This is a genomic window from Streptomyces sp. NPDC048516 (assembly GCF_043199875.1).
GTDB lineage: Bacteria > Actinomycetota > Actinomycetes > Streptomycetales > Streptomycetaceae > Streptomyces.
In genome coordinates, this window is the sequence record NZ_JBICWS010000001.1 from 1 (window position 1) to 454,525 (window position 454,525).

Below are 454,525 nucleotides of genomic sequence, written 5' to 3' on the forward strand. Positions count from 1 at the left end.
CGGCCGGACCTCTGATCAGCGTCTCTGACGAACACCTCCCGGGCCCGGTGAACACCACCCCCCAGGTCATGCCTTCGACAGGGGGCAACAGTCATACCGGGCCCGGAGGCCAGCGGCCCCATTGCAGGACCGCGAAAAAGATAACGGGGCGGTCGTAGGGGAGATGACGTTCGGCATCCAGGAGGGTCAGCGCTCCCTCGTGGCCCTGGCGGCGCAGCGCTTCCACTGTCGCAAGGCCGGCCGACGAGCCGCCGACGATCACCACCTTGCCGGGGCGGGTCACCACGCCGGGCCCGCCGGATCCACGGAGACCCGAGGCGAAGCCGCCCCGGGAGACGGGCCTCGGTCAGTTCGGTTCCACATGTGAGCGACTTCCTTCCGCACTTCATGCGACGCGACAGGGATCTGTGCGGCACGGACGGCGCGCGACGGGAGGGGGTGACGTCCCGCGGGCGACGTCCTGCGGCCTGGGCGGAAGCCCGGTGCCGCAACCTCCGTCGTGAACGACATCTGTAGGTTAACCGACAGCTGTCGTATTGCAAGTGGTCTTGGCCCCCTGGGGCTGCGTCGGCGGGGGTGGAGGGGCGCGCGGATGCGCCGGGTCCGTCGCCTCGGGCGCTGGAACGCGTGGCGGCAGAGGGGCGGGGGAGGGGGCTTCGCGACGCGGTGAAGGTACGCCGCAGGGCCCCTTTACGCAGGCCGGCGGACGAAAGGGCGCATCAGGGGAGGAGGCCCGTGCCGACCGGGCATGCGCGGAGCGGGTGGGTGCCGCTACGGAAGGGGGCGGGTCGATCGTGGCGCGCGAGGCCGGTGGTTACGGCATGCGTGCGCGCACGTCATCCGCGTGCAGCGAGGGGCGCGGGCGGAGGTCGCGTGGCGGGTCAGGGGCGGGTCAGTGGTGGGGCGGCGCCGGGGAGGGGTGGTCCGTCACCTCGCCGGTGAACCCGCTCCGGCGCGGGGCTTTCGGCCGGTCGCCCCGCGGGACGGTGGCCGCTCAGGCCGGCCGGGTGAGTGTCGTTGCAGCCAGCTGTGGCCAGATCGCGGTGGCGAAGCCTTCCGGCGTCCCCGGGCAGCCGCGGTGCAGCCAGTCCGCGATGGAGCCGAGGAGCGCTCCGGAGATGAAGGCGGCCGCGGGGTCGTCCGTATCGCCCTCGGGGCCGGTGAGCCGGGCGGAAAGTCTCGACCGGATGGATTCCGTCATGCGCTGCAAGAGGTGGTTGATCACCCGGGCGCTGCCGTCGGCGCCGAGGAGAGCCTGATAGAGCGCACGATGTTCGGCGACGTGGGCGAACACCGCCGTGAGGGAGGGGTGTGCGCCCCCCTCCGAGGAGTCCCCGGCGACCGGGAGCGCGGAGGTGGCGGCGAGCAACTGGTCGAACATCTCCGTGCATGCCGAGGCGGCCAGGTCATGCACGTCGGTGTAGTGCTCGTAGAAAGTCGAGCGGTGCACGTCGGCGCGGCCGGTCACGTCGGAGACCGAGATCTGACTGAGGTCGCGGTCTCTGATCAACTCCAGCAGTGCGCCCTCCATCGCGGCGCGGGAGCGGCGGGAGCGGCGGTCACTTTGCTGAACGGGCACGGAGTCATTGTAATGTCACCCACACCTGTGGAATAACCGACAGGTGTCGGAAGTGTGCGAGGCTTCGCCGGACCGGCATCTCCGACGGTTCACGAAACCCGGCCCGTAGCCCCGCACGCCCCCGTCCCCCGGCAGTTCTGCCGGCCATCGAGAAGGTGGAACACATGAGCCAGTCAGTAGTCGTCGTCATTGGTGTCGGTGGGATGGGAGAGTCCATCGCCCGCCGTCTGGGCTCCGGGGCCCAGCTCCTGATCGCAGACTTCAACGCCGAGGTCCTGGAGGCCGTCCGCGCGCAGCTGGAGAAGGACGGGTACACCGTGACCGCTGCCCCGGCCGACGTCTCGTCCCGGGAATCCGTCGCCGCGCTGGCTCGCCGGGCCGCCGGCCTCGGTCCGGTGCGGACCGTGGTCCACACGGCCGGACTCTCGCCCGTGCAAGCGTCCGTCGCAGCCATCCTCGCCGTCGACCTGCTGGGAGTCGCACTCGTGCTGGAGGAATTCGGCCAGGTCGTGGCCCCTGGCGGCTCCGGCGTGGTCATCGCCAGCATGGCCGGCCACCGAGGCGCCGGGCTGTCCGCCGAAGAAGCCGTGCAGCTGGCCACGGCACCGGCCGGCGAACTGCTCGCCCTCCCGGTCGCGGCCAAGGACCGATTCTCCGGCCCAGGGGCGGCCTATACCTTCTCCAAGGAAGCCAACCTGCTGCGCGTGAAGGCCGCGAGCTCCAGCTGGGGCGCACGGGAGGCACGGATCAACTCGGTGAGTCCCGGAGCGATCGCCACCCCCATGGGGCAGACGGAACTCGCCGGCGAACACGGGGACACCATACGAAAGTTGATCGCCGCCTCCAACGCCAAGCGGGCCGGAACCGCGGCCGACGTCACCGACGCAGTCGCCTTCCTCGTCGGCCCCTCGGCAAGCTTCATCTCCGGCACCGATCTGCTCGTGGACGGCGGCGTCACGGCACTTGCCGCCGCCGGGCAGCCCGGCTGACGTCACCGGCCCGGCTGACGTCCCTCACTCCTCGTCCCGACCCAACTCGCCGCCTTGTCACCCGAGGTGGCGACCGTCCTCGATACCCAGCAGGACGTGGTGAACTCCACGCACCGGCCCCGGACAGCAGCCGAGGCAGCACCGTCATCAACGCCGACGACGCACGCCGCCCGACAGCCTTTCGCCGGCCGCCTGCGCGCGAACGCGGACAGCACGGCCGCGGCCTGCTCCAGCGGCGTGCGGTCCAGGTTCACGCACAAGATCGCGGACGCCTCTCTGTCCGGGGCGCGCGGGACAGCCCCGGCGTACGGCCGAGCAGCGGCGCAACGGCCCGGCACACCGGCGCCGGCAGCCGCACGCGAGGGTCGGCACCCTCCTCCGCATTCCCCACGTCCGGGCCATACGCCCGGACGTGGGGCACCTCGCGGCATGTATCAGTCCCGCAGCGGTTCCGCCAGTCGTCCCAGCAGCCCCGCGACCAGGGAGGTCTGGGCGGGCACCGTGTCGGGGTAGATGAACTCGCCCCGGGCGTGGGCGTTGTCGCCGACTGCGCCCATGCCGCACAGCACGGGCAGGCCGAGGGCGGCGACGAAGTTGGCGTCGCTGGCACCGCCGACGGCGGCGTCGGCCAGCTCGCCGCGGCCCTGCTCGCGGGTGACCTCGCGGGCGAGGGCGAGGAGGCGGGCGGAGGAGGCGTTGAGGGCCATCGGCGGCCGGTTCCAGGCGTGGTCGATCTCGATGCGGACGCGGCGGTCACTGACCTGGATGGCGTCCAGCGCCTCGTCGACACGGCGCTGTTCGGCCTCGCTGCTGACCCGGATGTCGATACTGGCGGTGGCCTGCCCGGCGACGACGTTGGTGCCGGAGCCGCCCTTGATGAGCCCGGTGTTGACCGTGGTGCCCTTGCCGGGCGCGGCGACGGCCGCGGCGGCGACCACGAACTCGGACAGCGCGGTGATCGCGCTCGCCCCGTCCTGAGGCGCGAGCCCGGCGTGTGCCTCGACGCCGGTGGCCGTGACCCGGAAGATCCCACAGCCCTTGCGGGCGGTCTTGACCGCACCATGGGCGCTCGGCTCCAGCACCAGCGTGGCGTCGGCCTTCTGCGCGACCTCCTCGATCACCGGCCGCGAGGACAGCGAGCCGATCTCCTCGTCGCCGTTGAAGAGAAAGGTGACGGTGGGCACCGGTACGCCGCTCGCCCTGGCCAGCTTCAGGGCCCAGATGCCTTGGACCAGGCCGGTCTTCATGTCGAAGATGCCCGGCCCGCTGAGCTTCTCCCGGCCGTCGTCGGACACCTCCGGTGGCTCCCATCCGGCGAGGGTGCCGGTCGGCCAGACGGTGTCGTAGTGGCCGACCAACGCGACGTGCCCGGTGCCGGTGCCGGTGTAGGTCAGCGCGAGGGTGTCGCCGCACTCGCCGCCGGGGTGGCGCTGTGCGTGGTCGGGCCGGCCGAGTCGGTGGACGGCGAGCTCGTGCAGGAGGCCCAGGCCCGCGGCGAGGCCGGACAGGTCGTAACTGCTGGTCTCGTGGCGGACGAGGGTCAGGATGTCGGTGACGATCTCCGGCGAGACGTCCTGGGCGCGGGCGGCGAGGGCGGCAGCGGGCAGTGCGGTCATGATCTGCTTTCTCGTACGGGGCTGGGGGCGGTGTTCCTCGGAGGGCGGGGTCAGCTGACGCCGAAGGGGAGGCCCAGCAGGTACCAGGCCACGAAGAAGGCGATCCAGACGACCCAGACGACGGCGGCGATCGGGATCGTGAGGGAGGCAAGGGTGCCGATTCCGGCGGACTTGCGGTACTGCTGGATGAAGCCCAGGGCCATCACGAAGTACGGGCTCATCGGGGTGACGCAGTTGGTGACCGAGTCGGCGACGCGGTAGACGGCCTGGGTGGTCTCGGCGTCGATGCCGATGAGCATCAGCATGGGCACGAGCACCGGGGCGGCCAGCGCCCACAGGGCGGAGCCGCTGGTGATGACGAGGTTCATGAACGTGATCAGCAGGGCGAGGGCGACCAGCACGGTCCAGCCGTGCATGTGCAGGTCGCGCAGCGTCTCGGCGCCCTTGACGGCGAGGACGTTGCCGATGTTCGTCCACTTGAAGTAGGCGAGGAACTGGGAGATCGCGAAGAACAGCACGAGGATCGGCGCCATCGACCGGGTGCCGTCGGCCATCGCGGTGATGATGTCGCGGGCGGCGGAGAAAGTGCCGGTCATCCGGCCGTAGACGGTGCCGAGCACGGCGAAGAACACACCCAGGACGAGCGCCATCCCGCCGACCAACGGGGAGTCGACGATGCCGCCGCTGTCGCCGCGCAGTGGTGAGGACGAGGGGATCATGGCCACCACCAGGAACGCGATGAGGCCGAGGGCGACCAGTCCGGTCGTGCGCAGCGCGCGGCGCTGCTGCCCGGTGACCTCGATCGCCTCCAGTTCTTCGGCGTCCGGCGCGGCGACCGGCTCGTCGGGCTCGAGGTCCCGGCGGCGGGCGAGGACCTTGTCGACGACGAGGGTGATCACCAGGGCCACCAGGACCGACGAACCGACTCCGAAGAAGTAGTTGGCCAGCGGGGTGACGACGTAGTGCGCGTCGATGGTGTGGGCGGCGGCGGTGGAGATCGAGGACAGCAGTACGTCGGTGGTGGTGAGCGACGGGGAGGCGTCGTAGCCGGCGGAGACCGACACGTAGGCGACGATGCAGCCGAGCACCGGGCTGCGGCCCGCCGCACGGAAGATCAGTGCGCCGAGCGGCATGAGGGTGACGTAGGCGGCGTCGCCGGCGACATGGCTGACCATGGCCGTCATCGACAGGGCGAAGGTGAGGTACTTGCCCGGCACCCGCGCGACCATGCGGCGCAGCAGGGTGGAGAACAGTCCGCTCCGCTCCGCGACGGCGATGCCGAACATCACGGTGAGGATGGTGGCCAGCGGCGGGAATTCCGCGAAGTTGTCGACGGCTCCCTCGACGGCCATGGCGAGGCCGTCCTTGCTGAGCAGGTTCTGCACCTTGATGATCTCGTGCGTGCCGGGGTGCACGGCGCTGACGCCGACCGCCGCCAGTACGGCGCTGAGGACGGCGACGACCCCCGCGAGGATCCAGAACAGCCAGAAGGGGTTGGGGAGTTTGTTACCTATCTTCTCGATCGCCGCGAAGCTCCGGAACGCGGTGCGCAGGATTCTCGACTGTGGCTCGGTGGCCGGAGGCTGAGCGGAGGTGGCACTCATCGGTACCCCTTCGTGCATGCGAGGGACGTTCCTGCGAACAGTGGCATCCAAGTGAGAGATTCTCTAGACTTTGGATGTAACGGTAAGATTAACCGGCAGTTTAAGGTGGGGGACTATGACCCGTCCTCTCCTCGACGAGCTCGACCGGCGCCTCATCGGCGCGCTGCACGTGGCCCCCCGGGCCACCTGGGACGACATCGGCGGGATCCTGGCCGCCGACGCCAGCACGCTCAAGCGCCGTTACGACCGGCTGCACCAGGCCCGGATGGTCCGTGCGATCGGGCATGCCTACTGGGGCATGCACTCCACGGCGATGCCGGTCCACGTTTTCCTGGACATTACTGGCGAAACCCCGCTCACCGTCCTCCACCGGCTCAGTGATCTGCCCCACCTCCAGCTCCTGGCACAGATCTCCGGCAACGCTCCCCTCTACGTCGTCATCCACGCCCCGTCCGAGGCCGCTACCAGCGAGGCGATCGACCGGCTGTACTCCGTCCCGGGCGTCCGCCGCGTCAACGCCCTGCCGGCCCTCAGCACCCTGCGCCGGGGCATGACCTGGGACCCCCAGTTCCTCACCGACACCGAACGCGCCGACCTCCTGAAGCTCACCGGCGCCCGCCGGGAGGGCACCGCGACCGCGACACCGCCCGCCAAGCCGCTCACCGAGGCCGAACGCACCGTCGTCGCCCAGCTGATCCAGGACAGCCGCGCATCCGCCGCGAGCATCGCCCGGGCGGCCGGCCTGGCCACCTCCACCGCGCACCGCGTCGTCCGCAGGGTCCTCGACGAGGGGTGGGTCAAACCGCGCCTGGAGATGGTGTCGGAATGGCTCGGTTTCCAGACCACCTTCCTGCTCCGCCTGCGCGTGGCCCCGGGCGGCACGCCCGACGTCATGCGCCGCATCGACCAGCTCCCCCAGACCCGGCTCGCCGCCCACGTCGCCAGCGACATGTCCGTCCTCGTCATGGGTCTGGTCACCGACCGCGCGGCCCTGGCGCTCTTCATCGACCACGAGCTGGCCAAGATCCCCGGCATCCTCGCCGTCAGCGTCGACATCATGCTCGCCGAACCGCGCCGCTACTGGCTGGACCGCAACCTGATCTCGGGTCTCGGCGCATTCCACGCGCCGACGCTGCTCTGAAGCCCCCACGGCGCCGGCCGGCGGACGCGCCGGCCTCCTGGCCGGCGGCCCCGGGCCGGCCCGGCTGTCTTTGCGGAGGCTGGCGGACACCAACGTCGACAACCCGGGCCGCGGCCTGCTGGCGAGGGACCCCGGCATGGTGGGCCGGGCGGGGGCGGTGTGTGGTCCGTCGTTTCTTGAGCGGCGGGTCAGGGGGGCCATCCCGCCCCCGGACGTGTCGTGGTCGCCATGAGCGAGAGGGTGAAGGGGTGCTCCGGCTCGGTGAGAATCTGTCGGGCCGGGCCCTGTTCGACGACTTCTCCGGCGTCGAGGACGGCGATGTGGTGGGCCAGGGCCGCGGTGTCCAGATCGTGGGTGATCAGGATCAGGGACAGGTCTTCGTGGTCGCGGAGCAGCGTCGTGAGGGTGTCGAGGATGCCGCGACGGGTGACCGCGTCAAGACCGGAGGTGATCTCGTCGCAGATGAGGACGCGGGGGCGGGCGAGCAGGGCGCGGGCGAGGGCGGCACGCTGGAGTTCGCCGCCGGACAGTTGAGCCGGGCGGCGGCGGGCGAGTCCTTCGGGGAGGCCGAGGCCGGCGAGAGCGGTCAGGGCCTCGGTCTGTGCGGTGCGCTGGTCGGTGGTGCGCAGCCGTACCGAGGTGCGGGCGACTTGGCCGAGGACGCTGCGGTGCTCGTCGAAGGCGGCGCGCGCGTCCTGGAAGACGTACTGGACGGCAGCCAGCTGTGCTCGGCTGCGGTTGCGCAGGCTGCGGGGCAAGGGTGAGCCGTCGAGGAGCGTCTCTCCGTCGTGTTCTCGATGCAGGCCGGCCAGGCAGCGGGCGAGGGTGGTCTTGCCGCTGCCGGAGCGGCCGACAACGGCCAGGCTTTCGCCCGGGTGGAGGTCGAGCTCGGGGGCCCGCAGGACCACGGTCGTGCCGCGTGTGCCGTTGCGGTGGCGGGCGGTGAGGTCACGTACGCGCAGTGCGGCCTCTCGGACCGGGGCCCCCGCCGGGGTGGCGCAGCCGACGAACGAGGGTTGTTCGTCCAGCAGTTGGCGAGTCCACTCGTGCCGAGGACTGAGCCACAGGCGCTCTGCCGGGCCCGACTCCACGGCCTGGCCCTCCCGCATGACGATCACTTCGTCGGCGAGGGCACGTACGACGTCCAGATCGTGACTGAGCAGCACGACGGCGATGCCGCGCGCCGCCACCGCCGCGAGTTGGGCCACGACGCGGCTCTTGGTCAGGGCGTCCTGGCCGGTGGTGGGTTCGTCGGCGACGATGACTCGCGCGCCGAGCAGGAGCGCCTGGGCGAGGACCACGCGTTGCTGCTGGCCGCCGGAGAGCTGGTGGGGATAGCGCCGCAGCAGGGTCTCGGCGTCCGGGAGCTGTGCTTCGGCGAGGGCGCGCAGGACGCGGTCGCGGGCCGCCGCCCGGCGTTGGCCACGGGGGAGGTGGCGTACCTGCCTGCGGGCGATGTCGGTCAGGAGGGCGGCGATCCGGCGGGCCGGGTTGAGCACGGCCGACGGGTGCTGCGGGATGTAACCGGCCAGGTCGTCGGCGGCCACACGTATGTCACCGGTCACCTGGGCACCGGACGGGTACTCGCCCAGCAGGGAGAGACCCGTGGTGGTTTTGCCGCTGCCCGAGGCGCCCACGAGGGCGGTGACCTTACCGGGCCGGGCACACAGGTTCACTCCGTCGACGATCGCCCTGCCGTCGACCACGACGCGCAGGTCGCGGACTTCGGCCACGGGAGCGGCGGGGCCGGCGTGGGGGGCCGCGCCCGGCGTGCCGGTACGGCCCGTCATCTCGTTCTCGTGGTTCACGGACGTACGTCACTTCCTGCCCGGGTTCGAACGGTCCTGGTCATAGTCTTCCGGCGTCGCGAGCCACGAGTTCGGGCGCGATCGCGGCCGTCGTCCAGCGCCGCGTCGAAGAGCAGGTTGCTGCCCATCGTGAGGGCGACGATCAGCAGAGCGGGGACGACCACGGCCCACGGCTGGACGAACAGACCGGTGCGGTTGCGGTCGATCATGACCGCCCAGTCGGCGGCGTCCGGCGCGACGCCCACACCGAGGAACGCTGCGGTAGCGACCAGATAAAGCACACCCGTCAGCCGGGTTCCGACGTCAGCGGCCAGCGTGCGCAGCATGGAGCGGCCGACGTAGCCGACAGCCGTGCCCCACCATGTCTCGCCCTGCATGCGCAGTGCTTCCACCGCGGGCCGGGCCGCGGCTTCCGCGGCGGCGGCGCGCACCATCCGGGCCGCATCGGGCACGTTGACCAGCGCTACCAGCAGGGCCAGGCCGACCGGGCCGGGGCTGAACACGGAGGCCACCAGCAGGATCAGCAGCAGCGACGGCACGGCGAGCAGCACGTCCAGGGGCCGCATCAGCAGCTCTTCCAGCCAGCGGCGGTGGGTGAGCGCCCCGAGGAGGCCGACCGGGAGGGCGACCAGGTAGGTCAGGGCCGTGGCGGCGAGCGCGGTCATCACGACCGGACGGCCCCCGTGCAGCACCTGCTGCCATACGTCCCGGCCCACGAAGTCGGTGCCCAGCCAGTGCCCTTGGCCGAAGGTGAAGGACGTGGCCCGTGGGCCCGGGGCGCTGGCGGCCAACGGGCCCAGGAGGGCCGGCACGAGAGGGACGGCGATGATGGCCGCACCGAGGGCGAAGCGGCCCGTGCGCGAGGACTTCACGCGGCCACCCCCGCCCGGGGCGCGAGTCGGTGGGCGACGAGGTCGGCACCGAGGTTCAGGGCGGCGGTCAGGACGCCGAACAGCACGGCGAGGCCCTGCACGACGGGAACATCGCGCTCGGTGACGGCGTTGAGCAAGACCGTGCCGAGCCCCGGGACCGCGTAGAGAGCCTCGACGACGATCACACCGCACAGCAGCCAGTCGATGGTGCGTGCGAGTTGCTGCGCGGCCGGGGTGAGGGCGCCCGGCAAGGCGTGGGTGAAGTGGACGCGGGCGCCGGAGATGCCGTAGCGGCGGGCCTGCGCCACGTACGGGGAGGCGAGCGCTTCGATCATGCCTGCGCGCACCAGCCGGGTCAGCGAGCAGACGGGGCGGGAGAGCAGGACCAGGACGGGAAGGGCCAGGACGGCGGGGTGGGCGAGCAGATCCGTGCCGTAGCCCACGGCGGTGGGCGGAAGCCACGCCAGCTGGAGCGCCAGGACGGTCACGAGCAGCACCCCCAGGGCGAACTCCGGTACCGCGTATACGGCGAGCGTCACGGAGCTGATCAGCCGGTCGATCAGTCCGCCCGCGTGGCGGGCGGCCAGGATGCCGAGGCCGAAGCCGATCGGGATGAGCAGCGTTACGGTGAATGCGGCCAGCAGCAGGGTGGGGCCGAAGCCGCCGGCCAGGTACGAGCTCACCGGGCGTCCGGAGGTGAGCGAGGTGCCGAGGTCACCGTGGAGCAGCCCGGTGACCCAGGCGGCCAGCCGCTCAGGGGCGGGCCGGTCGAGGTTCATCGCCTCGCGGATGGCCTGGATGTGTGCGGGGTCCGGCTGGTCTCCGGCCAGCGCGACGGCGGCGTCGCCCGGCAGGGCCTCGGTGAGCCCGAAGACCAGCAGCACCACCGCCGCGGTCTGGGCGACGCCGAGGAGCAGCCGCCGGACGACAAAGGAACGCAGTCCGCTCACGCGAGCCACACCTTGTCGAAGCGGGCCCAGTCCAGGGTGTTGGCAGGCGCCTTGGCCTCAACCCCCGCCACGTTGTGGGCCGTTCCGAGGATCCAGTCCGCGAAGCCCCAGATGAGGAAGCCGCCCTCGGCGTACAGGCGGCGCTGCATGCGCGCGTACACGGCTTCCCGTTCGGTCTTGTCACGGGTGGACTGTGCCTGCCGGTAGAGCGCGTCGAAGTCCTTGTGCTTCCACTTGGTGGCGTTGGTGGCGGCGTCGGTGAGGAGACGCTGGGAGAGGTGGGCGTCGATGGGCATGGCGCCGGAGCGGTAGCAGCACAGGGTGCCGTTGTCGAGGGTGTCGGCCCAGTAAGAGTCCTTGCTGCCCATCTTCACGTCGATGGTGACGCCCGCCTTCGCGGCCTGGTCGCGGAAGATGCCGGCGGCCTCGGTGAACCCGGCGGCGACGGCCGAGGTGTCCAGGGTGACCTTCAGCTTCCCGGCGCCGGCCTGCTCGAGCAGGGCGCGGGCCCGGTCGAGGTCCTGGTGGCGTGGCGGGAGGCCGTCGGCGTAGTACTCGTAGCCCTTGCCGAACAGGTCGTTGCCGATCTCCCCTGCGCCGGACAGGGCACCGTCGACGAGCTCCTTGCGGTCGGCGATGAGGAAGAACGCCTGGCGCACCCGCTTGTCGTCGAAGGGCGGCCGGTCCGTCTTCATGCAGAACGCCTGCATGGCGCTGTTGCGGAGCCGGACGATGTTGATCTGTCCCTTGCCCTCGTGTGCGCGGGCGGTGGTGGGGTTCAGCTCGTGGGCGTACTCGACCTGGCCGCCGAGGAGTGCGTTGACACGGGCGGACTCCTCGTTGGCGACAATGAACTCGACCTCGTCGAGGTGGGGGGCGCCGTCCCAGTAGTCGTCGTAGCGGCGGAAGACGGCCGAGCGGCCGGGTGTGAAGGACCCGAAGCGGAAGGGGCCGGAGCCGATCGGCCTGTTGTCGAAGCCGGTGGCGTGCTCGGGCACGATGTACGCCCCGAAGGCGGCCAGGACGTTGGGGAATTCGGCGGTCGGCCGCCTGAGCACGAACTCGATGTTCCGGGGGCCGGTGGCACGGCTGGCGTCGAGGTCGATGGGTTCCAGGGACGCCTTGGCGCGGAACGCCTTCTTCGGGTCCGCGATGCGCCGGTAGCTGTAGAGGACGTCCTGTGCGGTGACCGGCTTGCCGTTGTGGAAGGTGGCCTTGCGCAGGGTCACCTGCCAGCGGTCGAGGGTCTTGTTCGGCTCCCACTTCTCGGCGAGGCGAGGCCGGGCGGACAGGTCGACGCCGTAGTCGGCGAGCTTGTCGAAGAGCGCCTTGGCGCGGGCGGCGTCGGCGAACAGATTGGCCAGGTGCGGGTCGAGGGTCTCGCCGGCGCCCCCGCCCGCGAAGGCGGCGCGCAGGCGTCCGCCGCGCTTGGGCGTGCCGCCCTTGTCGTTCTGACCCTTGTTTCCGGGGCCGCCGCAGGCGGAGAGGCCCAGTCCACCCAGCGTGGCCGCTCCGGTGGAAGCGAGGAATCCGCGGCGGCGCAGGCCGGGAAAGCGTCCGTCGTGCATGAAGGTGTCCTTGAGGTGTGGTGGGGATGCGGTGTCAGCGGGGGGTGACGAGTCGCGCCACGACGTGCAGGCGGTCGGCGTCGGTCTCCCGGCCCGGCCACCGCCCCTCGCTCCAGGCGGGTTGGGTGCGCGGTCCGGGGCCGTCGTGCAGTTCGAGGACTTCGAAGCCGTTCGCGGCCAGTACATGCCGCAGTTCCTGGGCGAACAGCAGCCGCCAGGCGGAGCGCTGCTCGAATGCCTCCGATCCGTCGTCGGCGGTCCAGGTGCGCGTACGGCGCAGGAGCTGGGCCGTGCGGTCCACGGTGAGGATGGTGGTCGAGCGGTACGCGGTGCCCTGCCAGGTGAACTGGTTGACGGTGGGGGCGTCGAGCAGGTCGGTGCGGCCCAGGAAGTACGCGCCGTTGCGCATCTCCGCGACCAGCAGGCCGCCGGGGATCAGCGCGCGGCGGCAGGAGGAGAGGAAGCCCTCCAGCTGGTCGTTGGTGTGGCAGTACAGCAGGGAGCTGTCCAGGCACACCACAGCGTCGAACCGGTTCCGGCCGAGTTCGAATCGGCGCAGGTCGGCGTGGAGGTACTCCGGCCCGGCGTGGTGCGCGCGGGCGTAGCTGAGCATCGCCTCCGACAGATCGGCTCCGGTCACCTTGCGGCCGGCGTCGTGCAGATGGGCGGCGTCGCGGCCGGTGCCGCAGCCCATGTCCAGGAGGCGTGGGCCGGCGCCGTGCCGCCGCAGGCAGTCCTCCGTCCAGCGTCCGGCCAGCCGGCCGGGGTCGGGAAAACGGGCCTCGTACAGCTCGGGGTTGTCGGTGAGCAGGTTGCGGGCGGCCGCCGTGGCCGTCGTGGAGGTCATGTCAGTTCCTTCCTCAAGCCGTTGCCGGTACCGCGGGTTTCCGGTGCGTCGGCAGCGAGCCGAGCCGCCGCAGCCAGGCCACGCCCAGGGCGGAGGCGAGTCCGAACAGCGCGCAGCACGCCCAGGGCAGCCAGCCGGCGTTGCCCCGCGCTCCGGTGTCCATCGCCCAGCCGACGACCGTGTTGCCGACGGCGGCGGCGATGCCCGAGACGACGTAGAAGATCCCGAAGTACGTGCCGGTCAGCTCGGGCCGGCCGAAGCCGGGGATGAGCTCCATCACGAAGGGCTGGGCGACCATCACGCCGAGGTAGAGCAGGAGGGCACCGAGCAGGACGGGCACGGCGTCGAGCCATCCGGGGGAGCCGGTGTCCGCCACCAGGGCCGGCGGCAGGAACGCGAGGCCCATGACGGAGAGGCCGACGACGATCCAGCGAGTCCGGCTGCCACGGGAGCTGAGCGCGCGTGTGATGCGCAGTTGGAGGGCGAGGTTGGACACGGTGCCGACGAGGAAGACGAGGCCCGCCGCGCCGTCCCAGCCGGTGGCCCGCCGCGCGCCGTCGGGCAGCAGCAGGTACAGCTGGTTCTGCAGGGTGAACATGCCGACCATGGCGAGTGCGAAGGCCAGGAAGGCGCGGTTGCCGAGGACTTCGCGCCAGTTGGCGAACACGGTGCCCTCACTCGGCTTGACCTGCCGGGCGGGCAGGACCAGGGCCTGGGCGACCGTGAGGGCCGCGAAGATCCCGGCCGCGGTCAGGGCGGAGGTACGGAAGTCCACCAGGAGCAGTGCGCTGCCCAGCAACGGCCCGATCAGCGCGCCGGTCGTGGCGAACATGTTGAACAGGGCGAACGCCTCGGCCTTGCGCTCGTCGGCCTCCTGGGCGATGTAGGCGCGCACAGCCGGGTTGAACAGTGCCCCGGCGAGGCCGCTGAGGACCGAAGCGGCCAGGAGCAGGGGCAGGCTGTCGCCGAGGGCGAAGAGCGCGAAGCCGACGGTGCGCAGCGCACAGCCGGCGATGATCACGCCCCGCGCGCCGAGCCGGTCGGAGGCGGAGCCACCGATGAGGAACAGGCCCTGCTGGCTGAGGTTGCGCACGCCGAGCACCACACCGACGACGGCCGCCGAGAGGCCCAGGTTCTCGTCGAGATGGGTGGCGAGGTAGGGGATGAGGAGGTAGAAGCCGGTGTTGACGCCGAGCTGGTTGACCAGCAGGAGCTGGACCGCGAGCGGAAAGCGGCGCATCTCATGCCACGTCTTCACGGCCCACCTCCCGCAGCTCCACGCCCAGGCCGGGCAGGCCACCGGCGCGTACGAAGCCGTCCTGGCCCCCGATCCCGGTCCACGGGTCGTGCGCGAGCAGCAGATGGCCGTCGAGGTCGGCCCAGCGGGCGCGGTCGGCAAGGTGCACGGCGGGCGCCAGACCGAGGGTGCTGGCGGTCAGGCAGCCGAGCATCAGCTCGGTGCCGCTGCCTGCGATCAACTCGGCGATGCGCAGAGCCGCGTGGACGCCACCGCACTTGGCGAGCTTGACGTTGATGCCCTGGACCCGTCCGGCCAGCCGCAGGGCGTCGTCGAGACCGACGGCGTCCTCGTCGGCGATGACCGGCAGGGACGACTTCTCGGCAAGGGCGCCCAGTGCGCCGGGGTCACCCGGAGCGAGGGGCTGTTCCACGGCTTCGACGCCGAGGTCGGCGAACCGTGGCAGCAGGGTTGTTGCCTGTGCCCTGCTCCAGGCACCGTTGGGATCGAGCAGCAGCCGCGCCCTGGGCGCCGCGTCGCGGATGACGCGGACGCGCTCCAGATCGTCCTCAGGATCGGGCGCGCCCGCCTTGACCTTGATCACCTCGAAGCCGCTCGCGGCGAGGCACCGGGCCTCCGCGGCGGCGCGCAGGGGCGAGGTGATGCCGATGGTCCGGGCCGTGGCGGTAACCGGGGCCACCTGGGTACCGAGGAGCCGGTGAACGGGACGTTCCGCACGTTTGCCGACCAGGTCGAGCAGCGCGGCGTCCACGGCGGCGGTCACGGCCGGGGGAGTGTCAGGCCCGGCCAACTCGCCTGCCCGCAGGGCCTCCAGGGCACTCTCGGGGTCGGGAAAGCGGCCGAGGTCCGTGCCGACGGCGCTGAACAGCCCTTGGAGCGTCTCGGCGTCGAGTCCGTAGTAGACGCTCGTCACCGCCTCTCCGTGGCCGCGCAGACCGTCGTGTTCGACGGTCAGCCACACGGCCTCACGCGCGGACATGGTGGCGCGGGAGATGCGCAGCGGCTCGGCGAGTTCGAGGCGTACGGTGCGCAAGTGGGCCTTCATGGGTTCCTTTCCGAACGGGGCGTGGCCGGCTGGAGCGGGTCGGCGATGCGCGTGCACCGCGCCCAGCCGATGGCCTCGGTCGCGCGCGGGTGCGGGATCTCGACAGGCCGGACGGCAGCGGTGGAGGGGGCCACGCCGTGCGCGGCGGCGAAGTCGTCGTCGAAGACCGTGCCGAGGTAGCGGTGCGGTCCGTCGGGGAAGACGGTCGCGATCACCGCGCCTGGGTGCACGCGGGAGGCCCATGCGGCGACGCGCGCCACCGCCCCCGTGCTCCAGCCGCCGCTGACGAAGCTGCCGCGGGCCAGGCGGCGGCAGCTGTCCACCGCTTCGGCGGGGCCGACCCAGTGGACTTCGTCGAAGGTGTCGTAGGCGACGTTGCGCGGGTGGATGCTGCTGCCCAGTCCGCGCATCAGCCTCGGGCGGGCCGGCTGGCCGAAGATCGTCGATCCTGTGGCGTCGACGCCGATCAGCCGCAGGGCGGGCCAGTGCCGGCGCAGCGGACCGATGATCCCGGCGCTGTGTCCGCCGGTGCCGACGCTGCACACCAGGACGTCGGCATGATCCAGCTGTACGGCGAGTTCGGCGGCGAGGGAGGCGTATCCGGTGTTGTTGTCGGGGTTGTTGTACTGGTCGGGCCAGTAGGCGTCGGGCAGCACCGCGAGCAGCTCCTGCAGCCGCGCGAGCCGGGCCGCCTGCCAGCCACCCTCCGGAGCGGGCCGGTCCACGAGTTCCAGGCGCACCCCGTGGGCGCGGAGCAACTGTCGCATGGAGGGCTCCAGTTCACCGTCGCCGACCAGCACGACCGGATGGCCGAGGGCTTGCCCGGCGAAGGCGAGCCCGATGCCGAGCGTGCCCGACGTGGACTCCACCACGGGGGCGCCGGGCCGCAGTTCACCGCGCTCGCGGGCGCCCAGCAGCATGGACACCGCGGCCCGCGCCTTCATGCCGCCCGCACCGAGACCTTCGAGCTTGGCCCAGAAACCGGGGTGCGGGCCCGCCAGCTCGGTGGTGATCCGCACCAACGGAGTGCGGCCGAGCAGGGTGAGCAGCTCCGGGCGGGCGACGACCGGCCCGACGTCGGTCACGGTCACTGGGTGCCTCCGGGACAGTCCGCGCGGTAGCGGTGGACGGTGCCGGGGCCGCCGTCCAGCCAGAAGAAGGGGTAGGGCTCCGCGCACACCGCGCTCACCCCGTGACCGAGGAAGCGCGGCAGGATCGCGCTACCGGTTTGGGCGAACATCACCAGCGGCTTGCCGCGCCGCAGCGCGTGCTCCCGCAGCGGCTCGAAGGTCCCATTGCCCAACGTCATCCCGGACACGAGCAGCGCGTCGCACCGCCCGGCCGCGGCGAGCGCATCGGTGACGACCGGTTCGTCCCACTCCGTCGTCCCGCCCTTGAGGTCGCACGGCACATAGCCGATGCCGCTCGAACGCAGTGCTTCCAGCAGCGAGTTGACGACGCCGACCACGAGCACCGTCGCGCCGGGTGGCAGGTCGAGGAGCTCGACGACGGCCCTGGCCCTCGCCCGGGACTTCTCCAGCGACGTCCCGGCCGGCAACGGCACAGGCCGGGCCCCGTGGCTCGGAGTGTGCGGGGCGATGTGCATCAGATAGGCGTCGAGTGCCGCCACCCGTACCGGCGGCAACGGATGCTCCAGCAGTCGCGCCACGTCGGCGCCCACACACTCCTCGACCGCGTCGTCGGACAGCGCACCGGGCTCGACCGCGCACGAGCCTACGGCCCCACCGAGCCGTAGGCTGAGCACCTCGTTGCGGTACCCGGTGCCGCGCCCGGCGTGCCGTACGGCCTGCCGCGTGGTGAAGGCCACCGCGATCCGCTGACCGGCGGGATCCGGGCCCAGTTCGCCGCCCAGGGTGCGTCGTATGAGTCCGTCGTACGTCGCCCCGCGAACGGACGCCGAGGTGGCGGAGGTCATCGGATCACCAGCCCGGACCGCACTTCGGCGAGCAGGGCCTCGACCCGGTCGCGGGCGCCGGTGCCCTCCGGGTCGCCCGCCATGACGTGCCCGAGGTACTCGTTGTTGCTGCCCGCCGCCTTGACCTGCTTGCCGGGTGGGGAGAGCTGGACTTCCAGCACGTCCGGTGCGTCCCGTAGCGGGCCATCCTCCAGGGATTCAAGGGTGCCGGCGGTGGGCGGCACGAGGAAGCCGATGGCGGCGCTGCGCAATCCGGTGTCGGTACGCCGGAGGTCGGGGGCGCGGCCCAGCGCGACGTCCACGAAGGCCGCGGCCAGGTCGATTCCCGTCACGTGACGGATGAGCTCGGTGATCCGGTTTCCGGCGGGGCGCGGGTTGACCTCGACCACGCGCGGACCGTCGGAGGTCAGCTTGATTTCGGTGTGCGCCACGACCCCGTCGGTCAGGCCGAGTGCCGTGAGCGCCGCCAGCGCGGTCTGCTCGGCGGCCTCCGTGCCCGCGGCTGTCAGCGCCGCGGGGAACATGTGGCCGGTCTCGATGAACGCCGGCGCCCCGCCGATGCTCTTGTCGGTCACGCCGACCACATGGACCGCGCCCGCGTGCGAGACCGCCTCGACGCTCACCTCGGGGCCGTTCAGCATTTCCTCGAGCAGCACCACGGGCGCCCGCCGCTGCCCGCGCGCGTTGACCGGGAAGTCGGCCAAGGCCCGGACGGCGGCGGCGAGCTGGGCCTCGTCGTCCACCCGTCGCACGTACATGCCCGCGCACAGGTCGATGGGTTTGACGACCAGCGGATAGCCGATCTCCCGCGCGGCACCCGCTATGCCGGCCCACTCCTGGTGGACGGCGAAGCGCGGCCCGGGCAGTCCGGCGTCGGCGAGGACGCGGCGGGTGGCGTCCTTGCGGCAGGCGTTCTCGACGGCCTCGGGGCTCGGGCCCGTCAGGCCCAGGTGGCCGGCGATGCGCCCCACGGTCGGCAGGTAGTAGTCGCAGGACGTGACCACGCCGTCGAATCCCAGGACTGCGTGCAACCGCTCGACCAGGGGCAGCAGAGCCGCGGTGTCGTTGGTGTCCGCGGTGATCACATGGCGGGCGGCGAGGAGCGGGTGCGCCGTGCCCTCAGGGGCGGAGCGCAGGTAGTGGTGCAGGTCGCGGGTGAGGAAGGTGAACTCGTGCCCACTCTCCCGGATCGCCCGTGGCAGCAACCTGCTCATCGATCCGACCCAGCTCTCGACCACCAGTAGATGAGCCACAACTTCCCTTCCCAGACTGATGCGCAGATATCGGGGCAGCCCGAAGACGCCCCTCCGGGGAGGCGGACGGCGTTGCCACGACGACACGATATCGATAATCATTTTCATTGTCATATGATCGATGCATCTCACTGGAGACAACCCGTGATTCCTCCCGCACGCCGTACGGCCCATCTGTGCGCGCTGGCAGCCCTCGTCATCACCCCGCTCCCGGCCGTACCCGCCCGGGCCGCGGCACCCCCGGCAACCCTCCGCTTCGGCGCCTGCCCCGACTCCGTTCCCGCTCCGCCGGCGCCGGAGCGCGTCGAGTGCGCCCGGCTGAGCGTGCCGTTGGACTGGGACCGGCCCCGGGGACAGCACATCGACCTGGCCCTCTCCCGGGTGCGTGCCTCGGGAACCCCGGCCGAACGGCGCGGCGTCCTGCTGGTCAACCCGGGCGGCCCGGGCGGCTCCGGACTGCCGTACGCGGTCACGAAGCGGGCCAAGCTCCCGGCGAGCGTGCGGCGTTCGTACGACGTGATCGGCTTTGATCCGCGCGGCGTCGGCCAGAGCGCTCCGGTCGACTGCGGCGACATGGGCGGCCTCTTCGCCGCTCCTGGTACGGACCCCGTACCGGCCGGCCCCGCTGCCGAGCGGACGTACCTGACCTCGCTCCGGAGCATGGCCGACGACTGCGCCGCGGGAGCGAAGGACGTACTGCCGAACATCTCCACGGAGCAGACCGTGCGGGACATGGACGCGATACGGGCCGCGCTGGGCGAGCGGAAGACGAACTACCTCGGCGTCTCCTATGGCACCTATCTCGGCGCCGCCTACGCGGCACGCTTCCCGCAGCGCACCGGGCGTATGGTCCTCGACAGCGTGGTCGGGCCCCGGGACTGGTACGACTTCGACGTCGTGCAGAGCCGGGCGCTGCTGCGGCAGCGGGACCGGTTCTTCGCCTGGCTCGCCGATCACCACGACCACTTCCGGCTGGGCGGCGACACGCACCGGACCCGCCGGGCCTACCTGCGCGTGCGCGAAGGGCTCGCCGCCCACCCGGTGAACGGCTTCGGCCCCGGGGGGTTCGACCGCGCCGTCTACCGCGCGCTGGGCCGCACGGAACGCTGGGCGGGTCTCGCCGATGGACTGCGCGCGTACCTGGATGACGGTGTCGTTGACGGCTTCCTGCCCGAGACCGCCTTCGACGGCCCGGACTCACGCAACTACGAGGCCGCCAACCGCATCGTCAAGTGCGCCGACGGCCCCGCGCCCGCACCGCGGCGGATCATCGCGGACATCCGCCGAACCCGGAGTCTCGATCCCCAGCCGGTGCTGACCGGCATGGAAGCGTCCACCTGCGCCTACTGGCAGCACCGCCCTGCCCACCGCACCCCGCTCGGCAGCCCCGATGCGCCGTCGGCCTTGCTGGTGGCCTCGGCGCACGACCCCGTCACCCCCATCGAGGGAGCGCGCCAGTTGCAGCGGCTGCTGCCCGGCTCGCGCCTGGTGGCCCTCGACAACGACTTCTCCCACGGCGTGTTCGCCAGTCGCGGCAACGCGTGCGTGGACGACGCCGCGGCGGCGTATCTCGTCGACGGGAGGGCGCCGGAAGCGGACGTGCGGTGCGAAGGACCCGGGCTGCCTACGGTGTCCTGACGGGGCGAGCGGCGACGGGTCCTTTGTGATTGCGGAACTACGAGGGCCCCGATCGAAAACGATCGGGGCCCTCGTCCGCCCGGTGAGCGGGCCAGGCAGGTGACCCGGCCGGATCAGCGGGCGGGCCGCGGCATGGGGATTTCGAAGTGCACCGTGTCAACGCCAGGGCCGTGCTCGCCGGTGGTGCGGGCGTCGAAGATCTCCTTGGCCATGCTCCGCCAGAAGGCTTCGGCGCCTTCCGCCCTGACGTTGGTGTGCAGGTAGATGCTGTCGTAGCCGGGAGTGGTAGCGGCGAAGTCGGAGGCGATGCGCACCATGGCGCGCGCCAGCCCATGTCGCCGGTGCGCCGGCCTGACATAGACGCGGACGATCTGCGCGGTGGTCCCGTGCGGATAGCGTTCGGCGAGCCGGCGGGGGTGCGGCGGGTGGACGGGGCCCGCCGAGCGCACACCGGTGGTGGCCACCACTTCGCCGTGGTGCTCGGCCACCAGCAGGAGATGCCGTGGGTCGTCCAGGTAGGTGCCCTCGATATCGATGACGTCGCCGTGCCATGCGGGGACGTAGCCGTAGCCGAATTCCGTGGAGAAGGTGTCGAGCATCAAGCGGCGCGCGCCGTCCACGTCCGCCGCGGCGGCGGGGCGCAAGGTGTAGTCGGGGTGCAGTGCGTTGCTCATCGTTGCTCTCCTGATTACTGAGGGCCCGTGACGGCGGCGGGCGGGTGCCCCCGGCTCACCTGCGAAGCCCTTGGCGCGGCCTCGTCCCTCGGTGACGAAGTCCACGCCGGCACCGTGGTCCACGCCGTCACCGTGGTCCACACCGACCCCGAGGACCGCCGGGCCGCGGAGGCACTGCGCCGCGACTGGGACCTGTGGAACCCGGGGACCGGCTGATTCGCCGTGGACTCCGCCGCTTTCGTTGCCGGACCCGGCCGGCCGGGGAACCTGATCCCGGAACCCGGCAGCGGGGTTCCGCGCGGAGCCAGGGAGCGATTGCGTGGGGGACTACCTGGGCGCGTACGGGAGCAGCGCCATCTCGCGGGCGTTCTTGATGGCGCGGGCCAGCTGACGCTGCTGCTGTGCGGTGACCCGGGTGACGCGGCGGCTGCGGATCTTGCCGCGGTCGGAGATGAACTTCCGCAGCAGGTCGGTGTCCTTGTAGTCGACGTAGGTGATCCCGGCCTGGTCCAGCGGATTGGGGCGGGGCTTGACAGGTTTGCGGGAATCGGAGCGGCGGGACATGGGAGTTCCTTTCTGGCAGGCGGAGGTGCGGGTCCGGGGGAGGGGGGAGGGGCTGCGGGCGGATTCAGGAGACGGGGTGGAGGAGCGCGTCGAACGAGGCCGGGAGACGCTTCCACACCTCTCGCCCGCCGGCGACCTCGTCCTCGGTCAGCAGGCAGGAGTCGAGCAGCCGCTCCAAGCCGTCGCGGTCGAGGCCCGGCGCGGTGAAGACCAGGTGCTGGCAGCAGTCGCCGTGGTCGGGGTGCCAGTCGAGGGCGGCGGCCGCCCTGCGCATGGGCGGCACCATCTCCCAGGCGGCGTCAGGGAGTGAGGCGAGCCAGGGACCGGCGTTCTCCACGCACAGAGCTCCGCCCGCGGCGTCCCAGGACAGCAGGGTGTCGGGGCGGTCGGCGAGCCAGAAGCGGCCCCGGCTGCGGGCCGCCGCACACGCCAGATCTTCCAGCGCCTGGTAGAGCCGTTCCGGATGGAAGGGGCGCCGGCGGTGCCACACGAGAGTGGCCACTCCCGACTCCTCCGCTTCCTGCGGCAGCAGTGCGCAGGCCGGGTGCTGGGCGGCGGCAGCCGCGTCGACGTCGAATCCGGCGAACGCGACCTCCGCCAACTCTCCCGAGACGGCGGACACCTGGCGGGCGGTCGGGTGCAGCTGAGCCAGGAGCGCACGGTCCTCGTCATCCGCCTTCTCCCCGTCGACGAGCGCGAGCACCGGGGCGTACTCCAGCTGACGGGCCCAGGTGTCCCCGACGGTCCGCTGATCGGTGGCGGCCGCCGCGAGCCCTGCCTCCGCCAGGTCGTCGCCATTGGCGAGGTAGGGCAGTACGAGTGCCGGGTCGACCGCGGTCACGACGTTGGAGAGCGTCAGCGTTTCGCCGCCGTGTGCGGCGATGACCTCGGCCATCGCCCTGGGTTCGACCGAGTCCCAGAGCTCGACCACCGCGAGCCGGTACAGGCCGCTGTCGGCCAGCCGTTGGAGCTCGGGAACCAGATCCTCGCGCAGGGCGCAGCATGCGCAGTCGTTGACGAGGGGCGCCGCACCGGAGGACAGCGTGCCCGAGGTGTCTTGCACGGTGCGCCGTACGGTGCCCTCCGCGGCCGTGGAGAGGTCGTGGTGGAGGGCCACACTGCCGTGCACGGTGTGCAGCAGCCGCCGCACGACCTCCTCCCGGGCCGCTGAGTGCAGTCCGCCGACGATGACGACGGGGAGGCCGGGGAGGCCGGGGAAGCCGGGGAGGCCGGGGAGGCCGGGGGGCTCCGCCATTACGCCACCCCGCGTCGGCCGTACCGCCGCTCGAAGCGCTCGACGCGGCCGGCCGTGTCGAGGACCCTGGCGGTGCCCGTGTAGAAGGGGTGGCTCTTCGACGAGATCTCCACGTCGATGACGGGGTAGGTGTTGCCGTCCTCCCACTCGATCGTCTTGTCGCTGGTCGCGGTGGACCGGGTGAGGAAGGCGAAGTCGGCTGCCCTGTCACGGAAGACGACGGGGCGGTAGACGGGGTGGATTCCGGGTTTCATGACGGTGTTCCTGTCTATGAGTTCGGCTGGGGAGACGGGGCCGGCCGGCGAGTCGGCACCGGCCGGCGAGTCAGCGCTCCTCGCGGAAGTCGACGTGCCGGCCGAGGACCGGGTCGTACTTGCTCAGGACCAGGCGATCGGGGTCGTTCCGGCGGTTCTTGCGAGTGACGTAGGTGTAGCCGGTCCCTGCGGTGGAGCGGAGCTTGATGACCGGGCGTAGTTCGTTGCGAGCCATGGAAGACATTATATGGCAATGGTTTCCATTATCGATAAGGTTTCCGGTGAGAGCTGGGCCACCATGTCCGCTCACTGTCGACTGGAGGGCGCCAAGCCGGGTTTCGGCAGGGCCGTCAGCCGCTCACGCCGTCGTACGTCCCGTGAGTTCGGCCCGAGTGCCCAGCCCGAGCGTTACCGGCTGGCGAGCGGGGGTCGTCATATCCGGCTCGTGCTCAGCGTCAAGGCGATCAAGGCGATCAAGGCGATCAAGGCGAGCAAGACGAGCAAGGCGATCAAGGTGATCGATGCCATCGGCGTGGGGGTCGCGATGGGACGTACTCGTGTACCCGGGGGAAAGGCTGATGGCCAAGCAGAGCAAGATCGCGAAGAACGAGAAGCGTAAGGCGATCGTGGAGCGGTACGCGGCCCGGTGCGCCGAGTTGAAGGAGGGTATGCGGCGATGGACGCGGAACTTTCGCTCGGCCCGGGCGGCTGACAGTCCGGGTGGCTCGTTCGGCTTCCCCGACCTATCGCCGGTCGCCGGCCCGCCCGCCAGGGGGGGAGTGGAGTGCCCGTCGCGCCGTCCGCGGGCCGGCCATGTACCCGGGGCACGCTTGTTCGCTTAACCTGGGTGGGTCGGGTGGCCCTGACGAGAGGCCGTACCCGGAAGTCCCTGGGCGCAGCGGTGCTCCTGCGTCGTGCTCGGGAACCGGCGCCGATTCGAGACGCATGCAGGGACGGACCAGCAGATGCAGGTGAGGTATGAGACCGGCCTCGTGCCCGTAGTGCGGCCGCTACGGCGAGAGGCGCGGCATCGGGTGACGGGAGAAGCCGTCCACGGCGGGGGCCCGGCTTCGCGGGCGCGGCGTCGTGGATAAGGTCGCGCTCACGGCCGCCGGTCTCTACGTCATCGTCCTGCTGCGAGCCGGAGGGACCTTCGCCGTCGGCTGGCTCGCCGGGGCCGGTGCCAGGCGCGGCAGGCTCGCGGAGCGGATCTCCACGGCCAAGTTCCGGCGCGCCGAACGGGCGATCCAGCGGTGGGGCGCACCGGTGGTGGCCGTCTCCTTCCTGACCGTCGGATTCCAGACCGCTGCGAACTTCCTCGCGGGGAGTATGCGCATGCCCCTGTCGCGCTACCTCCCCGCACTGTTCGTGGGCGGAGCGGGCTGGGCGCTGGTCTACGCGACGGCCGGTATCGGCGCGCTGGAACTGCTGGCAAGGCTGTTCGCCGAGCGGACGATGATCGGTGTGGGTGCGGTCACCGCCCTCCTCCTCACGGTGTGTGGCGTGATGGTGTACCGGCGTAGAAAAGCTGCCTTGATCGACCGCGACACCGCGGCCGGCGAATCCTGAAAGGCCGCTACGGCGGTGGACAACGGGAACGGGCTGCAGAGGAGTCGGCATCCCCGGGGCTCCCGGCCCGGCCGGCCCTCCTTCCTGTGGTGCGGGGCAGGTTCATCGCAGGGGAACAGAACACGCCCCGGTCGTTCGACGCCGTGATGGCAGCGAGGCCCTGGCAGTGTTAGCAGTCCGTTAGTGGGGCCCTGCATGATCACCTCCGTTCGCACCATTGGTCCCTGGTTCCAACTGGCCGGGGGCTGATGCACGAGACAGGAGAGATGATGCGCAGGAAACTCATGAACGCAGTGGTCGTGCTGGCTGGTGCGGTGGCGATGTCGGGCGTTACCGCCGGAGTCTCCCAGGCTGCCGACGGGACGCCGATCCCGGTGGCGAGCGAGCAGCAGTGCCGCGACTGGGCGAAGGCGCTGGAGAGCCAGGGCAAGATCAAGGGATACCACTGTGACAACATGAACGACCAGCACCAGTGGTACCTCACGCCGGTCTACTAGGCAGTTTTGTTTGGATCATCGGGCTGACCAGAAGAAGATGCCTGCGATGTGGAGCCCGGCCAGGTAGATGGTTGCGGTCTTCTCGTAGCGGGTGGCGATTCCTCGCCACTGCTTGAGGCGGTTGGTGCACCGCTCGGCTGCCAGGTGAATCTTCGTACTCAGCCCGCCGCGGGACCGGCCGGTGGCATGGTCAGCCGGTTCGCCGGCCGGGGCCCCTTTTTGCGGGCCCCGGCCGCGTGCTGGTGAGCCCGCACGATCGTGGAGTCCACCGACACGACCCAGGCCAGGTCCTCATCCGCGTCGGCCTGAGCCATCAGCGCGGTGAACACCCGCCCCCAAGTCCCGTCGAGGGCCCACATCCGCAGCCTGTTGCAGACACCTCGCCAGTTGCCATACCTCTCCGGTAGGTGCACCCACTGGGTCCCGGTCTGGAACTTGAAGCCGAACGCATCGATCACCTCCCGGTGATCCCGCCAGCGGCCGCCTCGCTTCGCCGTCCGGTCCGGAAGCAACGGCTCGATCCGCGCCCCCTGCGCATCTGTTAACGGCACACCCGGACCAACGACCGGCTGATCCAAACGAAACTGCCTAGGTCTGGGTGCGGAAGTCGATTGTGATCGTCGGTGATCGCGTCCGGTGGGACGTGGGTATCTGACACATGGCCGGTGGGCCGACTCGAGCCGCTGCCGGCGCGGGGCATCGAGTCGGGCCGTCCGCCTGTGTGGACGCGGCGGCAGTTGATGGACGACAGCTGACGGCAGACCCGCACCGGCGCTCCTCCCTGGCGCGATGTGCCGGAACGCTCGGGCCGTGGGACCGGATGTATGACCTGTTCCGCCGCCGGGAGCGAGGGGGCGCCTGGGCCTGGGGGCCGGCGTGCCGGCCCGCAACGGGGCCGAGCCCGTGCTCTGGTTCCGATGAGTTACGTTGATCATGCACGAACCAACGGCCGGGGCGTTGCACGGAGGATGAAGCTGCCTGTCGGCAAAGGGAGTTCAGTGACCTCCGTTCTGGCCGGCGCGTCACAGACGACGCCGGGGGCGACGGCCGGCAACGACTTCATCTGAATCGGAGGAGAGCAATGTGGTACGAGTCGTCCGCGCAGCCTGACACGTGCGGTACGCCGTCCCTCGCGAGGCCGACCTCGCGTCGCCGGCTGCTGGGCGTGTCCGGCGCGGCCCTCCTCACGGCGGCGTGCAATCCCACGGGGGGCAAGCCGTCGGGTGGTGAGGGGAGCGTGCAGACGCATGCGAAGAGCGGCGGTGCGCCCACGGGCGAGGCCCTGAATGGCGCGCTCGGCGTGAACTTCAACGAGGACCCCTCCGACATGAACTTCGCCCAGATGAAGGCTCTTTCGGCGAAGTGGGTGCGCGGCTTCGTCCCCATGACGGACTACCTCGACACGCACGCCCCGGGCCGGCAGCGATCCCTCGCCAGGCTGCTCGACGCGAGCGGGGGCGGCTTCAACACGATCCTCTCGCTGAAGTTCCCCTTCCTGACTCTCGGGCAGTCGCTGCCCAAGGTGGGCAGCAAGGAGATGGCAGCGCAGCTGAAGCGCGTGGACCGGGTGCTGGACGCCGTCATGGGGAAGATGGACATCCTCACCATCGGCAACGAGCCCTGGCTCGAGACCAAGAAGGACGAGCGCGACGCGCGGCTCAATGTGTTCTACGAGCACGTCGCCGCACACGTCATCGCCTACCGCAGGAAGAAGTTCCCGCACGGCTGCAGGACCCGCCTGTACATGGGGGCGCTCAACCGCCTCGAGACGAAGGAAGGGCGCACGAAGGCCACCGAGCGGTGGGTCACCTTCGTCAACCGGAAGCCGGAGATCGAAGGCCTCGACATCCATCCGCATGTCGACTCCCTGCAGGCGGCCGAGAGGTACGTCCAGTACGTCGTGTCCCGCCTGGACAAGGGCAAGAAGTTCCTCGCCACGGAATTCTCTCTGGTGCAGCTCTGGGAGAACCACATGGACGACAAGATCCCGGCGGCCTACGCCGAGAAGTACAACGTGCCCCCGGATACCCGCGTATGGCAGGTGATCGGCAACGCGATCGAGAAGCCGTTCCCTCAGAAGAGGTGGGACGACTTCCTCGCGATGAGCCCGTGGTTCGCGTCCCACAAGGACTACCTGACGCAGCAGGTGCGGATGTTCCGGGAAACCGGGAAGCTCGCGGTGGCCACCTATGGGGTGGTGCAGATCGAATCCATGCAGACGGGCTGGGGCGCCGACAAGAAGCCGTGGATCCTCAATCCCCTGTACGCAAACCGCACTGTCAGGGAGGAGAACGGAAAGGTCGGGCGGACCACCGTCTGGTTCGACTCGTTCCGTGCACTGCAGGGTTCCTGACGACGTGACGCCCGGACTCGCCCTGCTCGATGACGAGGAGGGCTGAGCCCCCGCTTCCACCGGCGGCCGCGGGAGCCCGCCCCGTCCCCTCGGTCTCATGCCCTGCCGGCCCTGCCAAGGCACCGCCCTTTCGGCATACCAAGGTGTCGCCCTTTCGGCCCAGGCACCCGGGGCGTGCTTACCGCGCGTGCCCTACGAGTTGTCACCTGAGGCAGTCGAAAGGCCCCCAAGCGCCTGCCGCTGGACGATGTCCCCTTCTTGCTGTGTGCGATATCGGAGCGCTCGGGTCGGCGGACTGCCGCTCCCAGGGAGCGATTTGGCGGCTGTTAGCGGCATCGAGCCATGGATAGCAGGTTATGTCAGTAATTCGTAAAGGCGCCGTGCGAGAGGCAACGGGCGGGGCGGCCGGCTCATCTGGATAGTCGGCGAGGCGCACCGGCGCCTTCGCGAAGGGGCGGTTCTTACCAGGTGGGGGACCCACGGGAGGGAAAGTCCATGACCAGGACGAAGAAGACCGGAGTCAAGGCGCGGGGCGGCAGTGTGGCGGTGATCGGTGCGCTGGGACTGGCCTCGGTGGCTCTGGCCGCCGGGCCGGCGTTCGCCAAGGGCGATGTGGACATCACGGCGCCGCGCACGGCGCAGGTCGGCAAGACCATCACGGTCAAGGCGCAGGGCGGCGATGACAGCGCCGGCTTCCTGCATCAGTTGTGCCTGGAGGAGAAGGGCTTCGGCGAAGGATGGCACCAGGAGAATTGCAGCGCCGCGGTCGAGGGCGACGCGCGGGTCACGGCACACGGCACGTCCGCGCGCCGCGGCGACCTGCAGTTCCGCGCGGTGCTGTACGGCCTGACCAGCCCGCACGACCAGAACCCCGTGCGCTTGCACGCCTCTGACGTGGTGACCGTGCACGTTCGCTGAGCCGGCGGCGCGGCCGTGGACAGTCGGCACGGCCACTGCCCACGGCCACTGCCCACCCCCGCGCACCGAATCGCTTCTCGGGAGAGCGCCCCGGCACCCTGGGTGCCGGGGCGCGGTGCTGAACTGTCCCGCCGCCGTCGCCCTCGTCCAGCTGCACGGTACGGACTGTCCGACTGGTGGTCGCGGATCTCGCTCGTAGAGTGTGCGCTCGTATCAGTCCGAAGGCCGGTGGAGTCTTCGTGCGTCCATCGAGGTCAGTGTGCGCCGCATTTCCCTGGGAGATTTGGTGAGCAGCAGCAAACCGGCGTGGTCCGAGCGTGAGCTGCCGGTGTTCTTCCGGCGGTGGCGGACCGGCTGGAAGGACGAGGAGCTCTCGCCGGAGAACTACCTTGACTTCGAGGGCGGCCTGCGTTTCGTCCTGGCCGCGGCTTGGCTGTTCTGTCCCGAGACGGTCGAGTACCGCGGATGCGTGTTCCTCAAGGTGCGTTTCAGTCAGGGCACTGTCGACGAGTGGTTCACGCGCCTGGGCGACGATCGGAGACGTATCGAACTCGTGTGCAATCACGTGGAGTTGTGGGATGCCTTCGGCAATACGGCTCTGACGGATGACGACCAACTCGGGGAGGAATTGCCCCAACTCGCGCTGGCTTTGGGGGAGTGTTGGCAGGGAGTCCTGTCCGCGCGCCACTCCGACCGGGAGATCACCGTCGAGGTGAGCGACGAGGAGGACGGCTCCTACGGGCCGACCGTGACCTTCTGGACATCCCCGGCCCTCTTGGCCGTCGGTTAGTACGACAAGTTGCTTCCTGCCGGATGCACTGCCCGCGGTCGGCGACAGCACACTCGTGCGCAAGCGGGCCGCACGCGACGGGCCGTCCTGCACCCAGGACCAGCTGGACGCCTGGCTCGGCGAGGGCCCCACCGCCCGGCCACGGTCAGCGGATTCCTGCTCCGGACCGGCAGACATGGACTCGCCCGACGTGTGCTCTCCGACATCACGAGGTGCACGAGGTGCGACAGCAGAGGTATGCCTCGCCGAGCAGCATGTGGACGACGGCCTGTTCGGTGTTCATGAGAAATGAAGCGGCTGTGAGGCGGCCGGCCCTCAACCGCATCCACCGGTCGAGGGCGGCACTCGCTCACAGCCCGGTGGCCGGCCAGATGGTCACGGCCGCAGTGGCGATGAGCCCGACGTTGAGTGTGACCGAGTGGTCTTCGCCGGTCAGGTGGACGGCGACCGCACCGGTCTGCAGGAGCACGAACCCGATGGCCGCGGCCGGCGCCAGCCAGGGAGCGATGCCGGTCAGCGGCGGCAGGATCAGCCCGGACGCACCGAGAATTTCGACCACCCCCAGCGCCCTGACGGCGGCCAGGGGCATGCGGTCGACCCAGGCCATCATCGGTCGGAGTTGGTCACGGTTGCGGATCACCTTCATCGCGCCCGCGTAGAGGTAGAAGAGGGCGAGCAGTCCCGCGACGATCCCATAGGCGATATTCATGATTCCCATTCATGGGCCACCGGTTCTCGGGGCCCCGTTGATTGCGTCGATTGCCGGAAAACGAAGGGCGAAGGCCCGGTCCGTGAGCGAAGGGGCTGTGCCGCCGAGAGACGGGAGCGCCCCGGCCCGCCGGTCGGGAGGAGCGCGGCCGGGCCTTCCCGCCGGCTTCACGTGGAGTCGGCGGCGGGCTTGGTCGCGTAGCGGCTCATCGCGTCGATGCCGGCCTGTGGCGTCAGAGGCCGGCCGGCGATGGTCTCGCCGTCCCCGGGGCCGACCACCGATACGGCGGGGCCGGACCGCGGCTCGCTGGTATCTGCTTCTTCGGTCATGCCACAAGTGCACGGCCAAGGCCCCACGGCCGTCCAAGACCCATTCCGCAACCCCGATATCTGGTGGGTATCGTTGCAGCGTGGAGCTACGGACCTTGCGCTACTTCGTGGCCGTCGCCGAGGAACTCCACTTCGGCCGGGCCGCCACCCGACTGCACATGAGCCAGCCGCCGTTGAGCCGGGCGATCAAGCAGTTGGAGGCCGACGTCGGGGCCCTGCTGTTCTCCCGCTCGGCCGCCGGCGTCACGCTCACCCCGGTCGGTACGATGCTGCTCGACGAGGCGCGGGCACTGCTCGACCATGCCGACCGGGTCCGCCTCCGCGTGAGCGCGGCGGCCGGCGTCGCCACCATCACCGTCGGCATCCTGGGCGACGGCACCGACCCGGCAGCGGCCAGGCTGGCGGCCGCATACCGCCGACGCCACCCCGGCGTCGACATCCGCATCCGCGACACCGACCTGACCGACCCGACCTGCGGGCTGCGCACCGGGCTGGTCGATGTCGCCCTGACCCGGGCGCCGTTCGACGAGACTGCCCTGACAGTGCGTGAGCTGCGGGCAGATCCGGTCGGCGTGGTCCTGCGCGCCGACGATCCGCTGGCCCACCACGACCGACTGCGGCTCGCCGACCTGAACGACCGCCGCTGGTTCCAGTTCCCGCAGGGGACCGACCGCGTCTGGCAGGCGTACTGGAACGGCGGCAGATCGCGCGAGGGCCCAGTGGTACGCGCCGTCCAGGAATGCCTGCAGGCCGTGCTGTGGAACGGCACGGTCGGCCTGGCCCCGCTCGGACACGACCTGCACGCGGAGCTGGCCGTGGTGCCGCTGACCGACATGGCGCCGAGCCGAGTGGTGGCGGTGTGGAACAAGGGTGACACCAACCCGTTGATCCGATCCTTCATCGAGACCGCGACGGCCGCGTACCGAGACTGAGCGCCGGCAGTCAGCGGGTCCGCGGACCGCAGCCCCCGAGCGGATCGGGTGGGCTACCTCGGGCTGATCGTGACCCTGTAGGTGGCTCCGGCCCTGCCGTGGGTGCGCACGGTGACGGTCTGGCCGTGGTCGCCCCAACTGGCCCTGCTGCCTTGGACATCGACGCGGTAGCCGCCTGGGTACGTGTCCCTGGGCACGGTGATCCGAGTGGGTCCCTTCGCGTTGTCGCGGGTGCGGAAGGTGAGTGTGTAGGCGCGTGTAGCCGGGTCGTACGCGAACTTGAGCGGGTCACCCGCGACGGCCCGCGCGTACGGCTGGACGAGCAACTGGGCGTTGGGCTTTGCGGCGCCCGTCTGGTCGAGGAAGCAGTAGCCGCCGCCCCGGCACCACTGCCACCACGTCCAGCCGCTGGAGAAGCGGTCCAGGGAGGCCGTCATATCGGTGACGAACCGGCTTGCGTGCGGAACGTAGGGGTTGCCGCCCCACTCACCCACGATCACCGGCATGCGGTGACGGGTCGGGTAGTCGCTGATCGCGGCCTCGTAGGCGGGGATGAAGGTGCCGTTGGGGTCGTAGTCGGCGCCCGTTTCCATCGCGGTCTCGTAGAAGTGCGGCGCGTAGCCGGCATGCGGGTCGTCGATGTGGCCCATCTGGGTGGGGACGCCGACACCGACGATGACGGTGGGTTCGACGAACACCCACGACCTGTGGTCGACCAGGCGGATCGCCTGGGCAAGGCGGTTCCACAGCTCGGTCAGCTCGGTGGCCTCGAAACGGGCCGCGGCGGCCGGCAGGTCTTCGCCTTCGAGGAACTTCGCGAACGGCTCATTCATCAGGTCGTAGCCGAGCAGCGCCGGGTGCCTGCCCAGGGCCGAGGCGACCGTCATCCACATGCGCGCGTGCGCGGCGCGGAGGTCGGCGTCCTTGTACAGGTGGTCAAAGGCGGTCTGTACGGATGGCTCGAAGTACTCGGAGAACCAGTCGTCGGGGAGGTGCGTGAACGGCAGCCCCTCGTCGCGGGTGGCCCAGTCGGGGACGCCGCGGGAGTCGAAGTGGGGGCCGTATACATCCTGGTGGGCGTCGAGGATGACCTTGATGCGGTAGCGGTCGGCCCAGTCGAGGACGCGGCGCATCTTGGTGAGGTAGCCGCTGTCGTAGTGCCCGAGGGTGGGTTCGAGGTCGTCCCAGAAGAACGCGAGGCGCGCGAGGTTGAAGCCCCGGGCGGCCATGTCTTTGAGGTCGCTCTCGTGGATGCCGGCGAATGCCTTGGCGCCTCGGCTGCTCTTGTCGGCGAGGTTGAAGCCGCGCCACTGGAGCGCGCGGCCTTGGTCGTCGGCGATGAAGGTGCGGTCACCGACCGTGACCCGGTCGGGGGAGCGGTCGAGGTGGGCCTGGGCCTGCGCGGGGAGAACGCCGAGCAGGAGGGCGGCCACGGCGAGGGCGGCGGGGACGACGCGCGAGGTCAAGCGCATGCAGGAGACCCTTTCGAGGATGACTGCTTGGGCGGCGTGCTCCTGGCCGGTCGGATGCTACTGGCGGGTGGGTGAAGTTCACAGAAGTGCGCGGGAGTTGGCGGAGCTTCCTTCTTCAAGGGCTTCCCCGCGTCATCGCCGGGGGGATTCCTCGGGTTCTTCGCGGCGCCCGGCCCGCGCCAACCACCTCAAACCCAGCTACCTGCACGGCTTCCTCACCGGCTCGCCGAACTGGTTGGGCAAACCCGCCTCTCAGTCAAGATCGCTGGATTGTCCTGTGGGCGGCGGCTTTCGGGCAATTGCGGTCGAGCAGGGCTGAAGCCCCGGAGTGAGTTCCGGGGCTTCAGCCTGACGCGGCTGTGCGGTGAGGGTGCCGCGACCATGAGGTGAGGGGCCGCCGATGGAGTCGGGGGCCTGTCGGTCAGGTGGTTGGTTGTGCCGGAGGCTGCGGCGTCGGACGGGCGGTTGCCGGGCCCGGGGTGGCGGCGCAGGCGCCGGTTGCGCAGGCGGTGAGCCAGGAGTCGAAGTCGGCGTCGTAGCGGGTGCCGATGTCGGTGTGGTAGACGGCGTAGCCGCCGGTGTAGTCGCCGGTCCGGAAGTGCTCAAGCATGGTGGCGACGTCCGCGGGGTGCTTCTCGACCATGTAGCGGGCGGCGAGGTAGCCCCAGGCGTAGGTGCGGGTCACGTTGCTGTTGGCGTAGGTGGTCTGGAAGAGCGTGCTCAGCGCGTAGGTGTGCTTGCCGGCTTCGGTGACCGCCTCGTCGTCGGTGATACCGCGGTAGCTGTACGAGACATACTCGGCAAGGCCCTCGATCCACCACACGTCGGGGACCGCGGTCTGCTGGCCGAAGTCGCCCTTCATGTCGTCACGGGCGTCGAGATAGTGCGTGTACTCGTGGTTGAGGTTCCAGATCCGGGCCGGGAAGCCGTCGTCCGAGCTCTTCTGGTACATGAGGGAGGTGGGCTGGTTGTCGGGTCGGGTCGGGTCCCCGACCAGGGTGATGCCGCCGTTGTTGGTGTCGACGCCGAAGAGGGCACCGGCGTAGGTCTGGTAGTCGCCTCGGCTGCCGAACACCACGAGCTGGACGGTTGATTCGTACTGGTCGGGTATCGGGCCGTTGTCCTTCACCAGGCCGTGGAAGTACGGGTCCTGGCCCAGGATGCTGGCGCAGGTGGCCTCAAGCTCTTCGGGCGTGAGCGACTGCGCCTTGATGGTGTGTGTGGTGTCGCAGGTGTGGGTGATCGGCAGCGCGGCCTTGGTCAGCTGGTCGGACAGGTCGCAGACGCCGAAGTACGCGCAGTTCGCTTTGTCGTAGGCGTCGGCCTGGGAAGCGACGGTGACCCACAGGGGCGCGGTCGGACCGTTGATCTTCGAGGCGTCCAGCAGACCCTTCATCAGCGGCCGGACCTTGTCCTGGAGGGCCGGGTGTTCGACGTACCGCGCGACGTTCATCCCGGCGTTGGAGTCCAGGTAGGAATTGTCGGTGCCGAGCAGGTCCAGGTGGTTGAGCGCGAAGGTGTTGAGGGTGTCGATGATGCTCGGATCGGCGGTGACCGCGGTGACGTAGTCGGGGTTCCAGTTTCCGCGCCAGAGCGGGGTGTAGACGTCGTTGACGGCGGCCAGCATGCTGGGGATGGCGTCGTAGGAGCTGTTGTAGCCGCTGAGCACCTGCCGGTAGGTGCTCAGGTAGCGGGCCTGGTCGTCGGCGCTGTCCGTGAGGATGATGACCTCGCCCAGGACATCGCCGTTGTCCGAAGTGACGTCCTTGGAGTGCGAGGTGGCGAGGAAGGCGTCCAGGCCGCCTTCGGTGGCCGCGGCCAGGGTCGGGCCGTAGCTGCCGACATCGTCCGGATGGTTGGACTGCACGTAATAGCCGGCGCGGAGGAACAGCACGAGCTGCCATATGTGGTCCGAGTTGTCACCGGGGTACGTCGCCGCCGAGCCCCGGAAGGCGTCGGCGACGGTGACCATCTGGTCCTCGCGAAAGACGTTGTACGCGTCTTTGCCGGTGACGCTGAACAGGGTGTTGACGCAGTCCGTGGTCGAGGCCTTGACGAACGTGACCAGCTCGGATCCGGTCCGGCTGCCGAAGTCGGACGGGCTGCAGGAGGCCGCCGCACCGTGCTTCGCGCCGTGCTCCGCGCCGTGGTGCCGTCCCGCAGCAGTCGAAGAAATGGGGGGATTCTTCGCGCTGAGCGGGGGGAGCTGGGCGATGTCGAGTGGTCGGCCCTGCAGCGCGGGCCGTTCGTTGGCGCCGACCGCCGAGCCGGTCGGCGGTACGGGGTGGAGGGGGGTCCGGGACGCGGTGACGGCCCGGGCGGTCGCCGGTGAGCGTGGCGCCGCCAGTGCCGGCGCGGAGAGCAGACCGGCCGTGGCAACGCAGGCGGCCAGTCCGCCGACCACATATCTGGGCAGGGGGAAGCGGTAGCGCATCCATGCTCCTTCGTGGACAGATGCGCCTCGGGATCGTGCTGAGGCGTGAGTGGCACCGTCTCAGCGCACACGGACCGCCGACAATAAGGTGTGACATAGCACCTGAAGGGGATGTGGCATAACATCCGGCCCGCGGTGGCGTCGGCGGTCGTGCGGGCGGTGGCGTCGGCCGTGGTGCGGGTGGTGCTGCGGGCGGTGGATCGATGGCGGTTCCGTACGGCCCGGTTGACCGGCGACCAGTTGGCCCCGGGCGGGGGGCGGGCTCCGAGCCGAGCGCTATGGCTTGGCCACGCTCCAGGTCCGGGAGGCCCATGTCCGGAAGTGCGGAGACTGTGCGATGAGGGCCCGGTAGGCCTCGGTGGCGGAGCCGAAGAGGGTGTCCGCCAGCTCGTCGGCCAGACCCTTGCGTCGCCAGGCCAGCACATAGCGGCACCACAGCGGAGCGCCGACCAAGGGTCTGACGAGGACACCGGGGACCGGGCGGAGCGTCGCCTGCACGATGGAGATACCGATGCCTTCGGCGATCATGTTCTGTAACTGCTGCTGGTCGCCCAGGAATTCATGGACCGCCGCCGGGGCGAATCCGGCCGCCCGGCAGGCCGCGTAGAACACTCCCGGCCAGCCGGCCCCGTCGTCCGGAGTCAGAAACCACGCGTCGTCGGCCAGGTCGGCGAGCGCCACCTCCCGGCAGTACCGGAGCCGGTGCCCGGCAGGCAGGGCGACGAAGGACGGCTCGGTAACGATCCCGCGGTGCGCCACGGCTGCCGAGTGCCGCAGTTCCCGTCCGGGGTAGTCCGCGGCGATCGCGGCGTCCACCGCACCGTGCTCCAGGAGTTCGACGATCTCCGAGGACGGATACACGCTGCTCAACGTGAGCGCGACATCGGGGAGCCGGCTCCGGAGCCGGCTGAGCATGCCGGCCAGGACCGGTGAGTTGGTCGCGGCCAGGCGGAGGCGCCGGCGCGTTCCCGTACCGCCTGTGGCCGGCCGGCGCCCTATCGCGGCCGCGCGGGCGAGCACGTCGCGGGCCTGGGCCAGAACCTCCGTGCCGTAGCGCGTCAGCTCCACGCCCGAGGTGTTCCGCTCGAACAGCGGATGGCCGAAGTACTGCTCAATCCGGTGCAGTTGGGTGCTCATGGCCGGCTGCGAGTACCCCAGGTCCGAGGCGGCCCGGCCCACGCTCCCGGCATCGGCGATCGCGCACAGCACTCTGAGGTGCCGAAGCTCCAGGTCCATGCCCGCATTCCTCCCGTCCGCTGCTCCTGCCCGAACCGTCCGGGGCCACCGCGGGCGGCCGCCGGGCACGCGGCCCTCGTCCGGCAGTCCGGTGCGGTTCGGTGCAGTCCGGTGGCAGTCTGCTGCAGTCCGGCGTGGAAGCCCACCTCATCGGGCTCGGCCCGCTCGCGCGAGGGTGTGGGGTGGGGGACGGCCGGAAGGCGTCGGGGATCTCGGAGTGGTCGGGAAGCGACGAGTGTGCCGGGGCTCCCACCGTGGCGCGGCTGTGCCCGGGGGCGGCCAGTGCGGCCCGGGCCTGTGGCCGCCCCCTGCACCGACCCTTCAGTCCGCGGTGAGGGTCCCGCTGGCTTCGACCAGGACCTTTCTGCCGTCCTGACCGGTCATCACGAGCCGCGGCAGCCAAGGCCCCTTACGGTCGTAGGCATGGGTGACGGCCGCTTCGCTCGTCTCCCGCTGTGTACCGTCGCCGAAGTACCAGTGGTAGCGGTACCCGGCGGAGGGCGGCTTTCCGTTCACCGTCACCGACATGCGCACCGCACCGCCGGCGGGCGCGTTCTCCGGGACGTTCAGCTGCGCCCTGGGGCCCTGCCGGGGGAGGTGGAACCACTCGCGGACCCACGGGTTGAGGAGAAAGGCGTCGGCGTACTGCCGGGCGCCCTCGATGTCGGGGTGGGCGACGGCCGCGGTCAGACACTGCGCCGGAGTCGCGCTGAGCTCGGGGCAGGCCCGGGTGCGCAGCGGGAACGCCGGGTCGCTCACCGGAGTGCCCCAGACCTTGGAGTCCCGGGCGAGAACGGCGTTGTCCACCGTGAACAGTCCGTCGGCCGCGACCGCGTACGGACCGTCCGTGGACGTCTTGTTGGCCGCGGCCGCCGCTTGGTGGTAGGCGGCGTTGGCCAGTTGTGTGTACTGCTCGTAGCGTTCGGCCACTCTGCCGAGGGCTCCCCTGCAGGAAAGCAGCCGCGTCCCGGCGACTCCCGGGGTCGAACAGGTCCGCACCGGGATCGGAGAGCTGCTGCGGCTCAGCGCGTAGTAGAAATCGGCCACGATCACCTTCGGCCGCCCCGGCAGGGAGTGGGCCTTCTCGATCGCCGCCTGCATCCCGCGTCCGCCGTATCCGACCTTCGCGCCGCTGAAGTAGGGGACGTCCTTGGCCGGGTTCTCCGGTGCCGCGCCGATGCCGGAGCACTCGCGCTGCACTGCTTCGGGCAGGTTCTGCGAGCCGGGGGTGATGCCGACGCCTATGCCGAAGAAGGGATCGAGGTCGTTGATGCACCCGTTGATCACGACCAGATCGAGACCGTAGCCGCCCGCCCGTGCCTGCGCGCCCGCCTTTTCCAGTTGGCAGAACACATCCGGCGTTTGCTGGGTGACCTCACCGAACTCCATCTCCCCGTCGCCGTCCGGGTCCTGCTTCTCCGTCGTGCGCAGACAGGCCGCGTCGTCGTTGCCTGCGGGCAGCTCGGGCGCGTCGAGCACCGCGCCGGAGATCGAGTAGTCCATGTTCTGGTGGCCCCGTCCGGTCTCCCGGCCGAGCAACTGGCCCGTCAGATAAGGAAACTTCTGGTCGTGGTCCAGGCCCTGGCCCCAGACCACGGAGTCACCGACGGACGCCACCCGCACCGGATCGCACCCCTGGCGCACCGTGTCCCGCCAGACCTTGCCGTAGTGGCCGGAGGCATGACCCCCGGACGAGGCGGTGAGGCGGGCGTCGACCTGTAAAGCGGTCTCGGCTGCGGGCACCCGGTCGGAGGGGATGCTGAACTCGGCCGTGCCGACAGGGGCAGTCATGGCGAGGCGCCCGCCGGCCAGCTGCTTCTCACCGGCGCGGACGCGCCACTCCACGGTGGCTCCGGCCTTCGCCGCGGCGGGGTCGTAGACCTCCACCCGGCCGTGCACGGCTCCGCTGCACACCGGATTCGGCGTCAGGTCCACGTCGAGGACGAGAGGGAACGCCGATCCCGGCAAGGCGCTGGTCTGTGCCGCGGCGGGCAGCCCGCCGAGGAGCTGGCCGAGGAGTACGGCGGCCGCAGCGGCCGCAGCGGCCGCCGCGAAACGCCTTGCCGCGGATCGCTTCGCCGCGGATCGCCTCGCCGCGAAACGCCTCACCGGGAGCGGGCGACGGAACGCCTCCGGCCCGCCGGGAACGGAATCCGTGCCGGTGCCCGCCCGTCTGGGCACCACCCATCGTGACCATGCTGATGCCACGCCAACTCCCCTGATATCGCTGCCATTTCGGTCCGTGCGGAATCCACAGTGCCCCGCACCGGTAGGGATGATGGCAGCCGGGAGAGCGATATGGACCGCGGACGGGGCCCCTGCTGAGTGAAAGTGATCACTTACCTGCAGTTACGGCCGGGGCGTGCGCGGTGGCGCCGGCGGCATGGTCCTTCCCGGGGGCGGGCACTCCGGGCGGCAGTCGTGCCGTGTTGTGTCGTGTCGGGTGGCCCGGGCCGGAGGTGCGGCTCGCGGCGGGTGGGTGCGTGTGGGTCACGCGCCGGGAGCGCCGGCTCGCAGTCCGTCCATGACCAGGTCCAGGAGCCGTCCGGCGCGCGACTGCCAGTCGCCGTGGGGGTCGATCTGCCAGAGGCCGGCGATGGCGAGCACGAAGTCGTCGGGGGTCACTCCCGGGCGGATGGTTCCGGCTTCCTCGTTCGCCTGCAGCAGGAGGGCGACGGCTGAGGTGACGGGGCCGTGCCCCAGACCGGCCAGGGCATTCTGCCGGCTGGTGGCCCTGCGCATCGCGTCGGCCAGGCCGGCTTTGGCCATGGCGTACTGGGCGAGGCGGTCCATCCACTCCCGCAGGGCCTGGTCGGGTGTGCGGGTCTCCAGCAACTGGGCCGCGGTGTCGGCGACCTGCTGGACCTCGTAGCGGTAGACCTCCAGGACCAGTGACTCGCGGTTGGGGAAGTGGCGGTAGAAGGTCCCCTGCCCGACGCATGCTTTCTTCGCGATGGAGCTCAGCGGGGCATCGGCCGAGTGCGTCAGCTCCTCCAGCGCCACTTCGAGGATGCGGTCGCGATTCCGTTGCGCGTCCGAGCGCAGGGGCGCGTCCTTCTTCTGCTGCACTCGTCCTCCTTCCGGAAAACAGCGAGGGCCGCTCTTGCTAACCGGACAGTTGTCCGGTACGTTACGAGGGTAATGGACAGTTGTCCGCTTAGGTCCACCATAGCGGCAGATGCGGCCGGTGTGGGCGACCGGTGACAGCTGTGACCTGCCTACCGTCCAGCGCCTTCGCCGTCGGTGCTCCGAGCCGGCGTCGCTACGCGCCCCGCCGTCTCTTCCTCCACCGTCTTCCGAACTGTCCCCGGGATCCTCGGTCGTCCGGCACTCCCGCTCCCGGGGGCGGGGAACGCTCGGCCTCCGGGCCGGGCCACGTCGGCATCAGGGCCCCGCGCCCCGACGCCCACCGCGCCTCCCAAACGCGAAAGAAGGCTGACCATGGCCCTATCGACGTCCAGCGCCATCACCCTCAACATCAACGGCGAGAAACACACGCTGCCCGTCGACCACCGCACCACGCTGCTCGACGCACTGCGCGAGCACCTGGACCTGACAGGTACCAAGAAGGGCTGTGACCACGGCCAGTGCGGGGCCTGTACGGTGCTGCTCGGCGGGCGCCGGGCCGTCGCGTGCCTGCAGCTCGCGGTGGCCGCCGAGGGGCGCGTGATCACCACCATCGAGGGCGTGGCGGAGGGCGAGCGGCTGCATCCGGTGCAGCAGGCGTTCCTCGACCTGGACGGCTACCAATGCGGCTACTGCACACCGGGCCAGATCTGCTCGGCGATCGCGGTGATCGAGGAGCATGCGGCGGGCTGGCCGAGTGCCGTGAGCGCGGACGTACGGCCCGAGGCGGGAGTGCCGCCGCTCACCGCTGATGAGATCCGGGAGCGGATGAGCGGCAACCTGTGCCGCTGTGGCGCCTATGTGTCGATCGTGCAGGCGGTCGCGCAGGCGGCACAGGCCGGCGCGACGCCGTCCCCTCCCGGACCGCGGCAGGAAAGCGGCCCCTCCACGGCTGCCGGCACGGACGGCGCGGAGGTGACGGCATGAGGGAGTTCGGCTATCAGCGCGTGTTCGACGTCCCCGGTGCGGTCGCCCTGCTCGGCACCGATCCCGAGGCACGTGCGCTCGGCGGCGGCACCAATCTCGTCGACCTGATGAAGGCCGGGGTGGAACGCCCCGCGCTGCTCGTCGATGTACGGGAACTCCCCCTCGACCGGATCGAGGCCGGGGACGGCGGCGGTCTGCGCATCGGCGCGACCGTCACCAACAGCGAGCTCGCCGCCCATCCCGAAGTGCGGCGCCACTACCCGGCGTTGGCGCAGGCCGTCCTGTCCGGTGCCTCGGGGCAGTTGCGCAATATGGCCACGGTCGGCGGGAATCTGCTCCAGCGCACCCGCTGTGGCTACTTCACCGACGCGTCCAAGCCGTGCAACAAGCGGGACCCCGGCAGCGGCTGTCCCGCCATCGAGGGCGAACACCACAACCACGCGATCCTGGGCGCCTCCGCGCACTGTGTGGCCATCCACCCGTCGGACATGGGGGTGGCCCTCGCCGCCTTCGATGCCGTCGTCCGGTACGAAACGGTGGACGGGCCGGCGGAGCTGCCGCTGACGGAGTTCTATCGTCCCGTTGGCGCGACCCCGCACCTGGAGACGGCGCTGCCGCCCGGCGCGCTGATCACCGGGATCACCCTGCCGCCGGCCCCCGTTGCCGCCGTCTCCCGTTACCGGAAGGTGCGCGAGCGTGCGTCGTACGCGTTTGCGATCGGCTCGATCGCCGCCGCCCTCGACGTCCGGGACGGAGCCGTCCGCGAGGTCCGCCTCGCCTTCGGGGCGGTGGCGTCCCGGCCGTGGCGGGCCAGGGAAGCCGAGCGGGTGCTGACCGGGGGACAGGCGAGCGCCGACGCCTTCGCCGCCGCCGCGGATGCCGAACTGTCGGCCGCCCGGACGCTGCCCCACAACGGATACAAGGTGAACCTGATGCGCAACCTCGTCGTGGCCGTGCTGACCGAACTCGCCGAGGAGGCCGCCCGATGACCACGACGACGGAAAGCCTCGCGGTGACGCGGGCCTCGGGCACCGCCCACACCCGGCTGGAGGGCCGGGACAAGGTCACCGGGGCGGCACGCTACGCGGGTGAGGTCCCCTTCGACGAACTCGCCCACGGCTGGCTGGTGTTGTCCACCATTGCCCGTGGCCGCATCCGCTCCGTGGAGTCCGGCCCCGTACTTGCCATGCCCGGTGTCCTCACCGTGCTGCACCACGGCAACGCCCCGCGGGTCAACGGGGACTACGCCAATGCCTTCGGGACGGCCGAGCCGATCCTTCAGGTCTTCCAGCACGACCGTGTGCCGCACGCCGGCTGGCCGGTCGCGCTGGTCGTCGCCGAAACCTCCGAGCAGGCCAGGGAAGCCGCCGAAACGCTGGTGGTCCACTACGACGAGGAGCCGCACGACATCGGCTTCTTCCCCGGACGCCCGGGCGTGCGCACGCCGGATGGTTCCCCCGGGACGCCGACGGAGACGCAGAAGGGGGACCTGGCAGCCGAACTCGCCGCGTCCTCCGTGGTCGTGGATGCGGAATACACCACACCGGAAGAACACCACAGCCCGTTGGAGCCGCATGCCGCGATGGCGCGCTGGGACAGCGGCCGGCTCGAAGTCATCGACTCCAACCAGGGCAGCAGGTTCGTGTCGGAGGAGCTTGCGAAGCTGTTCTCGCTCGACCCCGCCTCGGTACGGGTGCGGTCCGAGCACGTCGGCGGCGCCTTCGGAGCCAAGGCGACCCGTCCGCATGTGGTGCTCGCCGCCATGGCGGCAACCGTTCTCCACCGCCCGGTCCGGGTCGTACTGACCCGACGGCAGATGTTCTCCGTCACCGGCTACCGAAGCCCCACGGTGCAGCGGGTCAGACTCGGCGCCGACGCCGACGGACGGCTGCGCGCCTTCGACCACCAGGCGCAGTGCCTCACCTCGACCGTGCACGAATTCGTCGAACGGAGCGCGCAGTTCGGCCGGGTGATGTACGACGCGGACGCGCACCACACCGTCGACCGTGTCGTCCCGCTCGATGTGCCGACACCGAGCTGGATGCGTGCCCCGGGCAAGGCCCCGGGCTCCTTCGCCCTGGAGTCCGCGCTCGACGAGCTCGCCGAGAAGTGCGGTATGGACCCGATCGCGCTGCGGGCACGCAATGAACCGGAGGCGGGACCGCTCTCCGGTCTGCCGTTCAGCAGCCGCAATCTGCTCGCCTGCTTCCAGGAGGGCGCCGCACGCTTCGGCTGGGCGGACCGGGACCCGCGTCCCGGCACCCGCCGCGAAGGACGCTGGCTGCTGGGCACCGGCACGGCTGCGGCCACCTTCCCCGCGGGGGCCGCCCCGTCCACGGCTGCGGTGACGGCCGAGGCGGACGGCACGTTCACCGTACGGATCACCGCGGCGGATGTCGGGACCGGCGCACGGACCGCGCTGGCTCTGATCGCCGCGGACGCACTGGGGGTGGAACCGGCGCGCATACGTATGAAGATCGCGGACAGCGACTTCGGCCCCGCGATGGTCGCCGGCGGTTCGATGGGCACCCGCTCCTGGGGCTGGGCGATCACGGTCGCGGTGCGCGAGCTGAAGGAACAGCTGGCGCCGGGCGGGGTCATCCCGCCGCAAGGGATCACGGCACGGGCGGACACCGGCGAGGCCATCGGCGCGCTGGCGAAGAAGGAACGGCACTCCTACGGGGCGCAGTTCGCCGAAGTCGCGGTGGATGTCACCAGCGGCGAGGTACGCGTGCGACGGATGCTCGGCATCTTCGCCGCGGGCCGGATCATCAACCCGCTGACCGCGCGCAGCCAATTCATCGGCGGTATGACCTGGGGCCTTTCCATGGCGCTGCACGAGGAGGCGGTCAGGGATCCGGCGTCCGGCGGCCATGTCGGCGCCGACCTCGCGGGCTATCACTTCGCCGCGCACGCCGACGTACCGCCCATCGAAGCGGACTGGGTGGACGACCCGGACGAAGACGACCCGGTCGGAATCAAGGGCATCGGCGAGATCGGGATCGTGGGAGCCGCGGCGGCCATCGCCAACGCGGTCTGGCACGCGACCGGTGTACGTCACCGGAACCTGCCGATCCGTCCGGACCGTGTCCTGCTGGCGGGAGTCGGGACCGGGAACAGCGGGACCGGGAACAGCGGGACCGGGAACAGCGGAACCGGGAACAGCGGGACCGGCTGAGCCCCCAGGGACGTCCGGGTCCAGCTCCTGTCCTGTACGGGCGTCCGGGTCCGGCTTGTGTCCTGTACGGGCGCCCGGGTTCGGTCCCGTCACCTACGGACGTCCGGGCTCGATGACATCCGCCGGCTCCGTAACGGGCCTTCGTACAGTGCCTGCACACCAGGAGGAGAACCGAGATGCTGGACCTCGCCGACGAGTTGAACCGATGGATGACGGAGGGGCGGGACTTCGCCGTCGCCACCGTCGTGGCCGTCGCCGGCAGCGCGCCGCGCAGCCCGGGCGCTGCCCTCGCCGTCGACAGCCGGGGTGTGGCCCTCGGATCCGTCTCCGGCGGGTGTGTGGAAGCAGCGGTGTACGACCTGTGCACCCGGGCACTCCGGGACGGCGGGACGGTCGTGGAGCAGTTCGGCCACAGCGCCGAGGACGCCTTCGCGGTGGGACTGACCTGCGGCGGGGCGATCGAGGTCCTGGTCACCCCGGTGCGGGCGGACACACCGGGCAGGAAGGTGTTCGCCGCGGCGCTGGCGGCCGCCGCCCGGGAGGAGCCGGCGGCAGTAGCCCGTGTGGCCCGGGGACCGGCCGAACTGCTCGGCAGAGCACTGCTCATACGCTCCGACGGCTCGTACGAAGGGGGACTCGACGGACATCCGGAGCTGGAGCGTGCGGCGGTGGCGGAGAGCCGCGCCATGCTGGACGCGGGGCGCACCGGTACGTTCGCGGTCCCGGAGTGCGGATCGCGCCGCGCGGCCGAGGTGACCCTGTTCGTCGAATCGAGCGTGCCGCCGCCCCGCATGATCGTCTTCGGCGCCATCGACTTCGCCGCGGCGCTGGTCCGTACGGGCAAGTTCCTCGGCTACCACGTGACCGTGTGCGACGCCCGCCCCGTCTTCGCCACCCGGGCCCGCTTCCCGGAGGCCGACGACATCGTGGTCGACTGGCCGCACCGCTACCTCCAGCGCACCGGGACCGACGGCCGTACGGTCCTGTGTGTGCTCACCCACGACGCCAAATTCGACATCCCCCTGCTGCAGGAGGCCCTGCGGCTGCCGGTTGCCTTCGTCGGCGCAATGGGCTCACGCCGTACTCACGAGGATCGCAACCGCAGACTCCGCGAAGTCGGCGTCACCGCCCCCGAACTGGCCCGCCTCCGCTCTCCGATCGGCCTCGACCTCGGCGCCCGCACCCCCGAGGAGACCGCACTCTCCATCGCCGCCGAGATCGTCGCGGCACGCCATGGCGGCACGGGCGCCCCGCTGACCGGCACCCGGACGCCGATTCACCAGGAGGAGAGGGAGAGGGGAGGTGGGTTGGCCGGAACACGGGTGGTGGCGTGACTCCGCGGGCACGGGCACGGGCACGGGACGGGCGCGGGGCGGGTGCGCGGGCTGGGTGCGGTGCCCCGCGTGCTGCCGATGGCCGTCGTAGGCGCCGAGTGGGCCCGGGGCCGGTGGCTTGAGGGGAGCTGTCCTCGACGAGGATGGTCTGTCCGCACGGGGAGGGAGAGTCGGAGTGACGATGGCGGAACAGGCGCGTGCATACGGGGAGGGCGAGGTTGCGGGTGAGGTAGTGGGCGAGGGCGTGACGGGGGAGGGCGTGACAGGCGGGGGCGTGACGGGTGAGACCGAGGGCGGGGGTGTCGGCGACTACGTGGCCGTTTGTCCTTTCACGCCGGAGCTGGTTGCGCAGATCGTGGGTCTTGCGGATGTCCGGTGGGAGGCGGAGGACTGGTGGGAGGCCTCCGAAGGGGCGATGCGGGAGCTGGGATGGCCGGACGACGCCGAGACCGAGCTGTCGTTCATGGCCCGGTGCGTCACGGGCTCCGGTCACCACATCTACGAGGGTGACCACGGTTTCGTGATGCCCTTCTGCATCAAGTACGACGTGGGCGCCGACCTTGCGTTCACGGACGACGAGTGGGGCGAACTGCCGGGCTGGACCAGCCGGCCGGGCGCAGGCCGTGCGGAGTTCCGTGCCCATTTCTCCGCCGCCGTCGACCAGTTCACCCGGCTGCTCGGACCGCCCGCGCTGGATGTGACCGTGGAGTCCCCGGAGCAGCCGGGTGGGTGGCGGTATGCGGGATGGCGCCGTGGCGGCAATGCCCTCCTTCTCGGTCAGGGGCCGGAACCCATCTCCTTTTACGGGGCCGAGGAAGCCCGGGTCTTCATCGGCCCGCTCCCCGCGGAGGGACGGTTTCCGCCGGCCGAGGGGCTGTGCGGGTTCGCTCAGTTCTGAGCCGACGGTGCCGGGTGCCGGAGCGCCGCGGTTCTGAGCCGACGGTGCCGGGTGCCGGTGCCCCACGGTCTGTGATGACCGTCACCCCGGAACTTCGTGCTGCGTGTCGACCGGATGCCGTGCGCCAGGCGTATGCGGGGGGAGACCGAAAAGAACCGGGGAGTGGCTGTTGACCGTCGAGGAGTTCGAAGAGTTTTACGCGCAGACGGTCGCCCGGCTGACCGGGCAGCTGTACGTGATGCTCGGCGATCAGCACGAGGCGCAGGACGTGGTGCAGGAGGCCTTCGCCAGGGGCTGGAGCCGGCGCCGTCAGCTCGACCGGAAAGGTCAGCCCGAGGCCTGGATCCGTACGGTCGCGTGGCGCCTGGCGGTGAGCCGTTGGCGCGTAAGGCGCCGTGCCGCGGATGCCTGGCAGCGAAGCGGCGCCCCGCCGCATGTCGAGGGCCCCGGGCCCGAATCGGTGGCCTTGGTGGAGGCGCTGCGGCAGCTGCCCGCCAATCAGCGGCGGACCATGACGCTGTACTACGTGTGTGACCTGACGGTGGAGCAGATCGCCGTCGAGACCGGGCTGTCCGCCAGCACCGTCAAGACTCACCTGGTCAGGGGCCGGACGGCACTCTCCCTTCGTCTGCAGGACCCGCGTATTGAGGAGGCACCCGGTGCCTGAACCCCATGACCTGCTGCGGTCGTTGTTCCAGGAAGCGGCCTCCGCCGGGCAGTCCCGGGCGCGTTGTGCACCGGTCGCGCTCGTCGCCCGGCGCGGGGAGCGGCTGCGCCGTCGTCGGATCGCCACGCTCGCCGCCGGCGCCTGCCTGGTCTTCGCCGGTACCGGTGCGGCCGCGGCCGCACTGCTGCCCGGCGGCCCTGGTTCCGCTGTCCCGGCCGTCACCCCGTCTCCCTCCCGGCCGAGCCCCCTCCCGAAACCGGTACCGACGTCGCCCCGCAGCACGTCGTCGGCGACCGGTGCGCCCGTTCCCGGCCGGACCGCACCGGGCACACAGCCCGCCACCGCGCCGCCCCGGACCGGCCAAGGAGCCCCGGGGCCGTCCGCCACCGCCACGCACGGCACGTCCCCTCCGTCCACCGCGCCACCGCGCTGACTTCGCACCCTGACCCGGCGGTCCGGCCGCCGGGCGGTCCCGCACGCCCGAAACCACCGCAGGAGCTCCCGTTATGCCCGCCTTGTCGCCCCGCCTGCGCCGGACGCGTCCGCCGCTCGCCACCAGCCCCGTTGCCGGACCACGGGCCCCCTCGGCGTCGGCGCGCACCGCCGGCACGACGATCCCGGGCAACACCGCGCCCCGGGGCGGTACGACGATCCCGGGCAACACCGCGCCCCCGGTCGGTACGACGACCCCGGGCGGCACGGCGGCCCCGGGCGGTGGCACAGCAGGCGACGTCGGCCCGGCAGGCGACGCCGACGCGGCAGGCCGCTCTCGTCCGGTCCGCCCGCGGGCGCCGGTATCCCGCCGACGACGCTATGTCCCCGGGCCTGCTGACCGCGAGGTGCTGTGGCTGTATCTGCTGACCCGGGCCGGGATCTGGACCACCGCCTACTGCACCCGGTGGCTGTTTCCCGACGACCGTGCGACCCATCACGCCGCCGCCTTCCTCAAGCCGTGGCAGCGCTGGGACTGGGGGCACTTCCTGCACATCGCCCGCGAGGGCTACTTCCCCGGTCAGGCCGGGCCGTGGACGAACGGCTGGGACAACAGAGAAGCCTTCTTCCCCGGCTTCCCCCTCCTCCTGCGGGCCGTCCACACCGTCGTCCCGCACTGGGCCACCGCAGGCCTGCTGATCTCCTTCGTCTCCGGCGCCGTTGCCGTCCTGGCACTCGCCCGGATCGCCCGGCTGCACCTGCCCGACGAGCGCGCCGGGTGGCGCGCCGTCCTCTTCCTGCTGCTCTCACCGTGCGCGATATTCCTGGCGGCGGGGTACACCGAAGCGCTCTTCCTCGCGCTCGCCCTGCCGGCCTGGCTCGCCGCCCAGCGGCAGAACTGGCCCGCCGCGGCCGCCATGGCCGCGCTGGCCGGCGCCGTCCGGGTCAGCGGCCTCTTCCTCGCCGCCGCCCTCGCCGTCCACTTCGCCGTCACCGTCCGCACCCGCCGGCAGTGGCGATCACTGCCGTGGCTGGCGCTTCCCGCACTGCCGCCCGTCGTCTACAGCGCGTATCTCCGGATGCACACCGGTGACTGGATGGCCTGGAAGCACGCCGAAGAACGCGGCTGGTACCGCGACTTCCACGCCCCCTGGGAAGCCTGGCGGAACACCTGGCATGCCGCCTTCGCCGAGTCACTGCCCACCGGGTACGCCCTGATGTCCCAGGCCGAACTCCTCGCCATGGTCGTCGGCCTGCTGCTCTTCGGGTTGCTGGTCCGGCGGCGCCGCTGGCCGGAGGCCGTCTACGTCGGCTTCAGCCTGTGGGCCCTGGGCACCTCGTACTGGTACACCTCCATCCCCCGCGCCACCCTCCTGTGGTGGCCCCTGTGGGTACTCCTGGCCGGATGGAGCCTGCGCACTCCGCGCGTGACAACCGTGTACGTCTGCCTCGCGGCGCCGCTGATGACGGTCTTCGCCCTCACCTTCCTGTCCGGGCGGTGGGCCGGGTGACACCCCCGCCGGACGAACCCCGCCAGATGCCCCCGGGCGAACCCCGCCGGATGCCCCCGGGGGAGCCCCGCCGGATGCCCTCGGGCGAACCCGGCTGATAGCCGCCGCCCCGGACCGGGCAGGGATCCGGTCATGACCGTCCTCGTCGGAACGTCCGGCTGGCAGTACAAGGACTGGCGCGGCGTCCTCTACCCGCACGACCAGCCGCAGCGGCTGTGGCTAGAGGAGTACGCGCGGCAGTTCGCCACCGTCGAAAGCAATGCCGCCTTCTACCGGCTGCCCGAGGAGAAGACCTTCGCCTCCTGGCGGGAACGCACCCCCGAAGGGTTCGTGATGTCCGTCAAGGCGAGCCGCTATCTGACGCACATCAAGCGGCTGCGGGATCCGCAGGAGCCGGTCGGGCGGCTGATGTCGCGCGCCGCCGCCCTGGGCCCCCGGCTCGGGCCCGTCCTGCTCCAACTGCCGCCCACGCTGGCCGCGGACGCCGGGCTGCTCGATGCCTGCCTCGGCTGCTTCCCGGCCGGTACCCGAGTGGCGGTCGAGCCCCGCCACACCTCGTGGTGGACCCCGCAGATCCGCACCGTGCTGGAGCACCGGGGTGCCGCACTGTGCTGGGCGGACCGTGGCTCGCGGCCCGTGACGCCCCTCTGGCGTACGGCCGACTGGGGGTATCTGCGCTTCCACGGGGGCCGTGCGGAACCCGGGCCCCGCTACGGCAGGCAGGCGCTCACCACCTGGGCACGACGGATCGCCGACACCTGGGCGGAACGGGCCGACGTCTACGCCTACTTCAACAACGACACGGGCGGGGCCGCCGTCCTCGACGCCGCCCACTTCGCCCGCGCCGTGTCGGCCACCGGACGCTCCGTGAGCCGTACGCCGTCCGGGCGTGGCTCCGCCCGCTGACCGCGGGGGCGGGATATATCTGCGCTCGTACCGCCGGGCGAGCGAACGAGGTGAAGCACGGATGATCCGCAGACGGGTGGTGGTCTCCGGAGACGTGCAGGGGGTGTTCTTCCGCGACACCTGCCGGCGTCTGGCCGACGAGCACGGAGCGGCCGGCTGGGTACGCAATCTCTCCGACGGGACGGTGGAGGCCGTGTTCGAGGGGGAGCCCGAGCACGTAAGGAAACTGGTGGCCTGGGCGCACGAGGGTCCCCCCATGGCGACCGTCAACACCGTGTCGGTCCATGAGGAAGAGCCGCAGGGACTCACGGGCTTCGAGGTCCGGCCGACGCCCGGCGGGTTCCAGGGAGGGTGACCACACCCCCCTGGCCGCCCCTTCAGCCCATGAGCGACGCCGCGTCCCAGCCGTGCGCTCGGCCGGTGCGGCTCCCCGGCGGGCGTCGGCGCAGTCGGCCGGTACAAGGGCGATTCCGGTGGCGCCGTCCAGCGATCCGGGGATGGGGCGGTCCGCGAAGACGGTGACGGCGTGGGTGCGGGCGGCAGAACCTTGGGTGGTGTGGCCGAAGGGAGTTCGCTCGTCGAATGCCGCGATGAGCTCCCGGGCGAGGGCGTCCGCGGCCGCCCACAACGCGGGGAGGGCCGCCGGGCCCGCCGGGCGTCGCGGGTGCGGGAGGTGCTGCGGCCGGTGGGCCCGGCGAAGACGGGAAAGAAGGACTCCGCGGCATGGGAGCCCTCGGGCCCCCGGGAACCACTGCCTCCCGGCTGCGCCCGCGAACTGCTCCACCACCGTCAGGCCGGGCGAGCGTCGCACCTCGTCGCGGAAGGCCATGAGGTGCGGCGGGTCGTCGAGGTCGGCCGCGACGCGGTGGTCCGCCTTGGCGGAAATCAGAGGAAGTCGACCTCGGAGGTGAGCCGCACTCCGGTACGGCGCAGGACCTCCTGGAACACGATGTCGATGGCCCGGGTGAAAGCGGCGGCACTCGCCCCCTCCTCGGCGACCAGGGTGTAGTGCAGGGAGGAAATCCGTACGCCGGTGACGATCGGCCGGCGCAGCTCGAATCCGGCCTGCCGGATGAGCCAGCTCGCGCTGACCCGTATCGAGCCGTCGGGGAAACGGTTCACCGGTGCACGGCGCGCCCGCAGGTCGTCGGCCTGGGCGGGGGAGATCTCGGGGCTGAGGAACACGCTCCCGACCGAGCGGTCGTCGGTGCCACTGCACCCCAGCACCATGCCCTTGCTCTTGCGGACGGTGAGCACCGCCCGGGCCACCTCGTCGAGCGGCACCCTGCTCCCGACCGGCACATCGAGTGCGGCGGCGACCGTCCGGTAGGTGACCGGCGCGCTCAGCTCGGAGCGGCGCAGCGCGAACACCAGGCTCAGCACGGTCCAGCGGCGGGAGCGTTTGAAGACGCTGGTGCGGTGACCCAGGCCGCAGGCCGCGGCATCCATGGTCACCTTGCGGCGCAACGTCCAGTCCCATGCCGTCACTTCCACCAGGGTGTCGGCGGTCTCCTGACCGTACGCGCCGACATTCTGGACGGGGGTGGCGCCGGCGGTCCCGGGGATGCCCACCAGCATCTCCATGCCGGTCAGGCCCTCGGCGACGGTGGCGTCGACCAGATCCGCGAGCGGATGACCGGCCTGGACCTCGACCAGCACCCGCCCGTCGGCGGTGCTCCCGGCCATGCGTACGCCCTTGGTGTTCATCCGCAGCACGGCGCTGTCGCATCCGGCGTCGCCGACCAGGACGTTGCTTCCTTCGCCCAGGCAGACGGCCTCGCCGGGGAAGGTGCCGGCCAGCGCCACGAACTCGGGGAAGTCCGCGGGGTCGTACAGCTCGATGAGGGCCGCCGCCGGTCCGCCGATGCCCAGCGTGGTCAGCGGCGCGAGCGGCGCCTCGTGAGTGACTCGCATCTGTTCCTGTTTCTCCTGCTGCCGTTCCGGGTCCGGAGGCCCGCCACGGGTGAGGAACCGGCCCGGCCGGCCGGGGTGATCGGCGGGACGCTGTCCATGGTGATCACAACGGAGCCGGACCGGTACCGCACCGATGCGCCGAACATTGGCCGGAATGAGGGGCGGAGCGGTGTGCGGCGAGCCGGGAAAGGCAGGGGATAGGGCGAAAGGCCGCCAGAGGCCCCGGCGGCCGGCCGCTCCCGCACGAGCACGGCATCGGCCGTTCCCGCTCCCGCTCCCGTTCCCGCTCCCGCACGGCATCGGCCGGTCGTGCGGGAGCAGCCGGCACCGTGGAGCGCCGGTTCGGTGTGGCGTTACGAGACGATGTCCCGCAGGGGCTTGCCCTCCAGGTGGCCGAGGACATTCTGAACGGCGGCCAGCGCGATGCGGACCAGCGTCTCGCGGGTGACCCCCGCGACGTGCGGGGAGAGCACCACGTTCGGGGCCTTGAGCAGACGCAGGGCCGCCGTGGGCGGTTCGGGGTCGAAGACGTCGATACCGGCGCCGGCGAGGGTGCCGGCTGCCAGGGCATCCGCGAGAGCGTCCTGGTCGATCAGGGCGCCGCGGGCGGTATTGATCACAAAGGCGGTGGGCTTGAGGAGCGCCAGGCGCGCCGCGTCGAGCAGATGGCGGGTCCGCTCGGTGAGCGGGGCGTGCAGGGAGATGTAGTCGGAGGTGCGCAGCAGTTCGTCGAGACCGATATGACGGGCGCCGCCGAGGCGGGCCGCGGTCTCCGGGGCGACCGGCTTCGGCCCGGTGTAGACGATGTCCATGTCGAACGCGAGGGCGCGGCGGGCGACTTCCTCGCCGATGTGGCCGAGGCCGATGATGCCCAGAGTCTTGCCGGACAGTTCGGTGATGGACTGCTGCAGGCGCGGCAGCGCCCAGTCGGCCTCGGTGAGCGCCGTATGGGCCGGGACCAACTGCTTGGCCAGGGCGAGCATCAGGGCGAAGGTCTGCTCGGCGACGTTCTGCTTCTCCGCGCCGCTGGAGCCGATGTTGCAGACCGGGATCCCTCGTGCGCGGGCCGCCTCCAGGTCGACGTAGTCGAAGCCGTGGCTGGCGCACTGGACGAGCTCCAGGTCAGGCGCCGCGGCGAGGTGTCCGGCGGTGACCGGGCCCAGGCCGGTGATCAGGAGATGGGCCTCGCGCAGGGCCGCCGGGTCCTCGTCCGTCGTCTCGACGATGGTGACCCGGGCCTGCTGGGGGAAGAGACCGGCCAGCGCGGCTCCGGCGGCGCGGCCGCCGACATGCGGCGAGATGACCGCGAGGACGTTGCGCACGGGGTGCGGCGGTGCGGTGGAGGACGACTCCGGCGAGGTGGTCATGCGGATTCCTTGATGAGGTCGTCGGCGGTCAGCGTGGCCGGGCGGGAGTGCCCGGACAGGGCGAGGGTCAGGTCGAGTTCGGCGAGCAGACAGCGGATGACATGCTCGACGCCCGCCTGTCCGTCGAGGCCGAGCCCATAGGCGTACGGGCGCCCCACCAGCACCGACTTCGCACCCAGGGCCAGCGCCTTGAAGATGTCGTCACCCGTGCGGATGCCGCTGTCGAAGAGCACGGTGAGCCGGTCGGCAGCCGCCTCCACGACGCGGGGCAGCGCATCGGCGGCGGCGACGGAGCCCGCCACCTGGCGGCCGCCGTGGTTGGAGACGACCACACCGTCCATCCCCGCCTCGGCGGCCTGCAGGGCGTCCCGGGGGTGCAGGATGCCCTTGAGCACGATCGGGCCGTCCCAGTTCTCCCGCAGGAACGCCAGGTCCGGCCAGGTCTTGGCGGGGTCGGCGAACATCCCCAGGAAGTGCATCACGGCCGCGTTCGGGTCCTCGTGCACCGGCTTGGCGAGCCCCGCGCGAAACGCGGGATCGGTGAAGTAGTTGGCGGTGCCCACACCGTGCAGAAACGGCAGGTACGCCTGGTCGAGATCGCGCGGCCGCCAGGCGAGGAGCGGGGTGTCGAGGGTGACGAACAGGGCGGTGTACCCGGCCGCTTTCGCCCGGTGCAGAAAGCTCCTGGTGACCTCGCGGTCCTTGGCCCAGTAGAGCTGGAACCACCGTTCCCCGTCGCCCATCGCCTCGGCGACCTCTTCCATGGGGGTGCTGGAGGCGGAGGACAGGATGTACGGCACACCCTGGGCCGCGGCGGCGCGGGCGGCACCGGGCTCGGCGTCGGGATGCATGATCGACAGCACGCCCACCGGCGCCAGCGCGAGGGGCGCGGGCAGCGCCCGCCCCCACACCTCCACGGACAGATCGCGTTCGTGCACCTCGCGCAGCATCCGCGGGACGATCCGGTGACGGTGCAGCGCCGCCCGGTTGGCGTCGGCGGTGCTGCCGGTGCCCGCGCTGCCTGCCACATAGCCGACCGGGCCGGGACCCAGACGCCGCTCGGCAAGCTCCTCCAGCCGCGTCAGATCGGTCGGCAGCCGCGGTACGGCGCCTGTCATGCCGTGGAGATAGATCTCGTACTGGAAGTCCGCCCAGTGCTTCGCCATCCGTACGTCCCGCCTCTCGTCGCTGAGACTGCGTGCTCACCCGAGATCCTGGCGACAGTGACAACATCCGTCCACCGCGGTGCGCACAACACGCGGGTGGAATCATCACCCTGTGATGAAGGAACGGGAGCGCATCAGGCAGTGGCTGATCGCCGACCCCAGGGTGGTCGCGACGATCGTCACCGCCGTGCGCGAGCAGGTCCCGGCCTATGCCGTCCTCGATGACGGCCGCCTCCACGAGGTACGGGCCATCGCCGCCTGGGCGCTGGACCGGTTGCTCCACCTTTGGGCCACCGACGGCGCCCTCACCCCCGCAGACCTCCGCCGGTTCCGCGGGATCGCGGCGGCGCGGGCCGCGGACGGCCGCCCGGTGCAGGCGGTCCTGAGGGCCTACCGGGTCGCGGCGACGGTGCTGACGGACGAGATCGCGGCCGCGACGCCCCCGCCGGGCGCCCCGGACGCCTTCGCCCTCGCCCGGATGGCGCTGACCACCCTGGACACCCTCTCCGAGGAGATGGCCACCGCCTACACCGCCACCAGCGAAGACCTCACCGCGGACCGCGACCGGGCGCTGCGGCTGCTCCTCGACGACCTGATCGCGGGACGGCACGCCTCCATCGGCGCGCTGACCGACCGCGCCGCCCGGCTGGGCAGACAACTCCCGGACCCCTACTGCCTGTTGGTGGCGGAGCCGGCCGATGCGGACGGGGCGGGCGTGACGCAGGAGACGGCCGCCGGGCTGCTGTCCTCGCTCGGCGGCCACAGCGGCGGCCTCACCCCGCTGGTGACGGTCCGGGGCTCGCGCGGCGTCCTGCTGCTGCCCGCCGCGGCCGGTGCGTCCGCGCCCCGGGCCCTGGGGGAAAGGGGTCTGCGGGGCTGTGCCGTCTCGGAGGAGAGCCTGGACCGGATCGCCGTCGCCTACCGTCTCGCGGCCGACGCGCTGGACACGGCACCCGCGCACGCCCACCACCCCGAGCGGGTCCTGACGGACGGCGATGCCCAGGTGCTGGCGCTCCTCGGCGGACGCCCCGCCACCACTCCCGAGCAGATCAGCCGGCTGATCCTCGGGCCTCTCCTCCAGCCCGGCCGGCGGCACCTCATGGACGCGCTCACCACCTACCTCGACACGGGCTCCGCGAACGCCGCCGCCCGAAGGCTCGGCCTGCACCCCCAGTCGCTGCGTTACCGGCTGCGCAGGATCGGCGACCTCACCACGCGGGACCCGCGCCACCCCTGGCAGCGGCTCACCCTGGACATCGCCAGGACGATCGCGCACTGAGGGGCCCGCCGCGGCGGGCTCCGCCTTGGGACGCACGGCAGTCCCGGTCCGTAGGGCAGCCCCGGTCCGTAGGGCAGTCCCGTGAAGTGACGGCTCAGCCGTCCTTGTCGGCCTTCAGCTTCCGCCACACCGTGCTCAGCGCTTCGAGGTCGTCCTGGTCGAGGAGATCGGTGAACACCGGGGCAAGACAGGAGCGGCGGGTGGCGTCGGCCTCTTCGAAGAGCCGGCGGCCCTCCGGGGTGAGGGAAACCTCGACGGAGCGTGCGTCATGGGCGGAGGGGGTGCGGGTGACCAGCCCGCGGCTCCGGAGGGCGTCCACGACACGGGAGACCTGGCTGCGGCTGAGCATGGTGCTGTTGCCGAGCACGGAGGCCGGGACCGGGTCCGGGCTGGAGGCGAGCCAGAGCATCACCTCGAACCAGGAGACCGGTAGATCGTGGGCCTTGACCAGGGCGCGGTCCACGCGTTCGGTCAGGACGGTGCCGGCCCAGACCAGCCCGTAGAAGGCATGGTCGGCCACCGGCATCTCGGCCTGGGTGAGCTTCCTTTTCGCCATGCCGCACAGGCTACCGGTTGCGTGTGCGCACACATAATGTCTATGGTGTGTGTACACGCACTTAAGTTGCTCCGTCGCAACGGGGTCGAAAGGTTCGCCATGTCTTCCAAGGTTGTTCTGATCACCGGCACGTCCTCCGGCATCGGCCTGGCCGCCGCTGTTGCCGCGGCGCAGGCCGGCTGGCGGGTCGTGGCCACGCTGCGCGACACCAGCCGCGCCGATGCCCTGCGCAAGACGGCCACGGAGGCGGGGGTGGAGGTCGAGGTGCGGCAGCTCGACGTCACCGACGAGGCGTCCGTCGCCGCCGCGGTCGACGGGGTGATCGCCGATCACGGCCGTCTGGACGCCGTGATCAACAACGCGGGCGCCGGACACCTCGGCACGCTGGAGAACGAGTCCGTCGCCGAGGTGCGCACGGTGATGGAGGTCAACTTCTTCGGCGTGCTTCATGTCTCGAAGGCGGCGCTGCCTCATCTGCGCGCCTCCGGAGGCCGTCTGATCACCGTCACCAGTGTCGGCGGGGTCATCGGCCAGCCCTTCAACGAGGCCTACTGCGCTGCCAAGTTCGCCGTCGAGGGCTACATGGAGAGCCTGGCGCCGGTGGCCGCCAAGGCCGGGGTGACGGTCTCCGTCGTGGAGCCCGGCGCGGTGGCGACCGAATTCGTCAACAACATCGGGGTCGACCTGCAGGGTGAGGTCGCCGCCGCGGGCCCCTACGCGGACGCGCTCCAGGCCTACCTGGACCGCACCGTCGCGCAGTTCGCCGGCAGTGCGCAGACCCCGGCCGAGGCCGCCGGGGCCGTACTGGAAGCGCTCACCGCGGACCGGCCCGCGTTCCGTATCCAGACGTCGGACTGGGCGCGCGGCTTCACCGGCACCAAGCTCGCCGACCTGGACGGCTCGGCGGTGCTGGGCCTCACCGGCAGCTGGGTGGGCTGAGCCGGCGCGAGCGCTTCCTGAAGGATCGTGGCCCGGGGTCTCTCGCTGAAGAGGTCCCGGGCGTAAAAAATTAGGCTAAAGAAATTCCCAGGGATTCTCCATTTCGGTTGTGGCATTCGGTTGTTGAGCGGAAAGGTGCGGCGTGCGCCTCTCCCGGACGGCGCGGGCGCACCGCTGATTGGTCTTGACCACTCACCGCCGCCCGAGGGCACCCCGGAAAGACTGCGTGCGGCATCTATTTCTCTCTCCGCTCGCGTCCCGGTGTGTGCGGTGAAAGGGAGTGTCCGCGTTCACGCCGGGGTTCACGTGGGGATCACTTCACCGTTCGCGTGCGCGTCGAAGGCCGGTCCGTTCGGCCAACTCCAGCTGGATGTCGCCTGGTTGACGCGTCGGACGGCGGGGAGACATCCGGCGTCCGCCCGTGTCCACGCGGCCGAAGCGGCGGGGTCGGAACCGGAGCGTTACGGCGTGTTCCGGAATGAATTGACCGTTTCGGTACTGTCCGGAATGCCCGCCGCGTGACGGGGGTTCAGAGAGTCAAATCACAGCACCCTTCCATATCGTTATTGCTGCGATTCTTGACGGTAGGGCCGGAGATGACGTTCACTTCAGCCGTTCATGGGTCGGTCAGGCGGCCCCTTTGGAGGTACCGGGAATGAATGCAATAATGCGGCGTGCCCTCACCGGCGCGATGGCGCTTTCGCTCGCAGCGCCGTTGACGGCGTGCGGGAGCGACCATCAGGACACCGGTGCCGGCAAGGACTCCATTGGGCTGCTCCTTCCGGAGAGCAAAGCGGCCCGGTACGAGAAGTTCGACCGCCGCATCATTTCGTCGCGCGTCGCGTCCCTCTGCCTCGAATGCAAGGTCGACTACCACAATGCCGAGCAGCAGGTCGATGCCCAGAAGAGGCAGTTCGACGGCCTGGTGAAGAAGGGCGTCAAGGTCATCATTCTGGACCCGGTCGACGCCGCGGCGGCCAAGAGCTGGGTGGACTCGGCCGCCAAGAAGGGCGTCAAGGTCATCGCGTACGACCGGCTCGCCGAGGGTGATGTCGCGGCGTATGTCTCCTACGACAACGAGAAGATCGGCCGGCTCCAGGGGCAGGGGATTCTCGCCGCCCTCGGTTCCCAGGCGGCAGCGTCCGACGTCGTCATGATGAACGGCTCGCCGACCGACCCGAATGCGCCGTCCTACAAGAAGGGCGCCCATGCCGTCCTCGACGGCAAGGTCCGTAAGATCGTCTACGAGAAGGACATCCCCGGCTGGTCCGCGACAACGGCCAAGAAGGAGATGGGCGACTTCATCGACGCCCATGGCGCGGAGGGCTTTGACGCGGTCTACTCGGCCAATGACGGTATGGCGGGCGGTATCGCCGCGGCGCTCAAGTCGGACGGTATCAAGAATGTGCCGGTCGGAGGCCAGGACGCCGAACTCCCCGCGCTGCAGCGGCTGGTAGCCGGCACCCAGGCCTTCACCATTTACAAGGAAGTCAGGCCGGAGGCCGAGACCGCCGCCGAAATCGCCTTCCGCCTGCTGCGGGGCAAGAGCATCAAGTCCCTCACCTCGGCCACCGCCGACAACAAGAGCAAGTCCGGTATCCCCGCCCAGCTGTTCAAGGCACAGATGGTCACCCGGAAGAATATGAAGGACACCGTCGTACGCGACGGCGCCGTCCGCATCGACCTGCTCTGCGCCGACGGACTCGCCGCCGAATGCAAGTCCCTCGACCTGGAGTGACCATCCCCGGTCAGGGGGAAGAGCGGACCGGCTGCCCGAGCCAGTCGTAGGCGAGCCGCGCCGAGAATTCCCCCTGACCGCCCTGGAACATCAGCCCGGCGCTCGCGAACGCCGGATCGTCGGCGGCGGCGGGCACATACGGGACGGCGATGCACCGCATGCCCGCCCGGTGTGCCGCGAGCGCACCGGGCGCCGCGTCCTCCAGCACCACGCAGGAGGCGGGATCGACGCCCAGCCGGCGCGCCGCTTCCAGGAACACATCCGGCTCGGGCTTGCCGTGGGCCACCTCCTCGGCTGACACCACGGTGGTCAGCAGCGCATCGAGCCCGGTGCCGGCCAGCACCGCCTCGATCGCGGCCCGGGACGAGCCGGACGCCACGGCCATCGGATGGCCGGCCGCCGACAGCCGCTCCACCAACGCGCGCATCTCGGGGAAGACCTCGGTGTGCGCCCGTGCCAGCTCCAGATAGGTACGGTTCTTGCCGGCCAGCAGCTCGTCGAGCGGCGCGTCGATGCCGAACTCCCGGCTGAGGATCTGCAGGGTCTCGCGGGTGCCGATGCCGATGAAGCGGGTGTGCTGTTCCCAGCTGAAGTCCGGCACGCCGTACCCGGCCAGCAGCCGGCGCCCCGCCTCGTAGTAGTTCGGCTCGCTGTCCACCAGCGTGCCGTCGAGATCGAAGATCACCGGAGCGGGTGGGACAGGCGTGACCGGGGAGGCGGCGGAGGTGCTCATACCCACCAGCATGCCAAGCGGCCGGCTCAACGCGATCCGGCGGCGCCCACCGCCTCGACCAACGGCAGCATGCGATGCGGCACCCGCTCGCGCAGCGCCACCTCCGTCCGGGTGCGGACCACCCCCGGCAGGCTGATCAGCTGCTGGATCACGTCCTCCAGATGCTCCGCGTCCCGCGCCACCACCCGGGTGAGCAGGTCCCCGCCGCCGGTCGTCGAGAACGCCTCGACGATCTGCGGGACCTCCGCCAGCGCGTCGGCCACCTCCTCCAGATGGCCCTGGGTGACCTCGATGTGAACGAAGGCGAGAACGGGATGACCGAGCGCGGCGGGGGACAGCCGGGGACTGTAGGCGGTGATCACACCATCGCGTTCGAGGCGGTCGAGGCGCGCCTGTACGGTGCCCCGGGCGACCCCGAGGAGACGTGCGTACTCCCGCACACTGGTGCGCGGCTGCTCCAGCAGCAGCCGAAGGATCTTGGCGTCGAGAGCATCCACGGACATGGTGCAACGGCCTCCTCACGAGGTCGGCGGGCTTCCTGGGGAGTCGTGACTGTACCCAGGGCCCCGGTGAAGGCAGTGCCGGGTGAGCCATCTGCGCTCCCCATCGGCGTGCTTCCTTCGCGGCCGCGTACTACGCGTGGGGCCCGACGGCGACCTTCCCGATCGTCAGTTCCGCGGTTCCCTCCACCACGTACGCCAGCCGCTCCACCTGCACGTCGAGTTCCGCGCGCTGCGCGGCCGTCAGGGCGGTGCCCGGCTCGACGGTGACGGCCAGCCGGCGGCCGGACCGGCGCTGGTGCCAGACACCGCTCACCACGCCGTCGACCAGCAGGACCGGATAGTTGCCCGCCTGCCCGCTGGGGGTCAGCGCCCGCTGGGCCATTGCTCCCGGGTAGAGCCGGTCACGGGGCCGGCCGGCCACCACGTAAGCGTCGAAATACGGCAACAGTCTTACCCCGCACGGCGGTTCCCCGGGCATGTCGGTGTCGCCCGCGTTCACCCAGGCCGCCGTGCCCTCCAGCTCGACCCGCTGGAGCGCGCCGCCCAGGGAGCCGAACAGCTCGGTGGCCCAGCGCGGTGAGACATTGAGCCACCGCGCGAAGTGCTGCGGTGTGGCCGGGCCGTAGGCGTGCAGGTACCGCTCCACGAGCCGGGCCAGCGCCGTCGTGCCGGCCATGGGGCGGCCACCGGTCAGATGCCGCGGGTGGGTGTACGTCACCTTGCGGCCGCGGTTCGGGCCGAAGCACAGCTGCCCGCGGTGCGAGGCGAGGGTGATGGCCTGCCGCCAGCGCGGCCACTTCCCCTGGAAGGCCGGCATGACCAGGTCACCGGCCCAGGGGCCGGTGGCGTCCATGACGGCCTCACTGAGCTCGTCGACGGTCAGTTCGGTGTCCCGCAGGGCCGCGCCGATGGCCGCGATGACCTCTTCCGTCTGGTCGGGCGTCATCCGGACGTCCGGGGGGAACGGACTGGCCGGGGGCGGCAGCGCGGTCAGGGCGCCCACCCACATCGGCAGGTCGGCGGCCGGCAGCAGATGGACGGTGCCCCGCGGCCCGTACATCTTGATCAGCGCGGCTTCCTCCCACAGCGCCTTGCGCACCACGCTGCGGGTGATGCCCTCGCCCCGCATGCCGACGGACAGTTCGGCGGCGCTCAGCACCTGGGCGTGGGCACCGCACAGGGCGCCGACGATCCCCGCGGCGTCCAGGTGCGGTGCAGGCGCGGCCAGGGCGCTGCGCTCCAGACGCCGGGCGGAGACGGCGGGCCACCGCAGGGGCACGGCCTCGCGCGTGGTGTCGCTCATCGCTGATCACTTCCTGTTCCTCGGCGCCGTCCCGGCCGCAGACGGACGGGTGAACCTCACTACGAGCTGGTGAACCTCATTACGGACTGGTGAACCTCACTATGGAGATCTCGTGCCGGGCGCGTCCGGCGATCGCAGGAAGCGGACCGCTTCTTCCCTGTGGCCCTGTGGCCCTGTGTCCCCGCGTCGCGGCACGACGGCACGACGGCACGACGGCACGACGGCACGACGGCACGACGGCACGACGGCGCCACGGTCCCCGGGGCGCGGTCCGACCCACGGACCGGTCTCGCCCCGGTCCCGCCCATTGGCCCCCTCTTGGCCCGGCGCGAGGGCACCCAGCTATACCAATGGCACAGTCTTTCCGGCCCCTGTTGAGCAATATGCCGAAGAAGTGTTGTGATGGCCCCGTCGATGGCGCTGCGGATTCCGCGGCGCCTTTTTCATGCCGGATTTCATGCCGGAACGGCGAAGGGCGGAAAGCTGTGCTGAAGAGGATGTTCGTGGCTCCGGATCCGGGGTGGCTGCGGCTGCGCGGCGCCGCCCGGTCCGTCCTCGGCATCGGCCTGGCGGTCACCGTGTGCGGTCTCGCCGGGCACTCGCTCGTCGCGGCCATCACCGGCGGCCTCGCCGCGCTGCTCGCCCTCTTCACGGTCACCGACACGACGGTCCGCGCGCAGCTGGTCACCACCGGCTTGCTGCCCGCGGTCGGCTTCCCGGTGCTCGCCGTCGCGGCGGTGCTCCACGACCATCCGGTCGCACGGGGCGTGGTCTTCGCCGCGGTGGTGGGTGCGGGGGTCTACGCCCGCCGCTGGGGACCGCGTGGCCACGCGCTGGGGGTCTTCGCGTTCATGACCTTCTTCGCCGCGCAGTTCCTGCACACGGGGCCGGGCCAGCTGCCCGAGCTGTATGCCGCGGTCGCCCTCGCCCTGGCCGCCTCCTCGCTCGTCCGCTTCGGAGTGTGGTGCTACGAGCGCGGGCTGCCCCCGGCCGTCCTGCCCGCCCCGCCGGTCGGCGGGGGGCTCGCCCGGACGACCACCCGCCAGGCGATCCAGGCCACCGCCGGCAGCGCGTTCGCCCTCCTCGCGGGCCAGCTGCTCTCCGAGCAGCGCTGGTACTGGGCCGTGGGCGCCACGTGGTGGATCTTCGTGAACACCACCTCGCGTGGCGAGACGCTGGTGCGCGGCTTCCGCCGGACCCTCGGCACGGTGATCGGCATCGTCCTCGGTCTGCTCGTCGCCGTCCCGCTGCACGGCGCCGTCGTCCCCACGGCGGTCCTGGTCGCGGTGAGCGTGTTCGGGATCTTCTACACCGCCGCCGTCTCGTATACCTGGATGATGCTCGCGGTGACCTTGATGGCCACGTTGCTGTACGGGCTGCTGGGGGTGCTGGACCCCGGTCTGCTCACGCTGCGTCTCGCCGAGACCGGTGTGGGGGCGCTCGGCGCGGCGCTGGCGGTGGTCTTCGTGCTGCCCGTCACCACCCATGCCACCACCGACGCCTGGATCGAGCGCGCCCTGCGCTGTGTGCACCACTGCACCGCCGAGGCCGCCGCCCGCCTCGCGGGCTCCGCGACCGCCGACCCCGCCCCGCACGTCGCCGAGCTGGGGCCGCTGCTGAGCAGGGTGCGCCTGTCGCTCTCCCCGCTGGTGCACCCGCTGAGCCCGCTGCGGGCCCGCAAGGCGCGGGCACGTCAGGTGCTGGCGCTGCTCGACGACTGCGCCCGTGAGGTGCGCGGGCTGGCCTCCATCGCCGCCGACCCGGAGGCCTCCCACGATGCCCGGCTCACCGCCTCGTGCCAGCGTGTGGAGGCCGCCGTCGAGGCGCTGACCACACCGCGCGGGGCACGCGATGCGGGAGCCGCCGCCGTCGTCGTGGCGCACCCTCCCGCCGCGGAACCCGCGCTGGCCCATCTCCACGGCCTGGAGCGGGCGCTGGCCGAACTCTCCGCGCCGCTGCGCAGCTCACCGCGCGCCCCACTGGTCGACGCCTGACCACGGTCCGTCCATGCGGACGCGGGGGGCGTGCGCCCTTCTCGGCATCGCCTCCGGAGCGCTCCGTGACGCACGTAGGGGCCTGCGGGCTCACGACGGCGCGCGCCCGTGGGCGGGAACCGGCCATCGCCACCGCGGTCCCGCCCGCGGCTGTTAGCGTCGCCGGGGCATCTTGACGGGTACCTCGCCGGGACACCTTGACGGGTACCTCGCCGGGACACCTTGACGGGGCACCTCCACGGGCATCCCGACGGGCGGGCGGACGAAGGGCGGACCAGTGACGCAGGGCGGACGAGCGGGGGCGGGTGACCACGGGCGACGCGCGTACATCGGATCGTTCACCGCGGCCGGCGGCCTCGGCATCACCACGGCGGCCGTCCACCCGGGAACCGGCGCACTCACCCCGCTGCACTCCACCGACGCCCTCCCCAACCCCTCCTACCTGGCCCCGAGCCCCGACGGCAGGTTCCTCTACGCGGTCAGCGAGACGCCGGACGGCACCGCAGCCGCCTTCGCTCTCACGCCCCAGGGGCCCCGACTGCTCGCGCCTGCCGTCCCCGTGGACGGCGCCGACCCCACCCACCTCACCCTGGCCGACGGCCACCTCGTCACCGCCAACTACAGCTCCGGCAGCGTCAGTACGCTCCCCGTACGGGCCGACGGCACGCTCACCGGCCCCGCCACCGTGCTCGCCCACCGGGGCAGCGGCCCGCGGGCCGACCGCCAAGAGGGCCCGCACGCCCACGCCGTCCTGCCCGACCCCGGCGGCCGCTGGCTGCTCAGCGTCGACCTGGGCACCGACTCGGTCCGCAGCTGCACCCTGGCCCCGGCCGACGGCACGCTGTCGGTGCACGCCGAGACCCGGCTGCGGCCCGGCAGCGGCCCGCGCCACCTCGCCTTCCACCCGAACGGTGACCGCGCCTACGTCCTCAACGAACTCGATCCGACGGTCACGGTCTGCCGATGGGATGCCGGTACCGGTGCGCTGACGCCGCTGGGGGAGACCCGCCTCCTCCCGGACGGGGACGACGACGCCGACACCTTCCCCTCCGAACTGGTCGTCTCCCTCGACGGCCGGTTCGCCTGGGCCGCCAACCGGGGCCACGACAGCCTCGCCGTCCTCTCCCTCGACGGCGACACCGCCACCCTCGTCACCACCGTCCCCTGCGGCGGCCACTGGCCTCGGGACCTGGCGCTGCACCCCGGCGGCCGGCACCTTTACGCCGCCAATGAGCGCTCCGGTGACATCACCTGGTTCACCGTCGACCCGGTGACCGGCATCCCGGCCCGGGGCGGATCCGCCGCGGCGCCGGCCGCCTCCTGCGTGGTCTTCAGCTGAGCCGCCCGAGCGGCTGTCTCACCCCTGCGGTAGCCGTCTCACTCCTGCGTAGCCGTCTCACCCCTGCGGAAAGCGCCCGCCGAAGTACACCTGGGTCTCGGCGAGCCGGCCGTCCCGCACCGTCATCACCTCGACGTTGCGATGCCGCTCGCCCGTCTGCAGCTCGTACTCGTAGCGGACGAAGACCTGCTCGCCGTCGAGGGGGCCACGGCATCGAGAATCTCCTGCGAGCGCAGCCGGTCCGCCGTGGGAAAGCAGACGTCGAGGAATGCGGCCTTGCCGATGTGGTCGTCCTGCGGGCTGGTGAAGACGAAATCCTCGGCGAGCAGCCGGTCCATGGCGGCACGGTCCTGGGTGAGATAGGCCCCGAAGGCGGCGCGGACGAGGTCGACGTTCGACATGAACTTCCTTCCGTGGACGGCCCGCTCACGCCACGAGGGGCGAGCAGCCGGCGAATGGCCTCCGCAGGACGGTAGACCTCGCGGTGCCTCCGGACTCATCGGTCGGCGCGTCAGGCGTACGGCAAGCCCCCTGGGCGGGCATCTGGCGGACGTACGCCCCTGGGCCCGCCTGCGACTCGGCCACCGGCTTCCCGGGCCTCCTGGCGGGCAACTGCGCCGCTCGGAGCGGAATCGGACGTATCGCCTCCGCCCGGACACGGCAGCCGGGCAGCGCGACCCGGCAGCGCGACCGGGCAATGCGGCCGAACGCGACGAAGGGCCGCCCCGCGCGGTGCGCGAAGACGGCCCTTCCGGGAGCGGCGTCCGCTCCGGGGAGAGTCCTAGCGGACCGGTGCCCCCTGTGCCTGCGTCGGCAGGGTGATGCCCACCGCCGCCGCATAGTTCGACAGCGCCAGGCGGCCGACCGTGCCGTAGGCGCCCAGCGCCTCGGCCGATGCGCAGCCCGCCTCCGCCGCGGCCGCCCCCAGAAGGCCGTCGGTGATCTCCGGGCCGATCAGGTACGGGGCCAGTGCCAGCTGCTGCGAACCGGACTCGCGCAGCTGCTCGGCCGTACGGGAGATGGCGCCCTCCTCGTCCAGGGCGGCGGCCAGGACCGGCACCGCGAGCCGTGCGGAGAGCAGCATGCCGGTGATCCCGGCGGCCTGCACGGCCTCCTCGCCGCCGACGGTGGCGAGGATGATGCCGTCCGCCGCCGTGGCGACGGTGAACAGCCGGGCGCGGTCCGCACGGGCCAGACCGGCCTCGGAGAGCCGGACGTGCAGCGCCTCGGCCAGCAGCGGGTGCGGGCCGAGCACGTCGGTCAGCTCGGCACCGGAGCCGCTGTTCATCATGGCCTGGCGTATCCGGCGCAGCAGGGCGCTGTCCGGTCCGGCCAGCAGCGGCACCACCACGGCGGCGGGGCCGGGGTCGGGCTGCCCGTCGGCGCTCACCCGGGCCTTGTGCTCGTTGGCGGCCTGCGCCAGCACGGCCTCCAGGGACGGGAACTCGTCGTCGCCGCCGTCGACATAGCCGATCCGGGCGTCGAGGCCCGGGAGCTCGGAGCGGGCGATGCTGGAGACCTCTTCCGCCAGGCTGCGCGAGGCGGAAGAGGGGGTGCCGGGCACGGCCAGCACCAGCGCGGGCGCGCCCTCGGGCGCGGCCAGCGGTTCCGGCTTGCGGTGGCGGCCGGACTGCCGTCGCGGCATTCGTACAGGCAGGCCGGGTGCCGCTCCCGGGCTCGGGGGTGCGGCGTCAAAATCGGGCGAGCCAGGTGCGGGCCCAGTGGGGGAACTCATGGCGCCGCATGCTAACGGTTCGGACCACCCCTGCGCGGAGGGAGGGTTCGGTGGAGAGGTATCCGTCCCGATTTATCCCGCGCGTCACGCCCGCTATCCCGGCGCAGGCCGTGTGATCTGCAACAACTGCGCATCGACGGGCAGTGTCAGACGGTCCGCGGCCAGTGCCGCGGCGATGGCCAGCGCCCCGTCGAGCGGACTGCCGCCCGCGGCCGCCGGACGTGCGTGGGGCAGCCGCTCGGCCAGCGCCCCGCGCAGCGGAGCCAGCAGCGGTTCGCCCAGGCCGAACAGCCCGCCGGTGCGGCCCACCGCGATCCCGTCCCCCGGTGGGCAGACCGCGGCGGCGGCATCGGCGATATGGCCCGCCGCGGCGTGCATGATGCCGCGGGCCACGGCGTCGTCCTCGGCTGCGCAGTGGGCTACCTCGGGGGCGAACGAGGCCAGTACGGCAGGCCGGTCGGGGCGCGGGTAGAGCATGCCGGGCAACCCGGAGACCGGCCCGAACACCGATTCCGCCCGCGCCAAAAGGGCGGCCGAGCCGCCCGTCCGTCCGTCGTACGCCCGCATCGCGGCCTCCAGCCCGGCGCGGCCGATCCAGGCGCCGCCGCCGCAGTCGCCCAGCAGGTGGCCCCAGCCGTCCGCCCGGCGCCAGCCGCCCTCCGCGGTCAGATCCGTGCCCAGGGCGATCATGCCGGTGCCCGCCGCGACGACGGCACCGGGCCGCTGGCCCAGCGCGCCGGCGTACGCGGTCACGGCGTCCGCGGCAAGGGCGAGGTGGTGCACCCCGAACGCGGTGGCCAGCGCGCCCGGCAGCCGGGCGCGCAGATCCTCGCCGAGAGTCGCCATACCGGCCGCTCCCACGCACACCGCGGCAAACCCGTGCGCGCCCGTCTCCTGCCTCAACTCCTCTGCGGCGGGCAGAAGTTGGGACAGCAGGTGCTCCGCATCGATCCCGGCGGGGCCGGTGCGCACCGGCTCGTCGCAGGCGCGAGAGGCCAGCGGCCTGGCATCGAGGTCATCGGCGCGGGCGACGGCGACCCGCAGCCCCGATCCGCCCGAGTCGATCCCGAGCACCCCGGGGAAAGGGCCGGACCCGAGGGCGCCCGGGGTGCGGCCCGCGGGCTCACCCAAAGCCGCGGGCGTCCTGCTTGAGGGCGGTGTCGACGGTCAGGGCCGTGGCGACGACCAGGCTCAGCAGCGGGTCGGGCAGCTGGTGGTGGATCTGCAGGACGTAGTTGTCCGCCGTCGTGAACATCGTCTTGGCGAGGCCTTCCCAGGTCTTGGTGATCCGGGCGACCTCGGTGTCGGCGTGGTCCACGATGGCGAAGTTCCAGGCGCGCCAGTTCTCGGCCTTGATGGCGCCGATCTGCTGGCCGTTGACCATCATCGCGAAGTTGATCTTCCCGATGGCGTTCTGCTGCACGATCTCGCCGACCGGTGAGCCGTCCGGACGCTGCACGATCACTTTGGACTTGAGGATCTTCGCGGGGCGGGTCAGGATCAGCTGCGGCTGGCCGTAGGCGTCCCGGATCTCCAGCTTGTGGGTCATGTACTGATCGAGGCTGGAGACGACGCGGAGCACCTTCTTCGCCGTGCTCTGGCCGACCTGGACGACCGCACCGATCGTGTTGCCGTGCTGGTCGAAGACGCTGTACTCGTTGCTGACCTCGATCAGCTTGGCCTTCTGGTTGACCACCAGCACCGGCTCGCTGAACAGGCTTCCGCCGCCCGGTCCGCCGGGTGCGACCCCGGCCTGCTGTTGCACCTGCTGCTGCACGGCGCCCGGGTGCCCGCCCGGCATCGGCTGCTGTCCGTACGGCTGCTGCATCGGCTGGTGCATCGGTTGCTGCATCGGCTGGCCGGGGGTCTGCCGGCCGGGCGCCTGCTGGGGGTAGCCGTTCCCCTGCTGACCGTACGGCGCGCCGCCGTGCTGCTGACCCGGGTACGGGGCCTGGCCCGGCGCCTGCTGCGGCATCTGCTGCTGCGGGGCTGCCTGCTGCTGGGGAGCCTGTTGCGGTGCGGCCTGCGCAGGGGCCGGCTGTGGTGCCTGGCCCCGGTCGGGAGCCGCGGGCTGTTGTCCCGGGTGGGTGTGCTCGGACCACTGGGACCCGTCCCACCAGCGAAGTTGGTGGGGGGTGCCCTGCGGATCGGCATACCAGCCCGCAGGGATGTTCGCATTCGTCATGCCAGGCACACTATCGCCCGGTGTCAGGGCAGCCTCCAGTCGACGGGCTGTGCGCCCTGCCGCACCAGGAGGTCGTTGACCCGGCTGAAGGGCCGTGAGCCGAAGAAGCCGCGGTCGGCGGACATGGGGGAGGGATGCGCGGACTCGACGGCCGGCAGATCGCCCAGCAGCGGCCGGAGATTGCGCGCATCGCGCCCCCACAGCACCGACACCAGCGGACGTCCGCGCGCCACCAGTGCGCGGATGGCCTGCTCGGTCACTTCCTCCCAGCCCTTGCCGCGGTGCGCGGCCGGCTTACGGGGCGCAGTCGTCAGTGCTCTGTTCAGCAGGAGCACGCCCTGCTGCGTCCACGGGGTCAGATCGCCGTTCGACGGGCGGGGCAGCCCGAGGTCGGAGTGCAGCTCGCGGAAGATGTTCTCCAGGCTGCCGGGCAGCGGACGAACCTCCGGCGCCACGGAGAAACTGAGCCCGACCGCATGCCCCGGTGTGGGGTAGGGGTCCTGTCCGACGATGAGTACCCGCACTTCGTCGAAGGGCTGTTGGAAAGCGCGCAGCACATTGTTCCCGGCCGGCAGATAGCTACGCCCCGCGGCGATCTCGGCCCGCAGGAAGTCGCCCATCGCGGCGATCCGTCCGGCAACGGGCTCAAGTGCCTTGGCCCAGCCCGGTTCGACAATGTCTTGGAGAGGTCGTGCAGCCACGGGCTCACCCTACTGGCCCTGGCCCGCTCCCGATCAACCGATGGCCAATACCCCGTGCTGCCTTCCCCCCCGGCTTTCCTCAGGCCACCGCGGCCGCCCGTACGCACAGCACGTCCGGCAGATGGGAAGCGAGTTGCTGCCAGCTGTCGCCGTCGTCCGCGCTGGCGTACACCTCGCCGTTGCGGTTGCCGAAATACACCCCGGCGGGATCGGCGTCATCGACCGAGAGCGCGTCTCTGAGAACCGTGCCGTAGTGGTCCTCGTCCGGCAGTCCCTCGCTCAGCGCCTGCCAGCTGTCACCGGCATCGGCCGTGCGGTAGACCCGGCAGCGGTTCCCGGCCGGTACTCGGTCGATATCGGCGGTGATCGGGAAGAGGTAGGCGATATCTCCCCTGTGCGGATGGGCGGCCACGGCGAAGCCGAAGTCGGAGGGCAGCCCGCCGCCGATATCCGTCCATCGCGCGCCCGCGTCGTCGCTGCGGTAGACACCCCAGTGGTTCTGCAGGTACAGCCGGTCGCGGTCCACCGGGTCCTGCGCGATCTTGTGGACGCACTGGCCGAACTCGGGATGCTGGTCCGGCAGGAAGACCGCCTTCACGCCGTCGTTGGACGGGGCCCAGCTGGCGCCCCCGTCGAGGGTGCGGAAGACCCCGGCGGCGGAAACGGCGACGGTGACCGCGTCGGCGTCCCGCGGGTCCGTGATCACCGTATGAACGGCAAGCCCGCCGCCGCCCGGCTGCCATCTCTCCCGGCTGGGGTGGTCCCACAGCGCCCGCACCAGCTCGAAGGTCTCGCCGCCGTCCTCGGAGCGGAACAGGCCGCCGGGCTCGGTGCCCGCATAGACCACTTCGGGGGCGGCGGGGCCGGCCGGATGCAGCTGCCACACCCGCTCCAGTGAAGTCCCGGTGTACTGCGGGTACTTGACCGCGGGGCGGGAGGGCTCGTGCCAGCTTTCACCCAGGTCGTCGGAGTGGAACACCGAGGGGCCCCAGTGCGCGCTGTCGGCCCCGGCCAGCAGCCGGGGCGTGGGGCGGCGGGTGTCGATCGCGAGGGAGTACACCGCCTGCGCGGAGAAATGCGGACCGCTCACTTCCCAGTCGCCGTGCCGTCGACGGCCGATGAAGAGCCCTTTGCGCGTGCCCACCGCGAGTACTACGTCAGTCATGCCGGAACACCTCCGGGACGCCGTTGTCTCAGACAGGGGCAAGTCTGCACCCGGCCACTGACAATGGCGTCCCGGAAGGTATCCGCGCAGGTCGGACGGTGCGGCTGCCGGTCCCGCCACGGCTGCCGCACGCCCTCCTGGCGGCCTCAGACCGCCCGGTGGTACTGCTGCGGCACGGCGACGTGGGCACCCAGTTCCCGTGCCGCGTGCTGCGCGAAGCTGGGGGACCGCAGGAGCTCACGGCCGAGCAGCACGGCGTCGGCCTGACCGTCGGCGATGATCTTCTCGGCCTGCCGCGCCTCGGTGATCAGACCGACGGCGCCCACCGCCAGACCGCTCTCCTTCTTGACCCGCTCGGCGAACGGCACCTGGTAGCCGGGCCCCGTGCTGATCTTCGCGTCCGGCGCGTTGCCGCCCGTGGAGGTGTCCAGCAGGTCGATGCCGTGCTCGTGCAGCTCGCGGGCGAAGCGCACGGTGTCGTCGGCCGTCCAGCCCTCGCGGGCGTCGCTCTCGTCCTCGGTGAGCCAGTCGGTCGCCGAGATCCGGAAGAAGACCGGCAGTTCGTCGGGCCAGACCTCCCGCACGGCGTCCACGACCTCCAGCGCCAAGCGCGTCCGGTTCTCGTACGAGCCGCCGTACGCGTCGGTGCGCCGGTTGGTGAAGGGCGAGAGGAACTGGTTGATCAAGTAGCCGTGCGCACCGTGGATCTCGGCCACCTCGAAGCCGGCCGCCAGCGCCCGCAGGGCCGTTGCCCGGAACTGCGCGACGATCTCTTCGATCTGCGCCACGGCGAGCTCCGCGGGTGCCGCGAACCCCTCGCCGAACGGCACCGGGCTCGGCCCGACCGGCTCCCAGCCGTACCGCTGACCGGGGAGGATCGGCGCGCCACGGTCCACCCAGGTGCGCTCGGTGGACGCCTTGCGGCCTGCGTGGGCGATCTGGATTCCAGGGGTGGTGCCCTGGTCCTTGAGGAAGCCGGTGATGCGCCGGAAGGCCTCGGTCTGGGTGTCGTTCCACAGGCCGAGGTCGTAGGGGCTGATGCGCCCCTCGGGGCTCACCGCGGTGGCCTCCGTGAGGATGAGGCCGGTGCCGCCCGCCGCCCGCGCGGCCAGGTGCTGGAAGTGCCAGTCGCCGGGTGCCCCTTCCGCCGGGCCCTCGGGAGCCGCGGAGTACTGGCACATGGGTGCCATCCAGAGGCGGTTCGGAACGGTCAGCGCGCGAAGGGTGATGGGCTCGAAGAGTGCGCTCACGGCGGGCTCCTGTACCTGGAGGCGAACGGGTGCCGGCCGGCCCCGCACTCATACGATAGGCGTCGTACTACGGTGGATGTCAAACTACGATGCTTCTCGTACAATGAGCGGACGGGCGGCGCGCCAGGCCACACCGAGCCGCGCGGGCCGAGCCCCGCAGAATGAGTCAGGAGCCGTCATGCCGACCGAATCGACCTCCACGCGGGCTCCGTCGGGCTCCCGGTCGCTGGAGCACCCGGCCCGCGCGGACATCCGGCTGGCCGATGTCCTGCATGCGCTCGCCGACCCGGTGCGACTGCGGATCGTCTGCGCGCTGGCGGCCGCCGAGGGTGAGCTGAACTGCGCGGACATCGAACTCCCGGTCAGCAAGTCGACCTGCACCCACCACTTCAGGGTGCTGCGCGAGCACGGCGTCATCCAGCAGCTCTACCGCGGCACGGCCAAGATGAACGGGCTGCGCCGGGCCGATCTGGAAGCGCTCTTCCCCGGCCTGATCGACGGCGTGCTCCGGGCGGCGGAGCTGCAGGCCGGCCGCCTCGGGGAGGAGTAGCGGGGACTGCCGGGAGCACCGGGGCCACTCCGGACCGGCGGCCCGGCGGCCTGGTGCCCGGCGGCCTGGTGCCCGGCGGACCGGTGCCCGGCGGACCGGTGCCCGGTCGGCAGGGGTCAGGCGGCCCGGAGCCCGGCGCCCCGCCCGCCCGCGGGTTCAGCGGGCCGGATCCGCCGACCCCGCCGCCTCCAACAGTCCGGCCCAGTCCGGAAGTTTGACGGTGCCACGCCCCAGCCCGCGGCCCCACTCCGCCTCGGCGGCCTCGATGGCCAGCCAGCCCGGCCACGGGACCGGCCGCTGCCCCGCCCGGATCAGCGCGGCCACCGGGTCCTCGGCCGCCTCGCGCACCGCCAGCGCGGGGGCATCGGCCAGCAGCGACTGCGCGGTCTCCTTGGCGCACGGCCGGTTCGTGCCGATCACCCCCGTGGGGCCCCGCTTGATCCAGCCCGCCACGTACGCACCGGGCAGTGGCGCCCCGTCCCGCAGCACCCGCCCCGCCTGGTGCGGCACCGTCCCGGTCGTCTCGTCGAACGGCAGGCCGGGCATCGGCGTCCCCCGGTAGCCGACCGAACGCAGCACCAACTGCCCCTCGATGTCCTCGAATTCGCCGGTCCCGGTCACTCCGCCGTGCCCGTCGGGTGCCGTCCGCTCGAACCGGACCGCGCGCACCCCGGAGGCATCCCCGAGCACTTCTACGGGCCGCAGGAAGAACCGCAGATGAATACGGCGCCCCGATCCGGTGGCCCCCGTGTCCGGGCCTGCCGGGGCCGTCGGCCGCTCCGCCCAGCCGCGCAGCACCTCGATGTTCCGCCGCCCCACCGCAGGCAGTCCGCCCGGATCCCGGTACGCCGGATCCAGCGCCAGCTCCTCGGGCCGTACGCGCACCTCCGTATCCGGAAGGGAACCCAGTTCCCGGAGCTCCTTGGTGGTGAACTTGGCCTGGGAGGGGCCGCGTCGGCCGACCATCCAGACATCCTGGACGCGGCTGTCCGCCAGCGCGCCCAGCGGGCCCTGCGGCATATCCGTGGCGGCAAGCTCGGCGGCGCCACGGGACAGCATCCGCGCCACGTCCACCGCCACATTCCCCACACCGATCACCAGGGCGGACCGCGCCGCGAGGGTGAAGCGGACGGCGGCCGCATCCGGGTGCGCGCTGTACCAGGCGACGAACTCGGTCGCCGGATGGCTGCCTGGCAGCTCCTCACCGGGGATGCCCAGATGCCGGTCGGTGGCGGCGCCCACGCAGAAGACCACCGCATCGAAGATCTCACGCAGTTCCTCGACGCCCAGCCCCGGCGCTCCCACCTCGACGTTCCCCAGGAAGCGCACCCTGGGGTGCTCCAGCACCGTGCGCAGATTGTTCTGCAGCGACTTGATCTTCTCGTGGTCCGGCGCGACGCCGTAGCGCACCAGACCGTACGGGCAGGGCAGCCGGTCCAGGACGTACACCTCGATGTCCGGTACGGTCTCCTGCTCGATCAGGGACTGGGCGGTGTAGACGCCGCTGGGTCCAGAACCGATCACTGCGACACGAAGCACGAGTGGCCCCTTCCGCGGGATACCCCCAGGATCGCACCGGCGGACGCGCGGCGGGAGATGCGCTATCGGGGTTGCTCCCGGTGGGATGAGCGTGCCGCGCTACTGGGCCGGGTGAGCGGGGGGCTAGGTTTTCAATGTGTCGGAAAGTGACTTTTATACCGTTAATCACCGATATGAAGCCCAGGGCGCGCCATTGGAGTGGCCCACGTGGGAGCTGCGGGCGCACGGCTCGGCCGCGCCCGCTCTCGTCCCCGACCCCGCCACCCCGGATGATCCCTCCGGCTCCCAGGGCGCCGGGTGCCCGCTGCCCCGGCTCGATCCGCTGGGCCCCTGGTGCAGCGCCCGGCTGACGTTCGCCGACGGCGCCCGGGTCGATGTCCTCGTGACGGTCTCCGACGACCACATCACCGTCGAGGACGTACGGGCCGACCCGCCGCTGACGCTCGCCGGCCTGACCGACCTGGCCCGCTGGATCGAAGGCCCGCTGGACGACGCCTTCCGGGCCGCCACCGGGCGGCCGCACAGGACCCGGCCCGCACCCCGGCAGCCCGGCCCGGTAAACAGCTCGGCGGCCGGCTCGGTGGAGCCGGACGCCAGGCCGCACGCCGCCGGGCCCCGGACGGGGCTGCAGGCCGGACCGCAGGCCGGACCGCGGACCGGGCCGCGGTCCGCGCCGTTGCGGGGCCTGGAAGCCGAGCAGGCGACCGGACCGGCGGCCGAGCCGGCAACCGAGCCGACGGCCGGTCCGGTGCCGGGGGGCGAGCCGGCGACGGAACCTGGGCCGAAGGGTGCCGGACGGGCCGCCGAGCCATCGGCATCGGCCGGACCGTCCCACGAGCCCTCTGCCGGACCGCCCTCCGCCTCTTCCGCCTCGCCTGCCGCACCCGCGCCGTCCGCGCCGTCCGCCCCGTCTGCCCTGTCCGCTGCGTCCGTTACGTCGGCGGCCGCCCCGGTCTCCGCGTCATCGGCACCCCCGGAGCCATCGGCACCATCGGCACCGTCGGAAGCGTCGACGACGCCAGAACCGTCAGAACCGTCAGAACCGGCCGAGGTGCCGGTGTCCGAGTCATCGATGGCTGAGGCGTCGGTGTCCGAGGCGGCGACGTCGTCCGACCCGTCGGCGCCCTCCGGGCCGCCCGCCGCGGCCCCGTCCTCCGAGCGTGCGCTTTCCGCCGTCCTTGCCCGGTCGCGGGCCGGTGAGCGTCGCAGGCTCGCCGCGGACGCGTACCGCCAGGCTCAGCGGGAGGGGAACGATCCGGTGCTGGCCGTCATGCTTGCCACCGGCCGCAGTCGTCGAAGATCGCTACGTCTGATCGCCGGTGCCCGTGACGAAGGGCTCCTGACGCCACGTCACAACAAGCGCTGACCCGCGAAGCTCATGGCGCCTGCACCTCATCGTCGGCGTGTGGCGCGCCCAACTCCCATTCCAGCCCGTACCGTTGGAACAACTCGGCGCGCAGTCGCACGCGCGGCATCGATGCTCCCGGCAGCAGCATCGCCACCACCGCACCCATCAGCAGCGCCCGCAACAGCGGATAGTCGGCATCGGGGTCCGAGGAGCCGTACGCCGCGACCGTCTCGCGCAGCAACTGGGCCAGTCGTTGCTGCTCGGCGCACTGGATGAATCCGTCGGCCGTCAGGATTCCCGCCATATGCGTCCGCATCAGCAACGGGCGATCATGCGCAAGGCCCAGCATCGCGTCGATGGCTCGCGCCAGCAGCTCCCGCCCCGCCTCCGGCCCGCTGGGCCGTGGCGCGCGCTCCAGTGCCGCCCGCAGCGTGAGATGCATCAGCCGGTGGACGGCGGACTGGAGGAGCTGACGTTTGCCGGGGAAGTAGTACGACACCAGCCCTCGCGCGACCCCCGCCCGATGGGCGATGTCCCCGAGCGTCGTGGCCTCGAAGCCGCGCTCTCCCACCAGCTCGACGGTCGCCTGCAGCAGCCGCTCGCGGGATCGCCGCCGCAATTCTTCATTGACCGATGCGCTGCGGGGGGACATCCTGTAACTCCTGCGTTGACTGGCTCAGGGCCAATATACTTCGTATAATGGAGGGTTTCGTCCGTGAACGGAACCCGGTCGAGCTGCCCGGTTCGGGCGACGCGGGGGATCGCCCGAACCGGGTGACGGTGGGGCCGGGGGCGGTCTCGCGACCTGCGTTTCCCGGGTCAAGAGGCCGCCCCCGGCTTGCATCGGGAGGCGGGTTCGGCCATCGCCGGTCGCCTCTGATCGTACTCTTGCCGGTGTTTTGACAGCCTTTCTGATGGCGTGTCAGAGCGCCATGCGATCCGCCGGCCCGTGCCGCAGTGTCACGTGGCGAACACGCCTCGGCGCCGCTCGGGGCACACCGCAGAGCCGCGAACCGCTCACCGGACACGCCTCAGCGCGGCTCGCCGCAGGGCGCAGTCCGATTGTCAGAGCCGCGTGGAACACTCGCCTTCGCCGTTCGAGCCAAGGGCTGGTCAAGCGATACAGCACGGCGGTACACCAAGGCGATACACCAAGGGGGATGGCCTGTCATGGGCGTGAGTGTGGGGTTCATCGGCGCGACGACGGAGGAGCTGGACAGGGCGGAGAAGGATCCGAGTTGGGCCGGTTCCTACGTCTACGAGCTGTATGCCGACGAAGACTTCCCGGCGGCGGATCGTCCCCACGGCGGTCCGGACAAGGCGTGGGCCGGCCTTCAGTACCTGTTCGACGAGACGGACATCGAGCTGGAGTTCTTGATGGACGGGTCCCAGATCCTGGAGGACGGCACCCTGTTCGGGTGGTCCGCGGAGCAGATCGCGAGCGTGGCCCGGCAGCTGCGGGCGACCCCGTGGGAGCGGCTGGCGGCCCACTACGCCCCGGAGCGGATGACGAGGGAGAAGGTGTACCCCCATACGTGGCGGCTCGATGCCGAAGGAGAGCTGGACTGGCTTCAGCGCTCCTACGAAGAGCTCGTCGACTTCTTCGCCGCGGCGGCCGAGGGCGGATACGGGGCGTTCATGAGCTTCAGTTTCTAGGGCCTGTCTGCAGGGCGGGCGCCGTGGAAAGCCTCGCGGTGCGGCGGTCATGTTTGTGCGAGACCCTGGTGATCAGGGGAGCGCGCCCGACAGTGGTGATGCATTTCCAGCGTGATCCAGCGTGACACCGCACCCGGTCGAGGAGGGCGGGCTGTGATGAGCGAGGCAGAGAGAAGCGCCACGGGGCGGAGCCAGGGCGAGAAGGCCCCGCTGTCGGCGATCACATTGAGGGTCAACGATCAGGTGCGGCGGCTCGAGGTGGATCCGCGGACCTCGCTGCTCGACGCGCTGCGCGAACATCTGCGCCTGAGCGGCACCAAGAAGGGGTGTGACCACGGGCAGTGCGGCGCCTGCACGGTGCTGATCAACGGCCGGCGGGTCAACTCCTGTCTGACGCTCGCCGTCATGCACGAGGACGACGAGGTGGTGACGATCGAGGGCCTGGGCGATCCCGGTGGCCTGCACCCCATGCAACGCGCCTTCGTCGAGTGTGACGGCTTCCAGTGCGGCTACTGCACACCCGGCCAGATCTGTTCGGCGGTCGGCATGCTCGCCGAGGTGGAGGCGGGGTGGCCCAGCCACGCCACCGCCGAGGTGGCCGCGTCGCGGATCGCCTTGAGCGATGAGGAGATCCGCGAGCGGATGAGCGGCAACATCTGCCGGTGCGCCGCCTATCCGAACATCGTCGCGGCCATCCGCGGCATCGCGGCGGGAGGCCCGGAATGAGGTCCTTCACCTACGAGCGGGCGACGGACGCACAGGCCGCCGTCGCGGCGGTGTCCAGAACCGGCGCGAAGTTCATCAGCGGCGGCACCAATCTGCTCGACCTGATGAAGCTCGGCATCGAGCACCCCAGCCATCTGGTCGACATCAGCCGGCTTCCGTTGCGGGACATCGAGGAGCTGCCGGACGGCGGACTGCGCATCGGTGCCCAGGCGGTGAATTCCGTCGTGGCCGCCGATACCCGGGTGCGTACCCGCTATCCGGTGCTGTCGCAGGCGCTGGTGTCCGGCGCCTCGGGGCAGTTGCGGAACAAGGCGTCCACCGGTGGGAACCTGTTGCAGCGCACCCGCTGCCCCTACTTCTACGACACGGCCGCGGGCTGCAACAAGCGGAACCCCGGATCCGGCTGCTCGGCCATCGGCGGTTTCAACCGGATCCACGCGGTCCTCGGCGTCAGTGAGTCCTGCATCGCCACCCATCCCTCGGACATGGCCGTCGCGATGACCGCGCTGGAGGCGGAGATCGAACTGCTCGACGCCGACGGGTCGGTGCGCCGCGTCGCCATCACGGACTTCTACCGGCTGCCGGGCGATACGCCGCACATCGAGACCGTGCTGCGGCCCGACGAGATGATCACGGGGGTGACCCTGCCCCCGCCCCTGCCGGGCCGGCAGCTCTACCGCAAGGTGCGTGACCGGGCGTCCTACGAGTTCGCGCTGGTCTCCGTGGCGGCTGTCGTCTCGGCCGAGCAGGGAACGATCAGCGAGGCGCGGGTGGCGCTCGGCGGAGTGGCGCACAAGCCGTGGCGGTCCCTCGAAGCGGAGGCCGAACTGGCCGGCCGCCCCGCCACGATGGCCACCTATCGCGCCGCCGCCGAGGCCGCCATGCGTGACGCCGTGGGGCAGGGGGACAACGACTTCAAGATCGAACTGGCCCGGCGCACGCTGTGCCGCACGCTGGCGCAAGCGGCCCGGTCGAGCTGAGGAGGCGAGATGATCGGGCAAGGCCTGAACCGCGTTGACGGCCCGTTGAAGGTCTCCGGCCGGGCTCCCTACGCCTACGAGCACTGGGAGGCCGGCCGGCCGCTGTACGGGGTCATCGCCGGCGCGACGATCGGCAAAGGCCGCATCACCCGGATCGACACCGAGGACGCCGAATGCGCGGACGGCGTCCGCATGGTGATGACGTACCACAACGCCCCGGTGCAAGGCCCGCGTGACGAGTCCATCGCCTTGGAATACTGGCGCGCCCAGCCGGTGCTGACCGGCCCGGAGATTCACTATTACGGCGAGCCGGTGGCACTCGTCGTCGCCGAGACCTTCGAGCAGGCCCGAGCGGCGGCCGATCTCATCGATGTGGAGTACGCGGTCGGGCGGGGACGGTTCGACTTCTCTGCCGACGACGATGAGACGTACATCCCGAAGGTGGTCAACGCCGGGCTCCCCACCGACACGTCGGTGGGCGATTTCGATGCCGGATTCGATGCCGCCGCGGTGCGAGTCGATCAGTACTACACCACGCCGTACGAGTTCTCGATGCCGATGGAACCCCACGCGTGTCTGGTGGAACCGCGTGGCGAGGACCTGGTCGTCTACGTCAGCTGCCAGATCGTCGACGCGGCGCAGTCCTCGGTCGCCGGCACGCTGCGGATGGACCCCGCGCGGATCCATATCGTCAGCCCCTTCGTCGGCGGGGGATTCGGCTCCAAGCTGGGCATCCACTCCGAGACCATCCTGGCCGCGCTCGCCGCCCGCGAGCTGCGCCAACCCGTCAAGGTCGCGCTCACCCGGCAGCAGGTCTTCCAGCTCGTCGGCCTGCGCCCCACATCGAGCCAGCGGGTCCGGTTGGGCGCGGGGCGCGACGGGCGGCTGGCCGCGCTCGCCCATGACGTCACCATGCACACCAACCCGGACCTGGAATTTGCCGAGCAGACCGCCGCCACGACCCGCAGCCTCTACGCCGCGCCCCACCGGCTGACCAGCCACCGGCTCACGCCGCTCGATCTGCCGCGCGGGTCGGACGTGCGCGCGCCGGGCGAGGCGCCGGGCCTGCTGGCGGTGGAGTCGGCGATGGACGAACTGGCCGACGCGCTCGGGATGGACCCGGTCGAGCTGCGGATCCGCAACGAGCCCACCGTCGATCCCGAGCGGGACGTGCCCTACAGCGACCGGCACCTGGTCGACTGCCTGCGCGACGGCGCGCGCCGGTTCGGCTGGGAGCGCCGCCCCGCCACCCCTGCGAGTGTGCGGGAGGGAAGGTGGCTGGTCGGCTACGGCATGTCGGCCGCCATCCGCGGGCATTTCCAAGGGCCGACAGCGGCGCGGGTGAGACTGGAGGCGGACGGCACCGCCGTCGTCCAGTCGGACATGACCGATATCGGTACAGGCACCTACACCATCCTGACCCAGGTCGCCGCCGAGGGGCTGGGGCTGCCGCCCGACCGGGTGCGGATCGAGCTCGGGCGCTCCGAGCTGCCCTCCAGCTGGGGCTCCGGCGGCTCGTGGGGCGCCGCCAACTCGTGCACCGCGGTGCACCGGGCGTGCGTGGCCCTGCGGGAGAAGCTGCTGGTCGCGGCACGCGGTGATGAGGGCTCTGCGCTGTACGGCCTGGACCCGGCCGACGCGGTGTTCTCCGACGGCACCGTGCGCATCGGCGACGCGTCCCAGGCGATGGGCGAGATCGTCGCCCGGCACCATCCCGACGGTGCGGAGGCGGAGGGCACGACCCTCTTCATGGGCGACGACCCGAACTACTCGGCCTACTCGATCCACACCTACGGCGCCCACTTCGCCGAAGTGGGGGTCGACGCGGACACCGCCGAGATCCGTCTGCGGCGGATGCTGGGCGTGTTCTCGGTGGGGCGGGTGCTCAACCCGAAGACGGCCCGCTCGCAGCTGATCGGCGGCATGATCTGGGGGGCCGGTGCGGCTCTTGAGGAAGAAGCCGTGGTCGATCTGCGATCCGGCGCCTTCGTCAACCGGGATCTCGCGCAGTACCTGGTCCCGGTCCATGCCGACATCCCCGATGTCGAGGTCGTCATCCTCGACGGATACGACGACAAGGCCAACGTCCTGGGCGCCAAGGGCATAGGTGAGCTGGGCATCTGCGGATCCGGCGCGGCGGTCGCGAACGCGGTGTTCAACGCCACCGGGACGCGCGTGCGTGAGTTCCCCATCACGATCGAGAAGGTGCTGCCGGGGCTGCCACCCCTTGAGTGCTGAACCTGTGACGGACCATGCCGTCCTGGCCCACCGGGCAGAGCCCGGCCCGGGGGGCAGCGCGAGAGGGCAGGCGCCAGAGGACGCAGCGCGGGAGGATCAGCGCGAGAGGACGCAGCGCGGGAGATCAGCGCGAGAGGACGCAGCGCGGGAGATCAGCGCGAGAGGACGCAGCGCGGGAGATCAGCGCGAGAGGAACTGCTGGCACTGGTAGGGCCCGGCGCGCCCGACCCGGCCGGCGCGGGTCACCTGGAGCTTGCCCGGGCGGGGTGCCGCGGAGGAGGACTTCGGCACGGGCGAAAGTGCAGACCAGCTGCCCGGTGCTCCGGTCCTCGGGGAAGTCGGCGCTGTCTCCGGGTCAGGGAGCGCAGGTCCGGCGGGAGGCCGAGCTCCGTCGCCAATGGGCCGGTGATCGGCTTGACCCCACTCGTTCAGGCCGTCCGCCCCTCCACCTGACCCGCTCACGCCGAGGCCGGAAAAGGCTCACTGCCCGACACCTTGTGGCCTGCGTCACTGGCTGGTTAAGCTCCAGCACGCTTCTGGCACATTTCCTCCGCAAGTTGACCTATTGGTGTGGCAATCTTCACGATCTGCCCACGAACGTGAGGTGGCTTCGCATGGAACGGCGAGCAGCGACCCCGCGCGCGGACGACTCACCGCACGGCTTACCGCCGGCGTTCTTCCGGGGTGCGACGGAACACCGTCCGGCAGCAATCGGTCCGTCGGCGATGCGGCCCTCGGCAATCGGTCTCTCGGTCATCCGTCCGTCGGCAATCGGCCCGTCGGCAATCGGTCCGGGGAACGCCCCGGAGCGGACGGGGACGCGCTGTGTTGCCCGCGGCGCCGCGAGACCGGACGCGGGCCGTTTCTGATGACGCACCCCGCTCCGGTGCCGGCGCCCGCCGTCCCCCTGCCGCACGCCCGCCGCGACGTCCGGCTGTTCTGGTGGGCGGGCACCTGCGACGCCCTCGGCAGTCAGGTGTCCGGGTTCGTTCTGCCGTTGCTGCTGTTGCGGCTCGGCCGTTCCCCCGCCGAGGTCGGCGCCCTCGCCGGGCTCTTTGCGGTCGCCACGCTGGTCCTCGGCCCGCTCGCCGCCGTACCCGCCGACCGCGGGGCCCGTAAGCGGGTGATGGTGGGCGCCGCGCTGGTGTCCGCCGCGGCGATGACCGGTGTCACCGTCGCGGTCGCCGCGGGCCCCGTCCCGCCGGCCGTTCTCCTTGCCGCCGTGCTCGTCGAGCGGTGCGCCACCGCCTGCTACGAGGCGGCGTCGCCGGGCACCGTGGCGCTGGTGTGTCCCCCCGAGGAGCACCGGCGGGTGCTGTCCCGATTACAGGCGGGGGAGCGGGGAGCCCTCGTCGTCGGGCCCGCACTGGGCGGGCTGCTCTTCGCCGCCGGCGCCTGGCTGCCGTTCCTCGTGGATGCCCTGTCGTACGTCGTCGCGGCGGGCGGCATCCGCGCCATGCGCTCCGGTCTGTCCCCGCGGCCGGAACAGCGGCCGCCGGGCGGTACGTCGTGCCGGACCCGGCGGGCCCTGCTCGCCGAAGCCGGGGCAGGGGTGGCGCTGCTGCGCCGGGAGCCCGTCCTGCGGCTGGCGCTCGTCTGGATATCGGCCGTCAACGCCCTGCTCGTCGCGCTGTATTACACGACGGTCTTCGCCCTCCAGGACCACGGCGGCAGCGCGGCTCCGCTGGGCCTGGTCCTCGCCCTGACCGGGGCGGCCGGCCTGGCCGGTGCGCTGGCCGCACCGCGACTGGCCGGCCGGCACGCGGCGGCGACGGTGCTGGTGGTGGTGTCCTGGTTGATGGTGCCGCCCGCCGCGGCCCTGGCGGTGGCCCGTGACGCCTGGCAGTTCGGACTGCTCCTCGGACTCCTCTGCTTCCTGACGCCGACCGCCGCCGTGGCGCTGCAGGCCCGGATCCTCCAGATCACACCGCCCGGACTGCAGGCCCGCACCGGCACCGTGCTGGCCACCGCGTCGGGCGCGGCAGCGGCCCTGGCCCCGGCCCTCGCCGGGCTGTCGGCCGGCCGCGCCGGAGCCGGAGCCACCCTCATGGGCTGTGCGGTGCTGCTGGCCGTGCTCGCGCTGTACGCGACCCGCATGGCACCGAGCTTCCTCCGCGGGACGAAGGAGAAGACCGTATGACCGCGACCGCGACCGGTACCGCCGTACCACCGCCCGGCACCGGCTTCCGGGTCTACCGGCCGGCGCTCCCCGAGGTCTGCCCGCGCGACCCGGCACGGATGGCCCTGGCCGCGGACGCCGACGGCCGCTGCGAGATCTTCACCTGGAACGCCGCCACCGGCACCGCCCGCCAGGTCACCGACAGCCCGGACGGCACGGTGCACTGCGCCCTCGACGCGGACGCCCGGGTGTGGTGGTTCACCGAGGACCGCAGCGGCCTCGGGCTCTGGTATTTCCAGGACTTCGAGGGCGGACCGCGGCACCCCGGTCTGACCGGCCTGCGCCCGGGACTCCCGTGCGGCCTCGCCCTCAGCGACGCCGGCACCGTGGCCGTCGGCCTCGGGGACGACCGCGGGATGACCGTCCACCTCGGCACACCGGGCGGCCCGGCCCGGCCGGTGTGCACCGTCGACGGCCCCGCGCTGCTGACCGGCATCTCGCCGTCGGGCGGGCTGCTGGCGCTGTCGGGGGCGGCCGGATCCGACCGCGCGGTCACCCTCGTGACCTGCTCCGGGGCGGTCCTCGACCAGCTCTCCGGACGGCGCGGACGGCTGTGGGCGCTCGGCTTCGCGCCGTCCCCCGCCACCACCGAACTCCTGCTGGTCCAGGAAGACAACGACGGCTATCACCTTGCCAGTTGGCGGCCCGGCGCCGGACCGCGGCCGCACCGCTGGTGCCGCTTCGACACCGAGATCACCGCACGCTGGTACCCCGAGGGGCGACGGGTCCTCATCCGCCACGACCGCCACGGCCGCTCCGCCCTCACCACCGCCGACCTCGACCGGCGCACCCTGACCCCGGTGCCCTCGCCGCCCGGCACCCTGCTCGACGCCGTCCCGCACCCGGGCGATGACGTGCACTACCTCTGGACCGATACGGCCACCCCGCCGCGGACGGTCTCCACCGCCGGCACCCCGCTGCCGGCGCTCCCCGCCCTGCCGGCCCCCGCACCCGGCCGGCACCGTGACCTGTGGACCCCCGGCCAAGGCGGCCCCGTGCACACGCTGCTCGGCGAACCGGAACCGACCCGCGGCCCGCGGCCCCCGCTGGTGTTCCTGGTGCACGGCGGACCCGCCGACCACGACCGCGACGCCTACGACCCACAGGTGCACTCGCTGATCGCCTCCGGGTTCGCGGTCGCGCGGGTCAACTACCGCGGCTCCACCGGCTACGGGCCTGCCTGGCGCGCCGCGTACGGCGAGGGGGTGGGGCTCACCCAGGTCGCCGACCTCGTCGCGGTCCGGGCCGACCTGCTCCGCCGCGGCCTGGCCCGCGAGGACGCGATCGGCCTGTGGGGCACCTCCTGGGGCGGTTACCTGACCCTGCTCGCGCTCGGCACCCGGCCGGACCTCTGGCAGGCGGGCGTCGCCGTCAAACCGGTCGCCGACTGCGCCGCGGCCCACCGCACCGGCACCCCCGCCCTGCGTGCCCTGGACGAGCGGCTGTTCGGCGGTACCCCCGACGCCGTGCCAGGACGCTACGCGCGCAGCTCGCCCGTCCACTACGCGGCCGAGGTCCGCGCCCCGCTGCTGGTGATCGCCGCCACCCGCGACGCCAAATGCCCGCCCGGCCAGGTCCACAGCTACCTGACCGCGCTGCACCAGGCGGGTGTCGCGCACGAGTCCCGGTGGCTGGACACCGGCCACGACGGTTACACCGGCGCGCACCATGTGGCCGCCCTGCGGCACGCCATGGGCTTCCTCGGCCGGCATCTGCGCCGCACCCCGCGGCCCACCGCACCCCCCGTCCCGCAGCGGACGGGGTCTTCGGGAGCACCGGTCCGTCCCGCGCCCCCGGACATGTGAGAACCGTTCCCGCCATACCGGCAGAACAGGAGACACAGCCATGCAGAAGGACATCATCCACAACGACCCGCTCGCGGGTGACGAGGAGAACCGCAAGCCCGGCATCGGCATCACGGTGACCGTCCCGTTCCGTAACGCCGAGGACACCGAGGAGGACTGACCCTCCCCGGCCGGCCCGGTGCACCACCGGGCCGGCCGGACCGCCGCACGTCACCGCCCGGCCGCCGGCCGCCTCCCCTTCCACCCCGCCGCCTACGAGGAGCCGACATGCGCGTCCTGCTGGTCAATATGCCCTGGTCACCGATCGACCTCCCGTCCCTCGCACTCGGAATCCTCCGACGCAGCGTCGACGAACGCACCTGTGGCCATGCCGATGTCCTGCACGCCAACCTGGAGTTCACCGACTGGATCACCCGGCGCACCGAGTTCACCGCGGACGACTACCAGTTCTATGCGCTCTCCTCCTACTTCATGGGATGCGGCGACTGGGTGTTCTCCTCCGCCCTCTACGACGACCCCGAGTGGCGGGTACCGAAGTTCCGCGCCTCGATGCGCGGCAAGCTGCGGGAGGAACGGCTGCGGATGTCCCACGAACTGCACCGCGTGGTACCGGAGTTCGTCCAGGAGACCGCCGAGCGGATCGTCGCGGCCGGCCCCGACGTCGTCGGCTTCACCTCCACCTTCCAGCAGAACACCGCCGCGCTCGCCGCCGCCAAGTACGTCAAACGCCTCGCCCCGCACATCAAAACCGTCATGGGCGGCGCCAACTGCGACGCCGAACAGGGCGCGGCCGGCCACCGCAACTTCCCCTTCCTGGACTTCGTGGTCCGCGGCGAGGGCGAAGCCGTTTTCCCCCAGCTGCTCACCGCCCTCGACGAAGGCGGCGACCTGTCCGCCGTCCCCGGACTGTGCCACCGGAGCCCCGACGGCACCAGCACCGCCAACCCGATGAGCACCAGTCCGCTGCCTCCCGCCACCATCCTGCCGCCCGACTACAGCGGCTACTTCGAGCGGCTGGCGTCCTCCGTCGCCCGCAACTGGGTGGAACCCAAGCTCGTCGTCGAAGGGGCCCGCGGCTGCTGGTGGGGGGAGAAGCACCACTGCACCTTCTGCGGCCTCAACGGCTCCTTCATGCAGTTCCGCAGCAAGAGCCCGGAGACCTTCTACGAAGAGATCATGGACCTGGCACGCCGCCACCGCGTGCTGGACATGTACGTCGTCGACAACATCCTCGACATGGGCTACCTCAACACCGTCCTGCCCCGCATCATCGACAGCGGCTACGACCTGCGCCTGCACATCGAGATCAAGGCCAATATGCGCCGGACCCAGCTGCGCACGCTCGCCGACGCCGGGATGATCTACGTCCAGCCGGGCATCGAAAGCCTCAACAGCCGGGTGCTCGACCTGATGGACAAGGGCGTGAGCGGCTGCCAGAACGTCCGGATGCTCCGCGACGGAGCCGAGACCGGGCTCTCCGTCTCCTGGAACTACCTCCACGGCTTCCCCGGCGAGAGCGCCGCCGACTACGAGCCGGTCATCGCCCAACTGCCCGCCCTGGAACACCTCGACCCGCCGGTCGACCTCTCCGCGCGTATTGCCATCGAACGCTTCAGCCCGTACTTCAACCGCCCCGAACTCGGCTTCACCGGTCTGCGGCCCGAGGAGCACTACCGCTTCACCTACGACCTGCCCGAGTCCGAACTGTACGACCTGGCCTATGTCTTCGAGGCACCCGAACGCGGCATCGGGGAACCCACCGTCACCTTGCTCAACGACGCCCTGGGCGCCTGGCGCAAACACCACGTGGACAGCAGGCTCACCCACACCGACCTCGGTGACCGCATCGTGCTGGTCAGCCGCAGACGCGCCTTCGACTGGGGAACCATGGAGCTCACCGAGCCCGCGGAGATCGCGGCCTTCAAGCTGCTCGACCAGCCGCACGCCCCCGCCGCACTGACCCGCAAGCTCGCCGCACGGCTGCCCGGGCAGCCGCTCGACGCGGCCGCCGTGCACACCCTCCTCCAGCGCTGGGTGACGCTCGGGCTGGTCTTCGCCGACGGCGGGCAGTACGTCCACCTGGCGCCGGCGGCCGTCAACGAGGACCTGCTGCGGCTGGACTTCATGCGCCACCGCCACGCCGCGCCCGCCCGCCACGAGACGCCGGACACACCCCGCGACGTCGTCCACGCCTAGCGGGAGACACCCCCTGGGGCCCGTCGTCACAGCCCCGTCGCCGCCCGGCCCACGAGGAGACATCCATGACCTGCACCACCACCCCTGCCCCCCGGGCACTGACGCTCGCCGCATGGCGGGACTACGACGAGGACGCCTGCACCCTGCCGGGTATGAGCCTGGGCGAACTCGACCTGGCCGGACCGCCGGAGAAGCACGCCGCCCGGCTGTGGGAGCTGGGGGTACGACGGGTGCGGCTCGCCGAGGAGATCGACCTGACCACCGTCGACGACCCCGGCGCAGCCCCCGACGCCGCCGCGCATGCGGTCCGGCAGCTCTGTCTGATCCGTGACCTGACGGCACGCGCCGTGCTCGTCCAGTGGCGGCTGCGCCTGCCGGCCGAGCCCGACGACGGCTGGCGCGAGCTCTGCCACCTCCAGCCGCCCCGGACCCTCAGCGGGCCCGCCGACGAGGCGGCGGCGCTCTCCCGGTGGCGCGACGAGCACTACCTCTGCAAGTGCGTGTGGCGCCAGGGCCCCGGCTTCGTCCAGATCCGCGACCGCCGATGGGGCCACCTGCGCCGCTTCACCACGGACGAGCCCGCGTACCGGGAGGCGATCGGCCAACTGTCCTACGGCGCACCGCTGTCGGCCGTACCCGAGGCGATCGCCGCGGACTTCCTCGAGGAGCGCCTGGTCTCGCGCACCGGGCCGCTGCTGTGGTGGCTGCCGTACCGGGTGAACCGGTGGATCCAGGAGGCGATGGCCATCTGAGGGGGCCGGGCGCGCGGCCCCCGGACCGGAGCGGGCGAGCGCTGCCGGCCACTGCCGGCGCAAGCCGGCGAGCACTGTGGCACAGACGACAGCCGAAAGCGGATGACGGCTCCGCTCCCGCGTGTTGCGCACAGCGGAGCGTCCGTCCGCGGCGCTCCGCGACCGCACTCTCGTCCTAGGAGCCCACACGTGCATTCCAGCGATTCCGCCGCCCGGGCGGCCCGGGTGCTCTCCCGCCCCTTCACCCTGGGCGGCCTCACCGTGCCGAACCGGATAGCCATGGCGCCGATGACCCGCGAGTTCTCGCCGGGCGGCGTCCCGGGTACCGATGTCGCGGACTACTACGCGCGCCGGGCCGCCGGCGGGACCGGGCTGATCATCACCGAGGGCACCTACGTCGATCACGCGGCCGCCGGGACCAGCGGCGCCGTGCCCCGATTCCACGGCGAGGACGCCCTCGCCGGCTGGGAGCGCGTCGTCCGGGCGGTGCATGCGGAGGGCGGGACGATCATGCCGCAGCTGTGGCACGTCGGCATGGCCCGCGCGGCAGGCGCGCCGCCGTTCCCGGACGCCCCGCCCTCCGGCCCGTCCGGCATCGCCCTCGACGGCACCCCGTCCGGTCACGCCATGGACCGGCAGGACCTCGACGATGTCATCGCGGCGTTCGCCGACGCGGCCGCAGCGGCCGAACGCCTCGGCTTCGACGGGGTCGAGCTGCACGGTGCCCACGGCTACCTGATCGACCAGTTCCTGTGGTCCGCCACCAACCGGCGCACCGACGCGTACGGCGGCAGCCTCCGTGCCCGTACGCGCTTCGCCGCCGAGATCGTGGCGGCCTGCCGGGCGGCGGTGTCGCCGGACTTCCCGGTCCTCTTCCGGATGTCCCAGTGGAAGATGGGCAACTATCAGGCACGGCTCGCCGAGACACCGGACGAGCTCCAGGCGGTCGTGGGGCCGCTCGGCGACGCGGGGGTCAGCGCCTTCCACTGCTCGACGCGCCGCTACTGGCTGCCGGAGTACGAGGACTCGGACCTCAACCTCGCCGGATGGGTCAAGAAGCTCTCCGGCAAGCCGACGGTCACCGTCGGCTCCGTCGGTCTCGACAACGAGTTCACCGAAACGTTCCGGGGCGAACAGGCGGGCGTCACCGGTATCGACCGGCTGCTGGACCGGATGGAGCGTGACGAGTTCGACCTCGTGGCCATCGGACGGGCCCTGCTCGGTGACCCGGAGTGGGCGGCCAAGGTCGTCGAAGGCCGCACCGGCGAACTCCAGCCGTTCCAGGCCTCGGTGCTGCGGACGCTGAGCTGACGCGCCGCGGTGCGCAGGGGGCGGTGGCACCACCGGCAGAGGCAGAGGCAGAGGCAGAGGCAGAGGCAGAGGCAGAGACAGAGGTAGAGACAGAGACAGAGACAGAGGCAGGGCCAGAGGCGGATGCGGGGCCCGCGCCGCCGGGGGCGCCGCGCACCCGGCGGCCGCCCGCCGCCCGCCTCTGCCGGTGCCCACCCCGCACGCCTGGTGGGTAGGCGCTCACAGCGGGTGTCCGGCGACGGTGGGTGAACCGCCGCCCGCGAGGGGCGGTCTCGCGGTGCCTCGCACGTGGGATGCGGGCGTGGCAAGGTGGTGGGTGAGGTTGCCTCCCTCGCCCACCCCTCGATTCCGATGTGGAGGCTCGCATGGACGACAAGGAGTTCTTCCAGCTGGTGGCCGTTCGGGCGGGACTCTCGCGGCAGGAAGCTGCCGATCTCACCCGTGCCACTCTTGAGACACTCGGCGTCCGGCTCAGCGACGGTGAAGTACGCGACCTGGCCCTCGAACTTCCCGAGTCCCTGCGTGGCTCGCTCCAGCGGGGGAGCGGCGAGACGGAGACCTTTGGTCCTGACGAGTCGATCCGCAGGGTGCGGGAGCGCACCGGCCTGACCCGGCCGGAAGCCGGCCGCGGCCTCCGCGCGGTGCTCGGCACGCTGCACGAGGCCGTCTCGCAGAAGGAGTTCGACCACGCCATGTCGCAACTCGGCAAGAAGTACGCGCAGTTGGCGGAGGTCCGCTGACGCGCCGGCTGACAAGTTGGTCGGCGCCCGGCTGACAGCCGGCCGGCGCGCCGGCTGACCGGCGGGCAGTCCGTCCGTCTGACGGTCCGTCCTCTGGTCCGTCCGGCTGCGGATCCTTCCCCACGGCAGTGAAGCGAAAGGGCTTGACGGCGCCGAGCCCTGATGGTGCAGTGGATCATCCACTCAGTCACTGACCCACTCGGTCCACCGGGTGGCGCACCGGCAACCGCTGCCCGGGAGGGAAAACGTGGAGATGCTGCCCCGTGAAACCGTCGTCGACGTCCTGGAGAACCGCCTGCGGGAGGAGATCATCACCGGCCGCTATCCCGCCGGTGACTACCTGCCCACCGAGCGCCGGCTGGCGGAGCGGTACGGCGTCAACCGCACCACCCTCAAACACGCCTACGGCCGTCTCCTCCAGGCCGGGCTGCTGGAGACGCGGCACGGTGTGGGCACCCGGGTGCGCGACTACCTGCGCCTCGGCGGCGCGGACCTGCTGCCGATGCTGGTGCGGCACAGCCCGGACTGGATCGGTGAGATCTTCGAAGTGCGGCGCAGTATCGGCGCGTTGATCGCCGAGCGGGCCGCTGCCCGGGCGGACGCCACCCACCACGACGAGCTGCGCGCACTGCTGACGGCGGTACGGACGGCCGAGGGCGGCGACGCCGTACAGCTGGCCGACATCGAGGTGCACCGCGCGCTGGCCCGCGCCACCGGCAACCGCGTCTATGTGCTGCTGACCAACACCCTCTTCCACGCCTATCTGCCGGTCCGCTCCGCTCTGGTGCGGCCCTTCACCGACCCGGACGCCGCACACGCCCGGCTGGCGCCGGTGGTCGAGGCGGTGGTGGCCGGCGAGAAGGACGCCGCGCGCGCCGCCGCCGAGAGCTATCTGACCGCCACCGAGCGGATCATGCTGGAGGAACTGGCATGAGCGGCGGCGGCAGCGCCCGCGGGACGGCATTCACCGAGACCATGCTCGGCTCCGCCCGAATCGATGGTGCGGACGGCACCCGGCGGGCCCGGCTCGACCTGCGGGTGACGGCGCCCCACGTACTCCGGCCGCTCGGCACGACCCCGGCCCGGCTGCATGGACGCATACGTATCGCCGGATGGGCCGACGACCCGTGCGCCACCGGCGAGCTGGAGATCTCGCCGCTCGCCCGGCGCCGGATCCGCTACCGGCTGTCCTTCACCGCCCAAGGACGCCGGCTGACCCTCGACGGCTGGAAGTCCGTCTCGTGGCGGCGCCCCGTGCGCTCGATGACGCTCCTGCCCTACACGCTCTACGACGGGCAGGCACGCATCGGCACCGGCACCCTGCGCTTCCCCCTGGCGGCCGGCCTGGCTCCCTTCCTGGGCAGCGTCCGCTTCCCCCGGCGTGAGGACGGCAGCGGCCACCTGGCGCCGCGCTGGCGCGGGGAGCGAGGACGTACCGAGGTCTGGTACACCACCGTCACCGACCCGGCGACCGGCCGCGGACTGTGGCTGCACCACGAACTGACCGCGCCGGCCGACGGTTCACCGGCCTTCGCCCACGGCTGGGCCGCCGTCTTCCCCCAGGCGGACCCGGACGGTCCGCAGGAACCCGTGCGGCATACGCGATTCGGTCCCGGACCCTGGCGCGGCGGCGAGGACGGCTTCCGTGCGGAAGGCATCACCGCCCGCGCCGGGCATCTCGAAGGAGTGGCCGGCGACGTCCGCTGGGAGCTGACCGAACGCCCCGAGGACGCGCCGCTGTTCACCTTCCCCCGCTGGTCCTGGCGTCGCCCCCTGCTGCCCGCCGCGCAGATGCTCCCGGCGGCCCGTGCTTCCTACGACGGCACGGTCACCTACGGGGGCGAGACGCTGACCCTGCAGGGTGCTCCGGGCGCTTCCGCCCGTATCTACGGCCACGGCAACGCGCAGCGCTGGGCCTGGTTGCACGCGGATCTCGGCAACGGCGAGGTGCTGGAGACCGTCGCCGCGGTCTCGCGGAAACCGGGACTGCGCCGTCTGCCGCCCCTGGTCTTCCTGCGGCTGCGCCGGGGCGGCCGCACCTGGCCCCGCCGGGCGGAGCGCTCCGCGTTCGGCTGGGCGGGCTGCGGCCGCTTCCGTGCCGTCCTCGGGCATCCGGACTTCACGGTCACCGGACGCGCCGGGCTGCGCCGTATCCGGGTGGAGGTGAGCCTGCCCGCCGAGCGCACGCTGCGGCTCGACTACGCGGATCCCGACGGCAGCCCGGCGGTGTGCCGCAACAGCGAGACCGCCGACGCCGTCGTCCGCCTGGAACGCTGGTGGGGCCGCTGGCGGCCGGAGGAGGAGTGGCTGCTCGAAGGGACCGCGCACGCGGAGGTGGGGGAGCGATGAGCACCGCCGGATTCGTCGCCGCGCTCCTCGCCGACGACGGCGGCGCACGCTGGCCGGCCGGGGTGCCCCGGCGCCTCGACGCGGTACTGGCCTCGATGCCCGCGCCGGCCCGGGCCGGAGTGCGCGGCGCGGCCTGCGCCGTCGACGCCTATGCGCTGGCCCGTACGGGACGTCCGCTCGCCGCTCTCGATCCAGAGGAGCGGGAGGCGCTGGTGACCGGGCTCGCCGCCCGGCCGCGCCTGGCCCCGCTGTTCGACCTGGTGAAGGTGCCGGTGCTGCTGGCCGCGGGCACGGAGCGGATGCTCGCACACCGGCCGCCTGCGGGGCGCGGCGCCGGTATGCCGCAGGCCCGCCCCCCGCTCGCGTTCGCGCCACCGCAGGATCCGCCGTTGGACTGCACACCGGCAGCGGACTGGCCCGCGCGCAGCACCGCGGACGTGGTGGTGATCGGCTCCGGCGCCGGAGGCGCCATGGCGGCACGCGTCCTCGCCCGCGCCGGGCTGCGCACCGTCGTCCTGGAAGAGGGGGACCACCACACCACCGCATCCTTCGGGCGCCGCACGCCTCTGGAACGGTTCACGGACCTCTACCGCGACGGCGGCGCCACCGTGGCGGCCGGCCGTCCGCCCTTGCTGCTGCCCACGGGACGGGCCGTGGGCGGGACCACCCTCGTCAACTCCGGCACCTGCTACCGCACCCCCGGGCACGTGCGGGAGCGGTGGCGCGCCGCCTTCGGATTCGACCTCGCGGCCGGCTTCGAAGCCCACCTCGACGAGGCGGAGCGCACCCTGGGCGTGGCCACCCAGCCCCTCGACGTCCTCGGCAACAACGGGCTGCTCACCCTCGCCGGAGCACAGCGGCTCGGGTGGCGCGCCGCGCCGCTGCGCCGCAACGCCCCCGGCTGCATGGGCTCCTGCCAGTGCGTCGTGGGCTGTCCCACCGGCGCCAAACAGAGCGTGCAGCTGTCGGTGCTGCCCGACGCGTGCGCCGCCGGAGCCCGGATCGTCACCGGGGCACGGGTGCGACGGATCCTGGTGGAGGCCGACCGCCCCGGCGGTCCGCGGGCGGCGGGAGTGTCCGTGCGGCGTCCGGACGGCGGTGACCTGGAGATTCTGAGCCCGCTGGTGGTGGTCGCGGCAGGCGCCCTGCAGTCGCCGCCGCTGCTGCGCCGCTCCGGGCTGGGCACCCATCCCCGGCTGGGACGCAACCTCAGCGTCCATCCGGCGACCAGCGTGGCGGGCCGCTTCGCCGAGCCGGTGACGGCCTGGGAGGGGGTGCTGCAGAGCGTCGGCGTCGAGGAGCTGCACCGCGGCGGCATCCTCATCGAGGCGACCGCCACCCCACCGGGCATGGGCAGTTTCGTGCTGCCGGGCGTGGGCCGCGAGCTGCGCCGCGAACTGGACGCCGCCGACCGGCTGGCGACCCTGGGCGCCATGATCGCGGACCGTCCCTCGGGCCGGGTCCTGGGCCGGGACCGCACCCTTCTGCGCTACGACCTCGATCCCCGCGACGCCGGCCGTCTGATGACCGCGGTACGCGCCATGGGCGAACTGCTCTTCGCCGCCGGTGCCCGGGAGGTACTGACCGGCATCCCCAGCGCGCCGCGCGCCCGCTCCCTGACCGAGCTGTCCGCCGTGCTGGAGGGGGTGAGCGCCCGCCGGCTCCATCTCTCGGCCTTCCACCCCACCGGAACCGTGGCCGCCGGTGCGGACGCCGGCCGCTGCCCCGCCGACGGCGAAGGCCGCCTGCGCGGCGTCCACGGGGTGCTGGTGGCCGACGGCTCACTGCTCCCCAGCTGTCCCGAGGTCAACCCCCAGCTGAGCATCATGGCCGCTGCTCTGGGCGTCGCGGAGCGGGCGGTGGCGGTGGGCTGAGTGGTGGTGGAGTGAGCGGTGGCGGTGGGCTGAGTGGTGGTGGAGTGAGCGGTGGCCGTGGGCTGAGCGGTGGTGGCGGAGTGAGTGGTGGGCGTGGGCTGAGCGGTGGCGGCAGGGCGAGCGGTCGCGCCGACGCCCGCGGTCCCGCGCTGTCCCCTCGATGTGACTGCTTGAGGTGACTCCTTGATGTGACTGATGGTCCGCGGCGGCGAGCCTCTTTGGCGTCTTCCGAGGTGTCTGTACCGTCAGCCCGGCGAGGGGGTGACCGCGGGCGATGAGGAGTGCGGACCGTGACAGCCGTTCAGCAGACGGAATCCCTGCAACCGGTCAAGCGGCGACGGAATGCCGGACGCGTGGTGGTGGACTGGCTGACGACCACCGACCACAAGACGATCGGCACGCTCTACCTGGGCACGTCCTTCGGGTTCTTCATGGCCGGTGGCATCCTGGCACTCGCCATCCGGGCCGAGCTGGCCCGCCCGGGGCTGCAGATCCTCTCGAACGAGCAGTTCAACCAGGCGTTCACGATGCACGGCACCATCATGCTGCTGATGTTCGCGACGCCGCTGTTCGCCGGATTCGCGAACTGGATCATGCCGCTGCAGATCGGCGCGCCCGATGTGGCCTTCCCGCGGCTCAACATGTTCGCCTACTGGCTCTACCTGTTCGGCTCCCTGATCGTCCTGAGCGCCTTCATCACACCGGAGGGGGCCGCCGACTTCGGCTGGACCGCCTACACCCCGCTGTCAGGCCCCCTCCGCACCCCCGGAACCGGCGGCGACCTGTGGGTGATGGGCCTGGCCTTCTCCGGTTTCGGCACCATCCTGGGGTCGGTCAACTTCATCACGACGATCATCTGCATGCGCGCGCCGGGCATGACGATGTTCCGGATGCCGATCTTCACCTGGAACATCCTGCTGACGGCCGTGCTGGTGCTGCTCGCCTTTCCCGTGCTGGCCGCCGCGCTGCTGGTGCTGGAGGCGGACAGGAAGTTCGGTGCGCACGTCTTCGACCCCGCGAACGGGGGCTCCTTGCTGTGGCAGCACCTCTTCTGGTTCTTCGGCCACCCCGAGGTGTACATCATCGCGCTGCCGTTCTTCGGCATCGTCACCGAGATCTTCCCCGTCTTCAGCCGTAAGCCCATCTTCGGATACATCGGACTGATCGCGGCGACGATCTCCATCGCGGGACTGTCGGTCACGGTCTGGGCGCACCACATGTTCGTGACCGGCTCCGTACTCCTGCCGTTCTTCTCCTTCATGTCCTTCCTCATCGCGGTCCCGACCGGGGTGAAGTTCTTCAACTGGGTCGGCACGATGTGGCACGGCTCGCTGTCCTTCGAGACCCCCATGCTCTGGTCGATCGGGTTCCTGGTGACCTTCCTCTTCGGCGGCCTGACCGGCGTTCTGCTGGCCTCACCGCCGATGGATTTCCATGTGTCCGACTCGTACTTCGTCGTCGCCCACTTCCACTACACCGTGTTCGGCACCGTGGTCTTCGCGATGTTCGCCGGGTTCTACTTCTGGTGGCCCAAGTTCACCGGCAGAATGCTCGACGAACGGCTCGGCAAAATCCACTTCTGGACCCTGTTCATCGGATTCCACCTCACCTTTCTCATTCAGCACTGGCTGGGTGTCGAAGGCATGCCGCGCCGCTACGCGGACTATCTGGCGTCCGATGGCTTCACCACGCTGAACACGCTCTCCAGCGTCGGTTCGTTCCTGCTGGGTCTCTCGGTGCTGCCGTTCCTCTACAACGTCTGGCAAACGGCCAAGTACGCCCCGAAGCAAGCGGCCGACGACCCGTGGGGCTACGGCCGCTCCCTGGAGTGGGCCACCTCGTGCCCGCCGCCGCGGCACAACTTCACCACGCTGCCCCGGATCCGCTCCGAGTCACCGGCCTTCGACCTGCACCACCCCGACGTCGCCGCCCTGGAAGACGCCAGAAAGGGCGCACGGCGCGACGTGGCCGCACCGCAAGTGCCAGGCCGTACCGACCGCCCTTCGGGGGACGAGCCGCGCTGAGCGGGGCACGCCATGACCGACCGCCGCACACCGGACCGCCGCACACCGGACAGTCGCACCGTCCAGGCGGGTATCGCCGACATCGAGGGGTACCTGCTGTGGCAGGCGGAGACCGACCGGGCCCGTGCCGACGCCGAAGCCTTCGTCGACGCCCTCGACTGGCCGACAGCCGCCCAACGGCAGGAGCTGGTACGCCTCTTGGCCCTGCGGCAGCTCGACCTCTCGCGGCGATCCGTCACCCGCATCGCCGCCCGAGCGCTCCAGCTCCGCCGGGAGTACCAGCAGCGCTATGACTGCCTCAAACGCCGTGTCCTGGCGGCAGTCTTGGCCCTGCTGGCGGCCCTGGTGCTGCTGAACGTCCTGCTGCTGACCGCCTGCTGAGCGGTGCCGTGACCCGGCAAAGGACGCATCCTGCTCTTCCTCGACGAACTCCACACCTGTGGTCGGTGCCGGCGGTGCCGGCGGTACCGAGGGCGCCACGCCCGTCGGACGTGCCCTGATCCGCGGCGAGGTGGGGGCATGGCCGCGTGAGCTGCCGGTGGTCCGCCGAGGGGCGCAAGTGGACAAAATTCCTTTGCCGGACCGGCAAAGGGCGGGGTGGTGGCGGGTGGCCGGCGCGTCCCCCGCAGCGGTCCCGCCCGCTTCGGGAGGCAGCGTCACCCGTACGGCCATAGCGTGAAGAGAGGGTCCGAAGACTTCCCCTCGATGGAGCGAAGAGGTGAGGCGCGATGACCGAGTCCGCAGAGCGCGGGGCGCGGAACACCGGGAACCTGGGGCGGACGACCATCGCCGACGGTGTGGTCGCCAAAATCGCCTTTCTGGCAGCCGCTGAATCGATCGGGGTGCATGCCCTCGGCAGCGGATTTTCGAGATCGGTGGGAGCCCTGCGCAAACGCGTACCCGGCGGAGGCACGACCACCGTGCACGGCGTCAAGGTCGAAGTCGGCGAGAAACAGGCCGCGGTTGACCTGGACATCGTCGTCGATTACGGCGAGGTCATCCCTGAAGTGGGCAGAGCCGTTCGCGGGAACGTGATTTCCGCGGTCGAGGGGATGACCGGTCTCCAGGTCGTGGAAGTCAATATCGCGGTGAGCGATGTGTGGCTCCCCGAGGAGGAGGAGGAAGAAGAACGGGTGCAGTAGGGGGAACCCCTTGAGGCCCCTGCGAAAGCCCCCTTACGTCGTGGCGGACTCGCCCCCGGGCAGCCGCGGCAGTTCGGGGGCTTCCGTGTCCAGCGGCACCGACCAGGCGTTGAGCAGACCCAGCTCAACGCCGGGGCGCGGCAACACAGCTTCCAGGAACCAGTCGGCGGCCACCCTGACCCGGTTGCCCGGCATCGCCATCAGGTGGTAGCCGCGGGTGACGGCCGCGGCGAGCGGGCCGGAGATCGGGAGGTGCAGGGGGTTCGCCGCGGCCTGTGCGCCGCCCAGGTCGACCATGAACCCCAGGTCATGATGCTCATACGCGCGCGGTGAGCCCTGGCCGCAGGACGCCGCGACATTGTGCGCCGCGACCTTGCCCTGCCGCTGGGCGTGCTGGGCGGTCATTGGCGTCACCTCGCCGGGGCGCGTCAGGTCAGGGACGGCCGCCGCGTCACCGCAGGCGAACACCTCCGGCCGGCCGGGCACGCCCAGGAACTTGTCCACGCACAGGCGCCCCTTGTCGGTGGGCAGCCCCAACGAGTCGACCAGCGGATCGGGCCGTACGCCCACACACCAGATCAGGGAACGGCTGTGGACGAACTCGCCGTCGTCGAGCAGCACTCCGTCGCCGGTGGCTTCCTTCACGGAGGTGCGGGTGCGGACATCGACGCCACGGGAGCGCAGGACCCGGTCGGCGGTGTGCGACAGCCGTTCGTCGAGTCCGGGCAGCAGCCGGTCGGCGACGTCCAGCAGCAGCCAGCGGGGGCGTGGACCGTCCTTCAGTCCCACGTTCTGCCGGGCCAGGGCGTCGCTGAACAGCACTCCGTGGGCGGCGACTTCGGTGCCGGTGTAGCCGGCGCCCACCACCACGAAGGTGGTCCTGGCGGACCGTTCGGCCGGGTCCTCGGCCGCACCGGCCAGTTCGATCTGGCGGGTGATGTGGTCGCGCAGGTACAGCGCTTCAGGCATACCGCGGAAGCCGTGGGCATGCTCGGCGACACCGGGGACGGGCAGCAGCTTGTTGACGCTGCCGACCGTCAGGACCAGCCGGTCGTAGGACAGCGCGCCCTTCTCGCCCTCGGGGTTGGTGTAGCGCACCTGACGCGCATCGAGGTCCACGTCGTGGGCCTGCCCGAGGACGAGCCGGGTGTCCGGCAGGTTCCCGGTGAGCGATACCGCAACCCGGCGGGGTTCGAGTATTCCGGCCGCCACTTCAGGCAGCAGCGGCACATACAGAAAGTAGTCATGGGGGTTGAGGAGCACGATCTCGGCGGCTCCCCTGGCCAGCCGGGAGAGCGTACGGGCGCATGCGAACCCGGCGAAACCGGCTCCGACGATCACGATCCGAGGACGACGTCGCTTCACGTGGACTCCTGCGGTCGGGGGGTGCTCCGGCGCCAGGCCGGGCGCGGCGGTCGCGGTCCGGTGTGAGCGGACCGCCCGCGCGGGGACACCGAGCGTGTGGTGCCCTGTCGGTTAACCGGTGAGCGGCCGGATACACATGGTGGTGCCGGGGCGCTCGGCTGTTCGGCCGGAAAAGATTCCTCACGGGCCCGCCGGAAGCACATCCCCGCGAGCCATCGCAAGGGATTCCCCGCGGCCAATTCAGCCGCTCTCCCGCTCGCCGTCCCCCGCATTGTCCCGCGCGATATGCACCGCCGCCTCCTCCGCCGACGCGGCGCCACCGTCGATCCCGACGTCCCGGGCGGCGATGTCATTGCTGCCCCCGCGCCAGAATCCCTCGTCGGAGCCCACGAGCCGGCCGGCCCGCTCCTCGCCGCATTCGAGGTCTGTGGGTTCCCCCACGCCGCCCGGCAGGTCGCCGATGCCGTCACCGTCGGGCGTGCAGACGTCCGGTACCTCCACCGCCAGCCGGTGATCCAGCGTCTCGCGGTCGTGCAGCTCCCGCGCGGTGGTCCCCTCGTGGTTCACCACGAAGGGACGCTCCGGAGGCGAATAGCCCGTGTCCAGCGTCTCGTCGAGACCCGGCTCGTCCAGGGCGTCCTCCATGTCGAGGTCGTTGGGGTTGTCCTGGGGGTCGGATCTGGGCGGCTGATAGACCTCGTCGCCCATTGCGTCGTCGGACATAACCGCCCTCCTTCTCCGCCTTCGCCGGCCCGGCCGCGGGGTGCGGCAGGTGCGTGTACAACCGATTGTCCGCCTCCTGGCGCCGCACGGCAGCGCCAGGAGCACGCCCGGCCCGCCTCAGGCGCGTCGGTGTTCCGTCGCGATGCCCACGGCCTCGGCGATGCTCTGCACATTGCCGAACCGCTCGTGTGCGGGCAGCCGCTCGGCCATCGCGACCAGCCGGTCCGGAGCGTTGTTCCGCCGCAGGGTCTCGATGATCGCGTACTTGTCCGCCGGATACAGGCTCCGCCCGAGGTGCTGGGCGAGTTCGGAACGCAGCCCGACGTCCCGTTCGCTCATCCCGCTCGGCGTGCCGCCCCTGAAGTCGCTCTCGGGGGACCATGCCGCCACCGGCTGGTCCTCTCCCGCCGGCTGGAGTTCGTGCTCCTCATCGGTCCGCAGCGAGCGCTCCGCCGTCAATTGCCCCCGCAGTTGCTTCTTCATCACGTCATCCCGGGCGGGGCCGGTCTTGTCCGTGCCGTGTTCCATGACCATGGGTGCCTCCCGCTCTACGAGTCGTACCGACCCGACGCGTTACTCCCAGTTTCCCTGGTCCCCCAGCCCTAACAACCCGACGGCGCCCTCGGCCACCCGGGTACCACCCGGCGGTGGCCATTTCCCGCGCGCACACGGAAATCATCCGGGTGTGCGCGCAACGTGACGGCAAATGCATATGCCCGCCATGCATACGCCTTTCGGGAACGGGAATTCGTAAGGCACCCAGCCCCATAACGGCATACCGATGACACCGGCCGCACCACGATGACAGCCCACCACCACGGGAGAAACCGGGGAATCCGAGGAAGCCAAGGAGGCAGCGCCATGCGACTCTCGCTCCTGAAACCGGTCATCAACCGGCCAGGCCCCTGGGCATCCGTCTATGCCACCGTCCCGCTCAGCACCGAGGATGCCGCAAAACAGCAAGAGTTGATGGCGAGCGCCACCACGGCGCAGCTTTTCGCGCTCGGCGCGGACGAGGCCACCTGCGGCGCCGTGCACGAGGCCCTGCTCATGCCCCAGGAGAGCAGCCGCGGGGCGCACGCCGGACGGGTGCTGTTCGCCGCCCACGGTGAGATCGTGCTCGACACCCCGCTCCCCGGGCCCCCGGCCGTCCCCTTCGCGGCCTGGGGCCCGGTGCCCAGGGTCACTCCGATGCTGGCGGCCATCGGCGACGACCCCGTCTGCCTCGTGGTCCGTCTCGACCGGGCCGGGGCGGACTTCGCCCTCGTCGGCGAACGGGGTGCCGAGACCGCCGGCGGGGACAGCCGCGCCGCATCGCCCCTGCCCCGCACCTCCTCGGGTGGCCCGTCCGAACGCCACTTCCGGACCAAGGCGGAGAACACCTGGGAACACAACGCCGGAGAGATCGCCGGCGCGGTGCGCGAGGCCTTCGAGAAGAGCGGCGCCGAGGCCGTCGTCCTGGTCGGGGAGGGGCGCGAACGCCATCTGGTGCACGAGAAGCTGCCCGAACCGCTGCGCGCCCTCACCTACGAGAGTGCCCACGGCGGACGTGCACCCGGTGCCGAGAGCGCCCTGGTGGACCGGGACATCGCCCAGGTCAGAGCGGACTGCGAGCGCGAACATACCGCCGAGGTGGCGGATCGCTTCCGCACCGGCGCCGGGCCCGGGAACGAGCGCGCCCCGCATGCCGCGGCCGGAATCCCCGCCCTGATCGAGGCGGCGCGGGAACACCGGATCGACACCCTGCTGGTCAGCCCGCACGGCTCGGACATCGCCCGGCAGGTCTGGGTGGGCTCCGGCGCCGACCAACTCGCCGTACGCGGAACGGAGTTGTCGTACCTGGGCGAGGAGCATCCGGCGGTCGCACGGGCGGATGACGCCCTGGTGCGGTCGGCGGCCGCGACCGGGGCCGACGTCGTGGTGGTCCGGGACCCCGACCGTGCACCGACCGGCGGGCTCGGCGCCATCCTGCGGGGGACGGTGGACGCCGGGCCGGAGTGAGGCGGGTGCCGGCTGCCTCCTCTCGGCGCGCCCTTTGGTGACACGGATCCCGCATCTCCGCACGCCGTACCCGGGACGCAGGCACCGCACCGCACTGCACGACACCGCACCGCACCGCACCGCACCGCACCGCCCGCCGGCCGGAGTCCGGCGGCGGGCGGTGTGAGTGGTGGCGGGCGTGTCCCTCAGTCCTGGGCTTCGGCGGCCACCGGCTTCGGGATCAGGAAGGACGTCGCAATGGCCGCGGCGAGGATGGCCACGCCCGCGATCATGCCCGCGGTGTAGCCGCCGGGTGACGACGGGTTTGCCGGCGAGGCGGCGGTCTTGACCGCGTAGAGGAGCGCAAAGCTGAGCCCCGCGCCGAGGTTGAACGCGCCCGCGTTGAGTCCCGGCAGGAAGCCCGGGTTCTCGGCGGGGGAGAGGACGATGCCCAGCCCGTTGAGGACGATGTTCGCCACGCCCGCGTAGGCGATGCCCACCAGGATGGACGTCACCAGCAGCAGGACCTGCGAATGGCTGTGCATGGTGAGCAGCATCAGCACGACCGTCGCCACCGACCCGGCCAGGCCGCACCGCAGGACGCGGCCGTAGCCGAAGGTGGCGGCGAGGCGGCCGGCCAGCGGACCCATGGCCAGTCCGGCGAGCGCGTACGGCGACAGCGTCCACCACGCGGAGGCCTCGGCGCTCATCCCGAGTCCGGCCTGGGCGTCCTGGGCGAAGGCCGGGATCAGACCGTTCATGACGGCGAACACACCGGTCATGGTGAGCACCGTGGTCAGCAGGGTCGCCCAGGTCGCGCGCTGCTTGAGGTGCCGGGTGGCGACCAGCGGGTGTCCGGTGCGGTTCTCGGTCCGCCAGAACAGCGCGAAGGCGGCCGCGGACAGGACGAGGAGAAGGGCGATCAGCGGCCAGTCGGCGGCGGCCAGCTTGCCCGCCTCGTTGAGTGCGATCAGCAGCGAGCCCACGGAGACGACGAGCAGCGCGACCCCGGGCCAGTCCATACGGGTCGCCGCCGGCGCCCTCGACTCGGGCGTCAGCGTGGCGACCAGCACGGTGGCCAGGGCCGCAACGGCCGCCATCGCCCAGAAGACCGACCCGAAACCGTGCCGGTCGGCGAGGTAGCCGCCCGCGAGGGAGTCGACACCGGCGATACCGCCGTTGACGGCGGTGATCACGCCGAGCAGGGTGCCGTACCGCTTCGGCTCCTTCACCTCGACCCGCAGCATGATCAGGCACAACGGGACGACCGGACCGCTGACCCCCTGGATGACACGCCCGGCGAACAGCATCGGCACGCTGGTCGCCAGCGCGGCGACCACACATCCGACGACCATCAGGCCGAGCATGCCGGCCAGCACCCGGCGGCGGCCGATGACATCGCCCAGCCGCGGGAGGAACAGGGAGAACAGCGCCGCCGAGGTGAAGAACGCGGTCTGGGTGAGGCCGATCTCGGCGGAACTGGCGCCGAGCGAGTCCTCGATGTTCTTCAGCGCGGGGCTGAGCATGCTGGCGTTGAGCTGGAAGGCGAAGCACGCCGCGAGCAGCGCCGCGACCAGGACGCCTATCCGGACGCCGGACCTGCCGCCGTCCGTCGCCTCGGCGGGACGCGGGGTGGTGGAAACGTTCATGCCTCGACGTCACCGATCCGCTCGAGTGCGTCCACGACGAGGTTCCAGAACCGCTCGTGGTCGAGCTTGACCGCGACCTGGGTGGTGCAGTCCTCCGGGGCGGGCGCGCGGAAGTCCGTCACGGTCATCCCGACCGTCAGCGCGCCGCGCAGCTCGATGTCCACCGGGGCCTTGCGTACGGTCATGACCTCCGGGTCGATGACGTAGGCGACCGCGCACGGGTCGTGCACCGGCGGGTGGTCGAAGCCCTGATTCTCGCGGTAGGCCTCGCGGAAGAAGTCCAGCAGCTCCAGGACGAAGCGGGCAGGCGCCGTGCCGACGGCGGCGATCTTCTCCTCGACGGCCGGGGTGGCCAGCGCCTGATGCGTCAGATCCAGGCCGACCATGGTCACCGGCCAGCGCTCGTTGAAGACGATGTGCGCGGCCTCGGGGTCGATGATGATGTTGAACTCGGCGACCGCGCTCCAGTTGCCCTCGTGGTAGCCGCCGCCCATCAGGACGACCTCGCGGACCCGCTCGGCGATCCGCGGCTCCTTGCGGACGGCCAGGGCGATGTTCGTCAGGCCCGCGGTCGGGACGATGGTGATCTCGCCGGGCTCGTGGGACATCACCGTGTCGATGATCAGGTCCACCGCATGCCGGCGGTCCAGCTCGAAGGACGGCTCGGGCAGGTCCGGGCCGTCGAGACCGGTCTCGCCGTGGATGTCCGGCGCCGTCTCTATGGCCCGCACCAGCGGACGCGGGCAGCCGGCGGCAAAGGGCACGCCCGTGATCCCGGCGATGCGTGCCACGGACAGGGCGTTGCGGGTCACCTTCTCCAGCGTCTGGTTCCCGACCACGGTCGTCACGGCGACCAGCTCGACGTCGGGATTGCCATGTGCCAGGAGCATGGCGACCGCGTCGTCATGCCCCGGGTCGCAGTCGAGGATGATCTTTCTGGCCAACGGAGGAGCCCCTTTGCTCTGCTGCTCGGAAAAGCGGTGATGAAGGTGTGGTGTGTGCGGGCCGGTATGGGCTCCGGCGCACAGCGCGCCCGGCGGTCACCCATGGTGAGCCCGGGCGTGGAGTCAGCCGGCGGGCGAGCAGCATGGAAAACGTTCTCCGGAAACTTGACCCATGGGCCCACGGGTTGTCAATGGTTCAATCTCTGGCCATCCGGACGTTATCGGGACGAAGAGCGGAGGTGACGGCCGGGGGGCCCGCCTTGGACGGGACAACGTTTGCCGGGTGAACGAGGGGGCGTATGCTCCCTCCGGTTCGGGCGGGCCGAACCGGAGGGAGCCGGGAGACGGTGGCCGAAGTCACGTTGAGGGATGTCGCGCTGGCGTCGGGCTGCTCCATTGCCACGGTCTCCCGTGTCCTGGCCGGCACCCGCCCGGTCGGTGCCGAGACCGCACGCACCGTACGCGCGGCGGCGGAGCGCCTGGGCTACCGGCCCAATCAGGTGGCCCGAGCCCTGCGCAGCCGTTCCACCGGCACCGTCGGCCTGGTGCTGCCGCAGATCACCAACCCGTTCTTCCCCTCCCTCGTCCGGGAGCTGGAGCACGCCCTGCACGCCGAGGGGCGGGCCGTCCTCCTCGCCGACTGCGACGACGACCCGGTGACCGAGGCGGCCCGGATCCACGCGCTCCTGGGGCGGCAGGTCGACGCCTTGCTGCTGATACCCGTCGACGAGCGGCGCAGCCGGGAAGCGGTGGCCGGTGCGGCCGCCCGGGTGCCGCTGGTGCTGCTCGACCGCGGCTGCGGACCCGGTGTCGCCGACTCCGTCGCCGTCGACAACGCGGCCGGTATGGCCCTGGTGCTCGAGCACCTGGCTGCCACCGGCCGCCGCCGCCCGTGCTTCGTCGGCGCGGCCGGGACCGCCTCGGCGGCGGTGGAACGGCGCGCGGCCTACGAGGCGGGGGCCGCGGCGCTGGACCCCACGGCCCCTGAGCGCATCGAACTCGGCGACTTCTCGGTGGAGTGGGGACGGGCGGCCGTCGACCGCCTCTGGCCGTCCCGCCCGGACGCCCTGATCTGCGCCAACGACCTCATCGCCGCCGGTGCGCTGCAACGGCTGCGACAGCTGGGCGCAAAGGTGCCGGGCGAGGTCGCCGTCACCGGCTTCGACGACATCCCGCTGGCGGGCCTCGCCGACCCGGCGCTGACCACCGTCCGCCAGCCCGTCGGCGAACTGGCCGCCGAAGCCGCCCGCCTGCTGCGCCGCGGCCCGGCCGGAGCGGATCCGGGGCCGCGACGCACGGTCCGGCTGGCACCGGAGCTGGTCGTACGGGCCTCCAGCGCCTCCAGCGCCTCCAGCGCCTCCAGCGTCTCTGTCGGCGTGCCCGGTGCGCCCGGCCCGTCCGGCGCGCCCGATGGGCCTTGTGCCGAAGCGTCGCGGGCCGGGGGCTGACCAGTCGTCACGGCGGCAACCACCGCCGTTGTCGACGGCGACGATGACAGCGACGGCGGCAGCGGCGGCGGCGACGGCGACGGCGATAGCCATGGCGATGCGACGGCGATGGCGATGCGATGGCGATGGCGATGCGATGGCGATGGCGATGCGACGGCGGGAACTCCCCCGGCCGCAGTTGATGGCGCCCCTCAGCCGATGACTGATGGCACGTCATGCCGTCGGCATCCGGCCGCATTTCTCCTGAGGGAGAGAAGACGCCCCGTTCCCTCATCCCTCTCCGCCCCTCCCCGGCCCCTCCTCATCCTCCCTCTCTCCTCTCCCTCATCCCCCTCGTCCCGCCGTCCCCGCCGCCTCGTCACTCCGCGCCCGGTCGCAGCAGGGGGCGGCAGACAGCACGGCGACGAGGGCGGCGGCGCACCCGTTACGATCGGCCCATTCGAGGCCGTCGTTCGTGGCCGCTGCCGGGAGGAAGAGATGGGCCTGTTCCGCCGAGGACCGAAGCGGGATCCCCGCGACCTGGCACGCGACGGGGAGTTCGGCTTCTTCTCCGAGCGCGAGGGCGGCGTCTTCAGATCGCAGGTACGGCAGGCCTTCGCGGAGCAGGGACTCGAAGTCACCGCGTATGCGGGCGTGGTCACCGACTCCGCGGGCCGGCAGTTCGGCCTCGGCAACCTCGCCGCGGTGTGTCACCGCGACCGGCGCGGTGAGCGCAGCTGGCCCGCGCTGATCCGGGATCACGTCGGCAAGGTGCTCCGTACGATGGACGGCCCGCAGCCGCTGGAGATCCTCAGCGCCGACGAGCTCAGGGCCTGCCTCTACCCCCGTGTGGTCGCCCAGGAGACACTGCCCGCTTCCGACTCCTTCCGCTACGGCCGCGCACCGGCGCCGGGGCTGCGGGAAGTGCTCGCCCTCGATCTGCCCGAGGCGGTACAGATGCTGAGCGAGGACTCGCTGACGGACCTCGGGGACGTGGCGGAGCTGCGGATCCGGGCGATGAACAATCTGCGCGCCCTGCCGGTCGAGGGGCATGAGACCGTGCGGCGCGGCGACGGCTCGGCGTTCGAGGTGCTGCTCGGCGACTCCTTCTTCACCGCGAGCCGGGTGCTGGTGCTGGACGAACTGGTGCAGCGGCTGATGGGCATCGAGCTCACCTCGGACGGCGCGCTGGTCGCCCTGCCCTTCCGCCACCAGCTGGCCTTCCACCGTATTCACGATGCCCAGGTCGTCCCGGCGTTGCAGGCCATGGCGCAGTTCGCGGCGGCCGGCCACGAGGACGCGGCGGGGGCGATCAGCCCCAGGGTCTTCTGGTGGCGCCGGGGCGTGATGACTCCGCTGAGCGAGCCGTCCGGTGGCGGACTGCGGGTGGTGGCGGACGCGGACTTCCAGGCGATGCTGGAGCGGTTGGTGCAGGACGACGCCTGAACGCCGACAGGAGGCGGGGCAGGGACGTGCACACCACGCACAAGGATTTCTTGCGAAAGTTTCACCGTGAGGGAACCCGAGGCGCCATCCACCCGTTTTAAGGAGTGAGGCCCCACGCTCTCCCCCGTGCGTGGGGCCTCACTGTGTTCTCCGGACCGGGCATGCTCCGGATCGGCCTGGCCCGTCCCCGGAGGGTGTCTTTCCGGGCGCCGCGCGGCCTCAGTCGCCGAGATCGGCGCGTTCCTCGTCGGTGAACAGCCGCGAGCGGATCAGGAAACGGACACCCTCCGGCGCCTCCAGGGAGAAGCCACTGCCCCGCCCCGGTACGACGTCCACCGTCAGATGGGTGTGCCGCCAGCGCGCGAACTGGTCCCCGGACATCCAGAACCCCACCGGCTCCGGCACGCCCTCCACGGTCAGCCGCGCCAGCAGCACATCCGACGATCCCGTACGGAACTCCCCGGCCGGGTAGCACATGGGGGCACTGCCGTCACAGCATCCGCCGGACTGGTGGAACATCAGCGGGCCGTGGAGGCCGCGCAGCAGACGCAGCAGTTCGGTTGCCGCCGCACTGAGCGCGATCCGTGAAACTCCCTCCGCGGCGGCGCCCCCGGCGGCCGCCAACGGCTCCTCGCCGCCGCTCATCAAAACCGCCCCGGCTGTGTCGCGGAGCCGTTGACCTGCGGGTTGTCGGTCTCTTGTCGGTACACGTGCCGTTCCTCTCCTGACCGGCCACAACGGACAGCGCCCCGGGACGGCGGCGAGCCGGCCCGGCACGGGCCGGATCATGGTCACCGAGCCGCCACGGAGGCAGTGCCTCAGTTAACTCCCTGCAACGTTGCGAGGTGGTTGCACACGACGGCGGGCCGCTGATCCGTCGGGGACCGCCGGCTTCCCGAGATCCCCCCGGCCGTGCGGCAGGGCGGCGGCTCGGATCCGAGTGCCCAGCTCAGGCAACCGCGGCGGGCGTCGCAACGTCTCGAACAGCAGATGCGCAAGACGAGAGTTGAGCAAGTGGTGACGTTCGGACATTCCCGCGATGCATGCGGTGACGACTGGCCGTTGGTGGGGCGCGAACGCGAGCTCGCTGCCCTCGATGCCGTGGCCGCCGAGGTCCGCTCCGGCCGGTCCCGCGTCGTGCAGCTCGAAGGGGCGGCCGGGGTCGGCAAGTCCGTCCTGCTGAGCACCTGGTGGGAGCGGAACAAGCAGTTCCGGGTGCTGCGGGCCCGCTGCCACCCCCTGGAGCGCGAATTCGCCTTCGGCGCGGTACGACAGCTGTTCAGGCCCCTCCTGGCCGCGGTGTCCGAGACCGACCGCGCCCGTCTCCTCGAAGGCTCCGCAGCGGCCACACTCCGCGCGCTGGACGACGCCGCCGCCCCGGAACCGCTGCCGGAGGCGGCCAATGTGACGGCGTCGACGCTGCGGGGACTCGACGCCCTCGTCTCCCGGCTCTCCCGCCGGCAACCCTTGCTCCTGGCGGTCGACGCCCTGCAGTGGATCGACCAGCCGTCACTGCGGTGGCTCGTGCACTTCGCCGGACGGGCGGACAGTTCCCCCGTTCTGATCGCGGTGACCGCGCGGAGCGCCGAGGTCAGACGGCTCGATCCGCTGCACGCCGAGCTCGTCCGTCCCGCGAACTGCCACACCCTCGTGGTGGAGCCGCTGGACATCGGCGGTGTGGGACAGCTGGTGCGGACGCTCTGGGGCGCGGAGGAACCCGATGACGCCTTCTGCGCCGCCGCTCACGCCGCCACGGGCGGGCACCCGCTGTTCGTCCGCGCCCTGCTCCACCAGGCTCAGCGCAGCGGGGTGCGGCCGACCGCGCCCTTCCGCGACCGGATCCCCACGGTCATGCTGTCGACGCTCGCGGGGGAGATCTCGCACCGCCTCTGCCAGGCGTCCGGCGAGGCGGTGGAGCTGGCGCGGGCACTGGCCTTGCTGGGCGACCGCAAGCCGCCGGAGTTGCTTGCCGCGTACTGCGGAACGGGCCGGGCGGTGGTGCTCTCCGCGGCACAGGACCTGCGGTCGCTGGGACTGCTGCGCGCGGACGGCGACCTCCGCTTCACCCATCTGGTCGTCCGCGACACGGTGCTCGCCATGCTGTCGCCCGAGGAACTCGGTGCCGGTCACGCGCGGGCGGCCCAGGTGTCCTGCCTCAGCGGGCGTCCCGACGAGGAAGTCGCGGCCCATCTGCTGGCGGCCGGCCCCGTACACGGCTCCTGGGTCCTGCCGGTGCTGCGCAGAGCAGCCGGTCAGGCCCTACACCGGGGCGCACCGGAAACGGCCGTGACCTATCTGCGCTCCGCCCTGCACCAGCCGCTGGACGACGCCGAGCGCGCCCGCGTGCTCCTGGAACTGGGCACCGCGGCCAGCCATTACGATGCCGCGCTGGCCATCTCCTGTGTCACCGGCGCGCTCGAAGAGCTGACCGACGAAACGGCCCGCAGCGACGCCCTGGGGGTGCTCGCCTACTCGCTGCTGCTCTCCCGCGGTTCCCGTACGGACCTGTCGAATGTGGACCGGAAGATCGCGGCGCTGTGCGACCGGCGCACGGCGGACTCCGGGACCGCCGACCGTGAACTGGCGCTGCGGATGGGGGCGCTGCGCGCATGGATGGAGTTCGAGCGGCCGTCCGCCACCGGCCCGGCCCCGGCGCCGTCCCCCGGCACGGACGACGACCAGGCCGACCGCACCGCGGGAGAACGCCAACTGCTCGCGATCCGCGCCTTCCGCGCCCTGCGCGCCGGCCTGCCCGCCCCGTACGTCGCCGGTCTCATCGAGCGCGCGTCCGTCACTCTGCCGGCGTTCTCCCATGATCTGTTCCCACTGCACTACTTCGTCGCCCAGACGCTGCTGTACCTCGACGAACTCGATACGGCCGACCAGCTCAACCGCCATCTGACACGGGAGATCTCGGGCCGGGGCATGGAACTGCTCGTCTCCTCCCTGATGCTCTACCAGGCAGGACTGGCACTGCGCCGAGGCAATATCACCGAAGCGCTCGCCGCCGCTCAGAGCGCCGTTGACCAGGCCTCCTCCACCGGGCGGCTCCCGTACGCACTGACCTTGGACACCCTCAGGATCGACGCCCTCCTCGCACAGGGCCGGACCGAGGCGGCCGACCGGATCGCGGGCACCCATGCGGTGGCCGGGCAGGCGGAGGTGGCGTGGGAGCGGCCCCGCTTCCTCATGAGTCTGGCAGCGCTGCGGATCGCCCAGGGCAATCCGCGGGCGGGGCTCTCCCTGCTCCGTGAGTGCGGCCATCACTGCGAGGCCGCGGGGACCATCAGTCCCGCGATGGCTCCCTGGCGCTCCCGCTCCGTGGCCGCCCATCTCGCCCTGGGGGAAACCGCGTCGGCCCGTACGCTGGCCGAGCAGGAGCTCGACCTCGCGCGGCGCTGCCGGATCCCGCGGGCCCTCGGGGTGGCGCTGCGGGCCACGGGGCTGGCCACGAGCGGTCCTCGGGGGCTGGACCTGCTGGCCGAGGCCGTCGACGTACTCGGGTCCACCCCCGCCCGCCTCGAACTCGCCCGCGCCCTGGACGAGTTCGGTGCCGCCCTGCTGCACCGGGACGACAAGCGGGGGGCCAGGAGCGCCTTGCGCCGCGGCCTGGAGCTCGCCGTGGGATGCGGTGCCACGGTGCTCACCGCGCGTCTGCAGGAGCGGCTGCACCTCGCCGGCGGGCGGGTCGGCAGAGCCGGGGGCGCGGGGGCCGGTGCGCTGACCGCGGGGGAGGAACGCGTCGGGACCCTGGCGGCGCAGGGGTACAGCAACAAGCAGATCGCCGAACTGCTCGTCGTCTCGCTGCGGACCGTGGAAACCCATCTGACCGGCGCCTACCGCAAGCTCGGGATCGCGGGGCGCCCGCATCTCGCGGCGGCCATGGCGGCCGCGGACCGGTCCCGCCGGGGGAGCGGCACGACGGACTCCTGAGGCGCGGTCCCGGGGCTCGTGTGCCCGGCCGGATCCGAAAGGCCCCTCACCTTCTGGCGAGGGGCCTTTCGGTATCCCGGTGGGCGGCCGCCGGCCCTGTGGTCGGGCACTGGCCGAGAGTTGTGGTTCTCGTGGTCCGGTGCTGTGGTATCCCGTTTCCCGGGGTGTTCCTCGTGGTCACCCCCGGTCCCTTTCTCCGGGTACCGCAGTCTTAGCCCGAACCAATTGATTCGGCCGTTCTCTCATGACTTACTCAGATCTCACGACGTCGCATTCTTCCGATGTCGCAGGAGAGTTCAAGAGGGAGTGGCAACCGTGAGGTTCAACCATCGGGCCGTATTCGGTCTTCTCGCGGCGGGCGCCGCAAGCCTGTCGGCGGTAATCACCGCCCCTGCCGCCCAGGCGGATTCGAGTCACTACATTCAGATCACCAATCACGCCGGAATCCTCGCCAACACCTGCTACACGTGGCGTGATGTCGAGGGCAAGGACTACTGCCACAAGGTCCGTCCGGTGAACACTACCTGGCAGGCGTATTTCCCCGACGGCGCGACCGGCGCAAAGATCGACCTCAGCAGCAGCATCGTGGACTACGCCACGAGAGACAGTGCCGCGGTATTCGACACCAGCAAGAATCACTGCTTCGAAATCACGGGTCTCGCCGACCGGCCCAAGCTCACGGAAACCGGCTGCTGAACGCGGCAATCGAGGGAGCGCCGCCGTCGCGCCCTCCCGTGAACCGGACACCATTGCACCGGGTACCCCCCACCCACAGAGCGAGGAAAACGTTGATCTCCACATCCGCATCCCGTATCGGTATCGCCCTCGGTGCCGTCACCGTCGCGCTTGCCCTGACGACGCCCACGGCATCGGCTGCCGATTCCACCGACATCAACGGCCACACGGACACCTGGCTGCAGGAGGGCAGCCCCTCCGTCACCTATGACAACGGATACCAGGTGAACTCCGCTGACGAAGTCAAGCGCGCCATGGACCAGTGCAAGAACAGCGATGTGTCCTGCACGGCGACGGCCGTGGAGACAAAGAACGTGACGAAGTGGTTCGACGTGGAGAACACCGCCATGGGCGTGGGCCCCATCCAGAACTGCAGCGGAGGGCAGGGGGAAATAAACCAGACCCTCAGCGGGAGCAAGACGTTCACCTGGGGCTGGAACGTCGGCGTCAATGTCGATATCACCCTCATCAAGGACAAGCTGGGCGTGGGGGCATCCGCGCAGTACAGCGAGACCAACGCCGAATCGAAGAGCGGTGACGTCCGGATCACCATCAAGCCGGGCCGGAAGGGGATGCTGAAGCTGGGCCATGACATGGAGCAGCGCGTCTCCGACGTGCGGATCCAGGGCGGCGAGTTCGGCGGCGCGAAGATCACGGGTCTGCGCACCGAAGTACCCCTCAGTGCGGCGGCGCGGGCAGACACCGACGAGGTTTCGTGTGACGGCGGAAAGCTGATGAACGGCAGCTGAAGCAGCCGGTCCCCCCTCGCAAACTCTCTCTGGAGGAGCACTCCGTGCGGAAAATCAAGAAGTCGGCGGCGTATGGTGCCGCCGCCCTGGGGCTCGCGCTGGCCGGCGCCGTCATGACGGCACCGTCCGCCGCCGCGGCGGGCTCGGGCAATTACATCGGGTTCACCAACAACGGCTGGTTCCTGGTCGACACCTGCTACCACTGGCAAGGCTCGTCGACCTCGGATTCGTGCGACTACGCGAAGCCCAAGGGCACCGACTGGCGGGTGGAGATCCCCGCTGACGCCCAGGGTGTCCAGCTCGAAGTGAAGGTGGCGGCCCAGATCGGGGGCGGAAACGTGACGCCGCAGATCACGGACCTCAAGCGCGGCCATTGCTACGAGCTGAGCGGCTACACCTTCGACCCGAAGATCACCGAAAAGACCTGTTAAAGCATGTCCGGATCAGCGAAACGAGAGGCTCCTTCCCGTATGCGAAGCAGAAAGCGTTCCCTGACCTACGGTGCCGCGGCACTCGGAGTGGCGCTGGCCGGCGCGATTCTGTCCGCGCCGTCCGCCGCTGCCGCCGCGGACAACTACATCTCGTTCGAGCACAACGCGGGGTCGCTCATCGACACCTGCTACGAGTGGAAAGGCCCGGCGGGCATAGAGAGCAAGAACTACTGCCAGCACGACCGGCCGATCGGGACCAGCTGGAAGGGGTACTTCCCCGCCGAAGCGACCGGGGCCACGGTCACCGTCTACTGGTCGGGCGGCTCCAAGCCCCTCTACATCAACGAGGCCGACAAGAACCACTGTTACAAGCTCGAAGGCACGCTGGTGTCCGGGATCCACGTCCTCGACGTCAACTGCTAGCGACTCTCCGGGGCCCGTCGGCGCACTCCGCCGGCGGGCCCCGACGCATGCCCGCGCACCGGCTCGCGGGGTGAGCCGCGTCTCACCCGGGCGGTGCCCACTTGTCTATGCAACAAGTTGCATAGAAGGATTCGGGGCATGGCGCTCGACCACGCGATCCTCGTCTCCCTGCTGGAGAAGCCGGGCTCCGGCTATGAGCTGGCCCGGCGGTTCGACCGGTCCATCGGATACTTCTGGACCGCCACCCACCAGCAGATCTACCGCGTCCTCAAGCGCATGGAGAGCGACGGCTGGATCGACGTCCGCGAGGTGCCGCAGCAGGCCCGGCCGGACAAGAAGGAGTACTCCGTCGCCGCCCCGGGCCGGGCCGCGCTCTCCGGATGGCTCCACGAGCCGATCGAACCCGAGAGCGTCCGGCACGACCTCGCCGTGAAGATCCGCGGCGCGGCGTTCGACGACCCGGCCGCCCTGATCCGCGAGGTCGAGCGCCACCACCGGGCGCACACCGACCGGCTCGCGCACTATCTCGCGGGGGAGCGGCGGGACTTCACCGGTCCCGAAGCCCCCGCCACGCCCGACGCCGGGCAGGAGCTCCAGCATGTCGTGCTGCGCGGCGGCATCGCCTACGAGCGGATGACCCTCGCCTGGCTTGACGACGTGCTCGCCACCCTCCACCGCCTCGCGGGTCTCCACCCAGGCGGCCCCGAGCGTTGAACCGGCCGCACCTCCGCACCGCCGTCCACCGCCCAGCCGACCCCCGGCACGCCCCTGAAGCTTCCCGTCACCACCCGCAACCCCCGATCAGGAAAGGCGACCAGCCATGGCCGACCAGCTGCTGTTCAACCCCCGCACCTACGACCCGGCGCACTTCGACCCCGAGACCCGCAGGCTGCTGCGTGCCACCGTCGCCTGGTTCGAGGACCGCGGCAAGCGCAAGCTGATCGAGGACTACCGCTCCCGCGCCTGGCTGGCGGAGTTCCTTGAGTTCTCCGCCAAGGAAGGCCTGTTCGCGACCTTCCTCACCCCGGCCTCCGCCGCCGGCGGGCAGCCGGACAAGCGCTGGGACACCGCCCGGATCGCCGCCCTCAACGAGATATTCGGCTTCTACGGACTCGACTACTGGTACGCCTGGCAGGTCACCATCCTCGGGCTCGGCCCGGTCTGGCAGAGCGACAACGCCACCGCCCGGGCCCGCGCGGCCGAACTGCTCGCCCAGGGCGAGGTGTTCGCCTTCGGTCTGTCCGAGAAGGCGCACGGCGCCGACATCTACTCCACCGACATGCTGCTGGAGCCCGACGGTGACGGCGGCTTCCGTGCCAGCGGCTCCAAGTACTACATCGGCAACGGCAACGCCGCCGGACTCGTCTCCGTCTTCGGCCGCCGCACCGACATCGAGGGCCCGGACGGTTATGTCTTCTTCGCCGCCGACAGCCGCCATGCCGCGTACCACCTCGTGAAGAACGTCGTCGACTCGTCCAAGTACGTCAGCGAGTTCCGCCTCGATGACTACCCGGTCGGCGCGGACGACATCCTGCACACCGGCCGGGCCGCCTTCGACGCCGCCCTCAACACCGTCAACGTCGGCAAGTTCAACCTCTGCACCGGTGCGATCGGCATCTGCGAGCACGCGATGTACGAGGCCGTCACCCATGCACAGAACCGCATCCTCTACGGCCGCCCCGTCACCGCTTTCCCGCACGTGCGCCGCGAGCTGACCGACGCCTATGTCCGCCTCGTCGGAATGAAGCTGTTCAGCGACCGCGCCGTCGACTACTTCCGCTCCGCCGGGCCGGACGACCGCCGCTACCTCCTCTTCAACCCGATGACGAAGATGAAGGTGACCACCGAGGGCGAGAAGGTCATCGACCTGATGTGGGACGTCATCGCGGCCAAGGGCTTCGAGAAGGACACCTACTTCTCCCAGGCCGCCACCGAGATCCGCGGCCTGCCGAAGCTGGAGGGCACGGTCCACGTCAACCTCGCCCTGATCCTCAAGTTCATGGGCAACCACCTGCTGAACCCGGCCGAGTACGAGGCGGTGCCCACCCGCCTCGACGCGGCCGACGACGCGTTCCTCTTCCGGCAGGGACCGGCCCGCGGCCTGGGCTCCGTCCGCTTCCACGACTGGCGCGCCGCGTTCGACGCCTACGTCGAGGTGTCCAACGTCGCCCGCTTCCGGGAGCAGGCGGACGCCCTGTGCGAGTTCGTCACCACCGCCGCCCCCGGCGAGGACCAGAGCCGCGACCTCGACCTCCTGCTCGCCGTCGGCCAGCTGTTCGCGCTGGTCGTGCACGGCCAGCTGATCCTGGAGCAGGCGCGCCTGACCGGCCTCGACGCCGATGTCCTCGACGAGCTGTTCGCCGTCCTCGTCCGTGACTTCTCCGCGCACGCCGTCGAACTGCACGGCAAGGATTCGGCCACCGCGGCGCAGCAGGAGTGGGCGCTGGGCGCGGTCCGGCGTCCGGTCGTCGACGAGGCCCGCTCGGCGCGCGTCTGGGAGCGTGTCGAGGCACTGGCCGGGGCGTACGAGATGGCGCCGTAACCCACCGACCGCCTGCGGACCAGCGGGTTCGGCCGATGCCCCAGGTGTCGGCCGAGCCCGCCGCTCCTGCCGTCCGAGCTCCGGAGTCCGTATCCCGTAGTCTCGATGGATGGCGAAATACTTCGATGTGCACCCCGACAACCCCCAGCGGCGCACCATCAGTACCGTGGCCGAGAGCATCCGCTCCGGTGCGCTCATCGCGTACCCGACGGACTCCTGTTTCGCACTGGGATGCCAGCTGGGCAGCCGCGACGGCATCGGCCGGATCCGGTCGATCCGCAACCTCGACGATCGTCACCACTTCACCCTGGTGTGCCAGAACTTTGCGCAGCTCGGCCAGTTCGTGCACGTCGACAACGATGTGTTCCGCGCGGTCAAGGCGGCGACGCCCGGCAGTTACACCTTCATCCTGCCCGCGACGAAGGAGGTGCCGCGCCAGCTGATGCACCCCAAGAAGAAGACCGTCGGAGTCCGGATCCCGGACCATGTCGTCACCCAGGCCCTGCTCGCGGAACTGGGTGAGCCGCTGCTCTCCAGCACCCTGCTGCTGCCCGACGAGGAGGAGCCGATGACACAGGGGTGGGAGATCAAGGAACGGCTCGACCACGTGGTGGACGCAGTCATCGACTCGGGCGACTGCGGCACCGAGCCGACCACCGTCATCGACTTCTCCGGCGACGGCCTCGAGATCGTACGCCGGGGAGCCGGCGACCCCGCACGCTTCGAGTAGCCGAGCCGTGTGCGGTGGCGAGTACCCGGATATCGGTTTGATTCGGGCAACACGGCATATGGCAGTATTTCCAGGCTGAACATCCGTACGGTCGGGCGTGGTTCCCGGTCGGAATTCCTGGAGAAACCCATGAGACGTGCTGCCCTGGTCCTGTTAGGCGCGGCGATGCTGTTGAGCGCCGGATGTTCCGGCGGCGGGGGAAGCGACGACCCGCAGCCTCGGGCGGCGGAGGGAGCGGCAGCCTCTGCCGCGTACGAGAAGACCGTACGGGACGCGGTGACGGCGGTGAGCCGCAGCTCTGCCCGGCTCGACGGGAAAATCGTGATGGACGGTCGGGGCGAGGTCCATTCCCTTGCCGTGAGCGGGCGCTTCGACCTGGCGCGGGATACCGGCCGGCTCGCGGTGGACCTCCCGGGAGGGGCGGTCGGGCATGTGGACGAGGTCTTCGCCGACGGCAAGGTCTACCTGCGTGGCATGCCGGGAACCGCGGGCGGGTGGGCGGCGATCGACCGCTACGACGCCGAATCCCACTTTCTCCTCCGGGCGCCGGTGAACGACCCTGAGCACCTCATCCGCCAGGTGGCCGCGATGCGGTACGTCTCGAAGGCCGGGGAGGAGAAGGTGGGCGGCGTCACCGCCGTGCACTACCGCGGCGCCCTCGACTACTCGACGATCACGCTCCGGATGTCGAAGGAGACCCGCACCAAGGTCGAGCAGATGCGGGACTCCCTCGGCGGAACCCTCCCGGTCCATGCCGATGCGTGGATCGACGGGCAGCGGCACCTCGTGCGCGCCCGGCTGTCCTTCAGCGACGCCGGTATAGAGGTGACGAACACCCTCTCCCTGTCGGACCCCGGCACATCGGTGAAAGCTGCCGCTCCGGCGCCTGGCAGCGTGGTCAGGGCGAGCGCGGTGAGCGGGGTGCTCCTCGGGTAGGGGATCCGCCCACGGCCGTGCGCCGGGCGACCGTACCCGAAGTTCCACGGCTGCCTTGACCGACGAGTGGACCTTGTCCGGGTGACGGTCATTCACTTCACACATCCAAGACATGTGCTAAGAAGCACCTGGCATTGCATGGCGTGGGGGCGAAGTGATGACTTCATTCGAAGGTTGGCTTGTGGGGCGTGCGGCTGAGTTGGCGGAGCTGTCCAGGCTGGTGGAGTCCACGCTCGCGGGCGAGGGGCAGGCCGCGTTCGTCGTGGCGGAGGCCGGTCTCGGGAAGACCGTGGTGCTCGAGCGGGCCGCGGCGGCCGCGGAACTCAGGGGCCTGCGGGTCCTGCAGGGGAGTGCCCAGGAGCTCGAACAGGCATGTCCGTTCGCCTTCATCTCAAGCTGCTTGAGGCTGGAGGAGTCCCCCTCGGATGCCCGGCGGGCCCGGGTCGCCGAGGTGCTGCGTGGCGATGCCCGCTACGGTCTGCCGGGCGCCAGGAGCGAGACGGCCGGGGCGTATGCCGCGACGATCGAGGCGATCACCGGGCTGGTCGAGGACCTGTGCGCACAGGGGCCGCTGGCGCTGTTCCTCGACGACCTCCAGTGGGCGGACTCGGCAAGCGTGGCAGTGCTGCACAAGCTGGTGTGTTCGGTGCATCAATTGCCGCTTCTGGTGGTGGGCGCTCACCGGCCCGTGTCCGGAATCGGGGAAGTCGACCAGCTGTCACGCAGCCCGATCGCCGGCAATCGCACCCTGCTGGAGCTGGCTCCCCTCGATACGGAGGCCGTGGCGGCCCTGCTGGCGGACCTGTGCGGCCGGCCGGCCGGTCCACGACTGCGCCGCATGGCCGAGGGAGCCGCCGGAAACCCGCTGTACCTCACCGAGTTGATCGCCGCGCTGAGGCGCGAGCACGCCATCGAGACCGGTGAGGCCACGGCGGACATCGCCGCCGGCTGCTCGCTGCCGTCGCTGACCGCGCTGGTGACGCACCGGCTTCGCTACCTGCGTGATGACGTGCTGCAGGTGCTGCGCGTCGCCTCCGTACTGGGCGCCGGTTGCACCACCGCCGAACTCGCAGCGGTGGTGGACCTTCCGCTGCGCGACCTGCTGGCCGTCATGGCGGAGGCAGAGGCGGCCGGGGTGCTGAAAGACACCGGCCAACGCCTGCGCTTCCGGCATGAGCTCATCCGGCATGCCTTGTACGACGCCGTGCCGGGGTCGGTCCGGGCCATGCTGCACATGAGAGCGGCACAGTGTCTGGCCGAGGGCGGGGCAGCTCCCGAACGCGTCGCCGAGCACCTCCTGGGCGGGCTGCCGAGCCCGGACTTCCTGATCACCTGGCTGGAAGGATCCGCGGCCCGGCTCACCACCCGGGCACCGGCCATGGCTCTGCGGCTGCTCACCACGGCGCTGGAAATCGGCGACCCCACGGATGCCGGGTACGCCAACCTCCGTCTGCACCACGCCCTTGCGCAGCTCTCCTGCGGTCTCCTCGCCGAGGCGGAGGAGAGTGCCCGCTGCGCCCTGGCCAAGGCGCCTGACCTCGGGTGGGAATGCCTGATGCGCTGGATCGTCATCCAGGCCGCGTTCGCCCGTGGCCGGCCTGACCTGGCGCTGGCGGAGACGCGGGCCGGCTGCCGGAGCCCGGGCGTACCGGAGATCGAGGCGGTCCGGCTCCAGGCCTTCGGCGCTGTATGTCTCTTCGCGCTGGGCGACCTCGCCGAAGCCGGCGCGGTCGCCGCACGTGCCCGGCGTGCCGCCGACAAGGCCGGCGACACCCACGCCCTGGCCGGCGCCCTGCACGTACTGGCAGCCAAGCGATTCCTCGAGACGCCTGACTCCGAAGCGGTGGAACTTGCGCGGCAGGCGTCCCGCCTCACGCCCGACACGATGCACCCGGCGCAGTGGATGGGGCTGCAACTCGCCCTGGTGAACTACTACGTCGATCTCGATCTCGGGCACGACGCCCAGCGGACCCTCGCCGCCATCCGCATCCCTGCGGAGCACACCGCAGGGATGTTCCTGCCCTGGTACCACCTGTCCTGCGCGCTCCTGGCGTTTCACACGGGGCGCTGGGACGATGCGCTGGCGGAGATCACCTCAGGTCTTGACTGCGGAGGCCAGGACGCGCTGAGCCGGGCGCTGCGGGCGGTGGCGGCACTGATCGCCGTGCACCGAGGCAGGCGCCCCCTCGCCGAAGCACATCTGACCGCTCTGCCGCCCGAGACCGAGAACTCCACAGTCGCTGCCTTCTACGAGTACCTGCCGTTGTGCGCCGGCGTCCTTCTGGACGAGGCGCAGGGCGATGCCCGGCGCGCCTACTCCCGGCTCGCCGAGGCGTTCGACAGCGGCGTCGGCCATCTGCCGGGCCGGCTGATCCTCGGCTTTCTGACCCCTGATCTGGTCCGCCTCGCCCTGGCCCGGGGAGACCACGCGAACGCACAGCGGTACGCCGCCGCCGCCCAACGGCGCGCCGACCACAGCGGCGGCCTCTACCACCTCGGTGACGCCTACCGCTGTCAAGGTCTGCTGAGCGGGGACCCCGATCTGCTCATGGAAGCGGTCCGCTGCTACCGCAACGCTCCGCGGCCACTCAGTGCGGCACACGCCCTCACCGATGCGGCGGAAATGCTGGCCCGCAGCGGGCGGCTGGACGACGCCCGCGTCCTGCTCGATCAGGCGCTGGACACCTTCACGCAGTTGGGCGCGGTCTGGGACGCGGCCCAGGCGACGTCCCGGCTGCGTGCGGTCGCCGTCCGCCGGGGTTCACACCGGACTCGCACCGGCCTTCGCGACGGCTGGGAATCCCTCACCCACACCGAACGCCTGGTTGCGGAGCACGTGGCCGAAGGGTGTTCCAATCCCGAGATCGCGGCTCGGCTGTCCATCGCCCGAAGCACCGTCAGCACCCATGTGTCCAGCATCCTCCGGAAGCTGGCGATGACCTCACGGGTCGAGATCGCCGCGGAGGTGACCCGTCGGCAGAAATCCGGGCGGTCACCTTCGCAGGACTGATCCCCCCCCGGCGCTCGACACGTTGTTCCCCGGCTCCCTTCGCGGAGGCCGGGGAACGCTCGGACGGCGTGCCGTCAGATCACGCGGCGAAGTGCACTCGGATCACGAGGGGGTGCACTGCACAGGTCACCGGTTGTTGACGCACTCCGCAGCGGGGCTGTCGCTCGTGCACAGCACCAGGTTGCTGCTGAGACTGTCGGTGCCGTCCTTGGCGGGGACGGTGGCGGTGCCGTCGCCGGACCAGGTGTCACCGAGATCATTGGTGAACGTCCACTTACCCGTCACCGTCTTCATCAGCTGGCCTCGCATCGCCCAGCTGTAGTTGCCCGGCTTCACGGATATCTTGTTCGCGTCGCTCACGGCTTCGGTCTGGGTCCAGGAGTGCTCGTAGCGTGCGCTGAGCGCCGTACTGACCTTGGCCGTGACGAATTCGATGTTGACCCCGACCTCGCTGGTCACGGTGAGGGAGGTGCCCACCGTATTGGTCTGGGACGTGGTCTGTGTCCAGGTGATGGTCCGGTCCCCGGGGTCGGTGCTGTTGTTCCACACGTGGGAGCTGACCCGCTTCAGGTTCCCCACGGAAGCCACGCTGTCACCGGTGACCTCGTAGTCGCACGACTTGACGGCGCCGGCACCGGTGCTGCACTGCTTCAGGGCGTACGCGGTGGCCAGGTCCGAGAGAGTGGGGCCCGTGTACTCCGCGCTGGGCGTCGGGCCGATGATCCACTCTTGATTGCTGTCACCGTTGCAGCCGTGGATACCCACGGTCGTGCCGTCGTCACTGCTTCCCCCGAACACGTCCATGCACTTGTCGGTGTTTACGTTCCGGATCAGGTAGTAGCCGTCACCACCGCCCGAGGGCTGCAGATACCAATTCTGCTTGCTGTTCTTCTGGTCGCAGTATCTCGGCTCGACGAGATGGTCGTTGTCGGTGTTGAAGTCGACGCACTTCTGCGTCTTGTCGTTGCGGATCAGGAAACTCCCGTCCCCGTTGGGAAGGATGCTCCAATTCGCCATCGGCGACTTGTTGACGACCATTTCGGTCCCGTAGTCCGGCGAGTCCTGCGCCAGATCCAATGACGGCGCGAGACCGTCGCCCTGGGGCAGGCGCGGTGACAGGGACAGGCCGGTCATGGCGGGGGTTTCCGCGTGAGCCGTTCCGGTCGTGAGCGGAGAGACTGACGTGGCGAGCGTGGCGAAGGCGACCGCGGCAAATGCGGCCATCGTCCGCCGCGCCGGCCCGTGGGGGGTCGGCTCGGTAATCATGGTGATTCGGTTCTCCTTGGGCAGTTCTTGCCTGTGGGGCGGGTTCGGTAACCGGCCCTGTTGCCGTGACAACGCCGCCCGGACAGGGAGGAAGCGCCCCGTCCCTGGCTGTGGCCCCTGCTGCGGCGGTGCCAACGTACGGGGGCCGGCGCGGCGTTACATCCGTCAACTGACGGAGGGCTTGCGCAAGAGGGCACGGGCCGGTCGCCGGGCCGCGCCGTACGGCATACGACCGTGGGCCCCGGCCCGCAGGCGCGGAGCCAGGAGGCTGGTGGCTTTGACGGTGGCGTTGGCGTTGGCCCGTCGCCTCTCTGCCCCAGATCTTCCGGTACGCCGCGCGATAGCCGGACGGGTCCCAGGCCGTGGCCCCACCGCTGTTGCCGGCCGTGGCGATATGCACGGGGGCGACATAACCGCTGGCGGGGCTGCCCGCGAAGGCGCGGTGGATTCGTCGAGGATCTGGCAGCCCTGCTGGGAGAAGGGCTCAGGAACGGTGGCCGCCTGGAACTGTCTGCTGTTGAGATGGCCGGGGCGGCATCGGCGAAGTACACGTCGTTGATGGCGACGGAGTGGGTCCAACGGGCCCCGAAGCGGGAGAGGAGTGCGGAGACCTCATGGGGCGTGCGGCTGCTGGTGTCCGGAAACGGGATGTTCTCCTCTTCCAGGACCTGCGCGCCGGAGCAGGTGGCGAGCTGTTTCTTGATCAGTTCGGACTTGTTTCTGGCGGACGGGATCGAGGCATCGGTGAACACGACGACTCCCGCATGACCCCCAGAGTGCGTGATGATCCAGTCCGCGCTGATCGTCGCGACGTCCTGGACGTGGGTGGTGAAGTTGCCGAAGGCTCTGGGTCCTTGCTCGGGCCGGGGGCATCGACCGCGTGCCAGCCGACGAGCGGGATGTGCTCGGCGTTGGCCGTCGGCGCCGTTGAACAGCGGGGTGACCCAGAATTCGGCGCCGAGCCGGCCGATGCCGGCGAGTCCGATGGCGAGGATGACGACGGCGACCAGGGCGCCCAGGGCGTTCGGGCGTCCGGGTTTGATCGCGGTGGAGCCGAGCAGCGCACCGGAAAGCGGGCAGCAAATAGTCCAGGCCGACGCTGGGGTTGCCGATCCGCTGCTGTGCGGCGAGCAGGACACCGGCGATACCGACGACCAGCCCCGAACCGGCAAACGCGTAGACGACGTAGCGCCGGGTGGGGATGCCCACCAGCTCGGCGGCGCGCGGATTGGAGCCGATGACGTACAGATAGCGGCCGAGCGGCAGCCGCTCCAGGAGCAGCCACAGCACGGCGGTCAGCGCGAGGACGTAGAAGGCGGACACCGGCAGGCCGAGGAATCTGGAGTCGTAGAGATCGGTGAAGGCCGCCGGGAGGCCCTGCGGGCCGGGGACGATCCGGGCCCCGTTGGTGATCCGGCCGGTGAGGGCGTACAGGAGGCTGCCGGTGCCGAGCGTGGCGATAAGGGAGTTGATCTTCGCGAATTCGACGACGATCCCGTTGAAGACGCCGACGACCGCCCCGCCGGCGACCACGGCGAGGCAGGCGAGGGGCCAGGGCCATCGCTTCGTTGGCGATCAGCTGCATCGTCATGACATGCGCCAGGCCGAGACCGTAGCCGAGGGACAGGCCGAACTTGGCGGTGACGATGAGAAGCATGGCGCCGAGCGCGAGGAGGGCGGGGATCGACTGGTTGGACAGTGCGCGGGCGAGCGCCACCAGGGAGCGTTCGGCGCGCGGGAGACCGGCGAACGGGGCGTCCGGATCGAGATGCGCGGCGACGGTGTCCAGGGCCGCGGGGCACTGCCCTCGGACTCTTCGCCACGACAGCAGTCCCGCGCGGCGGGGATAGCCCCGGCCCCCAGGGCGAGGTTCTCGGCGACCGTCATCCAGTCGACCAGGCCCAGGTCCTGATGGATGAAGGACAGGGCGCGGGAGGCCGCCTCGGTGCCGAGCGGGTGCCCGGCGACGCTCACCTCGCCCTCGTCCGCTGGGTGGACGCCCGCGAGCACCTTGATGAGGGTGGACTTTCCGGCGCCGTTGGGGCCGAGCAGGGCGAGGATGCGGCCGGAGCGGATATCGAGGTCGACCGAGTCCAGGGCGAGGGTGCCGCCGAACCGCTTGCACAGACCGCGTACCCGGACGAGAGGCCGGGGGGTGTCGCACAGGGGAGGGGGCTGTAAGGCGTCGTGCACAGACTTCTCCGGAGGTCGGCCGCATGGTCCTGCCGCGTGCTTCCCGGCGGACGGGGCGCTGCTGCGGGGCACAGCTACGGGACGCTTCGCGGTGGTGAGGGCGGCGCGCCCGGGAAACCGGCGATGCATCATCCGTACCGATTACGGCAATTCCGTCATAGTGCGTCGCACCTTGGCCCGGATGCCGGAGGGGCCTTCAGAGGGCGGGGATGTTGTCTGCATACGCTTCGGCGGCATCAGGTTTACCCGCCGGTGCCTCCAGAGCGCGCTCGGACCAGATGACCTTGCCGCCGGCCGTGTAACGGGTGCCCCAGGCCTGGGCGAGCTGGGCGACGAGGAACAGGCCCCGGCCGCCCTCGTCGGTGCTGGCCGCATGACGCAGATGCTGGGCGGTGCTGCCGGTGTCGGGGACCTCGCAGATCAGTGTGCGGTCGTGGAGCAGGCGCACCTGGATGGAGGCGCTGCCGTAGCGGATGGCATTGTGACCAGCTCGCTGAGCAGGAGTTCGGTGGCGAAGACGGCCTCGTGCAGCCCCCATTCGGTCAGTTTCCGGGTCACAGCGGCGCGGACGCCGGAGACGAGCGCCGGGGCGGTCGCCACCCCCCAGGTTGGCGATGTGCCGGGGGCGAGGGCATGGGCGCGGGCGACCAGCAGCGCGATGTCGTCGGTGGGGTGCCGGGGCGCCACGGCCCGGAGGACCGCCTCACAGGTGTCCTCGGGCGGACGGTACGTCGAGGTGGCCCACCTGCCCGGCGCGACGCAGCGCAGCAACCTCGCGCAGATGGCCGCGCAGGGCCGTAACGCCAGCCGCGCCCACCACGGCCGCGCTGATACCCGCGGGTCCCTGGGCCGGGCGCAGGCGATCCAGGCCGCGCCCCGCGATGGCTCGACCTGGCGGCGCCGAGCGCTATCTAGGGCTGTCATCTGATTTCCCACGGCAGGGCCGGAATGACTCCTTCTGGCACGTTAGGCACGTAGGCCAAGCGATGCCATCGGCCCCGTCGCGGGCAGCGCAGTCAGATTGGCCGCGGGCCGGTGACGGGACCATGGGCCGTCAGGACGGATCCGCAGCTGCCGGACGCCCGCAGCCGGCGGGCGAGGTGAGCGGCCGCCGGTTCGTCCCGGGCGAGGAACGCGGTGGTCGCCCCCGTGCCGCAGAGCAGGGCGGCGAGCGCTCCTGCCGCCCTGCCCGCGTCGAGGGTCCTGGCCAGCTCCGGGCGGAAGGCCGTGACGACCGGCTCCAGGTCGTTGGAGAGCGAGGCCGCCAGGGCTGAGTGATCGCCCCTGGCCAGTGCGTCCAGAAGCGCCAGGCTGGGCCGGGGCGCGGGGATGTCGGCGGCCATGAAGGGCGCTCCCATCTCCCGCCGGTGCCGCTCATACGCCCTGTAGACCTCGGGCGTTGACAGGCCGAATTCGGCGACGGCGAAAACCCAGTGGAACGTGCCCGCGCAGGCGAGCGGCGTCAGCAGCTCGCCGCGTCCGACCCCCAGGGCGGTACCGCCCATGAGGCTGAACGGGACGTCGCTGCCCAGCGCCGCGGCCACGGATATGAGGTGGTCCCGGTCCGACTCCAGCCCCCACAGTGCGTCGCAGGCGATCAGGGCCCCCGCGGCGTCAGCGCTCCCGCCCGCCATGCCGCCTGCCACAGGGAGGTGTTTTTCGATGCGGATGTGTACGGCCGGCTCGATGCCGGCGTGCTTGGCCAGCAGCGCGGCCGCCTGCGCGGCGAGGTTGGTCTCGTCCGCGGGGACGCCCGCCGCTCCGGCGCCCGACACCGTGACGGTCAGCCGGTCGGACGGCGACACCGTGATGTCGTCGTACGCGGATACGGCCATGTACACGTTGGCGAGTTCATGGAACCCGTCCGGTCGGCGTCCGCCGACAGCGAGCTGCACATTGACCTTGGCGGGGGCGCGCACGGTCATGGATCGTGTGAGCATGGGGGAACGCCTCTTTCATAGGGCCTGAACGGCCTCTCGGTAGGCCGCGAAGCCGGGATGGTCGAAGACGAGCCGGACGGGCACCTGCTTGCCAGTCGCGCGGCGCACGCGCATGGTGAACTGCGTGGCCTTCAACGAACTTCCTCCGACGGCGAAGAAGTCGTCCAGCGGGGACACGTGGTCCACGCCGAGCACCTCCCGCCAGATGCCGGCGAGGTCCTCCGCTCGGGATGTGTGACCGGGTCCCGGCTCGGGTGGTTCGGCTGCCGACGCCTTCAGGGCTTGCACGTCCGCCTTGCCGGTGGCGGCCATCGGGACGCTGTCGGCTTGGGTCAGCGCGGGGATCATGTGTTCCGGCACCAGGCCGGAGAGAGAAGCACGGACCGCGTCGAGCGTGGTATCCCGGTCCAGGACGACCCAGGCTCTGAGGGTGCCGCCGCCGTTGTCGGGGCGATCGAGCGCCACCGCCGTGTCCAGGACCCCGCTGCATTTGCGCAGCGCGGCTTCGACCTCGCCCAATTCGACGCGGTAGCCCCGGATTTTGACCTGGTCGTCGGCGCGGCCGATGAACTCAAGGAGACCGGCCGCGTTGCGCCGTCCAATGTCCCCCGTGCGGTAGGCGCGTACGGTCCCCGGGGTGTCGGGGACCTCGATGCCGGTGAAGCGCTCCTCGTCCTCGGGCGTGGCTCCCAGATACCCGCGTGCGAGCTGTCGGCCGGTAATCCAGATCTCACCAGCCGCTCCGTCGGGCACCGGATTCCGGGTGGCGTCGAGGACATGGATGCCGCATCCCGGCCAGCCCCGCCCGATGACAGGAGTGTCGCTTTCGCTCAGGTCGGCACCCGCCACGTCGACAGCGCATTCAGTGGGGCCGTAGAGATTGTGGACGGCGACGTCGCGCAGGGACCGGAGGGTCGACCACAGGGGCGCGTCTACGGGCTCGCCCCCGAGGACCAGGACCGTGAGCCGTTCCAGGGCCGGGCGGTGGCCCGCGAGGAGGAGAGAGCGCACTTGGGTGGGGGTCGCGTCGAACGCCTCGATGGCGCTGTCGCGCAGGAAGGCGGCCAGCAAATCAGGATCGCGCCGGGTGGCGGGGTCGATGACGTGGAGGGTGCGTCCCTGGGCGAGGTGGGCCAGTTCGGAGAAGTACGCGTCGGTCGTGGCGGGGTTGTTGAGCGCGACGCGTCCGGCCCACGTGCCGAGAGGACCGTACACGGCGTGCTCATGGGCCCTGGCCATGTGGGCCAGAGCGTGGTGTTCCACCAGGACGCCCTTGGGCTGCCCGGTGGTACCGGAGGTGAAGATGATGTACGCCGGCTGCTCGAAGCCGGAGCCGGGCAGCGCGGGCGGGGCCGCACCAGCCTCGGCGCTGACGGGAAGTCCGCTCGGGTCAACCTCCACAATCTGCAGTCCGAACAGCGAGGCCTTCGCCCTGAGTTCAGGGGTAGTGACCACGACGCGAGCGGAGCCGGTCGTCAGCATGTGCGACGTCCGGTCGACCGGTGCCGCCGGGGACAGCGGGAGGTGGATGCCTCCGGCGCGCCAGGTGGCAAGCGCGGTCGTCGCCATCGCAGGGCTGCGGGGCAGGAGGGCCGCCACTGTCCCACCCGAGGTCGCTCCGGCACAGTGCAGCGCCGGAACGAGAGTGCGTATGCGATCCTCCACATCCTGGTAGGACAGCACCCTTCCGTGGTGGACGAGGGCGGGCGCATCAGGCTGTTTGTCTGCGATGGCGGCGACATCGAGGGGGAGCGGTCGCAGCGGGGCAGGGCTGGAGGGCTGGTCGTTCATGTCCGGTCCGGTCCCGTTCCTGATCAGTTCTCGGAGGCCATGCTGCGCATACTCCAGAGCAGGGTCCGCATGGAGGTCGGCTGTCCGAGCGCGTAGGCGATTGCGTCGGCGACGTCGTCGGCCCGCATCATTGTTCTGAGCTGCGGCATGTCGGGGGTGCGTCCCTTGCCCATGGCGAATTCCGTGTCGGTGGCGCCCGGGCACATGGCCGTCACCCGGATTCCCTGGGGGCGCAGTTCCCGGTCGAGTGATCCGGCGAGGCCGACGACCCCGTGCTTAGTGGCGGCATACACCGCCTCGTCCTGGCGACCACGCAGGCCGGCGACCGAGCTGACGAGCACGATGTCGCCGCCGTCGCGCGCGGCCAGCAGCGGAACGGCATGACGCACGGACCACACGGTGCCCGTCAAGTTGGTGTCGATGAGTTCTCGAATCTCGGTGTCGCCCAGGTCGAGGATGCCGCCGTACGCGCCCACGCCCGCGTTTGCGACGAGGCAGTCCACGCCGCCGAAAGCGTCGACCGCGACCGCGAAGAGGTCCTCGACCTGTTCCGGCTCGCGGATGTCCACTTCGGCCCAGGCAATCCGTTCGTTGCCGAGTTCGTCAGCGATCTCCTTTAGCCGGTGGCCTCGACGGGCGCCCAGGACGATATGGACGCCGAGTTGGTGGAGGCGTCGTGCGGTGGCGGCGCCGATGCCCGAGGCGGCGCCCGTCACTACGGCCACCTTGCCCTGAAGATCCCTCATCCCCTGCTCCCCTGTCCTTGAAGGATCGATTCGGCATGCGCATGGACCGCCCGCGCCACCACCAGATCGTGCTCGACGGTGATCTTGAAGTTGGCCGGGGTGCCTGGCGCGGTGACGATGGTGGCACCCATGCCGCCCACCAGGCCCGCTTCGTCGGTGTGGGTGACCCCCGCGTCGATCGCGGCCGTGTAGGCGGCCGCGAGGCAGGCCCGGTGGAAGACCTGAGGTGTCTGAGCCGCCCGCAGCAGGCCCCGGTCGAAGGGCCCGGCCAGGGACGAAGGATCCTCCCCCGCCACATGCACGCTGTCGGTGAGCGGCAGGACGGGCACGGCGCCGCACGGAAGCCAGCCGCCAGTGGTGCGCTCTGCGGTGTCACGGATGACGTCCAGTAGCCGGTCGACGGTTCCGTGCGGGGTGAAGGGGCGCGCGACATCAGTTACGGCCGCCCAGGGCACGCGGGCGGGCAGCGCGGCGAGGCCGGCGTGGGCGCTGGCCTGCCGAGTCGGTCCGCCCGCGACGACGCGCACGGGTACGCCGGGGGCCGCCGACGCAACGACCCGCTCGAAGGCCGCCCGCAGGTCGTCCGGTGCGGTTACCACGATGCTCGTCACTGTTTCATTGGCGGCCATGGCCTCCAGAGCGTGCAGCAGGACGGGTTTGCCCCCGAGATCGATTAGGGCCTTGGGGCCACGACCTAGGCGATTTCCCCGGCCGGCGCCGAGGAGGACGACGGCCGCGGACCATGGCACGTCCTGCGCGAGTTGATGGTGGTGTGTGTGATTCATCGTTCCCCCGTGGTGAAGTGTCGGTGTGCTCGTCATTCCGGGGATTCATTGACCCCTGTCAGGTAACCCCGGACTCTTTCCATGAGGTCCGCCACCGTTTCGGGCGCGAATCGCGCGGTGGAGTAGCCGGCCCGCAGCACCATCCGCTCGGCCTCGATCTCGAGATTTATGCTGATCCAGGGCAGGTCCCCGAAGCCCGCAGTCTCCGCGGGCCAGAAGTGCTGGGCCCGCAGATCCGGCAGATCCGGGGCCACCGGCATGGTCTCGACGTTCAGATGAATGTACGGGTGCTCGGGGCGACGGTCCGTGACGTGCGGCGCCAGCTCCCTCAGCAGCACTTCGAAGGGCATCATGTCGTGCTCGAGCGACTCCAGCATCGCCGTACGGGTGCGGTCTGCGATGTCGAGGAACCCCTCGTGCGCGGGTGTGGCGACGCGGAGTAGTACGCGGTTGTTGAGATAACCGATCATCTGTTCGCCGCCGTCGAAAAACCGTCGGCTCGAGGGGTGGAGCAGTCCTGTCTCATCCTGCCCGGTGACGTCCCTGAGCGCCGTGACGACAGCCGCGGCGGCGAGGGTCGGGGCTGAGATGTAGCCACCGGGGAAGGTCCGTTGACGGTCGGTGACTCGCTGCGCGGGGATCACCCGCTTCCATTCAGCGCCTGTGCCGGTAACTCCGGTGCGCAAGGGCAGGCGGGTGACGGGAAACGGCCCGAACGCGTCCCACACGCCCTTCCAGTGGGCGAGGGCCGCGTCGGCCGCGGAACCGGCGAGCCACTCCCGTTCGTAGGCGCTGAACTCCGCGACGTCGGAACCTGCGAAAACGGGACCACGACCCGTGGGGCCTTCGCTCCGGTAGACGTCTCCAAAGTCGTCCAGGAACGCCTGGACCGACGCCCCGTCGAAGATCGCGTGATCCACGGCGATCAGCAGCGAGGACTCCCTTTCGGTCCGGACCAGGTACGCCCTGAACAGGGGGAAGCGGTCCGGCGCGAAGGGCTTGTACAGCTTCGCATGCACCAGCTCCTGGGCCCGTGCGCGTTGCGGTTCAGGAAGACCGGTGAGGTCGACGATGCCGAGGGGCCACGCTGCACAGTCGCTCTGCACGCACTGGGCCCAGCCGGGTGGAAGGGACTCTGGGAACCAGGAGCGCAGCGCGGTGTGCCGGCGCGCGATTCCGGTCAGGGTGCGTTCGATCCGTTCGGGGTCCACCGGGCCTTCGAGGCGCAGGCCGAAGGCGATCGGAGGCTTTCCCTTGCGGGGCAGTCCTTCGATAGCCGCCAGGCGTCCGATCTGGTTGTGCGTCATGCGGACCTGGCACGTGTGGTCCGCAGGCGCTTGTTCGGGCGGCGAATCCATTGCCATGGGGACCTCTTGAAGGCTCGGGTGCAACGCTGCGTTGGTGGCCGAGCTGATCGCGACAGCCGCCCTGACAAAGGGAGTTGCACGCCACAGTAGCCCCAACTGTAGGTTAACGTAACAGGATTATCAGTCGGTTGATCAAGAGTTCGCCGTCCGCTCTGCCCCGGGTGGCTGCCTTTTGGGCAAAGGTCACGGAACGAGGGTTTTCATGTCCGGTAAACGCGTGCTGCTTCTCGGTGGCAGGCTGCCCTTCGTGCGCAAAGCAGCCGAATGCGGGCTTGATGTGGTGAATGTGCAGAAGCCCAGCAGTTTCGATCCCGCGCTGTTGGAGCATTGCCGACAGTTGCACGTCATGGACTACCAGGATGTCCCCCAGATCACGGCTCTCGCGGAAGCGCTGCACCGAGTCCGGCCGTTCGGCCGTGTGGTGACACAGACGGAAGCCGCTCTGGTGGTCGCCGGTCACCTCACCACACATCTGGGTCTGCCAGGAAACAGCGTGGACGTCGTGCGCACGCTGCACGACAAGCGGTCCCTGAGACGGCTGCTGAACACCAGAGGCATCGGAGAGGTCACTTTCCGGAGCGGTGACTCACGTGCGGACCTGCTCGACTTCGTCCGGCGCCATGGGCCTGCCGTGATAAAGCCCTCGATGGGCTCCGGCAGCCTCGGGGTCAGAAGGGTTCTCTCCCTCGCCCAGGTGGAGGACGCCTGGCGGTGGGCAAAGGAGCTGCGCCTGACGGAGTTCATGGTCGAGGAGTTGCTGACCGGCCGGGAGATCAGCGTGGAGACGTACTCGTCGGGCGGCAGCCACACCGTCGTGGGCGTCACCGGCAAGGACACCGGGGGCGGAGTCGTCGAGGTTGGTCATGTGCTCCCCGCCCAGCTGTCCGCGCAGGAAGCGCGGCGGGTCACCGCCTTCGTCAGCGAGGTACTCGACGCGGTCGGTCTCGTGGAGGGATTGGCCCACACGGAGCTGATCCTGACCGCCGACGGTCCTCGCGTCGTGGAATCGCACAGCCGGATCGGCGGTGGCCGCATCAATGAACTCGTGCGTCTCGTCCACGGCGTCGACATGGAGGAGCTCGCGCTGCGGGCCACCTCCCCGCGGGACGGCACCTTGTCGCTCCCGGCTCCCAATGGGGCGGCGGCCAGCCGTTTCCTGATTGCCGAACCAGGCCGCGTGGTGTCGGTCGACGGCGCGGACGGGGCCAGAGCCCTCCCAGGCGTCCAGGAGGTGCGGATCAAGGTTGCCCCCGGGGACGTCGTCCGTCCTCTGCAATGGTCGGAGGACCGGTGCGGCCATGTCGTCGTGCACGCCGCCGACGCCGCCACGGCGGAGCGGCTGGCGCGGGAAGCGGTCGACGTCATTCGTGTACGGACCGTTCCTGATGATTCCGCGGTTGCCGCGCCGCTCGGGCACCGGCTGACAGAGGTGGACGAGATCCTCGATCCCTTCGCGGACGGCTCGCCATTCTCCGCCCACAGCTGAGGCGAGCAAACGGCCGCACGGAAAAAACGCACGACACTGCCAACGAGGGAGAACCATGCGAGTCGCGTCACGGGTGCGCCAGTCCCTGCCGCCACCGGGCGCCGCAAGAACGCTTGTGATGAGCGGTTTCCTTGGCTCTATCGGAACCGGTCTGTTCCTCGCGGGAAGCACGCTGTTCTTCACGCGGGGCGTGGGGCTCTCCGCGGTCGAGGTGTCCGTGGGCCTGTCGGTGGCGGCGGTCTGTGGGATGGTCGCCTCCGTGCCGCTGGGCGGACTGGCGGACCGGATCGGGCCGCGCCGCATGATGATCTTCCTGTACGTCTGGCGGGTCGTGACCTACGGCCTTTACGTCTTAGTCGACAGCTTCGTCGCGTTCCTACTCGTCGTATGCGCCACCACCATGGCGGATCGGGCGAGTCCGGCGATCAACCAGGCGATGGTCGGCGAGCTCTTCGCCAGGGGGGAACGCCTGCGGACCATGGGCTTCCTGCGGGCCGTGCAGAACGTCGGCCTCTCCCTGGGTGCGCTGCTGGCGACGTGCGCGCTGTCCTGGGAGTCACGGGCGGCCTACGACCTGCTCGCCCTAGGCAACGCGGCGTCGTACGTGCTGATGGCCTGCCTGATCCGGCGCATCCGGCCCATCCACGACGCCGGGCCGTCCGGCACCGAGGCACCCGGCGCCGCGATGCGGCCACCGGCCGAGGAATCTGGGGGCGGCGGGATGACCCGCCCCCTGAAGGAGAAGGCCTTCCTGGTGTTGAGCGGGTGCAACGGCGTGCTGGCGCTGCACGACACAGTTCTCTTCGTCGGTCTGCCGCTGTGGGTGGCTGAGCACACGCGGGCGCCTCTCTCGCTGGTGAGCATCGCCCTCATCGTGAACACTGTGGTCACGGCGGCGAGCCAGGCCTGGTGGACCCGGCTGGCGCGGACGCTGCCCCGGGCGATGCGCGGGATGGTCGTATCGGGCGGCGTTCTGGCCCTGTCCGCCCTCGCCATCGGCCCGGCGTCCCACCTGGGCGCGTGGCAGGCTGGCGCTTTGCTGCTGATCGGGGTCCTGCTCCTGACGATCGGGGAGAACCTGCACGCGGCGTCCGCGTGGGAGGTGGGTTTCGAGCTGTCCCCAGCGGATGCCAGGACGACGTATCTCTCCGTCTTCAACCTTGGGGGGTCGGCACGCGACGTGGTCGGCCCCATGCTCGTCGTCTCCCTCGTCATCGGCATGGGCTCATGGGGGTGGCTCGGCCTGGCTGTGCTCTTCGTGCTCGCTGGCGGTGCCTCACGGCAGGCGGCCCTTGCCGTCGCCCGCACGAGGGGCATTCCGCGCGGCAACAAGGGGCCGGTCGAGGACCAGGGGACCGAGGCCGGCGAACTCGCCACCACGTCCTGAACGCCACCGAACGCGACCACTTGGGGGAAGGCAGAGCATGACCACATCAGCCGTTCAGCACCTTTTGATCATAGGCGGGGGGATGGACCTCCCCGTCCGCGCCCGCTCGGTGCACCCCACCATGCGCACCAGCGTGATCTGCCGGCGGGAGGTGATGGCCTGGCTCATCGAACCAGAGAAGCACGAACGGCTCATCGTGCTCAGGTCGGACGCCCCGGTGGAGGAATGGGTCGAGGCCGCGACGTACATCCACCGCGTGGCACCGGTCGACGCCGTCTTCAATTTCACCGAGAAGGACACCGAGAAGACAGCCGCCATCGGGCGCGCCATTGGGCTGCCTACACGCTCCGCCCAGACGTACCACCTTGTAGCGCACAAGCTCGACATGCGCCGGCGGCTGGCCGAAGCGGGCGTCGACGACACCCCAGCACGCCCGGTGAGGACGGCGCGGGACGTCGAGGAGTTGGCCGCGCGGGTCGGATATCCACTGATCTGCAAGCCGGTGCAAGGCGTTGGAAGTAACGGCGTGGCGAGGATCGACGTGGCCAGCGACATCCGGACTGCGCTGGATTGGGGCAACGCGGCCCTGTCGTCCTTCCCGTCCGGCGGCTTGATGGTGGAGCAGTTCCATAAGGGGTCCGAGTACAGCGTGGAGTGTCTGAGTGAAGAGGGACGGCATGTGGTCGCCTGTGTCACTCAGAAAATCTCTGAACCAAACCACTTTGTGGAGCTGGGCCACATACTGCCCGCGCCGATCGAGGATACGGATCGCGTGCGCATCGAGTCGGTCGTCTTGGCGATGCTCGACGCGCTTGGTGTAACCGACGGTGTGACGCACACGGAAGTGGTCGATACCGGTCAGGACGTCCGCGTGATCGAGACGCATCTGCGGCCTGCGGGTGACGAGATCCCTTACATGGCGGCCGAGGCCCTCGGTGTCGACCTGATCGAGGCGCTCGCCCGCCAGAGCGTCGGCTTGCCGGCCCTCGAAGCGGTGACCGCCCAGCTTTCCGCGGCCCCGCACCGCTATGCCGCCATTTGGTACCGGAGCCCGGACACGGCCGGCGAGGTGCGCGGGATCGAGGGTCTGGACGAAGCACGCGCGATGCCGGGCGTGCGGGATGTATCGATCCTCCGGGGGGTCGGCGAGCACCTCACGCCGCTATCCGGTTCCTCGGCGCGGTCCGCGTACGCGTGGGCGGTGGGTGCGTCATCGGACGAAGCGCTGGCCAGAGCGCGCGGCGCGGTCGAGCGTCTGCGCTTCTCCGTGGTCGCGCCGGATGCGGCGCCCCCGAGGAGTAGGGTGACACCGCCCAAGTCGGGCGGGCAGGGATGACTTGGACGCTGGCCGAGCACCTGGCGTTCGGCCGCGTCGAGGAACCTGCCGCCGCTTCGAGCCAGCTGGCCGCTCCGGAGGCGCAGCAGTCCCGCCGAGCCCCAGGACGACGACCAGCTCACGCTGTTCGACGAGGGAGCGGAGAACATGGCCGAGGAGATCGCCTTGCAGCTCACCGGACACGCCCGGGCCGTGGCCGCCGAGCTTCGCCACCGCTGCACCGCCCTGCCACCCGAGGCCGAGCCGCGGGTCCTGGCCGAGGTGATGCTGGAAGAGGCCGAGCGCCGCCTGGACGAACCGAGGCAGGCGACCGTCCGGTGCGTGCAGATGTGAGCCCGGCAGGTGCACGCCCTGTACGAACGGCTCGATCGGCTCACCGCCGTCTGCACCAGCCCGACCGACCGACCGCCGTCGGCGCGACCCGCGCGCCGGCTCCTAGACGGCCCGCCGCCCATGCGGCAGTCCGGACCTACGCCCGGTGCGGCCAGGCACGACCAGCAGGGCGCAGGCCGCCGGTCCGGGACGTACGCGTCTCCGTCACGGGCGTCCCGGACCCGCTGCGGCGTGGCCGACGCCTCGCACCGCGCCACCGCGCGTGGCCTCTATTCGCCGTCCTTGAGCATGCGTTCCAGCGACACCACGGTCCGCTCGCCATCGGCCCGTTCTTCGCCACTCAGGCTGGGGTCGGCGAGCTTGGATCGCAATCTCTACACCGCTGACCTGCTGCGAAGTGGGCCGCCCCGACATCCTTCTCAGGCAGCTGCGCTGATCACGGCTTGAATCGCCAGGGCAGCATGGCAGCGTTGGGCCAAGCCGTCCGCGTCCTGGACCTCAACGCCTGCGGAAAGGCGACTGCCCGGATCTCTACCGCCGCAGGCCATCCCAGGCGTCGGCGTCCGGCCGCGGAGAGACCGGCCCGGGTCAGCGGCCGACGGCCTTGCGCAGTTCGTCCTTGTTCATGTGGGAGCGGCCGTGGATGTTCTTCTTCTTGGCCTCCTTCATACAGATGGTCCTTGGTCGGACCCCAGACCCATGGTGGCAGCGTTCGCCGCCCCGCTGCGGGGCCGACTTCGGGCCCGGGCGGAGGTCTTGCTCGCCTGCTTCGACTCGCCGGAAGTCGCCTTACCTTGAGTTTTAACCTCATCCGACTTGCTCGTCCGCCTTCGTGGTGTCCGGCGCGGATTCCGCTCGAACCAGGGCGGGCGCCCTCGAGGCATGGTTGCGCTGGAGCGAGACGCCGAGCGAAGGCCGGAACCCATGCCGGGAGTCGTCAGACGAAGAAGGCGTTCATCCCGGGCACGTCGGAGAGATAGGTCTCGATACTCGCGATCTTTCCGTCGCGGAGCCGGCAGACCGTGGCCAGGTATTCGTCCAGCACGGCGTCCTCCCGGTGTGCGGTGTTGTGCAGGGAGAGGGCCATGTTCTCCCTGCTGGCCAGAATGTGCAGCAACTCGAAGTCCAGGCCGTACGAGGCGATCCGCCGAGCGCGCTCCACCACGGCGTCGGCGCCTTCGGCCGTGCCGGAGATGGTGTTGTCGCCGGGCAGGGTCCAGGTGGCGTCGTCGTGCAGCAGGGCCCGGATGCCGTCCCAGTTGGCCGAGACGAGGGCCTGGTGGAAGGTGCGCCCGAGGGCGAGGGCCGATGCGTCGGCGGACATAGTGATCCCTTCAGAAGGCTCTAAAGCGGTGATCTTTGCTTTAGTGCGACTCTAGGCACCCTAACCGCTAAGGCGCAAATCTTTGCTTTAGAGTGGAGTAGTGAACGCTGACGCATCGACGAGGCGGCCCGGCGGCCGCAACGCCCGCGTCCGTGCCGCCGTACACAGCGCCGCAGTCGCGCTGGTGAGCGAGCGCGGCGCTGACCAGGTGACCCTCCCCGCCGTGGCCGAGCGCGCAGGGGTCAACTCCAGCACCCTCTACCGGCGCTGGGGTACGGTCGCCGCACTCCTGGCCGACATCGCCAAGCACCGCAGCGACGCGAGTACGCCCCCGCTCGTCGGCGACCTGCGCGCCGACCTGGAGAACCAGGCGGTCTGGACACTGGCGGAACTCTCTCGGCCCGGTGGCATCGCCTTCTTCCGTGCCGAGGTCGCGCCCGACGTCGACGAGCGGCACGACGGGTTGCGTGAGTGCCTGCGCAGGGTCAGCGAGCGCTTTCGCCCCGTACTCGACACGGCGCGGGAGCGCGGCGACGCACCCCCGCCCCCTTCCTTGGATCAGGTTCTGGACCGCATCATCGCGCCGCTCTACTTTCGGGTGGTCTTCTCGATCCCCGGTACGGACGAGGCATACGTCCGCGAACTCGTCGCGGGGCTCATCGGGGAGTCCCCGCTTGAGCCTTGACCTTCGACCGGCTCCTCGCTCCGGCGGAACGGAGCCTGCACACAACTCGGAACCCGAAAACGAGGGTTACGGAACTCCCGTGGGACAGCCAGATGACGTCCTGTCGTCTCAGAACCCCTCGCCTGGCTCTCTTCACGAGTTCGAGTTCCAGCAGCAGATGTGCACGACTTCGGGAGGCGGCCCGCTGGGCCGTGGCCGATGTTCACGAGAACGGACAGCACTCCACCACCGGAGGTCCAGCTCCGCATCGTGTGTCAACGCACTGTGCCTGAGTCGGTGGAGGGTCCAGCCGTCCAGGGTCTCGATGTCTTCGGGTGAGACGAGGGGGCTGGCCGGCAGTCGGGTGTTCTCCTCGAAGATCTCTTCGGCCCGGCGGTAGGACAGGCGGGCTCGGCCGGTCTCGGGGCACACGTCGAACGCCGGTGTCCCGGCGGGGGCCTTGCGGTCCGTGAGGAATAGCGGTCCGCGGGTGCGGCGGGCGATGAGGCGGGGCAGGAGCCGGGCGGTGCCGGACCGCCCTGGCGCAGTGTCGCGCCGTGGTGACGACGCCACCAGGAGTGTCGTCACACCGGATCCGCGACCGGTCAAGCGACCGCCACCGTGGGGGAGTACATGTCCCACCACAGGGCCAGATCCAGCGTCCGTTCGAGGCCGCTCCGGGACGCCTGGGTGATCCGCGGCGCCTCGTGGTGCGCCGCGCGCTCCAGCCAGGTGCGGTCGACGAGTCCGAAGACGGGGTGCGAGGGGCGCGACAGCAGGTCCTTGGCGTGCTGCTGGAGCGCGACCGCGTACTGCGGGTCCTGGGTGGAGGGGTAGGGGCTCTTCACCCGGTCGTACACCGACTGCGGCAGCAGATCCGCCGTGGCCTCGCGCAGCAGGCTCTTCTCCCGGCCGTCGAAGGACTTCAGCGACCACGGCGTGTTGTAGACGTACTCGACCAGCCGGTGGTCGCAGAACGGCACCCGCACCTCCAGCCCGACCGCCATGCTCGCGCGGTCCTTGCGGTCGAGCAGGATCCGTACGAAGCGCGTCAGGTGCAGATAGCAGATCGTGCGCATCCGGAACTCGAAGTCGCTCTCCCCGTCGAGACGTTCCACGCCCCTGACGGCACCGCGGTAGCTGTCCTGGATGTAGGACCCGAGGTCGAGGGCGTCGGTGACAGCGGGGGTGAGGATGTTGCCGTCGTCGCCGAAGCGCTCGGCGATGCGGACGAGCCAGGGGAAGGTACGGGCCTTGCGGGCCTCTTCGTCGAAGAACTGCTGGTAGCCGCCGAAGACCTCGTCGGCCGACTCGCCGGACAGGGCGACCGTCGAATGCTGCCGGATCGCCTTGAACAGCAGGTAGAGCGAGGCGTCCATATCGCCGAAGCCCATCGGGAGGTCCCGTGCGCCGATGACCTTTGCGCGGACATCGAGGTCGGCCAGGTGGGCCGAGTCCAGCACGATGTCCTGGTGGTCGGTGCGGGCGAGACGGGCCACGTCGTGCACAAAGGGCGTGTCGGGCGTGGCGCGCAGCTCGTCGGCCACGAAGTGCTCGGTCCGGCCGGCGAAGTCGACGGCGAAGCTCCGTACTCTCCCGCCCACCTCGCCCAGCTGACGGGCCGCCAGCGCGGTCATCACCGAGGAGTCCAGGCCGCCCGACAGCAGGGTGCAGCGCGGTACATCGGCGACGAGCTGGCGCCGGACGATGTCGTCGAGCAGTTCACGGACACGGGCGATCGAGGTGTCCGGGTCGTCCTGGTGGGCCCGGGTCCGCAGTGACCAGTAGACGTGCCGGTGCAGCCCGCTGCGGTCCACGGTGACCACCGTGCCGGGCTCCACCTCGTGCATGCCCTCCCAGACGGCGTGGCCGGGCGTCTTGACGAAGGCGAAGAGCTCGCGGAGACCGTCGGGACCGACCTTCCGCGCGGCGAGCGGATGGGCGAGGATCGCCTTCGGCTCGGAGCCGAACAGCACGCCATCAGGGGTGGGGTAGTAGTACAACGGCTTGATGCCCATCCGGTCGCGGATCATGACGAGCCGCCGGCGCCGCTCGTCCCAGACCGCGAAGGCGAACATCCCGTTGAGCCGTTCGGCGACCGCCTCCCCCCATTCGAGGTATCCGCGCAGGACGACCTCGGTGTCGGAGCCGGTGGTGAAACGGTGGCCCCCGGAGGCGAGTTCGTCGCGCAGCTCGCCGAAGTTGTAGGTCTCGCCGGAGTACACGAGGGCGACCGGGCTCCCGTCCGCCCGGTCGGCGGTCATCGGCTGACGTCCACCGGGCAGATCGATGATGGCGAGGCGGCGGTGCCCGAGAGCGACGGGCCCCCGCACCCATGTGCCACGGGCATCGGGCCCGCGGCAGGACATCGTCTCGGTCATCGCCTCCACGGTTTCCCGCTCGGAGCGCAGATCACGGTCGAAGGAAACCCAGCCGGTGATGCCACACATGCCATGTCCTCCCGATCCGACCCGCATGCCGCCGGACAGCACGGGCGGGTGCGCCGATGCCGGGCGTCCCGGAGCCGGCCTCACGGCGAGTCAGTTGTATCGAGCACCTATGTCACGAGCGTGTTCCTCGGTCGCCGCTCCGTCAACCTGGCCGTCACCCGCCGGGGCCGCGTGCCGGCGCGGTTCTCCGCCCGGAAATCCGGCTCGCTGGGGCACGTGAGCTGCCGCTCTGCTGCACCGGCCGGACCGGACCGGTGGGCCGGCGAAAAAGCTACGCCATACGGGAGCGAGGGGAAGGTTTTACCCGGCACCCGGCACCAGGCACCCGGAATCCGGCACCCGGAATCCGGCACCCGGCAATCGACCCTGCCGTCTGCCGTCTGCCGTCTGCCACCTGTCATCTGCCACCTGCCGCCCGGCACCGGGGCCCGGGTGCCGCGGAGCGAGCGCGGCGGCGCTACGGGCCGGCGGTGAAGGGCCGGGTACGGGCAATGAGCAGGGCGACGTCATCCGGGTCGTCGGGCCGCCGGAGGTCGCTGAGGAGGCGGTCGCAGGTCTCTTCCAGGGAGCGGCCGGGTGCGTCGAGCAGGCGGAGCAGGGTGTCGAGGCGTTCGTCGATGGGGTGGTAGCGGGTTTCGACCAACCCGTCGGTGTACAGGACGAGTTGGTCGCCGGGGTCGAGGCGGAAGGTGGTGGTCTCGAAGGGGACGCCGCCGACTCCGAGCGGGGTGCCGGTGGGCAGGTCGAGGAGTTCGGGACGCTTGCCGCTGCGGACCAGGACGGGCGGCAGGTGGCCGGCGGTGGCGATATGGCATTCGGCGCGATGCGGATCGTGGACGGCGTAGACGCAGGTGGCGATGTAGTGCTCCAGCCCTGAGGTGATCTTGTCGAGGTGCTGGAGGACCTGGGCGGGGTCGAGGTCGAGGTCGGCGAAGGCGCTGGTGGCGGTGCGCAGGCGGCCCATGGTGGCGGCGGCGTCGATACCGCTGCCCATGACGTCGCCCACGACGAGCGCGGTCTTGTCGTCCTCGAGCGGGAGGACGTCGTACCAGTCGCCGCCGATCTCATAGGTGGCCTGCGCGGGCCGGTACCGGGAGGCGATCTGCAGACCGGGAAGGTGGGGTGGGTGGTCGGGGAGCAGGCTGCGCTGCAGGGTCTCGGCGGCGTTGCGCACGCTCTGGTGCGACCGTGCGTTGTCGATGCAGACGGCGGCGCGGGAGGCCAGTTCGACGGCGAGGGCGAGGTCGTCCTCGTCGAAGGGCAGCGGATTGCGGGCGCGGGTGAGCCCCAGGCAGCCGAGGATCTGGCCGCGGGCGGTGAGCGGGGCCAGAAGGTAGGAGTGCACCCCGGCGCCGGCCAGCAACGTGGCGGCATGGCCGTCGCGGGCGATGCGCGCCAGGTCGGTGTCATCCGCGTGGGAGACCAGGATCGGGCGGCCGGTGCGTACGCACTGGGTGGCCAGGCGGTCGGCCTCGTAGGCGGCGGTCTGGCCGGGAGGGTCGGCGGCCTGGAGGGCTTGGGTGGGATAGGCGCCCTTCACGGCGAGGGCGCGGAAGAGCGCGGGGCCCTCGTCACGGGCCGGGCGGTGCTCGCCCAGGATGGAGTCGAGCACATCGACGGTGACCACGTCGGCGAGTTCGGGAACGGTGACCTCGGCCAGTTCCCGCGCGGTCTGTTCCACCTCCAAGGTGGTGCCGATACGGGCCGAGCCGTCCGCGATCAGGGCCAGGCGCCGCCGGGCCTCGCTGGCCTCCATGGCGGCCTGATATCGGTCGGTGACGTCCACCACCAGGTCGGCCACCCCGAGCACCCGCCCTTGGGGGTCCTCCAGCCGGTACAACGAGATGGACCAGGCGCGCTGGCGGTCCGGGTCGGAGGGGCTGCGGCCGACGACGGTGGCCTGGTCGACCATGGGGACGCCCGTTTCGAGTACCTGCCGCATCGCGGTCTCGGGCACCTCGAACTTCGAGGCGGTCATGATCTCGCGGTAGCGCCGGCCGAGATGATCTTTCGCGGGAATGCCGTGCATCCGTTCCAGGGCGGGGTTGACGGCCACGTAGCGCAGCTCGGTGTCGAGGATCGCCAGCCCGATGGGGGACTGGGAGATCAGCCGGGTGGACAGCGCCACATCCCGCTCCACCTCGCGAAGCGTCGGTGAGTCGGTGGCGAGACCGAGGGCGTAGAAATCGCCGTGGTCGTCCGTCAGCCGCATATTGCGCAGTTCCACCAGCCGTGCGGCGCCGTCCTTGTGGCGGACCGGGAAGGTACCGCCCCAGCTCCGGCCGGTCTCCATGACCTCGGCGAACTTCTTGATCACCAGATCCCGGTGCTCTTCGTGGATGAGCAGCGGCGCCGCGTACTGCCCGAGTGCTTCCTCGGCGGAGTAGCCGTACAGGTCCGCGGCCTGCGGGCTCCACAGCACGATCCGCCCGTCGGCATTGACCAGCACCGCGGCTACGGCGAGGAGGTCCATCAGCCCACTCGGCTGCGACGACTTGCCCTCCGGCCCACCGCCGCCGGCCGGCCGCGCCTCGTCTGCGCTCACCCCGGCACTCCTTCCGTCTGTCGGACCACGAGGGGGCGTGCCCACACCCCGTTCCGTGGCCTGACCTGCCCACGTGCCTCTGTGGCTGCCCCTGGCAGGTGAGTGCTGTGGCTTCCATCGTCCCCCCGGATCGTCCGCCCGCATACTCGTCGCCGCCGTGCCGCCGTGCCGCCGTGCCGCCGTGCCGCCGTGCCGCCGTGCCTGCGCGCCGCGAGTGGCCTGCGTGTCCCAAGTGGCCTACGCGCCCCGAGCGGCATGCGCGCCTCAGCAGCCCACGCCGCTCTCGTCCCCGGGAAATCCGTGAGGAATGCGAGCGCCGGCCGAGCTGCCCTGGTCCGCCTTTATTGCCGCACTACCAAGACTTGCCGATTCGACAAGCGAGGATCAAAGTTGAATCCACACTCATGCGAGATCGGAGCGCACCGTGGTCGTTCTCGGAATCATTCTGCTCGTCATCGGATTTGTGACCGGCATTTCCATCCTGTGGACCATCGGGGTCATCCTTGCCGTTATCGGCGCGATTCTGTGGCTCCTCGGCGCGATGGGGCACGCGGTCGCCGGCCGAAAGCACTACTGGTAGCCCGACTGACTGCTGGTAGCCCGGCCGACTACCGGTAGCCACCGCACTACGGGTAAGGCCACGCACCCGCCGCGCGGCGACGACCACCAGCTCTCCGGCGACGTCCCGCCCCGGCCCCAGCCCGCCGGCTCCCGGTTCCCGTGTACCGATGGCCTCGGTCTCCGAAGGTCTCCGAAGCCGGTCAGTCCACGGGGGCCGGAGCGGGAGCCCGCCGGCGTGCGAGCACGCCCAGAGCGATGTCCACGACCAGGAACGCGGCGAGCGACGTGCCGAGCAGGGGCACCGCCCAGCCCACCACCACGACGACGAGCGCGAGCGGAATCAGCAGGGGCAGCGGAACCTGCCGCCAGGCGCCCCGGGAGATCGGCCGTCCGAAGGACAGGGTGCGGTCGCGGGTGGGCCGACGCTGCCACCACATCCGGTATCCCCAGAGGATCAGGAAGATCAGCGCCAGAGCGAGCGCGGCCAGCGCGAGCTGGTTGACGATGCCGAAGAGCGTGCCGGTGTGCAGGTCGATGCCGTAGCGGGTGAGCTTGGCGAGGACGGGATAGTCGGCGAAGCGCGAGACGTCGGTGACCTTGCCCGTGCCCGGGTCCACCGCCACCGCGTCCTGCTTCTCGGGCCAGCTGCGCTGGACCTGCTTGACGACGTAGGCCGTGCCCTTGCCCGTCGGCAGGTCGATCTCGACGGGGTGGGACAGCCCCTTCGCGCGGGCCGCCCCGAGTACCTTGTCGATGCCCACGTCCGCGGACGCCGCCCCGCTCGAAGCGCCGCCCTTCTTCCCGTCCATCCCCGGCATGTCGGGCATCCCCGCCATCCCGCCGGAGCCGCCGTGGTGCGCATGCTCCTGCGCCACCGCCGTCGAGACCGTCGGCGTCGTCTGCCCCAGGGCCTGACGCAGCTCGTCGATGTTCCCTCCGGCGTACGTGGACCAGGTCAGGCCGGTTGCGGACAGAAAGAACAGGCCGACCGCCGCCCACACGCCCACCGCGCCGTGCCATGACAGCGTCCGGCGCCGTCCGGTGGCGGTGCGATCCGGCAGGGTGAGAGCCCGCAGCTTGCGGTTCGTACGCTTCCGGCCGATCCACAGCGCGAGCCCGCCGCCGGCAACCACCCACAGCCAGCTGGCGGCCAGTTCGCTGTAGAGGCGGCCGTTCTCGCCCAGCCGCAGGTTGCGATGCAGATCGTCGAGCCAGGTACGCAGCGGCAGCGCACCCGTGGCACCGTACGTCGGCAGCGCTCCCCGGATGCTGCCGGTGTGCGGATCGACGAAGACGGCGAACTGCTGCTCGGCGGGCACCCCTGGCACGCCGGCGAGCAGGACGCGCGTGGTGTCGCCCGGCTGCGATGCCGGGCGCACGGCAGCGACCTTGCCCTCCGGGTGCGCCTTACGGGCGGCCGCGACCTGCCGCGACAGCGGCATCGTGTGCTCACCGGCCGGGACGCTCAACTCATGTGCATAGACCACCTTCTCCGCCTGGAAGGCCCCGGCGTACAGCAGTCCGGTGACCGCGGTGACCAGAAGAAAGGGCGCGACGAGCACACCGGCGTAGAAGTGCAGTCGCCACACCAGCGGACGAAGGGCGGACCACCCGGTCCGCCGTACGGCCGCCCGCTGCGCACCGGAGCCGACGGCGTCCGGGGCATCGCCGCCATGGCTCGATGCGAGACGTTGTTCAGTGGGCACGCGGGTGCTCCCAGCTCGAAGGTGATGGCCCAGTCCTCTGCCGTGCCGCTTCAGGGAGTCGGATAACCGGACGTGTCAGTTCCGGCGAGCTGGCGTGACGTGGCCCACAGGGGCCCTCGTGTGCGGCACCGGCTATTCCAGGGTGTGCGCCTCGTAGCGGACGGCCTCGGCGGTACGGGCGCCCGAGGCTACGGCCAGGGTGCGGTTCAGCCACCGGTAGCGCTCGTCCCCGGTCTCGAAGCGGCAGAAGAGGCGGAAGTAGTACTCGGCAGGGTCCACTGCCTCTTTGGCGGCCAAGCTCCGCAGAACCTCGGGTGAGCCGTGGCGTACGCCGCTGGTGGAGAGGTAGAGACGTGCGCCGTCATGAGTGCGCAGCGTGGAGCGGGTATCGATGCTGGCCATGCCGTCGGGGTGCAGCACCTGCCAGTCCGCGCCGCCCGGCAGGATCACCCCGGACAGCCGGGGACCTTCGAATGTCCCGCCGACGATGTTGATCACTCGGCGGTGGCCCCAGTGCGAGTCGCCGAGGTCGAGGACCGGGTCCAGTCGCACCTCGAAGACGGCGAGACTCTTCAGGTTCACCGCACGCTCCAGGACACGCGCTCGTTGAGCAGGGCCGGGTCGAAGCCCGCGGTGCGCTTGTACGCAGCGGCGATCTCCGTGCGCTCTGCGAGCGGGACGACCTGTTCGATGTCCTCAAAGCCATCGGGAGCCCGCTCGTGGGCGAGCCTCATGACGACCTCGGGCCCCTGGCGCCGGTTGGCGCGTTGGAGCGCGGTGGTGGTGGGTCTGCGGATGTCCTCGTACGCGGTGGCGGAACCGGTCGTGGCGAGCGAGTGGGCGAGTACCCGGGCGTCGATGATCGCTTGGGACGCTCCGTTGGAGCCGACGGGGTACATGGCGTGTGCGGCGTCGCCCAGGAGGACGACGTCATCCCTGGTCCAGTGCGGCAGGGGCTCGCGGTCCACCATCGGGTACTCGAAGGCCGCCTCGGCCCCCGCGATGATTCCCGGCACGTCCAGCCAGTCGAACTTCCAGTCGGAGAAGGGCTCCACGACCGTGGCCAGGTCGGCGGGGCGGTTCCAGTTTCCGCGCTCCGGCGGTTCGCCGTTCAGCGGCCGCTCGGCGATCCAGTTGATCAACCGTCCGTCCCCGATCGGGTAGGCGACGAATTTCTGCGTGCCGTCCCCGGCCATGATCATGGACCGGCCGGTCAGGAACGGTTCGCCGTAGGTCGTGCCCCGCCACAGCACGAGCCCGTTCCACGGCGGTTCCCCTTCGCCGGGGAAGAGCGCGGCCCTGACGGCCGAGTGAATCCCGTCGGCGCCGATGAGCAGGTCGGAGTCGTGACGCAGGCCGGTGATCCGGCTCCCGGTCCGGACGGAGTGCGCACCCAGGCGTTCTCGGACGGCGTCCAGCAGCAGCAGTTGCAGCTTGCCCCGGTGCACCGAGTACTGCGGCCACCGGTAGCCGGCGCCGAGCCCGCGCGGTTCGGACCAGATCGCCTGCCCGTACCGGTTGAAGTACCTCAACTCGGCGGTGGGGACACCGATCGCGGCCAGCCGGTCGGCCAGGCCGAGCTCGGTCAACTCCCTTACCGCGTGCGGGAGAAGGTTGATCCCGACGCCGAGCGGACGGATCTCCTGGGCCGCTTCGTGAATGACGATGTCGTTGAGTCCGGCCGCATGCAGGCTGAGTGCGGTGGCGAGTCCGCCGATACCGCCTCCTGCGATGGTGATCCGCACAGCACCCTCCCGAGATTGTTATGGCCGTAACAATCTCCCATCGAGCCGCTTCCGTGCGCAAGACTCTGTCCGTGGACCGACCAGATCTCAGATACGCCGCCTACGCTCGCGACCGACTGGCGGGCATGCCCTCACCGACCGACCCGGAGGCATTCGCGCTCGCCTACCACCTGCTCCACCTGTCCTACCTGGTCGTCGCCGACCTGGAGAGCCATATCCACCGCCCGCGCGGCTGGACGCTCTCCGGCTTCCGGCTGATGTTCAAGCTCTGGCTGCTGGGCCCCACCCAGCCCGCCAGGCTCGCCGAGATCTCGGCGATGTCCCGCTCGGCGGTCACCAACGCCATCAACACCCTCGAACGGGACGGCCTGGTCGAACGCCGGCCGGTCCCCGACGACCGGCGCGCGGTCGCCGCCGGCCTCACCGCCACGGGCGAGAAAGCCGTCCGGGAGGCGTTCGCCGAGCAGAGCCGCCGCGAGCAGCAGTGGTTCGCCACCCTCGACGCCGAGGAGCGGGCCACCCTCACCGACCTGATCACCCGTGTCCTGGCCGCGCGCCCCGAGGACGCCGACTAGCGAGGGCAGTCCCGGCGCAGGGCCCGGGTCGGCAGCGGTCTGCGGTCTGCGGTTTGCGGTCTGCGGTCTGCGGTCTGCGGTCTGCGGTCTCGGCGGTTTCGGTGGTCTCTGCGGTCTGGCGGTTTCGGTGGTTTCGGCGGTCAGTCTTCAGTGACACACCTCGTCGTCGGTCAGCTGTCCTTCAGAATCACCAACTCGACTTTGCGCCCGGAGCTCGAACGGCCCGAGCAACCCGTACACCGCGAGCCCCACACCGAGCAGGACGGACATCACGTCCCGGATCCCGAACCGGAGAAGAGGTACCACCCGTCATGAACGGGGACGTGCATCTGCCGGATCCGCCGGCCCCGACTTTGCGTCGTGATCGAAGCCGTCCGGTACGAGGTCGAACCTGCCGTAGCCGACAGTCCGATCCGCGCGCTGTCCCGCGCCTGGTGCGCTGGCTGTGGGGGCCGAGTACATGTACCCCTTCCGGCGCGTCACGGTGCAGAACCGTGCTGTAGGACGTGCGGGATTCGCCGGCTGTGTGAGGTGCCTCTCTCCCGTCGTCGTGGCGCCGGTCGCCTGGGAGGCGGATCATGTAGGGATGACCTCCTCGCCCCGCCCGCCGCACGCCGGTGGCCCACCGGATCCGATAGACGGCACCACCGCGCTCGGTGGAGAGTCCGCTCCCGCCCGCGGGTACCTGCTGGACAATGCGCGCGCCGAGGCGGGCGAGCGATTCGTTTGGCTGGCCGAGCTGTTCGACGGTGTGACGCGCGGACACTTCGATCGGCTGGGGGTCAGGGCCGGCTCGCGCTGCTGGGAAGTGGGGGCCGGTGGCCCCAGTATCCCGGAGGCGCTCGCGGCAGCCGTCGGTCCGACCGGGCACGTGCTGGTCACGGACATCGACCCGTCGTGGCTGAAGACAGGCGACGGGTACGAGGTGCGCCGGCACGACGTCGCCGCTGATCCGCCCCCGGAGCCGGGGACGTTCGATCTGGTGCACGCCCGGCTCGTGCTGGTCCATGTACCCGACCGGGCTCGGGCGTTGGCCACGATGGCGGCGGCGCTACGGCCCGGCGGCTGGCTGCTGGTCGAGGACGCCGATACCGCTCTGCAGCCATTGGCATGCCTGGATGACAGCGGCCCTGCGCAGCGGCGGGCCAACCGGCTGCGCGACGCGGTCCGGGAGCTGTTGATGCGCCGCGGCGCGGACCTGCGCTACGGCCGGACACTGCCGCGGGCATTGCGTGAGGCCGGCTTGGTAGACGTCGCCGCGGGGGGCTCTTTCCCCTTCGGCGGGCTGGCCTGCGACCGGCTGGAGGCGGCGACCATCCGGCACGTGCGCGGCGAACTGCTCGCGGCCGGCCTGGCCGACGACGCCGAGATCGACGCGCACCTGGCCGCCATCCACGACGGCACACTCGACCTGACACTCGCGCCGCTGATCTCGGCCTGGGGACGCCGTCCGGCCGAGCACCCGCCGGCACTCGGTTAGGCCAGGGCGCCGCCGCGTCCGTAGGTGTGATTGACGCGCGCCCTCGCCTTGCCGGGGCGAGGGCGGGGTGGCGGCGGCACCGGGCCTGGATGGAGGTCTTCTCGTCCGCGCTGATCACGTACTCGTCATCGCCGAACGATCGCCACCATCAGCCAACTCACTCTCGACGACGTCACCCTCGACGGCGACACCGTCGCGATCACGTTCGGCACCTCGCCGGTCGTTCTCCCCGCACCGCTGGGACGGCCTGGTCCGTGAGCTCGTCGCGACCCGCCGCGGCCAGGCCAAGATCGGCACCCCCGACGACGTGCCCTGGCTGTTCCCAGGTGGCCACCCTGGGCGCCCTCTCACCGCCGGCCAGATCGGCAAACGCCGTCACCGCATCGGAGTCCGGCCGGAACAGGACCGTTCCACCGCGCTGTTCGCACTCGCCACCGAAGTCCCCGCCGCGATCCGTGCCCGGATGCTCGGGGTCCACATCAAAGTCGCCGTGCAGTGGCAACAAGCATCAGCCGGAGACGGGGCCGCCTACGCCGCCGACGTCAGCAACCGCAATGCACCGCACCAACCGATCCACGAACCAGGAGCGACACCATGAGACTGGACAACCATCGCATCGTCGTCACGGCCGCCGGCCGCGACTTCGGGCGAACCCTGGCCATCCACCTCGCGGACCTCGGCGCCGAGGTCTTCCTCTCGGCACGCGAACACGCTGCCGCTCAACGAGTCCGCGACGAGATTCGTGACCGTGGCCATCAGCAAGTGCACGCCTTCGCCTGCGACCTGACGGACCCCGCCTCAATCCGAGACTTAGCCTCCAGCGTCGCGGAACACACGGACCACGTTGACGTACTCATCAACAACGGCTCGCGCTACCTCGAAGGGCCGGACCTGCTGACCGCAACCGACGCCGATGTTGTCGACACTCTCGCTTCTGGCGCCACTGGCACGGTCCTGACCACGAAGAGCTTCCTTCCCCTCCTGCTCAACTCGGACAAGCCGGATGTCGTGACGATGGTCTCCGCCTGCGGAACTCCGGGCCACCACCGGTCGGACGCGCACGACGCCTTCTACGCAGCCAAGAGCGCCCAGGCAGGGTTCACAGAGATCCTCTCCAAGCGCCTGCGCCCTCAAGGAGTCCGGGTGATCTCGCTCTACCCGCCCGACTTCGACAACGCCGACCCGCTCTCCGAGGAATGGGAGACCACCCCGCGAGAGGCCAAGGATGCCCTCACCGCGCACTCGCTCGTGGAGTGCATCCTCTTCGCCATCACCCAGCCTCGCGACTGCTTCATCAAAGCGTTCCACTTCGAACAGGTCTGACCAATGCCCTCGCACGTCGACCCACGACGGCTGCTGCCAGGCAGGTTCACGACGTTGACCATGGAACGTAAGGTAAAACAATAATGAAGCTTTGGAATGCATTAAGAGAGGTCTCTGCTACTAGCTACATCGAGCCCCTGCGCTCAGGTGGCTCCGTGCCCGAAGTCGTAGAGGCCGATGACCTGGGCACGTACGTCGTCAAGTTCACCGGCTCGGGGCAGGGGCGCAAGGCGCTGGTCGCCGAAACGTCGTGGGCGAGCTGGCCCGGGGCCTCGGTCTGCGCGTGCCGGAGTTGGTCCTGGTGCACTTCGGCCCGTCGGTCGCCGACGAGGAGCCAGACCAGGAGATCCAGGATCTGCTGCACTCCAGCGCGGGACTCAACCTCGCCGATTCCTCGGTCGTGAGCCCGCGGCCGGCCGCGGGCCCGCAGACAGCCACCCAGCCACGAGCCTGCAAACAGCCCCTGAGCCCGCGATCAAGGGAACGCCCTGACGAAATCCGCGGAAGTGGCCCTCGACGAGTCCTGCCGCCGGTCGGTCGTCGCCGACCCGCAGGGAGCGACGGAACGGGCAGCCGTGGGCGGCCGCCGCACCTATGGGGGAGCGGCCGCCCGGAGCGCAGCTCGGGTGCCCAGGGGCCGGTCCGGCGCGCATCGGGCGCCGAAGGCCTTGATCGTCACACCGAGCGGGCCGGGCACGGCGGTCGTCCTCGCCCTGCAGAAGGGCGGCATCCGCAGTGCCATCCGCAGTGCCATCCGAAGTGCCCTCCGAAGTGGCTTCCGAAGCGGTACGCCGAGTGGCATCCCAAGCGGTATGCCAAGTGCATCTCAGGCCCTCGTGACGCCGCGGCCCCTAGGATTCGGTGGCGTCGACGGGGCCTGCCGACGCCGGAGGCAGGTGGCTACTACGCGACCACGCCGGACTTGGCGATCACGATGTCGGCACGGGTGGCGCCGCTGCGGGAGCCCAGGGACTCGATCTTCCTGACGATCTCCATGCCCTCGACGACCTCGCCGAAGACGACGTGCTTGTTGTCGAGCCAGTCCGTGACGATGGTGGTGATGAAGAACTGCGAGCCGTTGGTGTGCGGGCCGGCGTTGGCCATCGACAGCTGACCGGGCTTGGTGTGCTTGAGCTGGAAGTTCTCGTCCTGGAACTTCTCGCCGTAGATGCTCTTGCCGCCGGTGCCGTTACCGGCGGTGAAGTCGCCCCCCTGGAGCATGAAGTCGGGGATGACGCGGTGGAAGCCGGATCCCTCGTAGCCGAAGCCGTGCTCACCGGTGGCGAGCTCACGGAAATTCTTCGCGGTCCGGGGAACCACGTCGTCGAACAGGGTGAAGACGATCCGCCCGGCGGGGGCGCCATCGATGGTGATGTCGAAAAATACGTTGTCAGTCATGACGGCATCCTTACATCCGCCCCGGCCAGGGCGAGGCGGCGGCCCCCGGCGCCGGTCGCGACGGAGTCGTGTAAGGGACTCGCCCCGCGATATGCAGGGCTCCCGGGGTATGCGGGGCTCCCGGGATATGCCTGGCCCCCGCGGTATGCCTGCCCGCTGCGAGCGGCATCGCCCCCCGCCCGGAGGCCGGCGTGTAAACGGTCCCGGGCAAGCGCACTTCCGGACCGGGAGAGCAACGGTTGGACCGACCCATGACCGAAGGTGAACCGTCCGGTACGTTATTGCCGCTATTCCACGCCGAACGGTGGCATACGCAAGACTGCCGAGGTGGATTCGGGCATAGCAGCGATCTTGGGAGCTACCGTCGGCGCACTCGGTACGGGAGGTGCCGCAGCCGTCACGGGGCTATGGGGAGCCCGGACCGTCCGGAGCCAACTCGCGGCTCAGGAGGCGCAGCTGAGGCGCGGGCTGCGAGCCGATCACGTGCGGGAGCGTCGTGAGCCGCGCCGTATCGTGTACGCGGATTTCCTCGCACAGGCACGAGCCATCGAGCGGGCGCTCGGAAGATACCGGGAGTCACACACGACGGACCTGGACACCTTCCACCGAGAAATCGACAAGCTCGACCATCTCGGAGTGCACGTAATCCTGGAGGGGCCGCCGCCCGTGGTCTCCCTTTCACAGGAGCTCATCAGAACTGTGCACCGATGCATCAGGCCCTTGCGGGATTCCATCGCAGCGCGAGAGCGATTCGACGCCGGGTCCCACCAGTGCGTGGACGCCGCCGCATCCGTTGCCGAAGCCGGACTGGCGTTCACCGCCGAGGTACGAGACTTCGCGGAGGCCGCCCGCCGCGTTCTCGACGACGCCTCGGCGCTCGAAACTCCGACTCCCTGAGAACGTGCAGCCGTCGGTCGGTCCGTCCGATGACGCGGCCTTCCCGCGGACAGAACGCCACCAAGGGCAGGAGCAGGGGCAGGAGCAGGGACAGGGGACAGGGACAGGGGACAGGGACGGGCTCACGGGCAAAGGCGACCTCAGGGCAAGGTCGCCTCAGGACAAGGACGCCCGCAGGGCAAGCGCGGGCTGTAGGGGCGGCAGGCTGACGGGCAAGGGGGAACCGTAGAAACTACCCACGGACCGCGCCCTCATCCGCGCAGCCGGCGCGCACGGAAGCGCGTGCGGCGAGGTCGCCGCCGGACGCCCGGATTGTTCCGGTGGCATGGGCCACGGGCAGTCAGCCGTACCGGGTGCAGCACCCTCTTCACTCCCCGAGCCCACTACGAATGCGCCGTTCACCACCCATTGCCGTCCGGCAGCTAAGTTCCGAGTTCGGCTGTCCGTACGGGCGTGCACACTTTCTGCTGAAGGTCGTGGCTTGCGGGCTTGGCGCAGCAGGAAATCAGCAAATCCTTCTCTGGAGTCGGGCGCGCCGTGCGCCCATGAGGGAAGGACGGCTATGCGACGCATCATCGTCGGCACCTGTGCTGCACTCGCCGCTCTGGGGATCGGGCTGGCCGGCCCGGCCGTTGCCGCTCCGGTACCGGTGACTGCGCTCAACTGCGATGGCGACACCTACAAGTGCACAGCCAACCTCCGCTTTGGTGACAACAATTGGAAGGCCAGCTGGGGCGCGACCATCTACCACCAGGCACTCCGCTCCGCCTACCGCGCTCCGGTGCCGGTGACGGGCCTCAACTGCGACGGCGACACCGGCAAGTGCACTGCCAACCTGCAATTCGGCGACGGGAATTGGCGCGCGACCTGGTCCGCCAGCATCTTCCACCAGGCGCTCCGGTCCCCCCGGGGCGCACGGCTTGCCGCTCCGGTGCCGGCGAACAGCCTGACCTGTGACGGCGACACCGGTCGCTGCTCCGTCAACCTCCAGTTCGGCGACGGAAACTGGAAGGCCAACTGGGCCGCGACCATCTACCACCAGTAACCGATCGGCCCTCGGCAGAGGGGGCGAACGCCAGAAAACGAGCAACAGATAGCGAACAACGGAAGGCGAACAACAGAAAGCGAACAACGGAGAACGAGCGACGGAGAACGAGCGACGGAAATGGTGCCCGGGGACGAGCGCAGGTGTCCCCGGGCATCACCACTGCCGCACGGCGGGGAACCGCCCCGGGCGTACGCGGGGCGGCACGTGAAGCGGCCCTGCGGAATACCGGCGTACGCAGGTCAGTGGTCCGGGAGTCACGCTCATTTACCTATTGTCATGTTGATTGCCGAACGCGTCATTGCTGACACGTACGCGCCTTCTTTCGAACGGCCGGGAACCCTACCGTCGCATGCACCCAACATTCGACGACGGCAACTTCCGCTCCCACAAGACCCGTTCACGAATGGGCTCGTGAGGGAGAGGGGAGTGGCGGCTGCCCAGGGAGAAGTCATGTCCGCAGTCATACAGCAGCAAGAAAGTCCGCAGTCCCCGGGCTCCTGGCCCGGCGGGGACGGGGGAGACTGGCCCAGATATCCGAGGCTCTACGAGGCCATTCCGGACTCGGGGCCGACCTCCGGAGGAAATGCCGTCCTGCTCACCGGGGCGGGCCTGCAGGGCACGAGCCAGGTAACCTTCGGCGGCATCCCCGCCACCATCGTCGCCCAGGACCCCTCCGGCGGCTCGGTCACCGTCATCGCACCCCCGCACGCAGCGGGCACGGTCCAGATCATCGCCACCACGCCGAGAGGCAACACCAACTCGGTGAGCTATACCTACACCGTCGCTCCGCCCAGCGGTCCGACGGTCACCGCTCTCGTGCCCACCAGCGGGTCCACCGCCGGCGGCACCGCATTCGCCATCATCGGCACCAACCTGACCGGCGCCACGGTCACCTTCAACGGCGTGCCGGCCACCGGGGTGTCCATCAACTCCATGGGAACGGTGCTCACCGGCGTCACGCCGCCCGGCCCTGCCGGCAACGTCCCGGTGGTCGTCACCACCCCGGCCGGGAGCACCACGGTCGCCGGCGGGTACACCTACACGGCACCCCCGCCCGTGGTCACCTTGCTGTCGCCGTCGTCGGGCAGTGCTGCGGGTGGTACGGCGTTTGTGATCACGGGGAGCGGTCTGAGTGGTGCGGTGGTGACGTTCAACGGGGTTGCGGCAGCGGGGGTTTCGGTCAATGCGTCGGGTACGGCGCTGGTCGGATTCACCCCGGCCGGGGTGCTCGGCAACGTTCCGGTCGTCGTCACCACGCCGACGGGAAGCACCACGGTCGCCGGCGGGTACACCTACACGGCCCCGCCACTGCCTGTGGTCACGTCGCTGTCGCCGTCGTCGGGCAGTGCTGCGGGTGGTACGGCGTTTGTGATCACGGGGAGCGGTCTGAGTGGTGCGGTGGTGACGTTCAACGGGGTTGCGGCGACGGGGGTTTCGGTCAATGCGTCGGGTACGGCGCTGGTCGGATTCACCCCGGCCGGGGTGCTCGGCAACGTTCCCGTCGTCGTCACCACGCCGGGCGGCAGCACGACCGTCGCCGGCGGATACACCTACGTGTGAGCGGTCCTCCCTGCGCCGGTTTGCCCGGAGCAAGGACGGTCCGGGGTCCGCTTCCGTCGTAATCCGTCGAGCGGTGTCGCGACACCCGCGCCGGGTCCGCCCCGCCCTGTCGCCGGCTCATCAGACGTCGGCGGCAGGGCGTCACGAGCAGGGCGTCACGAGCAGGGCGTCACGAGCAGGGCGTCACGAGCGGGGCGCGACGAGCAGGCGCTACGAACGGGACAGCGCGGACGGGACACCACGAAGGGGATGCGCCATGACGGCATCGCACGGCACGCCGGTCAGCGGGGCCCGGCCGGGCAACTGCTCAACCGCCCAACGCTCTGGCTGCGCCATCCGGGTGAAGAGAGAGATGCCGTCTCGCCTCGGATCGTACTTCCTGCGTAACTGGTGGACGACGGGCAAGGGGCGTTTCAAGGTTTCGCCGGCACAGGGGCGGGGGCGGGCACATGCCGATCAATCCGGACCAAGGGTCAACCGGTGGTGGAGCCACGGTGACTTTCACCGGTACCGGCCTCGCAGATGCCACCGTGGTGCACTTCGGGAACAAGTCGGCCGCCATCACGGCCAATACACCCACATCCGTGTCGGTGGTCGCCCCCTCGGGGGCCGGAGTGGTCGACGCCACGGTGAGCACACCAGGGGGCACCAGCAACCCGGAGCCCTTCTACTATGTCCCCCCGCCCGTCATCGTTGCCGTCGTGCCGTCGTCCGGGCCCGTCGCCGGCGGCGGGACGGTCACCGTCACCGGGCGCGGCCTCGCCACCACCACCTCGGTGGCGTTCGGTGCAACAGAGGTGACGCCGACGGTGGTGTCCGACAGTGAACTGACCGTAGTGAGCCCGGCTCATGCGACCGGTTCCGTGTCTTTGGTCGTCACGGCCCTGGGCGGTACCGCCACCGCCTCCGACACCTTCGACTTCGTGGACGCGCCGACCGCCACCGGATTCAGCCCGCTGACGGGTCTCCCCGCGGGCGGCACACTGGTCGGCATCACGGGCACTCTGCTGTTGACGACCACCGGCGTGACCTTCGGGGGTGTCCCCGCCACGTCGCCGTGCTGTCCGACACCGAGGTCGCGGCCATCGCTCCCGCCCATTCCCTGGGCGCGGTCACCGTCACGGTCACCACTACGGGCGGCTCCGCCACCGCGCCCGGGGTGTTTCTCTATCTGATCGGTTGACGGGGGTACGCAGGGCATGCCGTGGGCGTCCACCGTCGTGGCGCAGGATACCCACCCGCCCCCTGGCGCCGGGCGTGCAACGCCCCTGACCTGGTTTCGCCCCAGGTCAGGGCCTTTCGTGGCTCCTGTGAGAGGAGCGGACATTCCGTGGGGTGGCGCACCGGCGGGCTCCGTGCAAGCGAGCGGCCGACCTGTCGCCTCGCGGCGCGGAACCTGCGCCGCGGTCGTCGAAGAACGGTCCCGGATGCGCGCCCACTTGCCATCGGAGGGTATGTGTGCCCGCGCGCCTCAGGAGGGAATATGTCCTGCTGAATTGGAACAATTCGACAACCCACCGGGGGCAGCGCAACATGTGGTTGTGGGAGGTGCACAGATGATTGCGAACCTCGAACATCGGGGGCACGGCCAGTCGGCTTACGCCGCACCGGACGTCTCCCTCCGCGATCACCAGCCATGAGCTCAGATGACCTGATCTTTTCCTGGCCACCCGCGAGCAGCCGGCCGACCGTGCACATCGCCCTTCTCGGCGGTTTCGACCTTGTGGTGAACGACGTCCCGGTGACGGTGCCCGTCGGCTCGAAGCGGCTGCTGGCGTTCATTGCGCTCAACGGCCGTGCCGCTGCCCCTCGCTCCCTGGTTGCGGGGAGCCTGTGGCCCGAGGCATGCGAACAGAGCGCGTATGCGAACCTGCGGTCGGCACTGTCGCGCCTGCGTGGCATCGGCAGGAAGGCCCTGGAGGTCTGCCCCACCGAGGTGCGCCTGGCGCGAAAGGTCACCGTTGACCTGCACCACGCCCGGTCGCTGGCCCAGCGCATACTCGACCCCGGTGTCCCGGCCGAGGACCTCAATATCAACGCGGCCACCGTCGACCAGCTCACCGACGACCTGCTGCCCGGCTGGTACGACGAGTGGGCCCTGCGGGAGGCCGAGCAATGGCAACAGCTCCGGCTCCACGCCCTGGAGGCGCTGGCGGGGGCATTCATCGACACCAAGCAGTTCGCCGGGGCGGTGGCGGCCGCCCACGCGGCCGTACAGGCGAACCCGCTGCGGGAGAGCAGCCAGGCTTCGCTGATCCGCGCCCACCTGGCGGAAGGCAATCCGTCCGAGGCGTTGGACGAATTCGAACGCTATACGCACCGCCTTCGCGACGAGCTCGGGCTTCGTCCCACGGCGCGGCTGTGCCACCTGGTGGACGGACTGCAGCGGCCGGGTGCCGGCTGGTGACTCCGGCCGGTCACTCCGGCCCGTGACGTCGGCCGGCGACGTCGGCCGGCGACTCCGGTCGGCAACTCCGGCTGGTGACTCCGGCTGGTGACTCTCCGTGGTCGCAGGGGTTATGGGTTCCTGAGGGGCCCCGAGGCGGGGCCCTCCGGGTTTCCCCGGTGCGGCCGGTCTGCGTGACGTGAAGTGGCTCCGTCGCGGTGTGCGGGCGGTCCCGGCGCCTCGTCGTACGCGGTTGCCGCGCAGGGGACCCATCAACCATTCGGCTCAATAGAGTATTTGTGCGGCAATGCGCGCATTTATTCTCATTTAGACGCGGTGATCCGATGAAAGTCCAGGTGATCCGCCAGTGAATCCGCCGCATGTCCGGGACCTGCGATCGAGGGAGCATTGTGGAGCCACGCGAGACAGCCTCGGTCGAGACCGGCTCGGAAAGCGCCGACGGAGGTCCTGCGCCGAGTGCGTCAACCGCCCCCCGTGCGCTGCCGCCCGCGCCCAACGGGTCCTGGTCGCTGCTGTCGCGGATCGCGATCGCGGGAACCATCGCGGTGTTGGCGATCGTTGTCACCCTCCACGTGGTCCTGCTGTTCCTGTTCGTCGCCCCGCCGAACGCCCTCAGCAGGAAGTACGCCGGGCTGGTCAATGGCTGGGTCTATCCGGAGTTCGACCAGAACTGGCAGCTCTTCGCCCCGAACCCGCTCCAGCAGAACATCGCCGTGAACGCGCGCGCCGAGGTCAAGTTCGCCGACGGCTCCCGGCGTTTGACGAACTGGGTGGGCCTGACCGCCCAGGACATCAAAGCGATCAGGGGCAATCCCGCACCCAGCCACGCGCACCAGAACCTGCTTCGCCAGGCCTGGGACTTCTACAACAGGACGCACGACGTCAAGGGGCGGCCGGTCGGCCTGCGGGGTGAGCTCTCCGAGGCCTATGTGCGCCGGATCGCGGCACACCGGATCGGGCCCCGGGTCGACGGCGGCCAGGTGGTCAAGGTGCAGATCTACGCGGCGAACACCCCGATCATCCCGCCGAAGTGGAGTACTGAGCGCGTGAACACCCAGACGACCTACCAGGTGCTTCCGTGGTGGCCGGTCTCCAAGAAGGAGTTCCAGTGAGCGTCGAGAAGGACACCGCCCGGGCACCTTCCCCCTTCAAGGACTTGGGCACAAAGCTCGACAGGGCCATCGCCAGAGGCCTGAACAAGATCACGGGGCTGACGCTGGCACCCTACCAGGCCGCGGTCGTCCGGATCGGCTTCGCGCTGACCTTCGGGCTCTATCTCATCCGCGAGTGGCCGCACCGCCAGGAGCTCTACGGCACCACCAGCCCGTGGGGATTGGACCTGGCCCATCGCCTCGTCGACTCGAACCACGCGTTCACGGTGCTGTTGTGGTCGAGCGACAGGCTGTGGTTCGAGCTGGTCTACCACGGGACGATCGTGGCGTGCCTGTTGCTGCTCGTCGGGTGGCACACCCGCACGACCTCGTTGCTGTTCATGATCGGAGTGTTGTCGCTTCTGAACCGCAACGTCCTGCTGGGCGACGGTGGTGACACCCTCATCCACCTGATCGCGAGTTATCTGGTGCTGACCCGCTGCGGGCAGGTGTGGTCGCTGGACGCCCGACGGCGGGCGCGCGCCGCGGCGTTGGGCGAGGAGGATCGGAATCCGGTGGGCGTGGCCCTGTGGGTGCTCTGCGGCCTGGGCCTCGCCCTCGCGCAGATCACGGGCTTCGCGCAGCTCCCGTGGGGGTGGATTCTGATCTTCTGGGGGCTGTGGCTGATCCAGGCCCTGTGGTACTGGGCAGGGCGGAGCCGCTTCTCCGAGGTGCGTGGGGTGTTGGATGTCACCGCCAACCTCGTCCACAACTCGGCGATGCTGGTGATCGCCGCCCAGGTGTGTCTGCTCTACGCCACGGCCGGCTGGTACAAGATCCAGGGGCCGCGCTGGCAGGACGGAACAGCCCTGCACTATCCGCTGCATCTGAACTACTTCAGCCCGTGGACTCCGCTGTCCCAGGCTCTCGACAGCGGCTCCGTGATCGTCACGCTGATCACCTACGGCACCGTCATCGCGCAGGTCGCCTTCCCCTTCACCCTTCTCAACCGCCGGGTGAAGAACGTGCTGCTGGCGATCCTGATGACCGAACACGCGACGATCGCGGTGATCTGCGGCTTGCCGTTCTTCTCGCTGGCGATGGTCGTGGCGGACATGGTCTTCCTCCCGACCAACTTCCTGCTGTGGATCGGGTCGAGGGTGTCGTCCACGCGGAAGCGCATTACCCGCCCACTTCGCCGTGACAAGGAACCACAGGTAACCGGGGCGAAGGCCCGAGTGTGAAGCGAAGGCCCGCTGGGAAGCGAAGGCCCGCTGGGAAACGAAGGCCCGCTGGGAAGCGAAGGCCGGCGTGTGCGCCCGTGACCAAACCTGTGGCCAACTGACGCACTGTCCGAGGTGAGGCGCACCGTTCCCCGCAGGACACGGCGAACGAACGCCCCCCGACGGAATCGGCCCGTGGTGGGGACGAACCGCCGGAGAGACCTCAGGGTTCAGATCACCTCTCGGCTGCGCACGCAGCGCAGCAGGGAGACCGCGAGATCGCGTTCGCCTCTCAGCAGAAGCCGAGAGCTCTGCGCTGCGTGTCGCTCGCCCCAGCCGGTAGTGGCGCCGGTGGTGGCGCCACTCGTACGGCTGTTGCCTCAGCCGATGGTGGCACCGGTGGTCGTGGCGCCGGTGGTGCCGCCGAGCACGCCGCCGATGGTGGCGCCGGTGGTGGTGGCGCCGGTCGTTCCGCCGGTTCCGCCGCCGATGGTGGCGCCGGTGGTGGTGGCACCGGTGGTGCCGCCGGTTCCGCCGCCGATGGTGGCGCCGGTGGTGGTGGCACCCGTGGTGCCGCCGGTTCCGCCGCCGATGGTGGCGCCGGTGGTGGTGGCGCCGGTGGTCCCGCCGGTTCCGCCGCCGATGGTGGCGCCGGTGGTGGTGGCGCCGGTCGTTCCGCCGGTTCCGCCGCCGATGGTGGCGCCGGTGGTGGTGGCACCCGTGGTGCTGGTGGCACCGGTTGTGGTGGTGGTCGCGCCGGTAGTGGTGGCGCCGGTGGTGCTGCTGGCACCGGTTGTGGTGGTGGTCGCGCCAGTTGTGGTGGCGCCGGTGGTCACTCCTCCGGTGCGTCCGCCGATGGTGGCTCCTGTGGTGGTGGCGCCCGTGGTTCCACCGCCGCCGAACCTGCAGCCCCTCGGGAACACGAAGAACTTGCCGGTCTTCTTGTTGAGCACCAATCGGCACCGCACATCCGGTGCCGACTTCGACGTTGTTGCCTTCGTGGGTGTCGCTTCAGCGCCCACAGCGCTCATGGCGCCCATTGTGCCGGTGAGCGCCGCTGCCAGGAGCGAGGCGCCGATCACGTGCGGAAGCCGCTTCCGGAGATTCGTCATGATGCTTCCCCTTGTCTTTAGGAGCTGGCATACCTGTTGCAGGGTGAAAGGTCGGCCATGACCGCGGCGTGGAACTGACGTGACTCCCGCGTGACGCCGCCGGGGCGAGGCGCGTGAATCCGGGCTTCCCGGCCGGCGGAGCCGTCTCGGGCGCGCTGCACGATCCGGCTCCCGGCTCGCCGCTCGGCCGTGGCGTGGCCGCGGGGCGCCCGGTGCCGTGGGCGACGGTGGCCGTCGGGCTGCGGCAATCGGACGCTGCCGCTGTGCCGCGGCATCCGGCAACCGTGGTGGCGCACCGTGCCGGCTGGGTCGCCGTGGGTGTCCTCGCCGGGGTGGGGACGCCGGCGGCACGCAGCAGGCCAGTTCGTCGGTGACCTCGGCGGCGCTGCGGTGCAGCTCGACCGCTTCGCTCCAGCCGGTGCCGGCGCGGTCGTAGAGCACGCTGGTGGTCAGGTCGGCAGCCCGGTTGATCAGCCCGATTCTGGTCCCTGCCGAGGGGCCGTCCCAGCGTTCACCTGGCAAGCAGGCGGAGCGGCTGCGCGGGGACGTCGACGCGCTGCACGCCAGGCTCGACGCCGCGCTCGCCGTGCCTGTGCGTCGATCGTCATGGGGTGAACCCTGCTGCCGCGGCGGCCGCTGTCGCCGTTGCCGTCGCAGGGTCCCAGCCCAGGTGCGGCACGGCCGCCAGGAGGGCCCGGGTGTACGGGGCCGCCGGCTCGGCGAGTACCTGCTCGGTGGGTCCCTGCTCCACGGTCCGGCCGTGCCGCATCACCAGCGTCTCGTCGGTGAGGTGCCGGACCACGGCGAGATCGTGGCTGACGAACACCAGCGCCACCCCCGTCTCCCGGCGGATCCCGGCCAGCAGGTGCAGGATCTGTGCCTGGATGGAGACGTCCAGCGCGGCGACGGCCTCGTCGAGGACGAGCACCTTGGGGCCGACGGCGAGAGCGCGGGCGATGGCGAGGCGCTGCCGCTGCCCGCCGGACAGTCCGTGCGGCCGGGCACCGGCCTCCCGTGCCCCCAGCCCCACCAGGTCGAGCAGTTCCGTCGCCCGCTGGTCGGCCTGCCGCGGTACCGCGCCGTGCAGCCGTAGCGCGGTGTGCAGGCACTGGCGTGAGGTAAGCCGGGGATCGAGCGAGACGTAGGGATCCTGGAAGACCATCTGGATGTCCCGGGCCCTGGCCAGCCGCGCTGCCCGGCCCCGTGGTGTACGGGGTGTGCGGGCGTGACCATCGACGGTCACGGTGCCGGCGTCGGGCCGTACCAGCCCGACGAGCATCCGGGCCACGGTCGTCTTGCCGGACCCGGACTCTCCCACGATCCCGGTCGAGCCGCCGCGCGACACCGTGAAGGAGATCCCGTCGGCGGCCCGGTGCCGGCCGCCGCCCGGCAAGGGGTACGTCTTGGCCAGTCCCTCGGCCACCAGAACAGGCGCGCTGCTGTGCGCGTGCGGGTGCGCCGGGTCGTGGAGCGGGTGTGCGCCGGTCATGGCTGCCTCTTCTCGTGCGAGGGGGAGGGCGGGGCCGGGATCGGGGGCGGCGAGGCGGACGGTCCCGGGGCGTCCGGCAGTTTGCGGCAGGAGGCGGAGCCAGCGCCGGGGAGCGCGGCCGGGGTCGGTGTCCAGGCCGCGCAGCCGTCGTCGGCGTGTGCGCAGCGCGCGTGGAAGGGGCAGCCGGGGAAGGTGTCGGCGAGGGACGGCGGGCGGCCCGGGATGGGGTGCAGCACGCGCGGCGCCTCGGCCAGGTCGGGTGAACAGGCGAGCAGCCCGCGGGTGTAGGGGTGGCGGGGCGTGTGGAACAGGGCGGCGGCCGGCTGTTCCTCGACGACCCGGCCCGCGTACATGACGTACACCCGCTCGCAGTAGGCGGCGGCCAGTTGCAGATCGTGGGTGATGAAGAGCACGCCCATGCCGTGCTCGTCGCGCAGGGTGCGCAGCAGGGCGAGGATCTCGGCCTGGGTGGTGACGTCCAGCGCGCTGGTGGCCTCGTCGGCGAGCAGCAGCCGGGGGGCGGTGGCGAGCGCGCCGGCGATAACGACGCGTTGCAGCATGCCGCCGGAGAGTTCGTGCGGCCGCTGCCGGATGCGGTGCTCCGGGTCGGACAGGCCCACGGTGTCCAGGAGTTGGAGGGCGCGGGCGCGCATGGCGGGGCGGTCGAGGCCGCTGCGGGCGAGCCGTTCGGTGAGGAAGTCGCCGATCCTGCGGACCGGGTTGAGAGCCGAGCGAGGGTCCTGGTGGACCATGGCGACGGAGCCGGAGCGGTGTGCGCGCAGTGCCGCCCCGCTCAGGGACAGCACGTCGGTGCCGGACACCCGGACGGTGCCCTCGGTGCGGGCGTCCCGGGGCAGCAGTCGCAGCGCGGCCTTGGCGGTGGTGGACTTGCCCGATCCGGACTCGCCGACCAGGCCGACGATTTCGCCGGGGCCGACACACAGGGAGACCTCCGCGAGGACGGGGCGGGCGGCGCCGGGGAGCCGGAGGGTCAGCCGGTCGATGTCCAGCAGCGGAGGAGCGTCCGGCGGGGGAGCGGACGGGGCGGGGGCAGGGTGAGCGGTCGGGTTCGGCATGGCGGCTATCCCTTGGCGGAGAGGCGGTCGGCGGCCCGGACACCGGCGACGTTGAAGGCCACCACGACGGCGGCCACGGCACAGCCCGGCACCATGGCCGGCAGCAGCGCCCCCTGGACGATCGCGGCCTGGCCCTCCTGCACCATCAGCCCCCAGTCGGAGCTGGGCGGCTGGGTTCCGAAGCCCAGATAGCTGAGGGTGGCCAGGCTCATCAGGGCCTCGCCGAAGAGGACGACGAGGTAGCCGGCGAGTGACCGGCCGAGGTTGGGGACGAGGTGGCGGGCGCAGAGCCGGGCGCCGCCCATGCCCTGGACGAGGTACGCATCGACATAGGGCTTGGCGCGTTCGGCGAGGGCGATGCTGCGGGTGTATTTGGCGATGGTGGGGGCGAAGGCCAGCCCCAGGGCGATCACCGAGGTGGTGATGCCGGAGCCGAAGACCGCGATGATCAGCACCACGAACAGCAGGCCGGGGAAGGCGTACATGACGTCGGTGACCCGGCTGACCAGGGTGTCGACCCAGCCACCGTGCCAGGCGGCGACGGTGCCCAGGGTGACGCCGAGCACGGCGGCCAGCGCGAGCAGCAGCAGCGGCGCGATCAGGCTCGTCCTGGCCCCGTACAGGACCCGGCTGAGCAGGTCCTGGCCGGAGGCGTCGGTGCCCAGCAGATGAGCCCGGCCGGTGCCTTCGAGGGAGGACGACAGGTCGATGGCATCCGGCGCGTAGGGGGCGAGCAGCGGCGCGCAGAGCGCGGCGAGCACCACCAGGGCGAGGAAAGCGGCGGCCACCGCCGGGGCGATCGGGCGCCTGGTACGCGGGCGGGGGCCGGCGGTCACCGTCGGGACGGGGCCCGCCGCCGTGTCGAGGGAGGTCATACGGTGCTCCTTGCGGCCTTGACCCGCGGGTCGAGCAGGGGGTGCACGAGGTCGACGAGGGTGGTGGCGAGGATGTAGCCGGTGACCATCAGCAGCAGGACGGCCTGGGCGACGGGGAAGTCATGGGTGTTGATGGCCCCGACGAGCAGCGAGCCGATGCCGCTGATCCCGAAGGCGGTCTCGATGACGACGGTGCCGGCCAGCATTCCGGCGGTGACCAGACCGCACATGGTGACGATCGGCCCGAGGGCGTTGCGCAGCACATGCCGCACCACGATCTCGCGCTCGGGTACGCCACAGGCCCGGGCGACTTCCACATGGTCGGCGGCCGCGGCATCCAGCATGGCCTGCCGGGTGACCCGACTGATGATCGCCAGCGCGCCCAGGGCCATGGACAGGGCGGGCAGGGTGAGGTGGTGGACCGTCCCGGCGAAGCCCGTTCCGCCGCCGGTCACCGGGAACCAGCCGAGCCGCACTCCGAAGAGCGCGATGAGCGCGAGGGCGGCGACGAAGGAGGGGACGGAGCCGGCGAGGGTGGTGGCGCCGACGACGGCGGAGTCCACCCAGCCGCGGCGGACCGCCGCCAGCACCCCGGCGCCGACGCCCAGCAGGACGAACAGCACCGTCGCGTAGCCGACGAGTTCGAGGGTGGTGGGCAGCCGGGCGGCCAGCAGATCGGCCACCTGGTCTCCGTAGCGGAAGGATTTCCCCAGGTCGGTGTGCACGCAGTCCCACAGCCAGCGGCCGTACTGGACGACCAGCGGTTCGTCGAGGTGGTACTGCGCGCGGACGGAGGCGATCTTCTCGGGGGTGAGCTTGTCGCGGCCGCCGGCGAGGAAGACCGCCGGGTCGCCGGGGGCGGCGTAGACGGACGCGAAGATGGCGAAGGAGGCGGCGAACAGCGTCGCGAGGAGGCCGGCGATGCGCCGCACGAGTCTGCGGACCACGGCGGTTCAGTCCTTTTCTCGGGGCTGGTGGGTGGGGGCGGACCCGGGCGCGGTACCCAGTTCGGCGGCCCAGGGGTAATAGAGGTGGGCCTGTGAGGCGGGCGGTCCGGTGAGACCGTCCTTGAGGACGAGGACGGAGGGCACCTGTGCCACGGGGATCCAGACCGCAGCGTCGGCGAACTCCTTCTGCGCCCGTATGGCGAGCCGGGCGCGCGCGCCGTCATCCAGGGTGCGCAGCGCCTGGTGGACCGTGCTGTCGTAGGCACGGCTCTTGAACCCGACCCAGTTGTTGGGGCTGTCCGACAGACCGTTGTCGTAGAAGCCCATCGGGTCGCTCTTGGAGATGTACCAGTCGCCGACCAGCACGTCGATCTCCGAGCGGGCCTGCGGGGAGCTGTAGAACTCCTCGAACTGGGCGGTCGGCACGGTCTTGATCTGCCCGGCGAGCCCGATGCGCTGCAGCGCGGCCCGTACCGCGTTGGCGATGACGGTGCGGCCCTGGCTCGCGTCCGTACCGATGACGATCGGCAGGGCCGGTGCCCCTGCCGCCTTCACCAGCCGCCTGGCCCGGGCGAGAGCGGCGGCGTCCGGCCGCGCGGGGGCGGACGCGTCCAGCGTGCGCTGCGCAGCGGAGAATGCGGGTTTCGCATAGCCCCAGGCGCCGGATCCGACGGGGGTGGCCCAGGGCTGGACGAGCCCGCCGTAGCCGGAGTCGGCGATGCCGGCGCGGTCCAGGGCAAGAGACAGGGCGCGGCGGATCGCGGGGTTCTTGAGGCCACCGCGCTCGGTGGGGATGAGGGCGAGGGAGGCGGTGCTGGGACCGTAGTGCTCGGTGAGCCCCTTGCGGCCGGCCAGGGCGGCGGCGGTGTTGGGGGATTCGGCGTAGCCGCCGTCGGCGGCGCCGGTGGTCAGGGCATTGACGAAGGCGCTGTCGGAGGCCCAGCGGAAGACGACCTGCCGGGTCAGCGGTTTGCGGCCCCAATAGCCGTCGTAGCGGCGGATGGTGAGCGAGTCACCCGACTTCCAGCTCGTGAGCTCGTACGGGCCCGAGCAGGCGTCACCGCGCCCCGGTGTACCGAACTCCGCTCCCGCCGCCTGCACCTGGCGGCGGTGGTACACCAGCCCGGCATCGCCCGCGAGCGCCTTGGTGAACAGGGCGTCGGGCTGTTTGAAGGTAATGGTGATCTCGTGCGGGCCCGTGGTGGCCATCTTCTCGACGTTGCCGAACTCGTCGGCCTGCTCCATGTCCGGGTCGGCGTGGCGTTTGAGGCTCCACAGCACGTCGTCGGCGGTCATCTTCGCGCCGTCGTGGAAGGTGACGTCGTCGCGCAGGCTCAGCACCAGGGTGGTGGGGTCGGGGCGGGTGACCTTGCGGGCGAGGAAGGGGCGGACGGACATATCGGGTTGAAGCTGGTACAGCCGCTCGCAGACGTTGGTCAGGACGGCCCGGCCGGCGCTGGTGCCCTGGGTGTCCAGGTCGAGGGAGTCCGGTTCGTCCTCCAGCAGCCAGTTGACGGTGTCGAGCCGTCCGGTGGCCTTGGCGGTGGTGGGGGTGAGCCGGAGATCGGCGGCGTTCAGCGTCTTGCCGCCGCCGAGGGCGTGGGTGGCGCCGCTGCATCCCGCCGCGCTCAGGGCGAGGGCGACGACGGCCGCGGCCAGCAGTGGAGCGGTCGGTCGGGAGCCGCGCTTCATCGGTGTGCCCCCGGTCCGTCGTAGAGGTTCCACGGCACCCGCTGGTACTCGTTCTCGCAGGGGGTACCCGCAGTGGCGTGGTACTCGCCGCTGGTCAGATCCACGCACGAGGAGACCAGTGTCGTCCAGTGCCGGAGCGTGGGCTTCCGGGGATCGGGGTGGGTGCACAGCGACTCGGGGTGGCCGAGGTGGTCCGACATCGCCTGCCGGATGATCTTGCGTGATGCGTCGGGTCCGGTGGACGTACGCAGGGCCCGCAGCCCGGCCTCGGCGCGCGGGACCCGTATGAGGGAGTCGGACGACATCGGGCGGTATCCGGCGCTGAGCGCGGCCGGGACACCGGCCTGGTAGTGATTGCCGTGCACCAGCAGCCCGTCGGTGGGGTACATCCAGCCGTGTCCCGCCGGGGTGGTCTCCAGGTCGACGGCGAACCCCTCGCGGCAGGTCAGCAGCGCGTTGCTGGCGATGTGCGCGCGGGTGCGGCACAGCACTTCGATGGCGTCGGTGATGCTCTCCTGGTCCAGGACGCTGCGCCGTACGACGGTCTGCGGCAGCCCGATCGCGTCGTCGAACCGCCCGCCGAGGCCGTTGGCGTTGAGCGCGATACCGGCCGAGTTGGCGCCCTGGCGGCCGATCTGCCCGGCCTCGACCTGCATGATCAGGGTCGGTCCGGGCGGCTGGACGATCCGGATCAGTACGACGGTGTCGGCGACGCCGGCCCGCCAGTCCCAGTTCTGCCCGGCGTAGACATGGCCGTCGCCGCTGGCCTCCCCGTAGGCGGCGTACGAGGTGCAGCCCTCGGCGGGTTCCTCGCCGTCCGCCGGCGCCGCGTCGCTGATCTCGGCGAAGGACCTGTCGTAGAGCACCTCGCCCCGGGCGTTGAGGGCGAGGATGTCGAGCAGGCCGACGCCCGCGCCGTCGGCGATCCCCTGCATCTCTTCGACCAGGTGGGGTGCAAAGTCGCGGACCGGTGTCAGCCAGCGGGCGGCGCGGGCGGTGACCTGTTGCCAGGTCAGCCCGCTGGCGGCGCCGAAGGCGGCTTCGTAGTACGCGGTGGCGGCGTGGATGCGGTCGCGCACCGCCTCGCCGTATTGGCGGCCTCGCTCGACCGGCGGACCGGTGATCTCGATGACCGGAAGGGTGCGCTGTGCCATGTCTCTCCCTGCGCAGGACCCGGTGCCTCGACGTCGTGTTGCTGTAACGTCGATTTCAGCAAGTGGGTCTCTTGGAATGCGTTGTCCAGGAGAGTAATGCCGGTCTCATGAAAGTCAAGGGTTGTAATGGGGATTCCAGAAGGCTCTGTGGGTTCCGCGGGTGAGGGCACCGGCATGACGCGGTTGCGAGCCGCCGTCCGTGATGCCTGGGACGAGCTCTCCACCTCCGAGCGCGCCGTCGCCCAGCACCTCATCGGTGCCGAGCCCGAGCAACTGCTCTTCGCCAGCGCCCAGGAGCTGGGGAGCGCCAGCGGCACCAGCAACGCCACCGTCGTACGCGCCCTCCAGCGCATCGGCTACGCCGGCCTGCCCGCCCTCAAGCGCGACCTGACCACCGATTTCACCACCGCAGTCGCCCCCGAGGTCCGTCTTCGGCAGCGCATCGCCCACGTCGGCAAGGACCTGTCGGGCATCTGGGACGACGTCTTCGACGAGGCGGCGGACCGGATCGGACACGCCCGGCGGCTGACCGACGCCGCGTCCTTCCAGCGCGCGGTGGCCGCACTCGCCCAGGCCCAAGAGGTCTTCTGCTATGGCGTCGCGGCTTCCGAAATCGCCGCCCGGCACCTCGCCCTGATGCTCGCCCGGACCGGCCGCCGGGCCCGCTTCCTGGGCGCGACCGGATTCGCGTTCGCCGATGCGCTGCTGCCACTGGGGCGCGGCGACGCGGTGGTGGTCTTCCAGCCGGCGCGCCCGCTGACGGAGTTCACCGTCCTGGTGGAGCGGGCCCGCGCGGTCGGCGCCAAGGTCGTCTTCGTCACCGACGAACTCGGCGACACCTTCGAGGACCGCGTCGAGGCCGTACTGACCGCGCCGCACACCCCCACCGGCATCACCGCCGAGTCGTTGCCCGGCCTGGTCATCGCCGACGCCCTGCTGCTCGCCCTGACCACGCTGGACGAGACCCGCGCCGTGGAGACCTCACACCAACTGACCGCACTGCGCGAACAGTTGCTGCCGCCGGCGGTGAGAGCCCGCGCCCGGAGGGAGGCTCCTTAGCCGGATCCGGCTGTTCCCGCCTGTTTCCCGCTGTTCCCGGCCGTCCCCGGCCGTCCGCTGCGCATGCGCTTGCGCGGAGCTTGAGGTACGCCCGCACGCGTCGCCTGACAAGAGCCGGTGGGCCACTACACGTATCATGATCACAGAATCGAGGCTCCGGCGCGATTCGCAGTGCTTGGCCGACACTGACACCTGCCATGACACCGCACCGAACGGGCCCCACCGCATCATCTCCACGGCTGTGCCGGCGGGGTTGAACCCCGCGAGAGCGGGGGGAGAGGCATCGGCCCCCGACGTCATGGCAGGCCTCCACCGCACCACGCCACACCGCACCCCCTCCAAAAGTTCGTCGACGGCGGCCCTGACCGTGCGACCCTTACCACCCGACCGCCGCTTGCGGCGTAGAACACCAAGGAATCTCATGGCCCCCACGACACCGCAGCCGCACCACAAGCTCGCTGCCCCTCTTCCTCGCCCCGCGAAGCCCGATTACCGCAACGTCTTCATCGAACCGGTCTACGGGAACACCTTCCTCGAAGACGACCTGGAGGACGACCTCGACGCCCCCGCCACTTCCCGCGCCGGATACTGACGGCGAAATGCTGACGGCGAAAGCCCAGTAGGTACCGTCCAGTTGCCGGCCCATAGTGCTGATCAGGCCGTATGCGTCGGTGATCCCGAAGCGGGGCGGTGCGAGCTGTCTCTCTGATGGCCGGTTGCCGGGACGCTCGCCCCACCGTCGAGGTGAACTGTGCTCATACGGGATGGCCGATCGGCCTGACGATCACCCTGTTGATGTGGGCACCACTCGGCCGGCCAATGGTCCAGACGATCGTCTTCCCCAATTGCTCCGCCGGCAGAAGGCCGCGGTCGGGCAGACCGCCGGGTGCACTGTCGAAGAAGCTCGTCTCCGTCGCGCCCGGCGAGACGAGGGTGACGCCGATGCCGTCCCAGCGGGCGGGATCGCGCGCGCCTCGTCTCCACATCGGCACCGACCCCCTGAGGCCGCAACTGCTCCGGTGCGGCCGGCCTGTGCCCTTGCCCGGCGGCCGCTAGAGGTCGAGGACGACTTCCGTGGCCGGTGTGCTGCAGCAGACGAGGACGGTGCCGGCTTCGGGGAGTTCGAGGGGTGGGGTGGTGTACGTGATGTCGCCTGTCACGAGGTGGGTGATGCAGGTGTGGCAGACGCCGGTGCGACAGGACCAGCGGGTGGGGACGTCGCAGGCTTCGGCGAGGTCGAGGAGTGATGCGTGAGCGGGCGACCAGGGGGTGGTGATGCCGCTGCGGGCGAAGGTGACCAGGGGGCCGGAGCCCGGTGGGCCGGTTGGTTGGTGCGGCCGGATCGCGGCCGTGGGCGTGACGCCGGGGTTGATGGCGGGGAGGGCGCTGAACTGTTCCGTATGGATCCGCTCGGGGCGCAGGCCGTACTCGCGCAGGTAGCCGCCGAGGTCGTCCATGAAGGCCGGCGGTCCGCAGAGATAGGCGTCGGCATCGGTGGGAATGCCCATGGCCGCGAGTGCGGGGGCGGTCGGACGTCCCCGGGTGATGTGGGGCCCGGCGGGATGCGGGGTGGCCCCGGCGGTGTAGTAGATGTGCTCGTGGGCGTGGGGGAGTTGTGCCAGGAGCGCGTGGGTCTCGTCCGCGAAAACGTGGTGGGCGTGGTCGTGGGCGGTGTGGATCCACCAGACGGGGCGTGGGTCCCGGGTGGCGGCGAGCCGGTGGAGCATGGCGAGCACGGGAGTGGCACCGATCCCCGCGGAGACGAGGATGACCGGGCGGGTGCCTTCTTCGAGCACGAACGTTCCCCGGGGGCTTGCGATGTCCACGAGATCCCCGGGGCGGAGCGTGCCATGGAGGTAGCCGCTGACCTGTCCGTGGGGCTCGTGCTTGACGCTGATGCGGTAGGTGTCGGCTGTGGGCGCGGCGGACAGGGAGTAGCTGCGCACCGTGGGGGCGGCCTCCCCGACGGCGAGGCGGAGGGAGAGGTACTGGCCGGGGCGGGCCTCGGGGAGGGGGGTGTGGTCGGTGCTGCCGAGGTAGATCGACGAGACGGCGGAGGTTTCGGGGACGATGCGGGCGACGCGCATGGTCTTGAAACCCGGCCATCCCGGCTCTTCCCTGGGCTGCCCGGTGCCGGTGCGTTCGCCCGGCCATCCCGGTTCCTGCGCGGGCTGCCGAGCGGCCGCGAGGTCGCGGAAGGACTGCTGCCATCCGGGGCTGAGGGCGGGGATGTTCAGCGCTTTGCGCAGTTGTACGGGGTCGCGGTCGGGGAGGTAGAGCAACGCGTCGGCGTCGGCGACGCTGAGCTGTTCGGGACCCTTACGGGTCAGGGTGATCTCGTCACCGGCCTGGACGCGCCCCTCGGTGAGCACGCGCAGGTAGAAGCCGGGGCGGCGATGGGCGACCAGGAGGGAGGCCATGGTGGGTTCTCCCAGGCGCATGCCGACCCGGTAGCAGGTGACGCGCGGCTGGGTGACCTCGAATGCGGCTTCGCCGATGCGGTACCGGTCGCCGATGCATACGTCGTCGTCGGGCAGACCGTCGACGGTGAAGTTCTCGCCGAAGATCCCGAAGGTCAGGTCGTCGCGGCCGAGTTGTTTTTGCCAGTACCGGTAGGACTGCAGCTGGTAGACGAGGACGGCACGGATCTCGCCGCCGTGCCCGGCCAGGTCTCCTTGACCGTCTCCGTCGATGTTCAGCCGCCGCACCATACGGGGGCCGTGCACGGGAGACTTCCAGGCGCCGGTGTGGACGGTCCTTCCCTGCCAGGAGACGTCCTCGGGCATTCCTACATTGACGGACAGCAGCGTCGCCATTGCGGATCCTTCTGCGGGGTGGCCGGCCGGGTCAGCCTCATGGCACTTTGCTCAGTAGCTCAGTAGCTCAGTAGCTCAGTAGCTCGGTGCTTTGCGCTTTGTGCGCTCGGGCCGATGCTCATTCTTGTGCAGGGGCCGCCGTGATCCCGTCATCACGAATCGTTCGGGACTGTCGGTGCCGGTGCACAGGCTGACCCTCGCGCCCCCTCCCGCCGTCCCGCGCCCCTGCTTCACCGGCGCCTCCGACCGCACCGCACCGCATCCTTCCGCCTCACTCTATCTAACCAGTAAAAGTAACTTGACAGGTTAGGTGGAAGGTGGGTGACTGGATATATAACTGCTGAATCTCGATAGAAAGGTTAGGGATATGGTCTCCGCAGTTCACCACCGCACCGTCACCGTCAACGGGCTGGAGGTCTTCTACCGGGAGGCCGGCGACCCCGAGGCACCCGCCGTGGTTCTCCTCCACGGCTTTCCGACCAGCTCGCACATGTTCCGCCACCTGATCCCGGCGCTCGCCGACCGCTATCACGTCATCGCCCCCGATCACATCGGGTTCGGCCAGTCCGCGATGCCGGCCCTGCCGGACTTCCCCTACACCTTCGAGGCCCTCACCGATGTCACCTCCGGCCTGCTCCGGCACCTGGGCATCGAGCGGTTCGCCATGTACGTACAGGACTACGGGGCTCCCATCGGCTGGCGGCTCGCGCTCCAGGCCCCCGACCGTGTCACCGCGATCATCACCCAGAACGGCAACGCCTACGAAGAGGGCTTCGTCAAGCCCTTCTGGGACGGTGTCTTCGCCTATGCGCAGGCGCCCGGACCGGACACCGAAGCGCCCATGCGGGGCGCGCTGAGCCCCGAGATCACTCGCTGGCAGTACGTCAACGGAGTGGCTGACCCGAGCCTGGTCAGCCCCGACAACTGGGTCCACGACCAGGCGCTGCTGGACCGCCCCGGCAATGACGAGATCCAGCTCAAGCTCTTCCGCGACTACCCGACCAACGTGGACCTCTACCCGCGGGTCCACCAGTACTTCCGCGACTCGCAGGTCCCGCTGCTGGCGGTCTGGGGCGCGAACGACGAGATCTTCGGCCCCGACGGCGCCAAGGCCTTCTCCCGGGACCTGCCCCACGCCGAGATCCACCTCCTCGACTCCGGACACTTCGCTCTGGAGAGCCACCTCGAGACCATCACCGAGCACCTGCGCGGCTTTCTCGCGCGCGTCCTCCCCTGACGCTCAAGGGAGCCGGCTCCTCGACGCCGGTTTGCCGGTCCGGTGCCGAGCCTCAGGTGTACGGCGGCAACGGTCCGGCCGGGAGCGCGTGTCCGCCGATGGGGCGAGACGCGCGGAAGCCGGGAGGGCGGGCGGCCCCGTACAGCACGGAGGCCACGACAGATGCACGCCCTCCTGGCCGCGGCGCGCGGCTTCTCCCACCCCAGCCATCTGTTGACCTGATCCGTCGGGCAGCGCACGGCCCGGGTGAAAGCGCACGTCTACAAGGCGATCACATGGCCTCTCAGGGGCACCGAACTGCATCCCTGCACGCGTTTGGTCTCGCCATGGCCCACGCCGTAGTCGATCCAGCCGTAGCGGTCCCGCGACGCGTGACGCATCGGCTCGTGGTACGTCACCGCCAGATGCGCGTAAGGAGTGTTTCTCCCGGCTTCGGTGGTGCCGACGTAGACGTTCTGCAGCGTCCTGCCGTCCGCCACGAAGAGCGCATGCGCGAGCAGGCGGCCTTCCAACTGTGCGGTGAAGAGCAGCACATCCTTGCCGAACGTGCTGATCAGGCCCCGCAGCCTGCGCCGTTCGGCGGCCTCGTCGACGGGCTGGCCGTACCAGCGCAGCAGTGCGCATCTGGCTTCGATGGCCTCTTCGAACAGGGCGCGGGGGTCACCCGTGCCCACCACGCACCCCAGCTCGTCGAGTCGCGACAACTGACGCCGTATTTCGGCGCGGCGCCGCTTGGACCGGCTTTTGTCGAATCCGGTCGCGTCGTCCCAGGTCACGGGCATCATCGAGCGGGTGGTGAGGTCGAAACTCTCACCGCCGAGGGCGGCGACGGCCGGTTCCACGACCCCCGACGCCGCAGGGCTCGTGTAGAGGACGGACACCGTTGCCAGTCCCGTCCGGGCCGCCCATGCGCAGACGTCCGCCAGACACTTGCTGACCGTCTCGGGGTGCCCGGCGGCAGCGCCCACGGGGTCCCCCAGATACCCGGGCGCGACCAGCAGGAGCCCGGGGAGCATTTCCCGCGGGGCGTCTCCGAGTTGTGGCAGGACCCGGCGGCCGGAGGCGTGTACCTCGGAGAACACCGGGTCCTTCCTGCGAAGGATCATCCACGGGTTGTACGCCTCGTAGGCGTCGCCGTCCGAAACGACGGCGCCGGTGAAGCCGATGTCGCCGTCCGGACCCTCGTGCAGCACCCGCACCGGCTCACCGGGCAACCGGCTGAGCATGCTGCCCAGCCAGCGGCTCCCCTGGACGGCGGCGGCCGGGTTCAGCCGGTCCCAGCGGCTCGCGTCAAAGGGTTCCGATATCGCGGAGACAACCGTCCTGTGCATGATTGCCCTGTTCTCCTGTCGTATGGCGCCGGGGCTGTGGTCGTGACGGACGCGGTTTCCAGGGGAGAGGCTGCTAGGGGGAGACGCCCTCCGGGTTGCTGTCCGAGCCGGCGGGTTCCTCGTCGCCGTCCGCGTCGGCCGGCGACGCGTCCGGCTCGGCTCGTGCGCTGCTCAACTGCCGTACGCCGGACGAGAGCAGGGCCGACAGGCTCACGCACGCCGCCGCGAGGCCCGCGGCGATCGCCGCGCCCCGGGCGTCGAGGGCGGCCACCAGCGGACCCATCAGCAGTGCGCCCAGCGGCATCAGCCCGTTGAACCCGAGGAACGCCAGGCTGCCCACCCGGCTGAGCAGGGACTCCGGCACCTGCTCCTGGAGCAGGCTGGGGAAGAGCGAGTTGAAGAAGTGCAGCCCGATTCCGTAGGTGAAGGCCATGGCGAGGGCGCCGGTGCCGCCGCCGACCACTCCGGTGGCGGCGAGGGAGCACGCCATGAGGGCCAGCATCGAGAAGAGGGCCGGTCCCATCCTGCGCACCGTCAGTTTGACCAGGACGGCCGCTCCTACCAGGGCCCCGATGCCCTGCAGCGCGTAGAAGGTGCCCAGGGAGCGGGCGCCCCCGGTTCCCTCGGGGGCCATGATCAGCGGCACCGAAACATCGAGTACTCCCGCGTACACGGCGTTGGTGCAGGCGCCGACCGCAAGGGAGATCAGCAGCCATCGCACGCCCGCCACGTACCGTCCGGCCTGTGCGACGTCCGCGCCGATCTGCCGGAGGCGGGCGGCGCCGCCCGCCGCGGGCTCCTCGGCGGGCTCCGCCTTGTTCCCCGCACCGTCCTTGCGCCCTTCGTCCGCCCTACGGGGGGTCCGGACGAGGAGCAGGAGGACCGCCGACGCCATGAAGGTGACCGAGTCGAAGGCGAACGTGGCGGGGGCGCCCGCCAGGCTCACCACGAAGCCGCCGATGAGCGGGCCGCCGATCAGTCCGATCTGCTGACCCACGGACAGCGCGGAGTTGGCGGCGACCAGCTTCTCCTTGGAGGTGATCTCCTGCATGTAGGCGAAGGACACCGGCTGGAAGAAGCCGTCCGCGACCCCGATCAGTACGGCCAGTGCTACGAGCAGCACGATGCTGCTGGTCGAGAAGGTGGCCGCGGCGATGAGGGCGAGGACGGCGAAGCGGGCGGTGTCCGCCCACACCATCACCGCGCGGCGGGAGCCCGTCCGGTCTCCCAGCGCGCCGCCCACCAGGTAGAACACCAGCGAGGGGAGCAGAAGTACGGCCGTGGCCGTGGCCAGTGTGGCGGCCGAGCCGCTGACACTGATGATGTGGGTCGCGAAGGCCGTACGAAAGGCGTAGTCGCCGATCAGGGACAGCGTGCGGGCCGCCCAGTAGCACCCGAAATTCCGCTCTCCCACTATGCCCAGCCGTTTGATGACGCTGCCGTACATCGGACTCCCGTCGCTGTTCGCTGTGTTGTGGCGTTCCACCGTCGCGTGGTTCTACTCGTGGGGGGACGAGGGCCGGGCCAGGCCTCCGGTCAGGGCTGCCGCCGCGTTGCGGGCGGGGCCCCGGTCGCCAGGGTCCAGGGGGAGGACGAACCCCTTCACCTCGTCCAGCCGGCAGCCGCGTTCGATCTTGGCGCCCTCCGTTCCGTAGCTGTAGGAGAGTTCCCGGCACCCGGACACGTAGGCGTCCTCCACGGGTGTGTAGTAACAGACCTCGAAGTACGTGTCCTTGGACCGGTCGTCGGTGTAGTCGGTACCGGTCGTCCAGGCGTGCCGTACGGCCCCCGCGTCCAGGAAGAGGCAGAAGCCGATGATCCGGCCGTCGGCCACCGCCGCCACGAGGTGCACGCGATCGCCGAAGTTCTCCCGGAAGGAGGTGAGCTGGGCGCGCTCCCCGGCCTCGTCCGAGCGGCGGCCGTACTTCGCACGGTGCTGCATACGCAGGTCGACGAGCCGGTCGACGGTCGCGTCGTCCGCTGCGGAGAGCCTGAGCCGCCGGATCGTCACCCCGCGCTCGCTCAGCCGCCGCCGGATCCGGGACATGCCCTTGCGCGCGTCCCGGCTCAGCGAGGCCCGGTAGTCGGCGAACGACGTCCCCGGCGGGGACAGGGTGGAGCGCAGGGCGAGGGGGAATTCGATGAAGTCGGCCCTGCGCAGCGCCTCGGCGAGTGCGTGTTCCTCGGGTTGGACGTACAGGAACGCGACCGAGCGCAAACCGTCGTGCCGAGCCTGGTCGAGGATGTCCGCGACGGCGGCGTCCAGGGCCCCGGCACGGTGGCGTCCGGGGCCGGCCGGAAAGCATTCGAGCCCGGGGTAGGTGAGGACGAGGGAGGGGAACCACCCCTCACGGGGCGGGCCCCCGGTCCGTGCCGCGGACTGCGCCGTGACGGCGTCCGGGGTCAGCGACCGCAGGCTGCAGGGCTCGAAGAGCAGTTCCCAGGGGTTCTTGCTCTCGGAGACCCGGCTGTCCGCGATGACGGTGCCGAAGAATCCGGTGCCCTCCGGCGTTCCCGGCCGGCGGACGAAGCGACGGTGTTCCCCGTCGATGCGCCCGGCCATGGCCGTCAGCCAGGGCTCGGAGGCGAACAGCGGCGGATCGGTGTCCAACCGGTCCCACGGGGTCGGGTCCGGTCCCGGGCCGGTCGCGAAGGCGCTCATCAAAAGACGCGCCCCGTCCACGCCCAGGTGGGGACGAACGGATCGAGCATGCCGGCCACCCGGGAGGGACAGCGGGGGCCGGCGAAGGAGCGGAAGAGGTCCTGTGCCAGGTCGAGGATGAACTCCCGTGCCTCGTCGACCGGGAGACGGTCGGTGAACAGCAGCCGCTCGGCGCGCGCGAAGACGAGGGGCACGTCCGGCAGGGTGGCGATCTGTGCGGCCCGGGACATGAGGTGCTTGCCGTCGTGGGTGAGGGGGCCGAAGGCGTTGACGGCGGACATGAGCAGCGATTCGGCCGCGCCCCGGCACATCAGCTCGCGGGTGGGGCCCGCGAGCACGGTGGTGTCCTCCAGCAGGCTGAGCGTGCCCACGAAGGCGAGCGCGGTGGCGGCGGACCGGACCGTGTCGAGATCGAGGCCGGCGCGGAGCCTGCTCAGCTCGCCGGCCCCGGCCAGGGCGATGCCGCTGTGCACCCGCTGGACCAGCCGCAGTTCCAGCCCCTGGAGGTTCGGCAGGTCCACGCCGCCGCCCTCCGCGGCGGCCTCCAGCACCTGGGCGATGTCGTGCAGGCGCTCCTGGGCCACGTACTCGATGTTGACGGGAAGGTCTCCGACCTGTCCGTCGAAGCTGTCACCGAAGATCGAGGGGTGGTTGGTGGTGCCGGGCCGCCGGCGACGGCGCCGGCGCTTGGTGAGGACGAGCAGATCGAGGTCGGAGGTGGGGTTCGCCTCCCCGGAGGCGTAGGAGCCGACGAGCAGGACGGGCTCGTCCTCGTCGGCCTCCACCAGCGCCGCTATCGGGGGCAGTGCGATCCTCCGGTCGTTCAGCTGGTCACGTACCGGAGACGGAAGCCGGTCCAGCAGGGCGACATTCACGAAGCGTTGTTCCTTCCACACGTCGTTCGCATGCGGTGACCCGGAAGCGTCACCTGTCGGGGGCGCGGGGGGCGCGGGGGCGCGGCCGCACGGGGGCTCAGGCGTCACGGGAGGTGAGCGCGTCCCGCAGCCGCTCCAGACCGGACCGCAGCTGCTCGGAGGGCAGAGCGAAGGACAGCCGGAGGTGTCCCGGCGCACCGAAGGCCGCCCCGTCCACGACGGCGACTCCGTGTCGCTCCTTGAGCCAGGTGACGGCGGAGCGGCGAGCCGCTTCCGGGGCGTCGGCGAGCCAGTCACGGATGTCAGGGAACAGGAAGATGCCGCCCTCCGGGCGCGGGCACGACAGGCCCTCGATGCCGTCGAGTGCCTTCATCGCCGTGTCCAGCTGAGCGGTGAGCTCGGCACCGATCCGTAGCCTTGCCGTCTCACCCCCGCCCTCGCCCCCGCCGAGAAGGGCGCGTGCGATGTCCTGTGCGGGGCCGCTGGTGTGGCCGATGAAGTGGGAGGCGATGGCCGTGGCGCGGGCGGCCGTCGCGGGGGGAGCGATCGCCCAGCCCAGACGCAGCCCGGCCAGCGCATGGCTCTTGGACAACCCGTCGATGAGCACGCAGTGTTCGGGGAGTGCGGGGAAGAGGTCGAGGACCGAGGGGGCCGGGCGGTCGCCGAGGGCCACACCCCGGTAGACCTCGTCGAAGAGGACGGTCAGCCCGTGCCGGCCGGCCCACTCGGCCAGCCGGCGCAGCGAGTCGGCCGGGACCACGGCGCCGTCCGGATTGCGCGGCGAGTTGACGATCACCGCGCCGGTGGCGGGAGTGCGCCGTGCCTCCCACGCGTCCAGGTCGAGGAGGCCGTCGCCCACCCGCCCCGGCACGGGCACCGGAACGCCGCCCACCAGCTCGATGAGCTGCGGGTAACTGGCCCAGTACGGAGTGGCGAAGAGGACTTCCCGGCGCTCGCCGAGCACGGCCCGCAGCACGGCCACGAGGGCCTGCCGGGCGCCCGGCGTCACCAGGACCTGCCCGGCGTCCACGGCGGCGCCGGGCGCCGTCGAGTACGCGGCGATCAGCGCGCGCAGATCCCGGTCGCCGGCCGGGGGCCGGTAGGGCTGGTCGGCGCGCCGGGCAGCCGTGGTGTCGGCGACGGGGTGCAGCGGGATGCGCACATCGCCGGTGGACAGGACGATGACGTCCTCGCCGTGTGCGTGCGCTGCCGTCGGGGACGCGGTGGTCATCCGGCAGCCCCCTGAGGGAGGACGCGCCCTGGCTGGCCTTCGGCACGCCCGTCGAGCGCTGCCCGCACCAGCTCCGCCACGCGACGGCGGCTGCTGGCCTCGGCTTCCTCGGACAGGAAGGCCCGGTGGCTGGTGACCACCACGCGCGGGTGCCGGAGCACCGGCTGCCACCTGGGGTCGTGGTGCGGGTTCTCCGGCGAGAACACGTCGAGACCGGCCCCCGCGATCCACTCCTGCTCCAGCGCCTTGCCCAGCGCCTCCGGATCGACGAGCTTGCCGCGGGCGGCGTTGACCAGATACGCGCCGGGCTTCATGGCCCGCAGCGCGGAGCTGTCGATCAGCCCCTCGGTCTCGGGGTTCAGCGGGCAGTGCAGGGTGACCAGGTCCGACTCGGCGAGAAGGTCCTCCAGTGTGTCGACGGCCTGTGCGCCGTAGCCCTCGGCGAGATCCCGGCCGAGGTACGGGTCGTACACCTTCACCCCGCCGTAGAAGACGCCCAGCCTGCGGGCGACGGCCCGGCCGATCCGGCCGAAGCCCACGATGCCGAGGGTGCGGCGGTTCGTGCGGTGCGGCGCGCCTCCGGCGTAGATGTCGAAGGTGCCGCCGGCCAGGGTCTGGTGCTGGGGGATCAGCTGCCGTTCCAGGGCGAGCGCCAGCGCGGAGGTGTGGGCGGCGACCTCGTCCACGCAGTAGTCGGGGATGTGGTAGGCCGGGATGCCCCGGGCGGTCAGCAGCTCGGCATTGAGGTTGTCGGTGCCGACGCCCTGCCGTACCACCACGCGCAGCCGCTCACCGGCGGCGTCGAGCAGTTCCTCGGTGACCTGGGTGCGGTAGACCACCAGAACCTCGCACCCGGCAGCCCGCTCCAGCATTCCCGGCCCGGTCAGTTGGTATCTGCCGTCCTCGAACGGGCCGAAGCGCAGTTCCACCTCCGGCCCCAGGATCTCCCGCTCCACGGTCGCGCGATCCGGGCTCCAGACGCCCTCCTCGACGAGCCATGCGGGATCGGTGTACAGCACGTGCGGGGTGGCCATGAATGGTCCGCCTCTCCTGGTTCGGGCTCAGTGCAGTAGCCGCAGTACGTCGGCTTCGGTCAGTACGCAGGGGTTGTTGGCAGCCCGGCCGGAGCTCAGAGCCGCCGTCATGAGGCCGGACCACGGGTCCACCGGCAGCCTGAGTTCCCCGATGCCGGTCGGCTGGCCGGCCAGCGCCAGCAGCTGTTCGGTCAACTGCCGTACGCCTCGCCCGGCATGGCCGTGTGCGCGGTTCTCGACGACGGCCACCGCGTCGCGTACGGCCGCGGCGCCCCGCGGATGCCGGCAGTCCGCCTCGGTCACCGCGGCGTGGCGCCTCAGCAGCCAGGGCAGATGCAGGGCCACGGCCGTGCCGTGGGCCAGCCCGAGCCGCATCGTCAGGTCGTACGACAGGGCATGGGCCGCGGTGGTGCGGGTGACGTCGATCGCCGCGCCGGCCAGGGAGGCGCCGTGGGCCATGCCGGTGCGCACCCGTGGATCCGTGAAGGAACCGGTGTCCAGCGCGCGGGCCAGCGCCGGCATCAGCCTGTCCAGCGCGTCCAGGGCCAGCGCCCGCGAGGCCGTGGTCGCCGAGACCGACCAGTACGACTCGATGCTCTGGCTCAGCGCGTCCAGCCCGGTCGCGACACACTCCCGCAGGGGCAGCGACGCGGTCAGGTCCTGGTCGACGATGACCAGGTCGGCCCTGGCCCCCGCCACGTCGAGAGAGTGCTTGCGCCCATCGGCGTAGACGGTCGCGAACCGGGTCATCTCGCTGCCGGAACCCGCGGTGGTCGGCATCAGCACCAGCGCGCACCGGCGGTCCTCGGTAAGCGCGCCGGGGTGCCGCAGGCACTCCTCGGGACTTTCCCGCTGCGCGGCCAGTACGGCGATCGCCTTGGCCACGTCGAGGCTGCTGCCGCCGCCGATGCCGAGTACCGCCTGCGGCCGGAAGCGCCGGAAGGCGGCGATGCCGGCCCGGATCTGCTCGATGTCCGGGTTGGGGCGCACCCCGTCGAAGTGCTCCACGGTGTGCCGGGCCGGCAGGGCCGAGACGAACTCGTGGGCGCCCGACCGCTGGTAGGAGGTACGGCCGTGCACCACCAGGATCCGCTCCGCGCCGAGCCCGGCCAGGGCCGCACCCAGACGTGCCGCGGCACCGCGGCCCAGGTGGGCGGCCGGGTGGCCCGGCAGCCGCGCCAGGCCGGTCCAGATGTCGCTGACCGCCGCCACGGGCGTGCTCGTCATGGTCTCGGCCCCGCTTCCGCCACCGCACCCGCGGGGAACCCGCCCGCGAACCGCGCGGCGATGTCCGGGGCCGACAGACTGCTGGACGCACGCTCCCCGGACGAGCCGCCCACCGTGCCGTCCACGGCCAGCAGCCCGGGACCCCCGGCATCGAGGAGCGCGCGCAGGGCCGGCCGCAACTCGGCCACAAAGCCCACTCGGCGTACTTCCCGGTAACCGCAGCCCCGGGCGACGGCCGCGAAGTCGGTGGTGGCGGAGGTCGTCGGTTGGCCGCCGGTGGAGTCGTACGCCTGGTTGTCGAAGACGACGTGGACGAGGTTGTGCGGTGCGCAGGCGCCGACCGTGGCCAGGGTGCCCATGTGCATCAGGAGAGAGCCGTCGCCGTCCAGGACCACGAAGCGCTCCTCGGGCCGGGCCAGTGCGGCGCCCAGCGAGAGGCCCGCGACGTGGCCCATCGAGCCCTGCATATAGAAGTTGCCGGGCCGGTCCCGGTGGTTGTAGAGGGCGCGGGAGAGAAAGCCGGTGGTGGACAGGATCCGTTCGGCGCGCACCTCGGCGAGGACCGCGTCCACCACGTCGTCGCGGTCGGGGAGCGAACCCTCTGCTGTCGTGGCCTCGGCCGGCGCCGGTGCCTCGTCGCGGATCGCTCCTTTGCTGACCAGGACGAAAGCGGGCCGCCCGGCGTCCAGGACCGGCCGGGCCTCCTTGAGCAGCGCCTCGACGGGCGGCCCCTCGGGGGTGAGCCACCAGTACGGCACCTCCAGCGAGTCCAGCCACGGGGGCACGACCTTGCCCATCCAGTAGTGCTGGGGCTCGCCCGCATCCGCCGTCGGCCAGCCACGCATGCTGACGAAGACCAGCAGCGGAATGCGGTACGGGAGGACCAGGGAGGTGAGGGGGTTGACCAGGTTGCCGAACCCGGAGTTCTGCGCGATGACCGCGGCCGGCTCGCCGGTGAGCCGGGCACCGGCGGCGATGGCCAGCGCACTGCCCTCGTTGACGGCCGGTACGTAGCGGATCGACGGGTGCCCTCCGAGCAGCCGGATCGGCCCCGCGAAGTACGAGCACGGCACCCCGGACACCAGGCCGATCCCGGCGCCCTCCAACGCTTCCAGGAACGTGGCGGAGCCGGTCATGGCTTGGTGCCGAAGCTCGACGGCATGCCCTGGAGCGCGAAGACCTCCGCCATCGGCGCGATCCGCTCCTCGACCGCCGCGGCACCGGTGGCCAAGTCGAGCTCGTGCAGCACCTCCTGTACGCCCTTCACCGCGGCGCGCAGGCCCTGGTTCGCGTAGATCACCAGCCGGAAGCCCGCCCCGTACAACTCGCTCTCGGTGACGGTGTGGTACGTGGTGGGAACGGCGACCAGCGGAACGTCGGACTGCCACCCGTCGGCGAACTCCAGCACCTCCTCGGGACGGCGGCTCTTGCTGTGCACGAGAACGGCGTCCGCGCCCGCGGCGACATAGGCGTGGGCACGTTCCAGGGCCTCCGGCACCTCCAGGCCGGCGATCAGCGCCTCCGTGCGGGCGATGAGCACGGTGTCGGGATCCGTCCGCACCTCGGCCGCGTTCTTGATCTTCAGGGCGAAGTCCTCGGTGGGCAGCAGGTCCTGCGCCGCGTCGGCGAAGCTGTTGATCTTGGGAAACAGCTTGTCCTCGATGCACAGCGCGGCGATGCCGGCCCGCTCGTACCGCTGCATGGCGTAGGCCGCGTTCATCGGCCCGCCGAAGCCGGTGTCGCAGTCCGCGATGACGGGGATGTCGGTGACCGCGTCCATGGCGATGGCGGCGTCCAGGTACTGCGTCATCGTCACCAGGCTGGCGTCCGGCAGGCCGTGGCTCGCCGAGATCTCGAAGCTGGAGGCCCACACGGCCTCGAATCCGGCGCGCTGCACCAGCTTGGCGGTCAGACCGTCGTGTGCGCCCACCGCACGGACCACGGACGACCCGTTGAGCTGCGCCCGCAGTCGGGCGGCTTTGGACCCGGGGGCCCGAGGCGGCTGAGATTCCGGCACGGTGTTCAGTTCCCTTCCTTGCTGTACCACAGGCGGTCTTCGGCTATGTAGCGGTCGATGCCTCCGTGGGCCATGGACCCCAGGGCATAGCGCACGTCGGGGGTGACGGCTCCGGCGATCCTGAGCAGCAGGAGGCGCGGGAGGGTGTCTCCGGCGGTGGAGAAGGTGAGTGGAACGAGCGGTTCGATGTACGCGGAGTCGCCCGGTTCGAGCACGTCCGTGCGGCGTCGGCCGTCGTGTTCCCAGGAGACCTCCACCGGGGCGTCTCCCAGCACGTAGAGGTACTGGTGCTGATGCGTGACCAGACGGGCGTCGTCCGAGGCCGCCGCCGCACGGACGTCGACCTGGAGTGCGGTGGTGTGCGGGTGCAGGGGGTCGCCGGCCAGCTGTGTGAACCGGTAGGCGGGGCCGTCCTTGCCGGGGTGGTCCCAGCTGCGTGCGTCGCGGCCGTGCTGGATGGACACGCCGCGGTGGGAGGTGCTGCGGGGAGCCAACAGGTCGCGCACGGACACCCCCAACGCCTCGGCGAGCAGCGCGAGTTCGGACTCCGTGGCGGTGTCACCCGGGCCGCCCCTGCCGTCCGTGTCGTCCGTGCCGCCCCTGCCGTCCGTGTCGCCCGGGCCGCACAGCTCCGTGAGGCGATCGGCGGCGAGGCCGGTGCGGTCGGCGAGCTCGGCCGGGGTGAGGCACCGCGCCGCCATGAACGACCGGATCAGACCGGGCTGGGACGAGGGGGACCCCGCGACGGGGAGCGCGAGGTCATGGGCCGGGCGGCGGCCCAGTACCGCCAGTTCGCGCTGGGCGTCGCCGACCAGGGCGCCGCCGTAGGTCAGCGCGAGGATGTAGGCGGGCTCGGAGTCGCTGCGGGCCGTGAAGGAGTGCGGGGCGAAGGGGAGACCCCAGACCGAGTCACCGGTCTCCATGGGGACGCAGTACGACGTGTCCCCCCAGCGGTAGTAGTAGTTCACCGGGCCCACGAAGTAGGTGAACTGGTAGAGCAGATGGCCGTGGTTCCACTGCACCCGCGGGTTGTCCGCGCGATTGTCCTCGACCACCCGCAGCATCCGGATCCACTCGGGCCGGTAGGAGGCGATCCTGGACATGGCGGTATCGCGGTACTCGTAATACCCCTCGCCCCCCCGGGCCAGGACGCGCGAGCTGCCCAGGGACTCCTTGGCCCGCAGCACGGACAGCCCGGCCGGACAGTCGTCGTGGACGGGCAGCAGATCGCGCTCGTTGAGCGGCCAGACCTCGGCCGCCCGGCGCAGCAGTGCCCAGTCGAGCGGCCGCTTCCCGGAGGTGTGGTCCGCGAAGGTGCCCGGTTCCAGGCCGAGTTCCCGTTCGGCGTTCTCGTCGTCGCGTTTCAGATCGTTGGCGGCTGACCGCAGCAGGGCAGCGGCCCTGCGGCTGAATCCCTCTGCCGCTGTGGCTGACATGCGTGATTCCCCATTCCAAGACGTCGGGTGGCTGCTTCAGCGGCGCTGGACCGCGCGGGCCAGCGGGTATGCCTGCAGGCCGTAGCGCGTCTTGAACTCGTCGTTGCGCCGGCCGCACTCCAGGACGGGGCGGCCGGAGGCGAATCCCGCCTTCAGCTCGGCATCGAACAGCGCATACTGCGGACTCCAGTTGAGCTCCGCCGGGTACCGGCACCCACCGGCCCAGGCATGCATGCGGGTGTCGTCGTAGAGGCAGACGGAGACGGCCAGCAGGGTGCCGTCCAAGTCGATCCGCAGGAGCCGGCAGTTCTCGCCCAGGCTTTCGATCAGCGCGCCCAGGCGGTCCGGCGGGTAGTACCCGGGGGCGTGCTTGTCGGCCGTGCTCAGGCACAGGCCCAGTACCTCGTCGTCGAGCGCTTCCCGTCCGGTGCGCAGGGTGATGCCGGCGCCGGCGCGCTCGGCCCGGCGCGCGTACTGCCGCAACGACCTGCGGGAGGCACGCCCGATGCCGGCCAGATGCTCGTCCAGGGTGGCCGGTCCGCCCGCGAGGGGCAGCCGGTAGCGGGGAACGGTCTCCTCGACCTCGACGCCGATGGCCTTGAGCTGCTGGGCCAGCGGTTCCCCGGCGGCGATGTTCACCAAGCCCCACAGCTGTGCGCGGTGGTCGCGGGCCAGGTCGCCCAGGGCCGTCCAGAACTGTTCGACCAGCCAGGCGTTGAGCGGCCGCCGGCACAGCAGACGGGTGTCGTAGCAGTGCCAGACGTTGCCGACCAGTGCGTCGAGGACGGCGTCGGCGCCGGGACCCGTGGCGAACGGGTCACGCGTCCGCTGGAGGAAGACCGGCAGGGCGGCCACCAACTCGCCGCCGTCGTGGGCCAGCAGGTAATAGGCGGTGGACGGGTAGGTCAGGGGCGAGGACTCGACACTGCGCAGGAAGTCGTAGCTGTGGAACACGGGGGCGTCGCAGGCGTCCACCAGCTCGGTCCAGGCGCCCCGGCCGACCGACGCGATGGAGTCCGTGACGGTGACGCGGACAGCGGTGTCGGTGGAGGTCACGGCGTCACCTGCCGGCTCGCGCGCAGGGGCGGGAAGTGCAGCGAGGACTCCAGGACCACGCGCTCCCAGTCGTCGAGGACGACACCCGTCGTCCGCAGCGCCTTGTCGGCGACCGACATCCGCATCCCGCCGGCCGCTTCCGGCTCGAAGTCGCAGCGCAGCAGGGCGAGAAGGGCGTCGGTAGCATGCCCCGCCAGGAGCGAGGCGAGGTCGTTTCCGGCTCCGACGCGGCCCAGTGCCGACCGCTCGGGGAAGCGGGTCCTGACGTCCTGCTGGACGGTGCCGGGCAGGTCCTCCCAGAGCGAGGCGACCACTCTGGTCCGTAACGAGGCCAGTACCTGGTCGAAGTCCCGTCGTTCCGGGGCGTGCGGGGTGGTGATCTCGCAGAGGTAGTCGATCTCGGCGGCCGCGGCCTCCGGGCCGGCGGCCGCGTCGGCCGCCGACAGCCCGAAGACGGCGGCCTCACGCTCGGACTCCACCGGACCGTCGGAGCTGTGCATCAGACCGACGATGCTGTTGACGGCGCCGAAGTCCCGTCTCAGGGTGCCGGGTTCGGCGCGCTCGGGATGCTGATAGCCCTTGCGGCGCGCGAGTGCGTCGTGGGCGTTGTCCTCGTCTCCCTCGTACCGGCAGATGAGGGCCATGGCGGGGCCGAGCGCGAGGACGGCGTCGACCAGGCGATACCGCCAGGTCTGCCACTGCCCGGCGATGAGATCCGCGTACAGATCGTCGATCAGTTCGGGGTCGGCGTGCAGAGGGCGCGCCGCGACCGGGGGGAAGCCCTCCTTGCGGAGCCGGGCGACCATCTCGCCGTGCACTCCCCGGTAGAGCGCGTCGGAGCTGAAGAGGACGAAGACATGACGGGACCAGAAGTCTGAAGCGGGCATGGAGCAGTCACCTTTCGACCGGTCGGATCGGCGGAGCACGCGTCGGCCTGGTGCGCAGCCGTGGTGGAGCGGTGGTGCGGCGCGGCAGGGCGCGTCAGGGCGGGGCAGGCCGTAGCGGCGCCGAGGTCAGTTGACGAACGGGCACTTCTCGGGAGTTCCCACCGTCTGGTCGTCGGGCAGCGCGTACTGCCGCCACTTGTGGGTGGAGGAGAACATGGGGTCTCCGAGATACGGATGCGGCGCGAGGGCGTCGTACCGCTCCAGGTCTTCTCTGATGCGTCGCTTCGCCGCCTGGCCCGCGACGGTGGAGCCGCTGAGGCCTTCGAAGACCCTGCGGGTCTGGAGGACGATCGTCAGGCACGGCCCGAGGTCGCGGCTTCGGCGGTCGCGGTAGCCGGGGCTGGTCATAAAGGTGAACCAGGGGGATCCGGCGAAGCACCACTGCCATGCCGGATCACCGGTGTCGGCGGGATATCCGGGAGGCCAGGGCGAGGTGTCGATGGCGCTCAGGTCCCTGAGGAGGGTCCAGAAAGCGGTTTGGTGATCGGCGAGCTGGGCCTCCGGATCGGGCGGCCCCACAAAAACGATTAACGACTGCCGCTTCGGCCCCGTCCGGGCGCGTTCCCGGAACTCCTTCAGAGCGTCGGCCAGCGCCGGCACCCCGTGCTCCTCCGGGAAGCGCGGATCGACGACGGTGAACCAGTTGTGGCCGCGCTGCTGTCCCTGCGTACCGAAATAACAGGGATAACTGTGTGCTGTGTCGAGCAGTTTTCCCTCGAAGGACTCGTAAACGTCCGGAGCCCAGTCCGGAAACCGTCTTGGAGTCCTCTCTAAGGATTGCTCTCCGGAGTTCCATAGGCGACCCACGGAATCACCTTCCCCCTTCTCCGCTATCACTCACCCGGTGCGGCCGACTTACGTTCCACCACCTCGGGCGACGCGATATCGAAACTGTCCATTCAGCAGAGATTCACTCATTTAACAGTGTGAACAAGTGATCGTCAAGCATGGTTGATCTTGGCTTGTTTTGTGACTGGAAATAGTCTTCGTGCTGGTCACGGGCGTTCAGTGGAGGAGAAGGTTGACGTACTTCGGTCGAGTTTCAACGAAACGGGCGAATGGTGCGACCTGCCAGGAACCGGCGTACATTTACCACTCTTCGAAAATTTGCTGGACATTAGTTGGGGCATCCGTCTAAGGTCGCCATCCGAGTTTGATCTCGTATCTCTCCGCCGAGCCGCACAAAGTCTGACCAAGTCGGCAGCGGCATTCCTGAAGTACCCGAGAGTAATTCGCATAGTGCGGGTGGACACGCCTGTGGGGCGCACCGGGGGTTGCGAACGTAATGGGTTATGAAAAACGCAGGTTATCCGTCCTTCTGCTCGACCGGATCGGGTATTCCTTTTACCGGGACGAGAGCGGGAGGGGCTTCCTGCCGCACGACCGGTACGCGGTGCGGCTCGTCACCTCGCTGGCCAAGGTGACCGAGGCGGTCGGTGACGAGCTGGAATCGGTCCTTGCCGTGGACGCGCACGACATGGCGGCGCTCAAGGACGCGGTGCGATACCAGGCGGCGTTCAAGGGGCGGAAGGCGGATCGCCTGGTGGCCGTGACCGAACGCTTTCTGCTGCCCGCGGCCGAGCTGCGCGAGGAACTTGCCCTCCCCGGCCAGACCGTGGCCCAGGCACTGCACTTCCGGGACAAGGTCCTCATGAAGGAGCACCTACGGCGGCACGGCGTCCGGGTACCCGAGTTCGCCGCGTTCAGCGAACGAGCCGCCCTCGACCTGCTGGACAGGGCGACCGCCGTGGTCGCGAAACCGCGGCTGGGCAGTGGATCACGGGACATCTTCGTGTTGCGCGATCCGGCCGAGGTGCACGCCTTCACCGCTCAACAACGGGACCGGCTGGACGAGTTCGAGGCCGAGGAGTTCATCGACGGACAGCTTTACCACGTGGACAGCGTGGTCCAGGACTCCGAGGTCGTCGCGGCCGTCGCCGGCCGCTACATCGACGAGACCACGTCCTACACCGAGCTGCGTCCGTGCCGCGATGTGGCCGTCGCGCCGGGCCCGCGACTCGACGCGCTGCTGGAGTTCAACCAGCGCGTCCTGACCGCCCACCCGGGCTTCACCGGGGTGACGCACCACGAGATGTTCGTACGTGACGACGACATCGTCTTCTGCGAGATCGCGGCACGGGCCGGCGGTGGCGGCGTCATCGCCGGATTCCTCTCCCGGACCGGCGTCAATCTGGACGAGGCGGTGATCCAGGCGCAGGTCGAGGGCACCGTTCCGGCGTCACCTGCTCCTGCCGCCCATCTGACCGGCTTCACGGTGATCTACGCGGGCGCCGGCGTACTGGAACAGCCACTGACGCCGCCGGACGAACCATGGGTGCTGGAGTGCCAGATCATGGCCGGCCCCGGGGACACCCTGTCCGAACCCGAGAACTGCAACGACGCCGTGGCCATCATCTCCGTGCGCGGGGACAGCGAGGACGAGGTGGTCCAGCGGCTCAACCAGGTGAGGGACCACATGGCACCCGTGGTGTCGCGCGGCCTTTGACCACCGTCCGGTCGCACGGCGACCGGATCAGCACAGTCGAAACGAAGGGTGGCACAGCATGTCTTCGTCCAGGACGGCCGCACCGGAGCCGGCCGAGTGGACCCGCGGGCCGGTGGCGGATCTCTTCTCCTCCTATGTCGCCACCGCGGCGCTGTCCGCGGCGGAACAGCTGGGCATTCTGGACCAGTTGGCCGAGCACGGCGAGGCGCCGTTCGGGAACGGCGGTGACGAACGGCTCGACGACGGGGTCATACGCAGCATCCACCGCACACTGCACTGGGCGAACGTCGTCGAGGTCAAGAACGACGAACTGGTCATACCCGGAGCGCTGTTCGACGCGGCGTATGCCGCCCGCGGTTACATCTACTGGCTGGTGAAAGGCTGCGGCGAACTGTTCAGCACCGCGCCCGACGTCACCTCGACGAAGCGCAGGACCGGCACCTTCTACCACCGCGACATGCGTGCCGTGGCCCTCGGCTCGCGGCTGATCGGTGAGGAAGAGGTCGAGCCCCTCTTCGACCGGGTGCTGGCCGACCCGCCCGTCGAGAAGGTCGCCGACCTCGGCTGCGGCTCCGGGCAGCGGCTGATCCGCATCCTCGGCAACCACCCGGGTGCGCGCGGGGTGGGTGTCGACATCTCCCACGCCTCCGTGCAACTGGCCACCGAGTCCGTGGACGAGGCGGGCCTCACCGACCGGATCACTGTGCTCCAGGGCGACGTCCTCGCCCTCGAACCCCGCCCGGAGTTCGCCGACGTCGACACGGTTACCTGCGTCTTCATGGGCCACGACTTCTGGCCCCACGACAGCTGCGTACGCACGCTGCGCCGCTTGCGCACCGCGTTCCCTTCGGCCAGGCGCCTCTTCATCTGCGATGTCGTCCGGACGACCGAACTGCCCGGGCGGGACACCACGATCTTCACCCTCGGATTCGAGGCGGTCCACGCCCTGATGGGCGACTACCTGCCGACATACGAGCAGTGGCACGAGGCGTTCGAGGAGAGCGGGTGGGAGTGCCGCTCGGTGCAGCCGAGCACCGCACCCCCCAACGGCTATCTCTTCGAGCTCACTCCCCGTACGGGGGAGTGAGTCAGCATGCCGTGCAGAGGTCACACAAGGGGGAGGTGGTAGGCGTGCACCACCCGTGGGAGCACTGCCCATGGGAGCACCACTCATGGGGGCACCACTCATGGGGGCACCACGTATGAGGGCACCACCCATGGGAACGCCGTCGGCGGCCCGCCGGTATCCCGGCTGACGGCGGTAAGACCGCCGCCCCCGAGCCCGTGACCGAGGGCGTCACAATCAGCAGGCCGGGGCAGCAGGCCGACGGGGCCAGTGGGACGGCGGCCGGCACGGGCGCCGCCCCCTTGCCCCTTCTGCCGGCTGCGGCGGAACGCCCGCCGCGGCGCTCACGTGACCGGCACGAGCCGACGAGACCGCGTGAAGAAGCTGGCCAGGCAACTGTGGTCAAGTTCTCCGTAGCCGAATACCAGTTGGGCAGCCCGGTTGACGGCGCCCAGCTTCCAGTGCCGGTCGATGACGTACGCGGGCCGCGGCAGCCAGCCGTCGATGACCCGGCGGATCCCGGCCGGTACCGCGCGGTCCGCGGGCGCCGCCTGCGGAGGATTCAGCCCGGCCGGCAGGTACAGGTGCTGCGGCTGACGCCGACGCCCGTATCTCCGCACTGCGCCGCTACCGCGCCTCGGCGGAAAGTTCTGAGACGTCCACGCGGCCATGTTAGGACGCCGTTTCTCGTGGTCCCCTCGTTGGACGTGGAGGGGTCTGCTCACCGCTTGGAAGAGAGAGCTCGGCCGGTCGGCCGGGCGTACTCACCGTGGCCGAGCCCGCCACGGACGCTCCCGCCTCGCGATCAAGCGCCGGATTATTCGCGTGCGTGTGCACAACACCCGGTGCTAGTTTTCGATCATGGCAATCTTCAGCAACTTTCTCTGACGGAGTTCGTCGACAGATGCGGCGCGCCGTTGGCCCGGAGCCCGGCGCCGGCTGCGTCTGCGCATCGTCACACCGTTCTTCCGCCGCAGGCGGACGAACCGCTGTGTCCTGAACTCCAAGCCGAGAAATGAGTTACAGCTGTGCCTGCTAATCCTTCCGCCCGGACCGTGCTCGCCGATTGGTTTCGTGCCCACTCCAACCCCCTGACCACCCTTGATCCGCAGCAGCCCCTCGACGATCTCGAAGTCCTCCGGGAGATCATCGGCGATGCCCGCGTCGTCGCGATCGGCGAGGGCGCCCACTTCGTCGAAGAGTTCTCCCGCGCACGCCAGCGAGTGCTGCGCTTTCTCGCCGAGCGCTGCGGATTCACCGTTTTCGCCATGGAGTTCGGCTTCAGCGAAGCCTTCCCGCTCGACCGGTGGCTGCAGGGCGAGGGAGACGACGGCGACCTGGCGACGGTGAGCCCGGCCGCCGCCGAATGGGGCGCCGCGGACCTCATGCACTGGCTCCGCCGCCACAACCGCACCCGCAAGCACCCGTTGCGTTTCGCCGGCATCGACGTCCCCGAGGCCGGCGGGGCGCTACGGCCTGCCCTGGAGCCGGTGGCCGACTACCTGCGCGAGGTGGACCCCGACGCGCTCCGCCTCGTCGAGAGGATCCTGGAGGTGAGCGACCGGTTCCTCAAGGGCTGCGGCTCCGGCGCTGCGGCCGGGCCTGCCTGGGCCGGTCTTCCGGTGGCCGAGCAGAACGAACTGACTGCCGTACTGGCGCGGCTGTTGCTGCGACTGCGCGCCGCCGAACCGCTCTACGTCTCCCGCAGCGGCCAGAGCCGCTTCGACATCGCCCGGCGCCGAGTGGAAGCGGCCTGCCACACCGACTACATGTTCCAGGCGATGAATGCCCTGATGTCCGGCCGGGGCCTGGCAGCGGACCTGTCGGTGCGCGAGATCTACATGGCTGAATCCGTACGCTGGCACCTGAACCACACCGAACCGGGGACCCGGATCGTCCTCGCGGCACACAACAACCACATCCACAAGACGGCGTTCTCTTTGGACTTCGCGGGCGGACTCACCACGCTCCCGATGGGCAAGTACCTGCATGGGATGCTCGGCCAGGACTACCGCACCGTGGCCCTCGTCCACACCGCGGACCATGTGCCGGAGATGTACCCCGACCAGAGCGTCGCGGTCGGGTTCACCCTTGCCGAAGCCCACCTTGAGCCTGCTGAGCCCGGCAGCGTCGAGGCCGCCCTCACCGACGCCGGTCTCGCCGACCGGATCACGTTGACCGATCTGCGCCACACACCACGCAACGCCCAAGGAACACCACTACTCAACGGAATCCGGTTCCAGAGCTCCCATCTGAGCACCCCGGTCCCTGACGCGTTCGATGCCGTCATCGCCGTCCCGACGGTCACCAGGGACCGCACAGTGCGCTTCTGACCGGACTGCGCCCGAGCAGGCGGGGCCGCCGGTCCAAGGCCCCGCCTGACCACGCATCCGCCGCGCTCCCCGCCAGCCACCGAAGCGCGGCACCCTCAGCCGTCCTTACCGAATGCGTCGTTCGTGGCGCGGTGGGTGCCTTCGGTCCGATACCGAGGTGCCCTAGAGTCGCCGCATGCGACGAAGGACAGGGCTGGCGATGGCTGGGGCTGCAGCCCTGGCCTGGGGCGAGTGGTTGAACTGGAGCTGGTCTCGAACTCTCGTGGGGAAGCGCGAGGGCGCTGCCGAGGCCGTGGTCGTGCTGGGGTACCGGAACCCTCAGGCGACGGCGAACTTCATCAACCGCTGGCGAGTCCGTGCCGGACTTCGCTCCGTCACCGCTGACAGTGCGCGTGCCACTCGCGTGATCTTCAGTGGCGGTGCGCCCAGCAGTGGCGCCGCGGAGGCCCAGTTGCTGGCTGACTACGCGAAATCGGTGCTCAAGTTCGACGGCACGGTCCTGCTCGAAGACCAAAGCACGACGACATGGGAGAACATCACGAACGTCATCCCGCTGCTTGAGGACGTCGACCGCATCAAACTCGTCTCCCAGCCGGCTCACGCGCTCAAGGCCCGCGCGTACTTGCGGCGGCAGCGCCCTGACCTTGCCGCAAGGCTCGTGCGCGCGGATGACTACCGCCCTGGCGAGTGGATGGCCGCCAAGCCGCTGCTGGCTCTGTACGGCCTATGGACACTGCGCGGTCTCAAGGCCGACGAACGGAAGGCCTCGCTGTAGCCAGCCGCGACCGCGGGTGAACGCAGGGACTCCTTGCTGTCTGCCGCTTGCTGTCTGCCGACTGCCGCCACGCGAGCCCAGCGGTACACGCCGGCTGAATTCCCGGCAACCGTGGGCGAGCGGAGCGCCGGTGAATCCCGCTTCCCGCAGGTGGCCGAGGAGAGCGTGGACGGTGGGGCTCCATGGCCCCACGGGACGCCGGACCGTCCGTCCGCTGCGGACGACGCGGGCTGCGGGGCATGGTCGACGACCTTGATGTGAGGGCTCGCGCTCGGCAGGCACTGCGCGAGGTCTCCCGCGGACGCGATCACATAGTGACACCCGAGTGGGAGACGACCGTTCTTCGACCGTGAGGTGCAGCGTCCCCGGCGGGCCGTCACCCCTCCAGCATGCGGGTGACCAACAGCCGCAGCGACACCGCAAGCCGTCTAGTCCCTCCCTGCCCCAGCAGGCGCACGATGGGTCCGTTCTGCAGAGCGCCAAGCAGGATATGGGCCAGCAACTCGGCGTCCAGGTCGGGGCGTTCCTCGGCGATCAGCGCGCTGATGTGGCCGTGCCAGAACCCGTAGACCGAGTGCTGTTCGCGCGAATCCTCCTGGGCGTCGCGGGGGGCTGTCGCCGCCTGCCCGAGAGCGGCCAGCAAGCCTTTGTTCCGGCCGACCACGTCCACTACCGCGTCGAGGAAGGCCAGCAGTCGCTGACTGGGAGGGGCGCCCGGGCCCAGTGGTGGGGGGCCGTCCGTCACCGCTTCGTGCAGGGCGTGAGCGCGTTCCAGCATCAGCTCCCGCATCAGGCCCGCGCGGCTGCCGAAGCGGTGGAACACGGTGCCCTTGCCGACGCCCGCCGCGGCAGCGATGCGTTCCACCGAGACCTGTTCAGGAGGGTGTTCGGCGAGGAGTCTCTCGGTGGCCTTCAGGATCGCGCGCCGATTGCGTGCCGCGTCGGCGCGTTCGCGGCGGCCTTCCGCCATCAGTTCTCTCCTCATCCAGGACCATGCCCATAGACAACTGGACCACCAGTCCAGTACGGTCCGAATTGGACCACCGGTCCAGTTTAGGATACCGCCCCGTTCAAGGAGAGTTGCCATGCGACGAATCCGCTACCACTCCTACGGCAGCCCCGAGGTCCTCGCCATGGAAGAGGCTCCGGCGCCCGTTCCGAAGGCGGGGCAGGTGCTTCTCCGGGCCGAGGCGATCGGCGCCAATTTCGTGGACACGCAGCTCCGGCGCGGCATGGCCCAGGCCGAGCTCTACCCGCGGCCTTTACCCAGATCCCTCACCGGTGATGTGGTGGGCACGGTCGAGGCGGTCGGGCCGGACACGGACCCGGGCCTGATCGGACGGCGGGTTGCCACGGCCTCGGAGGACGCTTTCTGCGATCTCATCGTCGCGGACGCGCGGTGGCTCGTCCCGGTACCCGACGGGCTCGACGCCGGCACGGCCAGCGCGCTCCCCATGGTCGCGCCGGTGGCCCTGGGCGTGCTGCGCGCCGGGCAGCTGGCGCACGGCGAGACCGTACTGGTCCACTCCGCTGCAGGCGCCATCGGCCACCTCGCCGTGCAGCTCGCAAAGATCCTCGGCGCGGGCACGGTCATCGCCACGGCCAGTACGAGTGCCAAGCTTGACTTCGCCCGAGCCCAGGGCGCCGACATCGGCGTCAACTACACCGACGAGGACTGGCCGGAGCAGGTCCGCTTGGCCGTGCCCGGCGGAGTGGATGTCGTCCTCGATGCGGCCGGCGGTGAGGTTCTGCGCCGCAGCCTGGACGTACTGGCCCCGTACGGTCGGCTGGTGGCCTACGGAGCCGCGAGCGGGGAGCTCGGCAGCATTCCCGTCACCGACCTGTTCGCCCTGAGGTCCGTGACGGGGTTCTCCCTCATGGCCGCGCATGCGGCCGACCCCGAGCGCGCAGTGAAGGCCCTGGCTGAACTTACCGAGTACGCCGCCCAGAGATTGCTACGCGCAGCGGTCCACGCCCGGCTGCCGTTGACCGAGACCAGCGAGGTGCACCGGATCCTGGAGAACCGTGCACAGCGGGGCCGCATACTGGCCGTCCCGTAAGGCGGCCGGGACGGTCCGAACGCCCTTTGCCATGGCTGACAGGCGGCGAGGGCCAGACTCAGCTCTACGTCAGCGTGTACCACGGGCGTCCGAGTGCTCCCGAGTGCCGCCGGAACCATTTCCCCAGCGCTCGAACATGCCCCGCGTAGATCGGCTCGTGGAGGAACCTTCCTATCAGCCACAGAAAGTGACAGATCAGCGGTTCAGGACACAGACCCTGGCATCTGCCCCTACCTGTCACCGACGGCCAGTCGCCCTGAACGGGCGGCTGGCCGTCCTGCCTTCGCGGCCACGTCAGTGCCGTCATGTCTCATCGTCATCCACGGGCTCATTGGTCATCAAGTGACTCCGGAACCTGTCGACAAACGCTGTTCCTAGAGATCAACGAAGCCAGGCGGGATGACGTTCGTGGTGTGCTCCCATGTCGTCGTGCTTTGGTCTTCGAGGAGGACTGTTGCCGTCGTACTCGAGCACCGATTTCGCGCAGCCAGCCGTCATCTGGGCCTCCGCTGCCCCACTACTGGTCGCATCGCCATGAAGATCGCGCGTGTGGGACGCGCACTGTCAGCGGCGATGGAGCGAAGTCCAGCGGGCTCGCCAGCACGGACCGGCCAGCGCGGGCTCGCCAGCACGGGCTCGCCAGCGCGCGGGGCCGGCGATGTGCGGTGGGCCTGGCCGAAAGGGAGATGGCGACGTGCGGGGGACGGGGGAGTGGGCTCAGGCAGGCGAAGTGGGCTCGGGCAGGCGAAGTGGGCAAGGCGCCTGCCGCTGCTCGGCGGTTCGATCGCGGCTGCTGTGAAGGTCGAGGTCGGCCGGGGGACTGCATCAGGCAGCGAGAGGAACGCTGCTGATGGTTTGCTGACCTGAGTCGAGGTGCGGGTGCTGTGAACTGTGGAAGTGTCGATCAGGGGCAGCTTTGGCTTCCACCGGCGCCGGGCTCTGGGCAACGCTGTCCTGTGTCACGGGCTCAAAGGTTGCAGCGGTGAAGCAACCTCGGCCGGGTGCGTTCCCTCTTACCTCACGCAATCGCTCCCACCCGTAACCCTTCTTACGGGAGGGGCTGTTGCAGCGCTGAGCGCCCGTGCGTCTCCGGTCGCGGGGTGCGAGGACGACGATCTGCCGCGGTTCGCCCGTGCAGAGGTAGCCGCCCCCACAGAAAGTGCTCCATGTCTCTCACCGGCCAGCAGATTCTCACCCTGGCAGTGACAGCAACGGCGCTGTGCTCTGGCCTGATCATCTGGCTCTGGCCACGCCTGTCCCGGCACAGAGTGCCGTCCGGCCTTGGACGCGCCGTCAGTCCGGTGGCCATCCCCGACCACGTTGATGGCCGCTATCGGAAACTTCGCCAGTCACCCATGCCGTCGTTGGCCGGCGGACGCAACTTCACCACCTGGCTCGGCTTTCGCGAAACGGGAGGCGCTGCGGCCGGACGGGGCGGCGTGGTGTTGCTGATGTCCCCGCAATTCGCATCAGCGATGTCCGGCCATGGGGCGAGTGGCTGGAGCTTGATGAACCATCAAGCTCCAGCAAGCTGCCACCGCCGTCAACCGGCGGAACTTCCGTCCACCGCCGTGGCACGACCAAATGCCACGGCTGCACCGAACCAGAAATTCCGACGCGACCCTGCCCTGTAAATCATTGCTCCGTTGTAAGGACCGGAATGGCTTGCACCGCGCCGAAAAATTCTTCCGCTCCTCCGAAGGATCCATCGCCGAGGCTTTACGTGCTGGACGGGCTGCGCTTCGTGGCTGCCCTGCTGGTGGTGGCGTACCACTACATCACGCTGCGGGATGGCTGGGGGGAAGATCCCAAAGCCATATCGTCATCCGTATATCATCTTTCGGAGTATGGCTGGCTCGGCGTAGAAATATTCTTCCTGATCAGCGGGTTCGTCATCTGCATGAGCGGCTGGGGGCGTTCGCTCGGTGACTTCGTGACATCTCGGGTTTCACGGCTCTACCCGGCCTACTGGACTGCGGTTCTGCTGACAGCGGCAGTTTTGACGGCGTTCCCGGATGTCCGCAGTGTCGGCGGTTGGCAAAATATCCTCACGAATCTCACCATGCTCCAAGAAGGAGTCGGGGTACCTGATCTCGATGATGTCTACTGGACGCTGTTCGTCGAGCTGAAGTTCTATCTGCTGTTCGCAATCGTCATATTCCGCGGTGTCACCTACCGGAGGTGCGTGCTCTTCTGCGGCCTGTGGACAGTGGCCGGGATCTTTTCGCTGGGTTCTCATAATGAACTGCTCACGTCCTGGGCGGTCTCGCAGTACTCTCCTTACTTCATCGCCGGAATCGCCTTTTATCTGATCCATCGATTCAGGCCCAACGCCTTGTTGTGGGCCATCGTGGCCGTGTCATTCCTGCTCGCCCAGCACTACGTCCACGGCCGCTTGGTGACCAACCTCGGCGCGAAAGCCGGTCTGGTGGAGGAATGGCCGGCGCGTCTGACGATCCTGATCGCGTTCGTGATGATGGGGGCCATCGCTCTGGGAGCCTTTGACCGGCTGCGATGGAGATGGCTGACGACCGCCGGGAACCTCACCTACCCGCTCTACCTGATACATATGTATGTGGGGTTTACGCTGATCGCTCTACTGCGCCGTCATGTTCCGGCCGGACTGCTCCTTCCGGCAATCACTGGGTTCATGCTGGCGATCTCCTGGATCATCCATCGTTATGTGGAACGCCCGATCGGCAGAAAACTACGGCGCGCGATGAAAAGAAGCATGAAGGAGATGCGAGCACACTCAATGGACTACGACCGTACGCGTACCCCTGCTCGCGCCGAAGCGGAAATCCGCGCACGTGTTGATCGAACCGAGCGCCACAAGGTTTATGTTCCATAGGTACGACCGGGGGCACCAGCGCACGCTCGCGCGCATATTCCCCCCATGCGGGTGGGGGTATGGTCCGGACCGGCCGCGGCCCACCCGCCGGAGCGGGCCTGAGAGGCGCGCCGTCAGAACCGCTCCGTAAGCGCGGTTCGCGCGCCGGCCGGCCTGCAGGCGAAGCACGTGAAGCAGGCGAAGCCGGTGAAGCAGGCGAAGCCGGTGAAGCAATTCAGGCTGTGGCGACCCGGTATGACCAGCGCGGTTATGCCGTTCCGGGCACCGTTACGGCAGCGGCACTCCGCGCCTGGCTTCGGACGTGATCGGCAGACCGGGCGGCGCTGCGGAGGGCACGCGCCGAAATCCATTGCCCTGCGGACGTCGCGCCGTGCCAGAATCCGGTGCATGCCAATTCGATACCCCCGCCCCTTACGTCCCGGTGACTGTATCGGAGTCACCTCTCCGTCGAGCGGAGTCAACGAGAAGTTCCGCAAGCGCCTCGACGTGGCCATCCGGGAAGTCGAGGCACGCGGATTTGAGGTAATTCTCGGCCGGTGCATGGACGGCTCGGGACACGTCAGTGCTCCCGCCCCCGAGCGTGCGGACGAGCTGATGTCGATGCTGACGGATCCCCGCGTCAGGGCAGTGGTGCCTCCTTGGGGAGGAGAGACGGCGATTGACCTGCTGCCACTGCTCGACTTGAACCAACTGCGTGTCGCCGAACCGACCTGGATCGTCGGGTTCTCCGATCTGTCGACCGTCATCACCCCACTGACCCTCCTCACGGGGTCCGCGACCATTCACGGCAACAACCTGATGGACACGCCCTATCAGGTCCCCGAGGGGCTGATGTCCTGGCTCGACATCGTCGTGGCGCCACAGGGACACCGATTCACACAGACCCCGCCCGGCTACCACAGAACCACCGGCTGGGACGACTACACCGCCCTGCCCGAGGTGCGCGAGTGCCCGCTCGATACACCCGGCACATGGATCCGCTTGGACGGGAGCGGAGACGTGGACGTCGAGGGACGGCTGATCGGCGGGTGCATCGAAACGCTGTGCAATCTCACCGGGACCGGCTATCTCGACGTGTCCGCCTTCGCACGGGCCGAGGCCGCGGACGGGCTGCTGGTATACGTGGAGGCGACCGGCGACGACGACGTCTTCACCATCTGCCGCAACCTGCACGGCATGCGGCTGGCCGGTTTCTTCGACCAAGCGAATGCGGTGATCGTCGGACGGACCTCGGCACCGGCTGCCCCTTCGTTGTCCCAGCACCAGGCCGTGCTGGACGCCCTGGGCCCGTTGAATGTGCCGATCATCGCCGACGTGGAATGCGGACACGTTCCGCCCTTTATGCCGATCGTCAACGGGGCGCGCGGCCACCTTGTGCACACGTCCACCCGTCGCCAGCTCACCCAGACCCTGGACTGATACACAAGGTCAGGCTCCTCACCACCCGGAAACGGCGGCAGCAGACGGATGTTCCGGAACCTGTGCAGCACTGGGTGGACCCGCAGCGGGCGGTCCCGGAAGCCGCCCGCGTGCTGCGCCCAGGCGGGCGGCTGGGCCTGGTGTGGAACTCCCGTGACAGGCGGCGGCCACGAGTTGTCGGGACGCGAGCCGTTCGACTCCGGCGGGTGCGGGGCCGAGAGGGCGCGGCCACGGAAGCGTTGGCCGGACTGCCCGACCAGTAGCTGTGGCGCATCGACCGCACCGCCGACTACGGCGCATCCCGGGACGCGGCTCGCGGCCGGGGTGACCTCGCGAGGATCCCGCGGCGCCGGGAGGCCATCCGGCGGTTCGTGGGATCCGTCAGTGCATTCCCTCTTCGTGTCGATCCTGTGCAGCTTTGCAGTCGGGGGCATGGAATCCGGACGGGGCCGCCCATCTCGCCGTGTAGCGCCTGTCAATGCCGTGATAGCACGGAGTGATCCGATTCAAGGGAGGCTACGTCCGCATGGGCATCTTCAGCCGTCGCCAGAGCGCGACTACCGAGCCGACGCAGACTGTTGGCCCCCGTACGCCTTTCCCGGCGGCCGAGGCCACCGGAGTCGAACTCGACCCCGCACTTCGCGCGCTGACCGGAGAATGGACCATCGACCGCCCGCACAGTCGCATCGGATTCTCCGTGCGACACGCGATGGTCACGACGGTGCGGGGTGCTTTCACCGATTACGACAGCGCGCTGTATTTCGACGGAGCTCAGCCGTCCCGGTCCCGGGCGGAACTCGTCATTCGGGTCGCCAGCGTCGACACGGGCGTGGAACAGCGGGACGCACACCTCATCGGCACCGACTTCTTCGACGCACACCGCTACCCGGAAATGGCGTTCCGCAGCACCTCCACGATCCACGAGGGCGCAGAGAACTTCCGCATGACAGGGGATCTGACCATCCGCGGCATCACCCGGCCGGTCGAGCTCCAACTCGCCTACCTCGGCTCCGTCTTGGACCCGTTCGGCTATGAGCGGGCCGGCTTCGACGCCACCACCACCATCGACCGCACCGATTGGGGCTTGGTCTACAACCAACGCCTGGAAGCGGGCGGCGCCATGGTGAGCGAGAGAGTCCGGCTGCAGTTCGATATCTCCGCGATCCGGTCCGTACCCCTTGCGTAGTTGCCCCTGCGGGCCCCTGCGTTGCGTACGCCTACACCCTCGGCGAGGCGGGCTGCGTGCCGTCATACGGAATCGGTTGGAAGCGCAATGCTCGTCGCTGACGCACTGCCTTCATGCAGGGCCTGACAGCCGACGACGACACCGCTCAGCCTGACCGGTGTCGAACCATATGCAGCTGGCGGTCCCGAGCAAGGCGCCGGGGGACAGCGAGCGAGCCGGAAGGGCCCTGATGGCCGGCTCGATGCCGTCGTGCAGCAGATCGCGGGCACGGGGGGAGGGGGCGCGGCTCTCCTCCTCGCTCCGTCGTTACGTGTGCTTGGTGACGTGCCGTTCATTGACGCCTCGACGAACGGCACGTCACCGGCTGCGAGGCCGGGAAGATCACGCAAGAGGCCGGCATGGACCTCTCAACGGACCTCTCGCGACTTCTCATGGACTCCTCGCGATCCCTCGCGGACTTCTCGCGACCTCTCACGGACTTCCCGGACCGAGGCCACCTTCCTAGGAAGGTGTTGATTCGACGCGGTCGATCTGCGAAGGTGTGGCCATGACCCAGCCCGCGACGAGTGCCGTCGGCGGCGCACAGAAAGTTGTCGCCGCGCTCCTCGCGCAGATCGAGAACGGGACCCTGCGCCCTGGCGACCAGATGCCTACCATTGCCGCCCTGGCCCAGGAGTACGGCGTCAACAAAAACACCGCCAGCAAGGCTGTTGTGAGCCTGAAGGCGAAGGGTGTCCTGTCAGGGCCGGCAGGCGGAAACACCTGGGTGCGCGTATCGCCTCCGCACAAGAGGCGCCGTAACACCCGCTATCACGCGGAGAAATCAGCAGTTCGGCTGCCGGAATGCGAGCGCTCGGTCGCGGGAGTGTCGGAGGCCGACTCAGGAATCCCCCTGCAGGACCTCGATGAGGACCGTGCGGACTACGCGGTCATCGAGGCACCCCGAGAGATTCGCGAGGCCTTGGCACTGCCACCGGGAACACGAGTTCTGCGTCGTACCTATACCCGACGCCATGCCCAGAAGGCAGGCGCCGGCCGCTCGGTCAGCTACCTCCCGTACGACCTGGTGAGCGGCAACCCAGACCTCCTGGATCCCACCCGCGAGCCCTGGCCGGGCGGCACCATGCACCAGCTCTACACCATTGGAGTGGAGCTGGACAGGATCGTAGATCGTGTAACGGCGGGCATGCCCACACCTGAAGAGATGCGGGTTTTTGATATTCCGCCGGGTGTACCACTCATCAGAATCCGCAAGGTCAGCTATTCGACGGAAGGCAAACCCGTCGAGGTCACCGAGATCCCCCTTCCCGCAGATCGTATCGAGCTGATCTACACCACACAGCTGGAGCGTTGGAGCTAATGCCTGTTGTCAGCACCATGCCCCCGTCCGGGTCGGGGAGCAGGACGATCGTCTCCTTGAGGCGTATGAATCGCTCTGTTCTCAGGCCATGCCCTCGGGACGGGAACGGGAACGGGGTTGGGGACAGGAACGGCAACGACAACGGCAACAGGGGCGGCAACAGGAACAGGAACAGGAACGGGAACGACGGGAACGGGAACGGAGCGTGCAGGAGGACGGCACGACTGGCCTCCCGGTCTTGGCCCTCCCGGTCGATGTCCGCGTCTCCCCAGGTACTGGACGAAGTGTTTCCGCCCAGGTTGGCGGATCTCCGCGGCCCCGGCCGGCGCCGGAGTCTGTCGCAGGGCTTCACAGGACGGTTCTCATGAACAGGCTGATCTCGATCGTCACCCCGGTGCATGGCGAAGGGGTGCACTTTCTCCCGGATGCGTACGCGTCTCTGCACGCGCAAGTTCTTCCTGACGGCTGGTCATGGGAGTGGTGTGTGCAGGAAGACGGAGCCGACGTCCATGCCTCGGACCAACTCCCCGCGGGCGACCCGCGCATCCGCATCTCAGCGTCTCGTCGCGGCGGCCCGCATGTGGCACGGACCATGGCGTTCGCCCGGTCAACTGGCGGGTACGTCAAGAACCTGGACGCCGACGACCAACTCACTCCCGGAACTCTTGCGCGCGACATCGCCGTCCTGGACAAGCATCCGGCGGTGGGGTGGACCACCTCACGAGCGATCGATCTCCTTGAGGACGGCAGCACCGTCTCCTTCGAACTCGGTGACCCGGAGCCCGGCCGGCTTCCACGGGGGAGTGCGTACGGGTTCTGGGCCGAACACCGTCGTCCCCGGATCCACCCCGCCACGCTGTGTGTCCGGCGCCCTCTCCTGGCACTGCTCGGCGGTTGGATGGCTCTGCCGGCTTCCGGTGACACGGGTCTCTTGCTCGGACTCGACGCTCTGGCGGACGGATGGTTCATCGGCGAGACCGGCCTCCTGTACCGGAAACACGGAGGCCAGATCACCACGCACCCTGATCACCAGAACGGGCCGGAGTGGGAAGCCCGGATGTCGTTGATCCAGGAACGCGCTGATGCTCTTCGGGCCTGGTCGGCCGTCACACCCGGCGCAGTGCCACCATACGACCCGCCCGGCCGCTGAAGGCCGCGGTCCGGGACCCACGAGTACGAGTACGGGCGACGACCGCCACCCCACCGCGTTCCAGCGCGGCTGCGACCTGTCCGAAGAGGCAGCGGTCGACTACGCACTGGAGACAGTGACCTCGACCGGCGAGCAACGGCAAACGAGCGATGAGGATTCGGACCTGACGCCGAGAGAGGCAGATCGCCGAGCTGGCATCCGAGGGCCTGACCAACAGGGAGATCGCAACGCGCCTGGTCATCGCCCCCTCCGCACGGCTGAAGGACAGGTCCATCGCATCCTCACCAGGCTCGGGTTCAGCTCGGGTTCAGCTCACGGTGCGCAAATGCCGCCTGGTACGTCAGCGGACGGAACGTCCGGGAACTGTCCCTTCCCTCGAACTGACTGTCACTGCGTGTGCAGTGCCCACCTGCTGCCATCGACACACGCCGTTCCGGGCAGCGCGATCAGTTCGGGCTTGAACAGCGGTGGCGAGTCCATCGCGGGCTCCCAGGTCGCTACCTTCTCGTCCTGCGGGACCTCGATCCGCCTGCCCGCGGCGAGGTCGGCGACCACCTTCAACAGCAACCGCACACCGAGCGGGGCCAGGTGCTCGCGCCACAGGCTCTGCGAGGTCGAGCCAGGGGGCACGAACAGGTGCTCCTGGGCGGCGAGCGGGCCGGCGTCGGTGCGCTCGGTGAGGTGGTAGACGCTCCCGCCCGTCACCTTGTCACCGTCGCGGATCGTCCATCGGATCGCGTCGCGGCCGCGGTGCAACGGAAGCAGGCTGGGGTGATAGCCGATGGTGGCGACTGCGGCCCTGGCCCGCGTGTGGCGGCCGAGGAAAGCGTGTGAATGCGCGGCGACGATGATGTCCACCCCGTCCGGGACATGCCTCGCGCGCAGTTCGGCCGAGTCCGTCCACGGTATGTCCCGGGGGTACGCCCAGGAGCGTAGGCGGTCCCAGGACATCGCGTTGCTCTCGTCGGAGTGCCCCTTGCGCAGCCGGGGGGCGGCCGCGCCGGCGATCTTGTGCCCTTCATCCAGCAGGGCGTCCGCGACCTGCACCGCGAATGCCCCTCGTCCTGAAATGTAGATGTTCATCACTCGCGCTCCCTGCGGTCGCTGGTCGGGTGTCTGTTCAGGAGGGGTAAGAACGCTCCGCCAAGGCACAGAGCCAGTTGAAAGCGGTACCGGTGCCGACGAAGGGACCGCTCATCAGCCGACCTCTCTCAGCCCGGAGTGATCGGGCCGGAACCGCACCGGCAGGGTGGAGAACCCGGTCAGGAAGTTGGACCGGATGCGCAGTGACTCGCCGGTCCGCTCGAATCCGGTGGTGAAGTCCCGCAGTGCAATCAGCAGTTCGGAGATCTCCACCTTGGCCAGGTACGAGCCGACGCAGAAGTGCGGGCCGTAGCCGAAGGCCAGGTGTTTGTTGGGGGTGCGGCCGAGGTCGAACTCACCGGGCCGCTCGAAGGCCCGTTCGTCCCGGTTGCCGGAGGCGTGCCAGAGCGTGACGATCTCGCCCGGCCGCATCCGTACGCCGTGCAGTGCGGTCTCGCGGACGACGCTGCGCCCGAAGTGCATCGTGGGGGACGCCCAGCGCAGCACTTCGTCCACGGCGGTCTCCACGGCGACCGCACCGTGCTTGAGCCGTTGCCACTGCCCGGGCCGGCCCGCGAGGGTGTGGACGCAGTCGATCATCGTGAGCCGGCTGGTCTCGTCGCCCCCGATGATCAGGCTGTAGCAGTTGAGTACGACGTCCTCGTCGGACAGGGGCACACCGTCGATGGAACTGCCGATCAGCATGCTGATCACGTCATCGCCCGGCGACTCGCGCCGCTCCTCGACGAGGTCCATGAAATACATCAGGATCTCGTTGCGGGCCATTTCGGAGTCGACCTCGTCGACGTCCTCGTCGTCGGTCGACAGCGCGGTCTTGGTCAGGGAGAGAAGGAAGTCCCGGTCCTGCTCGGGCACGCCGAGCAGGTTCGAGATCGTGGTCATCGGGATCCGGCTCGCGATCTGCTCGGCGAAGTCGCAGCCGCCGGCCTCGACCGCCTCGCGGATCAACTGCCGGGTGTTGACCCGCACCGTCCGTGCGACCTCGTTGAGCACCCTCGGCGAGAGCACCCGCTGAAGGATCTTGCGCAACTCGTGGTGCCGGTGCCCGTCGGTGACGGCCAGCATCCGGCCGGCTCCTGCGTCACCGCCGCCCAGCAACGTGACGAGCACATTGCCGCGCTCGGACGTGAAGTTCACGTCGTCCCGGTAGGTGGCCATGATGTCGTCGTAGCGGGAGATCACCCAGAATCCGCGGCGGCCGTCGACCGGAGGGTTCCAGCGCACCGGGGCGGTGTCCCGCAGGGTGCGCCAGAACCGGTCGAGTTCGTGGTCCGCGAAGGTGTTCGGGTCGCCCAGGTCCACGGCGTCCAGTGCCGGTGTGCTCACGGTCACCAGTCCGTACGCCAGAACCGGCGCGGCTGGAAGGGGTAGGTCGGCAGCGGCACGCGGTGGCTGGCCTCCCCCAGGTGCAGCGAGCCGAAGTCCACCTGCTGGCCGGTCACCCAGGCGGCGGCCAGCTCGGACAGCGCCGGTGCGTCCGTACCGGACCGCACGATCCCGTGGTCGTTGCGGCGGAAGGAATCGGGATCCACGCGCGGCGCGGCAGCGGTCTCGGTGGCCAGGCCTCGGGGGGAGTCGTCGGACAGCGCCGCGATGAGCTCCGCACGGCTGCGGACCACGGCCGCCCACCGGCGGGACATCACCTTGCGGCCCAGGTTGAGGCTGAAGCAGATGTCGTCCAGGCGCAGGTCGGGGTGGGCCTCCAGCCAGTCCTTCAACCTTGCGCGCTGACGTGCCAGCGCTTCGTCGTCCAGGGCGGACAGGGTGGCCAGCCGGGGCCTGCCGTCGGCCTCGGGGGCGCGTTCGGCGACCGTCGGTGCCTCCTCCAGCACCAGGTGCGCGTTGTAGCCACCGCCGCCGATCGAGGTGATGCCCGCGCGGCGGACGCCGGACTCCGTCTCCCAGTCCGCCGTCTCCAGCTGCGGCACGAACGGGGTGCTGGGGAGGTCGAGGTCTTCGTTGACCTCGGTCAGGTTGATCGTGGCCGGGAGCTTCCTGTGGTACAGGGCCATCGCGGCCTTCAGCGCACCGAAGCCGCCCGACACCACACCGCCGTGCCCCACGTTGCCCTTGACCCCGCCGATCGAGGTGGTGCCGGTCTGCTTGCCGAACGCCATGCCCGCCGCGTGCACTTCGAGCTCGTCGGTCATCGGCATGCCGAGACCGTTGGCCTCGTACATGGACACGGTGTCCGGTGCGACGCCGCCCACCTCCATGGCGTTGGCGATGCACGCGCTCAGCCGCTCGGGCTGCGCCAGGCCGTAGGCCATCGCGCTGACGCCGTTGTTGTTGACGGCCGAACCCTTGACCACGGCGTAGATGTGGTCACGGTCGGCGACGGCCTGAGCCAGCGGCTTGAGCAGCACGGTCACGACACCACTGGACAGCGCGGTGCCGGTGCCGTTGGCGTCGAACGGGCGGCAGTGGCCGTCCTTGGACAGGATGCGGTTCTCCTCCCACAGATGACCACGCGGGTGGGGCAGACGCACCATCGCGCCACCGGCGACCGCCATGTCGGTCTGGCCGAGCAGCAGTGACTGGCAGGCCAGGTGCACCGCGTAGTGGAAGCCGGCGCAGACCGCGGCAACGGTGACGGCCTCGCCGGTGAGCCCCATGTAGTACAGCGCGTTGGACGTCATGGTGTCCGGCGACCACGCCAGGCTGGCCTCGATCGCCTCGGGGCCGACCGACACCCGGTCCGGCGGGGAACTGTAGAGCGCCGCGGTCTGCGGGTTGTTGGCGCCGTACATGCCTATCTCGGCCTTGACCCGGTCCGGGTCGTAGCCGCCGTCCTCAAGCGTTTCCCATGCGCTCTCCAGGAACAGCCGGTTCTCCGGGGTCATCGCGGCCGCCATCCGGTCGCTGATGCCGAACACCGACGGGTCGAACTTGTCGTAGGTGTCGAGGACGCCGCAGGCCCGGACGTAGAACGGGCTGTGGATCAAGGTCTCGTCGACGTGGATGTCGTCCTTGGCGAGGAACGACACGGACTCCCTGCCGTGTACGAGGTTGTCCCAGAACTGTTCCTTGGTGCGGGCTCCGGGCGCTCGCAGGGACATGCCGATGACGGCCACATCACCGGGGTCGTAGTCCTGCTCGGGGCTGTCGGTCATGCGAAGGCTCCTGCTTCGGTCGAGTGGGGGCTGCTCAGCTGCCGGTGGAGGCGCCGCGGCCGCGCAGCGCGGCGCGGCGGGCGTTGGCGCGCAGGCGAGCCGACTGGACCACCTCGGGGGTGGCGCCGCTGTCCTGGTCGAGCCAGCGGCCCAGGGAAGAGATGTCACGGAAGCTGAAGAGGTCGGGCACGCGGACGCGGCGGTCGAACCGCCGGGTCATCAGCCTGGCCAGCCGGACGAGCAGCAGAGAGTCGCCGCCGAGGTCGTAGAAGGCGGCCCGGACGTCGATGCTCGCCGGTTCGAGGTCGAGCAGTTGGCCCCAGATCTCCGCCAGCGCCACTTCGGTCGGCGTGCCGGCGGCCGTCAGGGGCCCGCCGGTGCCGGCGGCCGGCGGCTCGGGAAGCGCGGTGCGGTCGAGCTTCCCGCCCGGCGCCAACGGCAGTGCGGTCAGGAACACGATCGTGCCCGGCACCATGTAGTCGGGCAGCTGGGTGGCGAGCCGGCCGGTGAGGGCGGTCTGGAGCCCGGCGTCCAGCCAGACGCCGCCTCGGGGGTCGCCCTCGGGCACGACGTAGCCGGTGAGCCTGTTGCCCCGTACGACGGCGGCGGCTTCCCGGACCCCGGGGCAGCCGGTCAGCCGGGCCTCCACCTCTTCCAGTTCGATGCGGTAGCCGCGCAGCTTGACCTGGTGGTCGGTGCGACCGCCGAAGTGGAGTTCACCATCGTCGGTGAACGTGACGACGTCGCCGGTGCGGTACATGCGCTCGCCGTCCAGGAACGGGTCCGGTACGAACCGTTCGGCCGTGGTACGAGGCCGGTTGACGTAGCCGTGGGCGAGCCCGGTGCCACCGATGTAGAGCTCACCGGGCACGCCGGCCGGCAGCTGCCGCAGGTTCTCGTCGAGCACGTAGGCACGGGCGCCCGGTGACGGCGTGCCGATGGAGGGTTCGCCGGTCCCGTCTTCCGGCACCAGCCCGAACGAGCAGAAGACGGTTCCTTCGGTGGGGCCGTAGGCATTGAAGACCCGGTCGGCGCCGGTCTCCCGGTACGTCCTGTCCACCAGCTTGCGGCGCAGGGGCTCGCCGCCGAACACGACGGTGCGCACGTTCGGTGGCAGACATCCGGCGTCGAGCAGGCCGTTCATCACCGAAGGTACGACGTTGAGATGGGTGATCCTGTCGACGTACGGACTCTCCGGCAGGTGGACGGCGCTCTCCACGAGCACGACGGCGCCGCCACGGCACAAGGCGGCGAAGATCTCCATCACGGACATGTCGAAGCAGACCGAACTCGCCGCCGATACACCGCTCAGGTCGCAGCCTTCGAGGATGCGGTCCATTGCGGACAGCATGGCCACGCAGCCGCTGTGGTGGACGGCCACGCCCTTCGGCCGGCCGGTGGACCCCGACGTGTAGATGATGTACGCGGTGTCGCCGGGCACGATCGGCACGGGCTTCTCGCCGGGCTCGGTCGTCACGGTCTCGTCCAGTACCACCACGGTGGGGCCGGCCGGGCAGCCGGCCCGGGACGCGGGCGTGGTCAGCAGCAGGTGGGTCCCGCTGTCCCGCACCATGAAGGCCAGCCGCTCGGCCGGATACTTCGGATCCAGGGGCACGTAGCAGGAGCCGGCGCGCAGCGTGGCCAGGATGCCGACGAGCAGGTCGGGTGTGCGCTCGACGCAGATGCCGACCGGCACACCGGGTCCCGCGCCGTCGGCGACCAGCCGTTCGGCCAGCACGCGGGACCGCTCGTTCAGGTCGCCGTAGGTCAGGACGCCGGCGTCCGAGTAGACGGCGGGGGCGCCGGGGTTCTTGACCGCTTGCTCGATGAACTCGGAGTGCAGGGTTTCGGTCACTGGTCCCTCTTCTCGGGGCAGCCGCTCGGGGCGATGTCCTGGAGCACCAGGTCGGGGTGGGCGATCGAGTCGAAGAGCACGGTGCGGTAGAGCGCCAGCAGTGCCGTCACGGTCTCCCTTTCCAGGTAGCTCGGTTTGTACTGGATGTGGCCGGCCACCTCGCCATCGATGTCGGCCATCGAGATCTCCAGGTCGAATTTGGCGAGGTGCCTGCGTACTTGAAGCGGTTCGAGCGGCAGCGCGCCGTCGGGCGCGATGGTGTCGCCGATGCCGTGGAAGAGCTTGACGGACCGGGGGAACGCGTCCGAGGACAGCCAGTTCACCACCACGTCGAACCACGGGGAGCGGCCTTCGGCCCTCGGCGGCTTCAGGGCGGAAGCCAGCAGGTCGAGGGGGTAGTTCATGTGCTCCAGCAGACCGAGCGAGAAGGCGTGGACCTCGCGCAGCAGGTCGCGGAAGCTGCGGTCACCGGCGGGCTTCGCACGCACCAGCACCGTGTTGAGGTAGTAGCCGATGGCGGATTCCCAGCCGGGTTCGCCGCGCTGAGCGATGGCGGTGGCCAGTACGGAGTCCTCGACTTGGGCCGCGCGGTTGAGCGTGGCGAAGAAACCGGCCAGTACGACGGTGCTGATCGACACGCCTTCGCGTACCGCGAATTCCCTGAGCAGGCGGGTCTCCTCGGCGCTCCAGCGGAACGTGAGGTCGCGGCCTTCGTAGGTGACCCCGGGAGGCCGCTCCATGGTGGACAGGTCGAGATGGGCGGGCGGATCGGCCAGCTTCTCCGACCACCAGCTCAAGGCCGCGTCGGCCGCCGGGCCGGCCAGCCACTGCCGCTCCCACTCGACGAACTCCGTGTAGGGGGCGACCGGCGCACCGGAGGCGGGGTCGACGCCCTCGTAGTACTCCTGGAGTTCGCGGATCATCACGTCGGCCGATGCCGCGTCCGACGCGATGTGGTGCACGAGCACCAGCAGATAGTGGTCCGCCGGGCCACGCGTCATCAGCACCACCCGCACCAGCGGCCCGTTGTCGATGTCGAGCGGCAGATGCCCGTACTCGGCCAGTTCCTCGCGGGCTTGTTCGTCGTCCCGGTCCGTACTGTCCACCACGACGAACTCGTACAGCGGTTCGTCCAGGATGACCTGGTACGGGCTGCCGCCCGCCTCGACGAAGAGGGTGCGCAGCGCGGGATGCCGCTCCATCACGGCCCGCACGGCGCGGTCGAGCACCTTCTCGTCGACCGTGGTCCGGATCCGGGCGGCCACCATGAAGTTGTAGGGCACCGCGTCCGGCGCGACCATCTGCATGAACCACAGCGATGCCTGGCCGTGCGAGGCCGGTGCCAGTTCGAGACCGAGGCCGTCGGCCCGCAACTGGTCGAACGCCGGTGCGTCGGTGGGGTCCAGCAACCCGCGTGCGGCCAGTTCCTCCACCAGCTCCCCGGCGTCCAACTCGGACAGATCGTCGAGGAACGTCCGGTCAGGCCCGGCCGCCGGCTGCGGCTGCGGCACGGCCACCGCCTTCGGCTGCGGCTGCGGCAAGGCCACCGCCTTCGGCTGCGGCTCCGGCAAGACCACCGCCTTCGGCTCCACCTGCGACGCCCGTGCCGGCTTCCCCTCCGCGGCCGGCGCCCGGTCGGCCGCCGCGGTCGCAGCCGGCCGACCGATGGCCTCGATGAGGTGGCTGACGACCTCGGATATGGTCCGGCCGTCCAGGAACACCACCGGCGACACCCGCTGCCCGAACAGCGATTGCAGCCTGTTGACGAGGCGGAGCGCCAGCATCGAGTCAAGGCCGAAGTCGCGCAGGCTCGCGCCTTCGCCGAACTTGCTCGCCGGCACGCCCAGCGCGTCGGCGATCTCGTCGAGGACGATGTCCTCCAGCGGCCTGTTCTCCGCGGTCTCGGCGACGGGCTCGGCCACCGTCGCGACCACGGACTCGGCCGCGGTTTCGGCGACCGGTGCCGACGCGCCGCGGGGGTGCGGCGTGGTGTCCAGCCAGTAGCGGTCCTTCTGCCACTGTACGAGCGGGGTTTCCACGACCTCGACGTCGTCGGCGAACAACGAGTCGAAGGCCAACGGGAGGCCTCTGACGTACAAGGATGCGGCGGCCCCGAGCAGGCAGCGGACGTCGCTTTCGTTGCGCCGCAGGGAGTTGATCGCGTGCACCCGGGCACCACGGGTCAGTGCGATCTCCTCGACCGCGCCGCGCAAGGTCTCGTGCGGCCCGATTTCGATGAAGGTGCCGACGCCGTCGTCGACCAGCGCACCGATCGTCTCGGCGAACCGGACCTGGTTGCGCAGGTTGTGCACCCAGTAGTCGACGTCGGTGACCGGGTTCACCGTCTCGGCCAGTGCCGTGGAGCGGAAGGCGAGGGTGTTGGTCAGTGGGGTGATGCCGTCGATGCGTTCGCGCAGCGGCTGGATCAGCGGATCCATACCGGGGCTGTGCACCGGCCTGTCGACCCGGATCCTCCGGGTCGGGATCCCGGCCCGCTGGAGGTCGGCCTCCAGGGCGCTGACGGCGTCGGGAGAGCCGGACACCGCCGCGCTGGTGGGGCTGTTCACCACGGCGACGGCCACGTGCTCGGCGTACGGGGCGATCCTCGGCAGCAGTTCCTGCTCCGGCAGGTCGACCGAGATCATGGCGCCGGAGGCCGCTTTCCGTTCGAGCAGGTGTGACCGGGCGACCACCACGCGAGCGGCGTCGTCCAACGACAGCGCGCCGGCGACATGGGCGGCCGCGACCTCGCCCAGGCTGTGCCCGACGACGGCGGTCGGCTGGATGCCGAGTTCGAGCCAGACCTTCGCCAGTGAGACCTGCAAGGCGAACAGCACAGGCTGCTGGAAGTCCATCTCCTCGAACCTGGCCCGGTCGGCCGGGGCGGCGAGCTCGTCGAGCACCGAGCAGCCGCCGGCCGCGCGCACGGCGGCGTCGCAGGCGTTCATCCACCTACGGAAGCCGGCGTGCGAGCGCATCAGCTCCCGGCCCATGCCGACCCATTGCGTTCCGCCGCCGGAGAACACCAGCGCCACCCGCCGGTCGCTGTTGCCGGCGACCGTGCCCGTGACGACATCGGGGTGCGGCTGACCGGCGGCGACCCTGGCGAGTCCGTCCAGGACGTCCTGCCGGTTGCGGGCGAACAGCGCCACCCGGTGGTTGTGGTGGGTACGCCTGGCCGCCAGTGTGTAGGCGAGGTCGGAAACGCGCAGGCCCGTGTCACGTTCGACATGGTTGGACAGCTCACGGCAGGTGTCGGTCAGCGCGGCCGCCGTACGCGCCGTGACGGGTACGAGATGCACCTGCTCGTCGGCCGCGGCGTCGCCCTGGCTCGGTGTGACGTGCCGCCTGCGGTCACCCGTGGTGAACGGGCCGGGGGCAACCGGGAGGCCGGCGGTGTACAGCACGCCGAGCGAACCGAGCAGCGTCGAGGCTTCGTCGGCGCCACGACGGAGCGAGGGCAGGGTGGCCGCCGTCAGGATCTCCGACACGGACTTGAGCAGTACGGGATGCGGACTGAGTTCGATCACCGCGTCGATGTCGTGGTCGCGCAGGTTCGTCAGGGCGTCGACCACCCGGATCTCCTGGCGCAGGTTGTTCACCCAGTAGTCCGGCCCGAGTTCCGCGCCGTCGACGAGCTCCCCGGTGACCGTCGAGATCATCGGGATGCGCGTGGTCCGGGGCCTGATGCCGGCGAGTTCGGCCCTCAGCGGGGCGAGGACGTGGTCGACCAGCGGCGAGTGCGGTGCGTGGCCCATCCGCACGCGGTGGTTCGTGACGCCCTCGTCGGTGAGCCGCTGGATCAGTTCGTCGATCTCCTGCGGGGTGCCGGTGACCAGGGTGGAGTTCAGGCCGTTGTAGCCGGAAACGGTGAGCTGGCCGGTCAGGTGCTGCTTGACGTCGTCCGCACCGGTCATGACCACGATGCCGTCACCGCGTCCGACGGCCAGTTGCTGGAGGAGCCGGCCGTGGTGGGCGGCCAGGCGGGAGGCGTCCTCGAAGTCGAGTGCGCCGGCGATGTGGGAAGCGGCGAACTCTCCGACACTCTGGCCCACGACGACGTCCGGCTCCACCCCCAGCGAGCGCCAGGCGTCGGCCAGAGCGACCTGGAGGGAGAACAGCAGCGGCTGGAACACGTCCATGTCGTCGATGCGGCCGTCAGGTGACAGCAACTGGTCGACGAGCGAGAAGCCCAGCAGCTCCCGCATCCGTTTGTCGGAGCGCATCATGGACCGTCGGAACACGGGCATACCGGCGAGCAGCTGCCTGCCCATTCCCACCCACTGCGAACCGTTGCCCGAGAACAGGAACGCCACCCGCGGCCGGTGTTCGGTGATCTCCCCGGCGCTGACCCCGGCGGCCGTAGTGCCGGCGCCGAAGGCATCCAGCTGCCCCCTGAGTTCGGTCATGTCGTGGGCGGTGGCCGCGAGCCGGAACCTGCCGTCGCCGGGTGTCCGGCTGCATATCGCCCGCAGGTCGTTCTCCTCGCGCAGCGCCAGGGCCCGCTCGGCCAGCGCCTCCTGGGAGTCCTCTGCCAGCAGGAGGAGTGAGCTCTCGGGGCGCGGCAGCTCCTCGACGACGACGTGACAGATCGCGCCGCCGAATCCGAACGAGCTGACGCCCCCTCGGCGCGCGTCGGACCGTCGCGGCCACGGCGTCAGCCGGTCCTGGACGGTGAGGTTGTACTCGTCGAACATGATCTGCGGGTTCGGAGAGGCGTAGTGCAGGCTCGGCGGCAGCACACCGTTGCGCATCGACAGCGCGAGTTTGACCAGGCCGACGATGCCCGCCGCCGCCTCCAGATGCCCGACGTTGGACTTGACGGAACCGAGCCGCAGCGGCTCCCCGCGGTCACCGCCCAGGACCGCGCCGATGGCATTGGCCTCGATCGGGTCGCCGAGGGGCGTCGCGGAGCCGTGGCACTCGATGTAGTCCACGAGGGAGGGTTTGATGCCGGCCCGCTGGTACGCGGTGCGGAGCATCTTCTCCTGCGCCTGGGGGTTCGGCGCGGTCATGCCGTTGCTCAGGCCGTCGTTGTTGGACGAGCTGCCCTTGATCACGCAGTACACCGGCAGTTCACGCTCGAGCGCCACGCTGAGCGGGGCGAGCACGACGACACCGGCGCCCTCACCGCGGACGTAGCCGTCGGCCCGGGCGTCGAACGACTTGCAGCGGCCGTCCGGAGCGAGCGCGCCCATCTGGTCCATGGCGGTGTAGTAGTCGGAGACGAAGCTCAGGTTCACGCCACCGGCCAGCACCAGCTCGCTCTCGCCCATCCAGATCGACTGGCATCCCACGTGTACCGAGACCAGCGACCCGGCGCAGGCGGCGTCGATGGCCATGCTCGGGCCCTGCAGGCCGAGGAGGTAGGAGACGCGGTTGGCGATGATGCCGTCGTGCATGCCGGTCGCGGTGTGCGGGGTGATCTGGCTGTCGGGACCGCGATAGTGGGCCAGCGCGGCATAGTCGCCCCAGCAGGAGGCCATGAACACGCCGGTGTCGCTGCCGACGAGGCTGTGCGGCGCGACACCCGCGTCCTCCAGCGCCTCCCAGGCCAGCTCCAGAATCAGGCGCTGCTGCGGGTCCATCTGGACGGCTTCGCGGGGTGAGATGCCGAAGAACAGCGGATCGAACCGGTCGATGCCGTCGATGAACCCGCCCCACCGCACCGAGTCGTTGAGGAGATCGCGTCGCGCGGCCGGCACCGGGCCGACGGCGTCACGGCCCTCGGACAGCAACTGCCAGAACGAGGACGGGTCCGGTCCGCCGGGGAACCTGCAGCCGATGCCCACGATCGCGATGGGTTCGTGCGATGTCGTACGACGATCGTTGCCCGGGGCTGTGGTCTCCGCGGCACGTGGACCCTCCACGAGCGCACGGGACAGCTCGTCGAGGGCCGGGTACTGCCACATCCAGGTGACCGGAACTTTCCAGCCGAGGAATTCGGATAACGAGGTGGCGAGAGCGGTCAACTTCAGCGAGTCCAGGCCGTACCGGTGCATCGGCGCCCAGCGATCCACCGCGTCCTCGGGCAAGTCCAACAGCTCGGCAACGCGAGAGAGCAGAAACTCTGATATGGCATGCACATCTCGTGCTGCGTGCTCTTGGGGCATTTCGGCTCCTCAGCAGGGCGGATGGAAGGGCCCGATGAACCTTGCGGCCGGATGATCAAGGTCTCGGAACTCCGTCTGCTGTGCACCAGCAGCGGATTGCAGTGGTTACGGCGCACACACGGCCGTGGCGATAAGCACGGCCGGGGCCGATGCCTGTCGAAATGGTGAGTCAGTGCGCAGGCAGCTGGTCATGGGGATGGCTCATGACACGGAGGCTTCGCTTCGACGTGTCGAGTGCGCAGTGGAACCAAACGTGCGGAAGCCCTGTCAGGGGCAGTGGGACCCGCGTCCTGCTGGGCAGGCCGTCCCACCCCGGACAGGAACGTATGGCTGAAGAAGAACTGGTACCTGCACCCGACCCGATCCCCCGTTAAGTCGCTTTGGCTGAACCAGATCGCGATCTGGTTGAGGACCACTGCCCGGCAGTCCGGCCGCCGGCATGCATCGTCCGTCCCCTGGTCAATTCGATCCGCGATTGCATTGCCTTCGGGGACGTGCACGCGGAACTCTCCATCTGCACAATCAACGTCAGACCAGCGTCAAGATCCATTTCTCGGGTAAAGAATGATGCGGACTGACGTGGACCGCATTACGAGGTACTCGCCCGCCCGGCGAACTTCAGACTGCCACCCGGCGAATGGTGAAACAAGTGTGACCTGTGTGCCGGATGGTGCAGTGGCGTGATTTAGCCCCCGAGTGTCTGGTTCGCCCCTCGTGGTGTGGAGGGAGGCGCATTGCGCGCCGTCACCATGCCTCAGCCGACGGGAGGTGGGACGCCTCGTTGGGCGATGGTCCGGTGACATACGGGCAGGGCCGGGGTGGACAGCAGGCGGGCGGCGCTGCAAGCCTGCTCCGCATGAAAATCATGAAATACGAACCGATGCCGGCTGACGCCCATGTTCGGGTGACAGGGGCCGGGGCGATGGCACTCACCACGACACGGCAGCCGCTCGCGGGTGGCGCCGGCGGCACGTTATCCAGACACTCCCCACAGCGTCCCGGGAGGTCCGCGTGACCACTGCCGAGGTGCTGCCACGGCACAGGCCGGGCCTGGCACTTGGGGCGCTGGCCGGGGCACTCGCACTGGACGTGAGTGGTCTCGGGGTGCTCAATGCCGCCCTGCCGTCCGTCGGAGCACGTTTCGATCTGGACGAAGCCGCGCTCCAGTGGGTCATGATTGCTTACGCCGTCACGTTCGCCGGTTTCCTGCTGGTGGGCGGCCGCCTGGCCGATGTCTTCGGCCGGCGGCGGGTGTTCGAGTGCGGTGTCGCTCTGTTCACGGTGGCTGCGTTGGCCGGCGCCGCGGCGCCGGACACCGGGGTTCTGCTCGGTGCGCGGGCGGTCCAGGGCATCGGCGCGGCCCTGTCAGGTCCGGCCGCACTGGCCCTGCTGACCGAGGTGTTTCCGGCCGGTCCGGCGCGCAACCGAGCACTCAGCGTGTACGCCGCGGTCGGCGCGGCCAGCTTCAGCGGCGGGGTGCTGCTGGGGGGTGTACTGACCCAGTTCCTCGGCTGGCGGTCGGTGCTGTGGTTCTCGGTGATACTGGGGCTGGCCGTGCTGTCCGTCACGCGCGCCGGGCTGCCCGGCGGTACCGGGCGCGGCGGCCGGCTGGACCTGCCCGGCGCGATCTCAGGGACTCTCGGCCTCACCCTGCTGGTCGTCGGCGCGAGCAGTAACGGCACATTGGCATGGAGCGCACTCTGCGCCGCGGTGGCCTTCCTGGTGTTCTTCGTCGTGCACGAGCACCGCACCGCCGACCCGGTGCTTCCTCTCGGCCTCTTCCGGGTCACCTCGGTACGGTCCGCGAGCCTGGCAGCGTTCCTCCAGTACATGGCCTCGGTCGGGATGCTGTTCTTTGCGCCGCTGTATCTACAGGAGATGCTGAAGTACTCTCCGCTGCAGTCCGGTCTCGCACTGGTCCCGATGTCGGCGAGCGTCTTCCTCACCGCCAACTTCGTCACCGGACGCCTGCTCGCCACGTACCCGCCGCGCACGCTGATGGTCGTCGGACTCGTCCTGATCGGCGGAGGAACTGCGCTGTGGATGAGCACACCGCACGAAGGCAACTACCTGCTGCATGTGCTGCCCGGCCTGGTGATCAGCGGCATCGGCCAGGGACTGAACTTCCCCTCGATGACGTCCGCCGGACTCACCGGCGTCGAGCCGGACCGGCACGCCGTCGCCGGGGCGGTGAATGTCGTGGCACAGCAGATCGGTGCCAGCGTCGGAGTGGCGGTCATGGTCCTGGTCGCAGCGACCGGCAGCGACCAGCTCACCGGCTACCACCTCGCCTACCTCGCAGCCGGCATCGCCTGTGTGCTCGGAGCGGTATTCATCGCTATGGCACGTGGTCAGGACAAGCCCGGCCTGAAGAGCCCTCATACGGAGTAGGCCAGCCAGGGCATGGCTGTGAGGACCGATGGGGGAGGCGCATTCTGGTGGTACCCGCCGCCGTGTGATCGGTGGGACGACGAATCCTTCCGGCGGGGGAAGCTCCCTCGCTCGCCTCTGGCCCCGAGCTCATCGAGGACGACTCGGCGGAGCCGGGCCCGGACCCGGTCTCGGCTCCACCGGTCGAAATGCCGGTAGGCCGTCTGCCCGCACGGACCTAACGCCCGGGGTGTCCGTCGAGAGGGGCCTGGGTGCCGGTGGTGGGGTGGTGCAAGGGGCCTCGAATCCGGATCCGGCCGAGCCTGTGGCCCGGCCGGAGCGGGTGTGGTGTCCATCGGGGTGCGCGGGCGGTGTGAGGGGGTGTGGTGGTCAGGGCAGGAGGGCCCGCGTTTCTTCGTCTGCTTGAGGCACCGCGCTCGTAGTGGTGCTGACCTGCTGTAATGGCGGTTTTACTCCCGTCGGGAGAGCGTTGGTCCGCGCATGGGGGACGGGGTGGCGGACATTGATGGTGAGGCGCTCTTCACTGCGAGCGTCATGGCTGCGGGGCCGGTATATGGGCATCCACCTCGCATGCACCGACCATGTGGGACACCGTCCGAGCGACGGTTCCGCACGCTCCGCCATTCGGGTCGGATTCAGTCGGCTGCGTAGACGTGGATGGCCGGCGGTGCCTTACTGCTGTGAGTGAAATCCGGCGGGCCGCCCATCCCTCACCGGGGGTGGACGGCCGCGCCGAGGACGAACATGAGCCCTCGCCATGGCTGCCGTGTGAGCGCCCCCGCTGAGGAGACTTCACCACCCGCTGAGCCGTGGCGAACATGACGGCCCCAGGTGGTTGACGGCCCCTGACTCGAAGGAGGCTGTCATGGATACGACAGACATGGGGAGCGCTGCGCAGTCGCTCCCCTTGCACATGGCCGGGGCGGGGGCGACGCAAATGAGCCCCGCGGGACGAGAGATGCTGGCGGCGACGGTCGCGGCAATGCTTTCGCGGGGAGCCGTCCTGCCTGGCACAACGCTCCCGTTTGCAGAAGGACCGGTAGCGATGGCGTCGCCGGGCGCGGTGATGCTGCTCGCCAATGCCCTGGTACCCGTGGGAAACGGGCCGATCGGGGTGGCGATCACGCCGGACGGGAGCTTCGCCTACGTGGCGGACAACGGCTCCAGTACGGTCAGCGTCATCGACACCGCCACGAACCTGGTGACCGCCACTGTCCCGGGCCTGAACGGGCCGATCGATGTGGCGATCACGCCGAACGGCAACTTCGTCTACGTCACCAACGGCAGCGGCAACACCGTCAGCATCATCGACACCGCCACCAACACGATCACCGGTTCCCCCATCACCGTCGGCGCCAACCCGTTCGAGATCGCGATCACCCCGGACGGTGCCTTCGCCTACGTGGCGAATCACGGCAGTGGCACGGTCAGTGTCATCGACATCGCCACGAACATGTCGGTGGCCACCATCACCGTCGGCAGTTCCCCGAACGGCGTGGCGGTGAGCCCTGACGGCACGACCGTCTACGTCACCAACTCCGGCAGCGGCACGGTCAGCGTGATCGACATTGCCACGAACCTGGTGACCGCCACCGTCGCTGTCGGCGGCACCCCGATCGGCGTGGCGTTCACCCCTGACGGCAACTTCGCCTACGTGGCGAACAACGGCTCCAGCACCGTCAGTGTCATCGACACCACCACCGGTCCCCCGAGCGTCGTCGCCACCATCCCCGGCTTCGGAACCCCGGCCGGGGTGGCGGTGAACCCGGACGGCACCCGGGTGTTCGTGGTGAACTTCGGCACGAACAACGTCAGCGTGATCGACACCGGCACCAATACGATCCTCACCACCCTGCCCGTGGGCACCCAGCCCTCCCGGGACGCGGTGACCCCGGACGGCAACTTCCTCTACGTCACCAACAACGGAAGCAACAACGTCAGCGTCCTGCAGATCCGGCCGATCGTCACCAGCATCATCCCCGGGTCCGGCTCCACGCTCGGCGGCGATCCGATCACCATCATCGGCAGCGGTTTCACCGGCGCGACCGCCGTCACGCTCAACTCCACCCCCGTTGCCGGTTTCCTCGTGGTCGACGACAACACCATCACCGCCACCACGCCCCCGCATGCCGCCGGAACCGTCCAGGCAAGCGTGACCGTGCCCCTGGGGACCGGAACGGGCGGCAGCTTCACCTTCGTGCCTCCCGCACCCACGATCACCAGCATCAGCCCGGCCTCGGGCACCACCTCCGGCGGCACCCTGGTCGTCATCACCGGCACCAACTTCACCGGTGCGACCGCCGTGAGCATCGCCGGGACCCCGGTCACCAGCTTCCAGGTCGTCGACGACACCCACATCTCCGCGATCACCGCGCCGCATGCGCCGGCGACCGGCCTGGTGTCCGTCACCACCCCCGGCGGCACCGCCACCGGGCCGGCGACCTACACCTACGTCACTCCGGCCCCGACGATCAGCGGCTTCACCCCCGCCTCCGGCAGCACCACAGGCGGTACCCAAGTCACCATCACCGGAACCGGGTTCACCGGTGCCACCGCGGTCAGCATCGCCGGGGCCCCGGCCGCGAGCTTCCAGGTGCTCAACGACACCACCATCGTCGCCATCACGGCGCCGCATGCCCCCGGGAGCGGCCCGGTCTCGGTGACCACCCCGGGCGGAACGGCCGTCAGCGCCACCAACTACACCTACGTCACGCCGGCTCCGACCGTCACCGGGATCTTCCCCGCCAGTGGCCCGGCCGGCGCCAGTACCCAGGTCGTCCTCAGCGGCACCGGCCTGACCGGAGCGACCAGCGTCACCGTCAACGGCACCCCGGTGCCTTTCACCGTCGTCTCCGACAACGAGATCACCGCGACCCTGCCCCCGCACGCGTCCGGAACCGTCACCGTCACCGTCACCACCCCCGGGGGCAGCGCGAGCATCCCGTTCACCTACACCAGCGACCGCACCCAGCTGACCGCCACCCCCGCGATCGTCCAGATCTTCCCGCCCCACCCCTACGCCGGGGTGCTGACCGCCACGCTGACCGACCTCGACACCGGACAGCCCCTCGCCGGACAGCCCATCACCTTCACCACCGGCAGCACCACGCTGTGCACCTCCATCACCAACGCGCAAGGCGTGGCGACCTGCCTCGCCACCCTGGCACTGCCCCTGATCATCCTCAACGGCGGATACACCGCCACCTACGCGGGCAGCCCCACCCACCAGCCCGCCACCGCCCACGGCGCCGTCATCAGCATCTGACCGGCCCAACACCCAGCAGAGCCCCGCCTCCCGGCACTCCAGCTGCCCGGAGCCCCCGACCGTCGGACGGCGCCCCGGTCAAAAGGCGCAACGGAACGCGACTGCGACGCCCAGACGGCCCGCCTGACGGTCACTCCATTCGGCCGGCTCTCCGGGGCCGCCCCACACTCCCCGGACAGTCCCGGTCGGACCCCGAACGCTCACCACGACCGCAATTCGAGAAGGCAACACAACGCGCCGAATCGAACCCACAACCGTTCCCGGGCGCACCGGAAATGGCTCGTGAACTCTCCACACCACCAAGGAGCAGCAATGGAACCTCGCAGAACGGTAATCCGCGCACTCGCCACCGTGGCCGGCACCACCCTCGTGGCCACCGGCCTGGCTATCACCCCGGCAGCCGCGCAGACGTTGGTCCCGTGTTCCCCCGCGGCACTGGCGAGCGCCATCACCGCAGCAAACACCGCGGGCGGCACGCTCATCCTGGCACCGGGCTGTGTCTACACCCTGTCCACCCCCCTGCCGTCCATCCAGAACACGATCAACATCCTGGGCAACGGCGCCACCCTCACCCGTGCAGGATCAGCCCCCGCATTCCGCATCCTCAAGGTGGATGCCGCCGGAAAGCTGAGCCTGCATCTCGCCACCATCAGCAACGGTGACGCAACGGGAGACTTCGGCGGCGGCATCCGCAACGACGGCACCCTCAACGTCGTACAATCCGCCATCCGGAACAACAGTGCCGACTTCTCCGGCGGAATTGGCGGCAATACCGGTTCCACCACCCGCATCATTCAGAGCGTCATCTCCGGCAACACCGTGATTCATAACGGAGGCGGCCTGGCCAACGACGGCGATATGACCATCGCCCAGAGTTCCATCACCCAGAACAAGGCGCTGGAAAAGGGCGGGGGAGTGGCCAACGACGCGACGCTGAAGATCCTGCAGAGCGAAATCAGGCACAACGAGGCTTCCGGACCGACGGGCGTCGGAGGTGGAATCGCCAACTTCGGCGGTGCCGGAGCCACGACGACTCTCACCGAGAGCCGCGTATCCGACAACACCGCCACCAACGCTCCCGGCGGCATCTACAACGACACCGGAAGCGTCGCACTCCTCCTCAGCTCCGTCCACAACAACCACCCGACCAACTGCGCCGGCAGCCCCACCGCGGTCCCTGGCTGCCTGGGCTGACCCCCAACCGCACCATCGCGACAGCTTGGCGGCGGCCGAACACCGGCCGCCGCCAACCCCGGCACCTTGAACAGCGCGGGCAGCCATGTGGACTCCTCGGCGTAGAGAAGCGGGGAGGTGCGTCGTATACCGGCCCTTGCTCCGCGCGGGCGAGCGAGAGGCGTCTGACGGGCAAAGCCCAGATCAGACGCCTCTCTTCGTGGTGCGGGAAGAACCCGAGCTTCTTCGGGGAGTAGCTCACCAGCAGGTTCTTCGTCTTCTGGTGGTACACGGGCAACGCAGCGCTGACCTGCACACATAGCGGCTGTGGACAGCGCGTCGGAGTGGTTGGACCGGAAGTGGTCCGAATCTTGCTGTATCTGGGGCGGCTGTCCCGCGGCATTCGGCTGTCGGGCTCTGCTGCAACCGCTCGTAACTCCCGGACAGACAGCGGCACTGGCCAGCACTGCCCCGCAAGCGGCCACCGCAGGGCGGCAATTGGCCGTCCGTGCGCACAGGCGGTGGCCAAGCGCTCTGGCAGGGCGGTCCCACCTGGCACACGTTGCCAGAAGCGTCTTGTGCCATCCACGTGGTCTAAATCAGGAGCGTTTTCGCAGGTCAGATCCTTGTGGTCCAGGTGCGTCGACGCTGTTGGTGAGACGCCGGTGAGAGACGAGGGACCCCCGTCGGCTGGCTCCGGCGGGGGCTTCTGCTTCCCGCAGATCACCAGCCGCCCGATCTACGGGCGCCAGTTCCCCCGGCATTCCGCGCAGGACTCCCACATCCGTTTCGACTATGCGATGCGCACGCTGGCGCTGATGCACGACGCGGGAGTGAAGATCACCGCGGGCAGCGACGTGGCCATCCTGATGCCCTCGCCACCCATCGCCCTGCTGCGAGAACTGCAATTGCTGGCAAAGGCAGGCCTGCCGCTGCCCGCGGTCCTGGCGGCCGGTACCCGGAATTCGGCCGAGAAGATCGGTCAGCAGGCGACGACACCGGGGACGATCACCGTCGGATCCACTGCCGATGCACTGTTGCTCGATGCCGACGCACTGTTGCTCGATGCCGACGCACTGTTGCTCGATGCCGACCCCTACGTGGACATCGCGCACCTGGTCGACCGTTCCCACCACATCGGGACGTTGCGGGCTGGGCGGCCAAGCTGGGATGAGGGCCACCCCCGAGCCTGACACGGGCCGGTAGCCGCGCCTTCTGGTCGCGATGGCGGCGAAGACGGATCCGGCGAAGTCGGCGCGTCAGGCCCGGGATCTGAGCGAGGAGTTCAACCGCGTGGTGCTGGACGATGCGAAGGACCTGTCGGCGCCCGCTGTGTCGGACGCCGACCAGGCGCTGAAGTCGTTGGTCGACCGGCTTCCCGAAGGACCTTTCGCACCCGGCGTCGGCCCTGTTCCTCATGGGCGGTCGCCAGAGGTGCCTGACCTGCCCTCGTCCGAAGAGATCGAAGCCGCGCGCACGCCTGCCGGTGGCTGGAGGCGTGACCAGCTCGCTGCCTGGGGCATTCCATGGCCCCCGCCCAAGGGTTGGAAGGGCGAGCTGGCCGAGCGCTGGAGGGCCGCGCAACAGGACGGCGCACCGCCGCCCCTGCCCAGCCCGGCCCCGGCCGACTTCGCGCAGGAGACGTTCGATTTCGGCTGAGCCGACGACAGCGGGCCGGGCAGGTTCGGACGCTGCCGGCCCGCGATTTGTCCGTAGGACCGTTGCTGTAGTCCCGCTTCGTTGAGTGGGTTCCAATTCCCCCGACAGGTGCGTTCCAACGGCCCCCAGCTCGCCGAGACCGGGCGCCTGTTCGACGAGGGCAAGCTCCAGGTCGGGGTGGACAGCACCCGCTGCCCGAGGCAGGCAGCGCACACACGCGAGCCGTGCAGGGCACCTCCAAGGCAAGATCGTGCTGACGGTGGTCTCGTAATCGCTGAACTCCAGCAGGCGGTGGCGGACTACGCCCACGCCCTGGACGAGCTGAATGTGCCCGAGCTGGAAGCGGTCCTGACCGAAGACACCACCTGGACCTTTACGCTGCCCGGGCAGGGAGTGCTCGGCCCGGTCGCCGGACGCCCTCGGCCAGTTGCCCCGCACGCGGGGATATGCGGGGCAACATCGCCGGGAGGCGGGCGGGCGATTGCGGTCCGGCTGCCCGCCTGCGGGTCAGCGCTGGTGGGGGATTGGGGGCCGCTGCGCGTCCTTGTCCGCGGAACGGTCGAATGCTCCGGGCTGGGCGAGGTCCTCGAGGAGTTCGTCAATCAACTCCTGGGTGACGTGCGGCATGACGTAGACGTGGCTGTAGTCGTGGCGGAGTCCACCGAGATTGAGTGGCACGCAGGCCAGCGAGTACTTCTGCGTGATCTCAGCCCGCGGCTGCTGGAACCAGACGCTGAGCGCGTGATCGCCGTGACCGACCTCGATACCGTCCTCTGCCCAGGGCTCACCGCGTTCCCGCAACTGCTCGCTCAGCCGGCGCAGGCGTTCGGCCGTGTACTCGGCGATCCGCAGGACCTCGGCGGCCTGTCGCACCTGCTGCTCCTCACTGAATTGGGCGAGGTGGTTCCACATGGCCAGGGAGGCGAAGCCGCTGCGGGATCCGGCGAAGGTGCTGTCGGGAGAGGAGACGACCGCCGGGTCGGACGGCGGGCGCAGCTTGGATCCCGCGCGGGACATGTAGATCCCGGTGGGGACGGGCGCGCCGGGGTACTTGTGTCCGCTGGTGACGATCGAGGACACCTCGGGGATCCGGAAGTCGAAGACCGGCGGCGCGGTCTCGATGAGTCCGCTGACGCGGGCCTTCTCCAGGTAGGGGGCGTAGGCGCCGCCGAGGGCTCCGTCGACGTGGATCCAGTACCCGTTGCGGATGCTGACCCGGGTGGGGTCGTCGGGGTCGAAGCGCACGGTGCGGTCGACGAGGCCGTGCCGCTCGAAGACGGGTCGCAGGCGCTCGCAGGCGCCCTGAACGTCGTCGTAGGCGCCCTTGAAGACGCTGCCGATGTTGAAGTTGACCAGGACGGGGTGGCCCTTGGCGGCGAAGAAGTCCACGAGGGCCACCAAGGCGTCGACATCGACCGTGCCCGGACCCTCGTCGCCGCCGGTGGTCGGGACTCCGCCGAGCGGCCACCCGTTGTACGTCTGCATGCCGGTGCCGGCCACGTCGATGGGGCACTCGCCCGGGTAGAGGCTGCCGCCCAGGTCGTAGAAGGTCGGGATGTCCAGCACCCGCATCGCCTTGATGTGCGAGTAGTGGGTCTCCTGCGAGAAGAACGCTACCGGCATGTAGGCGTTGGGGTTGTCGTCGGGGTGTTTGGCCCGCAGGTAGCTGGTGCGGCAGCTGGCATCGCCGGAGACCTCGTCACGCACCAGGGCGTTGCCGTCCAGGTAGTCACGGGCGTTCCACATGGCGTACAGGTTGCCCTCGGTGCTGCCCATGGACAGCACGTATCCCCACCCGTCCTCATCCCCAGGACTGGCCGGGTCCTCGGGCAGCGGGGCGTGCCACAGGCGGGCGTAGTGCTCCAGGACCGCCCGCTCCAGCCACCGCGAGTGCAGGCTGTAGTTGCTGTCGACGAACGGGTCCCCGATGTTGTTGATGTGGTAGCCCAGGAAACGACCCAGCGCGGCGTGGCCGTCGAGCGACAGGTTCACCTGGTAACCCAGAAGACGCTCCCGCTGCCCGCCCAGGTACCCCTCCAACTTGGCAAGGACCGCGGTCCGCTGCTCATCGGTGTAGGCCTCGGTACCCAACCGGTAGTCGTCGTTGGCCGGCCGTGCCGTGAGATGCGTATCGGAGTGTTCGGTAATCATTCGATGTCCGATTCTGAGCGAAACTGCTGCAAGTGGGGATCGCCGCCAGGCGCCAAGGGCCTCGGGAATCGCTCGGATCTAAGGGGGCAGGTGGTTGCGCGAGTCAGCCGCCTATACGACGGTCAACGGGCGGTTGCTGAATTGGTCGGTCGCCTGTCGTTGAACTGCCGAAGAGGTGGTTGCCGCGGAGCGCGGGTGTCCTGTCCAGGAACTCGCGGTACACAGGATATGCGTGACGCGCCGCCCCGATTGTCCATCGTTCTATATTTATCTCCATCTAGTTGTTTCAAGTGGAAAGCGTTTGAGGCCAGTTATCCAGGGGTGCCTTCAGGAGGGACGTTTCGGCAACTCTCGGAAAGGCAGCTTTGTGCCGCAGGAGTGTGCTGCAGTCGTGTTCTTTTCCGGCCGGGACCAGTCCCGGGCGTCGTCCGCTACGGCCTGCAACCCGGCCCGCGCTCCTGCCGTCCTCGCCTGGGGCCGGCCCGGACACGCTCGCCGAGCGCGACGGCGAGCAGATCGCCCTCCACCTGACCGGTCACACCCGCGCGGTCGCCGCCGACGTACGACGCCGCGCCGACCAGATACCCAAGGACAGCGGCCTCGGGCGCTCGCCGATGTCGTCCACTGGACATGGTCCGCCTGCTGCGGGCGAGGTCATTCTTGGCGTGGACACACACCGGGATGTTCATGTGGCCGTCGCGCTCTCCGCGCCTAGGCGTGGTCATGGGCACCGCGTCCACTCCCGCCACGGCGGTGGGCTATCGCGAACTCTGGGAGTGGGTCAGCCGGCTGGGTACTCCTGGCTGGGGATCTGCTGGTCCGAATCGGCGCGAGCTGCTCGCGCACCTGCCGCAGCAGCATCAGGGAGGCCGGCGCCTGCTCCGGACCGTGGCCGGGCGCATCCGGGGTGTCCGGGGTCTCTCGCCGAGCGTCGCGGAGGGCGTCGTCCATGGCGTGCAGGGCCGCCGCGGCGGCCGGGAATGACGGTGGGCTGGGGGCATTCGTGCTGGTCGTGGACGGCTGGTCGGCTGCGGTCACGGGCACCTCCCTTCCGTTGTCATCATCTAGACGACATCGTGTTTGTCATCCATTGGATGACGTGCTACAACGGTGTCAGTGAGGCGCATTGGCAGTAACTGCCTGAACCTGTTGGAGGTGTTTTCACGATGTTGATGCGCACTGACCCCTTCCGTGAGCTGGACCGGCTGGCGCAGCAGCTGACAAGCCCGGGCACCTGGTCCCGCCCCTCGGCGATGCCGATGGACGCCTACCGCGAGGGTGACGAGTATGTGGTGGCCTTCGACCTTCCGGGCGTCCCTGCGGACGCGATCGACATCGACGTCGAGCGGAACATGCTCACCGTCAAGGCCGAGCGGCGGCCGGTGACGAAGGCCGACGACGTGCAGATGGAGCTGTCCGAGCGGCCGCTGGGCATCTTCTCTCGCCAGATCGTGCTCGCCGACACCCTCGACACCGAGCACATTCAGGCCGACTACGACGCAGGCGTGCTCACCCTGCGCATCCCGATCGCCGAGCGCGCCAAGCCCCGCAAGATCTCCATCGGCGTCGGATCCGGCCACAAGGAGATCTCCGGCTGACACCGGCCGGACGGGTGCGCAGGGCGGGCACCTGATCTCCCCTCACCCCGCCCTCCGCACCCCTGGGCAGTCCGAAGAAGAAGGGGTGGCGGCTGAGATGACTCTGCGACGCGAAGCGTTCCTCGGCCACGTGAAGGAACGCGGGCGAGTACGACACTCCGGAGGAAGCCGAGCGCGCGGCCCGTGTGGTGCTCGCCCTCCGCGGAGCGCACCTGGTCGGCCGCCTCCGCGCCCAGCTGGCGGCCTGCCTGCCGGAGACGTACGCCCTGATCCTGCTCAACCCGCTGACCAGTGCCGAGCCGCTGCCCCCGGAGCGGTCCGTCCGCGCACCGCGGCGTGGATCGAAGGCGCCACCGAGCAGACCGCCTCCTGGGACGTCAGCCCTGCTGTTCGGCCGCGCCGAACTCACACCAGCTGCGTAGACGGCGACGTACTTACTCGGGGCGGACGCGACGATCACTGTGCCGCGCCCGCCCTGCGCCCCTGAGCAGGAGGCCGCCGAGCGGGCGGCCGACGACCTGGAGGGCCGGTGCGCGGGCTGTGGTCAGCGGTCGCGCCACGGCGCGGGCCAAGACCGGCGGACGGTCCGGTGCAGAGCGTCCGGATGTTCAAACTCGCCAAGGACTCCGCGGTCAAGGCCCGCACCAGGCGATCAACCAGCTCAAGGCCGTCTTGGTCATTGCCGACCCGGCTCTGCGGGAACGACTGTCCGGCCTGGGCAACCGCGAGCTGTTTTGCACCTGCGCACGACTCAGCCCGAGCGACGGGGACACCGTGCCCCAAGCCACCCGCATCACCCTGAGCCTGCTCGCCCATCGCATCGAGCAGCACACCCGGCAGATCAGATCGATGAGCTGAATCAGCGCCTGACCGGGGTCGTCGAATGCCACGCCCCGCAGCTGCTCACACCGGTGGGCATCGGCCCGGACAGCGCCGTCACCCTCCTGATCGCGATGGGAGACAATCCCGAGCGGCTGAGCACCGAGGCGTCCTTCGCCGCCCTGTGCGGAGTCAGCCCCATCGAATACTCCTCGGGCCGCCGGAGCTCGCGCCGGCTCAACCACGGTGGCGACCGACAGGCGAATGCCGCCCTGCACCGCATCGTGTTCACCCCGCTGCGCTTCGATCCCCGCACCCAGGGGTACTGCGAACGCCGCACCCGGGAGGGCAAGACCCGTCGTGAGATCATCCGATGCCTCAAGCGATATGCGGCCCGCGAGGTCTTCAACCTGGTCAGACCGGTATGCAACGGCCTCCTGTCATAGGGGCGTCGGTGACACGTCGAAGCCCCGCCGGTTTGCTGAGGTTCTAGGGGTCGTTGCCACACCCCAGTTCAAGGCGTGCGATGGACGGCACGCCGCGACCGTCCTCGTCCGGGCCGGGGGACGGCCGCCGCTGGATCGCCGGAAGACCTCGTATGCGGCTCACTTGCCGATGGATACAATGCGAACGTAAGTCTTGAGCGCTGTGACACTGCTGGACCGCACCCGGCAACGCGGGTGTCTGGAGCATCTACGCGGTCGGGGCGGGGTCTCGTCACCACTGCCCAGCCCTGAAGGACCAGGTCCGGCAACTGCCTTCGCTTAGGCGACGAATCGCCTAAGGCAACGGAATCGCTAGCGTCGGTCGGCCGAGCGTGAGATGGACGCAGACGAGGTACCACCCCGGCCGAGCGTCAGCCGGCGCCCACAGGAGAACCAAACGATGCTTTTAGGCCGGCGCGCCGAGCGTAAGGCGATCGAACAGCTACTCGCAGACGTGCGGTCGAGGCGCAGCGGCGTGCTGGTGGTGCGCGGTGAGGCCGGTATCGGTAAGACCGCGTTACTGGAGTATGCCCGGGGCGCCGCGTCGGGGTTTCGGGTGGAGCGTGCGGCTGGTGTGGAGTCCGAGATGGAGTTCGCGTTCGCGGGCTTGCACCAGTTATGTGCGCCGTTGTTGGATCGGCTGGGTGCGCTGCCCGAACCGCAGCAGGCCGCCCTGGGGGTGGCGTTCGGGCTGTGTGCCGGGGACCCGCCGGACCGGTTCCTGGTCGGGCTGGCGAGCTTGAATCTGCTGGCCGAGGTCTCCGAGGAACGGCCGCTGCTGTGCTTGGTGGACGATGCGCAGTGGCTGGATGCGGCATCCGCACAGACCCTTGCGTTCGTAGCGCGGCGGGTGGACGCCGAGCGGGTGGCGCTGGTGCTCGCGCTGCGCGACCACAGCCCCGGCCCGAGCGACGCTCACCCGTTCACTGGGCTGCTGGAGCTGGGCTTGGACAGGCTTGGTGAAGCGGATGCGCGGGCGTTGCTCGCCACAGGGGTCAGGACACCGCTGGATGAGCGGATACGTGACCGGATCATCGCCGAAGCGCGGGGCAACCCGCTGGCGCTGCTGGAGCTGCCCCGAAGCGCAGGGCCGGCGAAGCTGGCGGGTGGCTTTGGGCTGCCGGACGCACTGAGCGTGCCGCGCAGGATCGAGGAGAGCTTCCAGCGCCGGTCACGCAGCCTGCCGGCCGAGTCGCAGTTGCTGCTGCTGGTCGCGGCGGCTGAGCCGCTCGGCGATACGGCGCTGCTGCGAGGTGCGGCCGAGTACCTGGGCGTCGACGCCGAGGCAGCTGCGCCGGCGACGGCGGCGGAGTTGCTGGAGATCGGCGCCCGGGTGAGGTTCTTGCATCCGCTGGTGCGTTCGGCGGTCTACCGTGCCGCCGCACCGTCTGACCGGCGGCGCGTGCACCGCGCGCTGGCTGCGGCGACTGACCCGCGGGCCGACCCCGACCACCACGCCTGGCACCGCGCGCAGGCCACGCTCGGGGCCGACGAGACGATCGCGGTGGAGCTGGAGCGCTTGGCCGGCCGGGCATGGAGCCGCGGCGGGCCGGCCGCCGCGGCCGCGTTCTTGGAACAGGCGGTGGTGCTGACCCCCGAGCCCCCCGACCGTGCACGCCGGGCGCTGGCCGCCGCACACGCCACGCACCAGGCCGGCGCCCCCGAAGCCGCCTTGGAGCTGCTGACGGTTGCGGCGGCCGTACCGCTGGATCCGCTGGGACGCGCCCGGGTGGAGCTGCTGCGCGCCCAGATCGCGTTCGATACCACCCGGGGCAGCGACGTGCCCGGGATGCTGCTGGACGCGGCCAAGACGCTCGTCCCGTTGGATGTCGCGATGGCCCGCCAGACCTACCTGCAGGCACTCGAGGCGGCCGTCGTCACTGGATCCTTCGGTCGCGGTCGCAGGGTGCTGGAGGTGGCCGAAGCCGCCCAGGCCGCACCCGCACCGCCACACCCGTCAGGGGTGGTGGACCTACTGCTCGACGGGCTGGTGACCAGGTCCACGCAGGGATACGAGGCGAGCGTGCCCAGCCTGCGGCAGGCACTGGGGGCGCTCGGCAACCACGATCGCCATCCCCGCACCGCGGCAGCGGACGACAGCCGCCGCTGGCTGTGGCTGGGCAGCCGTGTCGCGGTGGCGCTGTTCGACGACGAGACGGTGTATGAGCTGGCCGGCCGCCGCGTCCGGCTCGCCCGCGAAGACGGCGCACTGTCCGAACTGCCTGCCGCGCTTGACTATTTCGCCGTCGTGCTCGTGCACACCGGCGAGCTCGCCCACGCCGCCGACCTCGTCGCCGAGGCCACCGCGATCCAGCCGGCGACCGTCACCATCACCGGGATCCAGCTCGCCGCCTGGCGCGGCCGGCAGGCCGAAACCTCTGAGCTCTACGCGGCCATGGTCCAGGACGCGACCCGGCGGGGCGAGAGCGCGGTGGTCACCGTGGCCCAGTACACGCTGGCCGTGCTACACAACGGCCTGGGCGCCTACCGCGCCGCGTTCGACGCCGCAGCAGGTCCGAGCGACTCCGACGAGCTGGAGCACAGCAACCTGGCCCTGCCCGAGCTCATCGAGGCGGCCGTCCGCGCCGGTGAACCAGCCCCAGCGGCTGCCGCGCTGGAGCTGCTCAGCTCGCGAACTCGCGCCAGCGGCACCCAGTGGGCGCTCGGTCTTGAGGCGCGCTCGCGAGCGCTGACCAGCACCGGGCCGGCCGCCGAGGCGCTGTATCGCGAGGCGATCGAGCGGTTTGGGTGCTGCCGGATGGGGACCTATCTCGCCCGCGCCCACCTGGTCTACGGCGAATGGCTGCGCCGCGAAGGCCGGCGTCGGGCCGCCCGCGAGCAACTCCGCACCGCCCACGAGCTGCTGTCCGGCATGGGAGCAGAGGCATTCGCCGCCCGAGCCGCCCGTGAGCTGCGCGCCACCGGCGAGCGGCCACACAAGCCAACTGCCCAGCCGGCCGATGCGCTCACCGCCCACGAGCTGCACATCGCGCGGCGGGTGGCCACCGGGGCCACCTCCAAAGAGGTCGGCACGCAGCTGTTCTTGAGCCCGCGCACCATCGACGCGCACCTGCGCAACATCTTCCGCAAGCTGGGCATCACCTCCCGCCGCCAGCTCAGGGACATGCAGCTTCCCTGACTCCCGGGCCGCCGTGCCCCGAGAGGTGTAGGCGATGTTCGCCTATGCCTCCGGCTTCCCGTCCGAGAGGTATAGGCGAGGTTCGCCGATGCGACCGCAGTGCGGCAGCGTCGAGCATGAAAGGCGTCCGGGAAAGCCGCCCCGGACAACGCTCGGACGGGACGTTCTGACAGGGATGTGCTGTACCAGGGTGCTGCGTCTTTACCGGTGGGACGCCAACTGACGCGCACCCATGCACGATGAAGGGAACGACGTTGCGGAAGCCGAACGCGTCGCGGGCGACGAGCTGGATCACCCGGTTGATGCCCTCGCTCTAGGCGTTGCTGTGCTCGGGGTCGATGAATGCCTCGACCCGGGCCACCAGCCGTCGACGGTGAGGGCGAGCGGTCGGACTTCGGGTATGTCGGAGTCCGTGCGCACCAGGTGAGGAGGAAGCAGGGCAGGAATGAGGGCGCTGGGGAGAGGGACCGAGAATCCGGCACCTGCGGCGGACAGCACAGTTACCCCACATCCGACCGACTGCCTGCCCGGCCTGCTCACGAATTCCTGATGACCGCAAACTGCGGCACACAGATCGGCAAGAGGAAGAAGGAAGTCATGAAGAAAACTCTGGTGGCCGGTGCCATCGCGGCAGCGTGTGTGACAGCAACGACGATTGGCCTAGGGGCGACGCCGGCCAGCGCCGATCCCAACGACTGCCCCAAAAAGTATGTGTGCGTCTGGGACGAAAGCAATTACGAAGGACGTTTCGTCTTCGTTCCCGGAACTGAACGTCCCAATGTCGGGGAATACATGAACGATCGGACGACCGCCCTCCGGAACCGCACCGGTTCCCAAGTCTGCTTCTACCAGAACTCAGACGGCAAGGGATCCCTCCTGGCGAGGGTGGCTCCAGGCGATTCGCGCCCCAACATCGGATCGACAGCCAACGACAGGATCTCCTCGTGGAAGGCCTGCTAGCCAGGGCTTCCCCCCGGAGCTTCGCACCCCGCCGTTACCAGCGACACATGTCCGGGTGGGAACAAGCCAACGGACACTGACCCGGGGCTTCTCTGTCTCCGACGGGGCTCCCGGCAGGACGGAAGTTCGATCAAGATCCGACTGCCCGCGAGGGAGCCCCGTTGGGCGCTCAGCCTGCCATCGCCGCCTACCGACGCTTTTCCGGCCGTGGGGAGACCACCGAGGACATGCTGCAGGTCGGCGCGATCGGTCTCATCAAGGCCATCGACCGCTACGACCTCTCGCGCGGCCCTGAACCGTGGAGACCTGGCCGGGGCAAGTGGGTCAGCGGCCGACGGCCCGGCGCAGCTGGTCCTTGCTCATGGTCGAGCGGCCTTCGACGTTCTTCTTCTTGGCCTCTTCATAGAGCTGGTCCTTGGTCGGGCCACCGGGTCCGCGGTGCGAGCGTTCACCGCCGCGCTGGGAGGCGGATTTCGGGTCGCGGGTCGAGGCCTTGCTTGCGGTCTTGGCTTCACCGGAACGGGCGCGTTCCTTGTTCACCGTACGGGCGGCGATCTCCTTGGCCCGCTTGTCGGAGGTGCCGCGCTCCTCGGCCTGCTCCTTGATGTGCTCGTACTGCCGTTCACGCTTCTTACTGGATCCTGCAGGCACAGCTGCTCACCCTTTCTTCGGTCAGCCTTCCTAGCGGCTCTCTTGCGGCCAATTCCAGTCCACGTCTGGTGGGCTCGCGCCGCCACCGGGGCGGCGCCGGCCGGCCTCAGTCGGTGGAGAGGGCTTCGAGGAGGCCGCCGCCCTGCGGGTCGGGCAGGGCGCGGGCGTCGTCGGCCAGTGCCACCATGCCGACCAGCCGGTGGCCGTCGATGACCGGCAGCCGGCGCACCTTGTGCCGGGTCATGGTGGCAAAGATTGCGCCGGCGCTGTCGTCTGCGCCGATGGTGACGGCCTCGCCCTGGGCGAGTTCGCCGGCTTTGGTCTGCTGTGGGCCGCGGCCCTTGCCCAGCACCTTGGTGGTGATGTCCCGGTCGGTCAGAACGCCGTTGAGTTTGTCGTCGGCGCCGCAGATCGGCAGGGCGCCGACGCCGAGGCCGGTGAGCTTGCGAGCTGCCTCCAGAACGCTGTCCTCAGCGCCGATGCACTCAGCGGAAGCGGTCATGAGGTCGCGTGCCACCGACATGCTTGGCCTTTCGTTGTTCGTGCGAAGGGAAGAAGGCGGCGTTACTTGCCGCGGCCGGAGACGTAATCGCGCACCCGGTCCACCATTCCCAGGCCCGGGGCGAGCAGCTTGTTGGCCGGCGGCGTGCTCGGGGCGCCGGGGTGCGGGCGGGTGGGAGCGAGCTTCTTCGCCTGCCGGATCTTGTCGCCCAGCTGCTCCAGGACAAAGGGGTGGACCCCGTTGCGAAGCTCGGCGAAGAGGTGGTTCTCCTCATCGTCGACGTGGGCGGTCACCTCGGTGCGCAGCTTCAGCACCAGCCGGTCGAAATCGAGATCGTCGGCCTCGCGCTGCTGGAGGTCGTCGAGCAGCTGCTCGACGCGGGCGTGGTCGGCGAGCTCCTTGTCCGCCAGCGCGTCGCCCTCCGCAAGGTGCTCACGCACCGCGGGGTAGAGGTATTCCTCTTCGGCTACGGAGTGCCGTACCAGCTCGATGGTCAACGCATCCACCAGACGCTTGCGGTGCGCGCTCCCCGGGGGCGCGTCCTCGAACTGTTTGAAGAGCTCATCGACCTCCCGGTGGTCGGTGGTCAGCTCCGCGATCACATCACCGCCATGCCCCATGGCATGCCGCCTTTCGCTCCGCAGCCGGCACATCCGGCTCTCGCACCACGGGTTCCCGAACTCGTCCGGGCATAACACCGCTGAGGACTCAATTGCCCCTCTGCCGGACGAATGGGCGTGGCGACCAGACACAGGACGCCTGAACGATGAAGATCAACCCGGGTGTGTTGCGTACTGCGCCCATCGTCCTGCGTACTGCGCCCATCGTCCCGGTCTTTACTGGTCGGCGGCTCTGCGCCCGACTCCAGGGGCCCCGGACGGACGCAGGGCCGACGACCACGCCGTGCCGCGAAGGCGCCGGCCACCACATCTCACCGCCCAACGCTGTTCGCACCTCGGGCAAGACCCGCACAACCGGCCTATCCTGAAGAGGGAAAGACCTCCGGGAGTCAGCCCGGAGAAGACGGGCCGGCCAGCGCCCGTGGTGGAGAAGCAAGAGCCATCCTGGCCCCAGGCCACCAGGGCGGCTCTTCACCTTGCGTCCACGCGCCAGCCGGCCCAGCCGCCGCTGCGAGGGCGGCACGAGTCAGTCGGGCTCTTCGGGGCAATACGTCATCCGCGATCCGGACGGCGCTCTGGTCACCGTCCCCGGCTCTGTTTCCTCGGCCGGTCAGCGGGCACCTGACCAGCGATCGGCCGTGCAGCGGCAAGCCAGATCCGGCGCACTGTGCTGGAGGAGTACGGAGGTTCACCGTGTTGAGGGCAATCGCAGATGTTCTCCGGTCCATCGGCGGGGCCATCGCTACCGTTGTCACCCTGCCGTTCCGGGCCGTGGCCCGGCTGTTCGGCGGCGCCTCAAGCTCCGCTCACGGACACCACTGACAGGTCCATCGCGCATCGACGTGCGCACGCCCCGACGGCCCGGCTGGTACCCCCGACCAGCCGGGCTTGCGCTTGCCCGACCTGCGCAGAAGGTGGGACGCGCAGTGGGCCCCGTGGCCGCCTCCGGGGGGCGGCCCGCTCCGTCACCCGATCAGCCATGCGATGGCGGCCGGCCGCGCGGGACCGGATGCGATCTCGGCGGCCCGGGCGTGCCATGGAGGTGGAGGTGGTGCGCACCATGGCACGTCCGGTATGGAGCGGTTCCCTGGCCTTCGGGCTGGTGAGCCTTCCGGTGCAGATGTACTCGGCGACGGAGAGCCACACAGTCCACTTCCACCAGATCGAGCGGGGCACGTCCGGCAGGATCCGCAACAAGCGGGTCAACGAGCGTACGGGCGAAGAGGTGCCCGCTGAGGACATCGTCAAGGGACTCGACGTGGGTGACGCGTATGTGGTGGTCGACCCCGAGGAGTTGGATGACATCGCTCCGGGGCGGTCGAAGGCGCTGGAGATCAGCGGGTTCGTGGACCTCGACGAGGTGGCACCGATCTTCTTCGGCAAGACCTACTACCTGGGCCCGCGCGGCAAGGAGTACGCCAAGGTCTACAGGCTGCTGCACAAGGCCCTCTCCCGGTCCCACAAGGCCGGTATCGCCACGCTGGTCCTGCGCAACCGGGAGTACTTGGTGGCGGGCGGTGAAGGCTGAGGCCGATCTCCTGGTGCTGCACACCTTGCACCGGGCCGACGAGATCCGCGACCCGCACCACGAGGTGGCGAACCTGCCCGAGAACCCCAAGGTCACCGACCGCGAGCTGAAGACCGCCGTACGGCTCATCGAGACGCTCAGCACAGACTGGGCACCGGGGGAGTACCACGACACCTACCAGGAGCACGTCCGTCGGCTCGTCGAGGCCAAGCGGAAGGGCGAGAAGGTCGAGAAGGCTGCAAAACCGCCCGAGTCCACCAACGTGGTGGATCTGATGGACGTCCTGCGCTCCAGCGTGGAGACGGCGCGCGGCAAGAAGAAAAGCGGCAGCCCAGGGGGAAAGAAGGCGTCCGGCACACACAGATCCAGCAGGACGAAGAAGTCCGAGGCGCCGAAGAAATCCGCCGAGGCAAAGCAGCCCGGCGAGGGAAAGAAGTCGGTCCGCCTGGACCGGCTGACGAAGGTCGAGCTCTACGAGCGGGCCACCGAAGAGGGTGTCCGTGGCCGTTCCTCGATGAGCCGGGATGAGCTGATCGCCGCGCTGTCGCCGAGCGGAAGCCGAAGCCGCGCGAAAGCATCCTGACCGTCCCGCCCGGCGCGCACTGCGGCAGGGCCCCGAAGGCCAGCCTGCCTCCCGAATGGATGACCGCTTCACCGTCGCCCCACGCTTTCGCTCGGCCGCCGGCCCGGGACGGCAACCGCTTCACGGAGGCGTCAGCGGAAATGTCGCCTAACACGTGATGGTGAGAAAATCGAACCAGGGCAAGGGCGGGCTCCGAGAGCGAGCACGCCAGGTTCACGAGCCCTTGGCGATGCCGGCCGCGAAAGGAGTCCGTCATGATGGACGACCACAGGCGCAGCGAGACCCGTGCCTCCGGTCTGAAGGTGGTTGTCGTCGGGGCCACGGGCAACGTCGGCACCAGTGTCGTGCGGGCACTGAGCGAGGAGCCCGCGGTCGGCTCCGTCCTTGGCCTCGCCCGCCGGCCGTGCCAGCTGTCGGTCGCCAAGACCCGATGGGCGTGTGTGGACGTCGCTGACCCGCAGGCCGACCTCGAAAGCCACTTCAGGGGCGCGGATGCCGTCATCAACTTGGCCTGGCTCTTCCAGCCCACCCACAACCCGCTCACCACCTGGCGTACGAACGTCTCGGGGAGCATGCGGGTCTTCGACGCAGTGGCGGCCGCCGGTGTCCCCGCTCTCGTCCACGCCTCCTCGGTGGGCGCCTACTCACCCGGGCCGAAGGACCGGTTCGTCGACGAATCCTGGCCCACCCACGGCTGGCCGGAGGCGGCCTACTGCCGGGAGAAGGCATACCTGGAGCGGGTGCTCGATGCCTTCGAAGAACAGCACCCCTCCGTACGGGTGGCACGTATGCGACCCGGCTTTCTCTTCAAACGAGAATCTGCCTCCGAGCAGCGCCGCCTCTTCGCCGGCCCCCTGCTGCCCCAACGCCTGGCCCGCCCCTCACTGATCCCCGCCCTTCCGGATATCCCAGGACTACGGTTCCAGGCGTTGCACACCGACGACGCGGCCGACGCCTACCGCCGCGCGGTACTGCGCCCGGTCCACGGAGCGTTCAACCTTGCCGCCGACCCGGTCATCGATGCCCAGGAACTCGCCGGTCTTTTCCATGCCCGTACCGTGCGGCTTCCGCTGCCGCCGCTACGAAATGCGCTTGCCGCGGCGTGGCACCTCCATCTCGTGCCGGCCTCTCCCCAGCTTTTCGACGCGGTCCTGCGGCTGCCGCTGCTGGACACCACGCGAGCGCGCACCGAGCTGGACTGGACCCCGCAGTACAGCGCGACCGAGGCCCTCACCGAGTTCCTGCACGGGCTGCAAGAGGTCGCCGGAGCGGACACAGTTCCCCTGGCCTCCCGGCTGCCCGGGGGGCGGGCCAGGGAGCTGGTCACAGGCGTCGGCCGTCGCCCATGAGCCCCGGATAGCCTCGTACAGCTCGACCTTCGGCATCTGCGGTCGAACGGAACGCAGGTGACGCGCTGCCGCGAGAGCCCGGTGTTGCTCCTTGTGGCCAGGACTGCCTGCCAGGAGATATCGACGGCGGTGACCAGAGCGCCACGTCGCGCCGCTCCCACCGCGAGGGCCCCACTGCCCGAACCGAGGTCCAGGATCTCGGTGCCCGCCCCCACATTTCGCGGTACAGGGCGCGCTACAGGAGCCGCGTGTCGTGCTGCGGCAGATAGACACCGGCAAGCGTTACCGGATGGCGTATGGGGAGCGTGGCCGGTCACGTCCTCATAGGCACCTCCGTTCCGAGAGCCGAGAACGAGGATCTGGCTGGGTCCGCGTGCGTCTTCTTCAGCCTGCTAGCTATCCGATCCACTGGCCACCCGGCGGCGGTGTCGTGGTCATGGCCTTGGGCCATGTCTGCGTCTCTTCCGGCAATGAACGGGGCCGCGCTGAGGTGCAGTGCCCGAGCCTGGAGGAGCCGGGGCCGGCGAGTGCGGCGGTGAATGCGATCGTCGAGACGCGAGGGTGAACGCGGTCCGTCACGAGCGACGACGAGAAGGAGGCATGCCGGGTACGGCTGGTGAGCCTGCGCGCCCCCTGCCAGGGCGGACGCCGAGGTATAGAGGTCTCGGCGGGCAGATTCCTCGCTCACTGATCACGGCCGGCTTCATGGGCGCACGTGGGCGGGCGCAGACTGTGCCGCGGGATCCGAACGTTGCGAGGCGAGACTGGGGTGGGGCCCTCGCGCCTGGCGACCGCGAGCTACATCGTCCTTTTTCGGCCGCTCGGCGCGTGAGCGGTTAGCACTCTGCGCAGGGCCAACCGAGCGAAGCTCGGGTTCCGGGGAGCTCTCTGCTATCCACCTCTGGTGGGAGCTGGCCGCACTCCCTAACGGCGACCCTGACGTGGGTCGTCGTTCCCGCTTTGGGGGGTCAATGCGCGTTGAGCCAGCGAGAGGACCGCACTGGGAGACAGCTTGCGCAGTGCCGCGCGTGCGGCGTTTGCGCCGGGCGCCCCGTGGACACCTCCGCCGGGGTGGGCACCGGCGGAGGCCAAGTACAGGCCCTTGACCGGAGTCTCCGGGCGCCCCGTGCCGGGAAGGGGCCGGAACACCAACTGTTGGTGGAGGGCTGCGGTCCCGCCGTTGATGGCACCACTGCGCAGATTGGCGTCCAGCGCCTGCAACGTGGGCGGGGCGAGGATCCGGCGCCGTTGGATACGCGAGCGAAAGCCCGGCGCGAACCGTTCCACCTGGTCTTCCATCCGGTCCGCCATCGCTTCCTGCTCCCGCCGGTCCCACACACCCGTGATGCCGTCCGCCCCGGCATCACTGCGAACCCGTTGCGGCACATGTGTATAGGCCCATGCCGACTCGGTGCCTGCGGGGGAGCGGGAGGGGTCCGCTGTGGTCATCTGCCCGAAGAGTGCGAAGGGCCGGTCGGGTACCTCTCCCATAGCGATCTGTGCCGCGAAGCGGGTGAGCGCATCGACGCTGTCGGCCACGTGGACCGTGCCCGCCGACGACGCCTCTCCGGCGGTCCAGGGCACGGGCTTGTCCAGGGCCCAATCGACCTTGAAGGTAGCGAAATCCCACTGGAAGCGGCGCAGGTCCGGTACGAGATGGCCCGGCAGATGACGTGGGTCCACGAGCTCTCCGTACAGGGCGGGGACCGAGACGTCCGCGAGCACGGCGCGGCTCGCCGGCACGCATTCACCGTCCGCCGTGCGCACCGCCACGGCTTGGCCCGCGCGTACGACGATCTCGACGACGCGTTCACCGCAGCGCAGTACGCCGCCGCGGCGCCGGAACCGCCTCACCAGGGAGGCGGTCAGGGCTCCGGCTCCGCCCACCGGTACCGGAAAGCCGTAGGACTGTCCGAGCATGGTCATCAGCCAGCCGAAGCCCCCACTGCCGGCGGCCTCCGGAGCGAGGTCGGCATGGAGGGCGTTGCCGGCGAGGAGAAGCCGTCCCGCCTCTCCGCTGAACTCCTCTTCGCCCAGTCGTCGCACGGGCAGCAGCATCGTTCGGGCGAGACGCAGGCCGCCGGCACCGCGCAGCCGGGCGGCGAGTCGAGCTGTCGATCGTAGCGGTGGGAACGGGGTGAAAAGTGCGCCCAGAAGGTCGGGACCGATGCGGTCCCAGATCCGGCAGAGGTTTTGCCAGGCCGCTCCGTCGCCGCGGGCGAAGGCGTCCATGGCCGCCGCGGTCTGGTCCCGATCGCGGTCCAGCACGGCGCACCGGCCATCGGGCAGCGGATGGGCCAGGACCCGCGGGGCATGGCTCCAGCGCAGCCCCTCGAGGTGCAGATCGAGACCGGCTAGGACGGGCGAGGCGGCGGCCAGAGGATAGAAGGAGCTACCGAGATCGTTGACGTAGTCGGGGTGAACTTCGCGGTCACTGCGGACTGCTCCGCCTGGCTCGCTCTGCGCTTCCAGTACCTCGACCGACCAGCCGGCGTCGGCAAGAAGGTTTGCTGCGACGAGCCCGTTGGGCCCCGCGCCGATCACCACTGCGTCCGGCATCATCCCTCCACTTCGCCTGTGCTCGTCGGCTGGTGCGCTCCGGTAGCCAGATCAGGCAGGCTTCCCGGCGACTCCCGCCGGGGCCGCGACGGCCTTGGCGAGGCGATCGAGCATGCTGCGGTTGCGCAGTTGCAGCACGGCATCGACCGCGCTGTTGTGCAGCAGTCCGCCGGGGCCGCGCAGCGGGTGCTCGTCGAAGATCACCAGAGCGTGCTCTCCCCAGGGGCGGACCTCGATGGCGATCCTTGCTGTGCCCAGCCACCCACTGTCGACCTCGAGCTCGAGGTGCCGCGGTGGTTCGTGGCGACGGACGATGGTCTCGCCGGACACCGACCACGGCCCCACGCGCAGGGTGTATTCCAGCGTGGAGCCGCACTCCGGCCAGTCACCGGCCTTCTCGGCCGTCGTCGAAGGGCCCACTACCCAGTCGCTGAAGCGGGACGCGTCAGCCAGGACCGCCCACACCTCCTCGGGGGGCCTCCTGATCAGCCGATGCCGCACGGCCATGCGAGCCTCCTGAAAACGTGACGTAGCCGTCGATTGATCAGCCTAGAGCGGGACAGTCGAGTGGGCCTCCCGACGGGTATCGGGGCAGGTGCGCTGTAGCGGGACTGGTGAGCACGGTGCGTACAGGCGGCGATGGCGGATCCGTGGTCACGGACCTGGTCGAGCCGCACCCTGCCGGTCAAGCACCTCGGGCCGGAGGCCGCACCGATCAGGACCCTCCGGGGCCCTCCGCAGACGCCGTCGGACACCCTCTCGTCGTGATGCGCGCAGTACCGAGCGAAACTATCGTGGTGCGAGCCCTAGGAAGACACCGGCAGAACGCCCTTGCCCTGAGGGAGGAGCAGGGAGAAGTGCAAACATGCCCCCCAGAGCCCTCCGCCGCTGTCAGGTCGGCGCGCGGTGGTGACCGGAGCCGCTCGTGGGCTGGGGGCGTGCATGCTCCGGGCCTTGGTACGCCGTGGCGCGACGGTGCGCTGGTCGGGCTGGAGGAAGCTGAACTGGAGCGGGTCGCGGCGTCGTTCCCCGGGCGGGCACATCACTGGTGTGCCGATATCACCGACGAGGCCGCGCTGACGGAAGTTGCCGCGAGAGTGCAGCAGCAACTGGGGCCGCCGTCGGTGGTGGTCGCCAACGCGGGTGTGGCCGCCGTCGGGTCCTTCTGCAGTCCGACGCGGACACGGACACATGGCGCCGGGTCATCGAGGTCAATCTCATCGGAAGCTCCCTGACCGCCCGTGCCTTCGTCCCCGGCCTCCTCACCACACGCGGCTACTACATGCAGGTGGCTTCGCTCGCGAGTATGACCGCAGCCCCGATGATGTCGGCGTACTGCGCGTCAAAGTCAGGCGTCGAGGCGTTCGCGCACGCGCTGCGTGCCGAAGTGGCACACCGCGGGGTGGATGTGGGCATCGCCTATCTCAGCCGGGCCGATACCGACATGATCAACGCTGCGGTCCTGCGGGAACTGCGTGCGCGTCTGCCGTGGCCCGCGGGCAAGGTCTACAGGCCGCAAGCAGTTGCCGACCGCGTGGTCGGCGGTATGGAACGGCGGGCCCCGGCCCTCTACGCCCAGCCGTGGTTGCGGGCCACACAGGTGATACGGGCCGGCCTGCCCGCCCTCGTGACCCGCTGGTTCCGCGATGAGCTGCCGAGGCTGGTACACCAAGGCGACTACGAGGACAGCGGTTTGACCGGCAAGGGGGGGCAGAGCGGCGACGCGTTGAAAGGGCCGGCGACTGAGCTCCGCGAAGCCAGGGAAAGCCCGGGGGCCCCGCCGCAGGCATGACTGCGGCCGTTGGGGACACACCCTGAGAAGAGTTGATAAGGAGCCTGAATCGTGTTGATGCCCCACCCGAAGGACGTGCGGACCCTTCTCAGCCGGTATGCCGCTGCCCGGTTGGCCCACGCGGAAAGGGCAACTCTGAAGTCCGCCACAAAGCTGGACGACGTGCCGTACACGTTGTGCGTGGCCACAGCGACCACAGAGATCAACGACGCCCTCGCAGCCGCAGACCGCATTCTGGCGCAGGCCCCTCCCGCTGCCTCCAGCCGCCCGTGAGGGCGTGGGGAGAATCAGCCGGGTAACGCATCCGCAAGCTGAAAGCCGCTGGGGCAGATGCTTGCCTTCAGGCCGCGATCACGCCTGGCACAAGCAGCGGTCGGGCACCGGGCCGTCGCCGCTGCCCCCTGAGCGCAGCCCCGTTGGACACATGCGCGGCAGGGTAGGCGTCCGGGGGTGTCGTCGCCCAGCGCGCCCGTGCAAAGGTGCCGCGGCGGCAGCAGGTGCCCTCGGGCGATTCGTGGAGGCCCAGGGCAGCGGGGCGGTACTCGCCCGGCAGGGAGGGAAGCTGGTCGGGGGGGGGGGGGGGGGGGCGGGGGGGGGGGGGGGGGGCCCCCCCCCCCCGCCGGGCCGCCCCCCCCCCCCCCCCCCCCCCCCCCCCCGACTCCCTAGGGAAGTGGTGTTCCGCCGGTGGCATCGACGATCTCAGCGGTGATGTAGCAGCGATTCCGTCCTGCCTTACAGGCAGATTTTCTTCCGTGACGGTGGGTCGCCTGTGTGGTGATCTTTTGTCTGGCAGCCCTCCGAAATGTCGTCCGCGCGTCTCGCTGCATCCCTGATAGCCGTAGGCATGGGAAAGGCGCGGCGTTTGGTGAAAGTCTTTGAGGGCACGCGGTGCCTTGGAGGTTGATAACTATGGTTCCCCTGCTTCTCGTTCTTTTGCTCGCGCTGATTCTGTTCGGTGCCGGATTTGCGCTGAAGGCTCTGTGGATCGTGGCGGTGATCGTTCTTGCGGTCTGGTTGCTCGGATTCGTGCTGCGTTCCGCCGGAGCCGGTGGCAAGCGCGGTCGCTGGTATCGCTGGTAGAGAAAACAAGGCGAGACTGGGGGTGGCCCGGCACGTGTGTGTCGGGTCACCCGCGTGCACGCACATATGCATAGGCTGCGGCGAGCGGTGCAGGAGTTTTTCCAGTGTATTGGTGATACGCGACAGGGTAGTCAGCGAGTAAGTACACCGCGCCTCTCACGCGTCGGCCGCCCGCTCGTTGAAGCCCGGAAAAATCCCACCAGTGCCGGGTTAAGTTCAAATGGCGGGGAACGCGGAGCAGTAAGGAACCGCCCTCGAACGAGAGCGCTGTTCGCTCATCGCACGTCCTCAACGAAGGAGCAGATTCCATGAATGACATCTGGGGCTATCAGCCGACCACTGGTTACACTGCGGGCGCGAGCCTGATCGGGTACAAGGTTGAGGCCACTGACGGAAGCATCGGTAAGGTGGACAAGCACTCGGACGAAGTGGGCGCTGCGTATCTGGTCGTCGATACCGGAGTGTGGATCTTCGGTAAGCACGTCCTGCTGCCCGCCGGCACGGTGAGCAGCATCGATGAGGCGGAACAGAAGATCTACGTTGCGCGCACCAAGGCAGAAATCAAGGATGCGCCGGAGTTCGACAAGGACAAGCACCTCGGCGACGCTGGATATCACGAGCAGGTAGGCATCTACTACGGGGGCCAGCACCGCGCCTGACTCGGCCGGGCGGTTGGCAGGAAAGTCTTGCCAGCCGCCTCCCTGTTCTGCAAAGCCGTCAGACAGCTTCGACGGTCGGTGTGCACGACGAGCAAGCTGTGCTTGCGCACTCTGCTCGGTCGGCTGACGGGCAGCGGGGAAGCCACTGGCAGACCGTGAGTCCATTCCGACTTGCTGAAGGTCTGATCCCGTGTTGCCGAAAGATTGTCAACGCTGCCTTGTGGACCGCTTCAGTGGGCTGCGACCATCACAGTTCGTCCGGATCGCGTACGACGGCGATGATCGCCTGAGCCGCCATGGCGAGTGCGCCGACCAGTGCTCCTCGGGCTGCGCGACGGCGTGAACCGTATTCAGCGCAAGCAGCACCGCGCATACCAGCGGCTGCGGAACTCAGGTTGACCTCGTGCCCGGGTTCACCCGCGACGTCACCGGACTGGGCACCACAAAACCGGCGACCTGGAGGTGCAGTTGCGCACCGGAGGGACCTGGAGCGCGCCCAGGAGCTGTTCCGCGCGAGCTACGCGGCGGCGTGAACCGGTCGACGGCCGCAGGTACTCTCCGCGGCCTGAAACGAGGCCGCGGACAACATCTGCGGAAGGGCACCACGTCGGCCGACTGCCGCGACGATTCGGAGCACGGCGACGGCTTCGGTTATGCCTCGCGCTTGGCGTACGCGGCGAGCGAGCCAGCACCCAGCTCAGCTCCGGCAGGTGAGCCCCGACCAACGCAGCAACCCGTGAGAAGGGCGCGAAGCGACAACACCGCGCCCGTCTGGGAGCCTCGGCACGAGCTTAGGCATCGTCCTGGCGAGCGCGGTGGCGGGCAGCCTCGGCGCCATTCCTGCTCCGTCAGGGAGTGGCGGCTCGCGATGCAGTGGCGGGACCCGTCGCAGCGGTTCGGCCGGTGGAAGACGGTCTGTGAGTGGCACCATTGTGGCGACCGACGAGACCCCGGATGAGTACGCGGCATGGGAGCTGTTTCCCGTGCGAAGTGGCGAAAGGTGGCAACGATGAACGATGTCGCAGTCGACAGCAGAGCTGATGCCGGTCCGACACCAGACGGCCCGCCCAGGCCGACAGAGCCTGAGGCGCCGGAGCCGCCGCCCGGCCCCCAGGATCCCGTCCACCCCAAGCCCGAACCGCCATCGCCACCCGGCCCGGAGAAGGACCCGCAACCAAAGCCCGAACGCGAACGCAGCGACTCCCGGGCGGGTTCATCATCGCAGTAGGCGCAGCCGTCGGCGCGATTCGCCGGCGCGCCCGAAACGGCACAGGCCTCCCACAGCTGCCGCTGCTGACTCGCATGCGTGCTCCGCCGCCGGAGCAACGCACGACCGACGGCCGGACTGGGCAAGCCCCGGTGAAGAGCATGACGTCCCCGGTCTCCACCTCAGGACCATCCGGGAGATACCAGAGGGTCTTCAGCGCCACCGCCAGCACATCACCGTACCGCTTTCGCTTCGGGCGCTGATACGCCTGCACGGCATCCTCAACGGCCAGTGGATGCAGTTCGAGATATCCACTCAGCTCTCCCAGATCACGCTCGTCCGGCGGAGGGCGAGTTCGCGTGGGTGCGCCTGGACTGAGTTCGCCCCGCACCTCGACGCCAAGGCCGTGCAGGGGGCTGAGCGGCTGGGCTTGCCAACGGACAGTGGCAAGCCGGCGAGGCTGGTCCAGGAGGGCGGCGTAGCTGCGTTCGCGTCAGCACTGGTGCGAGCTTCTTTGGACAAATCGGTGGTGGACGATACGCGGCACGCGGCAGCGCCTGACGGCTGAGGCAGGGCCCGCTTGGTTCGTGCCCCCTTGTAGGGAACCGCTGCTCTTGCCGCGCCGATAAGTAGCGGTATCTACGCAATGCGAATGGCCGATTGAGCTGCTCCACCGCGGGCAGTCGGCATAAGGGCCGGGCACGATCGACGTGGTGCGGGCCATCGAGCCGCCTTCGAAAGCCGCCCTGATCGAACCGATCTTCACACCCTTTTCGCGCCGCCTTCGACCGAGGGGAAGAGAGAGCATGGCCTCCAAGGATTCAGGGAAATCCGCTGCGACGCAGGCCGCCGAGGTGGACGAGGCGATTCCTGGCAAGCCTGTGCCCGAGCCGCCGACGGTGGCAGAGCCCACCGAGGTGCGCGGACCGCTGCCCCGCAAGCCGGACCAGGACGGCCCGCACACTGTCAGTCCCACCGGCCAGGCGACCGGCGCCGACCAGGCCAGGAGGGCTCAGAAAGGCCCCTTCCTGACCACAGCCCAGGGCAACCGCCTGCACGACACCGATCACTCCCTCAAGGCCGGCCCCCGTGGCCCGGTACTGCTCCAGGACCACCACCTGCGGGAGAAGATCACTCACTTCGACCACGAACGCATCCCCGAGCGTGTGGTCCACGCCCGAGGTGCGGCCGCGCACGGCGTCTTCCGCGCCTACGGCACCGCCGCGAAGATCACCAAGGCGGCGTTCCTGGGGGCGGACGTCGAGACGCCGGTGTTCGTACGCTTCTCCACGGTGCTGGGGTCGAGGGGGTCGGCCGACACGGTCCGCGACACCCGCGGCTTCGCCACGAAGTTCTATACCGCCGAGGGCACCTTCGACCTGGTCGGCAACAACATCCCGGTGTTCTTCATCCAGGACGCGATCAAGTTCCCGGACGTCATCCACGCCGGCAAGCCTCACCCCGACCGGGAGATCCCGCAGGCCCAGAGCGCGCACGACACCTTCTGGGACTTCGTCACCCTGCACACCGAGGCGACCCATCACACGCTGTGGAACATGTCCGACCGCGGTATCCCGCGCTCGTTCCGGATGATGGAGGGCTTCGGCGTCCACACCTTCCGCCTGGTCAACGCGGAGGGCTTCACCACCCTGGTGAAGTTCCACTGGAAGCCGAGGCTGGGCGTCCACTCCCTGGTCTGGGAGGAAGCCCAGATCACAGGCGGCATGGACCCCGACTTCCACCGCCGCGACCTGGCCGACGCCATCGAAGCCGGGGCGTACCCGCAGTGGGAGCTGGCCGTCCAGACCTTCCCCGACACGCCCGAGCAGACCTTCGAGGGCATCGACCTGCTCGACCCGACCAACATCGTTCCCGAGGAGCTGGCACCCGTCCAGCCGATCGGTTTGCTCACCCTCAACGCGAACCCGACGAACTTCTTCGCGGAAACGGAGCAGGTCGCCTTCCACCCCGGCCACCTAGTGCCCGGTATCGACGTCACCGACGACCCGCTGCTGGCCGGCCGGCTGTTCTCCTACCTCGACACCCAGATCACCCGGCTCGCCGGCCCCAACTTCGCCCAGATCCCGATCAACCGCACCCACGCCCCGGTCAACGACATGACGCGGGACGGCTTTCACCAGGACGCGGTGCACACCGGCGTGGCGCCCTACCGGCCCAACTCCCTCGACGGCGGGTGCCCCTTCCTTGCCGGAGCGGACACCGGCGCCTACATCGAGGTACCCGTCGAACTCCCGGCCGCGCAGAAGGTCCGGGAGGCACCCGCCAGCTTCGACGACCACTTCAGCCAGCCCCGCCGCTTCTGGCTCAGCATGTCCCCGGTCGAACGCGAGCACATCATCGCCGCCTACACCTTCGAACTGGGCAAGTGCTACGAACAGGCGATCAAAGAGCGCGCACTGCAAGTCCTCGCCAACATCGACCCCGAACTCTGCGAAGGCGTCGCCACCGGCCTTGGACTGCCGGCCCCCGAGGCCGACCGCCCTCTCGCCTCCGTCGACCCCAGCCCCGCACTGTCCCAGATCGGCCAGACCTGGCCGCTGGACGGACGCATCATCGGCATCGTCGCCGACGACAACAGCGACCTCGGCGGAGTACGCGCCCTGCGCCGAGCCGTGCTCGACTCCGACATGGTCCCCCTGGTCATCGCCCCGGCCGGCGGCAAACTGGACCCCCACGGCGAGCCGGTCACTGTGCAGCGCACCTTCGCCACCGCCCGCTCCGTCGAATTCGACGCCGTCGTACTCGCCGGAGCCCCTGGGCCCGGCAAGGACGCCCACGGTGCGCGTGACGCCAAGGCCGGAGACCCCACCGCAGGCGACCATACCGAGACCGACCCCCGGGTCCTGCTGATGCTGTCCGAGGCATACCGGCACGGCAAGGCACTCGGCGGCTGGGCCGGCGCCGAGGAAGCTTTCCAGGCGGCCGGAGTGCCGACCGCCGCCCCCGGCGTGGCCCTCGGGAGAGACGGTCTCGCCACCCTGCACCAGATCACCCAGCTTCTCGGCCGGCACCGGGTGTGGGAGCGGTTCTCCACGCATGCCTAGGGTGTGGGCCGCCCCGCGGTGACGACGAGGGCGAGGGGCGTGTCCGCTGCTCCCGCGGGGGCATGCCTCCCGCGTGGCCGGCGCGCTTCCTCGGCCCGTGCCCGAAGCATCCAGATCGTAGGGGTGAGTGGGTGACCCGGACCGGGCAGACGGGAAGCCGTTGGACGGACAGATGCGTGCACGGGCGACAGGGAGGACGTCGGATGAGGGCCACCACACCGGACGGAACCCGAGGGACCGCAGCGACGTCCCGCAGTGTCCAACTGCCCGGAATCATTCTCGGGGTGGGGCTCGGCGGGTTTGTCGACGGCATTCTGCTCCACCAGCTCCTGCAGTGGCACCACATGCTCACCAGCACCAATCACGACCGCATCGGGGTGAAGTACTACAACCCCCACACCGTGTCCGGGCTGGAAATGAACACCGTGTGGGACGGCATCTTCCACACCGTTTGCTGGGTCGCGGTCATCCTGGGCCTGGGCATTCTGTACTCCCGCGTCACTCACCACAGGCGGGCGGTGTGGGGCTCGCGCGTGCTGTGGGGTTGGATCCTGGCCGGCTGGGGCCTCTTCAACCTCGTCGAAGGCATCCTGGACCATCAGGTGCTGGGCATCCACCACGTCCATGGGGGCCCCTACCAGATCTGGTGGGACATGGGCTTCCTCGTCCTGGGGGCCCTCCTGCTCACCGGCGGCTACCTTCTGCAACGTACTGGTCAGCCGTTCGACCCTGACGCCCCGCCAAAAGCGAGCCGCCGCGCAGGGGACAGGTGAGGGCCGGCATGCACCATGCACGCCATGACGCGGGCACCGCCGTGTTCGGGGTGTGGTGGCCGGCGCTCGTGCTGCTCGCCTGCGCCGGTGCCTACCTCCTGCTGGCCCGCCGGGCCCGTCACCGCAACCCGGCCCGGGGCTGGAGGAGGTGGCGGTCGGCCGCCTTCCTGGCCGGGCTGGGGCTGCTGGTGCTCGCCCTACTGCCACCGCTGGCGCCGTTCGCGCACACCGACTTCCGCGGCCACATGGCCCAGCACATGCTGATCGGAATGTACGCGCCCCTCGGGATCGTGCTCGCGGCGCCGGTCACACTGCTGCTGCGTAACCTGCCGGCGGCCCGCGCCCGGCAGGTGACAGCGCTGCTGCACGGCCGCGCGCGGCTGCTGGCCCACCCGGCCCCCGCGCTGCTGCTGAGCACCGGCACCCTGCTCCTGCTGTACTTCACGCCGCTGTTCCACCTCGCGATGCAGCACCCGGCGGGACACTGGCTGCTGCATGCCCACTTCCTGCTGTCGGGCTGCTTGTTCGTCCACGTCATCGCAGGGCCCGACCCCGCTCCCGCTCGCCCCGGCGTCCCCGCCCGGCTGGTCTGCCTGGGCCTGGCAGTCGCTGCGCACGCGCTGATGGCGCAAGCGATGTACGGCGGGTTCTTCGTCGATGTCCACGCGCCCATCAGCCAGGTCCAGGGTGGCGCGGTGATCATGTACTACGGGGGTGACCTCGCCGAGCTGATGCTGGCGGCCGCTTTGGTCGCCACCTGGAGACCGGTCCGTCGGCGACCCGAAGACCGCCATGGTCCCGGACCGGCCCTCGGCAGCTTGGAGGTGGGGTAGGAGACGGCAGCGAGGTCGCCGGCAGAATCGCGGCCGGCGGTGGGGGCCTGGGCTGCGGTCGGCCGTCGCGCAGCCCCCCGCGACAGTGAAGGGCCTCGTCACCACCCGGGCCAGGTGGGTGGAGGACGAGGCCCTTCAGTCCCGCGGAGCCGGCAACTGTGTGCCGGGCAGGCGACGCCGTCCGGGGGGCGGGCGTCAGGTGTTCAGCAGGCGGTTGAAGAACGAGCGGTATTGCTGAAGGGCGACGCGGAGTTCCTCCGTCGCCACTTCCTCGCCGCGGTGCCACTGGCCTTCGAGGCCCTGCTTGTGCTGGGAGAAGGTCGTGGCGAGCGCCTGCATGACCTCGGCGACCAGGGTGTCCGCCGCTCCGACCGCCTCGCGCGGATCGTCGACGAATTCGCTCTGGATCCGCTGCCACCTGCTGCGGAACTCCTCCTGCTCGGGCCCGAGCAGCGGCGCGTCCGTCGCCTGGGCCTCCGCGTCCCGGTTCTTCTCGGGCACGGGGGCCCGGCCTTCGCCTTCGGGCCCAGAGGTTCGCCGGTCTGCCGCAGTGGCCTCCCCTGGAAAAGTCGGTGGCGCCTCGGCCGGGGGCTCCTGGGCCGCGCTGCCTACGTCCTGCCGCGTGCCTGCCAGGTCCTCGGTGGACAGGCCGTCCGCTCCAGGCTCGAGTGGATCTCTCCGCCCCATCTTTTTGCCTCCTTCTTCGTCCGGGCCGCGCATTGTCTGCCGGGTGTCGCGCAGGCTCATGCCCTGCCCTCCGGCGGGCGGTGGTCGTTGTGGAGCAGTTCCGTGAACAGGGCGCGGTAGTGCACCATCGCGCCCCGCAGCTCCTCCGTCGTTGCCTCGTGCCGTGTGCTGCGGCCATTGACCTCGTGGGCGGCGCGGTAGTGCTCCAGGGTGCGCCCGTGCTCCACCGACAGGTCACTCAGCTGCTGTTCCAGTCCCTCGGTCGGGTAGCCGCGCTCGCTCATGAGCGAGGTCACCAGCCGGTCGGCCTCATGGACCGCGTCGTCGGGCTGGTCCACGAACCGTTCCTGCACCCGGTCCCATTCGTGGGCGTACCGGTCCCGGCTCGAGGCCGGAAGCTGTTTGATGTGCAGCGCGTCGTGGCGTTCCTCGCGCTCACGCAGATCGCGCTCAGCCGCCCTGCGGCTGCCTTTCGTCTCCACGGCCCGTTCGTACTCCGGACCGAACCGCTTTTGCAGTCGGCGGCGACGCATGATCATGCCCGCCACCAGCGCACACACCAGGATCACGACCACGACGGCCACGATGATCGCTATGAGCGTCCCAGGGGACATCGGGTCCTCCGCTATCAGTTGCTGACTCGACAAGTGAGATCACTTCATGACCGGCGTCGCGGAACTCCATGTCCGCGGGCCGCCCGCTTGGGGCCGGTCTCCGGGCTGGCCCGCCACGGCCGCCGGCGGCGCTACCAGTAGTGCTTTCGTCCCGCGACGGCGTGCCCCATCGTGCCGAGGAGCCACAGAATCGCGCCGATGGCCACGAGCACGATGCCGATGGTCCACAGGATGGATATGCCCGTCACGAATCCGATGACCAGGAGAATGATGCCGAGAACGACCATGACAGCTCCGATCTCGCATAAGTGTTCCCCTTTACTTTCATTCCGGTGCCCGGCAACCGCAACTGCTGCCCCGCCGGGCAGCCAGGTGAGGGCGCGACACCAGAACAGGCGACGGTGGCGGTCGGGCGCGACGGAGGCGGGAGTCGAGGTCCAAGTCCTCGGCCTCCTCCCTCGGTCGCCCGCAGGAAACTGACGTAGCCACGGGTGCCCGGGCAGCGGACGAACTAACGTCGCAAGCCTCCGAAGTGCTGCCCCGGGCCTCCGGCGTGGTGCCCCGGCGAGGCGCGGCACGCCGGCCGTGACTTTTCCTCAAGGAGGCGCCGGAAGGCGCGGTACCGGCGCGGGGCGCCCGAAGGAATCGCCGCGCGCACCGCCGGACAAGGAGCAGGCACGCTCGGGCGAGACGGCGACCGCCAGCAGGACTCCACGGCGTCGGCTGCCGGCTGCCGACAGCCGACCGAGCGGGCTTTCCTGCCGGACACCGGGGCCCTTTCCCGGCCCGCTGAAACGGAAGGGAGCCCAGCACGTCGGCCGGACCGCTCCGGCTGGTAACCGGCTGGGGAGTTGTAGGTGTGGAGTGATCGGGTAGGCGCTCCCGAACGCCGGAGAAGCTGACTCCTGGCTGTTGCTTGGCACGCACCGGTCACGGCCGCCTGATGGAAGAAATGAGCCGGGCCCGAAGCCGCGAGCGGCACTCGGAAAGGAAGGTCACAGTGAACGACGGGGAAGAGGCTGCACAGAACAACCAGGGCGCGGCGCGAGTCCAGGTGGAGGTCACCGGCTGCCCGCCCGAGGACGCACACACCGTCTTCACGGCGCTCGACGCCCTTTTTGTTTCCGACCGGGCGAAGGACGATGTGCCCCGGGAGGCGGAGGGGGCGGGGACTGCTGTGTGGGCTGCGACCGTTGACGTCTCCGAGGCACCGGCCCAGGCTGCACCGTGCCGGCTGACCGGCCCGGTGACGGTCACGGTCCAGGGCAGCTACTGGGCGGCCGACCGGCTGCGGGCCGGCCTGGGGTCCGCCTTCGCGCTCCAGGACGTCGGGGCGACATCCGGCGATCAGGAGCAGGAGGTCCAGCTGCGACTGGACAACCGCGAGGCACAGGGCGGCACCTGACAGCGTCACCGCCATGGAGAAGCCCCGGAGTCTTCTTGGCACCAGGCATTCGCCCCCTTTCCAGCTGCCAGTTGGGCCAGGTGGTCACCGGAGCCGCCGACGGCCCGGGACGCAACCGGCTCGAGGTCTCCAGATCCTGGTCGATCTCGGCCGCCGCCCGGTCCAAGAGCGCGCCCGCCGCATGGAGCTGCACGTCGACAGCACCCAGGTGGGCGTCGGTGTGCGGGTCCGGCCTGCGGCGTGCCGCACTCCGGAGGGGCTCGGCGACCGCGAGCGCCCGCCGTACCAGCAGGCCGCCACGCCGATACCGCCCGCCGTGCTGGAAGCCCGGGCGCTGCACGTACCCCTCCACCTCTCCGACCGGCACGGCCGGCAGATCCGTGATGCGTATGTCGGGGGTGTCGCTGCCGGCCATGCCAATGGCCTGCCATGTGCCGTTCACCGGCCGGCAGCCAGGGCCCTCCGTGCTGATCGCGAACAACCGGCGGCCGTCTTCGGCGGTAGCGGTGACCAGGGCATGGGTGCAGCTGTGGGCGCCGGAGCAGTACGGCTTCAGGCCGTTCAGGCGCCAGCCCGCTCCGGTGCGGGTGGCGGTGACACCTTCGCCAGGCGGCTCGGCGGCCCGTGCTCCCCATCGCTCGCCGGTGCCGGGCGCCGGTCCTCCGAGTTCCGCGAGGATCGCCACGGCGTCGACATGACCTTCGACAAGTCGTGCCAGACAGCGGTCCCGCTGGGCGACGGAGCGCAAGGCTGCCAGCCGTTGCTGAGTGCGACCGGAGCCGGGCAGCGGAAATTCCAGGGCCCCGGAGGCAATGTCCGCGACCACGGAGACGAACTGCCCGGCGGTCTCCCGGCGGGCTGCCCCGGGGCTGAGACCTGCATCCCCGTCCGGGTCATCAGTTCTTCCTCACAACAGAACCACCCTCACCGCCGCCAGACCGAACCGCAACGGGCCCTGGTGGTCGGTGTCGACCTATTCGGGTCACGCGCCCTGTGGCCCGCGCGCCGCCGCCACGATCCTCTCCAGAGCCGAGGCGTGCCGCTGAAACGTCTGCCGCCCGTGTGCGGTGAGCCTGAGGTGGGTGTGGCGGCCCGTGCGGTTCCGTGTTTTGCGCACCTCCACATAGTCGGCGTCCGCCAGCGCGGCGACCTGTTTGGACAGTGCTGAGTCGCTGGTGCCCACGGTGTCGCGCACGAAGCTGAACTCCACCCAGTCGGCTGGAGCCAGCAGCGCGACGACAGACAGTCGCGCCTGAACGTGCAGGAATTCATCGAAGTCCGGGTCCATCAGCCCTGGTCGTCCCTCTTAATGATCTTCTTGACGATCGGACGGGTCGCATAAGTGGCCACCAGCGTCGCCAAAGCCGCGACAGCCGCGGCGGGTACGGAGGGAATCGACAGACCGATCAGGCGGGCGACGATCAAGGTCGCGATGAAGACCGCGACAACAGCTGCCCCCAGCCACACGGTGAACAGCACCTCAGCGCGGGATTGCTTCCTGCGTACGCGGGCCTGGCGGTACTGCACGAGCAGCCCGCCCGCGATCAGGGCGCCCGCCACCAGCTTGACGACGAGGCTCCAGGGGTTCGGCAGATCGACGGACGAACCCATGGCAAACACTGCCAGTGCCGCGATGAGCCCGTAGGTGCCGGACGAGACGTGACGCACGTACTCGTCACGGGTCTGTTCCTGGCGGTGGTGTATGGCGTCGAGTGCGGTCTGGGCATCGTAAGAGGTCATGCGCATCCCCGATCAACCGGCCATCCGAGTACTTTCTTGGAAGGAAAGTACCACCTTCTTTCTCTTGAGGAAAGAAGGTGGTAGGTGTTGCCTGTCCAGGGCTGGTGTCCACGCGGCCCGGCCCCGGACGGCTGCTGATGGCCTGGCGCCCGCCGTAGGTCAGAGGTGGTTCGCGCCCCGGCAGCCGTGGCGTGGTGTCCGTTGCTACGTCTCGGTCAGCGGTGCTGGCTCGCCGGTGCGGCGGGCTTCGTCCTGGACGAGCAGAGAGAGGAGGGAGGCGACGGTGAGACCAGCCTCAGCCGGGTGCCGCAGTACCTTGGCGGGCTCGATCCGGTAGGTGTTCGCGCGTCCTTCCCGCTTGTGCGACAAGTACCCCTCTTGCTCAAGATCCACGATGATTCGCTGCACGGCGCGCTCGGTGAGGCGGCAGTGGGCAGCGATGTCGCGGATGCGGGCGTTCGGGTCGTCGGCGATGGCGGCCAGCACGCGCGCGTGATTGGTGATGAACGTCCATCCGTTGTGAGGGTCAGGCACTCCCATGCGGCCATCTTAGAGAGGCCCTTGGCCGACACCAAATACATGACATATATTTCGTGTACTGCGCTGCGCATGTTGATACTTCGACGTCGGCAGGTCTTCAGGGAGGGCGAGCGGGGTGGACGTTCGGACAAGGGTGGTTGCGACAAGACGCGTTTTCGGGGCGCAGTCGTCCACGCAACTTACGAAGAGGGAGAGCAGGGTGGGCCCGCCCGCCCTGGTGAGGATCCACAGTGACCCGCACACGGAAGAGATCGTGGTGGCACTGCGCGGCGAGATCGACTACGCCTGCGAAGAGATGCTTCTGCGCTGTCTCACCAGTGCTTTGAGCGCCTCTGCCCGCGGAATCGTGATCGACCTCAGCAAGGTCTCCTTCTGCGCATGCTCCAGCGTGAAGCTTCTGCTCGCCATCCGTCAGCTGGCACAGCGACACGGCAAGACCATGTCCCTGCGAGCGCTCAGCCCCGTGGTGCACCGTGTGCTTGAACTGTCGGGCACGCTGCACTTGTTCACCACCAGCACCGCCCGAGGTCAAGACGACTGTTCGAGGGGGGTTTCCCGATGAACAGCCATCAGTCCGGGACCGGGTCGTTCCGCCCCGCCCGCCTAGTGCGGGTTCACGTTCGCACCCTCAGGCATCTCCTTCCTCGCCGAGAACAAGTGATACCGGGTCCGGGTCCCCTCCGGCAGCCGGGAGACATGCGGAGGGGCCGCCAGGGTGAATCCGCCACCACGGCAGCGCCTCACTCCCGAGAATCGAACACGCAAGCGCATTCTCAAAGTGTGGTCACTTTCGGCTTTCCCGAGGATCTGCTGAAGACGCAGCGGGAGCTGCAGCAGGTGAACGCCGAACTCGACGCCCTCTATGAGCGACTGCCTTGGTCGGCCGAACCGCTGCCCGGCTGGACCCACACGCGGGGCAAGGGCTCCTGCCACGAGACCGAGCGGGATGGCTCTCCCGGCTGGACCGAGGACGAGAAGGCGGAGGTCGCCCGGCTGCGCGCCCACCGGCTGGAGCTGGTGACCACGGTGATCACCCACCCGTTCTGGGCTACCTGCGACGACGCCCCTACGGCCCGCAGCGCTCTCGAGCACGTCCACGACCGCCCGGACGAGCCCGTGGCTTAGCGATGGCGACCGGCGGGGCGGCGAAGCCGTTGTTGCACCGCCGAGGTGGCCGACGGGGGCAGTGGGCAGCGCGCGCAAACCGGCGGGGTCCTGTTGGCCAGGCCGAGCCAGGCACCCCGGTCGGCGGCCACGACAGCCAGCGGCAGGCGCGGAGGGGCGCGGCCGGCGGTGTCGGTGGTCTGCGCGGTGTTGATCAGGTGCCGCTCGGGGGGTGATGCCCCGGAGCGTGGAGGCCGGGCGGCCACGGTCGCGGTGTGTGCGGAGTTCGGGGCGCCGGTGCCCTCCCGCTGCGGTGGGACCAGCCTGGGCGGGAGGCCCCAATACCGTCGTCATCGACTGGGCACAGTGCTGCGACCCGCTGGTGTCGGTAGGCCACCGGTCGACCGCGTGCAGGATGCGCGCCGCCATGGCGTGCTCCATCAGCGTGAGGCGTCGGGACCGGGGGAGGCGCGACAGGTAAGAGGAGCCCACGGAGGACTGATGCGATCGCGGTGGGCTGCGCCGTGAAGCGTACTCGCCGGTCTCGGCACCCGGGGGGTGCCGCCGCTCAGGTGGTCGGCGCACGGGTTTGGCAGCAGGCTGGGAAGCACGGATGCATCAATCGCTCGGGTGCTTGTTCTCGCCTCGCGGGCCGGAGGTGTCACATGAGCATGGGGACGTTGTCGCTCGCCCGGCCGCGTACGTTGGTCCTGCCTGGTGTTTACCGGCCGCAGGAGGACACACGGCTTTTGCTGCGTGCTCTGTACCGCGAGGGCGTGAGGGCGGGGACCGAGCTATTGGATCTGGGGTCGGGCAGCGGGGCCCTGGCGGTCGGAGCGGCACGGCGTGGCGCCCGGGTCACCGCGGTGGACATCTGCTGGCAGGCCGTGCTGACCACGAGGGTCAATGCGTGGCTTTCGAGGCAGCGGGTCACCGTCTGCCGCGGCGACCTGACCGCGGCGGTTCGTGGCCGCTCTTTCGACATGCTCGTCAGCAATCCGCCGTACGTTCCCGCGGCCGGCCACCGTCCGCCCCGGGGGCCGGCCCGCGCTTGGGACGCGGGACGCGACGGTCGACTGCTCGTGGACCGTATCTGCGATGCCGCGCCGCGGGCGCTGCGTCCCGGGGGCGTACTGCTCATGGTTCATTCCGGTCTGTGCGGCACCGAGGACACCTTGGAGCGGCTATCGTCCGCGGGGCTGCGGGCGACGGTCAGCGACCGCGCGGTCATACCGTTCGGCCCGGTCCTGCGCTCCCGGCTGGCCTGGCTGCGCTGCCGAGGCCTGGTGGCCGAGGCCCAGGACGCAGAGGAATTGGTGATCATCCGTGCCGAGAACTCCTGAGCGTCCACGCCGCATCACTCTCGTCCGTAACGGCCCGCTCCTGGTGGAGGGGCCGGTGGAAGTGGCCGGTGACGACGGTTCGGTAGCCGTCTCCCGCCGCTTCACCGTCGCGATCTGTGTGTGTCGACGCAGCCGCAGCTACCCCTGGTGCGACACCAGCCATCGCACTCGTTGCAAGCCCGCGTCCGCTCCCGCAGACAGCGCCAACTGCACGGCAGGGGACCGGAGTCGGGCAGGAGAACAGTGATGACAGACGATCTCGGAACTGCCCGGCCCGGCAGGCCCCAAGTTCCGCCACCGCGCGGCTGCCTGTCCCGCATGGTGACCTCGTGGCTCCGCACCGGGGAGGGGCCCCTGCCAACCCGGGAGGAGGTCCGGCGCGAAGGCCCGTACGGGGCGGATCTCCAGCTTGCCCTCTACGTACTGTACGAACTGCACTATCAGGGCTTTGACCACGTGGACGACGACCATGAATGGGCTCCCGAACTGCTGGTGGTGCGGCGCTACCTGGAAGAGGCATTCCTCTCGGCGCTGCGTGCCGACGTCGCGGCGCTCGGTGTGCGGGAAGCAATGGACGGTCTGCTGACGGAGCCCGCCGCCGACGACGGCACCAGCGTCAGCCACTACTTGAAGCGCGAAGGGCGGCTGTGGCAGCTGAGGGAGTACGCGGCCCTCCGCTCGCTGTACCACCTCAAGGAAGCGGACCCGCATGCCTGGGTCCTCCCTCGTCTGCGGGGCCGCGCCAAGGCCGGGATGGCCGCCATCGAATTCGATGAGTTCGGCGCCGGACGTGCCGAGGACATCCACGCCCAGCTCTTCGCCGACCTCATGGCAGACCTGGCACTGGAAACCGAATACGGGCACTACCTCGACCTGGCCCCCGCCGAAACGCTCGCCCTCGTCAATCTCATGTCCCTGCTGGGACTGCACCGGTCCCTGCGAGGGGCACTGATCGGCCACTTCGCCACGGTCGAGGTGACCTCCTCGCCAGGATCACGACGTCTCGCCGAAGCCATGCGCCGCACAGGCGCCGGCCCCGCAGCGGAGAGGTTCTACGACGAGCACGTCGAAGCGGACGCCGTCCATGAACAGATCGTCCGCACAGAAGTGGTCGACGCTCTGTTGAAGGACGAGCCGGAGCTGGAACCCGATGTCGCCTTCGGAATCGGTGCCACCACACTTCTCGAGGGCCGACTTGCCACCTCTCTCCTTGCCGCCTGGCGGGAGGACCGCAGCGCACTGCCGGCACCGTTGCCGCACGTCCGCGCCCGCGAGCCCGCACGGAGCGTGACCTGAAAGCCGCGTCCTCATCAGCTGGACGGAGAACGACAGGAGGGTGTGATGGACGAGACCACCGAGAGCCTCTGGGATCCGGCAGGGATCACGCGCTTCCAGGAGCCTCCGCCCGCCGTGACTGCGGCGCGCGCGTCCTTGGCCTCGAGCGGAGTCCATCTCATGCCCGCAGTCGCCGTGAGGGCACACTGTGGCGCCGGAGAGGAGGACTGGGCGCGCTTCGCCACGCACTGGGAGGATCTCGCCCGGGACCGGTACGCCTCCGAACGCGGCACCTGCCGACTGCGCCGCTACGGACAGTTCTCGCTCACCCCCGCCACCGGTCAGCTGTCCCGGTTGCCGGACACCCCGTTCGTGCAGCCGGACCGGAGCAACCCGCTCTACGTGGACGTCGACCGGCACTTCGATCCGCTCACCGACGCGTTCGTTGCGGACCCCCTTCTGCGCTCGGTCGTGACGCTGCTGGGGGATCTCGCGGGCGCCCTGGAACCCGCCGCCTGCTGGATCGCGAAGGTCCATCCGTTCCGGGTCGTCGCCCCAGCCGGCGGCGAAGGACAGCCGACTCCGGAGGGCCGGCACCGCGACGGAGTGACACTGGTTTCGTCCTTGCTGGTCGGCCGCTACCATGCGACCGGGGGCCGGAGCGCCGTCTTCGCTCCGGACGGGCACGAACTGCTCTCGGCCACTCTGGACGAACCCGCGAGTCTGCTCGTGTCGGACGATCGCCACACGTTGCACAGCGTGTCGCCCATCCGCCCGCTGGATCCGCCCCGGCCCGGGCACCGGGATGTGCTGGTCACCACGCTCACGCCGGCCTCACAGTGAGGTGTTCCGACAGTGTCCCGACGGATGCCCTGGCTGACCTTCCTTGTCCGGGCGTGAGTGGCGGGGGCGACCGGACTGAGCGCCGATGGAGGACCCCCGCCGCAGCGGGGCACGGTGTTCACCCCCTACGTCGGCCGGACGTCAACTGCACAAGGTCGTCCACGACATCCGCGACATGTGCACGATGGCGCCACGAGGCCCGCTGACGCTGAGCGCCGCAGCCCCGCCCGGCGAGCCGGCGCAGGAAGCCCATGGCTCGGTCGAGGTCCCCGTGCTCCTCCAGCGCGGGACGCACAAACTCGACGAGCCGGGCGGCCTGCACGGAGCAGGGCAGGACCCGGCCCGTCAGCGCATCGACCCCCTTGCCGGCCCACCCGTCGCGCGCCGCTCGCCAATAGGCGGCCCGAACCAGTTCGCTGCACGTCTCGGGGCCCGTGTGGCCACGCCGCACCAGCGCACCTGCGGTCAACACGAGCGCCCGGATCAGCACCGCCAGGCCGACGGTGTCCGCCGCCTCCGCCTGGACATCCATGACCCGGACCTCCACGGTGGGGTACCGGGGATTGGGTCGCACGTCCCAGAAGGGGACGCCGGCATCAAGCATCGCCTCTGATTCCTGCAGGGCGGCGGCAAGCCGCTCATAGTGGTCCAGGGACTCGACATACGGCGGGGCCCCCAAGGCTGGGAACCGGCCCCTGATAACGGTGCGCCAGCTGGCATATCCCATGTCACGCGCGTGCAGAAATGGCGAGTTGGCGCTCATCGCTACGAACAGCGGCAGCCACGGCCGCAGGTGATTGCCGACCAGCACCGCCTCCTCCCGGTCCGGCATGTGTACGTGGATATGCGCGGCGCAGATGGCAAATCCGTCGAGCAAGGTCCCGAACTGGTCAAGGCCGGCCCGGTAGCGCGGATGGTCGCCGATGATTGCCGGGCCCTCGGGTCCTATGACCGGTGTACCGGAAGCACAGATGCCGAGCCCTTCGGCCTGCGCGGCCGACGCGGCGGCCCCCCGCACCATCACCAGCTCGTCGTACAGGTCGGCACCCCCTCGGCAAGGGGGCGTTTTCACCTCGACCTGACACTCATCGAATTCCCCCGAAACGAGATCACCTACCGCTTCCCGGGCACGCGCCACCACCCGGCCGGCTCGCGATGCCACCGCCCGGCTGCCCGGATCAATGAGAAAGAACTCTTCCTCCACGCCCAGGGACGGGGCGCCGGCACGTCGCTCCGGCACAGAGCCGGAGCAGGGCATGCTGTTCATCGCCGCACCAGGACTGCTCCATTCGGGCGGCCGTAGGGAGCGGGGGGAGCAACTGGTCGAGCAGGTCCACGGGCTTCTGACTCGGGCGGACTCCCTGGCGCTCCGACGAGGAAGGACTCGTCTTCGTATCTGCTCGTTTCATGCATCTCCATGACCGGCGAGGTGAGGTGTATCGACGACCGGACCGCGCCACCACAGCAAAACTCGGGAGGGTCCGGCACCGGCCTCTCATCCACCGGGGCCCGCCGGGCCACGTCGGCGGCATCGGGGGAGCCACCGCCCTCATAGAGCGCGCAACAGACCAGCGGACACACAGCATGGGTACCGGAACCCTCGATAGCCTTCACCACCATGGTGCGTGCCTCCTTGCTCCGCTTCTGTCTACGCCGTGGCGGGCCAGGGCGCGACTCCGGGAATGCGGGAGGCGCACGGTAGTGCCCGGTGACCGGGGGCGCAGACACCTGGTTGCACTAACGCTGTCTGCTGCCGGTTCAGGTAGGAGCCGCTGGGCGCGGGCCTAAGGAGTCCTTTCCTATTGATCTTCGTGTGGCACGGTGGAGGGGCAGGCGATCGCGTGCCTCCGGGGTGAGGTTGATTCGGTCGAAGCCGTGGGAGATCAGTGACGAGCTGTGGGCGGTGATCGAGCCGCTTCTTCCCAGGCATGAACGCCGCTCTCGGTATCCGGGGCGCAGACGGATCGATGACCGCAGGACGCTGCAGGGTGTGTTGTGCGTGCTCTACAACGGGATCCAGTGGGAGTTCCTGCCGCAGGAGCTGGGGTTCGGTGCGGGGCCGATGTGCTGGCGGCGGCTGGCCGGGTGGCAGGCGGCCGGTGTCTGGGATGAGCTTCAGCAGGTCCTGCTGGACCGGTTGCGGGCGGCGGACCGGCTGGGCTTCTCCCGCGCCACGGTCGATGCCACGCAGGTGCAGGCCGAGCGTGGGCGAAGCCGCCCAAAAGTCGGCCCGAGCCCGGTTGACCGTGCGCGGACGGGCTCGTTCAGGGTGTGAGGACGGTCTTGATCATGCCGTCTTCCTTGGCCTGGAAGGTCTTGTAGGCGCGCGGCCCTTCTTCGAGGGGCAGTGTGTGGGTGGCGAAGTCGTCGACACCGAGGACGTCGGCATCGGTGAGGAGCGGGAGGATGTCGGGAACCCAGTGCTTGACGTTGGCCTGGCCCATGCGCAGCTGGATCTGCTTGTCGAACATCGTCAGCATGGGCATGGGGTCGACGGCGCCCCCGTAGACGCCGATGAGTGAGATGGTGCCGCCGCGGCGGACGGCATCGACGGCCGTGTTGATGGCAGCCATGCTGTCCACGCCGGCTCGGCCCATCATCTTCGCCCCGAGCGCGTCGGGCAGCAGGCCGGCGAACTGCTGGGCTGCCTTGGCCAAAGGTGTGCCGTGTGCTTCCATGCCCACCGCGTCGATGACGGCGTCGGTGCCGCGACCCTGGGTAAGGCTGCGGATTTCCTCGCTCACGTTCTTTCCGTGTTCGTTCCAGTCCAGGATGTGCACGCCCCGGGTGCGTGCCCGCGCCAGACGTTCGGGGACGAGGTCCACGCCGATGACCTTGCTTGCGCCCTGATGCAGGGCGATGCGGGCGGCCATGTCGCCGATCGGCCCCAGCCCCAGGACCGTGACGGTCCCGCCCTGCGGGATGTCGGCGTAAGCGACGGACTGCCATGCGGTCGGGAGGACGTCGGAGAGGTAGATGTAGCGCTGGTCCGGCGGGCCGTGGGGCACCTTGACGGGAAGAGTGTTGCCGAAGGGGACGCGGAGCAACTCCGCCTGCCCGCCGGGGACCTGCCCGTAGAGCTTGGAGAAGCCGAAGAGAGAAGCGCCCATTCCGCGCTCGGTGACTTGCGTCGTCTCGCACTGTGACTGAAGCCCTTGGCTGCACATCCAGCATGTCCCGCAGGAGATGTTGAAGGGCACGACGACCCGGTCCCCGACCGACACTGCGGTGACCTCCGGCCCGACCTCCTCAACGACACCCATCGGCTCATGGCCGAGAATGTCACCGGGATCGAGGTACGGTCCGAGCACCTCGTAAAGGTGCAGGTCAGACCCGCAGATCCCGGTCGACGTGATACGAACGATGATGTCGGTCGGGTCCACGATCTTGGGATCGGGGACCGTGTCGATGCGAACGTCACGCTTACCGTGCCAGGTCAGAGCCCTCATAACGTCTCCTTAGGGTCGCAGTGCCTTGCCAGGCCGCTATTACCTAGTCTGTCCCTAATTGACGCCGATGCGCGCAGGACCGTCGGTGATGGCAGGAGAGGGAAGATCACAGTTCCCGCTCTGGGGGTGCCAGAAACGGTCCCCCTGTCTGCTCAGGGCGCGAGGAGAGAGTCGTCATGCACCTGAGCTCCGGGGAGTCGGTGGCAGGCGGCGAGCAAAGCTGCGTCCACGTCGGAGGTGCCGGTGGATATGCACAGGGCGCAGGCAAGCTCTGTTATTCGTCCACGCGTCTCCGTGCTGCCCGCCTTCCGCGTGTACAGCGTGCAGAACCTCGTACTCGTCTACGAGCTTGCGTAGTACTGCGCAGGGTGGGCCATTAGCATGCCGACTCCTCAGCCTGCGGGCTCTGGTGTTCTCGGGGACTCGGTTCCGGTCACCAGCGGCACCGGCAGCAGCAGCGCACCGACCGGGCCGAAGCCCACATCCGCGAGATATGCCTGCGGCTCGCCCGCCATCGTGACCTGCAACATCGAATGGGCCCGAGGACGGCTCTCCGGGCTCTGCGCCCCCAGCACCACCCGCCCGGCCAGCGGCGTCACCTGGAACCCCAGCACCTCCAGGGACAGCCGGAGCAGAGCGTTGTGCTCGTAGCAGTAACCGCCGCGCCGGCCGTGGACCATCTTGGCCAGCAAATCGGCCGGGGCGAGGGAAGGGACCTGCCCGGACAGCGAGTCCAGGCAGCCTGATCACCTTCATCCACCGCGCCGGGAAGACGCCGGGAAGACGCCGGGAAGACGCCGGGAAGACGCCGGAGAGCGACAGGGCGAAGGACGTGTGGGATGGGCATGAAGACGCTGTCCCGCACCCGGCAAGTCCGGTGATTCCGGCGGATGCAGCCTCAACTGAGGCTGAGAAAGACCCCCATGGCTGCGGCGGACACCCCGATGAACCAGCCGGTCAAGGAGTTGAGCAGCGCGACCCCGAGTCGACCGCTTACGAGCAACCGACCGGCCTCGTGGCCGCAGAAGCTGAATGCGGTGACTACCCCGCCCAGCAGAATCGTGCCGCTGGTCATCCGATGCAGGTAGGCCCACCCCGCCAGCACGCCCAACAGGAAGCACCCGACGAAATTGAGGACAAACGAAACCCAGTGCGTAGGATTGCGGAAACGAGCCCGAAGGTGCCGCTCCATCCCGTACCGCAGCGCCCCGCCGCTGAATCCGCCCAGCAGCATCAGTAGTAGAGACACGGGAATCTCCCTCTCGCGAAACGCGCGGCAACGGAGTCGTGGTCGCGCCGCCGGCTGGTACGACGCGAGGGGCATCGCGCAGCGGACGCGCTCACCGGCCGAAAGCGGAGTCTCCTCTTGCAGCTGTGATCGACCCTCTCGAACTGCACGTCAGGTGAATAACGTTGACGCTGCCCGGTCGAAACGTCGCGGTTTCGGCGAACCGTTCCGCCCGGCTTCTGCACAATATCCCGTGGCTCCCGGCCGGGAATCCCCTCGCGCGCGGGACGAATCGCCGAATGTCACAGGACAACTCGGACGGAGCAACGACATGGCCCCGTCGGAGTGATTACGCCTTGTCAGCCGGACTCCGGGTGGCGTGAGGTCCGCAGTCCCATCATGATCAGGCCCAAGGTCCGACGCCGGCACACTGAGCTCTGAATTGCCGAGGAGACGCCGATATCCATGAGCGAACCGGTTCACAAGCCACAGATTTTCCGCGAAATCTGCGCGGAATTCGTTGGCACGATGGTCCTCATTCTCTTCGGGTGCGGCGTCGTGGCTCAGGTGGTAGCGGGAGGTGCCCTCACCGACCCGAAGGGCGGACTGGGCAACCACGACAGCATCGCCTGGGCCTGGGGGCTGGGCGTCACACTCGGCGTCTATGTCGCGGCCCGCCTCAGCGGCGCCCATCTCAACCCGGCCGTGACGCTGTCCCTGGCCACCTTCAAGGGCTTCCCGTGGGCCAAGGTCGCGCCCTACGCCCTCGCCCAGACAGCCGGCGCCTTCGTCGCCGCACTGCTGGTGCGCTGGAACTACACCGAGGTGTTGGCCCGGGCTGATCCGACGCACAGCATCAAGACGCAGTTCGTCTTTTCCACACTTCCGGGGAACGGTTCGACCACGGCCGGAATCCACGAATGGGGCGCATTCCGTGACCAAGTGATCGGCACCGCCCTGCTGCTGCTCCTCATCTTCGCGATCACCGACCTGCTGAACACGCCGCCCGGCGCCAATTTGGCGCCCTTGATCATCGGCTTGGTCGTGGTCGCGATCGGCATGGCCTTCGGCACCGACGCCGGCTACGCGATCAACCCGGCACGCGACTTGGGCCCCAGACTCGCCAGCTTCATCACGGGCTATCGAGGCGCCTGGCGAGACCAGTGGGGCAACCTGTATTTCTGGGTGCCCATCGTCGGACCGCTGATCGGCGGCGTTCTCGGCGCCGGCATCTACAAGTTTCTTATCGGCAACTTCCTGCCCACTGCCGAACCTGAGCCCACCGGCCGGGTCCCCGCCCCGGAGTCGTAGTCACGAACCATGCCGACCGAGGCCTCTACAGCCCTGGGGACGAGCCGCGCTGAACGACGTCGCCAGGGCAGGCAATCTCTCCCACGTGGCTTTGTCAGTAGGTACCGGTTCTGGCTCACATGCTGTGACCTGGCACGGCGCCGGCGCGGGTCAGTCGGTGTGCGAAGCCGTCGTCTGTCCCGGATGCGGAGTGACGATGCAGCCGCCTGCGTACGGGGGCCGTCGCGGACCGTGAGTGTGTGGGCCGCGGAACTGGCCGTGGGAGGAGGTCATTTGCCTCCAGCGCAGTCGTAGAGGGTGAAGCTTCCGTCCGAGCTCTGACCGTAGGCGCTTGGGGAGACGGGGGTGCAGCTTTTCTTCACCCAGACCGACGCCGGAGTGGACGGTCGGCGCGTGGTGAGAAGGGCGTAGCGCAGTTGGTGGGCGGAGACCAGGTCCCTGAGCCGTGGTGCGGTCGGATAGGGGGTCAGGCCGGTAAAGCCACCCATGACCAGGAGGGGTTGGGGGGTGGCGCGCAGCAGGGGCTCGGCGCCGTAGGCGGCTTGGGTGGCGAGCAGGTACTTCTCCCCGGAACGGTGCGCGGAGAGGTAGTGCAGCAGTGCGGTGTCCCGCGCGGACGGCGTGTTCAAGGGGTTCCGGAGGACCTTGGCCCGGTGATGGTGCGTACCGTGGAAGCCGGGGCCGACCGGTCCGGCCAGGGGTTCGATCGGTGAGCCGGGGTAGCGCGGGTTCAGGCAGGAGGCGGCCCAGACGGCCGGGGCGAGGAGTACGGCCGCCAGCGACGCCGCCAGGGCGCTGTGCATGGCCGCTCGTGTGGTGCGGGGCCCGATGGTCCACAGTCCGACGGTCCCGCACAGGCCGAGCATCAGCACCACCGGCAGCAGCCAGGGCGCGAATTCGCTGTGCGGGCCGTCGATGACCGCGGCCCACAGTGCCGTGAGCCCGACAACGACGGGCAGCGCCGCCCGGCGTCGGCCGCCGGCGCGGTACTCGGACCGGAAGAGCGCGATTCCGCCACCGGCCAGCGCGGCGAGGGCCGGGGCCAGTACGGCCGTGTAGTAGCCGTGGTTGCCGTTGGAGTTGCTGAAGACCACGAGGTGCATCACCAGCCAGCCGCCCCAGAGCAGGAACCCGGCCCGCGGCCCGTCGGTGCGCGGTCGTCCGGCGCGCCACCACACGCCCAGCGCCAAGGCCAGTACGGCGAGTGGCAGAAGCCAGGCGATCTGCGGGCCCACGTCATGGTTGACCACCATGCTCCACCCCGTGTTCCCGCTGGTACGGCTGGCGGTGGTGCCGGCGACGGCGCCCAGCGCGTGTGGGTCGTGGCCGAAGCGGCTCAGCCCGTTGTAGCCGAAGACCAGGGTGAAGGGGTTGTTGTTGCTGGTTCCGTCGAGGTAGGGACGGTTCGCGGCGGGGGAGGCCCATACCAGCAGCAGCCAGGAGCAGGAGACGACGAGTGCGGTGAACCCGGCGAGCAGCAGCCGCCGGGCCCGGACCCAGCAGGGGCCGGGCGCTGCGAACTGGTACACCGCGGCGAAGACCGGCAGGACGAGCCAGGCCTGGAGCATCTTGGCCTGGAAGGCCAGTCCCACCCATGCCCCGCAGACGAGCAGCGGCAGCAGTCTCCCGGTACGGACGGCCTTCTGCAGCGACCCCGCCGCCAGGACCAGCAGCAGGACGAGCAGGGTGTCGGGGATGTTGTGCCGGTTGAGCGCGACGGTGACCGGGGTGAGGGTGAGCGCCAGCGCGGCCAGCAGCCCCGCCAACGGCCCGGCCCAGGCACGCACGATCCGGTGCAGCGCCCAGACGGCGAGGAGGCCCTCCAGCACCTGCGGCAGTACCGCCGCCCAGTTGTACGGCCCGAGGATCCGGACGGAAAGGGCCTGCGGCCACAGCGCTCCGGGGATTTTGTCCAGGCTGATCGAGCCGCTCGGGTCGAGCCCGCCGAAGACGAAGACGTGCCAGTCCGCCGCCATCGACCGCACGGCCGCGCTGTAGTACGGGTGCACCGCGGCACGCCCGAGGGCCCAGGTGTAGAGCACCGCGGCGGCTGCCAGGATCAGCAGCAGGGCGTATGACTCCCGGCTGAGGGGGGTGGGCTGCCGGAGCTTGGCGCGGACGGCGCGGCTGATGTCGCGGATGCGGTCGCGGCGGTCGGTGGGGTCCCGGGTGACGGGGACGGTGGCCATGGCGGGGTCTCTCCTGGGGCGGCGGGCTGGGGACGTCGGCTTCACAGGCGGCGGGCCATGCGGAATCCCTGGGCGTAGAAGCCGGAGCCGTCGAGCGTCGCGCGGCCGGCCCAGTCGCCCATGGTGGGCCCGTTGGCCCGCGAGCGGCTGGAGTAGAAGCGCGGGCGCCCTTCGGTGTCCGGCCCCAGGTAGATGCCGCAGTGGTCGATGCCGTGCGGTCTGCCGATGTCGATGGCGAAGAAGACGAGGTCGCCGGGGAGCAGCTGACTGAAGTCGGCAGGCGGCCGGCCGGTGTTCGGGATCAGCAGTACGCCGGGGGCCCGGGTGGCGATGGCGTAGGCCCGGCGGGGCAGGCCGATCCCCGGGCCGTTGGTGGCGTGCATGGGGTAGCCCATCCGGTAGCCCCAGACCAGACGCATGAAGCCGGAGCAGTCCACGTCCCCGTAGCGCTCCTTCTCCGGGTGCTTGCGGGTGCCGTCCGGGAAGGTCCAGGGAGTGCCGAGGTAGTCGTAGAAGTCGGACTGCTCGTCGCGGTAGTGGAACGACGTCGGAGACTGCCCGGGAACGAGCGGCCCGAAGTGCGCCTTGCCGGCGTAGCGCAGACCCGAGGCGGTGTGCAGATCGTGCGCCCCGTCGCCGTATTGGAAGGCCACGGCGAAGGCGTCCGGACTGCGGTCGGCCAGGGCCTTGGGGAACCACTCCCGGAACCATCGGGTGTGCTCCTTGCCCTGGCTCCATGCGCTGCCCATCAGCCGTATCCAGGCGTCGCTGCGCACCACCGCACTGGTGGTGCGCGGCTCGCTCCAGGTACGGGTCGGGCCGGTCAGCAGCGCGGTGCGGGCGCCGTCGGTGAAGGTGGCCAGCACGCGGTCGTCGGCGGCGCGCACCACCGTACGGGCGGGCGCGGCGCGGCGCTCGAAGCGGTAGCCGCCGGCCGGTACCGGGACGTCACTGTCCGGCGCGCCGCTGCGGAAGTGGTGCCAGGCGTATCCGGTGACCGCTCCGGCGGAGGCCAGACCGGCGGCACAGACCAGGACCTGGCGGCGACTGGGCCTGCCGGACGGGGTGGGGCGGGTGCCCATGTGACCTCCTCGACGTGCGGACGGGTACGGCGGATGCGTGCGGCGTTCAGCCGACGGGCAGGGCCCCCAGCAGCAGCCCGGCGACCAGCACCACGTACGTGCCGAGGGTCACCGCCGTGGTGGAGACCACGGTGGCCGCCAATGGCTGGCGGACCAGCTGATAGGCGATCAGGCCGGGCACGATGAAGCCCAGGGTCTGCGCGGTGTACAGGAGCGGGAACTCGTGCTGGAGGGCGAGCATCACCGTGGTCTGGAGCAGTACGGCGGACAGCACCACGGCGGCGAACAGCCGCTTTCCGTAAAGGATCACATGACGCTGGAGGAGCTTGGTCGCGGCGAGGGTGAGGGCCGTGACGCCGATCATCATCGCGGCCCGGACCACATCGGTGACCAGGGTCAGCGCCAGCCAGCCGGGGGTGATCATGCCGCCGGGGGAGAGGTTGGTGGTCAGATAGCAGATCAGCGAGAAGAGCAGTCCGAGGGCGATCCCCAGTGCGGCGGTCTGCGGAGTGACGATGACGGGGATCACAGCGGGTTCCTTGCGGTTTCGTACCGGGCGTCGGCAGGGGCATCGGCATGGGCGGAGGAGGGGCCTTGGGCGTGTGCGCCGGACGTCGGGCCGTTCATTGACCCCACCCAGCTGTACGGCTCCGCCTCGGGCGGGTGCGCGACCGGAAGCGGCTCGTCGGCGTGGTCCGGGGGCAGCTTGCCGAGGTGGTCCAGGAGGAGTTCGCCCTGGCCGTGGATGTTGCCGACGGCCACCAGCGAGGAATCCGGGGCCAGTTCGGCGAGGAGGGCGTGGGTCAGCTCCTGCGCGTCGCGCCGGTCGCCGCCCAGGTCCACCACCCGTCCCGGCGAGCCCGGCGGGATGCCGTCGCGGGCGCTCTTGGTGGGATGCCCGATGAGGAAGACCGTCTCGGGGGCCAGGTCGGGGACGATCGCTCCCATCTGCCCATTGCGTTCCACCCGGTCCGGGCGGCAGTTGATGACGAGGTTCAGCGGGCGGCGGATCGCCCCGAGTTCCTCCAGCTGACGGACGTTCATCAACGTCGACTCGGGGTCGTTCGCGGCGAAGACATTGGCGAAGCGCAGCCGCTTGCCGTCCGGTGTGCGGTAGCGCTCGACGGAGAGCACGCCGGGGTCCGGCGGCGCCTCCCGCATACCGCGCAGGGCGGTGGCCCGGTCCACACCGAGCAGTTCGGCCACGGCCAGCGCGATGGCGACGTTCTCCTTGAACGTGAACCAACTGAACTCGCGCAGCTCCTCGTCGGTGACCGACTCCGGATCCACGGCGATCAGCCGGCACCGCCGCTTGTCCGCCTCCTCTTCGAGGATGTGCAGCCGCTCCTGCTCGGCGGTGACGCAGACCCCGTCGAACGGCATCGACCGGGACAGCGAGCGGGCGACATCGTCCAGCGTCGGCCCCATTTCGGCGAGGTGGTCCTCGCGCACGTTGCACAGCACGCCGATGGTGGAGCGGATCAGCTTCTCCTGGTTGACCTCCTGCAGCGCGGGCATCACCGCCATGCACTCGATCACCAGGGCGTGCGGCCGGTACGCCGCCGCGCGACGGACGATGCCGATCTGCTCGACGACGTTCGCGATGCCGAACTTCCGGTACACCGGCTCCTCGGTGGCGTCCGGGTGGATGAACCGGGCAGCGGTGCCGGTGGTCTTGGCCACGGTGACCAGACCGCCGCCGCGCAGCGCCCCCGCGCACAGCCGGGTGATCGAGCTCTTGCCGCGAATGCCGTTGACCAGCACCCGGGTGGGGATATGCGCCAGCGCGGCGTAGTGGCGCCGCTGCTCCAGCACGCCGGCGACCAGCAGCACGGCACAGCTCAGCAGCAGGACAACATAGAGGAAAAGCACGTCGGTCGATCCTTCACTACGGTGCGCTGCCGCACTGGAACGAGGGGGCAGGGACAGCGGCCAGACCGGCTCCCGCGCCACGGTCCCGCTCCACCAGCGCCTGCCGGAGCAGTTCCAGACTGCGGGTGACCGAACCGCACTCGTCGTGGTGGACCGGGAACAGCACGGTGCGGCGGTCACCGGCGGCGAGCCGTTCCGCGCATCCCGTGAGCGTGCGCAGCGGTCTGACGACCACGATGTGCAGCCAGCCCAGGCAGGCGCCGCCCGCGGTCAGGGCGAGCAGCCCGGCCAGCATGGTGCGTGCCTGGACCTGATATGCCGCCAGTTTGAGCGCCGCGGCCGGCTCGGCGGAGACCACCCGCCAGCCGAGCCCGGCGGCAGGCCCCTTCTGTGCCAGTGGCGCGGCGGCCACGACCGACAGGCCCTCGCCCGGGGAGGTCCCCGCGTGCAGTACGGCCGATGCCGACTTGCCCGCGCCGCCGGGGGCCGCGTCGGTCTTCGCCACCAAACGGGTGAGGCGCCGGCTGGGAAGGGACTGGAAGGCTTCAAAGCCGACGCTCGCCGCAAGCACTCTGTGGCGCTCGTCGGTCAGCCACACGCTGCCGAGCCCGGCCCGGGAAACCAGGTCGTCCAGCGCGTCCACGCCGATCTCCGCGACGACGACAGCCGGGGCGGTGTCCGCGGCCTTCTTGGCGCCCTTGGCCTTCCCGGGCGCCGGGATCCGGGCGTAGGCGGCGACCGCCGGGATCTTGCCCGACGTGTTGACCTGGGTGATTCCCTCGCCGGTTGGCGGGACGAGGGTGCGCACCGGCTGCTTGCCCACCTGCTGCACGAGGGCACCGGTGCGGTCCAGCACATACAGCGACCGGAACGTGGGGTGGTCGGCGCGTTCGCGCCGCAGCACCTCCGCCGCCCGCTCGCGTGACGCACCGGAGAGGGCCGACGCCGCCGCCGCGAGGTCGGTGCGGCTCCCGCCGAGGGACCGCTGCACCCGGTCGGCGGCGGCCTCGGTGCGTGCCTGCTGATCGGCGACGGCGGCTGCCGGTACGGCCTTGGCCGCCGGTACCCGGTTGAGCAGGAACAGCAGCGGCACCCCCCACGCGGCGATCACGAGAGCGCAGACGAGCACCAGCGCCCGGACACCGGGACGGCGCCGCACCTCCTGCTCCGGCTCCGGCCCCGTCTCGCCGAGCAGTTGGCGGCGTATCGACTCCAGCGCCCGGCCGGCCCTGCCGGGCTCGCCGAACCCGAGTACCGGCACCGGCCGCGCCAACTCCGCACGCTCCTCCGGCACTTCGCCGACGCCCCTGGCCAGCCGGGCGGCGGACAGATGCAGCCGCAGCAGCGGACGCTGCATCGTGCCCCACAGCACCAGGGTGACCAGCGCGGCGATCACCACCAGCGCACCCGCGGCCACCAGGGCGAACCACATGTGGTCGGCTCCCGCCTTCGCCGGAGGCACCTCCCGGGCCGTCAGGACGGTCAGTCCCAGGCCGGAGGCGTCGTCCTTGCCGTCCTCCGAGACGACCGAGGCCCACCCCGTGACCCTGCGCAGCCCGTGGCGACCGTCACCGAGCACGCTGCCCGAGACGTCGCCGGTGTGAACGCTGGTGTTCGCGGCGTTCGCCGCAGCGGCAGGCAGCGCGCGGTGGCCGGTAGCGGCCGCCAGGGCCGCGCCGGTGGTGGGGGCGGAAGCACACACCTTGCCGTTCGGGTCCACCAGTTGTCCGGTGCGCCCCGCTCCGTACACCGCTGGAGCAGCGACCTTTTCGGAGACGACAAACAGGAGTCCGCGTTCCTCCGCTTCCTGATCCCCTCTCAGGTCCCCCGCCTGATCCTGGTTCTCGTCCTGCTTGCGGTCCGCAACGGGGACGGTCACCCGGGCGAAGAGCAACAGCCGCGGTGCGCCAGTGCCGGAAGCGACCACCCGGGGCGCGATGTTGCCGGTATCGGGCCGCGCCAGATCCTTCGCATCCACCCCGGTCAGCGGCACCTTCTCCCCACTGGCCGCCAGCGGTTTGCCGGTGCGCGGGTCGAGCAGCACACCGCCCGCCGCAGGGTGCCCGGTCGGGAGAAGGGACCGCAGAACTGCCGCCGGTTTGCTGCTGCCGGCGGGTGTGGCCGACGCCGCAGAGCGGCGCACGGCCCTGGCACTTGCGTTGATGGAGGTCCCGACCGAGTCGGCGGCATCCTGGGCGATCTGGCGTTCCGCGTCGCTCAGGGCCTGGGGCACCTCCTGTTCGTGAACGGTACCGAGACCGAGAGCGGTCAACGCGGAAACTGCCAGCAGGCCGCAGAGCAGTGCGGCGATCGGTGGGCGGACGCCTCCGAGCATGGGCATGTCGGCGCGGCGTCGGGTGCGGTGCGGACGGGGTGCGCGGGCAACGGCGTGCAGGACAGCGTCCTCTCGGCATGTGGGGAATGGCCGTGCGGCAACTCAACCAGTATGAATACTGGGAACACAGGATAATCACAAGGGTGTTCATTCTGTGCCCTCCATGCCGTCCCATACGGCACTTGGCTCAACTCGCCCTGAGAAGCGGGCGCTTACGCGGTCTCGACATCGTCCCGGCGTGCGGAATTTCCCACGCAACAGCCGGCAGGGTCGTTTGCCCCTTCGTTCCCCATCCGTATTCGCTCCCTCACGTACAGTCGCGGTTGCGCCGAAGGCAGCCACCGAAACTTCCCCTTCCTGAGAAAATGCGCAATTCCACAGGGGGCGGTCGTTCCCGGTCGGCGGTTACGAACTGCCGCGTAATAAAAGCGCTCAGTGAAAACGGTGAGCAAAGTCGAAGCAAACCCGGATCCGATGGCCATCATCATGCGATGGCGTGAACCAGCCACCTTTCACAGAGGCGTGCTGGCCGGGACTGACGCTCCTTCAGTCAACGCACTGAGGCAACGAAACGGTCGTGCACGTCCGGCCTCCCCCGGCTTGGGCCTTGCTGCTGCAACTGGTTGCCCGGGGATGCCGAGTGGCCCGGCGCTGACAACTGCCACCGGCCGCACCAGGGGATTTCCCCTTCGCGCATCCCGCACGGACACGCCACGTTGCTCAACTCGGTGGCATGCGCCACCAGCGCCGACAGACAGTGCCCAGCGCATTGGGGTCCAGCGCAAAAGGCCGGTCACAGGGGCCCGGCGACGGACGGTGTACGAAGCCGACACCGCGCAATTCCGGACGCGTCATGAGCGCTCACCTCACCCACCGCCGTGGATAACTCCCCGCACTATCAAGTGGGTTGGCTGGGCCATGGCAAAACTACATATACGATGACCGCCAGCCGATCGCTGATCACGTGGCGATCACCACCATGGAGGGGGGCTGCCCATGAAGCACGCACGAAGGCGCCACAGCCGGTTGCGCACCCGGGTCGCCGGCACCACAGGACTACTGACCCTCGCCCTGGGCGCCGGGATCGCGCCGGCCACCGCCGCGGAGAAGACCGCCCATGCGCCCATGGCCGCGGCGGCGGCCTTGGACACAGCGGCGTCCGCGGACACGGAAGCGGCCGTGGAACCGCCGCAAGCCCCGGGCCAGCTGACTCTCCCTGCTCCGACCGGTCGCCATCGCGTCGGGACGGTCGACCTCCACCTGCGCGACTCGTCCCGCATGGATCCGTGGGTGCCCGGACAGCAACGCGAGCTGATGGTCTCGCTGTGGTACCCGGCGACACACACGAGCCAGTACCCCGCCGCACTCCTCCCCAACAGCCAGCAGGTGCTGCCGGGCGGGGTGACCCTGCCCACCACGGCCGGGCACACCGGCGCCCCGGTCGCCCGCAAGGACGGCAAGCTGCCGGTGCTGCTGTACTCGCCCGGAGGCCGTGGGAACCGTGCGACGGGCACGGCACTGGTTCAGGACCTGGCCAGCCGCGGTTACCTGGTCGTCACCATCGACCACACCCACGACACCGGCGATGTGGTGTTCCCTGGCGGGCGACATGAGGTGAGCATGCTGCCGCCAGGCACCAAATCGCGCGACTTGATCGACGTCCGGGCGGCGGACACCCACTTCGTCATCAACCAGCTGGCCGAGATGGCCCGCGGCCACAACCCGGACGTGGAACACAAGCAGCTCCCCCACGGGCTGACCCAGGCCGTGAGCACGGAACACGTCGGGATGTTCGGCGCTTCCCTCGGCGGCGGATCAGTGGCCGCCGCCATGCACGCGGACCACAGGATCGACGCCGGCGTGAACCTGGACGGCCAGCTCTTCGGCCGGTCGGAACACCAGCGGCTCGACCGCCCCTACATGCTGTTCAGTTCCGAGCACCACAACCGCAACACCGACGGGAGCTGGGCGCGGCTCTGGGAGAACCTGCACGGAGAGCGGCTCGACCTGAAGCTGCGCGGCTCCGGGCACAACTCCTTCGTCGACAACCAGGTCCTTTTCCCCCAGGCGCCGGGCGCATTCGGGATAACCCCGGAAGTAATGCAGCAGGCACTCGGCACGATCGACCCCAACCGCTCCATCGAGGTCCAACGCACCTACGTCGCCGCCTTCTTCGACAAGCATCTGCGCCACCGGAACAGCCACCTGCTCGACGGCACCTCGCGCCACTACCCAGAGGTCGACTTCATCCGCTGAACCGACCGGACGTCACCGTCGGCCACTGCCCGGCGCGACGGTATGTCCCGGCCGTACACCAGCACCGCACGCTGACCTGCTGCAGACGCTCGACGGTGCCCCGTGGCCCAGGCAGCAACGGACGAGCTTAGAGGGCAATCGAGCAACGTGCACGAGGGCGTGGCACGACATCCGTTTCGCTCCGCAGGTTGATGCGCATGAGGACGCCACTGCTGGTGCCCAGGCGGCTCCACTGCCGTACCCGAGGCGGTCCGACTACCGCAGTTGAGCCAGCTCGTAGCCGAAGGTCACGGCCACAGCTGCCGGCCCTCCCCGCAGCCTCTGGCCGCGGATCAGCACCACCATCAGCCCTCCCAGCACCACCACCGCGGGCACGGTCAGGCGCATGCCGCCGCCACCGGACGAGCAGAACGGACGCGAAACAGCCGGTCCGCCAGCGCAGCAGCGTCGGTGAGGTGCCCGGGAACGGCCGGGAGCAGCCACAGCCGACCATCGCAGCCGCAGCGATGCCGAGCGTCGACCGGACAGGAAAGATCCCGCCCCCGAACACCCAGCCGCTCACCCATCAGGCTGTGCTGGTACTCCGCGGCCACCGGCGCGTAGAGCCGTCGGTGCCGAGGACAGCAGAGGATCGGGCCCACGGGTTCCCCCTCGTAGAGGAGGGCTTCCAGGGCTGAAAGACCTGGCTGCAGGCCAAGCGGCAAGACAGCCCACTCCCGTTCGGTCAGTGGCGCGGGGAGCGGTTTCTCGGCCGGCTGCACCCACCACGCGTACGTCGTGACCGAGGTGACGTCGCGCACGACGGGAGCGGCGTCCGCGACAGCGATCACCGGTGACATACCCACCTCACACCGCGCGACGAGGTGCTTCCCCAGAAGAGGCGCGCCCACCGGCTGGCCACCCCAGACCGATCCAGGTCTGAGGGGCGGTCGATAACCGACCCGGCGAGCGCCCGCTCGTCAGCCGCTGCCCAGACCAGGAGGCACTGGACGCTCTCAGCCAGGCGCACCAGACAGATGCGTGACCCCAGATAGTCTCGCGGCGCCACCTGGCGTTGCACCCGTATGCCGAGGCAACTGCCTTCCGGAGCGCGGGTATCGAGCTCGTGCACGATAGGCGGTGAGGCGTCGAGGGCTTCGGTGGGGCTCGGTGTTCACCGCTGCTGAGTCGAGCTCCGCTCTTTCGTCATAACGATCCTCTGCAGAGAAACCCCTGCAATGCTGTGGCGTATGACGCCGAACCGAGTGACCTTGAATCGCGCAGTCCGCCGCTTCGCAAGTGCTGCTGCGGGGGCCCTACTTGCCGTACTCGCCCTGGGTGCCGCACCCGCGCGTGGAGCTGAACGGACCGCGGATGGGCCCGAGTTCGACTTCTCCGCCTGCCCGACCGTCGATGAGCTGCCCGCGGGTGCGGACCCCGGGACCTGGCGCTGCGAGGTCATGCACGCCACGGGGCATCTGCGCATGGGCGCCATCGACGAGCCGCTCACCGAACCTATGAAGATCACCTTTGCGGAAGGCCGTGTGGACGGTGAATTCCGCCAGGTCTTCGGGGAGATGACCGCTGCGCCGATCCGGGTGGGAGGCACCCCGTTGACCCTGACTCCGCAGTACGGCGGCTACTCGGACTTTCTGTCCGACGGCACCCGGCGCGGCGAGTTGGACATCAAGTTCGCCATAGGCTGGGCGCACGGGCTGCCTGCCCTGCCGTCGTCGGGCTGCTCGGTGGGCAGCGATGGGGACGCGGTCCACCTTGTACTCAAGGACACCGATCCCACCCGGGTGATATCCAGGGACCCCCTGGTCGCCGCCTTCGGTGCCAAGGACGCGGAGTTCGCCGCCCCGGGCACCAGTGGCTGCGGCCCCCTGAGCCGCGCGCTCGACCGGGCCCTGGGCCTGCCGTCCGCTGCGGGGGCGAACGCCTTCGACATGGATGTCACGGTGGCCATCCGACCCTATATGTAGACCGGTTCGGTTGAGTAATCGTCAATACCTGTCAGCCAGTTGAGGTGGTTCAGGCCGCGTTGAACCTCGGAGCATTCTACGAGGTGGCCGCGCTGGAAACGGGCTCCGGCCCGGACGAGGGCGACGAGGAGAGGTGCGTTCACGGCCCGCCAGCGGACTTGGGCGGACTTCGTTGATCGCGTTCCAGAAGCCGAGATCGCCGTCGCCGACGGCGAGGACGGGAGCGCGCATGCCGCGTCGCCGGCAGTCCCGCAGCAGGCTCGCCCAGGACTGTGACGATTCACGGTAGCCGTCCGCCATCGCGATCAATTCCCTGGTGCCCTCCGCGCGCACGCCCATCACCACGAGCACGGTGGCCTTCGCTTCTTCCAGGCGTATGCACAGGTGGATGCCGTCGGCCCGGACGTAGACGTAGACGTAGTCCGAGGCCGACAAGTCGCGTTCCATGAACGCCGCGTGATCGGCCTGTCCCTGGGCCGTCAGCCCGTCACGGTCGCCGGTGACAGGCCGGCGGCCGAGCCGAGGAACTGCTCCGACGCGGGCACGAAGTCGCCGGAGGACAGGCCATGCAAGTACAGCAGCGGCAGCACCTCACTGGTCTTCGGGCTCTTGCGGCACCACGGCGGAAGGATCGCCGAGGAGAACCGTCCGACTGCCAGCGGGCCGAGGGAGAGGCGCCTGACGGGCGAAAGCCCAGTTCAGGCGCCTCTTCTTGGACGCCTAGAAGAAGCCCAGCTTCTTCGGCGAGTACGACACCAGCAGGTTCTTCGTCTGCTGGTAGTGATCCAGCATCATCTTGTGGTTCTCCCGGCCGATGCCGGACTGCTTGTAGCCGCCGAAGGCCGCGTGCGCCGGGTAGGCGTGGTAGCAATTGGTCCATACCCGGCCGGCCTGGATGGCGCGGCCCGCGCGGTAGGCGGTGGAGCCGTCACGGGTCCAGACGCCCGCGCCGAGGCCGTAGAGCGTGTCATTGGCGATGCCGATCGCGTCGTCGAAGTCGCTGAACGGGGCCACGGCGACCACCGGGCCGAAGATCTCCTCCTGGAAGACCCGCATCTCGTTGTTGCCCTCGAAGATCGTCGGGCGGACGTAGTAGCCGCCCGCCAGTTCGCCGCCGAGCTCGGCGCGGGAGCCGCCGGTCAGGACGCGTGCGCCCTCCTTCTGACCGATGTCCAGGTAGGAGAGGATCTTCTCCAGCTGGTCGTTGGAGGCCTGTGCGCCGATCATGGTGTCGGTGTCGAGCGGGTGGCCCTGGACGATCTTCTCCGTGCGTGCCACGCCGGCTTCCAGGAAGTCCTGGTAGTGACCGCGCTGGATCAGCGCCCTGGACGGACAGGTGCACACCTCGCCCTGGTTGAGGGCGAACATGGTGAAGCCTTCCAGCGCCTTGTCGTGGAAGTCGTCCACCGCGGACGAGACGTCGTCGAAGAAGATGTTGGGGCTCTTGCCGCCCAGTTCGAGCGTCACCGGCCGCAGGTGCTCGGACGCGTACTGCATGATCAGGCGGCCGGTGGTGGTCTCGCCGGTGAAGGCGATCTTGGCGACCCGGGGGCTGGAGGCCAGCGGCTTGCCGGCCTCGGCGCCGAAACCGTTGACGATGTTGACCACGCCGGGCGGCAGCAGGTCAGCGACCAGGCTCATCCAGTAGTGCACGGAGGCGGGGGTCTGCTCGGCCGGCTTGAGGACCACGGCGTTGCCGGCGGCCAGTGCCGGGGCCAGTTTCCAGGTCGCCATCAGGATGGGGAAGTTCCAGGGGATGATCTGGGCGACGACCCCGAGCGGCTCGTGGAAGTGGTACGCGACGGTGTCCTCGTCGAGCTCCGACAGGGAGCCTTCCTGGGCACGGATGGCGCCCGCGAAGTAGCGGAAGTGGTCGATGGCGAGCGGGATATCGGCCGCCAGCGTCTCCCGTACGGGCTTGCCGTTCTCCCAGCTCTCCGCGACCGCCAGGGCCTCCAGATTCTGTTCCATCCGGTCGGCGATCTTGTTGAGGACGGTGGCGCGTTCGGCGGCGGCCGTACGGGCCCAGCCGGGCGCGGCCGCGTGCGCCGCGTCCAGGGCCCGCTCGACGTCCTCGGCGGTGCCCCGCGCGATCTCGGTGAACGGCTGCCCGTTGACCGGGGTCAGGTTCTCGAAGTACCGGCCCAGTGCGGGCGCCACGAACTCGCCGCCGATCCAGTGGTCGTAGCGGGGCAGGTAGCTCATGACGGCATCGGCGGAACCCGGGCTGGCGTAACGGGCCATGGTGCGGCCTCCCAATCGCTCTCGGCGCGGTGCCCGCCACTCCCGTGTGACGGGCGTTGGGCGCAGGCTATGGCGGGGGAGGTTGCGTGAACGTTGCGACGCGCGCGGCGGCGGGCGCGGGCACGGCACGGAGGGAGGCACCGGTCGTCAGGCCGTACGCCGCGCGCAGCCGGTCCGCGGTCGCCATCGGTGTGGTGCGGGCCGGAGAGCGCTCCGGGAGGGCGTCCACCAGGGCTTCCCAGACCTCCAGGTCGTCCTCGCCCCAGGGGGTGCGCGACCACTCGCGCAGCAGGCCGGGGTCGCGGGTGCCCAGGAGCGTACGCCGGAGCCGGTCCTCCAGCGCACCGCGCAGCCGCTGCACGCCGGGCGCTTCCGACAGCGGCAGCATCGGACCGCGGTACGCGCCCAGCGCGGTGCGCACCTCACCGGCGTCCAAGGCCTCCTCGACGGTGCACAGATCGGTCTCGACGGGTCGGCTCAACCGGTACGGCCGCGAATGCAGCAGCGTGCCGACGAGCTGGCGCAACCGGGACAGCTCGGCCCGCAGTGTCACCGGGCGCATCTCGCGTTCGCCGTACAGCAGCACCGAGAGCTGATCACCTGTCAGCCCGTCGGGGTGCCGGGCGAGCAGCACCATGATCTCGCTGTGGCGCCGGCCGAGCCGCAGCCGCTGCCCGTCCACCACCAGCAGCGCCTCGTCCCGGCCGAGCGCCGACAGGCAGACGCCCGACTCGGGTGCGCCGGAGGCGAGATGGGCTTCCGCGGCGCGTGCGGTGGCCTGTACGAGAGCCAGGCTGTGGGGGCTTGCCAGATGATCGCCGCCGGTGATGTCGACCGCGCCCAGCAGCCGCCCGGTCCGCGGATCGTGCAGCGGGGCGGCGGCGCAGGTCCAGCGCTGCACCCGCCGGTTGTAGTGCTCGGCGGCGAAGATCTGTACGGCGTGATCGGCGGCGAGCGCGGTGCCCGGGGCGTTGGTGCCGGCGTGCCGTTCGTCCCAGCGGGCGCCGATCACGAAGTTCATCCGCTCGGCACTGCGCCGCACCCCGCGGTGCCCCTCCACCCACAGCAGCCGCCCCTGCGGATCGCAGACGGCCAGCAGGTGCGCGCCGTCCTGCGCGAAGCTGCCCAGCAGCTCCCGGAAGACGGGCATCGCGCGGGCCAGCGGATGCCCGTCCCGGTAGGCGCCCAGCGTGGCCTCGTCCAGGTCGATGGGCGCGGCGCCGTCCGCCGCGGCCTTGGCGTCGGCAGAGCGGCGCCAGGAGTCGGCGACCACCCGGCGGACCGGTGGCGCAACGGTCCCGTCACTGAGGAAGGCCGCATGGGCCCGGCGCACCGTCCGCGTGCGCTCCACCGGATCGGCACCGGTCTCCATCGCCAGCCAAGGGTTGACCACGTGTCACCTCTTCACCTGCGGTTCCTGCCCTTACGGCCGATGGTGCTCGTACCGGGAGGGAGCGTAAACCCCGTTGGCGCGCCAGGTCACCCACGGGCGTCACTGTGGTCACCACGTGCGCAGCCGTCACCGTGGCTGCCGTGCGCGCAGCCGTCACCGGAGAGCGCCGCCGTGCCGGTGCCGGGCGCAGCCGTGCACCGGACCCGGCCGCTGCCGCACGAGGGGCGGGCGGGAGGCCGCCGCCTCCCGCCCGCCCTGTTCCGCTCCTGCCGGCCTACCTGATCGCCTGGATCAGCTCACCGCCGGCGGTGTCACCACTCAGCTCCCAGAAGAACGTGCCGCCCAGGCCCTGCGCGTCCTTGTAGGCCATCTTCGTGCCGATGGTCTCCGGGGTGTCATAGCTCCACCACTGGTCGCCGCACTTGGCATAGGCGGTGCCGCCGACCTTGCCGGTGGCCGGGCAGCGGCCCTTGAGCACCTTGTAGTCGTCGATGCCGGCCTCGTACTTGCCCGGTGCCGCGCCGGTCGCGGTACCGCCCGGCGCATCCTGGGTGACGCCCGACCAGCCACGGCCGTAGAAGCCGATCCCCAGCAGCAGCTTGCCCGCCGGAACGCCGAGGCCCTTGAGCTTGGCGATGGTGTCGGTGCTGTTGAAACCGGCCTTCGGGATGCCGCTGTACGACGTGAGCGGGGAGTGCGGCGCCGTCGGGCCCTTGGCGTCCCAGGCGCCGAAGTAGTCGTATGTCATCGGGTTGTACCAGTCGACGTACTGCGCCGCGCCGGCGTAGTCGGCCGCGTCGATCTTGCCGCCGGACGAGGCGTCCGCGGTGATCGCCGCGGTCACCAGGTTGCCCGCCCCGAACGCCGACCGCAGTGCCCGCATGACCTTGGTGAAGGCGTCCCTGCCGCTGGTGTCGCAGGTCAGGCCGCAGGCGTTGGGGTACTCCCAGTCGATGTCGATGCCGTCGAAGACGTCCGCCCAGCGCTTGTCCTCGACCAGGTCGAGGCAGGAGCGGGCGAACGCGTCGGGGTTTTTGGCGGCCTCGCCGAAGCCGCCCGACCAGGTCCAGCCGCCGAACGACCAGATCACCTTGAGGCCCGGGTGCAGCTTCTTGAGCTTGCGCAGCTGGTTGAAGTTGCCGCGCAGCGCCCCGTTGTCCCAGGTGTCCGCCTTGCCGTCGACGCTCTGGTCGGCGGTGTAGGCCTTGTCGTAGTCGGCGTAGGAGTCGCCGATGGCGCATCTGCCGCCCTGGACGTTGCCGAAGGCGTAGTTGATGTGGGTCAGCTTGGCCGCCGAGCCCGAGGTCTCGATGTTCTTGACGTGGTAATTGCGGTCGTAGACACCCCAGTTGGTGAAGTATCCGACGACCTTGTTGCCCGCCGCGACGGGCTGCGCGGCGGGCTGGGCGGCCGCGGACGGGTGGTGTGCGGCAGGGGCGCCTGCCGGGTCGGCGGCGGCCGGTCCGGCGAGCAGGGTGCCGGCCAGTGCCGCCGTACACAGCGCGGTGGCGGCGGCGATCACTTTGCGCGGTGAGCGCATCCGGTGCGGTCTGAGCATGGTGTCTCCTCGGAGGGGGGCGAGGGGTGGAGCCTGACCTGCGTCCGAATTGGCATGAACGCGTTGAACGTTGGGGGAGAAGGTAGAAGGACTAGACCAGTGCGTCAATGGTTCGGACCAATACGGTGACCGTGCGGTGCGGGGCCGATTCCCGCAGTCCGTGATGATCAACCCGTGACGCGAGGCCGCCGATCGGGCATACTCCTAGCGCCACCGCCGCAGGTCATCGCCTTCCGCGACCCGGAACGCGATCATCGGCCTGGCACGACGAAACCGGCGCCGCCGCCCACCCCGCGCGTGTCGCCGCAGCGCCCGACAGGGAGGAGAGCGCCGCCATGACCGAGTACGGCCCCCGGCCGGTGGACCGCAGGCTGCCCACGGAGGAAGCCCGCGACCTGTTGACCCTCGTACGTGAGCTCGCCGAGCGCGAGATCAGGCCAACGGCCGCCGAGGAGGAGGACGCCGGCCACTTCCCGCGCGAGACCTTCACCCTGCTGTCGGAATCCGGACTGCTCTCGCTGCCCTACGACGAGGAATTCGGCGGTGGCGGCCAGCCCTACGAGGTCTACCTCCAGGTTCTGGAAGAGCTCGCCGCCGCCCGGCTCACCGTCGGCCTCGGCGTCAGCGTCCACACCCTCGCCTGCCATGCGCTCGCCGGATACGGCACCAAGGAGCAGCGTGCCGAACATCTGCCGGACATGCTCGCCGGCGGACTCGTCGGCGCGTACTGCCTCTCCGAGCCCTCCTCGGGCTCCGATGCCGCCTCCCTGACCACCCGGGCGACCCGGGAGGGCGACACCTGGCGGCTGGAGGGCACCAAGGCCTGGACCACCCACGGTGGCGTGGCCGACTTCTACACCGTGCTGGCCCGCACCGGCGGCAGCGGCGCCCACGGCATCACGGCCTTCCTCGTGCCCGGCGACGCCGAAGGGCTCAGCGCCGCGGCGCCCGAGCGCAAGATGGGCATGAAGGGCTCCCCGACGGCCCAGCTGCACTTCGACGCCGTCCGTATCCCCGACTCCCGCCGCCTCGGGGACGAGGGCCAGGGCTTCGCCATCGCCCTGTCCGCCCTGGACTCCGGGCGCCTGGGGATCGCGGCCTGCGCCGTCGGTGTCGCCCAGGCCGCGCTGGACGAAGCGCTCGCCTACACGGCCGAGCGGCAGCAATTCGGCCGCCCGATCGTCGACTTCCAGGGCCTGCGCTTCATGCTCGCCGACATGGCCACCCAGATCGAGGCCGGCCGCGCCCTCTATCTCACCGCCGCCCGGCTGCGCGACGCCGGTCTGCCGTTCTCCAAGGAAGCGGCGATGGCCAAGCTGTTCTGCACGGACACCGCGATGCGGGTGACCACCGACGCCGTCCAGCTCCTCGGTGGCTACGGCTACACCCTCGACTTCCCGGCCGAGCGCTATATGCGCGAGGCCAAGGTCCTGCAGATCGTCGAGGGCACCAACCAGATCCAGCGGATGGTCATCGCCCGTCATCTCGCGGGGCCCGAAACGCGCTGAGCGGGGGCGGGCGGGGCGAGTCGGGGGGGGGGCGGCGCGCGGCCCGCGGCCCCCCCCCCCCCCCCCCCCCCGCCCCCCCGCCCCCCCCCCCCCCCCCCCCGCCCCCCCCCCCCCCCCCCCGCGGGCCCCCCCCCCCCCCCCCCCCCCACGCCACGTACNNNNTGCTGCGCCGTCCTCCGGGGGGGCCCCCACCGGGGGGGGGGGGGGGGGGGGGGGGGGGGGGGGGGGCGCCGGGGGCCGCGCGGGCCCCCCCCCGCCCGGCACGCCTCGCGCCCGCCGAGCCCGCCGCCCGCCGGTCCGCTCGCCCGCCCATCATGCCTCCGCCCATCAGGCCTCCGCCCATCATGCCTCCCGCCCATCAGCCTCCCGGCCTCAGCCCGCGAGCCCCTTGAGCCCCGTGGCCGTCCCGATCGCGACCACCAGGGTGCCGGGTGTGCGGGCCGGATCCCGCGCCACGGCGGACCCGACGGCGGAGGACGGCTCCAGGATCAGGCCCTGTGCCGCCAGCCTCCGGGTTTCCGCCCCGATCGCCTCGTCGTCCAGTGCCACGGCCGTGCCCGCGGTGCGCCACAACGCGTCGAGCCCCTGCCAGCAGGGCCGCGCGTCGCCGAGGGAGAACGCCACCGTGGGCCGGGCCGCCACCCGCATACGCTCCTGGTCCGCGCGGTCCGGGCAGCGCAGCGCGGCGGTGAACGGCGCCGCGGCGGACGGCTCCGCGGCCACCAGCCGGGGCTCGTGTGTGATCAGTCCCGCGGCCGCCAACTCCCGGAAGCCGCGGCCGATTCCGGCCAGCAGGTCCGCCCGGCTCGTGGGCACCACCACCACGTCGATCCGCCGCCCGGCAAAGTCCCGCGCCAGCTCGTAGGCGACCGACTTGTACCCCTCGTTGGCGTACGGATTCCCGCCCGGCGACGGCGAGGAGTAGCTGGTCAGCGGGTACCAGTGGTGTTCCTCGACGGCCTTGGCCATCGCCGCGTTCCGTGTGTCGGTGGTGCCCGGGTGCACCCTCCGCTCGGCGCCCAGCGCATCGATCTGGGCCCGCAGCCCGGCCGGCACCTTCTCGTTGGTGAACACCACACAGCGCAGCCCGGCCCGCGCCGCATAGGCCGCGGCCGCCGCCCCGGCATTGCCGGAGGATGCGGCGACCACGGTGTCGGCACCGGCCGCCGCCGCCGCGGCCACCCCGACGGCCATCGCCCGGTCCTTGTGCGAGCCGGTCGGATTCCCACCCTCGTATTTCAGCCACAACTCCCCGGCGGGGGCGCCGTCCTGGGTCTGCTCCGGGTCCGTCCGCAGCCGGATGCACGGGGTGTTGCCCTCTCCCAGCGTGACCGGTGGTCCGGAGACCGGCAGCGCCGCCGGCAGGCCCCAGGGCCCGCCCGGATACGCGGCGAGGTCCACACCGGCCAGATCCGCGAGCGGGGGCATCGTATTGACGCCGATGCCCTCCGCGGCACAGGTCCGGCACCCCGCGAAGCCCTCCGAGACACGGGCGCAGCGCAGACAGTGCAGGGGAGGTAGTGAGGTCACCGTGGCTCCAGGGGTCGGTTCGGCATCGACTCAGAAGGTAACAGGTGAATACCTGATTGACCCCCTACTCAATTTCGGAGGTCTGGTCGTCCGCCGTTAGCTGACGTAGCGTCAATTTCCGCCGTCGGGGGCCGGGTCCGCGGCGACGCCCTGACGACCGCGCGCCCAGGAGGAGACCGTGCCCGACCGCCCGATCGCGCTCGACGAGTACCCGATCCACCAGGTGCCGCTGTCCATGCGGCATGTCGCCACCGGGGACCGCAACGCCTACGACCGGTGCATCTTCCACGTCATGGACCACTCCGGCCGCGCCCTGCTGATCGCAGGCCTCGGCGTCTACCCCAACACCGGTGTCATCGACGCCTATGCCACCCTCCGCCTCGGCGACCGGCTGCACGCCGTACGGGCCTCCGACGCGCTCACCGACGACCGCACGGCCCTCACCGTCGGCCCGCTCACCGTCACCGTCGAGGAGCCGCTTGCCCGCCTGCGGCTGACCTGCGCCGCGGACCCCGGCGACCCGGACGGCCTGGCCTACGACCTGACCTGGACCGCGGCGTTTCCCGCCACCTGGGAGCCGCACCACACCCAGTACCGCGGCGACCGGCTGCTGCTCGAAGGCCGGCGGTTCGTCCAGGCGGGCACCTGCAGCGGCAGCATCAGGGCGGCCGGCCAGGAGCTCGCCGTCACGGCGGGGGAGTGGACCGGCACCCGCGACCGCAGTTGGGGCGTACGCCCGATCGCCGGTGAGGACGGCGGGCGGGCGGCCGAGGAACTGCGGCCCGAGGGCTTCCACTGGATCTGGTGCCCGGTGCGCTTCGACGACCGCTTCGTGATGGTCATCGTCCAGGAGGACGCCGACGGCCACCGCACCCTGAACGAGGCCGCCATGGTCCGCGAGGGCGCCCGCGATGCCCAACTCGGCTGGCCGCACACGGACATCAGCTACCGCCCCGGTACCCGCCACCCCGAACGCGCCGTCATCCATCTCACCGATCCGGCCCGCAGGCCCCTCGACCTCACCGCGGAAATCCTCACCTCCTCACCCCTCGCCGTGGGCGCCGGCTACCCTCCGGCGAGCGCCGACGACTGGCAGCACGGCACCTGGCGGGGCCGCGGCTGGACCGACCGCCGCAGTTACGACCTCTCCGACCCGGCGGCCCACCCCCTCGCCGCCTACGGAGTCACCGACCACGCCGCCCGCTTCACCCTCGAAGGGCGGACCGGCTACGGCATCTTCGAGCACGGCAGCTTCGGCCGGCACGACCCGAGCGGCTTCACCGGCTATGACTCCGTCGCGCAGGAGGCCGGACAGTGAGCACGGCGCCCCGGCCCCGCACCACCACCCGCGATCCCGAAGCGCTGACCCGCCGGCTCACCGCCTGGCTCGGCACCCGGCTCCCCGGCGCCCGCGCCGTCTCCCCGGCCGTGCCGGACTCCAACGGCATGTCCAGCGAGACGCTGCTCTTCGATATCGACCACCCCCGGCCGCCGTCCGAGCCGGAGGACGTTCCCCGCTCCTGCGCACTGCGCCTCGCCGCCGACCCCGCCGCGTACACCGTCTTCCCGCGCTACGACATGGCCCGGCAGTACCGCACCATGCGGCTGGTCGCCGAACACACCGACCTGCCCGTGCCCCGCACCCTCTGGCTCGAGGAGGATCCGGCGTACCTCGGCGCGCCGTTCTTCGTCATGGCGCGCGCCGCCGGCCGCGTACCACCGGACGTCATGCCCTATACGTACGAGGGGAATTGGCTGTACGACGCCACCGACGCCCAGCGCGACCAACTGGAAGCCGCCAGCGTGTCGGTCCTCGCCCGGCTGCACGACCAAGTCCCCTCCGGAGCGGCCGACTTCCTCGCCACCCCCGGAACAGGAGACGCACTGCAGCGTCATGTGGCGGCGCAACAGGCCTACTACCGCTGGGTCGTTGACGGCCGCCCACGCTCACCACTGATCGAGCGCGGCTTTGCCCGGCTGGCCGACCTGTGGCCGGCGAACCCGGGGGAGACCGTTCTGACCTGGGGCGACGCCCGGATCGGCAATATCGTCTACGACGGCTTCGAGCCGGAGGCGGTACTCGACTGGGAGATGGCCGCCCTCGGCCCCCGCGAACTCGACCTGGGCTGGATGGTCTTCCTCCACCGCTTCTTCCAGGACCTCACCGAGAGCGGCGGCCGGCGGGGGCTGCCCGGATTCCTGCGCCGTGACCGCGTCGAGGACCGCTATGCCCGGCTGACCGGGCACCGCCCCCGCGCCATGGAGTTCCACACCCTCTACGCGGCCCTGCGGCACGCCATCGTCATGCTGCGGGTGGCCTACCGGCAGGTCCACTTCGGGGAACTTCCGGCCCCGGCCGCCGACGCCGATGCGCTGATCCTGCACCGGGGGGCCCTGGAAGCGATGATCGAGCGCCGCTACTGGTGAGACCGGGCGGTGTACGGGCCTGCCGGCGCTCTCAGCTGAGCGGGCGCATCCGCGGCACCCGGACCGGCCGGGTGCCGGGCCCGCCGAGGTGCGAGAACGGCTGGCGGCGCCAGTCCAGGCTCTCCGGGAGCGTCAGCAACACGGCCGCGTCCTGCTCCTGGGCGTCCAGGGTGCCGGCGGTCCTGGGGGCCTCGGGCACCGTCCGCCCGGAGCCCTGGCACACCGTCAGGCCGAAGGGGTTCCACGGCGAGGCGCACAGTGCGTGCTCCGGGAGCGTGTCCTCGTCCGCCAGCAGGGCGATTGGCTGCAGGCAGTCGGGGCAGGTGACGCGGTAGATCTCGTAGGTGTCGAAAGAGTCGACGTCCGCACCGTCGTCGCCGAAGCCGCCGGGACCGTCGCCCTCCTGGGCGCCGATGTGTGCGGCAGCAGAGTCCTGCTCAAGGCGTCGCATGATGTCCATCCCCCTCGGGTGGGTCGGTCGTACCGCTGACTTCCTGTGACGGGCGGTCCCGGCCACCAGCAGCAATTCCCTTCATGCCGCACGCATAATCGCGGGCACCCCGCCGACACCGGATCACATGTGTGGCATTGGTCACACGGACCGGCGCGAAGGGGTCCACGATCCGGCGCACGGTGCGCATACGCCCCCGCGCACAGTAGGTTGAACGCGTGGAGGAGTTGGACCGACAAATCGTGGATCTGCTCGTCAAGGACGGGCGGATGAGCTACACCGACCTGGGCAAGGCCACCGGCCTGTCCACCTCGGCGGTGCACCAGCGAGTGCGCCGCCTGGAGCAGCGCGGTGTCATCCGGGGCTATGCCGCCATCGTGGACCCCGAAGCCGTGGGCCTGCCGCTCACCGCCTTCATCTCGGTCAAACCCTTCGACCCCAGCGCGCCGGACGACATCGCCGACCGCCTTGCCGAGGTCCCCGAGCTGGAGGCCTGCCACAGCGTCGCCGGTGACGAGAACTACATCCTCAAGGTCCGGGTCGCCACCCCGCTGGAGCTGGAGCATCTGCTCACCCGCATCCGGACCCTCGCCGGCGTGTCGACCCGCACCACGGTCGTGCTCTCCACCCCCTACGAGGCCCGGCCGCCGCGCATCTGACCGGCGAGCGCCCCCCTGCACGCGGCCCGTCCGTCCGCAGGGGCCAAACTGTCCGGTATGAGCGAGCCCCTTTCCCACCCGGCCCCCAAGCACCCTTCCCGGCCCCGCACCGTCCTGCTGCGCGGCGGTGAGGTGCACAGCCCCGCGGACCCCTTCGCCACCGCCATGGTCGTGGAAGGCGACCGCATCGCCTGGGTCGGGGAGGAAGGCGCGGCCGACTCCTTCGCCGAGGGCGTGGACGAGGTCATCCCGCTCGACGGTGCGCTCGTCACTCCCGCGTTCACGGACGCACATGTGCACACCACGGCGACCGGTCTCGCGCTCACCGGCCTCGATCTGGTCGGGGTCGGCACCCTGTCCGGCGCGCTCGCCCGGATCCGCGCCTACGCGGACGCGCGCCCGGCGGACCGCATCCTGCTCGGACACGGCTGGGACGCCGGCGTATGGCCGGAGGGACGCCCGCCGTCCCGCGCCGAGCTGGACGAGGCCACCGGTGGCCGCCCGCTCTATCTCACCCGGGTCGACGTGCACTCCGCCGTCGTGACCACGGCGCTGCTGGATCTGGTCCCCGGCATCCGCGACCGGGACGGGTTCCACGACGGTGCCCCGCTGACCGGTGCCGCCCATCACGCGGTGCGCAAGGCCGCTTACGCCACCGTCACCCCCGCCCAGCGGGCCGAGGCCCAGGCCGCGGCGCTCGCCCGCGCCGCCTCGCTCGGCATCGGCAGCGTCCACGAGTGCGCCGGTCCGGACATCTCCGGCGAGGACGACTTCACGGGGCTGCTCGCCCTCGCCCGGGAAGGCAACGGCCCCCGCGTCATCGGCTACTGGGCCGAGCTGATCGCATCCGCAAAGGATGCCGAGCGGATCCGTGAACTCGGAGCGCTCGGCGCCGCGGGCGATCTGTTCGCCGACGGCTCACTCGGCTCCCACACCGCCCATCTGCACGCCCCCTACGCCGACGCGGGCCACACCGGCACCGCCCAGCTCGACGCCGAGGACGTCGCCGCCCATGTCGCCGCCTGCACCGAGGCCGGGCTCCAGGCAGGCTTCCACGCCATCGGCGACGCCGCCCTCACCGGCGTCGTCACCGGCGTACGCGCCGCCGCCGACCGGATCGGCCTGGACCGGGTCCGCGCCGCCCGGCACCGCGTCGAGCATGCCGAAATGCTCACCGAGCACACCCTGGCCGGCTTCGCCGACCTGGCCCTGACCGCCTCCGTCCAGCCCGCCTTCGACGCGGCATGGGGCGGCGAGGACGGCATGTACGCCGCCCGCCTGGGCGCCGACCGGGCCCGCACGCTCAACCCGTACGCCGCGCTGCTCAAGGCCGGTGTCCCGCTCGCGCTCGGGTCCGACAGCCCGGTCACCCCGCTCGATCCCTGGGGGACGGTGCGCGCCGCCGTCTTCCACCGCACCCGTGCCCACGGCATCTCCGCCCGCGCCGCGTTCACCGCCCACACCCGCGGCGGCTGGCGCGCCATCGGCCGGGACGACGCGGGCGTCCTGGTGCCCGGCGCCCCCGCCGACTACGCGGTCTGGCGCACCGGCGACCTGATCGTCCAGGCCCCCGACGAGCGGGTGCAGCGCTGGTCCACCGACCCCCGCTCCGGCACCCCCGGCCTGCCCGATCTCACCCCCGGCAACGACCTCCCGGTGTGCCTGACCACGGTCGTCGGCGGGCGGACGGTCTTCGGGCCGCCGAACGAGTGACATCGCGCGGGCAGGTGCCGGCGCGGGCTGCGCCTGCCGCTCCTTGCCTCACTTGGGGGCGCTCGCGGCTGACCTGGGGCGACGCGAAACGACGCAGGTGCAGCACCTGTTGACAGCAGACGGTCGACGGCCGGTAGGTTCGGCCGAGTCCACCACCAGGACGTCCGACCGGGAGACCTCCGCGCAGTCGTCGAACGCAGCTGGGCCATGGGGCGGTGCGCCACTGGGCACACCGCCACTGGGAGCCAGGTCCAGCACCAGCGGCACGGGACAACGGAGTGTTTCGGCTGGATGGGGGTCCCTCCCTGCTCCGTGGGAGCTTGGGGGAAGGTGCGACCCGGGTGGGGCCCGGACGCTCAGTAGACAACGGCTTTCGGTCGACCCGCAGCCAGCGGGTCCCAGGTCGGCCCGAAGGGCGCCGGGCCCCTATCCGCACCGCGCCGCGGCCCAGCTCTCCACACCGCGGCCCCGCCCGCAGCCTCCCTCGGTGCCCCTTCACCTTTTGTGCACCCCATATCCGTAACCCCGGCCTCCCGATGTACGGTCAGCTCACCACCGCACGACCTGCAGGAAGGCCCGCGACCGTGCCATCGGGTTCCGACACCACCGAAGAAGCCGTCAGCGGCACCGCGCCCGACGGCCCGGTGCCGCGCGCCGGGACGGGCTCCACCGCCGCGCCCGCGCGCCCCGGGCGGGCGCGGCGCCTCGCCGCCCTGGTCCGCCGGGAGGCGCTGCGCACCGGCCTCGCGGCCGTCTTCGGCATCGCGCTCGGCCTGGCCTTCCCGCCGTACGACCTGTGGCCGCTGTCCGTGGTGGCCGTCGCCGCGCTGTCGCTGCTGACCCGTGGCCGCACCGCCCGCCAGGGCGCCTGGACGGGTTTCGCGTTCGGGCTGCCGTTCTTCTGGATCCTGCTGAAGTGGCTGCATGTCGTCGGGTGGGACGCCGTGTTCGGCCTCTCGGTCGCCGAAGCGCTCTTCCTGACGCTGCTGGGCGCGGCGCTCGCCGTGACGTCCCGGCTGCCGGGCGGTCCGCTGTGGGCCGCCTGCCTCTGGGTCGCCGAGGAATGGGCCCGCGACCGGTTGCCGTTCGGCGGCTTCCCGTGGGGCCGGCTCGCCTTCGCCAACACCGGCTCGCCGTTCACCCCGCTCGCCGCGCTCGGCGGTGCCCCGCTGGTGACCTTCGCCGTCGCGCTGGCCGGCGCGCTGCTCGCCGTATGTGCCGCCACCCTCTGGCAGCTGCGCGGCAACGGATCGCTGCGCCGGGCCGTCCCGGCCCTGGAGGCGTTCGGGCTCGCCGCGGCGGTCACCCTGGCCGGCGCCGTGGTGCCCGTACCCACGAAGGCCGACGACACCGCTGACATCGCTGTCGTCCAGGGCAATGTCCAGCAGCCCGGCATGGACTTCCTGGGCCGCCCCATGATGATCACCGACAACCACGCCAAGGCCACCGAAAAGCTCGCCGCCGACGTCAAGGCCGGCCGGGCCAGGAAGCCGGACCTGGTCATCTGGCCGGAGAACTCCTCCGACCTCGACCCGTACAAGTACCCGCAGGCCTACGACCGGATCGACGAGGCCGTGAAGGCCATCGGCGTGCCCGTCCTCGTCGGCGCGCTGATCGACCACCCTTCCAAGAAGGGCTATGTCTTCAACGAGGGCATCGTCTGGGACCCGAAGAAGGGGCCGGGCGCTTCCTACACCAAGCAGCACCCCGTGCCGTTCGGCGAGTACGTGCCGTTCCGGGAACAGCTCAGCAAGATCATCACGCGTTTCCAGCGGGTGCCCCGCGACTTCTACCCCGGTGACCACACCGGCGTGCTCCACGTCGGCCCCGCCCGGCTCGGCGACGTCATCTGCTTCGAGGTCGCCTACGACCAGATCGTGCACGACACCGTTGACGCGGGCGCCCGAGCCCTGGTCATCCAGACCAACAACGCCACCTACGGCCGCTCCGGCCAGCCCGAGCAGCAGCTGGCGATGTCCAAGCTGCGCGCCGTCGAACACGGCCGGGCCGTGGTCACGGCGGCCACCAGCGGAATCAGCGCCGTGGTCGCCCCGGACGGCAAGATCACCCACCGGATCCCCGAGTTCACCCAGGGCGTGGTCTCCGCGCGCATTCCGCTGCGGGACGAAACGACGCTCGCCGACCGCGTCGGTGCCGCTCCCGAGTGGGTGCTCGCTATCGTGGGGCTTCTGTCCTGCGCCGGTGCGGTAGTCGCAGGCCGGCGCCGGCGAACGAAGGACGAGAAGGGGCAGCAGTGACAGACGGGCAGCGGCAGTACGGTCCGCTCGGCACCACGTTGGTGATCATCCCGACGTACAACGAGGCGGAGAACATCAAGCCGATCGTCTCGCGGGTGCGGACCGCCGTCCCCACGGCACACGTCCTCGTCGCGGACGACAACAGTCCTGACGGCACCGGCAAGTTCGCCGACGAACTGGCCGCCGACGACGAGCAGGTCCACGTCCTGCACCGCAAGGGCAAGGAAGGCCTCGGCGCCGCCTACCTCGCGGGCTTCCGCTGGGGGATCGACCACGGCTACGACGTGCTGGTCGAGATGGACGCCGACGGCTCGCACCAGCCCGAGGAGCTGCCGCGGCTGCTCACCGCCCTCAAGGGCGCCGATCTCGTCCTCGGATCGCGCTGGGTGCCCGGCGGCCGCACCGTCAACTGGCCCACGTACCGCCGGCTCATCTCCCGCGGGGGCAGTACGTACTCCCGGCTGGTGCTGGACCTGCCGCTGCGCGACATCACCGGCGGTTTCCGGGCCTTTCGCGCGGAGGCGCTCAAGGGGCTGGGCCTGGATGACGTGGCCTCCCAGGGCTACTGCTTCCAGGTCGACCTCGCCCGCCGCGCCGTGCAGGCCGGCTATCACGTCGTCGAGGTGCCGATCACCTTCGTCGAGCGGGAACTGGGCGACAGCAAGATGAGCCGTGACATCGTCGTGGAGGCCCTGTGGCGGGTCACGGCCTGGGGAGTCGGCTCCCGGGTGGACAAGATCCGCGGTCGCTGACGCCGGGGTCCGCCGACCCGGGGCCCGCTGACGCCGGCCACTGCGCCGGGCCGCTGGGAGGTGACGCCTCCCGCGTGACCCTCGGGGAGTGGGGCGGCAGGGGCCAGGCACACTTGAGGCATGACGTTCGGAGCCACGCCACCGCCGAGTTCCCGCCCGCCCCAGCGCTCGCGCGCCCGCCGGTTCGTCCCCTTGGGCATCGCCGCCTGGATGGTGCTGGAGATCTGGCTGCTGACGGTGGTCGCCGGGGCCACCAACGGCCTGACGGTCTTTCTTCTGCTGGTCGCCGGAGTGATCATCGGCGGTTATGTGGTCAAGCGGGCCGGCCGTCGTGCCTGGCGCAACCTCACCGAGACCTTGCAGACCACCGGCGGACCGGCGGCTTCCGGCAACTCGGCTGCGTCCGGCGACGACACCTCAGGCAGGGGCGCGCCCGGCGACGGCAAATCCGGCAGCGGAAAATCCGGCAGCGGCAATACGCTCCCGATGGCCGGCGGGCTGCTGCTGATGATCCCCGGGCTGGTGTCCGACGCCTTGGGGTTGCTCTGCCTCTTCCCGCCGACCGGGAAGCTGATCCAGCGCCGCGCCGAGAAGCTGCTGAACCGGCAGGCGGGCTACTCCCAGGACTCGCTCGGCAACGTCTTCCAGCAGGCCCGGATGCACCGGCCCGACGGCAAGGTCGTCCAGGGGGAGGTCATCCACGAGGACGAGCCTTCTTCCCCGCGCCGTCAGGACCCGCCGCTGACCGGCTGAGCGCACGCGGGCGCCCGGTGCGTGCGGGACGACACCCGGCGGGTGCGGGCGCCCGGTGGAGGCGGGCGCAGGCGCGTGCGCACGCCCGGTGCCTGCGGGCGCGGACGCAGCAAGGGCCGGGGCCACCGCACAGTGCGGTGGCCCCGGCCCTTCGTGCTGCTTGGCGCAGGTCCGTTGTCAGGCGGACTTGCGGTTGCTGTCGCGCGGATGCACGGCAATGTTCATGGTGCCGGAGCGCAGGACGGCCAGCCTTTCGGCCAGCACCTCCTCCAGCTCCTCGCGGGTGCGCCGCTCCATGAGCATGTCCCAGTGCGTACGCGCGGGCTTACCCTTCTTTTCCTCAGGGCCATCGCCATCCACCAGAAGCGAAGGTGCACCGCATACCTTGCACTCCCACTCCGGCGGAATCTCGGCCTCAACCGAGAACGGCATCTCGAATCGATGTCCGTTCTCGCATGCGTACTCCACCGCCTGGCGCGGGGCCAGGTCGATGCCGCGGTCGGTCTCGTAGCTGGTCACCACGAGTCGCGTGCCGCGGAGAGCTCGCTCACTCATGAATCGTGCCTCCCGGGCTTGTCGCCCACAGGACAGGTGTCGCTGTCGTCGTCATCCGGTCAACGTCCGGTCGGCGGTGAAGATTCCCGTATTCGAAATTCGGGACATGCGCCCACCCGTCGCCCACCACCGCCCATGATGGAGGCGCTGTGCGCCGCTGCCTTCCTTCGTGCCGCCCCTTGTTGTACCCACCAGCGCCCGGTTTGTCACATCTAGCAGCAGATGTCACCCAGCGCCATCGAGAGTGAAGCGCGCAGTAACGGTCCGCCTGGTGAGCCAAAGGCGTACACTACCGGCCCGCACCCCCTGGGGCTAAATCCGGTCAGGTACAGGATTTCCCGCCGCGGCGATCGCCCGTCCCACCGGCACCCTCGCCAACAGGACAAATCCGATCACAAAGAACGCCACCAGGGACACGATCGCATCCCGGTAGCTCCCGGTGAGCTGGTAGGCCACCCCGAACACCAGCGGTCCCAGCCAGCTCACGCCCCGGTCGCTCATCTCGTACACGGAAAAATATTCCGCTTCTTTGCCGCGCGGCACCAGATGGGAGAACAGCGAACGGGACAACGCCTGGCTCCCGCCCAGGACCAGGCCGATGCCGGCGGCCAGTCCGAAGAACCACCCGGGCGCCTTCGCGGGCAGGAAGTAGCCGGCCGCGAGCGTCAGCACCCACGCCACCAGGGAGCCCAGGATCGTCCGCTGGGCGCCGTACCGTCCGGCCAGGCGTCCCATCAGCAGGGCGCCCGCCGCGGCCAGCACCTGGACCAGCAGGACCGCCACGATCAGCGTCGTCTGGTCCAGGCCGAGCTCCTCGGACCCGTACACGGAGGCCTGGGTGATCACCGTCTGTACGCCGTCGTTGTAGACGAGGTAGGCGAGGAGGAAAGAGAGGGTGAGGGGGTGGCGGCGCATGTCGCGCAGTGCCTCCCGCAACTGCTGCCATCCCTGGCCGAGCGCGGCGGCGCCGGGTCCGGCGGGCTGCTGGGCGGTGGCCGGCCGCCGGTCGCGCAGCCGGCGCAGTGGGATCACCGAGAACGCGCCCCACCACAGCCCCGCCGACGCCAGGCAGATGCGCACCGCGGCGCCCGTGGACAGGCCGAAGGAGTCGTGCGCGCCGTAGAGCACCAGGTTGGCGACCAGGACCAGCGCCCCGGCCGCGTAGCCGAATGCCCAGCCACGGGAGGAGACCGCGTCCCGTTCGTCGGGCCGGGCGATCTGTGGCAGGAAGGAGTTGTAGAGCATCATCGACACCACGAACGAGACATTCGCGATGACCAGCAGCGCCCCGCCCAGCAGATAGCGGTCGCCGCCCAGGAAGAACATTCCCGTCGTCGCCGCGGCGCCCACGTAGGCGCAGCAGCCCAGCAGCGGCTTCTTCCGGCCGGTCCGGTCGGCCAGCGCGCCGGCGAGCGGCATGGCCAGCACCGACAGCAGCAGTGACGCGGACACCGCGTACGCATAGAAGGAGCCCGCGCGCGCCGGGAGGCCCAGGGGGTGCACAAAGCCGTCCGCGTCCGCCGCGGCTTTCGCCACCGAGGTCAGATACGGCCCCAGGAACACGGTCAGCACCGTCGTCGAATAGACGCTGTTGGCCCAGTCGTACCAGTACCAGCCGCGTTGTTCACGGCGCCGGGCGGCCGTCTCGTCCCCGTCCTCGGCCGCGCCCCCGGCCACGGCTCGTGTGCTCTCCATGCCCACCCCCGTCTTCCTGTCCCCGTTCACGGCGGCGGACGACGGCCGGCGGGCCCGGAACCGGGTGCGTCCGCATCTGCCGTCCGGCTCGCGACGCCCCTGGATCCCGCACCCTCGCTCGGTCGGCACGGCATCCTCGCCCGGTCAGACCCAGCACCCTCGCTCGGTCAGCACCGTCCGCAGCGTCTCGATGTGGTCCGTCATGATGCCATCCACGCCGAGGTCCAGGAGCGCCGTCATCCGGTCCGCGTCATTGACCGTCCAGACGTGGACCTGCATGCCCAGCGCGTGCGCGGCGCGCAGGAAGAGCGGATCCACGACGGGGAGGCCCAACTGCCGCTCGGGGACCTGGACGCAGACCGCGCTGCGCCGCACCGCCGCCCCCAGCAGCCGGTCCAGCGGCAGCACCCCGCGGCCGTACGACCGCAGCCGCAGGCCGGCCACACCGCGAGTGCCGAGCGAGGTCGCCATCCGGCGGCCGGCCAGCCGCTGGGCGCGGGCCACCCGGGCCTCCGAGAACGAGCCGACGCACACCCGGTCCCAGGCGTTCGTGCGGCGCAGCAGGGCGAGCAGCGGAGCGAGCGCGGCGTCCGCCTTGAGGTCGACGTTCCAGCGCGCCCCGGGGAACTCCTCCAGCAGCTCCTCGAAGAGCGGCAGCGGCTCGTGCCCGCCGACGCGAGCCTGTCGCACCGCCCGCCAGGGGAGCTGTCCGATCGCGCCACGGGAGTCGGTGACGCGGTCGAGCGTCGCGTCGTGGAAGGCGACGAGCTGCCCGTCCGAGGTGGCATGCACATCGGTTTCCAGATAGCGGTAGCCGAGGCCGACCGCGCGGCGGAACGCGGCGGCGGTGTTCTCCAGGCCCTCGGCCGCCCCGCCCCGGTGGGCGAAGGGGAGCGGCACGGGGTGATCGAGATAGGTGTGGCGGGTGCGTATCGCTGGGGTCACTCCGGCAGTATTGCGTGCTCGGGTGAAGCGCCTCCGCGGGCCACCACCGGGGAGGGCTTGACGGGCCGGTCCTTGATCGCGAAGTGCCGCAGGAAGAACTGCGCCAGCGGCCCGATGGCCAGCGCATAGACCACCGTGCCGACCCCGACCGACCCGCCGAGCAGAAAGCCGGTGGCCAGCACCGTCACCTCGATGCAGGTCCGGACCAGGCGCACCGGACGGCCGGTCCGCCGGTGCAGCCCGGTCATCAGCCCGTCGCGCGGCCCCGTACCGAAATCGGCGGAGATGTACAGGCCGGTCGCTGCACCGTTGAGCAGGACGGCGCCCGCCAGCAGCGGGATACGCGCGGTCAGCGAGTGCAGCTGCGGCATCCAGGCCAGCGTCGCGTCCATCACCAGCCCGAGGATCACCACATTGGACACCGTGCCGAGGCCGGGACGCTGGCGCAGCGGGATCCACAGCAGCAGGATCAGTGCACCGGAGACGATGGTGACCGTGCCGATCGACAGTCCCGTATGGCGGGATATGCCCTGGTTCAGCACGCTCCATGGCTCCAGGCCGAGCCCGGCCCGCAGCATCAGCCCCATGCTCACGCCGTACAGCGTCAGGCCCGCAAAGAGCTGGATGAGCCGGCGCGCCGGCAGCCCTCCCCTCCCTGGTCCGGTTTCCCTGAATATGGACATGATTTTCCCCCTCCTGGCAGGATTGGACCGACGCATGACACCATGTGGCAGGTCCGGGCTCACGAAGTAGAGCCAATTCGGGGAAGGTGGACTGATCTTCATGGCTCAGTGGACTTCAGCGGTGGGTGCACCCCAACTCGCCCGGCTGCTCCGGTCGCAGGCCCCGAGCGATACCCAACCCGCCGCTGCCGGACGCCGGTTGCCCGCCTATCGCAGCCTTGCCGACGGCATCCGCCTGCTCGTGCTGGAGGGCCGGGTACCGGTTGCCGCGCGCCTGCCCGCCGAGCGTGAGCTGGCCGCGGCCTTCGGCGTCAGCCGCACCACCGTCGCCGCCGCCTATGAAGCGCTGCGCGCCGAGGGGTTCCTGGAGTCCCGGCGCGGCTCGGGCAGTTGGACCGCCGTCCCGGCCGGCAACCCGCTGCCCACCCGCGGCCTGGAACCGCTGCCCCCGGAAGCCGCCGGCTCCATGATCGACCTGGGCTGCGCCGCCCTCCCGGCTCCCGAGCCGTGGCTCACCCGCGCCTTCCAGGGCGCGATGGCCGACCTTCCGCTCTACGCCCACACCCACGGCGACTACCCCGCCGGGCTGCCCGTCCTCCGCCAGGCCCTCGCCGACCGCTACACCGCCCGCGGGATCCCCACCATGCCCGAGCAGATCATGGTGACCACGGGCGCGATGGGCGCGGTGGCCGCGATCTGCCGGCTGTGTACGAGCCCCGGCGAGCGGGTGGCCGTCGACTCCCCGTCGTACGCCAACATCCTCCAGCTGATGCGGGACGCCGGCGCCCGGCTCGTCCCGGTCGCGCTCGCCGACAAGCTGGCCGGCTGGGACATCCCCGTCTGGCGTCAGGTGATGCGTGATGCCGCGCCCCGTATGGCGTATGTCGTCGCCGACTTCCACAACCCCACCGGCAGCCTGGCCACCGAGGACCAGCGCCGGCGCCTCGTCGATGCCGCCCGGTCGGCAGGCACCCTGCTCGTCGTCGACGAGACCATGACCGAACTCCAGCTGGACGAGGACGCCGCACCGCCCCGTCAGGTGTGCGCGTTCGACCCCGCCGGCAGCGCCGTGATCACGGTCGGTTCGGCGAGCAAGGCGTTCTGGGCCGGGATGCGGATCGGCTGGGTGCGTGCCGCCCCCGACATCATCCGCAGTCTGGTCGCCGCCCGCGCCTACTCCGACCTGGGCTCCCCGGTGCTCGAACAGCTCGCCATCGCCTCGCTCCTGGAGGGCGACGGCTGGGAAGCGGCCGTCGGCATCCGCCGCGAGCAGGCCCGCGAGAACCGCGACGCGATCGTCGAGGCGCTGCACCGGCACCTCCCGGACTGGGAGTTCAGCGTTCCCCGCGGCGGCCTCACCCTCTGGGCGCGTACGGGCGGACTCTCCGGCTCCCGGATCGCGGAGGCGGGGGAGCGGCTCGGGGTGCGGGTGCCCTCCGGCCCGAGGTTCGGTGTCGACGGTGCCTTCGAGGGCTTCGTACGGCTGCCTTTCACGGTCAGCGGAGCCGTCGCCGAAGAGGCCGCGGTCCGGCTGGCCGGCGCCGCGCGACTGGTGGCGACGGGCGCACCCCTGGACACGGAGACGCGGCACGCATTCGTGGCCTGACGGCTGATCAGCGGGCCGGCCCTTCGGGTGCGCCCTCGGAGCTCGGAGGCCTCACCCCTCGGTGGGGACGGCCTCCACCGACCCGTTGACCGCGCGGGATTCGCCACCCTTGACGGTCCGCACCCGCACCACCGCGCCCACCAGCTCGGCGGGGGCCGCGGCCTCTCCGGCATCCGGTGCCGCACCGGTCGTCGCGGTGTCGTCGGCCCCCGCGGTGTCGTCGGCCCCCGCGGTGTCCTCGGCCCCCGCGGCGTCGCCGATCCCCGTGTGGTCGCGGTGCGGCTCCGCCGCATCGGCGTCCCCGGCGTCCCCGGCGTCCCCGGCGTCCCCGGCGTCCCCGGCGTCCCCGGCGTCCCCGGCATCTCCGGCGTCCCCGGCGTCCCCGGCGTCCCCGGCATCTCCGGCGTCCCCGGACTTGCTCATGCTCACCCGTCGGCCGGTATCCGCGGAGGTGCCCACGTCCCCCTGTCTGCCGCCGGTCGCCGGTGTGGCCGGTCCCGCCCCGTCGGCCGGGACCGTACGCTCCGGCAGCAGCGACAGGACGGCCTGCCGCAGCGCCTGACCGGTGGCGTCGTCGAGCGGATCGGGCGTGGCCGGCACCTGGAGGCGCAGTACCGGGGCGGACCCCAGGCGCACGTAGCCGCGGCCGGGCGGCACGCTCGCGGTCGGCGTGGTGTGCGGCGGCGCCCCGAGCACCGCCCGTACCTCCTCCGCCGTGGCGGGGCCGAGGACCACCCGCGCCTTGGTGTGCGCCCGTACGGGCTCGCTCAGCAGCTCGGCGCTCTCGAACTGGTCGGCCACGACCACCGTGATCCGGGCGGCCCGGCCGTGCCGCAGCGGCGTCTGAAGCCACCGCTGCGGATCGTCCCGGCCCTCCGCGACCGCCACATGGGCCAGCGCCGTCGGACGGTCCGCGAGGATCCACAGCGGCCGCCGGGTGTCCTCCGGCGCCGGCCGGCCGGCCTGCCGGGCGCGGTTCGCCGCGATCAGCCGCCGCTCGGTCTCGTGGGACGCCCACTCCAGGGTCGCCAGCGCCCCCGCAAGGCCGCTCTCCACCCCCAGTACCCCGCGGCGTCCGGACAGAGCGCCGTACTCGCCGGTGCCGCCGCCGTCGATGACCAGCACATCGCCGTGCTGCAGCGCCTGCAGCGCAATCGAGCGCAGCAGGGTCGTGGCGCCCGTCCCCGGCTGCCCCAGGACGAGCAGATGCGGTTCGGTGGAGCGCGGCCCGGTACGCCAGACCACCGGCGGCGCATCCCGGGTCTCGTCCCCGGCGGTGACCGGCAGGGTCCGCTGGACGGCGTCCGCGTCGGTGAACCCGAGCACCGTCTCGCCCGGTGAGGTGACGAAGCGCTGCGCGGCGATATCGGCGGGCAGCGCGCCGAGCACGGTCACGGTGAGCTGATTGGCCAGCTCGTCCCATCCGAAGTGGTACTCGCGGCCCCGGCCCGCCTTGGCGTACAGCACCTGCTCGATGCGGACCCGGGACTGGTCCTCACCGTCGGTGAAGTACGCCGGGTACTTCAACTGCAGCCGTTCGATCCGCCCGCTCTCGTCGAAGGCGTGCTCGGTGAAGACCCGCTCCCAGCCGCCGTCGTGCGCGTACAGGGGGCTGGGATCGCCCTCGACGGAGAAGTAGGGCACCAGCGCCTCGTAGAGCGCCTGCAGCCGCTCCCGCTCGGCCTCTCCTGGACCGTTCTCGACGGGCGTGCGCTCCCGTCCCGCCCAGGCGCCCGCGCCCATCACCGCGATCAGGGCGAGCAGTGGTCCGTACGGCACCAGGCACATGACCAGCACGCACGCGCCGATGAAGAAGGCCAGCGGACCGCGGCTCTCCCGGGGCGTGTCGATCCAGCGTCCGCGTCCTGCCGCACCCAGCCGGCGCAGCCCACGGCCGATGGTGATCAGCGGATGGAACACGTCACAGGCGCTGTCGGCAGCGGTCCGCGCGAGTTCCCGGCTGCGGGCGAGCGAGGTGCTGTGGGCCATGCGGGCGAGCGGTGCGCTGTCGGTCAGGATGCGGGGCAGCGGTCGACGGGCCACATCGTCTCCTGTTGCTCGTGGCGGTGGTCGTGAGGGGCGTGGCAGTGGTCGTGGAGGCGGCTCGGTGTGGGTGGCGAGCCGGCCGCGTGCTGCCTACGGAGCCGCCCGGACGGGAGGTGGTGCGGCCCGTTCGGGCGGGACCCGTGGAGTGGCACCGGATGACGACTCCGGGTGGTGGACGACGACTCCGGAACAACGGACGACGACTGTGGACGGCGGATGACGACCGGACAGCCCTAGATCTTGATCCCCCCGAGGAGGCTCGCCAGGCTCGCCCCGCCGGCCTTGATGCTGGGGGCGATGGCGGAGCTGGCGAGATAGAACCCGAAGAGCGCGGAGACCAGTGCATGCGACAACTTCAGGCCGTCTTTGCGGAAGAAGAGGAAGACGATGACACCGAGCAGGACGACGCCGGAAATGGACAGAATCATGGGGGTTCTCTCCTGGGTGGTGGGGACGGACACCATGAGTTCTTCCAGCCTCACAGTACGTATCAAGCCACGAAAAGCTGCAAATGAGTGATTTGTCGTGGGAATTCCCCAAATGGGTGCAGCTCCAGGGCGTGCCGCTCCGGCGTGTGCTGGGCGCGTCACGGTCCTGGCGGGCCGACCGGCACAATCGTGGGGTGTCGAAGCCGAACAAGCCGATCAAGTCGAAGAAGCCGAGCAGGTCCGGCAGGCCGAAGAGCGCGCCGGGCCGCCCCGCCGGCGCTGTCACCGCCGCCTCGCCGTGCCCGTGCGGACGCGCCGGGGCCTACGGCGACTGCTGCGCCCCCTTTCATCAGGGGAGCGCCACCGCCCCGACCGCGGAGCGTCTGATGCGCTCGCGCTACAGCGCCTTTGCCGTCGGTGACACCGGATACCTGCTGCGCACCTGGCACCCGACGACCCGCCCCGGCGGTCTCGAACTCGATCCGGCCCAGCGCTGGAGCGGCCTGGACATCCTCGGCACCACCGGTGGCAGCGCCTTCCACACCGAGGGCACCGTGGAATTCCGTGCCCACTTCACCCTGCACGGCCACGCCGACAGCCAGTACGAGCACAGCCGCTTCGTCCGTGAGAACGGCCAGTGGGTCTACCTCGACGCTCTGCCGTCGGCGTAGTCGCTGCCCGGTTCAGAGCCCGCGCAGTTGGTCGATCTCGCGGCGGTCGCGCTTGGTGGGCCGTCCGGTGCCGCGTTCGCGCAGTGCGATGACCGGAACCTCCTCGCGCGGCGGGGCCGGCGGGCTGTTGTCGACGAAGCACTCGGCGGCAACGGCCGCGCCCACCCGCTTGCGCACCAGCCGTGAGACGACCACGATCCGCTCCCGGCCCGCGTGCCGCAGCCGTACCTCGTCGCCGTTGCGCACCGCATGGGCCGGCTTCACCCGTTCGCCGTTGACCCGTACGTGTCCCGCGCGGCAGGCCGCCGCGGCCAGCGACCGTGTCTTGGTGAGCCGTACCGACCAGATCCAGCTGTCGATGCGGGTGGTCCCCTCGTCTGAAGCCATACCAAGACTCTAGAACGGGCGCCCTGCGTGCGGTGGCCCGACGGCCGTCAGCCTGTCTTCCGGCCCGTCTTCGCGCCCGTCGCCTTCTTGGCGGTGCTCTTCGATGCCTTCTTCGTGGCGGCGCCGGCGGTCGAGGCGCGGGCGCTCGTGCCGGTCTTCTTGGCCGGCGAAGCGGCCTTGGTCCGTCCGCCGGAGGTCTTCGCCGCGGCCGTCTTTTTGCCGGTGGTCTTCTTCGCGCTGGCCGGACCGGAGCTGGTCTTCTTCGCCGCCTGCTTCGCCGGAGTGCGGCTGGGCCCGGAGGCGCGCGGCCCGGCCTCGCTCTTCTTCGCCGGCTTCCGCCCCCGTAGGGAGGTCACGGACGCCGACTCCGCCCGGGCGCCGGACTCCCCGCCGCCCTGCGCCGCCCGCACGCTCTTCTCCAGGGCCGCCGTGAGATCGATGACCTGAGCGCCGGAGGTGCCCGATGCGGCGGGGGCGGCCGGCTCTCCGCCCTCCACCTTGGCGGCCACCAGCTCCTCCACGGCCTCGCGGTAGTCGTCGTGGAGTTCGGCGGGGTCCAGCTCGCCCAGGGAGTCCATCAGCGTCTCGGCCAGCGTCAGCTCGTTCTCGCGGAGGCCGACATCGTCGGGTGCCACCCCGGTGGCGGACCGGATCTGATCGGGCCACAGCAGCGTATGCATCACGATCGCCTGGTCGTACGCCCGCAGCATCGCCAGCGACTCCCGCCCCCGCATCGCCACCTTGCCGATCGCGACCTTCCGGTGGTGCTCCAGCGCCTCCCGCAGCAGGGTGTACGGCTTGGTGGCGGATGCTCCGTTGGGGCCCAGGTAGTAGGCCTTGTCCATCTGGAGCGGATCGATCTCGGCGGGGTCGACGAAGGACAGGATCGACAGCGTCTTGGCGGTCGGCATCGGCAGCTGGGACAGATCCTCGTCGGTGATCGGTACGACGGTCTCGTCGCCCGGCGCCTGATAGCCCTTGCCGACCTCCTCGTTCGGGACCTCCTCGCCGTCCAGTTCACAGATCTTCCGGTATTGGACCTGCGCACCGTCCTTGTCGTGAATGCGCACGAAGGAGACCGACGAGGTGCGGTCGGTGGCGCTGTAGGTCTTCACGGGGATGGTGACCAGACCGAAAGAGATGGAGCCGTTCCAGATAGATCGCATCGTTTATCCCTTATGTGGGATTCTCATCGTATGTCGCCGATCACCGACGTGGAGGGGCGGCGCCTCCCGCTGACCAACCTGGACAAGGTCCTCTACGCCGAGACCGCCACCACCAAGGGCGAGGTCCTGCACTACTGCACCACCGTCGCCGGCCCGCTGCTCGCCCACCTCCACGACCGGCCGCTCTCCTTCCTGCGCTACCCCGACGGGCCGGAAGGCCAGTGCTTCTTCACCAAGAACGTGCCGCCCGGCACACCCTCCTGGGTGCAGACCTGCGAGGTCCCCCATACGAGATCCGGGCCCGCCCGGCAGGTGCTGCTGCAGGACCTCCCCTCGCTGGTCTGGGCCGCGAACCTGGTCGTCGAACTGCACACCCCGCAGTGGAAGTGCCAGGCCCCGGGCATTGCGGACCGCCTCGTCCTCGACCTGGATCCCGGCGCCCCGGCCACCATCGTGGAGTGCTGCGCCGTGGCGCGGTGGCTGTACGACCGGCTGGCCGCCGACGGCCTGGAGGCGTGCGCGAAGACCAGCGGCTCCAAGGGCCTGCACCTCATCGTGCCCATCGACCCCACCCCCTCCGAGCGGGCCACCGCATACGCCAAGACCCTCGCCATCGAGGCCGCGGCGGCCCTCCCGGACCTTGTCGTGCCCAAGATGACCAAGGCCCTGCGCCCCGGCAAGGTCTTCCTCGACTTCTCCCAGAACGCCGCCGCCAAGACCACCGCCGTCGCCTACACGCTGCGTGCCCGCCCCACCCCCACCGTCTCCGCCCCGGTCACCCGCGACGAGATCGCCGAGTGCACCGATCCACGGCAACTCACCTTCCTCTTCGACGAGATCGCACCCCGCCTCGCACACCACGGCGACCTGCTCGGTCCGCTCCTCGACCCCGACCGGGCCCGGCCGCTGCCGCGTGCCGTATCCCCGCGTGCGTCCGCGGCACACCACCGGCCCGGGCCCGGCCGGGGTTCGACGTAGATTGGCGGCATGCTGGAGGGGACACCACACACACCACACGACACACTGCCGCTCCGTCTGCCGGACCGGTGGACGGACGACGGGAGCGCCGGCGAGGGACCGGAGCCCGGCAACGAGGGGGAGCCGGACGGACGGGCGCCGCGTCCGGGGCGGCGCCGGCACGCCGCGGGCACATTGGGCGTCGCGAGCAACCGGGATGACGAGCGCACAGGGGGAGGCGAGGGCGGACGCCCAGGGGCAGGTGAGGGCGGAGGCCTGCGGCGCTCCTCACTCCTGATGGCGCTGGGGACCGTGGTCTCCCGTGGCACGGGGATGATCCGGCAGGTGCTCCAGGCGGCCGCACTCGGCACCGGCCTGCTCGCCACGACGTACAGCACCGCCAACATGGTCCCGATGAGCATCTACACCCTGCTGATCGGCGGCGCACTGAATTCGGTCCTGGTGCCACAGCTGGTACGCGCCAGAGCCGAGCACGCGGACGGGGGCCGGGCCCATGAACAGCGCCTGGTCACCCTCGTCCTGAGCGTGCTGGCGGTGGGCACGGGGCTCTCGGTCTGGGCCGCGCCGCAGATCGTCGCCGTCTTCACGCCGGACACGCCCGGCCACCATGCCGCCTTCGAGCTCACCCTGGTGTTCACCCGGTTCCTGCTGCCGCAGCTCTTCTTCTACGGTCTGTTCTTCATCCTCGGTCAAGTCCTCAACGCCCGGAACAAGTTCGGCGCGATGATGTGGACGCCGGTCCTCAACAACATCGTGCTGATCACGATGTTCGGGATCTACCTCGGCCTGCTGGCGGGCCCCGACCGCATCGAGGACATCAGCCCCGGCCAGGTCGACTTCCTCGGCATCGTCACCACCGGTGGCATCGCCGTACAGGGCCTGGCTCTGATCCCCTTCGTCCGCGCCGCCGGCTTCCGCTTCCGGCCGCGTTTCGACTGGCGTGGCACCGGTCTGCGCAAGAGCATCGCGGCGGCGCGCTGGACCCTGCTGTTCGTGCTGGCCAACCTGGCCGCGATGGTCGTCGTCACGCACTACGCGGTCGCCGCCGACCAGCAACTCCCCACCGCAGGCGTCGGATACAGCGTCTACAGCTACGCCCAGCTCATCTGGACGCTGCCGCAGTCGATCGTCACCGTCTCGCTGGTGACGGCGCTGCTGCCGCGGATGAGCCGGGCGGTCGCCGAGAACCGTCTGGACGACCTGCGCGGTGACCTCTCGCGTGGGCTGCGCGTCAGCGGCGTCGTCATCGTGCCGGCCGCCTTCTTCTTCCTCGCGCTCGGCCCGCAGACCGCCCAACTCCTGTTCGCGCACGGCAGTGTGGACGCGGCGTCGGCCGCGCCTGCCGGGCACATGCTGCAGGCCTTCGGGCTCGGGCTGATCCCGTACTCGGCCCAGTACCTGCTGCTGCGGGGTTTCTACGCCTTCGAGGACACCCGCACGCCGTTCTGGATGGCCGTCTGGATCGCGGCCGTCAACATCGCCCTGGCCACCGGGTGTCATCTGCTGCTGCCCGCCCGCTGGGCGGTCACCGGTATGGCCGCGGCCTACGCCGTCGCGTACGGCATCGGGCTGCTGGTCACCGCGCTGCTGCTGCGCCGGCGGCTCTCCGGACGCCTCGACGGCCGGCGCCTGTGCCGCACCTACGGCAAGCTGACCGGGGCCGCCGCCACGGCCGCGGCGGTCGGCTGGCTTGCGGCCCGGGCCTGTTCCGGCGTGCCCGTCCCGACGGCCTGGACCCCCGTACTGGGGCTGGCCGCCGGCGGTCTCTGCATGGCACTGATCTTCCTGGCCCTGGCCCGCGCGCTGAAGATCGGTGAGCTGCGCAGCCTGCCCGGGCTGCGGTGACCCGGTCACCGGGCTGCGGTGGACCGGGTCTGCGGTGACCTGGTCGGCGGGCTCCCTCACACCGCGCGCGACCGCGGCCAGGACGTCTGCGCGGCGGCCGCCAGCCAGCCGATGACGGTACCGACGGTGGTCTCACCCAGGCTCGCGATCTCTGCCAGGGCGGCCAGGTCCCCGTCCGCCGGAGCGACACCGGCCGCGGTCAAGGCGGCGTGGAGGTCCAGCCGCCGGTGACCGGGCATCGCCACCGGCCCTTGCCGCTGCTGCTCGGGACGCGGGGGAGCGGACAGGCCGTACGGCTGCGGCGGCTCGAAGGGCAGCCGGTCCTCCGGGCGGGGCGGCGGGAGAAAGGGGTGTGTGGCGGAGGCGGACGGGTGCGGCGGTTCGTGCGGGGACGCGGGCGCGCCGAGGCGCTCCTCGGGGCGCGGGGGAGCGAGCACATAGTCCGGCGTCGCGCCGTACGGCGGGGGAGTGGGGCGGAAAGGCGACATGGCGGCCTCCACAACTCGCGGTCCGAAGGGTTCACCGGCTTTCGGCGAAGACGGTGTCAGTTCTTCGGAAGCCGGACGGTGCCCGTCCGGTTGCGGGTGAGACGAGGGTTCACCCGATGGGCCCAAGGAGCGCCGTCCCCTCTCGGGGCTACGACGTCATCACCACGATGGCCGCCGGAAAGCGGCCCGGGTGCCGTACTTCTGACGAGGAATCGGCCATCCGCGGCGGAATGGCATTTTCGGCGGAATTCTTCGGTTGTCACGGTGTGGGAAAAGTAACTCTCCCTCTGATGTTCACACCGTGGTGATTACCGCGGTGGAAAGCTGCCTGCGGCCGTATTTCCCAACGGCCGGTGCCGGTCGTGCCCCACACTTTCGCGACTCGGCGCCACAATTCGGGGAAAGGACACCCTTCGTGGACAACACCCGCGTGAACCGCCGGGCCCGGAGCGCCGCCCTGGCCATCGCCGCCGGAACGGTACTGACGGTGGCGGTCGGACAGATCCCGGCCGGTGCGACGGCCGCTCCGGCCGCACCCCACCGTGCCGCTGCCGCGTCCGCCACCCAGCACTCGTCCATATCCGCCGGCGCAGCTGATGCCGCGTCGTATGACGACACGTCCTATGACGACGACTACTACAAAGACGCCGTCGGCAAGACCGGTCAGGCGCTCAAGGATTCGCTGCACCGGATCATCAGCACCACCCAAACCGGAAAACTGACGTACGACCAGGTTTGGGACGCCCTCAAGGACACCGACCAGGACCCCGGCAACAGCGCGAACGTCATTTTGCTGTACAGCGGCCGGTCGCAGAGCAAGGACGCCCACGGCGGCAATCCCGACGACTGGAACCGCGAGCACGTCTGGGCGAAGTCCCACGGTGACTTCGGTACCGACACCGGTCCGGGAACCGACCTCCACCACCTGCGACCTGCGGACGTGTCCGTCAACAGCGAGCGCGGCGACAAGGACTTCGACAACGGCGGAACGGAGGTGGAAGGGGCGCCGGGCAGCCGCACCGACGACGACTCCTTCGAGCCCCGTGACGCGGTCAAGGGCGATGTCGCCCGCATGATCCTCTATATGGCCGTCCGCTACGACGGCGGCGACGGCTTCGCCGACCTGGAGCCCAACGACAAGGTCGACAACGGCACCCAGCCGCACATCGGACGGCTCTCCGTCCTGAAGCAGTGGAGCAAGCAGGACCCGCCGGACTCCTTCGAGAAGCACCGCAACCAGGTGATCTTCGACAAGTACCAGCACAACCGGAACCCGTTCATCGACCACCCGGAGTGGGTCGAGGGGATCTGGTAGACCGCATCCGGCCGGTCGGCCGGTCGGCCGGGCCCGGGGCCGGCGGCGGTCTTTCCGCCGGTCCCGGCGTGTCCACGTACGGCAGTCGGCGTGTCCCCGCAGGGCAGTCGGCGTGCTGCGTACGGCAGTCGGGGCGCTCGCACATCGGATGGCGTAGGCCAGCCAGCGCGCGGCCGGGGTCGTTTTTAGCGTGGGCCACATGTCGAGCGCGAGTTGGGTCCCCGTCAGAGTCGTTACCGCAGCCACCGTTTGTGCCGTGAGCCTGCTGGCCGTGCCCGTCCCGGCGGCCGCCGATGGCCCCCATGGCATCGACGACCTGCGGGCCGCCGCGCACGTGGCCGATCCGGTCCGTGCCGAGAGCCGGCTGGACGGCCGGGGCGTGCAGTTCCTGCCCCGGCCGGACGTGCCGGAGCCACCGGACGTCTCCGCCCTGTCATGGATGGTGACGGACATGGCGAGCGGCAAGGTCCTCGCGGCCAAGGACGCCCACCGGCCCCTGCCACCCGCCAGCACCCTCAAGGCGCTCTTCGCCGTGACCGTGCTGCCGAAGTTCTCCCAGGGGGAGGTACACACCGTCTCCCTCCGGGACCTGGACGGTATCGAGGCGGGCAGCTCGCTGGCCGGCCTCAAGGAGGACCTGCCCTATCGCGTCGCGGACCTGTGGGACGCGGTCTTCCTCCGCTCGGGCAGCGATGCGGTGCACACCCTGGCCGGCATGAACGGCGGCTGGAACAAGACCATCGACGACATGCAGGCGACGGCGGACCGCCTCGGCGCCCGCGACACCACGGTGGCGTCCGCCGACGGGTTCGACACGCCGGGCCAGTTCTCGTCCGCGTACGACCTGACGCTCTTCGGACGTGCAGGCCTGGCCGACCCCGACTTCGCCCACTTCGCCGCCACGAAACAGACGGAACTGCCGGAGGAAGGCGGTCCGGACGCGTTCGGCATCGTGAACACCAACCGGCTGCTGGTCGGCTCGCACGGCGTCAAACCGTACGACGGCCTGATCGGGGTGAAGAACGGCTATACGACCCACGCCGGAAACACCCTGATCGCCGCCGCCCGGCGCGACGGCCGGACGCTGCTGGTCACCGTGATGAACCCGCAGTCCGGCAGCCGGAACGCCGTCTACGAGGAGGCCCGGGACCTGCTGGACTGGGGATTCGAGGCGGCTCCCCGGGCGGCGGCGGTCGGCGTGCTGCCCGCTCTGGAGCCCCGTGGGGCCACCGGCGTGTCGCAGCCCGTCGCGCACCACTCGCGGTCCGTCGTGCCGCTGCACAAGTCGGCGGTCGTGGCGCAGACGGACGCCGGCACCGAGGCACGGCATTGGTGGTTCGTCTCCGCCGCCGGAGCCGTCGGGGTCATCGCCCTCGCCGCGCTCGGCACCGCTCTGTGGCGGCGCCGTCGCAAGCCGTCCGAGAGCGGGGGCGGTCAGTCCGGATGAGTCCGTTCCGCACGCCGCCGGGTGTCGTACATCCATCCGATCGGTCAGGGATACGGAGGACGCACGATGGCCTTGCCCGGTGAAGGGCGACGCGTCCGCCACGGTTGTGCGGCCTGCCGGGCGCTGCTCGGTGTAGCGTCCAGATCAGCTGTCGTGGTTCCGAAGTGCCGGGCGCCCGTGTCGCATTCACGGGCGTCCTTGCTGTGTAGCGCGTCTCCGGACCAGGGCGATCACCTCCGGGGTCCGCAGCACGCGGAACCCGATTCGAGCCCCCTTGAACGAAGGAGACGGATATGGCGTCCGGCACGGTGAAGTGGTTCAACTCGGAGAAGGGCTTCGGCTTTATCGCGCAGGACGGCGGCGGTGCCGACGTCTTCGCGCACTACTCCAACATCGACGCCACGGGCTTCCGCGAGCTGCAGGAAGGCCAGAAGGTGACCTTCGAGGTCACCCAGGGCCACAAGGGCCCCCAGGCGGAGAAGATCCGTCTGGCGTAGGTCCGGCGGATTCGTCGTCGGCGCCCGTTCCAGGCAGCCCCGGGGGCGGGCGCCGACGCGCGTGACGGGGCACCCGGGGTCTCACCCGGTCGGCCGCAGGGAAAGGCAAAGGGTGGCGTGGCCGGTCCCGGCCCTCGTGTGCGGCGGGCCCGCCGGGGGCCGCGGGCTCAGGGCTGCGGTGGCCGGTCCTGGCCCTCCCCGCCGAACTGGTCCCGCATCTTCTCCTGGGCTGTGTCGACCTGACCCTTGTACTTGCCCTGGGTCTTGTCGTCGACCATGTCGCCGCCCTTGTCGATGCCCTTCTCCGTCTGGCTTTCGTGGCCCTTCAGCATGCTCTTGATCTTGTCCATCATGGACATGAGTGGTCCTCCTCACCACGGTCCCCCCACGACTCCAGCATCACCCCCTGCCAGGTGATCTGCATCCGCGCGCCGGGGCGGTGCCGGGCGGTGCCGGGGCGTCCCGGGCCGCCGTGGCGGCCGGTTCAGCGGCCGCTCGCCACCGGTGCCTTCATCCGGTCGCTGATGAACTTGATCGAACCGGCGGCCATGCCCTTCTGGTAGTCCCAGGCGTTGTGCCGGCCACCGGGGATCAGCTGCATGGCGGTGTGGATCGGGCCCTTGCCGTAGGTCCGGCGGAAGCGCTGTATGGCGGAGGTGACGGCGGCGGGCTCCCGGGAGCCGGCCTGGAACGCGAGGTAGATGTCCGGACCGCCCTTCTGCAGCAGCCGCCGGGCGAGCTTTGCCGGATCGTTGGCGTCCCGCTGTGCCCGGTGCCCCGTCCACAACGGCGAATCCGGCACCATGTCCGGGCCGCTGGCTATGGCCGCCTTGAACTTCTCCGGATGGTGCAGCACGGACTTCAGCCCGGCGAAGCCGCCCGAGGACGACCCCATGAAGGCCCAGCCGTCGCGGGACTTGAACGTACGGAAATTGGCCTTGGCCAGTTGGACGACGTCGTCCGTCAGCCAGGTCCCCATCTTCTGCCGGCCGGGTATGTCGCTGGCGTCGTGGTACTGCGTGTCCGGGTTGAGCATCGGCATCACCACGATGAACGGGAGGCTTTTGCCCTCCGCGGTCCACCGGGTGAGGTTCTCCTGCAGCTCGATATCGCCGCCCACCCAGTAATTCGTGACGCCGCCGGGCTCCTTCGGGCTGCCCAGGCCACCCGGCAGGGCTATCAGCACGGGAAATCCGCTCTTGGCGTATTTCGGGTCGTGGTACTCCTTCGGTGCCCAGACCCAGACGCTTCCGGTGACGCCGGATTTCGGGCCCTTCAGGGTCGTCCGCGCTATATGGGTGCCGTCGTCCAGGGTCCGGGTGATCCGGAAATCGCTCTTGGGGCCGGTCGGCATGAGGGTGTCCGCGTCGACGGGCCGGGCCCGCGCGGCGCCGTTGCCGGGGGCGCCGGCATTGAAGTCGACCGGGTTTCCGGTCTCCGAGCAGCCGGCGAGCAGCGCGCTGGCAGCGACGAGGGTGGCCACGAGCGCGACGGCAGAGGGGCGTTTCACGAGGGACTCCGCAACTGGATGATCAAGTGGAAGTGCCCATAAAGAGGGAAAAGATGCCGGGGAGGTTCCCTTGCCGGCCGCCGGTTTTCGGAGCTTGGTTCACTCATATGGAGTAATGCCTCCCCGGTGGTTGCCGTCGGGCGGCCTCCGGCTCGCTCAACGGGCACGGTCGTGCGGCCCGGCCGAGAATGCAGCGGTGAGCGATGAACACCGCAGTGAGGAACACCGCAGTGCCGAGGACTCCGCACCGCGTGCCATGCCGTGTGACGAGGAACGCAGGCTCGCCAGGAAGGCGCTGGCCGGCCGGGCGCGGGACGCGGACGATCTGTCGTTGCTGACGGACATGCTGGGCCTGGACCCGAGCCGCGATCCGGACCACGAGGCGGCGTACGGCCGTCAGCCGGGGCGTGGCCAGGGAGCCGGGCGTGGCACCGGGCGCGAGCGGCGGCAGGAGCAGCGCCGTGACACCTGCCGTGACGCCCGGTCGCGCTCGGGCGGACCCGGGGCGTAAGCCACGCCCGGGCGCAGGGCGTAAGCCATGCCCGGGCCCGCCCGCCGTTCCCTGCTGCTACCGGCCGGCCGCCCGGGGCAGCCGCACGGTCACGAGCTGGAACGGGCGCAGCCTCATCCGGACCGTGTTTCCCTGCCGCTCGAACACCGGCCCGTCGTCGACGGGGCGCTCCAGCAGATCGGTGGCGAGGGCGTCGGCAGGCTCGAAGGCGGTGGTCAGGGTGGCGGTGGCCCGCCCGCCGTGTGCCTCGTGGAGGCGGACGACCACGTCGCCGCTCAGGTCGTCGGCGAGCTTGACCGCGGTGACGACCACCGCGTCGTTGTCCACCGTGACCAGCGGCGCGACCGCTCCGGCACCGGTGATCCGGCGCTCGGGCAGATTGATGCGATGCCCCTCGCGCACCGCGTCGCCGACGGTGGCGCCGGGGACGAGCGCATAGCGGAAGCGGTGCCTGCCCTGGTCGGTCTCCGGGTCGGGGAACCGCGGGGCGCGCAGCAGGGAGAGCCGGACGGTCGTGGTGGTGCCCCGCTCGCCGTCCTCCCGGACCGTGCGGGTGACGTCATGACCGTAGGTCGCGTCATTGACCAGGGCCACGCCCCAGCCCGGCTCCTCGACGTGGACGAACCGGTGCGCACAGGCCTCGAACTTGGCCGCCTCCCAGCTGGTGTTGGTGTGGGTGGGCCGGTACAGATGCCCGAACTGGGTCTCCGCCGCGTAGCGTCCGGCATGCAGGTCCAGCGGGAACGCGGCCTTGAGGAACTTCTCCGTCTCGTGCCAGTCGACCTCGGTGTCGATGTCCAGCCGCCGCTGCCCGCGCGCCAGCGTCAGCGACTGCACCACACGGGAGCCGCCGAACGTACGGGTGACCCGCACCGTGGCGGCGTCACCGGACACCTCGCCGAGCGCCACCTCGTCCGCATCCGTCAGATCGGTGACCACATTGCGGTAAAAGGCGTCCACGTCCCAGGCGTCCCACATGGTGGGGAAGTCAGGGTGGAGCTGCAGCAGATTCGCCGCCCCGCCGGGCGCCACGGCCTCACGTCCGGCCACCCGGTCGTGGGCCGACACCACCAGTCCGCGGCCGTCGATGCCGATCCGCAGCAGATCGTTGGTGAGCGTGAACCCTCCGCCGTCGCGCGGCACGGCGGCCACCTCGGCGCCCTCGGGCACCGGTGGGGCCACGGCGCCGGCCGCGACCCCGCCGCGGGCGTGCGGCGCGGAGTTCACCACCAGGTGGGTGTCGCCGCGGCCGGCCGACGCGGCCACCGCGGACGCGATGATGTCCTCCAGCTCGGCGGCGACCGCCGCATAGGTCTGCGCCGCCTCACGGTGCACCCAGGCGATGGAGGAACCGGGCAGGATGTCATGGAACTGGTGGAGCAGCACCGTCTTCCAGAGGCGGTCCAACGCCGCGTAAGGGTAGGGGTGCTGGGCCAGCACGGCCGCGGTGGCCGACCAGAGTTCGGCCTCCCGCAGCAGGTGTTCGCTGCGCCGGTTGCCGCGTTTGGTCTTCGCCTGGCTGGTGAGGGTGGCACGGTGCAGCTCCAGATACAGCTCGCCCACCCACACCGGCGCCTGGGGATGCTCCGCCTCGGCCTTGGCGAAGAAGTCCGCGGGCTTCTCCCACTCCACCGTCGGCGAACCGTCCAGATCACGCAGTCGGCGGGCCTTGGCGATCATCTCGCGGGTGGTGCCACCGCCGCCGTCGCCCCAGCCGGTCGGTGCCAGGGAGTGCCTGGCCACGCCCTTGTCCTTGAAGTTCCGTGCCGCATGGGCGATTTCGCGGCCCGCCATCTGGCAGTTGTAGGTGTCCACCGGCGGGAAATGGGTGAAGATCCGGGTGCCGTCGATGCCCTCCCAGCGGAAGGTGTGATGCGGAAACGCATTGGTCCGGCTCCAGGAGATCTTCTGCGTCAGCAGCCATTTCGACCCCGCCGCCTTGATGATCTGCGGCAGCCCCGCGGCGAAACCGAAGGTGTCCGGCAGCCACGCCTCCTCGTTCTCGACACCGAACTCCTCCAGGAAGAACCGCTTCCCGTGCACGAACTGCCGCGCCATCGCCTCGGAGCCGGGCATATTGGTGTCCGACTCCACCCACATCCCGCCCGCCGGCACGAACCGCCCCTCCGCGACCGCCTTCTTGACCTTGGCGTAGACCTCGGGCCGGTGCTCCTTGAGCCAGGCGTACTGCTGCGCCTGCGACATGGCGAACACGAACTCCGGCTCGTCCTCCAGCAGCGCCGTCATGTTCGACGCCGTACGGGCCACCTTCCGTACCGTCTCGCGCAGCGGCCACAGCCAGGCCGAGTCGATATGCGCATGCCCCACCGCGCTGATGCGGTGCGCGGAGGCTGTGGCCGGCGCCGACAGCACTCCCCGCAGTTCCGTACGGGCCGCCACCGCCGTCCCGCCCACGTCCTGCAGATCCACCGCGTCCAGCGCCCGGCCCACCGCCCGCAGCAGCTCCCAGCGCCGCGGGCTGTCCACGGGGAGTTCCCCCATGAGCTCGCCCAGCACTTCGAGATCCTGGATCAGCTCCCACACCTCGGTGTCGCACACGGCCAGAACTGTCCGTGCCAGCCGGTACAGCGGCGCGCTGCCCGCCGTTTGCGGGTCTCCCAACGGGGTGGGCCGGAAAGGAGGGACATCGAGGATGACGGGGTTGGACGCGGCCTCCAGATGCCATTCGACGCGCTCACCGCCGCGTACCGGTGCGCCCACCCGCACCCATTGATTGCGCGGGTTGATCGCCTTGACCGGGGTGCCGTCGGGCAGATGGACCAGCGCCTCGCACTGGAAGCCCGGCATCCGTTCGTCGAAGCCCAGGTCGAGCACCGCCTCCACGGTGCGGCCCGCCCACTCCACCGGCACCTCACCCTGAACCTTGAACCAGGTCGTACCCCAGGGAGCGCCCCAGGGGTCACCCACCGCCACCGGCGTATGGGCGGCGGCCAGGCCTTCGGCCACCGGCACCGGCTCGCTGGGTGCGACCCAGGCGGATACCTGGAGGGGAACCGATTCCGGATACAGCGCGGGCCGGATGCGCTCGTCGAGGACACGCCGGAGCCGGGCTTCGATCAATGCGCGGTCGTCATGCATGAGGGAGGGCTCCCTGATGTCGAGGGTGAGGGGGCGGGGGACCGGATCGGCCGTGGTGGATCACCGTGGATCACCAGGGCAGCCGGGTCCGCGACGGCTTCGAGAGGGTGAACAGTTCGTGCACGGCGCGTACTTCGAGCCGGGCGGCGGGTTCGTTCCGCGCCCGGCGCAGGCCCGGTACGTAGAAGGCCGTACCGCAGGTACCGCCCAGGAACTCCCGCCTTCCGTCCGGGAACCGGCGATGCAGCTCGTAGTGGCGCACCGGGCCCGCGGCGCGCCGCCAGCTCAGCCGCACGGAGGCCGCCCCGTCCGTGGTGGCGGTGCCGGTGACCTGCAGCCCGCTGGGCGCGGCGGGGGACGCGGTGCCCTCGCGGACCGCGAGTGCCCCCAGCCGCCAGGCCACCGGAGTGCTTCCGCGGCCGGTCAGCCGCACCCCCAGGGCGTGCACGGTTCCCGGGCCCAGGGGGACCAGGCGCAGGGAGGTGGTGCGCCAGCCGCCGCCCGCCTCCAGGGTCCCGGCCGGCAGACAGGAGTACGGGGCGGGCTCGCCCGGCGCCGGCGCCTCCCGCAGCGCGAGGGCCACCTCGACGGTCACCGGCCCCGAGGCCGGGTCGAGCCGATGAGTGAGGTCGAGCACCGTGGCGGCGCCGGCCGGCAGCCGGGCCGGGAACAGCTCCAGGGTGGCGGGAGCGTCGAAGGCGCCCCGGACCAGCAGACTGCTGCCACCGCGCCAGGCATCGGCGAAGTCCAGGGAGACCGCGGGACGTGGTCCCTCCGTCCGCACCGCCCAGCGCCGCGGCGGCAGCCGGTCCTGCAGGCCGAGGTGGTTCCAGGGGGCGGCGGAGGTGACCGCGCCGTCCTCGTACCAGCGCAGACCGTGGCCGGTGTTGAAGGTGGTGGCGAAGGGCAGCGCGGTGAGCGTCGAACGGTCGGCGACGGCAGAGGCCGGCGCCCGCCAGCCGCTTCCACCGCCGCCCGGCCGGGTGGGATCCAGGCCCGCACCGGACCAGAACCGGTCGTCCGCGGCATGGAACTCTCCGGGCGTACGTCCCGCGGGCAGATGACCGAGGGTCCACTCGGGCCGGTAGAAGCCGTACGAGACGACATGCTCGCGGTCGGCCGGGATGATCGCGTCCCAGTCCGTGTCGGTGTCCCAGCCCGCCGCTTCGACATCGACCCCGGCCCACAACTCATAGCGACTGCGGCCCAGTTCTTCCGCCCGCCGCCCGGAGTCCGCCAGCGTCCCGGCGCTCCACCGGAAGTCCACGAACAGCGAGTCGGCGACCGGTCCGGCAGCGTCCTGGAAGAACGGCTGGTTGAGCTCGTCGAGCGCGCCCTGCCAACCGACCTGCCCGGTGCTGTTCATGGCGTCGTACCAGGTGATCCGCAGGCCGTGGCCGGCGCCCGCGGTGCGCAGCGCCCGCAGGAACGCCTGCATCTCGGCGGCCAGCGCGGCGTCACCGCCGCCGGTCTCCGCGTTGAGGAACCAGCCGTCGAAGCCGTACACCGTCGCGACCTGCACCAGCTTCGCGGCGAGCGGGAAGCGCCCCGCCGCGTCCTTCCGCACCAGATCGCGCATCCAGCGCAGTTGCCCGCCATAGGCCACCGGCGGGAGGAACACCGTGCCCAGCACGGGGACGCCGTGCCGGTGGGCGGCGTCGACGACCGGTGCGTTCGGCGCCAGGATCAGGCCCTCGCCGGACGAGCCGCCCCAGAAGACCAGCTCATCGAGGTACGCCCAGTGGGTCGGCGCGTAGCAGTCCGCGGTCGCCGAGCCCTGCGACGGATTGCCCGCGGTGTGACCGAAGGCCGCGAGGGCGCTGATCCGCGCCTGGCCGGCCCGCGCCGTGGTGTTCGCCGGGACCGGGGTGAACCGCTCGGCGAGCGGCACCGTCGCCGTGTTGAAGGCCAGGTCCCGGTCGTTCCCGGGTGTCCAGGAGGCCAGGCTCCGCCAGGTGATGCCGTCCCCGGGCGTCCCCGGCGGCAGGGAGTCGGGGAACCAGTACGACGCATACGGCTGCAGCGGGTCCGCGGCGCCGGTCCTGGGCCGGCCGGCCGCCGCCGCGATGCCGCCCCCGGGCGGCGGACCGAGCAGGGCGGCCGCGGTGCCCGCCCCCGCCAGCAGCACACGGCGGCGGGAGACGGGTGGCGGTTGCCGGTTCATGAGGTGCCCCTCCGGTGGGAGACGGACGGCGACGGCCGGCGGCCGGCCTCGCCGGGTGTACAGACCTCGGTGATGCCACGCGACCTCAAATGTGCGCCGTCTTCGGCGAGTTCGGCCAGTACCAGGGCCGGGCGGACGCCCTGCGCGGTGAGCTCGGCCCAGGCCTCGAAGACCGGGCCGCCCGGCGCGCACACCGAGCGGCGGGGCGCGGTTTCGGCCCCGCCGGCATCGACGACCAGCGCGGTGGTGCGGACCGCAGGACGGTGCGCACGGCCGCGGTGGTCCGCGACCAGCGCCGCGATCGCCTTCCCCGCGGGCTTGACCGTCCGGTCGTCGGCGAGCAGCCCCAGCCCGTACTCCAGCTCGGGGAAGTCCGCCAGGGACCGCGGCACATCGTGCGAACACCACCAGGTGACGCCCCAGACGTCCTGGCAGTCCAGCGCGCCCGCGACGGTGGCCTCGGTGAACCGTGCCGCCCGCCCCTCGGGGATGTGCGGGGCGGGGGCGCCGACCTCCTGCAGCCACACCGGACGGTGCGGGTCACTCGCCCAGGCCTTGGACAGCTCGATGAGGTAGGCGGCGTGCTGCTCGGTGGCGGTTGCGGTGGGGCCGTGCCGCTGTGCGGTGCCGTTGAACACCCAGGAGTGCACGGCCGTGACGGCGCCCAGCCGCGCCGCGTGGGCGGGGGTGAAGGGGTGGCCGTCCTGGTACCAGGCGGCGTCGTAGGCGGCGTGCAGATGCATCCGCCCCGGTGCGCCCCGCTCGCATGCCGCCAGCATCCGCTCCAGCCAGGCCGTGGCCTGCGCCTGGGTGATCCGGTCGGGGTCCGGGTGCGGAGCGTCCGCGAACTGGTTGATCTCGTTGCCGAGCGTCATCCCGAGGAAGCTGGGCCGGTCGGCGAGCGCGGCCGCCAGCGTCCGCAGGTACTCCTCCTGGCCCGACAGCACATCGGGGTCCGTGAAGAGACTGCGGCGGTGCCAGGTCCGTGTCCAGGCGGGCAGGAAATCGAAGCTCGACAGATGGCCCTGCAGCCCGTCGACATGGACATCGAGGCCGCGTTCGGCCGCGGTGTCCGCCAGTTGCACCAGCTGTTCCACGGCGCGCGGCCGGATCAGGGTGCGGTTGGGCTGGAACAGCGGCCAGAGCGGGAAGACCCGGATGTGGTCCAGGCCGAGGGCGGCGAGGGAGTCGAGGTCGGCGCGTACGGAATCCAGATCGAAGTCCAGCCAGTGGTGGAACCAGCCCCGGGTGGGCGTGTAGTTGGCGCCGAAGCGCGGCGGCGGCCCCTGGCCGGGTGCGGGGTCGGGACACGGGCGCGCCGGGCGGCGGGTGGTGTGCGGCACGGGCAGGTCGCTTCCTGTGAGTGGGGAGCGGTGCGGACGGGGTCGTCAGCCCTTGACGGCGCCCTCGCCGACGCCGCGGAAGAAGGAGCGCTGCAGACAGGCGAACAGCACGATCAGCGGGAGCACGGCGATGACGGTGCCGGCCGCGACCAGCCGCTGATTGCCGGCGAAGGTGCCGTGCAGGAAATTCAGGCCGATGGTCAGGGTGAACTTCGACTGGTCGCTCAGCACGATCAGCGGCCACAGGAAGTCGTCCCAGGCCCCCATGAAGGCGAAGACCGCCACGACCGCGAGGGTGCCCCGGACCGACGGCAGCGCGATCCGCAGGAACCGCTGCCAGGCGTTGGCGCCGTCGACATACGCGGCGTCCTCGACCTCGTACGGCAGAGCCGCGAACGCATTGCGCATCAGCAGCACGTTCATCGCCCCGACGCAGCCGGGCAGCACCACCCCGAGCAGGGTGTTGTTGAGCTGCAGCTCCCGCATCGTCACGAACTGGGCGATCATGATGCTCTCGACCGGCACCAGCATCGCCATGATGAAGGCGACCAGTGCCGCCTTACGGCCCCTGAAGCGCATCCGGGCCAGCGCATAGCCGGCGAGCGCCGCGCCCGCACAGTTGGTGAGCACATTGGCGACGGCGACCCGGAGGGAGTTCAGGGCGAAGTCCCAGACGGGGATGATCTTTGCGACGCCGGCGTAGTTGCCGAGCGTGACGTCGTGGGGGACCAGGCTCGGCGGATAGCGGTAGATGTCCTCGCCGGCGCCCTTGAGGGAGGTGGACAGCTGCCACAGGAACGGCCCGGTGGTCAGCGCCAGCACGGCGAGCAGCAGGAGGTAGCGCAGCAGCAGTTGCGGGCGTGGCATCCGCCGCCGGCCGGCCCGCTCCCGGCCGGCCCGTTCCCGCCCGTCCCGTTCCCGCCCGTCCCGTTCCCGCCCGTCCCGTTCCCGCCCGGCCGTCCGGTCCGGCTCGCGCCGGGAGAGGAGACTCATCGGTCCTCCGTACGGTGGGCGCGCAGCACCAGCAGCATCAGTCCCAGCGTGAGTACGAAGACCACGACGGACAGCGCGGAGGCGTAGCCGACCCGCCCGCTGAGGCCGGTGCCGACCTGCTGGACGAGCATCACCAAGGTGGTGTCCTCACCGCCGGGACCGCCGGCCGGACCGGCCATCAGGTAGACCTCGGAGAACACCTTGAAGGCTCCGACCGAGGAGAGCGCGGCCACCAGCACCATCGTGGCGCGCAGCGCGGGGACCGTGACGGTCAGGAAGCGGCGCACCGGCCCCGCGCCGTCGACCGCGCATGCCTCGTGCAGCTCCCGGGGGACGTTGGCGAGCGCCGCCAGATAAATGATCATGTAGTAGCCCAGGCCCTTCCAGACCGTGACCGCCATCGCGCTGAGCAGCAGCAGCCAGGGATCGCTGAGAAAGCCGACCCTGCCGAAGCCCAGGCTCTCCAGCAGCGCATTGATCAGCCCCCGGTCGTCCAGCAGCCACACCCAGATCAGGCCGACGACCACGACGGAGGCGACCACCGGTGTGTAGAAGGCGGCCCGGAAGAAGGCGATCCCGGGGATCTGCCGCTGTACCAGCATCGCCAGCAGCAGCGGCAGTATCACCAGGAGCGGTACCACGCCGAGGACATAGAGCAGGCTGTTGCGCAGGCCCGTCCAGAACATGGCGTCATGGATCAGTTCCCGGTAATTGGCGCCTCCGGTGAACTGCCCGGGGGTGAGCGTGCGCGCATCGGTGAAGGAACGGGCCACCGTACTCAGGAACGGATACAGGCTGAAGGCTGCGACGATCAGCAGCCCGGGAGCCAGGAACAGCCAGGGGCTGGACGGCAGGTGCGTACGGATGCCGCGTCGTCGCCGCGGCACGGGGGCCGGCGGGGGAGCGGCAGCCGGGGTGAGGGCGCCGGTGCGCCGGCCGCGCGGTGTCGTTTCGGTGGTCACGAAGTGCCTCGGTCTCAGCCGGTCTTGAGCAGGCGGTTGCACGCGGCGACCGCGCCGTCCAGCGCCGCCTGGGGGGACTGCCTGCCCTGCACCGCCTTGGCGACCGCATTGCGCAGTACGGTCTTCATCTGGTCGCTGAGCAGCACCGGGGTATAATTCACCGCGGTCTTCAGCGACTTGGCCGAGGCCACCCGCACCCGGGTCGCATCGGTGCCGTCCTCCTCGGTGAAGTACGGGTCGTCGAGCGAGCCCTTGGTGCTGGGGAAGATGGTGACCTCCTTCGCAAAGGCCATCTGGTTCTTCCGGTCGGTGACGAAGTGCGCGAATGCGACGGCCGCCGGCGTGACCTTGCTCTGCGCGTTCACCATCAGGCCCTGGACGTACATATTCGGCTTGCCGGTGTTGTTGACCGCGTCCGTGATGCCGATGTGCCGGTAGAGGCTCGGCGCCTCCTTCTTGAAGTTCTCCAGATCGTGCGCGCTGCCCGGGTTCATGGCCACGGACTGCTGCTGGAACTTCCGCCCGGCGGACTCGGCCTGCGCGGTGAGCGCCTGTGAATCCAGCGCCCCGGCCGCATACAGCTCCTTGTAGTGCTGCAGCAGCTCCACGCCCTTGGGCTCGTTGAAGGTGAACGCGGTGCCCTGCGTGTTCATCAGCCGTACGCCGTAGCGGCCGAAGTCCTCGATCGACGGGGTGCCGGCGAGCATCGCTATCGTGCGGCCGCTCTTCCGCGCCATCGTCACCGCGTCCTCGAAGAGCTGGTCGTAGGACGTCGGCGGCTTGTCCGGGTCGAGCCCGGCCTTGGCGAAGAGCTCCTTGTTGTAGAACATCGGCCCGGTGTTGAGGTACCAGGGAAAGGCATAGACACCCGGCATGCCCGGCATCCGGTGACTCCGCCAGGCCCCGTCAAGATATTCTCCGCGGTATTTTCCCGCCGCTTTTTCCAGATCGAGCGCGAGCCCCGCCTTGGCCAGCGGAAAGGCGAGATCCGGTGACACATTGACGACATCGGGCAGAGTGCCGCCCGCGGCGTCGGCGCTCAGCTTCTCCGGGTATCCCTCGGCGGGCTGGTCCACCCATGTGACCGTGGCCTCGGGGTATTTCTTCTCGAAGTCCGCAATAACGCCTTCGAAGTATTTCTTGAAATTGGCCCTCAGGTTCCAGGTCTGGAACGTGACCTTCCCCTGGACTTTCCCCGAGGCGCTGCCCGAACCGCCGGATCCCCCGGAGGGCCCGCATGCGGTCAAGGCGAGCGCCGAGGTGACCAGGACCGCGGTCGCGGCTGCTGCTCGACGGGACAGATGCATGGCCGGCGGCTCCTTTGCTCGGACCAGACATGGAGGGGAGCTCGGCGCCGGGTAGGAATCACTGGACTCAACTTAGGGGCAGCCGTAAAGAACGCGGCGGGTTCTGCAGCGATTGATCCGGTGATTTCGCACGTTTCACAAGGCTTCCGGCGGCGACGCGGCAGACGCTACTAATGCGTTTTAGTAGGTGTCAATACCTCGGTGCCGCACTTCTTGGAAGTGGCGGGAAGGTGACCCCGCCAGGCATGCCCGTAAAACGCCCGCACAATGCCCGTACACCGTTTGACAGGCCACTGTGCGCTGCTCAGACTGAGGTGCACTAATGCGGTTCAGTCCGAGGGGGCCCGCCATGACAGCGCCCGGTGAGGCGGCCCGGCCCAAGCCGGCCCGCCGGCCGACGATCAAGGACATCGCCCGCCGGGCCGGGGTGTCGGAGAGCGCGGTCTCCTTCGCGCTCAACGACCGGCCCGGCGTCTCCCGGGACACCCGCGCCCGGGTACGCCGGGTCGCGGAAGAACTCGGCTGGCAGGCCAACAGCGCCGCCCGCGCGCTGTCGGGCGAACGCGCGGGCGCCCTGGGGCTGGTACTCGCCCGGCCCGCCCGGACCCTGGGCGTGGAGTCCTTCTTCCTCCAGCTCGTCTCCGGTATCCAGGAGGTGCTCTCCGTACGGAAGATCGCGCTCCTCTTCCAGGTCGTCGAGGACCTCGACGCCGAGTGCGCGCTCTACCGCCGCTGGTGGGCCGAACGCCGGGTGGACGGAGTCCTGGTGGTCGACCCGCGCACCGAGGACCCCCGGCCGGAACTGCTCACCTCACTCGGCCTGCCCGCCGTCGTGGTGGGCGAACCGGGCCCACCTGAGCCGGCTTCACCTGAGCCGGGCTCACCTGAGCCGGACGCGCCTGAGCCGGACGCGCCTGAGCCGGACGCGCCCGGGCCGGACGCGCCCGGGCCGGACGCGCCCGGGCCGGACGCGCCCGGGCCGGGCGGTGTCTCAGGGTCGGCTCCGCCCCGCCCGGCCGCCGTCCCGCCCCGCCCGGCCGCCGTCCCGCCCCACCCACTGCTCTCCACCGTCCGGGCCGACGACTCCACGGCCATGGCCCGGATCCTCGACCACCTCTACGGCCTGGGACACCGCCGCATCGTCCACGTCGCGGGGCTGCCCGACCTCGCCCACACCGCCCGCCGCATCCGCTCGCTGCGCACCGAAGCGGACCTGCGGGGCCTCGACCACCGGCACGTCCACTCCGTGACCACCGACTACTCCGACGCCGAGGGAGCCGAGGTCACCCGCCGCCTCCTCGACGCCCCCCAGCCGCCCACGGCGATCGTCTACGACAACGACGTGATGGCCGTGGCCGGTGCCTCGGTCGCCGCCGGGCGCGGCATCCCCGTACCGGCCGCCCTGTCGATCGTGGCCTGGGACGACTCGGCGCTGTGCCGGGTCACCCACCCCCGGCTCACCGCACTCGTCCGTGACACCCCCGCTTTCGGCAGGCTCGCCGCCGGGGAACTCCTCGCCGTCCTCGACGGCGGACCACTGCGGACCGTCCAGGCCGAACTGCCGCACCTGGAAGCACGCGAGAGCACGGGCGCGCCCGGGGCACCCTGAGCGCCGCGCCGTCGCACCGTAGGCGCCGCCTCGCTGTCGGGCTGCAGGGCTGTCGGTCTGTCGCGCCGGGGCCAGGGCCATCTCGTGGAGTACACGCCCGCGACACGTCCGCGACGTTGACGACAACTTCGTCCCACCCGCTCGACCGTATTCGGCCAAGTGTTCGGCGATGTCTCAGGCGGTCCGTGATGCCCCGTGCCGGTGCCGGTGCCACACTTGGCGGGCAGGATCATCGTGCCGCCGCCAGCCCGAGGAGGCCGTGCCCGTGGCCGACAAAGGCACTGACAAGGACAAAGGCACCGAGCAGGACACCGACCAAGGCACCGGCAGACGGACCGGCAAGGGGACCGCCAAAGACACCGCCAAAGACACCGCCAAAGACACCGCCAAAGGCGAGATCCCGGCGATGCCCGCGCACCGCCCGTGTGTCCTGGTCACCGGCGCCACCGGTTACATCGGCGGGCGTCTGGTGCCCGAACTGCTCGCGGCCGGATTCGCCGTACGGGCGCTGGCCAGGACGCCGGAGAAGTTGCGTGACCACCCCTGGGCCGCGGACACCGAGATCCTGCGCGGCGATGTCACCGACGCCGAGTCGGTCCGTAGCGCCATGGACGGCGTCGAGGTCGCCTACTACCTGGTGCACGCCCTGGGCAGCGGCCGGAGTTTCGAGGACACCGACCGCAGGGCCGCGGAGGTCTTCGCCCGGCAGGCCCGCGCCGCCGGAGTGCGCCGCATCGTCTACCTCGGCGGTCTCGGCCCCCGGGGCATCCCCGAGCGGGACCTGTCGCCCCACCTGCGCTCCCGCGCCGAGGTCGGCGGCATCCTGCTGGCCTCCGGTGTCCCCACCGCGGTCCTGCGCGCCGCCGTCATCATCGGCTCCGGCTCGGCCTCGTTCGAGATGCTGCGCTATCTCACCGAGCGGCTGCCGGTCATGGTCACGCCGAGCTGGGTGCGTACCCGCATCCAGCCGGTCGCCGTCCGCGATGTGCTGCGCTACCTCGTGGGCTGTGCCCGCCTCCCCGGTGACGTCAGCCGTACCTTCGACATCGGCGGGCCCGACATCCTCACCTACCGCGACATGATGCAACGCTACGCACGGGTCGCCGGGCTGCCCGAACGGCTGATCCTCCCCGTCCCGATGCTCACCCCACGCCTGTCCAGCCTCTGGATCGGACTGGTCACCCCCGTGCCCCCCGGACTGGCCCGCCCACTGGCCGAATCGCTGCGCTACGAGGTCGTCTGCCACGAGCACGACATCGCCCGCTACGTCCCCGCCCCGGACCCGCCCGGCCACCCCCTCGCCTTCGACGACGCCCTGGAACTGGCGCTGCGCCGGGTACGCGACGCCGAGGTCACCACCCGCTGGTCCAACGCCGCTGTGCTCGGCGCACCGAGCGATCCGCTGCCCACCGACCCCGACTGGTCCGGTGGCAGCCTCTACACCGACCGGCGGGAGCGGACCGTCGACGCCCCGCCCGAGGTGCTGTGGCGGGTGGTCGAGGGCATCGGCGGGGACAACGGCTGGTACTCCTTCCCGCTGGCCTGGTCGCTGCGCGGCTGGCTGGACCGGCTGGTCGGCGGGGTGGGGCTGCGCCGCGGCCGACGGGACGCGGGCCGTCTGCGGGTCGGTGACTCGCTCGACTTCTGGCGGGTCGAAGAGGTCGTGCCGGGCCGGCTGCTGCGGCTGCGCGCCGAGATGCGCCTGCCCGGTCTGGCCTGGCTGGAGCTGACGGTCGGCCGTGACGCCCAGGGCCGCACGCGCTACGGCCAGCGGGCCCTGTTCCACCCGCACGGACTGACCGGCCATGCGTACTGGTGGTCCATCTCCCCGTTCCATGCCGTGGTGTTCGGCGGGATGGCCCGCAATATCGCGGCCGCTGCGGCAGCCGAGCACCAGGCCCGCCCGGCGTGAACGCACCGAGGACGGAGCAAAATCCGCGGCCGTTCCCGCCGGATTCCGGGACCCTTGGCATGCTGGTGCCATGACGCGGCGTACCGGGCGTGCGCGGGACCGGGCAGTGGTGGTGGGGGCGGGGCCGAACGGTCTGGCCGCGGCGGTCACCCTGGCCCGCAGCGGGCTGCAGGTGACGGTCTTCGAGGCGGCCGAGGAGATCGGCGGCGGGGTCCGCAGCGGCGAACTGTCCGTCCCCGGGGTGCTGTTCGACCACTGTTCCTCTACGCATGTGATGGGCGCCGGCTCCCCGTATCTGCGCACCCTCGATCTCGCGCCGTACGGGCTGGAGTGGCTGTGGCCCGAGATCGACCTGGCGCACCCGGTGGACTCCGGGGGCGCCGGAGCGCTGTACCGGTCCGTGGGGCGGACCGCCGCCGGGCTCGGCGCCGACGGCCCCGCCTGGCGGCGGCTGTTCGGGCCGCTGGCCGCCGACGCGGAGGCGCTGACCGACGAGGTCATGCGACCGCTCCTCAAGGTGCCCGGCCACCCGTTCCGGCTCGCCCGCTTCGGGCTGCACGCCCTGCAGCCGGCCACGCTGATCGCGCACCGTTTCCGCACGGAGGCGGGCCGCGGTCTCTTCGGCGGGGTGGCGGCCCATCTCTTCGGCCGGCTGAGCCAGCCGCTGGGCGCGTCCGTGGGGCTCATGATCATCGCGGCCGGGCACCGGTACGGCTGGCCGGTGGCCAAGGGCGGCTCGGGCGCGATCGCCACGGCGCTGGCCGCACTGCTCACCGAGGCCGGCGGCCGGATCGAGACCGGTGCAGCGATCCGCTCGCTCGATGAACTCCCGCCCGCCGCCACGGTGTTGCTCGATCTGATGCCGGCCGCCGCGGCAGCGCTGATCGGCGACCGGCTGCCGCCCCGGATACGCCGCGCCTACACCCGCTACCGGCCCGCCCCCGGCGCGTTCAAGCTCGATCTGACGGTCGAGGGCGGGGTGCCCTGGCGCGCCGGGGCCTGCGGGCGGGCCGGGACGGTGCACCTCGGCGGCAGCTTCGAGCAGATCGCCCACGCGGAGCGGGAGGTCCATCTCGGGCGGATGCCGGCGCGGCCGTTCCTCCTGGTCTCCCAGCAGTACCTCGCCGACCCCGGCCGCTCCGCAGGTGATCTCCACCCGGTCTCCGCGTACGCACATGTGCCGCACGGCTACACCGGCGATGCCACGGCCGCGATGCTGGCGCAGTTCGAGCGTTTTGCGCCGGGGACTCGGGAGCGCGTCGTCGCCGCCACCGCCACCTCGACCGCCGAGCTGGAACGGGGCAACGCCAATCTCGCCGGCGGCGACATCATCGGCGGCGCGAACACGCCGTTGCAGCTGACCATGCGTCCCCGCGTCGCCCTCGACCCCTACCGCACCGGTGTCCCCGGGGTCTTCCTCTGCTCGGCAGCCACCCCACCGGGAGCCGGCGCCCACGGGATGAACGGGCACAACGCGGCCCGGTCCGCGCTGCGGGCGCTGGGCAGGGCCTGACCCGAGACACCCGGAAGGCGGGTTCCCGGGCGCGCTGCCCGGGAACCCGCCCTCACGGTCTTCTCAGTGGCGCGTGTGGTGCGTGACGACGCCGGCCGCCATCCGGCCGCAGTTCGAGCCGGAAACGTTGACGCTGACCGACTCGATCGTGCCGCCCCAGTCCACGCAGATGCCCTTCGCGGGCAGGTAGACGGGACCGGCGTACGAGGTGTACTTCCCCTCGTCGTAAACCCAGCCGGAACTGCCGTCGGTGGCCGAGAGATACGTGTACATGTACACCGGCTTACCCGGGCTGTTCCGCACCGTCACGACACAGTTCTTTCCGGTCTTTGCGCTGTACGTCAGATACACGGTCCCCTTTCCGGTGACCGGTACGGAATTCACTACGCTGTAGCCGCTTCCGCAGGCTCCGTTGTACGCGGCGGCCTTTGTTGCCGCGGATGCGGTGGTGGCCGCTGTCATCGTGGCGATACTCGCCACGGCCAGCACTGCGGATCCTGCGATGGCACGTGAACGCTTCATCTGAATTACCCCCGTGGGTGAGTGCGTCGCGTGGTCATTTCGCAGTGTTGGACAACGGCCGGCCGTGGATGGTTGTACTGCGGCAGATAATTCACCGTTGTTCGAAGCCAGTTGTCCAAAAACCGCACACGGGCGGTTCCCGGTGGACGCCGGCGCACAACGGCCGGCCCCCGGCGCCGCAAGAGGCGCCGGGGGCCGGCCGGGAGCGTGGGGAGGCGGTGTCAGCTGCCCTTCGCGAGGACCTTGAGGCGGGTGTACGTGCCGTTGAAGCGGTTGCGGTCGCCGACCGAGTGGCCCGAGGAGGTGTGCTGCCAGATGCTGTGGTACTCCCAGCCGCGCGGCAGCGAGCCGACGGACGAGCCGTAGCGCGGGATCCACAGCGGATTCGTCCTGCCGAACTTGCCGGAGTTGCCGGTGCAGCGCCTCCACCAGTTGGTGGAGGTGTAGATGACCGGGTAGCGGCCGGTCTCCTCCCGGTAGGTCCGCACGAAGTCGCGGATCCAGTTGACCATCGACTTGTGGCTCTTGCCGTAGCAGGTCGCGCCGTAGGGGTTGTACTCCATGTCGAGCGCGCCGGGCAGCGTCCTGCCGTCCCTGGACCAGTCGCCGCCGTGGTCGGCGAAGTACTCCGCCTGGGAACTGCCGCTGGAGTGGTCGGGCAGCGCGAAGTGGTACGCGCCGTGGATCATGCCGGATGAGTACGAGCCCCGGTACTGCTGCGCGAAGTACGGGTTCGTGTAGCTGGTCCCCTCGCTGGCCTTGACATACGCGAAACGCACCCCGGACTTGCGCAGCGACTTCCAGCTGACCCTGCCGTTGTGGCTGGAGACATCGACGCCTGACACGGCCCTTCTGGACGACGCCTGCGGCTCCAGACCACCTGCCCGGATGCTGCTGCCCTCGTGGGCGGCGATGGTGGAACCCATCCAGTCCTGTTCGGGGTGGGCTGGTCTCTTCTCGGAGTCCGACGCCGTGGCGGAGCCGGGCAGCGCGAGGGGCAGAGCGAGCACGGAGAGAAGAGAGACGAGAGTTCCGGCCGCAAGAGGGACTGTACGGCGGGCCGGACCGGATCTGCGCAAGGGCATCGCATGCCTCCGAAGGCCTTCGGTTGAGTCAGGTTCGGCAGCTTTTGAGCAGAATCCTGCCGATAAGAGACTTATACGCAGAACTGCCTGACGCTATGACCCAACAGGCCGTCAGTCCGCCGACCAGCCCCACATCTCACCCGTCCGGCGGTCAGATACGGATGTCCGCGCCCCCGGCCCCGGCTCCGGTGTCGCACGACAGAGCGAAGCGGGCCCCGGCACCGCCGGGACCCGCTCCACCGCGCAGCGGCGAACGCGCCATTCCGCCGCTTCGCAAGCTGCCTTATGCCGAGCCTGTCGGCTCGCTTGTGTGGTCCGTCATGCCCACGGCCTTATCCGGCTGGGGCGGCCGGGAGGGCCGGCGACGGCCTGTGTGCTCCGTCGGCTCAGTAGGCCGAGTTGACCTTGTCGATCGAGCCGTACTTGTCGGCCGCGTAGTTGGCCGCGGCGGTGATGTTGGCAACCGGGTCGGTGAGCTTCTTGGGCGTACCGGACACGTGGTAGCTGTCGAAGGTGGGCTGGATCACCTGCAGCAGGCCCTTGGAGGGCACACCGTTGACCGCGTTGACGTCCCAGTTGTTGACGGCGTTGGGGTTACCGGCGGACTCCCGCATGATGTTGCGGTGCAGGCCCTCGTAGGAGCCGGGGATGCCCTTGGCCTTCATGATGTCCAGGGACTGGCGGATCCAGCCGTCCAGGTTGTCCGGGTAGTTCTTGACGTCGGTGCGCTCGGCGGAGCGGCTGGCGGCCTGCTGGGTGCTGTGCTGCTTGGCGACGTCGGCGACCTTGACGTGGTCCGCGACCGAGGCGGTCACGGCACGGCCGGTCTTGGCGTCGTCGGCCTTGCCCGGCTGGCCCTTCGCATCGACGGGCTTCACGGCGGCCGGGGCGTGTGCGGACGCCGCCTGAGCGGTGTCCGGAGCCGCGGTCATCGCCAGGCCCGAGGTGGCACCCGCGGCGGCCAGAACGGCCACGGCGATCTTGTGGGTGCGGGTGATGCGGGTAATACGGGCAGCGCGGGGCAGGGTGAAGCTAGGCATGCAGATTGACCTCTTCCAGGTACTGGGGACGGGGAGGCGGCCTTTTTGGCGGCGCGTTCCGCACCGGAGGTCTTTGCTGCGATCGCCTTGGGGCGTAAGTCGCAAGCTCGCTCTCAGTGCGTCGGAATCCATGGTTAACGCCGGTCCCGAATCGAGGCAATGTTGCTCGGTACTACTCATCTTCGTGAGGTAAACCCGGATACCTGAAGTGATAAGCGTTTCTGGCGGCGTTGGCCCGGAATGGCCGCACGGAAATCAACTAGGCAAGCTCGTACGTGACGTACGTCGCGTGCCCCGAGTCACCTGAGAGGGCCTTCAAGGGCCGCTCGACCCGCCCGTATAAGTTGCCTGGCTCACACCGGAATTACTGATCTCCGGTGCTGATTCACGCGCGGACGTCAGCAGATTTATCCCGGCAACTGCCCGGTGCGGCGGCCCGGGAATCTCCCGATGTGGTGAGGCGCACCGCTGCCGGAGCCCAATTGGGCGGCAATTGTGCGCTGATTCACGAGCGGAGCGGGGTCTTGCTTCGGGGCGGTGCGGCACGGGGAAGGGCGCATGCCGGATGGGCCGTTGGTGAGTCCTTGTACGGCGATACGGCGGTGCTGCTGGTCCGTTCGCAGCAGCGCCCGGAGCTGTCGCATGACTGCGGCCCCCCGGCTCCCCGAAGGTGGCACCGCACACACCATCACTCATCGTAGGGACGTGCTCATGCTCCGTCGTCTTGCCGTCGTTCTCACAGGTCTTCTCGTCTCGGGCTTCCTCGCGACGGGCGTCGCCGCCGCGGCCCCGGCCGACAGTCACCGCCAGCCCGGCTGGCACCGCGACCACCCGCTCACCCCCAGGGAGCGGGCGGGAGTTCGTCTCGCCGCCCAGATCCTCGACACCCTCTTCGGCGGCGGCACGGTGCGACGCGACCGCTTCTGACGTGCGGCGCCGGGCCCCGGCACCCGGTAAGGGAGCCGACGCCCGGCACCCGCGCCGGACCGCAGCGGCAAGAGCCACGGCGATGTCACCGGCAAGGGGCCACGGCGACGACAAGCGCCGCGGCAAGGGCCATGGCAACGGCAACGGCAATGGCCCCACCCGCGGGATGCGGGCAGGGCCACTGCCGTTGCCATGCCTGGCGCCGCACTGCGGCGCCCGTATCAGTCTGCTCCGACCGTCCTCACGGCCGCGTCGCTCCGGCTCAGTAGGCCGAGTTGACGTTGTCGATCGAGCCGTACCGGTGGGCCGCGTAGTTGGCGGCGGCGGTGATGTTGGCGATCGGGTCGGTGAGCTTCTTGGGCGTACCGGACACGTGGTAGGTGTCGAAGGTGGGCTGGATCACCTGCAGCAGGCCCTTGGAGGGCACACCGTTGATGGCGTTGATGTCCCAGTTGTTGACGGCGTTGGGGTTGCCGCTGGACTCCCGCATGATGTTGCGGTGCAGGCCCTCGTAGGAGCCGGGGATGCCCTTGGCCTTCATGATGTCGAGCGACTGGTGGATCCAGCCGTCGAGGTTGTTCGCGTAGCGCTTCGGGGCCGCCTTCGGCGCTGCCTTGGGGGCGGCCTTGGGCGCCGCCTTGGGGGCGGCTATGACCTTGCGCTCGACGGACCGGTTGGCGGCCTGCTGGGCGGTGTGGCCCTGCTTCTCGACCGCGGTGACCTTCAGGCCGGCGCCAACGGACGAGGCGAGCTGGTGGTCCTTCTTGCCGTCGTCGGCGCGGTCCTTCGCGGTGAGCGGAAGGCCGTTGGCGCTGACGGGCTTGACCGCGGACGGCGCGTGGGCGGCGGTGGTCTCGGCGTTGCTCGGTGCCGCCGTGAACGCCAGCGCGGCGGCGCCGCTCGCGGTGGCCACCAGCGCCGCGGAAATCTTCTGGGCGCGGGTGATGCGGACAGGGCGGGACAGGGTGAAGTTAGGCACGGGGATTCTGACCTCTTCCAGGGCTTGATGGCGGGGGAGGCGGCCTTCGGTTGGCGCGTGAGACCGAGGGTCATTGGCCGCGTTCGCCGCTCTGGCTGAGATCGCAGGCTCGTTCTCGGTGCTACGCCGAACATGCTGAGCCAGCGCCCTGGATGGTGGCAAAGGTGCCTTGTACTACCTATCTTCGTGAGATGAAGCGAGATGTCCGTTGTAAATGCGGTGTTTCGCGCTCAGGGCAGGGAAAGGCATCGACTAGGTGTGCTCGTACGTGACGTACGTCGCGTGCCGGGCATCACCCGGGACCGGCATTCAAGGCCCGTTCGCGGCACCGCAAAGTTGCCTGGCTCACATGGAAAAGCGGCCCGGCCCGCAGGGCTGGAGGCAATTCCGCAAAGGATGCCGACGGGATGCCGGCGGGTATGTGCGGAGCGGGCTTTCACGGCATCGCGCCCCCAGAGCCTTCCTGGGGGGCGCGAGAATGCGGCGGCGCCAACCGCGGACTGTCGGTCCGTGTCAGTTCTCCAGCAGCCGGGCCGCAAGATGCTCGATGCGGTCGTGCCACGCCCGCAGCGCGGCATCCGCGTCAGCGCCCGGCGGGCCGGTCTGGACGAGGACGAGCCGGGCGCCATGGCCGGTGCCCCGGCCCAGCTCCCACCGGACCGTGCCTTCCGGGTCCCGGTGGTAGGCGAGCACCGAAGGGGCCCGTACCTCGGTGACGGGCCCGGCCGGCGCCTCCCGGGAGGTGAAGCCGGACGGCGCGGGTGCACCTTCCACGGGCTCGTCTCCCGAGGTCAGCGCCGCCCAGACGGCCTCGGCGGGCCGCACGAGCTGGCGCTCGAAGCGGATCCGTGGGCCGTGGGGGGTGTCCTCGGCCACGCCCTGTCCGAGATCGAACTGCTCGACGTACGCCTCGTGCAGCTCTCCGGTGTCGCGGGGCACGGCTGTCGGTGCGCCGTCCAGCAGCTGCGAGAGCGCGGTGAGGCACAGATGCCAGCCGGAGGCGAAGCTCGCGCCGCCGAACCGGTCACCGAAGGTGTGCACCAAGGTCAGCAGGGAGCCGTCGCCGTCCGGAGTGATCTCCCAGCGCAGGTGGTCCGCTCCCCAGGTGAAGGCGAACAGCCGGGGCTCCTCGGAGTCGGTGACCGTACCGGTCATGGCGATACCGGTCACACCGGGCATGTGGAAGGTCATGGCCCCGCCGGGCCGGAGTTCCACGGTGACCTCGGAGGGGAACCACCGGCCGAGGTGCGCAGGGTCGGTGATCGCCGACCAGACCTTCGCGGGCGGATGGGCGAGCCTGCGCTCCATGCGCAGGGTGTTCCGGCCGTCGCCGGTGGGGGTGAGGCTGTCGGAGTGCGGGTTCATCGGGGGTCGTCCTCCATGGCGTCGAGATGCCGTTCCAGGGCGTCAAGAGACCCGGTCCACAGATGCCGGTAGTGCGCGAGCCAGGCGTCGAGCTCCGCCAGGGGCTCGGGCCGGAGCTCGTACCAGCGGCGCTGGGCGTCCTGCCGGACCTGGACCAGGCCGGCCTCGCGCAGCACCCGCAGGTGCTTGGAGGTGCCGGGCTGGCTCAGTCCGAGCTGGTCGGTGAGCTCACCGACCAGCCGTGGGCGCTCCAGGAGCAGGTCGAGGATCTTGCGCCGGCTCGGCTCCGCGAGTACGTCGAACGGTAGGGGCATGGATTCAGTATGTCGCCCTGGCTATATAACCACAACGGAATGTTCTCTCGGGTGAAGGACCGCCGGATCACGCACACGCCGGACCGGCCGCCGGCGCCTCCTCGCGCCCGCGCGCCACCGGGGCGAGACAGGGCGCCGGGCTCAGCGGCCCATCGGTGAAGAACCGGGCGGCCAAGTCCGCGACGTCCTGCGGGCGTTCGAGCACCACCCAGTGGTCGGCGTCCGGAATCGTCAGAAAGCGGCTGCCCGGGATGGTGGACGCGAAGTGCCGTTGCCGGGCCGGCGAGGTCACCGTGTCGTGCTCGCCGCTGAAGACGAGCGTGGGGATGCCGGTCAGGCCGCCGGAGAAGTCCGGACGGTCCGAGATCCCGCGGCGCAGCGAGTCGACGGCGTGCCGGGAGTTCCGGGCGGCGTGCAGCATCGAGCGGCGGACGTAGCGGTACGCCAGCTTCCGGTGGGCGACGTGGCGGCGGTCGTCGAGGCACATCAGCCCCTCGGTCACCAGGGTGGCGAAGGCCTCGGTGTCGCCCTGCGCGAGATGGTCGGATGCCCGTCGCCACAGCTCCTTCTGCGCCTCGCTGATGTGCGCCGGAACCCCGCCCAGGGCGAGCCGCGCGATCCGCCCGGGGAACCGCCGGGCGCATCCGTAGGCCAGGCCCGCCCCGTAGGAGAAGCCGAAGAGATTGATCCGGGGGACGTCCAGATCCTCGATGATGCCCTCGATCGCCGCGCACACGACATCGATGCTCGGCCCCGGGGGAAGCGGGTCGGCGCTCCCCATCCCCGGCAGGTCGGCGGTCACCACATCCGCCAGCGGCCCCACATGATCTTCCATCTGCGGCCAGCCGAACATTCCTTGCAGCGCGCCGCCCAGCACCAGCACGGGTTCGGTGATCCGCTCCGGCTGCTGCAAGCGCCGGTAGGAGTAGGACACCCCGGCCACCGACAAGGAGCGGATCATTTCCTCGGACATGTGAGATTCCTTCTCGAAGCACCGGCGGGAACGGACGCGCCGACGCGGCGCGCCGGGGGCGGTCCGGGGTCTGTCGTCGCGACGGGACGCCGACGACAGGCCCCGGGGGTCTCTCCCTAGCGGGTCAGCACCAGTGCGGCGTTGTGCCCGCCGAAGCCGAGCGACGTCTTGACCGCGCAGTCGAATGCCGCCTGCCGGGCCTCCTTGTGCACGATGTCGACCGGGATCCGCGGATCCAGCACCTCAAGGTTGGCGGTCGGGGGCACCAGCTGCTGTTCCAGGGCCAGCACGGTGAGCGCGGCCTCGATCCCGCCCGCGGCGCCCAGCGCGTGCCCGGTCATCGCCTTGGTCGAGGTGACCAGGGGGTGATCGCCGAGAACCCGCTGCAGCATGGCGGCCTCGATGTGGTCGTTGGTGACCGTCGAGGTGCCGTGCGCGTTGACGTGGCCGACATCGCCGGCCTGCACCCCGGCGTCCGCCAGCGCGGTGCGCAGTGCCCGCTCGATCCCCTTGCCCTCGGGGTCGGGGGCCACCGCCGCGTAGGCATCGCTGGACGCGCCGTAGCCGCGGATGTGGGCCCGCACGGGGGCGTGGCGGGCCCTGGCGTGCTCCGGCCGCTCCAGCACGAGCAGCCCGGCGCCCTCCCCGACCACGAAGCCGTCCCGGCCCGCGTCGAAGGGGCGGCACGCGGTGGCCGGATCGTCCCGGCGGGTGGAGACCGCCTTCATCTGGCAGGCGCTGGCGATCAGCAGCCGGGAGAGGACCGATTCCGCCCCGCCGGCGAGGGCGATATCGCAGGCCCCGGCGCGCAGCAGCTGGTGCGCGGTGCCCAGGGCGACGGTCCCGGAGGAGCAGGCCGTGGCCACGCCCAGACTGGGGCCGTGGGCGCCGATGTCCATGCAGACACTGCTGGCGGCGCTGTTGACGACGGTCAGCGGGGCGAGCTTGGGGGAGACCCGGCGGGCGCCGCGCCCGGCCATGGCGACATGCTGCTGGTCGTAGAACGGCAGCCCGCCGTGTGCGGAGCCGATGACCACCGCGACCCGGCTGCTGTCCCAGGACTCCGGGTCGAGGCCGGCATCGAGGACGGCTTCCCGGGCGGCGATCACCGCGAGCTGCGCGAAGCGGTCCATCAGCCGCTGGGTGGCCACCCCGAGCAGTTCCGTGGTGTCCAGACCCGCGATGGTGTACATGAAGTCACAGGGCAGATCGGCGAGTTCTTCCTGGTGGGTCACGCCGCCGGGCACGGTCTCCTGGGTGACGGCATGCCAGGTGGCCTTCGCTCCCACTCCTGCCGCGGTCACCAGTCCCAGTCCCGTCACGGCCGCGGCGAACGGCTCCTGGCGGGCCGTCATGCCGGAACTTTGCCGTCGACGGCCGCCACCAGCTGGCCCACGGTGTTCCGCGGGGTCAGCGACACCTCGTCGAGATCGATGTCCAGCCGTTCCTCGATCAGGACGCGGAGTTCTTCCAGCGCCAGGGAGTCGAGGCGCAGGCCACGCAGCAAGGACTCATCGGTGATGTCGGCCGGGGAGACCCCGAATCGTTGGACCAGCAAGGTGTTGACAACTTCTGCCGCGTTCACGTGGCGCTCCTCCGCTTGTCGTAGGCGATGCTGCCAACCGCGTCGTGGGCGGGATTTCACCGGCGGCTCCGGCTGGTTTGACCCCTCTTTATACGCCTTTGTCCCGATGACTCCCCAACCTTGGTAGCTCAATGGGGTGATGAGCGCACCGGGAGGGGCCGGGCGTTGGCGCCTCGCCTTGCGGACGCCGCGGAAAGCACCTACGTACGTAACGCCGCGGACCGGCGGGAGGTACGGGCCCAGGGGCGGCGGACTCCGGGATCTTCCGGGGTCAGGCCTCGTCCAGGGCGCTGGTCACGCGTCCCAACAAGCCCTGGAGCGTGCGGAGTTCTTCGATCGTGAGACCCGTGGCGGCCAGCATCCTGCGGGGGACCGGCAGGGCCGCCTCGCGCAGGTCGTCGCCGGCGGGGGTCAGGTGGATGGTGACGGACCGTTCGTCCTCGGTGCTCCGTTCGCGGCGCACCAGGCCGGCCGATTCCAGGCGCTTGAGGAGCGGGGAGAGGGTGCCGGAGTCCAGCCGCAGCTGTTCGCCGATGGCCTTGACCGGCTGGGAGCCGTGCTCCCACAGCACCAGCATGACCAGGTACTGGGGGTAGGTCAGGCCCAGGTCCTTCAGGGCGTCGCGGTAGACGCCGCCGAATGCCCGTGAGGCGGCGTGCAGCGAGAAGCAGACCTGGTGGTCGAGGCGGAGCAGTTCGGCGTCGGGTACCGGGGGCCTGGTGGCGGAGGTCATGGGGCCAGGTTAGCCCGCCCCGACATTTAGTTGCGCGCAATCTAGTTGCGGACAACTTAAATGTGTGTCACTGTGATGGCTATCGGGCGGCCGGGGAGCGGCCGCCCGCCACCGAAGGGGAACTGTGATGGACGCGCTGTACACCGCTGTCGCCACCGCCAACGGCCGCGAAGGCCGGGCGGTCAGCTCCGACGGCCGGATCGACCTGGCCCTGGCCATGCCTCCGGCCCTCGGCGGCAACGGCGCCGGCACCAACCCGGAGCAGCTCTTCGCCGCCGGCTACGCGGCCTGCTTCGCCAGCGCGATGGGCAACGTCGGCCGCCAGATGAAGCTCGACACCAAGGACGTCTCGGTCACCGCCGAGGTCTCCCTCGGCAAGGACGACACCGGCTTCGGCCTGGCTGTCGTCATGCGGGTGGAGCTGCCGGACACCCTCGCGGGCGAGACCGGGCGGCAGCTGGTCGAGGCGACGCACCAGTACTGCCCGTACTCCAAGGCCACCCGCGGCAACATCGACGTCGAGCTGGTCATCGAGTAGGAAAGCGGCGTGCCCGGCGGACCGGCCCCCGCGACTTCGCCGGGGCCGGTCCGCCGGGCACGTACGGCTCTGACCGCGGGCGGCGCGCCGCGGCAGGCCGGTCCGCCCGCGGGTGCCGAGGGCGCCGGCGGGCGCCGAGGGGTGAGCCTCCCGTGCGACGCGCTCAGGCGTCCTCGGCCGCGTACACCCGTCGCCCGCCGACAAAGGTCTGCAGCACCCGGGTCGCGGCGATCTCCTCGTCGGCCCCGTCGAAGGGGTCACGGTCGAGGACGACCAGATCGGCCAGCTTGCCCGCCTGGATGGTGCCGGTGTCGTCGAAGTGGTTGGCGTAGGCGCTGCCGGCCGTGTACGCGGCGAGTGCGGAGCCCAGGTCGATGCGCTGCCCGGGGAGGAAGACCGGCGCCGGGACCGGGCAGTCGGGCTCCCTGCGGTTGACCGCGACATGCAGGGCGGCGATCGGGTCGGGGGAGCTGACCGGCCAGTCGCTGCCCGCCGCAAGGGTGGCGCCCGAGCGCAGCAGGTCCCCGAACGGATACTGCCAGGCGGCACGTTCGGGACCCAGGAAGGGGATGGTCAGTTCGTCCATCTGCGGCTCGTGGGCCGCCCAGAGCGCCTGGATGTTCGCGGTGGCGCCGAGCCGGCGAAAGCGCGGGACATCGTCGGGGTGGACCACCTGGAGATGGGCGAGGTGCGGCCGGGTATCGCGGCGGCCGTTCGTCCGCCGGGCCGCCTCGACGGCGTCCAGCGCCTCGCGTACGGCCCGGTCGCCCAGGGCGTGGAAGTGCACCTGGAAGCCTTCGGCGTCCAGCAGGGTGACGTAGGTCCGCAGGTCCTCGGGGTCGATGAACGAGATACCGCTGTTGTCGGAGGCGCAGCCGCAGGCGGTGAGGTAGGGGCTGAGCATGGCGGCCGTGTGGTTCTCGGCGATGCCGTCCTGCATGATCTTGACGCTGGTCGCCCGGAACCGTCCGCCCGTCAACTCCTCACGTCGGGCGATGAGTTCAGGGATCTGCTCGGCCCCACGGGCCCGGTCCCACCACAGTGCCCCCCTGACCCGTGCCGTGAGCTTGCCGTCGCGCCGGGCGGCCGTGTAGGCGGGCGTGGGATCAGCCCCTGCGGGACCGCGGCCCAGCATCGCGTCCTGCCATGCGGTCACCCCGTACCCGTGGAGGAGGCGCTGCGCCCTGAGCAGTCCGGCGGTCCGCTCGGCGAGCGTCGCTTCCGGGATGAGATCGCCCACCAGCTGCATGGCGCCCTCCTGCAGCATGCCGGTCGGGTGGCCGTCCGCGTCCCGCTCGATGCGCCCGTCGGCCGGATCCGGCGTACGGGAGGTGATCCCGGCGCGTTCCAGGGCGCGGGAGTTGGCCCAGCCACCGTGGTGATCGCGGTTGACGAGGAACACCGGCCGGTCGGGGACGAGGGCGTCCAGGAACTCCCGGGTCGGCATGCCGCCGGGGAAGGCCTCCATGGACCAGCCGCCGCCCGTGATCCACGCGGCCTCCGGATGCGCCGCCGCATACGAGCTGATCAGCTCGCGGTACGCCTCGGCGGTGACGGCCGCGCTCAGATCGCACAGCGCCAACTCCAGCCCGCCGCCGACCGGATGGACATGCGCGTCCTGGAATCCGGGGATGAGCAGCTTGCCGTGCAGATCGACGACTTCCGTGGCGGGCCCGATCAGGTCGCGGACCTCCGCGTCGTGCCCGACGGCGATGATGCGGTCCTTGCGGACCGCCACCGCACTCGCCCGGGTGCGCGCGGCATCGACGGTGTGCACGGGGCCGGAGAGGAAGACGAGGTCGGCGGGACCGTCATCGGTGGCGCCGCGGGCGGCGGTGTCCGGGGTGTGCTCGGGGTCCACGGTGGTGCTGAGATCCATGGGGGTGTCGCTCCAGAGGCGTCGGATGTATTGCGTGGGTGTCGAGTCGAGCGGGGCGTAGCGGGTGTCGTGGTGGTGGTTGTGATGGGTGCTGTCAAGGACCGGGGCGGTCGCGGGGAGGGGGGCCCGGGCGGTCAGCCCTCCGACGGGCTGGGGAGCGCGGCGCCGTCCGCATCCATCGGCAGGCTGATCGCATCGCCGTCCGTCCCCTGGCCGGTACGGAAATACGGGGCGCGGCGGACCCACTTGGCCCAGGCGGCGGTGCCCAGGCCCAGCGCGATGAACAGTGCGGGCAGCAGCAGCATGAACCAGCCGTTGTCCGGGCTCGCCTCGAAGTGGTCGCTCATGGTCGCGTAGTCCCAGACGAGGTAGCCGCCGAGCCCGAACAGCGTCAGTGCGCTCACCGCCGGGACGACCACATCGCGCAGCGCGCGCACCACTCCGTCGTGCAGGCTGGTGCGGAAGCGCACCGCGCAGGCGAGTGCGGTGAGTCCGTAGTAGAGGGCCACGGTCAGGCCGATCGAGTTCACGGCGGTCAGGATCATGTCGTTGAGCTGGGGGATGCCGACCGCGAGCACGGCGAGCAGCGCGGCGAGAGCCATGATCACCAAGGTGCCCGCGGCGGGGGAGCCGTAGCGGGGGTGCAGCCGCTGCCACATCGGGCCGAGCGTGCGGTCGCGGGCCATTGCCAGCGTTCCGCGGGCGGTGGGGATGACGCTCGACTGGAGAGAAGCGAAGGCCGAGCACATCAGGGCGGCCAGGGGCAGCGAGGCCCAGGGCTCCGGTGCCAGCGCGCTGCCGAGGAAGGTGAGCGCCTGCGGCCCGTTGTGGATGAGCTCGTCCGTGCTCAGCACCCGCTGGAAGGCAAGCGCGCCGATGAGGAACAGCCCCAGCATCGCCACCAGTGCGATCAGTCCGCCGCGGGCCGCGTCCGTGGAGCTGCGGGTCTCCTCGTTGACGCTGAACGCGGCGTCCCAGCCCCAGTAGAAGAACACCGCCAGCACCATCCCCTGGGCCAGCGCCTGGGGTGAGGAGATCTCGAACGGGTTGAGCCAGGAGAGCGAGAACGGCTGGTCACCGGTGGCGAGGGCATAGCCGCAGAAGAGCAGCAGGACCGTGTACTCGAAGACCAGCAGCCACATCTGCAGCCGGGTCGCGGCGTGCACACCCGTGATCGCGGTGATCGTGACGATGACCAGCGCGACCAGCCCCACGGCGGTGCTGATGCCGGTCGAGGCCGGATCCAGCCGGAGCCCTCCTATGCTGCGCAGGCCCAGCTTGTTGAGGAACTGCAGCACGACGGAGCCGGTCACCGCACCCGTGTACGCCATGAAGATCACGTTTCCGACCAGCACCACCCACCCGGTCAGGAATCCGGGCCAGGGGCCGATGGACCGGCCCACCCAGGTGTAGCCGCTGCCGCAGTTCGGCTCGGTGCGGTTGAGCCGGGCGTACGACAGCGCGATCCCGAGGATGGGCAGGAAGGCCAGCAGCAACAGGGCGGGCGTCTGCCGGCCGGTATACGCGGCCAGGGTGCCCATACCGATGCCGATGCTGGTGGTCGCGGCGGTGCTCGACGCGGCGATCGCCACCCCGTCCTTCACTCCCAGCGAGCGGCGCATTCTCGCCGGGCCGGGGTCCTGCTGCACTGCGGAAGGCATGGCACTCACTCCTTGGGCTGCGGGCCGGACCGGTCTCGGGCGGGCCAGGGGGACGCGGAGGCGCGGGGTGGGGCGGCGGGGCAGGACGGCGCGGGCCGGGCCCGGGGTCGGGTGCCGGCTGCGTCGTACGGAAGGGGGTGGTGCGGGATACGGCACCGCGGTGATCCGTGTATGTCCGCCGATGAAACAGGCCGTTGATCCTTGTGTCAACGGTGTTGACGTAACCTGATTTGGTTAACTGACCCGAGAGGGCCGGGGGCCGGGGCGAGTGAAGCGGAGGGGTTCGGCGTGGCGGAGAGCGAGCGCGTCCCGGTCGAGCGCAAGCGGCGCCGGCCGACCAGTTCAGGCGTGGTCCTGTCGGCCGATCTCATCGTCGACGCCGCATGCGAACTGATCGACACCCAGGGGGCGCAGGCCTTCACCGTGCGCAAACTCGGCGCGGCACTCGGCGCCGATCCGTCCGCCGTCTACCGCTACTTCCGCAATACCGAGGATCTGCTGCTGGCGCTGGCCGACCGTCTCATCGGCGAGTCCATGACCGGCTTCGCGCCCAGTGGTGACTGGGCCGCCGACCTGCGCGATTTCGGCCTGCGGGCCTACCGCTCCGCACTGCGCCACCCGCAGATCGCCGTATTCAGCACGGTCCGGGTCACGGGCCGGCCCCATGAACAGCACGCGGTCGACACGGGCATCGGACTGCTGCTCCAGGCCGGGTTCGACGAGGCCGCCGCCGTCCGCCATTACCACGCACTCGTCGACACCGCCCTGGGACACGCGGCCCTGGACGCCGGCGTACTGCGGCTGGCTCCCGCCCAGCGCGTGGCGGACGAGCAGGCCTGGCGGGACGGGTACGCCGGTCTGCCCGCGGAGGAGTTCCCCAGCCTGCACCGCGTCCGGGAACACCTTCCCCTCATGGCGCGCTCGGCGATCGAGCCCGCGCTCGATCTGCTCATTGCCGCCCTGCGGCGAGAGGCGTGCCTGTAACGGAGGCGCCCCTGTAGCGCGTGGCGAGGCGGCGGCGAGAGGCGGGACAGCGGCGAGAGGCGGGGCAGCGGGAGGAGGGGCGGCCGGGGTGAGCCAGGCATTTCGCTCACCCGGGTGCAAACATGAAGCATGCCCCTTCCACGGCGGGTACCGCTGCGCGGACGACGGGAACTGAGCCACGTCCTGGTGCTGATCCCGATCGGGCTCATCGCGGCGGTCTGTGTGATCGACTTTCTCGCGCCGCCCGACATCCATCTGGGGCCGCTCCTCATCGCGGCTCCCGCGATCACCGCGGCGTTCGCCGGTCCCCGCCTGACGACCGCGATCGGTGCGCTGGCGGTAGCCGCCCAGGTGTTCATCGGTATCGCGCGCCAGGTGCTGTTCACCGCGAATCTGCAGGCCCAGATCGCCGCGCTGGTGGTGGTCTCCGGCCTGGTCGTGCTCTTCACCGTCGTACGGGAACGCAATGAGCGCCGGCTCACCCAGAGCCGTTCGGTGGCCGCGGTCGCCCAGCAGGTACTGCTCAGGCCGCTGCCCGCGCGCAGTGGCGCCCTGGAGATAGCCTCGTTCTACCTGGCCGCCGAGGAGGAGGCGGAGATGGGCGGTGATCTGTTCGCGGCGGCGCGCACCACCAGCAGCACCCGGCTGATCATCGGCGACGTCCGGGGCAAGGGGCTGCCCGCCTACGGTCACGCCGCCCTCCTCCTGGGCGCCTTCCGGGCGGCTGCCCACCGACAGGCCACCCTGCCCAGGCTGGCCGTCCACCTCGACGGCGCCGTCCGCTGGGACAGCAGCCAGTGGTACGGGGTGCCGGGCGCCGACCCCGGGACGGAGCCTGCAGCAGCCCCGGGCCCCGGCAAGAGCGACGGCCTCCTTCCCGTCGCCCCGGCCCCCGGCCCGGATTCCGTCGTCGACAGCGAGGAGGCCTTCGCGACCGCCGTGCTGCTGGACCTCCCCGATCGCTGGCCCATGCTGCGCATCATCAACTGCGGTCATCCGCCCCCGCTGTTGCTGCGCGAGGGGCGGGCCTTCCCCCTGTACGGCGAGCGGACCGCATTGCCGATCGGCCTCGGCGGCCTGATCGGGGCCCCGGACTACGAGGTCGAGACCTTTCCCTTCGCACCGGGCGACCTGTTGCTGCTCTATACGGACGGGGTGACCGAGGCCCGCGACGACAAGGGCGCCTTCTACCCCCTCGTCGAGCGCGCCGGCGCCTGGGGCGACGGCACTCCGCAGCAGGTTCTGCGCCGGCTGCGCGCGGACCTGCTGGCCCATACGAACGGCAGGCTCGGCGACGACGCCGCCGCGGTCGCGGTACGGCGTCTGCCCGGCCGGCCACCGTCCACCGCCGGGATCACCGGCGCTCCCTGAGGCGGTCCGCACCGCCCCCCTCGCGGCGCCGGGAGGGGTCCGCGGTGACCGCGCACTCCCCTCACCGCACGCACTCCTGCCGCGAAGGGGCCGGACCCGCTTTCCCCTCCTGCAGAGAGAATCCGGCACCGCAGGGACGGGATGAATTACGTCACGCCTTTGATTTCCCGTGTATGCCCTGAAAATCGGGCATACCACATGGAATGCCTTGACGGGGTGTTCCGTTTTGAGCCGATATATCCCACTTTCGCTTCATTACGTTGAGCCACCGATCCCGCACTCCAGGGATCCCCGGGCCGGTGCGCTCCGCCTGACGCTTCCTCAGTGCCGTCCGGCTTGATAAACACGTCCGCATCATCCGCAAGTGGCACAGGACGCGCACCATGAACGACCGCAACACCTCTGACCACCAGATATTCGAGCTCGACCTCGCCGCTCACGAAGCCCGTCGGCGGACCGAAGTCGTCGCGGCGCTGGGTGACGCCTGGGACCCCATCGCGGTGGTGGAGGGCGAGGACGAGGCCTACCGGCTTCTCTACTCGGGCCTGGACACGGAGCAGCAGGCCACCTACGACATGCTGGTCGCCGCCGGAGTGCTGCCGGGACCCGGGCAGGCCTGAGCATGCTGCCGCTCGACCCGACCGCCGATATCGGCCGCCGCGCCTGGGTCCCGTGCCCCCGCTGCCAGGACCACCAGGACTGCGGAACCTGCCTCGACGGCCGCACCTGCGGTGACCACTGGCGCTACCTTCTGTCGAACAAGGGCAGCGTCCTGCACCTGCAGTGCCCCAACTGCACCCACCTGTGGGCCTGGCAGTCGGGCTTCGGAGCGGGCGGCCGCACCGACGGCTGACGCCGGACCACCACCGGGCGTCGCTATCCCAGCCGTTCCCTCGCCTCCCCGTGCGCCGTCTCGAGAGCCTTCTCGGCCGCTACGGCACGATCCGGCTGCACGCCCACACCCTCCCAGTTGGTACCCGTGACGGCATTGACGGTCCGGGCCGCCGGCACGGTGACCGTGATGTGCTCCGTCACCGGATGGCGCAGGGTGGGATGCGCACCGCCTCTCGTCGTCTCACCGACCACCTCGGCGCGCCCGTGGGCCTGCAGGGTGTACGCCAGGTCCTCGCCGCCCGAGAAGGTGGTCGCGCTGGTGAGTACGTACACCGGACGATCGAGATAACGGGGCGCGGGCAGATGCGGGAGCGTCCAGTACTGCCGGATGGAGTCGGTGGAGCGCTCATAGATGTCGTTGAGGTGCACCTCGCCGTCGGGGAAGAAGTAGCTGCACCACATCGCGGCGCCCGCGGGTGAGCCGCCCCGGCACTTCCGCAGATCGAGAAGGAGGGCACGGGTGCGCGCGACCAGCTCCATGGCCGCGCCGATCGCGTGGGCACCCTCTCCGGCGTCGGCCATCCAGCGCACGTCCAGACAGCCGATATTGCCGTCGAGCTGTTCGGTGCGGCGGATGCCGTGGTTCTCGGCCCGCATCAAGGCGAGGAACGCCTCCCGGCCTGCACCGTCGTCCGCGAGTGCGGTGAGCGGCCGGGGCTCGTCCTGCCACAACAGCCTGAGGTGCCTGTCCGGGCAGACCTCCTGCAGGTGCGCGGTGACCGCCGCACAGAGCGCTGGGCCGCTCAGTGCGTCGTACTCACCGGCTGCCAGCCGCGCGCGGAGGGCCCGGTCGACCTCCGCGGCGCGCCGGGGGAAGACATAGCCCGCCATGATGCGGTCGAGGGCACTATCGATGATCTCTGCGTTGTCGGATATGGCCACTGATCCTCGATTCGGGTCGGGCTGCGCCGAGGGCGCCGGTGCGGACGGCCTTCGCGCTGCGATGCGGTGCAGGGGCGTCCGCCGGCGGTAGCGTGCGGGCATGGAGCTGCACGCACGATCGCTTTGGCTGTTGTCCGAGCCGCTGCATGCGGTCTGTTACTTCGATGACGGAGGCCGCCGCCTGGGCAAGGACCTCGGCCTCAAGGGCTTCTGGATGGGCTATTTCGCCTCGCGTACGGCGCCCATGGGAGCTGTGGAACCCGCGGCGGCCACGGCCGTGCTCGGGGTGTTCGCCCCGGGGATGGTGGCCCGTGCGCTGCCCGCGGCCTGGTCTGTCGTCAGCCCGGCACATGTTCTCGACGAGCGCGGCCGTCGCGCGGCCCGTGCGCTGCGCGCGATCGACCCCGAGCTGGAGCGCACGGCAGCCGCAGTGCTGCCCCCGCTGCAGACGATCGTCGACGAGGCGCCGGCCCTCGCCCGTCCGCTGTTCGCCGCCAACCGCGCGCTGTGCGACCACGCCGACCCTGTCGAGCGCCTGTGGCAACTGGTCACCGCCGTACGGGAGTTCAGGGGCGATGCCCACCTCACGGTGCTTGCCGACGAAGGGCTCGACGGCTGCGAGGCACTGGTCCTGGCCGTCGCATCGGGGCGCGTCCCCAGGGACACCATGCGGCAGGACCGCGGCTGGAGCGAGGAGGAGTGGGCGGACACGGCGGACCGGCTGCGGGGCCGTGGCCTCGTGGACGCACAGGGCGAAGCGACCGCACACGGCCGGCAGGAACGCGAGCGCATCGAGGCGGCGACCGACCGGCTGGCCGGACGGCTGCTGCACCCGCTGCCCGAGGCGGAGGCCGAGGGGCTGTTGCGTACGCTCGAACCCCTGGTCCGGCGCCTCCTGGCAGCGGATGTCCTGCCCTTCCCCAACCCGATCGGCCTGCCGCACCTCGACGAGCCCGCGCCGCGCGGCGGCACCCCGTCCGGACAACACGGCTGAGCCGCGTCGTCCCACCACTCCTAGCCCAGGCGCTTTCCGGCTTCCTTGAGCTTCTGCTCCAGATCCACGGTGTCGGCAGCGGGCGGCACCTGGACCGTGACCGGCTTGTTGACGCCGAAGAACCGTATGGCCACGTCCAGCGGGCCCTGGGCCGTCTGCGCACGCTCACGGAACTTCACCGTGCGGTCGCCGGGGCCGACCCACATGTCGAGGGTCAGCTTGCTCACCCCGAGCTGCTGATACTGCTCGATCACCTTCTTGCGGCGCTCGGCATCCAGCCCGCTCTTGGCGCCCTGCTTGTCCAGCAGATCCGCCACCTCGACCACACCGGCGTAGTGCGAGGTCCGCACCCCGTCGACGGTCTCCTCGCCGACCTTCTTGACGTCGTCTGACTGGGACAGCAAGGACGCCTGCGCCGCCGGGTCCTGGTCTGCCTGCTGCTGCATTCCCCCGAGCGGGCCGGCCCCCTTGCCCTTCATGGCGAACTTGATCCAGTGCTTGCCGCCCAAGGCGGCCGTCGCCTTTCCGCCCCCGCCGAGATACACCGCGTCCCCGACCAGCCGCACCGAGAACTCGCCCTCCTCCTTGCCCCCGGAGGCCTTCATGCGCATATCGATGGCGCGCGGGCGCATGCTGAACGACACCTTGCCGTCGACCGTCCCCTGCCCCGGCACCCTGCCGGAGAGCCGGTACGAGACGGAGTTGAGCCCGGTGCCCTTGTCGACGGCCTTTTGCACTGCGGCGACCGGCGTGGCGTTGATGCTTCCCGGCGCCGCGGTGTGGTCGCCCGACGTCGTGCAGGCCGCCGTGCCGCACAGCACGGCTCCGGCGAGCAGCGTCCCCGCGACGCGCGACGGGATGCGGGAGAAATGAGTCATGGCCCCCCCCATGAGCACATAGAACTATGAAAGTGTCATCGATCATGACAGTAGCCGATGGCACCGACAATCTGCGTTGAGTATGTACGCAAGCGTGTGACCAGGGAATATGACATCCCGACCAGACCAGGGGCGAGCGCGGGCCGCGCACCGGGGTGATTGTCATCTGGTGGTTCGATGAGTGCTTTGGGGTGCTTTGCAGGGCCGGGTCGGGACACCTCTGACCAAGAGCCGTTGAATGGGTATGGATCCTAGAGAGCTGTGGGACCGCAACGCCGTGCTGGCAGAAGCGTTTTGTCTGGGCGATGAGCGGGTGCGCGAGGCGCAGGCCCGACTTGACGAGGCGCAGGCGGACCGGTCGCGGGTTTTGGCGGCATTTGCGGTAACGGTGGGCAGCACCGGCGCGGTGGCCGGCCTGTTCGGTTTGAACGAGCGGGAAGTACGGATCGCCCGGCGCACGGTGGGCAAGGACGACGCCCGTGCCGTCGCCGACGAGCTGCTGGCGGCCGCCACTCCCGCCGCGCCACCGCGGGAACCGGAGGAGGTCTCGCCGGCGCCCGATCCCGCCGCCGAATATTCTCACCAGAACCCGATGACCGGAACGCGTCCCACCGGCCTGCCCCGCGAAGGTGCCGGCGGCACGGGGACAGCGGAACAGACCTGGTCCCCGGCGATGGACGCGGTCCTGATCGGCAGTTGGCAGACCGGGGTGGATTTGCGCGAACTCGCCGCCGAATTCGGGCTCGATCTCACCCGCCTGGTCACCCGGGCCCAACAACTCTCCGCCCAGGGGCGGTTCTACCCCGGCCCCGCGGAGAGTCATGCGGGACGCCACCGGCGCGGCCCCGGCGATGTGCACGAGTCCGAATACACCATCCCCGCACAGCAGACGAACACCTGGAACGCCGCGCCCTCGGGGCACCCGATGGCGTCCGCCTGGCACACCGGCACGATGCCGTCCGCGGAATCCGTCCCGGACATGGCCGCCCTGGCCTCGGAATGGGACAACGCCCTCGCCCCGTGGGGGACCCTCGCGCCCTCCCACGAGGAGGCCGCACCGGCCCATCAGCCCTGGGCTCAATACCACCTCAGTTCCTGACACGGCACGGACACTTGCGATACGTACCCACCCTGCCTCGCAGGCCGGCACCGGCCGCACCGAGGCCGACGCGTCCCCGCCGGGATTCCTGAGCGGGGACGAAGAGACGGGAGCAGACCGAAGACATGGCGACGGAGGGCGCGCGAGCGGATGCGCTGGACCAGAAGGTCGCGCTGGTGGCCGGTGCCACGCGAGGCGCCGGACGCGCGATCGCGGTGGAACTCGCCCGCGCCGGTGCCGTCGTGTACGCCACCGGACGCAGCAGCCGCACCACAGGCCGCTCGGAGCTCAACCGGCCGGAGACGATCGAGAAGACCGGCGAACTGATCACCGCGGCCGGGGGCAGCGGCACGGCCCTGCGGGTCGACCACCTCGACAGCGATCAGGTCCATGATCTCGTCCGGCGCATCGACCGCGACCACGGCCGCCTGGACATCCTCGTCAACGACATCTTCGGCGGCGATGCCTACGCCCGGTTCGGCACCACCCTCTGGGAGCACGATCTCGCCGGCGGCCTGCGGATGCTGCGGATGGGCATCGACACCCACGCGATCACCAGTCACCACGCGCTGCCGCTGCTCATCCGCCACCCCGGCGGGCTGGTGATCGAGATGACCGACGGCACCGCGGAGTACAACGCCGCCTACCGCCACCACGAGGGCTTCTACTACGACCTGGTCAAGGCCGCCGTGCAGCGGATGACCCTGGCCCAGAGCCATGAACTCGCCCCGTACCAGGGCGCCGCCGTCGCCGTGACACCCGGTTGGCTGCGCTCGGAGAAGATGCTGGAGGCGTTCGGCGTGACCGAGGACAACTGGCGGGAGGCGACCGCCCGCGTACCGCATTTCTGCATCGCCGAGTCCCCGGTCTATGTCGCGCGGGCGGTGACCGCCCTCGCCGCCGACCCCGACGTCGCCCGCTGGACGGGCACGGTCGTCTCCAGCGGCCAACTCGCCCCGCTGTACGGGTTCACCGACACCGACGGCACCCAGCCGGACTGCTGGCGCTACGTCGTAGAGGTCCAGGACCGGGGCCGTGCCGCCGATGACACCGGCTATCGCTGACGGCTGTCACCCCCGTGAGCCATCACCGGGTGGAACGTCGCCCTCCGTAATTACTTTGCTACTTGCCGAATCCGGGCGGGCCCGCCACAGTGTGGAGAGTGGTGCGGTCAGCCGACTGCAGGCAGTCAAGGGGGTCTTGTGATGCACATGCGCCAAGAGAGGGTCCGGCCGGTGACCACTGGACGGCGACGATCGGCGACGGTTGCGGCCGTCCTCGCCGCAGCCAGTGCTCTGGGGCTGGCGACCGCAGCCCCGGCGAGCGCCGAGGTCAAGTCCACCTGCGGCACCTACATCTGCGTGGCCACGGCCTATCAGGGGCGTGACTACGTCCAGGACATCACCGTCACGACGCGGGACGGACTGCCGGGGACCGTGCGTGCCTTCGTGGGCGATTACGGGAACCGCAAGGCCAACGTGTCGCGGTGGCGGTTCGTCGTCAACCGCGAGTTCAGGGCGTATCCGCGATTGGCCGTCTGCGGCGGTCTGGATCGCAGTGGCAGGTTCATCGAGAACCACTGCGTGCTGATCCCGTGATTCGGTGATCCCGTGATCCCCTGATCCGTGATTCCCTCTCAGCCCGCCGTCTCGCCCGCATGCGGCGTCAGGGTCCCCGCCGCGACCAGGGCGAACAGGGCTATGCCCAGGAGGATGCGGTAGATGACGAATGGCATGAAGGAATTGTGGGAGATGAACTTCATGAACCATGCGATCACGGCGTAGCCGACGACGAAGGCGATGAGCGTGGCGAAGAGGGTGGGGCCCCAGGAGACGTGGCCCTCGCCCGCGTCCTTGAGTTCGAAGACGCCGGAGGCCAATACCGCCGGGATGGCGAGCAGGAAGGAGTAGCGGGCCGCGGATTCGCGGGTGTAGCCCATCAGGAGGCCGCCGCTGATCGTGGCGCCGGAGCGGGAGACGCCGGGAATGAGTGCCATGGCCTGGCAGATGCCGTACAGCAGGCCGTCCTTGACGCTGAGATCCGTGAGGGACTTGCGCTGTTCGGCGGCCCGGTGCCGGCCGCCGGTCTCGTCGCGGGCGGCCAGTCGGTCGGCGATGCCGAGCACCACACCCATCACGATGAGGGTGGTGGCGATCAGCCGCAGATCGCGGAACGGGCCCTCGATGGCGTCCTTGAGCGTGATGCCCAGGACGCCGATCGGGATCGAGCCCACGATCACCAGCCAGCCCATCTGGGCATCGTGATCGTGCCGCAGCTCCCGGTTGAAGAGGGAGCGCGCCCAGGCCGAGATGATCCGCCCGATGTCCTTGCGGAAGTAGATGATGACGGCCGCTTCGGTGCCGATCTGGGTGATGGCGGTGAACGCCGCACCGGGGTCCTGCCAGCCCGCGAACGCCGCCGTCATGCGGAGGTGCGCACTGGAGGAGATCGGCAGGAACTCGGTCAGCCCTTGGACGAGTCCGAGGACGAATGATTCAAACCAAGACATGGAAAATACGCTATCCAAGGGTGGTCAAGCGCTGACCTGCGCAAGAGGGGGCGAAACGGACGGTGGCGGCGGATGCGGATGATCGCCGACAGGGGGCAGCGTAACGTCCGAAGATGTCCGGGCGGCCAAAGGGGCCTGGACGCACGGTGGCCGCCCGCCTCGCCGCACCTGCCCGCCCCGTTGCCGCGCGACCCGTGCCTGCCCACTCCGTGACCGCCCGCCCCGTGGCTGTCGCGGGGAACGCCGCGCCGGCCCGTACCGCCGTCAGTCCTCGCGCAGCGCCTTGCGTTTGCACCACGCCACTGCCAGCGCGCCCAGAGCGCTGACCGCGATGAAGCCCATGGCCGCGAGGAACACCGGCGAGGTGGGTGTCGAAGCCCGCGCGCCGGCCACGGCGTAGGCCGCGGTGTTCGGGATGCTGCCGAGTGCCGTCGCCGCGAGGTAGGGACCCCATCCCATACAAGAGATGGCGGCGCAGTAGTTCATGGCGCAGAACGGCAGACCGGGGAGGAGCCGGATCACCAGCATCGAGCGGAAGCCGTGCTCGCTCAACTGCCGGTCGACGGCCGTCAGCCAGCGGGCGCGGAGGCACGGGCGCAGGGCGTCCTGTCCGAGCAGCCGGCCGAGCCCGAATGTCAGCGCGGCGCCCAGCACCGTGCCGGCGAGTGCCGTGGCCAGCCCGGCCTGGCTGCCGAAGAGGGCCCCCGCCGCGAGATTGAGGACCGGGCGCGGGACGAAAGCGCTGGTGCACGCGCCGTATGCCAGCGCGAAGAGCACCAGGGTGGCAGGGCCGGACGACTGGGCGGGCCGGGCGCCGGTCAGCAGATGCTGCGGCTGCCACCACAGCGTCATGACCGCGCCGCAGGCCAGCAGGGCAAGCAGCAGGCACAGCCGGGACCGGGGAGAGCACAGCACGCGTGCAGCGCGCGCGGCGAGGCCGGTGGGCGCTGCGGCGGGTGGGAACACCCCGGGAGCGTAACCGACGGGGCTGCCGGGGAGCCGTAATGGTGCCGACGGTGCGTGAGCCGCCGGGCATCGATGCGTCCTGACGCGTCGCCGGGTACACCCCAGGCCGACCGCCGACCGCCGACCGCCGACTGCCGACTGCCGACTGCCGACCGCCGACCGCCGACCGGTGGCCCGTCCCCGCGTACCGCGTACCGCGTACCGGTACGGCGGCCGGATAAATCAGTCGACGCCGCAGCGGGCACCCGGCACCATAGGGCGCATGTTCCGGTACGCCTTCCTCCCGCTCCCGTCCGCAGTCGCGGACGAGCCGAAGGCTGCCGTCGATTTCCTCGCGGCCATCGCCGCCTGCGTTCTCGCAGTCGCTGCCGCCGCAGCGGTCGCCGTCCCGGCCGCCGCGGCGGCCGACGGCGCACGAAGCTGACCCTCTCCGGATCGTCCGGCGGACCCCGCAGGGGGAGGGTCGGCCGGGTTCAGGGGTCCCCACGGCGCCAAGTCGCCGTCCTCACCGCATTGTTGCGAGGAAGAACACCATGCCCAAGACGGCATATGTGCGCACCAAGCCGCACGTGAACATCGGCACCATGGGGCACGTCGACCACGGCAAGACGACGCTGACCGCGGCCATCACCAAGGTCCTCAGCGAGCGGGGCAGTGGCACGTTCATGCCCTTCGACCGCATCGACCGGGCCCCGGAGGAGGCCGCCCGCGGTATCACCATCAACATCTCGCACGTCGAGTACGAGACCGGCACCCGGCACTACGCCCATGTCGACATGCCCGGTCACGCCGACTTCATCAAGAACATGGTGACCGGCGCGGCGCAGCTCGACGGCGCGATCCTCGTCGTCTCGGCGCTCGACGGGATCATGCCGCAGACCGCCGAGCATGTGCTGCTCGCCAAGCAGGTGGGCGTCCGGCACATCGTCGTCGCCCTCAACAAGGCCGACGCCGGCGACCCGGAGCTCACCGACCTGGTGGAGCTGGAGGCGCGCGAACTGCTGAGTGCGCACGGCTACGACGGGGAGCATGTACCCGTCGTACGGGTCTCGGGGCTGCGTGCCCTGGAGGGAGACCCGCGCTGGACGGCGGCGATCGACGCGCTGCTGGACGCCGTCGACACCTATGTCCCGATGCCCGAGCGGTATGTGGACGCGCCGTTTCTGCTGCCGGTGGAGAACGTGCTGACCATCACCGGCCGCGGCACGGTCGTGACCGGAGCCGTCGAGCGCGGCACCGTGCGGGTCGGCGACCGGGTCGCGGTGCTCGGCGCGGACACCGAGACGACGGTCACCGGGCTGGAGACGTTCGGCAAGCCCATGGAGTCCGCCGAGGCCGGGGACAATGTCGCGCTGCTGCTGCGCGGTCTGCACCGCGACCAGGTGCGCCGCGGGCACGTGGTCGCGGCGCCGGGCAGCGTCACCCCCCGGCGCCGTTTCACCGCCGAGGTGTATGTGCTCTCCACCGAGGAGGGCGGCCGCCGTACGCCGCTGTCCACCGGTTACCGGCCGCAGTTCTACATCCGTACCGCGGACGTGGTCGGCGACCTCGACCTCGGCGAGCGGGGCGTCGCCCGGCCAGGAGAGACGGTGACGGTGTCGGTCGAACTGGGCCGGGACGTGCCGCTGGAGCGGGGCCTGGGCTTCGCCATCCGCGAGGGCGGACGCACCGTCGGCGCGGGCACGGTGCGCACCGTCGAGGAGTAGACACCGCAGGCCAGCAGGCTGTGCCCGGCACCTCTCCGGGTGCCGGGCACAGCCGCCTCCTGCCGCCGGGGGACGCGCGGGTGCGAGACTGCTCGCCCGGACGAACGGGCACGAGGGCTCACCGCTGCGCCACGCTGCGCGGCCGGCCGGACAGGGAGGGAGACCCGATGGCGGGCACGGCACTGGTCCTGGGCGGTGGAGGGCTCACCGGCATCGGCTGGGAGATCGGTGTGCTCGCCGGTCTCGCCGGGGCGGGCCTCGACCTCGCCGGCGCCGACGTCGTCATCGGCACCTCCGCCGGTTCGATCGTCGGCGCCCACCTCACCTCCGGGCACCTCACCCTGGAGGAGATGCACGAGCACCAGCTCGCCCCGCCCGATCCGGCCCGCCCGTCCGCCCGTATGGGCCCGGCCGCGCTGGCCCGCTTCGCGGCGATCGCGCTGCGCTCCCGGGACGTGGTGTCCTTCGGCGTACGGATGGGGAAGCTGGCCGTCGCGGCGCGTACCGTCACCGAGGCGGAACAGCGCACGGTGATCGCCCGGACCCTGAACCTGAGCGACTGGCCGGCCCGCCGGCTGGTGATCACGGCGGTGGACGCCGCGACAGGGGAGCGGACCGCCTTCGACGACACCAGCGGGGTGCGGCTGCTGGACGCGGTGGGCGCGAGCTGCGCGGTCCCCGGTATCTATCCGCCGGTCACCATCGACGGCACCCGGTGGATCGACGGCGGGGTGCACTCCAGCGCCAATGCGGATCTGGCCGCCGGATACGAACGGGTGGTGATCGTCGCGCCGATGGCGGCCGGCGGCGGGCCGATCGCCGGACCGCGGGCGCAGGGGGAGCGACTGGCCCGCCGGGGGGCGCGGGTGTGCGTGCTGACCCCCGACCGCGCGGCCCGGGCGGCGTTCGGCCGCAATGTCCTGGACCCCGCCAAGCGCGCCGACGCGGCCCGTGCGGGGCGCCGGCAGGCGGCAGCGCAGGTGGCCCGGATCCGGCAGGTCTGGTCGGACTGACCCGGGGCCCGGCAGGTCCGGTCGCAGCGACCGGGGGGCGGGGCAGCGCCGGCGGCCGGTGCTCCGCCGCGACCGCCGGGCCGGGACACCGTTGCCGCACCGGCACAATGGGACGGTGGACGAAGCACCCGAGCCGATACCCGTCACCCGGACCGTGGACTGCGGCACGGCCAAGCTGCTGCCGGACGTCGACCGCCCGCGCGCCTGGCTGCTCACGGTGGACGGCGCACCGCAGTCGTACGTGGACCTCGACGCGCCGACCCATCTGGAATTCGAGTACGTGCGCCGGCTGGCATACGTCCTGGACGAGGTGGCCGCCCCGGGCCGGGCGCTCGATGCGCTGCACCTGGGCGGAGGGGCGCTGACCCTGCCGCGCTATCTCGCCGCCGTCCGTCCGCACTCCCGGCAGGACGTCATCGAAGCCGATCGCGGACTGCTCGCCCTGGTGACGGAGTACCTGCCGCCGCCCGGCGACCGCGGGATCACGGTGCACGCCGAGGACGCCCGGACGGCGCTGGAGGCGGCGCCGGAGGGCAGCGCCGATGTCATCGTGGCGGATGTCTTCGGCGGCTCGCGGGTGCCGGCCCACCTCACCTCGGCCGAGTACGCCGAGGCCGCGGCCCGGGTGCTGCGACCGGACGGCTGCTACGCCGCGAACCTCGCGGACGGCGCGCCGTTCGCCTTCCTGCGCGGCCAACTCGCCAATTTCGCCGCGGTCTTCGCACATCTCGCACTGATCGCCGAGCCCTCGGTGCTGCGCGGCCGCCGGTTCGGCAACGCCGTGCTGCTCGCCTCGCACGCACCGCTCCCGCTCGCCGCGCTGGCCCGGCGGACGGCCGGCGACGCCTTCCCGGCCCGGGTCGAGCACGGTGCGGCGCTGCGGCGGCTGATCGCGGATGCGGTCCCCGTAGGCGATGCCGACGCGGTGGCGTCCCCGGTGCCACCGGACGGTGCGTTCAGCGTCGGCTGATCGCGGGCCGCCGCGGCTTCGCGCCAGGACCGCGGCGCGTGCTCATTCCGCTTCCGCGGCCTGCGGCGGCGTCGCTCCGGCGGCAGGGGAGAGCGCCGGGCCCGCCGCCGACTCCCGCGGTGTCCGCCGGGTGAGCCGCCGCACCCCGGGGACGCACAGCACCGCCGCCGTCAGCAGCGCGATCACGGCGGAGCAGCCCCACAGCGCGGCCGTCCGGCCGATGAGGTCCTGTGCGGGGCCGGCCAGCGCGGTGGCGAGCGGGGTTACGGCCAGGGACCCGAGCCAGTCGTAGGACGAGACCCGGGAGAACTTCTCCTCGGGGATCTCCTGGTGCAGCGCCGTCATCCACGTCACCGCGAAGACCTCGACCGCGATCCCGGTGCCGAACATGACCGCGGCGAGCCCGCCCGCCGGGAGGGGGACGGCGAGCGCGGCGGACGGGAGGGCGAGCGGGAACACGCACAGCGTCCCGGTGAGCAGGAGGCGGTGCGGTTTGACCCGGGTCATCATGATGGCGCCGCCCACGGTGCCCGCCCCGAAGGCGGCCAGCGCCAGTCCCCAAGGCTCCGGGCCGCCCAGATGCTGTTTCGCGACCAGCGGCCCGTAGACCGCCTCGGCGGCCGACACCACCGCGTTGACGAGGGAGAACTGCACCACCACCGCCCACAGCCAAGACCGGGAGGCGACCTCGTGCCAGCCGTCCCGCAGATCGTGCAGCACCCCGCCGCCGGGCGTCCGCGCGGCGACGCCGCTGACGTCGAGGAAGGCGCGCAGCAGGGCCGCGAGGGCGAAGGAGGCGGAATCGACGGCCAGCACCCAGCCGGGCCCGACCACGGCGACCAGCGCGCCGCCGAGCGCCGTGCCGCCGATGTTCGCGCCGTTCATGCCCATCCGGAACACGGCGAAGGCGCGCCCCGCCTGCTCGCCGGAGACACTGGCGAGCACCATGCCCTCGGAGGCCGGCGCGAAGAACGCCTGTCCTGTGCCGCCGAGGGCCGCCAGCACGGCCATCTGCCACAACCGTGGTTCGCCGGCCAGAACGAGCAGCGCGAACAGCCCCTGGGAGACGCAGCTGAGGACGTTCGCGGCGACCATCACCCGGTGCCGGGGGAGCCGGTCGGCGACCGCACCGCCGACCAGCAGGAAGAGGACCAGCGCGATCGTCCGCGCGGCGGCCACCAGACCGACCTCGGTGGCGGAGCCGCCGGCGGCGAGCACCGCGAAGGCGGTGGCGATCAGCGCGCCGGAGCTCCCTAGGTTCGCGATCACCGTGGCACCGGTGAGCAGCAGAAAGTTGCGCCCCGCCCATGCGGGACGGGCCCTCACCACGAGGGCACCCCCGCGGCGGGAACCGCGGGGAACGGAGGCCGGCCCGGGGTATCCGCTGTTCGGCCCGTCAGGTGTGCCGGGCGCTGCGCTCCTCCGCCGTCGCTGTGCTGTTGTCCTGGCTGCATGAGCGTTCACGATAGGCAAGGCGAGACGTGGGCCGCACGGGGATATCCGCCGGGGAACCGCTACGGAGATCCCCGGGCGACCGGGCGGCCCTGGCGCCATGGAGGCCGCGGTGTCCCGCCCGGTCCCGGCGGCCGGCCACCTCCCGCCTCTTCACACCTAAGCTACCGCTAGGTAACATGCCTTCCATGTCCTCCGAGACCCTGCCGTCGATCGGCGAAATGATGGCGGCATCCGTGCCGATGGTCCGCACCCTGAACCTCGAGTTCACCGAGACCACCGCCGAGCGCGCCGTGGTTCGCATGCCCGACCAGTCCGACTTCCACAACCACGTCGGCGGACCGCACGCCGGCGCGATGTTCACCCTCGCCGAGTCCGCGAGCGGTGCGATCGTGATGACGGCCTTCGGTGATCAGCTCGGCCGTGCGGTGCCGCTGGCCGTGCGCGCCGAGATCGGCTACAAGAAGCTCGCCATGGGGCCGGTCACCGCCACCGCGGAGCTGGGCCGCCCGGTGGCCGAGGTGGTCGCCGAGCTCGACGCCGGCGGGCGTCCGGAGTTCCCCGTGAACATCGCGCTCACCCGCGAGGACGGCGCCGTCACCGGTGAGATGAGCATTGTGTGGACCCTGCGCCCCAACAAGTGAGCTGCTTCACAGTGGGGTTCCCCGGCCCGTCGTGCCTCGCACGGCGGGCCGTCGTCATGCCGCAGGGGCCGCTGGGCTCCTGATCGGGCCGCGGAGAGCCGGTGTTGCGCGGTACGCCTGGATTCGGCCCTCCTGCGGTGCCATCGAGTACGCTTCCCGGGCGTGCTGTGACGCGCCAGGGGGATCGACCGGCACCGCCGAGACGGCTGCCGGGGCACGGCCCACGGGGGCCCTACACCAGCGGAGGAAGCGGCGTTGCACATCCAGGAGTGGCTCGAGACCGTACCGGCCGTGAGCGTCTATCTCCTGGTGGGGGTGGTGATCGGACTGGAGAGCGTGGGTATTCCGCTGCCGGGCGAGATCGTCCTCGTCAGTGCGGCGATCCTCGCGGCGACCCAGGACCACATCAATCCCGTCGTGCTGGGTGCCTGCGCCTCCGCCGGTGCGATCGTCGGCGACTCCATCGGGTATCTGATCGGCCGCAAGGGAGGCCAGCCCCTGTTGCAGTGGGCGGGCCGGAAATTCCCCAAGCACTTCGGCCCCGACCATGTCGCCATGGCCGAGGCGAAGTTCGACAAGTGGGGTATGTGGGCGGTCTTCTTCGGCCGTTTCATCGCACTGCTGCGCATCTTCGCCGGCCCGCTCGCGGGCGTACTGAAGATGCCGTACTGGAAGTTCCTGATCGCCAACGTCCTCGGCGGCATCATCTGGGCCGGGGGAACGACCGCGCTGATCTACAGCGTCGGCATGGTCGCCGAGTCGTGGCTCAAGCGCTTCTCCTCGCTCGGACTGGTCGCCGCCGTGCTCTTCGGCATCGGCTCCTTCCTCCTCATGAAGTACCGCGCGAAGAAGGCAGCCGCCGCGCGCGAGGAGGCCGAGGCCCCGGTCACCGCGTCGGTCGACTGACCGGCCCCGTCCGCAGCGCCGCCTCCGCGCAGCTCGTACGGCCTCACGACATCGACCGCGGTCCGGGCTCGATGCGGTGCATCACCTGTAGACGTGGACCGGTAGACGCGCGCCGTCACGTCAGGGCATCAGCCAGACGTCGGGTCCGCCGTCGCGCCATTCGAAGACACCGGTGTCGTCCCAGACGAACTTCGTGGTGCAGAAACCGGCCCGGCGCAGTATCGCGGCCACATCACCAGGGCGCAGCGCCCGTCCCAGATCCTGTCCGTTGAGGGTCACACGGCGACCGCCTGTGGAGGGCGGGTGCACGATCACGGGGGCACGCTTCATGCCTCCCAGCATGCGACCGGCCCGCGCCTTCCGCATCCCGAACGCGATCGGCGCGTCACACAGCGTGTCATCCGGCGTCCCGCGGAGCGTGGCCCGGCTCTCAGGACCCCGCCCGCAGCCGGGAGAAGAACGGCCGGGCCCGTACACCGGGCCCGCCGCGCTGCCACCACGGTGTCTCCTCTTCGGCGTCCGGCCGTGCCGCCCCGTTGCGCACCGTCCGGCGCAGGCCCGCCAGCATGTTGCGGACGCCCGCGATGAACAGCGGGTCGCCGATGAGCTTCTTGGCCACCAGCGCCTTGTGGCAGGCGCGCAGCGCCGTCGTCGGCTTCCCATGGACGCTTTCGGTCATGGCACGGGCGTAGAGGACCGTCGAGTACAGCCAGAAATCGCCGTCGCAGTGCCGGACCTCCCAGGCGCGGTGGGCCGCTGCCCGCGCCCGCTCCGCGTCGAGCGGCGCCAGGGCGATGGCGAGCAGCGCCCAGCTGTGGGCGGGACCCGGCCCGAACCACGGATCCCTGGAGTGGTGCCGGGTCGCCTCCTCCAGACACGTCACGGCCGCCGCGGTGTTCCCGCGGTACAGCTCCAGTACGGCGTGCGCATGCGCGATACGGGCCAGTCCGTCGGCGTCCGCATGCATCACGGCCGCCGTCCACGCCTCGTCGAGCAGGTCCTCCGCGGCGGCGAGCGAATGTTCCTGCGCGGCGAGATAGCCGGCCAGCCACAGTGCCCGGGCCCGCAGTGCGGTGTCCTCCCGGGAGAGCAGCAGTAGGCGGTCCAGATGGGCCCGCCCCTCGCGGCGGAAGCCGCAGGCGGCCCAGTGGAACCACAGGGACACCGCGATCTCCAGCGCACCGAGCGCATCCTCGGCGTCCTGCGGCGGCCGGGTCAGCGCCGCGTCGAGATTGTCCTGTTCGTCCTCCACCAGTCGCACGGCGACCTGCTGGTTCGGCCCCTGCCAGGCGATCTGGGCCTCGGCCGCGAGCGCCGCACAGGCCTGCCGGAAGCGTCGCAGCGCCGCGGACTCCTCGCCCGCCTCACGCAGCTGCGTCCGCCCGAAGTCCCGGGCGGCGCGCGGCAGTCGGTAGCGCGGCGGCAGCGCGGCCCCGGTGTCCTCGTGCGCGCCGCCCGCATCCCGTACGCGTTCGACAACCGAGGCCGTACGGAGCCGTTCCAGTGCGCCGTCGACCGCTGCCGCGGGCACGTCACTGCTGGTGCAGACGCATCCGGCGAGCCAGGGGTCGAAGTCGCCGGGAAGCACCGAGAGCCTGGCCCACACCCGGCGGTCGGTGGGCGAGCAGAGGGCGTAGCCCGCGGCCTGCGCGGCCTGCGCGGCGTGCAGCGAGGTGTGCCGCACGGTTGCCGCCGGCCCGGAGTAGAACAGCGGACCGTCCGTGCCCACCTGCGCCGCGAGCTGCGGCAAGGACATCCGGTCCAGCTGGTGCGCGGCCAGGGCGATCGCCAGGGGTGAGCCCTCCAGCGCCTGGCACACCGTGACCAGGAGCTCGGGCGCCGCGGCTCCGGTCCGCCTGGCCAGCAGCTCGACCGCCGGTCCCGCGATCCCCTCGCCCAGCGTCACCGGCAGCGGCGCGAGGCCGACGACCCGCTCCTCGGCCAGCCCCAGCGGGCCCCGTGCGGTCGCCACGATGCGCAGCGACGGATCGGCCCGCAGCAGCCGCCGGACGAGCTGTGCGCACTCGGCGAGCACCGGGTCGCAGTCGTCCAGCAGCACGGTCGCGCGCTGCCGCCGGCAGTATGCGGCCAGCGCCGCGAGGGCGGTGGTGCCCGCGGGAAGGCATGACGCGGTGGTATCCGACCGGCCCGCCCCGCCGGGCAGTGGTGCGCCGGCGCAGGGGTCGGCCGCCTGCCGGGCGAGGGGCCGGGCGGTGTCCCGGCAGACGGTGTCCGACCGCCCCGCCGCCCGGAGCAGCGCCTCGGCCGGACCGCCCTCGGCCAGTCCGTCCCAGCAGCCGACCCGGATGACCGTGCCGCCGTGCCGAGCGGTGTGCTCCTCCAGGACGGCGCGGGCCAGCACGCTCTTGCCCACCCCGGCGGCCCCGGTGAGCGTGACCAGCGGAGCGCAGCTCAGCAGCCCGGACACCTGCTCATGCTCAACTGCCCGCCCCACTACGGCGGGCAGTGGCCGGTGATCGGCCCACGCGGTCATCGGTCATCCCCAACCACGGCACAGTGCCGCGCCCTTCCGAACTGGGAACCCACGATGCCAGAACCGACCGTCCGGTAAGGAACGGGTGGGCGCATCGAACGAGGGAAACCCCGGCGCCGTATTTGACGTGACGCGAGGTCTCCGGGGGCCCTGGGAAGGGCGGAGTGCCAGGTCACGGCGGCCGGGGCCGGCGCCGGAGACCCGTCGGGCGATCTTAAAGTGGTGTCTTTCGACCGGCGTGGCAGTGGCAGCGTGGCTGTCCGCGGCCGGCCCGAGTATCCAAGGAGTACGTCCCGATGAAGTGCCTGCGCGTCCGCGCTGCGGTGAGTGTGGTGGCCCTGGGGCTGCTGGCCGGTTGCGGTGACGGCCGGGACTTCGTCGACGCCTCGGGCGTGCCACGGCTGCGGGCCCACGCCGCGGATGCCCGCAACGGCAAGCCCCGGGTGGCCGAGCCGCGGGGCCCGCGCTCCTCCTTCACCCGGTTCCGTACGGCGGGGGACGGCACCGAGGTCGTGAGGACGAAGTGGCACGGGCGCAAGTCCGGTTTCACCGGGGACATCTGGGCCTGGGTGCCGCTGGAGTACCACCGGCCGGAGTACGCGACGAGCGGCTTCCCGGTGCTGATCGCGCTGCCCGGCGCCTACGGCTATCCGTTCAACTACTGGGCCGGGGACGCCTTCGGGCTGGAGGAGCGGATCGCCCAGTGGTCGCGGCAGGGCAAGACGCTGCCGTTCATCGTCGTGATGCCGGTACTGAACCCCGGCAGGAAGTACTACGACGGCAGTGACATACCGGGGCAGCCGAAGATGGGCACCTGGCTGACCGAGGACGTGCCGGACTTCGCGCGGGCCAACTTCCGTACGTACAAGAGCCGTGACGGCTGGGCCTTCATGGGGTCCTCGTCGGGCGGGTTCGCCGCTTTGAAGGCCGTGCTCAAGGAGCCGCGGAAGTTCAAGGCGGCCATCGTCAACGGCCCGGACACCGCGCCGGATTCGCCGATGTGGCAGGGGCACCCCGAGGCCATGCGGGCCAACGACCCACGCCATCTGGCGCGGCAGCTGGCCGCGCGGAAGAGTCTGCCGGTCTATCTGGCCTTCGAGCTCGGCAGCAAGGAGGCGGCGGTCCCCGATGTGAAGCGCTTCATCAAGGACTACACCGGCGGGCCGGTCCACTCCACGCTCTTCGAAATACCGGGTGGTGTGCACAGCGGTCACACCTATATCCAGCGGATGGCCGACTCGCTGCACTGGATCAGCGAGCAGCTGCAGGGCCCCGTGCCATCCGTTTGACGCACCGTCGCCCGGGTGGTCGCACGGGAGGGGTCCTCCTGTTGCCGGCGCCGGGCCGGCCGCAAGAATTGTCCGTGACCCGGCCGGTGGGCGTGGCCGGCGTATGACGGGTGAGCCCGCTGGAAGGAGAGCCGTGCGGAATCTGCGAGTCGTCGGTCTGGCGCTGGCAGGCACGGCTCTGCTGGGGTGCAGCCTCACGGCGGGGACCCAGTGGCTGGGGGAGCGGGGTGCGACCAGCGAGGTGAACGGGACGACCGATACGGTCCCGCGAGACGAGGTCGCCCGCTCCATCTCGGGTCATCTGTCGCTGCCGTTGATCCCTCGGGGGCCGCGCTCGGTCGACTGCGCCAGGGACCTGCGTGCGGTCGAGGGGGCGCGGACCCATTGCACGGCGCACTACCTGCAAGGGACGGGCCGCGGCATGACCGTACGCGTGATCCGGGTCCGCGGGGGCGAGATCACTTATGTCCACGACGCCCCGCATCGCTGACCTCGGCCGGGAATTTGCTTATGCAACGTGGCCCACGTCACATGAACGCGTGTTAACGAGTCGTCAGAAATGAGCTGACCCGCAGGCTCCCGCGGTCAACAACCCTCCCAATGATCCTCTAACAAGGCTTTGTTGAATCCCCATCGAATCTGTCTCATGATCAGATCACGGTTGGACGAGGGGTGTTGCGGTGATGCTAAGATCATCGCACTTGCCAACGGGGTAGTCACCTGGTATGGCATGAAAGAAATTCCGCGCATTGGCCTAAGAAAACCGCCACCCCGGGGAGAACTATGCCATTAGCCGGCCCTTTGATGGCTTTCTGGCAGGCGACTGTGCGTGGCCGTTCACGTATGTCTGGGAGTGCGATCGATTCGCCACATCATGGTCAGACATACGACACCTGGTGGCTCCGTCGTCCGAAGAGAGTCCTATGACGCAATACTTCCAGGATCCAGCGTTCTGGGGTTTGATCGCTGGTACCCCTGTCGCCGCAACCGCGATTATTCGCGGCAGAAAGAAGATCACGGAACTCCGACAAGAAAAGGCTGAGCTGAAGCAGCACTACGCCAATCTTGAAAACCACTACGCGGAAGCCGTGGAAGAGGCCAAGGACCGGGCGGAAGAGGCCACCAAGACCACGCTGAAGGCCGCCATGCGGACGCTGCAGGGTCTTGCGGGCGAGCAGCAGCTGGCGATTTCTAAGCTGCAGGAGGTCTATGGCGAGCACAAGATTCTTCAGGATCTGCTCGACATCGACCACATGAACTCGCAGTTTGCGCGGCGCGCGCAGTCCATCGCCGTGCTCTGCGACGGCTGGCTCGGACGCCGGCGCCACAACGCCTCGCTCTACGATGTGGTGCGCAGCGCGAAGGGGCGTATCCGCCATTTCACGCGTGTCGAGATCCGGTCGCAAAGCAATTTCGCGATCGTGAGCCGCGCCGTGGAACCGGTGGCCCTGGTGCTCGCCGAGTTACTGGACAACGCCACCAGCTATTCGGCGCCGGAAACGATGATCGAGATCAATATCCGCCCGGTGCCCAGGGGCGTGTGCATCGTCGTCGACGACGCCGGTGTCGGAATGAACGAGGAGGAGAAGGCGCGGGCCGCCCGGCTGCTGTCGAGCGAGAATGCGGCCAGTGTCTCCAGCCTCGGCAACCCGCCCCAGTTCGGATTCACCGTCATCGGAGTGCTCGCCGCCCGCTACGGCTTCAGTGTGTCGGTGGATTCCACCTCTCCTTATGGCGGCGTGCGCGCGGTCGTCCTGCTCCCCGACGATCTGCTGACGTCTCTGCACGAGCCCGAGGAGGGCCCTGCCGTGGCCGCATCCGCTCCGTTGCCGCCCGAGAACCTTCCTGGTCAACCGGTCCCTGGCGGCCCGGCTCCGCTCCCCGCGCCCCCCGGTTACCCGGCCGCGGGAGCCTCGTATCCCGGTGCCGGGCCAATGGGGCAGCAGGCCCCGGCCCGCCCGGCTCCCGAGACGACGGCCGGCGGTCTGCCGAAGCGCCGCCGGCGCGGCGCGATATCCATCGTGCCGACCGACTCCGAGAGCACACAAACCCCGGCCCGCGACAGCACACAGGCCGCCTCCGTCATGGGGGCATTCCAGCGCGGCACGCAATCCGGCCGCCGTTCCACCAATGCAAGCAATGAAGGGCATGAGGTTCAGTGAACTACGATCTGTCGTGGATGCTTGACAGTGCTCTGGAATTGCCCGAAGCGCAGCACGCCATTCTCGTCTCCGCCGATGGCCTGCTCATGGCCCGTTCCAAGGAAGTCGGCCGGGACCACGCCGATACCGTCGCCGCCGCGATGAGCGGAATGCAGTCGCTGAGCCGTACGGTCGCTGATTTCTGTCATGGTGGTGCAGCTCCCGCCGGCCGGCCGCAATGGCGCCAGACACTGGTCGAGTTCGACCATGGCTGGGTCTTTCTCATCTCGGCCGGCGAGGGTGCATATCTCGCGGTTTCGGCTTCTCCCGATGTCGACATGGCGGAGATCACGTTCCGCATGCAGCAGCTTGTCGGGCAGCTCGGTAAGGCACTGACCAGTCCGCCGCGTGAGAGGGCTGATATCCAGTCATGACCACCGACGACGAGCCGGAGCTGGAACACGAAGCAGCGGAATTAGTACGGCCGTACGTCATCACCAACGGCCGAGATCTTCTTGACGGCAGCGACTTCTCGCTGATCACCCTGGTCACCGTGCATGCGGAACCGCCCCGGACGAAACCCCTCGATCCGGAGAAGCTGCGTCTGCTGGAGCTGTGTTCGGGGGGCTTTCTCTCGATCGCCGAGATAGCCGGGCACACCCGGCTGCCGGTGGGTGTCGTCAAGATTCTGGTGTCCGATCTCGCGCGGGAGGGCCATCTGTATTCGCGTGCGCCCATACCGAGCGCTCAGCTTGTCGACCGGCAAATCCTTGAGGAGGTGCTGAATGGGCTCCAGGCTCGCTTTGGATGACGGCGTGTACCTGCGCAATTCAGTGCAGACCGCGGCGAAGATCCTCGTGGTCGGACACTTCGCCGTGGGCAAGACCACGTTCATCGGGACCATGTCCGAAATCCCTCCGCTGCGGACCGAAGAAATAATGACGCAGGCGGGGCAGGGAATTGACGATCCCAAAGGTGCGCCCGACAAGACGACGACCACGGTCGCCATGGACTTCGGGCGGCTCACGCTCAGCGAGAAGCTGGTCCTGTATCTGTTCGGAACGCCCGGCCAGCAGCGCTTCGTTCAGGTGTGGGAAGACATGACGCGCGGAGCGCTCGGGGCGCTGGTCCTCGTCGACCCCCAGCGGCTCGACGAGTCCTTCCCTGTCATGGACCTGGTGGAACACTACGGAATCCCCTACGCCATCGCGGTGAACCGCTTCGACGGGACCCCCACGCATTCGCTCGACGAGATCCGTGAGGCGCTGGACCTCCTCCCTGAGACACCTGTCGTCAACTGTGACGCACGGGACCAACGCTCCTCGGCGGATTCGCTGATCGCGCTCGTCCGTTATCTACAGTCCCGCCTCAACTAGGAGTTCAGGCATGCAATCTCACTCGGAATTCCAGGGCCCACCACCCGGCTGCCCCGCACACGCCGACGGCCGGCGGACTCCCTTGCACGGGCCTGAATTCGCCGCGGCCCCGGAAGCCTTCTACGAGGTACTGCGGCAGCACGGACCCAGCGCACCGGTCGAGCTCGCCCCCGGTGTGGAGGCCGAGCTCGTCACGGACTACGCCGCGGCGCTCCACGTGCTACAGAATCCGGACACCTTTGCGCGTGATTCACGCCGTTGGCGTGCGCTGAACGAGGGGCGCGTGCCCCTGGACAGCCCCGTGCTGCCCATGATGATGTACCGGCCGAATTGTCTGTTCTCCGACGGTGCGGACCATATGAGGCTGCGTCAGTCGGTCACGGCGAGCCTGGCCCGGGTGGACACCCACCGGCTGAGCCGTCATGTCGACCGCGTCGCCGCGTACCTCATCAGCCAGTTCAGCAGCCGGGGCCGGGTGGACCTGGTCGCCGACTACGCCCAGCTGCTGCCGCTGCTGGTCTTCAACGACCTCTTCGGCTGCCCCGCCGAGATCGGTGACCGCCTGGTCTTCGGCATATCGGGCATCTTCGACGGGGTCGACGCGGAGAAGGCCAACGAGGTCCTGACCGAAGCGCTGCTGGAGCTGGTGGCGCTCAAGCGGCGTTCGCCGGGTGAGGACATCACCTCCTGGCTGATGGAGCACCCGTCCGGGCTCTCCGACGAGGAGATGGTCCATCAGCTCGTCACCCTCATCGCGGCGGGGACGGAGCCCACGCAGAACATCATCGCCAGCGCGCTGCGGCTGCTGTTGACGGACGAGAAGTACGTGGGCGACCAGAGCGCGGCCGGTCTGCTGGTCGACGACGCCATCAACGACGTGCTGTGGAACAGTGCTCCGATAGCCAACTACGGTGTGCACTACCCCGTGCACGACATGGAGCTCGGAGGAGCCAAGCTGCCGGCCGGCGAGCCGGTGGTCATCAGTTTCGCGGCCGCCAACACCGACCCGAATCTCTCGACGGGCCGTCAGATGCTCAGCAAGCGGGCGCATCTCGCCTGGGGTGCGGGCCCGCACGCCTGCCCCGCCAAGGACCCCGCCCTGCTGGTGTCCGTCCTGGCCATCGAGAAACTGCTCAACACCCTGCCGGACATCGATCTGGCGCTCCCCGCGGAAAGCCTGACCTGGCGTCCCGGCCCGTTCCACCGGGCGCTGGAAGCCCTGCCCGCCCGCTTCACTCCCGTACGCCCCGAGCGGCGTCCGTCCGCTGCTCCGGGAACGGGTGGCGCCGCGACGGAGAATGCCTCCGGAAAGGACAGGAATGAGGTGCAGCGAGGTAAGTGGTGGAGCTCATTCCTCTCTTGGTGGAAGGTGTGACATTCGCGACAGCGGTTCGGTTTCCGCCGGGCGTAAACGTTCAATCACCGGGGTAGCCAGGGTGGGTCGTCCTGGCCTGATGTATTGAATGAAGGAGTTCTCGCAGTGGAATCCACCGTGGTTGCCCCGCCCATGGTTACGTCCGTGGACCGCCGCTCTGTGGTAAGGCTTTTCTCCCGCCTTCGCGCACCGGACGGCCAAGCGAATCCGCTCCCGCACTACACGGAACTCCGATCGATGGGAGATATCGTTCCGGCACCTTGGGGCGGCCACCTGGTGACCTCTTTCGGCCTGTGCGACCACGTGTTGCGCAACAGGTCATGGCTGGTGCCGGACAGTGGCTGGCGGGCCAGGCAGGGCGAGGCGACCCGCTGGATGGCGCCGTCTTCGCAGCAAATGGCCAGTACGCTTCCCGGCCTCAATCCGCCGCACCACACACGGGCCAGACGGTCGGTGGGCAATATGTTCGACCGTAAGTGCCTGGATATCATCAAGAATTCAGTCGAGCGCAATACGGAAGAATTACTCGACCGGCTGGCGGAGAGACTGAAGGACGGTGAGGCGGACTTCGGTTCCCTTGTCAGCGAAGAATTGCCGGTGATGACTATAGGGGAATGGCTCGGTCTGCCGGCAGCAGATTATCCGCTGCTGCGGTCACTCACCCACGATCAGGTTTTCGCCCAGGAACTGCTGCCCACGGCGAGCCAGCTCGCGCAATCCGACGCCGCGACCCGGACTCTGCGCGCGTATTTCATCGCGTTGGTACGGCAACGCCGCCGGGCGCCCGGCAATGACCCGATCTCGGCGTGGATACGGACCTGGGACGCACTCGAACCAGATCAGGATGCCGCGGACGAGGCCGTCTACCGGCTGGCCCTGTTCGTGGTTCTGGCAGCTCTGGAGACCACCTCCAACCTCTTGTCCACGATGGTGTGGCTGATCGCCGAACACCCCCGGCAGATGGGGTGGTTGCGTGCCTACCCGGACTGCATACCGGCGGCTGTCGAAGAGGTCTTGCGCTATGACTCCCCGACGCATGTGGTGAGCCGGATCGCCGGCGAGGACACCACGCTCGCAGGCATCCCCGTGAAGAAGGACCAGATGGTGCACCTCATGGTCGGTGTCGCCAACCACGACCCCGCACACCACATCGACCCCGCGGTCTTCGACGTCCGCCGCAGGGCCACCCATCTGAGCTTCAGCGGCGGGATCCACTACTGCCTCGGTGCCGCGCTGGCCCGGCTGGAAGCGACGACCCTGCTGACCGGCGTGCTCCGGCGGTTCCCCGCCCTGCGGTTGAGCCGTACGCCCGACTGGGCGCCGCGGGTGGCCTTCCGGCGGCTCATGACGCTGCCCGTGGTGGAGTCCTGAGAACCGTGAGGTAGGAAGAGCGCCGTGATCGATAACTTCAAGACCCTTGCCGTTGCCCACCAGGGGCCCCTGCTCAACGTCCAGTTGAACAGCCCGGACACCGGTAATGCGCTCGGTGAGCCGATGCTCGACGAACTCCTCACCGTGCTGGGCGCGTTGCACGACCGCCCCGAGATACGGGTGGTGGTCCTCTCGGGCGCCGGAGCGGACTTCTGCCTGGGCGGAGACCGCCGGGAGTTCGCGGCGTCCCTCGCCGCGGACCGCTCGGGAGCGGCCCTTCGCGCCATGGGTAACAAGGCACGGCGGGTGTGTGAAGCGCTGGCGGCCACCAGCGCGGTCACCGTCGCCCGGCTGCACGGCGGGGTGATCGGCGCGGGCATCGCGCTCGCGGTGTTCTGCGATCTGCGGGCCGGTGCGCACAACTGCCGCTTCCGGCTGCCGGAGCTGGCGCTGGGCATGCCGCCCGCTTGGGGAGGCGTACTGCCACGCCTGTTGAACGAGGCGGGAGCCGCCAGGATCCGCGAGTTGATCCTGACCGGTGAGAGCTTCGACGCGGCGAAGGCGGTCGAGCTCTCCCTCCTCCACAAGGCCGTTCCGGAGGACGAGCTGGACGAGGTGATCGCACGCTGGACCAGACCGTTGGTCCGCAGGTCTCCGGCGGCCCTGCGGACCGCCAAGGTCATGATGAACGCCTACGCGGGCGCCGGCCGCCTTGCGGACGCCACCCTTTTCGACGCGGAGATGCTGACGTCGGTGCTGGCGGCCGCCGGATCGGAACGGCGCGGTTGACGGGGCGGCAGGAGGCGGTGGGGCGCAGGCACACAGGTGCGGTCCCGTAGCGGTCCCGTACCGGTCCCGTACCCGTCGGGCCTCACCAGGCTGCCCGCTGTGCCGCTCGGCCGGCGGCCGGGCTCAGTCCTCGGCGCCCGGCACGTCCTCCCGATGCCGCGCCGCCAGCTCCCGGTACATCGTGGCGTTGAGGCTGAGGGTCTCGCGCTCCTCGTCGGTCAGCTCCCGCCTGACCTTCGCCGGCACCCCGGCGACCAGGGAGCCGGGCGGCACCCGCATGCCCTGGGGAACCAGCGCCTGCGCGGCGACCAGCGAGCCGGCGCCGATGTGCGCGCCGTTGAGCACCGTGGCCCCCATGCCGATCAGTACGTCGTCCTCGACGGTGCAGCCGTGCAGGACCGCGTTGTGCCCGACCGAGACCCGCGCGCCGACGGTCACCGGGAATCCGGGGTCCACGTGCACCGTGCAGTTGTCCTGGATGTTGCTGTCGGCGCCGAGCACGATCGGGCCGCAGTCGGCCCGCAGTACGGCGTGGTACCAGACGCTGGAGCCCGCCGCCATGGTGACCTCGCCGAGCACGACGGACGTCGGGGCGGTGAATGCTTCCTGATCGACCATCGGCTCCTTGCCGCCCACCGGTGAAATCAACGCCCGTCCCGCCATCTGTGGATCTCCTCGCCGTGATACGCCGCGCCAACAGCACCGTAGACGACGGCCGCTGCCGCGGGCAGGGGCGGCGGCCGGTGGGGCGAAGATCACAGCCAGGCGCGCGGTCCGCCGCCCGGCGGGCTGAGTACGGTGTGCGGGTGCCGATAAACCAGAACGTGTTCTCATCCGTCGCGGCCTGGCGGCGCCGGGTTGTGTCGCGCGCCGTCCACCGCGGCGCGCGCTGGGTGAGGGAAGCCGCGGCCGTCACCGCCGAGCGTCCGGGCCCGTACCGCTTCCGGCGGATCGGTACCGGCACCCGGCTCGCCTATCCGCAGGGCACGGTCTTCGGCGACCCGTGGATCGAGTTCGGCGACCACTGCATCATCGCCCAGGACGTGACGCTGACCGCGGGCATGATGCCGGACCTGGACCTCGGTCCGGAGCCGATCCTCACGCTGGGGAACGGCGTGGTGCTGGGCCGCGGCAGCCATGTGATCGCGGATGTCCGCCTGACGATCGGCGATGACTGCTTCTTCGGCCCCGGTGTCTACGTCACCACCACCAACCACAGCTACGACGACCCCGAGGTGCCGGTCGGCAAGCAGTGGCCGCGCAGCGCCCCGGTGGCCATCGGCCCCGGCAGCTGGATCGGTACCGGCGCGGTGATCCTGCCCGGTGCGCGGCTGGGCCGGAATGTGGTGGTCGCGGCCGGCGCCGTGGTCCGCGGCGAGGTCCCCGATCATGCGGTGGTGGCCGGTGCGCCCGCCCGGGTCGTCCGCAGCTGGGATGCCGAGCAGGGCTGGCAGCCGCCGCTGCGGACACCGGCGCCGGTGCCGATCCCCGAGGGCGTCACCCCGGACCAGCTGGTCGCGCTGCGGGCGTGGCAGGCGGAGGAAGCCAAGAGGACGTACGAAGCCAAGGACGCGTACGAAGCCTCCTGAGCTGCCGTCAGGCGGCCGGAGCCACCGCCTGCCCCTTCGCCGTCAGCTTCCCGATGCGAGCAGGACCGAGCCGACCAGCGCGAGGGAGGCGCCGGCCGTCTGGATCGCCCGCAGCCGTTCCTTGAGGACGCCGAGCGCGGCGAGCGAGGTGACCACCGGGTAGAGGGAGGCGAGCACCGCCGCGAGGGTGACCGGCCCGCTCTGGGCGGCCAGGGCGTAGGTGCCGTTGGCGGCGACGTCGGCGATCCCCACGAAAGCGAGCGCGGGCAGGGCGCTCCGGAGGGCCGGCAGCCCGCCCTCGGGCAGTGCCGGGGTGCCACGCCGCACTGATGCGTACAGGGCGGCGCCGCCGACGGCGACATTGCACACCCGCTGGACGAACAGGGCGAGGAAGAGGCCGGTCACGGTCGTGGACGCCTCGGAGATCAGCGCCATCACCGCGCCGAATCCGAGCGCCGAGAGCAGCGTCAGCGCAATGGTCTGGCGGGCCACCGACGCGCCGCTGATCCGAGGACCGCCGGCCAGCACGACACCGATCACGGCCACGGCCATGCCGGCGGCCTGCAGCAGCCCCGGCCGCTCACCCGCCACGATCCCGACCCCGAGCGGTACGAGGACCGTGCCGACCGAAGCGAGCGGGGAGACCACGCCCATCGGCCCGAGCGCCAGGGCGCGGTAGAAGCAGAGCATGGCGGCGGGCCCCACGACGCCGGCCCCGACCGCGCACCACAGCTGCGGTCCGGCCTCCCGCCAGCCCCCGGTGGCCAGCACCACGGCGCCCAGCACCACGGCGGCCAGGGTCTGCGAGACGACCACCACGGTCAGCGCCTGCAGACGTCGGGTGAGCAGTCCGCCGCCGAAGTCGGCGAGCCCCCACAGAAGGCTGGTGGCCAGGGCGAAGACCGCTGTCATGGTGAAACCTCGCAGTACAGTGAACCGGACGCTGAAGTACACCACACCGTAGTGCAACAGGATGCATTGCGGCATCAAATATATTGCCCTTCGACTTGGACGGACCGTGACGGACCTCGACCAGCTCACGCAGTCGCTCGCCCGCAACCTCAAGCACTGGCGCGCCGAGCGCGGCTTCACCCTCGATGCACTGGCGGCCCGCGCCGGGGTCAGCCGCGGCATGATCATCCAGATCGAGCAGGCCCGGACGAATCCGAGCGTGGGAACCACCGTCAAGATCGCCGACGCGCTCGGCGTCAGCATCACCACGCTCCTCGACTACGAACAGGGTCCGCAGGTGCGCGTCGTGGCGCCGGGCGAGGCGGTCCGGCTGTGGTCCACCGAGGGCGGCAGCTTCACCACGCTCCTGGTGGGCGCCGAGGCACCCGGCCCGTACGAACTGTGGGACTGGCGGCTGATGCCCGGCGAGAGCAGCGCCTCCGATCCGCATCCGCCCGGCACCGTCGAACTGCTCCATGTCCGGACCGGCACGCTGACACTGGTCGTGGACGCTGTGGAGCACACGGTGCCCGCCGGTGCCTCGGCGACCTTCGAGGCCAAGGTCGCGCACGGCTACCGCAACGACGGCGCGGAACCGGTCGAGATGACCATGTCGGTGATCATCCCGCTCGTCGGCTGAGACGGCCGGCCGCCGCTCCGCCAGGACTGTTAACTTGGCGCCATGCCTGTGCCGATGGATGCTTTCGACGAGGTCCGTCCCGCCGTGGAGTGCCTGGACCTGCTGACCGCGCCGGTGGCGGCCGCGCTGCGCGCCTGGAGCGGATCCGTGCCGGTCGAGGAGCTGCGCTTCGTCGACACCGACCCGGCCATCGCCGACACCGCACTGCTCGTCGAGCGCCACGGCCCCTGGCTCCTGCAGCAGTCCGCGAACTGCGTGGTGGTGGCCGGCAAGCGCGGCGGCGAGACCACCCTGGCCGCCTGCGTCGTTCTCTCGCACACCCGCGCCGACGTCAACGGCGTGGTACGGCGTCATCTGGGCGCCCGCAAGGCCTCGTTCGCGCCGATGGACCAGGCGGTCGGCGGCAGCGGCATGGAGTACGGCGGGATCACCCCCATCGGCCTGCCGGCCGACTGGCCGCTGCTGCTGGACCCGGCCGTGGCGGATATCCCCTACGCCCTCATCGGCAGCGGCAACCGCCGCGGCAAGCTCATCGTGCCTGGCAAGGCACTGGCCGAACTACCCGGCGCCACGGTCCTGGAGGGGCTGGCAACCGCCTAGGGGGAGACATCTCCTAGGGGCGTCGTCCCCTGCCCGCAGTCCGCTCGGCCGGCTAAAACGGGGCGAACGCGTCGGAGGGCAGCTCCAGCGACAGCGCCGTGGAGTGCTCGGTGAATCCCAGACGCCGGTACAACGGCTCGGCATCGACGGTGGCATGCAGATCGACCCGGGTGACACCCCGCTCGGCGAACCAGCCGAGCAGGGCCTGCGTCGTGGCGCGCGCACAGCCGCGGCCCCGGTAGCGGGGGTCCGTGCAGACGTTGAAGACGAAGCCGAAGCGCCCCGTCGGATGGCTCGGTGACGGCAGCCGCTCCTCGATCGTCCCGAGCGCGCACGCCGCGAGATGGGGCGCACCGGCCTCGTCGCCCGCCACCACGAATCCGGCCAGCCGCGCCCGCGGCCCGGTCAGCTGCCGGCGTGCCGTCACCTCCGCGTCCCGCTCCCAATTCCCGGGAACATCACGCCCGTTCATGGCGAGGAACATCAGACGGCGCAACCGGACCAGCTCGGCGGCGTCCTCGGGCACGGCGGCTCGGATCTGGCTCATGGCCGGACGCTAACGCACCCGCGGCTCGGTCCCCACGGGATATCTCGCTCACCAGCCGCCCGCGGGGCGGAGGCCTGGCTCACGGGATCATGCGTTCGGCCGGGCGGGCGTTCAAGCATCCCAAACAGCCCCCCAGGGACCTCCGGTCTGGCTACGGTGGGTGCATGACCGGTAACGATGGCGACAGCGATCACGTCAATCGGATTCTTCACGCGGCCACCCAGGGGCGCGCAGGGAAAGCCGTCCTGTGCGATCGCTGCGATACGCCCCTGATCTTCACCGGGCGCGAGCGCGCCACCAGCGTGCAAACACCCATGGTGGTCATCACCGGACACTGCCCTGACGTCGAGTGTTCCGGTGACGGGAGCCCTCACCGGCAACCCGGGGAGTGAGGATGGCGCGCCCCGGGCCCGTCGTTCAGCTCAAACGGGGTATCTCAATCGCGGGACAACGGTCCATCACCATGGCGAGTCCGGAGCCGTGCACCCGGTCCCAGGCCGCCTCGTCGACCACCCCGAGCTGGAACCAGACCGCCTTCGCCCCGACCGCCACGGCCTCGTCGGCGATGCCGCCCGCCTGCTCGCTGTTGACGAACACATCGACCACATCGACCGGGAAGGGAATGGCGGCCAGTGAGGGGTACCCCTGCTCGCCGTGCACCGTCTCCGCCTTCGGGTGCACCGGCACGATCCGTTTGCCGTAACGCTGCAGCACCTCGGCGACGCCGTGAGCCGCACGCTGCTCATTGCCGGACAGGCCCACGACGGCCCAGGTGTCGCCGAGCTCGGTGAGGATCTTGCGGATCGTGCCGGTGTCGCCGTACACGCACTGCCTCCTGCGGGTGGGAAGGGTCCTGTGCCGGACAACGGATGGCGGGACCCGGAGATTCCCGTTGCGGGAGACGGCGCGAAGGCGTGGCGGTGCGGCCGTGGGGCGCGCCACGCCCGGCGCGCGCCGGACGGCAGACGCCCCGCCCGAAGGGGAAGACGGGCGGGGCGGGTCTTCGGTGCCGGCGGCTCAGTTGGCGCCGCGTGCCATACCGCTGCCGGCCATTCCGGCTCCGACGACGGTGCTGCCCTTCGCGGCGCGGGCCGGCTTGCCGATCCCCCGGGCGCTGCCCACCGGCTCGGCCCCGCCGGCCCCGGTACCCGGGCGCGGTGCCACGGGCACGGCCGCATCCCGCGGTTCATCCGCCGTTCCGGAGGCGCCGGTCAGCGTGGCGCGCAGCTCCTCGGTGTCCACCAGCATGCTCACCGGGCCGGTCGGGTTGAGGTACAGCGCATGCCCCGGCGGCAGCTGCTCGACGAGCGCGGCCACCGGCCGGCGGTCGTACAGCAGACGGCCCACCGATTCGAGGTAGCTCTGCGAGGTGTAGACGGGGATCACCGGGGTGCCCTCGGGCGAGGCGGCGGCCAACGGCGTACCGGTCGCGGTCACCAGGACAAAGACCTCCGCGCGCCCAAGCGCCTCGGAGACGGCCTCTCCCGGTCCGTAGCCCGTCGCGGCGAGCTGCAGCGCGCCGTCGACCGCGTCGGTCGGCTCCGCCCAGTCCAGCATCTGCGGTGACGGCCGGTACTCCGGATTGTCGCGCCACTCGACGATCTCGCCGGACGCGTCCGAACGCCACTGCCCGATCAGTGCCCAGAGGGGTGGTGGCCCCTCTCCCTGCCAGGTCAGATCCACCATGGCCAGCCAGTGGTCGGGTGCCTGGCGTGCCGCCTCGATGACCTCCGGTGGGGGCTCGGGCATCTCCTCGCCCGTGACGGGAACGCCCGCCGTCATCGCCGACTGTGTGCTCTCTTCCATGCAGCCCTCCGCAAACCCGCCGTTCCTACACGTACGAGCGGGGCCCCGGAAACACGAGGCTCTCGCACTGACCTCACAGTGCCCACGGCCGGCGCGGACGTCGCACCGACGCACCGTGCGGACGGGGTGGGTACGCCGCTCGGCCGTGTGCTCTGCGCCCGTACGGCGGACACCCGTGTCCGTACGGCGGACACCCCAGCGCGGCGCGGTCCGGCCGGACCGGCCGGTATCCGCATGTCACACGGGCCGCATAGGCTGGTCCGATGCAGGAGCAGTACCGCACGCTCGCGCGCGAGGGCGTCCATGAGATCGAGATCAACAAGTCCCGCTTCCTCTGCGCGCTCGCGCCCGTCGCGACCGAGGCCGAGGCCCAGGACTTCATCGCGCGCATCCGCAAGGAACACCCCACCGCCCGTCATCACTGCTTCGCCTACGTCCTGGGCGCCGACGGCGGCATCCAGAAGGCGAGCGACGACGGTGAGCCGGGCGGAACCGCGGGCGTACCGATGCTGCAGATGCTGGTGCGCCGTGAGGTCCGCTATGTCGTCGCCGTCGTCACCCGCTACTTCGGCGGCGTCAAACTGGGCGCCGGCGGCCTCATCCGGGCGTACGGAGGCGTCGTCGGCGAGGCGCTGGACGCACTGGGCACGGTCACCCGGCAGCGCTTTCGCCTGGTGACGGTCACCGTCGACCACCAGCGCGCGGGCCGGGTGGAGAACGATCTGCGCACGACGGGACGGGCGGTGCGTGAGGTCACCTACGGGGCGGAGGTCAGGATCGAGATCGGGTTGCCCGAGTCCGGCCTCGATGCCTTCCGTGCCTGGCTCGCGGACACCACCGCCGGCACGGCGAGGCTGGAGCTCGGCGGCGAGGCGTACGGCGAGCTCTGATCGTCGGGGACTCGTCGGGGGCTCGCGCGACCTTCCGGGGAGACGGTCCGGCGAGTGCGGACCGCACGGAAAGTCCGGGACGCACCGGTGCGCCGGAGCGCCGATCGTGTCAGCCTGTGGCGCGGCGAGAACAGGCCGCGAAACCGGTGTGCGCGCCGGCACGAGAAAGGGGCCCGATGCCTGAACTCCTTGATGAGCGCGTGGGATTCGTCCGCCGGATCGGCCTCTTCCAGGCCACCGCCATCAACATGAGCCAGATGTGCGGCATCGGTCCCTTCGTGACCATCCCGCTCATGGTCGCCGCGTTCGGCGGGCCGCAGGCCGTGACGGGCTTCCTGGCCGGTGCGGTTCTTGCGCTCGCGGACGGACTGGTCTGGGCCGAGCTGGGCGCGTCACTGCCCGGCGCGGGAGGAAGCTACGTCTATCTGCGGCAGGCGTTCCAGTACCGGACCGGCAAGCTGATGCCGTTTCTGTTCGTCTGGACGGCGATGCTGTTCATCCCGCTCGGCATGTCCACCGGGGTGATCGGCTTTGTGCAGTACCTCGGATATGTGTGGCCGGACATGAGCCCGGTGCAGGGCGACCTCGTCGGCCTCGTCGTCACGGTGGGCATCATCGCGCTGCTGTGGCGGCGGGTGGAGAACATCGCCAGGCTCACCGTCGTCCTGTGGACGGTGATGATCGCCTCCGTGGCCCTGGTGATCGTCGCGGCCTTCACCCACTTCAGCCCCCAGCGGGCGTTCACCTACCCCGCCCACGCCTTCGAGCTGACGACCAGCCACTTCTGGATCGGCTTCGCGGCCGGCCTGACGATCGGCATCTACGACTACCTCGGCTACAACACCATCGCGTACATGGGCGCCGAGATCAGACAGCCCGGCCGCACCATTCCCCGCGCCGTCATCACCTCGATCGTCGGCATCATGACGATCTATCTGCTGCTGCAGATCGGCACCCTGGGCGTCGTGGACTGGAAGGACATGCTCGACCCGCACTCCACGGCGTCCTCCTCCGTCGCCTCCGCCGTGCTGGAGAAGGCCTGGGGCAAGGGCGCCGCCGACACCGTCACCGTGCTCATCCTCATCACCGCCGTCGCCTCCGTCTTCACCGGGCTCCTCGGGGGCTCCCGGGTGCCCTACGACGCCGCCCGCGACCGGGTCTTCTTCCGCCCGTACGGCAAACTGCACCCCCGTCACCGCTTCCCCGTACTGGGCCTGCTGACCATGGGAGCCGTGATGGCCGTGGGCTTCCTCATCGGACGGCACACCGACCTGGCCACCATCATCCAACTGCTGACCACGGTCATGGTGATCGTGCAGTCGCTGGCCCAGATCGCGGCGGTGACCGTGCTGCGCCGCCGTCAGCCGGGGCTGCGCCGCCCGTACCGGATGTGGCTCTATCCGCTGCCCAGTGTCGTGGCGCTGGTCGGCTGGCTGGTGATCTACGGCTACGCGGACCGCAACTCGCCCGGCAGGCACCCCATCGAATGGTCGCTGGCCTGGGTCGGCGCGGGTGTCGTGGCCTTCCTCGCCTGGGCCCGCTACGAGAAGGAGTGGCCGTTCGGGCCGAAGCGGATCAGTGAGGAGTATCTGCACGGCGCGGAGCCTGCCGAGGCGATGGCTGCGGTCCCTCACCCAGAGCGCCCATGTGTGGAGGACACCGGGTACCGCGATCAGGGTCGCGGCGCCGAGGACGGCGTGCCTCAAGGAGAAGACCCCTGACTGCTCGTACGCGGGCTCATGCGCGGTCCGAAGCCGGCAGGCGCGCGGCCCGAGGGGGATGTCCTGGGGGGGGAGGCGCGTCCGGGTCGCGTCCGGGCGTATCCGGGCGGTCGGGCCTCCGGTGTCGGAGGGCATAAGGGAGCCCGGGGCCGGGCCGCCTGCTCCGATGAAGGTGGAAGGGCTGTCGGTGCAAGCGGCCCGGCCCCGGGCCTGGTGATGCGTTTGCCAGTGATCGTCCCGGGTGGGGCCGTGGTGACCGGCCGCACCCGGGACGGATCGCGTGTTAGCGCATCAAGCCGCCGCCGCCGGTGTGGATACCGCCGCTCGGGTGGTGCTTCTTGTGGTGCTTCACGACGCGCTTGATGACGTGCTTGGTGACGTGCTTGGTGACGTGACGGTGCACGATCACACGGCGCTCGACGTTCCCGTTGAAGCAGGTGTTGCCGAAGGCCGGGTTCAGCAGCCCCACGATGTTAATGGTGTTGCCGCACAGATTGACCGGAATGTGGACCGGGATCTGAAACGCGTTGCCCGACACCACTCCCGGTGAATTGGCCGCGCCACCGGCCGCGCCACTGTCTGCGAACGCTGCCGTAACGCCCCCCAGGGCAGTACCTGCCGCAAGAGCGGCCACAGCAGCCACCCGCGTGATCCGTGACATAACAAATCTCCCGATCGATCCAAGCGACTCACTGCCGCTTCCTGTACTTCCCTTCGGCGTGTGCGGCCACAACATGAGTAAACCCGGGAGGGTTTCACGCTTTCGAGTTAAAAATGTGGTTAATGGTGCCTTATGGGTGTGAAGTGTCTGCTGGGGTGGGTGCTTCTGGAATGTCGGACCACGGGGCCGGGCACCTGTACGGCCGCATCGGTGCCGCAGGTCACTGCTTGCCACCGAGCCCCACCGGGCCGACCGGGTCCACCGAGCAACCCGGCACACCGGCCCACCGGGCCCCACTGCGGGTGCGAGAATGAGGTCCGTGACGGACGGGGGGCCGAGGCTCACGCCGGCCGTGCTGACGCGTAGCCCATGGAGGGGAAGAACATGCAGGTCGGAGTCGCCACGTGAGGCTTCTGCACACCTCCGACTGGCACCTGGGGCGGTCCTTTCACCGCGTGAGCCTGCTCTCCGCCCAGCGTGCGTTCCTCGACCATCTCGTCGCCACGGTGCGCGACCGGGACATCGATGCGGTGCTGGTCGCCGGCGACGTCTACGACCGTGCCGTGCCGCCGCTCGCCGCGGTCGAGCTCTTCGACGACGCCCTGCACCGGCTCGCCGCCCTTGGCGTCCCGACCGTGATGATCTCCGGCAACCATGACTCCGCCCGCCGGCTGGGCGTCGGCGCGGGGCTGATGGAGCAGGCCGGTATCCATCTCCGGACCGACCCGGCAGGCTGTGGCACCCCTGTGCTGCTCTCCGACGCCCATGGCCCGGTGGCGCTCTACGGCCTGCCGTATCTCGAACCGGCCATGGTGCGCGACACCCTCGGTGCGCGGCGGGCCGACCACGCGGAGGTACTGGGCGCGGCGATGGAGCGGGTACGGGCCGACCTCGCCGGACGGCCGGTGGGAACCCGCTCCGTGGTGCTTGCGCATGCGTTCGTCACCGGTGGGGCGGTCAGCGACAGCGAGCGCGATATCACCGTCGGCGGGGTCGCCTCCGTTCCGGTGCCGGTGTTCGACGGGGTGGACTATGCCGCCCTCGGGCATCTGCACGGCTGTCAGACCCTGACCGAGCGGGTCCGCTACTCCGGATCGCCGCTTGCCTACTCGTTCTCCGAGGCCGGTCACCGCAAGTCGTCATGGCTCGTCGATCTCGACGCGGACGGCGCGGTGCAGGCGGAGCGGGTGGACTGCCCGGTGCCGCGGCCGCTGGCACGGATCCGCGGGCCGCTGGAGCAGTTGCTGGAGGACCCGGAACAGGCCCGCCACGAGGAGTCCTGGGTCGAGGCGACGCTCACCGACACCGTCCGGCCGCACGAGCCCATGGCCCGGCTCACCCGGCGCTTCCCGCACATCGTCAGCCTGGTCTTCGACCCCGACGACGGGCCCGACCGCTCGGTGGCCTCGTATGCGCAGCGGCTGCGCGGGCGCAGCGACCAGGAGATCGCCGAGGACTTCGTGGCGCACGTACGGTCCGGGCGGGCGGTCGATGAGCAGGAGCGGACCGAACTGCGTTCGGCGATCGACGAGGTGCGCGTCGACGACATGGTGGCCGAGGTGGCGCGTTGAGGCTGCACCGGCTCGCCCTCACCGCCTTCGGACCCTTCGGCGGCTCCCAGACCATCGACTTCGACCGGCTGTCGCGGGACGGTCTGTTCCTGCTGCACGGCCCGACCGGTGCGGGCAAGACCTCGGTCCTGGACGCGGTGTGCTTTGCGCTGTACGGGTCGGTGCCCGGGGCGCGGCAGAGCGGCCAGGCCCTGCGCAGCGATCTGGCCGACCCGCTGACCCTGACCGAGGTCGTTCTCGAACTGACCGTGGCGGAGCGGCGGTTGGAGATCACCCGGCTCCCCGAGCAGCCCCGCCCCAAGAAGCGCGGCAGTGGTACGACGAAGGAGAAGGCGCAGAGCAGGCTGCGGGAATTCGTGCCGGCGGCAGGCGGCGGGGGAGCGGCGGAAGGTGACGGGCCGCCGGACGGCTCGGGCGGTCACTGGAAGGCGCTGAGCCGTTCGCACCAGGAGATCGGTGAGGAGATCGGCCAGTTGCTCGGGATGAGCAAGGAGCAGTTCTGCCAGGTGGTGCTGCTGCCGCAGGGTGACTTCGCGCGCTTTCTGCGGGCCGATGCGGAGGCCCGCTCCCGGCTGCTGGGCCGGCTCTTCGACACCCGGCGGTTCGCCGCCCTCGAAGAGCAGTTGAATGCGCGCCGCAAGGCCGCCGCCGACACGGTGACGGCAGGCGACGAACGGCTGCTGGCGCTGGCGCACCGGATGGCGCAGGCGGCCGGTGAGAGCGCCGATCTCACCGATCCGTCCGTCCCGGCACCGGACCGCGCCGGGCAGGCGGCGCCGGCCGCACCGGCGCGCGGACGCGGGCGGGCGGCGACGGCGGCCCCAACGGGGCGGGCGACCGTGCCGGGGCAGGCCGGGCCCCTGGAGGGCGGCGGACGGGGCGGCCGTGCCGCGGCCGGGGGAGACCGGGCCGCAACCGGCCCCGGCGAGCCGGGGTTCGCGGAAGCGGTGCTGGTCAGGGCGGCTGTTGCCCGGGTGAGCGCCCGGGAGCGGCTGGCGGTCGCGCACTCCGCGGTGCACGCCGCCGAGGCGGCCGAGCACCAGGCGGCGCGGGAGTGGGAAGAGGCCCGCGAGCGTGACCGGCTCCAGCAGCGGTACGCGGACGCCCGGCGACGGGCCGCCCGGCTCGATGCCTGTGCCGAGGAGCGGGAGCGCACCCGGGAGCGGCTGGAGCGGGCCCGTGCGGCCGCGGAGGTCGCGCCCGCGCTTGCCCTGCGGGACGCCGCCTGGCATGAACTCGACACCGCACAGCGCGCCGAGCGGCAGGCCAGAAGCCCGCTGCCGTCCGCCCTCGCCGACGCCGAGAGCGATCACCTCGCTTCGAGGGAACGGCAGGTGAGGGAAGATCTCGGCTCGCTCGGGGCGGCCCGCAGGGCCGAGCGGCGCGCCGCCGACATCGGCCGGGAGCGGACCGCCCTCGACCGTGAGGCGCGCGCCGATGAGCAGACACGGAAGGACGCCGCCGAGTGGCTTGCCGCATGGGGTGACGCCCAGCGCGCCCATCAGCGGCGCATCGAATCCGCCCAGGAGGCCGCCACCCGGGCCGAACAGCTCGAAGCCCGGATCGCACCGGCCGCCGAACGCTGGGAGGCGGCCCGTCGCCGCGACCGGCTGTCCGCCGAGGTGCGGTCGGCGGAAGGGGAACTGCTCGCCGCCAGGGAGCAGTCCGCGGCGGCCCACGAGCACTGGCTCGATCTCAAGGACCGCCGGCTGCGGGGGATCGCCGCCGAGCTCGCGGACGGGCTGCGCGACGGGCAGGCCTGCGCGGTGTGCGGTGCGACCGAGCACCCCGCCCCGGCCCGGGCCGGGGCAGGCCATGTCGACCGGACGGCCGAGGAAGCCGCGCTGGAGGCTCACCGCCGGGCCGAGGAGACGCGGCAGCAGGCGGAGGCCCGCCGCCAGTCGGCCAAGGAGGCGCTGGCCGCCGCGGCCGCCACGGCCGGGACCACCCCGACCGGTGAACTCGGCGCCCAGGTGGAGGAGCTGCGCGCCGACTTCGCCCGTGCCGGTGAGCTCGGCGCCGACCTGCCTGCCGCCCGTGAGGCGCTGGAGCGCGCCGAGCGTGCATACGAACGGCGCCGCGACGAACAGCAGCAGGCCGAGCGCCGGGTCGCCGCCCGTACCTCCCGGCGCGAGGCGCTGGACAGTGAACGGGCCGCCCTGGAAGAGGAACTGGCCCGGGCGCGCGGCGACTCCCCGAGCGTGGCCGACCGGGCCGCGCGGCTGGAGCGGCAGGTCGCCCTGCTCGCCGCGGCGGCGGAGGCGGCCCGTACGGCGGGCGCCTGCGTCCAGCGTCTTCAGGACGCCGAGGCGGGGCTGTTCGACGCCGCCCACCGCGCCGGATTCGACACCCCGCAGGCCGCCGCCGAGGCCCTGCTGCGGGACGGCGAGTGGCGGGAGCTGCAGCAGCGACTCGACGACTGGCAGGCCGAGTCGGCCGCTGTGGAAGCGGAGTTGGCCGATCCGGGTGCCGGCGCCGCCGCGGCGCTGCCGCCCGCGGACCCGGCTGCCGCGCAGGCGGCGCACCAGGCAGCGGCGGCGCGGCTGCGTACCGCCTCGGCCACCCACGCCGCGGCCCGGGACCGCTGCACCGAGCTCGACCGGCTCTCCGCGCGCGCCGATGCCGACGCCCGCGGGCTGGCCCCGCTGCGTGCCGGCTACGAGCGCATCGCCCGCCTCGCCGCCCTCGCCTCCGGTACGTCCACGGAGAACGAGCGGCGGATGCGCCTGGAGTCGTATGTGCTCGCCGCCCGGCTCGAACAGGTCGCCGCCGCCGCCACGGCCCGGCTGCAGCGGATGTCCGGCGGCCGCTACACCCTCGTCCACTCCGACGAACGGGCCGGCGGCGCCCGGCGCTCCGGCCTCGGTCTGCATGTCATCGACGCCTGGACGGGGCACGAGAGGGACACCTCCAGCCTCTCCGGCGGCGAGACGTTCTTCGCCTCGCTCGCGCTGGCGCTCGGCCTCGCCGATGTGGTCACCGACGAGGCGGGCGGCACCCGCCTGGACACCCTCTTCATCGACGAGGGGTTCGGCAGCCTGGACGAACAGACCCTGGACGAGGTGCTGGACGTCCTGGACTCCCTGCGGGAACGCGATCGCAGCGTCGGCATCGTCAGCCATGTCGCCGACCTCAAGGCGCGGATCCCCGCCCAACTCGAGGTCGTCAAGGACCGGTCGGGCTCGACGGTGCGGCATCGTGTACGGAGCTGAGGATGCCGTGAGCCTGCGGCGTCGGAGTGTCACGGGACGGGCGGTCACCGGCTGACCGGCCGCCCGGCCGACAGGCCGGCCGCGGGATCGAGGAGAGTGCCCGCCGAGGGGAGGGGAGCGCGCGCCACCCGGAAAACCGGGTGACACCGCCACCGGGCGCCCGCCAGCCTGCTGTGTCATGACCTACGACAACAGCCGTTCCGCCGAGAGCTGCCACGCCACGGACGCCGGTGTGCCCCGCCGTGACCCGCTGCCGCTTCTCGGCCGTACCGCGCTGGTCACCGGAGCGAGCCGGCGCCGCGGTATCGGCTATGCGGTCGCCCGGCGGCTGGCCGCGTACGGTGCCGGCGTCTATCTGCACCACCATGTGCCGCACGACGCCCGGCAGCTTTGGGGAGCGGACCCGGGCGGTCCGGACGCGGTCGTCGCCGGGGTGCGTGAACTGGCCGCCCCGGGAGCGGTGGTGGCCCAGGGGCCCGCCGATCTGGCCCGGCCGGACGCCCCCGCCACTCTCCTCGACACCGCGGCCGAGGCACTGGGCGGCAGACTGGACATCCTCGTCGCCAACCACGCCCTCAGCGGCAGCGACGGCCCCCTCGACGCCCTCGATGCGGCGATGCTCGACGCCCACTGGGCGGTCAACACCCGCTCGGTGATCCTCCTCGCCCAGGCCTATGCGCGCCGGCGCCCGCCAGGTCTGCCGGGCGGGAGGATCGTGCTGATGACCTCCGGCCAGGACCTGGGTGACGGGATGCCGGACGAGATCGCCTACGGCCTGGCCAAGGGGGCGCTGGCCTCGGCGACCCGCAGTCTTGCCACCACCTTTGCCGAACTCGGGGTGACCGTGAACACCGTCAACCCGGGCCCGGTGGACACCGGTTACGCGGTCGGGGCGCTGCGCGAGCAGGTCGCCGGGCGCTTCCCCGGCGGGCAATGGGGCGCGCCCGACGACCCGGCCCGGCTGATCGCCTGGCTCGCGACCGATGAGGCGGCCTGGATCACCGGCCAGGTCATCAACTCCGAGGGCGGCTTCCGGCGTTGACTCCGGCTCCGGCTCCGGCCGCGGACCCGTCGATCTCGTAGGCGCGCAGACCCTCGCGCTCCCCGGAGAACCGGAATCCCGCCCGTTCCAGCACCCGCTGGGACGGGACGTTCTCCGGCTCCGTCAGGGCGCACACCGTCCGTACCTCGGGGCGGGCGGCCGCCCAGCCGGCGAGCAGCCGCGTGGCGTCGGTCGCCCAGCCGGCGCCGCGCGCGGACGGGGAGAGGTCGTAGCCGATCTCCACGAAGCCCTCGGCATCCGGCGGACCGTGGAAGCCGATGCTGCCGAGCGCCGTCCCCGAGGCCGCGTCGGTCAGGACGAAGACGCCCCAGCCGGGCCGGTAGTGGCCGGCCGCGGCCGCCCGTACGGCGATGCCGGCACCGCCCGAGGTGGCCGCGGCCGGTGTGCCGTCGATCCAGTCGAACCCCGCGGGCTCACCGTCCGCGACCCGCGCGGCGGTGGCCGGCAGCAGCGCACGCAGCGCCACCCGGCCCGAGGTGAGCACCAGCGGGTAGCCGGCGCCGACGGTGACCAGCGCCTCGAACAGCGGCCGGTGGTCCACCCCCGCGGGAAGACCACTGACCTGGCCGTCGCCGACCTCCACCACCCGCCACACACCGTCGGTGCGCAGCGCCAGGTCCGTGGTGACGAAGCGCAGCCCCAACTCCCTTACCGCGGGCGCCACCTGGGTGAGATCGGGGACGGGGCGCAGCTCCGGGGTGTCGGGGTGCGGGCCGGTCAGCACCGGCTCGCCGTCCACCCACCACACCCGCGCCTCACCCACCGCCTCGAAGGACTCGAAGTCGCGCAGCACCACGCCTCCGGTCAAGAACTCCTCCTGGAGGGCGATGAAGCGGCCGACGACCGCGGCCAGGTGCTCGGTGTCGCCCGCGTCGGGGACGAAGGCGGCCTCGTCCCATTCGTGTTTACGGGACTTGACCCAGTCCTTGACGACGAGCGGACGGGGCCTGCCCGGCGCGCCGGACCCTTCGGCAAGTCCCGCCAGCGCCGCCCGCTCCGGGGCCCGGCCGGGCGCGCAGGGGAGCCAGACGCTGTGCGGGGTGAGCGCACGGAAGGTGTCGTACCAGCCCGGAAGCTCATGGGCGCACCGGTATGCGGAGGGGGAGGTCAGCAGCCGGCAGCCGCGGTCGGCGAGCGCCGCGGACAGCTCGGCATAGCGGTCGGCGGGCAGCATCCAGCCGCGGTACCAGACCGGCCCGGCCTCCCGCGGGACCCGTGCGACCGCCGCTTCGGCATCCCCGGCGACCAGCGCCTCGTGGCCGAGCACCGCGGTCACCGCGCCGGCCGACTGCGCCGCGGCGGCCTCGGTCGCGAAGTGCGGATCGGGACGCCGGGGACGCAGGGGGTCGCCGGGGAGCAGAAGGAGCGGCCGGTCCGCCACGAGATCCACTGTCATATCAGCGGACCCTACGGACGGCGGCGGCCGGCCACAACATCCGGTGGGGTGGCCGGCCGCCGTACACCCGGGCCGTGGTCAGAGCGCCGACAGCTCGGCTTGCAGATCGTCCAGGCCCAGCGAGCCCTGCGACAGCGCCGCCATGTGCCAGGCCTTGAGGTCGAAGTCCGCGCCGTGCCGGGCGCGGGCCGCCTCCCGGCCCTGCAGCCACACCCGTTCGCCGAGCTTGTAGCCGATCGCCTGCCCGGCCATGCCCTGGTAGCGGATGATCTCGCTCTCGACGAAGTCGGCCGGACGGCTGCTGTGCCGTGCGAAGAACTCCTGGGCCAGCTCGGGCGTCCAGCGCTCGCCCGGATGGAAGGGGGAGTCCGCCGGGATCTCCAGCTCCAGATGCATCCCGATGTCGATGACGACCCGGACCGCCCGCATCATCTGCGCATCGAGATACCCCAGGCGCCGTTCGGCGGTGGTCAGGAAGCCCAGCTCGTCCATGAGCCGTTCGGCGTACAGCGCCCAGCCCTCGGCGTTGGCGCTCACGATGCCGACCGTGCTCTGGTACCGGGAGAGCTGGTCGGCGACGTGCGCCCACTGCGCCAGCTGGAGGTGGTGGCCGGGCACACCCTCGTGGTACCAGGTGGAGACCAGGTCGTACGCGGGGAAGCGGGTCTCGCCCATCGTCGGCAGCCAGGTCCGGCCTGGGCGGGTGAAGTCCAGCGACGGCTGGGTGTAGTACGGGGCGGCGGCGCTGCCGGCCGGGGCGATCCGCGACTCCACCCGGCGCACCCGCTCGGCCAGCTCGAAGTGGGTGCCGTCGAGCGCGTCGATGGCCTCGTCCATCAGCGACTGGAGCCACTGCCGGGTCTCCTCGACGCCCTCGATCGCCTCGCCGTGCTCATCGCACCAGGCCAGCGCCTCCCAGGGAGTCTTCGCACCGGGCAGGACCTTCTCGGCCTCGGTCTCCATCTCGGCCAGCAGCCGGTGGAACTCGGACCAGCCGTACGCATACGCCTCGTCCGGGTCGAGATCGGCGCCGTTGAAGTAGCGGGCGAGGCGGGCGTAACGCTCCCGTCCCACCACGTCCGGTGCGCCCTCGACGGCCGGGGCATAGCTGTCACGGAACCAGTCGCGCAGCTCCACCAGGGCGCCGGTCGCCACCTCGGCGGCCTCGGTCAGTTCGGCGCGCAGGGTGTCCGGGCCGGGGTCGGTGAACTCGGCGAACCAGCTGCGGTCGGTGCCGATCCATTCGTCCAACTGGCCGATGACGGTGCGCACCTGGGTCGGCCCGGCGGGCAGATCGCGCTTCAGGCCGGCGTCGAGCGCGGCGCGGTAGCCCTCCAGCGCGGCGGGTACGGCCCGCAGCCGCCGGGCGATCGCCGACCAGTCCTCGTCGGTCTCGGAGGGAGTGACCGTGAAGACCTGCCGGACGTGGTGCAGCGGCGAGCTGAGGTTGCTGACCGAGCGGAGGCCCTCGCCCGCCTCGTGGACCGCCAGCTCGGCGGTCAGCCGTTCGCGCAGCAGCCGCGCGCAGATCTGCTCGGCGGCGCTGTCCGCGCCCGGCCGGGACTCGGCCTCTGCCAGTTTCTCCAGCGTCGTCCGGGCGAGCTGGGCCACCGCTTCCTGGCCCGTCGGTGAGAAGTCGGGGAGCCTGCCGGAGCTCTCGGGGATGCCGAGGAAGGTACCGGTGATCGGGTCCAGATCGACAAGGGCGTCGACATAGGCATCGGCGACCTGGCGGGGCAGCGGACCGCCCCCGGAAGTAGTGGTGTGGGACATGCGTCCATCCTCGTACGGATGGCCCCGCCGCGTCACCACCAAGAGGCGGTACGTTCCTGTCGTTTTGTGCCCGTGCCCGGGTGTGGGCGCGGGGGCAGGGGCGCCGGCCGGGCGCCGGTGGCCCGGCCGGGCACGACGGGGTGGCGCTCAGCGGCGCCCCGTGCCGTCCTGGATCCGTACGCTCTGCCGGGTCGTCCGCCGGGCGGGCACAGCCGTGGGGCGGGTGGTGATCACCAGCGTGCCTTCCTCGATCTGGTAGTCGAGCGGCAGTCCGAGTCCGCGCATCGCCGCCACCATGCCGGTGTTCGAGGCCTTGGTGATCGCATAGACACTCTCGCAGCCGGTTTCGGCCGCCATCGTCACCAGCCGGCGCAGCAGCTCGGCGCCGATGCCGCGCTGCTGCCAGGCGTCCTCGACCAGCAGGGCGACCTCGGTCTCGTCACCGTCCCACAGCAGATGTCCCAGCGCCACCAGCCGGCCGGAGGCGGTCTCCACCGCCAGGGTGCGGCCGAACTGCGGGCTGAGCAGATGGCCGAGATAGCGGTCCGCGTCACCGACGGGGCCGTGGTAGCGCAGCCCCAGGGTCTTCGGGGAGCAGCGGTCGTGCATCTCGCGGGCCGCGGCCAGGTCGGAGGTGTCGGCGCGGCGGATCGTGATCTCGTTGCCCTCGGGCAGCGTCAGGACGTCACGCCGCGGGGGAACCCGCTGGCCGAGTCTGGCGTCCAGGTCGACCAGGGCGCGAACCCGGGCGAACTCGGCGGGGGTGAACGGCAATTGCGGCCTTTCGATGGTGAGCGAGCCCCCGGAGGGGTCGCGGAACTTCATGCGGTGCTTCTCCAACACGCCCTCCGTGGGTACCTGCTCCGCGAGCGGCTGACCGCGCAGCGAGCGCGCGGGAACCGAACGAATCGTGCAGCGGCCCAGCAACTGGCGCAGCACCAGGGGGAGTTCGGAGGAGTCCAGAGCGGTACGGGTCGCCAGGCCCAGCATCCGGGTCGGGGCATCGACGAGGTCGTGCGCGTCGGCCCGCTCCAGCCAGCTGTGCGCGCCGCCCGCGCCGGTGACCGTGCCGGTCAGCTCCGCGGGCGTCAGCGTGCCGGGCGCGCGCAGCAGGAACTCGTCGACCGTGCCCTCGGACAGCGGGTGGGTCTGCAGGCTGAGGATGTCCACCCGCCGCGCGCCCAGCGCCGTGCACAGCGCGGCCAGGCTGCCGGGCTCGTCCCGGACCGTGGTCCGCATCCGCCACAGCACCGTCTCCTGCCCGCCGGCCCCGGGGGCCGGTCCGGACGGGGAAGCCGCCGTGGCGCCGGTATCGGTCGGCGGCGGCGCGTTTTCGTGGCGTCGTGACCACCAGACGTGGAAGCCGGCGGTGGCCAGCAGGGCCACCGCGGCGGAGCACAGCAGCAGCGGGCCCGACGGGCCGTGTGTGACGGTGTCGGCGAGGGCGCCGGCCGCCGCCACGGCGGTGAACAGGGCGGCCAGCTCGATGACGTCCCGCCGCTGGTGGGGGCGGCGGGTGGTACGGGCAGAGGATGCTTCAGTCATGCACACAAGCCTGGCGCACAGGTGTTGCCTGATCGCCAACACCTTGTGTCCGACGGGTAAAAGACGCAATCGACGCATTGGACTCTACTGTCCTACCTGTCCCGGTTGCAGCACCTTGCTGAACAACACCTCGCCACCCTCCTGACGCAGCCGCACCGTCATCTCCCCGCTCTCCCCGTCGATATCGATCTCGCCGAAGTACGGCGGACTCTCCGCGGGAGAGGTGTTGGCACGGTCCGGCGCCTTGATGAACGGCTGCTCGGGCCCGAATGTTCCGTCCAGCTTCAATGCCTGGAATCCACCCGCGTTCAGCGGGCCCGACACGAACTCCCAGAACGGCTCGAAGTCCTTGAACGCGGCCCGCTCCGGCGCGTAGTGCTGCGCCGCGGTGTAGTGGACGTCCGTCGTCAGCCATACCGTGCCGGTCACCCGGGCGTGCTTGATGTGCCGCAGCAGCTCGGCCAGCTGCAGCTCGCGCCCCAGAGGAGCGCCCGGATCGCCCTGGGCGAGCGCCTCGAAGTTGGCTTTGCCGTCCGGTACGACCAGACCCAGCGGCATATCGGAGGCGATCACCTTCCACACCGCGGTGGAGCGGGACAGCTCGCGCTTGAGCCAGCGCAGCTGCCCGGCCCCCAGGATGCCCTGCGGGTCGTCGGTCTGCCGGTCCGGCGAATTGGCGTTCCGGTAGCGGCGCATGTCCAGTACGAACACATCGAGCAGCGGGCCGTGGCGCACCACACGGTAGACCCGGCCGCCCCGGTCGGGCCGCAGCGTCCGGATCGGGAAGTACTCGCTGAACGCGCGCAGCGAGCGCGCGGACAGCACATCGGTCTCCTTCACCGTGTACCGGTCGTCGTCGAGCAGTTGCCCCGGATACCAGTTGTTGTGCACCTCGTGGTCGTCCCACTGGGTGATCGTCGGCACCTGGGCGTTGAAGCGGCGCAGATGGTCGTCCAGCAGGTTGTAGCGGAACGCGCCGCGGAACTCCGCCAGCGTCTCGGCGACCTTGGCCTTCTCCTCGGTCGTCACATTCCGCCAGATCCGGCCGTCCGGCAGGGTCACCCGCTCGGGGATCGGACCGTCGGCGTAGATGCTGTCGCCGCTGCACAGGAAGAAGTCCGGATTCCGGCGCCGCATGTCCTCGTAGATGCGGTAGCCGCCGCGGTCCGGGTTGATGCCCCAGCCCTGCCCGGCCAGATCACCCGACCAGTGGAAGCGCACGCCCTCCCGTCGCCCGCCACCGACCCGGCCGGAACCTCTCCCGGCATCCGTGGGGGTGCGGCCCGCGGGCGCCGTGCGGAAGGTGCCGGTGACCGGCTCGCCGGACCGCCGGGGATCGTCCGGGTCGGCGAGCAGCACCCGGTAGTGGATCTGTTCACCGGGCGGCAGGCCGTGCAGCGAGGTCACGCCGGTGAAATCCGTCCCCGCCCCGGTCACCGGGCCGTGCCAGGTCCTGGCGTTGCGGAACGACTCGGTGGCCGCGGTCTGCACCACCATCCGGGCCGGCCGGTCGGATCGCACCCACACCAGACCCGACGAGGTGGTCACATCCCCGACCTGCACGCCCCAGTCGGCGCTCGGCCGCCCGCTGCGGGCCTGCGCCGGTGCGGCGCAGGAGATGGCGGGCAGCGCCAGTGCCGCCGAGCCGGCCGCCGCGCCCTGCAGCAGTGTCCGCCGTCCGAAGCCGCCGCCGGATCCCTGCGCCATCTCCAACCTCCATGCCTCGACCGATTTCACTGCCGCCCCGTTCGTATCGTTGTCCGGTGCCCGGCAGCCGAACGGACGGTGAACAGGGGCCCGTTCGTCTCCGCGGTCCCTCCGCCGGCCGCGAGGGTCTCCGGTCCCGGCTTCGCGACTCACCGGACCGGGCCATGGTCGCAAGACCCCCGGCCGATCGCCAGGATGCCGCAGGGATGTTTACGCCCCGGGTACGCGCCGCCGCTGCAACGGCGGCCGCCGGGGCGTCCCGGCCGGGGTGTGCGGGACGTACGGGAGGCCCGGGACAGACAGGGCGCTCGGGATGCTCGGGGCACGAGGGGTGCTCGGGACGCACAGGGAGCCCGGGGCGCCCGGGACGGACAGAGAGCTCGGGAGGCCCAAGGCACCCGGCACGGAGCGCGGCAGAGGCCTTCGCGCCGTCGCGGGCCAGGCGAAGCCGGCGCGCTCGCTAGGAACTGCCCCGGCCGACGGTGTCGAGGACGACCCGCGCCACCAGCGCCGGATCGTCGTGCATCGGCACATGCCCGCAGCCCGGCAGCCGTACCAGCCGCGCACCCGGAATCGTGTGCTTGGCGCGCACGCCCTGGCGGGGGAGCAGCAGGCGGTCCCGGCTGCCCCAGCCGATCGTGACCGGAACGTCCGGCACATCGGCGGTGAACCGCACCTCGCGGCCGGCCGCCAGCGTCGGCGCAAAGCCGGGGCCCTCGCGCAGCGCCCTGGTCTCCGCCACGACGGCCGCGGCCGAACGACGGCCGGGGTGGGCGTAGATGGTGCCGGTCAGTGAGGCGCGGCCGAGTGCGGTCCGGGCCAGGGTCTCCACCACCGGCTCGGGCAGCGCCTGCGCCCCGGCGTACATGCCGCGCAGCACGCCGAAGGCGTACCGCCGCTCGGCCCGGGTCCAAAAGCCCGCGGGCGAGAGCGCGGTGACCGACCGGACGGCCCGCGCGCGGCCCAGCTCCAGGGCGAGCAGCCCGCCCAGCGAGTTCCCCACCACATGCGGGTGGTCGGCGCCGAGCTCCTTGAACGCGGCGATGAGCAGCGGGACGACCGACGACAGCGCGTAGGAGGAACCACCGGGCAGTGCGGGGGAGGCGCCGAAGCCCGGCAGATCGAGGGCGATGACCTCATGGGACGCGGCCAGGATGTCGCACACCGGGCGCCAGGCCTGGAGATGGTGGCCGATACCGTGCAACAGGACGACGGGGTCGCCCGCGCCCTTGCGCTCGTAGGCGACCGTGAACGGCGGCCGGTCCTCGGGGGTGACACGGGCGAAGGAGACCGGGGTGGCCATCAGAACTCCTCGGGGGTGCGGTGCGTGCGGTGGTCCCGGGTGTGCGCTGACACGATGCCAGGTGCGACTACCGAGCGGTATGGGGCCGCCGGGACGAGTACGCGAGGCGCCGCGGGCCACGCGGCCGGGGCTTCGAAGCCCCCTAGACCGCCCGCGATCCGGAGCAGTCGGTGTCTCCCGTCACCAGTTGAGCGGCGGCGCGCAGACCGGTCCGCGGGCCGGCCAGCACCGGCACACCGGCATCGAGCCCGTCGGCCGCCGGCGCCATGGAGGCCTGTGCCAGGACGATCACGTCGGCGTCCCGGATCTCTTGCGCCGCGGAGGCGACCGCCGTCAGATAGCCGTCGCGGTCGCCGGCCTCGAAGCGCTCCCAGGCGTCCGGCACCAGCACGGTGCGCACGCCGATCTCGCGGCCGGCCCGGTCGGCCTCCTGCCTGATCAGGTCCTCCGTCGGGACGAGGGTGCTTTCCACCGTGGCGAGTACGGCGATGCGCGGGCCGGTGGCGACGGCGGTCGCGGCCATCGGGCGGTCCACCCGCAGGACGGGGAAACCGAGCGCCGCACCGGCCGCCTCGGCGACCGAACCGATCGTCGAGCACGTGCACAGCGCCGCCCGCGCCCCGCCCCGGGCCGCCCCCGCCAGGTCGGCTTCGAGGTCCTTGGCCACCGCATCGGGGCCCTGTGCCCTTGCCCGGTCCAGGAGTTCGGGGCGTACGAGGTGATCCAGCGTCAGGCCGGGGGCCTCCTCGTCGCGCAGTGCGTCGAAGACCGGGACGTGAACGGGAGAGGTGTGCAGGAGGGCGAGCATGCCGGTGACGCTAGCGGGTGGCGTGCGGGAGGGCGCGGGCGGGGCGGCCGGTACGGGTGGCCGGGACGGGCCGTCGTGCCGATCCGTAACGGATGCCGGATTGGTCTTGACCAAGGGTGGGGGCGGCCATATCGTCGGGATACTGCAACAACCTTTCATAAAGAAGCGCTCATTATCGGGCGTGCCAGGCGGGCTCGCGAAGCGGCGGGCGTGCAGGCGGGCCCGCGAAAGCGGCGTCTGGGGTGTGGGCCCGAGCCCACGGGGGCGCAGAACCGGTAACGGCCAGTGCGGAGGACAGGGTGGGGACCACGCAGCTCGAAACGGTGCCGGAGCCGAAGTACTGGCACCTCAAGACCGTGCTCAGCGAGGCGCTGGACTCGGAGTTCGCGGTCGGCGAGATTCTGCCCAACGAGCGTGAGCTGGCCGCGCGGTTCGGCGTCGCCCGGGCCACGCTGCGGCAGGCCCTCGAACAGCTGGAGCTGGAAGGCAGACTCCAGCGCCGCCGCGGTGTGGGCACCACCGTCGCGCCGCCGCGGATAGGTGTCGCCGTCGACCCCGTCCGCCACACCTGGCCCGGCGCCGTTGGTGACGACTGGCAGCCGCTTGACGCCGTCGAGAGCGATACGGTGCCCGCCGCGGTGGCCGGACTGCTGGCGACCGCCCCCGGCGACCCGGTGCACATCGTGCGCCGCAGCCGGGTCACGCACGACCGGCCGGTCGCCGCCGAACTGCTGTACGTCCCTGCGGCCGCGCTCCCGGACTGCGCGCCGGCCGCCTCGCTCGGCGCCCCGGCCCGGGCCCGCGCGGTGCTGCACGCGCTGCAGACGCTGGAGCTGGACGGCCAGGACCGTACCGTCGAGCTCGGCTCGGCCCGTGCGGAGGACGCCAAGCAACTGGACCGGCTCCCCGGCGCGCCCGTCCTGGTGGTCACCACCCGCTATGTCTCCGGGGGCCGTACGACTGCCGTTGCGGTCTCCACCTACCGTGCGGACACCTGCCGTCTGACTTTCGGCGAGAGCGACGCGGGCGCCCTGCTCGCGGGGTGAGCGCCCGACGGCCGAGGTACGGGCTCCCGCAGGCTCTGGTCGTCAGTGCTGGTCAGCGGGGGCCCGGCACCACGTCGTGGCGCGTGGGGCGGGCCGGCGCCGCACCCTCCACCGCGAAGAGTTCGCCCTCCACATGATCGAGCGCGAGCCGCAGCGCCCCGGTGGCGACCGCCGCGTCGCCCAGCCGGGACAGGGCGACCTGCGGCGGGCGCAGGCAGTAACGCGCCAACTCCGCGCGCAGCGGCTCCAGTACGCCGTCCAGCCCCGCAGCCCAACCGCCGATCACCACCAGCTCCGGGTCGAGCGCCAGCACCAGGGCCGCGACATCGTGCACCAGCCGCCGCAGGAAACGGTCGACCGCCTCGCGGGCCTGCGCGTCGCCCTCCCGCGCCGCCGCGAAGACCGCCGCGACCTGCGCCTCGTCCAGGGGGTGCAGCGGCTCGCCGGTCGTCGACAGCAGCCTCTCCGGTGTCGCCTCGCGGCCGAGCAGGTGCAGGGCGCCGATCTCCCCGGCCGCCCCGCCGAATCCGCGGTGCAGGCGTCCGCCGATCAGCGAGCCGGCGCCCGGGCTGAGTCCGGCCAGCACGAAAACGATGTCATCGGAGCCGATGGCGGCACCTTGCCAGTGTTCGGCCACCGCGGCGGCATTCGCGTCGTTCTCGACCAGCACCGGGCAACGGAACGACCGCCGCAGCCGCTCGCCGAGCGGCAGACCCGTCCAGCCGGGCAGGGCCGTGCTCAGCCGGACGGTGCCGTCCGCCTCCACGATGCCGGGGCCGGCCACACCGACGGCCCGCAGCGAAGGCCGGGGCACGCCCGTGCGGCGCAGCAGATCGGCCACCACGGCGCGGACCCGCTCCAGCCGCTCGTCGGCCGGTGCGCTCTCCTCCACGGCGCGTTGCGCGGTGTCCAGCACCTGGCCGCTCAGATCGGACAGCAGGGCTGCGACACGGTGCGGGCCGATCTCGATGCCCAGCAGATGCCCGGCCTCCGTACGGAACCGGAACCGGCGGGCAGGACGCCCCTGACGGCGGGTCCCGCCTTCCTCGGCGGCCGCCTCGACCACCAGGCCGGTCTCGATCAGCCCCTCGACCACGCCCTCGACCGTCGGCCGGGACAGGCCCGTCACCTGGACGAGGTGGGTGAGCGTGGGGGAGTCCGCGGCGCGCAGCGCATGCAGCACCACGGCGGAGTTGATCCGTCGCAGCAGGGAGGGGTCCCCGCCGGTGAGCCGCCCCAACGTCCGTCTCCCTCGCTTCGCGTGTGGGGCGGATCGTAGCCGGTCACCGGAGGGGCGGCGAGCCCCACGGGGCGGCCGGGCGGGTGCAGGAGTCCGGCCCGGCGCGCGCCGGCGAGGGATCGCCGGAGGGGCGGCGCCTTCGCCGGCAGGAGGCAAGGGGGAGGGGGAGAGGGGGAGAGGGGGAGAGGACGAGGGGCAGGCAGGGAGCGAAGGCGCCGGTGGTCGGGTCAGCGTTCAGGGTTGGTGCCGTTTGGTGCCGTTGGTGCCGTTGATGTCGTTGGCACCGTGGGTGTCGGTGAACTCCTCGTCGGCGACGGGGAGAACGAGCCGGGACGGGTGGTGGAGCGAGACCTCGGCCGGTATGAGCCGGGTGGCCGTCGCCGGAGGCTCGCCGGTGCCGGTGTTGCGGGCGAAGCGTGGGTGTGCGCCGCCGCTGACCTGCAGGCGGATCCGGTGTCCGGCGGGAAAACGGTAGGCCGTGGAGCTCATCGCCACCGTGACGGCGGCCGGGGTGGCTCCGGTGGCGTCCGTGGTGGGGCCGGGCCGCAGCCGTTGCAGCCCGTCGCAGATGTTGGTCGACCGGCCCCGGTCGTCGACGTCGCAGAGCCGGGCGAAGACATCGGCGTGACCGGTGTCCGTGGTGACCCGTAGCTCCACACGGACCGGCCCGTGGAGGCGCACCGGCTCGGTGAGCGGCGCGGTGGTGAAGGTCAGGACGTCTTCCCTGGCCTCCAGTGCGGTGTTGTCCTGATACCCGGCCTTGCCGGACAGCAAGGGGCCGCCGACCGAGGGCGTCGGATCGGCAGGGTCGTAGCGGAAGGACACCGGCGCCGGGGCGTTCTCGGGCATCCGGGTGCGCAGGGTGCCGTGGCCGTCGAGGTACCAGTGGTGGGCCGTCGTCGCCGGGGGCCAGTCGGGAAGGTCCTGCCATGCCTGCCCGCCGGCCACGTGCACCCGCGCCTTCGTCGTCCGCAGGCCGGACGGGTCGTCGCACAGGTGGGCCCGCAGCCAGGCCAGGCTTTCGGCGAAGACCTCGGGCCAGCCCTGCTGCATGGCGGAGTTGTGCGTCCAGGGGCCGACGAGCAGGCTGCGGTCGCAGCCGGCCCGCCGCAGTCCGTCGTACTGCTGCAGGGTCTGGTCGAGGGCCACGTCGTGCCAGCCGGTGATCAGGCTGGTCGGCACCCTCAGGCCTTCGGCCACGGATCGCAGGTCCACCCCGTGCCAGTGCGCGTCCTCCGGTTCGGGGCGGACCATCGCCTCCTCCAGGAACGGCACCCTTCCGCCCAGGCCGGGCACATAGGCCGTGCCGAGCGGAAGCGTGCGCGTGATCGTGCGGAAGTGGCGCCGCAGCCGCAGTGCGGCCCACAGAAACCTCGGTACGCCCCGGTGCTGATGCGCCATGCCCATGGAGGTGGCAAGGGCACTCTCCAGCGCGAAGGCGCCGCCGGGGTGGAAGTAGCCGTGCAGGTCGTGCAGGCCGACCTGGATCACCATTGCGCGCAGTTCCGGCGGCGGGTCCGCGGCAAGTGCCCACTGGACGTAGCCCAGGTAGCTGGCGCCGATCGTGCCCAGCGCGCCCGTGAACCAGGACTGCCGGCGCAGCCAGGCGACGGTGGCCCGGCCGTCGGCGGCCTCGTGGCGCCACAGGTCGAAGGTGCCGCCGGACCCTCCGGTACCGCGGCAGCTCTGCAGGACGACGTGGAAGCCCTGTTCGGCGAAGAGCACGCCGTACATGGGCGCCCAGGGGAAGCCGCGGCCGTACGGCGAGCGGACCAGGAGTGTGGGGAAGTCGCCCTCGGCCAGGGGGAAGTAGTGGTCGGTCAGCAGTTCACTGCCGTCCGCCGCGGGCACCACGAGGCCGGGCTCGTAGGCGATGTCGTGGAGCTTGGGCGGCAGGCCCCGGAAGGTGCGCCGCATGGCGCGGACGTGCAGGGGTGGCTGCTTCGCGGACGAGTGGTGCGTGGCCGTCGTCATGGTGCCTCGATTCCTGGAGCGGTCTCCGCGCATATTTCCAGTACGTCGTACGAGAATAGCGTGTGGTGGGATGGCGCCAGAACCGAGGAGAGGTTGCCGTGGCCCGTACAGCAGGCTCATCAGGCCGTCATGCCGGTGTGGATCCCGAGCTGCTCTGGTCGCGGGCCGAACGCCCGCGGCGGGGCAGGCCGCCGGCGCACGACCGCGCCGCGATCACCGCCGAGGCCGTTGCCCTCGCCGACGCCGAAGGGCTCGCCGCGGTCACGATGCGCGCGGTCGCGGGCCGGATCGGCGCGGGGACGATGTCCCTCTACAGCTATGTCCCCAACAAGGAGACGCTGCTGGAGCTCATGATCGATCAGGTGAGCGGCGACCACCGGCTGCCGCCCGAGGCCTCCGGTGACTGGCGCGCCGACCTCCGGCGGATCGCCCACGAGCAGCGCGCGATCATGCACCGCCACCCCTGGCTGCCCGGCGCCCTGCCCGCGCAGCAGACGCTCGGTCCGAACACCCTGGCCGTCTGGGAGCACACCCTCGCCGTCCTCGCCCCCGCCGGCCTCGATGCCCGGGCGAGGCTGGAGACCTTCAGCCTGCTCACCGGCTTCGTGGCCAGCCACGTGCTGTACGAACTCGCCCAGGAGCGGGCGGTCGAGGGGGCCGGGCGCACCTCCGGCGAACTCCTCGACGCGCAGGCGCGCTACCTCAAGTCCGCTGCCGCCGCGGGCAGCTTTCCGCACCTCGCCGCGGCGCTGGAGGCGACGGGTAACGACCCGGCCCCGCAAGCCGTTTTCGACCGTCTCCTCGACCGCATGATCAACGGCCTTACGGCGGCGATGTGACCCCGGTACCGGAGTTCCCGCCGGAGTTCCCGCCAGGGCTCCCGCCGGAGCTCCCGCCGGGGCGCCCGGCTGCGGCTGCACGGCCCGGGAGGGTCAATTGTCAGACCCGGGCGGTTTACTGACGGCATGACCACTGACGCGTATCTGGCCGCCGTAGACCGGCTGCGGCTCCGGGAATTCCCCGCTGCCCGGGCCCGTTCCGCCATGGTCGAGAGCGGGCCGGGGTTCCACATAGCCGGTCTGCGGGTCAGCCAGGAGTTCTGGGACGCGGACCTCGCCGAGGTGGCCGAGGCCGCGGAGGAGTTCGAGGCCGAGCTGACGGCGCTGGTGCAGGCTCTGTCGTTACGGTGGGGCGAGCCCGAAACGGTCGATCTCGCCGACCACCTGGAACGGTCGGCAAGGGGACTGCCCGTCCCGCCACCGCTGGACACCCTGTGCGGATATGTCCCGCGGATGCACGGCTGGCGGGTTCAGGGCCGGTGGATCGGGGTGGGCGTGGGGCAGGGCGACCGTGAGCTGCCCTTCCAACTGCTGGTGGCGGTGGGGGAGGGGCGATGACGTAGAGGGGGTGCCGCGGCGTCAGCGGGGGAAGACGGGGGCGAGCGCCGCGGTGACGAGCCGGTGCGGGGCGCCGGTGCCGTCGGCGGGGACGGTCCACAGGTCCGAGCCGAAGTCGCCCGGCAGGGAGTAGACCAGAGTGCGGTCGTCGCGCCAGACGGCCTGGTCGTCGACGTTGCGGTGTTCCCCGGTCGCCCTCTCGCGCAAGGTGCGCAGATCGAGGACGTACAGACGCCAAGGAGCGTTGGGGTCGGCGCCCTTGACGCGCTTCTTGTACGCGAGCCGGGTGCCGTCGGGGGAGAGCGAGGGGCATTCGACGTTGGGGTGCAGCGCCCGGAGGGTGCGGGTGGTGCGGTCGCCGCGGACGAGGTAGGTCTTTCCGGCCGTGGCAGCGGTGGCGTAGAAGTGGGTGTCGTCGGCGAAGGTGACGCCCCAGACATTCACATCGGCCGCGTGCACCGGACGCCCGTCGACGGTCAGGGCATAGGTCTCCAGGTTGGCGTCCGGATGCCGGCCGCGGGTGTCGACGACGGAGGTGCGGGTGGAGAAGGCGGTACCCGCGTAGGAGTCCCCGCTGACGAAGACCGTCCATGCGACGGTACGGCCGCTGGGGGAGACCCGGGCGCGGGTGGGGGTGCCGGCCAGTTCGTAGTGGCGCAGCGGACGCAGGCGCTTGTCGAGGATCACGGCCCGGTAGGTGTCGCGGAGCGTGCCGTGGACCGCCTGAAGACAGATGCCGGTGCCGCCGGCCGCGTGAAAGCGCAGGCAGCGGACGCCGGATGCGGTGCGCGGGCCGGTGAGCCGGTCTGCCGGGACGGCGGTGATCTCGTCGCGATGCGGGCCCCAGGCCATGGTGCGGAACAGGCTGCGGTGCGGGTCGTCCAGGCGTACGGCTCCGGAGGTGACCGGGGGGCCGCCCGCCTGGGGGCGCTCCTTGCGGGCGGCGCGCCCTGCGGCGTGCAGCGTCGCGCCGACGGCGACCCCGCCGAGCACGAGCACGGTGACGAGCAGGAGGAACAGGCGTGCGCCGCGGCTCAGGGGAGTGCGGTTCGAGGGGGTGCGGCTCACCGTGTGTCCTCCGAGGGGGAGTTCGAGGTCGGCGCCGGGACGGCACGGCGCAGAAGGCAGGCGCTGACGGCCGCGGCGAGCGCCAGGCCGATGACGGCGGTCAGGACGGCGGTGCGGTCACCCCAGGTGGTCCAGGCGGCGCCGAAGGCGAGGGAGCACACGAAGCGGGCGGCGGTCTGGCCGGTCTGCACCACGGCCAGACCGCTGCCGCGGGCGTCCTGGGGCACCGCATCGGCGGTCGCCGCCGCCAGCACTCCGTCGGTCGCCGCATAGAACGAACCGTGCAGCACCAGCACGGCACAGACCAGGGCCGCCCCGCCGGCCGACCAGACCAGCAGCAGCCCGTAGGCACCCAGCAGCGCCAGATGTCCGGAAAGGAACAGCCGCCGCCGGCCGATCCGGTCGGCGACGGCCCCCAACGGCACCGCCAGCAGCAAGAACGCCGCGGCCGTGCCCAGCGGCAGCAGCGGGAACCAGCCCGTCGGCAGATCCAGCCGCCGCTGCAGGGTCAGATACAGGAAGGAGTCGCTGACGGTGGTCAGCCCCAGCAGCACCGCACACCCGGTCAGCCGGCGCACCTCCGGCCGTCGCAGCAGGGTGCGCACCGGCGTCCGGGGCCCGGCCGGGGCACGGTCGTCCGCGGCTCCTGCGGCATCCGGGATGCGGCGCGGGACGAACAGCAGCAGGACGATCACCCCCAGTACGGCCACGCAGAAGCTGACCGTGAAGACCGCGTCATAGCCTTCCGCCGCCACCCGCAGCAGCACGAACGCCACCAGCGGCCCGCACAGCGCCCCCGCCGTGTCCATGGCCCGGTGCACCCCGAACGCCCGCCCCCGGGCGGCGGGTTCGGCGGCCAGGGAGATCAGCGCGTCCCGCGGCGCGGTCCGCAGCCCCTTGCCGGTACGGTCCACCGCCAGCACTGCCCCGATCAACGGCAGCGAGTGCACCATCAGCAACAGCGGCTTGCACAGGGCGGAGAGCCCGTACCCCACCACGGCCACCGTCTTGTGGCCGCCGCCCCCGCCCCGGTCCGACAGTCGGCCCCCCACCAGCCGGACCAGCGCGCTCACCCCGTTGTAGACCCCGTCCAGCACCCCGAACCCCCAAGGGGACAGGCCGAGTTCGGCGACAAGGTAGAGCGGGAGCACGGCGGTGACCATCTCCGAGGAGATGTCCGTGATGAGACTGACGGTGCCCAGCACGAGCACCGTCGAGGGGAGCGCGGTCCCGGCGCGCCGACGCGGATGGTGGTCCGTCGTGGCGCGCCGGTCACCCGGCGGAGCGGAGGCCGAGGAGGCGGAGCGGCGGTCCGCGAGATACACGTCAGCCGGCCCAGATGCCGCTGATGTCCTTGGCGTCGGCGGCGTTGCCCGCGTGTGAGGTGCCGTACATGTCCTCGAGGGTGCGCAGGACGTCGTAGTGGTTGTAGGTGGCGGCGGAGGTGGCGCCTGCCGTGACCGGCTGGCCGTAGAGCACGGTCGGGATGCGGTTTCCGCTGAGCCGGTTGTCCTCGTCGAAGGTGAGCAGCAGCAGGCTGTTGTGGGTCGTGGCCCAGTCCGCATAGCTCTTGAGGTGGTCCTTCAGCCAGGTGTCACCGCTGGAGACCGAGCAGTCGTGCATATCGCTGCACAGATTCGGCACGACGAAGGAAACGGTCGGCAGCGTCGCGAAGTCGGTGGGAAACGCGTCGAAGGTGTGCGCCGAGCCGGTGGAGACATTGCCGAAGCCGAACCACGGGTTGTGCTTCTGCGCGTACTTGCCGCTCTTGCAGGTGGTGGACCCCTCGGACGGCAGCGACTCGTTGTAGCTCGCCCAGGACTTGCCGGCCGCTGCCAGCTCCGAGGCGAGGTTCGGGGCGTCGCTGAATCCCGGGTCGACGCAGCTGTCGTCGGTGACGCCCTGGGTGTCACCGGAGAAGAGGGCGTAGTAGTTGGGCTGGCTGGGGTGGGTCTCGGCGTAGGAGGCGGTGAGACTGGCACCCCCGGAGGCCAGGGAGTTGATGTACGGGGCGCCGGAGCTGCCGATCACCTGGCTGTAGGCGTGGTTCTCGAAGACCACCACGACCACATGGTCGGGGGCCGGTAGGGCGGCCACGGCCGGCTCGGCGCCGAAGCCGTTGCCCGCCCAGATGCCGAGTCCGGTGGCGGCGAGGGCGAACGCCCCGGCGAGCGCGGTGACTTTGCGGCGGCGCGAGCGGCGGATGCCGTGGGAGGAGGGGGACGCTGCGGGGGAGGGGGACGCGGAGAGGGCAGGCACAGGAGTCTCCGTAAGGGAGTGGGGGCTGCGCGGGCGGCGTCAGAGTAGAGCCGCCGGGTAGGCATGTACATGCCTTCAAGGTGGCGGCCGGCCGAACGGCGGACGACCTTATGCGCCGTCGCCCTCCGCGAACGCCGCGGCGCGCAGCCGCCCGTACTCCTCGGCCAGGGTCGTCGGCGTCCAATGGGCGTTGAGCCCGCTCGGGTTGGGCAGCGCCCAGATACGGGTGTCGCCCAGGGTGCGTTCCTGCGGGCCGATCGTGGCGTGCTTGTCGTCGAAGGCGACGCGATAGGCGGTGACCCCGGCGACGGCGAGCCAGCGCGGGCGCAGCCGGGCCACCTTCTCGGCCAGCAGCCGGCCGCCCTCGCGGTACTCGTCCGCGGTCAGCTCGTCGGCCCTGGCGGTCGCCCGGGCCACGACATTGGTGATGCCGAGGCCGTGGGCGAGCAGTTCCTCCTGCTCGGCGGGCCGGAACTGGCGCGGAGTGAACCCGGCGGCGTGCAGGGCCGGCCAGAAACGATTTCCGGGGCGGGCGAAGTGGTGGCCGGTGGCCGCCGTCATCAGCCCGGGATTGATACCGCAGAAGAGCACGTGAAGGCCGCTCGCGGCCACGTCGGGGACGAGGCGGTCGCGAGCGGCTTCCAGCTCTTCGGGGGTGAAGCGCACGGGTCCTCGGGTCAGAGGATCGAGCCGGGGGTGTAGGCCGCGGCCTCCGGGTGCTGCTTGGCGATCTCCTCGATCCGGGCGGCGACGGACGCCACCTGGTCGGCCGCCGCGCCGGTGAAGGAGAGCTTGTCCGCCATCAGGGCGTCCAACTGCGCCTTGTCCAGCGGGATCCGCGCATCCGCGGCCAGCTTGTCCAGCAGCTCGTTGCGCTCCGCGCCCTGCTCGCGCATGGCCAGCGCCGACGCGACCGCGTTCTCCTTGATCGCCTCGTGCGCCTCCTCACGGCCCACACCGGCGCGTACGGCGCCCATCAGCACCTTCGTGGTGGCGAGGAAGGGCAGGTAGCGGTCCAGCTCGCGGGCGATGACGGCGGGGAAGGCGCCGAACTCGTCGAGCACGGTCAGGAACGTCTCCAGCAGGCCGTCCAGCGCGAAGAACGAGTCCGGCAGCGCGACCCGGCGCACCACCGAGCAGGACACATCGCCCTCGTTCCACTGGTCACCGGAGAGCTCACCGGCCATCGAGGCGTAGCCGCGCAGGATCACCATCAGACCGTTGACGCGCTCGCACGAGCGGGTGTTCATCTTGTGCGGCATCGCCGAGGAGCCGACCTGGCCGGGCTTGAAGCCCTCGGTGACCAGCTCGTGTCCGGCCATCAGCCGGATGGTCTTGGCCAGCGAGGACGGGGCGGCGGCCAGCTGCACCAGCGAGGTCACCACGTCGTAGTCGAGCGAGCGCGGGTAGACCTGGCCGACGGAGGTGAAGGCCTGGCCGAAGCCGAGGTGCCCGGCGATCCGCTGCTCCAGATCGGCGAGCTTGGCGGCGTCGCCGCCGAGCAGGTCGAGCATGTCCTGAGCGGTGCCGACCGGGCCCTTGATGCCGCGCAGCGGGTAGCGCGAGAGCAGGTCCTCCAGCCGGCCGTACGCCACCAGCAGCTCATCGGCCGCGGTCGCGAAGCGCTTGCCCAGCGTCGTGGTCTGTGCGGCGACATTGTGCGAACGGCCCGCCATCACCAGCTCGGCGTTCTGGGCGGCCAGTGAGCCCAGACGCGCCAGCACGGCGACCGTACGGTCCCGCATCAGTTCCAGGGACAGCCGCACCTGCAGCTGCTCGACGTTCTCCGTCAGGTCGCGGGACGTCATGCCCTTGTGGACCTGCTCATGGCCGGCGAGGGCGTTGAACTCCTCGATGCGGGCCTTGACGTCGTGCCGGGTGACCTTCTCGCGCTCGGCGATGGAGGCCAGGTCGACGGTCTCCAGGACCCGCTCGTAGTCGGCGAGCGCCTGCTCGGGGACCTCCACCCCCAGGTCCTTCTGCGCGCGCAGCACGGCGAGCCACAGCTTCCGCTCCAGCTTGACCTTGTACTCGGGGGACCACAGCACGGCCAGCTCCGCGGAGGCGTAGCGGCCGGCCAGGACATTGGGGATGCGAGGCTTCGCAGACACAGCAGTCACGTGGGGAGAGTCTACTGGCGGTTTGCGCAGGCCGGCGGCCCGGTCCCCGCTGTACGTTCCTCCAAGCATTCTTCCGGGCACTCCGCCGGGCCGGGACGCGGGCGCGGCACCCGGTGTACCGGCCAGGAGCGGGAGGTCAGCCCTCGTACGGCAGCAGCTCGGGGCGCTTCGCCGGGCGGCCGTCGCCCGAGGAGCGGCCGGTGAGCCGCCGTCCTATCCACGGCGCCAGATGCTCGCGCGCGAAACGCAGATCCCCTGCGCGCCGCGCACCCCAGCCCGGCGGCGGGGTGGCCGGCAGCGGTGCGTCCCAGTCCGACTCGGCGGGCAGTCCGAGCGTCTGCCAGACGGCCTCCGCCACCCGGCGGTGCCCCTTGGCGTTCAGGTGCAGCCGGTCATCCGCCCACATCCGCGGGTCGGACAGCGCCCGCGACGCGTACAGGTCCACGACCGCCGCACCGTGCCGCGCGGCCACCTCGTCGATCCAGGCGAACAGCTGCTCCATCCGCGGCCGGAAGCGCTCCAGTACCGGCCCCTGCCGTCCCGGGCTGCGCATCAGCACCAGCTGCCCGCCGCCCCGCGCCAGCAGCGCCGCGGCCTCCTCGAACCGCGCGCACACCTGGTCCACCTCACACCGGGGCCGCAGGACGTCATTGAGTCCGCCGACCAGCGTGACCAGGTCGGCGCCCATCGAGGCGGCCGGCCCGCACTGCTCGTCGGCGATCTGCCCGATGAGCTTGCCGCGCACCGCGAGATTGGCGTACCGGAAACCGGGCGAGGCGGCCGCCAGCCGGGCGGCGAGCAGGTCGGCCCAGCCGCGGTACGAGCCGTCCGGCAGTCCGTCCGACATCCCCTCGGTGAAGCTGTCGCCGACCGCGACAAAACTGGTGTAGTGAGCATTCATTTCCATGGCCCGGTGATCCTACCGCTCGCCATACCGGTCGGTATGGCGAGGTCCGCGGCGGTGCGCCGGGCACCTGCGGTGTACGGTCTGAAGTCGTCGTGAGGGCGAGGAAAGGTACAGGTGGAAGCGCGATGACTCCTCGCCGGGAGGCCGGACCCGACGCGCTGACCTTCACCGAACGGGGCCGCCGCCAGCAGCTCATCGAGGCCACCATCGACCTGATCTCCACCCGCGGTTACCCCGCCACCTCTCTGTCGGCGATCGCCGAGCGCGCCGGCCTGTCCAAGGCTGCGGTGCTCTACCACTTCTCCTCGAAGGACAACCTGACCCGGGCGGCACTGGAGCAGGTGATGGAGCAGTTCCGCGGGCATGTCGGCGAGCGGGTGGCGCGGGCGGCGGGCCCGCGGGACGCGATCGTCGCCTACGTACGGGCGATGATCGGCTACCAGCAGGCCCACCGCCGCCAGGTGCGCGTGATCACCGAGATGCTGCTCGACGACGACGGGGGGACCCGGCTCAAGACGCCCGGCTCGCACGACACTCACGGCCGCTGGCAGGCCCTCGCCGCACTGCTGACGGAAGGCCAGGAGGCCGGTGTATTCCGGGAGTTCGACGCCCAGACCATTGCCCTGGCGATCGGCGGGGCGATCGACGGGGTGATCGCGCACTGGCTGGCCCACCCGGAGCTCGACCTGGACGCCGCGGCCGCGGAGCTGGAGGAGTTCACCCTCAACGCGATCGAGCCCCGGCGCTGACCCGGGCGAAGGCGGGAGCCCGCTCGGGACGGACTCCGACCCCGCCCAGATAGCCGGCCACCGTCCGCAGCGGCGGCACCCGTCGCAGCAGCCGCATCGGCACCGGCAGCCGGTCCGCGTCGAGCGTGCCGTCCAGCGCGGACCGGATCATCGTGTGCTCCGCCTGCTGGGACTTCTGCGCCACGGCCATCGGCAGGTGCCGCCGCTTTTGGACGTGCGCCAGATCGGCCACGCCGACGGTGCCGCGGCGCAGCGGTGCCGCCAGGATCCGGGCCGCCGCGACCGCGTCCTGCAGCGCCAGATTGACCCCTACGCCGCCGACCGGCGACATGGTGTGCGCCGCGTCCCCGATGCACAGCAGGCCGTCCCGGTACCAGCGCCGCAGCCGCCCGAAGGTCACCTCCAGCAGCTTGACGTCGTCCCACGAAGCGATGGCGCCGGTCACCTCGTCGTCCCAGTCGAACAGCGCCCCGAGCCGGTCGCGCAGCCACTGGATGTCGTGGGCGCGCAGCTCCGCGTCCCGGCCCTTCTTGATCAGATAGGACGTCTGGTAGTACGTGCCGCGGTCCATGGTGACCGCTGCCTGGCCGCCGCCGAAGCGCGCAAAGACCCGGCCGTCCTTGAGGGGGTCGGCAGGTGCGTCCACGCGTATCTGCCAGACGTCCATCGGTACCTCGAACAGCCGCTGCCGGAGCCCGGCCGCCTCCCGCACCCGCGAGTCCCGGCCGTCGCAGGCGACCGTCAGATCCGCGACCAGCTCGCCGGGGCTGCCGTGTTCGTCGTGGAACCGCACCCCCGTGACGCGGCCGCCCTCGGTCAGCAGCCCGGTCACCTCGGTCTGCATCCGCAGAGTGAAGCACGGCTCCTCGGCTGCCGCCCGCGCGAGCAGATCGAGGAAGTCCCACTGCGGGACCATGGCGACGTACTTGTGCCGGCCTGGGATGCGCCGCATATCGCCCAGTACCACCGTGGTGGTGCCCACCTGCGCCCGCATCTCCGCCAGTTTGGCGAACGGCAGCCGGGCGAACGCCTCGCCGAGGCCCAGCTCGTCCAGCAGCCGCAGGGTCGACGGATGGACGGTGTCCCCGCGGAAGTCCCGCAGGAAGTCGCCGTGCTTCTCCAGAACGGTCACCTCGATGCCGGCCCTGGCCAGCAGCAGTCCGAGCATCATTCCGGCGGGTCCCCCGCCCGCTATGCAGCACCTGGTGCGATCCATGCCCCTGCCCCCTCGTCGCGTCGGATGCGATGGCGACCGGTGAGGGCACGCACACGTCCGAGCGCACACGCGTCCGAGCACGCACACGTCCGGGCGCACAGCGCCTGACCGATCGGTCAATAATCTAACCGATCGGTCAGGCGCTCGGGATGCCGCCCTTTCGTCAGGCCGCGGGCCGCTGCAGCACCAGCTCCCGGAGCACGTCCTCCATCGTCACCAGCCCGGCCAGCCGCCCGTCCTCGCCGATCACCGCGGCCAGATGCGTACGCGATCCGCGCATCGCCGTCAGCACGTCGTCCAGCAGTGTCGAGGCCTTGACCCGGGCGATCGGGCGCAGCGCGGACACCGGGAAGGGCACATCGCGCGGGGCGGCGTCCAGCGCGTCCTTGACGTGCAGATAGCCGAGGATGCGGCGGGTGTCGTCGACGACGGGAAAGCGGGAGAAGCCGGACTCGGCGGCCAGCTGCTCCAGCTCCTCGGGCGTGGCCCCCATCCGTGCGGAGACGACCTTCTCGGCCGGCAGCACCACGTCCCTGACCGGGCGGCGGCCCAGCTCCAGGGCGTCCCGCAGCCGCTCCTGCGCCCGTTCGTCGAGCAGCCCGGCCGCCCGCGAGTCCTCGACCATCTTCGCCAGCTGGTCGTCCGAGAAGGTCGCGGCGACCTCGTCCCTGGTCTCCACCCGCAGCAGCTTGAGGAGTGCATTGGCGAGTGCATTGATCGCGAAGATCACCGGGCGCAGCGCCCGGGTCAGCGCGACCAGCGGCGGCCCGAGCATCAGGGCGCTGCGGACCGGCTCGGCCAGTGCGACGTTCTTCGGCACCATCTCGCCGAAGAGCATGTGCAGATAGGTGGCCAGCGACAGCGCGATCACGAACGAGATCGGATGGATCAGCGTGTCCGAGATCCCCACGGCGTGGAACACCGGCTCCAGGAGATGCGCGATGGCCGGCTCGGCGACCGCGCCCAGCACCAGGGTGCACAGGGTGATGCCCAGCTGGGCGGCCGCCAGCAGGGCCGAGACATGTTGCAGACCCCACAGCACGCTGGTCGCCCGGCGGTCACCGCGCTCGGCGTACGGCTCGATCTGGCTGCGGCGCACCGAGATCACGGCGAATTCGGCGCCCACGAAGAAGGCGTTGACGACCAGTGTCAGCAGGCCCACGAAAAGCTGCAACCCGATCATCGGCGGGCCTCCGCGTCCTGCTCGTCGTGGCTGCCCGGGAGCGGGGCGTGCAACAGCACCCGCGCGGCGCGATGGCCGGAGGCGTCCAGCACATCCATCCGCCAGCCGGCCACCTCCAGGGTGTCGCCGGCCACCGGTATCCGGCCGAGTTCGGTGGCGACCAGTCCGGCGAGGGTTTCGTACGGGCCCTCGGGCAGCCACAGGCCGATCCGCTGCAGTTGGTCGGTGCGAGCGGAGCCGTCGGCCTGGTAGACCCTGCGGCCTTCGGCGTCGGTGCCGGCCGGCGTCAGGTCGGGAGTCTCCATCGGATCGTGCTCGTCGCGGACCTCGCCGACCACCTCCTCGACGATGTCCTCCAGCGTCACCACGCCGGCCGTGCCGCCGTATTCGTCGATGACCACGGCCATCGTGCGCTTGCCGGAGAGCCGGTCCAGCAGCCGGTCCACGGTCAGCGTCGTGGGCACCAGCAGCGGCTCGCGCACCAGCTCGGACACCGGGTGCCGGGGCCGGCGTTCGGCCGGGACGGCGAGTACGTCCTTGATGTGTGCCACCCCGACGACGCTGTCCAGGCTGCCGCGGTAGACGGGGAAGCGGGACAGCCCGGTCGCCCGGGTCGCATTGGCCACGTCCTCCGCGGTGGACTGCACCTCCAGCGCGATCACCTGCACCCGCGGGGTCATGACGTTCTCCGCGGTCAGATCGGCGAGGTTGAGGGTGCGGACGAACAGCTCGGCGGTGTCGGGCTCCAGCGCGCCTTCCTTGGCGGAGTGCCGCGCCAGCGCCACCAGCTCCTGCGGACCGCGCGCCGAGGCCAGTTCCTCCGCGGGCTCCAGACCCATCCGGCGGACCATGTGGTTCGCGGCATTGTTGAGATGTCGGATCAACGGCTTGAAGGCGGCGCTGAAGCCGCGCTGAGCGGTGGCGACCCGTTTCGCGATGGCCAGCGGGTCGGAGATGGCCCAGTTCTTCGGCACCAGCTCGCCGACGACCATCAGGACAACCGTCGAGATCGCCGTTCCGAGCACCAGGGCGGCCGATTCCGCCACCGAATGCGGCAGGCCCATGGCGTCGAGCGGCCCCGCCAGCAGGGTGGCGATCGCCGGCTTGGACAGCATGCCGATGACCAGGCCGGTGACGGTGATGCCGAGCTGCGCGCCGGAGAGCTGGAAGGTGAGGCTGCGGACCGCCTTCAGCCCGCTGTCCGCGCCCCGGTCGCCGCGCTCGGCGGCGCGTTCGAGGTCGCTGCGCTCGACGGTCGTCAGGGAGAACTCGGCGGCGACGAAGACCCCGCAGGCCAGGGTCAGAAGGAGTGCTACGCCCAGAAAGAGCAGGTCGGTCATCGAGTCACCTCCGTCCCATGATCGAACAGGATCGGGAGGTTCGCGCTCTGTCGAATGGATGATCGACAACTAGGAGGCTCGCCCATGGCTGGACGCTCACACACCTTTCACTCGGGGGAGGGGAGACTCCATAGTAAAGGATCAGCAAAGTTGCCGGTCGCGGGCGAGCCCGCCCCGTGCCGGGGGCCGGAGCGGTCGCGGGCGAGCCCGCCCCGTGCTGGGGGCCGGAGCGGGCTCTTTGGGCGTAGGGGCGTAGGGGCGTAGGGGCGTAGGAGCGTAGGAGCGTAGGGGCTAGGGGCGCCAGTGCGACGGCGTATCGGTGTATCGGTGTATCGGGATGTCCGGGGGTAGCTCAGCCGTCGAGGTGCTTGACCCAGCGGCTCCACTGGGGCTCGGGCGCGTAATCCGCCGCCCGCCATGCATGCTGCGCCGTTTCATTGCGGTCCAGCACCATCGCATCGCCGCGCCGCCCGCCCAGCGCACGGAACCGCTCCTCGGCCGCCGCCAGCAGCGCACCACCGATGCCCTGCCTGCGGTACCCGGGGTGCACGGCCAGCCGGTAGAGGTGGCAGCGCCATCCGTCGAAGCCGGCTATCACGGTCCCCGCGAGGACGCCGTCGCGCTCTGCGAGGAGCAGGGCTTCGGGGTCTCGTGTGACGAGTCGGGCCACTCCGTCGTGGTCGTCGCTGATGCTCGTGCCTTCCGCGGCTTCGCGCCAGAACTGCAGCACCGTGTCGATGTCCGAGAGGGTGGCGCAGCGGATGTGGAGATCACTCATGGAGCGAGCCAAGCAGAGCGCCGGACTATTCGGCGAACGGTTTCCGTGCCGAGGAACGAGCTTGGTCCAGGCGCAACCAAGCTCCATGTCCTCGGCCGGTACAGCCTCACCGCCTCCGCACCACGCGACGGGCTGCGGCCCCCGCGTGCCCCGGACGTGGTCGGCCCCGACGACGATGACGAAGGCAGACGATGAGGAAGGCAGACGACGATGACGAAGGCAAGGGGAGCGAGCCGGGCACCGGGAGCCGCGCATGGTGCGCGACGGTCTGCTCGACGACGTAGCGCCGCTTGTCGAGACCGGCGATCTCCGACGCCCCTCGGTGTTACCGTCGCGCCATGTCCAAGATCGAAATAGACGTGGTGACCGCCGAGTTCTTCGATGCCTTTGACAACCGGGGCGGCAAGACTGCCGATGTGGCCCGGATCCGCCGGCTGGTGCTTCCGAGTGGCGTGATCGTCAACACCGGCGCGCAGTTCACCGTCTACACCGTGGACGAGTTCATCGAGCCTCGGCAGCGGCTGCTGACCGAGGGTCGGCTGGTCGAGTTCTCCGAGTGGGAGACCTCCGAACGGACAGAGATCGCGGGCGATATCGCGTCGCGGTTCAGCGAGTACCGCAAGTCCGGGATCATGGATGGTGAGAAGTTCGAGGGAGGCGGGACCAAGACCATCCAGTTCGTCCGCACCTCAGAGGGTTGGCGGATCGCAGCGTTTGCCTGGTACGACCACTCCTGAGCACAGGGGCGGTCGGCTGCGCTTATCAGCTCGGGTTGATGTGGTGCGTCGAACCGGGCTCAATCATCCTCGGCCGACATGGTAAATCGAGCACGTTGATGGCCGGTCGCTTCCGGCCCCGGGAACATTGACACAAGGTGCTGTGGGCTCGTAGCCGGGCCATGGCTACTGCTGCTTCTTGCGGCGTCGCCAGCGGATGAGGCCGCAGGTCACGGAGACGAAGGCCGCGTGGTGCGGGGTTCCAGCTCTACTACTTCCGGGGCGCCAGGCCCGGAGAATGCCGAGTTTCCAGCCGAGGCCCAACGACCACAAGATCGATGCCGAACCCGGTTCGTGCGCGAGTCGCATGGAGTTTCGGCGTTCGACAATTCAGGGAGCGTTTCCTCGAAGGGATTCATTCCGCACCAGATCGACCGGTCCAGTGTTCCCAGCACACTCCGGGTGATTCGACGCGGCAGGGACCCAAGGCATGACGAGATCGTCCCGGCTCCGGGGCGGATCTCACCCTGAGAGATATGCAGAGGAGCTGGCCAATCCACGATCAGCCGGGAGATCGGCCGCAACGTTATCGGCGCTTACCAGAATTGTCATTGAGGCGATCGGGGGTAGGCGAACCGGGACGACTGTGTCATGCATGCGGAGCGGAGGAAGCCGGACGAGGGGCGGCAGCCGTAGGTTTCCCGGGCGATGCGTGCGGCAGAGCGCAGCTGCTGCTGCCGGCACCACCTTCGCAAGCCGGCACCTGCTCACCGGCTGGGCCGGGCGATACTCGCCGCCCATCGGAAACGGAAGACAGGAAAGGAGTAGGCACAGGTTCCCGGGTTCCCGGTTCCCGGGTTCCCGGGTTCCCGGGTTCCCGGGTTCACGAGAATGTGCAAGACAGCTGTTAGCTCCGAGAGCCGCTCTGCAAGGTGGCGAACAGTCCCGTGGCGCGGCTGCGATCCGGCATGTGCCAGGAGCCGGCGACATGGCCGATCGTTCCCCGCGGGGGGACGGATGAGGCGTCCGGGGCGGGCCGAAGTGCCCGGTGCAACCGGAGGACCATGCCGTTCAGCGTGGGCAGTTCCGTGCTCTGCCGGGTGTCGGTGGCAGCCGTGCTGAAGTCCATGCGGATGGGGCCTTCGCCGGTATGGGCACAGGTGACGTCCCGGGCCGGGGCGCCAGTGGTGTTCTGGTCCTGGGCCTGGGCCCGCCCCTCGATCAGAGCCGGCAAGCGGTCGGCCAACACCGGGTCATGGCAGCCGTCGTAGACCCAGCGCCGCCCCAGCACTCCGTGCTCCATGGTGCCGACGAGCGCGTGCTCGGCTCCGTCGAGCGGGGCGCCGCGATACGTGAGCGGAACGAGGTAGGCGGTCGGCAGAGGGCCGGAGGCGTCGGTGACCACGATGAACTCGATCCCGACCTCACCCTGCGGGTCGTCCAGCCGGAAGCCACCGGCGTTGGCCAGCTCCGGCCCTCCCGCGCCGCCGTGATACCACGGACGGGAGGGGAGCCAGGAGGCGAGGAGTTCCAGTTTGGTCGGTTCAAGGCGGGTGTGGTGGATGACAGCCATGCCGAGCGTTCTCCCGTCACGTGGATATGAGCCCTCCCACCTTTCCATCTGCAGTGCGCTGACGGAGCGGTATCCCAGCGCCAAGGGGCGACGGCTCCCGTCGGGTCCACCGGCGGTGCGTCAGATCACCGACCCCCGCAAGACATGATCGGCCCTGACCAGGACCCACTCTCGTGAGAGGCCGGACCGCAGGCTCGCTCCATACATGATGAGGAGGACCCGTCCGTACGAGCCGCTGTCGAAAGCGAACCGCGGCTCCGACTGCAACGGCCACCGAGCGCGACGCACTTCACTGTGGCGCAGGAGTGCGGCAGGGTGGCATCTGTACTTCCATCAGGGCACGCTGACCGACAACACCTGGGTTCTTCTCTTTGGTCAGCGTCGGGTCCAGATCTTTGGTCAGTGTCGGGTCCAGATGAGGGTTGCTCGCGAGGTGGGGTGCGGCCCGGTAGGCGATCGCGAGCCGTAGGGCGTCGGCAAGGTGAAGCACCCGAAACATCGACACTTCCGGGTGTCGAGAATGCGGCACCGGCTCCGTCCCAGCGGTACCAATAGCCAGAACGGACTGCGCGACGAAGAAGGAGCACCCCGTGTCGATTCAGCGGATGGACAACGTAGGCATCGTCGTCGACGACCTGGAGGCTGCCATCGCCTTCTTCACCGAGCTCGGCATGGAGCTGGAAGGCGAAGCGCAGATCGAGGGTATCTGGGCGGACCAGACGGTCGGCCTCGACGGGGTCCGCAGCGCCATCGCGATGATGCGCACCCCGGACGGCCACGGCAAGCTGGAGCTGACGAAGTTTCACACTCCCGCGGCGATCACTGCCGGGCCGCTCAACCCGCCACCCCACACTCTGGGCCTGCACCGTGTCATGTTCGCCGTCGACGACATCGACGACACGATCACCCGCCTGCGCCGTCATGGCGCCGAACTCCTCGGCGAGGTGGCGCAGTACGAGAACATCTACCGACTCTGCAACCTCCGCGGCCCCTCGGGGATCATCGTCGCGCTGGCCGAACGGATCGGCTAGGTGTATTGATCACGAGCGTTGTTGACAGAAGAAGATCCCGGCGGCCGTCAACTGCCGCTGGGCACTCGGTGGCGGTGGCGTCGGTGGTGCCCGGGCGGGGATGGAGCGCGTGGCTGTAGCGGGCGTCGAGTTCGGTCGTGGGGCGCTTTGCGGGGCCCTGTGTCGGCATGGGGGATCTCCTTCCCTCGTCCCCCTAACGACCGGCTGTCCGCGTCGATCTCATCGCCAGGGTTGTTCGTGTCTCTGGACGCCCGATAGCGACAGTTCTACGGTCGCGCCCCGGCCGGGAGCGGCAGCCGCATGACGGCAGTCGACGCGCTGAAGGTAGAGGGGCGTGAGGGGCATGTGATGCTGCAGCCACGGAGCACCGCCGGCCGGGGCACCGCCGGCCGGGGCACCGCCGGCCGGGGGCCGGGGCGCCGGGGCACCTGGGTGTCAGCAGGTGGCCCGGCGCCCCGGGTCAGGCGAACTGGCCGGGCCGGTAGTCGCCGGCGGGCTGCTGGATGAGGACGTTCGCCCGGTTGAAGGCGTTGATGAGGGCGATCGCGCACACCAGGGCGGCCAGCTGCTCCTCGTCGTAGTGCTTGGCGGCGTTCGCCCAGGCCTCGTCCGTCACCCCACCGGCCGCATCCGCGATGCGGGTGCCCTGCTCCGTCAGCTCCAGCGCGGCCCGTTCGGCCTCGGTGAAGACCGTGGCCTCCCGCCACGCCGCGACCAGGTTGAGGCGTACCGAGGTCTCACCGGCAGCGGCGGCGTCTTTGCTGTGCATGTCGGTGCAGAAACCGCACCCGTTGATCTGGCTGGCGCGGAGCTTCACCAGCTCCTGCGTTGCGGCCGGCAGCGTCGAGTCCTCCAGCACCTTGCCTGCCGCAATGATGTGCTTGAAGACCTTTCCCATGGTCGGGCTGCCGAAGGCGTTCAGTCGGGCACTCATGGTGATCTCCTCTGTCGTGGGGTGCCGATGCTGGTTGTCGGCCGTTGTCGGCGCTTGCACACTGATGACGACACAGCTCGGCCGAATGTGACATGAGCGGCCTGACCTGCGGCTTCGCTGTTGCGCCGCAGCGAGGGAAAGGCCGGGGAGCCCGTGCGGTTGCGGGACGCTGGGGTCATGCCGCCGCCGCCCTGGAGAATGCAGTACTGATGATCCAGTACCGGCGCAGCGGAATTGGCGATGTCGGTGTGGGGTGGGGCGGGGCGGTCCGGCTCGGGCCGGTCGTGTGGGGTGAACGGTCCGTGCGCGGTGTGCGCCGGCGGGGAGGGAGTGACAGTGGGGGCGATCGAGGAAGCAGCTGGGGTCGCGGCGCTGCTCAAGGAGTTGAAGGAGCGCTCCGGGAATAGCTACGGGACGCTCGCCAAGCGGCTGCACATGAGCACGTCGACGCTGCACCGCTACTGCAACGGTGACGCGGTGCCGACGGAATACGCACCGCTGGAGCGGCTGGCACGGCTGTGCCGGGCGACACCGGACGAGCTGGTGGAGCTGCACCGGCGGTGGATCCTGGCGGACGAGGCGCGACGCCGGGAGCGGGATCGTAAGCAAGCGGGCAGAGGCACGGCGGTTGTTGCCGCGGGGGAGGAGACGGTTGCTGGGTCCGGGTCTGAGTCCAGGGCTGAGTCCGGGTCCGGGGCTGAGTCCAGGGTCGGGTCCGGGCGGGCGGCCGGTACCCGGTCCGGGCCCGGCTCCGGGCCGGAGTCCCCATCCGCATACGAGTCCGAGTCCGAATCCGAGTCCGAGTTCGGGGCCGAGTGCGACTCCGAATGCGGTGCCGACCGTGGGGCTCACCCCGGTGCCGCGCCCGTGCCGCCACCTGCGCACCTCGCGGCGGGGTCCGTCTCTGGCCGGGTCGCGGGGATCAGCCCCGAGGGGCAGCCCGACGACCAGGCGGTACCCGGGGGCCGCCGGCGGCGTATCGCGCCCGCGGCCGGCATCGCCGTGGCCGCCGTGGCCGTCTCCGCCGCGCTGACCGCCGGACTGGTCGCCGGTGGGGGCGGGCACGGCCGCGAGGCGGCAGCCCGGCGGACCGCAAGTGCGGAGAGCGGCAACGGGGCGGCGCGGGCGGAGGGCGGCCGGTTGCCCTCGGCGTCCGCGAAGCCGCGCGTTACGGGGAGCACGGGCCCGTCCCCGTCCTCATCCCCGTCCACCACCCTCTCCCCGTCCCGTACGGTCGGCGGCGGACAGGCGAACACACCGGGCACGGACGACCGGGCCGGGCTCCCGGTGAGTGTGGATGTCCGCCCGTACCGCTGGGAGAGCCCGTGCAGCCAGCGCTACTTGGTCGACAGACCCCCGGGCAAGATGTCTCCACCACCCCCCGAACAGGACGTCCGGGGCTGGATTTCGTCGCTGGGCGCGGTCTCGGCGGACAGCCAACTGGTGCAGATATCGGTGCAGGGCACGGGGGACAAGACCGTGGTGTTGCACGGGCTGCGGGTGCGGGTGGTGAGTAGTACCGCGCCGCCCGCCTGGAACGCCTACAGCATGGGCGTGGGCTGCGGCGGCGGCATCACGCCCAAGACGTTCGGGGTTTCCCTGGACGCGGCGCAGCCCAGCATCGTGCCGCAGGGCGGACAGCGGGACTTCCCCTACAAGGTGAGCGAGCGCGACCCCGAGGTCTTCAAGGTCACCGCGCGGGCCGGGGTCCGCGCGGTGCGCTGGTACCTGGAGCTGGAGTGGTCCAGCGGGAACCGGCACGGCACGCTCCGCATCGACGACCACGGGCAGCCGTTCCACACCAGTGGGATGGAGGGCCGGCCGCAGTACGACTTCCCGCTGGGCGGCAACAAATGGATTCCCGCCCCGAAGGAGGACGGGTGAGCCCGGCCAGGCCCGGCCGCTACCGGGGCCGCGCTCCGGCCGGCTACCGGGCCGGCCTCCGACCGGATCAGTAGTGCTCGTTCATCAGGTCAGCGCGTCCTCGGAACGGGACTGCCAGTAGGTGACCCATGCCGAACTGTCCGTGTGGACACCCCCGTTGGCCAGCTTGAGCTGCACGGACGGGCCGGTGGATCCGTTGCCATCCCGGTTGCCGAACAGGACGCCGAGGGTGCGGGCGGTGTGGCCGCCGCTGCCCGAGCCGTCCGCGGACTGGTACATGATCCCCGCGTACGCCGACTCGCCCGGCGCGAGGGTGACCACGGCCTGCGGCTTGGAGGCGTCGAGGAACGTGGTGGCGGCCTGGGCGTCGTCCCAGCGGAGGTAAGGCGCGCCGTAGGCGTTGCAGGGCACGGAACCGGTGTTGGTGGCGGTCAGCAGCATGTGGTTCACGGGGCGATGGACCTTGGTCACGGTGACCTTGACGTGCGCGCCGGTGCAGGCGGCGTTCGTCGTCCGGCTGCCGGAGTGCTGTCCGGCGGTCCGCCCCGGGCCGTTCTTACCGGCATTCCCGCTGCCGGAGGTGCCCGACGACATGGCGCTCTTCGACGCCTGACCGCCCTTGGCGGGGCCGTTGCCGTCGCCGTTGCCGTTGCCGTCCGAAGGGGACTGAGCACCCTGGCCGCCGGTCAAGGGCCGGGAGGACGCGGTCGGGGCCTGGCCGCCGGTGTCCTTGGTGGTGTCGTTCTGGCAGGCGGTCAGCGCCAGGCTTGCCGCCAGGACGGCGGTGGAGGCGACGAGTTGGGTGGCGCGACGGGTGGTGCGCATGGTGAGTGGGTGCCTTCTGTTCGGTTGCGTGCGGTCGGAATGCGTGCCGTCAGAGACGGCCGGCGAGCAGGAGGAAGACGGTCGTGGCTGATGCGACGAGCACGGCCACAGCTACCGCGTCGGTGATGTCGGCGCCGTGGAACCGGCGGAATCGGAAGCGTGTCCGCACGGTGTCTCCCTTCGGATACGGCATACGGCATACGTCATGGCGCATGCGCCATACCGCATGCGCCATACGGCATGCGTCATACCGCATGCGCCATGACGCATAAGGCATGAGGCAAATGGCATGAGGCCGTGGTTGCTTGCTGAGCTCAGCTTGCGGCGCCCTCAGTCCCGGTCGCCATGGCCGACGCGGAAAACGGGACGCCGGAACGTTCGTACCCCCTCTGACCTGCGGGAACGATCCCCTCCTGGAACGCCGTGATGGGACGAGGAATGAGAGGCGAGGGACGAGGGACCCGCCGGACGCCGGACGCCGGACGCCGGACGCCGGACGCCGGACGCCGGACGCCGGACGCCGGACGCCGGACGCGATCCGCCGGAGGCCGGGTGCAGGGGGCCGAGGGGACGTCTCCCCTAGATGATTGCTTCCAAGGGGTCAGTGATCGTAGGCGGTCAGAGAGCGTGGGATGGGTTGGCCGGTGTGATCGTTGTGCCAGATCGCGCTGGTCAGCGCGAGGATCCGTTGTAGGACGCGGACCATCACGCCAGCCGGGGGGCGACCGCGGTGGCGTTCGAGGTCCAGTTGGCCCTTGAATGTCTCGTTCACTGACTCGATGAGCTGTCGTAGTGGCTTGGACAGCTGCGAGCCGGGCCGCTCGATCTCGCCCTTGCGGGCCGGCCGTAGCAGCTGGGAACAGGCGCCCCAGGTGCGTGCGGGCGTGGCGGATCCACCGGCGCTCGGAGGTGAAGCCGAGCAGAGCCTGCATCACCGACAGCGTGACCAACTCGGCGTCGGACAGCTTGGGTGCAATCCCCACCGTCGGCCGCCACGGCGCGAGCTCCGGGTATTCCAGCAGCAGGTCGTCGGTCCGCACGTAGAGTGCGGTGGCGAGGGTGTCCAGGTCAGCATCCAGCGGCTGAGTGCTCCATGATTCAGGCGTCGAGCAGCGCTGACCCTGGACTCCCCGCCCTCGCCCGGCAGGCTCGTCGCACCGTCACCTGGCCCGAACGGCTGCGTCACGCCGCCGTCCGGTAGGTGCGGAATGCGCGCGTGGACACCAAGCCCATCACGAGGGCTGTTGCTGCGAGCAGCCCCAGGTGCACCCAGACCGTGCTCCAGTTGGTGTGGGCGAGCATCGCCTCCCGGGCCGCGGTGACCGCCCATTCCATGGGGTTGTAGTCGGCGACGTGGCCGACCCAGGCGGGTGCGAGGCCGAGGTCCATCACGGCCGAGCTGAGGAACATCAGCGGCAGGGTGGTGAATTGGGCGATCGCGATGAGCGTCGCCTGCTGGCGGGTCAGCAGGGCGACGGCGTCGGACAGCGCCGAGAAGATCAGGGTGAGTAGCACTGCGGTGAAGAGTGTGACGGCGACGCCGGCCACACCTCCGGGGAAGTGGGCACCGGAGACCAGCGCGATGGCTACGATGATCATACTCTGGATGAGCGTCTGGATCGCTTGGTAGGCCATGGTCGCAATCACCATGGCTGCCCGGCTGGCGAGGGACGTAAGCATCCGGTCCATCACGCCGCGGTCAATGTCCTGCAGGTAGGTCGTTCCGGCCCATGCGCTCGCGAGCAGCGCGGTCATCATCACCACGCCCGGGGTGAGGAACTGCAGGAAGCCGCCGTCTGTGGGCGTGAACCCGGGCAGGTTCACGACCGAGCGGAAGAGCTGACCGAATAGCAGCAGCCAGATCACCGGCTGGACGAGGCCGATGACGAGGAAGGTGGGCATCCGCCTCAGGTTGCGCAGCAGCCGGCCGGTCAGGAGGGCGGAGTGCGTGATCACGGTGAGTGGAGCCGGACCGGTGAAGCGTGCGGGTGCGGTGGTCACTTCGTCACCTCCAGGGTCTTCGGTGCTGCGTCGGCGTCGAGGCGGTGGCCGGTGTGCCGGAGATAGACGTCGTCGAGCGAGGGCCTGGCGAGCGTCGCGGAGCTCACTGCGACGCCCGCCTCTTCCAGCGCGGCAAGGACCAGGGGCAACGTCCGGGCACCGCCGGTGGTACGGCCGCGGACGGTGCTCCCGTTCAGGGTGATCTCCCGTAGCTTGGGCACCGTCCGCAACACCGCGAGCGCCCTGTCGTCGGCCTGGGCGAGCTCCACGTGCACCGTGTCGCCGTGCAGCGCGCTCTTGAGTTCGTCCGGCGTACCCGCGGCAACTACCGTGCCGTCATCGACGATCGCGACCCGGTCGGCGAGGCGGTCAGCCTCCTCCAGGTAGTGCGTCGTCAACAACACCGCCATCTCCTCCTCCCCGGCCATCCGCGCGATCTCGGCCCACATTTCGCTCCGGGCCTGCGGATCGAGCCCCGTCGTCGGCTCGTCGAGGAAGAGCACCTGGGGGCGGTGCATCAACCCGAGAGCGACGTCGAGCTTGCGCGCCATGCCGCCGGAGTACGTGCGCACCCGCCGGTCCGCGGCATCAGCCAGTCCGAACCTGTCGACGAGTTCGCGGGCCCGTACCACGGCATCCCGGCGGGACATCCCCTGCAGGCGGCCGGCGAGCAGCAGGTTCTCAGTCGCGGTGGCCATCGGATCCGTACCGGGCTTTTGGGATACGAACCCAATCGCCCGGCGCACCCGCTCAGGTCGCGTCCGCACATCGATCCCCGCCACGCGAGCTGATCCCGAGTCGGCAGCCGAGAGCGTCGAGAGAATCTTCACCGTGGTCGACTTGCCGGCCCCGTTCGGGCCGAGCAGCCCGAAAACACTCCCTTTCGCTGCGGAAAAGCTCAGCCCGCGCAGTACCGTGACCGGCGCCTTGCTCCGGCCCGCCGGATAGGTCTTGACCAGATCAACGGCCTCCACGGCCGGATCTGCTACCTGGGCAGCACCCATCGTCACACCCCTTGTCAGAATCAGGTGTGACTTCCACCTTCCTGATGTCACCGGACATGAGGAGGCTGGATAGCGAGGGTGGGACCCTACGGTGAGAAGTCGTCACGAACGCTAGCACACGAGCGCATGCGACCAGTTCCGACGTAGACCAGGGAACCCGCCAGCCTGAACACCTACGACCGCCGCCCCTTGGAAGCAATCATCCAGGGACCGGCCGACTCGACAACGACGGCCAGGTCTGCGCCCGCTCGGAGGAGCGCCACGGTGCGGGTCGCGATCTGCTCCACACGCTGATGCAGGATGCGTTGCGCCTCTCCCGGGCCGTCGAGTTGCCGCAGCGAATCCATGGCCTCGCGCACGGCGGGAATGCTGTAGCCGGCGCCGCGGAGAGCGGTCACGATCCGCGCCGCTCTGATGGCCGACAGGCTGAAGCGACGTGCTCGCAGTGACGTCACCCGCTCCGGCGTGACAAGCCCTTCCTGTTCCCAGAACCGAAGGGTCGAGGGACGGACGCGGAGCGCTTCGGCGAGCTCCGTGATCGTCATCGCGTCACCCTCGTGCTCAAACTCGGTTGCCTCCGCCTCGGCCTGGATCGCCCGCAACGCCCGTTGAGCGCGCAGCGCCTCCTCACGTTCCCGAGCGAGCCGGACATGGACCGCATTGATCGCCGAGGCCGCCTCCGCGGTCGTCTCCGTTTGCAGCCGCGCGAGCATCTGCCGGGCCGCGACAGGCCCCATGGCACCCGCGAGTCCCCGGTAGGCCCGAAGAGCGTGCACGTGAAGAGGTGTGTAGGAGCGGTAGCCGTTGCCCGATCGAGCGGCTGCGGGAATGACTCCCAGCCGTTCCAGGTCGCGCACCTGTTGCACCGAGTACCCCGACGCTCTGGCTACGTCGACGGTTCGCAGCAGTCCCCGTTGCGCACCGCTCGCCGGCTCGCCCATCGCCCAACCCCACATCAGCACTTGAAGGTGATGCTTGAACCATGAGTATGGAACAGATCATTGAGGCCGTACGGGGCTTCGACGGCGCGCTCGTGGTCATCCCGGAGCCGGGCGGCGACTTCCCCGAATTCACGTGGGGGAGTGCTTTTTTCTTCTTCGCCCCCGACGGTCAGATGCCGCAGAACGCCCAGCCCTACGGCACGATCGTCGTCAGCAACTACCCCGACGACACCGCTTCCGCCCTCGACGCTCCGGGCCGGTGGCGCGTGAACATCCACGTCGACCGGGCGACGTTCCGGGAGCTCACCGGCGAGGAGCCGCGCAGTCTCACCCGGCCTCGCGACTACGCGGCCGCCGACAGCGTGATGCCGCACCCGGTATACGGGGCGCTCGGCTGGCTCGCTGTCGTCAATCCGGGGGAGCGGACCACGGACACGGTGCTGCAGCTCCTGCGCGGTGCTCACGACGCGGCTCGCGCGAGGCGCGCGCGGCGCCGGTCGTAGGAGGCGGGCCATACCGAGCCGGCCCGTCGGCCAGCCGGCCAGCCGTATCCGGTGTGCGCGGTGCGCCCGCCGTACCCGCCGTACCCGGTGTGCCGGCGCGCGCGGCGCGCCGCGCGAAGGAAGCCTGCGAGAGCGCTGCTGATGACCGCTTCAGGCTGACCGACCGGCCCTCCTCCGTGTCCCTGGGTGCGCCGTAGCCAGGAACAGCCTGCCCTGGTTGGTCCTTCCACCGACGCCCAGACTCCGGAGAACGGATCACCCGCCACGTTCTCTACAGGGAGGCAACAACATGCCACCGAGCACCAAGGTTGTCGCGATCACCGGTGCGAGCAGCGGTATCGGTGAGGCGACCGCACGCCGGCTGGCGGCGGACGGGCACCAGGTCTTTCTCGGCGCGCGCCGCACCAGCCGGCTGGAGCGACTGGTCGAAGAGATCACGAAGGAGGGCGGCACCGCCGCCTTCGTGCAGCTGGATGTCACCGACGCGGCAGACATGCGCGCGTTCATCGATGCGGCGCTGTGCCAGTACGGCCGGATCGACGCCCTCGTGAACAACGCGGGTGTGATGCCCCTTTCCCCGCTGGAAGCGCTCAAGACCGATGAGTGGGACCGCATGATCGACGTGAACGTGCGGGGAGTCCTGCACGGCATCGCCGCCGCCCTGCCCACGATGCGGGCACAGGGTGGCGGGCACTTCGTGACCATCGCCTCCGTCGGCGCGTACGAGGTCTCGCCCACCGCCGCCGTCTACTGCGCCACCAAATTTGCCGTCCGGGCGATTTCCGAAGGACTGCGCCAGGAGTCGGCAGGGGACATCCGGGTCACCCTCGTCTCCCCCGGCGTGACCGAGTCCGAACTCCCGGACAGCATCTCCGACCCTGCGGCCAGGGAGGCGATGAAGACCTACCGCGCCGTGGCACTGCCCGCATCGGCCATCGCGGAGGCCATCGCCTACGCCCTTGCACAGCCGCCGCAGGTCGATGTGAACGAGATCGTCGTCCGTCCCACCGCAAGCGCCCAGTGAGCCACCCCGAAAGGATGGGAGCAGGTATGTCACCCACTGCCGCCGACTACGACAGCCTGGTACGAAGACTGCGGGTCCTGGAGGACAAAGAAGCCCTGCGCGCCCTCATGATCCGTGGATGGCGGGCACTGGACCGCAAGGACTGGCAGGCCTGGATCGCCTGCTGGGCCGACGACGCGGTGCTGGAGTTCGGGCCATGGGAGCAGATCCACGGGAAGGACGCGGTCCGGGCGACGGTGGAAGCAGCGGAAGCGCCGTACCCGAGCATGCAACACCACATCCTGAACATGCACTTCGACATGGACGGCGACCGGGCGACCGGCATCGGTTACATGTGGTTCGTCGCCGTCACCGAAGCCGGGAAGACTTCTTCCCCTTACGCGATGGGCGGCCCGTACGACTGGGAATTCAGCCGTGGCCCGAACGGCTGGCTCCTGACGCGCCAGAGGCTCGGTGTCTGGTGGACCCAGGGTGAGGACGCCGTGAAGGCCTTCGAGTAGAGGGGGCCCGGGAAGCGGGGAAGCGGGGGAGCGGGGGAGCGGGAAAGCGGGGGAGCGGGGGAGCGTTTATCCCGGACCGGCCAGTGCTTGCCGCTGCTAGCGGATGCGCGCTAGCGTGGAGGGGTGGCGAAGACACAGCTGAACGTCCGTGTGGATGAGGCCACCGCCGAAGCGGCGCGGGAGCGCGCCCTGCAGCGGGGAGTGAGCATGAACCGCTATATCGAGGAGCTTGTCCTCAAGGACGCCGGTGAGGTCGGCCAGACCTTCGTCGAGGCCGCCTCCGACTTCATGAAGCAGTACGAGCGCGTCTTCGCCGAGGAATTCGGCCTGGAACCAGGCGGCGCCGAGGGCGTCGCGACCTCCACCCCCCACGAAGGACTGCCGGGCACCACGTGACGCTGCGCATCGACCTCGCCTGGCTCCTTCTCATCGCCGAACAGCACACCCCCGGAGACCCTCAGGTCACCGACTGGGGCGCCCTGGTGGCCGCCGTGAGCCGCCATGAAGCCGAGATATTCGGCGTCCCCGTCTACACCGAACCGCAGGACCGTGCCGCCTCCCTCCTGCAACTCCTGCTCCAAGTGCCGGCGCTGGAGCGCTCGAATGCCATGTTCGCGTCCGCCGTGGCCTATGGCTATCTCGTCGCCAGCGGCCTGAAGATCACTATCTCTCCCGAGCAGGTCCGCGACCTCGCCCGCCTCGTCAAGGAGGGCACGGCCGACGTCCGCACCATCGCAGACGAACTGCGCACCTGGACGGTGTGAGCGACGGCTGCCGGCCGGCCGGCGGGGAGACCGCCCGGGACCCGCTCAACCAACCGCGGCCATGGGTGCCGCTCAGACGGCCGCCCGCCGCGGGAGCGTCAGGCGGCCGTCCGCTGCCGGGACCATCAGCCGGCCGGCCGCCGCGCCGTGCCCAGCACCGCCGGCGACGTGGGCAGCGTCGGCCCGCGCTCCGGTACCTTCAGCCGGCGCACCCGCAGTACCTCGAACCCGGCCGTCCGGATCTCGCCCAGTGGATCCCGGCCGGTGTGACAGCCACCCATCAGCAGGGGCCAGACCGTCCGGTCCAGTGACCACTGCACGGCTGCCAGCCCGCGCCCCGCGGCCCGCCCGTGCTCGAAGAACCGCAGCTCACCGCCCGGACGCAGCACCCGTCGCAGCTCCGCCAGGGCGCGCTGCACCTCGCGGACGGAACACAGCACCAGCGAGGCCACCGCCGTATCGAATGCCTCGCTCTTGACCGGCAGGGCCTCCGCCACTCCGGGCACCAGATCCACCGGCACCTCCGCACGCGCCGCCGCCGACCTGGCCACCTCCCGCAGTGTGGCCTCCGGTTCGATCGCCACCACTTCCGAGACCGTGCCCGGATAGTGCGCAAAGTTCAGCCCGCTCCCCGCGCCGACCTCGATGACCCGGCCGGTGGCGCCCGTCAGCAACTCCTTCCGGAGCGTGGCCACCCCGGCCCGCGCGTCCGCGGCCGGACCGCAGCAGCTCGCGTAGAAGCGGGCGAATACCGGGTGATGGACGCTGCCTTGCGGAATTCTCGGAACTTTCGGAGCTCGCGGAACGCGTGGTACGTGCGGAACTCTCCTGCCCTGCCACATGACGGACCCTTTCGCCGACGATGCCCGCTCCCGCTGTCAGTCTCCCCACTGCGCGGACGGGGAGCCGCAAGGAGCGGCCTCGGTCGGCGTCCGGAAATCTGTACGGGCAGGCCCCGGAGCCGAATGGCGCCTGCCCCGAGAATGACGGATGCCCCTGCGGATGCCTCTACGGATGCCCCTGCGGATGCCCGCCGTCGTCACGAGGGAATACGGAACGTACCCGATCCGCCGAGCACCGGCGCCAGCCAGTCGGGGGCCGCTGCGCGGAAGTCCCGCGGAGAGAGCCCGCCGGAGCCCTCCGGGACCAGGCCGAGGAGCGGTGCGCCCGCGGCGTCGGGGAGATCCGCCAGATTGCAGCGGGACGCCAGGTCGGGCTCGGCCGGCCAGCTGCCGACGACGACGCCCGGGGAGTCGAGCCCGTACGAGCGGAGCGCCAGCGCGGTCAGCGCGGTGGCATTGAGGGTGCCCAGGCCCGCCTGGGCGACGACCAGGACGGGTGCTTCCACCAGCCGCGCGGCGTCGGCGAGCGTATGCCCGTCGGCGTCGAAGCGGACGAGCAGCCCGCCCGCGCCCTCGACCAGGACCAGGTCGTGCGAGGCGTCCAGTTTGGCGGCGGCCTCGGCGATGTCCTGGGGGTGCACCGGCGGCAGCCCGGCCCGCAGCGCGGCCGTCGAGGGCGCCAACGGGTCCGGGAAGCGGGCGAGTTCGGCGGTGGTGACCGGGCCGGCCAGCCGCTCGACCTCCGCCGCGTCGCCGCTCTCGTGCGCCGTGACACCGGTCTGGGCCGGCTTGAGTACGGCCACCGAACGTCCCCGGGCGAGCGCCGACGCGGCGATCGCGGCCGTGGTCACGGTTTTGCCGATCTCCGTGCCCGTGCCCGTCACGAACAGCACCGACATGGTCTGCCTCCGACTCTGCGCGGCGATCCCGCGCGGGGATAGTGCGAATGGTTCCTGGTGGCCGGTTCGCCTGCGAAGGGTTCGCCTGTGCCCTGTACGCATGCGACCTGCTGACCGGCTGACCGGTTGCCGCGCGCAGAGGCCGCCCGCTCCGGGTGAAAGCGTCCCCAGGAGGCGGAGGCGGAGGCGGCGGCCGAGGCGAATGCGGAGGCGGCGGCGTCCGGCCGAGCGAACCCGGCCGGCCACCACAGCCGGTGCGGTGCGTTCAGCCCTCGCGGGCCGCCGCGCACACCGCCGCGCAGATGCGCGCCACATCCTCGTCACCGGTGATGTACGGCGGCATGGTGTAGATCAGATCCCGGAACGGGCGCAGCCATACGCCCTCCCGGACCGCCGCCCGGCTCGCGGCCGCCATGTCCACCTCGTGATCGAGCTGTACGACACCGATCGCGCCGAGTACACGTACCTCGCGCACCCCGGCGATGCCCGCGGCCGGTGCCAGCCCGTCCCGCAGTCCGGCCTCGATCCGCTTGACCTCCTGCCCCCAGTCCTGGGACAGCAGCACTCCGATCGAGGCATCGGCGACGGCGGCGGCGAGCGGATTGCCCATGAAGGTGGGGCCGTGCGCCAGCACCGGCAGCGCGCCGCGGGAGATGCCGTCGGCGACGGCCGTGGTGCACAGCGTCGCCGCCAGGGTCAGATAACCGCCGGTCAGCGCCTTGCCCAGACACATCACATCGGGTGCGATCCCCGCGTGGTCGGCGGCGAAGAGCGCGCCCGTACGGCCGAAGCCGGTGGCGATCTCGTCGAAGATCAGCAGCACGCCGTGCTCGTCGCAGGCCTCCCGCAGCACCCGCAGATACCCGGGGGAGTGGAACGACATCCCGCCCGCCCCCTGCACCACGGGCTCCACGATCACCGCCGCAAGCTCCTCGGCGTGCCGGCCGATCAGCTCCCGCAGATGCGCCGCATACGCCTCGTCGGGCGCGGCACCGAAGCCTGCCGGCGGCGCGTCCGCGAAGATCTGCCGCGGCAGCACCCCCTGCCACAGCTCATGCATACCGCCGTCCGGATCGCAGACCGACATCGGCTGCCAGGTGTCGCCGTGATAGCCGCCCCGCCAGGTCAGCAGCCGCTGTTTACGCGGCTTGCCGAGCGAGCGCCAGTACTGCAGGCACATCTTGACGGCGACCTCGACCGACACCGAGCCGGAGTCGGCGAGAAAGACGTGCTGCAGCGGCTCCGGGGTGATGTCGACCAGTTGCTTCGCCAGCCGCACGGCGGGCTCATGGGTGAGCCCCCCGAACATCACATGGCTCATCCGCTCCAGCTGGCCCCGCGCGGCGTCGTTGAGCACCGGGTGGTTGTAGCCGTGCACCGCCGACCACCAGGAGGACATCCCGTCCACCAACTCGTCCCGGCCCTCGACCGGTTCGGCCAGCCGGAGCCGGACGCCGGATGCCGACTCCACCAGCAGCGGTGCGGCCTTGCCGGGCATCGGCCCGTAGGGATGCCACACATGCTGCCGGTCGAGCGCGAGCAGTGCGCCGGGGGTGAGTGGCTCAGGCATTGGGCGGAAGGTCGGTGCCGGCGCCGCGGCGGCGCACCGAGACCAGGTCGCGGCGGGCCTCGTCGGACGGTGCCGGGACGGTGGCGGCCGGGTCTCCGGCGTCCTCGGCGGTCGCCTGGGCACCGGTCTCCTCGGCGGCGGCCTCGGTGACCGCTGCACCGCCGCACGGCCTGCGGTGCTCGGGCAGCGTCGTGGTGTCCGAGCCCTCGACCTCGAAGCCGGCGTCCTCGATCATCGCGAGGTCGTCCTTGCCGGCCTGCCCCTCGCTGGTCAGGTAGTCGCCGAGGAAGATGGAGTTGACCAGGTGCAGGGCGAGCGGCTGCATGCTGCGCAGATGCACCTCACGGCCGCCGGCCAGCCGTACCTCGATGTCCGGGCAGACGAACCGCACCATCGCCAGGATGCGCAGCGCCCGCTGCGGAGTGAGGTTCCATTCCTTGGCGAGCGGGGTGCCCTCGAAGGGGATCAGGAAGTTCACCGGGACGGAGTCCGGGTCCAGCTCGCGCAGCGCGAAGACCACATCGACGAGGTCGGTGTCGCTCTCGCCCATACCGGCGATCAGCCCCGAACAGGCGGACATGCCCGCCGCCTGGGCCTGCTGGACGGTGGACACCCGGTCCGAGAAGTCGTGTGTGGTGCAGATGTCGCCGTAGGTGGCTTCCGAGGTGTTGAGGTTGTGGTTGTACGCATCGGCGCCCGCTTCGCGCAGCCGCCCCGCCTGACCGTCGGAGAGCAGGCCGAGGCAGGCGCACACCTCCACGCCCTCGTTCTGCTCCTTGATGGCGGAGATCGTCTCCGAGACGCGGTCCACGTCCTTGTCCGTCGGGCCGCGGCCACTGGCCACCAGACAGACCCGCTTGGCCCCGCCGGCGACCCCCGCGGCGGCCGCCTTGGAGGCGTCGTCCGGCTTGAGCCAGGTGTACTTGAGGATTTCCGCCTTCGACCCCAGCCGCTGCGAACAGTACGAGCAGTCCTCGGGGCACAGACCCGACTTGAGGTTGACGAGATAGTTGAGTTTGACCCGCCGCCCGAACCACTGGCGGCGCACCTTTCCGGCCGCGGCCACGACATCGAGCAATTCGTCATCGGAGGTGGCCAATACGGCCAGCGCCTCTTCGCGGGTCGGCAACTCGCGCCGCAGTCCCTTGTCCACCAGTGTGTTCAGCAGGTCCATGGCCTTGATCCTGGCCTACGCCACCGCCCCCGGCCAAGGAGGATTCCCACAAGGTGCTGGGATCGAGGTGTGTGTATCGCCACACTGTGGGCCTGCGGAACGACCGCTAACGTCTATCGACAGCCCACAATCGAGGCCGACAGACGAAGGACGCCGATGCCGCAGGACTCCGCCCCGCCGCCGCTGTGCGACACCTCCCCGGCGAGGCCCGCCGAGCCGTGTGCCGAGCCGGCCCGCCCGGCGTACGACGCGGCCTTCGACTGGCTGGATGTGGCCAGTGCGGAGCGCCGTCACGCCGGTTTGGTGCGCACCCTGCGCCCCCGTCCGGCCGACTCCCCGCTGCTCGATCTGGCCGGCAACGACTATCTCGGACTCGCCCGGCACCCCGAGGTCACCCGTGGTGCTGCCGAGGCCGCGCACCGCTGGGGTGCCGGCGCGACCGGCTCCCGGCTGGTCACCGGCAGCACGGAGTTGCATGCCCGGTTGGAGGCGGAACTCGCGGCGTTCTGCGGCTTCGAGGCCGCTTTGGTGCTGTCCTCCGGCTATGCCGCAAATCTTGCCGCGGTGACCGCGCTCACCGCCCCCGGCGCGCTGATCGTCTCCGACGCCGGCAACCACGCCTCCCTCATCGACGGCTGCCGGCTCTCCCGGGCTAGTACCCAAGTGGCCCCGCACGCCGATCCGCAGGCCGTACGCGCCGCGCTGGCCGGTCACGACGGCCGGGCGCTCGTCGTGACCGACTCGGTGTTCTCGGTCGACGGGGACGCCGCGCCGCTCCCCGCGCTGGCCGAGGCCTGCCGGACACGGGGCGCCGGACTTCTCGTCGACGACGCCCACGGACTGGGGGTGCTGGGCGAAGGGGGCCGGGGCGCGCCGTGGGCGGCAGGCCTCGCCGGTGACGGGGATGTGGTGACCACCGTGACGCTCTCCAAGTCGCTCGGATCCCAGGGCGGTGTGGTGCTCGGCCCGGCCCGGGTCATCGAGCATCTGGTCAACACCGCCCGGTCGTTCATCTTCGACACCGGTCTCGCCCCGGCGGCGGCCGGCGGCGCCCTCGCCGCGCTCCGGCTCCTGCGCCGCGAACCCCGGCGCGCCACCCGGGCCGTCGCGGTCGCCCAGGGCCTGTACGACCGGCTCACCGCGGCGGGCCTGACGGCGGTACGTCCCGACGCGGCGGTGATCTCCGTCCGCGCCCCGTCGCCGGAAACGGCGCTCCGCTGGGCCGCCGACTGCCGTACGGCCGGACTCGCGGTCGGCTGCTTCCGCCCGCCGTCCGTCCCCGATGGAATCTCCCGGCTCCGGCTCACCGCCCGCGCAGACCTGACGGACGACCAGCTCGACACGGCGGTCGACACGATCGTGGCCACGGCGCCGGCGGTCTGAAGCCGGATCCGGCAGCCGCCCGCCCGGCCGAGTCAGCACCAGGTGGTGAGGTCGTATACGGCCTGGCAGCGGCTGTCAAAGATCGGTCGCTGGAAACGTTCGAGGTCGTGGGACGAGGCCAGTGCCGGGAAGATCATGTTGGCGGTCCCACCATGTGCGTCGACCTTCCCTGCTTCGTCACGCATACAGAAGTCGAGCCCCCAGACATCGCCGGTTTCTGCCCATCTGACGTAGTACCGGGCGTGCCGCTCGTCGATGAGCATGAAGCCGAGGAGGCGCCACTCCGCCTCACCTGCTTCCTCTTCCACGTCTTCGGAAAGGGGCGCCGGGCCGTTCGCCGGACCGAGGGAGAGCAGCGGCAGGTGCAAGGCATCCGCCACGGTGAGGGGCGGGGCATCGAGGGCATCGAGGAAGTGCCGCCGGGCGTCGAGTACAGGCACCGGGAAGACTTCGTCGGGCGAGGGCGGACCGAGAGCATCGCGCTGGGCGATGCACCCGCGCAGCGCGGCGATGAAGTGATCGTGGGGGATTTCCTCGCCGTCATCGTCGAGCAGCGGGATCTCCAGGGCGTAGGCGGAGCCGAGGTCTTGACCGTCCCACAGGACGACTCTCGCACCGCGGTCCCCCTCTGTCGGTGGGAGGAGCCCCCGCAGCACCTGCGAACCCGGCGTCAAAGGCGAGGCCACGAACTCTCGCAGCCTCCCCAGCAGGCTCTCCAGGAGAACATCGCGCGGGGTGGGGCCGGCTGTGGGGTCGTCCTCCGTCACGGTGATCGGTTCTCCCCGGGAGTGCGAGTCGGACGGTGTGCACGACGTCAGGGCAACGGTGGGCGCCCCGGCAGTCGGCGGTGATCGTAGCGATCTTGCCGTGGTGTCCCGGCAGCTTGTCACGGCTGTCCTCGGTCTGCCGGTGCCACCAGGCAATCACCCTGATCCGGGATCAGGCAATCACGATGGCCTGGGCAACCGGGTGTCCGACGACCCGGGCGAGTGGCGGAGGAAGGCCCCGCGCAGCAGTGCCCGCAGGGTGTCCGCGGCCGGGGTGCCTCCGGGGCGGTAGGCCACCGAGATCCGGCGGTGCAGCTCCGGTGGGTCCACCCGGCGGACTCCCAGCGGTGTCACCGACCCCTCCGCCACCATCTCCGGGACCACCGCCACCCCGAGCCCGGCGCTCACCAGCGCACACGCCACCGCATAGCTCGGCGACTCGCAGCGCACCGCCACACTCGCCCCGGCGGCCGCCAGCGCGGCCTCCACGTCGCGCCGGTTGGGGTTGGCCGGCGCCATGCTGACCAGTGGCTGGCCGGCCAGCTCGACGAGCGGCAGGCGCCCTGAGCCCGCCGACAGGGCATGACCGGGCGCGGTGACCAGCACCAGCTCCTCGGTCAGCAGCGGCTCCAGACGCACTCCCTCCGGCGCCGGCATCGCCTCGCCCGGCACATACTCGTGCGTCAGCGCCAGATCGACCTCACCCCGCGCCACCGCCGCGCTCGCCAGCGGCGGGACGTACTCCGTCACGCTCAGTTCCACATCGGGGTGGGCCCGCCGGAACGCGCTGAGCGCGGGCGGCAGCAGGTGCGTGCCGGCGGTCATGAACGTGCCGACCCGCAGCCGCCCGCCGGACAGCCCCGCCAGCCGGGACAGCTCGTGCCGCGCCTGATCCAGTTCGTCGAGGACCCGCCGGGCCCGTACGAGCAGCAGCTCACCGGCCGCCGTCAGCCGTGCACCGCGATGGTGGCGTACCAGCAGCGCCGCCCCGGCCTCCCGCTCCAGCTTGGCGAGCTGCTGGGAGAGCGCCGGAGCGGTGTAGCCCAGCCGGGCGGCGGCCCGGGTGATCGAACCGGCCTCCGCGACCGCTACCAGCGCGGCCAGCCGGGTGGGGTCGTACATAAGGATCTCTTTAGGCTCACCAAGAACATTGCCAATACCCATTAAAGCCTCTGACCGGCGAAGCTGCTCTTATGGACGGACAGCTGATCGCCTTCACCGGAGTCGCCGCGGGCATGGTCGCCATGCCGGGCGCGGATTTCGCGGTCGTGGTGCGCAATGCGCTCGACTCGCGCCGGGCGGGGGTGGCGGCCGCCGTCGGAGTCGCGGGCGGGCTGCTGGTGCACACCGCCCTGGCGGTGGCCGGGCTCGCGGCGGTGCTGGTCGCCGTGCCCGCGCTCTTCGGGGCAGTCCAACTCCTGGGCGGTGGCTATCTGTTGTACCTCGGCGGCCGCGCCCTGACCGGGGCTCTCCGGCGCCCGGCGACCACCAGGGACGACACGGCCACCAGGGACGGCACGGACGGCGCGGACCGCACGGCGGCGGGCGCACCGGCCGACGGCCGCCCGCCCGCCGCCCGCCTGGGCACTGCGCAAAGTCTGCGCCAGGGCTTCTTGGCCAACGCGCTCAACCCCAAGGCGCCCGTCCTCTTCCTCAGCCTGCTCCCGCAGTTCGTTCCGGCGGGGGCGCCCGCGCTGCCCCGTACGCTGCTGCTCGCCACGATGGTGGTCGCCATGGCCCTGGTGTGGTTCCCCGCCGTCGCCCTGCTGGTCGACCGGATGGGCGCCTGGTTGCGCCGCCCCGCGGTGGCCCGCGCCCTGGAAGCCACCACAGGAGCGCTGCTCACGGCTCTGGGCGGCATCCTGCTCGTCGAGCTGGCGCTGTCCTGAGGGCGGCACGCCAGGGCTGCTCGCGGCGGTGCGGCGGGCAGGGCGGCGGCGGCCCTCAGGGGCGGTGGCAGCCCCCGCGGGCGACGGCAGTCCGTCCCCACGGGGCCGCGGACTCAGCAGCCCGCTGCGGGCCGAGGCGAACGAGCCGGATCGGTCAGATCGACAGGTCCACGAGATCGACGAGATTGACGAGATTGACGCACTCGGTGAGTTCGACGTAATCGGTGAAATCGGTTAAGCGCAGCGGCAATTGACCGATCGTGGGATGAATGCGCAGGATCAGCCCACCCGCCCGTACCAGACCGAACGGCTCCAGATCCGTTCCAGCCGGACCACGCTCCCGGCCTTGGGCGCATGCCACATCCGGCCCCGGCCCGCGTAGATGCCGACGTGGTAAATGCCGCTGCGTGAATGGAAGAAGACCAGATCGCCGCGTCGGCGCGCGCCGGCCGGGATGTGCCGGGTGCGGCCGTACTGCGCGGCGGCGGTGCGTGGCAGCAACCGGCCGGCGCGTTTGAACGAGTACAGCATCAGCCCCGAACAGTCGAAGGCATGCGGCCCCTGGGCGCCGTACCGGTAGGGAGCTCCGCTCTTGGAAGCCGCGATCCGCAGCGCATGGGCGGACACGGAGGCGGCGGCTTCGGCTTTCCCGGCCGCTCCTGGAGCGACGGTGGTCCCGCCGAGCGTGACCAGCGTCAGAGCGGTGACGGTGCCGGCGCGCGCCAGCAGATTCGGCGTATGCATGCGCATGGTCATGCGCAAACCCTTCGTCAGCCGCCTGCGAAGGAAGACCTGTCGGGTTCGGGCAGGCGAAGATGCCCGGCCGTGCGTACGGCTTCACCCCAAGGAGCCCTCGGCCGTGCAGGCCGGGACCCCGTCCTGCTCGGGTCCTCCGCTCCCGCCGGTCCACGTCGTCGACCGGACGTCCGGTACGGCGGCGGGATTAGGCGCCCGTCCGGACCGCCCCGTCGCTGTGGCGGGGTCTTGTCGTCGAAGGGATCGTCACGCACCTCGCATCCGAATTCCGAGTTGAAAATGCCGTATGTGAGATGGGTCACAATTGGCCCGAATGGTTAGATTTGTTCCCTCAGGTGCCGCGGCGCGGGGCGTTGCACCCCGCGGACCAGGGGCGAAACATCCGGGACCGGGGGAATTGTGCCCGCGCTGCGCAATTCGTCGCCTCCTCAGATCGGGTGCGGACGCTACGCCGTATGCGCAGCCACGGTGCGCGTGCCGGCTCAGTTTTCCTCGGGTGGCGGCATCGTCACCAGCCCGGCCCGCCGCTCACCGTCCAGCACCCGCAGCGCCCGGGTCAGCGTCGCGCGGTGCAGTTCGCTCTCGCCCCGGTGGTGCATCAGCGTCAGGGCGTCCCGCAGCCGGGTGGCCTTGCCGACCAGCGCCTGGGCGGCGCGCAGTCCGCTGTAGGTGCCACCACAGCGGGCCGGGTTGATCCGGCCGAGCAGGTCGATCACCTCCAGGTAGCTGTCGATGAGTTCACCCTCCGCGCGGGTCAGTGCGGGCAGCGGCGGTGGTTCGGGCGGCAGCATCGGGCTCACCGCGCCGCGGGCTGGAGTGCCGACGGCTTGCGGTTGCGGGTGATCTGGTCGATCAGGCCGTACTCCTGGGCGCCGGGGGCATCGAAGATCTTGTCGCGCTCGATATCGGTGGCGATCCGCTCGCGGGTCTGCCCGGTGTGCTTCGCCAGCATTTCTTCCAGTACGTCGCGGGTGCGCAGCATCTCCATCGCCTGGATCTGCAGGTCACTGGCCTGCCCCTGGACGGGTTCGCTGAACGACGGCTGGTGGATCAGGACCCGGGCGCCGGGCAGCGCCAGCCGCTTTCCGGGCGTGCCGGCGGCCAGCAGTACCGCGGCGGAGGAGGCGGCCTGCCCCAGGCAGACGGTCTCCACGTCGCACGACACGAAATGCATCGTGTCGTAGATGGCGGTCATCGCGGTGAAGGAGCCGCCGGGGGAGTTGATGTAGAGCGAGATGTCCTGGTCGGGTGCGGCATGTTCGAGGTGGATGAACTGCGCCATCACGTCGTTGGCGGAGGCGTCGTCGATCGGGGTGCCCAGAAAGATGATGCGCTCGCCGAGCAGCTTGGAATACGGGTCCATGGTGCGCGTCCCCTGTGCGGTGCGCTCGGTGAACTCCGGAAGGACATAGCGGGCCGTCGGTCGCAGCATGTCTGCTCCTCTCCTCGGTAGAAAATGTACAGGATGTACATCCAGTTAGAATGGGAGCATGGCCTACGAAATTCCGGTGACGCAAGCACGTGCGGAGCTGGCGGATCTCATCAACCGTGTTGTCTACGGCGGCGAGCGGGTGGTCGTCACCCGTCACGGCAAGCCGCTGGTGGCGCTGGTATCCGCCGCTGACCTGCAGCTACTCGAAGAACTGGGGCGGCGTGAACAGGGCGCGGAGGACGAGCAGGTGATCAGCACGGTCTCGTCCGTGCGGCAGCTTCCGTCCGCTCCGGGCGAACGGCGGCGCTTCGGTATCGCGGCAGAACACCGCGACCCGGCTGCCGGGGACCGGCGGCCGGGTCGCGAGAGCTGACGGTTCAGCGGGTGCTGACCGTGCGGTGGGGCGGGTGACTCAGGAGCTGAGCTCCCACAGGGCGCTGGCGATGGCGTCCGTGTTGGTGTCCAGGGCCTTGTCGTCGATGTTCTTCGAGGTGTCGCAGGCCTGGTGGTAGCAGGCGTCGAACGCCTTGCCCGCCTCACCGCCCCAGTTCTTCGCCTGCTCCTCGGTCTTCTTGTAGTCCGCGCCGGAGAAGAGGCCGCCGACCGGCACGCCCGCGTCCTTGAAGGGGGCGTGGTCCGAGCGCCCGTCGCCCTCGGTCTCCTTCTCGGTGGCGATGTTCTTCTTGGCGTACCAGTCCTTGAAGACCTTCTCCAGGCGGGTGTCGTCGTCGTAGACGAAGTAGCCCGGGTTCGGCGAACCGATCATGTCGAAGTTGAGGTACGAGTCGATCTTCGACTTGTCGGCGCCGAGCTTGTCGACATAGGCCTGCGAGCCGACCATGCCGTCCTCTTCGTCGCCCCACCAGCCGAACCGCAGGTGCTTGGTGGGCTTGAGGTCCGCCTTGGCGACGGCGAGCGCGACCTCGAGGATGCCGGCCGAGCCGGAGCCGTTGTCGTTGATGCCGGGGCCCGCGGGGACCGAGTCCAGGTGGGCGCCGGCCATCACGGTCTTGCTCTCGTCGCCGCCCGGCCAGTCGGCGACGAGGTTGTAGCCCTTGGTGCCGCCGCCGTCGAACTCCTGGATCTTCGTGGTGAAGCCGGCCTTGTCCAGCTTCTCCTTGAGGAAGTCGACGGACGCCTTGTAGCCCGGTTTTCCGTGGGCGCGGTTGCCGCCGTTGGCGTCGGCGATCGACTGGAGCTGGTCCAGGTCGGCCTTGACGGCCTTGACGTCGATGTCCGGCGCGGCCTTCGGCGCGGTACCGGCGTAGGCGCCGGCCGCGGTGAAGAGCGTGGCGGCCAGGGCGGTGACGGCGCCCGAGGCCAGCGCGGCCCGGCGTATTCGGGTGGAACGAGTCACGATGTGGCTCCTGGTGTGGGGGGGTGGAGCGGAGCTGATTCGATGCGCGTCATGGATTGACGCGCACATGAGAATTGCGATCACTCCGGAAACCGTCAAGAGCGCATACCGGACAGGTGAGTTCGCGGAGCGGGTCACGCCCGCTATGCGCGGATCATGATGATCGGCGATGGGTGGGAGGGGTCTGTCCCCTCGGCTCCCCGCGGCCCTCGGGGTGCGGATTTCGCCACGCGGAGCCGCGCCCGTCCGGGGGAATGCGGGGATCGTGCCGCGCCGGGAATCCGTTGCCGCGCCGTAACGGACGGTAATGGCACCGCGTTACAGCAGGCGTAAGAGGAGGCGCGAAGAGGTCCCTGGTCGTAACGCCGATGAAATCCCGCCGAACTAGTCTCCGGACCTGGGGCTGTTGATGGCCAAGTGCTGGAAGTCGGTTTGCTCCTCCTTTAATTACTGCGTGGTACATCTATCGTTACAGGGTGTGTCCGTGCCTGTGACCAGGGCGAACGCGTCCGCGCTGAAAGACTGTGAGGTGGAACGTATGCAACTGACCCCGCATGAACAAGAACGCTTGATGATTCATGTGGCTGCAGACGTGGCCGAAAAACGTCGCTCCCGGGGGGTGAAGCTGAACCATCCGGAATCGATTGCCCTGCTGACCGTGCACATCCTCGAAGGCGCCCGGGACGGCCGCACCGTCGCCGAGCTCATGTCCTCCGGTCGCAAGGTGCTCACCCGCGACGAGGTCATGGAGGGCGTCCCCGAGATGATCCACGACGTGCAGGTCGAGGCCACCTTCCCCGACGGCACCAAGCTCGTCACCGTTCACGAACCCATCAACTGATCACGGGAGAGCAGACGATGATCCCGGGACAGATCCTCTACGCCGACGAGCCGGTGCGCCTCAACGAAGGCCTTCCCCTCACGCGCATGACCGTCCTCAACGCCGCCGACCGCCCCGTGCAGGTCGGCTCCCACTACCACTTCGCCGAGGCCAATCCCGGCCTCGACTTCGACCGCGCGGCCGCGCACGGCAAGCGGCTGAACGTCCCGGCCGGCTCCGCCGTGCGCTTCGAGCCCGGCATCCCCACCGAGGTCGAACTCGTCCCCCTCGGGGGCAAGCGCATCGTCGTGGGCCTGCGGGGCGAGACCGGAGGCACCCTCGATGGCTGAGCTGACCCGTCAGGCGTACGCCGATCTTCTCGGCCCCACCGTCGGCGACCGGATCCGGCTCGCCGACACCGACCTGGTCATCGAGATCACCGAAGACCGCGCGGGCGGGCCCGGCAGGGCCGGCGACGAAGCCGTCTTCGGCGGCGGCAAGGTGATCCGCGAATCGATGGGCCAGTCCCGCGCCACCCGCGCCGAGGGCACCCCCGACACCGTGATCACCGGCGCGGTCGTGCTGGACCACTGGGGCATCGTCAAGGCCGATGTCGGTATCCGCGACGGGCGGATCACCGCCCTGGGCAAGGCCGGCAACCCCGACACGATGGACGGCGTCCACCCCGACCTGGTGATCGGCCCCGAGACCGAGATCATCGCCGGCAACGGCAAGATCCTCACGGCCGGCGCCATCGACACCCACGTCCACTTCATCTGCCCCCAGCAGGCGGACGAGGCTCTGGCCTCCGGTGTCACCACGATGATCGGCGGCGGCACCGGGCCGGCCGAGGGCAGCAAGGCCACCACCATCACCCCCGGCGCCTGGCACGTGGCCCGGATGTTCGAGTCGATGGACTCCCTGCCGGTCAACGTCGGACTGCTCGGCAAGGGCAACACCACCTCACTCGCCTCGATGCGTGACCAGCTGCGGGCGGGCATCCTCGGCTTCAAGATCCATGAGGACTGGGGCGCCACGCCCGCCGTCCTCGACGCCTGCCTGACGGTCTGCGAGGAGAGCGGCGTCCAGCTCGCGATCCACACCGACACCCTCAACGAGGCCGGCTTCCTCGGTGACACCCTCGCCGCCATCGCCGGCCGCACCCTGCACGCCTTCCACGTCGAGGGCGCCGGCGGCGGCCACGCCCCCGACATGATCGCGATGGTCTCCGAGCCCAATGTGCTCCCGGCCTCCACCAACCCCACGCGGCCGCACACCGTCAACACCGTCGAGGAACACCTCGACATGTTGATGGTCTGTCACCACCTCAACCCGGCCGTCCCCGAGGACCTGGCCTTCGCCGAGTCCCGGATCCGGCCCTCCACCATCGCGGCCGAGGACATCCTGCACGACCTCGGCGCCATCTCGATCATGTCCTCCGACGCCCAGGCCATGGGGCGGATCGGTGAGGTCGTGCTGCGCACCTGGCAGACCGCCCACGTCATGAAGCGGCGCCGCGGCACCCTCCCGGGCGACGGCCGTGCCGACAACCACCGGGCCCGCCGCTATGTCGCCAAGTACACCATCAACGCGGCCCTCGCCCAGGGCATCGACCATGTCGTCGGCTCCGTCGAGGACGGCAAGCTCGCCGACCTCGTGCTGTGGGACCCGGCCTTCTTCGGCGTCAAACCGCAGCTGGTCATCAAGGGCGGCCAGATCGCCTATGCGCAGATGGGCGACGCCAATGCGTCCATTCCCACTCCGCAGCCGGTGCTGCCGCGGCCGATGTTCGGTGCCACCGGCAAGGCCCCGGGCGGCAACTCGGTCAACTTCGTCTCCCGGCAGGCCCTGGAGGACGCGCTGCCCGAACGGCTGGTGCTGGACAAGTCCTTCGAGGCGATCCACAGCACCCGGGGCCTCACCAAGGCCGATATGCGCAACAACGATGCCCTGCCGCGCGTCCATGTCGACCCCGACACCTTCACCGTGACCATCGACGGCGAGGTGGTGGAGCCGCAGCCGGTGGCCGAACTCCCCATGGCCCAGCGGTACTTCCTCTTCTGAGGAGTCCGAGGAGTCCGAGGAGTCCGAGGAGCCAGCGGAGCCAGAGGAGGCGCGCCGATGAGCACCCCGATGAGCACCCTGATGAACACCCTGATGAACACCCCGATCAGTACCGCGATGAAGGACACGTACCACCGATGAGCCGCGCAGCGCTGCTCGTCCTCGCCGACGGCCGGTTCCCCGCCGGAGGACACGCCCACTCGGGCGGCGCCGAACCGGCCGTCGCCGCGGGACGCATCAAGGACGCCGCCACCCTGGAGTCCTTCTGCCGGGGCCGGCTGCACACCGCGGGCCTGGTCGCCGCGGGGCTCGCCGCCGCGGCCGCGGGCGGCCACGACCCGCTCCTCCTCGACGACGCCGCGGATGCCCGTACGCCCGTACCCGCGCTGCGGCAGATCGCGCGGCGGCTCGGCCGGCAGATGATGCGGGCCGCCCGTGCGACCTGGCCGAGTGAGGCGCTGGACACGCTCGCCGCGGCCCGTCCCCGCGGCGCCCACCAGCCCGTCGTCCTCGGCCTGGCCGCCCGGTCCGCGGGCCTGCCGCCGCTCGATGCCGCATACGCCGTGGCCTACGAGAACATCAGCGGTCCGGCCACCGCGGCCGTCCGGCTGCTGAGCCTGGACCCCTTCGACGCCACCGCCGTGCTCGCACGTCTCACCGCCGAGCTCGACCAGGTCGCACAACAGGCCGCCGAGGCCGCGCTGCGGACCGCGGCCGAAGGAACCGGCGCACTGCCCGCGGCCTCCGCGCCGCTGCTCGACATCACTGCCCAACAGCACGCCGCCTGGCCCGTCCGGCTCTTCGCTTCCTGATCCGGCCGGCCGTCCCACGAAACGCACCCCGCCGCACCCCACCACCGGAGTGACCATGCACCTCGACCACCAGGACACCTTCCCCGAGCGCCACACCTACAGCGCCGCCGCTCCGGTACGCCCCGACGGTTCCCGCCGCGCCCTGCGCATCGGTCTCGGCGGCCCGGTCGGCACCGGCAAGACCGCCACCGTCGCCGCGCTGTGCCGCGCCCTGCGCGACGAGCTGGCCATCGCCGTCGTCACCAACGACATCTACACCCGCGAGGACGCCGAATTCCTGCTCCGCGAGGCCGTCCTGCCCGCCGAGCGGATCTCCGCCGTCGAGACCGGCGCCTGCCCGCACACCGCCATCCGCGACGACATCTCCGCCAACCTCGAAGCCGTCGAGGACCTGGAGGAGGCGGCCGGCCCGCTCGATCTCGTCCTGGTCGAATCCGGCGGTGACAACCTCACCGCCACCTTCTCCAAGGGCCTGGTCGACGCCCAGATCTTTGTGATCGACGTGGCCGGCGGCGATGACATCCCGCGCAAGGGCGGCCCCGGCGTCACCACCGCCGACCTGCTCGTCATCAACAAGACCGATCTCGCGCCGTACGTCGGCGTGGACCTGGAGGGCATGGCCCGCGACGCCAAGGCGCAGCGCGGTGAGCTGCCCGTCGCCTTCACCGCCCTGAAGTCGGAGAACGGTGTCCGGCCGGTGGCGGAGTGGGTCCGCGGGCGGCTGGCCGACTGGACCGCGAGCCCGGCATGACCCTCGCACTCCCCACGCCGGAGACGGGCCGCGCAGCCGCCGGGCTGTGCGCCACCGCCCGCGTCGTCGCGCGGGCCGACGGGCAGGGGAACACCCGGCTGCCCGTCCTCGACGGCGACGGCCCGTTCGCGCTGCGCCGTATCCGCGGGCACGGAAACCAGGCCCGGGTCTGCGTCGTGGGCGCCATGAGCGCCCCGCTCGGCGGTGACCGGCTGGGCATCGAAGCCACCGCCGAGGCGGGCAGCGCCCTGCACCTCACGGCGGCCGCCGCGACCGTCGCGTTGCCCGGCCGTACGGGGGAACACGCCCGCTACGACGTGTGGTTGACGGTGGGTGAGGGCGCACGGCTCGACTGGCTGCCCGAACCGCTGATCTCGGCGGCGGGCAGCGACCTGCGGATGACCACCACCGTCGATCTGGCCCCCACCGCACGCCTGGTGCTCCGCGAGGAACAGGTCCTGGGCCGCAGCGGGGAGCGGAGCGGCGCCCTGCGCAGCCGGCTCACCGTCCGCCGGGCCGGCCAAACCCTGCTCGACCAGGAGACGGCGTACGGGCCCGGCGTCCCCGGCTGGGACACCTCGGCCGTCCTGGACGGGCACCGCGCGCTCGGCCAACTCCTCATCGTCGGGCCCACGTTCGAGGAGCGGCCGGCCGAGGTTCGGCTGCTCGGCGGCGAGGCGGGCGAGCGGTCCGGCGACGGCGCGGGGCAGGGCGTACTGGCACCGCTTGCGGGCCCCGGGGCCCTGGCCACGGCCGTGGCCCCGGACGCGCTGCGGCTGCGGCGCCTGCTGGACGAGGCCGCCGGGAGTGCGGCCGTGGGGCGTGCGGCCGCCGGGTGACGGCGGCCGCGCCGCCTCACACCTCCAGATCGGACTCCAGCCGGGCGAGACGGAGGCGCGCCAGCGCGAGGTTGGCACGCTTGCGGTCCAGCACCAGATAGAGGAAGAGGCCGCTGCCGTTCTTTCCCGTCACCGGGCGGATGATGTGGTACTGCGCGGTCAGGGTGATGAGCATGTCCTCGATGGCGCCCTGGAGTTCCAGCATCTCCATGGTGCGCATCTTCGCCCGTACGACATCGGTGTTGCCGGCTGCCGCGACATCGAGGTCCAGAGCCTGCTTGTCGCCCAGGGTGGCCAGGGCCATACCGCTGGTGTAGTCGACCAGGGCGACGCCGACCGCACCCTCGATGGTCGACATCGCGTCGGCGAGGGCGGATTCCAGTTGAGCCATGAGGGGTTCAGACCTTTCGATTCCTTGATGGTTAAGCCGGGTGTCTGCGGTTTCCGGACTTCAGGACTTCCGGACTTCCGGGTTCTGCGCTCGTGCGGGTGGGGGTGCGGGCGGGGGTCTCGGGCGGACGGGGGCTCCTATCGGCGGGGCTGCGCGTCCACCAGGGCGCCGATCCGCTCCGCGGCTCTTCTGGCCTGCAGATGGAGCCGCCCCACGTTGGTGTCCGGGCTAGCCACGGCGGTCAGGACCGCGCGCCGTCCGGCCGAATAGGCCGCGATATAACCGTCCGCGCCGCGCGTCAGGGATTCCTCGAAGTCGCCCTGTCCGGTCGCATCGGTGAGTCGTTTGGCGACGCCGATCGCCGCGGCGGTGAGGGCGGCCAGGCCGTCCGGCTCGATGTCCGGCAGATCATGAGCGATCACCATGCCGTCCACGCTCGCCACCATCCCGCCCTGGAAATGGCGTACTTGATCGCGCAGTGTATGCAGTTCCTCCCGTATCCGGGGTTCTATCGTCATCAGTCTCCTTTTCACGGCGTGCCTTCTGATGACGCGCCTCATGGGGTGCACGGTCTTCGTGCGCAAGGGCTCACAGGGTTTCCTCCAACGCCGTACGCAGTCGGACAAGGAGGGCAATATCCGGATCGGCGGTATCGAGGACATCCGGTGCCGGTAGTTGCCAGGTCGCGGCGGAACCTCCTGCGGCGGCGGGAGCCGGGCTGTTCAGACAGGCGCCGGGCCGCCGCCGGGGGAGCGGGGTGGGCGCCCGGGGGACGTGGACAAGGCCGACGGCGGCGAGGCGGCGGATGTCGAGCAGTGTCCCGAACGCGGACTGGCCCAGCCTCCGGGCCAGTTCGTGGGGCGTGTGCCGGCCGTCGGCGTGATCGAGCAGTCGCCGTTGGCGGCTGGTGGTGGGGGCCGGAATGCGCGGGCTGACGGGGACGACGGGTGAGGAGTCGACCGCGGCCCAGGGGCGGAGCCGGTCGAGCAGGAGCCGGCGGCGGGCCGTCGCCTGCTGGAGGGCGAGGACGCTGACGGGGCGAATGACGCCCAGCCAGTGCCCGGCACCGGAAGTGAAGGAGGTGGTCTCGGGGGCCAGCGGCAGGGCGAAGAACGCGGCGTCGAGCAGCGCGGCGAGGTGGCATATCTCCAGCTCTCCCTGGGACAGCCAGCCCTTGCTGACCAGGAATCGGCCGCCGTCCTGCTGCGGCCCTGCTGTTTCGGCGGCGTACTGCCAGCCCTCCGGCGGCAGTTTGCCCGACGCGGTGAGCCGGGGGCCGAGTCCGGGGGCGGTGGTGCTCTCGACGCAGTAGACCGCGCCGTCGAGAAGGTAGAGGCAGCCGTGCGGGCCGCTGAGAGCGCCGGTCATGCGTTCGGCGGCGCACCGGTCGAGCAGCCCGGCCGGGGTGGGCGGGTGAGGAGATATGGGCAGGCCCATGGCTGTTCCCTTACCGTTCGTGCGGTGTGGCGTGGCGGAGCGCGCCGTCAGGAAGCGACCAGCTCCGCCGCCAGATCGCGCAGTCGGAGCCGGGCGACGGCGAGATTGGCCTGCGTGCGGTCCAGCCAGAGATAGAGATAGGTCTGGCTGTCGAAGGCCGTGTGCACAAAACGGATGAGGTGGTAGCTGCCCGCAGCCGTGATGATGAGGTCTTCGAGGTCCGGGCCGGCGGCGCCGGTGGTGTCGAAGGTGGCGTTGCGCGCGACGGTCTGCACCACCTCGGCGGTGTCCGCGGCGGCCGCGTCGTGATCGTCATGCGGTGCCTGCCCGGCCGTGCCGAGGGTCAGACCACTGGTCCAGTCGATCAGTCCGGCGCATCGAACGCCGGGGATCCCCATCGCTTGGGACAACACCTGATCGATACCCGGCACTTCGAGTCTCCTTCGCGACGGTCCGGACGCGGCGTGAAAACGCCGAAGCCCTCCCTTGTGGCGGTGAGTGGGAGAGCCCTCACGGAAGGTTACTGAAGGTGTGCGGCTGGCACATGCCCGATGGGCAGGTCTACGGCAATTGACGTGTTCTCGCCCCTGCGCGCCCCTCCGGAAGCCATTGCGCCGTGCCGTACGCCAGCAGGTCACCCATGGCGGTGAACTCGGTGCCGAGTGGCCTCATCCGGCAATGAGCTGCCCTGTCGCCTCGCCAATGCCGTCTCGCCACAGTCCCGTTGAGGATCCCACGGGCGGGGTCGGGGTGACCCGGCATCCTGACCTGCCGCCCTGGTTCGCTGGCCGGAATGATGAGGTTCCGGGGCGCTCTCCGGCCGTTTCGCCGACCGCCCGGCCGCCCGGCCGGCCCTGCGGCCCCGCCGCCGAGGGATCGGCGCAGCACCCCCGCGGCACTCCACCGCCGGGTGGACGCCCGCACTCCCGCGGGGCGCCTCCGACGCTGTCGAAAAAAACCTACAGGTTGGTAAAGAAGTGTGCGTCAGGCCTGTTCAGGAGGGCAGGCCACACGTCAGGATCCCCCCGTAAGTCTGTGAACCATCCCGCCACCAGTGCACTCCACGCAGGGGGAATCAACCACGTGAGAAGGACAGCAGCGCTCGGCGCCGCCGGCACCCTGGTGACCGGCGCGCTCCTCGCCGGAGCGATATCCGCCACGCCTGCCAGCGCGGGCGACCAGCACCAGCGCGGTTCCGCCGAAGCGCGCGGTGTGGCGATCGCCGCCGCGCGCGCAGCCAAGAAAGGCATTGACTGGCAGGCCTGCCCCGCCGACTGGGGCCTCAAGTCGCCCATCCAGTGCGGCTATGTCACGGTCCCGGTCGACTACGCACGGCCCAACGGCCGTACGATCAAGATCGCGGTGGACCGGGCCGTCAGCACCGGCAGCAAGAAGGAACGTCAGGGCGCCCTCGTCTACAACCCTGGCGGACCCGGCGGTTCGGGCATGAAGTTCCCGGCCCGCATCACCACCAAGAGCGCTCTGTGGGCCAAGACCGCCAAGGCGTACGACTTCGTCGGCTTCGACCCCCGGGGCGTCGGTCACTCCGCGCCGATCTCCTGCATGAACCCGCAGGAGTTCGTCAAGGCGCCCAAGGCCGACCCGGTGCCGGGCGGCGAGGCCGACAAGCTCGCCCAGCGCAAGCTCGCCAAGGAGTACGCCGACGGCTGTGCCGAGCGCAGCGGCGGTCTGCTGCCGTACATGACGACCAAGAACACCGTCCGCGATCTCGATGTGATCCGTGCCGGGCTCGGTGAGAAGAAGCTCAACTACCTGGGTGTTTCCTACGGCACCTACCTGGGCGCCGTCTACGGCACACTCTTCCCGACCCACGTGCGCCGGATGCTCGTCGACAGCGTCGTCGACCCGGCCCGCGAGAAGATCTGGTACCAGGCCAACCTCGACCAGGACATCGCCTTCGAGACCCGTTGGGGCGACTGGAAGAAGTGGGTCGCCAAGAACGACGCCACGTACCACATCGGTGCCACCCCCGGGAAGGTGCAGGCGGCGTGGGAGAAGCTGCGCGCGACCGCCGCGAAGAACCCCATCAGCGGTGTCGTCGGCCCCGCGGAGCTGATCGGCTTCTTCCAGAACGCGCCGTACTACGACTCCATGTGGGCCTCGGTCGCCGAGGTCTGGAGCGCGTACCTCTCCGGTGACACCAAGCCACTGGTGGAGAACGCCGGCCCGAACCTCCTGGATCTGGCGGGCAACACCTCGGCGGAGAACGGAAACGCCGTCTACACGGCCGTCGAGTGCAACGACACCAAGTGGCCCACCAGCTGGCAGAAGTGGGACCGTGACAACACCCGCATCCACCAGCAGGCACCGTTCATGACCTGGTCCAACGCCTGGATGAACCTGCCCTGCGCCACCTGGCCGGTCAAGCAGCAGCGACCGGTCGAGGTCCGGACCGGCAAGGGGCTGCCGAGCGTTCTGATCGTGCAGAGCACCCGTGACGCGGCCACGCCGTACGGCGGTGCGGTCGAGCTGCACCACCGTTTCAAGGGCTCGCGTCTGATCACCGAGCGGGACGCCGGATCGCACGGTGTCACCGGTCAGGTCAACCCCTGCATCAACGTCCGGGTCGACGCGTACTTCCTGGAAGGAAAGACCGACGCCAAGGACGTGACCTGCGCTCCGCACGCCACGCCCCAGCCGAGCAAGTCGAAGGCGAAGGCCGCCGGCAAGGGTGTCTCCGATCTTCCGGGCCTTGCCTGGTAACGGAAGGGAAAGCACCGGCATGACATGACGGCATGACATGCCTGCATGATGTGGCGGCATGAAGCGACGGCCGGGAATCCTCCCGGCCGCCGCTTTCGTCGCCGGGGCGCGAGGGTGCCCGGTCCGCTCGGCCCGGCTCGCCCCACACCCCCACCGCCACTGCTTACGCCGAAAACACCGCGGAGAAGGCGGCCCTGGTGGGGGAGTCCTCCCGGCGGTCCAGTACGGCGAACACAATACGGTCGAACCAGCCGGTGAACCGGCCGCCGTCCAGCAGCACGGCCGCGAAGGCCCGTGCCACCTCGGCCGGTTCATTGCGGAACACCCCGCAGCCCCAGGCACCGAGCACCAGCTGACGGTGCCCGCCGGCCGCCGCGACCTCCAGCACCCGCTCCGCGCGCACCGCCAGTGCCGCCGCCACCCTGCCCGCCTCCTCAGGACGCTGCCGCGCGATCACCCCCGCGTTCGGCGCGGCCGCCGTCAGAAAGCCCGCTTCGTACGGCACGTCGAGCAAGGTGCCACGGTCGTCGCGGAAGACCGGTACACCCGGGGAGAGGATCACCCGGTCGCTGTAGAACGGGCTCGGATCCGCGCGATGAGCGGCGTAGAAGTCCGGGGCCTCGCGCACACAGGTGTAGAGCGCCGACCCCCGGCACAGCGCCTCCTCCTGGGCCTGCGCACCGTTGAGATACCCGCCGCCGGGATTGCGCGCGGAGGCGAAATTGAGCACGGCGAGCGGCCCCTCACCCGTCTCGGCCAGCCGCCGTCCGGCGCTCAGACTGCCCTCCGCCGTCACTTCGAACGCCGTGCGCACCGCCGGTGACGGCGTCTCCACGGGAACCGGCTGCGGTCCGTACAACCGGGTCCCTGCCCGGGCCCGTCCGACCGCCGACGCGATGTCCACCAGCCGTCCGTCCGGTGCGCGGTACGCTCCCGCCGCGACGATCCGTTCCGTTTCCTGTGCGATACCACGCAGCCGGGCGCTCATCGTCGGCACCCCCGTATCCGATTCTTCATGGTGATCAAGGTAGGAGCCACCGGCGCGCCGCGCGATCGGATTTCGCCGCCCGCCGCCCGCCGCCCGCCGCCCGCCGCCCGCCGCCCGCGGCTCGCCGCCCGCCGACCCGTCTCTCCGTAGCTGTCCTCAGCCCTGCAGGCCCCGCTCCGCCAGCCAGCGGTCCTCGGCCGCGTAGCCGAACAGCCTCTCGTCCGGGTAGATGCCGGCCATCACCGGGAACACCTCCCACCAGTTGCGCCCCGTGACCCGGTCGGTCAGCCATTGCACCGTCTCCGGCAGCGACTCCTCGTACGTCGTCACCGGCCGGTAGCCCAACTCGCGCTCCGCCGCCGTGATGTCGTAGACGATGGGGTGCGGGCCCGACCACGGGGTATCGCCGACACCGGACGACGGCGGGGCGCCGTCCACCGCCACGACCTCGCTCCGGGGCGCACCCATCACGGCGTCCACCGCCGCCGAGATACCGGCGACCGTCGGCGCCTGCGGATCCCCCGCGTTGAGCACCCGGGTGCCTGGCCGGCGAGCCGCCAGCCGGACCAGTTCCGCGAGGTTGTCCACATGCACGGGGTGGAAGCTGCTGCCGCCGTACGCGAGCACCCGCACCCGGCGCCCGTCCAGCACCCGCTTGACGAAGTACAGCTCACGGGGAAGGGGACTGTACGGCCCGTGGATGGCGCCGGCCCGCAGCAGGGTCACCGGCAGCCGGTCGCCCTGCGCCAGCAAGGCCTGCTCCAGGGCCGCCTTGCGGGTGCAGTAGTTCTCGTCGCCGGGGGGCACGGTCGGCTGGGACTCGGGGAGGGGCAGCGGGTAGTCCGGGGCGCCGTCCGGCTCGCCCATGGTGGCGAAGCCGCGCCCCTGGGCGTCCGCGTACACCGAGCCGCTGGAGATCACCACCGCCGAACCGATCCGGTCCGCGCACGCGGTCAACTGCTGTGCGTGCGCGGCCCCGTACGCCACACAGTCCAGCAGCACGTCACAGCCCTCGCCGATCAGTCCGCCCAGCGCCCCGTCGTCCTCCCGGTCCACCGCCACCGGACGGATCTCCTCGGGCCAGGAGTCATCGCGTCCGCCGCGCCGGGACGCCGCCCGCACCTCCCAGCCGTCCCGCGCCAGCGCCCGTACCGCCGCCCGCCCGATCTGCCCGCTCGCCCCGATCACCACTGCGCTACCTGAGGTCATGGACGGACCCTACGGACCGTCAGCGGGCGGCGGCAGTACGGTTCGCCCACGGCGCAAGGGGAACGCCCGGAGAGACGGACCCGGGCGGGCGCTCAGTCCGCGGGACCCTTGCCGTGCCCCCGCCGTCCGTGCGTCCGCGCCCGCGCCCGTGCCTGCGCCGCGGCCTTGGCCTCGCCCGCGTAAGTGTCGACGTACTCCTGACCGGACAGGGTGAGGATCGCGTACATGATCTCGTCGGTGACGGCACGCAGCGCCATGCGTTCGTCCTCCAGCCCCGCATAGCGCGAGAAGTCCAGCGGTGCGCCGAAGCGGATGGTGATCCGCATGATGCGCGGCAGCCGCCGGCCGGTCGGCTGTGCCTCGAAGGTGCCGATCATCGCGCACGGCACCACCGGCACCCCGGCCTTGATGGCCATCGAGGCGACGCCGGTACGCCCCTTGTAGAGCCGGCCGTCGTGCGAGCGGGTGCCCTCCGGATAGATGCCCAGCAGCCGGCCCTTGCGCAGCACGGAGAGCCCCGAAGAGATCGCCGCCTGCGAGGCACGGCCGCCGGACCGGTCCACCGGAATCTGCCCGACGCCCCGGAAGAACGCCGCCGTCAGCCGCCCCTTCAGACCGGGCCCGGTGAAGTACTCGGCCTTGGCCAGAAATGTCACCCGCCGCGGCACGATCGCCGGCATCACGAAGTGATCGGCGAACGACAGATGATTGCCCGCGATGATCGCCGCGCCCTCCTCCGGCACATGAGTGAGCCCCTCGATCCTCGGCCGGAACACCAGCCGCAGCAACGGCCCGAGAAGCAGGTACTTCAGCACCTGGTAGAGCACAGGACAGCTCCCCTTCCGTCGGGTTTCCCGGGCGGCTACATCGTTCCAGGTCACACGGGGTGCCCGGGGACGGCCAGTGAGTCTATGGGCAAGTGTCGTTGCCGGTAACCACCTTCGGCCGGATCGATGCTGTCTCCTTCCGGTGCCCGGTGCCCGGTGCTGTGCGACGCATCGCCGACCGGAGCCCCGTACGGTCCCGGTGGACACGCCACGGCCCCGGCGGGAAGCTGAAGGGGAGGCGGCCCGATGTGCACCCTCACTCGTGGAGCGAGCCCCATCTCCGGCTCTTGGAGTCCTACGGACGCCGGGACGCCGGGACGCCGCCGCGCATCGCGGTTCCGGGAGCCGGGGACAGCACCCGGGAACTGGACGCCCGGTTGGCCATGAACGACGCGGCCGGAATCGACCAACAGATCCTTTCGGTGTCGCCCCGGGGACCGTACTTCGCGCACGCCGGCCGTGGTACCTCACCGCCGTGCGGCCTCACTGCCGAGGGGCCTCCAGGAGTGCCTGGAACCGGCGTCCGAAGAGATAGGCGTCCCCCGGCCAGCGCGCCGAGAGATAGCGCCCGTCCTGCACGACGAACGCAGCGGAGTCGTCGGTCGCGGTGCCCCGCGCGGCCAGGACCCTGGGCCCCCGCTCGAAGCGGGCGTCCGGGCCGGTCAGCGCGGCCCTGACCTCGTCCTCCACATAGGCTGGATAGGTGCGGTAGTAGCGGCCGAGCCGCCATGCGGTGGCCAGGTACGCCGACCGTTCCATGTACTTGGGCAGACAGGTCGTGCGCCGGTCCGCCAGCAGGCTGCGGCCGGTGGACGCCTCCCGTGCCCGGGCCAGTACCAGCACACCGTGGCAGATCGCCCCGACCGGCCGGTCCAGCGCCCAGAACCTGCCGACCTGCCGCCGCAGCACCTCCGAGCCCAGGTACTGCCGCATCCCCGGTGCGTGCCCGCCCGGCAGGATCAGCCCGTCGTACTCCTCCGGGGCCAGCTCCGCCCAGCCGACGGTCGCGGTGAACTCCTCGCTCCGGGTGAGCTCTTCGTAGAAACGCCGGGGCTGTTCCGCGGCGCCGAGCTGTCCGAAGAGGACGCCGGTGAGCAGTCGCGGATCGCATGCGGGCCGGGTACCGGCCCGTTCGGTGGCGAAGACGACCCGGTGGCCGGCGTCGGTGAGCAGCCGCCAGGGCACCGCCACCTCGGTGACATCGAAATCGCGGTCGGGGACCGGCATCAGCACGCGCATCAAGGCATCTTCGCAGCCCTCCGTCCCCCTCCGCCAGCCGCTTTGGCATCCGCGGACAACTTTCAACTCGCCTTGAATTCCGGGGGGTTGGCTCACCGTATTGCCCGGAGACCGAGCCTGAACCCAGGGTCCAGGCCGAGGACAGGAGTCAGAGATGTCCCGGAAGAAGAGAGTCGGCAAGCGTCAGAAGATCGTTATCTGCGTCAGCGCCGCCGCGCTGGTCGGCGGCATCGCCATCGCGACCGCGGGCACCAGCCAGGCATCCGTGGCGTGCGACGGACTGGCCACCGCTCTGAGCAACAACGAGAAGTTCATCGCCGGCCAGAAGGCGAACCCGGATGCCCAGTCGGCGGCACGGATCGCCAACCGCGAGGCAGTGATCAAGGAGATCCAGGTCAAGCAGAAAGCCGCCGGCTGCTCCGGTGGGCAGGGCGGGGATGACGCCGCGGGCGCTCCGCCGACAGGCAACGAGCCGCCCGCCTCCAGTGCCCCGCCCGCCTCGCAGGCACCGCAGGGGTCGGCGGACCCGTCCGGCTCCGGCGATGCCTCCGCTTCCGCGGCCCCGCCGGCTTCGGATGATCAGCAGGCCGCCGACGGCGATGTGGTCTGCGCCGGCTCGACGGTGACCCTCTCCGGCGAGGGCGGCGCCCCGGCGGCGTCCAGCGACCAGTTCCCCGTCGGCACCAAACTGAAGGTGACCAACCTGGACAACAACAAGTCGACGACGGTCTCCGTGACCTCGGCCTCGGGCAGCTGTGCCCTGCTCAACAACGCGGCCTTCGAGCAGGTGCGTGAGGAGGGGAAGTTCCTGATCCGCAACGCCCGGATCGAGCGCGTGGGGTAACCCCGGTCCGGGTGGCCGGCAGCGGAGCCGCCTCCTCCGCTGCCGGCCACCCTTGTTTCCGGGGTGCAATCGAAGGTCCGTACGGGCGATCTCGCGGCGTGGCCGCTTGCCCGCCGGGGCCCGGCGAGGTGGCCTGGGGCCGCCGGGCGCCACGCGTCGCCGTCAGGCTCCCGCAGGCGAACCCACCGAGCTTCCCAGGAGACACCGATGCCCGTGAGCCCTCGACGCCGGTCCATCCGGACCACCTTGACCGTCAGCGTGTCCGCGCTCGCCGCCCTGTCCACCGCCCTGCTCGGCACGCTCTCCGCCGGCCCGGCGCACGCCGACGCGCTGCCGACCGCCGATCAGGGCCTGCTGCTGACGGTGTCAGGGGCCGGCAACACCTGGACCCGGGGGGTGCGGCTCAGCTGCCCGGACATCCACGGCAGACATCCGCACGCGGCCGCTGCCTGCGATGCGCTGGCCTGGGCGCGCGGGAACCTGGACGCGCTGCCCGGCCACCCGCAGGCCTGCACCAGGGAGTACGACCCGATGACCGCCACCGCGATCGGCACCTGGCACGGTGTCCAGGTGAACTGGCGCAAGGATTTCGCCAACGCCTGCACGATGGACGCCGCGACCGGGCCGTTGTTCCGCTTCTGACGCCTCCGAGGCGGTGCACCCGCACTCCCGCCGCGCCGGCCGGCCGTGCGCCATCACACCGATGAGACCGGACGTGCCGCCACCACGCCGATCGGACCGGCCGTGCCGCCACTACACCGATCAGACGGGCCGCGCCACCATCACGCCGATCGTCACCAGAGCCAGCACCACCCAGGAGAACCAGAGCCAGCCATTGGCGCCCATCGCCACGGTGTAGGCGGTCGCCACCACCAGCCCGCCCACCGTGCACACGGCCATCGTCCTAGCAGATCCGGGCATACCCGCAACCTCCTCATGCGGCCCGGTACGCCATGCCACGGGCCGCGGCCATGGGACCATCGTCCCCGGCCGCGGCCCGTACCGCCAGAGCGGTGCGCTCGTCATCGGCTCCGTGCGTGGAGCGAGGCGAGGTAGGCGTTGTAGTCGGCCAGATCCTTGTCGCCGTTGCGGTCGGCGGCCCGGTCCGCGCGCTGCGCCTGACGCTCCTCGGACTTGCGCCACTGGAAGACCAGGGCGATCAGCACCACCACGGAGGGGATCTCACTGAAGGCCCAGGCGATACCGCCGGCCGCCGACTGGTCGGACAGCGCTTCGATCCCCAGTGAGGACGGCGGGTGCAGGAAGGTGTCGACCATCGGCTCGCTGGCCATCATCAGGGCGATACCGAAAAAAGCATGGAACGGCATGCCCGCGAAGAGCTCCAGAATCCGCATCACATGGCCCGGCCGGTGCGGTCCCGGGTCGACGCCCATGATCGGCCAGAAGAACACCAGGCCGACCGCGAGGAAGTGCACCATCATCCCGATATGCCCGGCCCGGGACTCCATCAGGAAGTCGAACAGCGGTGTGAAGTAGAGCGCGTAGAGACTCGCGATGAACAGCGGGATGGTGAACGCCGGATGCGTGATGATCCGCAGGTAGCGGCTCTGCAGCAGCGCCACCAGCAGCTCGCGCGGGCCCTTGCGGCCGCGCCCGGCCGTCGGCAGCGCGCGCAGTGCCAGCGTCACCGGCGCCCCGAGCAGCAGCAGGATCGGTGAGAGCATGCTGATGACCATGTGCTGGACCATGTGCACACTGAACATCGCCATGCCGTAGTCGTTGAGCTCGGTGCACATCACCAGGGCCACCGTCGCCACGCCCAGGGCCCAGGAGACGGTCCGGCCCACCGGCCAGGCATCCCCCCGCCGCCGCAGCCGGATCACCGCCCAGCCGTACAGGCCGAGTCCCAGCAGACAGCCGACGAGAAAGAACGGATCACCACCGAACTCCAGGCCCCGCGACAGCGTGAACGGCGGCAGATCCATGTTCATGCCGTCCATGCCGTGCCCGCTGTGATCCATCCGCTCGCTCCTGATTCGTACCAATGCTCCGGAGACAAGACTAGAACCGCCCCCGGCCGGGGCACGCGGCAGGGCCGCATATCGGTGCGTTGGCCGGGGGCGGTTCGTGCCGTACGAAACTATCGAGCCGATGCCGGCGGGGTCACAGCACGCACTCGGCCTCGGCGTAGCGCTCCGAGGGCACCGTCTTGAGCGTTTCCACGGCCTCGGCCAGCGGCACCAGCGTGATGTCGGTGCCGCGCAGCGCCGTCATCATCCCGAAGTCGCCGCGGTGCGCGGCCTCGACGGCGTGCCAGCCGAAGCGGGTGGCGAGCACCCGGTCGTACGCGGTGGGAGTGCCGCCGCGCTGGACGTGCCCGAGGATCACCGGACGGGCCTCCTTGCCGAGGCGGTCCTCCAGCTCCACGGAGAGCTGCCGGGCGACACCGGCGAAGCGCTCATGGCCGTACATGTCCTTGCCGCCGATGTCGAAGGACATGGTGCCCTCACGCGGCTTGGCGCCCTCGGCGACGACCACGATCGCGAACTTCTTGCCGGCCTCGAACCGCTCGGCGACCCGCGCGGTGAGCTCGTCGATGTCGAAGGGCCGCTCCGGCACCACGATCGCGTGGGCACCGGCCGCCATGCCGGAGTGCAGCGCGATCCAGCCGGTGTGCCGCCCCATCACCTCGACGATCATCACCCGCTGGTGCGACTCGGCGGTGGTCTTGAGCCGGTCCAGCGCCTCGGTGGCGACCCCCACCGCGGTGTCGAAGCCGAACGTGACATCCGTGACGGCGATGTCGTTGTCGATGGTCTTCGGAACGCCGACGATGGGCAGCCCGGCGTCCGACAGCAGCCGCGCCGCCTTCAGCGTGCCCTCGCCGCCGATCGGGATGATCGCGTCCAGGCCCAGCTCGGCCACGTGGCCGCGGGCCCGCTCCACGCCGTCGCGCAGATGGGCGGGCTGCACCCGCGAGGACCCCAGGATGGTGCCGCCGCGTGCCAGGATGCCGCCGACGGCGTCGAGGTCGAGCTTGCGGTAATCGCCTTCCAGCAGGCCCTTCCAGCCGTCACGGAAGCCGATCACCTCATCGCCGTGATCGGCGGTGGCACGGTGGACGACGGAGCGGATGACGGCGTTCAGACCGGGGCAGTCGCCGCCGGAGGTGAGTAGACCAATACGCATTGCTCGAAAAACCCTCTGCAACTCAACCGGGGGCCCGGACCCCGTCGTCCGGTTGGATGCCGCTCACCCTACAAGCGCGGGGCCGCCGGGCACACGTACGCCCGCAGTGCGGACTGCGGGCGTACGAAAAGGGTTCCATTCCGGCAGACGTCGCATATCGGCGAACCGCCCGAACCGGGAGGAAGCGGTATCAGGCAGGCTGGGTCGCCGCGGCGATCCGCTCCTGGCGCAACGCCTCGTACCAGCGGTCCTCGACCGGAGGCAGCGCATTGACGTCCAGCGCCAGCTTGATCAGCAGGTCGGCGATGTGCGGATTGCGCGCCATCACCGGGCCGTGCATGTACGTCCCGAAGACGGTGTCGTTCCACGCACCCTCGTAGCCGTCGCCGACGCCGTTGCCCTTGCCGAACCGCACCTTGGCGAACGGCCGGGCGGTCTTGCCCAGGTGAGTGACGCCCTGGTGGTTCTCGAAGCCGGTCAGCGGCGGCAGCCCCAACTGCGGGTCGATATCGGCGAGTACGTCACCGACACAGCGCTCGGCCTCGCCGCGGGTGCTGACCACGTCCAGCAGGCCCAGGCCCTCCTGCCGTTCGCCGAGGTCATTGATGAACTCATGCCCCAGGATCTGGTACCCGGCGCACACCGAGAAGACGATCGCGCCGTTGGAGACCGCCCGGCTCAGCCCGCCGTCGCGGATCAGCCGCTCGGACGCCAGCCGCTGCGGCCGGTCCTCACCGCC

At 70.7% G+C, this 454,525-nt stretch carries 401 protein-coding genes, 19 pseudogenes and 1 riboswitch (1 of these 421 cut by a window edge); of the genes and pseudogenes, 202 read left to right on the forward strand and 218 right to left on the reverse strand.

What is annotated here, in order from left to right:
• Window positions 1–91: 91 nt before the first annotated feature.
• Window positions 92–286 (reverse strand): FAD-dependent oxidoreductase, encoded by a 195-nt coding sequence (locus tag ACGFR7_RS00005; protein WP_393311225.1) that lies wholly within the window; start codon window positions 284–286, stop codon window positions 92–94.
• A 708-nt stretch (window positions 287–994) separates the two neighbouring features.
• Complete coding sequence (locus ACGFR7_RS00010; protein WP_393311227.1) at window positions 995–1,579, reverse strand: TetR-like C-terminal domain-containing protein; 585 nt, start codon at window positions 1,577–1,579, stop codon at window positions 995–997.
• Window positions 1,580–1,743: 164 nt separating this feature from the next.
• On the opposite strand from ACGFR7_RS00010, the gene ACGFR7_RS00015 reads away from it, so the two are divergent.
• Complete coding sequence (locus ACGFR7_RS00015; RefSeq protein WP_393311230.1) at window positions 1,744–2,568, forward strand: SDR family oxidoreductase; 825 nt, start codon at window positions 1,744–1,746, stop codon at window positions 2,566–2,568.
• A gap of 434 nt (window positions 2,569–3,002) precedes the next feature.
• Here the strand turns inward: ACGFR7_RS00015 and ACGFR7_RS00020 are convergent, their stop codons facing one another.
• Both ACGFR7_RS00020 and ACGFR7_RS00025 read right to left on the reverse strand, forming a co-directional pair.
• Window positions 3,003–4,184 carry a M20 family metallopeptidase gene (locus ACGFR7_RS00020; RefSeq protein ID WP_393311232.1) on the reverse strand — a complete coding sequence of 394 codons (1,182 nt, stop codon included), beginning with the start codon at window positions 4,182–4,184 and terminating at the stop codon, window positions 3,003–3,005.
• 50 nt (window positions 4,185–4,234) lie between these two features.
• Complete coding sequence (locus ACGFR7_RS00025; RefSeq protein WP_393311234.1) at window positions 4,235–5,788, reverse strand: AbgT family transporter; 1,554 nt, start codon at window positions 5,786–5,788, stop codon at window positions 4,235–4,237.
• A gap of 115 nt (window positions 5,789–5,903) precedes the next feature.
• Here ACGFR7_RS00025 and ACGFR7_RS00030 point away from each other — a divergent pair, with 115 nt between their 5' ends.
• A complete protein-coding gene (locus ACGFR7_RS00030; protein WP_393311236.1) occupies window positions 5,904–6,929 on the forward strand; it encodes an AsnC family transcriptional regulator in 1,026 nt (341 codons plus the stop codon).
• Window positions 6,930–7,117: 188 nt separating this feature from the next.
• Here the strand turns inward: ACGFR7_RS00030 and ACGFR7_RS00035 are convergent, their stop codons facing one another.
• The 10 genes from ACGFR7_RS00035 to ACGFR7_RS00080 are packed head-to-tail and all read right to left on the reverse strand — an operon-like array spanning window position 7,118 to window position 18,466.
• Window positions 7,118–8,719 carry an ABC transporter ATP-binding protein gene (locus ACGFR7_RS00035; RefSeq protein ID WP_393312600.1) on the reverse strand — a complete coding sequence of 534 codons (1,602 nt, stop codon included), beginning with the start codon at window positions 8,717–8,719 and terminating at the stop codon, window positions 7,118–7,120.
• Between the two features lie 14 nt (window positions 8,720–8,733).
• Window positions 8,734–9,609 carry an ABC transporter permease gene (locus ACGFR7_RS00040; RefSeq protein ID WP_393311239.1) on the reverse strand — a complete coding sequence of 292 codons (876 nt, stop codon included), beginning with the start codon at window positions 9,607–9,609 and terminating at the stop codon, window positions 8,734–8,736.
• The gene (locus ACGFR7_RS00045) at window positions 9,606–10,559 is read right to left on the reverse strand and encodes an ABC transporter permease (RefSeq protein ID WP_393311241.1); all 954 of its coding nucleotides are present in this window, start codon (window positions 10,557–10,559) and stop codon (window positions 9,606–9,608) included. The genes ACGFR7_RS00040 and ACGFR7_RS00045 overlap by 4 nt, the downstream gene beginning before the upstream one ends.
• Window positions 10,556–12,127 carry an ABC transporter substrate-binding protein gene (locus tag ACGFR7_RS00050; RefSeq protein ID WP_393311243.1) on the reverse strand — a complete coding sequence of 524 codons (1,572 nt, stop codon included), beginning with the start codon at window positions 12,125–12,127 and terminating at the stop codon, window positions 10,556–10,558. The genes ACGFR7_RS00045 and ACGFR7_RS00050 overlap by 4 nt, the downstream gene beginning before the upstream one ends.
• Window positions 12,128–12,161: 34 nt before the next feature.
• Entirely contained in the window at window positions 12,162–12,974 is an 813-nt protein-coding gene (locus ACGFR7_RS00055; protein ID WP_393311245.1) for a class I SAM-dependent DNA methyltransferase, read from the reverse strand.
• Window positions 12,975–12,987: 13 nt separating this feature from the next.
• Window positions 12,988–14,232 carry an MFS transporter gene (locus ACGFR7_RS00060; RefSeq protein WP_393311247.1) on the reverse strand — a complete coding sequence of 415 codons (1,245 nt, stop codon included), beginning with the start codon at window positions 14,230–14,232 and terminating at the stop codon, window positions 12,988–12,990.
• Window positions 14,216–15,277: a dipeptide epimerase gene (locus ACGFR7_RS00065; RefSeq protein ID WP_393311249.1), complete on the reverse strand. Its 1,062-nt coding sequence runs from the start codon at window positions 15,275–15,277 to the stop codon at window positions 14,216–14,218. Before ACGFR7_RS00065 ends, ACGFR7_RS00060 begins: the two co-directional genes overlap by 17 nt.
• Entirely contained in the window at window positions 15,274–16,368 is a 1,095-nt protein-coding gene (locus ACGFR7_RS00070; RefSeq protein ID WP_393311251.1) for a PLP-dependent cysteine synthase family protein, read from the reverse strand. Before ACGFR7_RS00070 ends, ACGFR7_RS00065 begins: the two co-directional genes overlap by 4 nt.
• The gene (locus ACGFR7_RS00075) at window positions 16,365–17,213 is read right to left on the reverse strand and encodes a Rossmann-like domain-containing protein (RefSeq protein ID WP_393311253.1); all 849 of its coding nucleotides are present in this window, start codon (window positions 17,211–17,213) and stop codon (window positions 16,365–16,367) included. Before ACGFR7_RS00075 ends, ACGFR7_RS00070 begins: the two co-directional genes overlap by 4 nt.
• On the reverse strand, window positions 17,210–18,466 hold the full coding sequence (locus tag ACGFR7_RS00080; RefSeq protein WP_393311255.1) for an ATP-grasp domain-containing protein: 1,257 nt from the start codon (window positions 18,464–18,466) through the stop codon (window positions 17,210–17,212). Before ACGFR7_RS00080 ends, ACGFR7_RS00075 begins: the two co-directional genes overlap by 4 nt.
• Before the next feature lie 144 nt (window positions 18,467–18,610).
• Here ACGFR7_RS00080 and ACGFR7_RS00085 point away from each other — a divergent pair, with 144 nt between their 5' ends.
• Window positions 18,611–20,104 carry an alpha/beta fold hydrolase gene (locus tag ACGFR7_RS00085; RefSeq protein ID WP_393311257.1) on the forward strand — a complete coding sequence of 498 codons (1,494 nt, stop codon included), beginning with the start codon at window positions 18,611–18,613 and terminating at the stop codon, window positions 20,102–20,104.
• A 113-nt stretch (window positions 20,105–20,217) separates the two neighbouring features.
• On the opposite strand, the gene ACGFR7_RS00090 is transcribed toward ACGFR7_RS00085, so the two are convergent.
• Window positions 20,218–20,778 (reverse strand): GNAT family N-acetyltransferase, encoded by a 561-nt coding sequence (locus ACGFR7_RS00090; RefSeq protein WP_393311259.1) that lies wholly within the window; start codon window positions 20,776–20,778, stop codon window positions 20,218–20,220.
• A 27-nt stretch (window positions 20,779–20,805) separates the two neighbouring features.
• Between ACGFR7_RS00090 and ACGFR7_RS00095 the strand changes: the two genes are divergently transcribed.
• The gene (locus ACGFR7_RS00095; protein WP_393311261.1) at window positions 20,806–20,994 is read left to right on the forward strand and encodes a hypothetical protein; all 189 of its coding nucleotides are present in this window, start codon (window positions 20,806–20,808) and stop codon (window positions 20,992–20,994) included.
• A gap of 111 nt (window positions 20,995–21,105) precedes the next feature.
• On the opposite strand, the gene rpsR is transcribed toward ACGFR7_RS00095, so the two are convergent.
• The 4 genes from rpsR to rpmG form a co-directional block, all read right to left on the reverse strand.
• The gene (gene rpsR / locus ACGFR7_RS00100) at window positions 21,106–21,342 is read right to left on the reverse strand and encodes a 30S ribosomal protein S18 (RefSeq protein ID WP_393311263.1); all 237 of its coding nucleotides are present in this window, start codon (window positions 21,340–21,342) and stop codon (window positions 21,106–21,108) included.
• Between the two features lie 64 nt (window positions 21,343–21,406).
• A complete protein-coding gene (locus ACGFR7_RS00105) occupies window positions 21,407–22,597 on the reverse strand; it encodes a CobW family GTP-binding protein (RefSeq protein ID WP_393311265.1) in 1,191 nt (396 codons plus the stop codon).
• Window positions 22,597–22,851, reverse strand: a complete 255-nt coding sequence (locus ACGFR7_RS00110) for a type B 50S ribosomal protein L31 (RefSeq protein ID WP_393311267.1) — start codon at window positions 22,849–22,851, stop codon at window positions 22,597–22,599. Before ACGFR7_RS00110 ends, ACGFR7_RS00105 begins: the two co-directional genes overlap by 1 nt.
• Before the next feature lie 70 nt (window positions 22,852–22,921).
• The gene (rpmG, locus tag ACGFR7_RS00115; protein WP_393311269.1) at window positions 22,922–23,086 is read right to left on the reverse strand and encodes a 50S ribosomal protein L33; all 165 of its coding nucleotides are present in this window, start codon (window positions 23,084–23,086) and stop codon (window positions 22,922–22,924) included.
• A 12-nt stretch (window positions 23,087–23,098) separates the two neighbouring features.
• Between rpmG and ACGFR7_RS00120 the strand changes: the two genes are divergently transcribed.
• From ACGFR7_RS00120 to ACGFR7_RS00135, 4 genes and pseudogenes are all read left to right on the forward strand, one after another.
• Window positions 23,099–23,470 (forward strand): L28 family ribosomal protein, encoded by a 372-nt coding sequence (locus ACGFR7_RS00120; protein WP_393311271.1) that lies wholly within the window; start codon window positions 23,099–23,101, stop codon window positions 23,468–23,470.
• A pseudogene (locus ACGFR7_RS00125) lies at window positions 23,430–23,528 on the forward strand (30S ribosomal protein S14); the annotation flags it as partial. The gene ACGFR7_RS00120 and the pseudogene ACGFR7_RS00125, both read left to right, overlap by 41 nt.
• 409 nt (window positions 23,529–23,937) lie before the next feature.
• On the forward strand, window positions 23,938–24,420 hold the full coding sequence (locus tag ACGFR7_RS00130; RefSeq protein WP_393311273.1) for a DedA family protein: 483 nt from the start codon (window positions 23,938–23,940) through the stop codon (window positions 24,418–24,420).
• A gap of 284 nt (window positions 24,421–24,704) precedes the next feature.
• Window positions 24,705–24,917, forward strand: a complete 213-nt coding sequence (locus tag ACGFR7_RS00135) for a hypothetical protein (RefSeq protein ID WP_393311275.1) — start codon at window positions 24,705–24,707, stop codon at window positions 24,915–24,917.
• A gap of 15 nt (window positions 24,918–24,932) precedes the next feature.
• On the opposite strand, the pseudogene ACGFR7_RS00140 reads toward ACGFR7_RS00135, so the two are convergent.
• Window positions 24,933–25,468 (reverse strand): annotated as a pseudogene (locus ACGFR7_RS00140) (IS5 family transposase).
• Between the two features lie 686 nt (window positions 25,469–26,154).
• Here ACGFR7_RS00140 and ACGFR7_RS00145 point away from each other — a divergent pair.
• The 3 genes from ACGFR7_RS00145 to ACGFR7_RS00155 all read left to right on the forward strand — a co-directional run bounded on the left by ACGFR7_RS00145 (window position 26,155) and on the right by ACGFR7_RS00155 (window position 28,978).
• A complete protein-coding gene (locus ACGFR7_RS00145; RefSeq protein ID WP_393311277.1) occupies window positions 26,155–27,270 on the forward strand; it encodes a hypothetical protein in 1,116 nt (371 codons plus the stop codon).
• 495 nt (window positions 27,271–27,765) lie between these two features.
• The gene (locus ACGFR7_RS00150; RefSeq protein WP_393311279.1) at window positions 27,766–28,188 is read left to right on the forward strand and encodes a hypothetical protein; all 423 of its coding nucleotides are present in this window, start codon (window positions 27,766–27,768) and stop codon (window positions 28,186–28,188) included.
• A 286-nt stretch (window positions 28,189–28,474) separates the two neighbouring features.
• A complete protein-coding gene (locus ACGFR7_RS00155) occupies window positions 28,475–28,978 on the forward strand; it encodes a hypothetical protein (RefSeq protein ID WP_393311281.1) in 504 nt (167 codons plus the stop codon).
• Window positions 28,979–29,327: 349 nt separating this feature from the next.
• Here the strand turns inward: ACGFR7_RS00155 and ACGFR7_RS00160 are convergent, their stop codons facing one another.
• Both ACGFR7_RS00160 and ACGFR7_RS00165 read right to left on the reverse strand, forming a co-directional pair.
• Window positions 29,328–29,687 (reverse strand): DoxX family protein, encoded by a 360-nt coding sequence (locus ACGFR7_RS00160; RefSeq protein WP_393311283.1) that lies wholly within the window; start codon window positions 29,685–29,687, stop codon window positions 29,328–29,330.
• A 248-nt stretch (window positions 29,688–29,935) separates the two neighbouring features.
• Window positions 29,936–30,067, reverse strand: a pseudogene (locus ACGFR7_RS00165) (cupin domain-containing protein); the annotation flags it as partial.
• A gap of 29 nt (window positions 30,068–30,096) precedes the next feature.
• Between ACGFR7_RS00165 and ACGFR7_RS00170 the strand changes: the two are divergent.
• Window positions 30,097–30,948 carry a LysR family transcriptional regulator gene (locus ACGFR7_RS00170; protein ID WP_393311285.1) on the forward strand — a complete coding sequence of 284 codons (852 nt, stop codon included), beginning with the start codon at window positions 30,097–30,099 and terminating at the stop codon, window positions 30,946–30,948.
• Between the two features lie 53 nt (window positions 30,949–31,001).
• Here ACGFR7_RS00170 and ACGFR7_RS00175 read toward each other — a convergent pair whose 3' ends face one another.
• From ACGFR7_RS00175 to ACGFR7_RS00195, 5 genes are all read right to left on the reverse strand, one after another.
• Complete coding sequence (locus ACGFR7_RS00175) at window positions 31,002–32,420, reverse strand: cellulase family glycosylhydrolase (RefSeq protein WP_393311287.1); 1,419 nt, start codon at window positions 32,418–32,420, stop codon at window positions 31,002–31,004.
• A gap of 421 nt (window positions 32,421–32,841) precedes the next feature.
• On the reverse strand, window positions 32,842–34,854 hold the full coding sequence (locus tag ACGFR7_RS00180; RefSeq protein WP_393311289.1) for a collagenase: 2,013 nt from the start codon (window positions 34,852–34,854) through the stop codon (window positions 32,842–32,844).
• 276 nt (window positions 34,855–35,130) lie between these two features.
• Entirely contained in the window at window positions 35,131–36,090 is a 960-nt protein-coding gene (locus ACGFR7_RS00185; RefSeq protein ID WP_393311291.1) for a LysR family transcriptional regulator, read from the reverse strand.
• A gap of 321 nt (window positions 36,091–36,411) precedes the next feature.
• Window positions 36,412–38,199, reverse strand: a complete 1,788-nt coding sequence (locus ACGFR7_RS00190) for a PKD domain-containing protein (RefSeq protein WP_393311292.1) — start codon at window positions 38,197–38,199, stop codon at window positions 36,412–36,414.
• Window positions 38,200–38,580: 381 nt separating this feature from the next.
• Window positions 38,581–39,159 carry a TetR/AcrR family transcriptional regulator gene (locus ACGFR7_RS00195; RefSeq protein WP_393311293.1) on the reverse strand — a complete coding sequence of 193 codons (579 nt, stop codon included), beginning with the start codon at window positions 39,157–39,159 and terminating at the stop codon, window positions 38,581–38,583.
• Between the two features lie 372 nt (window positions 39,160–39,531).
• Between ACGFR7_RS00195 and ACGFR7_RS00200 the strand changes: the two genes are divergently transcribed.
• From ACGFR7_RS00200 to ACGFR7_RS00245, 10 genes are all read left to right on the forward strand, one after another.
• Window positions 39,532–40,143, forward strand: a complete 612-nt coding sequence (locus ACGFR7_RS00200) for a 2Fe-2S iron-sulfur cluster-binding protein (protein ID WP_393311294.1) — start codon at window positions 39,532–39,534, stop codon at window positions 40,141–40,143.
• Window positions 40,140–41,132: an FAD binding domain-containing protein gene (locus ACGFR7_RS00205; RefSeq protein ID WP_393311295.1), complete on the forward strand. Its 993-nt coding sequence runs from the start codon at window positions 40,140–40,142 to the stop codon at window positions 41,130–41,132. Before ACGFR7_RS00200 ends, ACGFR7_RS00205 begins: the two co-directional genes overlap by 4 nt.
• The gene (locus tag ACGFR7_RS00210; RefSeq protein ID WP_393311296.1) at window positions 41,129–43,321 is read left to right on the forward strand and encodes a molybdopterin cofactor-binding domain-containing protein; all 2,193 of its coding nucleotides are present in this window, start codon (window positions 41,129–41,131) and stop codon (window positions 43,319–43,321) included. The genes ACGFR7_RS00205 and ACGFR7_RS00210 overlap by 4 nt, the downstream gene beginning before the upstream one ends.
• Window positions 43,322–43,497: 176 nt before the next feature.
• Window positions 43,498–44,655, forward strand: a complete 1,158-nt coding sequence (locus ACGFR7_RS00215; RefSeq protein ID WP_393311297.1) for an XdhC family protein — start codon at window positions 43,498–43,500, stop codon at window positions 44,653–44,655.
• 175 nt (window positions 44,656–44,830) lie between these two features.
• Window positions 44,831–45,553, forward strand: coding sequence for a hypothetical protein (locus ACGFR7_RS00220; protein ID WP_393311299.1), 723 nt, complete (start codon window positions 44,831–44,833; stop codon window positions 45,551–45,553).
• A 169-nt stretch (window positions 45,554–45,722) separates the two neighbouring features.
• Window positions 45,723–46,220, forward strand: a complete 498-nt coding sequence (locus ACGFR7_RS00225; RefSeq protein WP_393311301.1) for a SigE family RNA polymerase sigma factor — start codon at window positions 45,723–45,725, stop codon at window positions 46,218–46,220.
• Window positions 46,213–46,653, forward strand: a complete 441-nt coding sequence (locus ACGFR7_RS00230) for a hypothetical protein (protein ID WP_393311303.1) — start codon at window positions 46,213–46,215, stop codon at window positions 46,651–46,653. The genes ACGFR7_RS00225 and ACGFR7_RS00230 overlap by 8 nt, the downstream gene beginning before the upstream one ends.
• 73 nt (window positions 46,654–46,726) lie before the next feature.
• Window positions 46,727–48,163 carry a mannosyltransferase family protein gene (locus tag ACGFR7_RS00235; RefSeq protein ID WP_393311305.1) on the forward strand — a complete coding sequence of 479 codons (1,437 nt, stop codon included), beginning with the start codon at window positions 46,727–46,729 and terminating at the stop codon, window positions 48,161–48,163.
• Between the two features lie 132 nt (window positions 48,164–48,295).
• On the forward strand, window positions 48,296–49,069 hold the full coding sequence (locus tag ACGFR7_RS00240; RefSeq protein WP_393311307.1) for a DUF72 domain-containing protein: 774 nt from the start codon (window positions 48,296–48,298) through the stop codon (window positions 49,067–49,069).
• A gap of 61 nt (window positions 49,070–49,130) precedes the next feature.
• The gene (locus ACGFR7_RS00245; RefSeq protein WP_393311309.1) at window positions 49,131–49,424 is read left to right on the forward strand and encodes an acylphosphatase; all 294 of its coding nucleotides are present in this window, start codon (window positions 49,131–49,133) and stop codon (window positions 49,422–49,424) included.
• A 530-nt stretch (window positions 49,425–49,954) separates the two neighbouring features.
• Here ACGFR7_RS00245 and ACGFR7_RS00250 read toward each other — a convergent pair.
• The 3 genes from ACGFR7_RS00250 to ACGFR7_RS00260 are packed head-to-tail and all read right to left on the reverse strand — an operon-like array spanning window position 49,955 to window position 53,516.
• The gene (locus tag ACGFR7_RS00250) at window positions 49,955–51,283 is read right to left on the reverse strand and encodes a UDP-N-acetylmuramate dehydrogenase (RefSeq protein WP_393311311.1); all 1,329 of its coding nucleotides are present in this window, start codon (window positions 51,281–51,283) and stop codon (window positions 49,955–49,957) included.
• 53 nt (window positions 51,284–51,336) lie between these two features.
• Window positions 51,337–52,350, reverse strand: a complete 1,014-nt coding sequence (locus ACGFR7_RS00255; protein WP_393311313.1) for a 2-hydroxyacid dehydrogenase — start codon at window positions 52,348–52,350, stop codon at window positions 51,337–51,339.
• The gene (locus ACGFR7_RS00260) at window positions 52,347–53,516 is read right to left on the reverse strand and encodes a lactate 2-monooxygenase (RefSeq protein ID WP_393311315.1); all 1,170 of its coding nucleotides are present in this window, start codon (window positions 53,514–53,516) and stop codon (window positions 52,347–52,349) included. Before ACGFR7_RS00260 ends, ACGFR7_RS00255 begins: the two co-directional genes overlap by 4 nt.
• 115 nt (window positions 53,517–53,631) lie before the next feature.
• On the opposite strand from ACGFR7_RS00260, the gene ACGFR7_RS00265 reads away from it, so the two are divergent.
• Window positions 53,632–54,795 carry a PucR family transcriptional regulator gene (locus ACGFR7_RS00265; RefSeq protein WP_393312602.1) on the forward strand — a complete coding sequence of 388 codons (1,164 nt, stop codon included), beginning with the start codon at window positions 53,632–53,634 and terminating at the stop codon, window positions 54,793–54,795.
• Between the two features lie 94 nt (window positions 54,796–54,889).
• On the opposite strand, the gene ACGFR7_RS00270 is transcribed toward ACGFR7_RS00265, so the two are convergent.
• Window positions 54,890–55,351, reverse strand: a complete 462-nt coding sequence (locus tag ACGFR7_RS00270) for a MarR family winged helix-turn-helix transcriptional regulator (RefSeq protein ID WP_393311317.1) — start codon at window positions 55,349–55,351, stop codon at window positions 54,890–54,892.
• A gap of 99 nt (window positions 55,352–55,450) precedes the next feature.
• On the opposite strand from ACGFR7_RS00270, the gene ACGFR7_RS00275 reads away from it, so the two are divergent.
• Both ACGFR7_RS00275 and ACGFR7_RS00280 read left to right on the forward strand, forming a co-directional pair.
• Window positions 55,451–56,290: an SDR family oxidoreductase gene (locus ACGFR7_RS00275; protein WP_393311319.1), complete on the forward strand. Its 840-nt coding sequence runs from the start codon at window positions 55,451–55,453 to the stop codon at window positions 56,288–56,290.
• Between the two features lie 655 nt (window positions 56,291–56,945).
• Window positions 56,946–58,028, forward strand: a complete 1,083-nt coding sequence (locus ACGFR7_RS00280) for a sugar ABC transporter substrate-binding protein (RefSeq protein WP_393311321.1) — start codon at window positions 56,946–56,948, stop codon at window positions 58,026–58,028.
• 10 nt (window positions 58,029–58,038) lie between these two features.
• Here ACGFR7_RS00280 and ACGFR7_RS00285 read toward each other — a convergent pair whose 3' ends face one another.
• From ACGFR7_RS00285 to ACGFR7_RS00295, 3 genes are all read right to left on the reverse strand, one after another.
• Window positions 58,039–58,761 carry an HAD family hydrolase gene (locus ACGFR7_RS00285; RefSeq protein WP_393311323.1) on the reverse strand — a complete coding sequence of 241 codons (723 nt, stop codon included), beginning with the start codon at window positions 58,759–58,761 and terminating at the stop codon, window positions 58,039–58,041.
• A gap of 26 nt (window positions 58,762–58,787) precedes the next feature.
• Window positions 58,788–59,264, reverse strand: a complete 477-nt coding sequence (locus ACGFR7_RS00290; RefSeq protein ID WP_393311325.1) for an Lrp/AsnC family transcriptional regulator — start codon at window positions 59,262–59,264, stop codon at window positions 58,788–58,790.
• Window positions 59,265–59,394: 130 nt separating this feature from the next.
• A complete protein-coding gene (locus ACGFR7_RS00295; protein WP_393311327.1) occupies window positions 59,395–60,567 on the reverse strand; it encodes a winged helix DNA-binding domain-containing protein in 1,173 nt (390 codons plus the stop codon).
• A gap of 485 nt (window positions 60,568–61,052) precedes the next feature.
• Between ACGFR7_RS00295 and ACGFR7_RS00300 the strand changes: the two genes are divergently transcribed.
• Window positions 61,053–62,561, forward strand: coding sequence for an FUSC family protein (locus tag ACGFR7_RS00300; protein ID WP_393311329.1), 1,509 nt, complete (start codon window positions 61,053–61,055; stop codon window positions 62,559–62,561).
• A gap of 277 nt (window positions 62,562–62,838) precedes the next feature.
• The gene (locus ACGFR7_RS00305; RefSeq protein WP_393311331.1) at window positions 62,839–63,900 is read left to right on the forward strand and encodes a lactonase family protein; all 1,062 of its coding nucleotides are present in this window, start codon (window positions 62,839–62,841) and stop codon (window positions 63,898–63,900) included.
• 125 nt (window positions 63,901–64,025) lie between these two features.
• Here ACGFR7_RS00305 and ACGFR7_RS00310 read toward each other — a convergent pair whose 3' ends face one another.
• From ACGFR7_RS00310 to ACGFR7_RS00340, 7 genes are all read right to left on the reverse strand, one after another.
• Window positions 64,026–64,301 (reverse strand): DUF4440 domain-containing protein, encoded by a 276-nt coding sequence (locus ACGFR7_RS00310; protein WP_393311333.1) that lies wholly within the window; start codon window positions 64,299–64,301, stop codon window positions 64,026–64,028.
• 380 nt (window positions 64,302–64,681) lie between these two features.
• The gene (locus ACGFR7_RS00315) at window positions 64,682–65,635 is read right to left on the reverse strand and encodes a sirohydrochlorin chelatase (RefSeq protein ID WP_393311335.1); all 954 of its coding nucleotides are present in this window, start codon (window positions 65,633–65,635) and stop codon (window positions 64,682–64,684) included.
• A 93-nt stretch (window positions 65,636–65,728) separates the two neighbouring features.
• Window positions 65,729–66,766: an N-acetylglucosamine kinase gene (locus ACGFR7_RS00320; protein ID WP_393311337.1), complete on the reverse strand. Its 1,038-nt coding sequence runs from the start codon at window positions 66,764–66,766 to the stop codon at window positions 65,729–65,731.
• Window positions 66,759–67,820, reverse strand: a complete 1,062-nt coding sequence (locus ACGFR7_RS00325; protein ID WP_393311339.1) for a phospholipid scramblase-related protein — start codon at window positions 67,818–67,820, stop codon at window positions 66,759–66,761. The genes ACGFR7_RS00320 and ACGFR7_RS00325 overlap by 8 nt, the downstream gene beginning before the upstream one ends.
• A 23-nt stretch (window positions 67,821–67,843) precedes the next feature.
• Window positions 67,844–68,521, reverse strand: a complete 678-nt coding sequence (locus ACGFR7_RS00330; protein ID WP_393311341.1) for a uracil-DNA glycosylase — start codon at window positions 68,519–68,521, stop codon at window positions 67,844–67,846.
• Window positions 68,522–68,600: 79 nt separating this feature from the next.
• On the reverse strand, window positions 68,601–69,686 hold the full coding sequence (locus tag ACGFR7_RS00335; protein WP_393311343.1) for a WD40/YVTN/BNR-like repeat-containing protein: 1,086 nt from the start codon (window positions 69,684–69,686) through the stop codon (window positions 68,601–68,603).
• Window positions 69,687–69,832: 146 nt separating this feature from the next.
• Entirely contained in the window at window positions 69,833–70,936 is a 1,104-nt protein-coding gene (locus ACGFR7_RS00340; RefSeq protein ID WP_393311345.1) for an NADH:flavin oxidoreductase/NADH oxidase, read from the reverse strand.
• Window positions 70,937–71,114: 178 nt separating this feature from the next.
• Between ACGFR7_RS00340 and ACGFR7_RS00345 the strand changes: the two genes are divergently transcribed.
• The gene (locus ACGFR7_RS00345; protein ID WP_393311347.1) at window positions 71,115–71,486 is read left to right on the forward strand and encodes an ArsR/SmtB family transcription factor; all 372 of its coding nucleotides are present in this window, start codon (window positions 71,115–71,117) and stop codon (window positions 71,484–71,486) included.
• Between the two features lie 156 nt (window positions 71,487–71,642).
• Here the strand turns inward: ACGFR7_RS00345 and ACGFR7_RS00350 are convergent, their stop codons facing one another.
• Window positions 71,643–73,025, reverse strand: coding sequence for an FAD-dependent oxidoreductase (locus ACGFR7_RS00350; RefSeq protein ID WP_393311349.1), 1,383 nt, complete (start codon window positions 73,023–73,025; stop codon window positions 71,643–71,645).
• 193 nt (window positions 73,026–73,218) lie between these two features.
• On the opposite strand from ACGFR7_RS00350, the gene ACGFR7_RS00355 reads away from it, so the two are divergent.
• Window positions 73,219–74,391: a DUF6214 family protein gene (locus ACGFR7_RS00355; RefSeq protein WP_393311351.1), complete on the forward strand. Its 1,173-nt coding sequence runs from the start codon at window positions 73,219–73,221 to the stop codon at window positions 74,389–74,391.
• A gap of 10 nt (window positions 74,392–74,401) precedes the next feature.
• Here the strand turns inward: ACGFR7_RS00355 and ACGFR7_RS00360 are convergent, their stop codons facing one another.
• Window positions 74,402–75,025 (reverse strand): TetR/AcrR family transcriptional regulator, encoded by a 624-nt coding sequence (locus ACGFR7_RS00360; protein WP_393311353.1) that lies wholly within the window; start codon window positions 75,023–75,025, stop codon window positions 74,402–74,404.
• Between the two features lie 518 nt (window positions 75,026–75,543).
• Between ACGFR7_RS00360 and ACGFR7_RS00365 the strand changes: the two genes are divergently transcribed.
• The 16 genes from ACGFR7_RS00365 to ACGFR7_RS00440 all read left to right on the forward strand — a co-directional run bounded on the left by ACGFR7_RS00365 (window position 75,544) and on the right by ACGFR7_RS00440 (window position 96,345).
• The gene (locus tag ACGFR7_RS00365; RefSeq protein ID WP_393311355.1) at window positions 75,544–76,029 is read left to right on the forward strand and encodes a DUF1877 family protein; all 486 of its coding nucleotides are present in this window, start codon (window positions 75,544–75,546) and stop codon (window positions 76,027–76,029) included.
• Window positions 76,030–76,185: 156 nt separating this feature from the next.
• Complete coding sequence (locus ACGFR7_RS00370; protein ID WP_393311357.1) at window positions 76,186–76,755, forward strand: 2Fe-2S iron-sulfur cluster-binding protein; 570 nt, start codon at window positions 76,186–76,188, stop codon at window positions 76,753–76,755.
• Entirely contained in the window at window positions 76,752–77,735 is a 984-nt protein-coding gene (locus tag ACGFR7_RS00375; protein WP_393311359.1) for an FAD binding domain-containing protein, read from the forward strand. Before ACGFR7_RS00370 ends, ACGFR7_RS00375 begins: the two co-directional genes overlap by 4 nt.
• Window positions 77,736–77,744: 9 nt before the next feature.
• The gene (locus tag ACGFR7_RS00380) at window positions 77,745–79,973 is read left to right on the forward strand and encodes a molybdopterin cofactor-binding domain-containing protein (protein WP_393311361.1); all 2,229 of its coding nucleotides are present in this window, start codon (window positions 77,745–77,747) and stop codon (window positions 79,971–79,973) included.
• Window positions 79,974–80,841: 868 nt separating this feature from the next.
• Window positions 80,842–82,113, forward strand: coding sequence for an MFS transporter (locus tag ACGFR7_RS00385; protein ID WP_393311363.1), 1,272 nt, complete (start codon window positions 80,842–80,844; stop codon window positions 82,111–82,113).
• Window positions 82,110–83,957 carry a S9 family peptidase gene (locus ACGFR7_RS00390; RefSeq protein ID WP_393311365.1) on the forward strand — a complete coding sequence of 616 codons (1,848 nt, stop codon included), beginning with the start codon at window positions 82,110–82,112 and terminating at the stop codon, window positions 83,955–83,957. Before ACGFR7_RS00385 ends, ACGFR7_RS00390 begins: the two co-directional genes overlap by 4 nt.
• 267 nt (window positions 83,958–84,224) lie before the next feature.
• A complete protein-coding gene (locus ACGFR7_RS00395; RefSeq protein WP_393311367.1) occupies window positions 84,225–86,153 on the forward strand; it encodes a RiPP maturation radical SAM C-methyltransferase in 1,929 nt (642 codons plus the stop codon).
• 65 nt (window positions 86,154–86,218) lie between these two features.
• Window positions 86,219–86,905: a DUF5825 family protein gene (locus ACGFR7_RS00400; protein ID WP_393311369.1), complete on the forward strand. Its 687-nt coding sequence runs from the start codon at window positions 86,219–86,221 to the stop codon at window positions 86,903–86,905.
• A gap of 189 nt (window positions 86,906–87,094) precedes the next feature.
• Window positions 87,095–88,216, forward strand: a complete 1,122-nt coding sequence (locus ACGFR7_RS00405) for an NADH:flavin oxidoreductase (RefSeq protein WP_393311371.1) — start codon at window positions 87,095–87,097, stop codon at window positions 88,214–88,216.
• Window positions 88,217–88,581: 365 nt separating this feature from the next.
• Window positions 88,582–88,956 carry a DUF2267 domain-containing protein gene (locus tag ACGFR7_RS00410; protein WP_393311373.1) on the forward strand — a complete coding sequence of 125 codons (375 nt, stop codon included), beginning with the start codon at window positions 88,582–88,584 and terminating at the stop codon, window positions 88,954–88,956.
• 253 nt (window positions 88,957–89,209) lie between these two features.
• A complete protein-coding gene (locus tag ACGFR7_RS00415; protein WP_393311375.1) occupies window positions 89,210–89,890 on the forward strand; it encodes a FadR/GntR family transcriptional regulator in 681 nt (226 codons plus the stop codon).
• Complete coding sequence (locus tag ACGFR7_RS00420) at window positions 89,887–91,305, forward strand: hypothetical protein (protein WP_393311377.1); 1,419 nt, start codon at window positions 89,887–89,889, stop codon at window positions 91,303–91,305. Before ACGFR7_RS00415 ends, ACGFR7_RS00420 begins: the two co-directional genes overlap by 4 nt.
• Window positions 91,302–93,179, forward strand: a complete 1,878-nt coding sequence (locus tag ACGFR7_RS00425) for a GMC family oxidoreductase N-terminal domain-containing protein (RefSeq protein ID WP_393311379.1) — start codon at window positions 91,302–91,304, stop codon at window positions 93,177–93,179. Before ACGFR7_RS00420 ends, ACGFR7_RS00425 begins: the two co-directional genes overlap by 4 nt.
• A gap of 290 nt (window positions 93,180–93,469) precedes the next feature.
• On the forward strand, window positions 93,470–95,203 hold the full coding sequence (gene ctaD, locus ACGFR7_RS00430; RefSeq protein ID WP_393311381.1) for a cytochrome c oxidase subunit I: 1,734 nt from the start codon (window positions 93,470–93,472) through the stop codon (window positions 95,201–95,203).
• A gap of 12 nt (window positions 95,204–95,215) precedes the next feature.
• Window positions 95,216–95,584 (forward strand): hypothetical protein, encoded by a 369-nt coding sequence (locus ACGFR7_RS00435; protein ID WP_393311383.1) that lies wholly within the window; start codon window positions 95,216–95,218, stop codon window positions 95,582–95,584.
• A gap of 347 nt (window positions 95,585–95,931) precedes the next feature.
• Window positions 95,932–96,345, forward strand: a complete 414-nt coding sequence (locus tag ACGFR7_RS00440) for an Asp23/Gls24 family envelope stress response protein (protein WP_393311385.1) — start codon at window positions 95,932–95,934, stop codon at window positions 96,343–96,345.
• A gap of 33 nt (window positions 96,346–96,378) precedes the next feature.
• Here the strand turns inward: ACGFR7_RS00440 and ACGFR7_RS00445 are convergent, their stop codons facing one another.
• The 3 genes from ACGFR7_RS00445 to ACGFR7_RS00455 all read right to left on the reverse strand — a co-directional run bounded on the left by ACGFR7_RS00445 (window position 96,379) and on the right by ACGFR7_RS00455 (window position 98,967).
• Window positions 96,379–97,686 carry an NAD(P)/FAD-dependent oxidoreductase gene (locus ACGFR7_RS00445; RefSeq protein ID WP_393312604.1) on the reverse strand — a complete coding sequence of 436 codons (1,308 nt, stop codon included), beginning with the start codon at window positions 97,684–97,686 and terminating at the stop codon, window positions 96,379–96,381.
• A gap of 264 nt (window positions 97,687–97,950) precedes the next feature.
• On the reverse strand, window positions 97,951–98,433 hold the full coding sequence (locus ACGFR7_RS00450; RefSeq protein ID WP_393311387.1) for a DUF5709 domain-containing protein: 483 nt from the start codon (window positions 98,431–98,433) through the stop codon (window positions 97,951–97,953).
• Between the two features lie 117 nt (window positions 98,434–98,550).
• Window positions 98,551–98,967 carry a DUF2795 domain-containing protein gene (locus tag ACGFR7_RS00455; protein WP_088801286.1) on the reverse strand — a complete coding sequence of 139 codons (417 nt, stop codon included), beginning with the start codon at window positions 98,965–98,967 and terminating at the stop codon, window positions 98,551–98,553.
• Window positions 98,968–99,294: 327 nt separating this feature from the next.
• Here ACGFR7_RS00455 and ACGFR7_RS00460 point away from each other — a divergent pair, with 327 nt between their 5' ends.
• Window positions 99,295–100,434, forward strand: coding sequence for a Vms1/Ankzf1 family peptidyl-tRNA hydrolase (locus ACGFR7_RS00460; protein ID WP_393311389.1), 1,140 nt, complete (start codon window positions 99,295–99,297; stop codon window positions 100,432–100,434).
• A gap of 185 nt (window positions 100,435–100,619) precedes the next feature.
• Here ACGFR7_RS00460 and ACGFR7_RS00465 read toward each other — a convergent pair whose 3' ends face one another.
• Together ACGFR7_RS00465 and ACGFR7_RS00470 are read right to left on the reverse strand one after the other, a co-directional pair.
• Window positions 100,620–102,062, reverse strand: a complete 1,443-nt coding sequence (locus tag ACGFR7_RS00465) for an MFS transporter (protein WP_393311391.1) — start codon at window positions 102,060–102,062, stop codon at window positions 100,620–100,622.
• Window positions 102,059–103,006 (reverse strand): nucleoside hydrolase, encoded by a 948-nt coding sequence (locus ACGFR7_RS00470; RefSeq protein WP_393311393.1) that lies wholly within the window; start codon window positions 103,004–103,006, stop codon window positions 102,059–102,061. The genes ACGFR7_RS00465 and ACGFR7_RS00470 overlap by 4 nt, the downstream gene beginning before the upstream one ends.
• 347 nt (window positions 103,007–103,353) lie before the next feature.
• Here ACGFR7_RS00470 and ACGFR7_RS00475 point away from each other — a divergent pair, with 347 nt between their 5' ends.
• Both ACGFR7_RS00475 and ACGFR7_RS00480 read left to right on the forward strand, forming a co-directional pair.
• Window positions 103,354–104,454, forward strand: a complete 1,101-nt coding sequence (locus ACGFR7_RS00475) for a LacI family DNA-binding transcriptional regulator (RefSeq protein ID WP_393311395.1) — start codon at window positions 103,354–103,356, stop codon at window positions 104,452–104,454.
• 477 nt (window positions 104,455–104,931) lie between these two features.
• Complete coding sequence (locus tag ACGFR7_RS00480; RefSeq protein ID WP_393311397.1) at window positions 104,932–105,879, forward strand: hypothetical protein; 948 nt, start codon at window positions 104,932–104,934, stop codon at window positions 105,877–105,879.
• A gap of 219 nt (window positions 105,880–106,098) precedes the next feature.
• Here ACGFR7_RS00480 and ACGFR7_RS00485 read toward each other — a convergent pair whose 3' ends face one another.
• Window positions 106,099–106,524: a DUF779 domain-containing protein gene (locus ACGFR7_RS00485; RefSeq protein WP_393311399.1), complete on the reverse strand. Its 426-nt coding sequence runs from the start codon at window positions 106,522–106,524 to the stop codon at window positions 106,099–106,101.
• A gap of 369 nt (window positions 106,525–106,893) precedes the next feature.
• Between ACGFR7_RS00485 and ACGFR7_RS00490 the strand changes: the two genes are divergently transcribed.
• The 10 genes from ACGFR7_RS00490 (at window position 106,894) to ACGFR7_RS00535 (ending at window position 119,368) form a co-directional block, all read left to right on the forward strand.
• On the forward strand, window positions 106,894–109,812 hold the full coding sequence (locus ACGFR7_RS00490) for an ATP-binding protein (RefSeq protein ID WP_393311401.1): 2,919 nt from the start codon (window positions 106,894–106,896) through the stop codon (window positions 109,810–109,812).
• A 315-nt stretch (window positions 109,813–110,127) separates the two neighbouring features.
• A complete protein-coding gene (locus ACGFR7_RS00495) occupies window positions 110,128–110,508 on the forward strand; it encodes a hypothetical protein (RefSeq protein WP_393311403.1) in 381 nt (126 codons plus the stop codon).
• 92 nt (window positions 110,509–110,600) lie between these two features.
• Window positions 110,601–111,296, forward strand: a complete 696-nt coding sequence (locus ACGFR7_RS00500; protein WP_393311405.1) for a hypothetical protein — start codon at window positions 110,601–110,603, stop codon at window positions 111,294–111,296.
• A 44-nt stretch (window positions 111,297–111,340) separates the two neighbouring features.
• Window positions 111,341–111,727, forward strand: coding sequence for a hypothetical protein (locus ACGFR7_RS00505; protein WP_393311407.1), 387 nt, complete (start codon window positions 111,341–111,343; stop codon window positions 111,725–111,727).
• A gap of 39 nt (window positions 111,728–111,766) precedes the next feature.
• Entirely contained in the window at window positions 111,767–112,150 is a 384-nt protein-coding gene (locus tag ACGFR7_RS00510; RefSeq protein WP_393311409.1) for a hypothetical protein, read from the forward strand.
• 138 nt (window positions 112,151–112,288) lie between these two features.
• Window positions 112,289–112,864, forward strand: coding sequence for a PadR family transcriptional regulator (locus ACGFR7_RS00515; protein WP_393311411.1), 576 nt, complete (start codon window positions 112,289–112,291; stop codon window positions 112,862–112,864).
• A 106-nt stretch (window positions 112,865–112,970) separates the two neighbouring features.
• Window positions 112,971–114,692: an acyl-CoA dehydrogenase family protein gene (locus ACGFR7_RS00520; protein WP_393311413.1), complete on the forward strand. Its 1,722-nt coding sequence runs from the start codon at window positions 112,971–112,973 to the stop codon at window positions 114,690–114,692.
• A gap of 109 nt (window positions 114,693–114,801) precedes the next feature.
• Window positions 114,802–115,422 (forward strand): L-threonylcarbamoyladenylate synthase, encoded by a 621-nt coding sequence (locus ACGFR7_RS00525; protein ID WP_393311415.1) that lies wholly within the window; start codon window positions 114,802–114,804, stop codon window positions 115,420–115,422.
• 129 nt (window positions 115,423–115,551) lie between these two features.
• A complete protein-coding gene (locus tag ACGFR7_RS00530; protein ID WP_393311417.1) occupies window positions 115,552–116,358 on the forward strand; it encodes a hypothetical protein in 807 nt (268 codons plus the stop codon).
• Window positions 116,359–116,539: 181 nt separating this feature from the next.
• Window positions 116,540–119,368: an AAA family ATPase gene (locus tag ACGFR7_RS00535; RefSeq protein ID WP_393311419.1), complete on the forward strand. Its 2,829-nt coding sequence runs from the start codon at window positions 116,540–116,542 to the stop codon at window positions 119,366–119,368.
• A 126-nt stretch (window positions 119,369–119,494) separates the two neighbouring features.
• On the opposite strand, the gene ACGFR7_RS00540 is transcribed toward ACGFR7_RS00535, so the two are convergent.
• From ACGFR7_RS00540 to ACGFR7_RS00585, 10 genes and pseudogenes are all read right to left on the reverse strand, one after another.
• Window positions 119,495–120,634 carry an RICIN domain-containing protein gene (locus tag ACGFR7_RS00540; protein WP_393311421.1) on the reverse strand — a complete coding sequence of 380 codons (1,140 nt, stop codon included), beginning with the start codon at window positions 120,632–120,634 and terminating at the stop codon, window positions 119,495–119,497.
• Between the two features lie 310 nt (window positions 120,635–120,944).
• Window positions 120,945–121,550 (reverse strand): annotated as a pseudogene (locus ACGFR7_RS00545) (sugar ABC transporter substrate-binding protein); the annotation flags it as partial.
• Window positions 121,551–121,557: 7 nt separating this feature from the next.
• Window positions 121,558–122,336 (reverse strand): annotated as a pseudogene (locus ACGFR7_RS00550) (ABC transporter permease); the annotation flags it as partial.
• Entirely contained in the window at window positions 122,222–122,959 is a 738-nt protein-coding gene (locus ACGFR7_RS00555) for an ATP-binding cassette domain-containing protein (RefSeq protein ID WP_393311423.1), read from the reverse strand. The gene ACGFR7_RS00555 and the pseudogene ACGFR7_RS00550, both read right to left, overlap by 115 nt.
• 64 nt (window positions 122,960–123,023) lie before the next feature.
• A pseudogene (locus tag ACGFR7_RS00560) lies at window positions 123,024–123,553 on the reverse strand (ATP-binding protein); the annotation flags it as partial.
• Window positions 123,554–123,843: 290 nt separating this feature from the next.
• A complete protein-coding gene (locus tag ACGFR7_RS00565) occupies window positions 123,844–124,767 on the reverse strand; it encodes a 4-(cytidine 5'-diphospho)-2-C-methyl-D-erythritol kinase (RefSeq protein ID WP_393311425.1) in 924 nt (307 codons plus the stop codon).
• Window positions 124,768–124,782: 15 nt separating this feature from the next.
• Window positions 124,783–126,558, reverse strand: coding sequence for a non-ribosomal peptide synthetase (locus ACGFR7_RS00570; RefSeq protein ID WP_393311427.1), 1,776 nt, complete (start codon window positions 126,556–126,558; stop codon window positions 124,783–124,785).
• Between the two features lie 23 nt (window positions 126,559–126,581).
• On the reverse strand, window positions 126,582–127,304 hold the full coding sequence (locus ACGFR7_RS00575; RefSeq protein ID WP_393311429.1) for an SDR family oxidoreductase: 723 nt from the start codon (window positions 127,302–127,304) through the stop codon (window positions 126,582–126,584).
• Window positions 127,301–128,089: a 2-C-methyl-D-erythritol 4-phosphate cytidylyltransferase gene (locus ACGFR7_RS00580; protein WP_393311431.1), complete on the reverse strand. Its 789-nt coding sequence runs from the start codon at window positions 128,087–128,089 to the stop codon at window positions 127,301–127,303. Before ACGFR7_RS00580 ends, ACGFR7_RS00575 begins: the two co-directional genes overlap by 4 nt.
• Window positions 128,090–128,121: 32 nt before the next feature.
• A complete protein-coding gene (locus ACGFR7_RS00585; RefSeq protein WP_393311433.1) occupies window positions 128,122–129,552 on the reverse strand; it encodes a condensation domain-containing protein in 1,431 nt (476 codons plus the stop codon).
• A gap of 106 nt (window positions 129,553–129,658) precedes the next feature.
• On the opposite strand from ACGFR7_RS00585, the gene ACGFR7_RS00590 reads away from it, so the two are divergent.
• The 4 genes from ACGFR7_RS00590 to ACGFR7_RS00605 all read left to right on the forward strand — a co-directional run bounded on the left by ACGFR7_RS00590 (window position 129,659) and on the right by ACGFR7_RS00605 (window position 133,998).
• Window positions 129,659–130,942 carry an ATP-grasp domain-containing protein gene (locus ACGFR7_RS00590; RefSeq protein WP_393311435.1) on the forward strand — a complete coding sequence of 428 codons (1,284 nt, stop codon included), beginning with the start codon at window positions 129,659–129,661 and terminating at the stop codon, window positions 130,940–130,942.
• A 118-nt stretch (window positions 130,943–131,060) separates the two neighbouring features.
• Window positions 131,061–132,329, forward strand: a complete 1,269-nt coding sequence (locus tag ACGFR7_RS00595; protein ID WP_393311437.1) for an MFS transporter — start codon at window positions 131,061–131,063, stop codon at window positions 132,327–132,329.
• A 37-nt stretch (window positions 132,330–132,366) separates the two neighbouring features.
• The gene (locus tag ACGFR7_RS00600) at window positions 132,367–133,665 is read left to right on the forward strand and encodes an ATP-grasp domain-containing protein (RefSeq protein ID WP_393311439.1); all 1,299 of its coding nucleotides are present in this window, start codon (window positions 132,367–132,369) and stop codon (window positions 133,663–133,665) included.
• A 147-nt stretch (window positions 133,666–133,812) separates the two neighbouring features.
• Window positions 133,813–133,998, forward strand: a complete 186-nt coding sequence (locus tag ACGFR7_RS00605) for a hypothetical protein (protein ID WP_393311441.1) — start codon at window positions 133,813–133,815, stop codon at window positions 133,996–133,998.
• A gap of 937 nt (window positions 133,999–134,935) precedes the next feature.
• On the opposite strand, the gene ACGFR7_RS00610 is transcribed toward ACGFR7_RS00605, so the two are convergent.
• Window positions 134,936–135,322: a nuclear transport factor 2 family protein gene (locus ACGFR7_RS00610; RefSeq protein ID WP_393311443.1), complete on the reverse strand. Its 387-nt coding sequence runs from the start codon at window positions 135,320–135,322 to the stop codon at window positions 134,936–134,938.
• Window positions 135,323–135,422: 100 nt separating this feature from the next.
• Between ACGFR7_RS00610 and ACGFR7_RS00615 the strand changes: the two genes are divergently transcribed.
• On the forward strand, window positions 135,423–136,007 hold the full coding sequence (locus tag ACGFR7_RS00615; protein WP_393311445.1) for a TetR/AcrR family transcriptional regulator: 585 nt from the start codon (window positions 135,423–135,425) through the stop codon (window positions 136,005–136,007).
• A 584-nt stretch (window positions 136,008–136,591) separates the two neighbouring features.
• Here the strand turns inward: ACGFR7_RS00615 and asnB are convergent.
• Window positions 136,592–138,436 (reverse strand): asparagine synthase (glutamine-hydrolyzing), encoded by a 1,845-nt coding sequence (gene asnB, locus ACGFR7_RS00620; RefSeq protein WP_393311447.1) that lies wholly within the window; start codon window positions 138,434–138,436, stop codon window positions 136,592–136,594.
• Window positions 138,437–138,893: 457 nt separating this feature from the next.
• Window positions 138,894–140,981, reverse strand: a complete 2,088-nt coding sequence (locus ACGFR7_RS00625; RefSeq protein ID WP_393311449.1) for a SpoIIE family protein phosphatase — start codon at window positions 140,979–140,981, stop codon at window positions 138,894–138,896.
• 424 nt (window positions 140,982–141,405) lie between these two features.
• Here ACGFR7_RS00625 and ACGFR7_RS00630 point away from each other — a divergent pair, with 424 nt between their 5' ends.
• Entirely contained in the window at window positions 141,406–141,561 is a 156-nt protein-coding gene (locus ACGFR7_RS00630; RefSeq protein ID WP_336049171.1) for a DUF6131 family protein, read from the forward strand.
• Between the two features lie 181 nt (window positions 141,562–141,742).
• Here ACGFR7_RS00630 and ACGFR7_RS00635 read toward each other — a convergent pair whose 3' ends face one another.
• From ACGFR7_RS00635 to ACGFR7_RS00645, 3 genes are all read right to left on the reverse strand, one after another.
• Window positions 141,743–143,248, reverse strand: a complete 1,506-nt coding sequence (locus ACGFR7_RS00635) for a PepSY-associated TM helix domain-containing protein (protein WP_393311452.1) — start codon at window positions 143,246–143,248, stop codon at window positions 141,743–141,745.
• A gap of 132 nt (window positions 143,249–143,380) precedes the next feature.
• Window positions 143,381–143,830, reverse strand: a complete 450-nt coding sequence (locus ACGFR7_RS00640; RefSeq protein WP_393311454.1) for a DUF3237 domain-containing protein — start codon at window positions 143,828–143,830, stop codon at window positions 143,381–143,383.
• On the reverse strand, window positions 143,827–144,993 hold the full coding sequence (locus ACGFR7_RS00645) for a flavin-dependent oxidoreductase (protein WP_393311456.1): 1,167 nt from the start codon (window positions 144,991–144,993) through the stop codon (window positions 143,827–143,829). The genes ACGFR7_RS00640 and ACGFR7_RS00645 overlap by 4 nt, the downstream gene beginning before the upstream one ends.
• A 125-nt stretch (window positions 144,994–145,118) precedes the next feature.
• Here ACGFR7_RS00645 and ACGFR7_RS00650 point away from each other — a divergent pair, with 125 nt between their 5' ends.
• The 5 genes and pseudogenes from ACGFR7_RS00650 to ACGFR7_RS00670 all read left to right on the forward strand — a co-directional run.
• A complete protein-coding gene (locus ACGFR7_RS00650; protein WP_393311458.1) occupies window positions 145,119–145,568 on the forward strand; it encodes a MarR family winged helix-turn-helix transcriptional regulator in 450 nt (149 codons plus the stop codon).
• A 586-nt stretch (window positions 145,569–146,154) separates the two neighbouring features.
• Window positions 146,155–147,048 carry a methyltransferase domain-containing protein gene (locus ACGFR7_RS00655; protein WP_393311460.1) on the forward strand — a complete coding sequence of 298 codons (894 nt, stop codon included), beginning with the start codon at window positions 146,155–146,157 and terminating at the stop codon, window positions 147,046–147,048.
• Window positions 147,049–147,115: 67 nt separating this feature from the next.
• Window positions 147,116–147,646, forward strand: coding sequence for a hypothetical protein (locus ACGFR7_RS00660; RefSeq protein ID WP_393311462.1), 531 nt, complete (start codon window positions 147,116–147,118; stop codon window positions 147,644–147,646).
• Window positions 147,643–148,371, forward strand: a complete 729-nt coding sequence (locus ACGFR7_RS00665; protein ID WP_393311464.1) for an SDR family oxidoreductase — start codon at window positions 147,643–147,645, stop codon at window positions 148,369–148,371. The genes ACGFR7_RS00660 and ACGFR7_RS00665 overlap by 4 nt, the downstream gene beginning before the upstream one ends.
• Before the next feature lie 83 nt (window positions 148,372–148,454).
• Window positions 148,455–148,756: pseudogene (locus ACGFR7_RS00670) on the forward strand (HipA family kinase); the annotation flags it as partial.
• Between the two features lie 518 nt (window positions 148,757–149,274).
• On the opposite strand, the gene ACGFR7_RS00675 reads toward ACGFR7_RS00670, so the two are convergent.
• Window positions 149,275–149,769 (reverse strand): peptidylprolyl isomerase, encoded by a 495-nt coding sequence (locus tag ACGFR7_RS00675; protein WP_350256022.1) that lies wholly within the window; start codon window positions 149,767–149,769, stop codon window positions 149,275–149,277.
• Between the two features lie 327 nt (window positions 149,770–150,096).
• On the opposite strand from ACGFR7_RS00675, the gene ACGFR7_RS00680 reads away from it, so the two are divergent.
• From ACGFR7_RS00680 to ACGFR7_RS00710, 7 genes are all read left to right on the forward strand, one after another.
• Window positions 150,097–150,666, forward strand: a complete 570-nt coding sequence (locus tag ACGFR7_RS00680) for a hypothetical protein (protein ID WP_393311466.1) — start codon at window positions 150,097–150,099, stop codon at window positions 150,664–150,666.
• Window positions 150,667–151,228: 562 nt separating this feature from the next.
• Window positions 151,229–151,711 (forward strand): hypothetical protein, encoded by a 483-nt coding sequence (locus tag ACGFR7_RS00685; protein WP_393311468.1) that lies wholly within the window; start codon window positions 151,229–151,231, stop codon window positions 151,709–151,711.
• Window positions 151,712–152,164: 453 nt separating this feature from the next.
• Complete coding sequence (locus tag ACGFR7_RS00690; protein ID WP_393311470.1) at window positions 152,165–153,274, forward strand: IPT/TIG domain-containing protein; 1,110 nt, start codon at window positions 152,165–152,167, stop codon at window positions 153,272–153,274.
• A 494-nt stretch (window positions 153,275–153,768) separates the two neighbouring features.
• On the forward strand, window positions 153,769–154,449 hold the full coding sequence (locus ACGFR7_RS00695; protein ID WP_393311472.1) for an IPT/TIG domain-containing protein: 681 nt from the start codon (window positions 153,769–153,771) through the stop codon (window positions 154,447–154,449).
• 461 nt (window positions 154,450–154,910) lie between these two features.
• Window positions 154,911–155,681, forward strand: coding sequence for a BTAD domain-containing putative transcriptional regulator (locus ACGFR7_RS00700; RefSeq protein ID WP_393311474.1), 771 nt, complete (start codon window positions 154,911–154,913; stop codon window positions 155,679–155,681).
• A gap of 389 nt (window positions 155,682–156,070) precedes the next feature.
• Window positions 156,071–156,793: a DUF5819 family protein gene (locus ACGFR7_RS00705; protein ID WP_393311476.1), complete on the forward strand. Its 723-nt coding sequence runs from the start codon at window positions 156,071–156,073 to the stop codon at window positions 156,791–156,793.
• Window positions 156,790–158,016, forward strand: coding sequence for an HTTM domain-containing protein (locus ACGFR7_RS00710; protein WP_393311478.1), 1,227 nt, complete (start codon window positions 156,790–156,792; stop codon window positions 158,014–158,016). Before ACGFR7_RS00705 ends, ACGFR7_RS00710 begins: the two co-directional genes overlap by 4 nt.
• A 359-nt stretch (window positions 158,017–158,375) precedes the next feature.
• Here ACGFR7_RS00710 and ACGFR7_RS00715 read toward each other — a convergent pair whose 3' ends face one another.
• From ACGFR7_RS00715 to ACGFR7_RS00745, 7 genes are all read right to left on the reverse strand, one after another.
• Window positions 158,376–159,107: a hypothetical protein gene (locus ACGFR7_RS00715; protein WP_393311480.1), complete on the reverse strand. Its 732-nt coding sequence runs from the start codon at window positions 159,105–159,107 to the stop codon at window positions 158,376–158,378.
• A gap of 604 nt (window positions 159,108–159,711) precedes the next feature.
• Complete coding sequence (locus ACGFR7_RS00720) at window positions 159,712–160,596, reverse strand: ABC transporter ATP-binding protein (protein ID WP_393311482.1); 885 nt, start codon at window positions 160,594–160,596, stop codon at window positions 159,712–159,714.
• Window positions 160,593–161,672 (reverse strand): ABC transporter ATP-binding protein, encoded by a 1,080-nt coding sequence (locus tag ACGFR7_RS00725; protein ID WP_393311484.1) that lies wholly within the window; start codon window positions 161,670–161,672, stop codon window positions 160,593–160,595. The genes ACGFR7_RS00720 and ACGFR7_RS00725 overlap by 4 nt, the downstream gene beginning before the upstream one ends.
• A 5-nt stretch (window positions 161,673–161,677) precedes the next feature.
• Window positions 161,678–162,547, reverse strand: coding sequence for an ABC transporter permease (locus ACGFR7_RS00730; protein ID WP_393311486.1), 870 nt, complete (start codon window positions 162,545–162,547; stop codon window positions 161,678–161,680).
• Window positions 162,544–163,494, reverse strand: a complete 951-nt coding sequence (locus ACGFR7_RS00735; RefSeq protein WP_393311488.1) for an ABC transporter permease — start codon at window positions 163,492–163,494, stop codon at window positions 162,544–162,546. The genes ACGFR7_RS00730 and ACGFR7_RS00735 overlap by 4 nt, the downstream gene beginning before the upstream one ends.
• A 6-nt stretch (window positions 163,495–163,500) precedes the next feature.
• A complete protein-coding gene (locus tag ACGFR7_RS00740; RefSeq protein ID WP_393311489.1) occupies window positions 163,501–165,186 on the reverse strand; it encodes an ABC transporter substrate-binding protein in 1,686 nt (561 codons plus the stop codon).
• Window positions 165,183–166,340: a C45 family autoproteolytic acyltransferase/hydolase gene (locus tag ACGFR7_RS00745; RefSeq protein ID WP_393311491.1), complete on the reverse strand. Its 1,158-nt coding sequence runs from the start codon at window positions 166,338–166,340 to the stop codon at window positions 165,183–165,185. Before ACGFR7_RS00745 ends, ACGFR7_RS00740 begins: the two co-directional genes overlap by 4 nt.
• A gap of 174 nt (window positions 166,341–166,514) precedes the next feature.
• Between ACGFR7_RS00745 and ACGFR7_RS00750 the strand changes: the two genes are divergently transcribed.
• Both ACGFR7_RS00750 and ACGFR7_RS00755 read left to right on the forward strand, forming a co-directional pair.
• Window positions 166,515–167,399, forward strand: a complete 885-nt coding sequence (locus ACGFR7_RS00750) for a MurR/RpiR family transcriptional regulator (protein WP_393311493.1) — start codon at window positions 166,515–166,517, stop codon at window positions 167,397–167,399.
• A 421-nt stretch (window positions 167,400–167,820) separates the two neighbouring features.
• The gene (locus tag ACGFR7_RS00755; RefSeq protein ID WP_393311495.1) at window positions 167,821–167,991 is read left to right on the forward strand and encodes a hypothetical protein; all 171 of its coding nucleotides are present in this window, start codon (window positions 167,821–167,823) and stop codon (window positions 167,989–167,991) included.
• Between the two features lie 163 nt (window positions 167,992–168,154).
• Here ACGFR7_RS00755 and ACGFR7_RS00760 read toward each other — a convergent pair whose 3' ends face one another.
• Window positions 168,155–168,385 carry an oxidoreductase gene (locus ACGFR7_RS00760; RefSeq protein WP_393311497.1) on the reverse strand — a complete coding sequence of 77 codons (231 nt, stop codon included), beginning with the start codon at window positions 168,383–168,385 and terminating at the stop codon, window positions 168,155–168,157.
• A 66-nt stretch (window positions 168,386–168,451) separates the two neighbouring features.
• Window positions 168,452–170,215, reverse strand: coding sequence for an MOSC domain-containing protein (locus tag ACGFR7_RS00765; protein ID WP_393311499.1), 1,764 nt, complete (start codon window positions 170,213–170,215; stop codon window positions 168,452–168,454).
• Between the two features lie 367 nt (window positions 170,216–170,582).
• Here ACGFR7_RS00765 and ACGFR7_RS00770 point away from each other — a divergent pair, with 367 nt between their 5' ends.
• Window positions 170,583–171,452 (forward strand): alpha/beta fold hydrolase, encoded by an 870-nt coding sequence (locus tag ACGFR7_RS00770; protein WP_393311501.1) that lies wholly within the window; start codon window positions 170,583–170,585, stop codon window positions 171,450–171,452.
• A 260-nt stretch (window positions 171,453–171,712) separates the two neighbouring features.
• On the opposite strand, the gene ACGFR7_RS00775 is transcribed toward ACGFR7_RS00770, so the two are convergent.
• The 13 genes from ACGFR7_RS00775 to ACGFR7_RS00835 all read right to left on the reverse strand — a co-directional run bounded on the left by ACGFR7_RS00775 (window position 171,713) and on the right by ACGFR7_RS00835 (window position 186,105).
• Window positions 171,713–172,783: a GNAT family N-acetyltransferase gene (locus ACGFR7_RS00775; protein ID WP_393311503.1), complete on the reverse strand. Its 1,071-nt coding sequence runs from the start codon at window positions 172,781–172,783 to the stop codon at window positions 171,713–171,715.
• A gap of 73 nt (window positions 172,784–172,856) precedes the next feature.
• Window positions 172,857–174,269: an MFS transporter gene (locus tag ACGFR7_RS00780; RefSeq protein ID WP_393311505.1), complete on the reverse strand. Its 1,413-nt coding sequence runs from the start codon at window positions 174,267–174,269 to the stop codon at window positions 172,857–172,859.
• Window positions 174,270–174,281: 12 nt separating this feature from the next.
• Window positions 174,282–175,445: a GNAT family N-acetyltransferase gene (locus ACGFR7_RS00785; protein WP_393311507.1), complete on the reverse strand. Its 1,164-nt coding sequence runs from the start codon at window positions 175,443–175,445 to the stop codon at window positions 174,282–174,284.
• Window positions 175,445–176,320: a nucleotidyltransferase domain-containing protein gene (locus ACGFR7_RS00790; RefSeq protein WP_393311509.1), complete on the reverse strand. Its 876-nt coding sequence runs from the start codon at window positions 176,318–176,320 to the stop codon at window positions 175,445–175,447. The genes ACGFR7_RS00785 and ACGFR7_RS00790 overlap by 1 nt, the downstream gene beginning before the upstream one ends.
• A 97-nt stretch (window positions 176,321–176,417) precedes the next feature.
• Window positions 176,418–177,551 (reverse strand): pyridoxal phosphate-dependent aminotransferase, encoded by a 1,134-nt coding sequence (locus ACGFR7_RS00795; RefSeq protein ID WP_393311511.1) that lies wholly within the window; start codon window positions 177,549–177,551, stop codon window positions 176,418–176,420.
• Complete coding sequence (locus ACGFR7_RS00800; RefSeq protein WP_393311513.1) at window positions 177,548–178,585, reverse strand: C-terminal binding protein; 1,038 nt, start codon at window positions 178,583–178,585, stop codon at window positions 177,548–177,550. The genes ACGFR7_RS00795 and ACGFR7_RS00800 overlap by 4 nt, the downstream gene beginning before the upstream one ends.
• Before the next feature lie 27 nt (window positions 178,586–178,612).
• On the reverse strand, window positions 178,613–179,812 hold the full coding sequence (locus tag ACGFR7_RS00805; RefSeq protein ID WP_393311515.1) for a phosphonoacetaldehyde reductase: 1,200 nt from the start codon (window positions 179,810–179,812) through the stop codon (window positions 178,613–178,615).
• Complete coding sequence (aepY, locus tag ACGFR7_RS00810; RefSeq protein ID WP_393311517.1) at window positions 179,809–180,948, reverse strand: phosphonopyruvate decarboxylase; 1,140 nt, start codon at window positions 180,946–180,948, stop codon at window positions 179,809–179,811. The genes ACGFR7_RS00805 and aepY overlap by 4 nt, the downstream gene beginning before the upstream one ends.
• Window positions 180,945–181,829: an isocitrate lyase/phosphoenolpyruvate mutase family protein gene (locus tag ACGFR7_RS00815; RefSeq protein ID WP_393311519.1), complete on the reverse strand. Its 885-nt coding sequence runs from the start codon at window positions 181,827–181,829 to the stop codon at window positions 180,945–180,947. The genes aepY and ACGFR7_RS00815 overlap by 4 nt, the downstream gene beginning before the upstream one ends.
• Before the next feature lie 5 nt (window positions 181,830–181,834).
• Window positions 181,835–183,265, reverse strand: coding sequence for a hypothetical protein (locus ACGFR7_RS00820; protein ID WP_393311521.1), 1,431 nt, complete (start codon window positions 183,263–183,265; stop codon window positions 181,835–181,837).
• Window positions 183,266–183,301: 36 nt separating this feature from the next.
• Window positions 183,302–184,321, reverse strand: a complete 1,020-nt coding sequence (locus ACGFR7_RS00825) for a GNAT family N-acetyltransferase (RefSeq protein WP_393311523.1) — start codon at window positions 184,319–184,321, stop codon at window positions 183,302–183,304.
• A complete protein-coding gene (locus ACGFR7_RS00830; RefSeq protein ID WP_393311525.1) occupies window positions 184,318–185,208 on the reverse strand; it encodes a nucleoside-diphosphate kinase in 891 nt (296 codons plus the stop codon). The genes ACGFR7_RS00825 and ACGFR7_RS00830 overlap by 4 nt, the downstream gene beginning before the upstream one ends.
• Window positions 185,209–185,334: 126 nt before the next feature.
• Window positions 185,335–186,105, reverse strand: a complete 771-nt coding sequence (locus tag ACGFR7_RS00835; protein WP_393311527.1) for a YqcI/YcgG family protein — start codon at window positions 186,103–186,105, stop codon at window positions 185,335–185,337.
• Between the two features lie 448 nt (window positions 186,106–186,553).
• Between ACGFR7_RS00835 and ACGFR7_RS00840 the strand changes: the two genes are divergently transcribed.
• Together ACGFR7_RS00840 and ACGFR7_RS00845 are read left to right on the forward strand one after the other, a co-directional pair.
• Window positions 186,554–187,774 (forward strand): ATP-grasp domain-containing protein, encoded by a 1,221-nt coding sequence (locus ACGFR7_RS00840; RefSeq protein WP_393311529.1) that lies wholly within the window; start codon window positions 186,554–186,556, stop codon window positions 187,772–187,774.
• Window positions 187,775–187,832: 58 nt separating this feature from the next.
• Window positions 187,833–188,861 (forward strand): SAM-dependent methyltransferase, encoded by a 1,029-nt coding sequence (locus tag ACGFR7_RS00845; protein WP_393311531.1) that lies wholly within the window; start codon window positions 187,833–187,835, stop codon window positions 188,859–188,861.
• A gap of 323 nt (window positions 188,862–189,184) precedes the next feature.
• On the opposite strand, the gene ACGFR7_RS00850 is transcribed toward ACGFR7_RS00845, so the two are convergent.
• Window positions 189,185–189,460 (reverse strand): hypothetical protein, encoded by a 276-nt coding sequence (locus tag ACGFR7_RS00850; protein WP_393311533.1) that lies wholly within the window; start codon window positions 189,458–189,460, stop codon window positions 189,185–189,187.
• Window positions 189,461–189,868: 408 nt separating this feature from the next.
• Here ACGFR7_RS00850 and ACGFR7_RS00855 point away from each other — a divergent pair, with 408 nt between their 5' ends.
• Both ACGFR7_RS00855 and ACGFR7_RS00860 read left to right on the forward strand, forming a co-directional pair.
• The gene (locus ACGFR7_RS00855) at window positions 189,869–191,173 is read left to right on the forward strand and encodes an erythromycin esterase family protein (protein ID WP_393311535.1); all 1,305 of its coding nucleotides are present in this window, start codon (window positions 189,869–189,871) and stop codon (window positions 191,171–191,173) included.
• A gap of 175 nt (window positions 191,174–191,348) precedes the next feature.
• The gene (locus ACGFR7_RS00860; protein WP_393311537.1) at window positions 191,349–191,948 is read left to right on the forward strand and encodes a YdcF family protein; all 600 of its coding nucleotides are present in this window, start codon (window positions 191,349–191,351) and stop codon (window positions 191,946–191,948) included.
• A gap of 376 nt (window positions 191,949–192,324) precedes the next feature.
• On the opposite strand, the gene ACGFR7_RS00865 is transcribed toward ACGFR7_RS00860, so the two are convergent.
• Window positions 192,325–192,918 carry a TetR/AcrR family transcriptional regulator gene (locus ACGFR7_RS00865; protein ID WP_393311539.1) on the reverse strand — a complete coding sequence of 198 codons (594 nt, stop codon included), beginning with the start codon at window positions 192,916–192,918 and terminating at the stop codon, window positions 192,325–192,327.
• Between the two features lie 115 nt (window positions 192,919–193,033).
• On the opposite strand from ACGFR7_RS00865, the gene ACGFR7_RS00870 reads away from it, so the two are divergent.
• The 7 genes from ACGFR7_RS00870 (at window position 193,034) to ACGFR7_RS00900 (ending at window position 201,974) form a co-directional block, all read left to right on the forward strand.
• A complete protein-coding gene (locus ACGFR7_RS00870; protein WP_393311541.1) occupies window positions 193,034–194,008 on the forward strand; it encodes a zinc-binding alcohol dehydrogenase family protein in 975 nt (324 codons plus the stop codon).
• 1,166 nt (window positions 194,009–195,174) lie between these two features.
• A complete protein-coding gene (locus tag ACGFR7_RS00875; protein ID WP_393311543.1) occupies window positions 195,175–195,642 on the forward strand; it encodes a hypothetical protein in 468 nt (155 codons plus the stop codon).
• Window positions 195,643–195,668: 26 nt separating this feature from the next.
• Window positions 195,669–196,859: an acyltransferase family protein gene (locus tag ACGFR7_RS00880; protein ID WP_393311545.1), complete on the forward strand. Its 1,191-nt coding sequence runs from the start codon at window positions 195,669–195,671 to the stop codon at window positions 196,857–196,859.
• A gap of 387 nt (window positions 196,860–197,246) precedes the next feature.
• On the forward strand, window positions 197,247–198,278 hold the full coding sequence (locus tag ACGFR7_RS00885) for a S66 peptidase family protein (RefSeq protein WP_393312606.1): 1,032 nt from the start codon (window positions 197,247–197,249) through the stop codon (window positions 198,276–198,278).
• A gap of 526 nt (window positions 198,279–198,804) precedes the next feature.
• Complete coding sequence (locus tag ACGFR7_RS00890; protein ID WP_393311547.1) at window positions 198,805–199,464, forward strand: YceI family protein; 660 nt, start codon at window positions 198,805–198,807, stop codon at window positions 199,462–199,464.
• A gap of 547 nt (window positions 199,465–200,011) precedes the next feature.
• Window positions 200,012–200,824 (forward strand): GntR family transcriptional regulator, encoded by an 813-nt coding sequence (locus tag ACGFR7_RS00895; RefSeq protein ID WP_393311549.1) that lies wholly within the window; start codon window positions 200,012–200,014, stop codon window positions 200,822–200,824.
• Window positions 200,825–201,188: 364 nt separating this feature from the next.
• On the forward strand, window positions 201,189–201,974 hold the full coding sequence (locus ACGFR7_RS00900) for a glycosyltransferase family 2 protein (RefSeq protein ID WP_393311551.1): 786 nt from the start codon (window positions 201,189–201,191) through the stop codon (window positions 201,972–201,974).
• A gap of 387 nt (window positions 201,975–202,361) precedes the next feature.
• Here the strand turns inward: ACGFR7_RS00900 and ACGFR7_RS00905 are convergent, their stop codons facing one another.
• The 5 genes from ACGFR7_RS00905 to ACGFR7_RS00925 form a co-directional block, all read right to left on the reverse strand.
• On the reverse strand, window positions 202,362–203,057 hold the full coding sequence (locus tag ACGFR7_RS00905) for a formyltransferase family protein (protein ID WP_393311553.1): 696 nt from the start codon (window positions 203,055–203,057) through the stop codon (window positions 202,362–202,364).
• 114 nt (window positions 203,058–203,171) lie between these two features.
• The gene (locus tag ACGFR7_RS00910; protein WP_393311555.1) at window positions 203,172–204,410 is read right to left on the reverse strand and encodes a cytochrome P450; all 1,239 of its coding nucleotides are present in this window, start codon (window positions 204,408–204,410) and stop codon (window positions 203,172–203,174) included.
• Window positions 204,407–206,191 carry a beta-ketoacyl synthase N-terminal-like domain-containing protein gene (locus tag ACGFR7_RS00915; RefSeq protein WP_393311557.1) on the reverse strand — a complete coding sequence of 595 codons (1,785 nt, stop codon included), beginning with the start codon at window positions 206,189–206,191 and terminating at the stop codon, window positions 204,407–204,409. Before ACGFR7_RS00915 ends, ACGFR7_RS00910 begins: the two co-directional genes overlap by 4 nt.
• A gap of 34 nt (window positions 206,192–206,225) precedes the next feature.
• On the reverse strand, window positions 206,226–208,046 hold the full coding sequence (locus ACGFR7_RS00920) for an amino acid adenylation domain-containing protein (protein WP_393311559.1): 1,821 nt from the start codon (window positions 208,044–208,046) through the stop codon (window positions 206,226–206,228).
• Window positions 208,043–214,159: an acyltransferase domain-containing protein gene (locus tag ACGFR7_RS00925; RefSeq protein WP_393311561.1), complete on the reverse strand. Its 6,117-nt coding sequence runs from the start codon at window positions 214,157–214,159 to the stop codon at window positions 208,043–208,045. Before ACGFR7_RS00925 ends, ACGFR7_RS00920 begins: the two co-directional genes overlap by 4 nt.
• Window positions 214,160–215,170: 1,011 nt before the next feature.
• On the opposite strand from ACGFR7_RS00925, the gene ACGFR7_RS00930 reads away from it, so the two are divergent.
• Window positions 215,171–216,550, forward strand: coding sequence for an MFS transporter (locus tag ACGFR7_RS00930; RefSeq protein WP_393311563.1), 1,380 nt, complete (start codon window positions 215,171–215,173; stop codon window positions 216,548–216,550).
• Window positions 216,551–216,660: 110 nt separating this feature from the next.
• On the opposite strand, the pseudogene ACGFR7_RS00935 reads toward ACGFR7_RS00930, so the two are convergent.
• Window positions 216,661–216,762, reverse strand: a pseudogene (locus tag ACGFR7_RS00935) (IS5/IS1182 family transposase); the annotation flags it as partial.
• Between the two features lie 833 nt (window positions 216,763–217,595).
• Here ACGFR7_RS00935 and ACGFR7_RS00940 point away from each other — a divergent pair.
• From ACGFR7_RS00940 to ACGFR7_RS00955, 4 genes are all read left to right on the forward strand, one after another.
• A complete protein-coding gene (locus ACGFR7_RS00940; RefSeq protein WP_393311565.1) occupies window positions 217,596–219,815 on the forward strand; it encodes an IPT/TIG domain-containing protein in 2,220 nt (739 codons plus the stop codon).
• Window positions 219,816–220,127: 312 nt separating this feature from the next.
• Complete coding sequence (locus ACGFR7_RS00945; RefSeq protein ID WP_393311567.1) at window positions 220,128–221,009, forward strand: hypothetical protein; 882 nt, start codon at window positions 220,128–220,130, stop codon at window positions 221,007–221,009.
• A 644-nt stretch (window positions 221,010–221,653) separates the two neighbouring features.
• Entirely contained in the window at window positions 221,654–222,181 is a 528-nt protein-coding gene (locus ACGFR7_RS00950; RefSeq protein ID WP_393311569.1) for an amidohydrolase family protein, read from the forward strand.
• Between the two features lie 31 nt (window positions 222,182–222,212).
• Complete coding sequence (locus tag ACGFR7_RS00955) at window positions 222,213–222,647, forward strand: hypothetical protein (protein ID WP_393311571.1); 435 nt, start codon at window positions 222,213–222,215, stop codon at window positions 222,645–222,647.
• 507 nt (window positions 222,648–223,154) lie between these two features.
• Here the strand turns inward: ACGFR7_RS00955 and ACGFR7_RS00960 are convergent.
• The 3 genes and pseudogenes from ACGFR7_RS00960 to ACGFR7_RS00970 form a co-directional block, all read right to left on the reverse strand.
• A complete protein-coding gene (locus ACGFR7_RS00960; protein WP_393311573.1) occupies window positions 223,155–224,798 on the reverse strand; it encodes a histidine decarboxylase in 1,644 nt (547 codons plus the stop codon).
• A gap of 431 nt (window positions 224,799–225,229) precedes the next feature.
• Window positions 225,230–225,523 (reverse strand): hypothetical protein, encoded by a 294-nt coding sequence (locus ACGFR7_RS00965; RefSeq protein WP_393311575.1) that lies wholly within the window; start codon window positions 225,521–225,523, stop codon window positions 225,230–225,232.
• 103 nt (window positions 225,524–225,626) lie between these two features.
• A pseudogene (locus ACGFR7_RS00970) lies at window positions 225,627–225,836 on the reverse strand (type III effector protein); the annotation flags it as partial.
• Between the two features lie 128 nt (window positions 225,837–225,964).
• Between ACGFR7_RS00970 and ACGFR7_RS00975 the strand changes: the two are divergent.
• From ACGFR7_RS00975 to ACGFR7_RS01005, 7 genes and pseudogenes are all read left to right on the forward strand, one after another.
• Window positions 225,965–226,396, forward strand: a complete 432-nt coding sequence (locus tag ACGFR7_RS00975; protein ID WP_393311577.1) for an Hsp20/alpha crystallin family protein — start codon at window positions 225,965–225,967, stop codon at window positions 226,394–226,396.
• Between the two features lie 97 nt (window positions 226,397–226,493).
• Window positions 226,494–226,883 (forward strand): annotated as a pseudogene (locus ACGFR7_RS00980) (DUF2267 domain-containing protein).
• A 185-nt stretch (window positions 226,884–227,068) separates the two neighbouring features.
• Window positions 227,069–227,254, forward strand: coding sequence for a hypothetical protein (locus ACGFR7_RS00985; RefSeq protein ID WP_393311579.1), 186 nt, complete (start codon window positions 227,069–227,071; stop codon window positions 227,252–227,254).
• Between the two features lie 53 nt (window positions 227,255–227,307).
• On the forward strand, window positions 227,308–227,661 hold the full coding sequence (locus tag ACGFR7_RS00990) for a transposase (protein ID WP_393311581.1): 354 nt from the start codon (window positions 227,308–227,310) through the stop codon (window positions 227,659–227,661).
• A gap of 439 nt (window positions 227,662–228,100) precedes the next feature.
• Window positions 228,101–230,839: an ATP-binding protein gene (locus ACGFR7_RS00995; RefSeq protein WP_393311583.1), complete on the forward strand. Its 2,739-nt coding sequence runs from the start codon at window positions 228,101–228,103 to the stop codon at window positions 230,837–230,839.
• 549 nt (window positions 230,840–231,388) lie between these two features.
• Entirely contained in the window at window positions 231,389–231,799 is a 411-nt protein-coding gene (locus ACGFR7_RS01000) for a peptidase inhibitor family I36 protein (RefSeq protein WP_393311585.1), read from the forward strand.
• Window positions 231,800–231,960: 161 nt separating this feature from the next.
• Window positions 231,961–232,089 (forward strand): annotated as a pseudogene (locus ACGFR7_RS01005) (sigma factor); the annotation flags it as partial.
• A gap of 34 nt (window positions 232,090–232,123) precedes the next feature.
• Here ACGFR7_RS01005 and ACGFR7_RS01010 read toward each other — a convergent pair.
• The 3 genes from ACGFR7_RS01010 to ACGFR7_RS01020 form a co-directional block, all read right to left on the reverse strand.
• Entirely contained in the window at window positions 232,124–232,450 is a 327-nt protein-coding gene (locus ACGFR7_RS01010) for a plasmid stabilization protein (RefSeq protein ID WP_393311587.1), read from the reverse strand.
• 106 nt (window positions 232,451–232,556) lie between these two features.
• Entirely contained in the window at window positions 232,557–232,973 is a 417-nt protein-coding gene (locus tag ACGFR7_RS01015) for a CBS domain-containing protein (RefSeq protein ID WP_393311589.1), read from the reverse strand.
• Window positions 232,974–233,014: 41 nt separating this feature from the next.
• Window positions 233,015–233,572 (reverse strand): hemerythrin domain-containing protein, encoded by a 558-nt coding sequence (locus ACGFR7_RS01020; RefSeq protein ID WP_393311591.1) that lies wholly within the window; start codon window positions 233,570–233,572, stop codon window positions 233,015–233,017.
• Window positions 233,573–234,265: 693 nt separating this feature from the next.
• On the opposite strand from ACGFR7_RS01020, the gene ACGFR7_RS01025 reads away from it, so the two are divergent.
• The 4 genes from ACGFR7_RS01025 (at window position 234,266) to ACGFR7_RS01040 (ending at window position 237,032) form a co-directional block, all read left to right on the forward strand.
• Window positions 234,266–234,394, forward strand: a complete 129-nt coding sequence (locus ACGFR7_RS01025) for an LPFR motif small protein (protein ID WP_326615786.1) — start codon at window positions 234,266–234,268, stop codon at window positions 234,392–234,394.
• Between the two features lie 238 nt (window positions 234,395–234,632).
• On the forward strand, window positions 234,633–235,100 hold the full coding sequence (locus ACGFR7_RS01030; RefSeq protein WP_393311594.1) for a Ku protein: 468 nt from the start codon (window positions 234,633–234,635) through the stop codon (window positions 235,098–235,100).
• Window positions 235,090–235,683 (forward strand): hypothetical protein, encoded by a 594-nt coding sequence (locus ACGFR7_RS01035; RefSeq protein WP_393311596.1) that lies wholly within the window; start codon window positions 235,090–235,092, stop codon window positions 235,681–235,683. Before ACGFR7_RS01030 ends, ACGFR7_RS01035 begins: the two co-directional genes overlap by 11 nt.
• A 254-nt stretch (window positions 235,684–235,937) precedes the next feature.
• Window positions 235,938–237,032: an NAD-dependent epimerase/dehydratase family protein gene (locus tag ACGFR7_RS01040; protein ID WP_393311598.1), complete on the forward strand. Its 1,095-nt coding sequence runs from the start codon at window positions 235,938–235,940 to the stop codon at window positions 237,030–237,032.
• A gap of 137 nt (window positions 237,033–237,169) precedes the next feature.
• On the opposite strand, the pseudogene ACGFR7_RS01045 reads toward ACGFR7_RS01040, so the two are convergent.
• The 3 genes and pseudogenes from ACGFR7_RS01045 to ACGFR7_RS01055 form a co-directional block, all read right to left on the reverse strand.
• Window positions 237,170–237,349 (reverse strand): annotated as a pseudogene (locus tag ACGFR7_RS01045) (hypothetical protein); the annotation flags it as partial.
• A gap of 607 nt (window positions 237,350–237,956) precedes the next feature.
• Window positions 237,957–239,591 carry a phytoene desaturase family protein gene (locus tag ACGFR7_RS01050; protein ID WP_393311599.1) on the reverse strand — a complete coding sequence of 545 codons (1,635 nt, stop codon included), beginning with the start codon at window positions 239,589–239,591 and terminating at the stop codon, window positions 237,957–237,959.
• Between the two features lie 51 nt (window positions 239,592–239,642).
• Window positions 239,643–240,098, reverse strand: a complete 456-nt coding sequence (locus ACGFR7_RS01055) for an SRPBCC family protein (protein WP_393311601.1) — start codon at window positions 240,096–240,098, stop codon at window positions 239,643–239,645.
• A 435-nt stretch (window positions 240,099–240,533) separates the two neighbouring features.
• Between ACGFR7_RS01055 and ACGFR7_RS01060 the strand changes: the two are divergent.
• From ACGFR7_RS01060 to ACGFR7_RS01095, 8 genes and pseudogenes are all read left to right on the forward strand, one after another.
• Window positions 240,534–241,383: pseudogene (locus ACGFR7_RS01060) on the forward strand (short-chain dehydrogenase/reductase).
• 57 nt (window positions 241,384–241,440) lie between these two features.
• Complete coding sequence (locus tag ACGFR7_RS01065) at window positions 241,441–241,656, forward strand: DUF5133 domain-containing protein (RefSeq protein ID WP_393312608.1); 216 nt, start codon at window positions 241,441–241,443, stop codon at window positions 241,654–241,656.
• Between the two features lie 636 nt (window positions 241,657–242,292).
• Window positions 242,293–242,463, forward strand: a complete 171-nt coding sequence (locus ACGFR7_RS01070) for a hydrophobic protein (protein WP_364880167.1) — start codon at window positions 242,293–242,295, stop codon at window positions 242,461–242,463.
• A gap of 308 nt (window positions 242,464–242,771) precedes the next feature.
• On the forward strand, window positions 242,772–243,122 hold the full coding sequence (locus ACGFR7_RS01075; protein WP_393311603.1) for a PRC-barrel domain-containing protein: 351 nt from the start codon (window positions 242,772–242,774) through the stop codon (window positions 243,120–243,122).
• 315 nt (window positions 243,123–243,437) lie between these two features.
• Window positions 243,438–243,655: pseudogene (locus ACGFR7_RS01080) on the forward strand (transporter); the annotation flags it as partial.
• 1,480 nt (window positions 243,656–245,135) lie between these two features.
• Window positions 245,136–247,394, forward strand: coding sequence for a catalase (locus ACGFR7_RS01085; protein WP_393311605.1), 2,259 nt, complete (start codon window positions 245,136–245,138; stop codon window positions 247,392–247,394).
• Window positions 247,395–247,597: 203 nt separating this feature from the next.
• Window positions 247,598–248,167 (forward strand): DUF2243 domain-containing protein, encoded by a 570-nt coding sequence (locus ACGFR7_RS01090; RefSeq protein WP_393311607.1) that lies wholly within the window; start codon window positions 247,598–247,600, stop codon window positions 248,165–248,167.
• A gap of 8 nt (window positions 248,168–248,175) precedes the next feature.
• The gene (locus ACGFR7_RS01095) at window positions 248,176–249,000 is read left to right on the forward strand and encodes a cytochrome c oxidase assembly protein (RefSeq protein ID WP_393311609.1); all 825 of its coding nucleotides are present in this window, start codon (window positions 248,176–248,178) and stop codon (window positions 248,998–249,000) included.
• 195 nt (window positions 249,001–249,195) lie between these two features.
• Here the strand turns inward: ACGFR7_RS01095 and ACGFR7_RS01100 are convergent, their stop codons facing one another.
• The 3 genes from ACGFR7_RS01100 to ACGFR7_RS01110 all read right to left on the reverse strand — a co-directional run bounded on the left by ACGFR7_RS01100 (window position 249,196) and on the right by ACGFR7_RS01110 (window position 250,588).
• The gene (locus ACGFR7_RS01100) at window positions 249,196–249,501 is read right to left on the reverse strand and encodes a hypothetical protein (protein ID WP_393311611.1); all 306 of its coding nucleotides are present in this window, start codon (window positions 249,499–249,501) and stop codon (window positions 249,196–249,198) included.
• 242 nt (window positions 249,502–249,743) lie between these two features.
• Window positions 249,744–250,301, reverse strand: coding sequence for a hypothetical protein (locus tag ACGFR7_RS01105; RefSeq protein WP_393311613.1), 558 nt, complete (start codon window positions 250,299–250,301; stop codon window positions 249,744–249,746).
• A 131-nt stretch (window positions 250,302–250,432) separates the two neighbouring features.
• Window positions 250,433–250,588, reverse strand: a complete 156-nt coding sequence (locus ACGFR7_RS01110) for a DUF6131 family protein (RefSeq protein WP_359008535.1) — start codon at window positions 250,586–250,588, stop codon at window positions 250,433–250,435.
• A gap of 713 nt (window positions 250,589–251,301) precedes the next feature.
• On the opposite strand from ACGFR7_RS01110, the gene ACGFR7_RS01115 reads away from it, so the two are divergent.
• Window positions 251,302–251,706 (forward strand): hypothetical protein, encoded by a 405-nt coding sequence (locus ACGFR7_RS01115; RefSeq protein WP_393311615.1) that lies wholly within the window; start codon window positions 251,302–251,304, stop codon window positions 251,704–251,706.
• A gap of 982 nt (window positions 251,707–252,688) precedes the next feature.
• Here the strand turns inward: ACGFR7_RS01115 and ACGFR7_RS01120 are convergent.
• The 3 genes from ACGFR7_RS01120 to ACGFR7_RS01130 form a co-directional block, all read right to left on the reverse strand.
• Window positions 252,689–252,994 carry a transcriptional regulator gene (locus ACGFR7_RS01120; RefSeq protein ID WP_393311616.1) on the reverse strand — a complete coding sequence of 102 codons (306 nt, stop codon included), beginning with the start codon at window positions 252,992–252,994 and terminating at the stop codon, window positions 252,689–252,691.
• Window positions 252,994–253,446, reverse strand: coding sequence for a hypothetical protein (locus ACGFR7_RS01125; protein WP_393311618.1), 453 nt, complete (start codon window positions 253,444–253,446; stop codon window positions 252,994–252,996). The genes ACGFR7_RS01120 and ACGFR7_RS01125 overlap by 1 nt, the downstream gene beginning before the upstream one ends.
• Window positions 253,447–253,650: 204 nt before the next feature.
• Complete coding sequence (locus ACGFR7_RS01130) at window positions 253,651–253,986, reverse strand: helix-turn-helix transcriptional regulator (protein WP_393311620.1); 336 nt, start codon at window positions 253,984–253,986, stop codon at window positions 253,651–253,653.
• A gap of 199 nt (window positions 253,987–254,185) precedes the next feature.
• Between ACGFR7_RS01130 and ACGFR7_RS01135 the strand changes: the two genes are divergently transcribed.
• The 6 genes from ACGFR7_RS01135 (at window position 254,186) to ACGFR7_RS01160 (ending at window position 258,551) form a co-directional block, all read left to right on the forward strand.
• Window positions 254,186–254,548: an STAS domain-containing protein gene (locus ACGFR7_RS01135; RefSeq protein ID WP_393311622.1), complete on the forward strand. Its 363-nt coding sequence runs from the start codon at window positions 254,186–254,188 to the stop codon at window positions 254,546–254,548.
• A 218-nt stretch (window positions 254,549–254,766) separates the two neighbouring features.
• Window positions 254,767–255,111 (forward strand): hypothetical protein, encoded by a 345-nt coding sequence (locus ACGFR7_RS01140; RefSeq protein ID WP_393311624.1) that lies wholly within the window; start codon window positions 254,767–254,769, stop codon window positions 255,109–255,111.
• A gap of 644 nt (window positions 255,112–255,755) precedes the next feature.
• Window positions 255,756–256,433 carry a HemK2/MTQ2 family protein methyltransferase gene (locus ACGFR7_RS01145; RefSeq protein WP_393311626.1) on the forward strand — a complete coding sequence of 226 codons (678 nt, stop codon included), beginning with the start codon at window positions 255,756–255,758 and terminating at the stop codon, window positions 256,431–256,433.
• A gap of 61 nt (window positions 256,434–256,494) precedes the next feature.
• Window positions 256,495–256,680, forward strand: coding sequence for a CDGSH iron-sulfur domain-containing protein (locus tag ACGFR7_RS01150; protein WP_393312610.1), 186 nt, complete (start codon window positions 256,495–256,497; stop codon window positions 256,678–256,680).
• Window positions 256,681–256,751: 71 nt separating this feature from the next.
• Window positions 256,752–257,729: an iron-containing redox enzyme family protein gene (locus tag ACGFR7_RS01155; protein ID WP_393311628.1), complete on the forward strand. Its 978-nt coding sequence runs from the start codon at window positions 256,752–256,754 to the stop codon at window positions 257,727–257,729.
• A gap of 159 nt (window positions 257,730–257,888) precedes the next feature.
• The gene (locus ACGFR7_RS01160; RefSeq protein ID WP_393311630.1) at window positions 257,889–258,551 is read left to right on the forward strand and encodes a 2OG-Fe dioxygenase family protein; all 663 of its coding nucleotides are present in this window, start codon (window positions 257,889–257,891) and stop codon (window positions 258,549–258,551) included.
• A 118-nt stretch (window positions 258,552–258,669) separates the two neighbouring features.
• Here the strand turns inward: ACGFR7_RS01160 and ACGFR7_RS01165 are convergent, their stop codons facing one another.
• Entirely contained in the window at window positions 258,670–259,818 is a 1,149-nt protein-coding gene (locus ACGFR7_RS01165) for a glutamate--cysteine ligase (protein WP_393311632.1), read from the reverse strand.
• A gap of 591 nt (window positions 259,819–260,409) precedes the next feature.
• Here ACGFR7_RS01165 and ACGFR7_RS01170 point away from each other — a divergent pair.
• A pseudogene (locus tag ACGFR7_RS01170) lies at window positions 260,410–260,814 on the forward strand (transposase); the annotation flags it as partial.
• A gap of 1 nt (window position 260,815) precedes the next feature.
• Here ACGFR7_RS01170 and ACGFR7_RS01175 read toward each other — a convergent pair.
• The 4 genes and pseudogenes from ACGFR7_RS01175 to ACGFR7_RS01190 form a co-directional block, all read right to left on the reverse strand.
• Window positions 260,816–262,000 carry a zinc-dependent alcohol dehydrogenase gene (locus ACGFR7_RS01175; RefSeq protein WP_393311634.1) on the reverse strand — a complete coding sequence of 395 codons (1,185 nt, stop codon included), beginning with the start codon at window positions 261,998–262,000 and terminating at the stop codon, window positions 260,816–260,818.
• 152 nt (window positions 262,001–262,152) lie between these two features.
• Window positions 262,153–262,320 (reverse strand): DUF5133 domain-containing protein, encoded by a 168-nt coding sequence (locus ACGFR7_RS01180; protein ID WP_393312612.1) that lies wholly within the window; start codon window positions 262,318–262,320, stop codon window positions 262,153–262,155.
• A gap of 72 nt (window positions 262,321–262,392) precedes the next feature.
• A pseudogene (locus ACGFR7_RS01185) lies at window positions 262,393–262,737 on the reverse strand (arylamine N-acetyltransferase); the annotation flags it as partial.
• 161 nt (window positions 262,738–262,898) lie between these two features.
• Entirely contained in the window at window positions 262,899–263,249 is a 351-nt protein-coding gene (locus ACGFR7_RS01190; protein ID WP_393311636.1) for a CrcB family protein, read from the reverse strand.
• A gap of 444 nt (window positions 263,250–263,693) precedes the next feature.
• Between ACGFR7_RS01190 and ACGFR7_RS01195 the strand changes: the two genes are divergently transcribed.
• Window positions 263,694–264,539, forward strand: coding sequence for an MIP/aquaporin family protein (locus ACGFR7_RS01195; protein WP_393311638.1), 846 nt, complete (start codon window positions 263,694–263,696; stop codon window positions 264,537–264,539).
• A 269-nt stretch (window positions 264,540–264,808) separates the two neighbouring features.
• Here the strand turns inward: ACGFR7_RS01195 and ACGFR7_RS01200 are convergent, their stop codons facing one another.
• From ACGFR7_RS01200 to ACGFR7_RS01220, 5 genes are read right to left on the reverse strand one after another with little or no spacing between them, the layout of a single operon-like run.
• The gene (locus ACGFR7_RS01200) at window positions 264,809–266,728 is read right to left on the reverse strand and encodes an ArnT family glycosyltransferase (RefSeq protein WP_393311640.1); all 1,920 of its coding nucleotides are present in this window, start codon (window positions 266,726–266,728) and stop codon (window positions 264,809–264,811) included.
• A 41-nt stretch (window positions 266,729–266,769) separates the two neighbouring features.
• Window positions 266,770–267,810: an NlpC/P60 family protein gene (locus ACGFR7_RS01205; protein WP_393311642.1), complete on the reverse strand. Its 1,041-nt coding sequence runs from the start codon at window positions 267,808–267,810 to the stop codon at window positions 266,770–266,772.
• 46 nt (window positions 267,811–267,856) lie between these two features.
• Window positions 267,857–268,339 carry a poly-gamma-glutamate biosynthesis protein PgsC/CapC gene (locus tag ACGFR7_RS01210; RefSeq protein WP_033269075.1) on the reverse strand — a complete coding sequence of 161 codons (483 nt, stop codon included), beginning with the start codon at window positions 268,337–268,339 and terminating at the stop codon, window positions 267,857–267,859.
• The gene (gene pgsB, locus ACGFR7_RS01215) at window positions 268,336–269,682 is read right to left on the reverse strand and encodes a poly-gamma-glutamate synthase PgsB (protein ID WP_393311644.1); all 1,347 of its coding nucleotides are present in this window, start codon (window positions 269,680–269,682) and stop codon (window positions 268,336–268,338) included. Before pgsB ends, ACGFR7_RS01210 begins: the two co-directional genes overlap by 4 nt.
• A 16-nt stretch (window positions 269,683–269,698) precedes the next feature.
• Window positions 269,699–272,023, reverse strand: coding sequence for a HAMP domain-containing protein (locus ACGFR7_RS01220; RefSeq protein ID WP_393311646.1), 2,325 nt, complete (start codon window positions 272,021–272,023; stop codon window positions 269,699–269,701).
• A gap of 990 nt (window positions 272,024–273,013) precedes the next feature.
• Here ACGFR7_RS01220 and ACGFR7_RS01225 point away from each other — a divergent pair.
• Window positions 273,014–274,273, forward strand: coding sequence for an alpha/beta hydrolase family protein (locus ACGFR7_RS01225; RefSeq protein ID WP_393311648.1), 1,260 nt, complete (start codon window positions 273,014–273,016; stop codon window positions 274,271–274,273).
• Between the two features lie 255 nt (window positions 274,274–274,528).
• Here ACGFR7_RS01225 and ACGFR7_RS01230 read toward each other — a convergent pair whose 3' ends face one another.
• Both ACGFR7_RS01230 and ACGFR7_RS01235 read right to left on the reverse strand, forming a co-directional pair.
• Window positions 274,529–274,660: a hypothetical protein gene (locus tag ACGFR7_RS01230; protein WP_393311650.1), complete on the reverse strand. Its 132-nt coding sequence runs from the start codon at window positions 274,658–274,660 to the stop codon at window positions 274,529–274,531.
• Window positions 274,651–275,103, reverse strand: coding sequence for a hypothetical protein (locus ACGFR7_RS01235; RefSeq protein ID WP_393311652.1), 453 nt, complete (start codon window positions 275,101–275,103; stop codon window positions 274,651–274,653). Before ACGFR7_RS01235 ends, ACGFR7_RS01230 begins: the two co-directional genes overlap by 10 nt.
• A gap of 414 nt (window positions 275,104–275,517) precedes the next feature.
• On the opposite strand from ACGFR7_RS01235, the gene ACGFR7_RS01240 reads away from it, so the two are divergent.
• Window positions 275,518–276,237 carry a hypothetical protein gene (locus tag ACGFR7_RS01240; RefSeq protein ID WP_393312614.1) on the forward strand — a complete coding sequence of 240 codons (720 nt, stop codon included), beginning with the start codon at window positions 275,518–275,520 and terminating at the stop codon, window positions 276,235–276,237.
• Between the two features lie 159 nt (window positions 276,238–276,396).
• On the opposite strand, the pseudogene ACGFR7_RS01245 reads toward ACGFR7_RS01240, so the two are convergent.
• The 4 genes and pseudogenes from ACGFR7_RS01245 to ACGFR7_RS01260 all read right to left on the reverse strand — a co-directional run.
• Window positions 276,397–276,884, reverse strand: a pseudogene (locus tag ACGFR7_RS01245) (transposase); the annotation flags it as partial.
• A 73-nt stretch (window positions 276,885–276,957) separates the two neighbouring features.
• The gene (adh, locus tag ACGFR7_RS01250) at window positions 276,958–278,481 is read right to left on the reverse strand and encodes an aldehyde dehydrogenase (RefSeq protein WP_393311654.1); all 1,524 of its coding nucleotides are present in this window, start codon (window positions 278,479–278,481) and stop codon (window positions 276,958–276,960) included.
• Window positions 278,482–278,548: 67 nt separating this feature from the next.
• Window positions 278,549–279,874, reverse strand: coding sequence for a GAF domain-containing protein (locus ACGFR7_RS01255; RefSeq protein ID WP_393311656.1), 1,326 nt, complete (start codon window positions 279,872–279,874; stop codon window positions 278,549–278,551).
• A gap of 274 nt (window positions 279,875–280,148) precedes the next feature.
• The gene (locus tag ACGFR7_RS01260; RefSeq protein ID WP_393311658.1) at window positions 280,149–281,432 is read right to left on the reverse strand and encodes a glycoside hydrolase family 18 protein; all 1,284 of its coding nucleotides are present in this window, start codon (window positions 281,430–281,432) and stop codon (window positions 280,149–280,151) included.
• A gap of 335 nt (window positions 281,433–281,767) precedes the next feature.
• Between ACGFR7_RS01260 and ACGFR7_RS01265 the strand changes: the two genes are divergently transcribed.
• Complete coding sequence (locus ACGFR7_RS01265; protein WP_393311660.1) at window positions 281,768–282,940, forward strand: acyl-CoA dehydrogenase family protein; 1,173 nt, start codon at window positions 281,768–281,770, stop codon at window positions 282,938–282,940.
• 372 nt (window positions 282,941–283,312) lie between these two features.
• Here ACGFR7_RS01265 and ACGFR7_RS01270 read toward each other — a convergent pair whose 3' ends face one another.
• Window positions 283,313–284,470 carry a pyridoxal-phosphate dependent enzyme gene (locus ACGFR7_RS01270; RefSeq protein ID WP_393311662.1) on the reverse strand — a complete coding sequence of 386 codons (1,158 nt, stop codon included), beginning with the start codon at window positions 284,468–284,470 and terminating at the stop codon, window positions 283,313–283,315.
• A gap of 178 nt (window positions 284,471–284,648) precedes the next feature.
• Between ACGFR7_RS01270 and ACGFR7_RS01275 the strand changes: the two genes are divergently transcribed.
• Both ACGFR7_RS01275 and ACGFR7_RS01280 read left to right on the forward strand, forming a co-directional pair.
• Window positions 284,649–285,788 carry a hypothetical protein gene (locus tag ACGFR7_RS01275; protein WP_393311664.1) on the forward strand — a complete coding sequence of 380 codons (1,140 nt, stop codon included), beginning with the start codon at window positions 284,649–284,651 and terminating at the stop codon, window positions 285,786–285,788.
• Window positions 285,785–286,897 (forward strand): phosphotransferase family protein, encoded by a 1,113-nt coding sequence (locus tag ACGFR7_RS01280; RefSeq protein ID WP_393311666.1) that lies wholly within the window; start codon window positions 285,785–285,787, stop codon window positions 286,895–286,897. The genes ACGFR7_RS01275 and ACGFR7_RS01280 overlap by 4 nt, the downstream gene beginning before the upstream one ends.
• Before the next feature lie 31 nt (window positions 286,898–286,928).
• Here the strand turns inward: ACGFR7_RS01280 and ACGFR7_RS01285 are convergent, their stop codons facing one another.
• Entirely contained in the window at window positions 286,929–287,357 is a 429-nt protein-coding gene (locus ACGFR7_RS01285; protein ID WP_393311668.1) for a hypothetical protein, read from the reverse strand.
• Window positions 287,358–287,566: 209 nt separating this feature from the next.
• Between ACGFR7_RS01285 and ACGFR7_RS01290 the strand changes: the two genes are divergently transcribed.
• From ACGFR7_RS01290 to fxsA, 5 genes are all read left to right on the forward strand, one after another.
• A complete protein-coding gene (locus tag ACGFR7_RS01290) occupies window positions 287,567–288,007 on the forward strand; it encodes an Lrp/AsnC family transcriptional regulator (protein WP_026170119.1) in 441 nt (146 codons plus the stop codon).
• Window positions 288,008–288,064: 57 nt separating this feature from the next.
• Window positions 288,065–289,720 (forward strand): amidohydrolase, encoded by a 1,656-nt coding sequence (locus tag ACGFR7_RS01295; protein ID WP_393311671.1) that lies wholly within the window; start codon window positions 288,065–288,067, stop codon window positions 289,718–289,720.
• A 584-nt stretch (window positions 289,721–290,304) separates the two neighbouring features.
• A complete protein-coding gene (gene lnt, locus ACGFR7_RS01300; protein ID WP_393311673.1) occupies window positions 290,305–291,978 on the forward strand; it encodes an apolipoprotein N-acyltransferase in 1,674 nt (557 codons plus the stop codon).
• Window positions 291,975–292,730 carry a polyprenol monophosphomannose synthase gene (locus ACGFR7_RS01305; RefSeq protein ID WP_393311675.1) on the forward strand — a complete coding sequence of 252 codons (756 nt, stop codon included), beginning with the start codon at window positions 291,975–291,977 and terminating at the stop codon, window positions 292,728–292,730. The genes lnt and ACGFR7_RS01305 overlap by 4 nt, the downstream gene beginning before the upstream one ends.
• A gap of 120 nt (window positions 292,731–292,850) precedes the next feature.
• Window positions 292,851–293,483: an FxsA family membrane protein gene (fxsA, locus tag ACGFR7_RS01310; RefSeq protein WP_393311677.1), complete on the forward strand. Its 633-nt coding sequence runs from the start codon at window positions 292,851–292,853 to the stop codon at window positions 293,481–293,483.
• A 177-nt stretch (window positions 293,484–293,660) separates the two neighbouring features.
• Here fxsA and ACGFR7_RS01315 read toward each other — a convergent pair whose 3' ends face one another.
• From ACGFR7_RS01315 to ACGFR7_RS01330, 4 genes are all read right to left on the reverse strand, one after another.
• Complete coding sequence (locus ACGFR7_RS01315; protein WP_030080286.1) at window positions 293,661–294,038, reverse strand: RNA polymerase-binding protein RbpA; 378 nt, start codon at window positions 294,036–294,038, stop codon at window positions 293,661–293,663.
• Between the two features lie 312 nt (window positions 294,039–294,350).
• A complete protein-coding gene (locus ACGFR7_RS01320) occupies window positions 294,351–295,733 on the reverse strand; it encodes an MFS transporter (protein ID WP_393311679.1) in 1,383 nt (460 codons plus the stop codon).
• Between the two features lie 144 nt (window positions 295,734–295,877).
• Window positions 295,878–296,678, reverse strand: a complete 801-nt coding sequence (locus ACGFR7_RS01325; protein ID WP_393311681.1) for a glycerophosphodiester phosphodiesterase family protein — start codon at window positions 296,676–296,678, stop codon at window positions 295,878–295,880.
• On the reverse strand, window positions 296,675–297,361 hold the full coding sequence (locus tag ACGFR7_RS01330) for a YitT family protein (protein WP_393311683.1): 687 nt from the start codon (window positions 297,359–297,361) through the stop codon (window positions 296,675–296,677). The genes ACGFR7_RS01325 and ACGFR7_RS01330 overlap by 4 nt, the downstream gene beginning before the upstream one ends.
• 100 nt (window positions 297,362–297,461) lie before the next feature.
• On the opposite strand from ACGFR7_RS01330, the gene ACGFR7_RS01335 reads away from it, so the two are divergent.
• A complete protein-coding gene (locus ACGFR7_RS01335; RefSeq protein ID WP_393311685.1) occupies window positions 297,462–298,967 on the forward strand; it encodes a PLP-dependent aminotransferase family protein in 1,506 nt (501 codons plus the stop codon).
• Window positions 298,968–299,018: 51 nt separating this feature from the next.
• Here the strand turns inward: ACGFR7_RS01335 and ACGFR7_RS01340 are convergent, their stop codons facing one another.
• Together ACGFR7_RS01340 and ACGFR7_RS01345 are read right to left on the reverse strand one after the other, a co-directional pair.
• Window positions 299,019–301,010: a hypothetical protein gene (locus ACGFR7_RS01340; RefSeq protein ID WP_393311687.1), complete on the reverse strand. Its 1,992-nt coding sequence runs from the start codon at window positions 301,008–301,010 to the stop codon at window positions 299,019–299,021.
• A gap of 236 nt (window positions 301,011–301,246) precedes the next feature.
• Window positions 301,247–301,441 (reverse strand): hypothetical protein, encoded by a 195-nt coding sequence (locus ACGFR7_RS01345; RefSeq protein WP_018092434.1) that lies wholly within the window; start codon window positions 301,439–301,441, stop codon window positions 301,247–301,249.
• A gap of 194 nt (window positions 301,442–301,635) precedes the next feature.
• Between ACGFR7_RS01345 and ACGFR7_RS01350 the strand changes: the two genes are divergently transcribed.
• The gene (locus tag ACGFR7_RS01350; protein WP_393311689.1) at window positions 301,636–302,112 is read left to right on the forward strand and encodes a YchJ family protein; all 477 of its coding nucleotides are present in this window, start codon (window positions 301,636–301,638) and stop codon (window positions 302,110–302,112) included.
• Window positions 302,113–302,124: 12 nt separating this feature from the next.
• Here ACGFR7_RS01350 and ACGFR7_RS01355 read toward each other — a convergent pair whose 3' ends face one another.
• Window positions 302,125–302,499: an RNA-binding S4 domain-containing protein gene (locus ACGFR7_RS01355; protein WP_393311691.1), complete on the reverse strand. Its 375-nt coding sequence runs from the start codon at window positions 302,497–302,499 to the stop codon at window positions 302,125–302,127.
• Between the two features lie 47 nt (window positions 302,500–302,546).
• The gene (locus ACGFR7_RS01360; protein WP_393311693.1) at window positions 302,547–303,665 is read right to left on the reverse strand and encodes a Ku protein; all 1,119 of its coding nucleotides are present in this window, start codon (window positions 303,663–303,665) and stop codon (window positions 302,547–302,549) included.
• 30 nt (window positions 303,666–303,695) lie between these two features.
• Between ACGFR7_RS01360 and ligD the strand changes: the two genes are divergently transcribed.
• On the forward strand, window positions 303,696–304,643 hold the full coding sequence (gene ligD / locus ACGFR7_RS01365) for a non-homologous end-joining DNA ligase (protein ID WP_393311695.1): 948 nt from the start codon (window positions 303,696–303,698) through the stop codon (window positions 304,641–304,643).
• A gap of 276 nt (window positions 304,644–304,919) precedes the next feature.
• Entirely contained in the window at window positions 304,920–306,488 is a 1,569-nt protein-coding gene (murJ, locus tag ACGFR7_RS01370) for a murein biosynthesis integral membrane protein MurJ (protein WP_393311697.1), read from the forward strand.
• Window positions 306,489–306,544: 56 nt separating this feature from the next.
• On the opposite strand, the gene ACGFR7_RS01375 is transcribed toward murJ, so the two are convergent.
• The gene (locus ACGFR7_RS01375) at window positions 306,545–306,976 is read right to left on the reverse strand and encodes a hypothetical protein (RefSeq protein ID WP_393311699.1); all 432 of its coding nucleotides are present in this window, start codon (window positions 306,974–306,976) and stop codon (window positions 306,545–306,547) included.
• 415 nt (window positions 306,977–307,391) lie between these two features.
• Between ACGFR7_RS01375 and ACGFR7_RS01380 the strand changes: the two genes are divergently transcribed.
• The 3 genes from ACGFR7_RS01380 to ACGFR7_RS01390 all read left to right on the forward strand — a co-directional run bounded on the left by ACGFR7_RS01380 (window position 307,392) and on the right by ACGFR7_RS01390 (window position 310,235).
• Window positions 307,392–308,291, forward strand: a complete 900-nt coding sequence (locus tag ACGFR7_RS01380) for an endonuclease I family protein (protein WP_393311701.1) — start codon at window positions 307,392–307,394, stop codon at window positions 308,289–308,291.
• A gap of 256 nt (window positions 308,292–308,547) precedes the next feature.
• Window positions 308,548–309,738 carry a D-alanyl-D-alanine carboxypeptidase family protein gene (locus tag ACGFR7_RS01385; protein ID WP_393311703.1) on the forward strand — a complete coding sequence of 397 codons (1,191 nt, stop codon included), beginning with the start codon at window positions 308,548–308,550 and terminating at the stop codon, window positions 309,736–309,738.
• Window positions 309,739–310,031: 293 nt separating this feature from the next.
• Window positions 310,032–310,235 carry a cold-shock protein gene (locus ACGFR7_RS01390; protein WP_006601696.1) on the forward strand — a complete coding sequence of 68 codons (204 nt, stop codon included), beginning with the start codon at window positions 310,032–310,034 and terminating at the stop codon, window positions 310,233–310,235.
• A 167-nt stretch (window positions 310,236–310,402) separates the two neighbouring features.
• On the opposite strand, the gene ACGFR7_RS01395 is transcribed toward ACGFR7_RS01390, so the two are convergent.
• Window positions 310,403–310,594 (reverse strand): antitoxin, encoded by a 192-nt coding sequence (locus ACGFR7_RS01395; RefSeq protein ID WP_393311705.1) that lies wholly within the window; start codon window positions 310,592–310,594, stop codon window positions 310,403–310,405.
• A gap of 125 nt (window positions 310,595–310,719) precedes the next feature.
• Window positions 310,720–311,745 carry an alpha/beta hydrolase gene (locus ACGFR7_RS01400; protein WP_393311707.1) on the reverse strand — a complete coding sequence of 342 codons (1,026 nt, stop codon included), beginning with the start codon at window positions 311,743–311,745 and terminating at the stop codon, window positions 310,720–310,722.
• A gap of 196 nt (window positions 311,746–311,941) precedes the next feature.
• Here ACGFR7_RS01400 and ACGFR7_RS01405 point away from each other — a divergent pair, with 196 nt between their 5' ends.
• Window positions 311,942–312,256, forward strand: coding sequence for a hypothetical protein (locus ACGFR7_RS01405; RefSeq protein ID WP_393311709.1), 315 nt, complete (start codon window positions 311,942–311,944; stop codon window positions 312,254–312,256).
• A gap of 57 nt (window positions 312,257–312,313) precedes the next feature.
• Here the strand turns inward: ACGFR7_RS01405 and ACGFR7_RS01410 are convergent, their stop codons facing one another.
• From ACGFR7_RS01410 to ACGFR7_RS01435, 6 genes are all read right to left on the reverse strand, one after another.
• Window positions 312,314–315,355, reverse strand: coding sequence for an alpha-mannosidase (locus ACGFR7_RS01410; protein WP_393311711.1), 3,042 nt, complete (start codon window positions 315,353–315,355; stop codon window positions 312,314–312,316).
• Window positions 315,356–315,425: 70 nt separating this feature from the next.
• On the reverse strand, window positions 315,426–317,519 hold the full coding sequence (locus ACGFR7_RS01415; protein WP_393311712.1) for an endo-beta-N-acetylglucosaminidase: 2,094 nt from the start codon (window positions 317,517–317,519) through the stop codon (window positions 315,426–315,428).
• Window positions 317,516–318,745: a glycosyl hydrolase gene (locus ACGFR7_RS01420; RefSeq protein WP_393312616.1), complete on the reverse strand. Its 1,230-nt coding sequence runs from the start codon at window positions 318,743–318,745 to the stop codon at window positions 317,516–317,518. Before ACGFR7_RS01420 ends, ACGFR7_RS01415 begins: the two co-directional genes overlap by 4 nt.
• Window positions 318,746–318,907: 162 nt before the next feature.
• Complete coding sequence (locus tag ACGFR7_RS01425) at window positions 318,908–319,855, reverse strand: carbohydrate ABC transporter permease (RefSeq protein WP_393311714.1); 948 nt, start codon at window positions 319,853–319,855, stop codon at window positions 318,908–318,910.
• Complete coding sequence (locus tag ACGFR7_RS01430) at window positions 319,852–320,817, reverse strand: carbohydrate ABC transporter permease (RefSeq protein ID WP_393311717.1); 966 nt, start codon at window positions 320,815–320,817, stop codon at window positions 319,852–319,854. The genes ACGFR7_RS01425 and ACGFR7_RS01430 overlap by 4 nt, the downstream gene beginning before the upstream one ends.
• A 14-nt stretch (window positions 320,818–320,831) precedes the next feature.
• A complete protein-coding gene (locus ACGFR7_RS01435; RefSeq protein ID WP_393311719.1) occupies window positions 320,832–322,124 on the reverse strand; it encodes an ABC transporter substrate-binding protein in 1,293 nt (430 codons plus the stop codon).
• 349 nt (window positions 322,125–322,473) lie between these two features.
• Here ACGFR7_RS01435 and ACGFR7_RS01440 point away from each other — a divergent pair, with 349 nt between their 5' ends.
• The 3 genes from ACGFR7_RS01440 (at window position 322,474) to ACGFR7_RS01450 (ending at window position 327,158) form a co-directional block, all read left to right on the forward strand.
• Window positions 322,474–323,733, forward strand: a complete 1,260-nt coding sequence (locus tag ACGFR7_RS01440; protein ID WP_393311721.1) for a LacI family DNA-binding transcriptional regulator — start codon at window positions 322,474–322,476, stop codon at window positions 323,731–323,733.
• Window positions 323,734–324,139: 406 nt separating this feature from the next.
• A complete protein-coding gene (locus ACGFR7_RS01445) occupies window positions 324,140–325,645 on the forward strand; it encodes an SDR family oxidoreductase (RefSeq protein ID WP_393312618.1) in 1,506 nt (501 codons plus the stop codon).
• A 70-nt stretch (window positions 325,646–325,715) separates the two neighbouring features.
• Window positions 325,716–327,158 (forward strand): phytoene desaturase family protein, encoded by a 1,443-nt coding sequence (locus ACGFR7_RS01450; protein ID WP_393311723.1) that lies wholly within the window; start codon window positions 325,716–325,718, stop codon window positions 327,156–327,158.
• 63 nt (window positions 327,159–327,221) lie between these two features.
• On the opposite strand, the gene ACGFR7_RS01455 is transcribed toward ACGFR7_RS01450, so the two are convergent.
• From ACGFR7_RS01455 to ACGFR7_RS01465, 3 genes are all read right to left on the reverse strand, one after another.
• Window positions 327,222–327,680, reverse strand: a complete 459-nt coding sequence (locus ACGFR7_RS01455; protein ID WP_393311725.1) for a spore-associated protein A — start codon at window positions 327,678–327,680, stop codon at window positions 327,222–327,224.
• 221 nt (window positions 327,681–327,901) lie between these two features.
• On the reverse strand, window positions 327,902–328,765 hold the full coding sequence (locus ACGFR7_RS01460) for a lysozyme (RefSeq protein ID WP_393311727.1): 864 nt from the start codon (window positions 328,763–328,765) through the stop codon (window positions 327,902–327,904).
• A gap of 386 nt (window positions 328,766–329,151) precedes the next feature.
• Window positions 329,152–329,805, reverse strand: a complete 654-nt coding sequence (locus ACGFR7_RS01465; RefSeq protein ID WP_393311729.1) for a transglycosylase SLT domain-containing protein — start codon at window positions 329,803–329,805, stop codon at window positions 329,152–329,154.
• Window positions 329,806–330,516: 711 nt separating this feature from the next.
• Here ACGFR7_RS01465 and ACGFR7_RS01470 point away from each other — a divergent pair.
• Window positions 330,517–330,732 (forward strand): hypothetical protein, encoded by a 216-nt coding sequence (locus ACGFR7_RS01470; protein WP_393311731.1) that lies wholly within the window; start codon window positions 330,517–330,519, stop codon window positions 330,730–330,732.
• Window positions 330,733–330,994: 262 nt separating this feature from the next.
• Here ACGFR7_RS01470 and ACGFR7_RS01475 read toward each other — a convergent pair whose 3' ends face one another.
• The 7 genes from ACGFR7_RS01475 to ACGFR7_RS01505 all read right to left on the reverse strand — a co-directional run bounded on the left by ACGFR7_RS01475 (window position 330,995) and on the right by ACGFR7_RS01505 (window position 336,681).
• Window positions 330,995–331,711 carry a transglycosylase SLT domain-containing protein gene (locus tag ACGFR7_RS01475; RefSeq protein ID WP_393311733.1) on the reverse strand — a complete coding sequence of 239 codons (717 nt, stop codon included), beginning with the start codon at window positions 331,709–331,711 and terminating at the stop codon, window positions 330,995–330,997.
• A gap of 513 nt (window positions 331,712–332,224) precedes the next feature.
• Window positions 332,225–333,076: an SRPBCC family protein gene (locus ACGFR7_RS01480; RefSeq protein ID WP_393311735.1), complete on the reverse strand. Its 852-nt coding sequence runs from the start codon at window positions 333,074–333,076 to the stop codon at window positions 332,225–332,227.
• Entirely contained in the window at window positions 333,073–333,390 is a 318-nt protein-coding gene (locus ACGFR7_RS01485) for an ArsR/SmtB family transcription factor (protein ID WP_393311737.1), read from the reverse strand. Before ACGFR7_RS01485 ends, ACGFR7_RS01480 begins: the two co-directional genes overlap by 4 nt.
• A gap of 67 nt (window positions 333,391–333,457) precedes the next feature.
• Complete coding sequence (locus ACGFR7_RS01490; protein ID WP_393311739.1) at window positions 333,458–334,363, reverse strand: alpha/beta fold hydrolase; 906 nt, start codon at window positions 334,361–334,363, stop codon at window positions 333,458–333,460.
• A gap of 116 nt (window positions 334,364–334,479) precedes the next feature.
• Window positions 334,480–335,718: a beta-ketoacyl-[acyl-carrier-protein] synthase family protein gene (locus ACGFR7_RS01495; protein ID WP_393311741.1), complete on the reverse strand. Its 1,239-nt coding sequence runs from the start codon at window positions 335,716–335,718 to the stop codon at window positions 334,480–334,482.
• Entirely contained in the window at window positions 335,715–335,948 is a 234-nt protein-coding gene (locus tag ACGFR7_RS01500) for an acyl carrier protein (RefSeq protein ID WP_129297794.1), read from the reverse strand. Before ACGFR7_RS01500 ends, ACGFR7_RS01495 begins: the two co-directional genes overlap by 4 nt.
• Window positions 335,949–336,219: 271 nt before the next feature.
• The gene (locus ACGFR7_RS01505) at window positions 336,220–336,681 is read right to left on the reverse strand and encodes a MarR family winged helix-turn-helix transcriptional regulator (RefSeq protein WP_392374284.1); all 462 of its coding nucleotides are present in this window, start codon (window positions 336,679–336,681) and stop codon (window positions 336,220–336,222) included.
• Window positions 336,682–336,808: 127 nt separating this feature from the next.
• Here ACGFR7_RS01505 and ACGFR7_RS01510 point away from each other — a divergent pair, with 127 nt between their 5' ends.
• Window positions 336,809–337,219 (forward strand): organic hydroperoxide resistance protein, encoded by a 411-nt coding sequence (locus tag ACGFR7_RS01510; RefSeq protein WP_336053633.1) that lies wholly within the window; start codon window positions 336,809–336,811, stop codon window positions 337,217–337,219.
• 163 nt (window positions 337,220–337,382) lie between these two features.
• Here the strand turns inward: ACGFR7_RS01510 and ACGFR7_RS01515 are convergent, their stop codons facing one another.
• Both ACGFR7_RS01515 and ACGFR7_RS01520 read right to left on the reverse strand, forming a co-directional pair.
• Window positions 337,383–339,098 (reverse strand): amidohydrolase, encoded by a 1,716-nt coding sequence (locus ACGFR7_RS01515; protein WP_393311744.1) that lies wholly within the window; start codon window positions 339,096–339,098, stop codon window positions 337,383–337,385.
• Between the two features lie 134 nt (window positions 339,099–339,232).
• Window positions 339,233–340,759, reverse strand: a complete 1,527-nt coding sequence (locus tag ACGFR7_RS01520) for an APC family permease (protein WP_393311746.1) — start codon at window positions 340,757–340,759, stop codon at window positions 339,233–339,235.
• Between the two features lie 288 nt (window positions 340,760–341,047).
• Between ACGFR7_RS01520 and ACGFR7_RS01525 the strand changes: the two genes are divergently transcribed.
• From ACGFR7_RS01525 to ACGFR7_RS01540, 4 genes are all read left to right on the forward strand, one after another.
• Window positions 341,048–341,743: a helix-turn-helix domain-containing protein gene (locus tag ACGFR7_RS01525; protein WP_393311748.1), complete on the forward strand. Its 696-nt coding sequence runs from the start codon at window positions 341,048–341,050 to the stop codon at window positions 341,741–341,743.
• 129 nt (window positions 341,744–341,872) lie between these two features.
• Entirely contained in the window at window positions 341,873–343,114 is a 1,242-nt protein-coding gene (locus ACGFR7_RS01530) for a PP2C family protein-serine/threonine phosphatase (RefSeq protein WP_393311750.1), read from the forward strand.
• Between the two features lie 383 nt (window positions 343,115–343,497).
• Window positions 343,498–343,734: a DUF6400 family protein gene (locus ACGFR7_RS01535; RefSeq protein WP_393311752.1), complete on the forward strand. Its 237-nt coding sequence runs from the start codon at window positions 343,498–343,500 to the stop codon at window positions 343,732–343,734.
• Between the two features lie 2 nt (window positions 343,735–343,736).
• Window positions 343,737–343,967, forward strand: a complete 231-nt coding sequence (locus tag ACGFR7_RS01540; protein WP_381647262.1) for a hypothetical protein — start codon at window positions 343,737–343,739, stop codon at window positions 343,965–343,967.
• A gap of 23 nt (window positions 343,968–343,990) precedes the next feature.
• Here the strand turns inward: ACGFR7_RS01540 and ACGFR7_RS01545 are convergent, their stop codons facing one another.
• The gene (locus tag ACGFR7_RS01545; protein ID WP_393311754.1) at window positions 343,991–344,890 is read right to left on the reverse strand and encodes a S41 family peptidase; all 900 of its coding nucleotides are present in this window, start codon (window positions 344,888–344,890) and stop codon (window positions 343,991–343,993) included.
• Window positions 344,891–344,990: 100 nt separating this feature from the next.
• Between ACGFR7_RS01545 and ACGFR7_RS01550 the strand changes: the two genes are divergently transcribed.
• Window positions 344,991–345,884, forward strand: a complete 894-nt coding sequence (locus tag ACGFR7_RS01550) for a hypothetical protein (protein WP_393311756.1) — start codon at window positions 344,991–344,993, stop codon at window positions 345,882–345,884.
• 20 nt (window positions 345,885–345,904) lie between these two features.
• On the opposite strand, the gene ACGFR7_RS01555 is transcribed toward ACGFR7_RS01550, so the two are convergent.
• Window positions 345,905–346,762 carry a hypothetical protein gene (locus tag ACGFR7_RS01555; RefSeq protein ID WP_393311758.1) on the reverse strand — a complete coding sequence of 286 codons (858 nt, stop codon included), beginning with the start codon at window positions 346,760–346,762 and terminating at the stop codon, window positions 345,905–345,907.
• A 238-nt stretch (window positions 346,763–347,000) separates the two neighbouring features.
• Here ACGFR7_RS01555 and ACGFR7_RS01560 point away from each other — a divergent pair, with 238 nt between their 5' ends.
• The 3 genes from ACGFR7_RS01560 (at window position 347,001) to ACGFR7_RS01570 (ending at window position 349,459) form a co-directional block, all read left to right on the forward strand.
• Window positions 347,001–347,861, forward strand: coding sequence for a hypothetical protein (locus ACGFR7_RS01560; RefSeq protein ID WP_393311760.1), 861 nt, complete (start codon window positions 347,001–347,003; stop codon window positions 347,859–347,861).
• A gap of 125 nt (window positions 347,862–347,986) precedes the next feature.
• A complete protein-coding gene (locus tag ACGFR7_RS01565) occupies window positions 347,987–348,925 on the forward strand; it encodes an SDR family oxidoreductase (RefSeq protein ID WP_393311762.1) in 939 nt (312 codons plus the stop codon).
• Between the two features lie 171 nt (window positions 348,926–349,096).
• Window positions 349,097–349,459, forward strand: coding sequence for a hypothetical protein (locus tag ACGFR7_RS01570; RefSeq protein ID WP_393311764.1), 363 nt, complete (start codon window positions 349,097–349,099; stop codon window positions 349,457–349,459).
• Window positions 349,460–349,497: 38 nt separating this feature from the next.
• Here the strand turns inward: ACGFR7_RS01570 and ACGFR7_RS01575 are convergent, their stop codons facing one another.
• On the reverse strand, window positions 349,498–350,370 hold the full coding sequence (locus ACGFR7_RS01575) for an undecaprenyl-diphosphate phosphatase (RefSeq protein WP_393311766.1): 873 nt from the start codon (window positions 350,368–350,370) through the stop codon (window positions 349,498–349,500).
• Between the two features lie 264 nt (window positions 350,371–350,634).
• A complete protein-coding gene (locus ACGFR7_RS01580) occupies window positions 350,635–351,336 on the reverse strand; it encodes a TVP38/TMEM64 family protein (protein ID WP_393311768.1) in 702 nt (233 codons plus the stop codon).
• Window positions 351,337–351,598: 262 nt separating this feature from the next.
• Here ACGFR7_RS01580 and ACGFR7_RS01585 point away from each other — a divergent pair, with 262 nt between their 5' ends.
• From ACGFR7_RS01585 to ACGFR7_RS01600, 4 genes are all read left to right on the forward strand, one after another.
• Entirely contained in the window at window positions 351,599–351,760 is a 162-nt protein-coding gene (locus ACGFR7_RS01585; protein WP_393311770.1) for a hypothetical protein, read from the forward strand.
• A gap of 109 nt (window positions 351,761–351,869) precedes the next feature.
• On the forward strand, window positions 351,870–353,042 hold the full coding sequence (tuf, locus tag ACGFR7_RS01590) for an elongation factor Tu (RefSeq protein ID WP_393311772.1): 1,173 nt from the start codon (window positions 351,870–351,872) through the stop codon (window positions 353,040–353,042).
• Between the two features lie 167 nt (window positions 353,043–353,209).
• The gene (locus tag ACGFR7_RS01595) at window positions 353,210–354,055 is read left to right on the forward strand and encodes a patatin-like phospholipase family protein (protein ID WP_393311774.1); all 846 of its coding nucleotides are present in this window, start codon (window positions 353,210–353,212) and stop codon (window positions 354,053–354,055) included.
• A gap of 115 nt (window positions 354,056–354,170) precedes the next feature.
• On the forward strand, window positions 354,171–355,025 hold the full coding sequence (locus ACGFR7_RS01600) for a spermidine synthase (RefSeq protein ID WP_393311776.1): 855 nt from the start codon (window positions 354,171–354,173) through the stop codon (window positions 355,023–355,025).
• Between the two features lie 42 nt (window positions 355,026–355,067).
• On the opposite strand, the gene ACGFR7_RS01605 is transcribed toward ACGFR7_RS01600, so the two are convergent.
• Window positions 355,068–356,354, reverse strand: coding sequence for an MFS transporter (locus ACGFR7_RS01605; RefSeq protein WP_393311778.1), 1,287 nt, complete (start codon window positions 356,352–356,354; stop codon window positions 355,068–355,070).
• A gap of 311 nt (window positions 356,355–356,665) precedes the next feature.
• Between ACGFR7_RS01605 and ACGFR7_RS01610 the strand changes: the two genes are divergently transcribed.
• Window positions 356,666–357,121 carry a DUF4442 domain-containing protein gene (locus ACGFR7_RS01610; protein WP_006601666.1) on the forward strand — a complete coding sequence of 152 codons (456 nt, stop codon included), beginning with the start codon at window positions 356,666–356,668 and terminating at the stop codon, window positions 357,119–357,121.
• A 255-nt stretch (window positions 357,122–357,376) separates the two neighbouring features.
• Window positions 357,377–358,027, forward strand: coding sequence for a DedA family protein (locus tag ACGFR7_RS01615; RefSeq protein ID WP_393311780.1), 651 nt, complete (start codon window positions 357,377–357,379; stop codon window positions 358,025–358,027).
• Window positions 358,028–358,147: 120 nt separating this feature from the next.
• Here the strand turns inward: ACGFR7_RS01615 and ACGFR7_RS01620 are convergent, their stop codons facing one another.
• Both ACGFR7_RS01620 and ACGFR7_RS01625 read right to left on the reverse strand, forming a co-directional pair.
• Entirely contained in the window at window positions 358,148–358,357 is a 210-nt protein-coding gene (locus tag ACGFR7_RS01620) for a hypothetical protein (protein WP_350256138.1), read from the reverse strand.
• A 100-nt stretch (window positions 358,358–358,457) separates the two neighbouring features.
• Window positions 358,458–360,521: an ATP-binding protein gene (locus ACGFR7_RS01625; RefSeq protein ID WP_393311782.1), complete on the reverse strand. Its 2,064-nt coding sequence runs from the start codon at window positions 360,519–360,521 to the stop codon at window positions 358,458–358,460.
• Window positions 360,522–360,817: 296 nt separating this feature from the next.
• Between ACGFR7_RS01625 and ACGFR7_RS01630 the strand changes: the two genes are divergently transcribed.
• The 9 genes from ACGFR7_RS01630 (at window position 360,818) to ACGFR7_RS01670 (ending at window position 368,862) form a co-directional block, all read left to right on the forward strand.
• Window positions 360,818–361,810 carry an alpha/beta hydrolase gene (locus ACGFR7_RS01630; protein ID WP_393311784.1) on the forward strand — a complete coding sequence of 331 codons (993 nt, stop codon included), beginning with the start codon at window positions 360,818–360,820 and terminating at the stop codon, window positions 361,808–361,810.
• 133 nt (window positions 361,811–361,943) lie between these two features.
• Entirely contained in the window at window positions 361,944–362,300 is a 357-nt protein-coding gene (locus tag ACGFR7_RS01635) for a DUF4333 domain-containing protein (protein WP_393311786.1), read from the forward strand.
• Between the two features lie 433 nt (window positions 362,301–362,733).
• Window positions 362,734–363,972, forward strand: a complete 1,239-nt coding sequence (locus ACGFR7_RS01640) for an ATP-binding protein (protein WP_393311788.1) — start codon at window positions 362,734–362,736, stop codon at window positions 363,970–363,972.
• Window positions 363,969–364,385 (forward strand): roadblock/LC7 domain-containing protein, encoded by a 417-nt coding sequence (locus tag ACGFR7_RS01645; protein WP_393311790.1) that lies wholly within the window; start codon window positions 363,969–363,971, stop codon window positions 364,383–364,385. The genes ACGFR7_RS01640 and ACGFR7_RS01645 overlap by 4 nt, the downstream gene beginning before the upstream one ends.
• Complete coding sequence (locus tag ACGFR7_RS01650) at window positions 364,382–364,762, forward strand: DUF742 domain-containing protein (protein WP_393311792.1); 381 nt, start codon at window positions 364,382–364,384, stop codon at window positions 364,760–364,762. Before ACGFR7_RS01645 ends, ACGFR7_RS01650 begins: the two co-directional genes overlap by 4 nt.
• The gene (locus tag ACGFR7_RS01655) at window positions 364,737–365,327 is read left to right on the forward strand and encodes an ATP/GTP-binding protein (protein ID WP_393311794.1); all 591 of its coding nucleotides are present in this window, start codon (window positions 364,737–364,739) and stop codon (window positions 365,325–365,327) included. The genes ACGFR7_RS01650 and ACGFR7_RS01655 overlap by 26 nt, the downstream gene beginning before the upstream one ends.
• 10 nt (window positions 365,328–365,337) lie before the next feature.
• Window positions 365,338–366,702 (forward strand): cytochrome P450, encoded by a 1,365-nt coding sequence (locus ACGFR7_RS01660; protein ID WP_393311796.1) that lies wholly within the window; start codon window positions 365,338–365,340, stop codon window positions 366,700–366,702.
• Between the two features lie 132 nt (window positions 366,703–366,834).
• Window positions 366,835–368,073 carry a cytochrome P450 gene (locus ACGFR7_RS01665; RefSeq protein ID WP_393312620.1) on the forward strand — a complete coding sequence of 413 codons (1,239 nt, stop codon included), beginning with the start codon at window positions 366,835–366,837 and terminating at the stop codon, window positions 368,071–368,073.
• Between the two features lie 24 nt (window positions 368,074–368,097).
• Window positions 368,098–368,862: an enoyl-CoA hydratase/isomerase family protein gene (locus ACGFR7_RS01670; protein ID WP_393311798.1), complete on the forward strand. Its 765-nt coding sequence runs from the start codon at window positions 368,098–368,100 to the stop codon at window positions 368,860–368,862.
• A 123-nt stretch (window positions 368,863–368,985) separates the two neighbouring features.
• Here ACGFR7_RS01670 and ACGFR7_RS01675 read toward each other — a convergent pair whose 3' ends face one another.
• Complete coding sequence (locus tag ACGFR7_RS01675) at window positions 368,986–369,525, reverse strand: gamma carbonic anhydrase family protein (protein WP_393311800.1); 540 nt, start codon at window positions 369,523–369,525, stop codon at window positions 368,986–368,988.
• A 143-nt stretch (window positions 369,526–369,668) separates the two neighbouring features.
• Between ACGFR7_RS01675 and ACGFR7_RS01680 the strand changes: the two genes are divergently transcribed.
• On the forward strand, window positions 369,669–370,451 hold the full coding sequence (locus tag ACGFR7_RS01680; RefSeq protein ID WP_393311802.1) for an acyltransferase: 783 nt from the start codon (window positions 369,669–369,671) through the stop codon (window positions 370,449–370,451).
• 42 nt (window positions 370,452–370,493) lie between these two features.
• Here ACGFR7_RS01680 and ACGFR7_RS01685 read toward each other — a convergent pair whose 3' ends face one another.
• A complete protein-coding gene (locus tag ACGFR7_RS01685) occupies window positions 370,494–371,363 on the reverse strand; it encodes an EamA family transporter (protein ID WP_393311804.1) in 870 nt (289 codons plus the stop codon).
• 106 nt (window positions 371,364–371,469) lie between these two features.
• On the opposite strand from ACGFR7_RS01685, the gene ACGFR7_RS01690 reads away from it, so the two are divergent.
• Together ACGFR7_RS01690 and ACGFR7_RS01695 are read left to right on the forward strand one after the other, a co-directional pair.
• A complete protein-coding gene (locus ACGFR7_RS01690; protein ID WP_393311806.1) occupies window positions 371,470–372,042 on the forward strand; it encodes an XRE family transcriptional regulator in 573 nt (190 codons plus the stop codon).
• A 42-nt stretch (window positions 372,043–372,084) separates the two neighbouring features.
• Complete coding sequence (locus ACGFR7_RS01695) at window positions 372,085–372,642, forward strand: YbaK/EbsC family protein (RefSeq protein WP_393311808.1); 558 nt, start codon at window positions 372,085–372,087, stop codon at window positions 372,640–372,642.
• A 52-nt stretch (window positions 372,643–372,694) separates the two neighbouring features.
• Here the strand turns inward: ACGFR7_RS01695 and ACGFR7_RS01700 are convergent, their stop codons facing one another.
• Window positions 372,695–373,189: a GNAT family N-acetyltransferase gene (locus ACGFR7_RS01700; RefSeq protein WP_393311810.1), complete on the reverse strand. Its 495-nt coding sequence runs from the start codon at window positions 373,187–373,189 to the stop codon at window positions 372,695–372,697.
• Window positions 373,190–373,353: 164 nt separating this feature from the next.
• Here ACGFR7_RS01700 and ACGFR7_RS01705 point away from each other — a divergent pair, with 164 nt between their 5' ends.
• Window positions 373,354–373,581, forward strand: coding sequence for a hypothetical protein (locus ACGFR7_RS01705; protein ID WP_393311812.1), 228 nt, complete (start codon window positions 373,354–373,356; stop codon window positions 373,579–373,581).
• 25 nt (window positions 373,582–373,606) lie between these two features.
• Here ACGFR7_RS01705 and ACGFR7_RS01710 read toward each other — a convergent pair whose 3' ends face one another.
• Window positions 373,607–374,014 (reverse strand): CoA-binding protein, encoded by a 408-nt coding sequence (locus tag ACGFR7_RS01710; protein ID WP_393311814.1) that lies wholly within the window; start codon window positions 374,012–374,014, stop codon window positions 373,607–373,609.
• A gap of 192 nt (window positions 374,015–374,206) precedes the next feature.
• On the reverse strand, window positions 374,207–374,995 hold the full coding sequence (locus ACGFR7_RS01715; RefSeq protein WP_393311816.1) for a type VII secretion system-associated protein: 789 nt from the start codon (window positions 374,993–374,995) through the stop codon (window positions 374,207–374,209).
• A gap of 263 nt (window positions 374,996–375,258) precedes the next feature.
• Between ACGFR7_RS01715 and ACGFR7_RS01720 the strand changes: the two genes are divergently transcribed.
• Entirely contained in the window at window positions 375,259–375,885 is a 627-nt protein-coding gene (locus ACGFR7_RS01720) for a YigZ family protein (RefSeq protein WP_393311818.1), read from the forward strand.
• 176 nt (window positions 375,886–376,061) lie between these two features.
• Complete coding sequence (locus ACGFR7_RS01725) at window positions 376,062–377,606, forward strand: APC family permease (protein WP_393311820.1); 1,545 nt, start codon at window positions 376,062–376,064, stop codon at window positions 377,604–377,606.
• A gap of 427 nt (window positions 377,607–378,033) precedes the next feature.
• On the opposite strand, the pseudogene ACGFR7_RS01730 reads toward ACGFR7_RS01725, so the two are convergent.
• Window positions 378,034–378,267: pseudogene (locus ACGFR7_RS01730) on the reverse strand (chaplin); the annotation flags it as partial.
• A 404-nt stretch (window positions 378,268–378,671) separates the two neighbouring features.
• Here ACGFR7_RS01730 and ACGFR7_RS01735 point away from each other — a divergent pair.
• The 3 genes from ACGFR7_RS01735 to ACGFR7_RS01745 all read left to right on the forward strand — a co-directional run bounded on the left by ACGFR7_RS01735 (window position 378,672) and on the right by ACGFR7_RS01745 (window position 384,092).
• Window positions 378,672–379,838 carry an exonuclease SbcCD subunit D gene (locus ACGFR7_RS01735; protein WP_393311822.1) on the forward strand — a complete coding sequence of 389 codons (1,167 nt, stop codon included), beginning with the start codon at window positions 378,672–378,674 and terminating at the stop codon, window positions 379,836–379,838.
• Entirely contained in the window at window positions 379,835–383,050 is a 3,216-nt protein-coding gene (locus ACGFR7_RS01740; RefSeq protein WP_393311824.1) for an AAA family ATPase, read from the forward strand. Before ACGFR7_RS01735 ends, ACGFR7_RS01740 begins: the two co-directional genes overlap by 4 nt.
• 178 nt (window positions 383,051–383,228) lie before the next feature.
• Window positions 383,229–384,092, forward strand: coding sequence for an SDR family oxidoreductase (locus ACGFR7_RS01745; RefSeq protein ID WP_393311826.1), 864 nt, complete (start codon window positions 383,229–383,231; stop codon window positions 384,090–384,092).
• Here ACGFR7_RS01745 and ACGFR7_RS01750 read toward each other — a convergent pair.
• The 6 genes from ACGFR7_RS01750 to ACGFR7_RS01775 form a co-directional block, all read right to left on the reverse strand.
• On the reverse strand, window positions 384,064–385,509 hold the full coding sequence (locus tag ACGFR7_RS01750; protein ID WP_393311828.1) for a GNAT family N-acetyltransferase: 1,446 nt from the start codon (window positions 385,507–385,509) through the stop codon (window positions 384,064–384,066). The genes ACGFR7_RS01745 and ACGFR7_RS01750 overlap by 29 nt on opposite strands.
• Before the next feature lie 78 nt (window positions 385,510–385,587).
• Complete coding sequence (locus ACGFR7_RS01755; protein ID WP_393311830.1) at window positions 385,588–387,282, reverse strand: DUF885 domain-containing protein; 1,695 nt, start codon at window positions 387,280–387,282, stop codon at window positions 385,588–385,590.
• Between the two features lie 147 nt (window positions 387,283–387,429).
• Entirely contained in the window at window positions 387,430–388,827 is a 1,398-nt protein-coding gene (locus ACGFR7_RS01760) for a GNAT family N-acetyltransferase (protein ID WP_393311832.1), read from the reverse strand.
• Between the two features lie 84 nt (window positions 388,828–388,911).
• Window positions 388,912–390,534 carry an alkaline phosphatase D family protein gene (locus ACGFR7_RS01765; protein ID WP_393311834.1) on the reverse strand — a complete coding sequence of 541 codons (1,623 nt, stop codon included), beginning with the start codon at window positions 390,532–390,534 and terminating at the stop codon, window positions 388,912–388,914.
• A gap of 460 nt (window positions 390,535–390,994) precedes the next feature.
• Window positions 390,995–391,837 carry an alpha/beta fold hydrolase gene (locus ACGFR7_RS01770; RefSeq protein WP_393311836.1) on the reverse strand — a complete coding sequence of 281 codons (843 nt, stop codon included), beginning with the start codon at window positions 391,835–391,837 and terminating at the stop codon, window positions 390,995–390,997.
• A gap of 142 nt (window positions 391,838–391,979) precedes the next feature.
• On the reverse strand, window positions 391,980–392,645 hold the full coding sequence (locus ACGFR7_RS01775) for an aspartate/glutamate racemase family protein (RefSeq protein ID WP_393311838.1): 666 nt from the start codon (window positions 392,643–392,645) through the stop codon (window positions 391,980–391,982).
• Window positions 392,646–392,944: 299 nt separating this feature from the next.
• Between ACGFR7_RS01775 and ACGFR7_RS01780 the strand changes: the two genes are divergently transcribed.
• Window positions 392,945–393,691 (forward strand): GntR family transcriptional regulator, encoded by a 747-nt coding sequence (locus tag ACGFR7_RS01780; protein WP_393311840.1) that lies wholly within the window; start codon window positions 392,945–392,947, stop codon window positions 393,689–393,691.
• Between the two features lie 52 nt (window positions 393,692–393,743).
• Here ACGFR7_RS01780 and ACGFR7_RS01785 read toward each other — a convergent pair whose 3' ends face one another.
• Entirely contained in the window at window positions 393,744–394,931 is a 1,188-nt protein-coding gene (locus tag ACGFR7_RS01785) for an ROK family transcriptional regulator (RefSeq protein WP_393311842.1), read from the reverse strand.
• Window positions 394,932–395,165: 234 nt separating this feature from the next.
• Window positions 395,166–396,905, reverse strand: coding sequence for a CocE/NonD family hydrolase (locus ACGFR7_RS01790; RefSeq protein WP_393311844.1), 1,740 nt, complete (start codon window positions 396,903–396,905; stop codon window positions 395,166–395,168).
• A 98-nt stretch (window positions 396,906–397,003) separates the two neighbouring features.
• Here ACGFR7_RS01790 and ACGFR7_RS01795 point away from each other — a divergent pair, with 98 nt between their 5' ends.
• Together ACGFR7_RS01795 and ACGFR7_RS01800 are read left to right on the forward strand one after the other, a co-directional pair.
• On the forward strand, window positions 397,004–397,744 hold the full coding sequence (locus tag ACGFR7_RS01795) for a TetR/AcrR family transcriptional regulator (protein WP_393311846.1): 741 nt from the start codon (window positions 397,004–397,006) through the stop codon (window positions 397,742–397,744).
• A 126-nt stretch (window positions 397,745–397,870) separates the two neighbouring features.
• Entirely contained in the window at window positions 397,871–398,302 is a 432-nt protein-coding gene (locus ACGFR7_RS01800; RefSeq protein ID WP_393311848.1) for a hypothetical protein, read from the forward strand.
• 21 nt (window positions 398,303–398,323) lie between these two features.
• Here the strand turns inward: ACGFR7_RS01800 and ACGFR7_RS01805 are convergent, their stop codons facing one another.
• From ACGFR7_RS01805 to ACGFR7_RS01830, 6 genes are all read right to left on the reverse strand, one after another.
• The gene (locus tag ACGFR7_RS01805) at window positions 398,324–399,340 is read right to left on the reverse strand and encodes a TolB family protein (RefSeq protein WP_393312622.1); all 1,017 of its coding nucleotides are present in this window, start codon (window positions 399,338–399,340) and stop codon (window positions 398,324–398,326) included.
• A 26-nt stretch (window positions 399,341–399,366) separates the two neighbouring features.
• Window positions 399,367–400,695: an MFS transporter gene (locus ACGFR7_RS01810; RefSeq protein ID WP_393311850.1), complete on the reverse strand. Its 1,329-nt coding sequence runs from the start codon at window positions 400,693–400,695 to the stop codon at window positions 399,367–399,369.
• Between the two features lies 1 nt (window position 400,696).
• Window positions 400,697–401,575, reverse strand: coding sequence for an alkaline phosphatase family protein (locus ACGFR7_RS01815; RefSeq protein ID WP_393312624.1), 879 nt, complete (start codon window positions 401,573–401,575; stop codon window positions 400,697–400,699).
• A gap of 162 nt (window positions 401,576–401,737) precedes the next feature.
• The gene (gene mug, locus ACGFR7_RS01820) at window positions 401,738–402,295 is read right to left on the reverse strand and encodes a G/U mismatch-specific DNA glycosylase (protein WP_393311852.1); all 558 of its coding nucleotides are present in this window, start codon (window positions 402,293–402,295) and stop codon (window positions 401,738–401,740) included.
• A gap of 11 nt (window positions 402,296–402,306) precedes the next feature.
• Window positions 402,307–403,740: an adenylosuccinate lyase gene (purB, locus tag ACGFR7_RS01825; protein ID WP_393312626.1), complete on the reverse strand. Its 1,434-nt coding sequence runs from the start codon at window positions 403,738–403,740 to the stop codon at window positions 402,307–402,309.
• A gap of 145 nt (window positions 403,741–403,885) precedes the next feature.
• Window positions 403,886–404,656: an SGNH/GDSL hydrolase family protein gene (locus ACGFR7_RS01830; protein WP_393311854.1), complete on the reverse strand. Its 771-nt coding sequence runs from the start codon at window positions 404,654–404,656 to the stop codon at window positions 403,886–403,888.
• Between the two features lie 125 nt (window positions 404,657–404,781).
• On the opposite strand from ACGFR7_RS01830, the gene ACGFR7_RS01835 reads away from it, so the two are divergent.
• Window positions 404,782–405,405: a TetR/AcrR family transcriptional regulator gene (locus ACGFR7_RS01835; RefSeq protein WP_393311856.1), complete on the forward strand. Its 624-nt coding sequence runs from the start codon at window positions 404,782–404,784 to the stop codon at window positions 405,403–405,405.
• Here the strand turns inward: ACGFR7_RS01835 and ACGFR7_RS01840 are convergent.
• The 4 genes from ACGFR7_RS01840 to ACGFR7_RS01855 form a co-directional block, all read right to left on the reverse strand.
• A complete protein-coding gene (locus ACGFR7_RS01840; RefSeq protein ID WP_393311858.1) occupies window positions 405,380–406,621 on the reverse strand; it encodes an FAD-dependent oxidoreductase in 1,242 nt (413 codons plus the stop codon). The genes ACGFR7_RS01835 and ACGFR7_RS01840 overlap by 26 nt on opposite strands.
• Window positions 406,622–406,784: 163 nt before the next feature.
• Window positions 406,785–407,804: a hemolysin family protein gene (locus tag ACGFR7_RS01845; protein ID WP_393311860.1), complete on the reverse strand. Its 1,020-nt coding sequence runs from the start codon at window positions 407,802–407,804 to the stop codon at window positions 406,785–406,787.
• Window positions 407,801–409,144: a hemolysin family protein gene (locus ACGFR7_RS01850; RefSeq protein WP_393311862.1), complete on the reverse strand. Its 1,344-nt coding sequence runs from the start codon at window positions 409,142–409,144 to the stop codon at window positions 407,801–407,803. The genes ACGFR7_RS01845 and ACGFR7_RS01850 overlap by 4 nt, the downstream gene beginning before the upstream one ends.
• 352 nt (window positions 409,145–409,496) lie before the next feature.
• Window positions 409,497–409,922 (reverse strand): GNAT family N-acetyltransferase, encoded by a 426-nt coding sequence (locus ACGFR7_RS01855; RefSeq protein ID WP_393311864.1) that lies wholly within the window; start codon window positions 409,920–409,922, stop codon window positions 409,497–409,499.
• A gap of 338 nt (window positions 409,923–410,260) precedes the next feature.
• On the opposite strand from ACGFR7_RS01855, the gene ACGFR7_RS01860 reads away from it, so the two are divergent.
• Window positions 410,261–410,659, forward strand: a complete 399-nt coding sequence (locus tag ACGFR7_RS01860; protein WP_393311866.1) for a DUF4440 domain-containing protein — start codon at window positions 410,261–410,263, stop codon at window positions 410,657–410,659.
• A gap of 886 nt (window positions 410,660–411,545) precedes the next feature.
• Here ACGFR7_RS01860 and ACGFR7_RS01865 read toward each other — a convergent pair.
• On the reverse strand, window positions 411,546–412,211 hold the full coding sequence (locus ACGFR7_RS01865) for a 1,4-alpha-glucan branching protein (protein ID WP_393311868.1): 666 nt from the start codon (window positions 412,209–412,211) through the stop codon (window positions 411,546–411,548).
• 590 nt (window positions 412,212–412,801) lie between these two features.
• On the opposite strand from ACGFR7_RS01865, the gene ACGFR7_RS01870 reads away from it, so the two are divergent.
• Window positions 412,802–413,242, forward strand: coding sequence for a VOC family protein (locus ACGFR7_RS01870; RefSeq protein ID WP_393311870.1), 441 nt, complete (start codon window positions 412,802–412,804; stop codon window positions 413,240–413,242).
• Window positions 413,243–413,702: 460 nt separating this feature from the next.
• On the opposite strand, the gene ACGFR7_RS01875 is transcribed toward ACGFR7_RS01870, so the two are convergent.
• On the reverse strand, window positions 413,703–414,176 hold the full coding sequence (locus ACGFR7_RS01875; protein ID WP_393311872.1) for a carboxymuconolactone decarboxylase family protein: 474 nt from the start codon (window positions 414,174–414,176) through the stop codon (window positions 413,703–413,705).
• A 336-nt stretch (window positions 414,177–414,512) separates the two neighbouring features.
• Between ACGFR7_RS01875 and ACGFR7_RS01880 the strand changes: the two genes are divergently transcribed.
• On the forward strand, window positions 414,513–416,060 hold the full coding sequence (locus ACGFR7_RS01880) for a helix-turn-helix domain-containing protein (RefSeq protein WP_393311874.1): 1,548 nt from the start codon (window positions 414,513–414,515) through the stop codon (window positions 416,058–416,060).
• 84 nt (window positions 416,061–416,144) lie between these two features.
• Here the strand turns inward: ACGFR7_RS01880 and ACGFR7_RS01885 are convergent, their stop codons facing one another.
• The 5 genes and pseudogenes from ACGFR7_RS01885 to ACGFR7_RS01905 form a co-directional block, all read right to left on the reverse strand.
• On the reverse strand, window positions 416,145–416,885 hold the full coding sequence (locus ACGFR7_RS01885; protein ID WP_393311876.1) for a DUF4232 domain-containing protein: 741 nt from the start codon (window positions 416,883–416,885) through the stop codon (window positions 416,145–416,147).
• A 601-nt stretch (window positions 416,886–417,486) separates the two neighbouring features.
• Window positions 417,487–417,964: pseudogene (locus tag ACGFR7_RS01890) on the reverse strand (hypothetical protein).
• Window positions 417,965–418,067: 103 nt separating this feature from the next.
• On the reverse strand, window positions 418,068–418,886 hold the full coding sequence (locus ACGFR7_RS01895) for an ABC transporter permease (RefSeq protein WP_393311878.1): 819 nt from the start codon (window positions 418,884–418,886) through the stop codon (window positions 418,068–418,070).
• Complete coding sequence (locus ACGFR7_RS01900; RefSeq protein WP_393311880.1) at window positions 418,883–419,890, reverse strand: ATP-binding cassette domain-containing protein; 1,008 nt, start codon at window positions 419,888–419,890, stop codon at window positions 418,883–418,885. The genes ACGFR7_RS01895 and ACGFR7_RS01900 overlap by 4 nt, the downstream gene beginning before the upstream one ends.
• A gap of 173 nt (window positions 419,891–420,063) precedes the next feature.
• Window positions 420,064–420,831 (reverse strand): MerR family transcriptional regulator, encoded by a 768-nt coding sequence (locus ACGFR7_RS01905; protein ID WP_393311882.1) that lies wholly within the window; start codon window positions 420,829–420,831, stop codon window positions 420,064–420,066.
• A 47-nt stretch (window positions 420,832–420,878) separates the two neighbouring features.
• On the opposite strand from ACGFR7_RS01905, the gene ACGFR7_RS01910 reads away from it, so the two are divergent.
• The 5 genes from ACGFR7_RS01910 to ACGFR7_RS01930 all read left to right on the forward strand — a co-directional run bounded on the left by ACGFR7_RS01910 (window position 420,879) and on the right by ACGFR7_RS01930 (window position 423,622).
• Complete coding sequence (locus ACGFR7_RS01910; protein ID WP_393312628.1) at window positions 420,879–421,334, forward strand: DUF6194 family protein; 456 nt, start codon at window positions 420,879–420,881, stop codon at window positions 421,332–421,334.
• 289 nt (window positions 421,335–421,623) lie between these two features.
• Window positions 421,624–422,358 (forward strand): SDR family oxidoreductase, encoded by a 735-nt coding sequence (locus tag ACGFR7_RS01915; protein ID WP_393311884.1) that lies wholly within the window; start codon window positions 421,624–421,626, stop codon window positions 422,356–422,358.
• A 26-nt stretch (window positions 422,359–422,384) separates the two neighbouring features.
• A complete protein-coding gene (locus tag ACGFR7_RS01920) occupies window positions 422,385–422,858 on the forward strand; it encodes a nuclear transport factor 2 family protein (RefSeq protein ID WP_393311886.1) in 474 nt (157 codons plus the stop codon).
• A gap of 123 nt (window positions 422,859–422,981) precedes the next feature.
• On the forward strand, window positions 422,982–423,254 hold the full coding sequence (locus tag ACGFR7_RS01925; RefSeq protein WP_393311888.1) for a toxin-antitoxin system HicB family antitoxin: 273 nt from the start codon (window positions 422,982–422,984) through the stop codon (window positions 423,252–423,254).
• A complete protein-coding gene (locus ACGFR7_RS01930; protein WP_393311890.1) occupies window positions 423,251–423,622 on the forward strand; it encodes a fic family toxin-antitoxin system, toxin component in 372 nt (123 codons plus the stop codon). Before ACGFR7_RS01925 ends, ACGFR7_RS01930 begins: the two co-directional genes overlap by 4 nt.
• A gap of 125 nt (window positions 423,623–423,747) precedes the next feature.
• On the opposite strand, the gene ACGFR7_RS01935 is transcribed toward ACGFR7_RS01930, so the two are convergent.
• From ACGFR7_RS01935 to bioB, 4 genes are all read right to left on the reverse strand, one after another.
• Window positions 423,748–424,401, reverse strand: a complete 654-nt coding sequence (locus tag ACGFR7_RS01935) for a class I SAM-dependent methyltransferase (RefSeq protein WP_393312630.1) — start codon at window positions 424,399–424,401, stop codon at window positions 423,748–423,750.
• A gap of 260 nt (window positions 424,402–424,661) precedes the next feature.
• Window positions 424,662–425,363, reverse strand: coding sequence for a dethiobiotin synthase (bioD, locus tag ACGFR7_RS01940; protein WP_393311892.1), 702 nt, complete (start codon window positions 425,361–425,363; stop codon window positions 424,662–424,664).
• Between the two features lie 265 nt (window positions 425,364–425,628).
• Window positions 425,629–426,933, reverse strand: coding sequence for an adenosylmethionine--8-amino-7-oxononanoate transaminase (locus ACGFR7_RS01945; protein ID WP_393311894.1), 1,305 nt, complete (start codon window positions 426,931–426,933; stop codon window positions 425,629–425,631).
• Complete coding sequence (gene bioB / locus ACGFR7_RS01950; RefSeq protein ID WP_393311896.1) at window positions 426,926–428,107, reverse strand: biotin synthase BioB; 1,182 nt, start codon at window positions 428,105–428,107, stop codon at window positions 426,926–426,928. Before bioB ends, ACGFR7_RS01945 begins: the two co-directional genes overlap by 8 nt.
• Window positions 428,108–428,263: 156 nt before the next feature.
• Here bioB and ACGFR7_RS01955 point away from each other — a divergent pair, with 156 nt between their 5' ends.
• Window positions 428,264–429,490 carry an 8-amino-7-oxononanoate synthase gene (locus tag ACGFR7_RS01955; protein WP_393311898.1) on the forward strand — a complete coding sequence of 409 codons (1,227 nt, stop codon included), beginning with the start codon at window positions 428,264–428,266 and terminating at the stop codon, window positions 429,488–429,490.
• Between the two features lie 32 nt (window positions 429,491–429,522).
• Here the strand turns inward: ACGFR7_RS01955 and ACGFR7_RS01960 are convergent, their stop codons facing one another.
• Both ACGFR7_RS01960 and ACGFR7_RS01965 read right to left on the reverse strand, forming a co-directional pair.
• Window positions 429,523–430,257 carry a hypothetical protein gene (locus tag ACGFR7_RS01960; RefSeq protein ID WP_393311900.1) on the reverse strand — a complete coding sequence of 245 codons (735 nt, stop codon included), beginning with the start codon at window positions 430,255–430,257 and terminating at the stop codon, window positions 429,523–429,525.
• Between the two features lie 180 nt (window positions 430,258–430,437).
• A complete protein-coding gene (locus ACGFR7_RS01965) occupies window positions 430,438–431,379 on the reverse strand; it encodes a LysR family transcriptional regulator (protein ID WP_393311902.1) in 942 nt (313 codons plus the stop codon).
• A gap of 71 nt (window positions 431,380–431,450) precedes the next feature.
• On the opposite strand from ACGFR7_RS01965, the gene ACGFR7_RS01970 reads away from it, so the two are divergent.
• Window positions 431,451–432,146, forward strand: a complete 696-nt coding sequence (locus ACGFR7_RS01970; RefSeq protein ID WP_393311904.1) for a LysE family translocator — start codon at window positions 431,451–431,453, stop codon at window positions 432,144–432,146.
• A 279-nt stretch (window positions 432,147–432,425) separates the two neighbouring features.
• Here ACGFR7_RS01970 and ACGFR7_RS01975 read toward each other — a convergent pair whose 3' ends face one another.
• The 3 genes from ACGFR7_RS01975 to ACGFR7_RS01985 form a co-directional block, all read right to left on the reverse strand.
• Window positions 432,426–432,902 (reverse strand): C40 family peptidase, encoded by a 477-nt coding sequence (locus ACGFR7_RS01975; protein WP_393311906.1) that lies wholly within the window; start codon window positions 432,900–432,902, stop codon window positions 432,426–432,428.
• 4 nt (window positions 432,903–432,906) lie between these two features.
• Window positions 432,907–433,106, reverse strand: a riboswitch (cyclic di-AMP (ydaO/yuaA leader).
• A gap of 278 nt (window positions 433,107–433,384) precedes the next feature.
• Window positions 433,385–433,693, reverse strand: a complete 309-nt coding sequence (locus ACGFR7_RS01980) for a hypothetical protein (protein WP_393312632.1) — start codon at window positions 433,691–433,693, stop codon at window positions 433,385–433,387.
• Window positions 433,694–433,698: 5 nt separating this feature from the next.
• Window positions 433,699–434,334 (reverse strand): ATP-dependent Clp protease proteolytic subunit, encoded by a 636-nt coding sequence (locus ACGFR7_RS01985; RefSeq protein ID WP_393311908.1) that lies wholly within the window; start codon window positions 434,332–434,334, stop codon window positions 433,699–433,701.
• Between the two features lie 58 nt (window positions 434,335–434,392).
• Here ACGFR7_RS01985 and ACGFR7_RS01990 point away from each other — a divergent pair, with 58 nt between their 5' ends.
• Window positions 434,393–434,707 (forward strand): type II toxin-antitoxin system Phd/YefM family antitoxin, encoded by a 315-nt coding sequence (locus tag ACGFR7_RS01990; RefSeq protein WP_366415952.1) that lies wholly within the window; start codon window positions 434,393–434,395, stop codon window positions 434,705–434,707.
• 39 nt (window positions 434,708–434,746) lie between these two features.
• Here ACGFR7_RS01990 and ACGFR7_RS01995 read toward each other — a convergent pair whose 3' ends face one another.
• Window positions 434,747–435,691 carry a M28 family metallopeptidase gene (locus tag ACGFR7_RS01995; protein ID WP_393311910.1) on the reverse strand — a complete coding sequence of 315 codons (945 nt, stop codon included), beginning with the start codon at window positions 435,689–435,691 and terminating at the stop codon, window positions 434,747–434,749.
• A gap of 538 nt (window positions 435,692–436,229) precedes the next feature.
• On the opposite strand from ACGFR7_RS01995, the gene ACGFR7_RS02000 reads away from it, so the two are divergent.
• The 6 genes from ACGFR7_RS02000 to ACGFR7_RS02025 all read left to right on the forward strand — a co-directional run bounded on the left by ACGFR7_RS02000 (window position 436,230) and on the right by ACGFR7_RS02025 (window position 440,977).
• Window positions 436,230–436,532 carry an urease subunit gamma gene (locus ACGFR7_RS02000; protein ID WP_006608038.1) on the forward strand — a complete coding sequence of 101 codons (303 nt, stop codon included), beginning with the start codon at window positions 436,230–436,232 and terminating at the stop codon, window positions 436,530–436,532.
• Between the two features lie 17 nt (window positions 436,533–436,549).
• Window positions 436,550–436,861, forward strand: coding sequence for an urease subunit beta (locus ACGFR7_RS02005; RefSeq protein ID WP_159473013.1), 312 nt, complete (start codon window positions 436,550–436,552; stop codon window positions 436,859–436,861).
• A complete protein-coding gene (locus ACGFR7_RS02010; protein WP_393311913.1) occupies window positions 436,854–438,575 on the forward strand; it encodes an urease subunit alpha in 1,722 nt (573 codons plus the stop codon). Before ACGFR7_RS02005 ends, ACGFR7_RS02010 begins: the two co-directional genes overlap by 8 nt.
• Window positions 438,576–438,712: 137 nt before the next feature.
• A complete protein-coding gene (locus ACGFR7_RS02015; RefSeq protein WP_393311915.1) occupies window positions 438,713–439,387 on the forward strand; it encodes an urease accessory protein UreF in 675 nt (224 codons plus the stop codon).
• Window positions 439,388–439,442: 55 nt separating this feature from the next.
• Window positions 439,443–440,138: an urease accessory protein UreG gene (gene ureG, locus ACGFR7_RS02020; protein ID WP_393311917.1), complete on the forward strand. Its 696-nt coding sequence runs from the start codon at window positions 439,443–439,445 to the stop codon at window positions 440,136–440,138.
• Window positions 440,135–440,977 (forward strand): urease accessory protein UreD, encoded by an 843-nt coding sequence (locus ACGFR7_RS02025; RefSeq protein ID WP_393311919.1) that lies wholly within the window; start codon window positions 440,135–440,137, stop codon window positions 440,975–440,977. The genes ureG and ACGFR7_RS02025 overlap by 4 nt, the downstream gene beginning before the upstream one ends.
• 16 nt (window positions 440,978–440,993) lie before the next feature.
• Here the strand turns inward: ACGFR7_RS02025 and ACGFR7_RS02030 are convergent, their stop codons facing one another.
• The 4 genes from ACGFR7_RS02030 to ACGFR7_RS02045 all read right to left on the reverse strand — a co-directional run bounded on the left by ACGFR7_RS02030 (window position 440,994) and on the right by ACGFR7_RS02045 (window position 443,236).
• On the reverse strand, window positions 440,994–441,368 hold the full coding sequence (locus ACGFR7_RS02030; RefSeq protein ID WP_393311921.1) for a hypothetical protein: 375 nt from the start codon (window positions 441,366–441,368) through the stop codon (window positions 440,994–440,996).
• A gap of 137 nt (window positions 441,369–441,505) precedes the next feature.
• On the reverse strand, window positions 441,506–441,886 hold the full coding sequence (locus tag ACGFR7_RS02035) for a roadblock/LC7 domain-containing protein (RefSeq protein WP_393311923.1): 381 nt from the start codon (window positions 441,884–441,886) through the stop codon (window positions 441,506–441,508).
• Window positions 441,887–441,956: 70 nt separating this feature from the next.
• The gene (locus ACGFR7_RS02040; RefSeq protein ID WP_393311925.1) at window positions 441,957–442,805 is read right to left on the reverse strand and encodes a hypothetical protein; all 849 of its coding nucleotides are present in this window, start codon (window positions 442,803–442,805) and stop codon (window positions 441,957–441,959) included.
• Window positions 442,806–442,852: 47 nt separating this feature from the next.
• A complete protein-coding gene (locus tag ACGFR7_RS02045) occupies window positions 442,853–443,236 on the reverse strand; it encodes a hypothetical protein (protein ID WP_088801471.1) in 384 nt (127 codons plus the stop codon).
• A 652-nt stretch (window positions 443,237–443,888) separates the two neighbouring features.
• On the opposite strand from ACGFR7_RS02045, the gene ACGFR7_RS02050 reads away from it, so the two are divergent.
• Complete coding sequence (locus ACGFR7_RS02050; RefSeq protein WP_393311927.1) at window positions 443,889–445,529, forward strand: alpha/beta hydrolase; 1,641 nt, start codon at window positions 443,889–443,891, stop codon at window positions 445,527–445,529.
• A 163-nt stretch (window positions 445,530–445,692) separates the two neighbouring features.
• On the opposite strand, the gene ACGFR7_RS02055 is transcribed toward ACGFR7_RS02050, so the two are convergent.
• The 4 genes from ACGFR7_RS02055 to ACGFR7_RS02070 all read right to left on the reverse strand — a co-directional run bounded on the left by ACGFR7_RS02055 (window position 445,693) and on the right by ACGFR7_RS02070 (window position 449,792).
• Window positions 445,693–446,517 (reverse strand): TIGR02452 family protein, encoded by an 825-nt coding sequence (locus ACGFR7_RS02055; RefSeq protein ID WP_393311929.1) that lies wholly within the window; start codon window positions 446,515–446,517, stop codon window positions 445,693–445,695.
• A 156-nt stretch (window positions 446,518–446,673) separates the two neighbouring features.
• Complete coding sequence (locus ACGFR7_RS02060) at window positions 446,674–447,726, reverse strand: NAD-dependent epimerase/dehydratase family protein (protein WP_393311931.1); 1,053 nt, start codon at window positions 447,724–447,726, stop codon at window positions 446,674–446,676.
• A 92-nt stretch (window positions 447,727–447,818) separates the two neighbouring features.
• Window positions 447,819–448,553, reverse strand: a complete 735-nt coding sequence (locus tag ACGFR7_RS02065) for a lysophospholipid acyltransferase family protein (RefSeq protein WP_393311933.1) — start codon at window positions 448,551–448,553, stop codon at window positions 447,819–447,821.
• A 483-nt stretch (window positions 448,554–449,036) separates the two neighbouring features.
• Window positions 449,037–449,792, reverse strand: a complete 756-nt coding sequence (locus ACGFR7_RS02070) for a type 1 glutamine amidotransferase domain-containing protein (protein ID WP_393311935.1) — start codon at window positions 449,790–449,792, stop codon at window positions 449,037–449,039.
• Between the two features lie 154 nt (window positions 449,793–449,946).
• On the opposite strand from ACGFR7_RS02070, the gene ACGFR7_RS02075 reads away from it, so the two are divergent.
• Window positions 449,947–450,636, forward strand: coding sequence for a hypothetical protein (locus ACGFR7_RS02075; RefSeq protein ID WP_393311937.1), 690 nt, complete (start codon window positions 449,947–449,949; stop codon window positions 450,634–450,636).
• A gap of 207 nt (window positions 450,637–450,843) precedes the next feature.
• Window positions 450,844–451,278 (forward strand): SSI family serine proteinase inhibitor, encoded by a 435-nt coding sequence (locus tag ACGFR7_RS02080; RefSeq protein WP_393311939.1) that lies wholly within the window; start codon window positions 450,844–450,846, stop codon window positions 451,276–451,278.
• Between the two features lie 120 nt (window positions 451,279–451,398).
• On the opposite strand, the gene ACGFR7_RS02085 is transcribed toward ACGFR7_RS02080, so the two are convergent.
• The 4 genes from ACGFR7_RS02085 to ACGFR7_RS02100 all read right to left on the reverse strand — a co-directional run.
• A complete protein-coding gene (locus ACGFR7_RS02085) occupies window positions 451,399–451,557 on the reverse strand; it encodes a hypothetical protein (RefSeq protein ID WP_393311941.1) in 159 nt (52 codons plus the stop codon).
• 101 nt (window positions 451,558–451,658) lie between these two features.
• On the reverse strand, window positions 451,659–452,618 hold the full coding sequence (locus ACGFR7_RS02090; protein ID WP_393311943.1) for a cytochrome c oxidase assembly protein: 960 nt from the start codon (window positions 452,616–452,618) through the stop codon (window positions 451,659–451,661).
• Window positions 452,619–452,760: 142 nt separating this feature from the next.
• Window positions 452,761–453,786 carry a 6-phosphofructokinase gene (locus ACGFR7_RS02095; protein WP_393311945.1) on the reverse strand — a complete coding sequence of 342 codons (1,026 nt, stop codon included), beginning with the start codon at window positions 453,784–453,786 and terminating at the stop codon, window positions 452,761–452,763.
• Between the two features lie 190 nt (window positions 453,787–453,976).
• Window positions 453,977–454,525, reverse strand: partial view of a type 1 glutamine amidotransferase gene (locus ACGFR7_RS02100; protein ID WP_086716724.1) — the 3' portion only. It continues 180 nt past the right edge of the window; only the last 549 of its 729 coding nucleotides appear in the window; its start codon lies beyond the right edge, outside the window; the stop codon is at window positions 453,977–453,979.

Excerpts from the sequence above, each read along its gene's own strand:
- ACGFR7_RS00015 (WP_393311230.1), top strand. The coding sequence starts at position 1,744 with ATGAGCCAGTCAGTAGTCGTCGTCATTGGTGTCGGTGGGATGGGAGAG.
- ACGFR7_RS00020 (WP_393311232.1), bottom strand. The coding sequence starts at position 4,184 with ATGACCGCACTGCCCGCTGCCGCCCTCGCCGCCCGCGCCCAGGACGTC.
- ACGFR7_RS00025 (WP_393311234.1), bottom strand. The coding sequence starts at position 5,788 with ATGAGTGCCACCTCCGCTCAGCCTCCGGCCACCGAGCCACAGTCGAGA.
- ACGFR7_RS00030 (WP_393311236.1), top strand. The coding sequence starts at position 5,904 with ATGACCCGTCCTCTCCTCGACGAGCTCGACCGGCGCCTCATCGGCGCG.
- ACGFR7_RS00035 (WP_393312600.1), bottom strand. The coding sequence starts at position 8,719 with ATGACGGGCCGTACCGGCACGCCGGGCGCGGCCCCCCACGCCGGCCCC.
- ACGFR7_RS00050 (WP_393311243.1), bottom strand. The coding sequence starts at position 12,127 with ATGCACGACGGACGCTTTCCCGGCCTGCGCCGCCGCGGATTCCTCGCT.
- ACGFR7_RS00055 (WP_393311245.1), bottom strand. The coding sequence starts at position 12,974 with ATGACCTCCACGACGGCCACGGCGGCCGCCCGCAACCTGCTCACCGAC.
- ACGFR7_RS00065 (WP_393311249.1), bottom strand. The coding sequence starts at position 15,277 with ATGAAGGCCCACTTGCGCACCGTACGCCTCGAACTCGCCGAGCCGCTG.
- ACGFR7_RS00075 (WP_393311253.1), bottom strand. The coding sequence starts at position 17,213 with ATGACCTCCGCCACCTCGGCGTCCGTTCGCGGGGCGACGTACGACGGA.
- ACGFR7_RS00090 (WP_393311259.1), bottom strand. The coding sequence starts at position 20,778 with ATGAGCAACGCACTGCACCCCGACTACACCTTGCGCCCCGCCGCCGCG.
- rpsR (WP_393311263.1), bottom strand. The coding sequence starts at position 21,342 with ATGTCCCGCCGCTCCGATTCCCGCAAACCTGTCAAGCCCCGCCCCAAT.
- ACGFR7_RS00105 (WP_393311265.1), bottom strand. The coding sequence starts at position 22,597 with ATGGCGGAGCCCCCCGGCCTCCCCGGCCTCCCCGGCTTCCCCGGCCTC.
- ACGFR7_RS00110 (WP_393311267.1), bottom strand. The coding sequence starts at position 22,851 with ATGAAACCCGGAATCCACCCCGTCTACCGCCCCGTCGTCTTCCGTGAC.
- rpmG (WP_393311269.1), bottom strand. The coding sequence starts at position 23,086 with ATGGCTCGCAACGAACTACGCCCGGTCATCAAGCTCCGCTCCACCGCA.
- ACGFR7_RS00120 (WP_393311271.1), top strand. The coding sequence starts at position 23,099 with ATGGCAATGGTTTCCATTATCGATAAGGTTTCCGGTGAGAGCTGGGCC.
- ACGFR7_RS00135 (WP_393311275.1), top strand. The coding sequence starts at position 24,705 with ATGAACGCAGTGGTCGTGCTGGCTGGTGCGGTGGCGATGTCGGGCGTT.
- ACGFR7_RS00150 (WP_393311279.1), top strand. The coding sequence starts at position 27,766 with ATGACCAGGACGAAGAAGACCGGAGTCAAGGCGCGGGGCGGCAGTGTG.
- ACGFR7_RS00160 (WP_393311283.1), bottom strand. The coding sequence starts at position 29,687 with ATGAATATCGCCTATGGGATCGTCGCGGGACTGCTCGCCCTCTTCTAC.
- ACGFR7_RS00175 (WP_393311287.1), bottom strand. The coding sequence starts at position 32,420 with ATGCGCTTGACCTCGCGCGTCGTCCCCGCCGCCCTCGCCGTGGCCGCC.
- ACGFR7_RS00180 (WP_393311289.1), bottom strand. The coding sequence starts at position 34,854 with ATGCGCTACCGCTTCCCCCTGCCCAGATATGTGGTCGGCGGACTGGCC.
- ACGFR7_RS00185 (WP_393311291.1), bottom strand. The coding sequence starts at position 36,090 with ATGGACCTGGAGCTTCGGCACCTCAGAGTGCTGTGCGCGATCGCCGAT.
- ACGFR7_RS00200 (WP_393311294.1), top strand. The coding sequence starts at position 39,532 with ATGGCCCTATCGACGTCCAGCGCCATCACCCTCAACATCAACGGCGAG.
- ACGFR7_RS00205 (WP_393311295.1), top strand. The coding sequence starts at position 40,140 with ATGAGGGAGTTCGGCTATCAGCGCGTGTTCGACGTCCCCGGTGCGGTC.
- ACGFR7_RS00210 (WP_393311296.1), top strand. The coding sequence starts at position 41,129 with ATGACCACGACGACGGAAAGCCTCGCGGTGACGCGGGCCTCGGGCACC.
- ACGFR7_RS00215 (WP_393311297.1), top strand. The coding sequence starts at position 43,498 with ATGCTGGACCTCGCCGACGAGTTGAACCGATGGATGACGGAGGGGCGG.
- ACGFR7_RS00235 (WP_393311305.1), top strand. The coding sequence starts at position 46,727 with ATGCCCGCCTTGTCGCCCCGCCTGCGCCGGACGCGTCCGCCGCTCGCC.
- ACGFR7_RS00240 (WP_393311307.1), top strand. The coding sequence starts at position 48,296 with ATGACCGTCCTCGTCGGAACGTCCGGCTGGCAGTACAAGGACTGGCGC.
- ACGFR7_RS00245 (WP_393311309.1), top strand. The coding sequence starts at position 49,131 with ATGATCCGCAGACGGGTGGTGGTCTCCGGAGACGTGCAGGGGGTGTTC.
- ACGFR7_RS00250 (WP_393311311.1), bottom strand. The coding sequence starts at position 51,283 with ATGCCGTGCGGGAGCGGGAACGGGAGCGGGAGCGGGAACGGCCGATGC.
- ACGFR7_RS00255 (WP_393311313.1), bottom strand. The coding sequence starts at position 52,350 with ATGACCACCTCGCCGGAGTCGTCCTCCACCGCACCGCCGCACCCCGTG.
- ACGFR7_RS00260 (WP_393311315.1), bottom strand. The coding sequence starts at position 53,516 with ATGGCGAAGCACTGGGCGGACTTCCAGTACGAGATCTATCTCCACGGC.
- ACGFR7_RS00265 (WP_393312602.1), top strand. The coding sequence starts at position 53,632 with ATGAAGGAACGGGAGCGCATCAGGCAGTGGCTGATCGCCGACCCCAGG.
- ACGFR7_RS00270 (WP_393311317.1), bottom strand. The coding sequence starts at position 55,351 with ATGGCGAAAAGGAAGCTCACCCAGGCCGAGATGCCGGTGGCCGACCAT.
- ACGFR7_RS00275 (WP_393311319.1), top strand. The coding sequence starts at position 55,451 with ATGTCTTCCAAGGTTGTTCTGATCACCGGCACGTCCTCCGGCATCGGC.
- ACGFR7_RS00280 (WP_393311321.1), top strand. The coding sequence starts at position 56,946 with ATGAATGCAATAATGCGGCGTGCCCTCACCGGCGCGATGGCGCTTTCG.
- ACGFR7_RS00285 (WP_393311323.1), bottom strand. The coding sequence starts at position 58,761 with ATGAGCACCTCCGCCGCCTCCCCGGTCACGCCTGTCCCACCCGCTCCG.
- ACGFR7_RS00290 (WP_393311325.1), bottom strand. The coding sequence starts at position 59,264 with ATGTCCGTGGATGCTCTCGACGCCAAGATCCTTCGGCTGCTGCTGGAG.
- ACGFR7_RS00295 (WP_393311327.1), bottom strand. The coding sequence starts at position 60,567 with ATGAGCGACACCACGCGCGAGGCCGTGCCCCTGCGGTGGCCCGCCGTC.
- ACGFR7_RS00310 (WP_393311333.1), bottom strand. The coding sequence starts at position 64,301 with ATGTCGAACGTCGACCTCGTCCGCGCCGCCTTCGGGGCCTATCTCACC.
- ACGFR7_RS00315 (WP_393311335.1), bottom strand. The coding sequence starts at position 65,635 with ATGAGTTCCCCCACTGGGCCCGCACCTGGCTCGCCCGATTTTGACGCC.
- ACGFR7_RS00325 (WP_393311339.1), bottom strand. The coding sequence starts at position 67,820 with ATGACGAATGCGAACATCCCTGCGGGCTGGTATGCCGATCCGCAGGGC.
- ACGFR7_RS00335 (WP_393311343.1), bottom strand. The coding sequence starts at position 69,686 with ATGACTGACGTAGTACTCGCGGTGGGCACGCGCAAAGGGCTCTTCATC.
- ACGFR7_RS00345 (WP_393311347.1), top strand. The coding sequence starts at position 71,115 with ATGCCGACCGAATCGACCTCCACGCGGGCTCCGTCGGGCTCCCGGTCG.
- ACGFR7_RS00360 (WP_393311353.1), bottom strand. The coding sequence starts at position 75,025 with ATGTCCCCCCGCAGCGCATCGGTCAATGAAGAATTGCGGCGGCGATCC.
- ACGFR7_RS00365 (WP_393311355.1), top strand. The coding sequence starts at position 75,544 with ATGGGCGTGAGTGTGGGGTTCATCGGCGCGACGACGGAGGAGCTGGAC.
- ACGFR7_RS00370 (WP_393311357.1), top strand. The coding sequence starts at position 76,186 with ATGAGCGAGGCAGAGAGAAGCGCCACGGGGCGGAGCCAGGGCGAGAAG.
- ACGFR7_RS00375 (WP_393311359.1), top strand. The coding sequence starts at position 76,752 with ATGAGGTCCTTCACCTACGAGCGGGCGACGGACGCACAGGCCGCCGTC.
- ACGFR7_RS00380 (WP_393311361.1), top strand. The coding sequence starts at position 77,745 with ATGATCGGGCAAGGCCTGAACCGCGTTGACGGCCCGTTGAAGGTCTCC.
- ACGFR7_RS00385 (WP_393311363.1), top strand. The coding sequence starts at position 80,842 with ATGACGCACCCCGCTCCGGTGCCGGCGCCCGCCGTCCCCCTGCCGCAC.
- ACGFR7_RS00390 (WP_393311365.1), top strand. The coding sequence starts at position 82,110 with ATGACCGCGACCGCGACCGGTACCGCCGTACCACCGCCCGGCACCGGC.
- ACGFR7_RS00395 (WP_393311367.1), top strand. The coding sequence starts at position 84,225 with ATGCGCGTCCTGCTGGTCAATATGCCCTGGTCACCGATCGACCTCCCG.
- ACGFR7_RS00400 (WP_393311369.1), top strand. The coding sequence starts at position 86,219 with ATGACCTGCACCACCACCCCTGCCCCCCGGGCACTGACGCTCGCCGCA.
- ACGFR7_RS00410 (WP_393311373.1), top strand. The coding sequence starts at position 88,582 with ATGGACGACAAGGAGTTCTTCCAGCTGGTGGCCGTTCGGGCGGGACTC.
- ACGFR7_RS00415 (WP_393311375.1), top strand. The coding sequence starts at position 89,210 with ATGCTGCCCCGTGAAACCGTCGTCGACGTCCTGGAGAACCGCCTGCGG.
- ACGFR7_RS00420 (WP_393311377.1), top strand. The coding sequence starts at position 89,887 with ATGAGCGGCGGCGGCAGCGCCCGCGGGACGGCATTCACCGAGACCATG.
- ACGFR7_RS00425 (WP_393311379.1), top strand. The coding sequence starts at position 91,302 with ATGAGCACCGCCGGATTCGTCGCCGCGCTCCTCGCCGACGACGGCGGC.
- ACGFR7_RS00435 (WP_393311383.1), top strand. The coding sequence starts at position 95,216 with ATGACCGACCGCCGCACACCGGACCGCCGCACACCGGACAGTCGCACC.
- ACGFR7_RS00440 (WP_393311385.1), top strand. The coding sequence starts at position 95,932 with ATGACCGAGTCCGCAGAGCGCGGGGCGCGGAACACCGGGAACCTGGGG.
- ACGFR7_RS00450 (WP_393311387.1), bottom strand. The coding sequence starts at position 98,433 with ATGTCCGACGACGCAATGGGCGACGAGGTCTATCAGCCGCCCAGATCC.
- ACGFR7_RS00455 (WP_088801286.1), bottom strand. The coding sequence starts at position 98,967 with ATGGTCATGGAACACGGCACGGACAAGACCGGCCCCGCCCGGGATGAC.
- ACGFR7_RS00460 (WP_393311389.1), top strand. The coding sequence starts at position 99,295 with ATGCGACTCTCGCTCCTGAAACCGGTCATCAACCGGCCAGGCCCCTGG.
- ACGFR7_RS00465 (WP_393311391.1), bottom strand. The coding sequence starts at position 102,062 with ATGAACGTTTCCACCACCCCGCGTCCCGCCGAGGCGACGGACGGCGGC.
- ACGFR7_RS00480 (WP_393311397.1), top strand. The coding sequence starts at position 104,932 with ATGGGCCTGTTCCGCCGAGGACCGAAGCGGGATCCCCGCGACCTGGCA.
- ACGFR7_RS00485 (WP_393311399.1), bottom strand. The coding sequence starts at position 106,524 with ATGAGCGGCGGCGAGGAGCCGTTGGCGGCCGCCGGGGGCGCCGCCGCG.
- ACGFR7_RS00510 (WP_393311409.1), top strand. The coding sequence starts at position 111,767 with ATGCGAAGCAGAAAGCGTTCCCTGACCTACGGTGCCGCGGCACTCGGA.
- ACGFR7_RS00515 (WP_393311411.1), top strand. The coding sequence starts at position 112,289 with ATGGCGCTCGACCACGCGATCCTCGTCTCCCTGCTGGAGAAGCCGGGC.
- ACGFR7_RS00520 (WP_393311413.1), top strand. The coding sequence starts at position 112,971 with ATGGCCGACCAGCTGCTGTTCAACCCCCGCACCTACGACCCGGCGCAC.
- ACGFR7_RS00525 (WP_393311415.1), top strand. The coding sequence starts at position 114,802 with ATGGCGAAATACTTCGATGTGCACCCCGACAACCCCCAGCGGCGCACC.
- ACGFR7_RS00530 (WP_393311417.1), top strand. The coding sequence starts at position 115,552 with ATGAGACGTGCTGCCCTGGTCCTGTTAGGCGCGGCGATGCTGTTGAGC.
- ACGFR7_RS00540 (WP_393311421.1), bottom strand. The coding sequence starts at position 120,634 with ATGATTACCGAGCCGACCCCCCACGGGCCGGCGCGGCGGACGATGGCC.
- ACGFR7_RS00555 (WP_393311423.1), bottom strand. The coding sequence starts at position 122,959 with ATGATGCATCGCCGGTTTCCCGGGCGCGCCGCCCTCACCACCGCGAAG.
- ACGFR7_RS00565 (WP_393311425.1), bottom strand. The coding sequence starts at position 124,767 with ATGCTCACACGATCCATGACCGTGCGCGCCCCCGCCAAGGTCAATGTG.
- ACGFR7_RS00570 (WP_393311427.1), bottom strand. The coding sequence starts at position 126,558 with ATGAACGACCAGCCCTCCAGCCCTGCCCCGCTGCGACCGCTCCCCCTC.
- ACGFR7_RS00575 (WP_393311429.1), bottom strand. The coding sequence starts at position 127,304 with ATGAGGGATCTTCAGGGCAAGGTGGCCGTAGTGACGGGCGCCGCCTCG.
- ACGFR7_RS00580 (WP_393311431.1), bottom strand. The coding sequence starts at position 128,089 with ATGAATCACACACACCACCATCAACTCGCGCAGGACGTGCCATGGTCC.
- ACGFR7_RS00590 (WP_393311435.1), top strand. The coding sequence starts at position 129,659 with ATGTCCGGTAAACGCGTGCTGCTTCTCGGTGGCAGGCTGCCCTTCGTG.
- ACGFR7_RS00595 (WP_393311437.1), top strand. The coding sequence starts at position 131,061 with ATGAGCGGTTTCCTTGGCTCTATCGGAACCGGTCTGTTCCTCGCGGGA.
- ACGFR7_RS00600 (WP_393311439.1), top strand. The coding sequence starts at position 132,367 with ATGACCACATCAGCCGTTCAGCACCTTTTGATCATAGGCGGGGGGATG.
- ACGFR7_RS00605 (WP_393311441.1), top strand. The coding sequence starts at position 133,813 with ATGGCCGAGGAGATCGCCTTGCAGCTCACCGGACACGCCCGGGCCGTG.
- ACGFR7_RS00610 (WP_393311443.1), bottom strand. The coding sequence starts at position 135,322 with ATGTCCGCCGACGCATCGGCCCTCGCCCTCGGGCGCACCTTCCACCAG.
- asnB (WP_393311447.1), bottom strand. The coding sequence starts at position 138,436 with ATGTGTGGCATCACCGGCTGGGTTTCCTTCGACCGTGATCTGCGCTCC.
- ACGFR7_RS00650 (WP_393311458.1), top strand. The coding sequence starts at position 145,119 with ATGCCCTCACCGACCGACCCGGAGGCATTCGCGCTCGCCTACCACCTG.
- ACGFR7_RS00655 (WP_393311460.1), top strand. The coding sequence starts at position 146,155 with ATGACCTCCTCGCCCCGCCCGCCGCACGCCGGTGGCCCACCGGATCCG.
- ACGFR7_RS00665 (WP_393311464.1), top strand. The coding sequence starts at position 147,643 with ATGAGACTGGACAACCATCGCATCGTCGTCACGGCCGCCGGCCGCGAC.
- ACGFR7_RS00675 (WP_350256022.1), bottom strand. The coding sequence starts at position 149,769 with ATGACTGACAACGTATTTTTCGACATCACCATCGATGGCGCCCCCGCC.
- ACGFR7_RS00685 (WP_393311468.1), top strand. The coding sequence starts at position 151,229 with ATGCGACGCATCATCGTCGGCACCTGTGCTGCACTCGCCGCTCTGGGG.
- ACGFR7_RS00690 (WP_393311470.1), top strand. The coding sequence starts at position 152,165 with ATGTCCGCAGTCATACAGCAGCAAGAAAGTCCGCAGTCCCCGGGCTCC.
- ACGFR7_RS00700 (WP_393311474.1), top strand. The coding sequence starts at position 154,911 with ATGAGCTCAGATGACCTGATCTTTTCCTGGCCACCCGCGAGCAGCCGG.
- ACGFR7_RS00715 (WP_393311480.1), bottom strand. The coding sequence starts at position 159,107 with ATGACGAATCTCCGGAAGCGGCTTCCGCACGTGATCGGCGCCTCGCTC.
- ACGFR7_RS00720 (WP_393311482.1), bottom strand. The coding sequence starts at position 160,596 with ATGACCGGCGCACACCCGCTCCACGACCCGGCGCACCCGCACGCGCAC.
- ACGFR7_RS00725 (WP_393311484.1), bottom strand. The coding sequence starts at position 161,672 with ATGCCGAACCCGACCGCTCACCCTGCCCCCGCCCCGTCCGCTCCCCCG.
- ACGFR7_RS00730 (WP_393311486.1), bottom strand. The coding sequence starts at position 162,547 with ATGACCTCCCTCGACACGGCGGCGGGCCCCGTCCCGACGGTGACCGCC.
- ACGFR7_RS00740 (WP_393311489.1), bottom strand. The coding sequence starts at position 165,186 with ATGAAGCGCGGCTCCCGACCGACCGCTCCACTGCTGGCCGCGGCCGTC.
- ACGFR7_RS00745 (WP_393311491.1), bottom strand. The coding sequence starts at position 166,340 with ATGGCACAGCGCACCCTTCCGGTCATCGAGATCACCGGTCCGCCGGTC.
- ACGFR7_RS00750 (WP_393311493.1), top strand. The coding sequence starts at position 166,515 with ATGACGCGGTTGCGAGCCGCCGTCCGTGATGCCTGGGACGAGCTCTCC.
- ACGFR7_RS00755 (WP_393311495.1), top strand. The coding sequence starts at position 167,821 with ATGGCCCCCACGACACCGCAGCCGCACCACAAGCTCGCTGCCCCTCTT.
- ACGFR7_RS00760 (WP_393311497.1), bottom strand. The coding sequence starts at position 168,385 with ATGTGGAGACGAGGCGCGCGCGATCCCGCCCGCTGGGACGGCATCGGC.
- ACGFR7_RS00765 (WP_393311499.1), bottom strand. The coding sequence starts at position 170,215 with ATGGCGACGCTGCTGTCCGTCAATGTAGGAATGCCCGAGGACGTCTCC.
- ACGFR7_RS00770 (WP_393311501.1), top strand. The coding sequence starts at position 170,583 with ATGGTCTCCGCAGTTCACCACCGCACCGTCACCGTCAACGGGCTGGAG.
- ACGFR7_RS00775 (WP_393311503.1), bottom strand. The coding sequence starts at position 172,783 with ATGCACAGGACGGTTGTCTCCGCGATATCGGAACCCTTTGACGCGAGC.
- ACGFR7_RS00785 (WP_393311507.1), bottom strand. The coding sequence starts at position 175,445 with ATGAGCGCCTTCGCGACCGGCCCGGGACCGGACCCGACCCCGTGGGAC.
- ACGFR7_RS00795 (WP_393311511.1), bottom strand. The coding sequence starts at position 177,551 with ATGACCACCGCGTCCCCGACGGCAGCGCACGCACACGGCGAGGACGTC.
- ACGFR7_RS00800 (WP_393311513.1), bottom strand. The coding sequence starts at position 178,585 with ATGGCCACCCCGCACGTGCTGTACACCGATCCCGCATGGCTCGTCGAG.
- ACGFR7_RS00805 (WP_393311515.1), bottom strand. The coding sequence starts at position 179,812 with ATGACGAGCACGCCCGTGGCGGCGGTCAGCGACATCTGGACCGGCCTG.
- aepY (WP_393311517.1), bottom strand. The coding sequence starts at position 180,948 with ATGACCGGCTCCGCCACGTTCCTGGAAGCGTTGGAGGGCGCCGGGATC.
- ACGFR7_RS00820 (WP_393311521.1), bottom strand. The coding sequence starts at position 183,265 with ATGTCAGCCACAGCGGCAGAGGGATTCAGCCGCAGGGCCGCTGCCCTG.
- ACGFR7_RS00830 (WP_393311525.1), bottom strand. The coding sequence starts at position 185,208 with ATGCCCGCTTCAGACTTCTGGTCCCGTCATGTCTTCGTCCTCTTCAGC.
- ACGFR7_RS00840 (WP_393311529.1), top strand. The coding sequence starts at position 186,554 with ATGGGTTATGAAAAACGCAGGTTATCCGTCCTTCTGCTCGACCGGATC.
- ACGFR7_RS00845 (WP_393311531.1), top strand. The coding sequence starts at position 187,833 with ATGTCTTCGTCCAGGACGGCCGCACCGGAGCCGGCCGAGTGGACCCGC.
- ACGFR7_RS00860 (WP_393311537.1), top strand. The coding sequence starts at position 191,349 with ATGCGACGAAGGACAGGGCTGGCGATGGCTGGGGCTGCAGCCCTGGCC.
- ACGFR7_RS00865 (WP_393311539.1), bottom strand. The coding sequence starts at position 192,918 with ATGGCGGAAGGCCGCCGCGAACGCGCCGACGCGGCACGCAATCGGCGC.
- ACGFR7_RS00870 (WP_393311541.1), top strand. The coding sequence starts at position 193,034 with ATGCGACGAATCCGCTACCACTCCTACGGCAGCCCCGAGGTCCTCGCC.
- ACGFR7_RS00875 (WP_393311543.1), top strand. The coding sequence starts at position 195,175 with ATGTCTCTCACCGGCCAGCAGATTCTCACCCTGGCAGTGACAGCAACG.
- ACGFR7_RS00880 (WP_393311545.1), top strand. The coding sequence starts at position 195,669 with ATGGCTTGCACCGCGCCGAAAAATTCTTCCGCTCCTCCGAAGGATCCA.
- ACGFR7_RS00885 (WP_393312606.1), top strand. The coding sequence starts at position 197,247 with ATGCCAATTCGATACCCCCGCCCCTTACGTCCCGGTGACTGTATCGGA.
- ACGFR7_RS00890 (WP_393311547.1), top strand. The coding sequence starts at position 198,805 with ATGGGCATCTTCAGCCGTCGCCAGAGCGCGACTACCGAGCCGACGCAG.
- ACGFR7_RS00895 (WP_393311549.1), top strand. The coding sequence starts at position 200,012 with ATGACCCAGCCCGCGACGAGTGCCGTCGGCGGCGCACAGAAAGTTGTC.
- ACGFR7_RS00900 (WP_393311551.1), top strand. The coding sequence starts at position 201,189 with ATGAACAGGCTGATCTCGATCGTCACCCCGGTGCATGGCGAAGGGGTG.
- ACGFR7_RS00905 (WP_393311553.1), bottom strand. The coding sequence starts at position 203,057 with ATGAACATCTACATTTCAGGACGAGGGGCATTCGCGGTGCAGGTCGCG.
- ACGFR7_RS00915 (WP_393311557.1), bottom strand. The coding sequence starts at position 206,191 with ATGACCGACAGCCCCGAGCAGGACTACGACCCCGGTGATGTGGCCGTC.
- ACGFR7_RS00925 (WP_393311561.1), bottom strand. The coding sequence starts at position 214,159 with ATGCCCCAAGAGCACGCAGCACGAGATGTGCATGCCATATCAGAGTTT.
- ACGFR7_RS00940 (WP_393311565.1), top strand. The coding sequence starts at position 217,596 with ATGGCGTCGCCGGGCGCGGTGATGCTGCTCGCCAATGCCCTGGTACCC.
- ACGFR7_RS00945 (WP_393311567.1), top strand. The coding sequence starts at position 220,128 with ATGGAACCTCGCAGAACGGTAATCCGCGCACTCGCCACCGTGGCCGGC.
- ACGFR7_RS00955 (WP_393311571.1), top strand. The coding sequence starts at position 222,213 with ATGGCGGCGAAGACGGATCCGGCGAAGTCGGCGCGTCAGGCCCGGGAT.
- ACGFR7_RS00960 (WP_393311573.1), bottom strand. The coding sequence starts at position 224,798 with ATGATTACCGAACACTCCGATACGCATCTCACGGCACGGCCGGCCAAC.
- ACGFR7_RS00965 (WP_393311575.1), bottom strand. The coding sequence starts at position 225,523 with ATGACCACGCCTAGGCGCGGAGAGCGCGACGGCCACATGAACATCCCG.
- ACGFR7_RS00975 (WP_393311577.1), top strand. The coding sequence starts at position 225,965 with ATGTTGATGCGCACTGACCCCTTCCGTGAGCTGGACCGGCTGGCGCAG.
- ACGFR7_RS00995 (WP_393311583.1), top strand. The coding sequence starts at position 228,101 with ATGCTTTTAGGCCGGCGCGCCGAGCGTAAGGCGATCGAACAGCTACTC.
- ACGFR7_RS01000 (WP_393311585.1), top strand. The coding sequence starts at position 231,389 with ATGACCGCAAACTGCGGCACACAGATCGGCAAGAGGAAGAAGGAAGTC.
- ACGFR7_RS01015 (WP_393311589.1), bottom strand. The coding sequence starts at position 232,973 with ATGTCGGTGGCACGCGACCTCATGACCGCTTCCGCTGAGTGCATCGGC.
- ACGFR7_RS01020 (WP_393311591.1), bottom strand. The coding sequence starts at position 233,572 with ATGGGGCATGGCGGTGATGTGATCGCGGAGCTGACCACCGACCACCGG.
- ACGFR7_RS01030 (WP_393311594.1), top strand. The coding sequence starts at position 234,633 with ATGGCACGTCCGGTATGGAGCGGTTCCCTGGCCTTCGGGCTGGTGAGC.
- ACGFR7_RS01040 (WP_393311598.1), top strand. The coding sequence starts at position 235,938 with ATGATGGACGACCACAGGCGCAGCGAGACCCGTGCCTCCGGTCTGAAG.
- ACGFR7_RS01050 (WP_393311599.1), bottom strand. The coding sequence starts at position 239,591 with ATGCCGGACGCAGTGGTGATCGGCGCGGGGCCCAACGGGCTCGTCGCA.
- ACGFR7_RS01055 (WP_393311601.1), bottom strand. The coding sequence starts at position 240,098 with ATGGCCGTGCGGCATCGGCTGATCAGGAGGCCCCCCGAGGAGGTGTGG.
- ACGFR7_RS01065 (WP_393312608.1), top strand. The coding sequence starts at position 241,441 with ATGCCCCACCCGAAGGACGTGCGGACCCTTCTCAGCCGGTATGCCGCT.
- ACGFR7_RS01070 (WP_364880167.1), top strand. The coding sequence starts at position 242,293 with ATGGTTCCCCTGCTTCTCGTTCTTTTGCTCGCGCTGATTCTGTTCGGT.
- ACGFR7_RS01075 (WP_393311603.1), top strand. The coding sequence starts at position 242,772 with ATGAATGACATCTGGGGCTATCAGCCGACCACTGGTTACACTGCGGGC.
- ACGFR7_RS01085 (WP_393311605.1), top strand. The coding sequence starts at position 245,136 with ATGGCCTCCAAGGATTCAGGGAAATCCGCTGCGACGCAGGCCGCCGAG.
- ACGFR7_RS01090 (WP_393311607.1), top strand. The coding sequence starts at position 247,598 with ATGAGGGCCACCACACCGGACGGAACCCGAGGGACCGCAGCGACGTCC.
- ACGFR7_RS01095 (WP_393311609.1), top strand. The coding sequence starts at position 248,176 with ATGCACCATGCACGCCATGACGCGGGCACCGCCGTGTTCGGGGTGTGG.
- ACGFR7_RS01105 (WP_393311613.1), bottom strand. The coding sequence starts at position 250,301 with ATGTCCCCTGGGACGCTCATAGCGATCATCGTGGCCGTCGTGGTCGTG.
- ACGFR7_RS01110 (WP_359008535.1), bottom strand. The coding sequence starts at position 250,588 with ATGGTCGTTCTCGGCATCATTCTCCTGGTCATCGGATTCGTGACGGGC.
- ACGFR7_RS01120 (WP_393311616.1), bottom strand. The coding sequence starts at position 252,994 with ATGGACCCGGACTTCGATGAATTCCTGCACGTTCAGGCGCGACTGTCT.
- ACGFR7_RS01125 (WP_393311618.1), bottom strand. The coding sequence starts at position 253,446 with ATGACCTCTTACGATGCCCAGACCGCACTCGACGCCATACACCACCGC.
- ACGFR7_RS01130 (WP_393311620.1), bottom strand. The coding sequence starts at position 253,986 with ATGGGAGTGCCTGACCCTCACAACGGATGGACGTTCATCACCAATCAC.
- ACGFR7_RS01145 (WP_393311626.1), top strand. The coding sequence starts at position 255,756 with ATGAGCATGGGGACGTTGTCGCTCGCCCGGCCGCGTACGTTGGTCCTG.
- ACGFR7_RS01155 (WP_393311628.1), top strand. The coding sequence starts at position 256,752 with ATGGTGACCTCGTGGCTCCGCACCGGGGAGGGGCCCCTGCCAACCCGG.
- ACGFR7_RS01160 (WP_393311630.1), top strand. The coding sequence starts at position 257,889 with ATGCCCGCAGTCGCCGTGAGGGCACACTGTGGCGCCGGAGAGGAGGAC.
- ACGFR7_RS01165 (WP_393311632.1), bottom strand. The coding sequence starts at position 259,818 with ATGAACAGCATGCCCTGCTCCGGCTCTGTGCCGGAGCGACGTGCCGGC.
- ACGFR7_RS01175 (WP_393311634.1), bottom strand. The coding sequence starts at position 262,000 with ATGAGGGCTCTGACCTGGCACGGTAAGCGTGACGTTCGCATCGACACG.
- ACGFR7_RS01195 (WP_393311638.1), top strand. The coding sequence starts at position 263,694 with ATGAGCGAACCGGTTCACAAGCCACAGATTTTCCGCGAAATCTGCGCG.
- ACGFR7_RS01200 (WP_393311640.1), bottom strand. The coding sequence starts at position 266,728 with ATGGCCACCGTCCCCGTCACCCGGGACCCCACCGACCGCCGCGACCGC.
- ACGFR7_RS01205 (WP_393311642.1), bottom strand. The coding sequence starts at position 267,810 with ATGGGCACCCGCCCCACCCCGTCCGGCAGGCCCAGTCGCCGCCAGGTC.
- ACGFR7_RS01220 (WP_393311646.1), bottom strand. The coding sequence starts at position 272,023 with ATGCCCATGCTCGGAGGCGTCCGCCCACCGATCGCCGCACTGCTCTGC.
- ACGFR7_RS01225 (WP_393311648.1), top strand. The coding sequence starts at position 273,014 with ATGAAGCACGCACGAAGGCGCCACAGCCGGTTGCGCACCCGGGTCGCC.
- ACGFR7_RS01230 (WP_393311650.1), bottom strand. The coding sequence starts at position 274,660 with ATGCGCCTGACCGTGCCCGCGGTGGTGGTGCTGGGAGGGCTGATGGTG.
- adh (WP_393311654.1), bottom strand. The coding sequence starts at position 278,481 with ATGGCCCGTTACGCCAGCCCGGGTTCCGCCGATGCCGTCATGAGCTAC.
- ACGFR7_RS01260 (WP_393311658.1), bottom strand. The coding sequence starts at position 281,432 with ATGCTCAGACCGCACCGGATGCGCTCACCGCGCAAAGTGATCGCCGCC.
- ACGFR7_RS01265 (WP_393311660.1), top strand. The coding sequence starts at position 281,768 with ATGACCGAGTACGGCCCCCGGCCGGTGGACCGCAGGCTGCCCACGGAG.
- ACGFR7_RS01285 (WP_393311668.1), bottom strand. The coding sequence starts at position 287,357 with ATGGACATCATGCGACGCCTTGAGCAGGACTCTGCTGCCGCACACATC.
- ACGFR7_RS01295 (WP_393311671.1), top strand. The coding sequence starts at position 288,065 with ATGAGCGAGCCCCTTTCCCACCCGGCCCCCAAGCACCCTTCCCGGCCC.
- fxsA (WP_393311677.1), top strand. The coding sequence starts at position 292,851 with ATGACGTTCGGAGCCACGCCACCGCCGAGTTCCCGCCCGCCCCAGCGC.
- ACGFR7_RS01315 (WP_030080286.1), bottom strand. The coding sequence starts at position 294,038 with ATGAGTGAGCGAGCTCTCCGCGGCACGCGACTCGTGGTGACCAGCTAC.
- ACGFR7_RS01320 (WP_393311679.1), bottom strand. The coding sequence starts at position 295,733 with ATGGAGAGCACACGAGCCGTGGCCGGGGGCGCGGCCGAGGACGGGGAC.
- ACGFR7_RS01330 (WP_393311683.1), bottom strand. The coding sequence starts at position 297,361 with ATGTCCATATTCAGGGAAACCGGACCAGGGAGGGGAGGGCTGCCGGCG.
- ACGFR7_RS01335 (WP_393311685.1), top strand. The coding sequence starts at position 297,462 with ATGGCTCAGTGGACTTCAGCGGTGGGTGCACCCCAACTCGCCCGGCTG.
- ACGFR7_RS01345 (WP_018092434.1), bottom strand. The coding sequence starts at position 301,441 with ATGATTCTGTCCATTTCCGGCGTCGTCCTGCTCGGTGTCATCGTCTTC.
- ACGFR7_RS01355 (WP_393311691.1), bottom strand. The coding sequence starts at position 302,499 with ATGGCTTCAGACGAGGGGACCACCCGCATCGACAGCTGGATCTGGTCG.
- ACGFR7_RS01360 (WP_393311693.1), bottom strand. The coding sequence starts at position 303,665 with ATGCGATCTATCTGGAACGGCTCCATCTCTTTCGGTCTGGTCACCATC.
- ligD (WP_393311695.1), top strand. The coding sequence starts at position 303,696 with ATGTCGCCGATCACCGACGTGGAGGGGCGGCGCCTCCCGCTGACCAAC.
- murJ (WP_393311697.1), top strand. The coding sequence starts at position 304,920 with ATGGCGCTGGGGACCGTGGTCTCCCGTGGCACGGGGATGATCCGGCAG.
- ACGFR7_RS01375 (WP_393311699.1), bottom strand. The coding sequence starts at position 306,976 with ATGTCGCCTTTCCGCCCCACTCCCCCGCCGTACGGCGCGACGCCGGAC.
- ACGFR7_RS01390 (WP_006601696.1), top strand. The coding sequence starts at position 310,032 with ATGGCGTCCGGCACGGTGAAGTGGTTCAACTCGGAGAAGGGCTTCGGC.
- ACGFR7_RS01395 (WP_393311705.1), bottom strand. The coding sequence starts at position 310,594 with ATGTCCATGATGGACAAGATCAAGAGCATGCTGAAGGGCCACGAAAGC.
- ACGFR7_RS01410 (WP_393311711.1), bottom strand. The coding sequence starts at position 315,355 with ATGCATGACGACCGCGCATTGATCGAAGCCCGGCTCCGGCGTGTCCTC.
- ACGFR7_RS01415 (WP_393311712.1), bottom strand. The coding sequence starts at position 317,519 with ATGAACCGGCAACCGCCACCCGTCTCCCGCCGCCGTGTGCTGCTGGCG.
- ACGFR7_RS01425 (WP_393311714.1), bottom strand. The coding sequence starts at position 319,855 with ATGAGTCTCCTCTCCCGGCGCGAGCCGGACCGGACGGCCGGGCGGGAA.
- ACGFR7_RS01435 (WP_393311719.1), bottom strand. The coding sequence starts at position 322,124 with ATGCATCTGTCCCGTCGAGCAGCAGCCGCGACCGCGGTCCTGGTCACC.
- ACGFR7_RS01440 (WP_393311721.1), top strand. The coding sequence starts at position 322,474 with ATGACAGCGCCCGGTGAGGCGGCCCGGCCCAAGCCGGCCCGCCGGCCG.
- ACGFR7_RS01445 (WP_393312618.1), top strand. The coding sequence starts at position 324,140 with ATGCCCGCGCACCGCCCGTGTGTCCTGGTCACCGGCGCCACCGGTTAC.
- ACGFR7_RS01450 (WP_393311723.1), top strand. The coding sequence starts at position 325,716 with ATGACGCGGCGTACCGGGCGTGCGCGGGACCGGGCAGTGGTGGTGGGG.
- ACGFR7_RS01455 (WP_393311725.1), bottom strand. The coding sequence starts at position 327,680 with ATGAAGCGTTCACGTGCCATCGCAGGATCCGCAGTGCTGGCCGTGGCG.
- ACGFR7_RS01460 (WP_393311727.1), bottom strand. The coding sequence starts at position 328,765 with ATGCCCTTGCGCAGATCCGGTCCGGCCCGCCGTACAGTCCCTCTTGCG.
- ACGFR7_RS01465 (WP_393311729.1), bottom strand. The coding sequence starts at position 329,805 with ATGCCTAGCTTCACCCTGCCCCGCGCTGCCCGTATTACCCGCATCACC.
- ACGFR7_RS01470 (WP_393311731.1), top strand. The coding sequence starts at position 330,517 with ATGCTCCGTCGTCTTGCCGTCGTTCTCACAGGTCTTCTCGTCTCGGGC.
- ACGFR7_RS01480 (WP_393311735.1), bottom strand. The coding sequence starts at position 333,076 with ATGAACCCGCACTCCGACAGCCTCACCCCCACCGGCGACGGCCGGAAC.
- ACGFR7_RS01485 (WP_393311737.1), bottom strand. The coding sequence starts at position 333,390 with ATGCCCCTACCGTTCGACGTACTCGCGGAGCCGAGCCGGCGCAAGATC.
- ACGFR7_RS01490 (WP_393311739.1), bottom strand. The coding sequence starts at position 334,363 with ATGTCCGAGGAAATGATCCGCTCCTTGTCGGTGGCCGGGGTGTCCTAC.
- ACGFR7_RS01495 (WP_393311741.1), bottom strand. The coding sequence starts at position 335,718 with ATGACGGCCCGCCAGGAGCCGTTCGCCGCGGCCGTGACGGGACTGGGA.
- ACGFR7_RS01505 (WP_392374284.1), bottom strand. The coding sequence starts at position 336,681 with ATGACCTCCGCCACCAGGCCCCCGGTACCCGACGCCGAACTGCTCCGC.
- ACGFR7_RS01510 (WP_336053633.1), top strand. The coding sequence starts at position 336,809 with ATGGACGCGCTGTACACCGCTGTCGCCACCGCCAACGGCCGCGAAGGC.
- ACGFR7_RS01515 (WP_393311744.1), bottom strand. The coding sequence starts at position 339,098 with ATGGATCTCAGCACCACCGTGGACCCCGAGCACACCCCGGACACCGCC.
- ACGFR7_RS01520 (WP_393311746.1), bottom strand. The coding sequence starts at position 340,759 with ATGCCTTCCGCAGTGCAGCAGGACCCCGGCCCGGCGAGAATGCGCCGC.
- ACGFR7_RS01530 (WP_393311750.1), top strand. The coding sequence starts at position 341,873 with ATGCCCCTTCCACGGCGGGTACCGCTGCGCGGACGACGGGAACTGAGC.
- ACGFR7_RS01535 (WP_393311752.1), top strand. The coding sequence starts at position 343,498 with ATGAACGACCGCAACACCTCTGACCACCAGATATTCGAGCTCGACCTC.
- ACGFR7_RS01540 (WP_381647262.1), top strand. The coding sequence starts at position 343,737 with ATGCTGCCGCTCGACCCGACCGCCGATATCGGCCGCCGCGCCTGGGTC.
- ACGFR7_RS01550 (WP_393311756.1), top strand. The coding sequence starts at position 344,991 with ATGGAGCTGCACGCACGATCGCTTTGGCTGTTGTCCGAGCCGCTGCAT.
- ACGFR7_RS01555 (WP_393311758.1), bottom strand. The coding sequence starts at position 346,762 with ATGACTCATTTCTCCCGCATCCCGTCGCGCGTCGCGGGGACGCTGCTC.
- ACGFR7_RS01560 (WP_393311760.1), top strand. The coding sequence starts at position 347,001 with ATGGGTATGGATCCTAGAGAGCTGTGGGACCGCAACGCCGTGCTGGCA.
- ACGFR7_RS01565 (WP_393311762.1), top strand. The coding sequence starts at position 347,987 with ATGGCGACGGAGGGCGCGCGAGCGGATGCGCTGGACCAGAAGGTCGCG.
- ACGFR7_RS01575 (WP_393311766.1), bottom strand. The coding sequence starts at position 350,370 with ATGTCTTGGTTTGAATCATTCGTCCTCGGACTCGTCCAAGGGCTGACC.
- ACGFR7_RS01585 (WP_393311770.1), top strand. The coding sequence starts at position 351,599 with ATGTTCCGGTACGCCTTCCTCCCGCTCCCGTCCGCAGTCGCGGACGAG.
- tuf (WP_393311772.1), top strand. The coding sequence starts at position 351,870 with ATGCCCAAGACGGCATATGTGCGCACCAAGCCGCACGTGAACATCGGC.
- ACGFR7_RS01595 (WP_393311774.1), top strand. The coding sequence starts at position 353,210 with ATGGCGGGCACGGCACTGGTCCTGGGCGGTGGAGGGCTCACCGGCATC.
- ACGFR7_RS01610 (WP_006601666.1), top strand. The coding sequence starts at position 356,666 with ATGTCCTCCGAGACCCTGCCGTCGATCGGCGAAATGATGGCGGCATCC.
- ACGFR7_RS01620 (WP_350256138.1), bottom strand. The coding sequence starts at position 358,357 with ATGAAGCGTGCCCCCGTGATCGTGCACCCGCCCTCCACAGGCGGTCGC.
- ACGFR7_RS01625 (WP_393311782.1), bottom strand. The coding sequence starts at position 360,521 with ATGACCGCGTGGGCCGATCACCGGCCACTGCCCGCCGTAGTGGGGCGG.
- ACGFR7_RS01630 (WP_393311784.1), top strand. The coding sequence starts at position 360,818 with ATGAAGTGCCTGCGCGTCCGCGCTGCGGTGAGTGTGGTGGCCCTGGGG.
- ACGFR7_RS01640 (WP_393311788.1), top strand. The coding sequence starts at position 362,734 with ATGACGCAATACTTCCAGGATCCAGCGTTCTGGGGTTTGATCGCTGGT.
- ACGFR7_RS01650 (WP_393311792.1), top strand. The coding sequence starts at position 364,382 with ATGACCACCGACGACGAGCCGGAGCTGGAACACGAAGCAGCGGAATTA.
- ACGFR7_RS01655 (WP_393311794.1), top strand. The coding sequence starts at position 364,737 with ATGGGCTCCAGGCTCGCTTTGGATGACGGCGTGTACCTGCGCAATTCA.
- ACGFR7_RS01660 (WP_393311796.1), top strand. The coding sequence starts at position 365,338 with ATGCAATCTCACTCGGAATTCCAGGGCCCACCACCCGGCTGCCCCGCA.
- ACGFR7_RS01665 (WP_393312620.1), top strand. The coding sequence starts at position 366,835 with ATGGTTACGTCCGTGGACCGCCGCTCTGTGGTAAGGCTTTTCTCCCGC.
- ACGFR7_RS01675 (WP_393311800.1), bottom strand. The coding sequence starts at position 369,525 with ATGGCGGGACGGGCGTTGATTTCACCGGTGGGCGGCAAGGAGCCGATG.
- ACGFR7_RS01685 (WP_393311804.1), bottom strand. The coding sequence starts at position 371,363 with ATGACAGCGGTCTTCGCCCTGGCCACCAGCCTTCTGTGGGGGCTCGCC.
- ACGFR7_RS01695 (WP_393311808.1), top strand. The coding sequence starts at position 372,085 with ATGCCTGTGCCGATGGATGCTTTCGACGAGGTCCGTCCCGCCGTGGAG.
- ACGFR7_RS01700 (WP_393311810.1), bottom strand. The coding sequence starts at position 373,189 with ATGAGCCAGATCCGAGCCGCCGTGCCCGAGGACGCCGCCGAGCTGGTC.
- ACGFR7_RS01705 (WP_393311812.1), top strand. The coding sequence starts at position 373,354 with ATGACCGGTAACGATGGCGACAGCGATCACGTCAATCGGATTCTTCAC.
- ACGFR7_RS01715 (WP_393311816.1), bottom strand. The coding sequence starts at position 374,995 with ATGGAAGAGAGCACACAGTCGGCGATGACGGCGGGCGTTCCCGTCACG.
- ACGFR7_RS01720 (WP_393311818.1), top strand. The coding sequence starts at position 375,259 with ATGCAGGAGCAGTACCGCACGCTCGCGCGCGAGGGCGTCCATGAGATC.
- ACGFR7_RS01725 (WP_393311820.1), top strand. The coding sequence starts at position 376,062 with ATGCCTGAACTCCTTGATGAGCGCGTGGGATTCGTCCGCCGGATCGGC.
- ACGFR7_RS01745 (WP_393311826.1), top strand. The coding sequence starts at position 383,229 with ATGACCTACGACAACAGCCGTTCCGCCGAGAGCTGCCACGCCACGGAC.
- ACGFR7_RS01750 (WP_393311828.1), bottom strand. The coding sequence starts at position 385,509 with ATGACAGTGGATCTCGTGGCGGACCGGCCGCTCCTTCTGCTCCCCGGC.
- ACGFR7_RS01755 (WP_393311830.1), bottom strand. The coding sequence starts at position 387,282 with ATGTCCCACACCACTACTTCCGGGGGCGGTCCGCTGCCCCGCCAGGTC.
- ACGFR7_RS01760 (WP_393311832.1), bottom strand. The coding sequence starts at position 388,827 with ATGACTGAAGCATCCTCTGCCCGTACCACCCGCCGCCCCCACCAGCGG.
- ACGFR7_RS01765 (WP_393311834.1), bottom strand. The coding sequence starts at position 390,534 with ATGGCGCAGGGATCCGGCGGCGGCTTCGGACGGCGGACACTGCTGCAG.
- ACGFR7_RS01770 (WP_393311836.1), bottom strand. The coding sequence starts at position 391,837 with ATGGCCACCCCGGTCTCCTTCGCCCGTGTCACCCCCGAGGACCGGCCG.
- ACGFR7_RS01775 (WP_393311838.1), bottom strand. The coding sequence starts at position 392,645 with ATGCTCGCCCTCCTGCACACCTCTCCCGTTCACGTCCCGGTCTTCGAC.
- ACGFR7_RS01790 (WP_393311844.1), bottom strand. The coding sequence starts at position 396,905 with ATGACGACGGCCACGCACCACTCGTCCGCGAAGCAGCCACCCCTGCAC.
- ACGFR7_RS01800 (WP_393311848.1), top strand. The coding sequence starts at position 397,871 with ATGACCACTGACGCGTATCTGGCCGCCGTAGACCGGCTGCGGCTCCGG.
- ACGFR7_RS01830 (WP_393311854.1), bottom strand. The coding sequence starts at position 404,656 with ATGGAAATGAATGCTCACTACACCAGTTTTGTCGCGGTCGGCGACAGC.
- ACGFR7_RS01835 (WP_393311856.1), top strand. The coding sequence starts at position 404,782 with ATGACTCCTCGCCGGGAGGCCGGACCCGACGCGCTGACCTTCACCGAA.
- ACGFR7_RS01840 (WP_393311858.1), bottom strand. The coding sequence starts at position 406,621 with ATGGATCGCACCAGGTGCTGCATAGCGGGCGGGGGACCCGCCGGAATG.
- ACGFR7_RS01845 (WP_393311860.1), bottom strand. The coding sequence starts at position 407,804 with ATGATCGGGTTGCAGCTTTTCGTGGGCCTGCTGACACTGGTCGTCAAC.
- ACGFR7_RS01850 (WP_393311862.1), bottom strand. The coding sequence starts at position 409,144 with ATGACCGACCTGCTCTTTCTGGGCGTAGCACTCCTTCTGACCCTGGCC.
- ACGFR7_RS01855 (WP_393311864.1), bottom strand. The coding sequence starts at position 409,922 with ATGAGTGATCTCCACATCCGCTGCGCCACCCTCTCGGACATCGACACG.
- ACGFR7_RS01860 (WP_393311866.1), top strand. The coding sequence starts at position 410,261 with ATGTCCAAGATCGAAATAGACGTGGTGACCGCCGAGTTCTTCGATGCC.
- ACGFR7_RS01865 (WP_393311868.1), bottom strand. The coding sequence starts at position 412,211 with ATGGCTGTCATCCACCACACCCGCCTTGAACCGACCAAACTGGAACTC.
- ACGFR7_RS01875 (WP_393311872.1), bottom strand. The coding sequence starts at position 414,176 with ATGAGTGCCCGACTGAACGCCTTCGGCAGCCCGACCATGGGAAAGGTC.
- ACGFR7_RS01885 (WP_393311876.1), bottom strand. The coding sequence starts at position 416,885 with ATGCGCACCACCCGTCGCGCCACCCAACTCGTCGCCTCCACCGCCGTC.
- ACGFR7_RS01900 (WP_393311880.1), bottom strand. The coding sequence starts at position 419,890 with ATGGGTGCTGCCCAGGTAGCAGATCCGGCCGTGGAGGCCGTTGATCTG.
- ACGFR7_RS01905 (WP_393311882.1), bottom strand. The coding sequence starts at position 420,831 with ATGGGCGAGCCGGCGAGCGGTGCGCAACGGGGACTGCTGCGAACCGTC.
- ACGFR7_RS01910 (WP_393312628.1), top strand. The coding sequence starts at position 420,879 with ATGGAACAGATCATTGAGGCCGTACGGGGCTTCGACGGCGCGCTCGTG.
- ACGFR7_RS01915 (WP_393311884.1), top strand. The coding sequence starts at position 421,624 with ATGCCACCGAGCACCAAGGTTGTCGCGATCACCGGTGCGAGCAGCGGT.
- ACGFR7_RS01920 (WP_393311886.1), top strand. The coding sequence starts at position 422,385 with ATGTCACCCACTGCCGCCGACTACGACAGCCTGGTACGAAGACTGCGG.
- bioD (WP_393311892.1), bottom strand. The coding sequence starts at position 425,363 with ATGTCGGTGCTGTTCGTGACGGGCACGGGCACGGAGATCGGCAAAACC.
- ACGFR7_RS01945 (WP_393311894.1), bottom strand. The coding sequence starts at position 426,933 with ATGCCTGAGCCACTCACCCCCGGCGCACTGCTCGCGCTCGACCGGCAG.
- bioB (WP_393311896.1), bottom strand. The coding sequence starts at position 428,107 with ATGGACCTGCTGAACACACTGGTGGACAAGGGACTGCGGCGCGAGTTG.
- ACGFR7_RS01955 (WP_393311898.1), top strand. The coding sequence starts at position 428,264 with ATGCCGCAGGACTCCGCCCCGCCGCCGCTGTGCGACACCTCCCCGGCG.
- ACGFR7_RS01965 (WP_393311902.1), bottom strand. The coding sequence starts at position 431,379 with ATGTACGACCCCACCCGGCTGGCCGCGCTGGTAGCGGTCGCGGAGGCC.
- ACGFR7_RS01970 (WP_393311904.1), top strand. The coding sequence starts at position 431,451 with ATGGACGGACAGCTGATCGCCTTCACCGGAGTCGCCGCGGGCATGGTC.
- ACGFR7_RS01975 (WP_393311906.1), bottom strand. The coding sequence starts at position 432,902 with ATGACCATGCGCATGCATACGCCGAATCTGCTGGCGCGCGCCGGCACC.
- ACGFR7_RS01980 (WP_393312632.1), bottom strand. The coding sequence starts at position 433,693 with ATGCTGCCGCCCGAACCACCGCCGCTGCCCGCACTGACCCGCGCGGAG.
- ACGFR7_RS01985 (WP_393311908.1), bottom strand. The coding sequence starts at position 434,334 with ATGCTGCGACCGACGGCCCGCTATGTCCTTCCGGAGTTCACCGAGCGC.
- ACGFR7_RS01990 (WP_366415952.1), top strand. The coding sequence starts at position 434,393 with ATGGCCTACGAAATTCCGGTGACGCAAGCACGTGCGGAGCTGGCGGAT.
- ACGFR7_RS02000 (WP_006608038.1), top strand. The coding sequence starts at position 436,230 with ATGCAACTGACCCCGCATGAACAAGAACGCTTGATGATTCATGTGGCT.
- ACGFR7_RS02005 (WP_159473013.1), top strand. The coding sequence starts at position 436,550 with ATGATCCCGGGACAGATCCTCTACGCCGACGAGCCGGTGCGCCTCAAC.
- ACGFR7_RS02010 (WP_393311913.1), top strand. The coding sequence starts at position 436,854 with ATGGCTGAGCTGACCCGTCAGGCGTACGCCGATCTTCTCGGCCCCACC.
- ACGFR7_RS02015 (WP_393311915.1), top strand. The coding sequence starts at position 438,713 with ATGAGCCGCGCAGCGCTGCTCGTCCTCGCCGACGGCCGGTTCCCCGCC.
- ureG (WP_393311917.1), top strand. The coding sequence starts at position 439,443 with ATGCACCTCGACCACCAGGACACCTTCCCCGAGCGCCACACCTACAGC.
- ACGFR7_RS02025 (WP_393311919.1), top strand. The coding sequence starts at position 440,135 with ATGACCCTCGCACTCCCCACGCCGGAGACGGGCCGCGCAGCCGCCGGG.
- ACGFR7_RS02030 (WP_393311921.1), bottom strand. The coding sequence starts at position 441,368 with ATGGCTCAACTGGAATCCGCCCTCGCCGACGCGATGTCGACCATCGAG.
- ACGFR7_RS02035 (WP_393311923.1), bottom strand. The coding sequence starts at position 441,886 with ATGACGATAGAACCCCGGATACGGGAGGAACTGCATACACTGCGCGAT.
- ACGFR7_RS02040 (WP_393311925.1), bottom strand. The coding sequence starts at position 442,805 with ATGGGCCTGCCCATATCTCCTCACCCGCCCACCCCGGCCGGGCTGCTC.
- ACGFR7_RS02055 (WP_393311929.1), bottom strand. The coding sequence starts at position 446,517 with ATGAGCGCCCGGCTGCGTGGTATCGCACAGGAAACGGAACGGATCGTC.
- ACGFR7_RS02060 (WP_393311931.1), bottom strand. The coding sequence starts at position 447,726 with ATGACCTCAGGTAGCGCAGTGGTGATCGGGGCGAGCGGGCAGATCGGG.
- ACGFR7_RS02070 (WP_393311935.1), bottom strand. The coding sequence starts at position 449,792 with ATGCGCGTGCTGATGCCGGTCCCCGACCGCGATTTCGATGTCACCGAG.
- ACGFR7_RS02075 (WP_393311937.1), top strand. The coding sequence starts at position 449,947 with ATGTCCCGGAAGAAGAGAGTCGGCAAGCGTCAGAAGATCGTTATCTGC.
- ACGFR7_RS02080 (WP_393311939.1), top strand. The coding sequence starts at position 450,844 with ATGCCCGTGAGCCCTCGACGCCGGTCCATCCGGACCACCTTGACCGTC.
- ACGFR7_RS02085 (WP_393311941.1), bottom strand. The coding sequence starts at position 451,557 with ATGCCCGGATCTGCTAGGACGATGGCCGTGTGCACGGTGGGCGGGCTG.
- ACGFR7_RS02090 (WP_393311943.1), bottom strand. The coding sequence starts at position 452,618 with ATGGATCACAGCGGGCACGGCATGGACGGCATGAACATGGATCTGCCG.
- ACGFR7_RS02095 (WP_393311945.1), bottom strand. The coding sequence starts at position 453,786 with ATGCGTATTGGTCTACTCACCTCCGGCGGCGACTGCCCCGGTCTGAAC.